Origin of the sequence: Leptospira ilyithenensis (assembly GCF_004771005.1) — a bacterium.
Lineage (GTDB): Bacteria > Spirochaetota > Leptospiria > Leptospirales > Leptospiraceae > Leptospira_A > Leptospira_A ilyithenensis.
This window is the reverse complement of sequence record NZ_RQHV01000061.1, coordinates 286,063-712,074: the sequence shown is the minus strand read 5'-3', so window position 1 is coordinate 712,074 and position 426,012 is coordinate 286,063. Positions and strand designations below refer to the sequence as shown.

At 40.5% G+C, this 426,012-nt stretch carries 391 protein-coding genes, 4 tRNA genes and 1 pseudogene (1 of these 396 only partly in view); 172 read left to right on the top strand and 224 right to left on the bottom strand.

All coding sequences use genetic code 11. From position 1 onward, the window contains the following. Positions 1-286: 286 nt before the first annotated feature. Positions 287-1,231 carry an AraC family transcriptional regulator gene (locus EHS11_RS16640; RefSeq protein ID WP_135765474.1) on the bottom strand — a complete coding sequence of 315 codons (945 nt, stop codon included), beginning with the start codon at positions 1,229-1,231 and terminating at the stop codon, positions 287-289. Between the two features lie 193 nt (positions 1,232-1,424). Between EHS11_RS16640 and EHS11_RS16635 the strand changes: the two genes are divergently transcribed. The 7 genes from EHS11_RS16635 (at position 1,425) to EHS11_RS16605 (ending at position 7,538) form a co-directional block, all read left to right on the top strand. Further along, a complete protein-coding gene (locus tag EHS11_RS16635; RefSeq protein ID WP_135765473.1) occupies positions 1,425-2,483 on the top strand; it encodes an NAD(P)-dependent alcohol dehydrogenase in 1,059 nt (352 codons plus the stop codon). Positions 2,484-2,522: 39 nt separating this feature from the next. After that, on the top strand, positions 2,523-3,512 hold the full coding sequence (locus tag EHS11_RS16630) for an aldo/keto reductase (protein WP_135765472.1): 990 nt from the start codon (positions 2,523-2,525) through the stop codon (positions 3,510-3,512). A gap of 22 nt (positions 3,513-3,534) precedes the next feature. Further along, positions 3,535-4,335, top strand: a complete 801-nt coding sequence (locus EHS11_RS16625; RefSeq protein WP_210413704.1) for an NADPH-dependent F420 reductase — start codon at positions 3,535-3,537, stop codon at positions 4,333-4,335. A 51-nt stretch (positions 4,336-4,386) separates the two neighbouring features. Continuing rightward, entirely contained in the window at positions 4,387-4,965 is a 579-nt protein-coding gene (locus EHS11_RS16620) for an NAD(P)H-binding protein (RefSeq protein WP_135765471.1), read from the top strand. 108 nt (positions 4,966-5,073) lie between these two features. Beyond that, positions 5,074-5,463 (top strand): transmembrane 220 family protein, encoded by a 390-nt coding sequence (locus EHS11_RS16615; protein WP_135765470.1) that lies wholly within the window; start codon positions 5,074-5,076, stop codon positions 5,461-5,463. A 287-nt stretch (positions 5,464-5,750) separates the two neighbouring features. Next, positions 5,751-6,581: an SDR family oxidoreductase gene (locus tag EHS11_RS16610; protein WP_135765469.1), complete on the top strand. Its 831-nt coding sequence runs from the start codon at positions 5,751-5,753 to the stop codon at positions 6,579-6,581. Positions 6,582-6,620: 39 nt separating this feature from the next. Beyond that, positions 6,621-7,538, top strand: a complete 918-nt coding sequence (locus EHS11_RS16605; RefSeq protein WP_135765468.1) for a helix-turn-helix domain-containing protein — start codon at positions 6,621-6,623, stop codon at positions 7,536-7,538. A gap of 55 nt (positions 7,539-7,593) precedes the next feature. On the opposite strand, the gene soxR is transcribed toward EHS11_RS16605, so the two are convergent. Continuing rightward, positions 7,594-8,037 (bottom strand): redox-sensitive transcriptional activator SoxR, encoded by a 444-nt coding sequence (gene soxR, locus EHS11_RS16600; protein ID WP_135765467.1) that lies wholly within the window; start codon positions 8,035-8,037, stop codon positions 7,594-7,596. A 184-nt stretch (positions 8,038-8,221) separates the two neighbouring features. Here soxR and EHS11_RS16595 point away from each other — a divergent pair, with 184 nt between their 5' ends. From EHS11_RS16595 to EHS11_RS20215, 3 genes are all read left to right on the top strand, one after another. After that, positions 8,222-8,803, top strand: a complete 582-nt coding sequence (locus tag EHS11_RS16595; protein WP_135765466.1) for an NADPH-dependent FMN reductase — start codon at positions 8,222-8,224, stop codon at positions 8,801-8,803. Between the two features lie 18 nt (positions 8,804-8,821). Then, positions 8,822-10,066, top strand: a complete 1,245-nt coding sequence (locus tag EHS11_RS16590; RefSeq protein WP_135765465.1) for an MFS transporter — start codon at positions 8,822-8,824, stop codon at positions 10,064-10,066. Positions 10,067-10,411: 345 nt separating this feature from the next. Beyond that, the gene (locus EHS11_RS20215; protein ID WP_135765464.1) at positions 10,412-10,948 is read left to right on the top strand and encodes an FG-GAP-like repeat-containing protein; all 537 of its coding nucleotides are present in this window, start codon (positions 10,412-10,414) and stop codon (positions 10,946-10,948) included. 84 nt (positions 10,949-11,032) lie between these two features. Here EHS11_RS20215 and EHS11_RS16580 read toward each other — a convergent pair whose 3' ends face one another. The 6 genes from EHS11_RS16580 to EHS11_RS16555 form a co-directional block, all read right to left on the bottom strand. After that, positions 11,033-11,521 (bottom strand): hypothetical protein, encoded by a 489-nt coding sequence (locus EHS11_RS16580; RefSeq protein WP_135765463.1) that lies wholly within the window; start codon positions 11,519-11,521, stop codon positions 11,033-11,035. A gap of 14 nt (positions 11,522-11,535) precedes the next feature. After that, positions 11,536-11,970 (bottom strand): cytochrome C, encoded by a 435-nt coding sequence (locus EHS11_RS16575; protein ID WP_135765462.1) that lies wholly within the window; start codon positions 11,968-11,970, stop codon positions 11,536-11,538. Between the two features lie 46 nt (positions 11,971-12,016). After that, positions 12,017-13,108 (bottom strand): metallophosphoesterase family protein, encoded by a 1,092-nt coding sequence (locus EHS11_RS16570; protein WP_135765461.1) that lies wholly within the window; start codon positions 13,106-13,108, stop codon positions 12,017-12,019. A 28-nt stretch (positions 13,109-13,136) separates the two neighbouring features. Further along, entirely contained in the window at positions 13,137-14,327 is a 1,191-nt protein-coding gene (locus EHS11_RS16565) for a cytochrome-c peroxidase (RefSeq protein ID WP_246047974.1), read from the bottom strand. A 486-nt stretch (positions 14,328-14,813) separates the two neighbouring features. After that, a complete protein-coding gene (locus tag EHS11_RS16560; protein ID WP_135765460.1) occupies positions 14,814-15,080 on the bottom strand; it encodes an LIC10816 family protein in 267 nt (88 codons plus the stop codon). Between the two features lie 199 nt (positions 15,081-15,279). Continuing rightward, positions 15,280-18,780: a nitrate reductase gene (locus tag EHS11_RS16555; RefSeq protein WP_135765459.1), complete on the bottom strand. Its 3,501-nt coding sequence runs from the start codon at positions 18,778-18,780 to the stop codon at positions 15,280-15,282. A gap of 422 nt (positions 18,781-19,202) precedes the next feature. Between EHS11_RS16555 and nirB the strand changes: the two are divergent. The 7 genes and pseudogenes from nirB (at position 19,203) to EHS11_RS16520 (ending at position 28,854) form a co-directional block, all read left to right on the top strand. Continuing rightward, positions 19,203-21,726, top strand: a pseudogene (gene nirB / locus EHS11_RS16550) (nitrite reductase large subunit NirB). Positions 21,727-21,735: 9 nt separating this feature from the next. After that, complete coding sequence (gene nirD / locus EHS11_RS16545; protein WP_135765458.1) at positions 21,736-22,116, top strand: nitrite reductase small subunit NirD; 381 nt, start codon at positions 21,736-21,738, stop codon at positions 22,114-22,116. A 5-nt stretch (positions 22,117-22,121) separates the two neighbouring features. After that, positions 22,122-22,913 carry a uroporphyrinogen-III C-methyltransferase gene (gene cobA / locus EHS11_RS16540; RefSeq protein ID WP_135765457.1) on the top strand — a complete coding sequence of 264 codons (792 nt, stop codon included), beginning with the start codon at positions 22,122-22,124 and terminating at the stop codon, positions 22,911-22,913. A gap of 9 nt (positions 22,914-22,922) precedes the next feature. Further along, complete coding sequence (gene moaCB / locus EHS11_RS16535; RefSeq protein WP_135765456.1) at positions 22,923-23,837, top strand: bifunctional molybdenum cofactor biosynthesis protein MoaC/MoaB; 915 nt, start codon at positions 22,923-22,925, stop codon at positions 23,835-23,837. Next, complete coding sequence (locus EHS11_RS16530; protein ID WP_135765455.1) at positions 23,834-25,027, top strand: molybdopterin molybdotransferase MoeA; 1,194 nt, start codon at positions 23,834-23,836, stop codon at positions 25,025-25,027. The genes moaCB and EHS11_RS16530 overlap by 4 nt, the downstream gene beginning before the upstream one ends. A gap of 213 nt (positions 25,028-25,240) precedes the next feature. Then, positions 25,241-26,602, top strand: coding sequence for an MFS transporter (locus tag EHS11_RS16525; RefSeq protein ID WP_210413703.1), 1,362 nt, complete (start codon positions 25,241-25,243; stop codon positions 26,600-26,602). Between the two features lie 95 nt (positions 26,603-26,697). Further along, on the top strand, positions 26,698-28,854 hold the full coding sequence (locus tag EHS11_RS16520; RefSeq protein ID WP_135765454.1) for a molybdopterin oxidoreductase family protein: 2,157 nt from the start codon (positions 26,698-26,700) through the stop codon (positions 28,852-28,854). Here the strand turns inward: EHS11_RS16520 and EHS11_RS16515 are convergent. Continuing rightward, positions 28,851-29,924: a HesA/MoeB/ThiF family protein gene (locus tag EHS11_RS16515; protein WP_135765453.1), complete on the bottom strand. Its 1,074-nt coding sequence runs from the start codon at positions 29,922-29,924 to the stop codon at positions 28,851-28,853. The two genes, EHS11_RS16520 and EHS11_RS16515, sit on opposite strands and share 4 nt — an antisense overlap. A gap of 136 nt (positions 29,925-30,060) precedes the next feature. Between EHS11_RS16515 and EHS11_RS16510 the strand changes: the two genes are divergently transcribed. Genes EHS11_RS16510 through EHS11_RS16490 form a run of 5 tightly spaced genes read left to right on the top strand, consistent with a single transcriptional unit; the run spans position 30,061 to position 32,890 of the window. Then, positions 30,061-31,002, top strand: coding sequence for a GTP 3',8-cyclase MoaA (locus EHS11_RS16510; protein WP_135765522.1), 942 nt, complete (start codon positions 30,061-30,063; stop codon positions 31,000-31,002). After that, on the top strand, positions 31,003-31,245 hold the full coding sequence (locus EHS11_RS16505) for a MoaD/ThiS family protein (protein WP_135765452.1): 243 nt from the start codon (positions 31,003-31,005) through the stop codon (positions 31,243-31,245). Position 31,246: 1 nt separating this feature from the next. Further along, entirely contained in the window at positions 31,247-31,690 is a 444-nt protein-coding gene (locus EHS11_RS16500; protein WP_135765451.1) for a molybdenum cofactor biosynthesis protein MoaE, read from the top strand. After that, positions 31,671-32,276: a molybdenum cofactor guanylyltransferase gene (gene mobA, locus EHS11_RS16495; RefSeq protein ID WP_135765450.1), complete on the top strand. Its 606-nt coding sequence runs from the start codon at positions 31,671-31,673 to the stop codon at positions 32,274-32,276. Before EHS11_RS16500 ends, mobA begins: the two co-directional genes overlap by 20 nt. A 20-nt stretch (positions 32,277-32,296) precedes the next feature. After that, positions 32,297-32,890 (top strand): HAD family hydrolase, encoded by a 594-nt coding sequence (locus EHS11_RS16490; protein WP_342775471.1) that lies wholly within the window; start codon positions 32,297-32,299, stop codon positions 32,888-32,890. Positions 32,891-32,894: 4 nt separating this feature from the next. Here the strand turns inward: EHS11_RS16490 and EHS11_RS16485 are convergent, their stop codons facing one another. Next, positions 32,895-34,364 carry a sensor histidine kinase gene (locus EHS11_RS16485; RefSeq protein WP_135765449.1) on the bottom strand — a complete coding sequence of 490 codons (1,470 nt, stop codon included), beginning with the start codon at positions 34,362-34,364 and terminating at the stop codon, positions 32,895-32,897. Between the two features lie 550 nt (positions 34,365-34,914). On the opposite strand from EHS11_RS16485, the gene EHS11_RS16480 reads away from it, so the two are divergent. From EHS11_RS16480 to EHS11_RS16470, 3 genes are all read left to right on the top strand, one after another. Then, on the top strand, positions 34,915-38,037 hold the full coding sequence (locus EHS11_RS16480) for an ATP-binding protein (protein WP_135765448.1): 3,123 nt from the start codon (positions 34,915-34,917) through the stop codon (positions 38,035-38,037). A gap of 14 nt (positions 38,038-38,051) precedes the next feature. Then, positions 38,052-38,687, top strand: a complete 636-nt coding sequence (locus tag EHS11_RS16475) for a response regulator (protein WP_135765447.1) — start codon at positions 38,052-38,054, stop codon at positions 38,685-38,687. A 143-nt stretch (positions 38,688-38,830) separates the two neighbouring features. Next, on the top strand, positions 38,831-39,862 hold the full coding sequence (locus tag EHS11_RS16470) for an MBL fold metallo-hydrolase (protein ID WP_246047973.1): 1,032 nt from the start codon (positions 38,831-38,833) through the stop codon (positions 39,860-39,862). Here EHS11_RS16470 and EHS11_RS16465 read toward each other — a convergent pair. Genes EHS11_RS16465 through EHS11_RS16455 form a run of 3 tightly spaced genes read right to left on the bottom strand, consistent with a single transcriptional unit; the run spans position 39,859 to position 42,662 of the window. Further along, on the bottom strand, positions 39,859-40,509 hold the full coding sequence (locus EHS11_RS16465) for a class II aldolase/adducin family protein (RefSeq protein WP_135765445.1): 651 nt from the start codon (positions 40,507-40,509) through the stop codon (positions 39,859-39,861). The genes EHS11_RS16470 and EHS11_RS16465 overlap by 4 nt on opposite strands. Beyond that, complete coding sequence (locus EHS11_RS16460) at positions 40,506-41,162, bottom strand: class II aldolase/adducin family protein (RefSeq protein ID WP_135765444.1); 657 nt, start codon at positions 41,160-41,162, stop codon at positions 40,506-40,508. Before EHS11_RS16460 ends, EHS11_RS16465 begins: the two co-directional genes overlap by 4 nt. Positions 41,163-41,192: 30 nt before the next feature. Further along, positions 41,193-42,662 (bottom strand): aspartate aminotransferase family protein, encoded by a 1,470-nt coding sequence (locus EHS11_RS16455; RefSeq protein WP_135765443.1) that lies wholly within the window; start codon positions 42,660-42,662, stop codon positions 41,193-41,195. 85 nt (positions 42,663-42,747) lie between these two features. Here EHS11_RS16455 and EHS11_RS16450 point away from each other — a divergent pair, with 85 nt between their 5' ends. Next, complete coding sequence (locus EHS11_RS16450; RefSeq protein ID WP_135765442.1) at positions 42,748-43,404, top strand: TetR/AcrR family transcriptional regulator; 657 nt, start codon at positions 42,748-42,750, stop codon at positions 43,402-43,404. Positions 43,405-43,993: 589 nt separating this feature from the next. Here the strand turns inward: EHS11_RS16450 and EHS11_RS16445 are convergent. Then, on the bottom strand, positions 43,994-45,436 hold the full coding sequence (locus tag EHS11_RS16445; protein ID WP_246047972.1) for an ArnT family glycosyltransferase: 1,443 nt from the start codon (positions 45,434-45,436) through the stop codon (positions 43,994-43,996). Between the two features lie 119 nt (positions 45,437-45,555). On the opposite strand from EHS11_RS16445, the gene EHS11_RS16440 reads away from it, so the two are divergent. Then, positions 45,556-46,707 carry a CehA/McbA family metallohydrolase domain-containing protein gene (locus EHS11_RS16440; protein WP_135765441.1) on the top strand — a complete coding sequence of 384 codons (1,152 nt, stop codon included), beginning with the start codon at positions 45,556-45,558 and terminating at the stop codon, positions 46,705-46,707. A 1-nt stretch (position 46,708) separates the two neighbouring features. Here the strand turns inward: EHS11_RS16440 and EHS11_RS16435 are convergent, their stop codons facing one another. The 4 genes from EHS11_RS16435 to EHS11_RS16420 form a co-directional block, all read right to left on the bottom strand. After that, complete coding sequence (locus EHS11_RS16435; RefSeq protein ID WP_135765440.1) at positions 46,709-47,836, bottom strand: LIC_12337 family protein; 1,128 nt, start codon at positions 47,834-47,836, stop codon at positions 46,709-46,711. A 4-nt stretch (positions 47,837-47,840) separates the two neighbouring features. Further along, positions 47,841-48,041 carry a hypothetical protein gene (locus EHS11_RS16430; RefSeq protein WP_135765439.1) on the bottom strand — a complete coding sequence of 67 codons (201 nt, stop codon included), beginning with the start codon at positions 48,039-48,041 and terminating at the stop codon, positions 47,841-47,843. A 171-nt stretch (positions 48,042-48,212) separates the two neighbouring features. Beyond that, positions 48,213-48,425, bottom strand: coding sequence for a DUF4384 domain-containing protein (locus EHS11_RS20490; RefSeq protein WP_425460597.1), 213 nt, complete (start codon positions 48,423-48,425; stop codon positions 48,213-48,215). Between the two features lie 128 nt (positions 48,426-48,553). Beyond that, entirely contained in the window at positions 48,554-49,264 is a 711-nt protein-coding gene (locus EHS11_RS16420; RefSeq protein ID WP_135765438.1) for a FecR family protein, read from the bottom strand. Between the two features lie 659 nt (positions 49,265-49,923). Between EHS11_RS16420 and EHS11_RS16415 the strand changes: the two genes are divergently transcribed. The 9 genes from EHS11_RS16415 to EHS11_RS16375 all read left to right on the top strand — a co-directional run bounded on the left by EHS11_RS16415 (position 49,924) and on the right by EHS11_RS16375 (position 63,139). After that, positions 49,924-51,363, top strand: coding sequence for a TolC family protein (locus EHS11_RS16415; RefSeq protein ID WP_246047971.1), 1,440 nt, complete (start codon positions 49,924-49,926; stop codon positions 51,361-51,363). After that, positions 51,364-53,115: an Ig-like domain-containing domain gene (locus tag EHS11_RS16410; RefSeq protein WP_135765436.1), complete on the top strand. Its 1,752-nt coding sequence runs from the start codon at positions 51,364-51,366 to the stop codon at positions 53,113-53,115. Between the two features lie 4 nt (positions 53,116-53,119). Then, positions 53,120-53,806 (top strand): lipoprotein, encoded by a 687-nt coding sequence (locus EHS11_RS16405; protein ID WP_135765435.1) that lies wholly within the window; start codon positions 53,120-53,122, stop codon positions 53,804-53,806. Position 53,807: 1 nt separating this feature from the next. Next, positions 53,808-54,425, top strand: a complete 618-nt coding sequence (locus EHS11_RS16400; protein WP_135765434.1) for a tetratricopeptide repeat protein — start codon at positions 53,808-53,810, stop codon at positions 54,423-54,425. Between the two features lie 3 nt (positions 54,426-54,428). Further along, a complete protein-coding gene (locus EHS11_RS16395) occupies positions 54,429-55,109 on the top strand; it encodes a hypothetical protein (protein ID WP_135765433.1) in 681 nt (226 codons plus the stop codon). Positions 55,110-55,112: 3 nt separating this feature from the next. After that, positions 55,113-56,624: an efflux RND transporter periplasmic adaptor subunit gene (locus EHS11_RS16390; protein WP_135765432.1), complete on the top strand. Its 1,512-nt coding sequence runs from the start codon at positions 55,113-55,115 to the stop codon at positions 56,622-56,624. After that, on the top strand, positions 56,621-59,707 hold the full coding sequence (locus EHS11_RS16385; protein WP_135765431.1) for an efflux RND transporter permease subunit: 3,087 nt from the start codon (positions 56,621-56,623) through the stop codon (positions 59,705-59,707). Before EHS11_RS16390 ends, EHS11_RS16385 begins: the two co-directional genes overlap by 4 nt. Further along, complete coding sequence (locus EHS11_RS16380) at positions 59,704-62,697, top strand: efflux RND transporter permease subunit (RefSeq protein WP_135765430.1); 2,994 nt, start codon at positions 59,704-59,706, stop codon at positions 62,695-62,697. Before EHS11_RS16385 ends, EHS11_RS16380 begins: the two co-directional genes overlap by 4 nt. A gap of 163 nt (positions 62,698-62,860) precedes the next feature. Further along, on the top strand, positions 62,861-63,139 hold the full coding sequence (locus tag EHS11_RS16375) for a hypothetical protein (protein ID WP_135765429.1): 279 nt from the start codon (positions 62,861-62,863) through the stop codon (positions 63,137-63,139). An 8-nt stretch (positions 63,140-63,147) separates the two neighbouring features. Here the strand turns inward: EHS11_RS16375 and EHS11_RS16370 are convergent, their stop codons facing one another. Further along, a complete protein-coding gene (locus EHS11_RS16370; protein WP_135765428.1) occupies positions 63,148-63,792 on the bottom strand; it encodes a DUF2625 family protein in 645 nt (214 codons plus the stop codon). A gap of 133 nt (positions 63,793-63,925) precedes the next feature. Further along, a complete protein-coding gene (locus tag EHS11_RS16365; RefSeq protein WP_135765427.1) occupies positions 63,926-64,570 on the bottom strand; it encodes a glycosyltransferase in 645 nt (214 codons plus the stop codon). 213 nt (positions 64,571-64,783) lie between these two features. Here EHS11_RS16365 and EHS11_RS16360 point away from each other — a divergent pair, with 213 nt between their 5' ends. After that, on the top strand, positions 64,784-66,856 hold the full coding sequence (locus EHS11_RS16360) for a methyl-accepting chemotaxis protein (RefSeq protein WP_135765426.1): 2,073 nt from the start codon (positions 64,784-64,786) through the stop codon (positions 66,854-66,856). 9 nt (positions 66,857-66,865) lie between these two features. Here EHS11_RS16360 and EHS11_RS16355 read toward each other — a convergent pair whose 3' ends face one another. Continuing rightward, a complete protein-coding gene (locus EHS11_RS16355) occupies positions 66,866-68,641 on the bottom strand; it encodes an alginate export family protein (RefSeq protein WP_135765425.1) in 1,776 nt (591 codons plus the stop codon). Between the two features lie 504 nt (positions 68,642-69,145). Then, entirely contained in the window at positions 69,146-70,369 is a 1,224-nt protein-coding gene (locus EHS11_RS16350; protein WP_135765424.1) for an MFS transporter, read from the bottom strand. Positions 70,370-70,497: 128 nt separating this feature from the next. Between EHS11_RS16350 and EHS11_RS16345 the strand changes: the two genes are divergently transcribed. Continuing rightward, the gene (locus EHS11_RS16345) at positions 70,498-72,108 is read left to right on the top strand and encodes a xylulokinase (RefSeq protein WP_135765423.1); all 1,611 of its coding nucleotides are present in this window, start codon (positions 70,498-70,500) and stop codon (positions 72,106-72,108) included. Here the strand turns inward: EHS11_RS16345 and EHS11_RS16340 are convergent. Beyond that, on the bottom strand, positions 72,088-72,624 hold the full coding sequence (locus EHS11_RS16340) for a TetR/AcrR family transcriptional regulator (RefSeq protein ID WP_135765422.1): 537 nt from the start codon (positions 72,622-72,624) through the stop codon (positions 72,088-72,090). The two genes, EHS11_RS16345 and EHS11_RS16340, sit on opposite strands and share 21 nt — an antisense overlap. 286 nt (positions 72,625-72,910) lie before the next feature. Between EHS11_RS16340 and EHS11_RS16335 the strand changes: the two genes are divergently transcribed. The 3 genes from EHS11_RS16335 to EHS11_RS16325 all read left to right on the top strand — a co-directional run bounded on the left by EHS11_RS16335 (position 72,911) and on the right by EHS11_RS16325 (position 74,418). Continuing rightward, positions 72,911-73,345 (top strand): SDR family NAD(P)-dependent oxidoreductase, encoded by a 435-nt coding sequence (locus EHS11_RS16335; protein WP_210413701.1) that lies wholly within the window; start codon positions 72,911-72,913, stop codon positions 73,343-73,345. 29 nt (positions 73,346-73,374) lie between these two features. Next, positions 73,375-74,040, top strand: coding sequence for an NAD-dependent epimerase/dehydratase family protein (locus tag EHS11_RS16330; RefSeq protein WP_135765421.1), 666 nt, complete (start codon positions 73,375-73,377; stop codon positions 74,038-74,040). Between the two features lie 150 nt (positions 74,041-74,190). After that, the gene (locus EHS11_RS16325; RefSeq protein ID WP_135765420.1) at positions 74,191-74,418 is read left to right on the top strand and encodes a hypothetical protein; all 228 of its coding nucleotides are present in this window, start codon (positions 74,191-74,193) and stop codon (positions 74,416-74,418) included. Positions 74,419-74,468: 50 nt separating this feature from the next. On the opposite strand, the gene leuD (EHS11_RS16320) is transcribed toward EHS11_RS16325, so the two are convergent. Then, the gene (gene leuD / locus EHS11_RS16320) at positions 74,469-75,089 is read right to left on the bottom strand and encodes a 3-isopropylmalate dehydratase small subunit (protein WP_135765419.1); all 621 of its coding nucleotides are present in this window, start codon (positions 75,087-75,089) and stop codon (positions 74,469-74,471) included. Next, positions 75,086-76,489: a 3-isopropylmalate dehydratase large subunit gene (gene leuC / locus EHS11_RS16315; RefSeq protein WP_135765418.1), complete on the bottom strand. Its 1,404-nt coding sequence runs from the start codon at positions 76,487-76,489 to the stop codon at positions 75,086-75,088. Before leuC (EHS11_RS16315) ends, leuD (EHS11_RS16320) begins: the two co-directional genes overlap by 4 nt. A 105-nt stretch (positions 76,490-76,594) precedes the next feature. Between leuC (EHS11_RS16315) and EHS11_RS16310 the strand changes: the two genes are divergently transcribed. Continuing rightward, positions 76,595-77,470: a LysR family transcriptional regulator gene (locus EHS11_RS16310; RefSeq protein WP_135765417.1), complete on the top strand. Its 876-nt coding sequence runs from the start codon at positions 76,595-76,597 to the stop codon at positions 77,468-77,470. 21 nt (positions 77,471-77,491) lie between these two features. Here EHS11_RS16310 and EHS11_RS16305 read toward each other — a convergent pair whose 3' ends face one another. Next, positions 77,492-77,791: a YciI family protein gene (locus EHS11_RS16305; protein ID WP_135765416.1), complete on the bottom strand. Its 300-nt coding sequence runs from the start codon at positions 77,789-77,791 to the stop codon at positions 77,492-77,494. A 114-nt stretch (positions 77,792-77,905) separates the two neighbouring features. On the opposite strand from EHS11_RS16305, the gene EHS11_RS16300 reads away from it, so the two are divergent. After that, positions 77,906-80,371: a TonB-dependent receptor family protein gene (locus EHS11_RS16300; protein WP_135765415.1), complete on the top strand. Its 2,466-nt coding sequence runs from the start codon at positions 77,906-77,908 to the stop codon at positions 80,369-80,371. On the opposite strand, the gene EHS11_RS16295 is transcribed toward EHS11_RS16300, so the two are convergent. Next, positions 80,368-81,486 carry a hypothetical protein gene (locus EHS11_RS16295; RefSeq protein ID WP_135765414.1) on the bottom strand — a complete coding sequence of 373 codons (1,119 nt, stop codon included), beginning with the start codon at positions 81,484-81,486 and terminating at the stop codon, positions 80,368-80,370. The two genes, EHS11_RS16300 and EHS11_RS16295, sit on opposite strands and share 4 nt — an antisense overlap. Further along, positions 81,483-83,129: an EAL domain-containing response regulator gene (locus tag EHS11_RS16290; protein ID WP_135765413.1), complete on the bottom strand. Its 1,647-nt coding sequence runs from the start codon at positions 83,127-83,129 to the stop codon at positions 81,483-81,485. The genes EHS11_RS16295 and EHS11_RS16290 overlap by 4 nt, the downstream gene beginning before the upstream one ends. Before the next feature lie 157 nt (positions 83,130-83,286). Here EHS11_RS16290 and EHS11_RS16285 point away from each other — a divergent pair, with 157 nt between their 5' ends. After that, positions 83,287-83,556 carry an RNA recognition motif domain-containing protein gene (locus EHS11_RS16285; protein ID WP_135765412.1) on the top strand — a complete coding sequence of 90 codons (270 nt, stop codon included), beginning with the start codon at positions 83,287-83,289 and terminating at the stop codon, positions 83,554-83,556. A gap of 43 nt (positions 83,557-83,599) precedes the next feature. After that, positions 83,600-86,206, top strand: a complete 2,607-nt coding sequence (gene pepN / locus EHS11_RS16280; RefSeq protein WP_135765411.1) for an aminopeptidase N — start codon at positions 83,600-83,602, stop codon at positions 86,204-86,206. Positions 86,207-86,224: 18 nt separating this feature from the next. On the opposite strand, the gene EHS11_RS16275 is transcribed toward pepN, so the two are convergent. From EHS11_RS16275 to EHS11_RS16265, 3 genes are read right to left on the bottom strand one after another with little or no spacing between them, the layout of a single operon-like run. Then, complete coding sequence (locus EHS11_RS16275; protein WP_135765410.1) at positions 86,225-88,099, bottom strand: AMP-dependent synthetase/ligase; 1,875 nt, start codon at positions 88,097-88,099, stop codon at positions 86,225-86,227. A 35-nt stretch (positions 88,100-88,134) separates the two neighbouring features. Then, a complete protein-coding gene (locus tag EHS11_RS16270) occupies positions 88,135-89,631 on the bottom strand; it encodes a tetratricopeptide repeat protein (RefSeq protein ID WP_135765409.1) in 1,497 nt (498 codons plus the stop codon). 6 nt (positions 89,632-89,637) lie between these two features. After that, positions 89,638-90,012: a YopX family protein gene (locus tag EHS11_RS16265; RefSeq protein ID WP_135765408.1), complete on the bottom strand. Its 375-nt coding sequence runs from the start codon at positions 90,010-90,012 to the stop codon at positions 89,638-89,640. Positions 90,013-90,107: 95 nt separating this feature from the next. Between EHS11_RS16265 and EHS11_RS16260 the strand changes: the two genes are divergently transcribed. Beyond that, positions 90,108-90,878 (top strand): ParA family protein, encoded by a 771-nt coding sequence (locus EHS11_RS16260; protein ID WP_135765407.1) that lies wholly within the window; start codon positions 90,108-90,110, stop codon positions 90,876-90,878. Positions 90,879-90,899: 21 nt separating this feature from the next. Next, a complete protein-coding gene (locus EHS11_RS16255) occupies positions 90,900-91,856 on the top strand; it encodes an alpha/beta fold hydrolase (protein WP_135765406.1) in 957 nt (318 codons plus the stop codon). Here the strand turns inward: EHS11_RS16255 and EHS11_RS16250 are convergent. Beyond that, a complete protein-coding gene (locus tag EHS11_RS16250) occupies positions 91,853-93,208 on the bottom strand; it encodes an ion transporter (RefSeq protein WP_135765405.1) in 1,356 nt (451 codons plus the stop codon). The two genes, EHS11_RS16255 and EHS11_RS16250, sit on opposite strands and share 4 nt — an antisense overlap. Before the next feature lie 91 nt (positions 93,209-93,299). On the opposite strand from EHS11_RS16250, the gene EHS11_RS16245 reads away from it, so the two are divergent. Beyond that, positions 93,300-93,617: a YbaB/EbfC family nucleoid-associated protein gene (locus EHS11_RS16245; protein ID WP_135765404.1), complete on the top strand. Its 318-nt coding sequence runs from the start codon at positions 93,300-93,302 to the stop codon at positions 93,615-93,617. Between the two features lie 96 nt (positions 93,618-93,713). On the opposite strand, the gene EHS11_RS16240 is transcribed toward EHS11_RS16245, so the two are convergent. Together EHS11_RS16240 and EHS11_RS16235 are read right to left on the bottom strand one after the other, a co-directional pair. Next, positions 93,714-94,448, bottom strand: a complete 735-nt coding sequence (locus EHS11_RS16240) for an OmpA family protein (RefSeq protein WP_135765403.1) — start codon at positions 94,446-94,448, stop codon at positions 93,714-93,716. A gap of 103 nt (positions 94,449-94,551) precedes the next feature. After that, positions 94,552-95,400, bottom strand: coding sequence for a flagellin N-terminal helical domain-containing protein (locus EHS11_RS16235; protein ID WP_135765518.1), 849 nt, complete (start codon positions 95,398-95,400; stop codon positions 94,552-94,554). Between the two features lie 230 nt (positions 95,401-95,630). On the opposite strand from EHS11_RS16235, the gene EHS11_RS16230 reads away from it, so the two are divergent. Both EHS11_RS16230 and EHS11_RS16225 read left to right on the top strand, forming a co-directional pair. Continuing rightward, positions 95,631-96,191 carry a cob(I)yrinic acid a,c-diamide adenosyltransferase gene (locus tag EHS11_RS16230; RefSeq protein WP_135765402.1) on the top strand — a complete coding sequence of 187 codons (561 nt, stop codon included), beginning with the start codon at positions 95,631-95,633 and terminating at the stop codon, positions 96,189-96,191. Continuing rightward, positions 96,167-97,471: a peptide MFS transporter gene (locus tag EHS11_RS16225; RefSeq protein WP_135765401.1), complete on the top strand. Its 1,305-nt coding sequence runs from the start codon at positions 96,167-96,169 to the stop codon at positions 97,469-97,471. The genes EHS11_RS16230 and EHS11_RS16225 overlap by 25 nt, the downstream gene beginning before the upstream one ends. A 58-nt stretch (positions 97,472-97,529) precedes the next feature. On the opposite strand, the gene ptsP is transcribed toward EHS11_RS16225, so the two are convergent. The 6 genes from ptsP to EHS11_RS16195 all read right to left on the bottom strand — a co-directional run bounded on the left by ptsP (position 97,530) and on the right by EHS11_RS16195 (position 104,269). Next, the gene (gene ptsP / locus EHS11_RS16220) at positions 97,530-99,260 is read right to left on the bottom strand and encodes a phosphoenolpyruvate--protein phosphotransferase (protein WP_135765400.1); all 1,731 of its coding nucleotides are present in this window, start codon (positions 99,258-99,260) and stop codon (positions 97,530-97,532) included. A gap of 61 nt (positions 99,261-99,321) precedes the next feature. Then, the gene (gene lpxC / locus EHS11_RS16215) at positions 99,322-100,227 is read right to left on the bottom strand and encodes a UDP-3-O-acyl-N-acetylglucosamine deacetylase (protein ID WP_135765399.1); all 906 of its coding nucleotides are present in this window, start codon (positions 100,225-100,227) and stop codon (positions 99,322-99,324) included. A gap of 251 nt (positions 100,228-100,478) precedes the next feature. Continuing rightward, the gene (mce, locus tag EHS11_RS16210; protein ID WP_135765398.1) at positions 100,479-101,252 is read right to left on the bottom strand and encodes a mammalian cell entry protein Mce; all 774 of its coding nucleotides are present in this window, start codon (positions 101,250-101,252) and stop codon (positions 100,479-100,481) included. Positions 101,253-101,286: 34 nt separating this feature from the next. Then, positions 101,287-102,075, bottom strand: a complete 789-nt coding sequence (locus EHS11_RS16205; protein ID WP_135765397.1) for an ABC transporter ATP-binding protein — start codon at positions 102,073-102,075, stop codon at positions 101,287-101,289. A gap of 8 nt (positions 102,076-102,083) precedes the next feature. Next, positions 102,084-102,860 carry an MlaE family ABC transporter permease gene (locus EHS11_RS16200; protein ID WP_135765396.1) on the bottom strand — a complete coding sequence of 259 codons (777 nt, stop codon included), beginning with the start codon at positions 102,858-102,860 and terminating at the stop codon, positions 102,084-102,086. After that, entirely contained in the window at positions 102,857-104,269 is a 1,413-nt protein-coding gene (locus EHS11_RS16195) for a hypothetical protein (protein WP_135765395.1), read from the bottom strand. Before EHS11_RS16195 ends, EHS11_RS16200 begins: the two co-directional genes overlap by 4 nt. Before the next feature lie 45 nt (positions 104,270-104,314). Here EHS11_RS16195 and EHS11_RS16190 point away from each other — a divergent pair, with 45 nt between their 5' ends. Continuing rightward, complete coding sequence (locus EHS11_RS16190) at positions 104,315-105,367, top strand: D-alanine--D-alanine ligase (RefSeq protein WP_135765394.1); 1,053 nt, start codon at positions 104,315-104,317, stop codon at positions 105,365-105,367. Here the strand turns inward: EHS11_RS16190 and EHS11_RS16185 are convergent. The 5 genes from EHS11_RS16185 to EHS11_RS16165 are packed head-to-tail and all read right to left on the bottom strand — an operon-like array spanning position 105,333 to position 109,890. Continuing rightward, a complete protein-coding gene (locus EHS11_RS16185; protein WP_135765393.1) occupies positions 105,333-106,736 on the bottom strand; it encodes a high affinity choline transporter 1 in 1,404 nt (467 codons plus the stop codon). The genes EHS11_RS16190 and EHS11_RS16185 overlap by 35 nt on opposite strands. A 6-nt stretch (positions 106,737-106,742) precedes the next feature. Next, complete coding sequence (locus tag EHS11_RS16180) at positions 106,743-107,015, bottom strand: exodeoxyribonuclease VII small subunit (RefSeq protein WP_135765392.1); 273 nt, start codon at positions 107,013-107,015, stop codon at positions 106,743-106,745. A 2-nt stretch (positions 107,016-107,017) separates the two neighbouring features. Continuing rightward, positions 107,018-108,301 carry an exodeoxyribonuclease VII large subunit gene (gene xseA / locus EHS11_RS16175; RefSeq protein WP_135765391.1) on the bottom strand — a complete coding sequence of 428 codons (1,284 nt, stop codon included), beginning with the start codon at positions 108,299-108,301 and terminating at the stop codon, positions 107,018-107,020. Further along, the gene (locus EHS11_RS16170) at positions 108,294-109,415 is read right to left on the bottom strand and encodes an AI-2E family transporter (RefSeq protein WP_135765390.1); all 1,122 of its coding nucleotides are present in this window, start codon (positions 109,413-109,415) and stop codon (positions 108,294-108,296) included. The genes xseA and EHS11_RS16170 overlap by 8 nt, the downstream gene beginning before the upstream one ends. Before the next feature lie 4 nt (positions 109,416-109,419). Then, positions 109,420-109,890, bottom strand: coding sequence for a hypothetical protein (locus tag EHS11_RS16165; protein ID WP_135765389.1), 471 nt, complete (start codon positions 109,888-109,890; stop codon positions 109,420-109,422). A 34-nt stretch (positions 109,891-109,924) separates the two neighbouring features. Between EHS11_RS16165 and EHS11_RS16160 the strand changes: the two genes are divergently transcribed. Genes EHS11_RS16160 through clpA form a run of 5 tightly spaced genes read left to right on the top strand, consistent with a single transcriptional unit; the run spans position 109,925 to position 117,559 of the window. Next, positions 109,925-110,593 (top strand): DedA family protein, encoded by a 669-nt coding sequence (locus EHS11_RS16160; RefSeq protein WP_246047964.1) that lies wholly within the window; start codon positions 109,925-109,927, stop codon positions 110,591-110,593. Between the two features lie 24 nt (positions 110,594-110,617). Continuing rightward, a complete protein-coding gene (locus EHS11_RS16155; RefSeq protein ID WP_135765388.1) occupies positions 110,618-113,767 on the top strand; it encodes a SpoIIE family protein phosphatase in 3,150 nt (1,049 codons plus the stop codon). A 15-nt stretch (positions 113,768-113,782) separates the two neighbouring features. Beyond that, positions 113,783-114,970: a GNAT family N-acetyltransferase gene (locus tag EHS11_RS16150; protein WP_135765387.1), complete on the top strand. Its 1,188-nt coding sequence runs from the start codon at positions 113,783-113,785 to the stop codon at positions 114,968-114,970. Then, on the top strand, positions 114,960-115,295 hold the full coding sequence (clpS, locus tag EHS11_RS16145; RefSeq protein ID WP_246047962.1) for an ATP-dependent Clp protease adapter ClpS: 336 nt from the start codon (positions 114,960-114,962) through the stop codon (positions 115,293-115,295). Before EHS11_RS16150 ends, clpS begins: the two co-directional genes overlap by 11 nt. After that, on the top strand, positions 115,295-117,559 hold the full coding sequence (gene clpA, locus EHS11_RS16140; protein WP_135765385.1) for an ATP-dependent Clp protease ATP-binding subunit ClpA: 2,265 nt from the start codon (positions 115,295-115,297) through the stop codon (positions 117,557-117,559). Before clpS ends, clpA begins: the two co-directional genes overlap by 1 nt. Positions 117,560-117,600: 41 nt before the next feature. On the opposite strand, the gene EHS11_RS16135 is transcribed toward clpA, so the two are convergent. Beyond that, a complete protein-coding gene (locus tag EHS11_RS16135) occupies positions 117,601-118,131 on the bottom strand; it encodes a hypothetical protein (RefSeq protein ID WP_135765384.1) in 531 nt (176 codons plus the stop codon). Between the two features lies 1 nt (position 118,132). Next, positions 118,133-118,594, bottom strand: coding sequence for a RidA family protein (locus tag EHS11_RS16130; protein ID WP_135765383.1), 462 nt, complete (start codon positions 118,592-118,594; stop codon positions 118,133-118,135). Positions 118,595-118,745: 151 nt separating this feature from the next. Here EHS11_RS16130 and EHS11_RS16125 point away from each other — a divergent pair, with 151 nt between their 5' ends. Together EHS11_RS16125 and EHS11_RS16120 are read left to right on the top strand one after the other, a co-directional pair. After that, complete coding sequence (locus EHS11_RS16125; protein WP_135765382.1) at positions 118,746-119,189, top strand: Hsp20/alpha crystallin family protein; 444 nt, start codon at positions 118,746-118,748, stop codon at positions 119,187-119,189. Positions 119,190-119,199: 10 nt separating this feature from the next. Further along, positions 119,200-119,598 carry an Hsp20/alpha crystallin family protein gene (locus tag EHS11_RS16120; protein ID WP_135765381.1) on the top strand — a complete coding sequence of 133 codons (399 nt, stop codon included), beginning with the start codon at positions 119,200-119,202 and terminating at the stop codon, positions 119,596-119,598. A gap of 68 nt (positions 119,599-119,666) precedes the next feature. Here EHS11_RS16120 and EHS11_RS16115 read toward each other — a convergent pair whose 3' ends face one another. The 8 genes from EHS11_RS16115 to EHS11_RS16080 form a co-directional block, all read right to left on the bottom strand. After that, positions 119,667-120,080, bottom strand: coding sequence for a hypothetical protein (locus tag EHS11_RS16115; RefSeq protein WP_135765380.1), 414 nt, complete (start codon positions 120,078-120,080; stop codon positions 119,667-119,669). Between the two features lie 89 nt (positions 120,081-120,169). Continuing rightward, positions 120,170-121,255 (bottom strand): histidinol-phosphate transaminase, encoded by a 1,086-nt coding sequence (gene hisC, locus EHS11_RS16110; RefSeq protein WP_135765379.1) that lies wholly within the window; start codon positions 121,253-121,255, stop codon positions 120,170-120,172. Positions 121,256-121,260: 5 nt separating this feature from the next. After that, the gene (locus EHS11_RS16105; RefSeq protein WP_135765378.1) at positions 121,261-122,763 is read right to left on the bottom strand and encodes a 2-isopropylmalate synthase; all 1,503 of its coding nucleotides are present in this window, start codon (positions 122,761-122,763) and stop codon (positions 121,261-121,263) included. Between the two features lie 18 nt (positions 122,764-122,781). Continuing rightward, positions 122,782-124,221, bottom strand: a complete 1,440-nt coding sequence (locus tag EHS11_RS16100) for a hypothetical protein (RefSeq protein ID WP_135765377.1) — start codon at positions 124,219-124,221, stop codon at positions 122,782-122,784. Between the two features lie 54 nt (positions 124,222-124,275). Next, positions 124,276-125,997 carry a methyl-accepting chemotaxis protein gene (locus tag EHS11_RS16095; RefSeq protein ID WP_135765376.1) on the bottom strand — a complete coding sequence of 574 codons (1,722 nt, stop codon included), beginning with the start codon at positions 125,995-125,997 and terminating at the stop codon, positions 124,276-124,278. 6 nt (positions 125,998-126,003) lie between these two features. Continuing rightward, on the bottom strand, positions 126,004-126,378 hold the full coding sequence (locus tag EHS11_RS16090) for a c-type cytochrome (protein WP_135765375.1): 375 nt from the start codon (positions 126,376-126,378) through the stop codon (positions 126,004-126,006). Continuing rightward, positions 126,375-126,719 (bottom strand): methylamine utilization protein, encoded by a 345-nt coding sequence (locus tag EHS11_RS16085; RefSeq protein WP_135765374.1) that lies wholly within the window; start codon positions 126,717-126,719, stop codon positions 126,375-126,377. Before EHS11_RS16085 ends, EHS11_RS16090 begins: the two co-directional genes overlap by 4 nt. 53 nt (positions 126,720-126,772) lie before the next feature. Next, a complete protein-coding gene (locus tag EHS11_RS16080; RefSeq protein WP_135765516.1) occupies positions 126,773-127,777 on the bottom strand; it encodes a cytochrome-c peroxidase in 1,005 nt (334 codons plus the stop codon). Positions 127,778-127,989: 212 nt separating this feature from the next. Here EHS11_RS16080 and EHS11_RS16075 point away from each other — a divergent pair, with 212 nt between their 5' ends. Beyond that, entirely contained in the window at positions 127,990-128,349 is a 360-nt protein-coding gene (locus EHS11_RS16075; RefSeq protein ID WP_135765373.1) for a VOC family protein, read from the top strand. Between the two features lie 19 nt (positions 128,350-128,368). On the opposite strand, the gene EHS11_RS16070 is transcribed toward EHS11_RS16075, so the two are convergent. Together EHS11_RS16070 and EHS11_RS16065 are read right to left on the bottom strand one after the other, a co-directional pair. Then, positions 128,369-129,142 carry a glycerophosphodiester phosphodiesterase gene (locus EHS11_RS16070; RefSeq protein WP_135765372.1) on the bottom strand — a complete coding sequence of 258 codons (774 nt, stop codon included), beginning with the start codon at positions 129,140-129,142 and terminating at the stop codon, positions 128,369-128,371. Between the two features lie 13 nt (positions 129,143-129,155). Then, complete coding sequence (locus tag EHS11_RS16065; RefSeq protein ID WP_135765371.1) at positions 129,156-129,866, bottom strand: queuosine precursor transporter; 711 nt, start codon at positions 129,864-129,866, stop codon at positions 129,156-129,158. Positions 129,867-130,030: 164 nt separating this feature from the next. Here EHS11_RS16065 and EHS11_RS16060 point away from each other — a divergent pair, with 164 nt between their 5' ends. Both EHS11_RS16060 and EHS11_RS16055 read left to right on the top strand, forming a co-directional pair. After that, complete coding sequence (locus EHS11_RS16060; RefSeq protein WP_135765370.1) at positions 130,031-131,620, top strand: glycosyl hydrolase family 18 protein; 1,590 nt, start codon at positions 130,031-130,033, stop codon at positions 131,618-131,620. A gap of 4 nt (positions 131,621-131,624) precedes the next feature. Then, a complete protein-coding gene (locus EHS11_RS16055) occupies positions 131,625-132,638 on the top strand; it encodes an L-threonylcarbamoyladenylate synthase (RefSeq protein WP_135765369.1) in 1,014 nt (337 codons plus the stop codon). Positions 132,639-132,641: 3 nt separating this feature from the next. Here EHS11_RS16055 and EHS11_RS16050 read toward each other — a convergent pair whose 3' ends face one another. Beyond that, positions 132,642-134,201 (bottom strand): S49 family peptidase, encoded by a 1,560-nt coding sequence (locus tag EHS11_RS16050; protein ID WP_246047958.1) that lies wholly within the window; start codon positions 134,199-134,201, stop codon positions 132,642-132,644. Between the two features lie 176 nt (positions 134,202-134,377). On the opposite strand from EHS11_RS16050, the gene uvrA reads away from it, so the two are divergent. Then, positions 134,378-137,314, top strand: a complete 2,937-nt coding sequence (uvrA, locus tag EHS11_RS16045; protein WP_135765367.1) for an excinuclease ABC subunit UvrA — start codon at positions 134,378-134,380, stop codon at positions 137,312-137,314. Beyond that, positions 137,311-138,282, top strand: a complete 972-nt coding sequence (locus tag EHS11_RS16040; protein WP_135765366.1) for an acyl-CoA/acyl-ACP dehydrogenase — start codon at positions 137,311-137,313, stop codon at positions 138,280-138,282. The genes uvrA and EHS11_RS16040 overlap by 4 nt, the downstream gene beginning before the upstream one ends. On the opposite strand, the gene EHS11_RS16035 is transcribed toward EHS11_RS16040, so the two are convergent. The 3 genes from EHS11_RS16035 to EHS11_RS16025 are packed head-to-tail and all read right to left on the bottom strand — an operon-like array spanning position 138,279 to position 140,975. Then, complete coding sequence (locus tag EHS11_RS16035) at positions 138,279-139,241, bottom strand: cation diffusion facilitator family transporter (RefSeq protein WP_135765365.1); 963 nt, start codon at positions 139,239-139,241, stop codon at positions 138,279-138,281. The two genes, EHS11_RS16040 and EHS11_RS16035, sit on opposite strands and share 4 nt — an antisense overlap. After that, positions 139,238-140,281, bottom strand: a complete 1,044-nt coding sequence (locus EHS11_RS16030) for an OmpA/MotB family protein (protein ID WP_135765364.1) — start codon at positions 140,279-140,281, stop codon at positions 139,238-139,240. Before EHS11_RS16030 ends, EHS11_RS16035 begins: the two co-directional genes overlap by 4 nt. Position 140,282: 1 nt before the next feature. Further along, the gene (locus tag EHS11_RS16025) at positions 140,283-140,975 is read right to left on the bottom strand and encodes a hypothetical protein (RefSeq protein ID WP_135765363.1); all 693 of its coding nucleotides are present in this window, start codon (positions 140,973-140,975) and stop codon (positions 140,283-140,285) included. A 62-nt stretch (positions 140,976-141,037) separates the two neighbouring features. On the opposite strand from EHS11_RS16025, the gene mgtE reads away from it, so the two are divergent. Then, positions 141,038-142,441: a magnesium transporter gene (gene mgtE, locus EHS11_RS16020; RefSeq protein WP_135765362.1), complete on the top strand. Its 1,404-nt coding sequence runs from the start codon at positions 141,038-141,040 to the stop codon at positions 142,439-142,441. A 58-nt stretch (positions 142,442-142,499) separates the two neighbouring features. Continuing rightward, entirely contained in the window at positions 142,500-143,132 is a 633-nt protein-coding gene (locus EHS11_RS16015) for an LA_2219 family laminin/E-cadherin/plasminogen-binding protein (RefSeq protein WP_135765361.1), read from the top strand. Positions 143,133-143,149: 17 nt separating this feature from the next. Here the strand turns inward: EHS11_RS16015 and EHS11_RS16010 are convergent, their stop codons facing one another. Then, positions 143,150-144,127, bottom strand: a complete 978-nt coding sequence (locus EHS11_RS16010; protein ID WP_135765360.1) for an LEA/WHy family protein — start codon at positions 144,125-144,127, stop codon at positions 143,150-143,152. A 31-nt stretch (positions 144,128-144,158) separates the two neighbouring features. Continuing rightward, a complete protein-coding gene (locus EHS11_RS16005) occupies positions 144,159-144,929 on the bottom strand; it encodes an exodeoxyribonuclease III (protein WP_135765359.1) in 771 nt (256 codons plus the stop codon). Between the two features lie 50 nt (positions 144,930-144,979). Between EHS11_RS16005 and EHS11_RS16000 the strand changes: the two genes are divergently transcribed. The 8 genes from EHS11_RS16000 to EHS11_RS15965 all read left to right on the top strand — a co-directional run bounded on the left by EHS11_RS16000 (position 144,980) and on the right by EHS11_RS15965 (position 158,395). Continuing rightward, a complete protein-coding gene (locus EHS11_RS16000) occupies positions 144,980-147,799 on the top strand; it encodes an adenylate/guanylate cyclase domain-containing protein (RefSeq protein ID WP_135765358.1) in 2,820 nt (939 codons plus the stop codon). 8 nt (positions 147,800-147,807) lie between these two features. Beyond that, complete coding sequence (locus EHS11_RS15995; RefSeq protein ID WP_135765357.1) at positions 147,808-149,931, top strand: FecR domain-containing protein; 2,124 nt, start codon at positions 147,808-147,810, stop codon at positions 149,929-149,931. Then, on the top strand, positions 149,921-151,120 hold the full coding sequence (locus tag EHS11_RS15990) for an LIC11435 family protein (RefSeq protein ID WP_135765356.1): 1,200 nt from the start codon (positions 149,921-149,923) through the stop codon (positions 151,118-151,120). Before EHS11_RS15995 ends, EHS11_RS15990 begins: the two co-directional genes overlap by 11 nt. 45 nt (positions 151,121-151,165) lie before the next feature. Further along, entirely contained in the window at positions 151,166-152,461 is a 1,296-nt protein-coding gene (hisD, locus tag EHS11_RS15985) for a histidinol dehydrogenase (protein ID WP_135765355.1), read from the top strand. Further along, positions 152,458-153,309, top strand: a complete 852-nt coding sequence (gene panC, locus EHS11_RS15980; protein ID WP_135765354.1) for a pantoate--beta-alanine ligase — start codon at positions 152,458-152,460, stop codon at positions 153,307-153,309. Before hisD ends, panC begins: the two co-directional genes overlap by 4 nt. A 36-nt stretch (positions 153,310-153,345) precedes the next feature. Beyond that, positions 153,346-156,771, top strand: a complete 3,426-nt coding sequence (gene mfd / locus EHS11_RS15975) for a transcription-repair coupling factor (RefSeq protein WP_135765515.1) — start codon at positions 153,346-153,348, stop codon at positions 156,769-156,771. Positions 156,772-156,840: 69 nt separating this feature from the next. Continuing rightward, positions 156,841-157,533: a lipoprotein LipL31 gene (locus EHS11_RS15970; protein ID WP_135765353.1), complete on the top strand. Its 693-nt coding sequence runs from the start codon at positions 156,841-156,843 to the stop codon at positions 157,531-157,533. A 1-nt stretch (position 157,534) separates the two neighbouring features. Beyond that, positions 157,535-158,395, top strand: a complete 861-nt coding sequence (locus EHS11_RS15965) for an undecaprenyl-diphosphate phosphatase (RefSeq protein ID WP_135765352.1) — start codon at positions 157,535-157,537, stop codon at positions 158,393-158,395. 18 nt (positions 158,396-158,413) lie between these two features. Here EHS11_RS15965 and EHS11_RS15960 read toward each other — a convergent pair whose 3' ends face one another. Further along, on the bottom strand, positions 158,414-160,993 hold the full coding sequence (locus EHS11_RS15960) for a SpoIIE family protein phosphatase (RefSeq protein ID WP_135765351.1): 2,580 nt from the start codon (positions 160,991-160,993) through the stop codon (positions 158,414-158,416). Between the two features lie 56 nt (positions 160,994-161,049). On the opposite strand from EHS11_RS15960, the gene EHS11_RS15955 reads away from it, so the two are divergent. From EHS11_RS15955 to EHS11_RS15945, 3 genes are read left to right on the top strand one after another with little or no spacing between them, the layout of a single operon-like run. Then, entirely contained in the window at positions 161,050-162,219 is a 1,170-nt protein-coding gene (locus EHS11_RS15955) for a class I SAM-dependent rRNA methyltransferase (RefSeq protein ID WP_135765350.1), read from the top strand. A gap of 34 nt (positions 162,220-162,253) precedes the next feature. Beyond that, on the top strand, positions 162,254-163,687 hold the full coding sequence (locus EHS11_RS15950) for an MBOAT family O-acyltransferase (protein WP_135765349.1): 1,434 nt from the start codon (positions 162,254-162,256) through the stop codon (positions 163,685-163,687). A gap of 7 nt (positions 163,688-163,694) precedes the next feature. Then, a complete protein-coding gene (locus tag EHS11_RS15945; protein ID WP_135765348.1) occupies positions 163,695-164,837 on the top strand; it encodes a DUF1574 domain-containing protein in 1,143 nt (380 codons plus the stop codon). On the opposite strand, the gene EHS11_RS15940 is transcribed toward EHS11_RS15945, so the two are convergent. Then, complete coding sequence (locus tag EHS11_RS15940; protein ID WP_135765347.1) at positions 164,830-165,438, bottom strand: DnaJ domain-containing protein; 609 nt, start codon at positions 165,436-165,438, stop codon at positions 164,830-164,832. The two genes, EHS11_RS15945 and EHS11_RS15940, sit on opposite strands and share 8 nt — an antisense overlap. A 91-nt stretch (positions 165,439-165,529) precedes the next feature. Here EHS11_RS15940 and miaB point away from each other — a divergent pair, with 91 nt between their 5' ends. From miaB to EHS11_RS15925, 3 genes are all read left to right on the top strand, one after another. Beyond that, complete coding sequence (miaB, locus tag EHS11_RS15935) at positions 165,530-166,909, top strand: tRNA (N6-isopentenyl adenosine(37)-C2)-methylthiotransferase MiaB (RefSeq protein ID WP_135765346.1); 1,380 nt, start codon at positions 165,530-165,532, stop codon at positions 166,907-166,909. Next, on the top strand, positions 166,818-168,527 hold the full coding sequence (locus EHS11_RS15930) for an LptF/LptG family permease (protein ID WP_135765345.1): 1,710 nt from the start codon (positions 166,818-166,820) through the stop codon (positions 168,525-168,527). Before miaB ends, EHS11_RS15930 begins: the two co-directional genes overlap by 92 nt. Positions 168,528-168,595: 68 nt before the next feature. Then, positions 168,596-169,429, top strand: a complete 834-nt coding sequence (locus EHS11_RS15925) for a hypothetical protein (RefSeq protein ID WP_210413709.1) — start codon at positions 168,596-168,598, stop codon at positions 169,427-169,429. On the opposite strand, the gene EHS11_RS15920 is transcribed toward EHS11_RS15925, so the two are convergent. After that, entirely contained in the window at positions 169,430-170,254 is an 825-nt protein-coding gene (locus EHS11_RS15920) for an FcpA-related putative periplasmic flagellar protein (RefSeq protein ID WP_135765343.1), read from the bottom strand. A gap of 76 nt (positions 170,255-170,330) precedes the next feature. Here EHS11_RS15920 and EHS11_RS15915 point away from each other — a divergent pair, with 76 nt between their 5' ends. Together EHS11_RS15915 and EHS11_RS15910 are read left to right on the top strand one after the other, a co-directional pair. Then, on the top strand, positions 170,331-170,765 hold the full coding sequence (locus EHS11_RS15915) for a methylglyoxal synthase (RefSeq protein ID WP_135765514.1): 435 nt from the start codon (positions 170,331-170,333) through the stop codon (positions 170,763-170,765). 67 nt (positions 170,766-170,832) lie between these two features. Next, on the top strand, positions 170,833-171,387 hold the full coding sequence (locus tag EHS11_RS15910) for a hypothetical protein (protein WP_135765342.1): 555 nt from the start codon (positions 170,833-170,835) through the stop codon (positions 171,385-171,387). On the opposite strand, the gene EHS11_RS15905 is transcribed toward EHS11_RS15910, so the two are convergent. Beyond that, on the bottom strand, positions 171,338-173,347 hold the full coding sequence (locus tag EHS11_RS15905) for a tetratricopeptide repeat protein (RefSeq protein ID WP_246047953.1): 2,010 nt from the start codon (positions 173,345-173,347) through the stop codon (positions 171,338-171,340). The genes EHS11_RS15910 and EHS11_RS15905 overlap by 50 nt on opposite strands. Further along, positions 173,337-175,370, bottom strand: coding sequence for a 6-bladed beta-propeller (locus tag EHS11_RS15900; protein WP_135765341.1), 2,034 nt, complete (start codon positions 175,368-175,370; stop codon positions 173,337-173,339). Before EHS11_RS15900 ends, EHS11_RS15905 begins: the two co-directional genes overlap by 11 nt. A gap of 136 nt (positions 175,371-175,506) precedes the next feature. Between EHS11_RS15900 and EHS11_RS15895 the strand changes: the two genes are divergently transcribed. Beyond that, positions 175,507-177,096, top strand: a complete 1,590-nt coding sequence (locus tag EHS11_RS15895) for a peptide chain release factor 3 (protein WP_135765340.1) — start codon at positions 175,507-175,509, stop codon at positions 177,094-177,096. A 198-nt stretch (positions 177,097-177,294) separates the two neighbouring features. On the opposite strand, the gene EHS11_RS20350 is transcribed toward EHS11_RS15895, so the two are convergent. Beyond that, entirely contained in the window at positions 177,295-177,426 is a 132-nt protein-coding gene (locus EHS11_RS20350) for a hypothetical protein (RefSeq protein ID WP_281282582.1), read from the bottom strand. A gap of 45 nt (positions 177,427-177,471) precedes the next feature. After that, positions 177,472-179,556 carry a heterodisulfide reductase-related iron-sulfur binding cluster gene (locus EHS11_RS15890; protein ID WP_135765339.1) on the bottom strand — a complete coding sequence of 695 codons (2,085 nt, stop codon included), beginning with the start codon at positions 179,554-179,556 and terminating at the stop codon, positions 177,472-177,474. 180 nt (positions 179,557-179,736) lie between these two features. On the opposite strand from EHS11_RS15890, the gene mqnC reads away from it, so the two are divergent. Then, positions 179,737-180,783, top strand: coding sequence for a cyclic dehypoxanthinyl futalosine synthase (gene mqnC, locus EHS11_RS15885; RefSeq protein ID WP_425460596.1), 1,047 nt, complete (start codon positions 179,737-179,739; stop codon positions 180,781-180,783). Positions 180,784-180,916: 133 nt separating this feature from the next. On the opposite strand, the gene EHS11_RS15880 is transcribed toward mqnC, so the two are convergent. Genes EHS11_RS15880 through EHS11_RS15870 form a run of 3 tightly spaced genes read right to left on the bottom strand, consistent with a single transcriptional unit; the run spans position 180,917 to position 183,701 of the window. Further along, the gene (locus EHS11_RS15880) at positions 180,917-182,128 is read right to left on the bottom strand and encodes a GGDEF domain-containing protein (protein ID WP_135765337.1); all 1,212 of its coding nucleotides are present in this window, start codon (positions 182,126-182,128) and stop codon (positions 180,917-180,919) included. Between the two features lie 60 nt (positions 182,129-182,188). Continuing rightward, positions 182,189-183,022 carry a GerMN domain-containing protein gene (locus EHS11_RS15875; RefSeq protein ID WP_246047952.1) on the bottom strand — a complete coding sequence of 278 codons (834 nt, stop codon included), beginning with the start codon at positions 183,020-183,022 and terminating at the stop codon, positions 182,189-182,191. Between the two features lie 34 nt (positions 183,023-183,056). Further along, a complete protein-coding gene (locus EHS11_RS15870) occupies positions 183,057-183,701 on the bottom strand; it encodes an HAD family hydrolase (RefSeq protein WP_135765511.1) in 645 nt (214 codons plus the stop codon). An 83-nt stretch (positions 183,702-183,784) separates the two neighbouring features. On the opposite strand from EHS11_RS15870, the gene EHS11_RS15865 reads away from it, so the two are divergent. Genes EHS11_RS15865 through EHS11_RS15855 form a run of 3 tightly spaced genes read left to right on the top strand, consistent with a single transcriptional unit; the run spans position 183,785 to position 186,669 of the window. Next, positions 183,785-185,005, top strand: coding sequence for a KamA family radical SAM protein (locus EHS11_RS15865; protein ID WP_135765336.1), 1,221 nt, complete (start codon positions 183,785-183,787; stop codon positions 185,003-185,005). Next, positions 184,983-185,975 carry a D-alanine--D-alanine ligase family protein gene (locus EHS11_RS15860; RefSeq protein ID WP_135765335.1) on the top strand — a complete coding sequence of 331 codons (993 nt, stop codon included), beginning with the start codon at positions 184,983-184,985 and terminating at the stop codon, positions 185,973-185,975. Before EHS11_RS15865 ends, EHS11_RS15860 begins: the two co-directional genes overlap by 23 nt. Further along, entirely contained in the window at positions 185,959-186,669 is a 711-nt protein-coding gene (locus tag EHS11_RS15855) for an iron-containing redox enzyme family protein (protein WP_210413699.1), read from the top strand. Before EHS11_RS15860 ends, EHS11_RS15855 begins: the two co-directional genes overlap by 17 nt. Here EHS11_RS15855 and EHS11_RS15850 read toward each other — a convergent pair. From EHS11_RS15850 to bfr, 4 genes are all read right to left on the bottom strand, one after another. Then, positions 186,653-186,994, bottom strand: a complete 342-nt coding sequence (locus EHS11_RS15850; RefSeq protein WP_135765333.1) for a DCC1-like thiol-disulfide oxidoreductase family protein — start codon at positions 186,992-186,994, stop codon at positions 186,653-186,655. The genes EHS11_RS15855 and EHS11_RS15850 overlap by 17 nt on opposite strands. Beyond that, complete coding sequence (locus tag EHS11_RS15845) at positions 186,991-188,148, bottom strand: acetylglutamate kinase (protein WP_135765332.1); 1,158 nt, start codon at positions 188,146-188,148, stop codon at positions 186,991-186,993. Before EHS11_RS15845 ends, EHS11_RS15850 begins: the two co-directional genes overlap by 4 nt. 10 nt (positions 188,149-188,158) lie before the next feature. Beyond that, entirely contained in the window at positions 188,159-189,145 is a 987-nt protein-coding gene (locus tag EHS11_RS15840) for a THUMP domain-containing class I SAM-dependent RNA methyltransferase (RefSeq protein ID WP_246047950.1), read from the bottom strand. Between the two features lie 158 nt (positions 189,146-189,303). Next, positions 189,304-189,774, bottom strand: coding sequence for a bacterioferritin (bfr, locus tag EHS11_RS15835; protein WP_135765330.1), 471 nt, complete (start codon positions 189,772-189,774; stop codon positions 189,304-189,306). A 77-nt stretch (positions 189,775-189,851) separates the two neighbouring features. On the opposite strand from bfr, the gene EHS11_RS15830 reads away from it, so the two are divergent. Genes EHS11_RS15830 through EHS11_RS15815 form a run of 4 tightly spaced genes read left to right on the top strand, consistent with a single transcriptional unit; the run spans position 189,852 to position 193,822 of the window. Beyond that, on the top strand, positions 189,852-190,955 hold the full coding sequence (locus EHS11_RS15830) for a thiolase family protein (protein ID WP_135765329.1): 1,104 nt from the start codon (positions 189,852-189,854) through the stop codon (positions 190,953-190,955). Then, positions 190,952-192,019 carry a lipopolysaccharide heptosyltransferase II gene (waaF, locus tag EHS11_RS15825; protein WP_135765328.1) on the top strand — a complete coding sequence of 356 codons (1,068 nt, stop codon included), beginning with the start codon at positions 190,952-190,954 and terminating at the stop codon, positions 192,017-192,019. The genes EHS11_RS15830 and waaF overlap by 4 nt, the downstream gene beginning before the upstream one ends. Continuing rightward, positions 192,016-193,332, top strand: coding sequence for an aminopeptidase P N-terminal domain-containing protein (locus tag EHS11_RS15820; protein WP_135765327.1), 1,317 nt, complete (start codon positions 192,016-192,018; stop codon positions 193,330-193,332). Before waaF ends, EHS11_RS15820 begins: the two co-directional genes overlap by 4 nt. A 28-nt stretch (positions 193,333-193,360) precedes the next feature. Next, on the top strand, positions 193,361-193,822 hold the full coding sequence (locus EHS11_RS15815) for a MarR family winged helix-turn-helix transcriptional regulator (protein ID WP_135765326.1): 462 nt from the start codon (positions 193,361-193,363) through the stop codon (positions 193,820-193,822). Here EHS11_RS15815 and EHS11_RS15810 read toward each other — a convergent pair whose 3' ends face one another. From EHS11_RS15810 to EHS11_RS15800, 3 genes are all read right to left on the bottom strand, one after another. After that, the gene (locus tag EHS11_RS15810) at positions 193,823-194,584 is read right to left on the bottom strand and encodes an enoyl-CoA hydratase/isomerase family protein (protein WP_135765325.1); all 762 of its coding nucleotides are present in this window, start codon (positions 194,582-194,584) and stop codon (positions 193,823-193,825) included. A gap of 165 nt (positions 194,585-194,749) precedes the next feature. After that, positions 194,750-195,931, bottom strand: a complete 1,182-nt coding sequence (locus EHS11_RS15805; protein ID WP_135765324.1) for a M20 metallopeptidase family protein — start codon at positions 195,929-195,931, stop codon at positions 194,750-194,752. Next, positions 195,931-197,502 carry a TolC family protein gene (locus tag EHS11_RS15800; RefSeq protein WP_135765510.1) on the bottom strand — a complete coding sequence of 524 codons (1,572 nt, stop codon included), beginning with the start codon at positions 197,500-197,502 and terminating at the stop codon, positions 195,931-195,933. The genes EHS11_RS15805 and EHS11_RS15800 overlap by 1 nt, the downstream gene beginning before the upstream one ends. A 249-nt stretch (positions 197,503-197,751) precedes the next feature. Between EHS11_RS15800 and EHS11_RS15795 the strand changes: the two genes are divergently transcribed. Continuing rightward, entirely contained in the window at positions 197,752-199,824 is a 2,073-nt protein-coding gene (locus EHS11_RS15795; protein WP_167884468.1) for a thioredoxin domain-containing protein, read from the top strand. On the opposite strand, the gene rsfS is transcribed toward EHS11_RS15795, so the two are convergent. The 10 genes from rsfS to rplU all read right to left on the bottom strand — a co-directional run bounded on the left by rsfS (position 199,811) and on the right by rplU (position 206,655). Continuing rightward, on the bottom strand, positions 199,811-200,176 hold the full coding sequence (gene rsfS / locus EHS11_RS15790) for a ribosome silencing factor (RefSeq protein ID WP_109019767.1): 366 nt from the start codon (positions 200,174-200,176) through the stop codon (positions 199,811-199,813). The two genes, EHS11_RS15795 and rsfS, sit on opposite strands and share 14 nt — an antisense overlap. A 1-nt stretch (position 200,177) precedes the next feature. Continuing rightward, positions 200,178-201,332, bottom strand: a complete 1,155-nt coding sequence (locus tag EHS11_RS15785; protein WP_135765322.1) for an LCP family protein — start codon at positions 201,330-201,332, stop codon at positions 200,178-200,180. Between the two features lies 1 nt (position 201,333). Beyond that, on the bottom strand, positions 201,334-201,930 hold the full coding sequence (gene yqeK, locus EHS11_RS15780) for a bis(5'-nucleosyl)-tetraphosphatase (symmetrical) YqeK (RefSeq protein ID WP_246047948.1): 597 nt from the start codon (positions 201,928-201,930) through the stop codon (positions 201,334-201,336). A 2-nt stretch (positions 201,931-201,932) separates the two neighbouring features. Beyond that, entirely contained in the window at positions 201,933-202,526 is a 594-nt protein-coding gene (locus EHS11_RS15775; protein WP_135765321.1) for a nicotinate-nicotinamide nucleotide adenylyltransferase, read from the bottom strand. Positions 202,527-202,528: 2 nt separating this feature from the next. Continuing rightward, a complete protein-coding gene (locus EHS11_RS15770) occupies positions 202,529-203,788 on the bottom strand; it encodes a glutamate-5-semialdehyde dehydrogenase (RefSeq protein WP_135765320.1) in 1,260 nt (419 codons plus the stop codon). Continuing rightward, a complete protein-coding gene (gene proB, locus EHS11_RS15765; RefSeq protein WP_135765319.1) occupies positions 203,785-204,660 on the bottom strand; it encodes a glutamate 5-kinase in 876 nt (291 codons plus the stop codon). Before proB ends, EHS11_RS15770 begins: the two co-directional genes overlap by 4 nt. Then, on the bottom strand, positions 204,650-205,669 hold the full coding sequence (gene obgE / locus EHS11_RS15760; protein ID WP_135765318.1) for a GTPase ObgE: 1,020 nt from the start codon (positions 205,667-205,669) through the stop codon (positions 204,650-204,652). The genes proB and obgE overlap by 11 nt, the downstream gene beginning before the upstream one ends. 84 nt (positions 205,670-205,753) lie before the next feature. Then, positions 205,754-206,011: a 50S ribosomal protein L27 gene (rpmA, locus tag EHS11_RS15755; protein WP_109019774.1), complete on the bottom strand. Its 258-nt coding sequence runs from the start codon at positions 206,009-206,011 to the stop codon at positions 205,754-205,756. 11 nt (positions 206,012-206,022) lie between these two features. Continuing rightward, on the bottom strand, positions 206,023-206,346 hold the full coding sequence (locus EHS11_RS15750; protein WP_135765317.1) for a ribosomal-processing cysteine protease Prp: 324 nt from the start codon (positions 206,344-206,346) through the stop codon (positions 206,023-206,025). Then, positions 206,347-206,655: a 50S ribosomal protein L21 gene (gene rplU, locus EHS11_RS15745; protein WP_135765316.1), complete on the bottom strand. Its 309-nt coding sequence runs from the start codon at positions 206,653-206,655 to the stop codon at positions 206,347-206,349. A 114-nt stretch (positions 206,656-206,769) separates the two neighbouring features. On the opposite strand from rplU, the gene typA reads away from it, so the two are divergent. Then, on the top strand, positions 206,770-208,572 hold the full coding sequence (typA, locus tag EHS11_RS15740) for a translational GTPase TypA (protein ID WP_135765315.1): 1,803 nt from the start codon (positions 206,770-206,772) through the stop codon (positions 208,570-208,572). 53 nt (positions 208,573-208,625) lie between these two features. On the opposite strand, the gene EHS11_RS15735 is transcribed toward typA, so the two are convergent. Genes EHS11_RS15735 through EHS11_RS15725 form a run of 3 tightly spaced genes read right to left on the bottom strand, consistent with a single transcriptional unit; the run spans position 208,626 to position 211,376 of the window. Further along, positions 208,626-208,988 (bottom strand): type II toxin-antitoxin system VapC family toxin, encoded by a 363-nt coding sequence (locus EHS11_RS15735; RefSeq protein WP_135765314.1) that lies wholly within the window; start codon positions 208,986-208,988, stop codon positions 208,626-208,628. After that, positions 208,985-209,206: a ribbon-helix-helix protein, CopG family gene (locus tag EHS11_RS15730; RefSeq protein WP_135765313.1), complete on the bottom strand. Its 222-nt coding sequence runs from the start codon at positions 209,204-209,206 to the stop codon at positions 208,985-208,987. Before EHS11_RS15730 ends, EHS11_RS15735 begins: the two co-directional genes overlap by 4 nt. Before the next feature lie 46 nt (positions 209,207-209,252). After that, on the bottom strand, positions 209,253-211,376 hold the full coding sequence (locus EHS11_RS15725; protein WP_135765312.1) for a 7TM diverse intracellular signaling domain-containing protein: 2,124 nt from the start codon (positions 211,374-211,376) through the stop codon (positions 209,253-209,255). 47 nt (positions 211,377-211,423) lie between these two features. On the opposite strand from EHS11_RS15725, the gene EHS11_RS15720 reads away from it, so the two are divergent. After that, complete coding sequence (locus EHS11_RS15720) at positions 211,424-211,870, top strand: SRPBCC domain-containing protein (RefSeq protein ID WP_135765311.1); 447 nt, start codon at positions 211,424-211,426, stop codon at positions 211,868-211,870. Here the strand turns inward: EHS11_RS15720 and EHS11_RS15715 are convergent, their stop codons facing one another. The 3 genes from EHS11_RS15715 to EHS11_RS15705 form a co-directional block, all read right to left on the bottom strand. Beyond that, on the bottom strand, positions 211,871-212,683 hold the full coding sequence (locus EHS11_RS15715) for an SDR family NAD(P)-dependent oxidoreductase (protein ID WP_135765310.1): 813 nt from the start codon (positions 212,681-212,683) through the stop codon (positions 211,871-211,873). 271 nt (positions 212,684-212,954) lie between these two features. Continuing rightward, on the bottom strand, positions 212,955-214,400 hold the full coding sequence (locus EHS11_RS15710) for an AsmA domain protein (protein WP_135765309.1): 1,446 nt from the start codon (positions 214,398-214,400) through the stop codon (positions 212,955-212,957). Between the two features lie 76 nt (positions 214,401-214,476). Beyond that, a complete protein-coding gene (locus EHS11_RS15705; protein ID WP_135765308.1) occupies positions 214,477-214,902 on the bottom strand; it encodes a hypothetical protein in 426 nt (141 codons plus the stop codon). Between the two features lie 53 nt (positions 214,903-214,955). Between EHS11_RS15705 and EHS11_RS15700 the strand changes: the two genes are divergently transcribed. The 4 genes from EHS11_RS15700 to EHS11_RS15685 all read left to right on the top strand — a co-directional run bounded on the left by EHS11_RS15700 (position 214,956) and on the right by EHS11_RS15685 (position 220,112). After that, a complete protein-coding gene (locus EHS11_RS15700) occupies positions 214,956-216,011 on the top strand; it encodes a hypothetical protein (protein ID WP_135765307.1) in 1,056 nt (351 codons plus the stop codon). Positions 216,012-216,168: 157 nt separating this feature from the next. Further along, positions 216,169-217,989 (top strand): SpoIIE family protein phosphatase, encoded by a 1,821-nt coding sequence (locus EHS11_RS15695; RefSeq protein ID WP_135765306.1) that lies wholly within the window; start codon positions 216,169-216,171, stop codon positions 217,987-217,989. Positions 217,990-218,004: 15 nt separating this feature from the next. Further along, positions 218,005-219,432, top strand: coding sequence for an ammonium transporter (locus EHS11_RS15690; RefSeq protein ID WP_135765305.1), 1,428 nt, complete (start codon positions 218,005-218,007; stop codon positions 219,430-219,432). A gap of 38 nt (positions 219,433-219,470) precedes the next feature. Then, positions 219,471-220,112, top strand: a complete 642-nt coding sequence (locus tag EHS11_RS15685; RefSeq protein WP_246047946.1) for an LIC11874 family lipoprotein — start codon at positions 219,471-219,473, stop codon at positions 220,110-220,112. Between the two features lies 1 nt (position 220,113). Here the strand turns inward: EHS11_RS15685 and EHS11_RS15680 are convergent, their stop codons facing one another. Further along, positions 220,114-220,863 carry a menaquinone biosynthetic enzyme MqnA/MqnD family protein gene (locus tag EHS11_RS15680; RefSeq protein WP_135765304.1) on the bottom strand — a complete coding sequence of 250 codons (750 nt, stop codon included), beginning with the start codon at positions 220,861-220,863 and terminating at the stop codon, positions 220,114-220,116. 70 nt (positions 220,864-220,933) lie between these two features. Here EHS11_RS15680 and EHS11_RS15675 point away from each other — a divergent pair, with 70 nt between their 5' ends. After that, complete coding sequence (locus tag EHS11_RS15675) at positions 220,934-221,791, top strand: CheR family methyltransferase (protein WP_135765303.1); 858 nt, start codon at positions 220,934-220,936, stop codon at positions 221,789-221,791. Here EHS11_RS15675 and EHS11_RS15670 read toward each other — a convergent pair. After that, positions 221,788-222,300, bottom strand: a complete 513-nt coding sequence (locus EHS11_RS15670; RefSeq protein ID WP_135765302.1) for an HIT family protein — start codon at positions 222,298-222,300, stop codon at positions 221,788-221,790. The genes EHS11_RS15675 and EHS11_RS15670 overlap by 4 nt on opposite strands. A gap of 73 nt (positions 222,301-222,373) precedes the next feature. Here EHS11_RS15670 and rsmH point away from each other — a divergent pair, with 73 nt between their 5' ends. The 7 genes from rsmH to EHS11_RS15635 are packed head-to-tail and all read left to right on the top strand — an operon-like array spanning position 222,374 to position 229,971. After that, complete coding sequence (gene rsmH, locus EHS11_RS15665; RefSeq protein ID WP_135765301.1) at positions 222,374-223,297, top strand: 16S rRNA (cytosine(1402)-N(4))-methyltransferase RsmH; 924 nt, start codon at positions 222,374-222,376, stop codon at positions 223,295-223,297. Next, complete coding sequence (locus tag EHS11_RS15660) at positions 223,294-223,650, top strand: hypothetical protein (protein WP_135765300.1); 357 nt, start codon at positions 223,294-223,296, stop codon at positions 223,648-223,650. The genes rsmH and EHS11_RS15660 overlap by 4 nt, the downstream gene beginning before the upstream one ends. After that, entirely contained in the window at positions 223,647-225,173 is a 1,527-nt protein-coding gene (locus tag EHS11_RS15655; protein WP_135765299.1) for a UDP-N-acetylmuramoyl-L-alanyl-D-glutamate--2,6-diaminopimelate ligase, read from the top strand. The genes EHS11_RS15660 and EHS11_RS15655 overlap by 4 nt, the downstream gene beginning before the upstream one ends. A gap of 10 nt (positions 225,174-225,183) precedes the next feature. Further along, the gene (gene mraY, locus EHS11_RS15650) at positions 225,184-226,296 is read left to right on the top strand and encodes a phospho-N-acetylmuramoyl-pentapeptide-transferase (RefSeq protein ID WP_135765298.1); all 1,113 of its coding nucleotides are present in this window, start codon (positions 225,184-225,186) and stop codon (positions 226,294-226,296) included. A gap of 4 nt (positions 226,297-226,300) precedes the next feature. Beyond that, entirely contained in the window at positions 226,301-227,443 is a 1,143-nt protein-coding gene (locus EHS11_RS15645) for an FtsW/RodA/SpoVE family cell cycle protein (RefSeq protein ID WP_135765297.1), read from the top strand. After that, on the top strand, positions 227,440-228,525 hold the full coding sequence (locus EHS11_RS15640; protein WP_135765296.1) for a UDP-N-acetylglucosamine--N-acetylmuramyl-(pentapeptide) pyrophosphoryl-undecaprenol N-acetylglucosamine transferase: 1,086 nt from the start codon (positions 227,440-227,442) through the stop codon (positions 228,523-228,525). The genes EHS11_RS15645 and EHS11_RS15640 overlap by 4 nt, the downstream gene beginning before the upstream one ends. Before the next feature lie 3 nt (positions 228,526-228,528). Next, positions 228,529-229,971 (top strand): UDP-N-acetylmuramate--L-alanine ligase, encoded by a 1,443-nt coding sequence (locus tag EHS11_RS15635; protein WP_135765295.1) that lies wholly within the window; start codon positions 228,529-228,531, stop codon positions 229,969-229,971. On the opposite strand, the gene EHS11_RS15630 is transcribed toward EHS11_RS15635, so the two are convergent. Genes EHS11_RS15630 through EHS11_RS15620 form a run of 3 tightly spaced genes read right to left on the bottom strand, consistent with a single transcriptional unit; the run spans position 229,972 to position 233,038 of the window. Continuing rightward, positions 229,972-231,087 carry an ATP-grasp domain-containing protein gene (locus EHS11_RS15630; RefSeq protein ID WP_246047944.1) on the bottom strand — a complete coding sequence of 372 codons (1,116 nt, stop codon included), beginning with the start codon at positions 231,085-231,087 and terminating at the stop codon, positions 229,972-229,974. Positions 231,088-231,111: 24 nt separating this feature from the next. Beyond that, the gene (gene purE / locus EHS11_RS15625; protein WP_167884472.1) at positions 231,112-231,603 is read right to left on the bottom strand and encodes a 5-(carboxyamino)imidazole ribonucleotide mutase; all 492 of its coding nucleotides are present in this window, start codon (positions 231,601-231,603) and stop codon (positions 231,112-231,114) included. Positions 231,604-231,649: 46 nt separating this feature from the next. After that, a complete protein-coding gene (locus tag EHS11_RS15620; protein ID WP_135765294.1) occupies positions 231,650-233,038 on the bottom strand; it encodes a UDP-N-acetylmuramoyl-tripeptide--D-alanyl-D-alanine ligase in 1,389 nt (462 codons plus the stop codon). A gap of 54 nt (positions 233,039-233,092) precedes the next feature. Between EHS11_RS15620 and EHS11_RS15615 the strand changes: the two genes are divergently transcribed. Genes EHS11_RS15615 through EHS11_RS15605 form a run of 3 tightly spaced genes read left to right on the top strand, consistent with a single transcriptional unit; the run spans position 233,093 to position 236,397 of the window. Next, a complete protein-coding gene (locus EHS11_RS15615) occupies positions 233,093-234,166 on the top strand; it encodes a Gfo/Idh/MocA family protein (RefSeq protein ID WP_135765293.1) in 1,074 nt (357 codons plus the stop codon). Further along, on the top strand, positions 234,163-235,812 hold the full coding sequence (locus tag EHS11_RS15610; RefSeq protein ID WP_135765292.1) for an ABC1 kinase family protein: 1,650 nt from the start codon (positions 234,163-234,165) through the stop codon (positions 235,810-235,812). Before EHS11_RS15615 ends, EHS11_RS15610 begins: the two co-directional genes overlap by 4 nt. A gap of 15 nt (positions 235,813-235,827) precedes the next feature. Further along, positions 235,828-236,397, top strand: coding sequence for a lipoprotein signal peptidase (locus tag EHS11_RS15605; protein ID WP_135765291.1), 570 nt, complete (start codon positions 235,828-235,830; stop codon positions 236,395-236,397). A 2-nt stretch (positions 236,398-236,399) separates the two neighbouring features. Here EHS11_RS15605 and EHS11_RS15600 read toward each other — a convergent pair whose 3' ends face one another. Both EHS11_RS15600 and EHS11_RS15595 read right to left on the bottom strand, forming a co-directional pair. Then, on the bottom strand, positions 236,400-237,107 hold the full coding sequence (locus EHS11_RS15600; protein ID WP_135765290.1) for a carbon-nitrogen hydrolase family protein: 708 nt from the start codon (positions 237,105-237,107) through the stop codon (positions 236,400-236,402). A 2-nt stretch (positions 237,108-237,109) separates the two neighbouring features. Then, complete coding sequence (locus EHS11_RS15595) at positions 237,110-239,071, bottom strand: hypothetical protein (RefSeq protein WP_425460594.1); 1,962 nt, start codon at positions 239,069-239,071, stop codon at positions 237,110-237,112. 152 nt (positions 239,072-239,223) lie between these two features. Here EHS11_RS15595 and EHS11_RS15590 point away from each other — a divergent pair, with 152 nt between their 5' ends. Genes EHS11_RS15590 through EHS11_RS15580 form a run of 3 tightly spaced genes read left to right on the top strand, consistent with a single transcriptional unit; the run spans position 239,224 to position 242,633 of the window. After that, positions 239,224-240,015 (top strand): AAA family ATPase, encoded by a 792-nt coding sequence (locus tag EHS11_RS15590; protein WP_135765288.1) that lies wholly within the window; start codon positions 239,224-239,226, stop codon positions 240,013-240,015. A gap of 3 nt (positions 240,016-240,018) precedes the next feature. Further along, a complete protein-coding gene (locus EHS11_RS15585) occupies positions 240,019-241,230 on the top strand; it encodes a VWA domain-containing protein (RefSeq protein ID WP_135765287.1) in 1,212 nt (403 codons plus the stop codon). A gap of 59 nt (positions 241,231-241,289) precedes the next feature. Continuing rightward, entirely contained in the window at positions 241,290-242,633 is a 1,344-nt protein-coding gene (locus EHS11_RS15580; protein WP_135765286.1) for a PrsW family glutamic-type intramembrane protease, read from the top strand. Here the strand turns inward: EHS11_RS15580 and EHS11_RS15575 are convergent, their stop codons facing one another. Then, positions 242,634-243,698, bottom strand: coding sequence for an LB_137 family protein (locus EHS11_RS15575; RefSeq protein ID WP_135765285.1), 1,065 nt, complete (start codon positions 243,696-243,698; stop codon positions 242,634-242,636). 65 nt (positions 243,699-243,763) lie between these two features. Between EHS11_RS15575 and EHS11_RS15570 the strand changes: the two genes are divergently transcribed. Both EHS11_RS15570 and EHS11_RS15565 read left to right on the top strand, forming a co-directional pair. Further along, entirely contained in the window at positions 243,764-245,293 is a 1,530-nt protein-coding gene (locus EHS11_RS15570; RefSeq protein WP_135765284.1) for a PP2C family protein-serine/threonine phosphatase, read from the top strand. Then, positions 245,290-246,873, top strand: coding sequence for a tetratricopeptide repeat protein (locus EHS11_RS15565; protein WP_135765283.1), 1,584 nt, complete (start codon positions 245,290-245,292; stop codon positions 246,871-246,873). The genes EHS11_RS15570 and EHS11_RS15565 overlap by 4 nt, the downstream gene beginning before the upstream one ends. A gap of 6 nt (positions 246,874-246,879) precedes the next feature. Here the strand turns inward: EHS11_RS15565 and EHS11_RS15560 are convergent, their stop codons facing one another. Further along, positions 246,880-247,203 (bottom strand): STAS domain-containing protein, encoded by a 324-nt coding sequence (locus tag EHS11_RS15560; RefSeq protein ID WP_135765282.1) that lies wholly within the window; start codon positions 247,201-247,203, stop codon positions 246,880-246,882. Between the two features lie 108 nt (positions 247,204-247,311). Then, positions 247,312-247,524, bottom strand: coding sequence for a hypothetical protein (locus tag EHS11_RS15555; RefSeq protein WP_425460593.1), 213 nt, complete (start codon positions 247,522-247,524; stop codon positions 247,312-247,314). 66 nt (positions 247,525-247,590) lie between these two features. Between EHS11_RS15555 and EHS11_RS15550 the strand changes: the two genes are divergently transcribed. Together EHS11_RS15550 and EHS11_RS15545 are read left to right on the top strand one after the other, a co-directional pair. Further along, positions 247,591-249,690 (top strand): GGDEF/EAL domain-containing response regulator, encoded by a 2,100-nt coding sequence (locus EHS11_RS15550; RefSeq protein WP_135765281.1) that lies wholly within the window; start codon positions 247,591-247,593, stop codon positions 249,688-249,690. 30 nt (positions 249,691-249,720) lie between these two features. Next, positions 249,721-250,500 (top strand): M48 family metallopeptidase, encoded by a 780-nt coding sequence (locus EHS11_RS15545; RefSeq protein ID WP_135765280.1) that lies wholly within the window; start codon positions 249,721-249,723, stop codon positions 250,498-250,500. A gap of 50 nt (positions 250,501-250,550) precedes the next feature. On the opposite strand, the gene EHS11_RS15540 is transcribed toward EHS11_RS15545, so the two are convergent. Both EHS11_RS15540 and EHS11_RS15535 read right to left on the bottom strand, forming a co-directional pair. Then, positions 250,551-251,117, bottom strand: coding sequence for an MORN repeat-containing protein (locus EHS11_RS15540; protein ID WP_135765279.1), 567 nt, complete (start codon positions 251,115-251,117; stop codon positions 250,551-250,553). A gap of 47 nt (positions 251,118-251,164) precedes the next feature. Next, positions 251,165-253,189, bottom strand: a complete 2,025-nt coding sequence (locus EHS11_RS15535) for an ATP-dependent helicase (protein WP_135765278.1) — start codon at positions 253,187-253,189, stop codon at positions 251,165-251,167. A 67-nt stretch (positions 253,190-253,256) separates the two neighbouring features. On the opposite strand from EHS11_RS15535, the gene EHS11_RS15530 reads away from it, so the two are divergent. Further along, a complete protein-coding gene (locus tag EHS11_RS15530) occupies positions 253,257-254,348 on the top strand; it encodes a response regulator (RefSeq protein ID WP_135765277.1) in 1,092 nt (363 codons plus the stop codon). Between the two features lies 1 nt (position 254,349). Here EHS11_RS15530 and EHS11_RS15525 read toward each other — a convergent pair whose 3' ends face one another. Then, a complete protein-coding gene (locus EHS11_RS15525) occupies positions 254,350-254,745 on the bottom strand; it encodes a hypothetical protein (RefSeq protein ID WP_135765276.1) in 396 nt (131 codons plus the stop codon). A gap of 226 nt (positions 254,746-254,971) precedes the next feature. Here EHS11_RS15525 and EHS11_RS15520 point away from each other — a divergent pair, with 226 nt between their 5' ends. The 6 genes from EHS11_RS15520 to EHS11_RS15495 are packed head-to-tail and all read left to right on the top strand — an operon-like array spanning position 254,972 to position 263,596. After that, positions 254,972-257,920 carry an LPS-assembly protein LptD gene (locus EHS11_RS15520; RefSeq protein WP_135765504.1) on the top strand — a complete coding sequence of 983 codons (2,949 nt, stop codon included), beginning with the start codon at positions 254,972-254,974 and terminating at the stop codon, positions 257,918-257,920. After that, the gene (locus EHS11_RS15515) at positions 257,920-259,326 is read left to right on the top strand and encodes an undecaprenyl-phosphate glucose phosphotransferase (protein WP_135765275.1); all 1,407 of its coding nucleotides are present in this window, start codon (positions 257,920-257,922) and stop codon (positions 259,324-259,326) included. Before EHS11_RS15520 ends, EHS11_RS15515 begins: the two co-directional genes overlap by 1 nt. A 14-nt stretch (positions 259,327-259,340) precedes the next feature. Next, entirely contained in the window at positions 259,341-259,625 is a 285-nt protein-coding gene (gene gatC, locus EHS11_RS15510; RefSeq protein WP_135765274.1) for an Asp-tRNA(Asn)/Glu-tRNA(Gln) amidotransferase subunit GatC, read from the top strand. Further along, positions 259,622-261,094, top strand: coding sequence for an Asp-tRNA(Asn)/Glu-tRNA(Gln) amidotransferase subunit GatA (gene gatA, locus EHS11_RS15505; protein ID WP_135765273.1), 1,473 nt, complete (start codon positions 259,622-259,624; stop codon positions 261,092-261,094). Before gatC ends, gatA begins: the two co-directional genes overlap by 4 nt. Before the next feature lies 1 nt (position 261,095). Beyond that, positions 261,096-261,863 (top strand): imidazole glycerol phosphate synthase subunit HisF, encoded by a 768-nt coding sequence (gene hisF / locus EHS11_RS15500; RefSeq protein WP_135765272.1) that lies wholly within the window; start codon positions 261,096-261,098, stop codon positions 261,861-261,863. Beyond that, positions 261,860-263,596, top strand: coding sequence for a sodium:solute symporter family protein (locus EHS11_RS15495; protein ID WP_135765271.1), 1,737 nt, complete (start codon positions 261,860-261,862; stop codon positions 263,594-263,596). The genes hisF and EHS11_RS15495 overlap by 4 nt, the downstream gene beginning before the upstream one ends. A gap of 19 nt (positions 263,597-263,615) precedes the next feature. Here EHS11_RS15495 and EHS11_RS15490 read toward each other — a convergent pair whose 3' ends face one another. The 5 genes from EHS11_RS15490 to EHS11_RS15470 are packed head-to-tail and all read right to left on the bottom strand — an operon-like array spanning position 263,616 to position 268,750. Then, entirely contained in the window at positions 263,616-264,656 is a 1,041-nt protein-coding gene (locus EHS11_RS15490) for an esterase/lipase family protein (RefSeq protein ID WP_246047939.1), read from the bottom strand. A 56-nt stretch (positions 264,657-264,712) separates the two neighbouring features. Continuing rightward, complete coding sequence (rlmB, locus tag EHS11_RS15485; protein WP_135765269.1) at positions 264,713-265,480, bottom strand: 23S rRNA (guanosine(2251)-2'-O)-methyltransferase RlmB; 768 nt, start codon at positions 265,478-265,480, stop codon at positions 264,713-264,715. Continuing rightward, positions 265,462-266,916 carry a cysteine--tRNA ligase gene (cysS, locus tag EHS11_RS15480; protein ID WP_135765268.1) on the bottom strand — a complete coding sequence of 485 codons (1,455 nt, stop codon included), beginning with the start codon at positions 266,914-266,916 and terminating at the stop codon, positions 265,462-265,464. Before cysS ends, rlmB begins: the two co-directional genes overlap by 19 nt. Positions 266,917-266,921: 5 nt before the next feature. Beyond that, positions 266,922-267,890: an acetylxylan esterase gene (locus tag EHS11_RS15475; protein ID WP_135765267.1), complete on the bottom strand. Its 969-nt coding sequence runs from the start codon at positions 267,888-267,890 to the stop codon at positions 266,922-266,924. A 2-nt stretch (positions 267,891-267,892) separates the two neighbouring features. Next, the gene (locus EHS11_RS15470) at positions 267,893-268,750 is read right to left on the bottom strand and encodes a tetrahydrofolate dehydrogenase/cyclohydrolase catalytic domain-containing protein (protein WP_135765266.1); all 858 of its coding nucleotides are present in this window, start codon (positions 268,748-268,750) and stop codon (positions 267,893-267,895) included. A gap of 55 nt (positions 268,751-268,805) precedes the next feature. Here EHS11_RS15470 and asnS point away from each other — a divergent pair, with 55 nt between their 5' ends. Beyond that, the gene (asnS, locus tag EHS11_RS15465; protein ID WP_135765265.1) at positions 268,806-270,110 is read left to right on the top strand and encodes an asparagine--tRNA ligase; all 1,305 of its coding nucleotides are present in this window, start codon (positions 268,806-268,808) and stop codon (positions 270,108-270,110) included. 58 nt (positions 270,111-270,168) lie between these two features. Next, entirely contained in the window at positions 270,169-270,972 is an 804-nt protein-coding gene (locus EHS11_RS15460) for a hypothetical protein (protein WP_135765264.1), read from the top strand. On the opposite strand, the gene EHS11_RS15455 is transcribed toward EHS11_RS15460, so the two are convergent. From EHS11_RS15455 to EHS11_RS15430, 6 genes are all read right to left on the bottom strand, one after another. Then, positions 270,935-271,807, bottom strand: a complete 873-nt coding sequence (locus EHS11_RS15455; RefSeq protein WP_135765263.1) for a hypothetical protein — start codon at positions 271,805-271,807, stop codon at positions 270,935-270,937. The genes EHS11_RS15460 and EHS11_RS15455 overlap by 38 nt on opposite strands. After that, complete coding sequence (locus EHS11_RS15450; protein ID WP_246047937.1) at positions 271,804-273,804, bottom strand: ATP-dependent DNA helicase; 2,001 nt, start codon at positions 273,802-273,804, stop codon at positions 271,804-271,806. Before EHS11_RS15450 ends, EHS11_RS15455 begins: the two co-directional genes overlap by 4 nt. 114 nt (positions 273,805-273,918) lie before the next feature. Further along, a complete protein-coding gene (locus EHS11_RS15445; protein ID WP_135765262.1) occupies positions 273,919-275,511 on the bottom strand; it encodes a sodium-dependent transporter in 1,593 nt (530 codons plus the stop codon). Between the two features lie 114 nt (positions 275,512-275,625). Then, positions 275,626-276,027 carry a helix-turn-helix domain-containing protein gene (locus tag EHS11_RS15440; RefSeq protein ID WP_109019987.1) on the bottom strand — a complete coding sequence of 134 codons (402 nt, stop codon included), beginning with the start codon at positions 276,025-276,027 and terminating at the stop codon, positions 275,626-275,628. A gap of 109 nt (positions 276,028-276,136) precedes the next feature. After that, positions 276,137-277,657, bottom strand: coding sequence for an LIC12015 family putative lipoprotein (locus tag EHS11_RS15435; protein ID WP_135765261.1), 1,521 nt, complete (start codon positions 277,655-277,657; stop codon positions 276,137-276,139). 31 nt (positions 277,658-277,688) lie between these two features. Continuing rightward, a complete protein-coding gene (locus EHS11_RS15430) occupies positions 277,689-278,003 on the bottom strand; it encodes a hypothetical protein (protein ID WP_135765260.1) in 315 nt (104 codons plus the stop codon). A gap of 76 nt (positions 278,004-278,079) precedes the next feature. Here EHS11_RS15430 and EHS11_RS15425 point away from each other — a divergent pair, with 76 nt between their 5' ends. Then, positions 278,080-278,436 carry an STAS domain-containing protein gene (locus EHS11_RS15425; protein WP_109019831.1) on the top strand — a complete coding sequence of 119 codons (357 nt, stop codon included), beginning with the start codon at positions 278,080-278,082 and terminating at the stop codon, positions 278,434-278,436. A gap of 6 nt (positions 278,437-278,442) precedes the next feature. Beyond that, complete coding sequence (locus EHS11_RS15420; RefSeq protein WP_135765259.1) at positions 278,443-279,195, top strand: diacylglycerol/polyprenol kinase family protein; 753 nt, start codon at positions 278,443-278,445, stop codon at positions 279,193-279,195. A 50-nt stretch (positions 279,196-279,245) separates the two neighbouring features. Here the strand turns inward: EHS11_RS15420 and EHS11_RS15415 are convergent, their stop codons facing one another. Genes EHS11_RS15415 through eno form a run of 8 tightly spaced genes read right to left on the bottom strand, consistent with a single transcriptional unit; the run spans position 279,246 to position 286,542 of the window. After that, positions 279,246-279,800: a hypothetical protein gene (locus EHS11_RS15415; RefSeq protein ID WP_135765258.1), complete on the bottom strand. Its 555-nt coding sequence runs from the start codon at positions 279,798-279,800 to the stop codon at positions 279,246-279,248. A gap of 24 nt (positions 279,801-279,824) precedes the next feature. Further along, positions 279,825-280,373, bottom strand: coding sequence for a DUF4416 family protein (locus EHS11_RS15410; protein ID WP_167884466.1), 549 nt, complete (start codon positions 280,371-280,373; stop codon positions 279,825-279,827). Beyond that, positions 280,373-281,746: a TldD/PmbA family protein gene (locus EHS11_RS15405; protein WP_135765257.1), complete on the bottom strand. Its 1,374-nt coding sequence runs from the start codon at positions 281,744-281,746 to the stop codon at positions 280,373-280,375. The genes EHS11_RS15410 and EHS11_RS15405 overlap by 1 nt, the downstream gene beginning before the upstream one ends. Positions 281,747-281,749: 3 nt before the next feature. Continuing rightward, the gene (locus tag EHS11_RS15400; protein ID WP_135765256.1) at positions 281,750-283,135 is read right to left on the bottom strand and encodes a TldD/PmbA family protein; all 1,386 of its coding nucleotides are present in this window, start codon (positions 283,133-283,135) and stop codon (positions 281,750-281,752) included. A 19-nt stretch (positions 283,136-283,154) separates the two neighbouring features. Next, positions 283,155-284,174, bottom strand: a complete 1,020-nt coding sequence (locus EHS11_RS15395) for a YheT family hydrolase (RefSeq protein ID WP_246047935.1) — start codon at positions 284,172-284,174, stop codon at positions 283,155-283,157. Further along, positions 284,167-284,775 carry a ClpP family protease gene (locus EHS11_RS15390; RefSeq protein WP_135765255.1) on the bottom strand — a complete coding sequence of 203 codons (609 nt, stop codon included), beginning with the start codon at positions 284,773-284,775 and terminating at the stop codon, positions 284,167-284,169. The genes EHS11_RS15395 and EHS11_RS15390 overlap by 8 nt, the downstream gene beginning before the upstream one ends. Before the next feature lies 1 nt (position 284,776). After that, positions 284,777-285,238 (bottom strand): FtsB family cell division protein, encoded by a 462-nt coding sequence (locus EHS11_RS15385; RefSeq protein ID WP_135765254.1) that lies wholly within the window; start codon positions 285,236-285,238, stop codon positions 284,777-284,779. Positions 285,239-285,240: 2 nt separating this feature from the next. Further along, on the bottom strand, positions 285,241-286,542 hold the full coding sequence (gene eno / locus EHS11_RS15380) for a phosphopyruvate hydratase (RefSeq protein WP_135765253.1): 1,302 nt from the start codon (positions 286,540-286,542) through the stop codon (positions 285,241-285,243). 124 nt (positions 286,543-286,666) lie between these two features. Here eno and lepA point away from each other — a divergent pair, with 124 nt between their 5' ends. From lepA to EHS11_RS15365, 3 genes are all read left to right on the top strand, one after another. Then, positions 286,667-288,472, top strand: coding sequence for a translation elongation factor 4 (gene lepA, locus EHS11_RS15375; RefSeq protein ID WP_135765252.1), 1,806 nt, complete (start codon positions 286,667-286,669; stop codon positions 288,470-288,472). Positions 288,473-288,536: 64 nt separating this feature from the next. Further along, positions 288,537-289,493, top strand: coding sequence for a hypothetical protein (locus tag EHS11_RS15370; RefSeq protein ID WP_135765251.1), 957 nt, complete (start codon positions 288,537-288,539; stop codon positions 289,491-289,493). A 4-nt stretch (positions 289,494-289,497) separates the two neighbouring features. Next, entirely contained in the window at positions 289,498-290,448 is a 951-nt protein-coding gene (locus EHS11_RS15365) for a glycosyltransferase family 2 protein (RefSeq protein ID WP_135765250.1), read from the top strand. Positions 290,449-290,567: 119 nt separating this feature from the next. Here the strand turns inward: EHS11_RS15365 and EHS11_RS15360 are convergent, their stop codons facing one another. Genes EHS11_RS15360 through EHS11_RS15350 form a run of 3 tightly spaced genes read right to left on the bottom strand, consistent with a single transcriptional unit; the run spans position 290,568 to position 293,946 of the window. Beyond that, a complete protein-coding gene (locus EHS11_RS15360) occupies positions 290,568-291,299 on the bottom strand; it encodes a succinate dehydrogenase/fumarate reductase iron-sulfur subunit (RefSeq protein WP_135765500.1) in 732 nt (243 codons plus the stop codon). Positions 291,300-291,312: 13 nt separating this feature from the next. Continuing rightward, on the bottom strand, positions 291,313-293,238 hold the full coding sequence (locus EHS11_RS15355) for a fumarate reductase/succinate dehydrogenase flavoprotein subunit (RefSeq protein WP_135765249.1): 1,926 nt from the start codon (positions 293,236-293,238) through the stop codon (positions 291,313-291,315). A gap of 18 nt (positions 293,239-293,256) precedes the next feature. Beyond that, positions 293,257-293,946: a succinate dehydrogenase cytochrome b subunit gene (locus EHS11_RS15350; protein WP_135765248.1), complete on the bottom strand. Its 690-nt coding sequence runs from the start codon at positions 293,944-293,946 to the stop codon at positions 293,257-293,259. A gap of 240 nt (positions 293,947-294,186) precedes the next feature. Here EHS11_RS15350 and EHS11_RS15345 point away from each other — a divergent pair, with 240 nt between their 5' ends. From EHS11_RS15345 to EHS11_RS15335, 3 genes are read left to right on the top strand one after another with little or no spacing between them, the layout of a single operon-like run. Next, positions 294,187-294,411 carry a hypothetical protein gene (locus EHS11_RS15345; RefSeq protein ID WP_135765247.1) on the top strand — a complete coding sequence of 75 codons (225 nt, stop codon included), beginning with the start codon at positions 294,187-294,189 and terminating at the stop codon, positions 294,409-294,411. Continuing rightward, on the top strand, positions 294,401-295,237 hold the full coding sequence (locus EHS11_RS15340) for an SPFH domain-containing protein (protein ID WP_135765246.1): 837 nt from the start codon (positions 294,401-294,403) through the stop codon (positions 295,235-295,237). The genes EHS11_RS15345 and EHS11_RS15340 overlap by 11 nt, the downstream gene beginning before the upstream one ends. 6 nt (positions 295,238-295,243) lie before the next feature. Continuing rightward, complete coding sequence (locus tag EHS11_RS15335; protein ID WP_135765245.1) at positions 295,244-295,711, top strand: hypothetical protein; 468 nt, start codon at positions 295,244-295,246, stop codon at positions 295,709-295,711. On the opposite strand, the gene EHS11_RS15330 is transcribed toward EHS11_RS15335, so the two are convergent. After that, the gene (locus tag EHS11_RS15330; RefSeq protein WP_135765244.1) at positions 295,686-297,227 is read right to left on the bottom strand and encodes an EAL domain-containing protein; all 1,542 of its coding nucleotides are present in this window, start codon (positions 297,225-297,227) and stop codon (positions 295,686-295,688) included. The genes EHS11_RS15335 and EHS11_RS15330 overlap by 26 nt on opposite strands. Positions 297,228-297,583: 356 nt before the next feature. Next, positions 297,584-298,591 (bottom strand): serine hydrolase domain-containing protein, encoded by a 1,008-nt coding sequence (locus EHS11_RS15325; protein ID WP_167884465.1) that lies wholly within the window; start codon positions 298,589-298,591, stop codon positions 297,584-297,586. 217 nt (positions 298,592-298,808) lie between these two features. On the opposite strand from EHS11_RS15325, the gene EHS11_RS15320 reads away from it, so the two are divergent. From EHS11_RS15320 to EHS11_RS15310, 3 genes are read left to right on the top strand one after another with little or no spacing between them, the layout of a single operon-like run. Beyond that, the gene (locus EHS11_RS15320; RefSeq protein ID WP_246047933.1) at positions 298,809-299,210 is read left to right on the top strand and encodes a DUF1272 domain-containing protein; all 402 of its coding nucleotides are present in this window, start codon (positions 298,809-298,811) and stop codon (positions 299,208-299,210) included. Continuing rightward, complete coding sequence (locus tag EHS11_RS15315) at positions 299,210-299,647, top strand: SRPBCC family protein (protein ID WP_135765242.1); 438 nt, start codon at positions 299,210-299,212, stop codon at positions 299,645-299,647. Before EHS11_RS15320 ends, EHS11_RS15315 begins: the two co-directional genes overlap by 1 nt. Further along, positions 299,644-300,030 carry a hypothetical protein gene (locus EHS11_RS15310; RefSeq protein WP_135765241.1) on the top strand — a complete coding sequence of 129 codons (387 nt, stop codon included), beginning with the start codon at positions 299,644-299,646 and terminating at the stop codon, positions 300,028-300,030. The genes EHS11_RS15315 and EHS11_RS15310 overlap by 4 nt, the downstream gene beginning before the upstream one ends. A gap of 27 nt (positions 300,031-300,057) precedes the next feature. On the opposite strand, the gene EHS11_RS15305 is transcribed toward EHS11_RS15310, so the two are convergent. The 6 genes from EHS11_RS15305 to EHS11_RS15280 form a co-directional block, all read right to left on the bottom strand. Next, positions 300,058-300,633: a DUF4256 domain-containing protein gene (locus tag EHS11_RS15305; protein WP_135765240.1), complete on the bottom strand. Its 576-nt coding sequence runs from the start codon at positions 300,631-300,633 to the stop codon at positions 300,058-300,060. A gap of 89 nt (positions 300,634-300,722) precedes the next feature. Further along, positions 300,723-301,094, bottom strand: coding sequence for a DoxX family protein (locus EHS11_RS15300; protein WP_135765239.1), 372 nt, complete (start codon positions 301,092-301,094; stop codon positions 300,723-300,725). 6 nt (positions 301,095-301,100) lie between these two features. Then, a complete protein-coding gene (locus tag EHS11_RS15295; protein ID WP_135765238.1) occupies positions 301,101-301,565 on the bottom strand; it encodes an SRPBCC family protein in 465 nt (154 codons plus the stop codon). Between the two features lie 6 nt (positions 301,566-301,571). Next, positions 301,572-301,895, bottom strand: a complete 324-nt coding sequence (locus EHS11_RS15290; protein ID WP_135765237.1) for an ArsR/SmtB family transcription factor — start codon at positions 301,893-301,895, stop codon at positions 301,572-301,574. A gap of 150 nt (positions 301,896-302,045) precedes the next feature. Next, the gene (locus EHS11_RS15285; protein WP_167884464.1) at positions 302,046-302,750 is read right to left on the bottom strand and encodes a L,D-transpeptidase family protein; all 705 of its coding nucleotides are present in this window, start codon (positions 302,748-302,750) and stop codon (positions 302,046-302,048) included. Positions 302,751-302,913: 163 nt separating this feature from the next. After that, a tRNA-Asn gene (locus EHS11_RS15280) sits at positions 302,914-302,989 on the bottom strand. Positions 302,990-303,215: 226 nt separating this feature from the next. On the opposite strand from EHS11_RS15280, the gene EHS11_RS15275 reads away from it, so the two are divergent. Beyond that, positions 303,216-306,863: a vitamin B12-dependent ribonucleotide reductase gene (locus tag EHS11_RS15275; protein WP_135765235.1), complete on the top strand. Its 3,648-nt coding sequence runs from the start codon at positions 303,216-303,218 to the stop codon at positions 306,861-306,863. 135 nt (positions 306,864-306,998) lie between these two features. Here the strand turns inward: EHS11_RS15275 and gspN are convergent, their stop codons facing one another. From gspN to EHS11_RS15205, 14 genes are all read right to left on the bottom strand, one after another. Beyond that, a complete protein-coding gene (gspN, locus tag EHS11_RS15270; RefSeq protein ID WP_135765234.1) occupies positions 306,999-307,994 on the bottom strand; it encodes a type II secretion system protein GspN in 996 nt (331 codons plus the stop codon). A 2-nt stretch (positions 307,995-307,996) separates the two neighbouring features. Then, a complete protein-coding gene (locus tag EHS11_RS15265) occupies positions 307,997-308,521 on the bottom strand; it encodes a hypothetical protein (RefSeq protein WP_135765233.1) in 525 nt (174 codons plus the stop codon). Next, complete coding sequence (locus EHS11_RS15260) at positions 308,521-310,140, bottom strand: cell division FtsA domain-containing protein (RefSeq protein ID WP_135765232.1); 1,620 nt, start codon at positions 310,138-310,140, stop codon at positions 308,521-308,523. Before EHS11_RS15260 ends, EHS11_RS15265 begins: the two co-directional genes overlap by 1 nt. A 3-nt stretch (positions 310,141-310,143) precedes the next feature. Then, positions 310,144-311,244 (bottom strand): type II secretion system minor pseudopilin, encoded by a 1,101-nt coding sequence (locus tag EHS11_RS15255; RefSeq protein ID WP_246047931.1) that lies wholly within the window; start codon positions 311,242-311,244, stop codon positions 310,144-310,146. Then, complete coding sequence (locus EHS11_RS15250; protein ID WP_135765231.1) at positions 311,207-311,839, bottom strand: type II secretion system protein GspJ; 633 nt, start codon at positions 311,837-311,839, stop codon at positions 311,207-311,209. Before EHS11_RS15250 ends, EHS11_RS15255 begins: the two co-directional genes overlap by 38 nt. Then, complete coding sequence (locus EHS11_RS15245; protein WP_135765230.1) at positions 311,839-312,381, bottom strand: type IV pilus modification PilV family protein; 543 nt, start codon at positions 312,379-312,381, stop codon at positions 311,839-311,841. The genes EHS11_RS15250 and EHS11_RS15245 overlap by 1 nt, the downstream gene beginning before the upstream one ends. Further along, positions 312,335-312,874 (bottom strand): type II secretion system protein, encoded by a 540-nt coding sequence (locus EHS11_RS15240; RefSeq protein WP_135765497.1) that lies wholly within the window; start codon positions 312,872-312,874, stop codon positions 312,335-312,337. Before EHS11_RS15240 ends, EHS11_RS15245 begins: the two co-directional genes overlap by 47 nt. 99 nt (positions 312,875-312,973) lie before the next feature. Continuing rightward, entirely contained in the window at positions 312,974-313,447 is a 474-nt protein-coding gene (locus tag EHS11_RS15235) for a type II secretion system protein GspG (RefSeq protein WP_135765229.1), read from the bottom strand. A 19-nt stretch (positions 313,448-313,466) separates the two neighbouring features. Then, complete coding sequence (locus EHS11_RS15230; protein WP_135765228.1) at positions 313,467-314,693, bottom strand: type II secretion system F family protein; 1,227 nt, start codon at positions 314,691-314,693, stop codon at positions 313,467-313,469. Between the two features lie 6 nt (positions 314,694-314,699). Then, on the bottom strand, positions 314,700-316,376 hold the full coding sequence (gene gspE / locus EHS11_RS15225) for a type II secretion system ATPase GspE (RefSeq protein ID WP_135765227.1): 1,677 nt from the start codon (positions 316,374-316,376) through the stop codon (positions 314,700-314,702). Next, entirely contained in the window at positions 316,373-318,172 is a 1,800-nt protein-coding gene (gene gspD, locus EHS11_RS15220) for a type II secretion system secretin GspD (protein WP_425460592.1), read from the bottom strand. The genes gspE and gspD overlap by 4 nt, the downstream gene beginning before the upstream one ends. Next, a complete protein-coding gene (locus tag EHS11_RS15215) occupies positions 318,150-319,064 on the bottom strand; it encodes a general secretion pathway protein GspC (RefSeq protein ID WP_135765225.1) in 915 nt (304 codons plus the stop codon). Before EHS11_RS15215 ends, gspD begins: the two co-directional genes overlap by 23 nt. 30 nt (positions 319,065-319,094) lie before the next feature. Further along, positions 319,095-319,988: a peptidoglycan DD-metalloendopeptidase family protein gene (locus EHS11_RS15210; RefSeq protein ID WP_246047929.1), complete on the bottom strand. Its 894-nt coding sequence runs from the start codon at positions 319,986-319,988 to the stop codon at positions 319,095-319,097. Positions 319,989-320,092: 104 nt separating this feature from the next. Further along, positions 320,093-320,473: a type II secretion system-associated lipoprotein gene (locus tag EHS11_RS15205; protein ID WP_135765223.1), complete on the bottom strand. Its 381-nt coding sequence runs from the start codon at positions 320,471-320,473 to the stop codon at positions 320,093-320,095. A 121-nt stretch (positions 320,474-320,594) separates the two neighbouring features. On the opposite strand from EHS11_RS15205, the gene EHS11_RS15200 reads away from it, so the two are divergent. Then, positions 320,595-322,076, top strand: a complete 1,482-nt coding sequence (locus EHS11_RS15200) for an ATP-binding protein (protein WP_135765222.1) — start codon at positions 320,595-320,597, stop codon at positions 322,074-322,076. Between the two features lies 1 nt (position 322,077). Here the strand turns inward: EHS11_RS15200 and EHS11_RS15195 are convergent, their stop codons facing one another. From EHS11_RS15195 to rfaE1, 28 genes are all read right to left on the bottom strand, one after another. Then, on the bottom strand, positions 322,078-322,278 hold the full coding sequence (locus EHS11_RS15195) for a hypothetical protein (protein WP_135765221.1): 201 nt from the start codon (positions 322,276-322,278) through the stop codon (positions 322,078-322,080). Between the two features lie 102 nt (positions 322,279-322,380). After that, complete coding sequence (locus EHS11_RS15190; protein WP_135765220.1) at positions 322,381-322,725, bottom strand: YraN family protein; 345 nt, start codon at positions 322,723-322,725, stop codon at positions 322,381-322,383. Between the two features lie 7 nt (positions 322,726-322,732). Further along, positions 322,733-323,917, bottom strand: coding sequence for a cyclic di-GMP phosphodiesterase (locus EHS11_RS15185; protein WP_135765219.1), 1,185 nt, complete (start codon positions 323,915-323,917; stop codon positions 322,733-322,735). A gap of 34 nt (positions 323,918-323,951) precedes the next feature. After that, entirely contained in the window at positions 323,952-324,212 is a 261-nt protein-coding gene (locus EHS11_RS15180; RefSeq protein ID WP_135765218.1) for an EscU/YscU/HrcU family type III secretion system export apparatus switch protein, read from the bottom strand. Next, positions 324,209-324,862, bottom strand: coding sequence for a hypothetical protein (locus EHS11_RS15175; protein ID WP_135765217.1), 654 nt, complete (start codon positions 324,860-324,862; stop codon positions 324,209-324,211). The genes EHS11_RS15180 and EHS11_RS15175 overlap by 4 nt, the downstream gene beginning before the upstream one ends. Beyond that, entirely contained in the window at positions 324,846-325,541 is a 696-nt protein-coding gene (locus tag EHS11_RS15170) for a ribonuclease HII (RefSeq protein WP_281282584.1), read from the bottom strand. The genes EHS11_RS15175 and EHS11_RS15170 overlap by 17 nt, the downstream gene beginning before the upstream one ends. Then, complete coding sequence (gene rplS, locus EHS11_RS15165; protein WP_135765215.1) at positions 325,538-325,984, bottom strand: 50S ribosomal protein L19; 447 nt, start codon at positions 325,982-325,984, stop codon at positions 325,538-325,540. The genes EHS11_RS15170 and rplS overlap by 4 nt, the downstream gene beginning before the upstream one ends. Positions 325,985-325,992: 8 nt before the next feature. Beyond that, positions 325,993-326,646, bottom strand: a complete 654-nt coding sequence (gene trmD, locus EHS11_RS15160) for a tRNA (guanosine(37)-N1)-methyltransferase TrmD (RefSeq protein WP_135765214.1) — start codon at positions 326,644-326,646, stop codon at positions 325,993-325,995. Next, entirely contained in the window at positions 326,636-327,175 is a 540-nt protein-coding gene (gene rimM, locus EHS11_RS15155) for a ribosome maturation factor RimM (protein ID WP_135765213.1), read from the bottom strand. The genes trmD and rimM overlap by 11 nt, the downstream gene beginning before the upstream one ends. Continuing rightward, entirely contained in the window at positions 327,165-327,395 is a 231-nt protein-coding gene (locus tag EHS11_RS15150) for a KH domain-containing protein (protein ID WP_109019873.1), read from the bottom strand. Before EHS11_RS15150 ends, rimM begins: the two co-directional genes overlap by 11 nt. A 15-nt stretch (positions 327,396-327,410) precedes the next feature. Further along, positions 327,411-327,668, bottom strand: coding sequence for a 30S ribosomal protein S16 (rpsP, locus tag EHS11_RS15145; protein ID WP_135765212.1), 258 nt, complete (start codon positions 327,666-327,668; stop codon positions 327,411-327,413). A 59-nt stretch (positions 327,669-327,727) separates the two neighbouring features. After that, positions 327,728-328,375: a ribulose-phosphate 3-epimerase gene (rpe, locus tag EHS11_RS15140; RefSeq protein WP_135765211.1), complete on the bottom strand. Its 648-nt coding sequence runs from the start codon at positions 328,373-328,375 to the stop codon at positions 327,728-327,730. 4 nt (positions 328,376-328,379) lie between these two features. Continuing rightward, positions 328,380-329,399 carry a PASTA domain-containing protein gene (locus EHS11_RS15135; RefSeq protein ID WP_135765210.1) on the bottom strand — a complete coding sequence of 340 codons (1,020 nt, stop codon included), beginning with the start codon at positions 329,397-329,399 and terminating at the stop codon, positions 328,380-328,382. Continuing rightward, entirely contained in the window at positions 329,396-330,349 is a 954-nt protein-coding gene (gene fmt, locus EHS11_RS15130; protein WP_135765209.1) for a methionyl-tRNA formyltransferase, read from the bottom strand. Before fmt ends, EHS11_RS15135 begins: the two co-directional genes overlap by 4 nt. A gap of 44 nt (positions 330,350-330,393) precedes the next feature. Beyond that, on the bottom strand, positions 330,394-332,352 hold the full coding sequence (priA, locus tag EHS11_RS15125) for a replication restart helicase PriA (protein WP_135765208.1): 1,959 nt from the start codon (positions 332,350-332,352) through the stop codon (positions 330,394-330,396). Between the two features lie 7 nt (positions 332,353-332,359). Next, positions 332,360-333,181 carry a hypothetical protein gene (locus EHS11_RS15120; RefSeq protein WP_135765207.1) on the bottom strand — a complete coding sequence of 274 codons (822 nt, stop codon included), beginning with the start codon at positions 333,179-333,181 and terminating at the stop codon, positions 332,360-332,362. 3 nt (positions 333,182-333,184) lie between these two features. After that, a complete protein-coding gene (locus EHS11_RS15115; RefSeq protein ID WP_135765206.1) occupies positions 333,185-334,543 on the bottom strand; it encodes a sigma-54-dependent transcriptional regulator in 1,359 nt (452 codons plus the stop codon). Between the two features lie 5 nt (positions 334,544-334,548). Next, positions 334,549-336,372, bottom strand: coding sequence for an LIC_11548 family sensor histidine kinase (locus EHS11_RS15110; protein WP_135765205.1), 1,824 nt, complete (start codon positions 336,370-336,372; stop codon positions 334,549-334,551). Further along, positions 336,359-336,637, bottom strand: a complete 279-nt coding sequence (locus tag EHS11_RS15105) for an HPr family phosphocarrier protein (RefSeq protein ID WP_109019882.1) — start codon at positions 336,635-336,637, stop codon at positions 336,359-336,361. Before EHS11_RS15105 ends, EHS11_RS15110 begins: the two co-directional genes overlap by 14 nt. After that, entirely contained in the window at positions 336,612-337,574 is a 963-nt protein-coding gene (hprK, locus tag EHS11_RS15100) for an HPr(Ser) kinase/phosphatase (protein ID WP_135765204.1), read from the bottom strand. The genes EHS11_RS15105 and hprK overlap by 26 nt, the downstream gene beginning before the upstream one ends. A 3-nt stretch (positions 337,575-337,577) precedes the next feature. Next, positions 337,578-338,999 carry an RNA polymerase factor sigma-54 gene (gene rpoN / locus EHS11_RS15095; RefSeq protein ID WP_135765203.1) on the bottom strand — a complete coding sequence of 474 codons (1,422 nt, stop codon included), beginning with the start codon at positions 338,997-338,999 and terminating at the stop codon, positions 337,578-337,580. A gap of 4 nt (positions 339,000-339,003) precedes the next feature. Next, entirely contained in the window at positions 339,004-339,711 is a 708-nt protein-coding gene (gene lptB, locus EHS11_RS15090) for an LPS export ABC transporter ATP-binding protein (protein ID WP_135765202.1), read from the bottom strand. Positions 339,712-339,757: 46 nt separating this feature from the next. Next, positions 339,758-341,146 carry an LptA/OstA family protein gene (locus EHS11_RS15085; protein WP_135765201.1) on the bottom strand — a complete coding sequence of 463 codons (1,389 nt, stop codon included), beginning with the start codon at positions 341,144-341,146 and terminating at the stop codon, positions 339,758-339,760. Next, the gene (gene lptC / locus EHS11_RS15080) at positions 341,143-341,691 is read right to left on the bottom strand and encodes an LPS export ABC transporter periplasmic protein LptC (RefSeq protein WP_281282583.1); all 549 of its coding nucleotides are present in this window, start codon (positions 341,689-341,691) and stop codon (positions 341,143-341,145) included. The genes EHS11_RS15085 and lptC overlap by 4 nt, the downstream gene beginning before the upstream one ends. 9 nt (positions 341,692-341,700) lie before the next feature. Continuing rightward, complete coding sequence (kdsA, locus tag EHS11_RS15075) at positions 341,701-342,549, bottom strand: 3-deoxy-8-phosphooctulonate synthase (protein WP_135765199.1); 849 nt, start codon at positions 342,547-342,549, stop codon at positions 341,701-341,703. A gap of 1 nt (position 342,550) precedes the next feature. Next, positions 342,551-344,173 (bottom strand): CTP synthase, encoded by a 1,623-nt coding sequence (locus tag EHS11_RS15070; protein WP_135765198.1) that lies wholly within the window; start codon positions 344,171-344,173, stop codon positions 342,551-342,553. A 65-nt stretch (positions 344,174-344,238) separates the two neighbouring features. Then, entirely contained in the window at positions 344,239-344,697 is a 459-nt protein-coding gene (gene rfaE2 / locus EHS11_RS15065) for a D-glycero-beta-D-manno-heptose 1-phosphate adenylyltransferase (RefSeq protein WP_246047985.1), read from the bottom strand. 26 nt (positions 344,698-344,723) lie between these two features. Then, positions 344,724-345,740 carry a D-glycero-beta-D-manno-heptose-7-phosphate kinase gene (rfaE1, locus tag EHS11_RS15060; RefSeq protein ID WP_281282581.1) on the bottom strand — a complete coding sequence of 339 codons (1,017 nt, stop codon included), beginning with the start codon at positions 345,738-345,740 and terminating at the stop codon, positions 344,724-344,726. 42 nt (positions 345,741-345,782) lie between these two features. Here rfaE1 and EHS11_RS15055 point away from each other — a divergent pair, with 42 nt between their 5' ends. Continuing rightward, positions 345,783-346,412, top strand: a complete 630-nt coding sequence (locus tag EHS11_RS15055) for an LON peptidase substrate-binding domain-containing protein (protein ID WP_167884463.1) — start codon at positions 345,783-345,785, stop codon at positions 346,410-346,412. Positions 346,413-346,415: 3 nt separating this feature from the next. Here the strand turns inward: EHS11_RS15055 and EHS11_RS15050 are convergent, their stop codons facing one another. From EHS11_RS15050 to EHS11_RS15040, 3 genes are all read right to left on the bottom strand, one after another. Continuing rightward, positions 346,416-347,078, bottom strand: a complete 663-nt coding sequence (locus EHS11_RS15050; RefSeq protein WP_135765196.1) for an LIC11631 family protein — start codon at positions 347,076-347,078, stop codon at positions 346,416-346,418. Positions 347,079-347,174: 96 nt separating this feature from the next. Next, positions 347,175-349,109 (bottom strand): AMP-dependent synthetase/ligase, encoded by a 1,935-nt coding sequence (locus EHS11_RS15045; RefSeq protein WP_135765195.1) that lies wholly within the window; start codon positions 349,107-349,109, stop codon positions 347,175-347,177. A 144-nt stretch (positions 349,110-349,253) separates the two neighbouring features. Beyond that, positions 349,254-349,760: a TlpA family protein disulfide reductase gene (locus EHS11_RS15040; protein ID WP_135765194.1), complete on the bottom strand. Its 507-nt coding sequence runs from the start codon at positions 349,758-349,760 to the stop codon at positions 349,254-349,256. Between the two features lie 14 nt (positions 349,761-349,774). On the opposite strand from EHS11_RS15040, the gene EHS11_RS15035 reads away from it, so the two are divergent. After that, a complete protein-coding gene (locus EHS11_RS15035) occupies positions 349,775-350,188 on the top strand; it encodes a hypothetical protein (protein WP_135765193.1) in 414 nt (137 codons plus the stop codon). Here EHS11_RS15035 and EHS11_RS15030 read toward each other — a convergent pair. The 8 genes from EHS11_RS15030 to recN all read right to left on the bottom strand — a co-directional run bounded on the left by EHS11_RS15030 (position 350,164) and on the right by recN (position 360,595). Then, positions 350,164-351,300 carry a glycosyltransferase family 4 protein gene (locus tag EHS11_RS15030; RefSeq protein WP_135765192.1) on the bottom strand — a complete coding sequence of 379 codons (1,137 nt, stop codon included), beginning with the start codon at positions 351,298-351,300 and terminating at the stop codon, positions 350,164-350,166. The genes EHS11_RS15035 and EHS11_RS15030 overlap by 25 nt on opposite strands. Beyond that, positions 351,294-352,166, bottom strand: a complete 873-nt coding sequence (locus tag EHS11_RS15025; protein WP_135765191.1) for an inositol monophosphatase family protein — start codon at positions 352,164-352,166, stop codon at positions 351,294-351,296. Before EHS11_RS15025 ends, EHS11_RS15030 begins: the two co-directional genes overlap by 7 nt. Before the next feature lie 19 nt (positions 352,167-352,185). Further along, on the bottom strand, positions 352,186-352,629 hold the full coding sequence (locus tag EHS11_RS15020) for an LIC11625 family surface-exposed protein (protein WP_135765190.1): 444 nt from the start codon (positions 352,627-352,629) through the stop codon (positions 352,186-352,188). 52 nt (positions 352,630-352,681) lie between these two features. Beyond that, complete coding sequence (locus tag EHS11_RS15015; RefSeq protein ID WP_425460591.1) at positions 352,682-354,871, bottom strand: ATP-dependent helicase; 2,190 nt, start codon at positions 354,869-354,871, stop codon at positions 352,682-352,684. Further along, a complete protein-coding gene (locus EHS11_RS15010) occupies positions 354,871-357,747 on the bottom strand; it encodes a BamA/OMP85 family outer membrane protein (RefSeq protein ID WP_135765188.1) in 2,877 nt (958 codons plus the stop codon). The genes EHS11_RS15015 and EHS11_RS15010 overlap by 1 nt, the downstream gene beginning before the upstream one ends. A 4-nt stretch (positions 357,748-357,751) precedes the next feature. Further along, positions 357,752-358,183, bottom strand: coding sequence for an ExbD/TolR family protein (locus EHS11_RS15005; protein ID WP_109019900.1), 432 nt, complete (start codon positions 358,181-358,183; stop codon positions 357,752-357,754). 6 nt (positions 358,184-358,189) lie between these two features. Continuing rightward, positions 358,190-358,810, bottom strand: coding sequence for a MotA/TolQ/ExbB proton channel family protein (locus tag EHS11_RS15000; protein WP_109019901.1), 621 nt, complete (start codon positions 358,808-358,810; stop codon positions 358,190-358,192). A 75-nt stretch (positions 358,811-358,885) separates the two neighbouring features. After that, positions 358,886-360,595: a DNA repair protein RecN gene (gene recN / locus EHS11_RS14995; RefSeq protein WP_135765187.1), complete on the bottom strand. Its 1,710-nt coding sequence runs from the start codon at positions 360,593-360,595 to the stop codon at positions 358,886-358,888. Positions 360,596-360,727: 132 nt separating this feature from the next. On the opposite strand from recN, the gene EHS11_RS14990 reads away from it, so the two are divergent. The 4 genes from EHS11_RS14990 (at position 360,728) to EHS11_RS14975 (ending at position 364,654) form a co-directional block, all read left to right on the top strand. After that, positions 360,728-362,452 (top strand): patatin-like phospholipase family protein, encoded by a 1,725-nt coding sequence (locus tag EHS11_RS14990; protein WP_135765186.1) that lies wholly within the window; start codon positions 360,728-360,730, stop codon positions 362,450-362,452. A gap of 129 nt (positions 362,453-362,581) precedes the next feature. Further along, positions 362,582-363,028 carry an LIC11213 family lipoprotein gene (locus EHS11_RS14985; RefSeq protein ID WP_135765185.1) on the top strand — a complete coding sequence of 149 codons (447 nt, stop codon included), beginning with the start codon at positions 362,582-362,584 and terminating at the stop codon, positions 363,026-363,028. Further along, positions 363,025-363,564 (top strand): YceI family protein, encoded by a 540-nt coding sequence (locus EHS11_RS14980; RefSeq protein WP_135765184.1) that lies wholly within the window; start codon positions 363,025-363,027, stop codon positions 363,562-363,564. The genes EHS11_RS14985 and EHS11_RS14980 overlap by 4 nt, the downstream gene beginning before the upstream one ends. Before the next feature lie 4 nt (positions 363,565-363,568). After that, positions 363,569-364,654 carry a DUF5777 family beta-barrel protein gene (locus tag EHS11_RS14975; RefSeq protein WP_135765183.1) on the top strand — a complete coding sequence of 362 codons (1,086 nt, stop codon included), beginning with the start codon at positions 363,569-363,571 and terminating at the stop codon, positions 364,652-364,654. 48 nt (positions 364,655-364,702) lie between these two features. On the opposite strand, the gene EHS11_RS14970 is transcribed toward EHS11_RS14975, so the two are convergent. The 10 genes from EHS11_RS14970 to EHS11_RS14925 all read right to left on the bottom strand — a co-directional run bounded on the left by EHS11_RS14970 (position 364,703) and on the right by EHS11_RS14925 (position 373,486). Then, positions 364,703-365,704, bottom strand: a complete 1,002-nt coding sequence (locus tag EHS11_RS14970) for a PLP-dependent cysteine synthase family protein (protein WP_135765182.1) — start codon at positions 365,702-365,704, stop codon at positions 364,703-364,705. A gap of 4 nt (positions 365,705-365,708) precedes the next feature. Then, a complete protein-coding gene (locus tag EHS11_RS14965; RefSeq protein WP_135765181.1) occupies positions 365,709-366,089 on the bottom strand; it encodes an FKBP-type peptidyl-prolyl cis-trans isomerase in 381 nt (126 codons plus the stop codon). 11 nt (positions 366,090-366,100) lie between these two features. Further along, a complete protein-coding gene (gene leuD / locus EHS11_RS14960; protein WP_135765180.1) occupies positions 366,101-366,727 on the bottom strand; it encodes a 3-isopropylmalate dehydratase small subunit in 627 nt (208 codons plus the stop codon). A gap of 10 nt (positions 366,728-366,737) precedes the next feature. After that, a complete protein-coding gene (leuC, locus tag EHS11_RS14955; RefSeq protein WP_135765179.1) occupies positions 366,738-368,132 on the bottom strand; it encodes a 3-isopropylmalate dehydratase large subunit in 1,395 nt (464 codons plus the stop codon). A gap of 79 nt (positions 368,133-368,211) precedes the next feature. Next, on the bottom strand, positions 368,212-369,018 hold the full coding sequence (locus EHS11_RS14950) for a hypothetical protein (protein WP_167884462.1): 807 nt from the start codon (positions 369,016-369,018) through the stop codon (positions 368,212-368,214). A 49-nt stretch (positions 369,019-369,067) separates the two neighbouring features. Further along, positions 369,068-370,609 (bottom strand): FHA domain-containing protein, encoded by a 1,542-nt coding sequence (locus tag EHS11_RS14945; protein ID WP_135765178.1) that lies wholly within the window; start codon positions 370,607-370,609, stop codon positions 369,068-369,070. Continuing rightward, positions 370,551-371,327, bottom strand: coding sequence for an ATP-binding cassette domain-containing protein (locus EHS11_RS14940; protein WP_135765177.1), 777 nt, complete (start codon positions 371,325-371,327; stop codon positions 370,551-370,553). The genes EHS11_RS14945 and EHS11_RS14940 overlap by 59 nt, the downstream gene beginning before the upstream one ends. 3 nt (positions 371,328-371,330) lie before the next feature. After that, entirely contained in the window at positions 371,331-371,918 is a 588-nt protein-coding gene (locus EHS11_RS14935) for a D-sedoheptulose 7-phosphate isomerase (RefSeq protein ID WP_135765176.1), read from the bottom strand. Continuing rightward, positions 371,908-372,669 (bottom strand): LBBP_01157 family protein, encoded by a 762-nt coding sequence (locus tag EHS11_RS14930; RefSeq protein WP_135765175.1) that lies wholly within the window; start codon positions 372,667-372,669, stop codon positions 371,908-371,910. The genes EHS11_RS14935 and EHS11_RS14930 overlap by 11 nt, the downstream gene beginning before the upstream one ends. Beyond that, the gene (locus EHS11_RS14925; RefSeq protein ID WP_135765174.1) at positions 372,653-373,486 is read right to left on the bottom strand and encodes a glycosyltransferase family 2 protein; all 834 of its coding nucleotides are present in this window, start codon (positions 373,484-373,486) and stop codon (positions 372,653-372,655) included. Before EHS11_RS14925 ends, EHS11_RS14930 begins: the two co-directional genes overlap by 17 nt. A 19-nt stretch (positions 373,487-373,505) precedes the next feature. Here EHS11_RS14925 and EHS11_RS14920 point away from each other — a divergent pair, with 19 nt between their 5' ends. After that, positions 373,506-375,416, top strand: coding sequence for an O-antigen ligase family protein (locus EHS11_RS14920; RefSeq protein ID WP_167884460.1), 1,911 nt, complete (start codon positions 373,506-373,508; stop codon positions 375,414-375,416). A 14-nt stretch (positions 375,417-375,430) separates the two neighbouring features. Here the strand turns inward: EHS11_RS14920 and EHS11_RS14915 are convergent. Together EHS11_RS14915 and EHS11_RS14910 are read right to left on the bottom strand one after the other, a co-directional pair. After that, a tRNA-Leu gene (locus EHS11_RS14915) sits at positions 375,431-375,514 on the bottom strand. Between the two features lie 60 nt (positions 375,515-375,574). Continuing rightward, a tRNA-Cys gene (locus tag EHS11_RS14910) sits at positions 375,575-375,648 on the bottom strand. Between the two features lie 141 nt (positions 375,649-375,789). Between EHS11_RS14910 and EHS11_RS14905 the strand changes: the two genes are divergently transcribed. Then, on the top strand, positions 375,790-376,200 hold the full coding sequence (locus EHS11_RS14905) for an LIMLP_04285 family protein (RefSeq protein ID WP_135765172.1): 411 nt from the start codon (positions 375,790-375,792) through the stop codon (positions 376,198-376,200). Position 376,201: 1 nt separating this feature from the next. Here the strand turns inward: EHS11_RS14905 and guaA are convergent, their stop codons facing one another. Beyond that, positions 376,202-378,013 (bottom strand): glutamine-hydrolyzing GMP synthase, encoded by a 1,812-nt coding sequence (gene guaA / locus EHS11_RS14900; protein WP_135765171.1) that lies wholly within the window; start codon positions 378,011-378,013, stop codon positions 376,202-376,204. A 42-nt stretch (positions 378,014-378,055) separates the two neighbouring features. Between guaA and queF the strand changes: the two genes are divergently transcribed. The 3 genes from queF to EHS11_RS14885 are packed head-to-tail and all read left to right on the top strand — an operon-like array spanning position 378,056 to position 378,937. After that, entirely contained in the window at positions 378,056-378,457 is a 402-nt protein-coding gene (gene queF / locus EHS11_RS14895; RefSeq protein WP_135765170.1) for a preQ(1) synthase, read from the top strand. Position 378,458: 1 nt separating this feature from the next. Beyond that, on the top strand, positions 378,459-378,716 hold the full coding sequence (locus EHS11_RS14890) for a SemiSWEET transporter (protein WP_135765169.1): 258 nt from the start codon (positions 378,459-378,461) through the stop codon (positions 378,714-378,716). Next, on the top strand, positions 378,716-378,937 hold the full coding sequence (locus EHS11_RS14885; RefSeq protein WP_210413708.1) for a ferredoxin: 222 nt from the start codon (positions 378,716-378,718) through the stop codon (positions 378,935-378,937). The genes EHS11_RS14890 and EHS11_RS14885 overlap by 1 nt, the downstream gene beginning before the upstream one ends. Before the next feature lie 4 nt (positions 378,938-378,941). On the opposite strand, the gene EHS11_RS14880 is transcribed toward EHS11_RS14885, so the two are convergent. From EHS11_RS14880 to EHS11_RS14850, 7 genes are all read right to left on the bottom strand, one after another. Next, on the bottom strand, positions 378,942-380,291 hold the full coding sequence (locus tag EHS11_RS14880) for an alkaline phosphatase family protein (protein ID WP_135765167.1): 1,350 nt from the start codon (positions 380,289-380,291) through the stop codon (positions 378,942-378,944). A gap of 17 nt (positions 380,292-380,308) precedes the next feature. Continuing rightward, positions 380,309-381,334 carry a flagellar motor switch protein FliM gene (gene fliM, locus EHS11_RS14875; RefSeq protein ID WP_109019924.1) on the bottom strand — a complete coding sequence of 342 codons (1,026 nt, stop codon included), beginning with the start codon at positions 381,332-381,334 and terminating at the stop codon, positions 380,309-380,311. Further along, the gene (locus EHS11_RS14870) at positions 381,331-382,317 is read right to left on the bottom strand and encodes a hypothetical protein (protein ID WP_135765166.1); all 987 of its coding nucleotides are present in this window, start codon (positions 382,315-382,317) and stop codon (positions 381,331-381,333) included. The genes fliM and EHS11_RS14870 overlap by 4 nt, the downstream gene beginning before the upstream one ends. 64 nt (positions 382,318-382,381) lie before the next feature. Next, entirely contained in the window at positions 382,382-382,978 is a 597-nt protein-coding gene (locus EHS11_RS14865; RefSeq protein ID WP_135765165.1) for a hypothetical protein, read from the bottom strand. After that, entirely contained in the window at positions 382,975-383,859 is an 885-nt protein-coding gene (locus EHS11_RS14860) for a peptidylprolyl isomerase (protein ID WP_135765164.1), read from the bottom strand. The genes EHS11_RS14865 and EHS11_RS14860 overlap by 4 nt, the downstream gene beginning before the upstream one ends. Next, positions 383,852-385,288, bottom strand: a complete 1,437-nt coding sequence (gene argH / locus EHS11_RS14855) for an argininosuccinate lyase (protein ID WP_135765163.1) — start codon at positions 385,286-385,288, stop codon at positions 383,852-383,854. Before argH ends, EHS11_RS14860 begins: the two co-directional genes overlap by 8 nt. Further along, complete coding sequence (locus tag EHS11_RS14850; RefSeq protein WP_135765162.1) at positions 385,285-385,725, bottom strand: heme-binding domain-containing protein; 441 nt, start codon at positions 385,723-385,725, stop codon at positions 385,285-385,287. Before EHS11_RS14850 ends, argH begins: the two co-directional genes overlap by 4 nt. A gap of 98 nt (positions 385,726-385,823) precedes the next feature. On the opposite strand from EHS11_RS14850, the gene EHS11_RS14845 reads away from it, so the two are divergent. The 3 genes from EHS11_RS14845 (at position 385,824) to EHS11_RS14835 (ending at position 388,255) form a co-directional block, all read left to right on the top strand. Continuing rightward, on the top strand, positions 385,824-386,285 hold the full coding sequence (locus tag EHS11_RS14845) for an NfeD family protein (protein ID WP_135765494.1): 462 nt from the start codon (positions 385,824-385,826) through the stop codon (positions 386,283-386,285). Between the two features lie 108 nt (positions 386,286-386,393). After that, the gene (locus tag EHS11_RS14840; protein ID WP_135765161.1) at positions 386,394-387,320 is read left to right on the top strand and encodes an SPFH domain-containing protein; all 927 of its coding nucleotides are present in this window, start codon (positions 386,394-386,396) and stop codon (positions 387,318-387,320) included. Further along, positions 387,317-388,255, top strand: a complete 939-nt coding sequence (locus EHS11_RS14835) for an SPFH domain-containing protein (RefSeq protein WP_425460595.1) — start codon at positions 387,317-387,319, stop codon at positions 388,253-388,255. The genes EHS11_RS14840 and EHS11_RS14835 overlap by 4 nt, the downstream gene beginning before the upstream one ends. A gap of 73 nt (positions 388,256-388,328) precedes the next feature. Here the strand turns inward: EHS11_RS14835 and EHS11_RS14830 are convergent, their stop codons facing one another. From EHS11_RS14830 to fliN, 4 genes are all read right to left on the bottom strand, one after another. Next, the gene (locus EHS11_RS14830; RefSeq protein ID WP_135765159.1) at positions 388,329-388,790 is read right to left on the bottom strand and encodes an RNHCP domain-containing protein; all 462 of its coding nucleotides are present in this window, start codon (positions 388,788-388,790) and stop codon (positions 388,329-388,331) included. 243 nt (positions 388,791-389,033) lie between these two features. Further along, the gene (lsa25.6, locus tag EHS11_RS14825; protein WP_135765158.1) at positions 389,034-389,717 is read right to left on the bottom strand and encodes an Lsa25.6 family adhesin; all 684 of its coding nucleotides are present in this window, start codon (positions 389,715-389,717) and stop codon (positions 389,034-389,036) included. Between the two features lie 60 nt (positions 389,718-389,777). Then, positions 389,778-390,224 carry a GNAT family N-acetyltransferase gene (locus EHS11_RS14820; RefSeq protein ID WP_135765157.1) on the bottom strand — a complete coding sequence of 149 codons (447 nt, stop codon included), beginning with the start codon at positions 390,222-390,224 and terminating at the stop codon, positions 389,778-389,780. A gap of 11 nt (positions 390,225-390,235) precedes the next feature. Then, complete coding sequence (gene fliN, locus EHS11_RS14815) at positions 390,236-390,751, bottom strand: flagellar motor switch protein FliN (protein WP_135765156.1); 516 nt, start codon at positions 390,749-390,751, stop codon at positions 390,236-390,238. 84 nt (positions 390,752-390,835) lie between these two features. On the opposite strand from fliN, the gene EHS11_RS14810 reads away from it, so the two are divergent. From EHS11_RS14810 to EHS11_RS14795, 4 genes are all read left to right on the top strand, one after another. Beyond that, on the top strand, positions 390,836-392,086 hold the full coding sequence (locus EHS11_RS14810) for an AAA family ATPase (RefSeq protein ID WP_135765155.1): 1,251 nt from the start codon (positions 390,836-390,838) through the stop codon (positions 392,084-392,086). A 120-nt stretch (positions 392,087-392,206) separates the two neighbouring features. Then, positions 392,207-393,037, top strand: a complete 831-nt coding sequence (gene fcpB, locus EHS11_RS14805; RefSeq protein ID WP_135765154.1) for a flagellar-coiling protein FcpB — start codon at positions 392,207-392,209, stop codon at positions 393,035-393,037. A gap of 88 nt (positions 393,038-393,125) precedes the next feature. Beyond that, on the top strand, positions 393,126-393,557 hold the full coding sequence (locus tag EHS11_RS14800) for a hypothetical protein (RefSeq protein ID WP_246047921.1): 432 nt from the start codon (positions 393,126-393,128) through the stop codon (positions 393,555-393,557). Continuing rightward, positions 393,558-394,319 (top strand): RsmE family RNA methyltransferase, encoded by a 762-nt coding sequence (locus tag EHS11_RS14795; protein WP_135765152.1) that lies wholly within the window; start codon positions 393,558-393,560, stop codon positions 394,317-394,319. On the opposite strand, the gene EHS11_RS14790 is transcribed toward EHS11_RS14795, so the two are convergent. Further along, a complete protein-coding gene (locus EHS11_RS14790; RefSeq protein ID WP_246047920.1) occupies positions 394,284-395,867 on the bottom strand; it encodes a hypothetical protein in 1,584 nt (527 codons plus the stop codon). The two genes, EHS11_RS14795 and EHS11_RS14790, sit on opposite strands and share 36 nt — an antisense overlap. Positions 395,868-396,034: 167 nt before the next feature. Here EHS11_RS14790 and EHS11_RS14785 point away from each other — a divergent pair, with 167 nt between their 5' ends. From EHS11_RS14785 to metW, 3 genes are read left to right on the top strand one after another with little or no spacing between them, the layout of a single operon-like run. Further along, positions 396,035-397,339, top strand: coding sequence for an O-acetylhomoserine aminocarboxypropyltransferase/cysteine synthase family protein (locus tag EHS11_RS14785; protein WP_135765151.1), 1,305 nt, complete (start codon positions 396,035-396,037; stop codon positions 397,337-397,339). A 13-nt stretch (positions 397,340-397,352) separates the two neighbouring features. Further along, positions 397,353-398,501, top strand: a complete 1,149-nt coding sequence (gene metX, locus EHS11_RS14780; protein ID WP_135765150.1) for a homoserine O-acetyltransferase MetX — start codon at positions 397,353-397,355, stop codon at positions 398,499-398,501. Further along, complete coding sequence (metW, locus tag EHS11_RS14775) at positions 398,494-399,120, top strand: methionine biosynthesis protein MetW (RefSeq protein ID WP_135765149.1); 627 nt, start codon at positions 398,494-398,496, stop codon at positions 399,118-399,120. Before metX ends, metW begins: the two co-directional genes overlap by 8 nt. 42 nt (positions 399,121-399,162) lie before the next feature. Here metW and ilvA read toward each other — a convergent pair whose 3' ends face one another. Beyond that, positions 399,163-400,410: a threonine ammonia-lyase IlvA gene (gene ilvA / locus EHS11_RS14770; protein ID WP_210413697.1), complete on the bottom strand. Its 1,248-nt coding sequence runs from the start codon at positions 400,408-400,410 to the stop codon at positions 399,163-399,165. A 289-nt stretch (positions 400,411-400,699) separates the two neighbouring features. Between ilvA and EHS11_RS14765 the strand changes: the two genes are divergently transcribed. Beyond that, a complete protein-coding gene (locus EHS11_RS14765; RefSeq protein ID WP_135765148.1) occupies positions 400,700-402,148 on the top strand; it encodes a lipid A-modifier LpxR family protein in 1,449 nt (482 codons plus the stop codon). Positions 402,149-402,210: 62 nt separating this feature from the next. On the opposite strand, the gene EHS11_RS14760 is transcribed toward EHS11_RS14765, so the two are convergent. After that, positions 402,211-403,059 (bottom strand): flagellin N-terminal helical domain-containing protein, encoded by an 849-nt coding sequence (locus EHS11_RS14760; protein ID WP_135765147.1) that lies wholly within the window; start codon positions 403,057-403,059, stop codon positions 402,211-402,213. A gap of 242 nt (positions 403,060-403,301) precedes the next feature. Here EHS11_RS14760 and ispH point away from each other — a divergent pair, with 242 nt between their 5' ends. The 10 genes from ispH (at position 403,302) to EHS11_RS14710 (ending at position 415,670) form a co-directional block, all read left to right on the top strand. Further along, positions 403,302-404,249 (top strand): 4-hydroxy-3-methylbut-2-enyl diphosphate reductase, encoded by a 948-nt coding sequence (gene ispH / locus EHS11_RS14755; RefSeq protein ID WP_135765146.1) that lies wholly within the window; start codon positions 403,302-403,304, stop codon positions 404,247-404,249. An 8-nt stretch (positions 404,250-404,257) separates the two neighbouring features. After that, entirely contained in the window at positions 404,258-406,795 is a 2,538-nt protein-coding gene (locus EHS11_RS14750; protein WP_135765145.1) for a PAS domain-containing sensor histidine kinase, read from the top strand. Between the two features lie 66 nt (positions 406,796-406,861). Then, positions 406,862-408,178 carry an ATP-binding response regulator gene (locus EHS11_RS14745; protein WP_246047918.1) on the top strand — a complete coding sequence of 439 codons (1,317 nt, stop codon included), beginning with the start codon at positions 406,862-406,864 and terminating at the stop codon, positions 408,176-408,178. Then, positions 408,175-408,540 carry a response regulator gene (locus tag EHS11_RS14740; protein WP_135765144.1) on the top strand — a complete coding sequence of 122 codons (366 nt, stop codon included), beginning with the start codon at positions 408,175-408,177 and terminating at the stop codon, positions 408,538-408,540. The genes EHS11_RS14745 and EHS11_RS14740 overlap by 4 nt, the downstream gene beginning before the upstream one ends. A gap of 8 nt (positions 408,541-408,548) precedes the next feature. Continuing rightward, positions 408,549-408,917 (top strand): STAS domain-containing protein, encoded by a 369-nt coding sequence (locus tag EHS11_RS14735; protein WP_135765143.1) that lies wholly within the window; start codon positions 408,549-408,551, stop codon positions 408,915-408,917. Between the two features lies 1 nt (position 408,918). Further along, complete coding sequence (locus tag EHS11_RS14730) at positions 408,919-411,045, top strand: chemotaxis protein CheA (protein ID WP_135765490.1); 2,127 nt, start codon at positions 408,919-408,921, stop codon at positions 411,043-411,045. A gap of 60 nt (positions 411,046-411,105) precedes the next feature. Then, positions 411,106-413,592 (top strand): methyl-accepting chemotaxis protein, encoded by a 2,487-nt coding sequence (locus EHS11_RS14725; RefSeq protein WP_135765142.1) that lies wholly within the window; start codon positions 411,106-411,108, stop codon positions 413,590-413,592. A gap of 10 nt (positions 413,593-413,602) precedes the next feature. Continuing rightward, positions 413,603-414,082: a chemotaxis protein CheW gene (locus tag EHS11_RS14720; RefSeq protein ID WP_135765141.1), complete on the top strand. Its 480-nt coding sequence runs from the start codon at positions 413,603-413,605 to the stop codon at positions 414,080-414,082. A gap of 17 nt (positions 414,083-414,099) precedes the next feature. Further along, positions 414,100-414,618 (top strand): chemotaxis protein CheD, encoded by a 519-nt coding sequence (locus EHS11_RS14715; RefSeq protein ID WP_246047917.1) that lies wholly within the window; start codon positions 414,100-414,102, stop codon positions 414,616-414,618. Next, entirely contained in the window at positions 414,615-415,670 is a 1,056-nt protein-coding gene (locus EHS11_RS14710; RefSeq protein ID WP_135765140.1) for a protein-glutamate methylesterase/protein-glutamine glutaminase, read from the top strand. Before EHS11_RS14715 ends, EHS11_RS14710 begins: the two co-directional genes overlap by 4 nt. On the opposite strand, the gene EHS11_RS14705 is transcribed toward EHS11_RS14710, so the two are convergent. The 5 genes from EHS11_RS14705 to EHS11_RS14685 are packed head-to-tail and all read right to left on the bottom strand — an operon-like array spanning position 415,671 to position 423,534. Further along, positions 415,671-418,427 (bottom strand): ATP-binding protein, encoded by a 2,757-nt coding sequence (locus tag EHS11_RS14705; protein WP_135765139.1) that lies wholly within the window; start codon positions 418,425-418,427, stop codon positions 415,671-415,673. It lies immediately after the preceding gene. Positions 418,428-418,430: 3 nt separating this feature from the next. Further along, positions 418,431-420,083 (bottom strand): acyl-CoA carboxylase subunit beta, encoded by a 1,653-nt coding sequence (locus EHS11_RS14700; protein WP_135765138.1) that lies wholly within the window; start codon positions 420,081-420,083, stop codon positions 418,431-418,433. A 48-nt stretch (positions 420,084-420,131) separates the two neighbouring features. Continuing rightward, positions 420,132-420,473, bottom strand: coding sequence for an STAS domain-containing protein (locus tag EHS11_RS14695; RefSeq protein WP_135765137.1), 342 nt, complete (start codon positions 420,471-420,473; stop codon positions 420,132-420,134). Then, on the bottom strand, positions 420,470-423,217 hold the full coding sequence (locus EHS11_RS14690) for a SpoIIE family protein phosphatase (RefSeq protein WP_135765136.1): 2,748 nt from the start codon (positions 423,215-423,217) through the stop codon (positions 420,470-420,472). Before EHS11_RS14690 ends, EHS11_RS14695 begins: the two co-directional genes overlap by 4 nt. 5 nt (positions 423,218-423,222) lie before the next feature. Continuing rightward, entirely contained in the window at positions 423,223-423,534 is a 312-nt protein-coding gene (locus EHS11_RS14685; RefSeq protein WP_135765135.1) for a hypothetical protein, read from the bottom strand. 72 nt (positions 423,535-423,606) lie between these two features. Here EHS11_RS14685 and EHS11_RS14680 point away from each other — a divergent pair. From EHS11_RS14680 to EHS11_RS14670, 3 genes are all read left to right on the top strand, one after another. After that, positions 423,607-423,682, top strand: a tRNA-Ala gene (locus EHS11_RS14680). 122 nt (positions 423,683-423,804) lie between these two features. Next, positions 423,805-424,344 carry a peptide deformylase gene (def, locus tag EHS11_RS14675; protein ID WP_135765134.1) on the top strand — a complete coding sequence of 180 codons (540 nt, stop codon included), beginning with the start codon at positions 423,805-423,807 and terminating at the stop codon, positions 424,342-424,344. A gap of 31 nt (positions 424,345-424,375) precedes the next feature. Further along, on the top strand, positions 424,376-426,012 hold the 5' portion of the coding sequence (locus EHS11_RS14670; protein ID WP_135765133.1) for an efflux RND transporter permease subunit. It continues 1,624 nt past the right edge of the window; only the first 1,637 of its 3,261 coding nucleotides appear in the window; the start codon lies at positions 424,376-424,378; its stop codon lies off the right edge, out of view.

Below are 426,012 nucleotides of genomic sequence, written 5' to 3'. Positions count from 1 at the left end.
CACTTGTTAAAAGAAGTTTTACCGCTTCCTTTTTGAAATCGGGACTATATTGTTTTCTACTTTTCATTGCAACCTTCCTTGTTCTAAAGTTGCCTATTTCGGTGTCCACTTTTTTGGGGGAAGGTCAGTTCCTCATGTTAGAAGAGAAAGGGAATTACTAAAGACGAAATGAATATCGATCCCCGCGAGAGGGCTTGGTCGCATAATGCGACCGAAGCGAACGCGGAGCCAAGAGCAGCCTGACAACGTTTAGGTGGTTCGACCAAAGAATTTTCAGACCAATATTTCAAACACTCATAATGGATGGTATTTCGGAGTTTACGTTCTTTTTAGGAATAGCTTCCTGGCTGATCGTATCTTTTCCGGGAGTGACTCCGAAAAAACGTTTATACTCCCGATTGAATTGTGAAGGGCTTTCGTAGCCTACCCGCAATGCCGCATTATAGGTATTAATTCCTTCTTGGGTCATGAGTATACGTGCCTTGTGGAGTCTTACATTCTTGATATATTGGATTGGTGATACGTTTGTTACCGACTTAAAGCTTGCATGGAATGTAGACACGCTCATTCCCGCATCCGCTGCAAGTGACTTTACATCCAGCGGATCATTGAAAGATTCATGAATCCGATTGAGTGCGCGTGAAATTTTAAAGAAACGTCTGTTACGATAGGCGAGGGCTTGGAGGGCTCTTCCCTGTTTCGTGCATAACACCCGATAGATGATCTCTCTCACAATCATAGGACCGAGGATACGTTCATCTCTGGAAGAGGAAATTGCTTCCAATAGTCGTATCGTAATATCGGTGAGCTCTTCAGTAAGAGGAGCGGAATATATACCCTTAAAAAGGGATTCTTCGTGAGAATGGGAATCATCCATCTCGAGTAGAATTTCACCCACAGAAGACGGATCAACTGAGATATACAGTCCAAGAATCGGTTCTTCAGGACTCGTTACTATCGTTTCGCATTCGATTGGCAGTGGTACGGAAAGTACAAGATAATTCAACGGATCATAGGTATAGATCTCGTCTCCTAAAAAGATTCTCTTTTTCCCTTGGGCCAGGATGAGGATGCCAGCTTCGTAAGCTTTTTGTGTTCGGGGGGATGAATGATTGATACGAAATAATTTCACTCCCTTCGATGTGAAAGGAACAATACGTTCCTCCGGGACAAGGCGCTCCAAGAGTTCCACTAGCTTCCACCTTTTCGTTTCGCTGATCATTTCTGGCATATAGTTCTCCTTTTCTCCGAAAATTCCCCTACCTGTTTGAAAGTATGCATATTTTTCTTATAAATCGTAGAAATAGGCAAGAATAAATAGAATCGGATATTGATAAACACGAATGAAGAGATTATTGTAAATACATCTGACAAGATCGGCTATGAACAATTCGGCTGCTTTTGCAGATTTGGAGAAATAAAAGATGACAATAAAAGTACTTGGTTATGCGGCAAAATCACCTACTGTGCCTTTGGCACCCTATCAATTTGATCGTCGGGCGACTCGCACGGATGATGTGGAAATCGAGATTCTTTATTGCGGGGTATGTCATTCCGATTTGCACCAAGCTCGTAATGATTGGGGTGGCAGTGTTTATCCGATGGTTCCCGGCCATGAAATCATCGGTCGCGTTTTAAGTGTCGGTTCAAAAGTAACTCGCTTCAAAGCCGGCGACCGAGTCGGTGTGGGTTGCATGGTTGATTCTTGCAGGCATTGTTCCGCGTGCAAGCGAGGACTCGAACAGTATTGCGAACAATTACCAACATACACTTATAATGCGGTGGATCGCCACGATGGTATGTCTACCCAAGGCGGTTATTCCGAGAAAATCATAGTTTCCGATGCGTTCGTTGTGAAAATTCCGGATGGTCTCGATCTGAAAGGGGCGGCCCCTTTATTATGCGCAGGTATTACCACATGGTCTCCTTTGGTCCACTGGAAAGTTCGCAAAAGTAGTAAGGTTGCTGTGATTGGTCTAGGCGGTCTGGGTCATATGGCTATCAAATTTGCCAAGGCATTGGGTGCAGATGTAACTTTGTTCACACGCACACCCGGAAAGGAAGCAGATGCTAAACGGTTGGGTGCAGATAAAATCGTTCTTTCAACTAACGCCGAACAAATGTCCGGCGTGGCAAATCAGTTTGATTTAATCATCGATACTGTCCCGAGCATTCATGATTTGAACCCGTATCTTCCGACGCTTTCTCTCGACGGAACATTGGTGTTAGTTGGTTACCTGGGAGGACTCGAGCCAGTATTGAATACTGTGCCTTTGATCTTGGCGCGTAAATCTGTAGCGGGCTCTGTCATTGGAGGAATTGCAGAAACGCAAGAGATGTTGGATTTTTGCGGCAAACACGGAATTACTTCCGATGTCGAAGTGATCCCCATTCAGAATATTAATGATGCATACGAACGAATGCTTAAAAGCGATGTAAAGTATCGTTTCGTAATCGATATCGCTTCTTTGAAGAACGGATAAATCACCACTTTGTAAAAGATAAAATATAAGGGATTTAGTATGAAAAAACGTGTTTTAGGAAAAAGCGGATTAGAAGTTTCGGCAATCGGATTCGGAGCCATGGGAATGAGTTTCGGTTATGGTCCGCCGAAAGATAAGAACGAGATGATTCCCATTCTTCGCAAAGCGGTCGAAGAAGGAGTGACATTCTTCGATACTGCGGAAGTCTATGGCCCATTCATTAATGAAGAGCTTGTAGGCGAAGCGCTTGCTCCCTTTCGTGGAAAGGTTGTGATCGCGACAAAGTTCGGCTTTAAACCGGATGTAGGCGGAAAATGGACTGAACTCGATAGTCGTCCGGAACATATCAAAGAGGTTGCAGAAGCATCATTGAAACGACTAGGTGTCGATGCAATCGATCTCTTCTATCAGCACCGTGTTGACCCACAGGTACCTATTGAAGATGTAGCCGGTGCGGTGGGGGAACTTATCCGTGAAGGTAAGGTCAAACACTTCGGTCTTTCCGAGGCTGGTGTTAAAACAATCCGTCGCGCTCATGCAGTCCAACCGGTGGCCGCCTTACAAAGCGAATACTCTCTTTGGTGGAGAGAACCCGAAGAAGAAATCATTCCTACTCTTGAGGAACTAGGAATCGGATTCGTTCCATTTAGCCCGCTCGGAAAGGGATTTCTAACAGGTAAGATCGCAACTCAAACCAAATTCGATAGCACCGACTTCCGAAGCATCGTTCCGCGCTTTCAAACGGAAAATCTTGAAGCGAATCAGGAGTTCGTCGATATCTTGGAAAAAGTAGCAAAAGAAAAAAATGCAACGTCCGGACAGATTGCACTTGCTTGGCTGCTTGCTCGGAAGCCATGGATTGTTCCCATCCCTGGTACAACAAAATTAGAGCGCATGAAAGAAAACAGTAAGGCCGCGCAAATTGTTCTGAATGAAACGGATCTTAGCGAAATCGAAACTGCTGCATCGGAGATTACTGCAAAAGGCGAACGTTACCCCGAACACTTGCAGAAAAAAATAGATCGTTGAGATGCTGATGAAAGGAGATTGTATGAATAGCTCAATGAATAATTATGAAAAAAGAAAATCCGGATCCAAGATGGACAGGCGTCGATTTTATTTTGTTTCAACATTATCTATAGTAACCTCTTTGTTGCTGATGGTATCATCACCAACAAACAATGTATCTGCGCAAACTGAAATAAAAACCACAAAACCTCTTCGCATTGGAATTATCGGTGCAGGGTGGTTGGGCGGAACTGTCGGCAGGCTTTTGGTTCAGGCAGGCCATGAGGTGATGTTTTCTTCCCGCCATCCGGAGAATCACCTTTCTATGGTGCGCGAACTAGGTGCACGCGCGTTTGCTGGTAATCCACGCCAGGCGGCGGAATTCGGAACAGTTCTTGTTTTTGCTGTACCTTATGATGCACTTCCGGAGCTAGGTAAAGCACTTAAAGACGTGTTATACGGTAAGATCGTTCTGGATGCTTGTAATCCCTCTGGCGGAAACGAAAACGCTCTGACTCGTGAGGCAAACACTAAAGGCGTTGCTCAAACTTCCGTTAAATATTTAGCAGGAACTCGCCTTGTAAGGGCGTTTAGTGCAGTTGATGCGACCGCCATTGAGGCTTCTTCCAAACGGCAAACTGCCAAACTGGGTATTCCTTTGGCAGGAAATGATACGGAAGCTGTTCGGATCGCCGCGCAATTGGTAAGAGATGTCGGAAGCGAGCCTGTAGTTGTGGGAAATTTAGAGTCTGCTACTAGTTTTCAACGAGGTGGGCCGGGTTTTCGAGCGAATACGACTGCTCCCGAGCTTCGTCGTTTGCTTGGTCTATCCGATGGAAAGTAGAAAATTTTTAAATAACAAACGTTAGACTGAATAGATTGGGAAAACCAAAACGTGAAAAAGGTAATCATTCTCGGTGCAAGTGGTAATATCGCAAAACATGTCATTGATATTCTAATTAAAAAGAATGACGTCGACTTGACCCTGTTTTTGCGTAGTGCCAAACGGTTGGCAAATAAAGATATTTCCAAGTCTCATGTCCTCGAAGGCGACGTTTTGGATTTTAAGAAACTGAAAGATGCCATATCGGGAAAGGATATTGTTTATGCGAATCTTAGCGGTGATCTCGAGGCAATGGCAAAAAACATAGTGAGAGCCATGGAAGAGACCGGAGTTAAAAAGATTATCTTTATCAGTTCGATAGGAATCTACGACCTTCCTTTAAAGCCTGTTTTAAAAACGTATAGAAAGGCTGCCGATGTGATAGAAGCGTCTAATGTTGAATATACTATTTTGAGGCCGACCTGGTTTACGAATACGGAGGAAGTCGATTTTGAAACGACTCGCAAAGGTGAACCGGAGAAGGGGTCTGTTATTTCCGTAAAAAGTCTTGCAACATTTATTTCAAAGGTTATAGAATCGCCTGAAAATTACGTTCGTGAAAATCTTGGCATAAATAAGCCGAATTCTTAAAGAAACTTACAAAATATTTAAGAATTCCAAGTCTGAGATTTTTTTCATCGCATTTATAAAAAGATTTTAAGATTGCCTTGGAATGGAAGCCAAATCAGAAATAGCATAATGAGCATTTTATATAAAATCATTAATGTTGTTTTCGCTCTTCTATTCTTTACATCGGCTGCCCTGCAATACAATGATCCTGATCCGATTCATTGGATTTTTATCTATGGGTTAGCTGCCGTGTTGTGCAGTCTTGCCGTTGCCGGCAAGTTTTTCCCGCCTCTCGTTTATATTTCATTAGGTGCCGTGCTATTGCAGCTTTTAATCCTTTCCGATGGCGCGCTCCACTGGTATCAGGAAGGAACAGAAAATATGTTGAGTACACCAATGTCTAAAGATAAACCTTATATAGAAGAGATTCGGGAGTTTTTCGGGGCATTGATCGTGCTTGGATCGGATTTGTTTTTACTTTATTATAAGAATATATGGGAGAAAAGAAAAAAATCTTAAAAGCTTTCGGCGTTTTTTATTTTAATATTTATCAATATACTCATTATCTAATATATCTTGGAAGATTACTACGGAAGTCGCCGATCTGTATGTCTTCTGATTCTTGTTTTACTTTGTAATAAAAGATTCTTCCATTTTTTAAACGCGTGATATATTTCATATAACAGAACAAAGTTTCGGGGGTTCGCCCATGTACCCGCATTTTGGCTACAATACAAACCGATTCGGCTACACTCTTTTTTTTCTAAAGATTGACTTTTGCAATCCGCTTAAAACAGAATTACAACATGAAAACAATTTTTATCACAGGCGCGTCAGCGGGTTTAGGCAAGGCCACCGCAAAATTATTTCAAAAGAATGGCTGGAGAGTCATCGCCACTATGCGTACACCTGAAAAGGAAACGGAACTTTCACAGTTGGAAAATGTTATCCTGTTGCCTCTGGATGTTACCGATTCCAAACTCATCAATGCTACTATGCGTAAGGCGACTGAGTTCGGAGAAGTCGATGTAGTATTCAATAATGCAGGATACGGATTGATAGGTGCTTTGGAATCATGCACCGACGATCAAATCAACGCGCAGATTGATACGAACCTAACGGGTGTACTAAGGGTAACCAAAGCTTTTATTCCTTATTTCAAACGGAAAGGGAACGGTTTGTTTATTACAACTACCTCCGTATGTGGTTTTTCTTCCAATCCGCTTTCGTCCGTTTATAATGCTACAAAATGGGCCTTGGAAGGATGGAGTGAAAGCATTTCATATGATTTGGCACAATTCAATATAGGCATCAAAACGGTAGCGCCGGGAGGTATTAAAAGCAATTATATGAATGTAATGCAGGTGGCGATAGACAAGGAATATGAAAGTTTGATGAATAAAATGAGCGTATTGTTTGCAGACGGAACATTAATGGAATTTACAGAAGCTGAGAAGATCGCCGAAGTCGTTTATGAAGCTGCGACGGACGGTAAAGACCAATTGCGCTATTTTGCGGGAGATGATGCTGTCCGAATCAATGAAGCCAGATTGAAAGAAGGTTCGGAAGTATACAGAAGGCGACTTGCAAAAATGTTTGCGCGGGAAGCGAAGGATCATAATAATCTTGTTAGTTGAAAATAACATTTATTTTGGATTTTTTGTAAATTAGCAGATATGAAAAAAGAAACGAATCGACCCGGCATTTTCAATTCCGTATCCGAGTTGCATGAGGCATTGGGCTTACCAAAACCGTTACACCCGATGGTAAGCTTGGTCGATTACTCTATGATAAAGACACCGTCGGAAAAGTTACCGACTTCCTTGATTCTTAATTTCTATAAAATATCCTATAAGAAAAAACTACATGGCAAAATAAAATACGGTCAAAGCTATTATGATTTTGATGAAGGAGGAATGTCTTTCGTTTCTCCCAATCAGTTGATTTCAGGCGCCGAAGAAGATAAGGATTATGCGGGTTATACGTTGCTTTTTCATCCTGATTTCATAAGAAGTCATACATTGGGAAAGAATATTAAAAACTACGGTTTTTTTTCTTACTCAGTCAATGAAGCTTTGCATCTTTCCGAAAAAGAAAAACAAACTATAGTTTCTGTTTTTGAAAATATTGGACAGGAATTAACCGCAACAATAGACGAATTCAGTCAAGATCTGATCATTTCGCATATTGAAGTACTCTTGAATTATAGTAATCGTTTTTATAAAAGACAGTTTATCACCCGGAAATCAGCAGGTAATGATTTACTGGAAAAGTTGGAAAGTCTATTAGATGATTATTTTAATGATGGAACTGCATTGGCGAAGGGCATGCCCAATGTTCGATATATCGCAAAACAACTCGATCTATCCCCAAGATATTTGAGTGATATGCTCCGTTCTTTAACAGGACAGAACGCACAACTGCACATACATAATAAAATGATTGAAAAGGCAAAAGAAATACTATCTACTGGCAATTTATCCGTAGCAAAAGTTGCTTATCAACTGGGCTTTGAACATCCGCAATCCTTCAATAAAATATTCAAACGAAAAACCAAACTGACCCCGATTGAATTCAAACAATCATTGAATTAAAAACAAACCTGACATTGTTTAATGTTGTTTATTAACAATTGTTAATAAACACACTTTATCTTTTTTTTCCCACCCAACGGGATGGACCCGGTCCCAAACGTCCCATACGGTCTCCGGGGTTTGCCAGCTTGCAATGGAATAAAGAAAGACAACCGCAACCGATGCATTGGGAAAGTCCTCGTTTTAGTCTCTCCAGCTCCGAGATTTTCTCTTCGATTCTGGCTGTCCATGTTCTGGATAATTTGGACCAGTCTTGTCCGCTCGGAGTGTGATCAATTGGTAATTTTGCGACTTCATCCGCAATTTCATCCAGAGACAAACCTACCTTTTGAGCAAATACGATAAATGCGATGCGGCGGAGTACGTGCCTTGGATAATTTCTATGACCGGAACCGGCCCGTAGGGAAGTGATGAGCCCCCTTTCTTCATAGAAGCGCAATGCTGATGAAGCCACTCCGCTTCGTTTGGAAACCTGTCCGATCGTAAGAAATTCTTCCATGTCCGAAGGGAAAAATTTTAAAAATATAATGTCAAGTTAACTTTAACTTTAACTTTTGGAAATTGTTTTAAACTACCGAAATTTTTTTGAAAATTTTTGTAAAAAAAACAAATTGAGGGCTTTACTTCAAGTGGACTTTAAGTTGTAGAATATTTGAAACAAAATATTGTTCGGGAGCGATTTGATGTTATTAAAATATGTGAATACCGACTCTCCCCTGAGGCTAGGGGTGGTTCTAGAAAAGACCGGGGGTCTCGGAGAAGCAGCTCTTCGTTGGTTCATGAGCAAAGCCGGTTCCGATCACCGTTTTAAGCTCGATCTGATCGACTTACTCGATTTTTCATTTCCTTCCGGGCAGGGGAAATCAAAATGGGAGCCGGCGCCATTGGCACAAAGGATTGCCTCTGCCGATGCGTTTGTAGTAATCACACCAGAACCTAATTATGGTTATCCGGAACTTTTAAAGCTTGCCATTGATTCCATAAAGGACGAATGGAATTCCAAACCGATGGGATTTGTTTCTTACGGCGGGAAATCAGATGATTCCAGGACGATAGAAGAGCTACGAATATTATTTTCTGAACTGAGGGTTGCTGCAATCAGGGATTCTATCAGTTTTTCTTTTTCTGATATTCAAATCCCCGATCTTGAGAAAGAAACCTATTTGGAAAATGCCGCTAAATCATTGTTAAGTGAACTGGACTGGTGGGGGAACTCTTTTCGAAACGCCCGAATGGGCATTCCCTATCCGGTTCTTAAGTATTGATATATCAAAGGAAATTACATGAATACAAAATTTACAAAATATCAAATTTTCGTGATTGCCCTCTTGGCTTTTTTGCAATTTACGATTGTTTTGGACTTTATGATCCTTTCACCTCTAGGTGTTCAGGTTCTGGAACAGCTTAAGATTTCCACTGCGCAATTCGGAATGGTAGTATCCGCTTATGCGTTCAGTGCCGGTGCAGCAGGTATTCTTGCCGCAGGATTTGCCGACCGTTTTGACAGGAAAAAGTTGCTTCTGTTCTTTTACGCCGGATTTGTCTTAGGGACAGTGTTATGCGGGATTGCACCTACTTATACAGCCTTGCTCATTGCCCGAATCATCACGGGTATTTTCGGGGGAGTCATCGCATCAATTAGTTTTGCAATCATTGCCGATCTTTTTCCTTTGGAAATGCGGGGAAGGGTGATGGGCTTTGTCATGACTGCATTTGCGGCAAGCCAGGTATTCGGACTTCCCTTGGGAGTTTACATTTCAAATATATGGGGATGGCAAGCTCCTTTTCTAATGATTGCAGGAGTGAGTGTGAGTGTTGGCCTCGTTGCATTGTATTATTTAAAGCCGATCACTTCGCATCTGGAAGGGGCGGGCGAAAAACGAGCATTAAAGCATTTGTTGAATACCGTGCGTAACCCGAGTTATCTCCCCGGATTTTTGGCTACCACCTTGCTTGCTACCGGCGGGTTTATGCTGATGCCGTTCGGTAGCGCATTCACGGTTCATAATATGGGAATTCCTTTGGAAAAACTTCCTTTGATTTATATGATCACAGGTATTACTTCCATCATCGCGGGGCCTCTGATCGGTAGATTGAGCGACACAATAGGAAAATACCCGATGTTTGTAATCGCATCCCTTGTTGCAACTTGTATCATTATCTATTACACAAGAATGGGAATCAGCCCTGTATGGTTTGTAATCATTATTAACTGCCTTTTGTTTGTGTCCATTACCGGTAGAATGATTTCTGCAAATGCATTGACTTCTGCAGTCCCTGAGATAAAGGACCGGGGTGCCTATATGGCAATCAGTTCTTCATTACAACAGTTGTCAGGTGGAGTCGCTGCTACTGCAGCCGGTTTGATTGTAATACAAACTCCCAACGGCTATCTTGAGGGTTATGAAAACTTGGGTTATGTTGTTGGTCTCGCTATCCTGATAACGGTTATCATCATGAGTCGTGTGAATCTTTTGGTGAACAAAAAGAAAGCGGCTAAATCTATGGAAGTCCAAATGGAATTTTAAAAAAGGCAACTTCTCGGTTGTTATGTTGTCATTCACCTGACACATTTTATTGCATTCGAATATCTAAAGGTTTCTTTGCTTACTATTTAAGCAAAAATCGTTTTGGCTTTTTACCGGTGGGTTCAAATCTATCGGAGAATTTCCTGTTTTTTTCGAAAGACTTCATTAAATTATTGATGAATTAGGAATCACTTATATACAAAAGTCAAAGCAGGAACCTACAGTATGTTGTTTTATTGGAAATTGCATCGTTTGTTACCAAGACTTTCCATTCTTTCCCTACTGACAGGTTTATCGTTTAATTGCTGGTGTTGTTAGTTCCATCGTAGGAGTTGACTCAGGTAGCTGGAGGTATCAGCTTCCCCGGGGAATACAGTACAAGGTTATGCTTTTGTTTATCTGACAAATCCCGAAACAGGAATTCCTTCGAGTCTACCTGATTCTATTTTAACTGACGGACTGGCAAACGGTACTTTCTTCGGAGATGGGATTGGATCCGGGGACTTCAATGGGGACGGATTTCCGGATCTGTTAGTAGGCACTACTTTGGGATCTTCCGGAAAAGGAAATGTTTATTTGTTTCCAAACCCTGGCTTGGGCGGGATTGCAAGTGCTGATTTGAGCTCCGGCGGAAGCACTGCAACCGTGTTAACTGGCGTTAGTCCATTGACGAACTTTGCACAGATGTCGGGACTTTTTGATATCAATGGTGATGGTTATTCGGATTCTCTCGTTTCCGCGCCTGTAGCAAATAAAATTTATTATTATAAAAGTACAAAAGATTCCGGTCCGGGCAACTTGGATCTGAGTTCGGGAGGAACTTCTACATCGGTTCTTACCACTTCCGTGGGTCAATCCCTTGGCAATTCCATCGCACACTGAAAATCTCCGCCGAGATACCTTATCCGGTGTCCCGGTGGTAAATATATATTAGGTAGTTAGATGCTATTTGATCTTTATTCTTCGTTATTCATCAAAAGCACCTAAAAATTTCCATTTGCCCGTCTTGTCTTTTTCATACCGCAAAACTCCTCTTAGGTTTACTGCTTCTCCTGTTTTACGATCGTACCAACGTTCGGAAGAAAGATTTGCCAGAAGGGAAAAATGAAATAGGCGGGTTGTTGTTTCCGAGGATTTGGAATTTTGAAAAACCCAACCTACATATTCCCTATGGTACCTTCCTTCCTGAGCATGGTGTACGTAATTTCTTACATCTTCCTTCAGTTTAGCTTTCGCTGAAAAAAGAATAAAAAGAAATTCGGCGGTTCCATCGAATGATTTCTGATAAGCTGTTTCCCGATTGATCACTTTAAATTCTTCCAGATTTGCAAACTGGGAAATCCCGTTTTCCAGATCTTTCCTTGCATCCTTGTCTCTGATCTCAGTTCCGCAATGAAACACCAGAATCGGTATGCACACAACCACCAGTATCTTTGAAAATGATTTGAGTTTCATAATAATCCCCGCTACTAGTGTTTCCCCGGATTCAGGGGAGAATTTCTTCTTTCGTACACAATGTACGCTTCCAAAGCGATCATCTTCGGATCGTCATATGCAAGAGGTTTGCCTTGCAGCGGATTTTGAATGCACCAATTGATCATTTCTCGTAAAGTGGATACTTTCCCTATTTGTTTTTGGAACTTAGGGTATGTTTCCGGATGAGTGTTGGTTGCATTCGGATGACACATTGCGCATTGAACCGTATTACCGCCTAGCTCCGGGCCGTGGAACAATGCTTCGCCTTTGGAAACGGTTTCCATAAAGGCAGTATTCCATTTCGCCTCGTTGGATTTGTCCCAATCATCACCAAGCAATACACAGGTGAATGCCAGCACTGTTATCAGGTTGGAAACCAACAACCATATTCTTTTTTGTTTAAAGATGAATCTCAAAAGTTCTTTCATATAAAACTCCTAATCAACTTGCATTGTTCCATATCTCTTACGGCAGTTAATAATGTGTTTGGGGAAGGATCCTGGATTCGGGTAATTGGTATTCCGAATCAATCGGATGTCCCGCCTTATCATCGTATTTCACAACACGGTCCTTGTTTTCCCAAAGTTTATAATGCATCTCTTCCCGTCCGTTTTCCATATTTACAAAAGCCCAACCGGTACCGTCTCTCTCGTGAAAAGGATCCTGCCTGTTCATAAATACAGTCATCTTCGGAATATAATTCTTATCTCTTTGGTAACTTTCAGGATAAGGCCAAGGCCATGCGGTGGACATCAATGCATAGAAACTGATATTCTTGATTTGATTGTACAACACCTGATGCACATGTCCGTGAAAAACTGTAACATTATCGAAGCGGCTGAGTTCCGATTGTACTTTTTCCGCATCATCCGTCCAAAAATTCCAAGGTTGGTAAATTTTATAAAGAGGAGAATGGGAAAGAATCACAAGAGGAGTTTTGCTGTTTATCTTTTCCAGATCTTTCTTTAACCAGGAAATCTGTTCGTCTCCCACCATAAACGGAGAGCCTTGCGGATTGTCCAATCTTGCCATTTGGTTCATTCTTTCTTCCGGTGTTTTCCATTTTTGAATCCAAGGCTCGTAAGTAAGAATGCTATTCAATACCGTGAAGTGGACACCTTTGTGATCGAAAGAATATTGTAATTTGCTGATCTTATCCTCCCAATACTTTCCCAAATCAAGATAATAATCGTGTTCTCCTATCACGAATTTGACCGGAACATTCAGTTTTGAGAGCAGTTCCATTCCATGATCCAATTCTTCTCTTTTGCCCAGTTGCGCCAAATCTCCACCGAACACAACAAAGTCCGGTCTGGGAAACAATAAATTCACCGTTTCTATTGCTTTCTTCAGACCGCTATCAAAGTTTCTCACGAACGAAGTTCCTTTAATATGCGTTAAGTGTGGATCGGAAATAAAAGCAAACGTAAAACCTTCGTTTGACGCTCCTTTTTCTCTTCCTCCTCCGCATGCAATCTCCACAAGACTGATCGGAAGTACGGACGCAGCCAGAAGTCCTCCCGCTCCGCGTAGAAAGTCGCTTCTCTTCAATTTTCCTTCTTTCATTGATTCATCTCCTTGGCGAAATTAAGATCTATTTATTGTTTGGTGACGGTAATCCAGGTAATTTCGAACTGGTCAATGTTTTGAGAAAAGCGACCAGATCGGATTTTTCTGCGGAACTGAGCCCCAGAGGCCTGATTCCACTACTTAAGAAAGGATTTTCTTCTCCTCCCTTGTCGTACAATTCGATGACTTGTTCCAAAGTGTTTAAACTTCCGTCATGCATATAAGGTGCAGTGAGAGTTATATTTCTGAGACCGGGCGTTTTGAAAGCGCCCAAGTCTTCAGTGTTTCCTGTGATTGCAAATCTGCCCAGCTCAGAACTTTCCACGTTCGTTAGAATTTCTTCATCGGTTTTTTTCGATCCCGATTTTTTTGCCTTGGCAGTTTCTTCTAAGATGATCTGCAAACGGGGTTGGATTTTTTTAAAGCCGACTCCCAGATTGTGAAATTTATCATCAACGAAAACCGCACTCGTATCACCGATTGTATGACAATCCTGGCAACGTCCTTTTCCCAGATAAACGGCAAGTCCGCGGATGGCTGCAGCGGAAATTGCATTTGCATCTTTTCCATAACGATAACGATCGAAAGGCGAATCACCGGAAATGATCGTTCTTTCGAAAGCAGCGATAGCTTTCGAAACATGATCAATCGTAATCCCGTTCGCATCGGCAGAGAAAACATTTTTGAATTTTGTCAGATATACCGAATCGGAACGAACTACTTTTAATAAATCTTCATGACTGGAAAGTCCGTGTTCTACGGGATTTAATAAAGGATCTTTGGATTGTCCTTCCAGATCAGGTCTTCTTCCGTCCCAAAATTGAGTTTTGAGATAGACCGCATTCAGGACAGTAGGCGCATTTCTTGTACCTGTTAGTTTTCGGATTCCTTTGGAGACTTTGAGTCCGTCGGTAAATGCTTTGTCCGGTTTATGACAAGTAGCGCAGGAAACTGTACCATCGGAACTAAAGCGGGTATCGTTGTACAGTTTTGCACCAAGTTCTATTTTTTCCTTTGAGGGAGGATTGTCCTTAGGGAAAGGGATGTCAGGCAGACCTAGAATTCCACTGGGAATATAAGAAAAGTCATTCTCTCCTTTCGGAGTCTCCTTGCCGGTCTTATCTTCTTTGCATCCGAAGAAAATCAGAAATATGAGGAGTAGTCCGAATGAAGTATAGACTATCATCCATCTAGAAAATTTCTTGAGTGAACTCATGGAAACCCTCTCTATACAAATCTCTTATTAAAGAGTTAGAATAAATCTAATTCTAAAATGAGTCAATACCTGAAATGGGATAGATCTGTTTTGCTTTTTTAGGAATAATTTGAAAAACGTTCGCTTTAACGGAAAAATTGGCGGTAATTTTTCGATATATTAGAAATTACTAATTAAGCTAGAGATTTGGATTGATCAAAAATTTGAAAAATACTCATTATCCTGGATTTTTTTTTCAGTAAAAAATAATTTTAATTTTTGATTTTTTTTTTCAAAAAAACCGTCTTTATGGTTTTTTTAAGTCAGGTAAGGTGTTCGCATTGGAGCTGAAAACCTAACATTGTTCTTTTATTACAAAGAATAGACCGTCAGTTTGAGGTTCTGACTCGGATTTTGCTTTTGAATTTGTTTCGTAAATGAGATCCGTACATAAAAAAAGTAGGTAGAAAGATTTCTACCTACTTCATTTTCACCTATGGAAAGGTTTTATATTTCTTTGGGGTGTTTGATATAGTGTAGTGCTAACCAAACCGTTCCAAAGACAACACCTGCATATGCCAGTATCGCTGGGAGCAGGAATGCGATTGGCGCTATTTTATCCGCCGTAATTCTAGTGGCTTCTCCCACTAGCATAAACAAACCGCCAAGTCCTATCAGATGATAGTGGACTATCGCTTCTTTCGATACTTTTGCAAATCGGGCAAAAACAGGAACCGCTAACAAAGCTAACGCAAAAATTGTTATAGCATTCATTTTTGGTCACCTCCTCTTTTGTACATTAGACGGGAGTTTTGTGTTGAAAAGTTCTCAAAAAAAGCATAAAAGTAGCAAATTTATGTCATTAGTTTGGCGGATTTTCTTAAAGCTGTTTTGACTGTCAATGCAAATCGATTACCGCACACCGATCAGCCGCAATTCTTCCTTTCCGACTGGCCCATGGGATCGGAAGAATTTAATTTAATCTTTCTTTTAGGATTTTTGAAACTTCCTGTCTGCAACTTCCACACCCGCTTCCAGCACCTGTAGCGGAAATAATTCCTTCCAGGGTGACTACTCCTTTTGTAATTTCTTCTTCTATGTTTCCTTTTCCCACGCTATTGCAAGAGCAAACTAAAGCACCTTTCGGTGGTTTTGCGTTGGTTCCTCCGGTAAGAAGTTTGTTTCTTTTTTCACCTAACTCCGTTCCGTTGGAGATGAGTGATTTGTATTCTACGAATTCCGCCTTGTCTCCGATGAGAATCGCCGCAACCAATTTGTCTCCCTTGATGATGCATTTTTTATAACGTCTTCTCTTCCTGTCTAAAAATACCACTTCTTCGTATTCATCCGTTAGATTTTCAAAAGGAATATTGGGAAGACGAAGCGATACAAGTTCAAGGCCGGGAATTTTCAATAAGTTGGAATGTAAGGAACCGGAATATGTTTTGAATTTATAACCGAAGATGTGCCATGCGGCCACTTCCGATTGTTCTTCTGCGGCAAGTACCGTTCCGTAAACTCCGCTTGTATGTTCCGCTACTTCCCCGATTGCATAGATGTCAGGATCTTTCGTTTGGAGAAATTCATTTACTTTGATTCCTTCTCCCAGATCCAATCCCAGACCGTTTGCCAAAAAGATATTGGGGCTAGTTCCCATTGCATAAACGATCCCGTCCGGGTATAATTTTTTTCCATCCTTTAGTTCTACATGAGTGACTCTTCCGAACCCGCTGACTTTTGAAATTTCCGAATTGAATAAGATTTCTATATCTCTTTTTTCAATTTCTTCCTTTAGAATATCCGCTGCGATCTTATCCAATTGTTTGGACATCAACCTGTCTGTTCTAACGAGAACTGTCACTTTCACTCCGAGTGATTTGAGTGCTGCGGCAAGTTCCAATCCGAGTAGTCCTCCTCCAACAATCAATGCATGAGAGTCAGGCACAAAAAAACCTCTAATCTTATCTGCGTCCGATTTTGCCCTTAAGCTGAATACGCCCACCATACCCGGCGCGATGTATTTCGGAATTTGAGGAGAACTTCCTGTAGCAAGTATTAGTTTATTATAAGAATGTAAAACTCCATGGGAATCTCTGACTTTTTTCGCTTCAGGCAAAATCTCCGTAACGGAAGTGGATGTGAGAAGCTCTATATTCCATGATTGTACTTCTTCCGAATTTGCACTCGACAATTCATGAAATTCTTTTTCTCCGCTGATAAAGTCGGGAAGGAGTATCCTGTTATAAAGAGGGTTTTCTTCCTTGCATATGACCGCGATGTCATCATCTGGCGCAAGTGTTTTGTAATGTTTGATAAATGCATGCGTGCTGTTTCCTCCTCCTATGATGATTATCTTTTCTTTTTCCTTTACATAGGTTTTGACTTGCACTGCGGAAATTTTAAAACCAGGCTGTTTTGAATACGGATCAAAGCTGGAACTTGTTAGGTTGTTGGCTCTGGATTCGTCGTTTTTATTTTTTTTGCCCCAATGCATCGGCAAAAAGACTGTGCCCTGTTTGATTGAATCCGTAATCTTCGCCTTTGCCCGTATCATTCCCCTTTGGTTCGAAATTTCTACTATGGAATTGTCTTCTATCGAACATAGTTTTGCATCGTTCGGATGGATTTCCAGATAAGGTTCCGATTTGTGTTCCATGAGTTTACGAACCTTGCCGGTCCTGGTCATTGTATGCCATTGGTCACGAATCCGGCCTGTGGTAAGTAGGAAGGGATAGTCTTCCGTCGGTTTTTCGGAAGTATCTTCCGGGGAAACATTGGAAATTTTGGCTCTGCCATTCGGTCTGTAAAATATATTGTCTGAAAATAATCGGGGAGTACCTCCGTGACCTTTGTAAGGGTAAGGCCATTGGACGGAGCGACTTTTTTTCAGGATCGAATAATCCAAACCGCTGATATCGATTTTGGTTCCTTTGGTGAGCCTGCAATGTTCCAGGAAAATATCCTCTTCCGTTTGGTAAGCGAAAGAGGAACCGTATCCCATTTTATCGGCAAACTTTTTAATGATCCACGTATCGGCTAACGCCTCACCGGGAGGATCAATCACTTGGGTCAGATAAGTGATCCTCCTGTCGGAGTTGGTCATGGTCCCTTGTTTTTCCGCCCAACCGGCAGCAGGCAGAACCACATCCGCATAAGGAATAGCACCTGAATTTTGGGAAATATCCTGGACCACAACGAGTTCAGCGGAACGTAAACCGAGTTCTACCGCCTTCGCATCAGGCATACTCGTTGTAGGATTTGTACAGATGATCCAAACTGCTTTCATTTTTCCGGAACGAAGATTTTCAAACATTTCTACGGCACTGAATCCCGGTTTGCTTTGCAGTTCATTCACTCCCCAGAAGTCAGCGACTTCCTGCCTGTGCGCAGGATTGTTTAAGTCTCTGTGCGCAGGAAGCAGATTGCACAAACCTCCTACCTCTCTTCCTCCCATTGCATTGGGTTGGCCTGTGAGAGAGAAGGGACCTGATCCGGGTTTGCCGATTTTTCCCGTCAGAAGCGAAAGATTGAGTAGCGCCAAATTCTTGTTAACCCCGATTACGCTCTGGTTCAAACCCATCGCCCATAGAGATAAAAATCCTTTGGACTTTCCAATGTACTCCGCAGCGAGATATATATCTTTCGTTTCGATTCCGCAAATGGCGGCCGAGGATTGCAGATCATAACTTAAAATGGAAGCTTTTAATTCTTCATAACCTTCTGTATGTAAGTCGATGAAATTCCGATCGATCCAATCATTCTCTATTAATATCTTTGCGATTGCATGAAATAAATAAATATCCGTGCCCGGATTGATCTGAAGATGCAAGTCCGCTTCTTCGCAAGAATCCGTTCTTCTGGGATCTACAACTATGATCTTTACATCAGGATTGTTTTTTTTATGAGCTTCGATCCTTCTGAATAGAATGGGGTGACACCACGCAGGATTTGCCCCTGCAATTAAAAAACAATCCGCAAGTTCTATGTCTTCGTAGGATATAGGTACACTATCTTCTCCCAGAGCCATCTTGTAACCTACAACGGCGGAACTCATGCATAGTCTTGAATTTGTATCTATATTATTGCTTCCGATAAAACCTTTGATTAATTTGTTTATAATATAATATTCTTCCGTTAAAAGTTGCCCCGATACGTAAAAACCTACGGAGTCCGGTCCGTGCGTTTGGATGATTTTTTTAAATTTGTCGGCAATCGTATCCAGCGCCCTATCCCAGCTTGTACGAGTCAGAGGAAGGTCTCTCGATTTTCTGACGGAAGGATAAAGAATCCTGTCGGTTTTATCCATCACCGTATAATGAAGGTTCATTCCTTTCGAACAGAGTAAACCTTTGTTGGCGGGGTGTTCCTTATCCCCTTCGATGGAAATTTCATTTTGGCCCGTTTTGTGTATGCTGACTCCGCAACCTACACCACAATAGGAACAAGTAGATAGATGTGTTTCTGTTGTAAGCACACATACAGCCAGCAATTATTATGCCAATTGCTGAAATATTGATAAAAATGCTTATTCCCATAGTAAAATGAAGTTAAATTGTTCCATACTATGGAAGAAAAAAGGGTCTGTTTTTTGTTTTATCAAAATCTGCTTATTAATTAAGCAAATTTATTAAAAAATGGTCCAAGTCTACTTTCAAATAGGCAATGAATTCTAAGATCGTAGCTTTTTTCAGCCCCAAAGACAGTTTAATTTTATTTATTTTTTAAGCAAATTTTCTATTTTATGGAATAATTTTGCCCATTTTGGCAATTTCATCGTTATAATCGTTTTATTTTTGAACTATCTGCCTGAGTTAGGTACACTTCGTGCATATTGTAGGAAGGATAGAAGTATAACTTCTTTCCTAGACAACTAAGGATTCTTAGTGGAGATGCAAAATGAACAAACGTAAGTTAATTGTCATTGGAAATGGTATGGTGGGACACCGTTTCTGCGAAAAATTAGTGGAATTCGGTGGAACTGATAAATTTGAAATCACAGTACTCGGTGAAGAACCCAGACGAGCTTACGATCGTGTCCACTTGTCCGAATACTTTACGGATAAATCCGCCGAAGCGCTTTATCTTTGTTCCCCTGACTGGTACCGCACCAACGGAATCAAACTTTTGTTATCTGAGCCTGCCGTATCGATCGATACGATCAAAAGAAAACTGGTTACCAATTTAGGAACCGAACTTTTATTCGATGAGTTGATTTTTGCAACAGGATCTTCTCCTTTTGTTCCTCCTCTCGAAGGATTGGATAAGGAGGGGAGTCTTCGTATATAGAACCATCGAAGATTTGGAACAAACACTGGAATACAGTAAAAAAATCAAAAAAGCAGCGGTCCTCGGCGGGGGATTATTGGGACTAGAGGCTGCAAAAGCACTTGTTGATCTGGGAAAAGATACTCATGTTGTGGAATTTGCTCCGAGACTTATGCCGAGACAATTGGATGAAGGAGGCGCTTCTATTTTAAAATCGAAAATCGAAGAGATAGGAGTCGAGATTCATTTAAATAAACAAACAGAAAAAGTGTTAGGCGATGAAAAAATAGAAGGATTCAAATTCAAAGACGGTGGTAGTCTAACATTTGATATGTTGATTGTTTCTGCGGGGATTCGTCCTCGGGATGAATTGGCAAAACAAGCAGGTATTGCCGTTGGAGAAAGAGGGGGCATTATTGTCGATGACAGTATGGGTACGAATGTCTACGGAGTGTATGCTATCGGCGAAGTGGCGCTTCATCGCAATTTTATTTACGGACTCGTTGCTCCCGGATATGAAATGGCAGATACATTGGCATTCAATCTATGCAGCCCGGGAAGCAAACCCAAAACCTATGTAGGATCCGATCTATCCACCAAATTGAAACTGATAGGAGTGGAAGTCGCATCTTTCGGAGATGCACTTGGTCAATCGGAACATATTCCGATCGTATTCAAAAATCCGAGAAGCGGTGTCTATAAAAAATTAGTCATCTCCACTGACGGTAAGTATTTGTTAGGTGGAATTCTTGTCGGAGACGCGAAAGCCTACGGCAATCTATTGTCTTTTTACTTAAACAAAATGGAGCTTCCGGAAGAACCTGAAACATTGATTGTAGGTTCCGTTTCTTCGGAAAATCTTTTCGGAGCGGATTCTCTCCCCGATGAAGCAAAAATCTGTTCCTGCAATAATGTTTCAAAAGGTGATATTCTATCCGCCATCAGAGACAAGGAATGTTACGATATCGCCAGCTTGAAAAACTGTTCCAAAGCAGGTTCCGGTTGCGGTGGTTGTTTACCGCAAGTGAATTCGATTCTTAAGACCGAACTGAAAACGCAAGGCAAAGTGGTTACGGAACATCTTTGCGAACATTTTAAATATTCCCGCAAAGAACTATTTCAAGTTGTGAAAGTGAAATCATTGAAAACATTTCCGGATGTGATTCGGGAAGTGGGACGTGGAAACGGATGTGAAGTTTGCAAACCCGCAGTGGCTTCCATGCTCGCGAGCCTCTGGAACGAACCGATTCTAAAACACAGAGAGATCCAAGACACCAATGATAAGTATCTGGCCAATATCCAAAGAGGGGGAACGTATTCCGTTATTCCTCGGATTCCCGGAGGAGAGATCACTCCGGACAAACTCATTGCCATAGGAGATGTTGCTAAAAAATACAACCTCTATTGCAAGATCACCGGAGGGCAGCGAATTGATTTGTTAGGTGCCCGAATTGATCAACTTCCTTCCATTTGGAAGGATCTGTTGGAATACGGGTTTGAAAGCGGACACGCTTACGGCAAGGCAATGCGAACTGTAAAAAGTTGTGTTGGTTCCACATGGTGTAGATTCGGAGTTCAGGACAGCACTTCGTTTGCCATCAAGTTGGAAGAAAGATACAGAGGAATCCGCGCTCCACATAAGTTGAAGTGCGGTGTGTCAGGATGTATCCGGGAATGTGCGGAAGCACGCGGAAAAGATTTCGGAATCATCGCAACGGAAAGAGGTTGGAATCTTTATATCGGCGGAAACGGTGGGGTAAATCCGAAACACGCACTCTTATTCGCGGAAGACCTGGATGAAGCGACCTGTATCAAGTATATCGACCGTTATATGATGTATTATATCAGAACTGCTGACAAATTGATGAGAACTTCCACATGGCTGGAACAGTTGGAAGGAGGAATCGATTACCTCAAAGACGTTGTGATTAACGATCGTCTGGGGATCAATTCCCAGTTGGAAGAAGAGATGAATATGCTTGTGGGTACTTATCTTTGCGAATGGAAAGACGTAGTGGAAGATCCTGAAAAACAAAAGAAATTCAAGCACTTTATAAACAGTTCCGAAACGGATTCCAATATCAAGTTCATCGAAGAAAGAGGCCAGATCCGACCTGTGGATTGGGCGGAAAAGGATTTAGTGCAAACTAAGTAGGAGATAAATATGTCATCAACCGTTAAGGAAAAATTTAAATTTTTTATAGGTCCTGTTTCTGAATTTTCAGCGGAGGGCGGAGTGTCTGCAAAAGTAGGAGATAGGCAAGTAGCGATTTTCTTTTTTGAATCCAGAAACGAATGGTATGCATGCGATAACGCATGCCCCCATACAGGCGATATGGTTTTAGCCAGAGGATTTCTGGGAGATGCAGGAGGGGAACCGAAAGTGGTTTGTCCTCTTCACAAAAGAAATTTTTCTCTTACAAGCGGAGAATGCCTCAGCGGAGAAAATTACAAAGTGGCAACCTATCCGGTGCTAGTTGAAAGCGGATCTGTTTATCTGGAATTGGATTTTCCCACTCCGAAAGATGTAGATAAAGCCGGTTAAAGATTATGATTTCCTCCAAAAATTCAAATAGAGCTGGCGCAGTGTATTTGGTCGGAGCAGGTCCGGGAGACCCGGAACTACTTACTGTCAAAGCATTGAAAATTCTGCGAAAAGCGGACATTGTGTTCTATGATGATTTGGTTTCTCCCAGGATTTTAGGTGTATGCAGAAAGAAAGCGGAACTTGTCTACGTAGGAAAAAGACTCGGGCAACATAGCTGTTTGCAGGAAGACATCAACTCCAGATTGTTTCAGGCCGCAAGCGAACACAAGATAGTTGCCCGTTTGAAGGGAGGAGATCCTTCCGTATTCGGAAGAGTGGGAGAGGAATATTCTTCCTTACTTGCAAACGGAATCCAATGTGAAATTATCGCAGGGATTACCACTGCATCGGGAGTTGCATCCTCTCTCGGTTTCCCATTGACACATAGGGATTATGCAAGGGAGATTTTGTTTCTTTCCGGTCATAAGAAGGACGGAGCGAATACGGATAGTTTTCGAAACCTAAACTGTATCGGCAAAACATTGGTAGTCTATATGGGTTTGAATTCCCTGGATACGATTGTCTCCGAACTCTTGGAATCGGGAAATTCGGAAACAACAAAGATCGCAATCATTCAAAACGCAACACTTAGCTCGGAAAGAGTTTTTATCGGCAATTTGGAAAATATCCAAACGATTGTAGAAGAAAACCAAGTGAAATCCCCGGCACTTCTTGTAGTCGGAGAGATCGTCGGATTTTATTCCGAAATGGAAAAACTGAAAAATAGCTTCTCAGAGATTCCCCAAACCCTATAAGGGATAGGGATGAATGATATCACAGGAAAAAGAAAAAGCCTTCGTTTCGCAGAAGCGGAAGGTTTTGTACATTGCAGCGCGGAAACGATCCTAAGGGTCAAGGAAAACAATCTTCCCAAAGGAGATTTGTTCGGAGTCGCAAAAGCAGCGGCACTTCTCGGTTCCAAAAAAACCTCGGAGCTCATCCCTCATTGTCATCCGGTTCCCATTGATTTTTTTTCCATAAGCTTTGAAATTTTAGAAGATAAGAATACGATCCGTATCCTTACACAAGCCAAGTCCATAGGCAAAACGGGAATTGAAATGGAAGCACTTACCGGTGTGAGTGTTGCCGCTCTTGTCATTTATGATTTGTTGAAACCGATCGATAAAAATTTGGAAATATTATCTGTTCGCCTTTTGGAAAAGAAAGGTGGCAAATCCGATTCACAGATTGCAAAATTTGCAAGTGGCTCCAAGGCAGCCATACTCGTTTGTTCTGATTCCTGTTATGCGGGAAAAAAGGAAGACGGTTCAGGAAAGGCGATTGGTGAACTACTTTTGGAGCAAGGGGTCGAAGTTTTAGAACTGAAAATCGTTCCGGATGAGCCTGACGAAATTCGCAAAACCATCTTAAGTTGGTGTGAAAAAAAAGTCGACCTCATCGTCACTACCGGAGGAACAGGGCTCGGTCCTAGAGACAATACAACGGACACGGTAAAGTCTCTATTGGATCAGGAGATTCCAGGTATTGCAGAAGTTATGCGGTCTTTCGGGCAGGATAGAACTCCTTTTGCCATGTTGTCCCGTTCCGTTGGAGGAAGAATCGGAAAGTCATTGATTGTTTCCGTTCCGGGAAGTACGAATGGAGCAAGAGAAAGTATGATTGCTATTTTGCCGGCGATATTCCATGCAAAAAAAATGATGAGGGGAGAAGGGCATTGATTTCCTATTCCGAGGGTCTCGCAAAAATACTCTCTTATGCAAAACAATTTTCTTTTGAATCCGTTCCTTTAAAACTTTCCAATAACAGAGTTTTGGCGGAAGAGGTTCGGGCGGACAGGGATTATCCGCCGTTTAACAGATCTGCTATGGACGGGTTTACCATTTCCTCTTCGGATTACTCTGAGAATAAAATCTATCATTATCGTAGGGAATTGCCCGCAGGTAGCAGTTTTCAGCTGGAAAAAGGAGAAGAGGCGATTCGGATCATGACGGGTGCGCCCGTTCCTATCGGGCTTGATGTTGTGATCAAGATAGAAGACTCTCTTCTTTCGGAAGAAGATAACAATGGCAAAAGGGTTTCCTTCTCTTTGGAGAGTGTAAGACCCTGGCAGAACATCGCTAAAAAAGGAGAAGATTTGCATGAGGGAGATACCGTATTGTTGCCCGGCCATACTCTCGGAACTTCTGAAATTTCCATGCTTGCTTCCCTTGGAAAAAGTTTTGTTTCCGTTGCGGTACTTCCTAAGGTTCAAATTATTTCTACTGGGAATGAAATACTATCGATTGATCAGACTCCTTTGGACTGGCAGATTCGGGATTCCAATTCCTATACTATTTCTTCCATTCTCTCCAAATACAAAATCATTCCCGAGTCGGTGAAAAATATTCCTGATGAAGAAACATTATTAACGGAAGCGATCGCAAAAGGACTTGAATCCGATATTTTGATTTTGTCAGGAGGAGTTTCTATGGGAAGTTTGGACTTAGTTCCCTCCATTTTGCAAAAGTTAGGTGTTGGTCTTGTTTTTCATAAGGTGCAGATCAAACCGGGCAAACCCATTTGGTTCGGAAAACGAGGGAACACGATCGTATTCGGAATGCCGGGAAATCCTTTCAGTGTTCAAACTTGCAGTCGCATTTTTTTGGAGCCTTTCCTTCGGGCCAGTATGGGGCAAAAGCAAAATCCCGTTATGCGATTGCCGATCTCGGGAACCAGAAACAAAAAAGGATCTTTTACGGAATTCTTTCCCGTTCGTTTGGATACTAAAGACAAGACTTATCTTTCCACCGTTCCCTTTAACGGAAGCGGCGATATTCGGGCAGGGCTTTTTTCCGATGGTTTGGCAGTTCATCCGAGTGATTCGGTGCAAATCCGGGAAGGAGATTGGGTAGAATTTTTGCCCTGGTAAATTGCCAATCGCTCTGTTTTAGCTCAGATTGTTTAAAATTTAAACAGTCCTTCTCCTTACTGATCAATTTGTATTGATAGCAATTCTAGTCTTATCTCTTCATACCTAGTTTTTAGGCGGAAAGATCGTTTTGAGAGCATTTTGCGCACGCAATAAATTTCCTATTTTGGTACGCTTTTTGCACAATTTATTAGCAAAAGGAGAGGTCTTCTCGTGACTATTACACCTCATTCAAAAGCTACCAAAATCGACTTATTCAGTCTCGCTACCCCGCAGATGAGAACTTTCCATCTCACATGGATTGCCTTCTTTCTCTGTTTCTTCGGCTGGTTCGGGATCGCTCCACTTATGGTGTATGTTCGGGAAGAACTATCCCTGACAAAGGCGCAAATCGGAAATATCATCATTGCTTCGGTCGCCATCACGATCTTTATGAGATTGTTTGTAGGCTGGCTTTGCGATAAAATCGGACCTCGTATCGCCTATACTTTTTTATTAACACTCGGATCCATTCCGGTGATGTCCATCGGCTTTGCAGACAGTTATCTGTCTTTCTTGCTGATCCGTCTGGCAATCGGCGCCATAGGTGCTTCCTTTGTAATCACTCAATATCATACGTCCGTTATGTTTGCACCGAACATCATCGGAACAGCAAACGCAACGACTGCCGGCTGGGGAAATCTGGGAGGTGGTGTAACTCAGATGGTAATGCCGATTTTATTCGGATTCTTCGTTGCATTCGGGTTTACGACCGGGGTTTCCTGGCGATTGGCGATGGTGGTTCCTGGAATCGCATTATTCTGTATGGGGATCATCTATTATTTCGGAACTCAGGATACACCGGGTGGAAATTTCAAAGATATCAAAGAAACATATCCTACTTTCCAAGGTGCAAAAAAAAATTCATTAAAGAATTTTCTTTTGGTTATGAAAGACGTTCGGGTATGGTTTTTGTTTCTAGCTTACGGTGCTTGTTTCGGGATAGAACTTACAATCAATAATATTGCAGCGTTGTATTATGTTGACCAGTTCAAGTTGGCACCTGCTACTGCGGGACTCATTGCCGGTCTTTTTGGACTTATGAATTTATTTGCAAGAACCTTGGGAGGCGCTTTCGGGGATCGTTTCGGAATCAAATGGGGTCTTCGCGGAAGGGTTGTTTGGTTGGCGATGGTGCTTGCGGGAGAAGGTTTATGTTTGATTTTGTTTTCTCAAATGAACACTCTGATACTTGCGATTTCTTCCATGATCATATTTAGTTTGTTTGTCCAAATGTCGGAAGGAGCAACATTTTCAGTTGTTCCTTTTATCAATAAAAAAGCGATCGGTGCTGTTTCCGGAATCGTCGGAGCAGGTGGAAATGCGGGAGCGGTTTCTGCAGGATTTTTGTTCAGAGGCGATTTGACTTACCAGAATGCTCTCTTGATCATAGGAATTACCGTGTCTGTGGCCGCGTTTTTTACCTTACTGATTCGATTCTCTCAGGAAGAAGAAAAAGAAGTAGGGGACGAATTGAATCGGATTTTGCCTTCCGGGCAAAAAGAAAAGGAGCCTTCCTTTGTGGCAGCACACTAAAACCCTTTAGTAGAAAAGAATTTGGCAAGGGGTGAATTTCCTCTTGTCATAATCCAAATTGGCTTCTAAGATATTCGTTGTCTTAGGAGAAGTTTATGGATCAAATTCATTACAGGGCTTGCACAATATGTGAAGCAATGTGCGGGTTGCAGATTGAGGTAAAAGACGGATTCATTGCCGGATTCAAAGGAGATCCGGAAGATAAGTTCAGCCGAGGACATATTTGCCCTAAGGGCCCGGAATTAAAAAGCCTCTACCAGGATCCTGATCGAATCAAATTCCCGATCAAGAGAACCGAATCAGGTTGGGAGCCCGTCTCTTGGCAAGAAGCCTTTTCCGATATCGCCACCCAAATTATAAAAATCCAAGAACAGTATGGGAACGATTCCGTGGCGGTTTATAACGGAAATCCGAACGTGCATAATTACGGATCCATGTTGTTCGGACAACGGTTTGCAAGCCGATTGAAAACAAAAAATAATTTTTCAGCCACTTCCGTCGATCAACTTCCTCATCAGCTTTTATCCTATCTTATGTTCGGACACCAGTTGCTCATCCCTATCCCTGATATAGATCATACCGACTTTTTTCTCATTCTGGGAGGGAATCCTTTTGCGTCTAATGGAAGTTTGATGAGTGTCCCGGATGTGAAAAAAAGACTGAAAGCCATTCAGGAAAGAGGTGGAAAATACATCGTTGTCGATCCTCGTAAGACGGAAACGGCATCACACGCAGATGAACATATCTTTATCCGTCCGGGAACGGATGCGTATTTTCTTTTTGCCATCGTAAATGTATTATTTGAAAGAAAAATGGTTCAAAAGAACGATTTGATTTCAGAGGCCGATCTGGATGAGATTCGAAATTGGGCAAGCGAGTATTCTCCCAAGAAAGTGGAGAAGATAACAGGCATTTCATCCGAAAACATAGAACGTATTGCCGAGGAGTTTGCAAACGCAAAGACAGCGGTTTGTTACGGAAGGGTAGGAGTTTCCACTCAGGAATTCGGTGCCATTTGTCAGTGGCTTATCAATGTGATCAATATCATTACCGGAAATTTAGACAAAAGAGGGGGAGCTATGTTCACTCTTCCTGCCGTCGATTTGGTCGGTCCCGGTTCCGCCATGCGTTCTTCTCCGGGAAGTTTTAATGCGTATCAATCCAGAGTTAGAAAACTTCCCGAATTCAGTGAAGAGCTTCCTGTTGCAGCTTTGGCGGAAGAGATACTTACCCCCGGAGAAGGAAAGATTAGAGCCTTATTCACATCGGCAGGAAATCCAGTGCTCTCCACACCTAACGGAACAAAGTTGGACCTTGCGCTTTCCGGTTTGGACTTTATGGTATGTGTTGATTTTTATCTGAACGAAACGACAAAACATGCAAATTACATTTTGCCGCCCACTTCCGCTTTGGAACACGATCATTATGATTTGATTTTCAACGTATTTGCGGTTCGAAATACAACCCGTTATTCTCAGCCTCTGTTCGATCCGGAACCGGGTATGTTGCATGATTGGGAAATATTTTCCGACCTTACCAAACGGTTGGAATTGGTACGTGCGGGCAAACCGTTACCGAAAGAAATCATCAGAACCAAACTTACTCCGGCAAGTATCATTGATCATGCTTTGAAAACAGGTCCTTACGGACCCAAGGGAAAGTTAGGTGGTGAGATGAGTTTGGATCTTTTGAAAAACAGCCCTCATGGAGTGGATCTGGGACCTTTGCAATCCTGTTTTCCGGAAAGGCTGTGTACAGAGGATCAAAAGATCCGGTTGGTCCCTTTGAAATTGAAAGAGGATTTTCCTAGACTGTCTCTTAAATTTAAAGAATGGGAATCCTTTACAGAGGGGCATTCCAATTTTTTACTGATAGGAAGAAGGCATCTTAGAAGTAATAATTCCTGGATGCACAATCTCCCAAAATTGATGACTGGCAAACCGCGCTGCACTCTGATGATTCATCCTGAAGACGCAAGTCGATTGGGAATTGCAGATGATGAAAAAGTTATCGTAGAATCTTCTGCAGGGAGTGTTTTGATTTCGGCGGAAGTTACGAAAGAGCTGATGAAAGGAGTGGTGAGCATTCCCCACGGATTCGGTCATAACCGAACGGGAACAAACCAGAAGGTTGCCACTGAGTTTTCGGGAGTCAGTATTAATGACCTAACAGATGATCAGTCGATCGATGTTTTTTCAGGAAATGCGGCATTCAGCGGAATCAAGGTTTCGATTAAAAAACAGAATCTTTAGATCGTATTTCGGTTTTGTAGAAAATTTTGTAAGGATCTTCTTCCTCCGATTAAGGAGTAGTTTTCCGTGCTTGTTTTCAAAAACCGAAGTGCTTGTTTGGAACGGACTCCTGTTTCGCAAATACAGATGATTTTTTTATAACCGGATAGTTCGGGCATTTCCTCTTTTTCCAAACGGGAGAGAGGAAATAAGATCGAACCGGGGATGGGATTTGATTCCATTTCATCCGATTCTCTCACATCCATAAGAATCGTATCTATGGACTTTGAGTTCCAATAGTCTTCCGCACTGATTTCCAAAGCCTGTTCTTTCGATTTTGAAAGATCTTTCTTCTCTCCGCAGGAAATGCAATGGGGATCGGGATTGATTTTTGACTCGAATAACAAAGGTGAATCCCATTCCAATGAATAGATCCTGTCCGTATCGGTAGTATCCGGTTTCAACAGATAACGAAGAGCAAACGATGCCTGGTAGGTTCCGGCTATTGCAGTTTGCACTCCGAGGACCCCCGCATCGGAACAACTGGGAGTATCACCTTCCTCCAGATGGGGATACAAACAACGGTAACACGGTCTTCCTTTGCCAGAGAAAACGGCAAGCTGAGCACTCGTGCGAAAGACCGAAGCGGTGACGAGCGGTTTGGATTTGTGCAAACAAAAATCACTGATCGCATATTTTGAAGAGATCGTGTCCGTACAATCCAAAATCAAATCCCAGGATTCAAATAACTTCGGGTCTGTTTGGTTAGTAATATGGGTGGAGAAAGTTTCCAGTCTGACCCAGGGATTTCTATCATTTAAAAAACGGGAAACCACATCCGTTTTCGGTTTGCCTATATCATTTTGTGTAAACGATGTTTGTCGATGCAAGTTGGAGAGTTCCACGCGATCGAAATCCACAAGGCCCAGTCTTCCCACTCCCGAGAGAGCCAGATATAGGGAAGCAGGACAACCTAGTCCTCCCAGGCCGATGATAAGAACCGAGGATTTTTTCCATTTTTCCTGACCGGCTTTTCCTATTTCAGGGACTTTGATCTGCCTTCTGAAAAAACTTTCCTCTTCAGGACTCATAAATAGAAAGGAATCCGATTGAAATTTTCAAGCAAGGAAAAATTGAAAATGATTTCAATTCGGCAACGGATTAATATTGATAGTCCGATCAATTTTTGTTTTCAGTTGGGAAAAGAGGATCAATATAGACCTTAGAGTGGAACTTGAAACAAGAAAATTCGAAGTCGTAAGAGTGAGTGTTCTTTCTCATTGCAGTTTTGCTTGCGTATATTGCGCTCCTAAAAACCGATCCTCTCTTTCCGAGGACAGGTCTCATTATCATTTTTTAAGTCCCGAATTATTGACACAAAAATTAAAATTACTTAGAACTAAAATCAATATAAAGGAAGTCCACTTAACCGGAGGGGAACCGACCCTTCACAAAGAACTCCCTGAATTGGTTGAGAGAGTCTATGATCTGGGCATTCGTGAAATCGTTGTTACATCCAACGGCTTTTTTGCCGACGGACTCATCCGAGAGATGAAGTCGAAAGGACTTACAAGGATGAATTTTTCCGTTGACTCCTTTTCTCAATCGGGTTTTGAAAAAATCAGTGATCGCAAACTTCCTTTATCCAGATTGTTATCCCGTGTGGAGGAAGCCAAAGAGATCGGTTTGGAAGTAAAGGTCAATTGCACTGTTTTGAAAGGTTATAATGAAAATGAAATCTTACCTTTGTTAGATTGGTTTGGAAAACGGGGGATCACCGTCCGGTATTTGGAATTTATGAAAATGGGGCCGTTAAAAAAGGAACATTCCGAGTTCTTTTATTCTTCCGAAGAGATTAGAAATACAATCGGCAAGGAATATGAATTCGCTCCTTACTTTACAGCTTCCGATTCAACTGCGAATTACAGCAGAACCAAGGAAGGTTATATTTTCGGAATCATTGCAAATCATTCGGAGCCGTTTTGCGAAGGTTGCAATCGGTTGCGCATGGATGCAACGGGGAAAATCTACGGATGCCTGAGTGATGAAACTTCATTCGATCTGCCGGAAGAAAGTTCGGATTTGGATCTTGTTTTGCAAGCAGCCATGCGAACCAAGAAGAAGTTTTTTACTGGATCGGAGCTTTCGATGAAATTCATTGGAGGTTAGATGAAAATTCAATTACTTTGTTTTGCGGCAATGAAGGATTTTTTCCCCGCTCACGAGGATCTGACTTTGGAAGGAGTTCATACTCTTTCGGATCTAAAGCTTTATTTGCAAAACCAAAATCCAAAGGCATCCTCGTTATTGAAAATCAGTCGATTTGCCATCAACCAAACGATCGTTAGTGAAGAAGAAAGTATCTTTGACGGTGCAGTGATCGCAGTCCTTCCTCCTTCTAGCGGCGGATAAAATGAATACGAAAACTTATCCAAACCACATCCAAAAGGAAAGCTTGGAAATTCCAAAACGGTTTCCCGATTTACCCTCCATGGGAGGTTATGTTTTTTTTGCAGGAATTGTTCGTAATATTAATGAAGGAAGACAAGTCACTCATTTGGAATACGAAGCATATCCCGAGATGGCAAACCGAATGATCGGCGATATCATAAATGATGCAAAGAAACAATGGGATCTTCAGTTTGCAGATTGCATCCATAGGCTCGGGGTTTTGCATATTGGTGAAGTTGCGGTGATCGTCACCACCGGTGCCGTCCATAGGGATGAAGCGTATCTTGCCAACCGATATATCATTGACCGTGTCAAACATGAAGTTCCCATTTGGAAGAGAGAGTATTATATAGACGGAAGTTCCGAGTGGTCCAAGGGCTGCCAAGATGAGACCCACAAACACTGATACTATCTCTGTGATTTTAGCCGGAGGATACAGTCGGCGAATGGGTAGGGACAAAGGGCTTATAGAAATCGGAGAATATTCTAATTTTCTAAAAAAGACTGTACGAAGGATCGGAATTCTTACGGAAAAAGTTTACGTATCTCTCAGAGTGGAACAAATTTCCGAATACTCGAAATACCTCCCTTCCGAATCGTTGATTGTTGATGCGGATATACCTGTGAAAGGTCCCTTAAAAGGAATATTATCTTCTTGGAAATTTTTGGAAGGGAAGGGGTTTTCCGAAAAATCAATTCTCTTTCTGCCGGTGGATATGCCGTTTGTAAGGATCAGAACCTTGAAGCGGTTGTTAGATTCTTTTCTCTTCGAAGACTCCGGCGTATTTTATCGGTCTAAGACCGGTATTGAGCCGATTTGCGGGATTTATTCTTCCCATTGTTTATCCGATTGGTTCCGAAGTTTCGAAACTGATGCAGGCGGTGAGTTTTCTTTGCAAAAGAGATTGGCGAAGATGACTCCGAAGATTTTAACTCTCCCTTCGGAAGAGGAAGTTTATTTTCGAAATATCAATACCGGATTGGATTTATAATCAATGTTATACTAAGGATTATGATGGGATTACTCGAGACAAAAAAAAACTGGATTTTCGATATGGACGGTACTCTGACTCTTGCGATGCATGATTTCGATGCAATTAAGCTTGCGCTTGGTTTGCCGATGGATTCGGATATTCTGACTTCAATCGGTCGTCTTGCCCCTGAGGAAGCGAAAACAAAACACATTCATCTCAACGAAATCGAATTAAACATCGCAAAGAAAGCGACCGCCTCGCCAGGAACTCCGAAGTTATTAAAACAAATAAAGGGTAAGTCGCATCAGTTGGGAATCCTGACCAGAAATTGTTTCGCAAATTCCATTGAAACGCTTAAGGCATCCGGCCTCGGCGAATATTTTTCATCCGAATTTATTTTGTGCAGGGAACATGCGGAACCAAAACCAAGCCCGAATGGAATTTTAAATCTATTGAACCTTTGGGATGCAAAACCTGAAGATACTCTGATGATCGGTGATTATCTTTATGATTTGGAAGCGGGAATTTCCGCAGGAGTTGAAACAGTTTACATTGATCCGAAAGGAATTTTTCCATTCAAAAATCTCGCCACTCATATGGTTCGAAGATTGGATGAGATTTTATATCTTTAGATCTTCACTGATAGGAAAGAGGAACTTCAATCAAAACGGAAATCCCGTTTGCGTTTTGAATTTCAATCACTCCTCCGATTTGTTTGATTAAAAGCTGAACTAGAGAGAGGCCGATTCCCGACTGTTCGTTCGTCTTGGGTTCGGTGAATCCGGTTCCATTGTCGATTACTTTCAAAATTAAATTTCCGGAGACTGATTTTACTGAAACGAATATTTCACCTTTTCCGTTTTCCAGGTAAGTATGTTTGATCGAATTCATTAAAAGTTCATTTAAGACTAAGCACAAAACGACTGCTAATTTCAAATCCATTTCCGCTTGGTTCAAGTCATAGCGAATTTGAATCTTATCGTCAATGTTATAAGCATTTGCGAGAGTCTTGCACAATCTCATTACATAATGGTCGAATTGAATCCGATTCAATTCACTTCCCGTATCGTTGTACAACATTTCATAGATTCCCGCCATAGCGAGAATTCTGGTTTCCGTATTTTTGAAAATATTTTTGATCTCTTTGTCTTCTATTTTAGCAGATTCAAGATGGAGTAAGCTGCTAACGACTGCTAATGTATTTTTTACGCGATGTTGCAATTCTATCATAAGAGTGTCTTTGAAAGAGAGGAGATTTGCCAGTTTCTCCTCCATTTGTTTTCTTTCGGAAACATCGTAGGTCAGGATGAATAAACCTTCCTTGATGGGCTGGATGCTGAATTCAAAATAACTTTTGCTTCCGTCCGAATGAAAGAATTCAATATCCCTGTGACAGTACTCTCTATTTTTCATACAGGAGGCAAAAATACGATAAACCTCCTGTTTTTCGATACCGGGATTGCATTCAAACATTGATTTGCCTAAAAAATCACTGATAGCTCCTCTTCCGTACTTTGCAGCACTTTCGTTGATATATAGATAAGTCCAATCATACCCGACAATCTGACAACCTTCTATCATGGAATCCAAGGTGCTTCTAAACCTATCCGCCGTATTTCTAAGTTCTATATCGGAATCAACCAATTGCCTGTTAGCTGCTTCCAGTTCTTCGGATGTAACGGCAAGTTCCGAATTTTTTTCAAGTACATGAACTCTTGCTTCATACAGACGAAACGCCATTCGTATGGAAGCGGCCAAGATATGGATTCCGGAGGATTTTAATACGTAACCGTACGATGTGATGGATTCAGTTTTTTTTACAATGTCCGGCTCCATATGGGAGGAGACAAAAATAATGGGAATGTCCCGGATTTCTAAAATCTCTTTTGCCGTTTCGGTTCCGTCCATTCCATGCCCTAGGTCAATGTCCATAAGTACGAGATCAATTTGGTCTTCGGACGATCGAATGTAGTTGATTGCTTTGGTGCCACTGGAAGCAGTAACGATATGAAACGAGTCTTCTAACTGCCTACTTGTCGCCATCGCAATAATGGCTTCATCCTCAACCAGTAAGATCTTCTTTTTTAAGAATGTAGCTGTTTCCATTATGATTCTATCATCCCGGGAAGATAAGTAGACGAGGAAAAATCTAAAAGAGAGGCTGTTTTCAAGAGGAATTAAAAATATGAGCAAATTAGATTGTTGTCAATTAAGAAAATATAATACTTGTAAGGAGCAGTTTTTCCCTTTTATGGAAAATGATTCCAAATTTCCGCAGTTTTGCCTTGAATATGGCCCATTTTAGACAAACTTTCTTTTTGTAAAATCTAGGTAGAATTACTTAAAATCTGGGTTTTCCCGAAGGGATACGAGGTGAAGAGAAAAGTCCCGCTTATCTGAACACAAACTGGTGTTATTCGTTACTATAATGTTTGTTACGATAATCGAATTCTTGAAAGAATCGGAACCAAAGCTTTTTTCATGAAAAAGATTTGTCTCGCAATTTTATCAATTTATTGCAGGATTTGGCGTTCCCCATTATCACTCGAACGAGTAGTAAAAGATTGGGTTTCATTCATGAAAAGGGAATCTACTGTCATGTTATTCCAGTAAAATAGTTTCCTGAATTGGAATCTGAATTTAAAACATACTTAAGATGTCTTCATTTCTTCAAAGAAAATGGATCTGCTTGATCGTGATTTTATTCGGCGTTCAATGCAAACAATTGTTTTTGATTGAAAAACCGCCTTTGGTGAAAGAAGGCATTCTTGACCTCAGAGAGAATTGGAACCTGGAAAAACGTTTGAGTTTGGAGGGAGAGTGGGAATTTTACTGGAATGTACTTTATTCCGAATTAACAAACAAATCCTTACCTCAGTTTGAAAATGTTCCCGATACTTGGACGGTATATAAATATAAAGAAGCAACTTATCCTAGTTTCGGTTATGCGACCTATCGCATGAATTTATATTTGAAGAAACCTATGGATAGCATGGCCGTCAAGATGCTCGAAGCTTCCACTTCTTATAATCTTTATATCAATGGAAAAAAGGTATTATCGAGCGGCATCGTCGGAAAGACAAAAGAAACAAGCATTCCATTGTATCGACCGGGAGTGAGTGCTCCGTTAACATTAAACGAATCCAATGAGATCGTCATAGAAGTATCCAATTTTTACCACTCCAAATCAGGTGTTTGGGCAAAAGTTTTTATCGGCAAACACGATGATCTCGTTTCCGTTAGGGAAAAAACAATTTGGTTGGATATATTTATCTGTGGAGGGGTATGCATTGCATTCTTTTATCATTTTAGTCTATTTGCACTGCTTCGGGGAGTATTATCCCATCTGTTTTTTTCATTTATAGGTGTCGTTGCATTCATTCGAATCGCCTTAACGGGAGAACGGTTTCTTTATTCGATTTTACCCGGATTTGATTTTAACTTAGGTTATATACTGGAACTTTTGTCCGTTTATGTAGGCGGGATGGTTCTTGCCTTATTTATAAGATCCGTATTTCCCAACGAATTTTCGAAGAAAGTTATGTACGGTTTGGTGTTCGGGTTTTTGCTCCTTTGTCTGACAGTATTGTTCACCGATTTGTATATTTATTCTCAGACTATACCGATCTTCGGTATTGTGACTTTTATCGAATGCATTTACATAGTTTTTGTTTTGATCCAAGCCATTCGGAATGATCGGGTTGGTGCGTGGATCGGGCTTGTGATTTGTATGTTACTTTTCGTATTCATCACAAACGATATACTTTATGCGAATATGGTCATCAACACGACTTACATATTGTCTTACGGAATTTCATTATTTTTTGTGGCCCAAGCATTTATCATTTCCAAACAATTTGCAAGCTCCTATCATCTCTCTCAAAAATTGAGCGAAGATTTGCAAAAGTCCAATGACCGTTTGATTTCGATTGATAAACTGAAAGATGAATTTTTGGCAAATACATCTCATGAATTAAGAACTCCCTTACAAGGGATTATCGGGATTGCCGATTCTTTAAGAAGGGGAGTTGGCGGATCTATGTCCAAGTTCGTGGAAGATCAAATGAGTATGATCGTAACAAGCGGAGAGAGGCTTTCCCGACTTGTAAACGACATACTCGATTTTTCCAAACTCAAACACAGCGATCTTAGTTTGAAAAATATTCCAGTTGATCTCTACCAAGCCGTTAATTTCACTCTTACACTCAATCAGGTAAATATTGATTTAATAAAAGTTAATATAAAGAACGGGATTCCCGAGGATTTTCCCACCTTATTCGCCGATGAGAATAGGCTTCAGCAGATTTTACAGAACCTGATTGCCAATGCGGTTAAATTTACCGAAGAAGGGTCTATCATCGTTACAGCCAAGATTCTTCCCGATCGGATGGCGGAAATCAGTGTTACGGATACCGGAATAGGAATCGATGAAAAAAATCAGGAAAGGATTTTTGATTTTTTCGAACAGGTGGAAAGCGGGGATGCGCGCAATTCCGGTGGAACGGGACTAGGACTTGCGATCAGCCGCGCTCTTGTGAACTTGCACGGCGGAGATATCGGTGTAGAGTCGGAATGGAAAAAAGGGTCCCGTTTTTATTTCACATTACCAATATTATATGATCGACTAGGGTTCGACAAAACACTCACTTCAAAAATCACTCATTACAAAAATGAAATTAAAGCAAACGAACTTATCTCTTTGCCTTCGATCGATATGCTATTTGTCGCAAAACAAACGTTCTCGTATGAAGAAGTTAAAATACTTGTTGTAGATGACGAACCGATCAATCTGCAAGTGATTCAAAACTATCTTTCGTTGCAAAAGATTCAAGCAGTGACTGTTGCAAGCGGCAAGGAAGCACTTGAATTATTGAAGCCGGGTCATTCGTTTCAAGCGGTTATATTGGATATGATGATGCCGAGACTTTCCGGTTTGGAGACAACGAAAGAAATCAGAAAGAATTATACTGCTTTGGAACTCCCTATCTTAATGCTCACCGCAAAAACGCAAGATAAGGACTTGGTTGCCGCATTGAACGCCGGCGTTAACGATTATCTGATAAAACCTTTTGATTACGAACAATTGACGCTTCGTGTAAATAATATGCTTCGGTTATTGCAAAGCCATAAGGATCATTTGGAAAGGGAATCTGATAAAAAAATTGCAGTGGGTCACGTCAGACAAAGAATCAATTTGGATCTTCATGATCATTTGGGAGCAAGGCTTACTGATTTGAAATTTTTGTCGGAAGAATTATTGAACAGAGAAGGAACGGATAGAGTTCTGTTTGAAAAAATCATAGGAAACGTAAATGCCGCCATCCAGATTTTAAGAGATCAGATGTTGAAAATAGAAGATCTGGGTCTTTTAGGTGAAAATTTCATCAAAGGAATCAATTTGGTAATGCTTCGGCGTTATTCCGACGCGGATAGGGATTTCGATTTTCAAGCGGATGAAAAATTGATTCATTTTTTTTCCTCCCAAAGAAATGAAAACAGTATGATCGAATTGTACAGCATTGTCAATGAAATCACGAGCAATGATTTAAAGTATGGAGAAGGCGTATCCAAGTGGAATTTTATATTAGAAAATAATGAAATACTTATGGATATGAAAGCCGGATCCAGATATCATTTGCAAAAGCACAAGACCGGTCGTGGGACTGAAAATCTAGTGTTCCGGATTTCGAAGCTAGGCGGTAGGATGAAGCTTAAGTTAGACGAAAATATGTATCACATGGAATTGAAATTAGATAAGGAAACATTTTCCCTTCAGTAAATGGATTAAGGTTTATGGAAACAAAAGAAGTAAAAATCGGGATTGTAGAAAATGATGAAAATTTCAGGAATCAGATCTTAACGATTCTTGAAACAACTCCGGGGGTTCTTTCCGTGTCTCATTGGGAATCGGCAGAAGCCTATTGGAAAGATGAGAACGGCAAGGAATTGGATATTCTGTTCTTGGATATAATGTTACCCGGGATGAATGGTGTTGAGCTTGCCGGAAAGATTTCGGAAAGAGATCCGAATATAAGCAAAATTATGCTGAGCAATATGAATTCGGACGAACTCATATACAGTTCCTTAAAAAACGGAGCTATCGGTTATATTTTAAAATCCGAATTGAAAGATATATCGGAAGTCATTGATACAGTGTTACAGGGAGGGGCTATCATTACCCCTACCATTGCATTCAGAGTTTTAAATCATTTTAAGGCGAAGACCAATTTAGGTTCGATCAAACTGACTGATAAGGAAAATCAGATTTTAGATCAAATGGTCAGAGGCAAAACAATCAATCGTGTGGCTGAGTTCTTAGGTGTGAGCAAGTATACAATCCAGCACCATGTAAAAAATATTTATAAAAAACTGAATGTCCATAATCGGGCGGAATTGGTTCGAAAAGCAAATGACATCGGGCTTTTGTAATAGTCTAATTTAATATGAATTTCAAATTGTTTTCTTGGTTTAAGAGCCATCGCTTTTATACTTTTGTTTTATTTTCTTTCCTCGCTTTCTGTCTGGTAGCAACGTGTGCAAGTATAGGATTCGGGGCCAAATCCGTAAGAGAGATGAAAATACAAAATTCCAAAAATTGGAAAGAAGGACAGTTTCGAAACCCACAGCCGCTTGTTAATGATTTTTTGGGAATGGTTTTCGGATCTTTCGGAGCAAGCGAAGATATTCGGCCGAAGGATTTGCTGCCTGTGGTTTATCCTGACCCAGGGCTTTTCAAAGAGGATCCAAAAACGGGCCTTAGAGTCACTTGGTTCGGGCACTCTTCCGCTTTAATCGAAATTGACGGGTATAGGATACTGACAGATCCGATTTGGTCAAATCGTACTTCACCTGTTAGTTGGGTAGGACCGGAGCGATGGTATGAACCCGCTCTTCCGATGAATGATTTGCCCGAAATTGATTTTGTACTGATCTCGCACAATCATTATGACCATCTTGATTATGAAACTACTCTTGCTCTGAACAAAAAAGGAGTAAAGTTCATTGTTCCTCTTGCGGTCGGAGAACATCTTTCTGATTGGGGGGTTCCGGAAGAAAGAATCATCGAATTGGATTGGTGGGAAAGTCATAAACTTTCCGATTTTGAAATTGTCGCCACACCAGCAAGGCATGCATCCGGTAGAAAACTAATTGATTATGACGAACATCTTTGGGCGGGTTATGCCATTCTCGGCACCAAACATAGAGTTTACTATTCAGGAGATACCGGTTTGTTCCCTGCTATGCGGAAGATCGGAGATGAATACGGGCCATTTGACTTGACCATGATAGAAGTAGGACAATATGATAAAGCATGGCCTGATTGGCATATTGGACCCGAACAAGCCGTGATCGCTCATAAAATGGTGAAAGGCAAACAGATGTTACCTGTGCACTGGGGGCTTTTTGCATTGGCATTTCACAGTTGGACCGAGCCGATAGAAAGGGCTTTGGTCAAGGCAAAAGACCTGGATGTGAAACTGCTAACTCCGAGACCCGGAGAAAGTATCGAGCCTGACTTGGGACGAACTTTTGTTCGGTGGTGGCAGGATGTTCCCTGGAAAAGAGCAGCAGAACATCCTATTATTTCTTCTCAAGTAGACTAACGGTTTTTGTCCGCTTGTTTGGAATACTTTCTTTGGTAAACAAAACGGATTGCTTCCGCCTCAAGCCAAGGAACAGGTTTTCCGCCGCCTAAGATCCTTGCTTCGATAAATGATTTGCATGCTTTTTCGAATACATGACAAACTGCGTGCAAATCATCCAAGGTTCTATGCCCGCAAATGGCGCCTTGGTCTTTGATCATCACTGCATTTCTTCTTTTGATTCCCTTTACTATTTTTTTCAATGCTTCTTCGGTTTCTCCGAATGATACCACTTTTGCGGAAGGGCCTACGATCTGGGCCATATCATCCAAATAAGGTAGGACTGTTTCTCCTGCCATCGAACAGGTAAGTATATTTTCCTGGGTGGTGTGGATGATCGTGTTGAAGTCCTTTCTTTCTTTATACAAAGTTAGGTGTATATTCGCAAATGGGGGAGAATTTTCGGGTAAGGTGGTTTGGTCCAAATAAAGTTCTACCCAATTCGGATTTTTTTTCTTGGAAAATTGGGTGAAATTTACATGATCGGGAGTGATCCAAACCCGATTTCCGATTCGAATGCTTGCCGAATTTCCCTGTTCTAAAATTCCTTCTTTTTGCAAATTGGGAATCAAATGAAGCAATTCGGACGGATGTTCCGGTGCCTTCATGCAAATTCCTTTTTTCCGAAATTTTGAAGATACCATTCTCTAACGGATTTAGTTTCGAATTTTTTTGCATGAGAGATCTTTTTGAATTCTTCCCGAATGAATGCATCAGCAGATTTTTCCAATTCCATAGAAACGGAAAAAGCATTTTCCATATCGGAGCCTATGCATAGTACTCCGTGATTTGCAAGTAAGACCGCTTTACTGCCCGATTTCGCCAAACATTCGATAGCGGAACGAATCAGCTTTTTGGATCCGGGCAAAGCATAGTCGGTGCAGAAGACCGGACCACCGATGATCTTTTTCATTTTGTCGGATAGTATGGGAATATTCTTCCTAGCAGACGCAACCACGCTCGCTTGCAATTGATGGGTGTGGATGATTGATTTCACATCGGGTCTTAGCTTGTATGTTTCTGCATGTAGGCCTTTTTCGTAGGAAGGTTTTATCCTTCCTTCGTGTTCCAAGGTGTGGAGATTTACCTTTACGATTTCATCCGGACTCAAGTCTTCATAGGTTCTGCCGGTCGGTGTGATGACAAAATGATCTTCATCGATTCTTTGGCTTATGTTTCCCCAGGTTCTGGTGATAAGTCCTGCCTTCAAAAGACGGACTCCCGTATCTCTTACGATTTTATTTGCAGTTTGAATTTCCATTGTGTCCCACCTTTCGAAAGAAATCCGTCTTTAAATCACGCCTTCGACTTTCTGAAACACCCGATCAAATCTTTTCAATGCATCGTCAATGATCGCATCCGTATCGGCCGCACTCGTATATAGTCTGCTTCCGGCAAGAGTGACTAATCCTTCCGCCATATAAGCCGCGCCCATTTCTTCCATTGCATGTTTTCTTTTATGAGCCTCTGCGATCGTTTTTTTAATAGTCCAGAATTTGCTGAAATTGACTTCAAGTAACATTGTTCCCACGGTTTCCAAGTGGCAGATCGAACCTTGGTTGAATGCTACAAAGGGTAGGTTGTATTTTTTAATCAGTTTTTGGAGTCCTATTGTTAGGCGATCTCCAGCTTTGCCAGCTTTTTCGCAGGCTTTGGTTTTTTCCATTTCACATAAGGTATAATATCCTGCGGCGGAACTAAGAGGATTTGCGGCCATAGTTCCTCCGATCAATGCTTTCTTCATTCCAGTTTGAATTCCTGCGGAAACATATTTCATATATTCTTTTTTACCACCGAGTCCGCCTGCCGAAGGATAACCTCCGGCAACTACTTTTCCGAACACTGTCAAATCCGGAGTGATACCGTAATAACCTTGCGCACCGCTAAGTCCTACTCGGAAGGCAGTCACGACTTCATCAAATATAAGTAAGGCGCCAAACCGGTTGCATAATTCCCTTACACCTGCATTGAAGTTTCTATCGAGAGGACGAGTGCCGCTTTCCGGGCCGATCGGTTCCATCAAAACGGCAGCAGTTCCGCCTCTCCATCTGTTTCTTTTTAAAACGGATTCCAATGCGTTCAAGTCGTTCGGATAAAATTCCTGAGTGTATTTGAATACGGATTTAGGAACTCCATTTGCTTCAAAATGTCTGGTTCCGGGAAGTCGTAACCCGTATGCCAATTGGTCGCTCCATCCGTGATAGGCTCCACCCATCTTCACTATGTTTTTTTTCTTGGTGGCAAGTCTTGCCACACGAATGGATGCCATACACGCCTCGGTCCCTGAACCCAGCATCCGGAACATTTCTACGGATGGAACGAGTTGAACGATCTTTTCAGCTAACTTCAGTTCGTATTCATGAAATAATCCTGTGACAGGACCTGTGGAATTTAATAGTTCGGAAACTTTTTTACGAATGCTAGGGGGGTTACTTCCTAAAACCGTAGGTCCCCCAGCTTGCAGAAAGTCGATGTATTTGTTTCCGTCCAAATCAAATAGGTGTGCTCCGGATGCTTTCGTAAAAACCAAAGGAAAAGGGTGGTTGAAAGCGAGATTGTGTTGAACCCCGCCAGGAATGTATTGGGAAGCCTCGGTGATCATTTTTTTGGAACGAGCGCATTTTTTATCGTAGTATTCCAAGAGAATTTTATCCATTTCCGCTTTACGAATGGAGCGGATCGGCTGCGAAATCAGAGATCTCAGATCTTTATAGACTTGGTCTACATCGGGGTATTGGTTGATTGCGAAGCCAGTGGACATACTTAATTCCCTTTGGATAGTTTTTAGTTGACAATGAGTGAGTAATCACTCATTGTCAAGAAGAATTTATAAAAAAGAGGGAAAGATGTCCCGGAAATACTTCAATGAAAGTTTTGATCGGATCTCGGAAGAAAAGAGAAATCGAATTCTGTCCATTGCCGTATCTGAATTTGCCAACAGGGGATTTACCAGCGCAAATACAAATACGATCGCACAAAAGGCAGGGATCAGCGTAGGTTCTTTATACAAATACTTTGAAACTAAGGAAGACTTTTTTCTAACGGCGGTTCATCATGGCGTTTCCCAGTTGGAGAAAGCATTGGAATCAGTTGTTTTGGAAAAGGTAGATTTCTTCGGTAAGATAGAAAAAATACTACGGATCATTCAAATTCATTCCAGAGAAAACCAGGATATCATCAGGCTTTATAATGAAATGACCTCAGAGAGCAATTCCGAGCTGATCAATCGACTTTCCAGTGAATTGGAATCCATTTCCGCAAAATGTTATACCCAAATTATCAATTTGGCAAAAGAAGAAGGAATCATTTCTGCCGAGTCAAACAGTCCCATCTATGCATTTTTATTGGACAATATATTTATGAGTCTTCAGTTTTCATATGCAACTGAATATTATAAAGAACGAATGAAAATATATCTTGGGGCTGATATCTTTGAAAGGGATGAAGAAGTCATTTCAGGTGTGATGCAATTTATCAGAGGTGCGTTTGGCGGTGTTGCCTAATGCAACCGCTTCCTCTTTATGCCAAAAAAGAAAAAAAGATTTTTTGGCGCCTCGCATCTTTTCTTCTTTCTTAACTTTATTTTACTACCGACCGGGCTCTTCGCTCCAATCAAACGGAAAACACTCCACGCTCTTTTTCGTGGAACCTCCTGTTCCGACGAAAAAGCTTCGGCCATCCTTGGCCTAGGCCACCGCGAGAAATGATTTCCTTGTTTAAGAGTTCAGAGATGTCTGTGATTTTCGCTTCGATCCTAGCACAGGAGATTTTGATTTTCATTTAGTAAGAATTAATCTGTTTGATCGAAATCTTACTTTAACGATCTATGCTTTCTTATAAGAGCATAGATATAGTATGTCCTGAATGTTTCAAATTTAGCACAGACCTATTTAATATTGTAGCTTTTGCAAGGCTTGGTTTTCTTCGGCAAAAAGGCGAACTTTTCCTTAGAATTTTAGGAAAAATGCAAGGAAGGGTTGCCAATTCGAATTGGATATGTTAGTTGGAACTCATTGGGTGGCGGGTGGTTCACCCCTCCCAAATCAGGGCGGGGATACCAGAATACAATCCTATAAGCAAACCGAAACCAAATTACCATATCTTATATAAAGAAAGTTTAATTGTCTTGTTTCTGTCATAGGCCCATATGGAAAATTCAGGCCCTAGACTTTCTCCCCGGATTCCTAATGTTTTTACAATGAGTAGATTGTCCGAATCGAGTAATAAAATCGTTTCCTTTTTTAAATTTTGCAACTGGGAAAGTTCGGTTTCCCGAATCGGGTGATTTGTATAAAATGCGAGACTGGGCAAAGCCAGGTTTTGAATCGTAAGAAGTTCGGTTCCTATGGGAAAATTCCGATTCCAATGGTTGGCACTTGCGATCGTGTCTCTTCTTTTGTCAGATAATAGTGGTAATATTATAAAGACGATTGCAAGACTCTGGGCGATTGCCAAAATAAGAATTGCAGCTTTCCATTTCATCTTTGACTCGGAAACGATCTTTGCCATAAGAATCGCAAGTATAGGATACACTGCCAAAGGATAAGAAGGAAGTTTACTCATCAAACATTCGTAAAATATCCATCCGAATAGAAGACCACCTAATAGTAGAATGTTGATCGACTCGGGAGGATTCGTCTTCTTTCGGAAATGATCGTATGTTTCTTTTATTCGGTTCCAAATCTCTTTCAAGGCTTTTGGCAAATAGAAGGACCAAGGAAATAAACTAATGAAAAATAATAAAAGATAGGTGCCGGGAGGCCCCGATTGCCCGAACACTGGATTTGCGGCACGCCTCAAAATATACCAATCAATCATCCATCGGATCAATTCTCCGTTTGTTTTTTGCCAAACCAGATAACCCCAATAGAACAAAGGAAGTAAAGATAGGGGAAGAAAAAACCAAGGCTTCAATAAAAAGACAATCTTTCTCGTTTCCTGAAAGAATAAAAATACAAAACAAATTCCCCCTAAAAAAATCAGAACGGGAGGTCCTTTGGTAAGAGTTCCCAGAGCGACGGAAAGCCAGAATAAAAGAATCCAAGGATAGGTTTGAATGTGCTGTTTGGGAAGAAGCCGGAACAAAGAATAAAATCCCAATGTTTCGCAAAATGTAAGTAAGCTGTCGACAAGTGCGATTTTTCCGTTCAAAGGAAAGTAAAGGGATGTGGCAAGTATGAGAAAACCGAATAGACCGGTTTTGTCGCCATAGATTCGTTTGGCGGAATCGTAAGTAAGCAGGCAAATAAGCAAAATCCATAACGATGGAAGCAAACGAAGGGAAAATTCGGAAATCCCTAAGGTTTGAAATGAAATAGCAGAAAGCCAAAAATGAAGCGGAGGTTTCCTATGCGGTTCGGAAAAAGGAAAACTTTGGGTGAGATAGTCTCCCGTTTCGAACATTGTTTTTGCGAACCCGGCATAGGCAGCTTCGTCCTGGTCATAAACGGGGGAGTCATTTCCATACAATAAAAATAAGGACAAAGTTAAGCTGAGGTAAAATACAACGGGTATTTTTTTGAATAAGAGTTTCACAGCTATACAAAGGAAAAGGGACCTGGTTCCTGGAAAGTAAAAATATCCCAAAACACTTCGTTACCGTTTTGTAACAATTCAGCAATCAAATTGGAATCTAAATCCCTTAGGATAAGATCATGCTTTTTCTTACCTTTCCTCCCATCGTTTCAGATCCGGTTCTGCCGAAGAAAAAAGTCACAAAAGGAAAGTTGATTCTCTCTGCACTATCTATTCTTTTGTTGGTAATGACAATTTACCAGATAACGGTAGTTTTGTTTTATAGAACTGCCCTTTTGGAAACGAACCGGCCGTTTTCAGGAAATGTTTGGACTAATCCCTACGAAAAAGGAGATTGGGCCGCTCATTCCGAAAAGGTTTCCCTTCATATCCATTCAAACGAAGTTTCCTATACTCCCGAACGACATACTGTAGAAGAGATAGAATCGGTTTACAACATGAACGGATTTTCTCTTATTTCTTTTTCAGATTACGATCGGATCACCAAATCGAAGTTATATTCATTTCTTCCCGGATACGAATGGGGTCAAAATATCAAAAAGAGACATGCTCTTTCCATCGGATCGGAAACACAAGTTCCTGACTATTTTCCGGTGTACGCCTCCAGGGAAAATATTGCCTGGACATTCCGACAAATGAGAGAAAGCGGTGGTTATGTGGTCATCGCTCATCCGAAATTGCACTCTTCTTTTTCAAAAGAGGATTTGGAAAAAATTCCTTTTTACCAGGCAATTGAAGTTTTAACTCCATACGGAGATGATTCCAAAATTCTGGATCATCTGTTGAGCCGGGGGAGAAATGTCCATTGTATGGCGAGCGATGATTTGCATTACTTTCCGGAAGAAACAATTCAATCTTTTTCAGAACCTTTGTGGAAGGACATTTTGCAAAAGATGATGTTCGTCAGAGGCAAAGAAGGAGAAAGCCTTCTTCGTTACGTTTCCACCGCGAACGGAAACAGAAGTCCCGATTCGGTTAAAGCGGATCTGAAAGAAGGCTCTTTTTTCTGCGTGAAAAAATTCTTCCAAGGTGCGGCGGATCCGAATCTGCCGAATATTCGTTTTTCCGGCAAAGATAAAATCTCTCTAACTTCCGGGGAACGTTATATGGAAGTTCGTTGGATCGGAAACGGAGGAACGATTAAAAAAATCGATCCGGATACGGACCGATCGGAATATGAACTTTCGCCTGAAGATACTTACATTCGTTTGGAGATCACATCCTTGACCGGAAAAATCCTTTCGAATGCAATATACCGAACGACTCGCTAATCTATTTAAAACTCAGTTTGGAAGCTTCGGTCGTGCTTAAGCTATCGATATAACTCGAAGAAGTATTGTCATGTGCTTCGCTTGTATAGCCTGTGCCTGTTCTTAAGAAAGCACTGTCCACATTCCAAGTTCCCAAATTTGGAGAAGGGTAACCGGAAGGGACCTGATTCACCGAAGTTTTGTCACTTACAAACCCGTTTTCATCAAACAATCCATAGGTGAGAGAAGATCCTGTAAGATTGCATATCGTATCGTTTCCTGCTTGGGCATTGGCGGTGATTCCCATTTTTGCAGTAGTATAAAACGGTGATGCAAAATTCTGCATATAAGCCAAGTTATAGTAAACAGCGCTGCTTCCGCACTGGGTTTTCAGAAAATTGATCGCAGTTGCATTGCTCGGATTTATAGCAAGGAGTGCGTCCAAATCCATTCGTACGACGGAGCGAAAGCACAATTGTCCGAGACTTGTAATCTCGTCCAAGGTAACACGACCGTTATCACTCGGCCAGGAATTGTTTTTCGGTCCGCCTGCCCAGGTATAGGTTTGTTTTTTGACTCCCGATTTTACAAAGGAATAGCTTTCAACCATTGCATTCGGAGCGGTACCGAATTTGACAGGGTCGATTTCGGATAATTTATAATACATCAACGCACCGTCATTTCCTTCCAATGTTTCTGCACTGTCGAAAAATAACTGTAAGCTGGGAACGGAAGATCCCGATTTGAAGATTTCGAAAGTATTGGAAAAAATTTTGGTACCAGTATAGGCCGTGGAAGTGATCGCGGCACTGTCCACTTTCAATTTCAAACGAAGTACTGCCGCGCCCATTCCGGTGACTGTGACGGCGGAAGTGAACGTTCCCGTAGTATTCAAAAGCCCTTGGTTTTTGATCCCTGCCACCACCTGGTCCAATAAATTGGAATTTCCCCGCGCCCATGTAGCAGAGCCTCGCACAAACCCCCAGGAATCGGAAGCTGCGTAAAGTGGGGTATTTCCCAATTCCATTCGTATAATATCCGTAAGGTTGACTTCTTCCCAACGGAAAGTTTGTTTGTCGGTTGCCTTGGAAAAGTCACTGATATGAAGGGAGGTCAGTAGGAAAAACAGAACGTATAGGACTTTTTTCATTTTGTTACTCCGCGATCCCTTTGGGGATACAGATTACGAAACTGGTGCTTGGATTGCATCCGTTGCTTGAAGAAGAACGAGTAAGAAAGGATAATAACAACAGATCTGTCAGGTCTTTGCCGTTATCCGACTTATCTTTCAGTTTGCATGCAAACGGGCTTGCTAAAATAAAAAGGGTTATCAATAGAATCTGTAATTTCTTCATAACAGTCTCTTTATAAAATATAATCCGCAATTTTGCAAGTTTTTGTAGAAAAAAACACAAGAATTATAAGAAATATAGGAACTGGTTTTTTACGTGAAATTTAGATCGATTCAGATTTCCGGTGCCTTTCTTTTTTTGATTTTTTGTTTCATTTTGACCGCAGAGTCGGTTTCAAAAGGGATTGCAGGAGAAACAAAAGACAATTCGGGAAAACAGATTCCATTTTATCAAACCCTTCCATTCTTCTTTTGAGGCAAATGCTCTCAGCTTGTACTTTCCGAAAGGAGGCGATGCTATAAAGAATTTTGGTTCACTCGGAATGATTATTTTTTCTCCTTTCTTTAGAAAATTATTTCCTTTGACGGGATTGGGAAATAATAAAATCGGATCGATTCGCCTGACACATATTTTGTTTTCAAAGAACGGAATTTCAAATTCTTTGCGGAATTTGATTTTGCTTAAAAAAGGACCAGGTATACGTTCTTTTGTCCAGATAAGAATAAAAATCCGGGTCAGTTTTTTCCCTTCATTTCATTCATCAAGTCTTCGTTTTTTTTGTATTGTTCTTTGATCAATTGGTAGTTTTCTTCTTTGAGTTGTTTGAACTGTTCGAAGATTTTCATTTTTTCTTTGGCATATTCGTTCAAAATCTGTTTTTTAAGAACTTGTCCGTCCAAAGTCACTTCTTCGTTTGCGCCCGTTAGGACCTCTTTGCCTTTTTTGTCCGGTACTACTGCAACGGTTCCTTCGTTTACATAGACGCCTTCTTGCAAATCCAAATCGGAATCTGTTTCCGGCCCGGGAGGTGCGGCAACTATAAATTCCGTTCCTCTTACTCCTGCTACAAGACTTGGGCTAACAATGTTTAGTTTGTTTTGGGATTTATTGTTTTTATGGGCTTTTACGAATAATTTGCCAGTATAAATTTTAACAGTGGATTGCCTGGATTTGGGATTGAGCAGATCTTCTATGGACGCCTCCGTGAATTTGGCAAGCCGAATGGTCGCTTGGGTGGCAAGTTGAAGTTCGCAAGTGCCGTCTTTGGAAGTTACCTTGTCACCTTTTCTTAGGATCTGGTTGATCTTGAGCGACTCTTCCTTTTTTTTTGCATTCCGGCCGGACCAGGTGACCTCCCCTTTGACAAAGCTCACTACCGCTACGTCTTCTGCGAACACCGGGAAAAAATAAGATAAACAGAGAAGTAGAAGGATAATCTTTTTCATAGAAACGTTTTAGCGGGCATTTTTTTTGTTACAAGCTGAAAAAAAGCGAACTTATTGCAAAAATTTTACCTTTCAGCTTTTGATTTTAAAAAAAATTCCCTTTTTTGGACTTAAGCAATTTTGAGAGTCCCAAAAAATATCTGTTAAAAATTTCGGTCCGAACCATATATTTTTTGTTTGGTGGTGCTTTCTTCGAAAGAACACAATGTAAATCAGGTAAATTGTCAACCAAACAGGAGGAGTCGGCCAAAAAAATACGATACTTCCATTTATTACGGCCTGTGAAAAAAAAATCCCGTTTAATTCGGATAAACTTCCCGCAAATTGCAAAATATTTCTTTTCTATAATTGGTGTTACATTTTCGATGACAATTAAGGCAAGGCTCAAGAGCAGTTTAGATAAATGTTTTGCGATAAATTCATCTCCAATTCGATAGATTGAGACCATGGAATATAGAATTATGTCTTTCAGGTTGAAAATAAATTACTCAATAAATTATAGACTCCTTATCTTCTTCTGTCCGCTCGTTCTTTTTACCGTTATAAATTCGGAACAAGCTTATGATCCCCTTTCCTTATCCATGGAGGAAGCGGAGGTAGTGGGTGTTACAAACAGCGTAATACTTCAAAGTTTGAAAGATAGAAGGGAGGTTTTTAAAATGATCTCCACCGAAAAATGGAGAAATTACCTGCCTCGTGTCGGAGTCAGTTACTTTGGCTTAAAAAACAATAATCTCAACCAATCGGACAGTCAGTACAATGATATTCGGGTCCAAATCAATCAACTCCTCTATGACGGAGGAGAAAACAAGTTGGAAATCGAATCTGCCAGCTTACAGGAATTGATCAATCAGGAAGATTGGAAAATCACAAAGGACAAACTCTCTCTTGAGATCAGGAAGACCTATATCAAGTCTTTGGCCAACCAGGTAAAGTTACATTTTGTCAAAAAAACCCTGGAAAGAACACTATCTCAGATCAATGACATAAAAAAAGAAAACGCTGCGGGGTTCGCAACGGAATTGCAGCGACTTGAAGTCGAATCCAAAATCAGGGAAATCGAGCTTCTTTTGCTAAAGACCGAATCAAACAGTAACCAAGCCAATATCGAATTAAGAAAAACGCTGAACCTTCCTTTGGAACTTCCTCTCCGTTTGAAAGAATCCTTGTTAAATGATTATGTTCTTCTTCCTCCCTATTTTAAGGAAGAAACTTCAAATCTTGCCGTGGCACACAAACCTGAGATCAAAAAGTCCCAAATTACAATCGAGAACTTGAAAACCAGAAAGGAAATCACCGAAAACTACTGGAAACCGAAAGTATTTTTAGGAAGCTATTACGGTCAGAATATAAACGGCCCTCTGCCTGTAAAAAACGACGTATACGGATTCAGCATTTCATTTCAAACTCAGTTGGGGAGTACTACAAACCAGTCTACTGCCAATTACGGAATGCAGACTGACGGAACCGGTATTCAAAGGATTCCCGGATTCGGTCCTCAATTTGTAGGTCGGGGGGAAAACGCATTCAATAGCAGCACCTTGAACCTGTTTGATGACCTATCATATTCCAGAAAAATCTATGAAGGAAAGATCGCTCTTTCCGATGCCGTTCGAAACAACCAGCTGATCGAAATCGCCTTAAAAGCGGAGGCATTCAAGGCACGTGAAAAGGTGAGAGAGACTTGGCAGATATTGAGACTGACAAATTCCCGTTTCTACATCACGTATGAAACCTGGAAATCAATGCAGGCGAAATCGGCAACCGGATTTTCCAAAAAGACTGAAATGTTGTCTGCAGAACTCGAATTATTGAAATCCGCCGACGACTTGACTACAGCTATCAGCAGTTATTTGGAGTCGGTTATGGATCTGTCGTTTGCTACCGGAGTCGATGTTTCCGAATGGCAATTTTACATGTATAAAAAGGGCGAGGGAAATTCCTTGTTGGCCCAATTGTATTCCGATGATTCTTTTATTTTCAACAAGCCGAAAGATTTGTTGGATAAGAATATTTTGGATGAGAATGGTTCGAAACCGGATAAGGGCGATAACAAACTACGCAAAAAATCCGAATACGATTTTTACTTGGAGGATTAGTTGAAAAAGCGATATAAGTTTTTATTAATTGTTTTCTTGTTTACCTTTGAGTTTTGCAAACATGCAAGTTCCGACGCATCGAAGATGCTTACCTTCCTTGGAAATGATTCATCACCTAAGGTAGTCTCGGCGGTGCCTTCAATGGGGGATAAGGAACTGCCTCGTACTCAAAAGATTGCCATTTTGTTCGATAAACCAATGAACATCAATTCGTGCGTTCAAAGTTTTTCCATTTCGCCTTCTACCCAAGGTTTTTATGATCTCAATGATTATAGTCTGAACTTTACTCCGAGTACTCTTTTCAGTTACGGCACTTACACATACACTCTTACAAAAAATTGCGAATCGAAAGATGGTCTTGATTTGAAGGATATTTTTACCGCCAGTTTCACAGTAGGCAATCAAACAACCGCCGGAACTTTTCCCGAAGTCCAATCGGTTACCGTAAGTGCCGGTTCTTCGGCCAGTTGTAATTCCGGTAGTCCTACTGCAGTTAATATTCTAAGTGATTCTGTTTCCAATGCTTGTATGGGCACACCTCTCAGAAATAAAATCAAAGTTTATTTTTCGCGCGCTATGGACAAAAGCGCTACGGTTTCCGCCATCACTTTTTCGCCTAACTTCAACGCGACTTATTATTGGGATTCCGATACGGAACTGTCCATTAGCCCGGACTCTCCTTTTGCCTACCAAACAAGAATCAATATGACGGTTTCGACGGTTGCACAAGACACACAAGGCATCCGCATGCAAATTCCGATTGCGGGAAGTTTTCAGGTAGGAACTCCGAATTTGGTTCCTCAATTGACATCTCTCACTCTTTCTACGGGAACCTTAGCAGACTGTTTGGCGGGGATCGGAACGCTGGGCGATCTGACTACTACGTCGATTACTACTGCATGTCTAGGGAATCCTACAAACAATCCGATCGTATTTAATTTTTCAAGACCGATGAACCAGGTCCAAACCCAATCCAATATCGGGTTTAGCCCTTCTTTTACCGGCACATTCGGTTGGTCTTCCGACAACCTAACGCTCACATATACGCCTGATGCAAAATTAAGTTATGGCATCCGTTATACGATCACTGTGGGTCAAAATGTGATCACCTCCGACAAAATTACCGTAGAAGCAGCTTCTACGTATAGTTTTGTTGCCGGAGGATCCGTTTCCTCTTCCCCGACCGTGCAGGCGGTCGGTGTCGCCTCTCAGGGTTGTGCCACAACTTTCCCCGGTACGGGAAATGCTGCGGGGGGAAACTGGAGTTTAGGGTCCTGTTATTGGGATAGCACCTTGGCTGTGTTAACTCCAAGTTCCTACACCTTTCGTGCAGGTGATACCGGTGGAGGAGCTACCTCTTCAACTGTAGATTGTACCGATGTAAATACAGACAACTTCCGATTGATTTTTACTAACTATATGGACTTGAATAGTACGGTCAACGCTGTTCGTTTGCGACGGCTTTCCCCTCCCTCTACCATTATTCAACTTTCTTCCTGGACCTGGGCGGATTGCCAGGCGGCCTTTCCTTACGGCTGCAGGGTTCTTGATTTGGTTTTCGCCGAACAGGAGTCATCCTGTAACTCAACCCTTTTCGGAAACGCAACGACCGGAGGAGATTTCAATCTGATGCGGTCGGATAATGCTCCTGCAGGTTTTCCTTATTATATGATTACGGTGGATACTTCCGCCAAAGATGTGAACAATCTGTTTTTCTCCTCCAATTTTAATTTTACCATGGAAGCTAAATAATATAATGAATCGAAGCTATAAAAAGATCGGAGCTTTCCTGTTTTTTATTTTATGTTTGTTAGTTGCTAATTGTTCTAGAAATCCGTATAATATCCGTTCTGCTATTTCTTCGCAATCATCTTCCAGGAAAATTCTGGTAGGTTATATTGAAAATAGGGATTTGAAGTCTCTCAAACAAGCTCCGAAAAATTTTAAAGATCTTTTGCAATTTGAACTTATAAAGAACGGGTTCAACCTGGTACCTTATCGGAAAAAAAATGCGCATCCGGGAAATAAAGAGAGTAGCAAAGACGCGATCGGATCACTCCCCGAATCTTTGCGAAGAATCGCCGGAGAAAACAGTTACGAAGACTATAAAGAAGAAAAACTTTTAGACAGGGAAGAAATACGATCTCTTTTTCGGGACGAAACTTTTGATATTCTCATACAGGGTTCCATATCTATTCAATCGAATGATCAGATTCTGGATCGAAAAGAATATAATTATATTTTTTTGCATATCTTTGATCATGAAGGCAATAACTTGGGGATGATCTCATCCACCTTTGACAATAAAATCCTATATGAATCCGAACTGATGAAGAAAGTTGCGGAGGGTCTTGCCTTTGAGTTGAAAAAAAATTCGGGTGAGATGATTGCATTGCAGGAAACAAAACATGCATTAAAGGTTAATTCCAAAGGTGATAACTAAAATGGCAGTCCGGAGTTTTGTTTTCCTCTGTTGTTTTTTATCTTTGAGTGTTATTTTTTCTTGCTCCGACAGTGAGACTTTGGAGAAAAATTATTTGGCAGGCAAGGACGAATATGCCAGTGGCGATTTGGATTCGGCTTTAAATTATCTTACCCAGGTTGATAAGGAAGATTCGCATTATTCGGACACCCCTCTTTATTTGGCCAAAATTGAATTTTATAAAGGAAATTTTGCTAAGGCGGAAGAACGATTGGAAGATGTTCTGGACGATCCTATTTTGGGCTTTCAAGCTAAACTCTGGAAATTGAAAGCGGGGTATGCCTCCGGAAAGGATCGCAAAACACTACTTGCTCTTGTTGATGAATTGTTGTTGGTAGACAGTTCCAATTTGGATTTACTGATTATCTCCGGCAAAATCAATGCAAAGATGGGAAAAATATCCGATGCCATCCTGTCATATGACAAAGCAATCGGTCAGGAAGATCAGATTTTGTTAGCAAAGCAGGAACTCAACTTAATATACGGAAAGGTCTATTCAAGTAGCAAAGATCGCGAAACCTCAAAACAGCCGACCATCATAATCAAGCAAAGCCCGCAAAGTAAAAATAGAAGGAAGTAAAGTATGAGTTTTTTAAAGAAAATCGTTTCCCCCGCATATCATATTCTCTATTGGAAGAATATTGTTAAAAATCCGGTCATTGAGTATGACAAAAATACAAGCCCTAAGGAAGTTTTTCATATCGGACTGAGATACTTTCTGTATTTTTCATGCGCATATATGTTTTTTTATTTTTTGGTTTTTTTGTGCGCATACCCTTATTATAGCAAATTGAATGAAGCACTTAAGATAGAGTTTGATGCCAAAGGAAATTCCGGATTAAGTTATTTGCTAAATTCTTACCCATTCAACGTAGCCTATATTTTCTCTGCTTTGGCTCTATTTATATTTTATATAACAGTGTTTAGCTACTATTTGGCTAAATTTTTGGAATCCGAAAGCCGGTCGTTTCTAGCTCATTTCGGGATTTGCCTTCATTCAACGACGGGTTTGATCACAATCTTGTTTATCGTGCTCATAGTGAACTCCGTTTTTCCTTTCAGCCCGCAGATCGGATACGTTCTATTCAGTTTGCTGATTGCTGCTTGGATGATTCTATTCGGAATCGGGATATATCTTTCCACTAGAATTTTTACGAAAGCATCTAATAAATATTTTGCCCAAAACAAAAGAAGGGCGAGTTTGACTTGGCTTGTTCCTTTGTTTCTTATTTGTTATTTTGTTTTCGGGGTCATTACAGCCTAACTAATGCTAAAGGAAAGGTTTGATTTTCTAACTAAGATTCCTTTTTTCTCCAAGATAGTTATCAGTGCACTTATATATCTTGGACTGTCGATCGGATATAGCAATCTGACTTGGGGGGATTTGAGGGCGAAAGTTCCTTTTTTTAACAGGATGTTTTATTCGCCTAAACTTTCCCTCGTCAGCTATTACGAAAAATTCAAAAAAGAGGAAAAGAAAGATTCCGAAGAAGGTTTGAGCGAAGAAGGAAGTTTGGCCGTCGAATTATTAAACATAAAAGAAGAGAGCAATACCCCCGTTCTATCCTACTCGGCACTTTTAGAACCGATTGAAAAAGTGGAGATATACTCGAAAGTAAGCGGAAGATTGGAAAAAACCTTTGTAAACGAAGGTGATTCCGTTTCGCAAGGACAGAAATTGGCAAAGCTCGATAGTTTGACTTTTGAACTCGATCTTGCCAAACAAAAAGCCGCTTTAGAATCCTCTCAGGCATTGTATCGTCTTTCCGGTGATAAACTAGCAATTGCTAAACGGAATTTGGAAATCAAACTGGGCGAAGCCGACAAAAGAATCAATCTTTATAATAAAGCAATCGCGGAACTCGAAAGGTTTCAGGAAGTGATTAAGAAAAAAGAAATCCTTTTGGAAAACAAAGTAATCACGGAAGAGGAAATGGCAAACCTTCGCCTTGAGTTGAATACCCGTGAAATTAATGTTAGTAATGCGAAACGCGATTTAGATATGGTTCTCGTAGGAATCCGGGATGAGGATATACAAGCGGAAGGATTGGCTGTTCCTGCCGACAGAAAGGAAAAAAACGAAGTATTGAAAAAAATCAATACAAAGATAGAGGCCTCTGAGCAGGAAGTGGCTTTTCGGAATCTAAAAGCGGCCGAAGTCAATTTGCAAACTACAGAGATGCTGATTAAGGAATCAATCCTTTATTCTCCGTTAAACGGTGTCGTCGCAAAAATCAACAGAACTGCGGGAGAATTGGTCAATGCGGGGAGTGGAGGAAGTCTTCCTATCTTAACCGTTATTTCGGTGAAATCCGTTTATGTTGCTTTTTCCGTAAATGAAGGAGATCTCTTCAAACTGAAAGTCGGTTTAAAAGCAGATATAAAGGCCGATGTTTCCCCTGACAAAACATACCGTGGCACGGTAAAGAGAATCAGTCCTTTTGTTGACAGTAAAACGCATACGGCGGAAGTAAAGATCCAACTTGACAATCAACATTCCCTGCTTAAGCCAGGAATGTTTGTTAGGTGTGAGGTGATTACCGGCAAGGAAGAAAAATCCATATTTGTTCCTCTGACTTCTCTCATTGCATTGAATGAGACGGACGCATTTATTTTCGTTGTTCGCAACAAGCGAGCTTATAAAAAACAGGTGAAACTAGGTGCGAAAAAAGAGGATAAAGTTGAGATTTTGGACGGGCTGGAAGAAGGCGATTCGATCGCTCTCAGTTCCATCAGTCGGTTGTTTGACGGAATACTGATCACGCCCAAACTTCAATGATTGAAGCCATTCAGAAATTTATCTTAAAAAGAAAGGTTGCCACCAGTATGGTTTACGGTGGCTTTCTTATTTTTGGGGCACTGTCCTTAAGAGACATTCCTATCGGATTACTTCCCAATATTGAATTTCCGAGACTATCGATTATAACTACCTATTCCAATGCTTCACCTGCAGAAATGGAAAATCTGATTACTAAACCTATCTCGGAAGTTGTCGGTACGATCCAAGGTGTTGTGAAGGTGGAATCGGAATCCATCGAAGGTTATTCGTTTGTTCATTTGAGTTTTAAAAACGGAACGGATATTCATTTTTCTTTGGTGGAAGTTCGTGAAAAATTGGATTTGATCCGGGACTTTTTGCCGCAAGACGCAAGCAAACCTTTGATTTCCAGATTCGACCCGAACAAATCCTCCTTTATGGAAATCGTATTTTTTTCCAACGGTTTGTCAGACGAACACAACTTACGCCAGTTTGTCGAGGAAAACCTGAAAGTATATTTGGATCGTGTGGACGGAGTTGCCGCAGTTCAGATTTCCGGGGGATACCAAAAGGAAGTATTTATAGAAATCGATCCTGAGCGAATGAATTCATTTCGGATTTCTCCGCAGGATTTGCGCTCTCTGATTTCCATTAATAATAAAAATTATCCTGCGGGTCAGTTGCCATTTGGTAAAAAGGACTTACTGGTTCGTGCCATAGGCGAATACGCTTCCACGGAGGAAGTAGGCGGTACGATTGCCTTTTTCAATGAAGGGGCGGGTCCCGTTTATATTTCGGATTTCAGTAATGTGAAAGAACGTTTTCGGGACAGAAGAGGTCTTGCCCGCTACAACGGAAAAGAATGTATTGTTGCTTATATTTATAAGGAGCCTGGCAAAAACTCGGTTCAGATCGCCGAAAATGTTTCCAACGCTCTGTCGTTTATCCAAACCCAATTTAAAAAGGAAATTTCTTTGGAAGTTGTTTATGATGAATCCGATTTTATCAAACAATCCATTAATAATCTGTTCTTAAGTTTAATCATAGGTGCCGTACTTGCTTTCCTTGCGTTACTGATCATTTTAAAAAACTTACAAAGTCCGAGCCTCTTGCTTCTTGCCATTCCCGTGACACTCTTTCCCAGCTTTCTTGTGTTTAAATTTGCAGGTATCAGTTTTAACATGATGAGCCTTGGGGGCCTCGCTTTGGGAGTGGGTATGCTCTTTGACTCTAGTAACGTAGTGCTTTCCGCAATCGAAAGAAATTTGTTATTGGGTAGCCAACTAACAAAAGCTATCTTGGATGGCGGCAAGGAAGTCTCTACTTCCATTCTATCCGCAACATTGACTACGATTATCGTATTTTTGCCAATCACTTTTCTGAAGAGCACTTTGGGAATCGTATTCTCCGAAATGGCTCTGGCAATTGTAGTCACATTATCTATGAGTCTTATCGTTTCTTTGACTTTCATTCCGCTTGCGGCTTCTTTTTTGTATAAATCGCGAAAAACATTAACTTCCAAAAAAAGCAAGTTTCAGATTTATGATGAAGAAAAACTGATCAAAGGATATCATTCCTTTCTTAAGGAAATGATTGCGACTCCTAACATTTATTTGTTGGCAATCGTTGCTTTGCTTGTCTTCAGTTTTACCTTGATTCCTTTCATTCAAAAGGAGTTTTTGCCGAAAGTTGATACAGGCGAATTTGAAATGGTAGTTTCGTTACCGCGTGGAACGGATCTTCCTGCGATGTCGGATTTTGTTTCTTATCTGGAAGGAGAACTCTTGAAAGATAAAAAAGTAGCCCGAGTCGTCACAAATATCGGCGGTGAAGAAGATGATCTGAAGATCAATCCGAATGCGATTGTCGATCCGAACAAAGCATCCCTTCGGGTTGTGCTGCAAGAAGACAAGGATATAAGAACTTCCGATTTTATAAGTGCGTTTAGAAAGAAATTGGTGATTGATCCGAGTTACGAGATCGTATTCAATACAAGGGATAATATGCTCGGTGACCTTTTGGGTCAAAAAAAAGGATTTCTTCAATTCCTTTTGATCGGAAATGATTTGGAATCCATTCAGGAGTTCGGGATAAAAGCAAAGAGCCGATTACTTTCCAAACCTAGCGTTTTGGAAGTGAAGCTAGGAATGGAGACAAAGAATACGGAATACCATTTGAAATTCAATCAGGTGAAAATGTCCAGATACGGATTGACCAATGCGGGAGTATCGACTTTCGTAAGGATTGCTTTGAAAGGTTTGACTTCTTCCTCAATGAAAATTGCTGGAATGGAAACCAACATTCGGATTGGTATGGACAAAAAATATACAAACACTCTGGAAAAACTGAGACGTTTGAAAATCCGAACACCTTCCGGAGATAATATCAGCTTGGAACAATTCGTAGAGATACAAGAGGAAAAAAATCTATCATCCATTATGCGACGTGGAAATTTCCGTATCAATCCGATTGATGTCAGTTTGGATCCGAGTTTGACAAGAGCAGAATCCGATATCAAATCCATGATTCAGAAATGGGAGCTGCCTGAAGGAGTCAAACTTCAGTTTGCCGGAGAAGAGGAAGATATAGATGCTTCTTTTAGGGAAGTGATTTTTTCCTTTCTCTTGGCACTACTTTTGATCTATATGTTGTTATCCGCTCAATTCGAGTCTTATTCTTCTTCGTTTCTTATGCTTTTTTCCGTTCCATTGATTTTTATAGGAACTTTTCCTGCCTTGATATTGGGAGGAAAGTCGCTTAATATAAGTTCGTTTATGGGATTTATCCTGCTTATGGGAGTTGTTGTGGACAATGCTTCTTTGTTTTTTGAATACTACCGTTTGTTCTTGGAGGAGAAGAATGACCGTCTGGCGGCTATTTTGGCGAGTAGCGAAGCAGTCTTCAAACCGGTGATCATGAACAATACGACTACCATTCTAGGTATGCTCCCTATTGTTTTTGAACTCGGAAAAGGTTCCGAATTCCAAGCTCCCTTGGGAGTAGTCGTTGTTAGCGGGCTTTTTACTTCTACCTTGCTTTCTCTTTTTGTAATACCTTTGTTATTTTATAAATTCAATAAAAATGTAACTTCCCATTACCGATGAAAAAATCAAAGATCATACTCTCCATAGAGGAAAGACCTATTCTATGTTTGATGTTTGCATTGGGACTTACTTTATTCGGTGTTTTGTCTTTTCAGGAAATCAAATTTTCCTTAAGCAGAAAGGAAATTTATCCCGGGATTGCCATTCGGGTGGATGCATCCGGCTTTGACGCATACCAAACGGAAGAAGTCATCACGACTCCCATTGAGAAAATCATTTCTACAGTAGGAGGAATCAAAGAAATCCGATCCATTTCCGAATCGGGCAAGTCCGTCATTCAAATCCAAATGGAAAGAAACTTGGATTTAAAAACAAAGGCTTTGGAAATCAGGGAAAAGATAGATTTGATCTCTTATCAATTTCCTAGGGAAGTTCATAAGCCCATGGTGTATCGATTTGATCCGGGCAATTCTCCCGCCATGGTAGCAACTTTTTATAATGAAGGACTAACTCAGGATGAGCTTCGTGAGTTAGTTGAAAAGACTTATAAGGCGGAATTGGAAAACATCGAAGGAGTGAGTCAGGTGATCGTAGCGGGAGGCAGAATTCGCGAAATCTTAGTTGCCTGTGATGCAAAACAACTGGAAGCTTACACTCTTAATCTAAGAGACATCGTAAACAAGATTCAAGATTGGAATGCGAACTTTTCATTGGGTAACATCCGTGTATCCAACAGAGACAGTTCCGTGTTTGCAAATAGCAAATTTTCCGATCTTTATGCGTTAAGAAATATTCCTTTGGTAGTCGATTCCTTCGGTAAAGTGGTGTTTTTGCATGACGTTGCGAAAGTATCTTTGGAACCGAGGGATGACGAAGTAGGTGCCCGTTTGAACGCAGAGGAAAGGGTATCTGTTTTTATATACAACAACCAAACAAGTGATATATTAAAGATATCCGGGCAAATCAGGTCGATATTCTCTTCTAAAATAAAGGGAAAGTTGGAAGTGATCGTGACTCAGGATGAAGCCTCTTTTTTAGTAAATACCATTCGCTCCCTAATGATTTCAGGTCTTTTTATCATTTTACTAGTCTTACTATTTTTTTATAGAAATGCGAATTTCAAAAGGTTTTTCCCTTTTTACCTGATGAGTGTTCCTACTTCCTGGTTTATTTTTTCATTGGCAGTCGGTATCGGTCGTTTTGATTTAAGTTTGGCCTTTTCCTACGGATTTATCATCGGGCAAATTTTTTGGGGTATGTTTGTTCTTCGTGTTTATCGATTTCAAAAGAAGGATATATATCATTTCGGTTATTATAAATTCAGCCTAATGCTCGTTATTATATTTGGTGTTTCCGTTGTTTTTCTGTTACTCTCTAAGGGGATCTTTATGTTTTGGTTCGAGTTTGTTTTTGCCATTTGTTTTTCCGTGATTTCAAGTTATATACTGTTTCCTGTTTTTTATATTAATTTCAAAGATACTTTTTTCTTTCGATGGATTTATAAAGAGAATCGTTACTTTATCAGGTATTATGATCTTATCTGTAATTTTTTGATTAAAAAGGGTTTGGACTGGAGAAAGAAAACGGAGGATTCTCTTTTTACCAATATTTACTTGTATCCGGTGAGTATTGTCTTTCTTATTTTGCTTGGTATTTATACTTTATTCTCTTCAAGTTTGAAATATTCCATTGATTCGGATAAAAAGGAAGTGATTGCTTTCCTTGAATTTCCGCCCGGAACTTCCTTTCAACATACAAGCCAAATCACCTTATCAGCAGAAAAGAAAATCCTTTCTGTTACGGGTGTAAAAGAAGTAATCAGCAAAATAGATCCGGCTCATTCGTTACTTTTGATTAAGTTAGACGACGGAAATTTTCCCGATAGGGACTTTCTTTCCTCTCTGAAAGCCTCGATCGGATCTACCGACGACGGATTTCTTTATTTTTCTTCCGATGAAGACTCCAAATTTTTCAAGGAAGTTGCATTTGACGTCATCGGTTATGATATCAAGGATTTGGAAAAATATGTAAGCAGGATTGCCGAGAAAGCAAAATCAATGAATGGTGTGGCTGAATCGGTTTTGCGGTTCAAACCTTCCCGCGAAGAGTTACAATTGAATTATAATCCTTATAAGTTCGAACTTTCCGATATGAAGTTTTACGAATTTGGAGATAATTTGCGTTTGGCGATACAGGGCGGAGTGGCAACGAAATATCTGGATCAGGATAGGGAAGTCGATATTAGAGTGCGTTATGCGGAAGAGTATCGCAAGTCTTCCGATCACTTGAGTGAAATTAGAATTAAAAACGGATCGGGACGATTTGTACCTATTTCGGAATTGGTTCATCCCAAAGAGGCACTTGTTCCGCAAAAGATATATCACAAAAACCGTTCCAGATCCCTTTCGTTTGCCGTAAAGATGGAAGGCAGTTCCGGATCGGAACTGGGAGGGTTGATCGATACGGTTATGGATTCGTCTCTTCCGGAAGGATATCGGGTAGAACTCAGTGATGAGGAAGATAAAGGTTTTTTCGGATCTGACTTTTTTCAGAAGGTTATTTTTTTAAACCTACTTTGGTTGAATCCTTTGATTTTCTTTGCGTTAACAGGTAATTTGAAAAAATCAAAATCATATATATGGAAAATGATCGCCCCCCTTTTCTTTAGCATATTTCTATGGAAGTTTTTCTTTTCGAGTGTCATCTACCTTCCATTTCTCATTGGTCTCGGAATAGGTCATCTTTTCGGTATTTTTTTATTGGAAAGTAAATACCACCTAACGCAGTATCCTGTTTTATATTTTGTGTCTTTGTTTATTCCTTTTATTATAATCTCCGATGCTTCTCTGATCAGCCTAGTCCATATTTTCAGCGCCATTCTGCTTTTCTGTTTCTGTCTCTTCGGCCAGGAAAGGATAACTAGGGAATGGAATCGGAAATACGAGAACCAAGATATGGTTTTACTTTTGTGGGATCTTACAAAGAAAATTTGGAAGACTCTGGAAGAGAAAGTAGCATTGATTTGGCGCAAAAGAACATTTGGTAAATAATCCGCTAAAATAATCTATTGTGCCTTCCTTAATTTTTTTCGCATAAAAAACATTGATAAAATCTTTTTCTGACTTTAATGAGATAAAGACGATTAGTTTGTAAAATCGTAGATTAACTGCGTTTATTTGTATGCTCGGATATTATTCGGATATAGTTTTGTTTTTGTTAGAACAAGGAATTGATTTTAGAGCGATAACGGATCATGCAAAAGGAAAAAATCTGCGTATAGAAGATGAATTAAGACACCAAATTTATCCTTTAGGCTCGGTACAACATATAAAAAGATGGGGATTCTCTTTTTTCTTAAGAAAAATGGATTCGATTACAGATAAAGCCCGATTCCAACGTATGCATATAATAAAGCTCAAAAATTATGATGCTTTGGAAACTGGGAAAGATTTTCTCCTGAAAGAAGGAAAAGAATGGAAAAAATCTTTCTAAGGTAAAGGTTAATCTTCTTCAATTTCTTCGTCCTCTACTGTGGTCAGTTCCCAAAGATCTCGCAAACTCACTACATTGCGTTTCAAGGAATCAATATCTTCTTCTTCCAGTTCATAAACAGGGGGGTCGAATTGAAATCCTTGATTTGCTTTTAAAACTTCACAATCTGCGGCAAAGGACTTCCAAAAATAAGGTTTATAGTAGTCTTCAATATCTCCGTAAAGACACCAATGGAAAAAATCGTTATAGTCGAGCTCAGTGCTTTCCCAAAGGAGAGTATCCGGTGCAAAATAATAAACCATACCGTCTTCGTCTTCGAAGGCGCCCGTATTTACAGCAAAAAAACCACCTAATAGATCATAGCCGACCAGAAGCGCGTCTTCGATAAAAACCTGTTCGGAATCGTTGATATCGTTCCAATCGGAGATCGAATCCGTAAATTCCGATGATTCACCGCCAAACAGACGCACCCATCCGTGATAAACTGAAATACCTGCGGTATATTTCAGAGTCATTCCTAAAATGGATTCTTCATCGATTCCCAATGCTTCTAAGATGGAATCCTCTTCTTGGCTTTTTTTAGGATGGAGTATTGCATGGTTCGTAGCATTTTTGATTTCATTCAGAAAGTCAGGATTGATCTTTTGGCCCATAGATCATTGGGAACAAACCGGATAAGTTTGGCAAGTAGTTACTAAAAAGAATCGGTTTGTTTTTGTCTTAAAAACTTTGCCTTTCTTGCACTCGGATTCGAATTTTGTCGAAAAAGTTTTATATGCTCGGATATCATTCGGAAATTTTAGGAATGGCTTTTTTTCCTTTATCAGCTAACCAAAGAAATACGAGTTTCCAGAACATATAATGATGAAAGATTGTAATTCTTAACCAGCCTCGGGATTTATATTTGCGGCTACTGGTTTGAATATATCCTCGAATTTGGTTTAACAAGATACTTTTCTCTTTTGTCTTCCAGACAAAAAAAAGGTCTTCACCGAGAGCGATATCTTCATCAAATCCTTGTAAGATTAAGAACTGATCCTTTGCAATGCAGAAACTTTGATCTCCGTATGGACAACCGAGCAAATAAGATCTTAAATTCGCACCGATGGAATTGAAACGCATCAAAATGGAATCAGGATAGAATTTAAGTTTAAAGTAATGAAGCCTTTCCGGTTTTTCGGAAATGGATTTCTCTAAAAGATGGATTGTCTCTTTGGTGATACGGCTATCTCCGTGTAAAAACCAAAGGAATTTTCCATTCGCTTTTTTCGCGCCTTCATTGAGAGCGTAGGCTCTGCTTCCTTTTTCTTTCGGAGAAGAGACAATCACTTCCCAATATTCAGGAATATGATTGTCTAAAAACCTTAAAAGTTCTTCCGCTTCGTTATCTCCCGGGAAAATAGGAATAATAATTGAAATTAATTTTTCCATGAAAGTAAAACAGATTAGAGACTATAAAATCATTTTGCAGAAGTCTTCTCTTTTCTTAGAAATAGGTGGTTTGCTTCTTTCCAAATGGAAAATTAGATTCATTCTAGTTTTGCTCCACCGGATTGATATCTGCAATTTTTTTTTTAGAATCGAAAATGCTTTAGTTATGAAATATCTTTATTAATTACTTCCGTCGGATAGATTACACTACCTATGAGCATTCGCCTTCGTATTTCCTTATACATCTCTTTCGTGCTATTTATCGGATTTTTTATTCTCACTTCCATCCAGTCCTATCAAACTTTTGTCAATCTGAAAGAAGAGGTCGAGCAAGGGGCAAATGTAACTGCAGAAAGATGGTCATTCGAAGTCATGGAACAGCTCAATACCATGATGGGTGTTACACGAGGGTTTCGTTTTCCATTGATGTTTGCATCCCCTCCCCGGGATCAAGTGATTTCCACAATGAGAGAAATCTTAAAAAGAAATTTCAATTATTTCGCCATGTGGGTTTGTTACGAACCGAATGCATACGATAAACAGGACTTTCGATTTAAAAACAAGCCGGGTCATGACTCTACTGGAAGATTTGTTCCATATTTGTACCAAACCGAAAAAGAGGGAAATATTCAAATCGAAGCACTCAAAAATTATGATAACCTGGACGGGACAGGCGATTATTATCAAATCACTAGAAAAACAGACAAAATGTCCGTAGTGGGTCCTTATGATTATAAAGTTGGTTCCAAAAATGTTCTTATGATTTCTCTTGTGACTCCTATCAGTTTGCCGGGGAAATTTTACGGGGCTGCGGGCCTTGACATTGATCTCAAAAACTTGCAGGAAAGGATCGGAGACAAAAAACCGTTTCGCGGGCAAGGGTATATTGCTCTTATTTCGCCAAATGGAATTTATGCGATGAATGGAGATGATAAGTCCCAGCTTGGGAAAAAAATTTTCGATGCCGACGAGTTGAAAGTTTACCTGGAAAACAATAAAGAAGGAAAAAGATTTACTCACGTATCCAACGGATACACCCATTATTACTTTCCATTTCATATCGGAAAAGACCCGAAATTTTGGACAATGCAGGTAAGCATACCTAACTCCCTCTATTTTAAAAGCGTCGGGAAAATCGTTTTAGAATCCAGTATCATTTCTCTTTTGATATTGATATTCGTGTTGATTGTCTTGAATTTGATTTTTCAAAGATTGGTAAGTCGCGGGTTGACAATAGCCATGCATTTTTCATCCAGGATTGCGGATGGAGATCTGACTGCTGTAAATCATTATAAAAAAACAGATGAGATCGGCCACCTTCTTCAATCCATGACCGGGATGAAGGAAAGTCTTTTTTCCATGATCAGCCAAATCAAAGTTTCTTCTGAAAAATTGGGATCCCATTCCACGGAGATGACGAGGACTTCGGAAAATTTCTCCGATATCGCCCAAACCCAAGCTTCCGCTGCGGAAGAATCTTCTGCAGCAGTGGAAGAACTCTCCGCTTCAGCCGATCATGTGGGGCGATCTATGGAAACTGCTGTTGGAAAAATGAGAGAAATCGATTTCAATGTCGTAAGGTTGAGAGAACAAATCCTAAGCATCAATCAAGAAATGCAAAGCCTTGCAAAATTGGCTACCGATTCGAAAGAACAAGCTGTGATCGGGGAAAAGGCAATGTCTTCGTCTACAGATGCCATGGAAGAGATTGGAGATAGAGCCTCCCGTATTACCGAAGTCTTGGATATCATCACTGAAATTTCAGAAAAAATAAACTTACTCGCGTTAAACGCTGCGATAGAGGCGGCAAGGGCAGGAGATGCAGGTCGTGGGTTTGCCGTTGTTGCGGAAGAGATCGGAAAACTTGCAGGGCAGACTTCTCATTCCGTGCAAGAGATCGGGGGACTAGTCGAGTCTACAAATCTTGCAGTGACAAACGGTAATGCTAAAGTGGAAGAAGCAGCAAAGGTACTCCGATCTCTCAACTTAAGCGTCAATGAGTTCGAGTCTTCTGCAAATAAAGTTTTGGTCGCAGTAAAATCGCAGGAAACAAATACGAAAGATATCGGAGAAAGTGCCACAGCACTTACTACACTCAATCTTCAAATTGAAGAGGCTGTCTTTGAACAAAAAAGAGCTACGGAAGAAATTACCAAAACCATTTTGAGTATTTCCGATGGAACCCAGGAAGTAGCAAGCGGAGCGGACAACCTTACCAATTTATCGGCCGATATGCAAAGACAAGCAGAGCATTTAAGCCGATTAATCGGTAGGTTTAAAGTCTAAGATATTTGCTTAAATGGCAAATACCGTTTGGAATGTAAAATAAGACGCATTCGGTTTGAAATCGTATCTATGCAAAGGATCTGAATTCCACATATTGTTCTTTTGATTGCGGATTGCATCTCCTCCGTAAAGTTGACTTGCTCCAAACCAGAAAGAAACATTTTCAAACGGAGTAACGATGTAGACAAAATTCAGCTCGGTTGCAATTTTTTTGCCTAATCTCGGAGCAAACTGATCGTACTGCTGTGTATTATAATAATCTTCAGTGCTGGCAAGCCCGCCCGTTTTTGCATTCCCAGTCACATAATTATTGTTATCATAATAACCGTCTTGGAGTTTTACTTTATAATACCAGTGAGGATTGAAGATAAAAGTTCCCCATTTACCTGCTTCGTATTTCAAATGAATGGAATAATCTTTTACGTTTTGCCAGAAGACCGCTCCGGAGTTTCCGTTTCCTGCGAAAGGAATACTTCCCCCTGCCATACGTCTTGTAGCAAATAACGGGTTGAATGTGGCAACCGAAGAGTCGTTTCTGTTCGGGTCTCCCGAGGCTTGGACATATTGTACGCCGATTCGGAATTCCTTAACTGGGGAGTAACCAAGTTGTACTGCAACCAAATTGGAATCGTATTTTCCATTCTGAGAAAACAAAGGTTGTGCTCCGGTAGTTTGGTTGGTTTTGAGTTTGCCGTCTTGATTCATCCAATCGGGAGCGATTCTTTGCCCGTTGTATCCTGATTGCCAAGCTGCCTCAACCATCCAATCGAATTTGACTCCATCAGGAACCGCGTTGCTTTTGGTTCGGTTGGTAAGTCTGAATCCGTAAGTATTCATCTGATCATTGCCACGATATACTTGTTCTGTGGCCCAATCCGGAGGACTTTTCACCGTAGTTCTTTTTTTGAAAAGACTAAAATCGTAAACGTCGATTCCTAACCAATCTGCGACTTTGAAATTATGATGGATACCTGCGTAATAAGCTTCTCCTGGACCACCTAACTTTGTGGAGTTGTTGGAAACAAGACCGTTTGAATTGTTTTCTGTGCTCAGAACTGATGCAAATACATCGGTAGTATGGTTTTCAATTTTTGTGGTAAGTCGGATCGCATCGAATGAATTTCCATTCAAACTATCGTTTCTCGCACCTACGATTCTTCCGTCGCCGAAATCTATAACTTGTCTGCCTGTTCTTAATCGGATTCCTTCTTTCGCTGTTTTTAAATCCAGAAAAGCTTCTCTGAAGCCTGCATAATTGTTTACAGGAATAAGCGTTTGTTTGGTGGTATCGTAAGTGGTGCCTGCATTGGAAATCACTGCATATTTTTGATCTTGGTTTCCGGCGGAGATCACTTCTCCTCCCCATAGACGAACGTCTTGGAAGGCTACTTTAAAAAGAACATTGGGAGTTAAGTCCCCGATCAGATAAAATTGAGTTTGGTTGACTACGGAGTTTCTTGTGTCGGCAGTTGTTTTGTCAAAATCAAGGTTGGTAATCGCGTCTGCTTTTGGTCTCAAACCAAAACCGACTTTGTATTTGTCTGCAAACCATAAGTCAGGATTGGATTGAATTGCTTTTCTTTGTGCAGGGGTGATTTGTAAGCTTCTTAAATACTCACCTGATAAGTTTGCCTTCAAAGGACTTTTGTATGGTTCCACAATTTCCGGCTTCGCTTGCAGTTGTTCCGTAGTTGTAGTTCCCTCCGTAGTGCTAGGTGGAGTATTTTGCGCCAGCAAACTCGCAGTAGATAAGATTAAAATGGGGATCAGTTTTTCAAATTTCATAGGATGATGGTAACCTGCCGTTCCTGGCAGATTAGGAGTTTCTCCGTGTGAGTCAACAAATTGTCTATTATTACAGATAAAATTCTGTAATAATAGATCAAATTCGTTATTTTGAACATTCTTTTATTCCAGATTAAACAAAAAACAAAGTTTTCCAGCAAATTTGCCTCACATGGTAAACGAATAGACCAAGTAATGGGACATTAATATCCAGGAAGCGAAACCTTGTATTTCGTCAAGAGTTAGAATCGTTGGGTGCCTCAATTCATTTCGCTTTCCATAGTGGCGCATGGGATTTTGATTGGAATCAGGTAAAAAGGCGAACTTTTCCAAAGAATTTTGGGAAAAATGCAAGGAAGGGTTGCCAATTCGAATTGGATATGTTAGTTGGAACTCATTGGGTGGCGGGTGGATTACCCCTCCCAAATCAGGGTGGGGATACCAAAATCCAATCCTATAAGCGCCGGACTTTTACAAGACCAACTAACTACACTGCTCCAAGACCTAATCTTTCTTAATCTCCATAAATGGAGACTCTTTCAAAAAAAATACCAGAATGAAATTTAGAACAGACAAACCCAGAAACAAATACAAAAAGGAAATCATTCCGAAGTAATTCATCCCGAGTATGAATACTATCCCCGAGATTTGCCCCACCAAAAGAAGTAACCCTTGTGAGGTGGATTCCGGCGCGGGAGAAGTGATCTCTGCACAGTATTGGAATCCGATCGGAGCACCGATTCCCAATAGAAAAAAACCTATGATCGCAGATGCAAGTAGGAGAGGTAAGAAAGAATTTGAAATCGTAAACAAGGCCAAACCGAACAAAAATCCTCCCATGGCTACGCTTAGAAATATTTTTCTTCTTTGAATCTTGTCGGAAAGAGGAGGAACAGCTACCCCGCCCAATATACCTGCAATTAGCATAATTCCTCCTACAAGACCTGATTCTTCTATGTTTAAACCTTTGACTTCTGCAATTTGATCGATGCATGTGCTGACTGCGTTGAAGACTCCTAGACCGATCAAAAACAAAAACAATATCTTTCTCATATCATTTTTCTTCCATAAAAAACGAATTCCTTCCCAAAAGGGAAGCCTGCTGTCTTCTCCGTGTGTGCTGGGTGAGGTGGGAGGTTTTTCTCTGCTGAAGATTAAAAACAGAATGGCGGAGACAAGGGAAATGACTCCGTATAACAACATCACTTCGGGGATCTTTGCACCTTTTTCTCCTCCTTCCAAAAGAAGAGGAGTCAGAATCATCACAAATATGATTCCTAAAAATTGAGCGAGTGTCCCCAATGCAACGGATGTCGCTCTTTCCTGGATGGGAAACCATAATACGCTGATTTTTGTGACTGCATTGAGTAAAAACGGTTGGGCAATCGCAAGACCTACCTGGCAGATAAGTACGATCGTATAGTCATTTGCATAAATTCCTTTGAGAATTCCAAAGACTCCCATAAGAACCGCACCAAATCCTACCCCTTTTCGAATTCCGTAGGTATCAATAACATAGGATGCAGGAATAGCAACTACCACAAACACAGCTAAAAAGACCAATGAAAGCAGGTCGATTTGGATCGGGTTTACTGAGTAGAACTCTTTTGCATCCCGGGCAATGGGGGCAAATGTCAGCCATTGCATACATATGGCAGCAGTGATCAGTATATACAAAAATAAAACCACCCAACGATAGGGATAGACTTGGATCGAATTTTGATTCATTCCATTCTCCTTGGAACAGCTTTTCCCTTTTGGAAAAAGAATTGCTTTTGTGGCAGATTTTTCAGTTTCATAGTGAGTGATCACTCACTTTTTTCCAGCAGCCGGAAATTTGAGATAAGGAAGAGCCCATGAGCCATGAAATTTATATTCTTTCCTATGACGTAGGTACCACAGGTGTCAAAACCTGCCTCTTTCTTCTGGGAGAACGTTTGGAATTGACATATGCCTCTCTTTCCGAATATCCCATCCATTTGTTGGAAAACGGAGGAGCGGAACAAGACCCGAATGACTGGTGGAATGCTTTGCAAACTACCACCCGCGAAATTTTAAAAGAAACCGGCCTTTCTCCCGAAAGCATCCAGGGGATTTCTTTTTGCTCCCAGATGCAAGGTTTGGTATTGGTAGATTCGGGTTTTAACCCTGTACGCCGGGCGATGAGTTATATGGATGCAAGGGCAACGGAGGAAATCAAAAAAGGATTGGGTCATGGTTTGAAAATTGAAGGAATCAATGCATTCAAACTTCTGTTATCTTTGTGGATCACCGGAGCCGTGGCGGGAAGCGTAAAAGATCCTATTTGGAAATACAAATGGGTGGAAAAAAACGAACCAAATCTGTTCTCAAAAGTTAGGTGGTGGTTGGACGTAAAGGAATTCCTTATCGCAAAATGTACAAACCAGGCTGTAATGACAAGAGATACTGCGTTTACTACTTTTTTATATGACTCCCGAAAAGGGAAAGGGAATTGGAGCCGTTTACTCGCCAAACTTTTTAAAATCAATCTGAAACATCTTCCCCCGATTATCAATTCTTCGGACAAAGTGGACGGTCTGACAAAGGAGGCCGCCGAATTTTTAGGACTGGAAGCAGGAACTGCCGTATTCGGAGGAGGAGGAGACGCATCTCTTATCGGTGTGGGTGCGGGGGCGGTACTTGAAGGAGACACGCATATCTACGCAGGAACTTCCGGTTGGGTATCGACTGTCACCAAACAAAGAAAAGTTGATATTGATTCTAGAATGGCTTCCATTGTAGGGGCAAGGTCCGGGTTTTATAATTATTTCGGAGAGCAGGAAACTTCCGGAAAATGTCTGCAATGGGTAAAGGACCATCTTGCATTGGATGAGATCGATTTGTATCTGGAAAAGAAAAAAATCACCGATGGTCCCGACGCCATCTATGAAAGTTTATTTGAATATATGTTTGATTCGATCAAAGATACTGAACCCGGATCGGAAGGAGTGATCTTTACTCCTTGGCTGCATGGGAACCGGTGTCCGTTTGAAGATTCGAATGCAAGAGGGATGTTTTTCAATATCAGTTTAAATACGGGGAAAAGACTTCTTATCCGTTCCGTTGTAGAAGGAATTCTATTTCATAAAAAGTGGATTTTAGAACTTTCCGAAAAGAAGGTAAATAGTTCACAGAGCATTCGTTTTGTGGGGGGAGTGGCAAGGTCTTCTTTTATTTGCCAAACACTTGCCGACATCACCGGAAGAAAAGTGGAACGGGTATTTCAGCCAGAGAATGTAGGCGCTATGGGGGCTGCTGCCCTTGTTGCCTTGGGCCTCGGAAAGATCAAAGACTTTGAAGGGTTGAAAGAAATGATTCCGGTAAAAGACGAATGGATTCCCAATCCGGATGTAAAAGATAAGTACGAAAAGAATTTCAAAGTTTTTAAAAAACTGTACAAATCGAACAGGGATAACTTTTCGGAACTAAATAAATTTACCGATTAAAACTTTCATTCTCTTTCTTAAAGTTTTTACAGTAGGTAGGTCGGCACTCATTCCATCCATTGCTAAAAAGAAAACTTCCGCAGTTTCTTTGTCTCCCAGGATGGTTTGAACCGATTTGATAATGAACCTTTCGTATTTTTCCATAACTTTCGGTGACAGTCTGGAACATGCTTCGTAATAATCGGAAGTCATCGGATGACCCGCGACTTTTGCCCAAGGTTCAATCAGTAAAATTTCTGAGATTTGAATTAGTTTTTCCTTAGGACTAAAGTTTGTTTTTAATACTTCTTCGGAAGATTCATACCTTCCTCCCAATAGATAATTAAATATTTCCGTGAACAGATCTTCTTTGTTTTTAAATTTAAGATAGAGCAAGGGGCGGGACAAGTTTGCCTTTTTAGCAATATCGTCCATAGATGTTTTGGAATAACCGAACTGCAAAAAACAATCCAAGGCCGCTTCGAGGATTTGTTTTCTGCGTAATTCCTCTTCCGAGGAATTTGCTTTCTTTACCATAGCTCATTTTGACAAAATCTTACTTTTTGTCAAATGATAAGCTGTTCTTTGAATTTGTTTTAATTATTTTGACAAATTATATAAAAAATGTAAAAATGTTATTTTTTTTGTTCCCGACTCCCGTTTTTTCTGTCAAAAGATGGAGGGATCAGGTAGGAAAAACGATGGAGAAAGTTTGGTTTATTACAGGAAGTTCCAGAGGACCTGGGCGCAGTTTGACGGAAGCGATTTATGAGAAAGCTGCGTTCCGGTTCTATTTTGCAAGTATCGTCTGTTGGAGGGAGAAATGGAGGTTTCCGCATACAATGCAGCTAAGTTCGGAGTGGAAGGTTTTAGCGAATCTCTAGCGCAAGAGGTTGCATCTTTGGGAATCAAAATTACCATTATAGAACCGGGCGGATTTGATACTGATTGGGCAGGTTATTCTATTGATTATGCGGCACCTATTTCCGATTATACGGAAACTCTGGGACTTTTAAAAGGATATCTTAAAAATAATACTCTTCCGGGAAATCCTAAAAAAGCCTCTCTTGCTATGATTCAAATTGCAGAATCGGAAAATCCTCCTTTACGATTGGTCTTGGGAAAAGACGCAGTGGAGATGATCCGAAGGAGTGAAAAAACAAAATCGGAAGAGCTGGAAAAGTGGTTGAGTTTAAGTATTTCTACGGATAAAGAAGGAACATCGACTATCTTTGATACGGATGGCCAAACTTTTTAAATGAGCACGGAGGAGATTAGGAAAAACAAATGAAACAAAAAATCAAAGTTTTGCTTACCGGGGGAACCGGAATGGTAGGAGAAGGGGTACTAAACGAATGTTTAAAAGCAGATGAGATAGAGTCTGTTTTGCTGGTAAATAGAAAACCATCTAACATAGAGCATCCGAAGGTGAAAGAGATCATTGTTCCTCAATTTTCCGATCTGGACGCCTATGCGGAAAAACTAAAAGGTTATGATGTTTGTTATTTTTGTCTAGGTGTGTCTTCTGCGGGAATGAAAGAAGAAAAATACAGAGAGCTCACTTATACTTTAACTTTGGATTTTGCAAAATTAATTTTAAAGCTGAATCCTGATTCAGAGTTTTTTTATATCTCTGGCGCGAGCACCGATTCTACGGAAAAAGGTTCTATCATGTGGGCGCGGGTAAAAGGAAAAACGGAAAATGATTTAAGAAAACTGGGTTTTGCCAAAGTTTATGCGGTTCGACCTGGGTATTTGCATCCCAGTCCCGGACTGAAAAACACGATCGTATACTATAAATACATTTCTTGGGCTTATCCGATCTTACGAAAGTTTTTTCCTAAGTCAGTATCCAGTTTGGAAGAACTGGGACGTGCTATGATTTCCGTAAGCCTCAAAGGATATGATAAAGATATCCTGGAAGTCGAAGATATCATCGAATTGGCAAAATAAGACTGTTGGTTCATAACGGATGTCAACGGAATAAATCGTTCGTGCAAATGCGGAAGATTTGGAAATTTAAAATCCGAGTCAGCGATTCAATTCGTTTTTAAATTGACTCTACCTTTTTCCGACTTAGTTTTTCTTATAGGGAGACTTATAATGAAATCCAAATGGATCTTTCTTTTACTACTTACACTTGCAATTCAATGCGCTAGTTCCAATTCCAAGGATTCTTCGGAAGGAGATGGCAAATTGGTTGATTCAATCATTCAAAAAGCGCAGTCGGAAGAAGGACAAAAAGCAATTCAAACTGCAAAAGAAAAACTACAAGACAAAGAAACTCAAGAAAAGTTGAAAGGTCTGGTTAGCAAAGACAAAAAGAAATAGAATCCGACTTGCCTGCAAACGGGACCTTTCCTTCCAAAGGCCCGTCTTTTTTAAGTGGCCAATCGGTAATAGGTATGGGAAGAGAAGTATTTTTTCTTAAAAGAATCTATTTCTTCCTTTTTTTGCAAAGTGATATCTATGTCATCCCAGCCGTTAACAATTCTTTGTTTTGCGTTTTCCGCTAGAACAAAAGAATATTCATTTTCTCCTGCATAAACTTTTCCTTCTTCCAAATCAATGGAAATTTCGACAATTTCTTGTTTGGTGGTAAACTTCGAAAGTTCCATGACCTCTTTTTCGTTCAATCGGATGAGTGCGATTCCGTTTTTCGGAGCGTTGATGGAAAAGATATCCGCAAAAGAAGTCGCAATTACCGCTTTCAATCCGAAACCTGCGATTGCCCAAGGAGCATGTTCCCGGCTTGAACCGCAGCCGAAGTTGGCCCCTGAGATCAGAATGCTCGCTTTGTCATAGGGAGTCTGGTTCAATACAAATTCCGGATTGGGAACCTTGCCTTCCTCATCCATATACCTCCAATCGAAAAATAGATGGTTTCCGAATCCTTCCTTGCCGATCAATTTCATAAATTGTTTGGGTAGTATCTGATCCGTATCGATATCATCTTTTAGAATGGATGCTGCGATTCCTTTATGTTTTTTCCAAGCTTTCATAATTCTCTCCAAGATCTTATATCAACGAATTTTCCCGATATTGCGGCACCTACCGCCATAGCAGGGCTCACTAAATGAGTACGCCCTCCTTTCCCCTGTCTTCCTTCGAAATTTCTATTGGAAGTGGAAGCACATCTTTCTCCCGGTTTCAATACATCGTCGTTCATGGCAAGGCACATGGAACAACCGGGTTCTCTCCATTCGAATCCTGCTTCTTTGAAAATCCTGTCCAAACCTTCTTTTTCAGCCTGCCGTTTCACTCTTCCTGAACCTGGAACAACTAATGCCTGTACTCTGGTGTGGACTTTTCTTCCTTTGGCGAGCCTTGAGGCAGCTCTCAAGTCTTCAATTCTGGAATTTGTACAAGATCCGATAAACACCTTATCAATTTCTATATCCTGAATCGGAATGCCTGATTTTAATCCCATATATTCCAATGCTGCTTCAGTAGAAGCCAGATCCGCAAAATTAAAGTTAGATGGATATGGCACTTTACCAGTGATGGAAACCGTTTGGGACGGTTTTGTTCCCCAAGAGACCTTCGGTTCCAACTCGGAAACATCCATTTCAATGATTTGGTCGTAAATTGCATCCGAATCCGATCGTAAAGATTTCCAAAAGCCGATCGCCTTGGCGAATTCATCTCCTTTGGGAGCAAACTCCCTGCCATAAATGTATTGGAAGGTTGTTTCATCAGGCGTCACAAGCCCGGCCCTGGCCCCGGCTTCGATGCTCATATTGCAAAGAGTCATTCTTTCCTCCATGGAAAAACAAGAGATTACATCTCCAGCATACTCCACCACATAACCTTGGCAACCGTTCGTTCCGATTTTTTCAATCAAACCCAATGCCAAATCCTTTGCAGTGATACCGGTGGGCAATTTTCCAATGAATCGAATGAGCATGGATCCGGGTTTTTTTTGCACAATCGTTTGGGTCGCAAATACATGTTCCACTTCGCTTGTTCCGATTCCGAAAGCTAACGAACCGAACGCGCCGTGAGTGGAAGTATGGGAGTCACCGCATACGATGACCTGCCCCGGTAAGGTAAATCCAAGTTCGGGCCCGATCACATGTACCACTCCCTGATCGGGATGATCCCAGCCTAAAAGTCGGAATCCGAATTCCTTTGAGTTTTGTTCCATCGTTTCCATTTGTTTTTTGGAAACAGGGCCACTTGCATTTCTGTCAGAACGGTTTTTGGTGGAAACATTATGATCGATTACGCCCAAAGTAAGTTCAGGATGAAGCAAATTTCTGCCTTTGTCACGTAAACCTTGGAAGGCCTGTGCGGAAGTAACCTCATGAACCAAATGCCTGTCCACAAATAGGATGGATTCTCCCGAAGAAAGATTTTCTGCAGTATGGTTTTCCCAAATTTTATCAAACATTGATTTCATTTTTTCACCTCTGAAAAAACTATACCTTCTTTTATTATATAATGCAAATAAATGGAATTGATATAATATATAAGTAAAATTTATATATAGCCACATAGGGGATTTATGGAATTCAGACAAGTTCGTTATTTTCTAGAGATCGTCGATCGTGGGAGTTTTCAAAGAGCTGCAGATTCATTGGGACTGACACAGCCGGCATTATCGTCTCAAATCGCACTCTTGGAAAGGGAGTTTGGAGAGAGTCTTTTGGAAAGGGGACCGAGAGTAGTCAAACTCACTTACAAAGGAGAGATTTTCAGAACCTATGCAGAGCGTATGAGAGAAGTTTGGCGGGAATGCGAAGAGGGGATGAAAAGTTTTGAAAAGGAAATCAGGGGAAATTTTTCCATCTCTGCGGGAGGGACCGTTTCCGCCTGGATTCTTCCGATGATTATCAAAAAAATCCGAAAGGATCATCCTGATCTTTCTCTTTCCGTAATGGAGGGGGATGCGGGAGAAACAAAAGAATTGATGATAGGCGGAAAAGTGGATATAGGGATTTTAACCGGCAAGACAATGGAAACCAATTTAATCAGTCATGAATTTTTATCGGATATGATTATTCCCGTTGCCGCAAAAAATCATTCTATTTTCAATAAGAAAAAAAACAGCATAGGTGATCTGAAGAAAGAATCGTTTATCGTTTTTCACCCGGCTTCTGCAGTGAGAAGGGCCGTAGAACAAACGTTAAGATCTTTGAAGTTGGATTTTAAGCCCCACATTGCTATGGAGCTTAGAAGTGTGGAGTCAGTAATCAAGTCGGTGGAAGCAGGGCTCGGGATCGGCTTTATCTCCAAGTATTCTTTGAATGAAAATTTAAAACAGATCCAAATTCCGGAATTGTTTACGGAAAGAAAATTTTATATCTGTTATCGTAAAAATCCAAGACCAAGTCTTGTTCTACTTGCAAAAGAAATTCTCAATTCTGTTTCGAATTTATAAATTTTGGAAAGTATGTATTTTTTACTTACCGTCTTTCCATGATTCGAATTCGGGCAACCATTTGACAGGAACCCATTCGATGATTTGATATTCGGCAACACCTTCGATACAAAAAGGATCGTTATCACAGAATTCCTGAATTTCTTGTCTTGTTGTCGCCCTTGTTAGCAAAACACCCCCCGAACGAGGGTTTTGTGGCCCGGTTGCCAACAATAATTTTTTAGAATAGCCTGTGGCAAGATATTCCCTATGGACTGTTACGAATTTTTCCACAGTCTCCAATGGTACTAAATAGCGCAAAAGAACTACAAATTGTTTCATAAATCTCTCTGAAATGTCAGCTTGGGAAACCTATAAGCGGATAGAAGTAAATTAGTTGTCATTTGTCTATATATATGAAACTTGGACTCAAAATCAAAATAAAAACAAGGTTTTATGAAAGTCAAAATATCTCTTTTTGCCCTGATACTTGGGCTGTTTATTGTTTTTCCTAAGGAATCTTTTTCTCAGGTTCCGGAAAATCCAGAAGGAAAATCAAACCAGGAGTCCAACGAAGCGAAAGAAAACGACAAAGTAGATCAAGAGGAAAATGCGGAAGACCCTCGGTGGAAAAAAGCTGACATTCGGGTCATTGGAGACAAAAAAGATCTGAAACGAATTCCTGGCTCGGCAACAATCATAGGAAAGAAATATCTGGATGAGACCCGACCTATGGATGGAATGGAAGTTTTAAGAAGAGTTCCGGGGGCTTCAGTCAGATACCAGGATCCGGCAGGTCTGACCATGAATCTAGGGTTTCGGGGAGTGAGCAATGAAGTCTCACGTAAGATCTTAGTATTGGAAGACGGCCTATTCACTTCATTGAACCCATATGGTGAACCTGAAATGTATTACACTCCTTCCATTGAAAGGATGGAAAGGATCGAAGTGGTAAAGGGTTCGGGTTCCATTCTTTTCGGACCTTCTACGATCGGAGGGGTTGTCAATTTTATCACTCGCAAACCTCCGAAAGATCCTACTCTTTCCGTTCAAACAATCGGAGGTGAAAACCGCTATGTTTCCAGTATGATAAATTACGGTGGAACTTTCGGAAATACCGGATTCGATATCAATGTTTTGAGAAAACAGGGAGACGGTTTCAGAAATCATCAAGGTTTTTGGGTAAATGAGGCGAATTTAAAAACCATACATCAGTTAAATGATAAGCATTCGATAACCACAAAATTGGGATTTCATCAACAGGAATCACAATCAACTTATATAGGCTTAACGACAGGAATGTTCAATCATAACCCGAAGGACAACCCTGCTGAAAATGATCTTAGAACCATTGAAAGATATTCTTTCTCACTTGGCCATGAATGGACATTGTCAGAAAAAGCAAGAGTCATCACACGGGTTTATTCCGCCTATACGCAAAGAAATTGGGCACGTCAGGAATATTCCAGAAATTCCTCGAGAACCAGTACCAAACCGAGCGATACACTGAATACTTTTGACGGTGAACCATTTAGCGGTCGTTATGGTGATACAATTTGGATGAGGGGAACAAACGCACATCGGGATAGAACTTATAAATTTGCAGGGATTGAAACCAAGCTTCAATATGAATTTGAAACTGCTTCGATCAAACATGAATTGGATACTGGTATTCGTTACCATTACGACTCGGCCAAAGTACAATTATTGACCGGACCGCGTACCTATGATGCGGCTATCTATCCCAATGGTTACGGAAATACACCGGTGATTGCGGTTGAATCCCAAACAAGTTTGGCTAAATCGGGAGATTTGAGAGACGACGAACAAAGAAATGCGAAGGCAGTTTCCCTGTATGTTCAGGATAGAATCCGACTGACTGAAAAACTTTCCGTGATACCCGGGGTTCGTTACGAATCCTTTACTCAAAGTCGCTTGATCATGAAAGGAAGGCAAAATTTCGATCAGGTGAGTTTCAATTATACCAGCGGAACCAATCCCACCGTACAAATGGACAAGGAGGGAAAATCAACTCAGCAGATTTTACTTCCCGGTTTCGGGATAACCTATGATTTGTTTTCCCATTTCACATGGTTTTCCGGGGTACATAGAGGATTTTCTCCTCCGCGGTACGAGTCTGCCATTTCTCCCACTGCACAAGACCTGACACTTAAAGCGGAAAGATCCTGGAATTATGAAACAGGAGTTAGGGGAGACGTTACCAATTACCTGAACATGCAATTGGTAGGCTACTTTTTGGATTTCCAAGATCAAATCATAAATAGTTCGGCAGCAGGCGGGAATCTGGGAGCAAGGCCCGTGAATGCAGGCAGGTCGCAACACAAAGGGATCGAGACAAATCTTACATTTGATTTTGGAAATTTCTTTCAATGGAATTTCAACCTTCCTTTCGATGTGATTTATTCTAGAAATGAAGCTAAATCCAATCAGTACACTTACAATTTGGAAGAATGGACCAAAGGAAATTCAAATCCTCTCGTGCATAAAGATACGAATGGAAATTGGCTTCCTTACGTATCCAAAGATGTAATCACTCTTGCTTTCGGAATCATTATGAAGACAGGGTTTTATATGAGAGCGGAATGGCAGTATTTTTCCAAACAATACCATGATTTGCAAAACACTAAAACCGTTTACTGGTATGATACCGCATCTTTGGACAATCAGGTAAAATCATTATTGGATTATAATGATATCAAATCGGATGCAGATGGTTTGACCGGTATGATACCTGCGTATGAACTTGTGAATGCAAGTATCGGTTATAAGAGAAATGATTGGTCTCTCTTTCTTTCCGGAAAAAATCTAATGGATCGAAAGTATATTTCCACAAGATTGCCGGAAGGAATCCAACCCGGATTATTCAGGCAGATCAATTTCGGAATCACATTCAATCTTTAGAACTCGGTTGTAAAACGTGCGGAACCGGATCCGCCTGTTCCCAGGCTCTGGGTTCTAATTCCGTAGAGAATCGCTTTTTTTACGGATTCATAATCATTGTTATCGCAAAAAAAGAAGAGTGAGATTTTCAAATGTATATGATCGCCGATGCAAACAATATCTCCGTTGTCCAGATAAATCTCTTCTATCTTTTCATAGTCCATGGAACCGGAAGGGGAAGTGATCTTACCCTTGGCGAGAATCATTTCTTTTTTTCTCATACCTTTGAAATATACGTAGGTGATTGGAATCGTTGCTAATAGAACGGTTCCTCCCAAAAATACCAACTGCCAGAAATCGGGAGGAAAACTTTCCCAATAGAACGCATTCAATTCCAATATGGAACCGAATACCAGATTCAAGACAATAAAAGATACAATGCTTGTAGTTGTACCTAGCCATTTGAAAAACGCGGGATTGTAAGTAGAAGTCAGATAATATGATCCGTCACGTTCTTCCCATACCAGACAGGATTCCTGTTTGAATTCCGGGACTGCAAACGCATCAAACTCCGGATCAGGTCTTTTATAAAAAGGAAGATCCAATTCACTGGGATCTCTACTGTTTCCTTGCTCGTTCGTGAGGGAAACTTGTAATGTCTTTGCAAATGTTTCCGCAAAATTGCGGGCCAGAATCGGATTGAGAGACTCCGCAAAAGTTATATTAGGTGCTTCGGGAGAAGTGACTGTATAAACGATAACTGTTCTTGAGCCGTTTTTTGTTTTAACAGTGTAAGTGTATCTGCTCTGTAAAAAGGATTTGATATTGGAAAAACCAATCGAATTGGTTTGTTTTTTCCCTTCCCAAAACTCAATTGTCTTCGTTGCCGGATCAATTATTGTTTTTCTAGAAGTGGAAATGAATCGGTAGATAAGCAGGAAAGGAATAATGGAAAACGCGATAAAAACGGGAAAAAAGATAAAAAGGAAAGTAGAATCGAATTCCACTTCTTCCAATGATACAAATCCGAATCCAAAGAAACTAAAAATCGTTGAAAATACGATCGCAATCAATGCGAATTTAGGAAATGTTCCGGAACCTGATCTATGATCCGGAAAATGAAGTTTTTCTTTCATAAGTTTTGAGACGGCTCCATAAATAAGTAACCTTGTGAAAATTCGATTCCCAGTGATTCGATTGTGCTTTGAATCTCCTGGGAAGACACGAATTCAGCGACAACTTTCGCACCGATTCCATGCGCTAGATCCACAATTCCTTTTACTAACAAAGCAGCTGTTTGGTTGTGGGGAAGCTCACGGATAAACTGGCCGTCAATTTTGATGTAATCCGGATCGATTTCAAGTAACCTTGATAAATTGGAATATTGAACACCAAAATCATCGATGGCAATCTGGCAACCTATGGATTTCAGTTCTCTGATCGTATTAACGCTGTTTTTGTTTTCCGAAAAACTGATATCTTCCAAAATCTCGAACGTGATCCGATTGGCAGCCATCTTATAATGAGCGAGTCTTGCTGCTACCCATTTGCTGAAACTTTTATATTCAAGCTCTGCTTCCGTCAGGTTGATCGAAAATTCGAATGTTCTGTCTTTGAAATAATTCATAGACTCGTCTATCATTTGTAAGCCTATCATACGAATCGAGCCTGTGGACTTTGCAAGGTCTAAAAATACTGCCGGCACTAGAAAACTGTTTTTGTCTCTGATCCGGGCCAAACATTCGAATTTGGTAATCGTTTTGGTTTTGTTATCCCTAATTCCTTGGAAAAAGGGGACTATATTTTTTTCGTTGATCGCTCTTGTGATCTTCTGGCTGAGTTGGAAGTTTTGCAAATGATGGTCGGTGGATAAATCCTCATTATAAGGAACAAATTCGACTGAATTGGTGGACTCCGCTTTGAACAAAGCCAGCTTTGCTTTGTAATAGGCGTCCTCTCTGCCGATTGCGGAAGAAAAATAACACTGCAAATGAAAACTCACTTCATCCAAAAGGATATCATCGGATTTGATGAGCAGTCGGAAAGCTTCTACGTTTGCGATTAGATCGGTTTCCAGGTTTTCGGAAAGAATCGCGAGCTCATCTTCGTAAAGATGATATACTTTTGCCTCATCTTTCAAATGTGTGGATAACATTCGGAGGAATTTGGATACGATTTTACGATAAATTTCAATTCCAAAGTTTTTAATGATATTGGGGTAGGAGACGATTTTGATTAGTACTATGGTCACATTTTGGAACGTTTTGTCCGGTTTTGACAAAACCCGGATTAGGCTTTCGAAATTAGGGAAACCTGTCTCAGGGTTGAAGAATAAGGATTTTTCCAATTCTTTGTTTTTTTGTTCCAAAGATTTGTCCGTGTAGAAGGAATCTATTGCCTGTTTTATGGTAAGTTCCAGGTCGTTAGCATCCCAAGGTTTTGCTAGGTATCTGTACAAACAGCCGTGATTGAGTGCATTTCCCACAGCCTGAGCAGGTGCCTGGCCCGTTAACATGATCTTTTTGGTGTTCGGGTTAGTTGATTGGAGTTCAATTAAGAATTCGTCCCCTTTTTGCCCGGGCATCACCTGATCGCATATAACGACTGGTATGTCCTCACCCGCTTCATTGATTTCTCCTATGATTTCTTTTGCAGATTCCGCACTTTCCGCTGTTTCTATCGTAAAATCATTGCCAAAGACTTTTTTAAGTTGTTCTTTTAAATTCCAGAGAATGAAGAATTCGTCGTCAATACAGATGATATATCGTTTTTCTTCCAAAGATTAAATCCTTAAACGGGCCGTGAGTAAATTACCCTGAAGCAATTTTGCAAATTGGCAAGAAATATTTAAGATTGACATTTTTAATAGATGGGATTTAGTCTATCCCGTTCCTGTCAGACCGACCTGGAGCATCTTATCGTTTATGAGGACAGGAATGAGTTCTAAGAAAATCTACGTTGGCAATATGAAGTTTTCCCTTAAGGAAGAAAATATCAGACAAATCTTCTCCGTTTATGGTGCAATCCAAGACCTAAAAATGGTGTATGATAGAGAAACGGGTAACTTTAGAGGTTTTGCATTTATTACTTACGCGAACGAGGAAGCAGCAAAGGAAGCTGTGGAACAAATGAACGGACAGGAAGTTGACGGGCGGAATTTGAAAGTCACTTTTGCTGAAGACAAAAGAAAAGAAAGACAGTTCTAAAATTCTCTTTTCTTCTTATCCCTAATTCTTTATAGAGGGAGAGATGCAATCTCCCTCTCCTTCCTCTTTTAAAGTCAATTATATCGAAGACTATTCTCCTCCGGTTTGGTTAACGCCGAAGGCCCATATTCGTTTTGATCTTGATACGGAAAATACCGTAGTTCGAACGGAATACGAAGTTTGTCTAAATTCCGACCAAGATGGCAAAAGTTTGCCTCCTTTATTCTTGAACGGGGAGGGGTTGGAGTTCCTGTCCTTACGGGTGGACGGAGCGATCTGCGATCCGGGCGCATATCAGATTACGAAAGATGGTCTAACACTTAACGATCCTCCCGGTGAGCAGTTCCAACTGGTGGTTGAGAACAAAATTTCTCCCAAAAAAAATACCGGACTGGAAGGGTTATATCAATCCAATTCCATGCTTTGCACTCAGAACGAGCCGGAGGGTTTTCGTAAGATTACATACTCAGTCGACAGACCTGATAATATGATCCGGTTTTCAGTAAGCCTTGTGGGAGACAAAGAATATTTCCCGATATTACTTTCCAATGGAAACCATATAGAAACCAAAGAAATCCCAGGGGGAAAACAGGAAGTGATTTGGGAAGATCCTTTTCCCAAACCTACTTATTTGTTTGCAGTGGTGGCAGGGGACTTGGCGGAAACGAAGAGCACCTATACGACGTTATCTGGTAAGGAAATTGTCCTAAAGATTTTTGTAGATAAGGGAAATCAGGATAAAACCGAATTTGCAATGTATTCCTTGAAAGAAGCAATGCGTTGGGACGAAGAAACCTTCGGACTGGAATACGATTTGGATCTTTATATGATCGTTGCAGTGGATGATTTCAATATGGGAGCGATGGAAAACAAAGGATTGAATCTATTCAATTCGAAACTTGTTCTTGCAGATAAAAAATCGGCAACGGATGAAACATTCGAATCTATCCTTGGTGTGGTAGCTCATGAATACTTTCATAATTATACGGGAAATAGGGTCACTCTTCGAAACTGGTTCAATCTCACTTTAAAGGAAGGTCTTACCGTTTTTCGTGACCAATGGTTTACAGAAGACAAAACCGACCCTGCGGTAAAACGGATCAAAGACGTTACTCTTCTTATGGATCATCAGTTTCCGGAAGATGCGGGACCAATGTCTCATCCGATCGTTCCCAAATCCTATGTGGAAATGAATAATTTTTACACAGTGACTGTTTATGAAAAAGGCGCCGAAGTGATTCGGATGTTGTCCGTGATTTTAGGAAGGGAAGGTTTTAAAAAAGGACTGAAAAACTATCTTGGTCGTTATGACGGTAAAGGGGTCACTTACGAAGAATTCATTCGCTCCATGGAAGAGGCAAATCAACTAGAACTTCCTATGTTTCGCAATTGGTATGATCGGAAAGGAACGCCGAATATAGAGGTTTCAGAAGATTGGGATGAAAATACGGGAACTTATTCTTTGGAATTTACGGATACTGACAAAACGGATTTTCCTCTTTTGTTTCCGATCCCGATCGCTTTATTCGATGAGGACGGATCCGTGTTAAAAGAAGAATTGTTTATCGCAAGCGGGTTCAAATCAGAAGTTAGATGGGACGGTTTTTTGCGGAAGCCGATCGCATCCGTTTTTAGGAATTTTTCCGCTCCTGTAAAGGTTAAATTCGATAGAAACAGAGAAGACATCGTTTTTCTCGCCAAACAGGAGAAAGATGGGTTTTCCAGGTTTTTTGCACTTCAGGAAGTGATCAAACAATGTTTTGAGTCAAGCCTCGAAGGAAAAGAGATAATAAAGATGCCGGAAGTTTTACAAGTCATCGAAAACACTTTATCAGACAGAAAGAACCTGGCAAAAGATTATCTCAGTTACTTATTGGGCTTTCCTTCGATCGGAAATTTAGCCGAGTCCTTGCAGGTATTCGATTATGAAATCATAGAGAAAAACAGAAATCTATGGCTAGCAACAATCGCAGACAGGTTTGTAACAAGTTTCCAGGAAATCTATGAAGAAAATAGAATCAGTCTTCCAACGCAAACCAGAACCGAAATAGGCAAAAGAAGACTGCAAAACACTTCTTTGTATTACCTGTTTCATTCTAAAAATAGCCTAAGCCGTTTGGGAGGTTTGGCCCTTCAGAAACAAAGAGATGCCAAACACATGAGTGAAGAACTTTCCATTGTACGCTTGTTAAGTGAGATGAATCATGAATTGAGATCGGAAAGTTTTGCTATGTTTTACGAAAAATGGAAATCGGAGCCTTTGGTATTGGACTATTGGTTTGCAGCACAGGTCGGATTCGGAGCGGATGCATTAGCGACCGTAAAACGGTTGAAAGATCATGAAAAATTCAATTGGTCAAATCCGAATCGTGTTCGATCTCTCATCGGATCTTTTGCCCGTAATCCTCTCTCTTTTCACAAAGCGGACGGAAGCGGATATCAGTTCTTAGGTGAGTCAATAAAAAAATTGAATTCAATCAATCCTCAGATTGCTGCAAACCTTACAAAGTTATTTCAAAATGCTTGGTTGCAGACAGGTCAAAGACCTACGATAGCGGCTGAGGTTTTGGAAGATTTGTTAAATATCCCCCATCTTTCCCGGGAAGTGACAGAGATTGTCACAACCATAAGAAAAGGATGGGGACTATAAAAAGATAGTAGGGGTCTACTAATTGTACATACTTTTGATGAGAGAGTTGTATTTATCATGAATTACATTCCTTTTCATTTTGAAAAGGTTTGTAAGTTCATCTCCCACTTCCATTGCCTTCGGTAAAAAACGGAAGTCAGTCAGTTTTTCAAAAGACTTGAAGCCGTTTTCGGATGAGATTTGTTTCTTTATAATATTTTGGTAGAAGTTACGAGCTTCTTTGTTTGCATTCAAATCTTCGCCTTCTTTGAAGTTCACTCCGGCTTCTTTTAATCTTTCCTTGTCCGGCCAAATCAGTGCTGTAAGAGATTTTTGATCCTGTCCTACAACAATTGCCTGGTTGATATGAGGATTTTCGAGAAGTAGATTTTCAATCGGTACTGGTTCCACGTTTTCCCCGCCGAGTAGAACGATCGTATCCTTGACCCTTCCTCGAACGGAAAGTGTATCATTAAAAGAGATGAAACCGAGGTCACCTGTATTCAACCATCCTTCTTTGATGGTCTTGTTTGTTGCCTCTTCGTTTTTATAATAACCTTTCATGACTTGAGGACCTTTTACGTGAATGATCCCCATTTTTCCTCTGGGAACGACTTCTCCCTGTTCGTTGAGGATCTTTACTGTGGTGCCTTCCGGCCAAAATCCTACGGAACCTTGAATCACTTTTCCTACGGAACGAACGGAGATAATGGGCGCACATTCGGTCATTCCGTAACCTTCATACACGGGAATCCCTATCACATTGAAAAACTCGTCCACATGAGAAGGAAGAGCTCCTCCCCCGGAAATCGTTCCATGAAGACTTCCGCCCAAGGCTTCTCTGATTTTTGAGAATACTACCCCGTCTAAAATTTTTGCCAAAAGGAACAAATTGACTGAATTCGTAAGTGCCACTGCGGTATTTTTCGCTCTTTCAAAAGGAGTTTCCTCCTGGATATGCAATTTGTTTCCGGAAAGATAATCCACTCCATCCTTCCAACGTTTGCAGACATCATAAGTAAAATCAAAAAGTTTCTTTCTGTTTTCGGGAGCTTTCTCTAACTTTTGTTTGATGCCAAGGTATAGGTTTTCCCAAAGTCTTGGAGCGGATGCCATAAAACTCGGTTTTATTTTAGTAAAATCATCTCTTAGGTCGCGTACATTCGTATAAGCAATGCTTGCTCCTTCGGCAATGATGGAATAGTCGATGGCTCTTTCGAAAATATGCCAAACGGGAAGGATGGATAGTGTTTTGTCTCCCCCCGTTAAACCGACCTTAAACGGAACTTTCACCACGTTATAAACCATATTCTGGTGGGTGAGCATGACTCCTTTCGGCATCCCGGTGGTTCCCGAAGTATAGATGATGGTAAATAAATCGTCCGGTTTGACTTGTTTTGCTCTCAGTTCCAGAGAAGGAAGATTGCTTCTGTAATCTTCCCCTTTTTTGATAAGATCTTCCAAACTAAAAACGTTCGGGTCTTTGGAAACAAATCCCGGTTCCAGTATGATTGTCTTTTCTACTTTTGTCTCCGGAAGAATCGCTTTTAAAGATTGGTAAAGTTTGTCATGTTCTACGAAACAGAATCGGCTTTCCGAATGTTCCAGAATGTATTGAATTTCCTGAGGAGTGGAATCGGAACCTCGGGGAACATCCACAGCACCGTTTAAAAGTACCGCCATATCTGCGATCGCCCATTCCGTACGATTGTCTGCCATAAGGCCGACCTTGTCTCCCGGTTGCAGGCCCAGCTGGAGAAGCGCAAGTCCTACGTTTTCCGCTTTTCTAAATGCATCATTGAACGTAGTTCCCTGAAAAACTTTCTGGCTGTCTTTGGCAAAAAAAATCTCTTTTGATCCGTAGTTTTTTTTGGCATAATAAAATACGTCATTCAGGGTTGTAAAATTTTTCATTTCTTAAAGAGCTCCGTTCTTCCAGAGAAGTCTTTTCATTTCTGTTCTCTATTCAAGTAATATTTTATTTTTATCTTCTGTCCCTCCGCACTCAGGAAGTATTCGGAAAATGCAGGTTCTTTTTCCGCCATGGGGATCATTTCGTGATCGAAGGAGAAACATTGTTCCAAAAATACCTTTCCTTCCGATTTCTTTTGCAATCGATAATGGCTGAGTGCCAGTTTGTAAAGGATGACTGCATAATATTCTTTTTCCGTTCCGATCTCTCTGGATTTTTTCAGATCCGAAATGGCAAAATCGTCCTTGCCGGCGGAAAGGTTACATGAGGCGCGATAATAATAAAAATAAAAACGAGCGTTGGCCGATAATCGTTTTTCACCTAATCTTTCTAAGCTGGTTAAACAGGAAAGAGGGTCTTTGTCTTGAAATTGAGAATAGGCCAAATTCAAAATCAGCTCCGGATTCTCTTCTCCTTTTTCGTGAAAATAGGTTTTTGCGGCTTCTTTATACGTTTTTTTCGCCTCTTTGAAATTGCCTGAAATATAAAGTAGGTAATATCCTTTGTAGACTAGAATTTCCAGAGAAGATTTTTCACAGACGGAGATATTTAAAAATTCATCGAGAGATCGGGCAAAAGAAGCATAATCTTTCCGAAGGTAATCGACCGAGGCTATTTCTTTCAGGAGGGAACAGGATCTGGAAGAAGGTTTTGTGAATTCTTTTTTTAATTCTTCCAAGGCTCTATTATAAAGTGCGGATGCCAAATCAAGGTTACCTGATTGTAATGCAAGTTTGGCTTCGGATTCTTCCTTTTCACCTATGCCTTCGCAGTATTTGGGTTTTCCAAAATCAAAATAACATGTTCGTTCTTTGTATCCGTTTTCATTTTCATCATATTCGATTTTACTTAAATAACATTTGTCGTAATGCCACCATTCGTCGATTCCCCCGATTCCATTTTTGTCCTTTGTTATTTCTTTGGGACAAGCTTTGGATTCGAAACGGGTGAAACTGTCTTTTTTTCCGTTCCTGGATTCGTCTTCTTCGGAAAAGAACAGGTTGCCCGTTTTATCAAAGTAATCCCATCGGAACGGTCTTAAGTTTTTTTTATCAATCTGAAAATCAATTCGAATATAAGGCTGGTCTTCAGAAAGTTTTGAAAAACAGGAAAATATGTTTTTGCCAGATAATATTTGTAATGTGATGTCTCCGTAGGCATCGTTCAAAGAGTAACGTATATCCGATCTTAATTTCGGGACTGCAAAATTTCCGTGGTATTTTTCCAAATACCTTTGGCAGAAGCTGAAAATTTCATGATTGGCGACTTCTTTGGTCAGATACTGGGGACGATCGCCTCCCAAACTTAACTCGAATCGTTTTGGTGATTTGTCACCGAGAGAATAGTATTCTTTCGCTTCTTTTACAGACACCCAGATTTCTTCCAAAGAGAGTGCGGTTAAAGAAAGAGTAGGTAATCCTAGTATGAGAAACAGAAATATGTTTCTATATTGGAAAAATAGAAACCATTTCAATGTTATTTATTTTTTATTATAAAGATCGAACAGAATCGGGTTTTCATAAGGATTTCCGATTTTGCGGATGGAGAACAACTGAAGCAGAGGAAGACTCTCATCCAGGTAGAAAGCCGCATGATTGTTGTTATAACGAATCAATCCGATTTCCTGGGTTAAATTTCCACCTTTGGCAACGGTGTGTTCAATGATATCTTCTTCATACAATTCTTTGTCGTATTTGTCCTTAAGACCTGTAAATGCATGTAAAATGTAGTTTTCTTCATTTTGCACAGGTTGGCCAAATCGGAGTAATTTACCATCTAAAGTGATTGAATAACCTTTGGAGGAAAATTCTTTGGACTGTTTGTCCCAAACTCTGAATTTGATGTCGTACGCCATATCTGATTACAAATATTTTTACACCCGAATAGAAGACCAAGGAAATTTCAAAAAATTTCTTGGTAAATCAGGAGTTCCATTTAGAATCGGTAGGTATGAAGGTGGTAACGGTATCCAATATCAAAGGGGGAAGTGCAAAATCAACGACTGCGATCCATTTGAGCGAGTCGCTTTCCCGCAGGGGAAAGACCTTAGTGATCGATATGGACATGCAAGCCGATCTGACTGATTTTTTTCTGCCGAACCTTTCTCCCGATTCCGTCGAAGATAAAAACATAATGACTCTCTTACTTGGAAAGTCTTCCATTTCGGAAGTCATTATTCCGGGTAAAGAGATCGATATCATTCCTTCCACTTTGACTCTCTCCAAGTTGGTAAGAATCGCTTCAGATTCCTTTTTTCTATCCCAACAACTGAAGAAAGCTTTGGAGTCGGTAAAATCAAAATACGAATATGTTGTGATCGATACTCCCGGTTCTGCAAAATACGAACTCACGAGTGCACTTTATGTTGCACAGTTGGTCTTGATTCCGGTAACACCTAGCAAATGGGCAATCCGGGCCGTCAATTTATTGTTAGATGAGATCTCTCAGACCGAATCTTTATTCAGTGCCAAGAAAGAGTCCGCATTTCTTCCCTGTCTTTTCGGAGCCTCCAAAAAACACAGAGATATTCTGGAAAGACTGAAAACCATAGAGGAAATTCCCACTCTCAACGAAATTCCCAAATCAGAGTCTATCAAAACCAAAACAGAAAAAAATCAGTTTTTAAAGAAAGGTTCCAATCCCTGGCATGCATTCGATATTTTAGCGGATGAAGTGATCAAACTCATTGACCCTGAAAGTATTTTTCCTTTTTCTGGTTAATCCGATCGCCGGTTTTTCTTTATGAAAAAAAACAATATTTCAGAATTCGATATTGTAGTAAACGGAGTTACGCTTCGGTTTCGAAAATACAAAGGCAAAAAAAGTTCCGATCCCATTATACTCGTTCATGGCCTTTCAGGAAATCTGCAATTTATGAATCGGATTGCAGACGTTTTGCAAGTGTTAGATTGTGATATTTACAGTTATGATCTGAGGGGAAGGGGAAGAAGCGACAAACCCCGCGGCATTTATGATGCGGAAGTTCATGCAAAAGATCTACTCGCGGCAATCAATCATTTGGGTCTCGACCGAATTCGAATTGTTGCGCATTCTTTGGGTGCCTGGGTCTCTCTTGCTTTTGCAAAATCGGCGGGGGATAGGCTTTCGAAACTGATTCTCCTGGACGGGGCGGGCATCCAACCTATTTCCAGAAAATTAAGAAATTTGAATATGGTCCGGCTTTCTCTCAGCCGAATGGGACGGTTTTTTACTTCGAAGGAAGAATACTTTAAGGAAATTGCGGATTCTCCTTTTTTAACTTCTTGGAATAAAAAAATAGAACAGATGTTTGATTATGAACTTTCGGGAAGATTTCGGGATGGAGTGGGCGGCTTGGAATGCAATATTCCTCTTTATGTGATGGAGTCGGAACTCAACTCTTTGGGAGGGAGTCTTACGAACAAAGGTTTGCTTTTGGGTTTGATTTTGCATCCTACCAGTTTTTTCTTAAAAATGAAAAGGAACAATCATCTTCCCTATGCTTCCGTTCAGTCACCCACACTAGTAGTGAGAGCCATGCGTGCGAATCTAAAATACGGAGACGAAATGTTACCAGATCCTTCGTATGCAAGAATCTTAAGAGAGATTCCCAATTCCCGCGGACTCACTTTGCATGAATACAATCATTACCAGTTTATCATCGAAGATTGTCCCGTTTTGGATCGGGAGATGATTTCCTTTTTGGGAGATTCTTATTAGCGTTTATTTTTTGCTAAAACCCTTTTTACTTTTTTGGATTTGTTTTTTTCTGAAGTTTTGATTCCTTCTTCGGGATGATGTTTCAAAATTCTATCCAGGCTTTCAAAATCCAGAATGTACAGATCACAAAATTGGATCGCCTTTGCGGAAGTTGTCCTTTCCGTTTTTTTAAATAGATCCGTTTCTCCGAAAAAACTTCCTTCATTCAATGTGGCAATGACTGTCTTTGTATTTTCCTGATAGATCTCTATTTGGCCTTTGGCAATAAAATAGATATTGTTCGGAAAATCACCTTCTCTGTAGATCCAATCTCCTTTCATAAAAAAAATGGGTTTTAATTCGATCGCCACTTCTCTTTTCAATTCTTCGCTTTTTTCTTTGAAAAACGGAACGGAATCAATCAATTTTTCATGCAGATAAAAACTTACATCCGCTTTGATTCCTATGGGCAAGTCTTCCCAAATATCATCTTCGTCTACTCCATGTTTGTTTTCCCAAAGATTGAAATAATAAGATCTGATTCTATTGGACAGATGATTGGGAAGTTTTTTGTATTTTAAAAACGAATTGACCGAATTCAATTTTTCTTGAAATGCAATTCTGGATATATCTATGGTGGATAAAATCGTTGAAATATTACCGATTACATAACCGTAGATACCAACACCTACTACCATTACTCCCATAGTATATATCGTTTGCGCATTACTTGTCGGAGTGATATCCCCGTAGCCGATCGTTGTGAGAGTGGTTACGGACCAATAGAGGGATCTGATATAACGGGTTATATTATCGCTCTTTGCTAGAAAAGCAGGATTCAATTGGATCCATCCGCAAGCCACCCAATGGGCAAATAGAGAAGTCCAGTAAATAAAAAAGGCCAGACGGAACGTAACCGGACTCATTACTTCCAAAACTTTATATTGATAATCATCCCTTCCTCCCATCGCTAACATTCTAAGAGAACGGAATAATTCGAATACCTTTACCGACCGGACAAGCCGTAATACCCGCAAACTATCTGTTAGACCAAAGTAGGAATAAAAGAACTGCCCGAAAATATCAAATGGAAAGGCGGAACAAAAATCAATGATAAACCAGGAACTTAAATACCGTTTCGCTACAAGCTTTTTGTTTGTAACCAGGGTTCTTTCTTGGAAGTATCCGGTGAAAAAATTCAATACGATATCAATTCCAAATAGAATTTGAATGATCCTTTCATACAAAGCAATTTGCCCGCCGATTTTATAATCGAATACGATCCGAAGAGGAACTTCTATGGCAAAGTAAGTTGTGGCGCAGAACGTAATTAGATCCCAAATTCTTTTCCAGGCTTTATCGGGATGGATCATGATTTAAGTATCGACTTTTCATCACTGTTTTTCAATTGCAAAGAACCTTGGGGGGCAATTTTATGAAAGGTATCGTTTTAAAGGGGTAATTATGTTCGGTGGCGGTGGCAATAAATTCGAGATGTTAAAACAGATGAAGAAGATGCGTTCTCAGGTAAAAACCATGGAGAAGGAGCTTCAAAGTTTGAACTTTGTGGGAGTTTCCAAGAACAAGCTACTTTCAGTCACACTGGATGGAAAATTCAATTTGAAAGCTGTAAACATCGAAGATGAATTGATCGAAAAAAAAGATAAAAACCTTTTGGAAAAATCTTTTCAAGAAGCATTTTCCAAAGCAATGCAAGATGCGCAAGCGGGTGCTGCAAAACAAATGCAGGCCATGGGCGGTTTTCCGGGACTCGGTCTCTAAAAAAGAATCAAAAATAAGGCAGATTTCGCATCTGATTTTTCGCTAAGTATCTGTATCTCCTAGCTCATTCGAGCTAGGAGAATCGGCCAATTAGAATTAACCTGCGGAAAGAATTTCCACTTCTACACGGCGGTTGGCACCGTCTTCCGGTTTCAAACCTGCTGCCGGTTTGGAGGATCCGAATCCTTGAACGGAACCGATTCTTTTTGATTCAATCCCCGAACCGGTGATCGCATCTTTTGCAGTTTCAGCTCTGTTTTGAGATAGTTTCAAGTTTGTATCTTCAGGACCTGTTTTGTTGGCATGACCTGCGATATTGATTTTTGTTTCAGGGTAAGCTGCAAGCGCTTCCGCTAACTTATCAAGGTTTTCCTTACCTTTGCCTTTTAGATCCGCTTTCCCGTCTTCGAAGGAAATTCCTCCGTCCATTTTAACAAGAAGTGCTTCCGTTTCTCCATCCGTACCGGCTACTTTTTCCAATTTGATTCCTTCTTTGGAAAGTTGCTCGTTCATGTTATCATACATCGTATTGAGATAAAAACCGGTTCCAAGACCGGCAAGACAGCCTGCACCAAGTCCGATAATCTTACCTTTGTTTTGCGGTTTCTTTTTTTCCAAAGTAAGTGCTTGTTTGATTTGTTTTTGGAAATTGTTTTTTGTATTTTTGCTTTCTTTTTTTCTTTGTGATTCATCATAAACAGCACCTAACGCAAGACCTACGCCACAACCTATGGAAGTGCTGAGAATAAGTCTTTTCGCATTGTCAGATAGAGAACAAGATACGGAAAAGAGTAAGGATAGCGATGCAATCGCTGCGGTAATTTGTTTCAAGGGATTCTCCTAGAGTGAGAGTGATTAAAAATAAATTCCCCCATATGTCTTTAAAAGAGCAAGAGGATTTCTGAAAGAGGGGGAAAAACTCCCCCTTCCTGGACTAGTACCTGTCCGTCAGTAGTTTCACCACTTGTTCGGGCCTTGTGTTTGCCTGAGCAAGCATGGCGACACCCGACTTGGTGAGAATTTGATTTTTGGTAAACTCCACAACTTCCAATGCCATATCGGCGTCGCGAACTTGAGACTCCGAAGAAACAATATTTACATAATTGTTTCCCAAAGACTTCAAAGTCATATCCAGACGATTATAATAAGCGCCTAGATCCGAACGCATACGGTTTACTTTGGAAATAGCATCGTCAAGCACGAGAAGTGAGTTATTCGCTTTCTCCGGTGTTGAGAGTGCTAGTTTTGTTCCACCCGTTTTTAGTTTTAGAGAAGAACTATTCATCGTATTGATGAATATCTCCACCTTTTCTCCCGCATTGGAGCCTACTTGAAGTGACATGGGAGATTTTCCCGCACGGGAAAATCTTCCGTCCAACGGGCGGATTTTATTGAACTCGGAAGTGTTTCCTATCCTTTCCACCTCTTCCACTAACTGGGATACTTCCAATTGAACTAGTTTTCTATCTTCGTTCGAATAGATCCCGTTAGATGATTGGACTGACAATTCACGAAGTCTTTGCAGAATGGAATTGACTTGTTCCAGAGAGCCTTCCGTTACTTGCAAAAAAGAAAGTCCGTCTTGGGCATTTCTTTCCGCTTGGCCGAGTCCCCTGATTTGGGTCCTGAGTCTTTCCGAAACGGCAAAACCAGGAGCATCATCGCCGGGACGATTGATTCTCATTCCGGTCGATAAACGCTCCATGGACTTGTCCATGTCTCGATTGGTATTGTGAAGCGAACGCCTTGCGACGAGCGCACTTACGTTGTGATTGATAATCATAGTCACACCCTCCTGTGTGTACATGACCCGCTTGTTTCCCTACAGGCGGAGAAAAGAAAAACCCAAGTCCGCTAGTACAAAATCTTTTCCATGAGGTTAAAGGATTTGTACTTCGATATGGGGCGAGGGTTGCCTTCCTCGTAGACCCAATGAATTTTGCCTTTCCCTTCAAATATAGCTCCCTCAATCTGTGTCTGTAAAGAAAATTTGCAAGGATAGAGATAATAATTTTGAAAATCTATACGAAAGCAGGCGATGCAGGACAGACCTATCTTGCCTCAGGTGTTCGGGTTCCCAAGACGGATGGAAGGGTGGAACTGTATGGAACTTGCGACGAATTGAATTCTTTTTTAGGGCTCGCTCTTACATACTGTAAATTAAAAGATCCTAGATTTGCAGAAGTGCTTTCGGGGATCCAGCATTTGCTATTTGAAGTAGGATCCGAGCTTGCGGGATACATTCCCAAAGGGCAAACCGAATCCATAATCAAGGAAGAAGATATCGCTTCTTTGGAAACCGAAATCGACCGACTAACAGAAAGTCTGATTCCTCTCAAAAACTTTGTTTTACCCGGTGGCACGGAACTTGCTTCTGCATTGCATATTGCCCGCACTGTTAGTCGTAGATTGGAAAGAGATGTGATCCGTTATATTGAGTCGGGGGGAAATGTTTCCCAATCCATTCGCACCTATCTCAATCGATTGTCCGATTATTTTTTCACTGCGGCACGATTTGCAAACCAGGCGGAAGGGGTTTCGGAAACTACATGGAAATCCAGAACCAAACCTTAGATAAACATCCCAAAGGTCTGCCTTCTCTTTTTCTCACGGAGATGTGGGAACGTATGAGTTATTACGGAATGCGCGCCTTACTCGTGCTTTATCTTGTCAAAGAACTTCATTTTTCAGACGAAGATGCGGGGCAAGTCTACGGGTTATACACAAGTCTAGTGTATCTAACTCCTGTTTTGGGGGGATATCTTGCAGATAAATACTTAGGTTATAAAAAAGCGATCTATATAGGATCGGTTTTGATGTTATTCGGGCATTTGAGTTTGGCTGTGCCGGATCTCAAATTTTTTTATTTGGGTCTCGGACTCATTATATTTGGAAACGGTTTTTTCAAACCGAATATGTCTACTCTTGTGGGAAAATTATACAAAGGAAAACCCAAACTACGTGACAGCGGTTACACCATTTTTTATATGGGAATCAATTTAGGAGGACTTCTGGGTCCGGTACTCTGCGGAAGTCTGGGAGAAAAAGTAGATTGGCATTACGGATTCGGAGCCGCAGGGATCGGAATGGCAATCGGGATTACGGTATTTTATTTCGGCTCCAAAAAATTGCCTGAATCCGTCTGGTTGCAGGATCCGGAACAAAAGTCTAAACCTGGTGATGCGAACCAGCTAACGAAAGCAAATGATCGGAATATGCAAAAACGAATAGGACTGATCGTAATCTTATCTTTTTTCAGTATCTTCTTTTGGATGGCATTCGAGCAAATGGGATCTTCGCTCAATTTGTTCGCAGACCGTCATACGGACCGAACCTTCTTGCGATATGAGATTCCCGCTTCTCTATTTCAATCCATCAATCCTCTTCTGATCCTGGTTCTTGGTCCGATCTTTGCCTATTTTTGGAAAAAACTTTCAGAAAAGAAAATGGATCCCGACCCTATTTTAAAATTTACATTCAGTCTGTTCTTCTTAGGACTTGGATTTTTGACAATGGTTTGGGCTTCCAAGATTGTGAGCACAGGCGTTCTTGCCGGTGTGTGGTATCTATTCGGTGCCTATTTCTGGAATACAGTGAGCGAATTGTTTTTGTCTCCTGTCGGACTTTCTTTCGTAAGTAAAACCGCACCGGTCAGGTATGTAAGTATGCTTATGGGGATTTGGTTTTTATCCAACGCTGTGGGTCATTATTTTGCAGGGTTTTTGTCCGGTTATGTGAAACAATTTGCGGAGCCTTCCCATTTTTATCTTTTTTTTGTAGTTACATCCTGGGGGGCAGGTGCGTTGTTATTCGGTCTCTGGTTTGTATTGAAAGACTGGTTGCAAGAAGATTGATTTCCCGGAGAACTGTTTTGCTTTTATAAGGAAACTTTTTTGTCATTGGTTTCGATCTTTACCCTGAAGTTTTATTGACTAGTTCTTCTATCTCCTGGTATCTTTCCTCTCCTGAAAGTTCTAATACCTGTTCTGCGAGTAATTTTGATTTCCACGTGGAAGTCTCCGCAATTTTCGCTCTTACTTTTTGCATCAATGGAACGGCACAGGATAGATCTCTAAACCCGAGTCCCATAAGAACGGCGGTAAACATCGGATCACTCGCGATCTCTCCGCAGATGGAAATGGGTTTTCGTTGGGACTTTGCCACATCAACAATGTTTTTTAAAAGAAGCAGAAACACAACATGCCATGGATTGTACAAATCGTTCACTACGTGGTTGTTTCTTTCCACTGCGAGCAGGTATTGCAAAAGATCATTGGTTCCGACACTGTAAAAATCCACATACTTTCCGATAAAAGGAAGATTCAATGCGCAGGCAGGAGTTTCCACCATGATCCCCAGAGGGATTTGTTTAGTAATATCGATTCCTTCCTCTTTCAGTTCACGAATGCATTCCTGCCAGAGCAATTTTGCTTCCAATACTTCCGTGAGAGTAGTAATCATAGGGAGCATAACATGCATGGTTCCGTATTCACTGGCACGAAGCAGTGCACGGATCTGTTCTTTGAAAAAATGAGGATGACGGAGTAGGTAACGGATTCCCCTGCTTCCCAGGAAAGGATTCGCTTCTTCATAGCCATTCTCCATTTTGTCGGCACCGATGTCCCAAACCCGGAAAGTAACAGGCCTATTGTCCATGGAAACTAATATTTGTTTGTATGCTGAAAATTGTTCCTCTTCCGTAGGTTTGTGGTCAGTATAATTGATAAATAAAATTTCAGTTCTGACAAGCCCGATCCCTGCGGCACCCTTATTGAATGCAGTCTGGACTTCTTCAGCGGAGTCAACATTGACTTTAATGGAAAAACGGATTCCATCTTTGGTTTTTAATTCCTTTTTTTCCTCTATCTGAACGGAAGCATTGAATTGACTTTGCAATCCGTGCAGTTTGATTTCGGATAAGCTGGGAAATCGATTGAGAATCCCTTTGGAAGCGTCAAGCAAAACATAATCTTCATCATCAACATGTGAGGTGATGTTTTTCAGACCTACGATCGTCGGAATCCCGAAGTTACGTGCAATGATCGCCATATGGCCCGTCTTACCGCCGTAATCTGTTGCAATTCCTTTGATCTTGCTTTTATCTATGGTAATCATCTCCGATGGAGTGATTTCTTTTGCGATGAGTATGATATGATCCGGTAGGTTCGCATTTGCATCCGGTGGTTTTTCCGCTTCCAGATTGGCGGCAAGTCTTTTGCCTATGTCCAGAATATGATCCGCTCTTTCCCTGAAAAATTCATCCGGAATGGCTTGAAATTCTTCATACAAGGAGCTAACGGCTGTTTCCAATGCAAGGTTGGCACTTTCCTTGCCTTGAGTGATCCTTTCCACCACCCGGGCGCGAAAAAGAGGGTCATTGAAAAATACCACTTGGGATTCCAGGATTTCCACCAATTCTCTTTGGCCCGGATCATGGGAATGATTATAGATAAGGGAGGTAAGTTCCGCTTCCGTTTTTTCCAAACTTTGTTTGAAAAGATCTAATTCTTGTTTTACTTCTTGGGGAGAGAGGTCGGTACGTTCCTCTTTTTTCTTGCGGGGAGGGCGCCATTTATAGACTTTTCCGTAAACTACACCGGAATAGGCGGAAATTCCTTTGAATATAACCTTTTCTTCTACCATGGTCTTGTCGCCTTGGCAGAACTATCCTCAATCAGGACTCAGTTGGAAAGAAAAAAACTAATTACTGAGCCATTTCGCTTTTGGTGAAAAGTGGAACCCGTTTGCTTTTGAAACTGGTGAGTTCGTCTCCTGTCACTTTGCTCATAATACATTTGGCAAGGGAAATGTCCAGAGCGTGGCCAGCCTTGGAAGCGATCAGATGACCATAGAAAGGTCTTCCCATTACTGCCAAATCTCCTACTAAATCCAGGATTTTGTGGCGAACACATTCATTTTCGTAACGAAGGCTTTCGTTCAAATACCCGTCGTCCGTAAGAACTACAGCATTGTCTAGGGAGCCGCCTAGAGCCAAACCACGCGCCTGGAGGGCTTCCACGTCTTTTAGGAAACCGAATGTGCGGGCAGGTAAAATGTCTTCACCAAGAATGGTTTCATCTAATTTGGTTGTGTAGGAATGGCCTCTGAGGAGGGGGTGGTTGAAGTCGATATTATAAGTTACTTTGAGTTCGTCGGAAGGAAGCATCACAAGGTATTTGTCCCCGTCTACCACCCACATAGGATGAGAAATGCGAATCGGTTCAATCGTTTCTTCCAGTTCTTTGATTCCGGAAGAGCGGATTCCTTCCCAGAAAGGAAGAGAAGATCCATCCATAATGGGAACTTCTACCGCATCAATTTCCAAAATACAATCTGTGATTCCTAAAGTATGTACTGCTGCAAGTAAGTGTTCTATGGTTTGGATCCGATTGGAACTGCCGTCCCCAATGGTAGTAGCATTGCTTGTATCTACCACATGATCAAGCGAAATGGGAATCCTAATTTTATTGATCCCTCTATAGAGAAAGAAGACAAGACCTGTGTTAGCAGGGGCTGGATGCAAGCGGAGAGTGACTGTTTTTCCGGAATGTAATCCGATCCCTTTCAGTGTAAGGGATTCTTTTATCGTTTTTCTATGGATCGTATTCATATTTTCTATTCTCTTTTCCAAAACTCTCTATCTTTTCACATACCTTAGTGCAAGCTTCGTGCCAAGGGGAGTTTATTGTCAATAATTCGAAAAAATCTTAAATTTGCCCCGAAATGGGCTACAGATGCAGTCCAGGGAAGGCAATTGGCCCTTGAAAATAGTAAAAACTTTAGGGAAATCCCTATGCTCTTTTGGAAACTGTCTCATTTTTACAACAGTGTCTCATCGGTGCAACAGACATAATCACAACGCTAAAACGCGGAAAGTGCTGATCGGATAAAGCTTGTAACAGGTGCTTGTTCCCTTGTGTCTTCCAGACCTTCCCGAATTTCTTTCAAAACTACTTGAGCATCACCGAGTGTGGTATTCACCGACTTGTGAACATCGCTTTCATTGATGAGTTTTCCCAGAGTCCCTTGGCCTTGATTGATTTTGCCTGTAATACTTGCTATATTTTGGACTGTTTTGCGGATATCCGATCTGTTTTCCGAAATGAGTTCAGACAGGGAAACGAGAGGATCTTGCGTTACTTTTCCTTGGATAGGGATGAATCTACTTCCTTTGGGTTGGACAGTGACTTGGGAATAAGTAGGTCCATCCATTTGAAACTGTTTTGTTTTGGGATCGATTTCAAATTTGGAACCAGGATCGAGAGAAACCACTCTCCCAGACAATAGACTTTCGTTTTTGATTGTAATTTGGTAGTTTTCAAAAAGCCGAACCGGGGCTTTAAGAAGCAAGATCAGCTCTACTTTTGTGCCGATCCCCACATCTCCTTCTTTCAAAAGATTTCCCTCTTCGTCGATTTGCACCAAACGGATTTTGGAAACATACCCGAAAGGAACCCCATGGATGGTTACTTTTCCACCTACTTTGATTCCTTCCGCATCGGGGAAATAAACAGAAAGCCGAAAGCCTTCTTTTTGGAAAGGGCCTCCTTCCGTAACAATTGTAAAATAACCAATCGTAACGAAAGCAAAGACAAACAAGATTCCTACAATGATACTGCGTCCAAAAGTTGACATTTTCTTTAATGATCGGCCGGAAACTGTGGATACGTCAATTTGATTTCACCGGCTTTAATTCCGAGTGATCCAGAATCATAGGGCCTTCCGTTCTTCCATTGATGAATTGTTGGATGACAGGATGGGGAGATTCCTGGATTTCTTTGGGAGTTCCGCAGTATAACACCTGACCTTCATACAAAAAACTGATCCGGTCGGCAATCCGATAAGCGGAACTCATATCATGGGTTACTACAATGCTAGTCAGTCCCAATTCCTTTTGCATTCGAATCACAAGATCATTGATTACATTGGACATGACCGGATCGAGCCCGGATGTGGGTTCGTCATACATGACTATCTCGGGCCTGGAAGTGAGTGCCCGCGCAAGACCGACTCTTTTTTTCATTCCTCCGGAAATATCACCTGGCAAAGTGTCTTTGGCGGGAACCAAATCCAACCAACGAAGTTTTTCCATCACTATATCATCCAGTTCTTTTCCTTCCGCAATTTTATGTTCCCGTAAAGGTAGGGCAACGTTCTCATACACTGTAAGCCAATTGATAAGAGCTCCCGATTGGAATAAAACCCCGAGTCTGGAACGTAAATGTTCCTTTTTTCCTGGCTCTGCGTGAGAGATGGATTCTCCGAAGATAAAACATTCTCCCTCGTCAGGATCTAAAAGCCCTGTTAGGTGTTTGAGGCTTACGGATTTTCCCGTTCCGGAAGGGCCGAGGATGACCATTGTTTCTCCCTTCTTAACTTTTATATTCATTCCGTTCAGGATTTTTCTGGATCCGAAAGTTTTGTGAACGTTCCGCATTTCTATTGCTAAAGTATCCATATCAGTTCCTATTTGTAGAAGATGGCAGTAAGTACATAACCGAAAAAGATCACCATAAGAAAGGAGGTGACTACTGCTTGCCTTGTGGTTTGACCGACTCCGATGGCACCGCCTGACGTGCGTAAACCTTGGCTGCAGGATACGGTGGAGATAATCAATCCGAATACATATCCTTTCAGTAGTCCCACATACAGGTCTTTCAGTCCGGGGATGGAAGAGATTCTGTAAAATACATCCTGAAAATAACTGACCATATCAATCCCCAATTGAAAATGACCTACAATGGCTCCACCCAAAATTCCAAGAGTGGAGGAATACACGCAAAGTATCGGAACCATAATGGAAAAACCGAAAATGCGAGGCATCACCAAATAGCGGACCGGATTTATGGACATGACTTCCAAAGCGTCTATTTCTTCCGATACTTTCATCGTTCCGATTTCCGCAGCCATTGCCGATCCGACCGAAGCGGCAAGAATTAGGGAAGTCATGAAAGGGGACATCTCCCGAGTCAAAGTGATTGTGAGAAGGAGACCAATCTGGCCTTCCGCTCCGAAGTCCCGAAGCCCGAGTCCTGTGTTCAATCCCATAATCATTCCTGTAAAAATGGAAACAATGGAAACTACAAACAAAGAACCGACGCCTGCGATAAACATCTGTTCGAGTATTTCCTTTCGTTTGAAAAAAGCCTGATGGCTCTGACCGAAAGAACGAAATAGTAGTAATACCGTAAATCCAATTGCATATAACAATGGTTGGATCTTTTTTTCAAAAAATTGCTTCATACTTCGAGCCACCATAAAAATTGGAATTTGTTTTTTTCTTCCCTGGTATCGATTCCTACAAGACCGTAAAGAAACTGATAACGGAACCCTGTTTCGTTTTTTTGAAATTCTACGAGCAGGGGGATATGGATATTCGTTTCTTTTTCGGACCAACGTTGGGAATAAAGTCTTGTTACAAGATGAAGTCTTTTTTCCCCGTTTTTGAGTTTTCTGTATTCAATCACGGAAAATATAGGTTCCCATACTTCTTCCATTACCTCAAACCGGACGGGAATGATAGAAAGAGTATTCCAAACCAGATTGCCTTCCGAATCGTTATGATAACGAACGAAGGGCCAGAATTTCCAATATGTATCTTCTCTTCCTGTGCCAACAAACTCTTGTTTGCTGTGAGAAAAGAAAGGCAATAGAAAATAGGATTTTGATTTCAAATGATTTGTGTTTTGGGAAAGGGAAATGTAAAAAGGAGTGATGAATTCGGCTTCTTTGTTTGCAAAATAGGAATAACCGTACAATGGAAAAATTACAAATTTGGTGAGATCTTTTTTTTCGGAGCTATGGTATTGAAAAAAAATAAAAAATGCTGAGTAATTGGAATGTCCCGTTTTTTTATCATATCCATAGGAAAAGAGTGAATTGAGAACCGGAAACCAGAGGAATGCCCTACTTTTCATATTTCCGTCCTTAGAATCTTTGCTCAGATAAAACGGAAAAAATAAACTATAGTTAGTTGGTTCTTTTTTGTCCAATTTTTCTTCTCCCCATTGGAAAAAAGGCCAAAGAACGGAATACCTTTTGTATTTTCCGTCATGTACTTTTCTGGAAAACAGGGGAAAGATTCTGAGTTCGCTCCTTGTTTCCGATTTTCCATACATAGTCAACGGCCATAGTACCGCCTTGGCCTCGAATGTTTTGTATTTCCATTCGGTATAAATGGGAAATAGAAAATAGTTTAACTCTTGGTATGATAGTTTGTTTCTGATTTTGCCGTAAATGGGAAATAAGCTGAAATAGTTTTCCCGGGCTGTCTCTCCCTTTCCCCACATAAATAGAGGAGTCAGAAAAAAATCGTCTTCTTCGTCGCCTTCTTCATGTTTGATTCCCGTTCCACTGAAAAAAAACAAACTGGACCAAGTATACCAATGATTTGTTTCTTCTTTGTAATAAACGGGCGAGAGATAACTTCTAAAACGGAATGCGGTCGTTTTGTCCTGAAAACTCATATAGAAGGGACGGATGGCGAATAAATCCTGGTTTGCCCTCTTTTCCCTTTCATATAAAAACCAAAATTGATGATAATCGGAAGGGATATCTTCCGTGAAACTGTTAGGTAATTTTGCCAAAAGAGGGGAAACAAAGAAAGCCAAACAAATCAGAATAAGGAATTGTTTTTTTATGGCTGATCCCACTTATTTCCTAATATATCTATTAGGAAAAAGGAATCAAGTGATTTCATGAAACGGATTAAACTGGGTTTGATTTTTGGCGGAACTTCCTCGGAACATGAGATTTCGATTCGATCTTCTTATTTTATTTTCAAAACTTTGGACAGGACCAAGTTCGAAGTTAATCCTATCTTCATAGATCAAGGTGGAGTTTGGAAAATTCCAAAAGATTTTGAAGGGTATTATCCGAACCCCGAAAATATTTCTCCTTCCGATTTCGCAGTTGGGTTTCAGGAAAAAAACGAGCTTTATGCAAATAGCGACAAACATTTGTTAAAATCAACAGGGGTTGAAGTCGTATTTATCGGATTGCACGGCGGTTCGGGAGAAGACGGACGTATCCAGGGATTTTTGGATGTTATGGGAATTCCTTACACTGGTTCGGGGGTATTGGCATCCGCTCTCGCTATGGATAAATTTCGTTCCAACCAGTTATTTGAAAAAGCAGGCATACCTGTAGCTCCTTTTTTAGAAGTTTCCAAAAAAGACATAGATGCAAAAAGATTCGTATTGCAAATGCCTATTTCTTTTCCCGTTTTCATTAAACCTACATTAGGTGGATCAAGTGTGAATGCCGGACCTGCCAAAACACCGGAAGAAGCGATTTTACTTATAGAAAAGATCTTTGTTTCGGAGGATCGTGTTTTTATCCAGGAGTTGATTACCGGAACGGAAGTTTCCATCGGCGTTCTGGAAAAAAAGGCAAATGAGGATTGGGAAAGTTTTCCTTTGGTGGCTACGGAGATTCGTCCCAAAACCGAGTTTTTCGACTTCACCGCCAAATACACGAAAGGTGCCAGTGAGGAAATCACTCCGGCGGAAATCCCGATGGAAACAATGGATAAGTTGAAATCGTATACTTTGATCTGCCACAAAACATTAGGTTGCAAGGGATATTCCAGAACCGATTTTATCATTCGAAACGGAATCCCTTATGTTTTGGAAACAAATACTCTTCCTGGAATGACGGGTACGAGTCTGATTCCGCAACAAGCGAAGGCACTTGGAATCGACATGAAAGAAGTATTTAACTGGCTTGTGGATTTGGCTCTGTCTTCTTAGGAAAGATCAACCTTCCCAGTAAAATAGCAACCAAACTAACAATGGTTCCATAGAAGTGACTGGTCATTTCATCATGGAACCATTCTAAAAGTATCCATGCGCCTAACCCTGCGAATAAGGAAAGTAGTGCCGCTTTTTGCGAAGTTGTCTTTGTAAAAAGTCCGAATATCATAGGAATAAATAATGTAACAAGCGATATACCCCCCGAATCTTCCACAAGCTCGTAGATGGACGGTTTGCCGACTGCCAGTATGAAAGAAATAACAGAAATGATGATCACAGAGATTCTGGAAAGCCATAGAATATTTTTATCATTTTTATTTTTCAAACTGTATTTTAGAATATTCTCAGATAGTATGGAAGCCGGAGCAAGTATGGCGCCTGATGCAGTGGAAAGAATCGCCGATATGAGCGCTGAAAAAAATAAAATCTGAGCGAAAGGAGAAGCGAATTTGGATACAAGCATAGGGATGAGTAATTGCGAATTTTCTCCTTCCAAATCAAATCCAGTGAGTAATCTTGCCGCTTGTAATCCTAAGAACAAAGGAATCATTGCAAAACTGAGATAGATAAAAGAAGAAAGAAAAGATGCCCAGACCGCTACCTTTTCGGATTTGGCAGACATCACCCTTTGGAAAATATCCTGCTGGGGCAAACTTCCTAATCCTACCACCATCCAGGCGGAAAAGTAGACTACCCAGGAATGGTAGTTAGGTTTTGGAAAAAAATTTAAAAATCCGTCCGGAGTTTCGTTAAGGGCTAATCGGATCGGATGGATTTGATTCATCTCATACAAAACAAAAACGAGTCCTATGATGATGGAGATGGATTGAAAAAAATCCGTCAAAGATACGGACCACATCCCACCCATATAAGTATAAAATACCACAAGAAAGGCTCCGATTGTGATTCCTAGGATCTGGGGAATCCCGAAGATCATCTGCATCATAATCCCTAGTGCCACAAATTGTGCGGCGACCCAGCCGAAATAAGAAAGAATCAAACAAATTCCACCGATGAACTCCATCGATCTTCCGTATTTTTCACGATAAAAATCGCCGAAGGTAAGTATTTGCATTCTGTAGAGATACTTTGCAAATACAAGACCCAATAAAAATAAACAGAGTGCACCGCCAAACGGATCTTGTATGACGTATAAAAAACCTCCTTTGGCAAATTCTACGGAGGAACCGAGTATGGTTTCACTTCCGAACCAGGTGGCAAAAAGTGCTGCGGTGGAGATGGGAAGGGGAAGGCTTCTACCTGCTAAAATAAAATCTTTTGCGTTTTTGACTCTTCCTCGTGCAATGAATCCGATTGCTATTGTTATTAAAAGATAACATACTATAAAGAATGCCTGCCAGTTCAAATGTTTCTAAAATAAATCGTCTTCGTTTTTGGATGTCGTATCTTCTTTTTTCTTTTTCACGGTAGTCTTTACAATTTCACCTGTTTGGCCTTTTGCCAAAAATTCGATTTTCGCCTCCGCTTCGGTGAGTCTATCGGTGCAGACTTTTTTCAAATCCATTCCCCTTTCGTAGGCTTTTATGGATTCTTCCAGAGAGAGTTGGCCTTTTTCCAATTTATCCGCAATATCCTCTAACTCGCGTAATGCGTCTTCAAATGTAATTTGTTTTTTATCGGACATATTTATTCCTTAATTTTATCAATCACTTCAATATTCAATCTGCCTTGGGAAAGAATGATCTCAAGTTTTTCCTTTGTTTGGATCTGATCTATTGATGAGATCACTTCTTTTTTATGATTTCGCAAAACGGAATATCCCCGCTTCAAAGTTCCCAAAGGAGAAAAATTTTCCACTCTGGACTGAGTCAGCTCCAACTCTTTTCTTTTTTGTTTTGTATATTGTTCCATTCTGATCTTTAAAATTTCAGTTTTGGCAAAATCTGTTTTCTTTTGCATCAGAAAATTTTTGCCAAGTAGGGACAAACGATTCATAATTTCATCCACAGCAATGGATCTGGTTTCAAGGATTACGTACGGGTTTTGAAAAAAGGTTCTGCTGCTGATTCCTATCAGTTTTTCACGCCCGATATTCGTTCTATTTTTTAATGCGAATCGCAGGCGGTCTTCCACTTCTTCCATCTTTACCAAAACTTCCGAAACATTAGGGATGGCGAGTTTTGCCGCAGCTGTAGGAGTGGGGGCACTTGCATCCGCACTGAGATCGGTAAGAACTCTGTCGATTTCGTGTCCCACAGCAGAGATAATCGGAATTTTTGAATGATAATATGCCATTACCACCTCTTCCGTGTTAAATGCCATTAGATCTTCGAAAGATCCTCCTCCCCGTCCGGCGATGATCACATCTACTTCCCATTTGGGATCGTTCAGCGCGCGGATGGCTCCGGAAATGGAGGCGGCAGCTTCGTCTCCTTGAACAAGGCAAGGGGAAACTAAAATTTGGATGGAAGGATTTAAATCCGTGGCAATTCGAATGATATCTTCAACGGCAGCTCCCTTAGGTGAGGTTACTATCCCTAAACGTTTCGGGTATTTTGGTAACGGTTTTTTACGGGTCGGGTCGAAGATTCCTTTTTCGAGAAGGGATGCTTTTAATCTTTCTATCTGTAATAGAATGTCCCCTTGACCTAGCTCTTCTATCTTTTGAACGGAAATACTATAATATCCTCCCGGTTCATAAACGGATATGGAACCGAATAAATTGACCTCCATTCCGTTTTTAAGAGGTCTTCCTTTATAGTTTTTTGCCTGAAAGGAAAAGAAGGCGCATTTGATGACACTTGCCTGATCTTTTAAGGAAAAATACATGTGCCCGGAAGAGGCAGTTTGCGAAAAATTGGAAATCTCTCCTTTCACCCAGATGTTTTTCAAGCCATCTGTATCTTGTAAGGTGGTTTTGATCAGCCGGTTGACGTCGCTGACGGAAAGAGAAGGAACTGGTTCAGGCATTCTTTGTATTTTGAAACCTTGTTTCTCTGAAGATTTTCCAAAAATCCCAGAGTATTGTAACAAGCGTTAATGCCATTGGGCCGATAATGATTCCCGCAACACCAAATTCCTGTAATCCTCCGATGAGTGATAAAAAAATCAAAAACGGATGTGTGTTCAGTCTTTTGTCGAGCATCTTCGGCTTGACCAGGTTTTCCAAAATCAGATAGGCAGTAGCACCTCCGATCATAAATAAGACTCCTGTCGTCCACTCGTTTTGTACAAGTCCCAGATAAATACCTACCGGCAGCCAAATAACCGATGTTCCGATGACCGGGATCAGTGAAAAGATAGTGGCTATGCTCGAAAGCAAAAACTTGTTCGAAACCGGGGTGAACAATAACAAAATGTAAATCAGTATTCCCTGTAACAAGGATATGAATAAATTTCCGAGCATTACGGTTCGAATGGCATCTTCAATCCTTCTTCCCAGTCTTTCTTCTATCTCCTGAGGAAAGGGAAGATGCAAAAAGATGGCATGTTCCATTCTATGTCCTTCTTTGTACAAAAAGAAAAGAAGTATAAAAGTAAAAAATGCGTTGAAGATGATGGTTCCCGGGAGTTCGATCGATCCCAATAGAAAAGAAGAGGAATTTTTCAATAGACTGTAAATGGAATCCAGGTTTAGGACATCCATATGTTGACCGACATACTCCCGATAGATATTGGGGAGTTTGATCCAGAAAAATTCATTTTCAGTAAAAAAATCTGTGAGATAGGGAGAGTTTAACAATAAAGCGACGATAGACTCTTCCGATAATTGGTTTCTAACATAACTAACAAGGTTGAGAGACTCCCGGATGATCGTGGAAAGGATCAGATAGGACGGAATGAAAACACCTGCTAACATTCCTATCACCATTACATACGGAGAAATGGAATGAAACCTGACTCCGAGTAAACTTCTCAGTCGGAGGTGAAGTTTGCGGGTTGTAAGATAAAAAAGAACGGAAAGAAATCCCGCCCAGAGATACGGTTTGAAAACGAAGAATAAAGTGAAACAAGTACCGAGAAAAATCGCACTTAAGATGGCATAGACGATGATTTCGTTTTTGTTTTCTGTCCAGTTTGCCATGATATTAATAGGAGGATTCTTTTTTAAAAAAGTACTTCACCAAACGTCTGTTTTCTTCTTCAATAATGAAAACAGATAGTGATTTTTTAATAAAACCTTCAAAAAGATAGATGGTTTTTTTGGGTTCTTCGTCTTTTTGCAAAAGTTTCCAATCTCCCAGTGCACTTCTCTTTTCTATTGTATTCTGAATTTCTTCTTTGGAAAGTTGAGTTTCCAAAATCAGATAGGATTCTCTTGCATTTGAAAATCCGGAGCGTAGTTCCACCGAATCCAAAAAATGAACGGACTCGGGCAAAAAAGATCTGGGGATCGCGGGAGGAATCCGATCCGGCAGATGCGAAACATTCACTCTTTCAAAAGAATAGGACTCTTTCGAAAAGGAAGATTGACTGCATTGAATGAGAAACAAGCTGATGATGATAAGGAAAAAGGGCATAGGGAAATCAAAATGAGAGTGAGGTTTCCGTTCCATCATTTTTTAAAATCTTCCTTGCAATTCGGGTTTCTTTGTGTTACCTCCAAGACCAGTGGAGTCTTCCTTGCATTTGCAGTCCATTTTGGAATGGGTGATGGGTCTTCCCGGTATTGCGTTGTGGGGATTTTTCGCTTTTTCCAATTTTCTGGAAAATATTTTTCCTCCCTGGCCGGGGGATAGCTTCGTTATTTTTTCCGGTTTTTTATCAGCACAAAATCCTCCTCCTTTGCCGCTTTGGGGGGTGATCACGGCAACCCTGGCGGGAAATTGGTTGGGTGCCTACGTCATGTTTCGATTCGGCGGTAGGGTTCTTCAATTCCTCAAAGAAACGGACATTAAGGTTTTGAGAAATCTCTATGAAGAGGATTCTCTTAAGAGGACATTCGGATGGTTCTCCAAAAATTCCATCGCCATCATCATTCTTTCCCGTTTTTCGGCAGGAGTCCGTTTTTTCGTCTCCATAGTGGCGGGAATCATCAAAATGAACTTTGTTCGATTCATTTTCCTATATACGATTGCGATTTTTTTATGGTGCGGGATTTTATTGGGAGGGGGTTACGAACTAGGGCAAAACTGGAACCAAATCATTGTTATATTAAATATCTATAACAAATTCATTACTGTCTTACTCGTCATGATCCTGACTGGCTTTGGAGTTTATCATTATTATCACAAAAAAAAGAACAAAGTTGACAGAGAATGAAATCATGTAAATATTTCTGTCAACATGGCAAACTGGGGACCGATTTCGTTCGATTTTTATTCTTTTGGATCACTCGTCGGAGTGATTTTCACCTTCTATAATGCCCAATTATTTCTAACCGTAAAAGAAAAGTCCCGAGCTACTTATCTCTTGGGAATGGGAACCTTATCGCTGGGTTTTTTTCACCTGGCCTACATGATTAATTTTTCCTTTCTCGGGCCGGCAGCTGCCTATATGCGCTGGCTTGTGATTCCTTCTGCCTTGATCGGAGCGGCTTATCTCGCGAGTTTCTTTTTGTCATACCCCGAAGATACTTACCCGAGATTCAGAAAATATCTCTTTATTTCCATGATGGCGGTGGTGGCGGTTTTTACAGTATCTTTCGCCTATATAAGCTTAGGTGCCGGTAGAACTTATTTTTTCTCCGGTCACTATTGGGATTTCCCTTTGGCAAAATTTTACAAACTGTATTCTCTTGCCGTGTTGGTATATTTTGCTATTTTTGCAATCGTCGGCATCGTTCAAATCATCAAGACCACAAAGGAATTGAGGTTTGTGCTTGCGATCATTCTGTTTTCATTTTTACTCATTACGATCGTTCCGGGCATCTTGAACGCTCAATCCAGAGACGGTGCGATCGAGAGAGGTTTGTTTCAGACCATTACCGACTTACTTCTGGTAGTGGGTTTGTTTATCGCAATCGTCGTTTATATCAACAATACGAAAGACAAAACGACTATACTATCCAGGATCATAGGAATTTCACTTGCCACGTTTCTTTTGGTCATTCAGTTGGTAGCTTACGTTTCCATTCAGCAAACCGAAGTTAGCTTTGATCGGATCTATTTTCAACAGGCAAGAAGTGCCGTCATAGATGAGGACAGTAGAAAAAAAGTTTCTTTCTTTTTTACATACGATTTGAATTCCAGAGAAGGCAAGTCTTTGAAAGATCCCGAAAACACTACTCTTTCCCCGAAGGAATATGTGCCTGAGTTTTGGAATTCCTGGTTGTATGAGGAAATCATTTCCATTTCCGACGGAGAGTCTTTGAGAGACCGGTTGGATCCCATTCTTGCCAAGATGCCTGCAGATAGCAAAGGTTATGTGTCCGAAATCAAGTCTGCGGTGGATACGGGAGGAGTTAACACTTCCTCGGGACTTGTTACCTATCTGAATTCGCTAAAAAGAAAGATTTTATATACCAGAAACAAATGGAAAGAAATCTCACCGAATGAAGTAAAAACCAAAGGAAAAGCCCTTTTTTCCTTACAATCCGGACCGATGAGCAGTTTTCATTCCACTGCCGTTTCGATCATCGACTCTTCTTTACCTGAAGAAACGATTTGGAATAAAGTAAATATTCTACTCTCTCCCATGACCTATACCGGAGAAAGAAACTACAGAGGAAAGATTCTCTTTGCGGAGAATGCTCCCGACTTTCATTTTTTCATCAGCTACTTTATCGTAGATAAAAAGGAAAACAAGGTGTATGAAATCGGTTTTCCCTATTTGGATTATCGGGATTTTCAACACCAATCGTCTCTCCCTTGGATGTACGGAGTGGTGGCAATTGCAGCGATTGTAATACTCGGATTCAGACTGTTCTTTTTGCGTGCATTGATCCGACCGATCGAGCAGATCATCGAAGGTTTAACGGAAGTTAATTCCGGCAACCTGGAACACAGACTTGTGATCAATGTGGAAGATGATATCGGATTTATGGCGCGTTCCTTCAATCGAATGGTGCGTTCCATCCAGGCGGCCCGTAAAAAATTGCAACAATACGCGGAACAGTTGGAATCCAAAGTTCAGGAAAGAACAAAGGAATTGGAAAACACTTTAAAAGAAGTCCAGGCTCTCAAACACCAGCAAGACGGTGATTATTTCCTAACCTCTTTGCTCCTCCAACCGTTTTCCGCCAATCATGCCGACCATGATAATGTACAAGTTGACTTTCTTTTGGAGCAAAAGAAAAAATTCACTTTCCGACAACATTCCAAAGAAATCGGAGGGGATTTGAATATTGCCAACCAGATATTTCTCAATGGCAAATCCTATACTGTTTTTTTAAACGCGGATGCTATGGGAAAATCCATGCAAGGAGCGGGCGGTGCGCTTGTACTCGGTTCCGTGTTTGAATCCATCATCACTAGAACCCAACTTTCCAATGAAGCGCGCAGAACTTATCCCGAACGTTGGATCAAAAATACATTCATCGAACTTCATAAGGTTTTTGAAGGATTTGACGGTTCCATGCTTGTTTCTCTTGTTTTGGGACTCATCGACAACGAGAGTGGTTTGCTTTATTTTATCAATGCGGAACACCCTTGGATCGTTCTCTATCGGGACGGAATTGCCAGCTTTATGGAAAACGAGCTGATGTTCCGTAAGCTGGGAACCAGCGGAGTTGCAGGTGATATTTATATCCGTACTTTTCAACTGGAACCGGGAGATGTTGTGATTGCAGGTTCCGATGGTAGGGATGATCTCTTGATTTCCCATACCGCCGAAGGGAAAAGAGTCATCAACGAAGATGAAAGACTTTTCCTGAAAGTCGTGGAACGAGGGCAAGGTGATCTGGAGAAAATCTATGACGAGTTGCAAAAAATAGGAAGTCTTACGGACGACTTATCTTTGTTACGCGTTTCCTTTGTAGAGGAAAGAGAAAAGGCAAGGATTGAAAAAGAAAAACTGAAAGAAATCCAAAGCCTGCTCGGAAAAGCGAAACAAGCTTCAGATTCGCAAGATTTGCAGGAAGCTGTTGCTTATCTGGAAGAGGCAAACTCTTTGGAAGCGAACATTCCAGAGATCAAAAAGAAATTCATTCAACTTTATCTGAAATTGAAAGATTATGGTAAGGCAAAGTCGCTTGCACGCGATTATAGCGAGCTAAAACCAATGGATACGGAAATTATGTATGTGACTGCTTTTTGTGCAAGAAAAGTGGCCGATCTGAAAACAGCGGTGGATTTTGGAGAAAGGGTTCGACTTCGCGATCCGCAACATGTAAAAAATCTGATCAACTTGGGGCAGACTTATCTGGCTGAGAAAAATTACGTCCGTGCCGAGATCATTTTGACGGCGGCAGTGGTTTTGGATCCCGAAAATCCTAGTCTAGCAAGACTTTTGGATCATATTCGTAAAAAACAAAGTAAGAATGAGCCAGTCGCGTAAGTCTAAACTTTCAGAGTGACAAAGACTTTCACCAATATCGTTTGCGAAACGAGTTTCCTTTCCTTCACAAAGGAAGAATGGAACCGTCTCGTTCCGGAAGATTCCATGTTTCAAGAATGGGAGTTTTTATCTACTCTGGAATCTTCCGGTTGCATCGGTAGATCGGGTGATTGGGACATTCGAATTCTCTCTTACCGGGAAGCAGGTGTTCTGCGAGGTGTTCTTCCTTTTTATAAAAGAAAAGATTCTTACGGAGAGTACATCTTTGATTTCCAATGGGCGGATGCATTCCATCGGGCCGGGATTCCTTATTATCCCAAATACTCTTCCGCTGTTCCATTTACACCTGTTACAGGGTCTCGGATTTTGATTTCTCCTGATATTTCAGAAGAAGGAAAAGTAACGGAGATTCAAAAATCGCTTTTGGATGCACTTGTTTCCAAAGGAGAAGAGGAATGTGTTTCCTCCGTTCATGTTTTATTTTGCAAAGAAGAAGAATTGAAGAGCGGCAAACTATCCGGTTTTGTTCCTAGAGTCACTCACCAATACCATTGGTTCAATAAAGACTTTCAGAGTTTTGAAGATTATCTTGGCACGCTTGTCAAAGACAGACGCAAAACAATCAAACAAGAACGCAAAAAAATCGCGGCACTTCCCATTCGAATTGAGACTCTAGTGGGAGATGCGATAGGGAAAGAACACGCGGATATTTTCTATTCCTTTTACCAGGACACTCATTCCCGGAAATGGGGACAAGCTTACCTTAACCACCAATTTTTCAGAACTATATTTGATGTGATGAAACATAGAATTCATTTGGTGCTTGCCAGTGATGAATCCGGAAAACCCATCGGAGGAAGTTTTAATTTTTACCGGGGTGATTATCTTTTCGGCAGATACTGGGGGGCGACTTCCCATGTTCCCAATCTGCATTTCGAATGTTGTTATTATCAGTTGATTGAATTTGCAATTCGGAATAAAATGAAACGTGTGGAAGCAGGTGCGCAAGGAGAACATAAATTTCTCAGGGGATATGAAGCGGTTCCCATGTACAGTATGCACTATATATACAATGAGTCAGGCAGACAGGCGATTTATCATTATCTGGAAAAAGAAATTCTTATGGAAGAAGCCAATATCAAAGAATACAACCATCATTCTCCCATCAAATCCTTACGAAACGGAGATGGCAATGACAATTAAAAGATCCAATCAATCACAGGACGATGTACTTTTGCAGGAAAAGCAAAAGATAAAATTAAAGAAACCGAGCCGCTATAAGGTGATTCTCATCAACGATGATTTCACTCCTCAGGAATTTGTAATATGGGTTTTGGCAAATGTTTTTCGAAAAACAATGGAAGAATCTCGTCATATCATGTGGACCGCACATACAACGGGGACTGCTGTTTGCGGGGTATATCCTTTGGATATTGCTCGTACCAAACTGGAAGAAGTACATAAATTGGCTGATGAAGCAGGACATCCATTACAATGCCAGCTTGCTAAGGAAGAAGAGGAGGGGTGATGAATCTATCTAAAGACATGGAAAATTCTCTCGAGGCCGCAAGGAAGGAAGCGGCAAAATACAATCATGAATTCATTACATTGGAACATCTTTTGTACGGACTCACCTTTAATGAAAAAGCAAAGGAAGTGCTTCTCAGCGTGGGATGTGACATTGATTTGTTACGTAAAGAACTGGAGACTTACTTTGTAGAAGACCTTGCAACCATTTCGGTTCCCTCTTTGTCGGTACAACCGCGTTATACGGTAGGAGTCCAATTCGTCATTCAGTTTGCCGCTTTTCATGTTCAAAACAACGGCAAAACCGAAGTGGATGGAAGCAATGTGCTAGTTGCACTATTCCGGGAAGAAGATTCGCAAGCTTGTTATCTTTTAGCGAAACAAAACATTTCCCGTTTGGATGTGGTTCGTTTTGTATCTCATGGAACCAAAAAAAGTAAAAATACGGAAGAAGCTTTGCCTTGGGAAGAAGAGGAAGTTTTAGCCGATGAAGAAAACAAATCCGCGCTGGACAAATTCTGCGTCAATCTTACCGAAAAAGCCAAACAGGGAAAATTGGATCCTTGCATCGGACGGGAAGAAGAAATCGACAGGACCATTCATATTCTTGCCCGCAGGCGTAAAAACAATCCGATCTTTGTAGGCGAAGCCGGTGTAGGTAAAACTTCCATCGTAGAGGGACTTGCTCAAAGAATCGTACAAAGAAAAGTGCCCGAGAGTCTTAAAAATTTTATTATCTATTCTTTGGACATGGGGCTTGTTATGGCAGGCACCAAGTTTCGGGGCGAGTTTGAGGAAAGACTCAAAAATATTTTGAATGAAGTTGTGGCAGATCCGAATAAGGTCATCTTTGTAGATGAGATCCATACCATTGTAGGAGCAGGTGCCGTATCAGGCGGGAGTTTGGACGCATCCAACCTGATGAAACCGGCGCTCGCCAACGGGGAATTGAAATGTATCGGAACTACAACCTACAAAGAATACAAATCCATATTTGAAAAAGACCATGCGCTCTCCCGCAGATTTCAAAAAATCGAAGTGGCGGAACCGAGTGTGGAAGATGCGGTTAAGATTCTCAACGGATTAAAACCGAAGTACGAAGAATTTCACGGGGTCAAATACAGCCCTAAATCCATCCAGTCAGCTGTGGAATTATCCAATCTTTATATACGAGACAGGCAATTGCCAGACAAAGCGATCGACCTTATGGATGAGGCGGGCGCCTTTGTTAAGTTACGCGACGAAAAAAGGGAAAATGCAAAACGCCAGGTCAATCTTCCAGAAATAGAAGCATTGGTTTCAAAAATTGCAAAAATCCCTCCAAAAACTGTCAAGACCGATGACAAAAAGAAACTCGAATCCTTAGCGGCTGAGATGGAGACGGTTGTTTTCGGACAAGATCATGCAATAGAACAAGTTGTAGATTCGATTCATTATTCCCGTTCCGGCCTTGCGGGAGAAGGAAGGCCGATCGGAAGCTTCCTATTTGTAGGACCAACCGGTGTGGGCAAAACGGAAGTGGCGAAAACCCTCGCAGAAAAAATGGGGGTCGCATTCCTTCGTTTTGATATGTCGGAGTATATGGAAAAACATTCTGCTTCGAGACTCATCGGTTCTCCTCCCGGTTATGTGGGATACGACCAAGGTGGTCAGCTAACAGACGCAATTGCAAAGACTCCTCATTGCGTGCTTTTGTTGGATGAAATAGAAAAAGCCCACGAAGATATTTATAATATTCTGCTTCAGGTAATGGATCATGCGACCCTTACGGACAGCACTGGCAAAAAAGCGGATTTTAGACAAGTGATTCTGATCCTTACCACAAATACCGGTGCCCGGGAAAGTTCCAAGCCTCTACTTGGATTTGAGCAGTCAAGTTATGACGATAGAAGTATGAAAGCGATTGAACAGACTTTTTCGCCCGAATTCAGAAATAGGCTAACATCTGTAATTGAATTCCATCCTTTGACCGTTCCGATCGTGGAAAGAATTGTGGATCGGATGTTCCTGGAATTGAAAGATAAAGCGAAACGAAAAAATGTAATGATCGAACTATCCGAAGAGGCCCGTACATTCCTCGCAGAAACAGGTTATAATAAGGAGATGGGGGCGAGGCCGATCCAAAGGATCATTGATGCGGAGATCGGCAAACCTCTTTCTAAGAAGATCTTATTTGCTTCCGATTCCCATGAAAAATGGAAAGTGGTGATTGTAAAAGATGCAAATGGGAAACCGAAGATTGATCTGGAAAAAGCGGAGAATTAAAAAGTAAAAACAAATGATTAAAGAATCGTTTTTACGGTTCTTTAATCATAAAGACTGTCTTCCCTTTGAAAGGTTAAAAATCCAAATAGAAAGGAAAATGCAGAGACAACGGAAAAGAGATAGAAGGTGATTTTGAAATTGACTTCTTTCTCGTTGATAAAATCAAAATAATATCTGGTTGGTTCCAAATATCCCCATATCAGTATGATTGCCAAAGTCAATTGTGTTGCAAAAAACCAAATCCTCACCCAAGAACTTTTCCAAAAACCAAGGAAGAAAAAATTAAGCAAAGAGACCAATATAAATAAAAAATTCCATTTTGGTCCTATATTTACAGTCTCGGGAGAATCAAAAAACTGAATTTCATAACTGAACCAAGGTAAGGCGCTGAAAACCAACTGCAAAAAAAGCAGAATGAAAAAGATTTGATCCAACAAAATCTTTCTCTTCCAAAACTGAAACAGGAAAAGAGATCCGGAATGCGCGATATGAATCCAACCGAGGAGTACGATTCCGATGGAATTGACGGAAAAACGTAAAAACTGGGCCAGATTTGCAAATAGAATCCGCATCTTAACCTTTTACTTCTACGGTGAGTTCAAGTTCTACGCAAGCATCCAAAGGAAGAGAAGAAACTCCGATCGCAAAACGCGCATGAGGTCCTTTTTCCTTGAAAATTTCACTGAGTAACTCGGATGCTCCGTTTGCCACCAAATGTTGTTCTGTAAAATCGGGCAAAGAGGCAACATAAACTCCCAATTTTAAAATTCTTTCCACTTGGTTCAAGGAAGGAATTTGCAGAAGCAGAGTGGAAATAGCATTTAGACATGCTATACGGGCTTGTGATTTTGCAGTTTCAATCGACACTGTTCCACCTAACTTGCCTTTGACAGTCAATACGCCCGATTCCGTAGGCAATTGGCCAGAGGTAAAAATCAGATTTCCGGTTCGAATGGAAGGGAGATAGAGCGCTACCGCTTTCGGAGGGGGAGGTAAAACGAGTCCCAAGGACTTTAAGTTGGCTTCGATATCCATCTCCTGGTAGTTTTTTGGGGTCTGGGTCCACTGGCAAAAAAAAAAAAATTGGCAGAAAAATTCAGAACGAAATTGACTTTTGGCAGACTAATGTATAGAGTGCTAATTGAATTGGCACTAAATTCAATAGAGTGCTAAAGGAGAGATTCAGATGTTTTTTCGAATTCTAGACAATCCCACCCGTTCCAACCCGTTTTGGAGAGATTTTGACAGATTGAATGAAGAGATCACCAAATCCATTTTGGACTCCCAATTTGAAAACTCACGCAGCTTTCCTCCCGTAAACGTATATACGAAGGAAGAGGAAGCTCTTGTAGCAGTTCTTGTTCCAGGGCTCACTCCTGAACAAATTGAAATCTCCGTAAAAGACAATCTTTTGACCATACAAGGCAAAAAGAAAGAAGAGGTGCTCGCAGAAGGAACAGAAGTTCTCAGACGTGAAATTTTTTCAGGAGAATTTGTGAGAACCGTTGAACTTCCTTTCCGAGTGAACCAGGAAGCGGTTTCTGCCAAATACGCAAATGGGGTTTTGAACATTCACCTTCCTCGCAGAGAAGAAGATAAACCTAAAAAGATATCCATCGTAGCCGAATAAGGAGGACCATATGACAGTTGCTATACAAGATAAACCGGAAACAAAAACCTCAGAAGTTAAAATGGAAAACAAAGAGAAGCTTCGCACTTACTCTCCTAATGTAAATGTTTTCGAGAACGCGGAGGCACTCGTATTTCATTTTGAAATGCCGGGAGTGGATGAATCCACAGTCGAGATTCTTTTAGAAAAAGACAGCTTGGTTGTGGAAGGAAAGTTCAAAGAAAATCTTTTTGAAAAGGGAAATCCGACTTACCTTGAATTCAAAGAAGGTAACTACTATCGAAAATTTACTCTTGGTAAGTTGGTCGATTCGGAAAAAACAAAAGCAAAAATCAAGAACGGATTTTTGGAGCTGACTTTACCGAAGATCGAACCCAAGAAGAAAAAAGTAGAGATAGAGCAAGGCTAAAAAAGTCATCCTTAACGATGTGTGTGTGTTTGCCCTTAAGGTGAAAACCTTAGGGGCCTTTTTTTGACTTATTGTTTTCTTGTAACTAATTTTCCCGCAATGTAGCCCATAGGAATATAAGCCCCTGCCAAATCCAAAACAGTAAACCAAATTGGAGAAGGAAGCATTAGTATATTTGCGATTCCTCCCGCGAGAAAAAGAACTCCGATACCTAATGCAAATTTAACTTTATGATTTGTGGCAATAATAGCTGCCACAAGTGCGCCTGTGAATGTCCCGAGAGCATGAGCTAAAAAAGGTAGAATGAAATGTTTCGGCTGGAATAAATGTATGGATGCTTTTAGTCCTTCCATCGTAGTAACATCAGCTCCGTCAGGCGGGGGGATGATATTGCCGCTCGTTGTGATGATTCCCATATTCACCGCACTTCCCACAATAAAACCAAGAATGACAGCCAGAATGTTTTTAATGATCGGATTCATACCTTAACTCTCCAAAATTATATTTCTGAAACAGATAATTTATGGATCTCTGCTTTTGTTCAATATTATAAATTATAAAATATCGCAAACTAGCCCAAAATCAAACTGAGTTCCGAAAGCAATCTGTCATTTTCCTCTTTTGTTCCGATGGAAATGCGAACATAGTCTTTGGGGATTCCTTTGGAAAAATAACGAACCAGTATGTTTTTTTCTTTGAGCTTGAGATAGATTCCTTCGGGAGAAATCCCTTGTTTCGGCTTGCAGAAAATAAAATTCGTAGCACTGGGAGGAATTTCAAATCCAAGGCCTGTCAATTCCTTTGTAAGTCTTGCCCTCTCTTCCAGAACTTTAGTTCTGCAGATTCCGAAGTATTCTTCATCTTCCCAGGCTGTGACTGCTATCGTTTGGTCCAAGATTCCCACATTATAGGAATCTTTCAGTTTTCGGATCAAATCTATGAGTTTCAATTCTCCTACAATAAAACCCACTCGTAAGCCGGCAAGGGAGTAGGATTTGGAAAAAGTTCTGGTAACTACCAGATTCGGATGGTTTGCAATTTCAGAGATCAGGCTCATTCCCGGTTCCGTAAAATCAATATAGGCCTCGTCGGAAAGCACGACTCCTTTGAACCCTTTGACTAGTTCCAGAAGCTTGCTTTTATCTTCCAGGATGCCAGTAGGCGCATTGGGGTGAGCAAAACAAAGCAGTTTGCCTTCTTGTCGGGAGAGGGCTTCAAAATCAAAATGAAGGTCAGGTAGTAGCGGGATCATTCTGTATTTTGCACCTAACATTACTTCTTCGGTAAGAACCGGATAAAAGGAATAAGTCGGTTCCGGTGCGACTACAGTGTCTCCGGGAGCAAGCAATGCATAAAATAAAAGTCTAAGCGCTTCGTCGGATCCGTTCGTTACTAAAATCTGGTTTGGATCCAGATTGTATTTTTTTGCGATCGCATTTTGCAACTCGCTGGAATGATAATTGGGATACTTTCGCAAGACTCCTGAAGTTATGATCTCATTCACCGCAGAGTGGATCTTAGGCGATGGGGGGTACGGATTTTCGTTTGTATTGAGTTTGATTACCTTGTCGCCGAGACCGGGTTGTTCTCCCGGTACATAAGGGTTAAAATCGATGACTTCTTTTCGGATATAGTCGGATGGATTTTTTTCTGTCATTGTTTTTAAAGTCGGTTGAGCGCATTGATATAAGCTTTTGCGCAAGCCTCGATTATATCCGTGGAATCACCTTTTCCTACCACCCGTTTGCCTTCGTATTCGATTGTAACGGAAGCTTCCGCCATTGCGTCCGTTCCTTCTGTAACGGGAGAGATCACCAAACGGGAAAGCAGCGGAAAGAGACCTGTGATTTTATCGATTGCTTTGAAGATACTGTCTACGGGACCGTCTCCTTCTGAAGTGGATTGTTTTTTTACTTTGTCCATAAGTAAGGTCAGACTGGATACCGGTGTTTTTTCGGAACCGGTTGTTTGTTCGAATGAAATCAGTTCGAACTTTTCCTCGACTCCCATTTTTCGGGTTTCCGATTGGAAAAGTGCGATGATATCTTCATCAAAGATTTCTTTCTTTTTGTCGGCAACTTCCAAAAACCTTTGGTAAGCGTTGTCCAGATCTTCCGGTTTCGGGTCGAATCCCAACCTGATGATTCTATCTTTGAATCCGGCTCTTCCCGAATGACGACCAAGCACCATCCTGTTGGATGTTAAACCAACGGATTCAGGAGTCATGATTTCATAAGTTTGTCTGTTTTTGATCACACCATCCTGGTGGATTCCCGATTCATGGGCGAATGCATTCGTTCCCACAATGGCTTTGTTAGGTTGGACGACCATTCCTGTGATGGTTTTGACCAAATAAGACGCTCTTGTGATCAGAGTTCCGTCTATCTTTGTTTCCACTCCGAATTTGTCTTTTCGGGTGCGAAGTGCCATTACTACTTCTTCCATAGCAGTATTGCCTGCTCTTTCTCCGATTCCGTTGACAGTGCATTCGATTTGTCTGCCGCCTGCCAGAACCGTTGCCAGTGAGTTTGCTACGGCGAGTCCCAAGTCGTTGTGACAATGTGCCGAGAATATGACTTTGTCAGCTCCTTTGACTTTTGTTTTCAGGAAATGGAAAAGTTCTCCGTATTCTTGCGGGGTAGTATAACCGACAGTATCCGGGATATTGATCGTAGTTGCTCCTTCTTCGATCACGGCTTCCACGAGTTCACGAAGGAATTCCCATTCGGATCTAGTTGCGTCTTCAGGGGAAAATTCCACATCTTCGACAAATCCGCGGGCTATTCTGACTGCATCTCTTGCCATCGCCAAAACTTCGCTAGGTGACTTGTCCAATTTGTGTTTCATATGGATGGGGGATGATGCGATAAACGTATGAATTCTTTTTTTTACAGCCGGCTTTAATGCGTCTCTTGCAGCTTCCAAATCGGGTTTTAGGGAACGGGCCAAAGCACAGATGATAGGTCCTTCTATTTCCCGGGCAATACGTTCTACCGCTTTGAATTGAACCGGGGAAGAGACAGGGAAACCGGCTTCGATGATATCGACTTTCATTTTTGCCAAATGTTGTGCGATTTCTACTTTTTCATCTTCGCTCATGGCGGCGCCGGGGCATTGTTCTCCGTCGCGGAGAGTGGTATCAAATATGCGAACGTAATCTTCCATCTCTTTCCAGAACAATACCTAGAAGTCCTTTGTCAAGGAGTTCGGAATCCATTCAAGATAGGGCTCCGTGATTTGTTCGGATAGGGGAAGCTGTGGGTTCCAAAAAGGATGGGGAAAGGCATTTGTGATCCAAAAATAGGGTTTTTTCTTTTGGCTGACGGGATAGGACTTGATCTTTCCTTTACTCCAGAATTGGAGAGGGTTTTGGGTTTTGTAATTTGTAAGAATCCTTTTGTTTTGCGAAACTTCTTTCAATTGTTCTACTAAAACCTTTTTTTCCTCTCTGAGAGTAAAACCGTAATTCAGTAATACCAAACAGGAAAATAAACCTAGTAAAAGAATCACCGAATCATTTATATTTTTATAATGAATCGTAAGAAAGGAATAGGCATTCCATTGTGAGAAACACGAGATTGATATAAAGCTAACTAGCGTTATGGTGAATGGTAAAAAATAACGGATCGGATAAGGATGTTCGTAAACAAATCGCGCAATGATTCCGGCAGCAAGTAAGGAGAGAATTCCTTGAAAAATCAAAAATCTCTTGTCCGATCGAAATTGTTTTTTATTTTTCCTAATAAAAAAATAAAATATAAAAATACAGAATGGTAATAGGAAAAAGATACTGGCTCTGTTAAAGAATAACTTAAAAAAATCAAAATAATAATTTCCGAACAAAAACAAAATCCTGCCAACGGACAAGTCGTCCGTTTTTCTTAGTAAAACGGAGAAAGATGACTCTATCGGAAAAAAAATTACTTGGGAAAAAAGTATCCATTCTCCGGTGCAGATCACCAAAATAAAAAACAGTAGATAATGGATTCTGGTTTCTTTTCTTTTTGTAAATAAGCTGCTGATTACGAAAGGAAGTATCGCAAATACAAGAATGAGTCGGTCGGAAGCATAGACAAAACCGAAAAAGATCCATACGAAAAGCAGCCTAATCAATATTTCTCCATTCTTAAGTAGGGACGGAGGGATATTTCCGGGAAATACTTGGAATAGAACATAAAATGAAAACATAAACCCTGTTACGTGATGTCCGTTTGCATAAATCAGTCCCAAAGGGTTTTGTTTGTTTGCATAGGCAAAGCCGACAATCACGGAAGATAAAGAAAAGAATAGAACGAAACCAAGTAGGCTTAAGATTGATTTTTTTCTTCCCATTCGTTTACGGAAAAAACCGTAAAGAATCATGAGATAAGCGGGAAATAAAAATGCTCCGTAGAGGCTAGGAATGTATTCTTTGGGAAAAAAAAGACTCAAGCAGTAAACGATCAAACCGTCAGGAAAAAAATAAGAGGAGGGAGGAAGATACCAACCCAAAGGTTTGGAACTTAGAATGTCCCGAACGAATAACGGAAGATACAGATTGTCCGCATGGTATACGTAGGAAAAGTAGAAAGACTCGCAAACCAGAAAGGAGAATATAAATCCAATGAGTAATAAAATTCCCATCTATGAGAATACTATCTATCTTCCCGTAATTTCGGAAAAGAATTAAACTTTTGCCTAATCTGTAATGAAATGTCCGGAAATGGATTTTAAACTGGCACTCATTGAGGATAATTTCTGAGCGAAAGTTCGAATGTCTTTTGCGCTATTATGAATTGTTTCCGAACCTTCCATTAGATCGCCGATGGATTTTGTAACCGAATCCAAACTGGTTTTTTGTTCATGGGATACAAGTTGTACATCCTTGGCAAATTCGGAGAGGGATTTTATGTTTTTAGTATTTTCCAAGGAATCTTTTTTCTGTTCTTCGATATCACTTTCAATCGTATGAAAACTAAGATTCAAATCCTGAAGGTTTTCGATTACAGTCCGGAAAGTGTCCCGAACTTTGATAACATTGTCTCTTCCTGAAAAAATATCCTTGTTTGTTCTTGAGATAAGCGAAGTTACTTCTTTTACGCTGCTCATTGTCTTGTCGGCAAGTTTGGATATTTCCATCGCTACTACTGCAAAACCCCTTCCCGCATCTCCAGCTCTCGCCGATTCAATGGACGCATTGAGAGAGAGGAGGTTGGTTTGGTCGGAGACGGAGGTGATGAGTTCGATTACTTCTTTAATCTTTTCCGCGCTTTTACTTACCATCTCCATCGAGTTTGTCGCATTCTGAATGTAGTCTTCGGCTTGTTTTGCTTTTTCCAAAGATGAGTTTGTTGATTGGCAAAACAGATGAACCGAGTCATAGACTTTGGAACTCAGTTTGTCCAAATTTTCCATATGCACGTTCACTTTGAAGATGTTTTCCACGATCGTTTCCACTCTGCTGCTGATATTTTCGATCGAATGAACCATGTCTGATAATCCGGTTGCCGCATGATTTAAGTTATTGGCCTGATTTGAAGCAATTTTGATAAACTCACATGATTCGGATTCGAATTCTCCCGAAATATTATTCATTGCCATGACACTTGATGACATTTCAATAATGATGTTCCGTATGTTTTTTTGCATATGCGAAATCAGATTTAAAATCTCACCTAACTCATCCCGATTTCCTTCGGGAATCCTATTGTTCAATTTACCCGAAGCAATGGAACTCGCGGAACTTAGGACGGTAAATACAGGCTCCGATATGGAATTAATGATAAATTTGGAACTGAAAAAACTGATAATGATCAAAACCAAAGAAGAAATCACCAAAGCGTAGATCACTTTCAGATTGAAGTTCACGGTCTCTGAAGTGATTTTTTCCGCCTCTTTCTTTTCTATTGAAATGAGTTCTGAGATTTGAGTTTTTAAGTCGTTTGCAATGGGAGAGATTCCACGTACAAATATGATTCTTTTTTGTTCCCTCATTTCAATATCGAACTTTAAAAATTGTTCGTTCAATTGTTTGAACTGATCAAAGGAGGAATGGAGTTTTACAAAAAGTTCCAGATTTGATTCGGACTCGTCCGCCTCTTCCAAAGTGGCAAGTCCTTGTAAAATGAGTTCAATGGATTTTTTGATTTTGGAATTTTCTTCTTCGTTCACGACGATATCATCTGTCGCTGTTAGTCGGCTTGCGCTGAGTTCAATGGATTGAATGGTTTGGGAGATATTCTCCAATTTGCTTAATTTTTGAAGTTTGTTTTCTACTATGAGCTTCAGCGCGTTTGAGGAAAGTATATTGCTCCAAACTCCCATAAATGAGCATAAAATCAATGATACGGAAAGAAATCCAAAACCTAATAAAAGTTTTGTTTTGATTTTCGTGTTGGCTAAGAAGGGGATCGCTTTCAATTGATGTTACTGTTTTTTCAAAGTATTTATATAAAGAACGAGACTTTTTAAATCCGACTGGGAAAATTCAAGCCCCCAAGGAGGCATAAACGAAGATCTTCCTACTGCTTGCCCTCCCTTCGTAATGATTTGGTATTTTTGTTCATCAGTCAACCGACTGATTTGTAAATTGGCAGGTCTTACATTTTTACCATTTGCCAATTTGCCGTTTCCCAATCCTTCCGATCCATGGCAAAGCACGCAATATTTTTCAAAGATCTCTCTTCCTTTTTTTAGCTCGGCGTCTTCCGCCAAACTGCAATTCTGTAGTATTGACGAAGCCGATAATAAAAAGAAAACAAATAAAAATCGAAATCTTTTTTCTTTTTGTGTTTCTATCATTTAACGACGATTTCCATCTTCATCTCCGGATGGATTGCACATTGAACCGTAATGATTCCGGCTTTATCGAAGATGACTTTTTTTGTTTCTCCTTTTTTATAAGAGCCTAAGTCGAAAATTTTTGCAGGAGACAGAGAATAAACATTGTGAAAAAAATCATCTTCGTTTGGGAAACTGACCGTATCTCCTACTTTAATGTCCAAGGTTTTTACACTGAAAGATTTGTTTTTTTGTGCTACTGAAAATTCATTCGCAGCATAGAGCGCTGAACATACTAAGATACCGGTGAGGACAGTGATGATTGTTTTTTTACGTATTGGATTTGTTGAGATTGATTTCATATTTTGATTCCTTTCCTTTTATCATTTTACCTTAATAAGAGCAGCCTCAGAATTCATTGGGGCAACCTAGGTACCAAAACGGTAATAGGATCGCCGGTAAGAGTTTTCATAAAGGCTACCAAATCCTTTTTTTCCTCTTCGGATAATCCAAGCGGGGAAATATTCGGGCTTAAGTTTTCCTTATTGTCTCCGCCCCGATCGTAATGTTCCACGATTTCTTCCAAATTGTTGTACATCCCATTATGCATATACGGTCCGGAAAGTGTAATATCCCGGAGCGTAGGAGTCTTAAATGCACCTTTTAATACTTTAATCGGCAGATGTTCGAATCTTCCCACATCAATCACTCCTTCTTCTTCTTTCAAACCTATATTATGAAATCCGTTATCACTGAAGTTGAACCCCTGATGACATAGTATGCATTTTGCCTTACTATTGAACAAATCAAAACCTCTTTTTGCGGAGTCACTCACTGCAGTTGCATCACCTGACCTCCATTTGTCGAAAGGAGAGTTTTTGGACACAATCGTTCTTTCAAAACTCGCAATCGCGTTTGCAATATTATCAAAAGTCAAACCTTCCTTTGGAAATGTTTTATGAAACAGATCAACATAGGCAGGAATCTTTTTCAGTTCCTGGACAAGCTCTTCGGGATTTTGATTCATTTCCCCCGGTGACTGAATCGGTCCTTTGGCTTGTTCCTCCAGAGAAGGAGCACGTCCATCCCAAAATTGCAGAGCACCGAAGCTTGCATTGATGATCGTTGGAGAGTTACGACCTAATTTCAGCATTCCATGACCAAGTCCCTTCGATAAACCATCGGACCAACCTAAGCTTGGGTTGTGGCAAGTGGCGCAACTGATCCAATTGGAGCCTGAAAGTCTCGGATCGAAGAACAACATTTTTCCTAAGGCAATCTTGTCCGGGGTGGTTGGATTTGTCGCCGGATCAACTACTTCACTCGGTGTGATCAAATTATCTTGGGTTGGCTTGAACCCTTTGCATTCAATGAGAAAGAAACTCAAAATGATAACGGATAGAAACTGAATCTTGTCAATAATTTGCACTATAACCCCCGAAAGAACCAGTCACTACTATCATATTTTTATAAGGATTCAACTAAAAAATCGGAATACCTGACAAGAATTAACAATATATTGACTAGTTACAAATATCCGACGAAAGGATTCGTATAAATTTATTGCCAGGTACCGATTTTTGTTTCATTTTCTTTTAATGAGTTTTTTAGTATGTAAGCATTAAGGTTTTTATGATTCGTTTTTATTCCGTAAATTTATTTGGAGGAGAGGACACTAGAATCGCATCTTCTTTTTACAAACGTTTGTTTGGTTGGAAGTCTGTTGTCGAATCGGAAGGGCATTCCGAATTATTCACTGGAGAAGGAATGAGGATCGTATTTTCCAGGATAAAACCGGGATGCAACGTGGACCCGGGCACGATCACTTTGGAAGTGGATGGCGATTCGGAACAATTTTTGTCCGAATTTCGGAAAGAGGAATATGAAACGGAAAAATCTACTCCCTTCAATACGGAACAACGTTATGTGGCCTATCTCGATCCGTGGGGAAACCGGATTTGGATTTACCGGAAATCAAATCCGAAAAATTGATAAATTGGAAAAAGTATTTTTAATCCTTTTTGGATTCTAAAAACAGTTTCAAAAGATCCGGGCGATCGGTTATGATCCCGGACACTCCCGCATCGATCAGACGAATCCAATCATTTTCTTCATTTACAGTATAAGGAATTACCATCAGGTTTTCGCTGTTTAGTCGATTTACCCATTCTTTGTTAACGGAGCTATGGTGAGGCAAAATCAAATCAGGTTCGGAATGGTCCCAAAGAGATTGGTCCCATTCTTTGTCCAGAAGCTGTCCCCGTAGCAAACTAGGGTCTTTTAATTTTACTTTTTCCAAAAGACGGGCATCAAACGAAGAAACAAAGATCCTGTTTCTGATATTTAGATTCCGAATCAGAGTAGTAAGCACCTCAGCTAGACGGATTCTTGCCATTTCGATCCCTTCGGATTTCACTTCAATATCAAACACAGTATCCTTCGGCATTTTTTCGATTAATTCTTGTAATGTGGGGATATGTTCTTCTGAAAACTCTTTGGAAAAAAAGGAACCCGCATCGTATTTTCGAATCTCGGATAGATTCAAATCGGAGACCTTTCCCTTTCCGTTGGTTGTGCGATCAATGGTTTCGTCATGTATGACCACGAGTTCCCCGGAACCGCATAACATAGTATCCAGCTCGAAGTATTTTGTATAAGGATAAGATCTTCCAAAGGAAACGAGTGTATTTTCAGGGAAAAGTCCTCGGGCGCCTCTGTGCCCCATATTGACGATTCCTTGGCCGAAAAGCAGGCTCAGTTCTTTTTTTCTGGGTTTGTGCTTCATTGTTTAGGACTGTTTAAGCCGGCTGGATCGTATTTTCCTTTCCGGTTTCTTCCATAGCGGCCTGTGTTAGTTCTTTTTTCAGATTTTCTCCCAGATAGCGGTCAATGTACATATGAACCAGGTAAAGAAGAGGGGTGATCAGAATGGCAACACCTAACTTATATAAAAAGTTTGTATTGGAAATGGAAACGAGTTTAGAAACTGCATGGTATTTTCCAAGAGCGATAAAGATTACCACATAAGAGTCGATTAGTTGTGATAAAATTGTGGAACCTGTTGCACGAAGCCAGATATGTTTTCCTTTGGTTTTTTTTCGTAAAAAATGAAATACCTGTATGTCAATAAATTGACCGATTAAGTAAGCCACAACCGAACCTATGATGACTAGTCCCGAATTGGCAAAGACATTATTGAATGCGGAATCACTAATGGGTGAATCAGGGTTTGCGGGGATTTGCATGTCTACAACGATCAGGACATAAGCCAAACCGATCATGATCATCCCTATGATGGTAGTTGTTCTCACTACTTTTCTTCCGAAGTATTCATTTAATAAATCGGTAATGATAAATGTAACCGGAAAAGGAATCACACCCATAGTCATAGTGAATCCGAATGCGGTAAATAATTTACTTCCTGTTAATTCCGCCATGAGGAGGAAGGTAAGGAAAAGACTTAGTAACAACACATACAGTACAACCGGTTTATTGCTTAAATAGGGCATAGATCATTTCCTGAAATTCCAGTGATAAGTAAATTTACGCTAGGAGGGGCGAACTCCTTACAAATTATGGATACAATCAACGATTGAACTACCAATCAGATTTTATACTCTACTCTTTTTTTTAAACACACGATACATTAAGTAAGAATAAATCCATGTCCGAAATGCAACCAGAACCAACGTCCGAACCAAAACGAAAATCTACCTCTTTTTCCCCGAAAGCTAAATATACATTCTTATTTGCATCTTGGGTATTTTTATCCGCATTCTCCTTTTATTTAGGAATGAACTTGATGGCAAAGGAAGGAGGGATTTCCCTTTCTTTAAAAAACCAATCTCCTTTTGGAAAGTCCGAAGAAGTCGTTCAAAACTCTGTTGAAGCCTCGGTTGAAAAAACCGAATCTTCCGAATCCGATCCTACGGAAATAAAAGAAGAAAAACCTACTTCCGTTTTAGAAGAGATTGCGAAGGAAGAGATTCCTCCTGACTTTTCCGCAGATGAAAACGTATCCTTCCGTGCTTCCGCCTGGTCGACCGACTGGAGTGCTATGCGAAAAACGGTTCATCTATATAATGAAATCCATCCTTTTATCTATACGATGCGCGGAGGGCTTTCCAATAACGGAGAATTGATTTCTTCCTGGTCGCAAACTGCTAGAAAAGAACGGGTTCTGGAACTGCGCGCACTTAACCCGAAAGTAAAAATCATTCCTACCATTTTCCGTTGGGAAAATCCGAAAGAAAAGATCCAGGAAAATATCGGAATGGGCGGGAGAACGGACATCCGTGACAAACACATTCAGGTCATTGTGAATGAAATCGTAACTTACGGTTACGACGGAATCGATATTGATTATGAAGGAATGAGTTGTGATAAAAAGGAAAAGTTTGAGGATTTTTTCGTACTGCTTGCCCGCGAAGTTCATAAAAAAGGAAAACTTCTTTCCGTTGCGGTTCACCCGAAAACTCCTTCCGACAAGAAAAAAGACCTCAATTGCCGGGGACTTTCCAAACCGATTCAATTGGATTTCCGCGAAAATTGGAGAGGACCGACTACTCATGATTATGCGTTTCTTGCCAAACATGCCGATCGAGTTAAAATCATGGCCTATGAACTTCACCCGAGAAAATACCATAACCCGGGTCCGGGACCGCAAGCTCCGAATGTCTGGTTGAAAGATATCATTACTTACGCTAAAAAAAGAGTTCCCACGTCCAAACTTTATATGGCGATTCCTACTTACGGATACGATTGGGCATTGAATTGCAAGTCTTCCGCAAAAGCGATTTATCATTCGGATGCGCAAAGAATCCGAAGCGGTGTTCACAAAAAACACCAACCGACGGATATCAATCAGATTCTAACCGCCGAAAACAAAATGGGTTCTTGGCGCAACTTATCGAAGTTTGCCGACATTCATAAAAACCGCGCCTACGAAGATCCTTCCCTTTGGTATACGAGCGGCGGGTGCGATCGTGTCGCTTTTTACATGAACAGAAAGGCCTTTGAAGAAAAGATGACTTTGCTCCGCAAATATGACTTGGGAGGATTTTCTTTCTGGCAATTGGTTACGGACAATGATCCTGAAATCAATGAATACTTGAGTTTACTCGTTCAAGGCAAACTTCCTGCCGTGGAAAAAGTATCCGACAAAGAATTGGATGATTCCTCGAAGAAAGTCGTTTCGGAAGAAAAACAAGTTAAACTAACAAAGATTAAAGAAAAAACGATTAAAAAAACAGCCGTGAATTAAATCTATGAAACCCACTGCCTTTCTTTCCGATGATCCGATTCTTTTAGGAAAAATCATCGAAAGAGGGGGAGTGGTGGTTTTCCCCACCGAAACCGTTTATGGAATCGGTGCTTCCAGCCTAAATTTTGATGCCTGCCGTCGTATCTACCAAATCAAAAACAGACCAAGCGACAATCCTCTGATTGCCCATTTTGCAAATATAGAACAGATCCGCAAATATTGCGTCGTTTCCCAAGAATCGCTTCTTCTTTTGGAAACATTTTCTCCGGGCCCTCTGACTCTTGTTTTGGAAAAGAAAAACGATTCCATCTTTCCTCCTGATCGCAAAACAATTGCTGTGCGAATTCCTTCTCATCCTGCGGCAATGAAACTGATCGAAGCTTCGGGTGTTCCTATCTCCGCACCTTCAGCGAATTTATCGGGAAAACCTTCTTTTACCCGAAAGAAGGATGTAATCGAATGTTTCCAAAATCTTGTAGATGGAATCTTACTTGCGGACGATCCGGAGATAGGAATCGAATCGACAGTGGTCGATATGACAAAATCAAATCCGATTTTACTTCGCCCCGGCAAAACTTCTGAAATCGATTTGCGAAGTATTATTCCTCATTTGGTATTGCCTTCTTTGCAAATTCCAAATGAAAACCGAAACGATTTGACGGAATTGGTTCCGGAAAGCCCAGGAATGAAATACAGGCATTATTCTCCCGAGGCAAAAGTAGTTTTGTTGGATGAGGAAGAATTTTTGAATTTGGTTTACCGAAACCAACCGGGAAACACAATTACTTTGGAATCGGTTTTTTCCCGGAAAAAAATCGGATTTATCGGATTCGGTTTTTCTCCGATTCATAAATGGGATAGAATACTTGCAACAAACGAAGATTATATGAAAGAACTCTATTCATTCTTTGTGGATGCTGATAAATTGAATTTGGATATCTGCTATTGTGAAATTCCCAAAGACGGCCCGGACAAATATGCGCTTATGAACCGTCTCGAAAAGGCGAAGAACAAATAATCTTTAACGGTTGTTCCAGTGAATCCGAACGGAAGACAAATACAGATCCCGATTCATCCATCCGTTTTCTAGAAAAGTTTCCATACCGGTCATTTCTCCGATCATTTGTTTCAGATGCAATCCTCCGAAGGAAGGAAGTTCCGATCTGAAATTGTATTCGGGAAGTTCGTAAGATACTGCAAATCTTGTTTTTGGAAACTTATCCTCGATGGATTCCAATACATCCAGAATACCACCTAACTTATCTACGATTTTGTTTTCCACGTTCGGCAGATAAACTCTTCCACCGCCGAGGGTTTTCATCTTTTCCGGCTCTATCTTTCTGCCTTCGATCACTCTTGCATAAAACTGGGATTCGATTCTTTTTATTTCTTCCTGTAGATAACGAACCGATTCTTTTCCGAGAGGAGTGTATTCGGAAAGAATCTCCCTATACGGATAAAAGCCTACGGATTCCTTTTTCACTTTGGCTCTATTGTACAATTTTTTCAAGTTGGCACGGACCATCACGGCACCGATCGAACCTGTAATGCACACTTCGGAAGCGGTGATTGATTCTGCGGCACTTGCAATATAATAACCGCCTGAAGCCGCAACATCTTTGAAGTAAGCAAATACAGGTTTTGATTCTTTCAGGTTGAGTATTTCCTGGTGGATGAGTTCGGAATGAAATGCGGAACCGCCCGGGGAACTGATTTCCAGAACAACGGAAGATACGGACTTGTCTTCCTTTAACTCACGTAAAAGGGAAATAGTGGAATAAGCGGAAATTTTTCCTATCTCTCTTTCTTTCCTGGAATAATCTCCCCCCACAATCCCTCCTTCCAAAGGTACGACTGCAATGAGTTTTGCTTTCTTAGGGAGAAGGGAAAAATTTTGCAATTTATAAAAACGATAACCTATGTTTTCATTTAATCTGCGTTCGTCGTCAGGAAGAAACTCCCGTTCGGTCAGAATGGAATCTATAAATCCGATTGATCTGAGTCCTTCCGCCGTTTGGATTGGTTTATAAAACTGCTCCTTTTTTAATTTGCCATCCAGGCTAAGGCTCGTTAGTAGAATACTTTGGAGGTTTAAAATGAGATCTTCTATGTTTTTACGGGCCTCTTTGGAAAAACCGTTTCGGGTGAATGCTTCCGCAAAGGATTTGAAAGGGCCGCTTGCGAACGCCTCCACTTCAATCCCCCAGGCTTTTAAAAAATCACCGTAAAATGCTGTTTCTGCGGAAGGCAATTGGATATGAAATTCCGAGTCTCTCCCCGCATATCTTACGGAGCAGGCGGACAAAAGGAGTAATGTCCCCAGTCCCCCTTCTTTCGTATAACCTTGGATAGAGATTCCCCCGAATTTCAAACGATTCAGCTCTTCCTTTACTTCCCAAAACTCGGAAAGACTCCAGTCCATAGGAGGAAGATAGATCTTTAGGGTTTTCAGATAAGGGACTTTGCCGAGAAAACGTAGTCCCGTTAAAAAATCCAAACGGGTGATGCTCGTTTGTTTGCCCTGAAACTTGCGGATGAAAAATGATTTGTTTGCAGTTTCGAAAAAACTGGGAAATTCCAAAGAGAGGGTCGTTTTTTTCCTTTGTAAAAAAAGGCTTAGACGTAGGTAAAAGTAGTATAAGGCTCGAATCGGGGAAAAAAGGATAAGAAAAAAATATCGCAACAATCTGGGTTTCCTCTTGGGTTCCATCTCTTAAAATTCTTTCCAGAATGAAAGAGGAAAACAATCTGTAAGATGTGGATTCTTTCATTCGTATTCGCGGCGCTCGGGAACATAATCTTAAAAACGTAAATCTGGACATTCCTCGTGACAAATTAATCGTTGTCACCGGACTTTCCGGTTCAGGTAAATCTTCATTGGCTTTTGACACCATCTACGCGGAAGGGCAAAGGCGTTATGTGGAATCTTTATCCAGTTATGCGAGGCAATTCCTCGGCCAAATGGAAAAACCGGAAGTAGATCTGATCGAGGGTCTTTCTCCGGCCATTTCCATTGAACAGAAAACAACTCATAGAAACCCCCGTTCTACAGTGGGAACTGTAACGGAAATCTATGATTATCTTCGTTTGCTTTACGCCCGCGTAGGAAAACCACATTGCCCCAAATGCGGGACTTTGATTTCTTCCCTTTCTATCGATCAAATTACGGATCGGATCAATTTGTTTCCGGAAGGAACCAAATTACAAATTTTAGCTCCTGTCATCCAAGGCAAAAAAGGGGAACACCGGGAAGTTTTGGAAAAATTCAAAAAAGAAGGATTCAATCGGGTTCGTGTGAACGGGGAAATTTATTCTTTGGAGGATGAAATTCCTTTGAAGAAAAATTTCAAAGCGGACATCGACGTAGTTGTCGACCGAATCGTGATGAAACCGGGGATCCAATCCAGGCTAACTGATTCCGTAGAGACAGCCTTACGAACATCAGATGGGATTCTCGTTATCGAAGATGGAGAAAAGGATCATTTGTATTCCCAAAAATTATCCTGTCCGAAATGTAATGACGTATCTATCCCGGAGCTCACTCCCCGTCTTTTTTCTTTCAATTCTCCTTTTGGAGCTTGCCAGGAATGCGACGGACTTGGCGCCATACTCGAGTTTGACGAACAACTTTTGGTGACGGATGAAAACGCTTCTCTTGCGGAAGGTTGTATCGAAGCTTGGGGGGGATCAAAATCCAATTCCTATTGGTATATGGCGACAGTTACTGCCATTTCTAAAAAACTGAAATTCAGTTTGAATACAGCTTGGAAAGACATTCCTAAAAAAATCAAAGACGTTATCTTTTACGGAGACGAATCCATCCAGATTGATTATGATTTTCGCGGAGCGAATTCCCATTATGAGTTTTCCAGAAATTTCGAGGGAATCATTCCCAATCTGAAAAGAAGGTATAGGGAAACAAAATCCGATTCAATGAGGCAATGGTTCGAATCCTTTATGACAAACCACGATTGCCATGTTTGTAAGGGAAAAAGACTTCGTCCGGAAGCGTTAGGTGTAAAAGTCCAAGGGATAGGAATCGACGAGTATACGAATTTTTCCATTGGGAAGGCGCTTACATTTACCAAAGAAAGCAAATGGGCCGGTGCCGACGAAATCATAAGCAAACCCATCTTGAAAGAGATATTGCAAAGGCTTAGCTTTCTTTATGATGTGGGGGTCGGGTATTTGAATTTAAGCCGCTCTGCGGGAACTCTATCCGGCGGAGAAGCGCAAAGGATCAGGCTTGCGACTCAAATCGGTTCCCGCCTAATGGGCGTTTTGTATATCTTGGACGAACCTTCCATCGGGCTTCACCAAAGAGACAATACGAAACTTGTCAATACTCTAAAGGGTCTTCGTAACCTGGGGAACACCGTCCTTGTTGTGGAACATGATAAAGAAACAATGGAAGAGGCGGATTTCATTGTGGATATGGGCCCTGGTGCCGGTGTTCACGGAGGGGAGATCGTATCTTTCGGAACTCCGGAACAGATCAAAAAAGACCCTCATTCCATGACAGGAAAGTATCTGACTGGCGAAAAGCGAATTCCCATGCCCAAGGAAAGGCGTATTGGAAACGGCAAGTTTCTAAAGATTTTGGGAGCGACGCATAACAACCTGAAGAACATAGATGTTTCGATTCCTCTGGGAACGATCACTGTCATCACGGGAGTTTCCGGTTCGGGAAAGTCCACTCTCATAAACGAGATATTGTACAAGGAGTTGGCATCTTCAATCAACGGATCCAAGCTTGTTCCGGGAAAACATAAAAAAATCCAGGGGAAAGAACATCTGGACAAGGTCATTAACATTGATCAGTCGGCAATCGGAAGGACTCCCCGTTCCAACCCGGCAACTTATACCGGTTTGTTTAATCATGTGCGGGAACTTTTCAGCGGTCTCGAAGAAGCGAAAGTTAGGGGGTATGGTCCCGGAAGATTCAGTTTCAATGTGGCGGGAGGAAGGTGTGAAAAATGCGAAGGAGACGGAATCCTAAAGATTGAGATGCATTTTTTACCGGATATCTATGTGGAATGCGAAGTATGCAAAGGCAAAAGATACAACCGAGAAACTTTGGAAGTTAAGTACAAGGGAAAAAACATCTCCGATATTCTGGATATGACTGTGGAAGAAGGAGTCGTGTTTTTCGAAAACATCCCTTCTATCAAAAGAAAACTGGAAACACTTGTGGATGTCGGTCTAGGTTATATCAAACACGGACAAGCTGCGACCACTTTCTCGGGAGGAGAAGCGCAAAGGATCAAACTCTCCACGGAACTCTCAAAACGGCCTACCGGAAAAACTTTATATATACTGGATGAACCGACCACGGGACTTCATTTTAGTGATATTGAAAAATTGCTTCAGGTATTGCAGACCCTTGTGGATAAGGGAAATTCCATGATCATCATCGAACATAACTTAGATGTGATCAAAGCGGCTGATCATCTCATTGACATAGGTCCGGAAGGAGGAGACGGAGGCGGACAGGTGATTGCGGAAGGTCGCCCGGAAGAGGTGGCGCTTGTTGGAGAATCCTTTACCGGTCAATATTTGAAAAAAGTATTGGCGGAAGAAAAGAATTTTGATAAAAAATTTCCCAAGCTGGCAGTTGCTGCATTGAAAGCGGATGTTGTTCACAGTTCCGATAAAAAAGTTGGCTCTCCTAAGAAGGTTAAGAAAAGTAAGTGAGCCTCGTTCCCGAATCCACCAAGCAAAAATTAAACGGAATGAAAGATCGGGAGATACTTCATTCTTTTTATAAAGATAGAAAAAATTTGCTCTTGGAGTCCGGAATCTATCAGGTATTGGAAAATTCCGATACTCCCGGCTTTTATTTGAAGTTTCAAAATTTTCTTCAGGAATTGGTTCTTCTGAAAGATGGAATCGATTTGGCGCTTTCCGCAATGGTAGAAATCAATGTGGCGGGAGGGGTTTTATTGCATTCCGGGACGGATAGAGGCAAAGAACTGCTCGGAAAAATCCGCTCCTCCGATTATATCGTTGCGACCGGGGTTTCAGAACCGAAGTGGGAAGGCCAATTGAAAAATTTAAAATCGGATCTTTCCGATTCTTACCATCTAACAGGAACTAAATCTTTTATCACCAACGGGGTTTCTGCCGACTGTTTATTGTGGGTGTTGCCCGAGAAAGAGAGTTTTTCTGTTTATTCCGTGGATATCACAAAACATAAGGAAACCACCCAAACCGAAGAGATCAAAACCGCATTTGCAAGTCTTGTAAATCATCTGAAAATCAGTCTGGAAAATTATCCTCTTACAAAGGAAGATTTGATCATTTCCGATTACAAATCAATCGGCCTGGAACTCCGTTTGAAAGAATTATTCGGACTGGTTTCTTTACTGCTTGGATTTGTTCTGAAAATGTTTCCGAAAGGTTTGCCTGAAACCGTTCGGTCAGAATGGAACAAGCTCCATTCTTGGAGGGATGAAAATGCAAAAGATCTTATTTTATCGAATTATTTTTCGAATCTGGAAGCGCTATTTCCTTTTCCCATTCAAACTCTACTGGAATGTCTTTCCTTACATTACGGACTAGAGACCCCCGCCGAGCTACCTACGATTCATCCCGACTTTGCTTTATTTATTTGGGAAGATTCCGTAACACGTTTTTTAGCCAAAAAAAAGAAATCCAACTAATGGTGGTGGCCGTGATGGCTATGCCCGATATGATGTTCTTTTTCCTGAACTGCGACCGAATCCAATTTTGATTTTATCTTTTCCGAAATAAGTTCCACGTGTACAAATTGTACGCCAAAATGGGATTTGGAAAGTGTGTGGGTTTGGACTGTAATGGAATCTCTGTCTGCATCTTCTTTCACGAGGAGCTGCAATTCCAAAGAGTAAATACCCGAAGTCAGTTTTCTAATCTGAACTTTTGTTACTTCTTTCACACCTTGGAATGCCAATAGATGTTCGATCAGATGTTCCTTTTCAAACTCCGAAGGCTCCGCTTCCAAAAGGATTTCAAGACTTTCCCTTACAACGGATACGGATGTTTTCAGAATAAAAACAGCAATCAAAAGACTCAAAACACTGTCGATCGCAGTATACTCTGTTAAATGGATGATGATGGCTCCGATCACGACTGCAACCGTTCCCAATAGATCGCTTAACACGTGCAAATATGCGGATTTCAGGTTCAGACTTTCTTTGCTGACTCGAAAAAGCAGTCCTGCCGAAATAAAATTGATAACCAGTCCTATGACGGAATAAAGAAGCATGGACTCCACATGTATCGGAGTCGAGTTGATGATCCTTCCGTAGCTTTCATAGAGTATGAAAACGGCAATCCCTACAAGCAGTAGTCCGTTGGCAAGTGCCGCCAATACTTCGAAACGATGGAATCCGAAAGGGAATTTTTTACTCGGTTTTTTACCCGAAATGAAAATCGCGGAAAATGAAATAACATGAGCGAATACGTCCGTTGCGATATGGCCCGCGTCCGCAAATAAGGCAAGGCTCCCGCTTTCTTTCGAGCCGAACCATTCTATAAAAAATATAGAGAGGGAGAGGAAACCGGAGATTCCTAAAAATGTAAGTAGTTTTCTTCTTTTTCTACCTTTCGAATGTGTTAATTCAAATCCTTCGCTTTTCATTCTTGTGGATTTTGGTTTCCGAGGGCTCTAGGGACAACCACAATATCCACGCGGCGATTGAGCGCTTTGTTTTCCTTTGTGGAATTGGGAACGATGGGTTGATACTCGCTAAATCCCGCTGCTGAAAAGTTTTTCGGGTTTAGATTTTTGTTGGTAAGAATCTGATCAAGAACCGCTAATGCTCGTTCCGTGGAAAGATGCCAATTGTTTCGAAACTTGGTTTTGATGGGAACATTATCCGTATGCCCTTCGATATTGATATAATTTTCAGGGTAGGAAGCCAGGATTTCCTTGATTTTGTCTATGGCGGGAAGGATGGCAGGTTTTAAATCCGCGGATCCGCTATCGAAAGAGATCTTATCATCAATATTGATTACCAATTTATTATGAAACCGTTTCAATCGGATCTGGCCGGATAGAATTTCCTTGGAAAGTTTTTCTTCCAATTCTTTTGCCTGATCCGACAAACGATCCAATTCTCTTTTTTGATTTTTAGTCAATTGTTTCAGATTGTTGATTTCGTTTTCAAGATTGCGGATTCGTTCCTTGAATTCGTCCGATTTTGATTCGTATGAATCGCGTAACGTCTGTTCCTTTTGGAGACAGGATTTTTCCTGTTCTTCCAGTTTTTTCTTAAGAGAGTCTATTTCCTTTTTGTCTTTTTCTTCTCTTCTTCTTGCATCATCGGAAATTTCTTTTTCTTTATCCGTTCCTTTTTTTTCCAAACCACGTATGCGGATATCGTAATCACGCATCTTATCTCCGTAGTCTTCTTTATCTTTGGCGCGGTTTCTTTTTTCCAGTTCCAGATCTTCCGTTAGATTTCTGAGCTTGGACTGGAGATCTTTTTTTTCTTCTTCATGCAACGCCAGGTCGTTTTCGTATTGTTGTCGCAGATCCTGTAGTTCTAATTCCAGTGCATATTTTTGTTTGTAGAGCTGGTTGTATTCGACTGGAAAATAAATCCAGTCGGCAAATAGACTTGCCGGGAGTAAGAATAAAGCCAGCAAACATTTTGTTTGAAGCGGTTTATTGTACATTTTACTTCGCATCTTCCAATGTATCTTCTATATTTACTTTAGGTAGTTTTTGAGCTTCGTTTTTAACCCTTTCCCATTCCGCGGTTTTTCTTCTGGTTTCCGCTTTTCTTTCTCCATACTGAGATTCGAAAGTTTGTTTTTTGATAAAGTCTTCGTCTTTCGGAGTCTTTCCCTGGGATTCCTGAAATTTAACCGCTATCTCTGCACGAACCAGTTCCAGTTCCGCGATTGATTCGGACAACATGGATTCTTTCATGGCAAGATATGCTGTATCTTCTTTTTCCTTTTGGATCCAAACGAGAAGTCTCGTCTCTTCTTTGGATTTTTCCAGATCGGAACTTTGAGCTTCGTCTAAATACCGTTTGGCGCTTTGGCTGTCATCTTTCAGTAATGCAAGTTTTTCTTTTTCCCTGAGTAGGGAAGAAGTTGCGGAATGTTTTGAAATTTTGGATTTGGAAATTTTAATGGACTGGGATGTGAGTTCGTTTGTCTTCTTTTGAGAAGTGACTTCGTTTTTAAGACCGACCACTTTTTGTTTTAATATTTTTGTGGCATTCTTCTGCTCTTCACTCATCACTTCTTCCCGAACCAGAGGATCCGGAACGGTCGTAAGCCTCGGTTCGAAAAGAGCGCACCTGGAAAAAACAACTAGGACAAAAATGGCCGCATAGAAAAGTCGAAAGGGGGAAGACATAAGCAAAGACTAGCTTTTAGGTGACATAATAGTCAATTGTAAAATATAGGAAAAACGGCGATATGGAAGAAGAAGCAAGAAAAGAGACCTTATTTCGAACCAAAATTGACCGTGAAGGCGAATCTTATGACGAATTTTTGGATTCCCTTCGGATGGAAATCCAAAACCAAACAAACTCCCATTTGAAAAAAATGTTGGAGGGAGCTCACCCCGCCGACATCGCCACTTTATTCAGAGAGCTTGAGACCGAAGAGTCTCTGTATCTCTTTCGCCTTCTTCCTTCCGAAGAACAATCCTATACGCTGATCAAAATGGAAGACGAAGACTTGCAGAAGTTTTTGGAAGAGCTTTCCATCGAAGAAATTTCCAGAACGATCGAGTTCAACGAAACAGACGAAACCACTTATCTTCTTTCCTACCTAACACCTGAAAAACGGGATCAGGTGTTATCCCGATTGAACAAAACGGACTCCTTTGAAATCAGATCCCAGTTGGGATTTAGGGAATCCAGTGCGGGAAGGCTTATGTCCAAGGACTTCGCTACAGCAAAGTTAGGTGATAATGTCCGAAAGGGAATCATCAATTTAAGAAAAAAAGCGAAAGAAATCGAGGATATCTATCAAATTTACATTACAGACGAAGACGGCGTACTCAAGGGATTTATTCCTCTCAAGACCTTGTTTCTCACACCGATCAATACAAAGATTGTAAAGATTACCAATTATTCCGTTTACTCTTTTCATTACGATACGGACCAGGAAGAGGTAGCCAACTCCTTTAAAAAATACGATCTTGTCAGCGCGGCAGTCGTAGATGATTTGGGCAGAATCATAGGCCGGATCACTCTGGATGATGTACTTGAGATCGTAGAGGAAGAAGCTTCCGAAGATATTTTGAGAATGGCCGGGGTTTCGGAAGACGAAAGACTCGCCACACCGATTTTACAATCCGTAAAAAGGAGAATTATTTGGCTCAATGTGAATTTGTTCACTGCATTTATTTCATCTACAGTGGTTGCATACTTTGAAGATACGATTGCAAGAATCGTAGTACTCGCAACTCTTATGCCGATTGTCGCGGGGCTCGGAGGAAATGCGGGAACTCAGTCCGTAACCGTTGTTACACGAAATATTGCGACAGGGGATTTGACATTTTCCAATTGGTGGGATGCTGTCCATAAGGAAGTCATCATCGGTTGTATCAACGGGCTAGTTTTGGGAACGATTACGGGTACTATGATTTATTTTGTGAAAGGAAATATGGTTTTGGGTTTTGTAGTAGGTTCGGCCATGCTTGTGAATATGTTGGTAGCCTCGCTTATCGGATCTTTAGTGCCCATTTTATTAAAAGCAGTAAGAATTGACCCGGCGATTGCATCCTCCATTTTTGTGACGGCTTCGACGGACGTATGCGGATTTTTCTTCTTTTTAGGGCTTGCCACACTGCTTGCCGAGTATCTTGTATGATATTCTTTTTGTAAAATTCTTGCCACTCACCCGAGGGTTGGGCAAACATTCTAAAGTAATGAATTCCCGGCTTTCGTTTTGCGTACTTCTTCTAGTTTTTTCTTTCTCACTTTTTCTTTGTAAAACTACAACTAATTCGGACAATACGAACTCACTTCCTGTGATCGTTCCGGTCGGGGATATACTTCCTTCTCCCGGCGGAGAAGGAGAGTTGATCCTCAATGAAAGAGGAGAGGAGGTTCCCAATTCAACTGCGGAACTACCTTTTTTCCAAAAAAAATCGGAAATGCCGAATGAGCTTTTCCGGGTGTATCTTGCATCCGATAGCTACCAAGTCCGCCAAATTCGATCGACTGACAAGATCCAAAGAAAACCCGATCCCGGCGGAGACGAACTTGCGAAAGAAGAGCTGAAGAAATTCGATCTGATTAGTTTTGTGGACGACGGTTACGTATCCATCGGCCTCAACACCAATACGGGAAAATTAGAAGCGATCGCATTTGACAGAAGGGTTCCCCGGATCAATGATATAGCCAAGATCATTCAAAACGATGCATCCCGTTGGAATTACGAACATCTCTCCAAAGACGGATTGCCTGCGGTTACTAAATTTTTAGTAACCTATCAAATCCGTTTGTTTGCGAGCAAGTCGAGAGATGAAATTAAACAGATGTTACAGAAAAAGAAATAGGCTATTATTTTAAAAACCTACCAGCTGAACTTTCCGTTTTTTGCATAATTGAATTTCATCGTTTCCCCAAGTCCCGGCACTTGTAGTCCCGAACCACCATTCAAGTCAAACCCGGCTGTTTTGGATTGAATGGTTTTGTAAAGTCCTGAGCTGATTGTGTTCACCGGAAATGCAGTATTTACTTTTACAATAGATTCCTTTCCGTTATTGATGATTTCTTTAGGAGTTCCTTTCAGAAATTTTTCTCCGCCCAATTTCAAATCATAATTCAAATCCTGGAAAAGTAACTCGGATGCCGCTTTGTTTTGAAAATTCAAATCAAACTCAGTGTTGAGTTTTAAATCCAGGTTGGAAAGTCCTGCGCTAGCCGCCGAACTGGCCGCTTGGGTTTTGGATTTTCCCGAAAGAAGACCGTCCAAAAAACTAATGGCCGTACTTGCCACAGTGGATGTGTTAGCTGAGGATGTGATCTCGTCTTTGGTGGGAATTAAAATTTTGAAATTTTTAATATCAACGGAAGGAAGAACGGCAGGAATCTCTCTTTGTTTTTGAAAAGGAAAGCTGATGGAATCCTGTCCTACCATAGCAAGGGAGGAAGGAAGAGGAACTTTTAAATTTCCATCAATGCCGACGGTAAGAAGCGCTTTGCCGGGAATCTTTTGATAGAGTTTTACTATGTCTTCGTATTTGATTTTGATTTCAAAAGAAAGATCTTTTGTTTTTTTCGATTCGATGGCTCCCAGGTCCGTGGAGATATGGGAAAGTTTCGTCCCTTCGATATTCAAATCCATTTCCAAAAGGGATTTGGGAAGACTGAGAGGATATGGGTTTTCCACGGAAGTCACCATATTGAGTGTAATGTCTGTTAGTGTGATTTCCTTGATATTTAAGGATTCGAAACTAAATTCGGGTTTGGGAACCTTATCTTTTAATACCCCCAGAACGGAACAATTGACTAAACTGAAGGTGAAAATACAGACAATGATTTGTTTCATGACTTCAAAACTTCCATTGAAAATCCGGTTGTCAAGTGAATTGAATTTCGAGCACTACGGGAGCGTGATCGGATACCGAAGGTTCTGTTATGATCTTTGCCGATTTGAGTTGAGACTCCAATTTCTCAGAACCCAGAAAATAATCAATCCTCCATCCCTTATTGTTTTTCCTTGCTTGGAAACGATAGGTCCACCAAGAGTAGAGATCCTTTTTGTCAGGGTGCAATTTTCTAAAACAATCGACCATTCCCATGGAAAGATAGTTGGTCATCCACTTGCGTTCTTCCGGTAAAAACCCGCTGTTCTTTTCATTTCCTTTCGGGTTGTGAATGTCGATTTCCGTATGTGCGATGTTTACATCTCCGCAGATCAGAAGAGGTTTTTTCTTTTTTAGTAAATTTTTTGTAAGCTCAACTACCCGATCTAAAAAAACATATTTGATGGCTTGTCTTTCTTCCCCACTTGTACCCGATGGAAAGTAAAGATTCCAAAAATAAAAATCAGAAAATTCCAATAATACGGATCTACCTTCGGAAAGAAAAATCCCATCACCATAGCCAATATCACTCTTTTTCGGCTCAAGCTTAGTAAAGATCGCTACACCACTATAACCGGGTTTATCAGCAACACAGCAATATGCTTTATAACCGAGCTTGGTCCAATGTTCTTTGTCTATTTCTGCAAGAGGTGCTTTTGTTTCCTGGAATGCAAAGATATCGGGTTTCTCTTTTTTAATCAAATCTACCAATCCTTTCGATGTGGCAGAACGAATTCCGTTGCAATTTAAGGTAAGAAATTTCATATAGAAATGGAATCGAAAATAATCATTAAATAGTCGATATTAAAACAGGTATGCTAGAAATTTCTCCCGATATTCCCTTCCTTGCCAACTCAGAAATACGTTTTCTGGTTTGGGACAGAGCCCCGCAAAGTTTAGAAACTTGGAACTGGGCCGACGGAACTTATCTTTTTTTTCAATCAAGAAGTTTGACTATAGGAAAGGAGTACAGGTTTGGCGGTCCTCTTTGGGGAATACCGAGTTATTGCCAATATGTTGAATATCCGTTTTATCTTTCCAGTGATCCTGAAGCTGTGAAGGATTTGAGCAATGTTTGGGCCGGAACTTTGGAAAACAAAACCATCGCGGTTTTGATATCCGCAGATGAGGAAGAGAATGCACGTCTTCAGTTTGCAAAAATTTTACTTTCTTCCAACCAAAATCTGGCTTGGGAATCCGTAGCAAAACAATTCGGACTCATTGGAGAAAACTATCTTCTGTTAGAAGAGTTTTCAAAAGATGTTAAAAAACCTTTTCCCAAAAAAAATCTCCAATCCAGAAATGCTCCTCCTATCTCAATCATTGGTTCTCCTCTTGTGAAAGAAGTAAGACCGGAACCGGAAACTTTTATTGCCAAAACAATTATACTTGAAAAGAAAAAAGAAGAGGTTCTCACTCCGGAACCGATAGCGATTTCTGTTTCCCGTTTGGAAAAAGAGTCTTTGGATGAAGTTCGTGAAGAAATGGGAATGTCTGTGCCGACTAACATTGAAGTTGTGGAAGCGAAGGAAGCGATCCTTCCTTCGGAACCTGAAACAAAACCCATTGAAATAAAAACAGAATCAAAGAACGGCACATCCGTTTTGGAAAAAAAAGAAGAGGTTGTTTCCGTTCCGACACATCAGGAAGAACCTCCTAAGTCCAAATTTTCCATCCAGGTAAAAATGATGGGAGTGATTTCCCTTCTGTTCATCTTGTCCGTATCCTCAATCATTATATTTGCATCTTTCTTTTTCAAAAGATCCACAGAGTTGTCCCTTCGGGCAAATAACTTGGAATTGGCGGAAATCGTCGGATTAAAAGTAAAAGATGACATACTCAGCGTAGTGGTAAAGGGCCGCCAAATCGCAACAACACTTACTTCGCAAGGATTACCGGAAGATCAAAGGAAGTTATTGATTCGTACATTCTTTGAAAGTGATAAAGAATTTATATATTTGGGGATTTTTGAGAAACAAGGAGATTTGCTGGTTCTTAAAAAACATGTGTTCAATGAAGAAGAATTGAAACAATCTTCTCTTACGGAAGAAGATTTCCAGAACGTAGTGCTTCGAAATAAGGATGCATTGGCGGAAGCATTCAACGGCCAACCTATCTTACTGAATTCCAGTCCGGGTTTCCAAGAACCTTCCTTTGCCATCGCAATACCTGCTTCCGAAAACGGTCAGTTGGACAATATCCTGGTGATGATAGTCAAATTGGACAAGATCATCAGTGCCTTTGAGAAGAAAGGAATTCAAACCGTTTTTATGGTAAACGGGAAAGGAATTGTGATCGCCCATCCGAAGGAAGATTTGGTGTTAGCTGCAACGGATTTGTCTTCGATGCCGATTGTCCGCACGATGCTCACGAGTGCTGCGAATAAGGCACAAAGCAGTTATATCGATCCTGAATTGAAATCCCCTTTTCTAGGTTCCTTTCAAAAGATAGGACTTGCGGACGCGGGAGTGATTACAATCGTCTCCGAAGACAAAGCTTTTGAAGACGTATATGATATCCAAAGAAAAAATCTTTATATTATGGGAATCGGTCTTTGTTCTGCGATTCTTGCCGTATTCTTTTTCTCGAAAACCATCACCAAGCCCATCTTGCTGTTGTTATCTGCTACTTTGGAAATTGCAAAAGGAAATTTTCGGGTAGGGATCAAACCGACTACCAAAGATGAGGTGGGAATGCTCACCCAATACTTTGTGGAAATGGGACACGGTCTGGAAGAAAGGGAAAAAGTAAAAAGTATCTTGGGAAGTATGATCGATCCTGTCGTGGTACAGGAAGCGATGGTGGATCTTGCTGCTTTGAAACGAGGATCGGAGGCAAACATTACAGCCTTCTTTTCCGATATCGCAGGCTTCTCTACGATTTCCGAGCAGCTGAAATCCGCAGATCTTGCAGCACTTCTCAATGAATATCTTTCTGCGATGACTTTGATACTAAAACGTCACGACGGAGTTTTGGACAAATACATCGGTGATGCCATTGTAGGAATTTTCAATGCTCCAGTCCTTGTTCCCGATCATGAATTGAAAGCGGCACGTGCCAGTGTGGAAATGATTGCTAAACTCGCTGATTTGAGGGAATATTGGACCAAAAACAATTTGTATTCAAAAGAAGCGCAAGCCATGGATTGCCGTATCGGATTGAATTCCGGTCTTGCAAAAGTGGGATTTATGGGCACGGATGCTCTTGCTTCCTATACAATGATGGGGGACACAGTCAACCTCGCAGCTCGTTTGGAAGCGGCAGGAAAGGACTATGGAGTCAATATATTGATCAGTGATTCCGTAAAACAAGCCACGGAAACGGAGATGTTCTCCCGCTATCTGGATTTGGTCCGGGTAAAAGGAAAAAACGAGCCGGTAAAAATACACGAACTCATCGGTTTTAGATCCGAGGTCAGTCAAAATATTATTGAGGCGGGAGAATTGTACGAATCCGGGTTTACAGCTTACCTAAACCAAGATTGGGACAAGGCGATTTCCTTATTTGAAAATGCTGAGAAAGCGAAAGGTAAAAAAGACAAAGCTTCTCATTTAATTATAGAAAGGTGTTTGGAATACAAACTTTCCTCTCCCGGAAAAGATTGGGATGGGGTGTTTACAAGGACCCACAAATAAGGTGACATATGCGTTTTTTCAATGATACAAAATACGTAGTCACCTTCCTGCTTTCTTTGATAGGACTGTTTTCGTTTTTATTATATAAAAATTTAACAGCACGCCCCGGCGAATCTGACAGCCCTACCATCGGTGTACTTACTTTTAAAACCAAAACAGTTCTTAGAAAATACAACGACCAAGTTGTTTGGGATAATATCGAATCCAGGTCGGAAGTAAAGAACAGAGATACGATTCGTACGGAAGGATTTTCGGATGCGATTCTTACATTGAATGACGGAACTAAAATCAATATTGCCGAAAATTCAATGATCCTTTTGGATATTTCCGACAAGAACATAAATATCAATTTTGCCTATGGTGCCTTTGATGCTGCTCGCGAAGGAGGAAGCACCGGTGAAACCAAAATGAAAATCACTTCGGGGGACAAAACCGTAGAAGTAGGTAAGGGTGATGTCAAACTGGATAAAACGAAAGACGAGTTGAATGTCAAGGTAGGACAGGGGGAAGCGAAGATCCATTCCAATGGCAAAGAAGAGACCGTTGGAAAAGATCAAATGGCGAGCGTCTCCAAAGAAGGTGTCCGGGTTTCCAAGCCTAAATTCAGTTTGGTGTCTCCTCCTGATAAGAAAAATTATTTTGTCGAATCCGGCAATGAAACCATCGGCTTTACATTTAACGGAGTGACCCAAGAGACCTTGAAAGGAACTTCTCCTGTGATCGAAGTGTCAACTTCTCATGATTTCACCAAACTTGTATTAAAAGATAAAATCAAATCCGGGTCTTATTCCAAATCTTTAGGTAACGGCTCCTATTACTGGAGAATCGCATACCTTGACCCCGAGTCAAAGACGAAACAGTTCTCCGAAACCGGGAGATTTCGGGTGTTAACCGATCCTCCTCTCAGGCTGTTTTCCCCAAGGGACGGAGAAAATTATAATTATACAAACGATCTTCCCGTTGTTAAGATTGCATGGAATCAATTGGAATTGTACAGTAGTTATACGGCACAGATCGCGGAAGATACGGGGTTTACAAAAGGATTAAAATCCAAACAAACTCAAAATCAATCCATCGCATTCGACGGTTTGGGAGACGGGGCATATTTCGCCAGGGTAATTGCAAAATCCAATATGCCCGATGTACAGGAGAAAATTTCTTCCGTAAGTAAATTCACCGTTGGCAAAAAACTCAGTCTGGAGCCTCCAGTGATACTGGAACCCGCCAAAGGAAAAGTATTTACCAAAGATCAGATTCAAAATAATATTTTCTTCACTTGGAAGGACAATAAGGATTTTCCTTCTTTCGCTTTGGAGATCAGTTCCGATTCCAATTTTTCAAAAACGATTATCAAACAAACCACTCAAAGTAATTTTTTAAAACTTGGTTCCGATCTGAGCGAAGGAAATTATTTTTGGAGAGTTCGCGGAACTCAAGGCGGAAAAGAGGATATTGTTTCCGCGATCGGTAATTTTTCCATCGTTGCAAAAGAAGATTTGAACCTGGTTTCTCCGAATAACGGTTCTGATGTGGAAGCAAACGAAAACAGCGGAACAGTACTTCGTTGGAAAAAACTTTCTGCAAAATCGGAATATGTTTTGGAAGTTTCCAAATCCTCCGATTTCAATTCAGTAATCTTAAAAGAAACAACTTCGAATCATTATCAGGAAGTAAAACTGAAAGAATTCGGGAAATACTATTGGCGTGTAACCGGAACATCCAATTCCGGAAACACTTCCAGTGATTCTTGGAATTTTTCCTTTAACACTTCTATGGAACCCCCAGTTTTGGTTACACCTACCCGGGGAGAGACAGTTGATTTGCTTTCCAGAACTAACATCGCATTTGCTTGGAAACCTACGGAAAAAGCGATCGGTTATAGAATCCGTTTGATCGATATCAGCGGCGTTCGCGAAAAACAAGTGTTTAGCGAAAGGGTGACACAACCCAAATACGGTTTCAACGATTTGCAAAAATTAAATGAAGGCAGGTTTCGCGTAGAACTTTGTTCCTTGTATGGAACAACTTCCGGCGAAAAAGAATCCGTTTATCATAGATCCGAATTCTATATATCATTGCCTGCGATGAAAGTTCCTAAAATTTTAACCCCGGGAAAAATCTATGTGGAATAGAATCCTGAACGGATTTTTTAGTTTCTGTCTGGTATTTTTTATATCAAATGTTTACGCCGAAGATCCGGTCTCGAACGATGAGCCTCCTCAATCCATATCATGGCAGGAAATCCCAGGGGCTTCGGGATATATTTTGGAAATCAAAAACTCGAACGGATATATGGTATTATCCGAAAAGACAACATCCAATTCGTATAATGTAACCAATTTGGGATCGGGAGTTTATGAACATAGGGTAGGTGTGATCAACAAACTGGGTAAAGTCGGTGCTTATTCCGAATGGGTAAAGTTGGAAGTGGTTGTTTCCAAAGTCCCTACTTTAACCAACGATAGTATTTATTCCATTTCCAAAGAAGACAAACAAAAAGTTTTTAATCTGCAAGGTACGGATTTCGTCGATCAAATGAGAGTTTACATGGTCATCGACGGAAAAAAAATCCCAGCGAAAAAAATCGAAGTGGAATCAGCAACCAGGGCGCGGGTAGTATTTGATATAGACCCTAGTATGAATACCGGTATATATGATTTGGTTTTGGAAAATCCCAGAAAGAAAGCTTTGAATGTAAAACAAAGAATTGTTTTTTCAGAAACCAAAGAAAAGGCAGAACGTTTCGCCACAAGACAGGAAAGGATCTTGAAAAAGGAAATTCCCGAAGATTATTACGAAACTCCTTACTGGTCAACTTTTTGGCGATCCTCTCTTATTCCCGGTTGGGGACAAAAATACATAGATGGCCAGAATTGGAAATTTTACGTATACCCCGTTGTTGCCATAGGAGTCGCAGGTGCTTATGCAAGTTCTTATTCCAAATTTCAATCGGCAAAGTCTTCTTATGAAAGCGCAGTACTTGTAGGAGTGTTTCTTGCCGAGGATCCGAATTCGCAAGCTTTGTGGTTACTGAATCGAAATTCCGCGCAGGCAAATTTCAACTCTGCAAAACAACAATTAACAACGATTCAAACCGGTGCGGGAGTGTTGGGATTATTTGTGCTCTATAATCTTGTGGATGCTTATTTTTCCGCGAGAAGAAACGTTGCGGGCTTGGAAACGGCTCCCGGTCTTCCTTTGGGACAGGAGACAGCAAGAGTTAACGCCAAAATGGCGGCAGACCCTTTCTCTTCTATCCAGCCTGTCTCAGGATACAATGTATCCTCTTCTTATCAGGTGGAATTCTCGCTTCGCTATTAGACAAAAAGCTTGAGATTAGAGTGTAATTCGAAATAAGGTATTCTTATGCCTGTTTCGATTGTGCAAGCGGATCTAGATCGTCCTTCCGGTTTTCAACATTTGCTGAAGAAAGCAAAAGAGGATTTAAGTTCCGCCAAAGAAAAAGTAATCCCCATCATTCAATCCGTGAAAGAGAACGGGGACAAAGCTGTTAAAGAATTTACGGAGAAGTTCGATTCCATCCGACTGGACTCCGTCGTTCTCGATCCGAGTTCGATTCAAACGAATGTTCCGAGAGACGTTCAAACCGCATTTCTTACAGCAAAAAAAAATATAGAAGAGTTCCATCGTGCACAGAAAAGGGATTCCTGGAATGTAAAAGTCGATGGAAATCTGTTAGGCGTAAAATATACTCCCATCCCGTCTCTTGCGGTTTATGCTCCGGGAGGAACTGCACTTTATCCATCGAGCGTTCTTATGGGAATTATCCCGGCAAAGATTGCAGGTGTAAAGGAGATACAATTGGTGACCCCTCCACAAAAGGGAGGACTTCCCGATATTTTGGTATGGCTTGCACAAATTTTGGAAATTGACCGCATCGTAACAGTCGGGGGAGCCCAAGGAATTGCTGCCGTTGCTTACGGTACGGAAACTATACCCAGATCGGAATTTGTAGTCGGACCCGGAAATTCCTATGTTGCCGCCGCCAAATCCTACTTAGCCGGTATTGGTCAGATCGGGATAGATAGTCCTGCGGGCCCGAGTGAGGTTTGTATCATCGCTGATGAATCCGCAAATCCGAAATGGGTAGCTTGTGATATGTTGTCTCAAGCGGAACACGGAGAGGATTCCTCTGCGGTACTGCTTACCACAAGCGCAAAATTTGCGGAGTCCGTTTCCAAAGAATTGGAAATCGCATTCGTTGAAAGACCGAAACGATTGGAGATGAAGAAAAAAGCGATTTATGAAAACTCGTGCATTTGTATTTTTCCGAGCCTTGCAGATTGCGTAACATTTTCCAACCTGCTTGCTCCGGAACATTTGGAAATACAAACCGAAGATCCTCATTCCGTATTCGGGGGAATCGAACACGCAGGCTCGGTATTCCTTGGAAATTATTCTCCTGTGGCTATGGGAGATTATATCAGCGGAACCAATCATATTCTTCCCACTGCGGGAGGAAGTAGAATTTATTCTTCATTAGGTGTGGATAGTTTTCTCAAACGTGTTACTTTTCAGGAGATTACAAAAGAATCTTTGAATAGACTTTATCCTCATGTTAAACTGATGTCCGAGCTGGAAGGTTTGGACGAAGAACATGGAACGAGTGTTAAAGTGAGATACGAGGAAGATTTGAAGTGATTGTATGTAAAACCAAAGAAGAGTTGAAGACTCGGATTTCCCTTTGGAAAAAAGAAGGCAAAACAATCGGTTTTGCACCGACTATGGGTTATTTGCATTCTGGCCATATCTCATTGATAGAACAATCGAAAGCAAAGGCTGACAAAACCATAGTCTCCCTATTTGTAAATCCGACTCAGTTCAATGATCCTGAAGATTATCTGAAATATCCTTTGGATATGGAAGGTGATTTGAAGAAATGCAAAGAGGCCGGAGTTGATTTGGTGTTTATACCGACAAAGGAAGTCGTTTATCCGGATGGAACTCCGGACTTGATTATGAAACAACCTGCGCTTCAGAAAAATCTTTGCGGTCGTACAAGACCCAATCACTTTGAAGGTGTGATGCTGGTTGTCAGCAAACTGTTTCATTTGCTAAATCCCGACTTTGCCTTTTTCGGACTGAAAGACTACCAACAATTCAGAATCATCGAAGAGATGGTTCATATACTGGATTTTCCCATCCAAGTCATAGGAGTTCCCACATTGAGGGAGAGAGATGGACTTGCCATGAGTTCCAGAAACGTCCGTTTGACGGAAAAAGAAAGGGAAAATGCTAGCCTTATTCCTAGAATGTTTACTCTTGCTGGAAAGCTTCTTGTGGGCGGAGAAAAGAATCCGAAAGTCTTTCATGAAATTTTAGCTGATTTTCTTTTGTCTTCCCCTGAGGTAAAGATAGACTATATTGAGTCGGTTGACCCGCATACCTTGCAGGAAAAATTGACATTGGACGGAGAACTTGTACTTGCGATTGCCGTCTTCTTGGGAAAAACCAGACTCATCGACAATCAGCGTTTTTCCAAAATTTGAGAGAACCACTTGAAAACCAAAGAACTTACTAAATCGATTTCTCTAGATTATAAGGAGATTTCCAAACAGTTAAAAAAATCGGAAGTGAGTTTAAGCGGCATTCCCGAATCCGCTCATTCCCTCGTAACATCCGAATTATTCAAAGAGATTTCAGCAAACGAACATTATGTTGTGATTTTGCCTACGAATCAGGAAGCGGAAGCTTTCTATCGTGAGCTTTTGAGTTTTTTACCGAATGATATTATCTATTTGTTTTCCGGTCCGGAAAACATTCCCTACGAATATACCAAATGGCAGACGGAATGGAAAAGGGATCGAATCCTTTCTATCAATCGGATTTTTTCAGATAAAAAAGCGATCTTTATCACATCAGTATCTTCCATACTCAGAAAGATTCCGCATAAGAAGAGTTTGCGGGGAAAATCGGTATTACTCCAACAAGGAAAAGATTTTGTATTGTCCAAATTGATAACGGAACTGGTTCGTTTGGGTTACCATAGGGAAGAAGTCTGCGAACAATTCGGTCATTTCAGTTTAAAGGGTGGCATTCTTGATATTTACACTCCTTATTCGAATTATCCGGTACGGATTGATTTTTTCGGAGATACTGTGGATGAAATCCGAACCTATGATCCCAATACCCAAAAATCAATTCAAAAAATTGCAGAGGTTCTCATCACTGCTGCGAATGAATCGGTTCCAAGCATGGATGAGATTCAAAAATACAAATCCATTTTGGAAGAAAAGTCGGACAAACGTCTTCCTATCGAAGAAGAAAATACAATTATAGAAGAGCACCTTCCTCTTGTTCGGCTGCATGAAGGCATTTTGCATTTATTCGATTCCAATCCTGTTTTTATTTTCCCCAAATACAAGGAATCCAAAGAGAGAGCTTTCGGGATGAAAAGGGAATACGAAACTTTATTTGAAAAAAAGAAAGATGAGTCTTTGTGTTTGGAACCGAGGGAGCTGCTTTCTTTTGACGAGGAATGGTCTTTGCTTACGAAAGACAATTATCCTTCCGTTCATTTTCATCTTTTACCTGAAAGAGAAAACAATATCCCTGTTTTTCCTTTGAGTGAATCCAGAAGTTTCAGAGGAAAGATCAGGGAAGCCAAGGATTATTTTGATGAGATTCTTGCAGGAGATGATCATGCAAAAATTTTAATTACTTCTTCCTTTGCAGCACAACTCAGTCGTTTGCAAGGTTTATTTCCTACGGACAAAATCACCACTCTCAATCCCGAATCGGATGAACCGAAGCAGATAGATCTTTTTTCTCAGAAACCGGGATTGTATCTCGCCATTTCCGATCTAAGAAAGGGCTTTTCGATTACCGACGAACATTTGTTCGTGTTCACAGACAATGATCTCTTCGGCCGCCAGTACAAAAGAAAGACCAGATATAAAAAACAAGCTTCGCAGATGATCGAATCTTTCATCGATTTGAAAGAGGGTGATTATGTAGTACATGTGAATCATGGCGTGGGTAGATTTGTAAAAATCGAACGCACCAAGGCAGATGGAAAGGAAAGGGATTTTTTAAAATTAGAATACTCGGGGCAGGATACATTATTTGTTCCTCTGGACCAGATCTCTCTCGTTCAAAAATACATAGGAGGAACCGACTCCCCGAGGCTTGATACCCTTGGCAAAAATTCCTGGAAGAAAGCGAAAGAAAGAGTACAGGAATCGGTAGACAAATTAGCGGAAGACCTGGTCTTGATGTATTCCAACCGTATGAAGTTGAACGGATTTTCTTTTCCGCCAGATACGATTTGGCAGGAAGAATTTGAAGCTGCATTCGAATTTGAGGAGACCCCGGACCAGATCTCCGCGATCGAATCAGTCAAACAGGACTTGGAATCGCAAAGACCGATGGACCGGCTAGTATGCGGGGATGTAGGCTACGGAAAAACGGAAGTGGCGATTCGGGCCGCGTTTAAAGTGATTATGGCGGGAAAACAAGTGATGTTACTCACTCCTACCACGATCCTCGCATTACAACATTTCAATACATTCAAACTAAGATACGAAAACTATCCGATCAAATTGGGGTTTATCTCCAGGTTCCGCTCCCCTTCGGAAATCAAAGAGGACTTGCGTCTGTTTGGTGAAGGTAAAATAGACATGTTGATCGGAACTCATGCAATTCTTTCTTCCAAAGTAAAGCCTAAGAATCTCGGATTACTCGTAATCGACGAAGAACAAAAGTTTGGTGTCAATCACAAGGAAGCGATTAAAAAATTCAAACAGCTTGTGGATGTTCTGACACTGACTGCAACACCGATTCCCCGTACCCTCCATATGGCACTCACAGGGATTCGGGAATTATCTATTATTTCCACTCCACCGAAAAACAGACAAAGTGTGGAAACATATGTATTGGAAGAAGATGATGTTCTGATCCAGGAAGCAATCCGCAAGGAAATGGAACGTGGTGGTCAGATTTTTTATCTCTATAACCGTGTGGAATCGATTGAAGAAGAAGCAAGTTATATACGTTCTCTGGTTCCCGAAGCCGCAGTAGGGATTTTGCATGGCCAGCTAACAGAAGATGAAATTGAAGAAACCCTGGTCGATTTCTACCAAAGAAAATATGATATTTTAGTTACAACTACAATCATCGAATCGGGCATCGATATGCCGAATGTAAATACCTTGATTGTAAAAAAGGCGGATATGTTCGGTTTGTCGCAGCTCTACCAAATTCGTGGAAGAGTGGGAAGATCCGATCGCAAAGCATATGCTTATCTGTTTTATCCTTCTAAAAAACTGATCACTGAGCTTGCTGAAAAAAGATTAAACACTATTTTCGAATACCAGGAACTCGGATCAGGATTTAAAGTTGCAATGCGCGACTTGGAGATACGGGGTGCGGGAAATTTGCTAGGAAAAGAACAATCCGGTGATATTATGGAAGTCGGATTCGACCTCTATGTAAAAATGTTGGAAGAAGCGATTTCCAGAGTCAAAGGTGAGGAGGTTCATGTAGAAGTGCGAACGGCAGTTAACCTATCAACCAATTTTTATCTTCCGGACGAATTCATTCCGGATACTAAACAAAAGATCGAATTTTACAAACGGTTTGAAGGTGCAGGCAATCTGGACGAGATTGAAGAGTTGTCTCTTGAGATGGAAGACCGTTTCGGAGAACTTCCTACTATTGCCAATACATTTGTAGAATTGGAAAAGATTCGAACTCTTTCCTCCACTCTCGGTTTTGAATCCGTTTCGGAAAAAGGTGAGGAAGTCCGATTCAAATGCGGAACTTATTTCAGAGGAAACCCGGATAAAATCATTCAGGCATTAGGAAAATTTCCAGGGCTACTCATCCACCCGCAAGAACCATCCATACTACGTTATTCGCCTAATGAAAAAGAGGATTTGAAAAAGATCAAAAAGCTATTGTCATTACTCATCTTTCTTTCTCTGGACCAACCTCCTGTAGCAAAAAAGTGATGGACAGGCGGTCTGTTTTTAGGAAATCTTTTCACAAAATATACAATAAAGTCGGTCGGATTTCCCTCCATGGCAAAAAAAATTCTAATCCTTTCTATCCTGAGCTTTTCCAGCTTTCTTTTAGTCAATTGCGGGGACACAAGCCCTGTGATCGAATCCTTAGACGGTTATAAAATCACTGTTAAAGATTTCGAAGCTGCATACGATACTGCTTTGGATTCTATCAGTAGATTGCAAAATATTGAAAAAAAGACATTACTTGAGTTTATAGAAAAAGATATTTCCGAAGTACCCGGTCAGTTCCAAGATTTGAACTACCAATTGCAAAAGAAAAACTTTTACCAAACTTACAGACAGATGATCATGACCAAACTTGTGGCGGAGAAGAAAGGTTATTTCTCACGTCCCGATGTACAAGAAGTTTTGAAACAAGTTGAAATGCAAACCATCGCACAGATGTATGTATCGGAACAAGTTGAGAAAAAAATCCAAATCTCCGACGACCAGGCAAAAGCGGAATGCGAGAGAATGCGCAATACTGACAAAAACATTGCATCTTTAACAATTGATAAATGTTTGTCTTTTGCCAAAGCTCAAATGAAACAAGTTCAGACAAGAGAACAACTTCCTTTGGTAGTCGAACGTATCAAAGAAGAAATCACTATCAAACGAAATGAAAAATTCGATTTGGATGCGTATCTTGCTCCCAAAAGAAAAGCAATTGAACCGAACTCTTCTACCGGAACAGTAGAAAAAAAGTAATCTGGACAATATTCTCAATGCCTTCCTCCGTGGTTTGATTGAAGCCGCCACGGAGTTTCTGCCGGTTTCCTCGACTGGTCATCTTTTTCTTTTCAGTCATTTTTTTCCTTTTACGGGACTAGGGGTTATCAGTGAATCTTTTGAAGATCTATTCGATATCTTCATTCAATCGGGAGCAATCCTTTCCGTATTCTTTCTTTATCATCAAAAATTGATCGCGCACTCCTTAGAATCTTTTCAATATCTGAAAGGTGACAAATCCAAAGAGTCAGGTTTTTTGTTTTACCGAAATATATTGATTGGGATTTTACCTATTCTTGTTTTCGGTTTTGTGTTGAAGTCCGGGCTGGACGAGATCAAACAAAGTCCTTATCTTCTATTGGTTTTATCTCTGACATGGTTTTTTGGCGGTTTGGTAATGATTGGTGTCGAGACTTGGAGATCCAAGCTCGACAACGGGGAAGGAGTAGTGGAAAAACAAATCGGAATGACCGACGCGGTTCTGATAGGGATTTTTCAATGTTGTGCTTTGGTTCCGGGAGTTTCCCGTTCCGCCGCGACGATCATTACTGCCAGATTTTTAGGAGTTTCTAAAAAAGATTCCGCGGAGTTTTCTTTTTTTCTCGCACTGCCTGTGTTAACGATTGCAGGTTTGTACAAACTTTATAAACACAGAGCGATTTTGAATTCGGAAACAATTGGGATTTTGCTGTTTGGAAGCATTGTCTCTTGTTTGGTTTGTATCGTGATCATTCGTTTGTTTTTGCAATTTTTACGCAAACGGAGCTTTCTTTCTTTCGGTATTTACCGTTTGATCCTCGGATTCGTTGTTTTACTTTATTTTTACAAATCCGTATCATAAAACAGTAACCGAAATATTTCAACTCTCCAGTTTATTGTACAATTCCAAATAGGTTTCATTGTCTTTATCGTTTAACATGGCTTTCTTTAAAACGGAGAGACCTCTTTTTTTGTTTCCCGACTTCCAATAAAGATTTGTTAGATGGATTGTGTTTTTGGTATTCCAAGGGTTTCTTAAAAACAATTTTTCCCCCCAATCAATCGCTAAGGTGAAATCCCCTTTTTTTCTAAAAGCAATGGAGAGTAGTAGAATCAGATCTTCTTTCTCAGGGCGGAGTGCAATCGCCTTTTCCAAATAATTTGTAGCATCCTCCCATATCTTTAGTTTATAATAAACCTGTCCTAGTAAAGAAAGTATCGATTCTTGTTCGGGGATTTCTTTGACAATGGATTCCAGTAAAATACATGCTTCTTTGATTTCTTCGGATTTTGCCTTTGTTTTTGCTTCTTCCCAAGTGGTTTGCAAATGTTCCGGGATTTCAATTTTAGGTAGATCCGGACCCAAATAAGTAACTTTAAGTAAAGTTAGATCGTCAGTAAATTCGCCGTAATCTGAAAGATCCTCCACAATCCGGTTTAAATCCGCTTTCGATTTTTCAATAGATCCGAGAATCAATGTTTCGTCTTCGTTGATGACTCGATTTTCCAAGCTGCTTGTAGGTAGAGCCAAATCATCGCGTCCGTCCGATCCGCAGATAAGAACATCTCCAGGATAAAGTTGCAGTGTTTGAATGAAAAAACTATCATCGTTTTTGGGAATTCCTAGTTTTCGAATCCACAATTCTCCTTCGATAAAAGATGCCTTTTCGTCTCTGTAAAGAATCGTCCAAGGGTGTTCTGCATTTATATAATAAAGAAATCCTGTGTTTTCTTCAATTAAACCGAGTGCAAGGGAAAGTAACATGGAGCCGTCGAAACTTTCGAATACGGTTTGAAGTTCGATAAATATCTCTTTCAACCATGTTTCAGGAGATTTTGATTGGTTGTTTGCGGTTTGAGATCTGGCAAGCACTGCGTGAAAGACCACTCCCAAAACCAGTGCACCTCCGGCTCCTTGGATCGACTTTCCCATTGCGTCCGCGTTCACAAATACCGTATAACGTCTGGAAGAAAGTTCCAAATTGGAAGAAATGCAGATATCTCCGCCTATCTCATGTTTTTTGCCCCTGAATTCGAACTTTTTCTTTTGTTTGGAATAAAACTCGGTTAGAATGTTTTGGCTCTTGTTATCATTGCGTGCCAGAGGATTGATAAGCAGGGAAGTTAAAAAATAATCTCCGTCTTGCTGGTCTTTCAGTTCGTTGACTTTTTTTAAGGTTTGATTGAGTGCATTTGTCCGTTCTTCTACTTTCCTTTCCAGGTTTTTGTTGAGATCTTCCACTTCTTCGTTTAATTTTACGAACGAGTTTGCGAGGATTGTCGCCAAACTGACGATAAATGCCAAAAAGAAATAACCTAAAATCCTTGGAAAAATAATCGTTCCTCTTGTCGAAAGAATGTCCAATACGGTAGCAAGGATAATGATAACAAGACCAGCCATGATATAGTAGGCCTTTCTGTCCTTTTCCCTTATCTTTTTGATCAAAAAATAAAAAATAATGATCACGTAAAGCAACCAAGTCGGCTGAATCACATTAGTTGTCATAAAGTTATAATATTCTATATTGGAAGTGAATAAAAAGGATACGATAAACCCGAGTTCAACAGCATCCAGAATCTTATAAAAAAGCCTGTATTCGTAATTGAATAATTTGCGGATAAAATGAAACATCAAAGGAATGAGTGTTACCAAAATGATGTATTCAACCTGTTTCATGGGAAGGAAACTGAGACCGAATTCGTATTTGATCTGATTGCGAAGTAGATTGTAAACTACGAGACCTATCGAAAACAATCCGAAGAAAAAGTTTTCCGATTCTCTTCTTCTGCGAACGAATAAAAACAGAAAGTATCCCCCGACTGTAAGATAAATCGTTAAAAATAATAATTTTGTATATTCTTCGCTATAATAGTCTTTGAAAAGTTTGTCTGCTTGTCCGATTTCCGTTCTATCCTGTTCGACTCCAACCGTATAATCAAAGTAAGGTTGGATGATCATCAGGATTGAATTTTCTTTTCCATAATTCAAAAATTTGTCAGGGATTGAATACAGTCTGATTTTGTCATAGGATTGAGGTTCTTCCGAATCCCATTTCCCGCTTCCTCCGAGAAAGTTGCCGTTTATATAAATTCTGTCCCTATCGTTGATCACACCCAACCTGACTGCGAGATTTCCCTTTACATCTTTGGGAAGACGGACCCATTTCAAGAGAGAGACTGTCTTTTTTTGATTCATTTTGGGAACATCCTTTAGAATATTTCCAGGGACTCGGACGGGTTTCCAGTCTTCCCTGTTGAAATCCGAAAAATTCAAACCTTGAATTTCCTCTTGGGAAAGAGCTCCTTCTTTGGCAAGCCACGGCGATTCCGAACCTGGCTCAGAATCTAAGCTGACAGGAGAATCAAGATTCTCAATCTGGAGGGGAATAGCAGTCTCTGCGGTAAGTTCCGCAAGAGTCAGAAGAAAGATGAATAAAAAGGAAAATAGAGAAGATTTCATTCCTAGTTTCAGTATTCATATTTTTGTAATATTTAAATGACATTTTAAAGAAATTTATGTCGATTCGACTTAAAAAAGATAAAGAAAAAGCCGCTCTCAATTTCCATCCCTGGGTATTTTCCGGGGCGATTGAATCCGTTTCCAAGGACACGAAACCCGGTCAGACTGTACGGGTGGAGTCGTTTTCCGGGAGTTTTCTCGGTTGGGGTCACTACGATCTGAAAAGCCAAATCAGGATTCGACTTTTTTCTTTTACGGAAACGTTGAGCGATGCCTCCCCAGAGTTTTGGAAAGACCGGTTCGAGATTATTTTTCGAAATAAGAAAGACCTAATTGATTCCAACAAAACAAATGCATTTCGTTTTTTAAATTCGGAAGGAGACGGATGTCCGGGTTTTATTGTAGACTGTTATGCGGCGACCGCGGTGATTTTATTCCGCACACCCGGAGCCAGACTTCATAAACAGACTTTGTTTTCTTTTCTGAAAGAAAAAGGTTTTGAAACCATTCTGGAAAAAAAGGAAAAATCTGATCATTCCGATGAGATGATTTCCGAATATTTAAAAGGAAATGCAAAGACTTCGGAATTTCTGGAAAACGGATTTAAATTTACTGCTGACTTGGAATCCGGTCAAAAGACAGGATTCTTTCTGGACCAAAAGGAAAACAGGTTTCTGTTAGGTGAATATTCAAAAGGAAAAACAGTTCTGAATACATTCGGTTACTCGGGTGCATTTAGCGTTTATGCATTATCAAATGCTGCGAGCCTCGTTCATACCCTGGATATTTCCAAATCAGCAATTGAATTGTGTGAAAAAAATCTGGCTTTGAATTTTGATTCGGAGATTTTAAAAAAACATGAGAGTATCATAGCGGATAGTTTCGAATATCTGAAGACGATGGATTCGGATTTTTATGATTTGATCATACTCGATCCTCCTGCATTCACCAAATCAGCGGCAACCGTTCCCAAAGCAACAAGGGGATACAAGGAAATCAACTTGAAAGCGATTTCCAAAATCAAAAAAGGCGGGCTTATCTTTACTTTCTCCTGCTCCCAGCATATCTCTCCCGATTTATTTCAGAAGATCGTTTTTGGTGCGGCAAAAGATGCAAAACGAAATGTAAAAGTTTTATATAAAATGACCCAAAGTCCTGATCACGGATTTTCCATCTATCATCCGGAAGGGGAATATCTGAAAGGTCTTGTGATTCAAGTTGATTAATCGGAAAAGATTTTAAAAATGGAAACAATCTAAAATGAAATTCACATCGCTCAGTTTTCTTGCCTTTTTTCTAATTGTGTATATCTTAAATTGGTCCGTAAAAGGAAGTTTCCGATTAGTATTTTTATTTTTAGTATCCATACTGTTTTATGCAGCCTGGTCTATTCCTTTCGCATTTCATTTTTTAGCATTGGTATTATTCAATCATCTATGCAACCAAAGGGTGCAGAAAGATCCGAACTCAAAATTCTTTTATCTCCTCCTATTTGTAAATTTAAGTAACCTTTTCTTCTTTAAATACTTTTACTTTTTCTGGGACAGTATTTTGTATCTTACCGGTTCCCAGTTTTTTCAACCGGAGCTCATTCGGGATTTTTTGCATAGCCAGTTCGGATTCGATTCGATCACATTGCCTTTGGCGATCAGTTTTTACAGCTTTCAGATGATTGCTTATGCTGTGGATGTGAAACGCGGTGATGCGAAAGAAAATCCTAATTTCCTACGGTTCGGATTATTTATTTTCTTTTTTCCCCAGCTAGTTGCAGGTCCCATCGTTCGGCACGGTGAATTTTTCTATCAGTTGGAAAAATGGACTGCGAACAAACACCAGCTTTTCGAAGGGGTATATCTGGTATTTCTAGGACTTCTTAAAAAAGTTGTCATCGCAGACAATCTATCTCCTATCATCGAACCAATATTTTCCAATCCGAACGGTTATGACGGATTTACAAATTGGATGGCTATGTTCGGTTATGCGGCGAGGGTATTCTGCGACTTTTCGGGATACACCGATATTGCACGTGGGCTCGGCAAGCTACTAGGAATCGATTTGCCTGAAAATTTCAAGGCGCCTTTTCTATCCGTTTCCAATCGGGAACTTTGGGCGAAATGGCATATGACTCTTTCTTCCTGGATCAAAGATTACATCTATGTACCGTTAGGTGGGTCTAGGGTTTCGGAACTCAGACAGTATTTCAATCTGCTTGTAACTTTTACTGCCGCAGGGATTTGGCACGGAGCGAACATTACCTTTTTTATGTGGGGTTTTTTGCACGGTATATCTCTCAGTATAGAAAGAAAATGGGAAACTTATCGGAAGTCCAAAGGTATCGACACCAAAAAGCCTTTGCCAACCTATAGAAAGGTATTGGGTATATTTTACGCGTTTTCATTTTTTGCCATAACAATTGCATTCTTCAACGGACCGGATATGCCTAGGTCACTGCAACTTTTGAGCAATGCTTTCTTGGGTCATTCGGGAGAAAGGATCGTCAAAACGGAATTCGTAATATATTCGTTAGTTGTTACATTTCTTTTTAACTATTTGCAAACCAAAGAAAGTTTCCCTCGTACCAATTGGTCTACGATAAAGAGTCTCGGTTTTCTCGTTGCATTCGGTTTCTTTTCTTTGGTTTTGCTCGGATATCTCGCTCCCGGAGGAACGGAATTTATTTATTTTCAATTCTGAAACATATATGAGCTGGAAAAAACAACCTTTTTTATTTTATCCTTTGTTAGTTTGTCTGATTCTCTTCGGAATCGACAAATTCTTTTTTTTTCCAGTCGTTGTGGAAAACACACATAGCTGGAAGAAGATTGAAAGAAGTTTTTACGAACTGAAAGAAGATCTTTATCAGGTTTTGTTGGAAGAAAACAAAAAGGATCCTACAAAAAAAATAGGACTGATATTTGGCAGTTCTCGTTCCGGAGAATTTGATTCGGACCAAATTAAAAAATTTGTTCCGAATACGAATAGTTTTAATTTTGCTGCGCCGCTTGGTCCTCCTTCTTTTCAATACTATTGGTTGCAGAGGATGTTGGAGGAAAAACTTCCCATTTCCTATGTAATGGTGGAGATTGATCCTATTTTGTTTACAAGGTCTTCCATCGACTATTCGTTAAATGGTTCTTATGATATGGGATTCGTAATGGAACATCTGGATTTTTACAGATCGAAATCCGCAGATCCTTGGAAGACGGATGCAGACGGTTTTTCCGTGGATGAAGTGGAAACATACTTTTTAAAGAAACTTTTCGCTCTCTATAAATATCCTCTCGATCCCTCGGCAATCAAAGCAAATAACAAGGAAATTGAAGTTGGCTTTATTCCTGTGGCTGGCCTTGGAATCACAGGCAAAGAACATAAAAGAGGCTACCTGGACAAGATCAAGTTGGCCAATAGAATTAAATTCGGAGCACTGCCAAACGAAATCAAATTTGCAAATGCGGATTTCTTTTTGGAAAAAGACGCAGAAAACATATACAATCAATATTTGAAAAACTACCAGTTGGCGTCCACTCAGATCTACTTCTTTAAAAAGATCGTTCAAATTATGGAAGGTAAAAACATTCCTATCGTGTTTTACTATCCTGTAGTAGCCGAGCCGCTTCGACGTCGGATGGAAGAATCGGGAATCTGGAAAGATTTTCATAGAGAAACATTTTCAATCATCCGGACATTGGATTCAAAACCTAACAGTCCTTATTTTATCATTGATCCGGTGAGTGATAATCGCTGGACTTGTAAGGATTTTGTGGATTCTCTCCATTTGAGCGGAGCGTGTTTTTCAAATCTTTTACCGATTCTGTTCCCTAAGGATTTGACCGGATCTAATTAAGTTTTTTTCTCAGTTCTTTTCTTTGTTTAGCTTTTGGGATCAGAAAAAAATTTCTAAAGAGTAAAAATCCGGCGGATCCTAAAACCAGAAATGCAGGTACCAGATATCTGTTGGTATTTTGATAAAATGTTTCGTAGTTTCTCGTCCATGTTTCTAAAAAAGAAAGGGATAAAGTCAGGATCGTGTACACGAATAATATTCCCAAAAGATAGAGTGTGCTCGTTTTTAACATCCAAAGAGTATCGCCCAATTCTTCTTTAAACCGACTAAATTCCGTTAGTATTTCAATATAGGTTTTCCCGTGAGTGGCCCTATAAACCGAATAGGCTTCTTCCATTTCAGGATCTTTCGTTTTTCCGTCCAAAAGCACAAAATCAAAATCCAGAGATTCATCATAATGTTTTCTATTATCGGGATTGTTTAGAACTTGAAAGGCACGAGTCAATTCTATCAGCTTTGTTTCCGCCTCAAAAGGAACTTTGGGAAGCAAAGATACCCAGAATCCCTTTAAATCCTCGTATTGAGAGATAATTTCTTCCTGTTTTGCCGTCCTAGAAACGCAAAGGGTTTCATAATATGTTTCCATTCGGACTTTCGGCATAATGATTCCAAGGAGTGATCCCCGAGATTCCTATGAGATTAGGGATGTTCTTTGCTTTACAAGACGATTTTTTGAAAAATCATAGAATTATATGAGTCTGTCCCTTCAAGAATCGGAATCTATTTCTCACCCAGTAGAATTGGGTAAGGTTTTCGTGGAAACCTACGGGTGTCAAATGAACGAATACGATTCCGGTATCGTCCGGGAGCTTTTCAAAAAAGAAAATTACGAATCCGCAACCACCATTGAAGACTCTGATATTATTTTTTTAAACACTTGTGCCGTGCGTGAAAACGCTCATGCAAAAATTTACGGCAGACTCCAGTCCCTTGGCTATTTAAAGAAAAAAAATCCGAATCTGGTGATCGGTGTTTTGGGTTGTATGGCACAAAATCTGGGAGAAGATCTGTTCCATCAGGAACTTCCTCTGGATTTGATTGTAGGTCCTGACAATTATCGCAACCTTCCCGATCTGATTAAAAAAATCCGAGGAGGGGAAAGAGATGTACAACTCACCCGTCTGTCCAAATTGGAAACTTATGATGAATTGGAACCGAAGGTAATCAACGGAATCCAAGCCTTTGTTACAATTATGCGAGGTTGCAATAATTTTTGTACCTTCTGTGTGGTTCCTTATACCCGTGGCAGAGAAAGAAGCAGAGAGCCCGTGTCCATTATCAGAGAAATCCAAGGACTGATTGACGTCGGAGTCCGACAGGTGACTCTCCTCGGACAAAATGTAAATAGTTATGCTCACGAACAATCCGATTTTGCCGTTCTGGTAGAAGAAATTTTAAAACAAACAAAAATCGAAAGACTTCGTTTTACTTCCCCTCATCCCAAAGATTTTCCAGTTCACCTAATCGATCTTATGGCGGGAGAGGAAAGATTTTCCTCTCAAATTCATATGCCTTTGCAAGCAGGTAATGATAAAGTGCTCAGGGACATGAAACGAAGTTATACTCAAAAGGAATATTTGGACGTGGTCGATATGATCCGAAAAAAAATTCCCGATGTCGGGATCACTTCGGACATTATCGTCGGATTTCCCGGTGAAACCAGAGAAGAATTCGAAGAGACGCTGAAAGTCGTGAAAGAAGTTGGATACGATATGTCCTATATGTTCAAATATTCCGAAAGGGAAGGGACGATCGCCAAGCGAAAGTTTATTGATGACGTTTCGGAAGAGGAAAAATCACAAAGACTCATAGAACTCGTGGATTTGCAAACCAAAGTATCCCACGAAAGAAATAACGCGAAAATAGGAACTACATTTGACGTACTCGTTGAAAACACCTCCAAAAAAAGCAAACTTGAGTTATGTGGCAGATCCCATTGCGGAAGGATGATCGTATTCCCTATCCCTTCGGGGGAAAGTAATGATCCCAAAGATTGGATTGGAAAAACCATTCCAGTACAAATCGAATCCGCATCCAGTGCAACCCTTCGGGGAAAGGCGGTTCGTGGATAATACGAAGAAGGTAGATCTAAGAACCGTAAGGGTTTTTTCCAAAGAGGATCTGCCCCCCGGTTTCCAAGTCCATACGGATAAAGGAGGTTTTTTTAAAAGATTTAAACCTCCTATCTTACGTATTTATATTCTAAAAGAAATTCTAAGTCCTTTTTTGGTAGCATTGTCTTTTTTTACCATGATCTATATGGCGGTTGCCATTCAAAAGATGATCGGTTTATTTGTAGGTAAGGGAATCGATTTTTTCAGGCTCTTGGATTATATGGGCTATGTTTTCGGAAATACATTGCCGATGACGATTCCGATGGCATGTCTCATGTCAGGAATTATGGCCGCAGGACGTTTGTCAGGTGATTCTGAAATTACTGCAATGCGTGCTTCCGGTGTTTCCTTTCCATTCATCTATTCAAACTTTTTGGCATTCGGCTTTGTAATGGCTTTGATTGTAGGATATCTTAATTTTTATCTTGGTCCGGAAAATACCAGAAAGATGAAAGAGTTTGATAATTGGATTACCACCTACAATCCGTTACTTGCTATTCAACCGGGTCAGTTTTCCGGAGATAAAACTCAGGATCTTTTTGCGGAAAAGGGCAGGACTCTCTATTCTGGCGGAGTGGATAACGAAGGCAACCTAAGCAAGGTTCAAATCCGGGAATGGCAGATTTCCGCTGAAGGAACAGATTATATCATGTTCAATAATCTTGCCATTCCTATGGGGGGGTCCAAAGTCACCCAAATCATCAACGCCAAAGAAGGAATGTTAGTCGAGAAAAAAAATCCGAAAGGCGAATATGAAAAGTCCATTCGTTTGAAGAAAGGTTTTGTCGTAGAATGGAATGCTGAAAACGGCGGGATCAGTATTACCAATTTTTTGAACGGAGAAATGGACTATAATGTTCCACCCAAACAAGAAACCAAAACTTTGGGGATCAATGTAAAGCCGGATACTTTCTCACTTCCTATGCTCATTCATATTCGCAATTCCATAGAAAGTGAAGGTCTGGAAAATATCCCTGGTCTTGAGATGCTAAAGGAAATGGGAATGTCCATCAAAGGTGTGGATGGGCTCCGGGGAATTGTAGAGCAACTGAAATATGAAATTATTCTGGGCCAATCGAATGGAACAATGGATCAGTCCGAACTTACACAAAAATTTTCTATTTTTTCTCAATTGACAGAACTTCTGAATGAATCTAAAAAAACACTTACTTCTTTCAATGTGGAGATTCATAAGCGGTTTGCAACCCCTCTGTCTTGTCAGATTTTTTTCTTTCTTTCCTTTCCCTTGGGGCTTGTAGTCAAAAGATCCGGAAAAGGGATGAGTTTTACGCTTGCAGTTGTATTTTTACTGATTTATTATTTGTTTTTTATATTTGGTTCGGGAATTTCTTATAAAGCAAATGTTCCCGATTGGGTTGGTCCTTGGTCTGCAAATATGGTAATTGCTGGAATTTCCGTTTATATTATGGTATCTAGAACAGATGCAAAGCTACCTGAGTCGGTCCGGGCCAAATTGGGTTTCTATTTTAAAGCGAAGGACAAATGTGGCGAGGTTTGGGACCAGACCAAAAATCGCTGGCAGGGCCTTAAAAATCGATTTAGGAAACAGGGATAAAAGGTAAAATTTTGCTGGAAAATTCCCTCCTTGGCGTGTTCAATCAATTAGAAGATCTTTTTGGAGTCATATCGTTGAAAACTTCTATTATTTGGAATCTTTCCCATACCCGTGCATTTCCTTTGGAGTTATGGAAACATCCGAAAATCAAAATCCAAGTGAATAATATTTCTCTCAGTGAAATTGGAAAAATCGAACTATCAGCTAATGATATTAATATTCTATTTTTACAAGTCAGTCTTTCCGAATGGAAAACCATTCAAACCAAAATCAAAAAAGAATTCGAATTGCATCCTTTTTTGTCTGTGATTTTGGTTCACTCGGAAGACGGAGGCGCTCAAATCCAAAAGGATTTTGATCAAAATTCCAGATTTTTGGTTTTAGAAAATCCGATTCGTACCCAAGAGTTGCGATTGATTTTGGACCGTTCCATCCAAGCCGAATTTTATAAGGCGGCAGCGTTGGAGATAGGTAACAGTTGTTTGCAGAACGTAGGCTTTTTTGAAGGAGTCTTTACACTTGCTCACAGAGAATATGAAGATTCCAAAAGAGAAAACGATGCATTGAAATCCATACTTCAATATGAAGAGCAGGTAAAAAAATCCCAAGCAGGAATCAACCTTGCTTTGGAAAAAGTAACCGATCTTAAAAACCAAGAGATGATCGAACTTCACGGTAGGGTGAAAGCAAGCGAACAGTTGGATGTATTAAGAGAAAGAGAACTCAAACAAGCGTTAGAGCTTCAAAAGGCCACAGAAGAAGTATTGAATTATTCCAGGATAGAAGAGATGAACTTGGACAAAATTTTAAAAGCGCAAGACAGACTTTTCCAATATACGGAACAGGAAATCAGGGACCTGGTAGAAGAAAACAAGGCATTGAAAGCAAAGCTTGGGATGTGATCAGATATCCCGAGCTACCTTTTCTTCGATCGCAGTAAATTCTTTGGATTCTCTCCCGTAATGTAATTCTGCAAACCGCAATAGATGTTTCTTTTTGGACTCTCTCCATTCTTCTGCAATGGAGGGGTTTTTCCCTTTGGTTGCATTTGATTCCAATTTTTCATAGGAAAGTGCTAGTAGACGATGTGGTTCCGCTTCCTTTTCATTTTTTTCAGAAAGACTGATGTATCTTTCTAAAAAATCCGCAGATTGCATATAATTTTTAAATGCATCTTGGTGTTTGATGTATTCCCTATACAGGCCTGATTTTAAATCCAAATAAGGCTCACTTGATTTTACCTTTGGGTTTTCTATCTTATCAAGATATGCCATTGCTTTGATCAACCGGAGGATTGCCTGATTGCGGGCTTCCGCTAGGATTTTTTGAAATTCTTTTTCTCTTGTTTCGTTACGTGCTTTTCTTTGCCAATCATAACGATCTTCGTAATAGATAAGGGATTTTGCTTCCTCTCTTTTTTTTGCAACCGACCTGCTTGCGATTTCAAATCCTTCGATGCCGGAAGAATACTCCTTGTTCGCTTCCTTCCACCTTCGTTGGGAAGAGGCCTCATCTACTAAATCCAGAATTTCCATTTCTTTGAACCGTTCCGGCCCTGTTCCCCAAGGAGAATCCTTATCCGGGGAAGAGGGTAGAATTTGTTCGATTTTGGAATCGGATGTATTTTTAGAGACTGAACTTTGGGAATCAGCGTTCGTTCTTCCCTGGGGAAAAATAGAAATAAGGACTAAAATTGAAAAATAGAAACGAGACAGTATTTTTTCCATAACGCTTTTTATAAACTTTCCTTGAATCTAGGAACTTGGCAAGAACTATCATATCATGACGCAAATTCAGAGAAAAATGGAGATTATGAAAAATATAGTTTTGATCGCCCATGATAATAGAAAAGAAGACTTGTTGGAATGGGTGCTTTATAATAAAGGGACTCTTGCCAAACACAGGCTATCTGCAACAGGCACAACCGGGAAGTTAGTCCACGAAAGGGCTGAGCTGCCTGTACATCGGTTTATTTCGGGCCCGCTCGGAGGAGACCAACAGATCGGGGCAAAAATTGTGGATGATGGAATCGATTTTATGGTTTTTTTCTGGGACCCTTTGACAGCACAACCGCATGACCCGGACGTAAAGGCACTTCTTCGCATTGCAGTTCTTTATAATATTCCAATGGCATGCAACCGTGCAAGTGCCGATTTTCTAATTTCTTCCCCGCTTATGGAAAAAGAGTACAATCGCCAATTGGTTGATTACGGTTCCAGGCTTACCGTTAAACATTGATTCATGTATGTGGAAAAATTTTCTAAATTTTTTATCAGAAATTAAATCCGGAGAAAATTTTTTTTCTTTGGATTCTTTCGCGCTGGAAAGACTGGCAAAAGAAATGATAAAAGACAAGTCCGTAATCGGCCTTGAGATTCGGATTGATCGGAATTCCGAAGGAAAGGGAGCTGTGTTTGTCGGTTTCAGTAAAACATTCGAGTATGAGATCGGACGGGAACGTACAAAAGTTTTGATTTCCGAAAAAGATTTGAGAGACCTTAGTACAGGATATCTGTCTTATTCTCAGGAGGAAGGTGCCTTTTTATATTATCCCGAAATTTCATTAGATTGGGAAAATACTCCGAAAGAAAACATCCAAAGGATTATATCTAACAAAAGTTTTACTTCGAAAGGAGCGGATTGGGCGGGTGAAAAAAACAGTCCGACATTTGAACCGATTCGGAAAATTTTACTTCGAGCGGAAGTGGTTTCCATTTATTCGAAAAACAATATGCTTCAAATCGAATTTATCCCATCTCACCCGACGGGATCGGAAGAAGAAGAAATTTCAGATCTGATACTTATCTATCTTACTTTTTTGTATCCTGCTCTGAACGAACCGTTGCAAAATCACCAGTAGCCAACTCCTTCTCCCAGCCTCTGTTTTTCGGTTTTATAATGCTGATATCCTGACCGAGCCCAGTAACATCACCTTCCGTAATCAAAGATCCTTTTCTTACAAACCGAACGACTGTTTTGGCGACGAGTCCGTCTCTTTTTCCCAAAGATACAAGCACTTCGTCTTTTTTGACCTTAAGAATCTTTCCTTCTATGGGGAGAGAGTTTTTTATCTTTTCCGAAATACGATTCAGGATAGTGGAAAGTCCGTCTCTTCCTTTTTGGTTTGTTTTCCAAACACCTATGTTTTTGGAAGTGGTTCTGTCATAGAGATAGATTTCCACATCAATGGAATCATTTACATATTGATAGTTTCCATGGACCACATAACGGATCTTTGCCGTATTTCTTCTGTCTTTGTCAAGGACGGTGAGTGATTCTACGGAAAAAGGAATCGTCTTGGAATAAGGGTGAAAATCCAATTCCTTCAGAGAAGTCCGAATGGTCTGAAATTCAGAGTCGGAAGGAAGACGTACATTGTATAAGTTTTGCAAATTATATCTTAAGGCTTTGGACAATAATCTTCCTGCAAAATAATGTTCGGGAAATGCCAACTTTGATTCCAAATCAAAGACGAAAACCTCGGGGCTAGCGGAAACAACCGAATTGTACACACCGCTCTGTTCGATCGTCACATAGCCTTCTTTGGATTCCAAAGATTGTTTTAGATTTGTAATTGCAAATTCGAGTTTGTTTTGCATTTTGAAGTTGGTTGGATCTTCTTCTCTTTGACGTAAAAGCAAATTGATATATTGAATGGATTCTCCGCTTTGATTGTAGGAGTCCAGTAACTCGCGCCTGATTGTGGGAGATTGAGGATTCAAATCTTTGGCGCGCAACAGATGAAATTTTGCGGATTTGAAAAATAATGAGTATTTTTCCGAGATATATCTGTCTCTTCTATAGTCACCTAATTCTCGTCTGAGTTTGGATTCTTCCTTCTCGTTTTTGATTACGTATTCTTCCGCTGCAAATCTTTCGATTTCATCCAAATCATCAATCTGTAGTGCTCTTCTATAATGAAAACTTGCGAACTTGGAACGATTCAATTCTTCGCCAAGGGTTGCTTCCAGCGCATGATAATGTTTGTTTTCGGGAAATTCACGAGCCAATTCATAGATCAGTTTGAATGCGGATTCTAAAATATTCACATCCAGATTTCCGGAAGAATAGGATTGAATCATTTTCAGTTTCACTAATAATAAGCGGGATAATTCGTGCTTTTTGTCCAGATTCAATGCATTATTGATGTTTTCTTCCACATCGGGGAGCGAGCTCAACAAATTCGGAACATGGAAATAGTTCCGATACAAACCCAATTTGGCAATCAGGTAGAATCCGTCAGGATCGCTCGGACTTTGAGAAATATAACGTTTCAGACTTTCTTCCGATTCCCTCCACTGAGAGGATCGCAGATAAAGTTCACCTAACATTTTTTCTACGTCTTGGGGATAACCTAGTTTTTCACTTAAATTCTTCAGTTTGTGAATCGCGAGTTCTTTCCTACCGATCGCATAAAGATAACGCGATTCCAAAATCCGCAAACTGGAATGGTTTGGAAATTCTTCGAGTAGAGGGTCGATCCTTTTGGGAACTTCCGAAAATTCTTCCAAATCAATATTGATTTCCGAGAGTCCGATCACTGCGGGAAAATTTTTAGGAGAACGCGATATTACTTCGCCAAATGCACGTTTGGCATCGGTAAGCGATCCTAAGGATTTGGAACATTCCGCAAATCCTATCTTTGCCTCGACGGAGTTATTGTTTTTTCTCAGGGCATTCTGAAAATGAATGATCGCTTTTCTACAATCGTTCTGGGATTGTTTTTCCTTTCCTACTTCAATTTCTTCCAATACTGTCTGCGAATGGATCGAACAGGAACAGATTAAGATAAAACATATGAAAGGGAGTTTAGTTTTCATAAGGCACGATATACCCTCCCAAATCTTTTCCCTTGACGCCTCTGTAGTCAACATCTACCACCAATTTGATATATCTCTCTATCAGTTCGGGATTGATATCAGTTTTGTAGGAAAGAATGTATCTATAGTCGAAGTAGGATCTGAAAATGGAATATAAATTTCTTTCTTCTCCTTCTCCGTCGAGCACTATAAATTTTCCGTTAGTCGGTTCTGTGATATCAATCCAGGATTTTTTAACGGAAGGTGACGAAGAGGTGGACAATACGAATATGGGAACCGAATGTGCTTTCGCATAATCTACGATTCTGGATTTGGAGTATTGTAAAAAATGACTTTCTTTGCTCTCGGATGCCACGAGAAATACCAGGATTCTAGGGCCGATATTCATTGTTAGTTGGCTTAAGGCTGAAATTGCGGATTTCCCGAAATTATAATTTTCTTCTTTTTTCGAATCTCTTATTTTTGCTAAAATTTCTTTTTGAGACTTTGTGGAAGGTATGATGAGACTTGCATCTTTACCTGCACGAAACAACGATATGTTGTCCCATTCCGTAAGTGACCGGAAAAAAGGAGTAAGGGAATCATTCAACAATCCTTCCGATCTTGCAAGGATTTCGCTATTTTCATATACAAAGGCAAGATTCATTTTTTCATTCAACTTTTCTTTCTTTGCCAAAGAGAAAAGAGGGGTCATATTATCGTTTTCATAGACTCGAAATGCAAGCCTGTCCACACCTATAATTTCTTTGCCCGCACGGTTTCTTAATCTGGTATAAATATGTACGTTGGGAAATTCGGAAGTATCAACGGATTCGATTTTTAAATCCAAGTTGGAAAGCAGATTGTTCTTCCCAGAAAAAACATCAACTCGATGTTTTCCATAATCCACCGCGTAAAAAGAACCGGTAGGATCGATATTCACCGCAAACGGACGATTCAATACCCGATAGACTCCCTTTTTGTCTCTGAATCTGGGAAGCAATTTCCATTCTCCCATTTCCAATGAATATGACCAAATGCCGGTTAGTTCATCGGTTACGTACATTTCATTTTCTAAGATCCGAATATTTCTAGGACGTTTCCATTCCTGTTTGGTAACTTTTGACAGTAAATTTCCGTCGAAGTCAAAAATCAGAACGCGAACATTATCCTTATCCACCACATAGATTTTGTCTTGGTAAACAAAAAGTCCCGCAGGATTTTTTAAGAAAGTATCATCGCTTCCGTTCCACGCGAATTCGAAAGCACCGTTCGAATTAAATTTTTGGATGCGATTGTTTCCCGAATCCGAAACATAAAAATTTCCTGAAGAGTCAAATGCGATTCCGGCAGGTCCGTGAAAACTTCCCCAGTTGCTGCCGGTACCACCGATGGTATTTAATAATTTGCCTTTTAGATTAAAAACCAAAACCTCATCTCTCGAAAAATCACATACGTATAACTTTTGTTTGTGATAGGCAAGGGAAACGGGTTTTTCCAATCTTTTGGTGATGCTTCCTTTCCAATTGGAAACAGGTTCACCGTTCGCATTGAACTGGACGATATTGGAAGTATCGAAACCGGCTATATAGAAAAATCCGTCTTCGTCAAAAGCGATGTCTACAGGATTTCGAAATCTGTTTCCCCGGAAATGATCCCCGTCCAGAGTTTTAAAAAAAATTCGTTCTAAAGAAGAACTTCCGCCAGCGATATTCAAACGAAGGGATTCGATTTTGCTTTGGAGTAGTAGGTCTGATTTTCTTTGAGTGGAAAGAATTTCCAGTTCTTCGAGAGATTGCTCCCATTCACCTAACAAAAAGTAATTGTTTGCAAGCTCCAAACGGGCCAGATGAAAATCTTTTTTAAGGGAAACTGATTTTTGAAATCTTTCTTTCGCTGCCGAATATTTTTTCAGGTTTTTATAAGTTAAACCTTTTTTGAATTCCTCTTTCGCGGCTTCTTCGCCCAATTGAAAATTAGGGAAATCAATAGATGCGATTTGGGTGGAAACGAATAGAAATAAGATAAAAATGATCCGTTTCAAATTCTAAGCTCCCCTCCCTATCTAATGGGACATAATTTGTGCGTCAATCTCTTCCTAGACCAATTTTTTCAAAACTTGCCTATATCTTGTTTATTCTCGACAGAATCGCCAATTTTCCCAGACTGGAAATGCCTTTATGTCCCCTGAATTAATCGAAAAAGAGGTAAAACGTCGCAAAACGTTTGCCATCATTGCACACCCGGATGCGGGAAAAACGACTCTAACGGAGAAGTTATTGCTCTATGGGGGAGCGATTCAACTTGCCGGTGCTGTAAAAGCGCGTAAAGAAGGCAAGGCTGCCACTTCGGATTGGATGGCAATGGAAAAAGAGAGAGGGATCTCGATCACTTCGGCCGCACTTCAATTTGAATACAACAACTCTATTTTAAATCTATTGGACACTCCCGGCCACGAGGACTTTTCCGAAGATACTTACCGAACTTTGATGGCAGCTGATACTGCCGTTATGGTCTTGGATGCGGGAAAAGGTGTAGAGCCGCAGACTGTAAAGTTATTCCGAGTTTGTAGGGAACGAGGAATTCCCATCATCACATTTATCAATAAAATGGATCGTCCCACAAAAGATCTCTATGCTCTTTTGGATGAGATCGAAAAGGTATTGGGAATCAAAGCAGTACCGGACGTCTGGCCTTTGGGAACGGGATACGATTTCAAAGGGGTCTACGACTTACGTGAAAAACAGCTTCATCTTTTTGACAGAACACCCGGCGGCAAACAGAAAGCTGCATTTCGGGTTTCAGGACCGAATGACAAAAGCCTGGACGAACAATTTGATGCGGAGATAGTTTCCGCTTTCAGAGAGCAGATTGATTTGGTGGAAAATGGAATCGGTTCCGTCGATCCGACTTCATTTTTGGTCGGAAGAGAAACTCCCGTTTACTTCGGTTCGGCGGTAAACAATTTCGGTATTGAGTTGTTTTTGAATAAATTTTTACAACTGGCACCTGCACCCGATCATATCCCTCTTAGGGACGGAAATTTACTGGATCCGGTAAGTTCCCCTTTCAGTGCGTTCGTTTTTAAAGTTCAAGCGAACATGAATAAGGCGCACAGGGATAGAATCGCTTTTTTAAGAGTTTGTTCCGGCGTCTTCGAACGTGGGTTAAACGTAAATCACAACCGCCTGGACAAACAGGTAAAGTTATCATCATCCTTTGCATTTTTCGGCCAGGACCGCAATACTGTGGATTTGGCGTATCCGGGAGATATTATCGGTCTTGTGAATCCGGGAACATTTAAAATCGGAGATATTCTATCTTCTGGTAATGCGCCTATGCTGAGACCTCTTCCCAGTTTTGCTCCCGAACTGTTTGCTACAATTTCCTGCAAAGATACATTACAACTCAAATCTTTTAAAAAAGGTTTGGATCAATTGGCTGAAGAGGGCATCTTACATCTGTTTACCTCCAGAACCATCGGTGGGGGTGTTCCAATCATCGGTGCGATGGGAAAATTACAGTTTGAAGTCTTTCAAAGAAGACTGAAAGACGAATATGCAGCTGATACCAATCTACACGTGTTGCCTTACGGAATTTCACGTTGGATTTCAGTAGCAGACCGCGCAAAGGTTCCGGGTAATGCCAGTTTGGTGGAAGATATGCATGGAAATGCAGCTTTGTTGTTTGATACTGAATGGGATATGAATTATTTTCAGAAAAACAACGAAGACATCAATTTGTTAGCAAACCCCCCTTACCAGGACTAAGGCTGTCTTTATTTCAAGGCCGATCCGGGAGATATCTCATTCGGATATGTGGCAAACCTTTGTGCAAAGGATTAGATTTTATTGATCAATTCCTTTTTCACGGTAACTAGATCGCCAGAAGAAAGTTTTACAAATACTGAAATCAATCCATCATCTCCCAATTCTTCTTTTTTTGTGTTTCTAACATCACGAAGTCCGTCAGTAAAGAGATAACATATGGGTAGTATAAGGAAGCTCCAAAACCGTAGGATAGGTGGTGGTTTGGGTGAAAATAATAGAATGAGAGAGTAGGAAATTCCTAAGGGAGGAGGTGTCTATAAGTTCTTTCATTAGAAAACCTTATATTCTCCTCCCGTAGGAGTCTAGAATCAAACCTTAATTTAGGTTTTCAGCCACCAGCTCGGCAATATCTTTCACTTTTACCGAATCGATTTTGTCTGCGTGTTTTACACCATCTGTGATCATTGTGATACAAAAAGGACAAGCCGTAGCAATTGTAGTTGCACCGGTATCCAATAACTGACCTGTTCGTTTGTTATTCACACGGTCATTATTTTGTTCTTCCATCCACATCTGAGCTCCACCGGCGCCGCAACATAGACCCTTTGTGTGGTGGTCGGAAGGTTCTTCCAGTTTTCCCCCGGAAACTTTCTTAACAACGTCTCTCGGATTTTCGTAGTTATTATTATAACGACCGATATAACAAGAGTCATGGTAAGTGTATTTTCCTTGGGAAGCATCATCTGCTACTTTAACGTCGATTTTGCCGTCTTTCGAGAGTTCGTTGATAAATTCGGAGTGGTGGACTACGTCGAAATTTCCTCCGAATTGAGGATATTCGTTTTTGATTGTATTGTAACAATGAGGACAAGCTGTTACGATTTTTTTGATTCCGTAACCGTTCATTGTGTCCACATTTTGTTGTGCCAATGTTTGGTAGAGGTATTCGTTTCCTCCGCGTCTTGCGGAATCTCCCGAACAACCTTCTTCGGTTCCTAGGATTCCGAAGTTTACATTCGCTTTTTTCATGATTTTTACAAAATCCTGGGAGATCTTTTTGTTTCTTTCATCAAAAGCTCCGGCACAACCGACCCAATAAAGTATATCAATGTTTTTGTCTTCCGCTTCTCCGAGAACTTTGACATCCAGACCTTGTGCCCAATCGGCACGAGTATGAGCACCCACACCCCATGGATTGGAGTTGTTTTCCATATTTACGAATGCACCTTGCAATTCGGCGCTCATTTTTGATTCGGCAAGAACCAAATGTCTTCTCATCTCAATGATCGCATTTACCTGGTTGTTTCCTACTGGGCAAGCTTCAACGCACGCATAACAAGTAGTACATCCCCAGATCGATTCTTCGCTTAAGCCTTCATGTGAATTGATCACTCCTGTTTCGAGCGCTGCAACAGCTTCCGCTGCTTCTTCAGGAGTTTTTCCTGCGCGAGCTTTTTCAACCTGGGGCATCTTTTCGAGTAACTGGTGTTTTAGTTCTACGATGATTGCTTTCGGGTTGAGCATTTTTCCCGTTCTGTTTGCAGGGCATTCTACCTGGCAACGTCCGCATTCGATACAAGACATACCGTCGAGTAGGTTCGGCCAAGGAAAATCTTCCACTTTGTTGGAACCCCAAACTGCATTCTCATCATCCAAATTGAGTTTGGAAAGTTGGCCTCTGGGAGTGTCAGTTGCAAAAAAATAATTGATAGGTGCAAAGATCAAATGGGCATGTTTGGATGTGGGAACGTACAACATAAAAGCGAAAACGGTAAGGATATGGCCCCACCACATAATTTGTGTTACAATGTCAGCATTGGAATTGGAAACACCGACCAGTTCCCAGACTTTTCCGAGACCGCCGTCAATAAGGCCTGCATGCGAATAATAAGTAGCGGCAACTGTTTTTGCACCATTACCAAGTAAGGTGGTAATCATCAATGTCCCGATCATACTGATTACGATCGCGGAAGCGGGAGAATGAACATCCAAACCGTGTGCTTTTCTGATCCATCTTCTCCAAGCAAAGAAACCAAGTCCCGTGAGTACTAAAATCGAAACGTAGTTCACTGTTTGTTCGTAGATATGATTTGCAGTTTCACCGAACAGAAATTTAGGGAGCGCAAATTGATACGGGTCATCCATAAGATAACCGCCAATACCTGCGATCATCTGGCTTGTGGTGTGAATGGTATAAACTAAAAACCCGTAAAAAATAAAGGCATGCATGATCCCGCGAAGAGGTTCCTTGAAGTTTTTCTTTTGGAGAACTACGTTTTCAAGGAAACTTTTGATCCGAAACGGCAGGTTTAGGTTCTTAGTAATGTCTTCGTTAAAGAAAGCAGGTCTTCCGTTGAAGATCAAACGCAGACGGTAGAGGATCGCTCGCACAAACACTACGTTTGCCACGATAAAGAAAACGGTGAAAAGAAGGTGAAAGATAATTCTTCCGATGTCCATTTATATTTTTGCCCTTGAGGTGTGTTGTATTTCCTAGGATTTTCATAGAAAAATGAATGTCCAGGAAAATTCATTTTTTGCTATGTTTAGAAAGGATGATTCGAAAGTTTTTAATATAGGTAAATTATGATCCCTTCTTCATTTTCCTTTTCTCCCGAAAACCCGAGCGACCAAGTACTGATGCGAGCCATCGAGGGCAAAAGAATCTCTCCGGAAGAGGCACTCCTTCTCTACGAGGAAGCTGATTTTCTGAAAGTACAAATGGTGGCGCGTTTCTTACGTGAAAAAGTCCGTCCTCATACCCAAGCCTCTTACACAATGTTCCGTGTGGTGAATTATACCAATTATTGCAATGTAGAATGCAATTTTTGCTCTTTTATGGACGAAATTGGAAACGGAAAAGGATACATTCTCACCTTGGACCAGATTTTAGAGAAGATGGATTATGCGGTGGAGATGGGTGCGGACCAACTGTTTCTGCAAGGCGGAGTTTTTCCTGATATTGAGTATCAATACTATTTAGATGTGATTGCTGGAGTGAAAAAAAGATTTCCCGACATGCACATACGGGCTTTTTCTCCTGTAGAAATTATCAATTTGGAAACGATCACCAAAAGACCATTGAAGGATGTACTTTTGGAACTCAAATCCATAGGTCTTGATTCCGTTCCGGGTGCGGGGGCAGAAATCCTAACAGAGCGTATGCGCCAAATCATCTCGCCTAAAAAAGCTTCCGTAGAAGAATGGGTACGTGCAATGGAGACCTGCCATGAAGTCGGTCTTCCCGGATCTGCCAACATAGTATTCGGATCGGAAGAAACCAAAGAAGAAGTGATTAGTCATTTAAAAGTAGTTCGTGATTTGCAAGATAGAACAGGTGGTTTTTTATCTTTTATCCCCTGGACATTCCAACCTCAAACGAAACGATTCAAGGTTCGTTCAGTTCCCACTCATGAATATCTGAAGGTATTGGGAATCTCCAGAATTTTCTTGGACAATATCTCTCATATCGAAACATCCGTAATGGTTTTGGGAAAAGGGGTGGGGCAGCTCGCACTTTACAGTGGAGCGGATGATATTTCTTCCGTGGTGATCGAGGAAAATGTACTTCGTTCCTTTGGGCTGAAAACGGAAAAAGAGGCTCAGAAATTTTTAAGAGAAGGCGGATTTGAACCGGTAAGAAGAGATCTATTGTACCGGGAAAGGTATGAGTTAAGTTCTTTCTAAGGGAGACAAAAAATAAGGGGAGAATCCCCCCCTCTAATCTTTACACCTTATCCGTCAAGGATTAGACTGAGAATCAGTCTCAGTTTCATTTAATGGAAATGCTTTTATTTTGTCCAATCATTTTTTAAAAAAATTACACTGGTAGAGAGTCGGAAGGGGGAAGGATCGTAATTCGATTGCGGCCTTCGTTTTTAGAGGTATAGAGTGCCGTATCGATTTTATGGTAGAGCTCATCGAAACTAGGGTCTTCCGTCGGAGAGAAGATGGTCGCGCCGATGGAGACGGTGATTTGAATTGTTTCTCCTGCCCGATTGTAAACCGGGATTCTCAAAATTTCGATCTTTTCCCGTATACTTTCTGTTAGTGTTTCCAGGCCGATCGGGTCGATGGGAGATCCCAAAATACAAAATTCATCTCCTCCTATACGGGCTGCAATGTCAGTAGAACGGACTCTGGATCTGAGAGTTTTTCCGAATGCCTGGATGGCAAGATCTCCTTGTTTGTGTCCGTATTTATCATTGATGTGCTTCAACCGGTCCAGATCCAAAATAACAAGACCGATGCAAAATCCTTCCCGTTTGGATCGTTTTTTATACAAATCGAATTGTTCCAAAAGATGACGACGGTTGAATAGATCCGTCATAGAATCAATCCTTGACAGATCATGAATCTTTTGGTTGATTCGGAGTAGTTTGCCAACAGTTACACGAAGCCTGATTTTGGATCGGTATTCCTCAAATCTCCAATAATTGATCATTAAGTTGGCGGTAAGACCGACACCTAATAAAAAAGAAACGATCAATATGTCTTGGTAAAATACAAAACGATCGAATCCCAAAATTTGAGAAAAGTTCAGATGGAGGGGAATGAAAAGACATAGAAACAGAATGGAAAGAGCGAAAATACGAATCGGTTCGATCCACAGGATGATGGCAGAACTTGCAATGACTATGGCTGACCCGAAAAGGTAATAAGAATGATTTGGTTTGTCATAAACCATCATTGGTATATAAACAAGGATGAGGGATGCGATGAAAAATCCGGTGAAGGAAAAGATATGTCTTTCAAAGAATCGAATTCTTTTTTTTGCGAGTAAGTAACAGGAAAAACAAATCAATAATGCGGAAATACGGAAGAATACGATCCAGAAGCTCGCTTCTTTTGTACGTACCAAAGAATCAACAAACAGTAGTGAGACTACTGATGTAAATGCGGAAAGTACCCCGAATATCATGACAGAAGAACGGATGTCGGAGATATTCGTAGCGATAAAGGTAGGGTGGTATGTACGTAGAAATAACCTACGGAATATAAAGATAGCTCTTCTGAAACTGTACCTACGCATTATCAGCCTAACTATCTCATCGTAGGATAGACGATTGAATCTTGCAACAATTAAGGTAGATTAGAATAAAATGATTTTTCTTGGGCTTTTCACTAAGATTTCAGGAAGTGCCATCCCATCTCCGCCAAGAGACCGGAGCCTGGTTCTTTCTATGTAAACATTAAGTCCTTTAATTCCGTAATTTCCAATCAAACTGTAGCAAATTTGATCGATTCTGTCCTTTAGGATTTCAGGACTTCCTCCCCACTCCAAATCTTTAGAAAAGGACAAATGAAGGATTCCGTTCTCTAATCGGTAGTTAGGATCAAATTTCAGCTTTTTTGGCAGGGAGTTGAGAACTCCTTTGGTTTTTTCCTCGGGACTTGGGCCTTCCAATAATTTTCTTACTAAAAAATGAATCGGGTCTCCCCCCTGGAATTCTCGGGAGACTTTCACCAACTGAGATTGGCTGTTTTTTCCCTGACCGTAGAACTTTAAAAAGTAAACGGATAAATATCCGCTTCTGTCCTGGATTTTTTTTCCTGCACCTGGAAAACTATCTTCCGGTAAAGAAATTTCTGGAATGGAAAATCCATCATCCTGGTTTTTTATTTTTTTCTTCTCTTCACCGATGAGTATCGGATCTTCCAATGCTTCTTCTTCCCAGGCAAGGTCATCTTCCCATTCGTTAGAAGTTAACGGGTCGCTCGTTCTTTGGGATTTTGCTTTTTTTTCGAATAAGGAATTCCCGTTTCCCAGGTTTCGGAAACTATCCGCGCTAAAGGATTGTTGGATTTTTGTTTGGGAAAAGCCGAGTGACTTTTCAATCAAAACCAGTACAAAAAAAAGACCGCCTATGATATAGGTGAGTGATTTCAACTTGTCCGGTGATGAACTTTGCTGCGGGATTGCCACATTATAAACTTCGGAAAACTAAGGAAACTGCCGCTTAAAAAATCTCTTTTAAAGCTTCCAGTTCTTTGAAATTCCACTCAAAATCAGGAATTTCCCCATTTGTAGCATGCCCATAGGAGCAATAACCAAATAAACATCCGTTGTTTCTCGCGGCTTCCCAATCGCTGTATCTATCCCCGATGAGTGCAATGGAATTTGACTTATACCCGTATTTTTTTATGTATTCGGAAAGAATATCTCCCTTGGTGCAAACATTCTCTTGGTTGATGGCTATGATCGGTTCGAAATAATGCAGTACGCCTGCTGTCTCCAAAACTGTCTCTACGTAACTACGTCTTCCGTTGGAGGCACATGTGATCGTGTATCCTTTTTCTTTCAGGTAACGAACCGTAGATCCAACCCCTGCGTAGAAGTCTCCCCCTCCGTTTCGAATGGAATCGCAGAGTAGTTCCAAAACCCGATCGGAAATCAATTCTCTTTCTTCCAGGGGAAGCGACGGCAATAGGTTGACAAAAATTTCTCTGACGGGTTTTCCAATCTGTAACATGATTTGGTCGTGGGTGGGTAAATTTGTGATTTTTCCCGACCTCTGGGCAAACTCTTCGATTGCCTGGACATAGGTCTTGAATATGATGGATTCAGAGGAGAAGAGGGTACCATCGACATCGAAGGCCACCATCTTAATATCTTCCGCACGATTTTCAAGCATTACCACCAAAAAAGAAATTGGCGGTGTGTTGGCAAGTAAGGAATTCAAGCACCATGCCTTCGATTTTAGAAGCCCAAACGATCGAAACCAACCGCGAGGAACTATTTTCCCAAACCAATTGGTCTGATTCCACTTCACAGCTTCAAAATCGGGTGAAAGGAGAGGATTTAGAGAAGTATTTTTTGCTGACGGATTCGGAAAAAAAGGGGATTGCAGAGACAATTCGGCTGAACGTATCCGCAACTCCCTATTATCTGAAATTATCCGATCCGTTTGATCCCAATTGCCCCATCCGGAGGATGATCGTTCCCGATTCCTCCGAATCCGTTTTATCCGTAGAAGAATCTTCCGATCCCCTCCATGAAGAGAGGCTTTCTCCTACGCGGGGACTCACTCATATGTATCCCAATCGGGTGCTTTTATTTTCCAATCATTCCTGCAGCGTTTATTGCAGACATTGTATGAGAGGCAGGAAAGTTTCCTCTCCCAAAGAAAGAATGGAAAAAGAAGATTTGGAATCCGCATTCGATTATATCCGTGCTCATTCCGAAATTGAAGATGTTGTGATCAGCGGAGGGGATCCTTTGAATCTTTCGAATGCACGAATTGATTGGATTTTAGGAGAACTTTCTTCCATCCCGCACGTAAAAATCTGCAGACTGGGAACGAGAAATCCTGTCACCCTTCCTTTTCGTATAACGCAGGAATTATGCTCTATTATAGAATCACATAACAACGACTCCCTTTCCGTATTTTGCAACACTCAGTTCAATCATCCCAAAGAATGTACTCCGGAAGCCAAAGAGGCAATCTTACGTTTGTTAAAGGCTGGAATTTCCGTTGGAAACCAATCTGTACTTTTAAAAGGGATCAATGATTCCGGCGAAATTATGCTGGAGTTACATAAAAAACTATTGGAAATGCGGGTGCGAGCTTATTATCTTTATGATCCCGAACTGATTCCCGGATCGCGGGGGTTTAGAACTCCTTTACAAAAAGGTGTGGAAATCGTATCCTATATGAGAGGAAAAATTGCGGGAATGGGAATTCCTCAATTTGTAAATGATTTGCCAGGTGGTGGAGGGAAGATCACTTTATCACCTAATTGGTATTTGGGATATTACCCTGGCACGAGACAACATGCATTTCGTTCCGCTGTGACGGGAAAAGTTCATTTTTCCTTTGAACCCTTGGAATCGGAATATGAGTCTTTTTATAATATTTTGAATGAACCGGAATGGGAGAAACTAATTGCAGACAGTAATTCTCGCTAGCGATGTATACGATTTCAAACCGACTCCGCTTACGGGAGAATGGGAATCCTTGGATTCCATTGAACTTTTGCGTAAAGAAATCATTGGGCTAGGCTACCGGTGTAATATTTTTCATTCTCAGGAAAAGATTCTCTCTTCGATTCTCGGATTCATTGGAGCAAATGAAAAAGACAAACTTATCGTTTGGAATCTGATCGAAGGATATTCTTCCAGAAACAGAGAAGGTTATATTCCGTCCATTTGCGAATATTTGGGAATTTGTCATACTGGTTCGGATTCTTATGCACAGCATATCAGCTTGGACAAACATAGAACGAAAGAGATCGTTCGCAATCTGGGAATCAAAACTCCCGAAGGCCAAATCATCCGGAAAGGGAAAGATTATCGTTTGGGTCTTAAGTTTCCTATTTTTGCAAAACCGAACGGAGAAGGATCCAGTATCGGGATTACCGAAAAAAATATCATTCGCAAACAGGAAGAATTCGATTCTTTGATTCCCGAATTATTCGAAGTTTTTGATACGATCCTTTTGGAGGAATATATAGAAGGCAATGATCTAACGGTTGCTATTTTGGGAAATGATCCTAATTATTCCGCAAGCAATGTGGCAAGACTGGATTATCCCGGCAAAGTCTATTCTTCCAAAATCAAATCAAAGGCGGATATGCCGGAAAAACTGATTTTTGATCTGGAAGAGAAAATCATACTTTCCGTTCAAAATGCATCTTTGGCATTGGCCAGGGAAATTCAAATTTCAGGATACGCGCGGGTTGATTTTATTTCAAAAGGTAGTGATGTGTATTTTTTAGAAATCAATCTCACTCCTGGTTTTTCACCAGTATATTCCAGTTTGCCCATCCTTTGGCAAAATTCCGGAAAACCTTTTCGGGAACTTGTGGAAGCTTGTTTGGAATTGGCCAAAAAAGAACATTTGGAATCCAAAAGGTTCAATTATGGAAAAGGTGAATGATTCAAGTATGAATCCTTTCGAAGAAAAATTAAAGTCAGACGTTCAAAATCATTCGGTCCTGAAAAACCCATGGCTACTCGGCCGAAAAAAAGAAATCAACTTTGAAGATCTGATCTTATGGCTTTCTCAGGAATATTTTGTGTCCATCGGATTTGTAGATTGGTTTCTTCTGGTTGCAGCAAAGACTAGAAACCAGAAGGCAAAAATCATACTTGTGGAAAACATCTGGGAAGAGTTAGGCGAAGGGATTATAGAAGACACTCATGTTTCTATTTTAGAAACATTTCTTTCCAAACTCGGATTTGATTTGGAAACCAACTCAATGCTTTCCGAAACGAAAGAATACTTGTCCGATATGTCCCTCATCATTCAGAAAGGATTCTACTACGGATTGGGGGCGCTAGGACCTGCGAACGAATATCTTTTGAAATTGGAGTATTCTCTCGTATCGGATGCGTATCAGGTTTTGAAAGAAAAGAGAAATCTGCCGGAAGGGAAATTTTTCACAGTTAACCTGGATGCTGATGAAGGTCATAGCAAAAGAATGTTTGATTTGATTGGCGAAACTGCTTTGGCTGAAAGGGAAAAGGAAGAAGTAGCAACGGGGAACTTACTTGCGTTAAATGCACGTGAAAAATTCTATATCGGTCTTGAGAGAATTTCTCCCAGTAGAAAACTCATTTCTTCGACTTAAAAAACCTAAGAAAATACATCACTGCCACACCCAAAAAAGGAACCAGAGGCAAATACAAAATAGGCGCCAGGTATTTGTATTTTGTCCAAAAGAGCATCCGTCTCACTCCAAAAAATCCGGGCAATCTGGAGTTTCCGTAAATCAATTGAACGTTCCCTTCGCATTTATCCCACGTTAGTTGGCTATGGAATTTCAATAACTCCGATTCGGAATAATCTCTGAAGGAAAGAAAATCTATTTGTTTGGTATCCGTTTTCAATTTCCAGTAATCGGCAAGTCCCGAACAAAAATCGCAATTCCCATCGTAAAAGAATTTTGCTTTCAAGTTTGTTTTCCGGGGTAAAAATCTTCAGGCTGATTTTTTAAATGAAGGATGACTTTGGGAATCAGATCGGAGTTCAGACCAAGCCAGTAATAAAACCAATTTTCATCTTTCTCCAAACCTTGTGCAATATTCATATACCATTTGTTGATATTATTGCCGGGTTTTGATCTCCAAAAGAGCGGGGTATTTTTACTGATCAGTATATCCCAGATATCACGACCTACGCCTGCGCCTCTTGCGATTCCGTTCACTGCAAATTTGGATAATAAGAATCCGAATTCCGTTTTTTCAAGCCAGGCACAACCTTGATAGGACTCTTCCAGATACAATACATCGAACTTTGATTCTAAAAAGGAAGGTTTGAGAGATTTGGAAAAAGAAGATTCGATAAGTGAAAACACTTTGTCCTTATCTATCTCCGAGACGGATTCGTATTTGCTGATCTTGTTTTTCTTTTTAACAAGTGTTCCGCTCCCTTTGACTGTAAACAACTCTCTGAGAATGGTATAAGGAGATGTCAATACCACTGAAAACTTGGGATTATCGGAATCACTAACTAGTGACTCCGCGATTGAGAGAAAAATTTTATTTTTTGTTGAATAAGTAACGTTTGTTTTGTGCTTTTCAAGCGCTTCTCCCGATTGAATGAGAGAAATCACTTTGTTTGAGTTTTCTTCCCGCAAAGGTCCTTCGGAATTGACCAAAATCACTTTGTTGGAATGCAGAACGGATTTGATTTCTTTTAAAAACCGAATGAATTCATCCGTTTCTTTATTCCAAAGTAGAACAGGAATCTTCTTTCTGGAAATGGAATCTTTCACTTCCAAGAGCAAGTTTTCCTTGGAGATGAGAGAATAAGGAAAACCGATGCCGAATTTGGAATCTTCGTTTTGAAATCCCGTTTGAGGAAAAAAAACTTTTATATAATGATAAGAGTCTTCTTCGATCACCACTACCGGGAAAAGATCCAGTTGGTGCAAAAGTTTGATATCCGAAAACAATACTCCCGAACTATCCATAATCGTCTCCGAGTCCGCAAACAGAAGTGCAAAACTTTCGGGAGAAATCGACTTGAATTCATTTAAAAATAAAATACCATCCCGAGGGTCTTGGGTGATTTCAAAAACTCGGGTTAAAATATCCTTTGAATTCATTGATTCCGCGTTATTGGATTGGACTGGACTTTCTGATTTCGTAATCGACTATTTTTGCCTTCAGATTGGCATGTTTTAACGGAAAATGGGATTTTTCTTTCATTCCGAGCTTTCCTAAAAGTGAAAATTCCCCGCATAATACTGTCAGTTTCCAACCGGGGAATTCGTTTTTAAAAACTTTTCCCATCTGAAAATACATTTCTCTTAAATTATCAATCGGTTTTCCCAATCTGTCTCCGTAAGGGGGGTTTGTAACGATATGACCTTCTTCTCCGAAAGAGTTTTTCAGTTCCAAAACATCTCCTTCTTCAAATTGGATCCAATCTTCCACCCCTGCTTCGTATGCATTTTGTTTGGCGATACGGATTGCTTCCGAGTCATGATCAAATCCGAAATAACGGAATGTCCCGGGAGGAGGGTTAACTGCTTTGGAAAATACAAAATCCGGAAAAAGTTTGCCGAATACGGAAGACTCTTCCAGAATATAACGGTTGATTTCTCCGTTTAATTTTTCCAGAAGCGCAGCTTCGATGAGAACCGTTCCCGACCCGCACATGGGATCGAGTAAAACCTTTCCCGGCTTCCAGTCCGATACGGAGAGCATTGCTTGTGCAATCGTTTCCCGAACGGGAGCGAGTCCCGCTTCGACTCTGTAACCTCTTCTGGAAAGAGATTCGCCTGTCAAAGAAAGTTCGATACTGAACTTGTCCAAAAAAGACCGCAAAGCGATTGTTATATCTGGTATTTTTTTTTCAATTCCGGGAAGGGGGATTTTTTTATCCCGTAAATAATCGAGGATGGCATCTTTGAGTCTATGAGTGGCAAATTGGGAATTGCTAAGTTTGTCTTTGGTTTGGGCATCCACCCGAAAAGAAAGATCAGGCTCGATCCATTTTTCCCAGGGTAGTTTTTTGCCTGCTATATAAAGAGCTTCGTAATCGTTTCCTTTTTCCTGAATCAGTTGTAAATTGACTCTTGATGCGAATCTGGTAGACAAAGTGAAATCTACGATATGGCCGGCTTTTCCGGAAAAGAATACACCGCCACGATTGGAGTTAATTACGGTAAGGTGGGATTTGCCGATTTCTTCTATAAGAAGCGGAGAAAGTCCTTCTCCGCAGACAGCATGGTAGACCGTTTGAGATGGTTTTATCCTTATTCTCCTAGTTTTTCAGCCAAATATTTTTCAAGACTGATATCTTTGATGATGTTCTGTTGAGTTTCGATCCAGTCAATGTGTTCTTCTTCGGAAACTAAGATTCTTTCCAATAATTCGCGTGTTCCGTTGTCTTTGCCGGCCACACAAATGTCGATCCCTCGGTTGAGTCTTTCCACTGCGTTGTATTCCAATTGAAGGTCATGCTGGAATAATTCGGGCATCGTCTTACCGACATTAATTTTCATGTACTTTTGAAGATCGGGAACTCCGTCCAAATAGAGAATCCTTTCGATAATCTCGTCTGCATGTTTCATTTCTTCGATGGACTCTTTTCTAAGATACTCTGCAAGTGTAAGATAACCCCAGTTTTTACAAAGTTTTGCGTGGATAAAGTATTGATTGATGGCTGTAAGTTCTGCGGAAAGAACTTCGGCTAAAATTTCGAGTACTTCTTTTTTACCTTTCATAACGGATACTCCATTTCTATATCTATTGGGAATGATAAAATGCTTTCACTTTATAAGCAAGCTTAAACTATATTCTTATGACTAAAGTTTTTATACACGGTCCTTCTTTAAGTCCTTTCGGAAAATTCAACGGATCTCACCTTAGTTTATCTTATCAAACGGTAAAGGATTCTGTGACTGAGTTTGGTTCTCACAAACTCGAATTCCTAATCTATGCTAGTTTCTCACCGGACCGTTATACAAAAGACTTTCATCTTCCCGCAAAACTAGTGCAGGCGCTCGGTTTAAAACACCCTTATGCGATCCGTATGGAAACCGCATCCTCTTCCGGTGCCTCCGCCTTGCAACTAGGTGTCAATCTCATTCAATCCGGCAGATACAAACATGGATTAGTGGTTGCGACTGAGATCATGTCTCAGTTAAATCGGGAAGAAAACAATTTATTGTTAGGCTCCGTTCTTTCCGATTCCCAAAGGAACCTGGGGATGTCCATGGCGCAAGGTGGTGCGATGATCACAAACCGTTATTTGGAGTTATACGGTTACAAGCAGGAGGATCTGTTTGCCATATCCAAAAAATTGCACGATAACGGACTGAAAAACCCGATCGCACAGATCAAAAAGAACCTTAGTCCCGAAGACTATGAAAAACAGCCCATGATCACGAGTCCCTTGGGGTTGTATGATATATCTCCATTGTCGGACGGATCCGCTTCGGTGATTCTTTCCGTAGACAAAAGCGGTATTTCTATCAAAGGAATGGGGCACGGCACGGCTCCCTTTCAGGCGGGAGGAGACCCTAGCTTCGACGCAAGCGTTCATGCCTTCGCCTCCGCTTACAAGGAGGCTGGGATCGGCCCGGAAGAGATTCAGATTGCGGAATTGCACGACGCATTTACTCCTTTTGAAATCATAGGTGCCGAAGATGCGGGACTTTTCGGGAGGGGAGAAGCTTTGGCGAAGGTAATCAGCAAAATTACCCATCCGGAAGGCCAACTCCCCATCAATTCTTCGGGCGGACTGAAATCGAGAGGCCATCCGGTAGGCGCATCCGGACTTGCGCAAATTGTAGAATTATGCCGATCTTTTAAACAAAGAGAAGAACTGCGATTGGGACTGGCGCACAGTATTGGTGGACTTGCTACGAACAATTTTGCTACTGTTTTAGAACACGGAAAATGACGGAAAAAATACTGATCATACAAACTGCATTTTTGGGGGATTTGATTCTATCGACCCCCCTTTTTCGCGCAGTCAAAAGAAAGTATCCCGAGTCGGAATTGCATGTGCTGGTCAACAAAGGAACAGAACAGGTATTAGATGGAAATCCCGACATAGATCGGGTCATACCCATAGATAAGAAAACAATCAAAAAAAATCCGATCGCTTTTTTCCGTTTTGCGGGGAAACTGCGACGTGAAAAATATGATCAGGTATATTCAGCGCATTTTTCATTTCGGTCCAGCTTGTTGTCTTGGTTTTCCTCCGCAAAACTCCGGGTAGGGTATTTGGAGTCAGGGTTTTCTTTTTTGCATAATAAAAAAGTCTCAAGGCCGAAACTAGGACCTCATGAAGTGGAAAAATTATTTTCCCTTTTGTATGATGATCTTTCCGAATACCCGAAAGGAAGAGAACGAAGACCTTTTTTATATCCCAAATCTTCCGATGTGGAAAGTTTTGAAGTCGCCGCTAACCGAATGAAGGTGACAAAAGGCGAGTATATCATTATTGCGCCATCCTCGCTATGGGAAACCAAACGTATGCCCGAAGAAAAATTTGCAAGTCTCATCAGCCTTATTTTGCGAAAGAGAACGGAAACTGTAATTCTAATCGGTTCCAAAGCGGATCTCCCCATAGAAGAAAGGATTTTTCAATTATTATCCATAGAACCTCTCAAGTCCTACGAAAGAGCGAGACTTATGTCTGTCGTGGGAAAAACAACTCTTTCCGAACTGGCAGTTTGGATTCAAAATGCAAACGCAATTGTTTCCAATGATTCCAGCCCCATCCATTTTGCTTCCGCCTTCAATGTTCCGACTGTGATGATCTACGGTGCAACGGTTCCTGAATTCGGCTATTCTACGTTATCCGAAAAGAATAAAATCATGGAAGTGGAAGGACTAGGTTGCAGACCATGCGGGATTCATGGAGGAAGAATTTGCCCTGAGTCCCATTTTCGTTGTATGTTGGACCAACAGCCCCAAAAACTTTTCGAATCTTTAGAGGAAATATTGAAATCATCATGAACCAGACTTTAAGAAAAAACAAAACGGATTATTCCATTCACACAAAACGTATCCGGACCGTAAAACAAAAGCTAAATGAAGGAGAAATCCTTTTTGTTTTCGGGGCCAATGATAAAATAAGAAACAGAGACGTTGAATATAAATTCCGTCAGGATTCCGATTTTTATTATCTTACTGGAATTACGGAAGCAGATTCCATTCTATTCATTACCAAAGATAGAGCGGGAATGTTCTGTCTCCCCAAAGACAAGGAAAAGGAAATTTGGACGGGGATTCGTCTGGGTAAGGAAAAAATCAAAGAACTGCTGAAACTGGATTTGGTTTTTGAGATTGGTCAGTGGGATGAAAAAAAAGCGGAACTACTTTTAGGAAACCATACCCTCTATTATTTTTTCGGATTGGATTCTGATAAGGATAGAGATCTGATTTCTGCTGCAAGGCTTGTGTCTTCAAGAGTTCGTGAAGGAAAACTGGGGCCGGAAAAAATCATTGAACCTGTATTCTTGCATGAGATGAGGTTGCAAAAATCCAAAGAAGAAATTGAAATTTTAAAACAAGCAGCAGCCATCACAAAATTCGGACATGATCGGATCATTCGTGAATCCAAACCGGGTATATATGAATACGAACTCGAAGCAATCTTGGAACATGAATACCTCAAACACGGAGCTTGGGGAGGAGGTTACGGACATATCGTAGCCACAGGCAAAAACGCATGTGTGCTTCATTATGTAAGCAACGACAGCATATTGAAAAAAGATGATTTGATCTTGGTTGACTCGGGAGCGGAATTCAATTCTTATACTGCCGATGTAACACGAGTATTCCCCGCTGGCAAAAAATTTACCGAAGCACAGAAAACCGTTTATGAGATCGTCCTTGCTTCTCAAAAAAATGCGATTCTATATTCCAAAGAAGGAACTCCTTTCAATGAAATCCATACCAAGACAGTTTACTTTCTTGCGGATTGTTTGAAGGAGATGGGTTTTCTTTCGGGTAGTATGGATTCTATCATCGAGAAGGAAACGTATAAAAAGTTTTATATGCATAGAACCGGCCATTATTTGGGAATGGACGTGCATGATGTGGGAAAATACTATGTGCAGGGAAAGGGCCGGAAACTTGTAAACGGACAGGTGATCACCGTAGAACCGGGATTATATTTTGATCCGGAGGATGTTTCCATACCTGAAGAGTTCAAAGGGATCGGAATCAGAATCGAAGACGATATTCTTGTCCATGGGAATTCTCCCGTAAATTTGACAAAAGATATTCCGAAAGAGATCGAAGAAATCGAGGCGATGAAAGTTTGATGTTTTTCCCTGACAGTGTAAATTCGTTTTGAAAAAGAATTCCAAAAATAGATTTCATGCAGTAAAATACTTAGGACGTTTGAGTGATTTTTTGACGGAAACAGTGGAAGATGAGTTAAAAAAACTGGGATTTCCTACTCTTTCCGCATCTCATTTTGAGATCATCACTTATCTGCTTCGTAAACAAACTGCATGCAATATGTCTAAAATTGCGGAAGAAATTCATAGAACCAAACCGACCGTAACTGTTCTTATAACAAAACTTGAATCTTTAAACTTAATAAAAAAAGAAATCTCTCCTTCAGACAAAAGAGAGATTATGGTAAGCCTGACCAAAGAGGGCAAGGCGTTTCACAAACCGGCAAGAGAAATCAGTATAAAAGTTTTTTCCTTGAAACTTTGGGGACTGAACCCTGAAGAATCCTCACAATTGTACAACCTATTGGAAAAAACTTACAATTATACCTGCCAAAACAAATTCAAAAACTGATCATTTGAATTGAGGTCTTCTCCCTGCGACAGCCGCTGCAATTCCTTCTATCGCATCTTCGGTAAAAAGACTTTCAAATGTTTTTTCCTTATCAAACTCCAACATTTTTTTCAAATCTCCGTTCAGATACCTAAGCGCTTGTTTGGAAGATCTGGTTGCTCCGAACGAATTTTTCGTCAATTTACGGGCAAGTTTCAAAGAGGAATCTTTAATCGAGTTCGCATCCGAATAAATTTCATCATATAATCCTAGTTCTTTGGCTTCGCTTGCTTTGTATGCATTTCCTTGTAAGATATGACTGTCGGCTTCCCTTGAACCGATAATATCTCTTAACATCATCGCAACGAAAGAGGGAACTCTGATTCCCAATTTAACTTCGGGAAGACCTATCCTTGTTCCTTCCATACCGTATCTGAAATCACTTGCCATCGCGAGCATGGCTCCGTATCCCATGGCATGTCCGCCTACCTCTGCAATGACCACACCCGGGAATGTATAAACCTGCTCCAGAATTCCGAAGAAATAATGTAAGAATAAATTTAGAAATTCTTCCGTTCTCTCTCCGCTGAGTTCCGTAAGATTCAGTCCTTGGGAAAATACTCCCGGACGCGAGCTTCTTAATATAAGTATTTTTGAAAGCTTGGATTCGGCTTTCCGGACGAGTTCACTTAGTTTTTGAAAACTTTCCAAAGTAAAACTATTGGATTCGTTTGTGTCTAGGGTGATGGTAGCGATTTCTTCTTCGATTTGTAAATGGATCATATAAATCAACCTGCAATATAGTTAGATATCTAACAAATAATATCTAGCTGGTTTTTGTAAATGAAAAATCAGACAAAATGGAAAAGATTGATTTGGTTATTTAGAGTTTGTTCAGTCGGAGAGAACAAAAAAAAAGGATTGGTTCTTGGAATAGACCAGTAAGCCTTAATTTTTTTCCAGATAGAGACGGACGACTTCTTTCATAACGGAAAGCCCGTTTGCCAGCGCATCTTCGTCAAAGTCGAAAAAAGAACTGTGATGGGAATGAACGAAACCTTTTTTTTCATTACGAGAGCCTATGAAAAAATAACACCCTGGCTTTTCCATAAGAAAGGCTGAAAAATCCTCCCCTCCCATGGTTCTGGTATTTTCTTCCGTAATGGAATCGGGACCAAGTATATTTTTTCCTGCTTCTCTGACAATATCCGCCATTATTGGGTCGTTGATGGTAGGTTTGTCAATGCGTTTGTATTCAAAATCGATTTCAGCACCGAACGACTTGGCAATTCCTCTTGTAATTTCTTCCAATCTTTTCGGAACTTTTTCATATACTTCTTTCGAGTAAGTGCGAACTGTACCACGAAGTTCTGCGGTTTCAGGAATTACATTGAATGCATTTCCTGAATGAAAGGAACCGACTGTAACAACGCAAGGTTCCAGAGGATCTATGTTTCTGGATACGATGGTTTGCAAAGCAGTAACAATATGAGATCCGACTACGATCGGATCCACTGTGTGTTGAGGTATAGCTCCGTGACCGCTTGTTCCTTTCACTACAATATGAAATTCGTCAACTGATGCCATCATCGTTCCGTTTACCACACCTAACTTACCTAAGTCGATGTGATTCCATACGTGAAGTGCAAAACAAGCATCCACTTTGTAGCGATCCAAAATACCAGACTCGATCATTTTGTCAGCACCTGAACCGCCTTCCTCTGCAGGTTGAAAACAGAGTAAAACCCTTCCTTTGGGAACAAATGATTTTAAGGATTCTTTTAGCTCGGAAGAAAGTCCCATAAGGACACTTGTGTGCCCGTCATGACCGCAAGCATGCATCTTGCCATCGATACGGCTTTTATAATCCACATGATTTTCTTCCAAAATAGGAAGAGCATCCATATCGGCCCGGACCAGGATGGTGTTTCCGGGAATTCCGGAGTCCACAAGACAAACAATACCTGTCTCCGCAATGTTTTCTTCGAAACTAAACCCCAAAGATTTCAGATGAGAAGCTACATAGTTTGCAGTTTCTCTTTCTTCATATTTGAGTTCAGGATGTGAATGAATCTTTCGTCTGTAACGAATCAATTCTTTCATCCTGGATTCGGAAACATGAGCTTTCATTATAATTTATCCGTTTCCGTCTTCGCCTTTTTTTCTACTTCCGCAAGTATTGTATAGAGATCGACTCCGTACTTTTCGAATAAGGAATTTTTTGCGAGTTCATAACGAACAAGGTTGATATTGAAATTGATGCGAGCTTGCGTCACGCCAAGTTCCGCTTGCGCAAGAGAGTCCAAAGCGTTTTTTACGTTAACAGCTGTAAATCTTCCTTGGCGGAAGCGATCCATTAGACCGTAATAAAATATTTCCGTTTCTTTTTTTGTTTTCTTCAAGTCTTCCAATAAGGCATGGCTGGAAACTACCATTTCATAACGAGTGTCTATTTCCTGAGTGATTTCCTGTTCCAGATTACTGAGTTGAATCTCGATCAGTTTTTGATTCACTTCGGCTTCATTGATACCTGCTTTTGCCGCTTTGTCCCACAAAGGGTAACTCATTTTTAACTCTGCGGAAATTTGAGGAAACCGAAGAGAAGTGATTCCGTTTTGCCTTGCGATATAAGCTTCTTGAGGGGAAATAAAATTCTGACCGATGGAACTGTAGGCGACGCTTGCTTTTAAGGATGGATGATCTTCGTCGTTTGCGTTTGCAAGTGCTAGCCTTGCCATTTCCTTTTGTCTTTGCAACATAAGATAATCGATTCTATTTTTCAAAGCATACGCTTTGTCTTTTTCACGATCGATCCCTATAGGCAAACTTTCGGAAAGATCGGTTACACCCGCAACGCTTGAGGAAGGATCTACATTTAAAATACGAACTAAATTTCTTTCCGCTTCCAAACGATCCACTTTGCTTTTTTCCAATTGGGAAGAAGCTCGCAAGTAAGCTTGGTTCCATTGGTTTACTTCGAAACCTTCCGAAAGACCTAGGGATTGTTTGCGAACGGTAAGTCTGCGAATCTCTTCCGTATTTTTTAATACTTTTTCAAAAGTGGCGATTTGAGAATCTATAATCCCGAGAGACCAGTAATCCACTAAAATCTTCACAACAAGTTGAGTGAGTATGTTGATGTAATTTTCACGAACGAGTAGGGTTTGATTTTTTAAAAGTTTTTCCTTATCTTCTTCCGTTCTGCCGAATCCGTACTTTAAAAGTTCCTGAGAAAGAGTAAAGGACACTGCACCGGTATACATCGGTTTTGTGGCAAGTGAAGAAAAAGCTGCGGTTTGAGGATTGTAAGGATTTTCAAATGCATTCGTATCAAAACGAACCGTTGAAATTTCCGTTTTGAAATAAGTTCCAGTTTTGAATTGTTTTTCAATTCCTGCAGATATCTTATCGTTTTGTCTTTGAGTTCCTAAAAATAAGTTGTTTCTATTGTCCGGGAAATATTGTTTCGCGCTCTGAATGCCCGCGAGTGCCTTCCAGGTAAAACGAGATTGGTTTTTCAGCTCCGGGGTATCCGCTTTTACAATCTCCAATTTTGCATTTTGGACGATGATGTTGTTTTCGATCACCTGTTCGATAGCCTGTGCTATCGTTAAATGAAGAACCTTTTTGTCGGGATTTATCTTTTCTTCAGGGATGTCCGTTCCGCCGACACCCCAATGGGAAGCTTGATAACGCCTCATTTGTTCTTCAAAATCATCTTCAGCCGGAAGGTTAGGTGTTAGGCCGAGGGAAACCAATAATATTAAACAGTTGGTCAACATTTTGAATGTCACGTTATTTTGCCAAAAAAGGGACTGATTTGCGTTCAATGGAATTTGTTTTTGACCCCTCTCAAGACAAGGTAGAAAAACGATCTTGCCAAGCCAAGACAATTTACCTAGACTGAAGTTCGAAACTTTCCGGAATAAATTCTGAGGAAATCTACTAACGTGCAGTCTAATTCTAATCAAAAACCAAACAAGCTCATCCACGAAAAAAGCCCTTATCTATTACAACATGCTTACAATCCGGTTCATTGGTTTCCCTGGGGAGAAGAAGCATTTGCCAAAGCCAAAAGGGAAGACAAAGTCATTTTGTTGTCTATCGGATATTCCACATGCCATTGGTGTCATGTTATGGAGAGGGAATCGTTCGAAGATGAAAATACCGCTACAATTTTAAATCAATATTTTGTTTCCATTAAATTGGACAGAGAAGAAAGACCGGATATAGACAAGATCTATATGGATGCGCTACATGCGATGGGACAACAAGGCGGTTGGCCATTGAATCTTTTCCTCACTCCTGAGAAAGAACCGATTCTAGGAGGAACTTATTTTCCACCCGAAGCCCGTTACGGAAGGAAAGGTTTCAAAGAAGTCCTTCAACTTGTGGCAAATGCTTGGCAAAATCAAAAAAGCGAATTGGAACAAGCAGCAAAGGATCTAGCGGATCATCTACGCGACTCCGAAAGAAAAAACGCAGGAGAAAGTCTACCTTCTACGGATGTATTCGAGAGAACATATCAAATGTTCTCTCGGGTTTATGACCCGATTTTTTTCGGTTTTAAAATGAACCAACAGAATAAATTTCCACCTAGCATGAGTTTATCTTACTTGATCGACTATTCTTATTTTTTTGAAAACCCTCATGCTTTGGAAATCGCCTATAATACTGCCTATGCAATGAAAAAAGGAGGGATTTATGACCAAGTGGGAGGAGGACTCTGCCGTTATGCCACGGACCATGAGTGGTTGGTACCACATTTTGAAAAAATGCTCTACGATAATTCCCTTTTTCTAACCGCTTTGGCAAAACTTTACCAAACTACACAAGATCCATTCTTTCGTTTTGCCATCCAAGATATCATAGGGTATTACAGACGAGATATGACTTTGCCGGATGGAGGAATCGCCAGTGCGGAGGACGCCGATTCGGAAGGAGAAGAGGGAAAATTTTATATTTGGTCTCTGGAAGAATTTGATGAGATAGTATCCGATCCTTGGGTCAAGGAACTTTGGAATGTTACCGAGGAAGGGAATTTTGAAGGGCATACGATTCTAAATGAGATCATTTCCGGAACAAATCCATTTCAAACGAAAATGGAAATTTCCGAATCCAAAGGGAAATCTTTGCAGGAGGCAAAAGGAAAATTATTATCCCGTAGGTCCGAAAGAATCCGACCTTTGCGAGACGATAAAATCATCACGTCCTGGAATTGTTTGTACATTCGGTCCTTGATTTTGTCTTCACAAGCCACGGGAGACAATACTTATCTCGAAGACGCAGTTCGGATCTATTCCTTTATAGATAAAAATCTTCGGGACAAGGACGGGTTTTTATACCGTAGATTCAGAGAAGGGGAAGCTCGTTTCCAAGGGAATTTGACCGACTATGCCGAATTTACCTACTCTTCATTACTTCTTTTTCAGGAAACGGCAAATATTCAATATTTCAGAAATGCAAAATCCACGCTTAAAATCATCGAAGCTTACTTTGCATCCGAGGCGGGAGTGTATTACGAATCCATTTCAACTAACACAGATTTGATTGTCAAGACGGTGGAAGGATACGACGGAGTGGAACCTTCGGGTAATTCCACGATGGCACATGTATTTTTATTATTATCAGGATTCGGAGTGGATGCGGGTTTCCATTGGGATAAGGCAAAAAACATCTTTTCCTACTTCAAAAAGGAATTATCGGAGAACTCGACGAGTTATTCCTTTATGTTGGATGCATATTTGAAATGGAGCAAGGGGCCGACCGAAGTTGCAGTCATTTATAAAAAGGAAAATGGGTCGGAAGCCGAAGAAATCAAAAAAGCTCTTTCTTCCTATTTGAACCCCAATGTGGTTTGGGTTGTTATGGAAGAGGAAGACGCAAAAAAATACGCAAATGAGATTCCTCTTTTGGAATACAGAACGGGGGGAGATTCGCACCAAGTTTATGTATGTAAAAACCTGGTTTGCGAAACACCTGTAAAAGGTTGGGAAGCTACAAAATTGCTTATAGGGAAATGACTTTGGCATCACCCCAAAGTCTTTCCAAAGAATAATAACTGCGCATTTCTTCCGTCATTATGTGAACGCAGATTTCTCCATAATCCAAAAGGACCCATCCGGTCGCATCCTTAGGAAGGTCTGTTAGGTGATTTCTTCTTTCTGCCAACTTGAGAGGTTTCATGTATTTCTCTATATCTTTTGCACAAGATCTGGCTTGCGTTTCCGTTTTGGCAGTAGCTATTACGAATATGGAAAGGTAACTATTCACATCTTGCAGATCCAGTATTTGAATTTGTTCGCATTTTTTATCACTTAAGCTTTGTTTTATTTTTTTTAAATGAGTTAAACTTTCTTCTGAAATTTTTGACATTTTATTCCTTGGTTCCCTGGAAATCTTCCCCTAAAACCACTGTAGCATCTAATCCTAAATCTTTTCTTAAGGCGTAATAAACCTTTCTGCCTTGAAATGTTTCCGAAATGGAATCCGTATAATTAGTGTTACCCGATCTGTTCAGGATCACGCTATTTTTAAAATCTTCTTCCCAGGCATTGTCCACTGTGAGAACTTTCAATCCTTTGTCGTTCAAGAGGGATTTTCCGTAACGCGCGAGTCCGTTTTTACTGGTTCCGTTCAAGACTTCGATCCTTGCTCTTTCTCCGTCGGAAAAATACATGGATTTAAGATCGGAGGAAAATTTCGCAAACGCTACTTTTACAGTATCGCTTTTCGCTTTCAACATTTCGTCTTTCTTTTTTACGCGAAGCACAGGTTCCGCAGGCAACTCGGATACTCCGTAATTCACTTTTTCTTTTTTAAAATAATCCACGAGACTTTCCCATTCTTTCAAACTCAAGTTTGTTTCTATTTTTTCGTGAATAAGGGCAATCTTCTGTTTGGTGATAATTTCTTTTTTTACATAAATTGCTTCCAGTAAAGTAAGAATGATACTTTCGTTCGTTTCCAATCTTTGGATATAGGAAAGTGCTTTTTTATCCTGTAGATGGCTGAGAACATCGAAACAATCTTCTCCGTCCAGATTGTAGATACGGTCTTTACGATTGTATTTGTCGGTAAAACGCACAGATTTGGGTTCAAAAAACAACTCCAAACCGCCAAGTAGATCCACTATATGTTTGAAATTGGATTCGGATAAAGTGATCTTGTATTGGATTGAATGATCGAATATATCTTCCAGTGCGGATTCCAAAACATCCGGAGCTTTTTTTCCTTTTTCTTCCAAAGTAGTATCGTCGTCTTCGAAAGCGGTAAGAGGATTTATAAAAAACAAAGCTGCTTTTTTCTCCGTAGGATAAAGTTCGGAGTAAAAAGAAAAAAGATATTTATCAGAATCAGAAATGATATGAACCAGAAAGTTGACTCGTTTAGCAGACGTTACTTTGCCGTCTACTGAAAAGCCGCCTTTATTTCTTAAAGTTAAAATCAATATAGCCAGTATCAGAAAACCGCCCGCGGCAATTAACAGGAAAACTGGTTTTTTTTGGGGTGTACTTGGTTCTAATTTCATTTTATTTTTTTCCAAAATTCAGGTTTGGTATCGTTTGGTTATAAGTTTCAATCGTATAGGGATGGATCGTGCTTTCCGTTTCCATTAGATTTGCGATCGTTTTACTTGCTTTCAAATAAACACCGAATTCCAGATTTTCTTCGGTTTTTTCTTTCCATTCTTTGAATCTATCTTGTTTTTCCGCATATTCGGAACCTAAAAAATCACTGGCATACAGGATTTTTTGAATGAGAGTCAGGTTCTTTCCGCCCAAAGTATGACACTGCATGGCACTGAAAACCTCTTCATCAGAAAATCCGAATTCTTTTTGAATGAAAATCGGTGCAGTGAACGCATGATAGGCCTCTTTTGGAATTTCTTTCCAATTGGGAAATCCGACGGTTTCAAATAAGGAGATATGAAAATCATACTTTTTTTGTTTGGTGATATCGTGCAAAATTCCCGCAAGATAGGCTTTTTTCGGATTTTCCAGTTTATGGATATTTGCAAGTTTTTCCGCATGATTTGCGACTCTTAAACAATGTTCCCATCTGGTTTGGGTGATTTCCTGAGGAACTTTTTTAAGAAAAAAAGGAATCCAATCTTTAATGGTTTTCATTTTTACGTTTGAAACCATCCCCGATTTTTTAAAAAATTCAATGCATCCGGATTCATCCATTTTTTCGCATATTCTAAATTTCTTTCATTTCTGATTTTAGAAGAGGAAACGTTCCAAACAGGATTTTCCAATACGATTGATTTGTTTTCAATTTCCTGATTAGGGAAACTCAAAAGATTGGGAGATTCTGTGGTTCTACGCAAAATAATATAGGAATGGATCAATTGATTTAGGTTTTCAAACTGATACCATTGCATAAGCCCGATAAGACTGTCTTCTCCTATACAAAGGAAAAAAGATTCGCTAGGATATTTATCTCTTAGTTTTAAAATAGTGTCGTAAGTATAACTGGACGATTTGTTTTTGATCTCGATGTCAAGCATTTCAACGGAATCATTCAAAAGCGGTGCAAATGTAAGTTCTGATAATTTCCATATATCATCTATATCCAAAAGTTTTTTGTCTTTGAAAGGAGAGATATGATTGGGAATGATCAGTATTTTTTTTGAATCGGGAAAACTTTGAACCAATTTTTCCACAATGGAAAAATGCCCCAAATGTGGCGGATCAAAACTTCCTCCGTATACAATTATCATTTTTATGATCGGATTTGACCGCTACCTGTAACGAACGTTGTTGTAGTTGTTAGGTGGACAAGCCCCATCGGTCCTCTCACGTGAAGTTTTCCCGTGGAAATTCCGACCTCGGCGCCTAGTCCGAATTCTCCTCCGTCGTGAAAACGAGTGGAACAATTCACAAATATAGCGGCACTATCCAGTTTGGTTTGAAATTTATGAATGGAAGTTGCCGACTCGGTCAAAATACACTCGGTATGTCCTGAAGTATGACTCCGGATAAAAGGAATTGCTTCTTCCAGGTTAGATACGGTCTTTACGCTGAGACGAAGATCCAAAAACTCCAAATCATAGTCTTCCTCTTTGACAAGTTTGCCTTTTGTAGTAAGAGGCAGTAGCCTTTCTTCTACAAGCAATTGAACATTTTTCTCTTCCAATGAGGAAAACAATTCTTTGGTGTAAGGGTAGTCTTTGTGGAGGATCAGATTTTCCAGTGCATTGCAAACTCCCGGTCTTTGGGTTTTTGAATTGATGATCACCGGAACCACGATAGCCGGATTGGCGGATGCATCCACAAAAAGATTTGTCACACCTTGATCATGTTTTACGACAGGGATTTTACTATTCCCAGAAACAAACTTAATGAGTGCTTCACCGCCTCTGGGTACGATCAGATCGATCAAATGATCTAGTTGGAAGTAGGGAATCATCGCCTCTCTTTCCGTATTTTCCACAAAACATACGCAAGACGGATCGATTTTTTCCATCTCCAACGCTTTGTGAAATAAATTGCTGAGAATCCGATTTGAGTGAAACGCTTCCGATCCGCCTCGGAGAATGCATGCATTTCCCGATTTGAATGATAAGGAAGCGATATCGATGATTACATTCGGTCTGGATTCGAATATAGTCATAACAACCCCGATTGGTACCCGTTTGGTGCTGAGTTCCAAACCGTTGGCAAGAGTCGCTCCTCTTACCACTTCACCCACCGGATCGGGAAGATTAATGATTTCTTCTACGCTTTTGTAGATATTGGAAAGTCTTTTCGCATCCAATAAAAGCCGATCCAACAAGTAATCGGAAATCCCTTTGGATTTGCCTGCATCCATATCTTTTTTGTTTTCCGAAATGATATCGGTTTCGGATTCTTTTAATATTTGAATTAGATTCTGTAATACTTTGTTTTTTTGAATTGTACTTAAGGAACGTACATTCAGACTTGCTTCTTTTGCTTTTTTTGCAATTTCCAATGCCGCATTTTCTAAAGTCTGTGAGCTCATTGCATTTCACCTTCTTCTTTGGAAATGGATAAAAACTGATCTTGAATTTCTTTTTCGTTAGGTGATCTATGCTGGAGAGCGGAATTGGCAACCAAGGTTCCGAAATTTTCATCCTGAAAAAAACGGGAAATTACGTTTTTTTCTTCTCCGTTTACGATTCCGGTATAGATTCCGTAAGGCAATAAAAGTTTTGCGGCTTTCAGTTTCGTTGCCATACCACCGGTTCCTGGTCCTGAAGGACCTTTTGCATGCGCTTCCAGAGATGGAGAGATGTCTTCTATCAGGCTTATTTTTTTTTCTTCGGCCAAAAATCCATCCACTCCCGTAAGAATCAGGAGTAGGTCGGCTCCTACGATGGAGGCAACGATGGAAGATAAAATATCATTGTCCCCGATTTTGATTTCTTCCGTGGCAATGGAATCGTTTTCATTGACGATCGGCAGTATCCCCCAGTCCAACAACTGGCGAAATGTGTTCTTAAGATTGGTTAGGTTTTTTTCTTCATGAAGGTCATGTCTTCCGAACAAAATCTGAGCAATGGAAATATTGACTCTGCTGAAAAAACTCTCATATAAATTGAGAAGTCTATTTTGGCCCATTGCAGCAAACGCTTGTTTTTCGGATAGGGTGACTGATCCGTCCACTTCTTTGTTATAAATTTTATGATAGAGCTTTTTTCCTTGTGCAATGGCGCCGGAAGATACCAGGATGACTTCTTTTCCCTGGTCTCTTAGATTACGAATGTCACCGGAAAGTCCGAATAAAAAATCGTTGATTTTAGAAGTTTCTCCGGAAACACGAGCAGACCCAATCTTGATGACGATTGTTTTCGCCTTTTTTATCCTGTCTAAATAATCCTTTCTAGTTCTCATAAATGATTTTAGTTTGCTCGGGAAAAAATACTTTATCAATCCTTTCCAAAAGATATTCCAAATTGAGTTCTTTGTCAGCAGAGATAAATAGGATTTCGCCCAAATCTTGATAAGTATCTTTGATTTCTTCCGTGAAACCAGGGTCGTCCCAAATATCCATTTTATTGATTACGATGAGAAACGGTTTTTCCAATAGAATCGGATTGTAGGTCCCGAGTTCATTGCGAAGCATTTCCAATTCGTCTACAAGATTGAGATTGCCGCCGTCGAATAAAAAGAGGATACCTTGCACTCTTTCTATATGTTTTAAAAAAGAAATTCCAAGACCTATCCCTTGGGAAGCACCTTCGATGATTCCGGGAATGTCCGCCACCGTATAACGAAACATATCGTTCGTTCTGTGAACAATACCCAAGTTAGGCGAAAGGGTAGTGAAGGCATACCCTGCAATTTTGGGATGCGCATGGGTGATTTTGGAAAGTAGGGTGGATTTGCCCGCATTGGGAAGACCTACGATCCCGATATCTGCAAGTAGTTTGAGTTGAAGTATGACTGAAAAGTCGTCACCGTCTTCGCCGGGTTGGGAAAAGCGAGGTGTTTGGTGGGTCGAAGATTTAAAGAATGTATTTCCTTTTCCCCCGCGGCCACCTTTTGCGATTTTGTAGATTTCTTCATCTTTGGTGAAATCATACATAAGTTCCATTGTGACCGCATCTAACACCTGTGTGCCGACAGGAACTTTTAGAATCAAATCTTCACCGTTCTTACCGTGCCTTTCATTTCCTGATCCGGGTTCTCCGTCCATTGCACTGTAAAGTCTGTCAGGCAGATATATTTCGAGAGTCATGATTCTGGATTCAGCTATCAAAATCACATCTCCTCCGTCTCCTCCATCCCCACCGTCAGGTCCTCCGAACTCTACAAATTTCTCTTTATGAAAATGTACAGCTCCGGGCCCGCCGTGGCCGGCTTTGATTCGAATGGGAACTTCATCTATAAAACTAGGCATTTGTTATGATTCCAAAATAAAAAAACCCGTTGGAGAATGAACTCAAACGGGTTTCGGTCTGCTCTCTGGATTCCAGAAAGCAGATTAGCTTTTCGGGTAAACAGATACTTGTTGTCTTTCTTTTGATACATGTTCAAAAGCAACAACTCCGTCAGTCAGTGCAAATAGGGTATGGTCACGACCAATCCCTACGTTTTTGCCTGGTTTGAATTCGGTTCCGCGTTGTCTTACAATGATGTTTCCGGAAGTTGCCCACTGTCCGCCATACACTTTTACGCCTAAACGCTTTGAAACCGAGTCACGACCGTTCTTTGTGGATCCCCCGCCTTTCTTTGTAGCCATTTGAATACCTCTTAATTATTTCCTATTTCTTCGATTCGTATCGCATCCGGAAAACTTACTTGCAAACTGTTCAGTCCGAACTCAATCATTCGCAAAAGTTTCTGATAACCGGGTAACTCTTGTTCCCTGACCAAAAACTTTAAGTAACCGTCTTCTTTTTTTTCAAAATCCAAAGCCTTTTGCCAACTTAAGTAAGAGTGCGCACTCTGAACTAGAGTGGAAACTCCTGCGCAAAGAAGATTTTCTCCTTTGTCTCCCCAGTCTTTGGGAGAATGCCCTTGGATCTCAAAACCTGCGATCGAACCTCCTTGGTAAAAAACCTTTGTATAAATCAATTATCCGTTGATTGAAACCACTTGGAGTTTTTGCATTTGTTGTCTGTGACCCCAAGCTCTCTTGTAGTTTTTGCGTTTTTTGTATTTAAATCCGTGGATTTTGTCCGCTTTTAAATCTTCTAAAACTTTCAATGTAACTTTTGCGCTCGAAAGGGCTGGAGAACCAATATTTACTTTGTTATTGTCAGAAAGGAGTAGAACCTTTGCATCGAAAGTATTACCTACGATACTACCTGTTTTTTCTGCTGTGAAAATTTGTTCTGGAGCTACTTTAAATTGTTTAGCTCCGAGTTCTATGATGGCAAACATATACCTTTCCTAATCTCAAACTAGTGGTTCTTACCAGGATTTACAAGTCTAGCTCCTTGTCAAATGCAAATCCACATCGACAGCAAAGAACATTCTAAATACCTGGTAAAAATAATGGAAATTCGCAACATCGCCATCATCGCTCACGTCGATCATGGAAAGACTACCCTTACCGATTGTATCTTACGCCATACGGGCGCCGTCACTGCCAAGGAAGACCGTGAACGAATCATGGACTCCAACCAATTGGAGCAAGAGAAAGGTATTACCATTCTCGCAAAGAACACATCTGTAAAGTATAAAAACACTCGTATTAATATCGTAGACACTCCGGGCCACGCGGACTTCGGAGGTGAGGTGGAAAGAGTTCTATCCATGACGGATTGTACACTTTTACTCGTCGACGCATTCGACGGACCAATGCCTCAAACCCGATTTGTATTGGGCAAGTCATTGCAACTGGGTCACAAACCGATTGTAGTTGTAAATAAAGTGGATCGAGATGGTGCTCGTCCAAGCCTTGCAGTAGACAAAGTATTTGATTTGTTCTCTGATCTAGGTGCTACCGAAGAACAATTGGATTTTCCGATTATTTACGCTTCTGCCAAACAAGGTTGGGCAGTAAACGAATTATCTGAATCTCCCGGAACTACAATTGAACCTCTTTTGGATATGGTACTTTCCCATGTTCCTCCCGTAGAAATCAACGATACCAGACCATTACAGTTCCAAGTAACTGCTTTGGACTACAATGACTATGTTGGTCGTATTGCCATTGGAAAGATGTATGCCGGCACGATTAAAAAAAGTCAGGATGTAACTCTTGCCAAGACTGGCGGAACCACCGCAAATCATAAAATTTCCAAACTTTACGGTTATGAAGGACTCACTCGTTACGAAATCGAAGAAGCAGCATCTGGAGATATCGTAGCAATTGCGGGAATCCCAGATGTATTCATCGGAGATACCGTTTGTGACTTGGGAAATCCTCTTCCTCTTCCTGCCATCCAAGTAGAAGAGCCGACAGTATCCATGTTCTTTATGGTCAACAACTCTCCGTTTGCCGGCAAAGAAGGCAAGTTCGTAACCACTAGAAATCTAAGAGAAAGATTGGATCGTGAGTTGGAAACAAACGTAGCACTTCGTTTGGAAGAAACGGAAGACAAAGATCGTTTTAAAATTTTAGGTCGCGGGGAGCTTCATCTTTCCATCCTGATTGAAACCATGAGAAGAGAAGGATACGAATTACAAGTTTCCCGTCCGGAAGTGATTTTGAAAAAAGATGAAAACGGTGAAAAAATAGAACCTTACGAAACTTTGGTGATGGACTTACCGGACCAATTCTCTGGAGCTTGTATCCAAGAGCTCAATCGCCGAAAAGGCGAGTTGCAGGGAATGGATGCTCATACTTCCGGGATCACCCGTGTGGAATATGTAATTCCCACTCGAGGACTTATCGGATTCAGGGGACATTTTATTTCAGAAACTCGTGGAGAAGGGGTAATGTCCAGTCGCTTCTTACGTTTTGATAAATACAAGGGAGAGATCCCTGGTAGAAAGAACGGAGCTTTGATTTCTATGGACTCCGGCGATGCAACAGCTTACGCTCTCTGGAAAGTACAAGAAAGAGGGGATCTGTTCATCGAGCCGCAAGTAGCAGTTTATCCGGGCATGATTCTCGGAATGAACAGCAGAGATAGCGACCTGGAAGTAAACCCTGTACGTGAGAAAAAACTTACAAACGTTCGCGCCTCGGGATCGGATGATGCCATTCGTTTAACACCTCCCAAAAAACTCACTTTGGAACAATCCATCGAATTTTTGGATGATGATGAACTTTTGGAAGTCACTCCGCAAAGCCTTCGTTTGCGTAAAAAAGTTTTAGACGAAAAGCTAAGAAAAAGATCCGGCAAATAGAATTTTTAATCCTACACACATCGATCTTAATTACGGAGCACCAAGGATTTTACTTAAATTTTATAGGGAATTATAATTCCCGGATAAGAAGAGGAAAAGTCTTTGGTGTTTCTTGTGATGAGAGTCCAGCCATTCTGTGATGCTGTGGCCCAAATAATCGAATCGGGAAGTTTCGATTTATATTTTTTTCGCAATCGAATTCCTTCCTCAGCAATTTCTTTTGTCAGTTGAATCACTTGAAAGCTGGACAAAAAACTCCGGATGATCGGCTCCTCTTCTACTTTCGCACCCGCAAGAACTTCCATCCAAGTAATGATACTGATCATTGGTTCTTCGTATTTGGAAATTTCTTCCTTAGCTTCATTGTAACCTGACAGGTAATCGATTAGTATATTTGTATCGAAGACTGCCTTCAAGAAGTCCACTCGTCTCGTATCGACCTTTCATACTGAAGGGAATCCAAATTTTGAGACTTCCAAATCCCAAAACTCGCCTCTCTCCTGATTCTGGGAAAATCCAAAAGGTAGTGGTCGATTGCTTTCCGGATCAATTCGGCCCGGGATACATTTTCTTCCTTCGAAATTTCATCCAAAATACTGATCTTTTCTTCTGGGATTTCTAAAATTGTCCTCATAGCGATATATGATAACGATATCGCATATTCAGCAAGTATTTTTCAATCATTCTGTCGGTGCAGTTGTCTCATCGGGCTGAAAAAAGGAATCTGTCTCCTTACTGATCGTAACCGGGTTTGCAACCGTATAGAGCCGTTTTAAATACAGCTGAGTGGATTTATCATTCGGATTGGCTTTAATCACTTTATCAAAGTAAGACTTGGATTCGGAAAACTGCCTGGTATGAAAGGATTTTACACCGCTTTCATAATCAGATTTAGTCCGGTTTTTCAACTCACGCTCCGGTTCTTCGTCTCCATCGAGGATTTCATAAATGGAGACTGGTTTTTGTTTTCCTTTTACTTTCACCCTATCTAAAAATCGAAAACTAAACTGGTTGTTTGTGATTTCAACAATCGCGCTCTCGCTGACGGCAATTCTTGCACCATATACTTTTGTTAGGTTTTCAATTCGGGAAGCAAGATTTACCGTATCGGAAATGACAGTACCTTCCAAACGTTCTTCCGCACCGATTGTTCCCAACATCAAAGAGCCTGCATGGATTCCGATTCCTATTTGGATCGGATCATATGTTCTTTTTGCACGAAATGCATTGTATTCTTTCAGATAAAGCTGCATTTCCACACCGGCTGCAACAGCATCCAAAACCTGTTTATCGAAAAGAGCCATGATAGCATCTCCGATGAATTTGTCTATAAACCCATTGTGCTTTTGGATGATAGGACTCATCCTTCCCAAATAGGAATTAATGAAATTGAAATTTTCTGCAGGTGACATTTTTTCAGACAAAGTAGTAAAAGAACGAATATCACTGAATAGCACAGCCATATCCTTTTGAATCTGGTCTCCCAGTCTTACATCCAGAATGGATTCTTTTCCAAGGTTTGCTAAAAAATCCCTTGGAACAAAACGTGCGTAAGACTCAGTAAGTATCTTTTGCATCTCCAAGGTTTTTGCCTGGGCCTCTTCTTTCTCTTTCTTTATGATATTGATTCTGGAGGCCAGGGCAAGCGAAAGCAAAACAACCTCCATTCCCGAACCTATGTACAAACCGTAATCTGTGAAAAAATTGGAGCCAAGTATGTTCAAAAATTTGGACACAGCAAGTAGACCGCTCAGTATAAGTGCAGAAAATGCCAAAAGATAATATCTGGCAGGTTTGTAATTTTTTATAAAACTCACAATACCTGCAAAAAAGGGTATGATCGCACTAGGAACCGTGACAATCAAAGCGATTTTGACCGTGGATTCCGGCGGTAAAAAATAAACACTAAAGAAAACCAAAATATTCAATAATACTAAAACTAGTATTATCCGATTGAGAAGAACGGAATGTTCTCTGATATTGAGAAAGGATCTTGCAAAAAGTAGCGATGAAACAAGACAGATGCCCGAGAATACTACGTAAAAATTTCTCTGCATCCAGGGAAATTCAGACCATATATATTGGAATCCGTGTCCTGTCAGAACCAATTGTATTCCCAAAAGTCCGAATATATATCCGATATAGTAAAAATAACTGATATCCCTTACTGATAGATAAATGAAGAGATTGTACAGCAACATCACGACCATTAGGCCGTAATAAAATCCCAATCCTTGTTGTACATTGGAATCGTGTAACATAAAACTAATATCATTCCAAAGAACCAAGGGAAGAATCAATCCTCCGCTCGTTCTAGTTCGAAAAAAAATAGTTTTGTCTTCTCCGGGCAATAATTCGATCAAATATATGAAATTCCGATGAATCCATTTTCTGGTGGAGAAAGGAAATTTCATTCCCGTCTTTTGGACTTCGTAGATAATTTCAAAATTCTTGCGAATCGGAAGATAGAATTCGACTTCATCTATGTTGCTATAATCTATTTCTAAGATCTGTCTTGTTTTTTCATCCGTTTCATTTTTGAAATCCATCTTCAGCCAGTAACTATAATTAGTTTGACCGAAATTGATCGTAGCGGACTCGGATTTTAAAAATGAGGTTTTCATCTCATCCGAAGATATCCGGGCAAAATCCAATTTTGATTCCGGATCTTCCAAATATTGGACATGTTTTCCTACAAAAGAACTCCCCTGCCGGTTGTTAGTTTGTATCGGTTGTGATACTAGGGTAGTAAAAAAGCTAAAGAAAATAAAAGCATTTGTGGATAGTAATTGCAACTTCTTCATGTTTTTCTTAATATTAACCTAATCCGACTTATTTTAGAGTAACCAAAGTGAAAGAGCAAGAAATAATAACTTCTATCGAAATAAACGCTCCAACGGAATTAGTATGGAATCGTTTTACTGACTTTAGGGACTTTCCTAAATGGAACCCGTTTATTAAGAAGGTTCTTGGCAAAGTCGAATTGAATCGAAAGGTTTTTGTTTTCGATTATTTTTTCAAATCCGTTTATCTTCCGACTATGGTAAGTATTTATGCGTACATTCCTTACGAAGAAATCAGTTGGAAAGGCGGCTTCCCGAAATTTATATTTTACGGAGATCATAGATTTCAATTTTCCAAGACAAGCCAAAACAAACTGACATTTACCCATAAGGCAATTCTTTCCGGATGGATGCCGAATCTATTGAAAAATTATATCCAATCCGAAATACGATCCGTACATATTGCAATGAATTCGGAACTGAAGAGAATTTCCGAATTGGAAACTCAATCATAGTCATTTAAAAATTCCTTCTTCGCTCCATTTTTTAAGATTGGAAATTCCTTTTTTCGCCATCATAGGATAAATTTTTGAAAGTAACGACGGAGAAAACAAACCGATCTTCGCCATTAACCCTTGCGAATAAGGAACGTAAATCTCGGGAGACTTGGAATCTATTGCCTTTCGGATTGCGCGGCTGACATAGGTAGGAGATATGGGCGGATTGAGATACGCCATAGGGGAGCTATTTCTTGCAGCCATATAATTTGTCATCGGTGAATCAATTGTGCCGGGAAGAACGGAAACTACTCCGATTCCATGAGATTTCAATTCCAAGCCGAGTGATAAAGAAAGGCTTCTCAGAGCAAATTTAGTCGCTGAATAAATAGAATGATTGGGTGCGGGAACCACGCCCGCCAAGGAAGAAATGATAATGATCTTTCCTTGGGATACTTTCAAAAAGGGAAAACATTCTTTCGTAAAATAAATTGTTCCGAATAAATTGACCTGGATTTGTTCTTCTATTTCTTCATAACTTGTTTCAATAAAACCTTCCGGTCGCATAACACCTGCATTGTTGATAAGGATGTCGATTTTGCCGAATTTAGCAATGACGCTCTTTATTGTTTTTTTGATTTGTTTCAGATCACGGATATCGCATGGAAAAAGACTCGCTTCTTTTATCAATTCGGGGTGGTTCTTTTTCAATGATTCCAAACTTTTTGGCAGATCGGTCAGACAAAGAAGATAACCTTCTTTCTGAAGTTCTTTCGCCGTGGTAATTCCGATCCCTCCGCCGGCGCCTGTTAGTATTACTACTTTTTTCATGCTATCTATCTCTATTTGATCCCAACCGGGAAAGTCTTTTTAAAAATCGGCAACATACATTTTCCCGATCCACCTATACCTATTTAAAATCGGATCATGTCAATCATATCCCGAACGGGCAAATATCCGGCATTAGTCGGTCGACATAATTGTGTCCGCCTGTATGTTTTTTGTGTTGGTTTTTTGACTAAACAGAGAGAAAGGATTGATAAAAAAATAGATAAGGGTTAGGGAAATCCAAACCCTTATCTATATCGTGAATTCAACTACATTAAAAACCGAATTTTTTTAAAGCGTCTCCTGCTCCCGGAACTGCTTTTAAAGCATTGCCAGCTTTTCCTTTGATCAAATCTTTAACAGCACCTCCGATGAGGCTTGATAACGATCCGATCTCGACACCTAACGTAACATTCGGGTTGCGAATGTCTCCGTAAGTTTTAAACGGGATATTGATTCGATCGTCTTTAATCACATTTCCCAAAAGTTTGTTTCTAAGTTCTTTCGGATTTCCCTGTCCTTTTGTCGCAGCAGCAATTTTTTCATCCACTCCCGCTATTGATTTTTTGGATTCATCTTCATCATACAAAACACCCATTTTCATTTCATGATTATTATTGGTGATGACTAAATACGATCCTTTGTTGATCTGCAAATCATAATTTTTAGTAGGAAAAGTAGGCTCGTCTAAAAATGTCACCTTACCGTTGCTATAAGAAACTTTGAAACTCACATCCTTTTTCAGTTCGGCTTTTTCAGTGAGTTTATCCAATTTCAAACCTGCTTGGTTGAGCAATGGCAGATTTCCTGAGATGGCATCGAATGCAGCAAATCCCGAAAGAAATGAACCGCTTTCCATGGTAACTTCGTAGTCGACCTTTGGATTCACTAGTCCCGATTTTTCAATGAAAGGAGTTACGTCTCCCTCCGTTTCCAAAATGAATTTGGCTGCTTCTTTTTTCGATCTACCTATGATCGATGCTTCCGTATCGAGGTTTACACCCACATGATTGTGTTCTTTTAAATCGCTTCCGTCAATGTCGATGTTTTTCAATTCGAAATCAAGTGATTTGAGGAGGATCACCTGTCCTGTTTTTTTCATTGTGATTTGAATGTCTCCATTCTGAACACCAACTAACCCCATTTTGATGGCAACAGGGATGTCTTTTGCGGAAAACGGTTTGGAAGGTTCTTTATCCGCTTCCGCCTTTGCTTCCGCTTCTTCTCTTTTTCGTTCCGCGATTGCTTCCGGTGTCAATGCCGGATTCGGTTCTCCATTCACTAGAGCTGGTGCTTTGAAGAGAGGTTGTAGATTGTTACTACCGTTCTCAAACATAATGATGGAAACTTTCGGTTCCTCGATCACCAGTTTTTTAAGTTCGAATTTTTTTAATAAGATTCCAAGTAAAGATAATTTGATGTCGGCTTTTTTGATGGAAATTACGGGAGAAGAGAGAGGTTTTCTTTCGGAAAGTGGTGTGCCTTTGTTCGCTACTTCGTCTCTATAGCCAAGCTGGATTCCTTCTACTTCTATACTTGAAAGTGCGCTGAAAAGATTGATATTAACCTTATCAACGTTGGCACGGACACTGATCGCCGATTCGATTTGTTTTACTAAAAATTCGTTGGTTAAAAAACTTCCCGCAAAAACAAGTGCCAATACTAAAACCACAATCAGTAAACCCAAGAGTCCACCCACTGCGTAAATTATTTTTTTCATGAAAAACTCCCTAGATAATGGTTAGAAAATCTGGAAAAGAATCTCCGAAAGAAAAAGAGTTGTAAAGTACAAAAAATTATAGAAAACGAACTGAGCTAATGATGTCAGAAAGGTTTTGAAATAAATCGTCCTCTACGGCTTCATCCGAGTTATATGTGGCAAGTAACATTCTTTTGTCATTTGCAATGAGATAAACCAGCCAAACGCGATCTTCTTTTTGAAATTCACATGCACGTATGGAAGAACCTTCATTATTTTCAAAATGGGCAACTTTGTCTTCATCATAGTCAATTTCATGAATTTTGAGATAATTGCTAAGTTCCAGACTTGAATCAAAACGATCCTGCTTCGATTCGAATGCATAAAATTGGAGGGCTCCCGATCCGTCTTCACGAAAAAAGGCAGGAATTTCTTCCACGACCATAAATTCCCAATCGGCAGGATAAAGTAGAGAATACCAACCTTGTGGAGAACGGAATTGTTTGAACATTGGCTCTGGCATCGGAAAAATAATCCCTTTTCTTTCCATGAAATAGTCGGTTTGATGACGGTAAAATGATTTTCACCGTTTCAAAAAGAATCAATTTGTTTCTTTTTTTATTTTTGATCTTATCTTGTTTTTCCCATTTTTCTTTACTCGCTCAATTTTCAGGTTATACATCCAGCGAATCTTCCGCATATAACGCCGGTTTATTTTCAGTAGGTGCGGGACTTCGCCATCAAATGTCCAATTTACATGGCAATACTTCCTTTCTAATGAATTCAAAAACAAATTCCGTAGATGCAAACATCGGGACTTCGCAAAGCAGAGGAAGCTCATCCTCTTTTCTTTTGGGCGGAGGAGGATTTTATCGTTTGGGAGAAAAATGGGGTGTAGGTGTCCGGCTCAAACCTATCTACAATCGTTTCTTTGAAGCGGACAATCGAATGGAAAACTATGCCCTCAGCGGAATCGTAAGTTACGAACTTACGGAATACATTTATTTAGGTGTGAACCTCGGGCCTAGCATGTCCAATCGTCCGGGTGGTTACAGCTCATATTCCTGGAATCTTTCCGTGAGCGCCGGACTGATACTTGGAAAATGGAATTTCGGTTTGATCGCCGAATCTCCGGGATTGTATCGTTTTGAAAATTATCTCGGCTCTGAAAAACTAAAGGAAAGATTGCCGGAAAGGATGTCCGTAGGAGCGCAATACCAAATCAATTCTGAATTTTTTCTCTACGGCGAATTGGTTCGGACTTTTTGGGAAAGAGCTATGTTCTCTCAAAACGGGATCGAAGAAAAACCTCCTTTTTTGTTAAGAGATTCCTATACGGGAAGTTTGGGGATCGGTTATCTTCCTTTTCCCAAACTCAGCCTCCTAACAGGCATTACGTCGGTTGCTTATCCTACAGAGGAAGGAGTTTTGTATAAATCTTTAGGTGCATCGATCGGAGCATCAGGAGAAATTTTACCTTCCGTACTCGGAAATGGATTCTGGGGAGGGGTGTATCTTCAACAAACGGGACTTACAGGAATGATTTCTCCCTATGCAAGAGAAACCAAGGTAGGTTTTCAATTTACACATGCTTGGGAACCGGAAATCGAGAAACAAGAAGACATAAAATAGATCACTATCTAAGCAAATTGCCCATTTTCTAAAATCAAAGAATGTTGCTTGTCAATTATTTGGGCAGTTTGTAGAAAAATATGTGAGAAATAGGCTTTTTTCAACTAGTTGCTTAGTCGGTACGATTTTTGCATCAAAGTAGATAAAGGTACCACCTATGGTTGATTTTAAAGTATCTAAACGTATGCTAGTCAACTTCCGAGGACAAAACAAGGTCGTCGGAGGTTTAACTGATAAAGATAAAATTTCCATCCTTCTCTATATCTCCAAAGAATTTGCCAACTCAGACAAAGAAGATCAACTTTTTTCCAAAGTCATTTCCATTTGTCAGGAGATTTTTGAATCAGATAATACCACACTCCGGTTATGGGATGGTGAATTTTTGGTTCCTGTTAAGTTTGTAGTCGAGACCGAACCACCCAGAAGAAACTTAAAAGCCGGTGAGGGTTATTCCGGAACGGTATTTCAATCTGGAAATTCCATTTTGGTAAACGACCTGACCCGTTCTCCCGATTTTATCGACGAGGGAGAAAAGACCCGTTCCGTAATGTGTGTTCCTATTATGCAGAAAGAAGAGTCATTGGGGTGCCTGGCTGTTGAAAGCAATCGGGAAAACTTTTATATCCAGGATGATTTGGAAATTTTAGAAGCATTAACCTCTCAACTGGCTCTTGCTCTATCGAGCGTTAGGTTGATAGAGGGGTTAGTTACCGCACGTGCCAGAGAGGCAGCCATCCTCACCCAGTTGGAATGGGACTTGAAGATGGGAAGAAATGTACAAAGTCAGATTTTACCGCAAGATTTAAGTCCTTGGAACGGCGTAGACTTTGCCACCCATTACGAACCTATGGCGGAAGTGAGCGGCGATTTGGTGGACATTGTAAGACAAGGACATTCCTTAACTGCAATGAATATCGACGTTTCCGGTCATGGAATTCCTGCCGCCCTTGTGACTATGGCAATTCACCACCAATTCAGAAGATCCGTTCTCGCAGGTCTCGGACTCACGGAAATCATGGAAGAGTTAGGTGAAAATCTCAGAGGACAATTGCCGGAATCGACTTATTTCACTGCATTTTTAGTTAGAATTTTCAGTGATTATAGTTTTGGTTATGTAAATGCCGGCCACCAAAGAATGCTGCATTACAAAGCTGCAGATGATATTTTCGAACAATACGATACAAAGGGAGTTCCTTTGGGAATTCTTCCGGTAAACAAACTTGATTATGAGGAAAAACAAGGACGTTTGGAACCCGGTGATTTTCTGCTTTTGATATCGGACGGATTCAGCGAACAAAGAAATCCCGAAAAAGAGGAAGCAGGAGTGGAACGTTTGTTGAGCTGGCTGCATGACGAACGGGAAAAACTGATCATAGAAGGAAAGGGTAAATTCGATTTAAAAACATTATCTTTGAAATTCCTAAACCGTTTCAAAGAATATCAAGGCCCGGCTCCGATCGGAGACGACCTTTCGTATTTATTTCTCCATTGTAATGATGCTCTTCCCGAGGCTTCGCATTACATTCATATGGCGAAACAGGCAAATGCAAAATTGAAATCGGAAGATGCTTACGCACTTGCCTCCAAAGCATTTTCGATAGAACCGTCTTTGAAAGAAACGCTGATGTTTTTGGGTAAAATCAATTACCGTGACGGACATTATCTGGAATCAATTCGCTATTTGGAAGAGTATTTGAAAACATCGGGGGACACAACAGCGGCTTCTCATTTTATGATGGGACGCGCCTATTACAAGGCAGGCAAAATTTCGGAAGCCAAAAGAGCTCTGAAAATGGCACTGTCTTCCGATCACTCTTTTGCAAAAGCAAGCATCTTACTTGCGCAATGTTATCTAAAAGAAAATGCGAAACCGAAAGCGATTAAAGTTTTACAACAGGGTGTGAAAAACACGCCGCAAAATACAGAGCTCAAAGCTTCTCTTGTGAAGTTAGAGGGGATTGCCCAAAAGGCCAGTTAGGTAAAAGGAATAACAATGACAAAGATAAGAATCTCAAAAACACTGATTCTTCTGTTTTTAACGATCGTGCTTGTGTCTTCCGTTTCTTCGGAAGCCGTGCCAACATCGGCAGAAGAAAAAACAACCGTGTCTACGGCCGATGAACTTGCCAGTTTGAAAGCAGGTCTTTCTACTTTAAGAGATGAAACAAACTGGTTATGGACATGTATTGCCGGTTTTTTGGTCTTCTTTATGCAAGCAGGCTTCGCTTATGTAGAGGCGGGATTCACTCGTGCAAAAAACACAGTGAACATCCTTATGAAAAACTTTTCGGATATGACTGTCGGTGCAATGGCATTTTGGCTGATTGGTTTTTCCCTTTTGTTCGGGCCTAAAATATGGGATAGTTTTGTTTTGGGAACCCCTGCTATCGCAGATAGCATGTTAAGTGCAAGCGACGGAAGTTTCGATCCTTCCAAATATACTTTTTTCGTTTTCCAGATGGCATTCGCGGCTACAGCGGCAACGATTGTATCGGGGGCACTTGCAGAAAGAACCAAATTTCCGATTTATATTATTTTCTCTTTTCTCATTACAGGTTTTATTTATCCGATTTCAGGTTCCATGATGTGGGGCGGACTTTTTGGAAATCCCGGGTTTTTAGAAACAATCAATTTTGGCGCGGAGGCAGGCAAAGAAGGAGTTAATTTCCTGGACTTTGCGGGATCCACCGTGGTTCACAGTGTGGGAGCATGGGCCGGGCTTGCAGGAGCGATCGTGCTTGGGCCGCGACTTGGAAAATACCAATCTGACGGAAGGGTATATCCGATTCTAGGGCATAACATGTCTATGGCGGCGCTCGGAGTATTTATTCTTTGGATCGGTTGGTTCGGATTTAACCCTGGTTCTACTACTTCCGTAGACGGGGGAAGTTTTGCAGCGATTGCGGTAGTGACCCATATGGCAGGATCTGCGGGGGCTTTAGGGGCAATGTTTACAACCTGGCTTATGTTTAAAAAGCCTGACATTGGTCTGACTTTGAACGGTGGACTTGCCGGACTTGTGGCAATCACCGCACCTTGCGACGGAGTTACCATCGGTAGTGCCGTGATCATCGGTGCCGTTGCGGGCATACTTGTTGTTTTTAGTGTCCTATTCTTTGACAAGATCAAAGTCGATGATCCTGTGGGCGCGGTTTCCGTTCATGGTATCTGCGGGGTTTGGGGGACTTTGTCCTGCGGACTCTTCAATCTCAATACCGGCCTATTTTACGGTGGGGGCTGGAATCAATTGATTGTTCAGGCAATCGGAGTCGGTATTGTGTTTGCCTGGGCATTTGGAACAAGTCTTCTTATCTTTCTGATTTTCAAATATACACTTGGCTTAAGGGTTTCAGAAGAGGAGGAACTCGTCGGATTGGATATTTTAGAACACGGAAACGAAGCTTACCCGGTTTCCAAATAATCCTTGACCTTGGCTTCCCGAACTGGGAAGCCATAGTTGTGGTTCGCTTCTTAATTCCTTTATTTTTACTCTCTTTATTCGGTTGTTTCGAATATGAAGAAACCATTTTATTTCGTAAATCCAGTTCCGGAACTGTGGAAATTTCTTATATCGTTCCACTGAAAAAAGAGTCGATGGACTCACTTATCAAATTTCTTCCTTCGGACAAAATGTCCATCGAAGCAAAGCTGAAATCCAAAACGAATAATAGTTTGCAGCTTAGAGATTTCACATTTCGCGAATTGGAAAAATCGGAAAATGCCGATCCTTTTTTCAAAAGAAAAGCAAAGATATCTTATAAAATCGATTTCGAAGATCCTAGTTTATTGGATGGGATTTTACTCGGAAACTTGAGTATCAAAACAAAAGGGAAGTCCTTGAATGTAAAAAGGGAATTCCCCAACCTAACAGATACGATTGTGCAGAATACTAGTGCCGGAGAAAAAAAGATCATCACGGAAACCTTACGACTGTTAAAAGAAGGAAAAATCCAATTCAGGGTTCTTTTTCCTAAAGATTCGGAATGCAGTTCGAATCGGGGTTTTGTGGGTCTTGGAAATGTTCTTTATGCATTTCCTTTGCAAGATACGATTGAAAACCAAGATGCAAAATCTTGGGATTACAAAATCCGCTTTTATTAATTTAATTCAAAATTCCTATTTTTTTACAAGTATCGATGTACAGTTGAAATCCGTCCAAATTCAACTTGTCAGGATAATAATGCAGTTCCTTCCGTAAATACCGGTCAACGATGGCAGTAGGAAGTCTTGTTTCCTTATGAATGATCTCTTCTATATGTTCCAAACCGTATTCCAAGGCGTTTGTAAAAAACGAATCCTCAATCGGATTTGACTTCGGATAAGCCCAAAACGCAAAACAAAAGTTAGTTTTCGTAATCTGGTTCCACCAGGATGCCAAATCATAGATCTGATAATCTCCGGGAGCGTTGTGCAATAAAGCGTGATCTCCGAATAACAAATGAGATCCTTTGTTTTTCTCCATAAAAAGATTGATTTCTTTGGCATCTGTCGGAATCACCTTGGGAGTAAAACCGTAAACAAGATGAAATATACATTGAAGTAGTGCAACGCTTGTGCGGGAGCCGCTGTCGGTATGGATTTCTTTCGGAGGAAGCGGTTCGTTTTTGTTTTCAAAGTACAGAATGGAACGTACAACTTCCCTGGCACAAACTCCCACGGATTTGGAATAGGAAAGATTTTGACTGTTTCTTTCGCATTCAATCGAGGAAATAAGGGCACAATCCAGCTTGCCCGCCTTCAGTTCTTCAATCAGAAAGCTAGGATTGTCGGAAACAATTTCATAATCAGGATGATTTTCAAAAAAATAAGTAAGAGGACGGGCATTTAGGTGTTTTACAATTCCGATTTTCATAGTCCATTTCTATATTAAAAAAACAGCTTGTCAGAGTAAAGAAAACCTATGACATGAATGAGAGGATACATTGGATTTTAGAGCAGTTTTAAATACAATCGGTGACCCGGAATTTGAATTCATTAAAGATTTGGTCTACAAACAAGCAGGTATATTTCTCGCCCCTCACAAAAAGATCATGGTTCAATCCAGACTGAATGCAAGGCTTCGCACTCTCAATATTGCCAGTTATGAAGATTATGTTCTAAAACTGAAAAAAGATCCCAAGTTTGCAAGTGAAGAGATGCAAGAACTCATCAATCGGATCACTACAAACAAAACCGACTTTTTCAGAGAAAACCATCATTTTGATTTTTTAAAAAATACGTATTTCCCTGAATGTGAAGAACAGTCCAAGACTCTGGGAAACAAATCTCTGCGTATTTGGTGTTCTGCCGCGTCCACCGGAGAAGAGCCGTATTCCATTGCCATTACAGTCTACGAATATTTTGCAAATAAACCCGGTTGGAATTTAAAAATTTACGCGTCCGATATTGATACCCAAGTGTTGAACACAGCCCAAGACGGATTTTACAAAGCAGATCGCCTTGAGCCTGTTAGTGAGGCAATGAAACAAAAACACTTCAATAAACATATCAAAGCCGATCAAGTTTATTACGAAGCAAAGCCTCATTTGAAAAATCTGATAGAATTCAAACAAATCAATTTATTGCATCACCCGTTTCCTTTCAAAGAAAAACTGGATTTGATATTTTGCAGAAATGTAGTGATTTATTTTGACAAACAAACTCAAAAAGTATTGTTTTCTCAATTTGAAGAATTGTTGAAACCTTTAGGATTTCTGGTACTAGGTCATTCCGAAACCATGTTCGGAATTTCCGATCGGTTTAAATTTTTAGGGCATACAGTTTATCAGAAAAAGAATTAAGCTTCCAAATCCCAAAATTTTTTCAATTCTTCGAGCATTGCGTACGGTTCGTAAATAACAACCCTCGTGTTTGCAAATACATCAAGAAACCCCGCTTCATTGGGAAATCTTGGTACAATATGCTCATGGATATGAGGAATGGAACCACCGCTGTTTTTTCCTAAATTATAACCCAGGTTAAAACCTTGAACCTTCCATTGTCTTTCCAATACTTTTAAGGTCTTTACGGTCAATCTGTGGATATCCAAAGCTTCTTCTTCCGTGAGTTCGGTATAAGAAAGAATATGTCTTTTGGGAAAAATAATGATGTGACCCGGATTGTAAGGATATAAATTAACGGAAACTACGGAAAGTTCCGTACTGGCAATGGATAGATTGGGAACGATCTCTTCTTTGTCTCTAACACCGCATAGGATACAATCAACCGCAGGTCTGTCTCCCTTTGCATATTTGAGCTTACTTACGCTAAATAAATTCTTCCTATGAGAGTGTTCCTCAAATTGCGCCATCGTTACTTTCATGATTCTTCACTCATTTATAGATTGCAAGGATTTTGAAAGTATTCGAGAAAGAAAGTCATACGTGTCTCTCTCTCCTCATATCCCTGTTCTTCCCGAAGAAGTGATCCAACTTCTCTCCCAAACCGAGTCGTCCTCTCCCAAATGGTTTTTAGATGGAACTGCAGGAGAAGGAGGGCATTCCCGATTGATTCTGGAACGATTTCCAGACTGCCATTTAATCCTGGTAGATCGGGATGCGGTGATGTTGGAAAGAGCAAAAGCAAACCTTCCCCTAGAGAGACAAGTATTTCCCTACAATCTGAACTTTTCAGACATCGATAGAGAAGTTTTGGATGCAATCGGATGCCCAGGTCTTGATGGAATACTAGTGGATTTGGGAGTGTCTTTGTTCCATTTTTTACATTCTGGCCGCGGATTTACATTCAAACAGGAAGAACCTTTGGATATGCGGCTGGAACCCAGGCTCGGTGTGAAGACGGCCGCGGACATCGTAAACACCAGCAGCGTCCTCGATTTAAAAAAAATATTCTGGGACTATGGAGAAGAAAGATGGGCGTTAAAAATAGCAAATAACATTATAGAAGTTCGCCGCAAAAAAAAATTCGAGACCAATTTGGATTTGGCGGAACTGGTAAAAGGGTCCATTCCCAGAAAGCTTTGGCCCAAAGAAGCCCACCCAGCCACAAAGGTTTTCCAGGCTCTCCGGATTGAGGTAAATGCTGAACTGGAACATGCAGAAAAAGGAATTCGTTCTTTGTCGTCTCTATTAAACCCCGGAGGAGTGATTGCATGTATTTCCTTTCATTCTCTGGAAGACAGAATTGTCAAATGGACGTTTCGGGATTTGAAAGATCAGGATGATTTTTCCATTCTGACAAAAAAACCGATTTTGCCCACGGACGAAGAAATTCGCTCCAATCGAGCTTCCAGATCCGCAAAGCTGAGAGGTTTAAAAAGAATCCTTCCGATAGAATCTATAGGATGAAATTTCATTTTCCTTTCAGTTTTCAAAAGATCAAAGGCTCGTACAAAGATTTCTTTCTTCCTTTGTATCCGATTTTGTATCTCGCTCCTTTTTATTTTTTATTCTATTTTCTGGTTTGGCAAGGGTTGGAAACAGCAAGATTGAAAAGACTCATTCATCAGAAAAATACAGAGAAAGAAGAATTGGTTCGTAAAAACGATGAGTTGAAAATCGGAATTGTCTCCTACACCTCTGCCGAAAGAATAGAAGCATTGTATCGTAAAACATATCAATATTTGCCCATTAGCCTCGGCAACCGAATCATAACGATCGAATTGCCCAGGGAACCTAACTTAAAGGATACGATTCATTGAAAATTGCAGAGATCATAAAAAGAATCCCCGAAATTAAAGTTCGAAAAGGGGACGCTTTTCTTGATATAAATTATATTTGGGCAGATACTCGCAAACTTTCACCGAATGATATTTTCGTTCTGCCGGAAGGTCAGGCGGAAAATTACCCCAAGTTTATAGAGTCTGCAAAAAATTTGGGAGTTCATTCGATTTTAGTTTCTTCTTCCCAATTGAAAATTCCCGGGATAGAAGGATTTACGAATATATTGGAAGCGGAAGGTTATGTGGGAGATGTGCATGGTAAGATCGCATCTTTACTTTCCGGAAACCCAAGTAAAAAATTAAAACTTGTAGGGATCACCGGAACCAACGGAAAAACATCTCTTACTTTTATTTTATTTCACATAGCGTCAACCCTTGGAAAAAAATGCGGTCTGATCGGAACCGTTCATATACGGATCCTGGATAAGATACTTGAGACCGGTTACACTACGCCTGATTCTTCTTCCTTAAATCTGATCTTAAAAGATATGGTAGATGCGGGAGTGGAATATGTTTTTATAGAAATGAGTTCCCATGGATTGAAATTGGGAAGAACATCCGGTCTGGAATTGCAAGGTGCTGCATTCACCAATCTCACCCAGGACCATCTTGATTTTCATTCCACAATGGAAGATTATCTGGATAGTAAGTTTAAATTATTCCAAATATTAGAATCTTCGTCCCTTACAAATAAGTTCGGAATTGTTGCCTCCGATGTTCCCGGGGGAGATCTTATGATAACAAAATTGATAGCAGCCGAGTTGAAATCTCCCATCTATCTGATGGGGAATTCAGGCGAATTCAATTATTCACATACAAAACTCTCCCTAACTGGGAGCGAGTTCCGACTTCATAGAAAGGAAAAAGACGTACCTTTTATCGAAGTTCGAAAGGTAAAAACAAACCTACTAGGAAATTTCAATATATTTAATGTTAGCCTTGCGGCATTTATCTCTTTCGAATTGGGACTTCCTTGGGAAAATATACTTCACTCAATCGAGTCCATCCCGACCGTTCCGGGCAGGTTTCAGGTCATCCCTTCGTCAGATAACAGTCGTATTGCTGTGATCGATTATGCCCATACTCCTGATGCATTGGAAAACATTCTAAAAAGCTGCAAAGAAATCCTTCCGAAACAATTGATTTGCTTATTCGGCTGTGGCGGAGACAGGGATCGGACAAAACGACCGATGATGGCCCGGATTGCGGAAGAATATTCCGATTTTGTTATACTAACATCCGATAACCCTAGAACGGAAGATCCTAAATCCATTTTAGGCGAAGTGGAATCCGGATTTTCCAGAGGATTTAGAAGGTATGAAACCGTGGTGGATCGAAGGTCCGCCATTGAACAAGGAATTTCCATGTTGGAAAAAGATGGGATCCTCGTTGTTGCCGGAAAAGGCCACGAAACCTATCAAATCATCGGAAAAACAAAAACTGACTTTAATGATTATGAAGAAGTGAAGAAAGCTTTTCAAAATTGGGAAAAGGATCGATAGGAAAGAGTATATGTTTCATTGGATTTATGAGACCTTCGGGAATGATTTGGGATTTTTAAGAATCTTTCATTATGTTACGTTACGAGCGATGATGGCTGGACTAACTGCCATGTTTATTACCTTCCTTTATGGAAAAAGGATGATCTATTTTTTGCAGTCTTTAAAATTCAAAGAATCCGTTCGAAACGACGGGCCGGAATCTCACGCTGCCAAATCGGGAACTCCCACCATGGGGGGACTCATCATGATCGTATCCTTGAGCGTATCAACTCTTCTTTGGGGGAATCTTTCCAATCTGAATATTTGGCTGCTTCTTTTTTCCGCAATCGCTTTCTGCCTGTTAGGGTTTGGTGATGACTATATGAAATCCGTAAAAAAGATCAAAGGTGGGATGAGAGCGAGAACCAAGTTTATCTTTACGGTTTTGATCGCGCTGACAGTCACATCGACTTTTTATTATTTCACAGGCAAACCGAATACTGTAGAGAGCAAGGGAATTCCTTTCGAAATCACCGATCTATTCATTCCTTTTTTAAAAGGTCCGCTCATTACTTTGGGTTTTATGGCAATTCCTTTCGGAATTATCGTGCTTATAGGAAGTTCACACGCAGTGAATCTGACGGATGGTTTGGACGGACTGGCAAGTGGAACGGTTGTTATTGCTACGGCGACTATGGCCTTACTTGCTTATGTTTCCGGAACTCCCGTTGCTGCCAATTATCTGAATGTTCCGTATCTGCCCGGAGCTCATGAATATTCTATTTTTCTCGCAGGGCTATCGGGAGCCTTACTCGGATTTTTATGGTTCAATTGCCATCCGGCACAGGTATTTATGGGAGACACAGGATCCTTGTTCTTAGGTTCCACTCTTGGCCTAACTGCTATTATGCTAAAAAAGGAAATATTACTGATTATCTTGGGAGGGATTTTTGTAGCTGAAGCACTCAGTGTAATGTTACAAGTAGGTTCATTCAAATTGAGAGGAAAACGAATTTTCAAAATGGCTCCTTTGCACCATCATTTCGAACTTTTAGGTTGGTCCGAAGAAAAAGTAGTGATTCGTTTTTGGATCGTGGGAATCATACTTGCGATTATTTCTCTTTCTACTTTAAAAATCCAGTGAACCTATGATTTCCGCTTTAAGAGAAATTTTTGTCATCGGCAAATATAAAGTAGACTTGCCTTTGCTATTTTCTCTTTTCTTTCTATTTGGATTTGGCGTTATCGTGATGTTCAGTGCCTCCGTGATCCCCGCCGAACGAGAATTTGCCGATCCAAACTACTATTTGAAAAAACAATTGGTTTGGGGAAGCATAGGAATCGTTTTATTTCTTTTATTTGCACAAATTCCGTATTCACTTCTTGTTAAATTGTCTTTTCCCTTTTGTTTACTCAGCGTAATATTACTAGTTTCAGTTTTTATCCCCGGAGTCGGGAAATCCGTTAACACGACTTATGGCAGAAGTTTCAACCGCTGGATTTTAATAGGAGGATTTCAGGTTCAACCTTCGGAGTTCAGTAAAATCAGTTTACTTCTCTTTTTATCCCTTTTTTTTCAATCATTCGACCCGAAAAAAAACCAATGGAATAGAAAGAATATCGTATCCGTTCTTACTATTCTTATCATTTTGATGTTGATTATCGCCGAACCTGCGTTTGGTACTACGGTTGAAATACTTGTAGTGATTTTTTTCTTTGTTATTATGGTAGGGTTTCCCATCAAGAAGATTTTTATCCTCGGTTTATCCATTCTTCCCCTTTTACTCGTACTTGTAACTCAGGTAGGCTATAGAAAGAAGAGGCTTGAGATTTGGCTCGATCCTTATAAATACAGATTCGATGAAGGACACCAGCTAGTGACTTCTTTTCGTGCGTTTTTTGACGGAGGCAGTTTCGGTCGTCCGATCGGTTCGGGTTATTCTCATAGATATTTGGCCTATAGTCACACTGACTTTGTGCTTGCATCTTTTGTAGAAGACTTCGGTTTTTTGGGATTTATCATTTTCTTTGCAGTGACTTTGTTTTTTCTCTATCGGATCTACCTTTTGGTTTTGAAAGTCAAAGACAAGTTAGGTTTCTTTTTAGGAACTGGAATTTTACTTCTATTGTCGATCCAGATTCTGATCAATCTTTATGTAGTTACCGGTCTTGCACCGGTGACCGGAATTTCCCTGCCATTTTTAAGCTACGGGGGATCTTCTTTGATTACGATTTTTATACTTATGGGAATCCTTGCCAATATTACCAAGAAGGAGAATTTGGCCTTATGAATGAATCAGTCATTATTGCTGCCGGCGGAACAGGTGGCCATATTTCTCCTGGAGTAGCACTGGCCGAAATTTTGGTGGAAAAAAAGGAACACTTCCATGTTTCCGATGTATATATTCATTCACTTCTCAGAAACCAGAACAACCCGGATTTGCAAAACGCTCCTTGCGAAGTTCTTTGGCATAATGTTCCTCAATTTCGAGGCTTATCCATACCTATCTATCCGATTTTATTTTTAATCCAATTTATCAAAACGATTTTAACATTCCGAAAAAGAAAGGTAACAGCGGTTATTGGGATGGGAGGATACTCCAGCTTCCCGGCTATTCTATACGCGATCCTTTTCCGTAAGAAACTATTTTTGTGCGAACAAAACTGTATTCCAGGAAAGATCACCAGGTATTTTGCAAAATACGCGGAAAAACTTGCACTTAGTTTTCCCATCAAGAATTCTTTGGCTGTCCCGGTAGAAACAAAAATCATAGGAAATCCCATTCGTAAAAAAGTAGTTCCGGAGTCCTTGAATATAAGACAAAATGAAAACCTACATGATAGTAGAAAGAATACCGTCAACGTTTTAGTGTTAGGTGGTTCACAGGGAGCACGTCAGCTCAATAACATGATTCTTAAAACCATGGAGAATTCCGAAATTTCACAAAAATTCCGATTTAGAGTTCTCACCGGAACTTCATTGTACGATGAAACGGTCAAAAAAGCAAAGGGGCCGGCGGAAATCATTTCTTATGCTAATGATATGAGACCTAACTACGAATGGGCGAATCTGGTTGTTGCCAGATCAGGGGCGGGGGTCATCGCCGAATGCCTCGTATTCGGACTTCCTATGGTATTAATTCCTTATCCTTATGCAGCGGACAACCATCAAAAGGAAAATGCCGAGTATGTTGAAAAGGAAGGTGCTGCCTACACCATTCAATCCACTTCGGAAGATCCGTCTCCGCTCGTAAAATACCTGTTAGACTGGAAATCAAATCCGGAAGAACTTAAAACAATGGGCCAGAATTCATTGCGCCTTTCAAATGTAAATGCGGCATACCAAACCGTTTCCTACTTTTTCTCTCATTAAATTATGATCATTGAAGATCTTCCCGGCAATCAAGTTCTTCTCCTGGGGATTGGGGGAAGCGGTATGTCCAGTTTGGCCCATATCTTATTGGATTTGGGTTATCAAGTATTTGGTTATGATAAAAAGGAATCGGACATTACTCTTTTTTTGAAAGAAAGAGGTGCAGAGATCCAAAAAGACATTTTAGGATTTGATCCGAACTCGATTGATTTTGTTGTTTTCAGTTCCGCGATCAATGATGAAACCAACGGAATTTTTCGAAACGTAAAGGCACTGGGAAAACCACTTTTTCATAGGTCACAAATCCTTCATAAAGTATTCGGAAGATTACAATCAATTTCCGTTGCAGGCTCCCATGGGAAAACTTCCACTACAGCTATGATTTCTCAGATTTTGGAGAAAACAGGCAAAGATCCGAGCATCATGATCGGCGGGGATACGGATCTACTTGGTAAAAAAGGTGGCAAAGCGGGGAAAGGGGAATGGGGAGTTTACGAATCAGATGAATCCGACGGAACCTTTCTCGGGCATACTGCTTCGATTCGAATTGCAACAAACGTAGACAATGACCATCTGGATTATTACGGAGATGAAAGAACGTTGCAGAACGCTTTTGTGAAATACCTTGCTCCAGGATCAAAAGGTAATGCCATTGTTCAGGCACATGACCCGGGAATTTTAAAAGTTCTGAAGTTACTTTCCAAAACGAATTCACCGGACCCGGAATTTCATCTTTGGCTTTTGGGTGACAAAGATTTGTTTCAAAATTCGGAACAAAAAGATCTATTTTCCGATTTGAAAATAACGTTAGGTGATAATGTTCGATTTATACATTATAAAATCGAAAGAGAATGTTTGTTATTTGATTATGAATCAAACCAGTATGAAGTAAAACTTCCTTTTTCGGGAACTCATTATCTTCGCAATAGTTTATGCGCTATTTTCGCAACCTTCGTGGTCGGCTTGAATTTTACAGAATCGGTAAAAATACTATCGTCCTATGTGGGTGTAAAAAGAAGACAGGAAACTCTTGGGATTAAAAATTCGATTACAGTCATGGACGATTACGGTCACCATCCGACCGAAATCAAAACCGTGATAGAATCATTGAAACAGTCTTATCGGAACAAAGGAAATTTAGTCGTTCTGTTCCAGCCGCATCGTTTTACCAGAACCGAAATTTTGCAAAAGGACCTTGCCGAAGCACTTTCCCATTCGAAAAATCTATTTTTACTACCTATCTATTCCGCAGGAGAAAAAGAAATCCCGGGCATAAGCACAGCTACCATAGCAAATCACTTAACTAATAAAAGTTATACGCTTTTGTCAGGGATGATCGACGAGGACTTGAAAGAAATAGAAATGATACTGGAACCGGGAGATTGTTTGCTTTGCATCGGAGCAGGTAACGTCCGTTTGTGGGGAGAAACTTTTTTAAAGACCTGACTAAATCGTAAAAAATAGCGGATTTACGTCCTCGAAATTTCCTGAAAAATTGATATGACCCATTTTCCTTCCCACTCTCGGATCTTCCTTCGAATATAAATGCAAATGATAACGATCGTCACTGACTAGCTCGAAACATTTTTTCAAAGATTCGCCATATTCATGACCTAGGATATTTTTCATAACCGTAGGCGCCGGATTGAATCTTGTCGGAAATTTCTGATTTGTAATCGCAAGAATATGTAATAAAAACTGCGAAAAAGATTCGGAGTCCTGACTAAAATGACCTGAGTTATGCGGACGCGGAGCAAATTCATTCAAATACAGATCGCCGTCTTTTACAAAAAATTCAACTCCTATGGTTCCGATATAAGAAAGGGAGTCGGCCAGTGTCTTAGTAATGGAGACCGCCTTTCTTTTTAAGTCCTCGGAAATTCGGGCAGGAAAAATGGAAACATCCAGAATATGATTTTTATGAATATTTTCAATCGCTCCGTAGGAAATAGATTCTCCGTTTGAAAATCTGCATAAGATTACACTGATTTCCAAATCGAACGAGATTACTTCTTCGATCAGGTATTCTTCTTTTCCAGTTGGAAAATGACTCGATTTGAATTTTGAGAATTCGGAATCATTTGTTACTTTGGCCTGGCCTTTACCATCATAGCCGAATCGTAAAGTCTTGATGATCCAAGGAAAAGGAATCGAAACGGAATCATTTGCATTATCTTTTGTTAAATGATAAAACTTCGGTGTTTTCAGACCCAAAGTCAAAAAATGAGATTTTTCCAAAAACCGGTCTTGTGCTATCTTTAAAGCGGAAGGAGGAGGATAAATACTCAGTTTGTTTTTTAAGGAATATTCTTCTAAAAAATCAAGAGTAACGCTCGGAATATTTTCAAACTCAAAACTAAGTACATTGATTCGGGATAAAAAGTCGGATAATTTATTATGATCAGAATATTCTCCCGTGATTTCCAAAGCGCCTGCTTTCTTAGAAGGAGAATTCGAATCCGGAGAATAACAGATCACATCGAAAGCAAGCAAATTGGCTTCCTGGATCATCATCTGACCCAATTGTCCCGACCCTAAAATTCCAATTTTACGTTTAGTCATTATGATCGTAAGCCTTGCGAGAAGTTAAATCAACAAATCTTTGTTATGTGAGACAGCTTCTTCTTTGTTTTTTTCCGCATACAAAGAAAGATCTTTATGTAAGCCGGGATTTGAGATGGAAAGAATCCGTATGGCGAGGAGGGCGGCATTTGCGGCTCCACTTGTTCCGATAGCAAGTGTTCCCACGGGAACACCTTTCGGCATTTGAACAATGGAAAGCAAGCTGTCCTGTCCGGAAAGTGCTTTGGATTGAACCGGAACACCTAACACGGGTAATGTAGTAAGGGAAGCGACCATACCAGGCAGATGAGCTGCGCCGCCGGCCCCTGCAATGATGATGGAATATCCGTTTTCTCTGGCATTTTTTGCAAATTCAAACATCAGTTCGGGAGAACGATGCGCCGAAACGATTTCCTTATGGTAAGGAATGGAGAACTCTTCCAAAAGTTTGCAAGATTCCTTCATAGTCTCCCAGTCGGAGTAAGAACCCATGATGACTGCAACTTTTCCCTTGATTTCCGGCATAAACTAATTCTTTCAGAGTGTCCTTAAATTCAAGCCTTTATTCTTCCCAATCGGCAACCAATGTTTCCATTTTCATGGAACGGGAACCTTTGACCAAAATCACCGTTCCCTTGGAGGCATGATCCTTAATCCATTTAACAAGTAGAATTCGACCCTCTTCTGTTTCATCAAAAGATAAATTGAATCCTATCTTTCTTGCATTTGCAATTTCTTTCGCGTCTTTTCCGTAGGTGAGTAAAATGCCTTCAGGAAAATCTTTCAAAACAACCCCGATTTTTTTATGATAGTGTTTGGAATATTTTCCCAGTTCCTTCATGGTTCCGAGTACCCAAACCAAAGGTTTCCCCGAGGCAATCTGAACACTTGCAAGGATGGAAGATTCCATAGATTCTGGATTTGCATTATAAGTGTCGTTGATGATTGTATAATGTTTCTTTTGAATGTTCATCCGTTTGTCGGGGGGATGATAGGTTTCGATCGCGTTTACCAGATGGGCTTCAGGTAGTTTTAGATATTCCCCGATCGCAAGCATTCCCCTAACATTACTTAGGAGTGCGATCCCCGGAATTTTCCAATGAACCTGGTGGCCACGGTAAGAAAGTAAAAATCCTTCCTTTGATTCCTTTAGGATTTTGAGATCCGACTTTTCCGATTGTTTCCAAAACATCAGATTCTTTTTTTTCTTTTTCAGATAAGTCTTCACTTCACTCAGATAGGCAGCATCTTCAGGCAAAAATAATATTCCCGCTTCATTCATACCTTCCGTTATATCCGCTTTTTCCAAAGCGATGTTTTCCGGTTTTTTCAAATACTCAATATGTGCCGATCCGATATTGGTAATGAGGGCTATGTTCGGATTTGCAATTCGAGATAATCTTGCTATCTCTCCCCGATGGTTCATCCCCATCTCGCAAACCACAACTTGCGTAGACTCTGTAATTCGAAATAAGGTAAAAGGAACTCCTATTTCATTATTATAATTTTTTTCAGTTACCACCAAACTCGACTTAGGTAAAAATCGGAATAAGTTTCCAACGAGCTCCTTGGTGGTGGTTTTTCCGGAGGAGCCTGTTACAGCAATGATCAAGGGGGAAAAACGATTTTTATGAAATTGGGCGAGTATACCGAGACTGGCCAGACTATCTTTGACAAGGATTGCCTTACTTTTGTCAGATTCGCTTAACTTATGTAAAATGGGGTTCCCCTTTTCACATAAAAAATAATCGGCACCGCGGGAAATCGCGTCGGGGATAAAATCATGGCCGTCCCGTTTGTCTTTTAAGGGAATAAACAGACTTCCCGGTTTGCATTCGACTGAAGAAGTGGAAATGTATTTAAAGAGAAAACCGGAATCCGGCCCAAAGGAATCCTTTTGATTTAATACCTTGAGAACGGTAAACAAAGAATATCGAAAATGAGAGATCATATTACCCTTGACCATTCTGAATAAGATAGGAAGGATTTGGAAGAAAAACTTAAGATGTCAGATCGTAAAATCAAAGTCATTCTGGTCGGTTTGGGTAGAATTGCTAGCAAATTGGAACTGGATCCGTTTCGTAAAAAACCATGTACTCACGCAGGTGTATTGTTTTCCGGATTCGGTAAAAAGAATTTTGAACTGGAACTTGCCGTCGAAACCAAAGAGGAAAGAAGAAATGACTTCAAAGACCAGTGGGGTCTATCTTCGGGATTTCCCATTTTTGAAAATCTGAACCAATCCCGAATGCAAATCGAAGAACTCACCGGTTCCCAATCCTTTTCTCATCTTGCCATCATTGCAACGCCTTCTTCCAGCCATTTCCATACAGCCAAACAGTTATTAAACTTTGGAATTAAAAACCTACTCATCGAAAAACCGGTGGCAGTTTCCAAAAAAGAAGGAGTCCTATTGCGAAACCTGATGAAAAAAAAGGGCGCACGTATCTGGATCAATCATGAAAGACGTTACCATCCTCAATACAGGTTTGTTCGGGATCTTATAGAAAAGGGAAAGTTCGGAAAAGTACAATCCGTACGGGCAAATGTTTTTACCTCCGCAAAAAATCCCGGATCGGCGTTTTCCAAATCGGGAGGAGGGCCCCTCCTTCATGACGGAACCCATGCAATGGATCTGATTCATTGGCTTTTCGGAAAACCAAATCTCAATTATGCGAAACTCGTTTTCCCCAAACTGGGAACTATTGAAGACAGAGCAACCGCTTGGTTTTCCACAAAAACAGGCATCGAAATCCTTTTAGATGTTTCCGGGGGAAGGGACTATTTCCAGTTCGAAATGGATATTCTTACAAGTTCCCATCGTTTGATTTTATCAAATGACGGATTTCAATTTTGGGAAGGGAAAACTTCCCGGCTTTATAAAGGTTTCCAAAGCCTAAGCCCGGTTCAAATTCCAAAATTTCCCGATTCTGAAAAATCAAATGCATTTTTAGGTATTTATCAGGAAATCGTAGAGGTAATCCAAGGTAAAAAAAATAGACAAGAAGGCAATATTGAGGATAATATTCACATTCTGGACAGTTTGGAATCAATATATAATTTTAGGAAATCTGAATGAATCCGGAACCCAAAGTCCGTTCTTTAAAAATTTACTCTTTCGTTTTTAAGACGATTTTTGCTTATTATCTTAGATCCAAACTTCTGAAAAAATTCATTTCGGAATCTGCCTGGGAGAAAAAGAAGAAAGTTTTTCTTTCTAAAAAAGGCAAAGAAGCAAAAGATATATTCTTCTCGTTAGGTGGAGTTTATATTAAAATCGGGCAATTTATCAGCAATTTATTTCATCTATTGCCGGAAGAATTTTTATGGGAACTCCAGGACTTGCAAGACAGAGTTCCTTCAAAACCTTTCTCTGAAATTCAAAAGAGATGGCATTCCAATTTTTCCACACCAATGCATGAGGTATTTCACAATATAGGTGTGGAAGCCCACGCAAGTGCTTCCACTGCACAAGTGCATATCGGTTATTACAAAGACAAAAAAGTAGCGATCAAAGTCCTTTATAACGGAATCGAAGAAGAAGCGAGAGCGGATTTAAAGACCATTAAAAAAATCATCTGGATCGTGGATCGGTTTTTGTTTTCCATTTCGGGGAGAGAAGTGGCAAATCAATTGGAAGAAATGATTCATAAGGAATTGGATCTGAGAAACGAGCTGCACTATTTGCAAAAAACAATCCTGGCCTTTCAAACGGAAAAGGATTTTTGTTTTCCCGAACCGGTGATTGAGTTTTGCACCAAATCGATATTAGTTACCGAATTTATTGAAGGGAAAAAAATCTACGAAGTCCCTCCTCACGAATTCGGAAACAGAAAAAATCCTTATTTGGAAAAACTCATTCGCGGCTATATGTTGATGATTTTCGACTACAGGTTTTTCCATGCGGATCCTCATCCCGGAAATCTGATCTTACTTGAAAACGGCCAATTGTGTTTTATCGACTTCGGAGCTGTCCAGGAAATCAGCGAGGACGATTCCAGAAACCTGGAAAGGCTTCTCATCAGCTCCATGCAAAAAGACTACCATACGATGGCGGAAGTACTCATCGAAATGGGAGCCGTGAGCGAAAATCTCAAGAAGGAAGAGCTTTGTAAAATTTTAAAATATTCTCTGAGCAAACTCAATCGCATTCTATCTTCTACTAAAAATTTCAGAAATATAGGCTGGGATACCTTAAAGCCTGGAGAGGATTTACGTTTTTTACGTGAAATCCAAGTTAGCTTAAAAAGACTTCTCGCCGCACTGCAGCTCCCTCCCAATTTTTTAAGCTTACACAGGGTTCTCGCTCTTCTTATGGGAAATTTTTCCTATCTGGATCCAACCAGATCATTGTTCGAATATGCGGAAAAACCTTTCCAACAAGTGGTTTTGAAGGGCAGCTCCTGGAGAAAACGTTGGAGGGAAGAGGGGGAAGAAATCGTGGCAAGTGCACTTTCCCTTCCAAAAGAATTAAATGAATTTTTTTATAAACTGAACCGTGGCGAATTTAAATTCCAATGGATCGAAGACAAGGACACCGCAGAACGCAAAATTCTTTTGCGCGAATTGCTTAGTTTTGGGGTTCTGGGGTCTTTATTTTTCTATTTCGGAATTTACTATGCAGAAAAATCCTGGAAAGAACCAAGTCTGTTATTTTATATGCTAGCAGGTCTTTCCTTTTGGTCTTTTGCGCGCTCCGCATGGACTTATCAAAATAAAAAATAGTATAAGAGTGTATCGATGCAATTTCCCGAACTTCCTAAAAAACCTTTTTTGTCGGTTTATAAACCCCAATATATTGCCTTTGTGATCTTTGGACTGATACTCGACTTGGCAAGCAAGTACATCATCATCAAAAAAATGCAAGCGTATGAAAGTATTCCCGTAATCGGAGATTTTTTCCGCCTTTCTTTGACATTTAACACTGGTTTTGTTTTCGGCCTATTTCAAAACAACGCACTTCCTTCTTTATTTGCGACCAGCTTCGCCATACTCTTTCTGATCTTTTATCGTTGGTCCAATTCCGATCTGGGAAATCCTTGGGGTTGGAATTTAGTCATGGCAGGTGCCTTCGGAAATTTAAGTGATAAGTTTTTTGTAAAAATCCCGGGCGAAGGTTTTCGTTTCGGATTTAGTCCCGAAAGGCCCGGAATTGAATTCATAGGCGTCGTTGACTTTTTAGACTTTGAATGGCCGAACTTTCTACTCTTTGAAAGATGGCCTGCATTCAATGTGGCGGATTCCTGTGTTTCGATCGGAATTGTGCTTCTTCTACTCACAATGGATTGGAAAGAAGAAGCTAAAAAATAATCTTATAAAAAGAAATTAGAAGTAATTGTGACAGAGAGAGTTTTAAAAACCTCTTTGTCTTCTTCCATTTTCCCCACTTTCCAATTTACCCCTGAAGGAGAAGCATACAGACTTCTCCCTTTTTTGTTTTCGGAAACCCCACAAACACGAATTATGTGAGTTTTTGTTTTTTTGGAAAGACTTGCAAAAAAATCCAAGTCTTCTTCGTAGGATCTTACCCCTTGTTCCGAAGAGAGATGAAAAATCACCTCGATCTTTTCTTTTTCAAAATGATCCCAAATAGACCGATTGTTAATATCTTCTCCGATTAAAATTCCAAACCGAAGACCACCCATAATGAAAATGGATTCCGTTTGGCCCGGAAACAATTCGGTTTCATCGGGAGCCAAAGTCTTTTTCTCGTAAAAATCAACTAAGACAACGGATTGAATGATGGGAGAAGCGGAAACCAATTTGTCTTCTTCATTTTTTCTGTAATGGGTTCCCCCAAGCACAACGCCCTTGAACGTTTCTGAAATCTCAAGTAAATGGTCTTGGTATTCTTTTTCATGTTTGGCGGCAGTAATCGCAGAGTCCGCTTGAAAGAAAAAAGGAAAACTCTCCGGTAAAAGTAGGAAATTGGCTCGTGCTAGAGCTATCTTTCCTATTTCGTCTTTTGTGAACCGTTTGTGAATATTCTTTTGATAGATGGAAATTTTAATCGTTGGCATTCTTAAATTGGGTTTCCTGTAGGGAAGATGTCATCTTCATCATGATCGACATGCTCCAACTCATCGAGATCTTCGTCTAAAGGATCAGAATCTTCGGAAGAGGCGGAAGGCGGCTGCGCAGGATTAGTAGTAGGCGGTGCAGCAGCGGATTCCGTTTGGCCTCCGGCAAGACTTGATTCTTCCAACCCGGGATTTTCACCTGCGTTTTCTTGTAATTCCATTCCGAAAGATTCTTTCATTTGTTCCGGAGTCAGTTCGACGAGACCGCCATATAGATCTCCAGATTCAATCCGATCAAACAGTGCTAATGCGAAGCAGTATGCTTCCATCACACATTGTTTGATCGGTTTTTTGTTCAATCGTTTGCGGGATTCCATTGCATCAAATGTGATTACGTCATTCATATTCACAACGATCTCTTTCTTTGATTTCATATCTTTGATGAGATCCAAAAGAATGTCTCTTGACCTTTGAGCGAATTCTTTGATTCCCATTCGAACGGTTCTGGACTGACCGGTTCGTTTTTGCTCAATGGTTGTCAGCTTTTTAGATGCTTCTATATAATTGGCACCGGGATTTGCTTTGTGTTTTTGGAGTTCACGGATCACATCAAGATAGATTCGGTATTGATCAGTAACGGGCCTTGTGGATTCGTAAATATCCAACATTTTCTGACGGTAATCTATTTTGACTCCGTTCAAATGGACTAATTTCAAATCTATTTTTTTGGTTGTTAATACAAAAGAATACTCATCATCAAACTCTCTAAAATAAAAATAAGAAAGTAGAACCTTATCCGAATCAGGAACAAATCCGAACTCATTCTTCGGATCAAACTTCTTACGAAGTTTGGCAATGGAATACATCTGCATAAGCCGAAGTCCGTAAGCTTCTTCTTTAGAAAGGGAAACGGGTTCTTTTTCGTCTTCCTTGGCTTTTTCCTTTTCTTCTTCCTGTTTTTTGGCTTCTTCCGCTTTCGCTTTCGGATCTACTCCACCTGGAACGTTTTCACCGGCTTTTCTTTGGCCTGGGCGATCTTCGGGAAATATTCCCAAAAGCGATTCCATATAACGGGAAACAAGCGGAATATTTTTGTTTTCCGCCCGAATCACTACCAGATATAATTTTTCAAAGAATGTATTGAATAAAATATCTATCTCTTGGGAAATTTTTCTTTTTTTGGAAGCGTATATCAATGCAGGTTTATTTTCAATTTTCTGCATTTCATCATAAGCTTGTAAGAATGATTTTTTCAATGTCTCTTGATAGGGATATAGAATGTACATCTTTTTAAAGAGATTATAAATCGGTGTTTTTACTCTTTCTATTGCAACGGGAGATTCGGGAGCGGCAAGAATCGGCTCCGTAATGTCTGTTAGCTCGGGACCATTGTATAATTTCTGGCACATGGCAATCAATTCCACAAGCAACGGGTTGATCTTGTCCAGTTTTGCGGATAATCCCGGTGATACGGAAGGGTTTCCCAAAATTTCAGTGGCACTATAGTTGCATTCGATTAATGCCTGTTTGCCTTTGGTACTGAGCTCATGCATAAAGCTTGGAATCAAATCACTGGAACCGAAAGCGGTAACCCTTCCCATCCAACACTTCAGCTTAACGGAAAATCGTGCGATGAAGCCGGAAATTTCTTTCTCGTATTCAAGTTTAGGATCTACTCCCGGTTTGTTATCGCTAACCCCCGAACCTGATTTGGAATCTCTTCCCGATCCGCCGCCACCTGACCTGGATCTGGATTTTCCTTCATCACCGGAACCACGTGAAACAGTGCTTTGGCGAACTTTCGGCTCTGGGCGATTGCGCTTGTTCTCTTCCTCTTTCGGATCAGGTTTCTCTTTTAAAACCTCACCCCCAGCGCTCACGAACTTGTTGAACATGTCCTTTCTGGCAGAGTCATCCAGGCGATTTACGCCAATTGAGCGTTTTGTATTATCGAATTCTGGCATATTTATAATTTCGAACCCTTTACTAGATTAGAGAATTCAATTTCTGGTAAAAAGCAATTTTTAATGGATAATTCCCCAAATTCTGGATAAATGGGACTGGCGGGCTCCGCAAACCCGGCCAGAAACCAATCAAAATCGACAAGGCAGAAGAAATGGCTGATTATATTCTTTCCGATGAACTCAAAGAGGCGGTTTTAGTTGCAGAAATCACACAAAGACCTCTTCTTTTAAAAGGAGAGCCGGGCACCGGAAAAACTCTTTTAGCAACCCATGTTGCCGAATCCAAAAAATTGCCTTTCTACAGATGGCATATCAAGTCCACGAGCCTTGCCAAAGAAGGACTGTATTTTTACGATGCAGTCTCCCGATTGAACGATTCCCGTTTTTCCGATGAAGATACAAAACTAAGGGTTCGGGAGGTAAAAAATTATATCCAACTGGGAGCTCTGGGAGAAGCATTTTCTTTTCCCAAAAGGTCGGTGGTATTGATAGATGAGATCGATAAAGCGGATATAGAATTTCCGAACGATCTCCTCTTGGAGCTGGACAAAATGGAATTTTTCATCCCTGAAACCAAAGAACATATCATCGCAAAAGAAAGGCCGCTTGTTATCATCACCTCCAATAATGAAAAGGAACTTCCCGACGCGTTTTTAAGAAGATGTATTTTTCATTATATAGAATTTCCGAATCGGGAAATCATGAAAGAGATAGTACATTCCCATTTTCCAAAAATTGAAACTGAGTTTTTAGAGAAAGCATTGGCGATGTTTTATTCCGTTCGCAGGATAGAGAGTTTGCGTAAAAAACCGTCTACAAGTGAATTATTGGATTGGATTCAGGTACTACTTCATTCGGGCGAAAAATTGGAATCCAATACGACTATCCCATTTGCAGGAACTTTGTTTAAGTCGGAAGACGACTATAGGGTTCATTTAAACTAAGTTATGTTTTTGAATTTCTTCTATACTTTGAGAAATGAATCAGTTGCTTGTTCCACAGGAGAGCTTCTGTCGTTTCTTACGTCTTTGCAAAAACTGACTGACCCGGCAGGATACATTTCCATGGAAACTCTTTACCGGGTAGGGCGTTTGAATTTTGCAAAAGATATAAAGTATTATGACGGTTATGATTTGGCATTTTCCAAAACTTTCGGAGGACTTTCGGAAATAAGGATTCCTTTTAGAGAATCACTTCTGGAATGGTTGGAAGAAAAAGCGGATAGAATTCTATCTTCCGAACAAAAAGACAAAGCCCCTAACATGTCCATAGAGCAGGTGTTAGAAGAATTAAAAAAAAGATTGGAAGAACAAAAAGGCCGCCATGACGGGGGAAACAAATGGTTAGGAACCTCGGGAACTTCTCCTTTCGGAAACTCAGGATTCAATCCGAACGGGCTGAGTATCGGCGGAGATATGGAAGGAAAGGGCGCCCGCACGGGAGTCAATCTTTGGACTGAAAGAAACTATCGTGCTTACAGGGAAGATGAGATCCTGGATACCCGTTCCATTCAGATTGCTTTGAAAGAAATCAGGGTATTGCAAAAGGAGGGTAGAAAAGAGATTAACATAGATAAGACGGTAAAAAGAACCTGTGAAAATGGAGGTGATATCGAGATTATCGAAGAAAGATCGAGAAAAAATGCATTGAGATTGGTTTTGATCCTCGATATAGGAGGGAGCATGACCCCTCATTCCGATAGAGTAAGTAAACTATTCAGTGCCAGTAGAAGCCTTTATCATTTCAAGGAAGTTCATAATTTTTTCTTTCATAATATCTTTCATGACCGTTTGTATGAAACACACGAGTTCGGCAAAAGCATTTCTCTCAAACATTTTGAGGAAAAATTTCGTAAAAACACAAAGCTCATTTTTGTAGGGGATGCTTATATGGCTCCTTACGAACTTATGAGCGCTCCTTATAACCCATATTCCTATCATAAAGAATCGCAAGAAGAAAAAAACAGAAAAAGGAAAAGCGGTCTCGATTCCTTGAAAGAATTGATTGATAAGTTCCCCGATTCGGTTTGGTTGAACCCTGAGCCTAAAAAATTTTGGACAGCACCAACCATTCAGGCAATTGAAGACGTCGTGACAATGTATCCTCTCACAATAGAAGGAATACGCAAATCTGTCAGAAAATTATTGGGAAAATCATAACCGGGAAAGACCCTTTCTTTCAATTTGACGATTACGAATGTCGTTAATTAAGATACGATATGGCATCATTTTTAAATTTTTCAAGTTTGATCATGTTTTTGATCAATTTTGCCACGCTCGTATTTTATTATTCTTTTTATAGGTTTCATTTTTACCGTCATTCGGAATCTTTTTTACATTATACTGCGATTGCATTTTCCATTTTCAGCGTAGGTATAGCTTTAGCATTACAAGCGCTAGTTTTGGCTGTCAATCCTTATCCGGGACATGAATTCAAAGCAATCGTGCTTTCCGGTGCAGTGGAGGAATTTTCCAAATTACTGGGGATTTATCTTTTCTTTCGTAAAAACCAGGATGAATTTACAGTGACTGACGGTATTTTTTACGGACTTGTTTTAGGAGGAGGATTCGGATTACTAGAAAACATTCTTTACTTCATCGATTCGGCGCTTTGGTCTCAAGTACTTAGATCCATTACTTCGCTCCCCATTCATATGATCAACGGAGGGCTCATAGGAGCTTTCCTTATGATTTTTTTATTTTCCAGCAACAGGATTTACCGCTTCATACGGCTTTTTATAGGAATCGGTTTTTGTATGTCAATACACGCCCTTTATAATTACTCCTTATTTACCGATTCTGGAATCACTTCGATTTTACCATTTTGCATTTTGATTCTTTTCTTTATTTTAGAAGTAACAATTGCTAAATCAAGAATTCTATTACCCGGTTCCATTCTGAAACTTATGAATATGACCGTCGAAGATTACGAAATTTTAAGCAGACACAACAGACATGAAGGCTGGATCCAGAATGTACAAAAACATATTCTTAATGAAAATATCAGCTTGTTTCAAATCCCGAACATCCGAGTCAATTTACTGACTGCATTTTTTTTGGTTCCTTCTATAGTTTCCATTTTAGTGCTGATCTACCACCCGGAGCTGATCACACGTAATTTTACCGATCTTGAAATCAAAGATTATTTCGCTTTGTTTGTGATTTATCCCGCAGTCATTGGAATCATGTTTTTTTTCGGGGGAGTATTGAATCCCTACTTTTTCAGAGATAGGATGCTTGCCGTTCCTTTGTTCGGATCAGTGGATTTAAAATCGGAAAACGATGAAGAAAACACTTCTTTGTTTTATATTTATTTGAACCAATTTTATGTCCCGGTTTCCAAAATGTATCCACCAAATACAAGAGTGCTATTCGACTTATGGGTCGGAGTTACTTGTTATAAGAACATCAAAGGAAGAATCATTTGGACCAAAGAAAACATGGAAGGGAACTGCGGTGCTATGTGTGAGCTGGATGCGATCGAATGGAAGTATTTGATCCATTGGAATCTGGTTCGTTCCCGCCAAAACTTTAAGAACCTGTTCATAAGAACAAAAAATTAATTAGAATCGGGATTCGACTTCGAGAGTATATTGGATTTGTTCTTTGGAATTCGTTCCCCCATAACTACGGTTTTGTGAAATCACACCTGCTTTCGCATCAGCCTTCAACCACACGGATCCTGTATTCCCGTCTTTGGATTCCACCTGTCCTATATAAAAATTATCAAACAAAGAATAGGCAAGTACTGCGACAAGTAAACCGCTGTACATTTGAAATCTTTGGTTATGAAAGTCATATCTGTCCGTAGAGAGGACATTACTCACCACATAAATTCGACCGTCGGAACCCGGAATAAATTCCTGGCTTCCGTTGATTGCCTGCACCGATTGGTTGTATTCATAGATCATTCCTATCACAGATAAGGCTGCCGTTCCGAAAACCAAAGTGGATTTGCCGTATTTTTTTTCCATAAAAGGTCTGTATCCCGGAATCAGCTTCACCGAATTGGCTGCTAAAAATTCTTTCAGTTTGTTTTTTTTGGGGATGGAAAAGGTTTCGAAATTCTCCAATTCAATGATCACCGTTTTTTTGTCTTTCTCGTTTGAAATCAATTCCAGGCGATTTTCTTTGAAAGACTTCAGGCTGGCAAATCCGTTGAAGCTTTTAGATTTCCAGAATCCGGATGTACCCGGTTCCAAAAACCGAATGATCTCTTTTCCCTGAATATTTTTGATATTCAATGTTTCAATCGATGGAAACGGAAAAGATTCCAATTGGAGCGGGCTTTCCTGATAAGAGAAAGAAATTTTCTCAGAATTCAATTTATGCAAGAATAAGTCGCATCTCTCCTTACCCCATGGTTTTGATTCCATACAGAAAGGAATTCCATCATAACCGATTTCAACCCCGATAACATCCTGAAGAGGGTATTTACTGACCTTGCCTTCTTCTTGCCATTCCAACTGAGTAGTAGTTACGATGAGCACACGCCCGTTTCTTACCTCGCCCGATTTCAACTTCAATTTGTCCGCAAACGAAGGCAAAACCGATAAAAGGATCAGAATAGAGAAAACAATACCCTTATTGTTTTTTCGGGAAGAATGAATGTTCGGGATGCCGGTCAAAGTTGCTTTTCTCTATTTTATGATAGATTTATCTATCTGAATTATCGACAATATCAATAGCCGCCGTGACGAAAAGTAAAATCAAAACTACGAATTCTCTCCGATTCAAAATCGGCCTGTTCTATTCACTTTTAGCCCTTCTCAATATCATTTTTTTTACAGTGATGATATTTGAAAACCAATCGGATTTACTTTTAAAAAATTTCCAATTCCAATCCGAAAACTTGGCAAATACGATACTCGCCGATTTACAGAACATTGGAATTACAGAAGAAAGAGACGAAGTATTTGAAGTTTTCCGTAAAACTTTAAAGTTATACGATATAGAAAAATTCCTGATTTTTCAACAAGACGGCAAGGTGTGGCTGCAAGAGCCTTTTACAAGCGAACCGACCGTTCAAGTCTCAGAATCCCTGCTTCGGAAATCAAAAGATGTGTCAGCGGATAAAGAAGGAAGCCTTTTCAAATCAAGATACAATTTGGATTTGAATGAAAAGGATTTCACTGTGGATTTTTTACTTCCCATCCATTCCAGAACAGGGGAAGAGATTTTTTTATTCACTCATTTCAATATTGCCTCCATCCAGGAAAGATTGAAGCAACTCTACATCCAAGTTGCCTATGCTGTGGTATGGGGTGTGGTCTTCCATTTGATCTTTGCGATCCTTGTCTATCGTGCGATTTTCAGACGGGTGGATATCCTGGATTCGGCTTCTAAAAAAATGGCGATGGGAGAATTGAAAACCAGGATCGAATGGAATTTCAAAAACGAGGACGAGCTTGATAATTTGGGTCGTTCGTTCAACGGAATGGCGGAAGAAATTGAGACCAAAGTCAATACGATTACCAAACTGAACGATGAGATCGGCCAAGAGCTCCAAATCGGAAAAGAAGTTCAAGAATTGTTTTTACCATCTAACAAAAAGTATAAGAAGTTCAAGATTGGAAAACTCTACAGACCGATGCGTGAAGTCTCCGGAGATATCTATCAATACTTTCATTTTGAAGAAGAAAAAGAAAATAGCGAATCATATTGTTTTTTTCTAGCGGACGCTTCCGGGCACGGAGTCTCGGCGGCACTTGTAACGGTCGTTATGGCAATGTCACTCCAATCCATTGTCAAGGAAAATCATTCTCCGATACATGCGATCAATAGTCTGGGCGAAGTCATTGCCAACAGATTGCAAGCCTCCTTCTTTGCAACAGGAGTCTTTGTTGTGTTTAATGAACCAGGCAAAGTGAAATTTGTAAATGCAGGTCATAACGCTCCTTTTATCATCAGGCCATCCACAAAGGAAGTCAGATACATTGACAGTTCCGGGCCTCCATTGGGGATGGGAGACGATATCCAATACTCTTTGGATGAGTTTTCGGTCGAACCGGGAGACAAAATCATACTTTATACCGACGGTGTTGTGGAAACTCCTGTCAAAGAAGGCGGACTTTTCGGTTTGGAAAGATTCGTCGAAATTGTCTTAAATCATATAGATGATTCCAATTCCGAGATTGTGGAAAAGGCGATGGAAGAACTGGAGCTGGCTCACGAAGAATACAAAGACGACGTGACTATGATTATCATTGAAGTACCGGAATGAGAAAATTTCTTTTTTTCCTGATCTTTATCCTATTATTCGGATTTTTCGGACTCGCATCACAGTCAATAGTTGGTGTAAAGCTCCAGGAACTTAGATTCGGAATTCTCAGAGACCAGTTGATGAATTACGAGTTATCTTCCCAAACCTTGCGGGAGAGACTCAAACAAATGTTCCTTTCCAAGGATGATTACCTCCAAGAGGTAAAAGTAAATATCCTCGAATCTGGGATTATGAACTCGGAAACAAAGGGTTTGGAATTGGAGATGAGCTGGAGGGACAAGTTCGGTCTTGCGGTCATCAATGCGGTTCGAGCCTTGAATTTTAAACCGTTTTTGGAATTGGAAGAACAACAAAAAACGATTATCAGATTACAATTTGCTTTTTATATGGAAAGAACCCGTAAGTTTTCCATTTCCAGTAAAAAATACGAAGAGTTGGAAGAGATTTTGGAAGGATCCGTTGCGGATGAGATGGCTTTTACCCTGCTTCATAACGGGTATTGTTTGGTGATGATGGGAGAAAGAGAAAGGGCTTATGTTAAACTAAGAAGGGCAATCGACATCTTTCCGGGAACCCATTATGCCGAAAACGCGGAACTACTCATCAGCTTTTTACAAGAAGGTGATAAGAGAAAAATGGATTTGAAAACCTCCAATAAAAAACCGGAGGAACTGGCTTATTCCCTTTTTCAAGCAGGAGATTATGAAGAGACTCTGAAAACACTAGAAACTCTACCAAAACTTACTGGTGACCAATCCTATATCAAAGCCCGTTCCATGGAAGAATTGGGCAAAACTTCCAACGCAGTGAAAGAATACATCCAACTTGTAAAACAAAAAGACAATAAGGAAGTGGCAATTCGCGCCAATAGGCGGTTACTTCTCATCGGAAATTTTTACCAGGAAAACAAGTCTCTGGTTGAATTTAGCAAGGGCGAAGCAGAAAAGTTAGGTGATGATAAAGCTGCGAAGCAAATAGAAGATGGTAAATCCTTAGTCTTAAAGCCGATTATAGTGGAAAAAATCCTCAAAGCGGAAACAGGAAAAACAGGAACGGAAGAAGCGAAGGAGCTTGCTGAAATCAAAGAAAATCTAAAAGACTCTTTGGAAGAATCCAAGGCTGAAACCAAAAAATTACTCACCGTAGTGCAAGAAGAAAATATCCCGATTCTGAAAGAAGAAATTCAGTTTGAGGAAAAAAAGGAAGATAAGTCGGCTGAGGTAGTCAAGGTTGAAAAAAGAAAAATCCCGAACATTGCCATCGTACGACCGGAAGAAAAAGGAAAACTACAAGTTCGTCTAACAGATGGTAGGGTGATTGCCTGTGACTCCCTTCACACAAACGGAAAGATCGTCAGTTTGAAATTAGGAGATTTCAGTTTGGAACTACCGATAGATTTGATCGGCTCCGTTTTGACTACCGTTCAAAAGGGAGACACTGGACTCCTTGTGGAAGAAAAGGGAGGGAAATCGACAGTATTTGACAAATTGGAAAGAAATAAAGAAGGGGAGTGGTTCAGCTCAAAGAAACTGGAGACAAAGATCCAAGACTCGGAGCTAAAAGAAGTAAAAGTAAACTAAAAAGGCTTAAGGAAGGTCGCCTTCTCCATTTAAAATAGTAAAAAACTTATCCAAACTGGATAGTTTTAAGATCACCATAACATCTTGGCTGACATTGAGTAGAAAAAAAGTTCCTTCTTCGGATTTAAGCTTTTTTTGTAGATTTGCAAGAAGGGCAATACCGGAAGAGTCTAGCAATTTGATATTCACCATATCGATGGCAACAGACTCTGCGCCATCATCTATGATTTTATGAAGCTCTTTTTTTAGCGCTGGCGCTGAATAAATATCGAGGGAACCTTCTAAAGTAACGACTGTATGACTTTTAACTTGTTTTGTTGTGAAATTCATTGAACTTCCTGCTAGCTTTATTAGTCTCGTCAACCATCCCAAATTTGTAAAGACTTTTTGTACGAAACTGTAAAGAGATATCTAACCTTTCCTAGATTAGGTATTTGACTAAGTTCTTAATTTCTTTAGAATTTCAGTGAGAGCTTGATTGTAACCATCAAACCCTCCTTTATCATAATCGTTCAAATCGTGATAATTCAAATCCCCGATTTCCTGGAGCATTCTTTTCAGCTCATTTTCCAGATGAGTTTTCCTTAGATAGGTAGAATCAAACAATTTCGGGTGCACAGTTTTATTGGGTACTAGTTTCTTAAAAATCAAATCGTTTTCCAGTAGAATTTTAATCTTAAGGTTGATTCTAATCGATAAATTTTATCTTATTAGGATATGGGAAGCCCACTCAGTCTGCTCGTTGTAGAATCAGACACTCAAGAAGTATTTCGACTGATTCGAGAGATCAAAACACACGGCTTTTCCCCTCTTTACCAGGTAGTCTCTTCTTGGAAGGATTGGGAGGAGAGGGTGGTCGAGGAAGATTGGGATGCCATTGTCTGCAGCATGGATTGGCAGGATGGAAAAACGCCTCAGGACCTATTATCCGATCTTAGAGAAAAAAAACTGGATATTCCATTCATTGTAGTTGCAAAAGAAGCTGTATTAGGTAATGCGCTTCAGGTTATGCGAGCGGGGGCTGCCGATATCATAGAATATTCCAGTTTGTTCCGACTCCCACTTGTTTTGGAAAGAGAGAGAAGGGAACTGGTTTACAGACGGGAAAAAGAAATTACTACCAATTATCTAGGCGATTCGTTACGTGAAATCCAATTCCAAAAATTTGCTTTAGACCAAGCCACGATCGTTTCGATAACAGATGCGAGCGGAATCATCACTTATGTGAATGAAAAATTTTCCATAGTATCAGGCTATCGGAAAGAGGAACTTGTAGGTCATTCTCATAGGATTCTAAAGTCCGATGAAAAAACTCTGGAAGAATGGAAAGAGATGTGGGAAGTGATCCAAAAAGGCAGGGTATGGAGAGGAGAAATCAAAAATACCAAGAAAGACGGTACCTTCTATTGGGTAGATACTACGATTGTCCCTTTCTCCGCACAGGACGGATCCATTTTTCAATACATTGCCATTCATCACGACATTACCGATCGTAAACTGGCGGAAGACCAGCTAACACATGATGCATTTTATGACAGCCTAACAGGTTTACCGAACAGGGCTCTTTTTCTCGTAAGGATCGAGCAAAAAATATCAGAATACAATTTAAGCTCAAAAGGATTTCCCATCGTTGTCTCCGTTAATATCGACAATTTCAAACGAATCAACAATTCTCTGGGAAACGGATCCGGAGATGATATCCTTCGTATCTATGCAAAAAGAATAGAATCCGTTTCCGGCAGTAACGCAACGGTCACCAGACTAGGTGCGGATACATTTGCAGTGCTTGTTGTAGACTTTTTGTCTCTGAACGAAGCAAATGATTTTGCAAATAAACTTTTGGACTACCTGAAAGAAATAATTCCTTATAACGGATATGAAATCTATCTGACAGCCTCTTCGGGGATTGCAGCATTCGGTATGGCGGGAAAAGAAGCGGAAGATATTTTAAAGAATGCTGAAATTGCAATGTTCCATTCCAAAGAAAGTAAAATCGGAACTGTTTCCATCTTTTCGCAGACCATGCAGGAAAAAATCCACTACCAGTTGGAAATACAAAACGATTTAAAGAAAGCAATCGAAAGAAATGAATTTGTAGTCTATTACCAACCGATTTATGATTTGAAAGAAAAAGAAATAGGGCACTGGGAAGCGCTGGTTCGCTGGAAACATCCCAAAAAGGGGCTGGTTCCTCCCGTTGATTTCATCCCGATGGCGGAAGATTCGGGCCTCATCGTTCCTCTCACCAAATACGTATTAGATGATTCTTGCTTGTTCGTAAACGAAGTTTCATTTGTTACCGACAAGGTTTCGGTTGCGATCAATCTTTCGGCCGAAGTTTTCCAACACCAGAATATATTTCATTGGATCGTGGATGTTCATAATAAAACAGGAATTCCTTTCAGTTCTTTGCAAGTGGAAATCACTGAAAGTCTTGCAATGAAAAATATGAATGAAACCATTCCCATACTTTCCAATTTGAGGGATTTGGGAGTAAAAATCGCTTTGGACGACTTTGGAACCGGATTTTCTTCCCTCTCCTATCTGGAAAAACTTCCTCTTTCCATAGTAAAAATGGATAAATCATTTCTGAACAATGTTGTCCCCGGGTCCAAAGAAGCTTTGCTTTTGATTTCCATCATTCATATGGCACATGATTTGGGCTTAAAGGTCATTGCGGAAGGAGTGGAGGACAAAACCCAATTTGATTTACTTGCAGATTATAAATGCGATATGATACAAGGGTATTTGATTGCAAAACCGATGGCATTGCAAGAGGCTAAAGAGTTCATGCAAAACTTCAAACCCATCAGCTGATTTTTAAAAACAAAATAAAGAAGAGAGAATATGAATTATAAGAGCTTATTTTATTCCGCTACTGTCGTTTTTGTGTTGGGCTGCCAAACCTCGCCCACTGGAAGAAAACAACTGTTACTTGTCAAAGACCCCGACATGAACACGATGGGAGTGCAAGCATTTGAAGAAATGAAAAAGAAAACTCCCATCGATACCGGCGAAGCAGTCAATCGTTATGTAAACTGCATTGTAAATGCGGAATTACAAGTTACGGAAGACGAGACTGGGGTGGAATCATGGGAAGTCGTGGTCTTTCGGGACAGTACACCGAATGCATTCGCATTGCCGGGTGGAAAAATCGGGGTGCACACAGGTATTTTACCAGTGGCAAAAACTGTAGACCAACTAGCAGCAGTTTTAGGACATGAAATCGGTCATGTGATCGCAAGACATGGCAATGAAAGAGTTTCTCAAAACCAAATTGCAGGCGGGGCACAATCTATTGTCAAGGCATTGGGTAAGGAGCAGGCTGCTGGTGTGCTTGGAGCGGGAATGCAGTATGGAGTTTTGTTGCCGTTTTCGAGAACGCATGAATCGGAAGCGGATATCGTAGGACTTGATATCATGTCGAAAGCAGGCTTTGATCCGAGGGAAAGCGTTACCTTATGGAAAAATATGAGTGCTCTCGGTGGAAGCAAAACAAATGAATTTCTTTCCACTCATCCTTCCGATGAAACCAGAATCAAACAACTGAATGAAAAAATGTCAGAATCTTTGCAGAAATACCAGATAGCAAAGTCGAACGGAAAACAACCTAATTGTAAATTGTAAATGATTCCCTTTCCCGAGCATCTTCGGGAAAGGTTCTAAGGGATCTTAGTTTATTCACAAAGAAGTTTTCTGGCTTGTATTTTGCAGTTGCGAGGTTTTCCGTCCTCGATCAGAGTTCCTGTTCCTTCCATTCCATCATTCGAAAAATCCCCGTTCAATGATTTGCCGTCTTTGAAACTATAAGTTCCTTTTCCGTTGATCCCTCCGTCCTTAAACTCTCCGATGTATTTGTCTCCATTTTTGAATTGGTATTCCCCGGGACCGGATCTTTTGTCTTCTTTGTAAATGCCTGAGAATTTTTCTCCGTCGGTATAAACAAAATTACCTTGTCCTTCTCTTTGATCATTTTTGAAAGAACCTTGGTAAATATCACCGTTCTCATAGATATATTTTCCGATTCCGTTAACGCAATCTCCCTCCACACAACCGAATTTCTTTTCATTAGAATCTTGTTTATTTGGATCTTGTACGTCTATGTTTTCAACACTTCGGCTGGATTGTTCCGTACCTTCTTTGTTTGCCTCTCCCTCTTTGGGAGTGGAAGAACAAGAAATGAAATAAAAAAAAGAACCGAAAATAAGTAGTGATAATGTCCTCTTCCAAAAGAGTGATTTCATGAAAACCTCCGAACTATCCAATATTGAACTTAAAAAAAAATAGAAAATCAATTCAAAAAGTAATTTTGAATGTCCTGAAATCTGCCTTGTTTTTGCATATTTTCGGGCTTGATTGCATCGGAAGGTTTATTATCATATTCTCTCGTTTCCACCAATTCATCCAAGTTTTCCAATTCGGATAAAAATCGTGTAACAGATTGAAATTGAATGTTTTTTTTCTCCAGCTGAAGAGGGGCAGTGAGATAAAGTTCTTCTTTGGCCCGAGTGATCCCCACATAAAACAATCTTCTTTCTTCTTCCAGATCTTCCACAGTGCGAATCCAATTCGAAGGAAGCTGTCCCTCCAAAAGATGGACAAAATATACTACTTTCCATTCTAGCCCTTTCGCAGAATGAACCGTACTAACCGTAACATATCCTTCTTCTTCCCTGTCCTTGTCAGGGGAATCTAACAAAGATTCCGTTGTCTCAAGACTAAGAAAACCCAAATAATCGGAAAGCTCGGCATATTCTTTGGTGAGCAAATTCAAGGATTCCAAATCATCCGATCTCTTTTTGGAATCGTCGTAAATCTGTTCCAAAAGAGGTAGGTAGTATTCCAAAATACTTTCCAAGGCTTTCGGCGGAGAAATCGGCCCGCCTTTGCCAATTTGAAGCAATCGATCCAATAATTTTGAAATATTTGATTTTGCTTCATTTTGAAAACCGATCCAAAAAGAATCCTCCTTCCAGAAAAGATTTTCCAATTCAAGAGAATCTTTTTGCAAAAGGTTTAAAAACAAACCCGTTTGTTTTGGTCCAACCCCGGGTTCCAGATTTAAAATGCGATTCCAGGAAAGCCAGTCTTTCGCATTGAGTAGAACTTTCAGATAGGAAATCACATCCTTGATATGGGATTGTTCCAAAAATTTCCTACCACCAAACTTACGATAGGGTATACCCTTGTGATTCAATTCCAGCTCGATCAGATTGGCATGCCATCCGGAGCGTACAAGAATGGCAATATCCTTAAAGACGATTCCGGATTCGTTTTGTTCCAGAATGTTTTCAGAAATGAAAACAGCTTCCTTTTCACCGTTGGTCAATTTCATATAGACCGGTTTTTTAGAAGGAGTCTCTTTCTTTGTGAAAAGATTTTTATCATATTTTTCAACAAACTTGGATAAGGCGGAATTTGCAAGATGTAAAATAGGAGAGGAACTTCTGTAATTTTCTTCCAAAGTTATTTTTTTAGCATTCGGAAATATTTTGGGAAAATCCAGAATATTGCGGACATTCGCCCCTCTGAATCCGTAAATACATTGGGCATCGTCTCCCACGACCATTATGTTTTCGTGGATACTCGCAAGTAAACAGGCAATATGTGCCTGGATTCTATTTGTATCCTGATATTCATCCACTAAAATATGTTTGTATACTCCGGATAAATACTTTCGAATATTCTCATTTTCTACTAATATTTGTCTTGTAAGTCCCAATAAATCGTCGAAATCCACCGATTGATTTTGTATTTTCAGGGATTCGTATTTTTCTTTGATCGTTTGAATCTCTTTGATTTGCGAAAGAAATTGGGAATAGTCTTTTGTCAGAACTTTTTCAATTGAGATTTGGTTGTTGAAGGAAGATGATAATATCTCATGAAGTGTTTCTTTTTTTGGGAAACGTTTGGTTTGTTTTTGCATCAAAACTGAATCACGGGCCATTCCTGTTAGTTGAATGGCATCTTCTTCGTCAAGAATGGAAAAATTGGGTGAATATCCGAGTATCTGAATGTATTTTCTAAGAAAAAGATGGCAAAAAGAATGAAAAGTTCCCCCCGTTACCGAGTTCATCCGGGTGTCCAGTAAAGCGGAAGCTCTTTGTAACATCTCCTTAGCTGCTCGCCTTGTGAATGTTAGCAGCAACAAGGATTTGGGGTCCTCTCCCGACTGAACTAAATGAAGAAGACGATGTACTAAAGTGTTCGTTTTACCTGTACCCGCTCCTGCAATGACTAAAACGGGAAAGCCGGTCAAAAGAGCCGCTTCTTTTTGCGCAGAATTCAATGTGGTCTCTTTTTTCACTGGTATCATGTTTTTATTTTTGATTCGATTGACAAACTAGAAAAATCAGACTTAGATAAAATGCTCCCTTAATTCTATGGTAACCGACCTCGTTTCCCAAACTTCCCCCAAGAGGGTTCTCGTTGTTGAAGACGAGCGGATCATTGCCATCAATATCTGTTCCACTCTGAAACAATTCGGTTACTCTTCCGAATACGTATCGGAAGGCCAGGCCGCCATTGACTGCGTTGACAACGAGTTATTCGATTTGGTTCTCATGGATATCATGTTAAACGGAGAAATGGACGGAATCGAAGCCGCAAAGATCATAAAAAGAAGAAAAGATCTTCCCATTATTTACCTGACCGCGTATTCTGATGATTCCACTTTGGACCGGGCCAAGTCCACGGAACCGTTCGGATATCTGATCAAACCGTTTAACAGTCGTGACTTATACATATCTGTGGAAATGGCGATTTATAAATCACGCATCCAAAAACAGTTGAAGGATTTTCAAAACAAATTATCCGAAACTCAAAAATGGGAAACAATCGGCCTTGTTGCCGCAAGTATTTCCCATGATATCAACAATCCGCTCACATCGATTTTAAACCTTGCGGAACTGATTGCAAAAGAAACCTCTAAAACCGGTCAAAAATCCATTCAGGAACATGCCAGAAAAATCAGCAGCGAGTCGGAGAGGATTGCAAAGATCATAAAAAATCTTGTCTCTTATTCGCAAACTACTTCCACTATACTTACATATTCCGATCTTTATCAAATCATGTTGGAGACCAGATCCTTTCTCCATCAGTATTTTTTAAAAGAAGGAATCCAATGTGAAATCGAATCGGAAAAACTTCCTCTTTATTTTTGCCAAAGTCAAAAAATAAAACAGGTGTTTTTGAATCTATTGCAAGATGCTCGCGGAAGAATTTTAAACAATACCGAAAGCACTGATAGAAAAATTTCTGTCCAACTCCAATGGGAAGAGACAGAGGTTGAAAAAATCATAAAAATTCAAATCATTGATAATGGAAAAATAGATCCTTCCAAACTTATACCTGACCAAAATAGTTTGGATATCACCCGCAATCTGATTGAAGAACATAAAGGAAAATTGGAAAGGAAAGAACTGGCAGACGGTGGACTTTGGATTATCAAATTTTACCTTTCGGAAAAAAACTAATTCAAATGACTTTGGATTTAATTCCTTTCCAATTTTTTTTGTCAGTCTCTTTCACATCACTTTCCGTTACATTATCTTCATAGATGGATCCCAGAAAAACCTCAATCCTTGCAGAATGAATCAACCAATGATCTTCGCAAAGCAAGCGCTCAATATTCTTTTTAAAGTCCCGAAAATAAGACTCTGTCAACTCAAGATCCCCTGAGTAATCAAACAAAATGGCTAGACAAATCCGATATAGGATTTCATTTCTAAGTCCCAGGTCGGAATCGAATCTCAAATCTTCCAATTTTAACTGGTTGTCTATGAAAATGGGCCGTTTGTTTTTTCCTTCGTGAACATAAACATGGTAATTGACCGTTCCAGGAATTCTTTCCCCTGAATATGTTTTGAGCATGAAAACTCTCCCGAAAGTCTCGGACTTTTGCATAGAAATTATGTCCGTTTTGAGCCCGGATGCAAACCCTTTTCTGGCATTTTTGTCAAATTTATCAGGATCATTTTATAGGTTTTCACTGGCAGAAAAGTTGCGGATTTGCTTTTCCCATTGATTTTTTGGCAAGAGTTGAAATCGTCGTTCTATACTTCCAAAGCATTCTTTCCTCGTGCGCCAATACCTACTTATTTTCTTTTTGATCTTGGGATTTACTTACTCACCTCAATTGCATTCGCAAGATACGGAAGGGTTAAAACTATTATTTCCTGATTTTGCCGGTCCCAAAACAAACCCCCAAGACGAAGAAAGAAAGGCAACCACTCAATCCATTCAAAGAAATTTGGTCCAGAAATCGGTTGATACAATGACGGATAGGGAAGTTGACGACACACTTCGTAATTTAGGTTTGAATCACCAAGGAACTATCTATATAAAAAGGGAACGTTTGAGGGAAGCCTTGGTTCCTCCTCTCGCGCCTGAAATCACCCAGGAAAGTATTTTAGGAGCACAGAAGAAAAAAGAATCTCCCATTCAAATCCAAAATGCTGCGGAAGGACAATTGCTCAATATCGATAAGACCCAAGGCGGGGTTCTTGTTCTACGTGGAAAAGTAAAACTCAAGATCCGGGACGGAGAATTGGAGGCGGATTCGGTATCTATCGATTCGGCCAGGCAGGAGATATATGCTGAAGGTGGAGTTGAATACCGGGACGGTCAGGCAAAAGTAAACGGAGAAAGATTTCTATACGATATCAAATTGAACCAAGGTGTCGTTTATAATTCGAAACTAAGTGTTTATCCTTCTTTTTTCATAGGGCAAAAGCTCAAACGTTTGGATGAAAAACGTTATCTTTTGGAAATGGGATACTTTACGGCTTGTAATGCGGAACTTCCTCACGAATCATTTCAGGCAAAAAAGATTATGATCCATGACGACAAATCCGTTGTGGCATATATGGTAACATATAAGGTAGGCGGAACGCCAATGTTCTTTCTTCCCTTTTTGTACAATTCGGAATCCGGGAACGGATGGATGGTGCAAATGGGTAAAAACAATACACAGGGCTGGTTTATGCAAAACAGCTACCAGTGGTCCGATCCTTATCCCAACTCCATATTCCTCGCAAACGGTTATAAGTTCCGGTTCGATCTTTATGAAAAAACGGGACAAGCCGTCAACCTGGAACTTTGGAAGGTATCACCTAACTTAAATTACAATATCAATATGGGTTATGCAAATTACAAAAAGAACGCGATTACCAGCGTATACGAAGACAGATTCAAAAACTTCGGAATTGGAAATGCCGCAGTCACAAATACTGTAGATCGGGGAGAACAATTTCCAAACCTGGGACTGCCATACAGAAATACGGGTGTTGATTATGATCCTTGGTGGAAGGGAGAGTTCAGGATCAATGCAAAATCAAATGACTTTAATAAAGATGTAACTAAAAACTTACAACTGATATATGAGAATTACAGCAATTACAGATACAATTACGAATTCGGAAACCGGTATGAACCATCCAATTCGATTCAATCTCTATTTACACAAAGAGATGTAAGGTATGGGAATATAAGAAACCTATTAAACTGGACTTTGAATTACACTGAAAACAGAGGTGACTTGAGCGTTCATATGGGCCTTAGCAGAACGATGCTCTACCAACTGCAGGCAAACAAGTATTTTGCGGCACAAGACGGTCTTCCCAGTGTTACCATTCGAAATTCAACACAAGTAGGAGCGACTCCTTATTGGAACAGTCCGATCTATTGGGACTTGACTTTTCAAACCAATATCAACCGGTTGTACGGAGCACCGACTCAGTCAAAGATTCCTTACACGAATACCACCGATATCAACGGTCAATACAAAGATTACGTTCTTAGGACTCAAACGATGGTGCTCGGGGAAACAGGATTCAGATCTCCCATCGCTCTCGGAACTTATGCGTCGTTCACTCCATCCATCTATGCGGGAGCACAAAAACAAACTGTTGAATTTCCCGGAAGCGGAACGGATTCAAACAGTCCTGACATACAAACAAACAAAGCATATGCAAATATACTAAAACAACAATCCTATCAATATGTCCGCCAGGCACACACAGCAAGAATCGGTATTCCGGAAATCTTTTTCAGCACAACATACAGAAAACTTGACGCACCAAAGGCGGAACTAAAAGATCCGGTTTTAGGAACAGTGCGCCAGCATGAAGCTGAATTTGCATTGGAAAGTTATGCGCTGAGCGACTGGGATGTATCTCTTCGAACGATCCGTGACTTGAGAAACATTTCTTCCGAATACAATCCTGGAATTTCAAACACGCAAAGATGGTATTATACCGTTATGAGAATCGGAGGATTCATCGACTTCGTTGACGGATTCAAAACAAGAAGACCTAGTTTACTGGAACGTAAGAGAAATTTCTATTCGGGAATTTTTATCAACAACGATTATGTTCATCATACTCCTCAAAATCGTCCTCTTTCTAATAACTTAACACTGTCTTATAAAATGGGCGGTTTTTCCTGGCCGATCGTACGTGCATTTCGAAGTTTGGAAGTCGGTTCTACATGGTATCATGTTTATAAAGACAATTATCTGGATAGTTACCGCTTTTTCTTTCGTACAGATACAAAAATTTCCAGATATGCTGGTATAGAGTTGGAACTTGATTCTCGTGTAACAGAGCCTTGGCGATTAACCGCACTTGCGCAAGGGCAGTTTTATGCGCTTTCCACCACGCCGGAACTTTATACATCACAAACGGGAACCAATTACGACCAAACAACGATTTGGGAAGATACCGCAGCGGGAACCGGACTACAAGGGCAGGACAAAAGGCAAAAGGCGGTTTTCAATATAAATAGATTCATGATGACCTTTAAATTGGATCTTCACAACTGGGAATATAGGCTTGGTTACAGTATGAACTTACGTGCATTGCCGGGTGGACTCAGTGGAAACAACCAATTAACATTTTACGATCAATCCGTTTATTTTTCAGTCAACCTGACAAACTTCAGTTTCGGAGAATCAGCACCGTCAACGGCTACAAGGATAAGATTGTATAGATTCAGAAAACGACCACTAGATGGTAGTACTACCGGAGTTTCCTCGGAGTCGCAATAATGCTGAAAGAAAGAAGCCAATCCTTTAAATTATTGTTTCTATTTACCGATCTGTTCATCGCAGGATTCAGTTTTGGAATTTCGTTTTTTATCCGTTATTATCTTTTGGATGATTCCGAATTCCAAAGACAGGTAATCGACGGAACGAGCTATCTGATTTTAGCGATTGTACTCGCAATTACTCAAATCATTTCGTTCTTATCTATTGACTTGTATCATCCCAGAAGAGGGCTTTCCTTTACCGACGAATTTTTCGGAATCGTTTCGGGAGTAGGGTTAAATTTAGTATTCGTATTGGCTCTATTGTTCTTTATCCGTGGAGAAAGTTTTTCGAGATTAGTTATCACCTATTTTGCGCTAGGTGCTATCATCAGTATCAGTCTTGCTCATTTGGTATTGAGAGGGATCTTACGTGTACTTAGGAAGAAAGGATATAATTTACGTTCCGTGATAGTGATCGGAACGGGGAAGTCCGCCAAGAATTTCGCCGATTCGATTCAAAAACATTCTATTTACGGATATGTAGTCAAAGGACTTTTTACCGGAAAAGTTTCTTTGAACATAGAAAAATCCGAATACCAAATCCTCGGAAATGTAAAAAAACTGGAGGACTATGTAAAATCAAATGAAGTGGATTTGATTGTTTATGCATTTTCCCATGAAGAAGGGGATTATCTGAAAGAAGTAATCGATACTTCCGATTACTACGGGATCGACTTGAAAGTAATCCCAAGTTACGAAGAAATCATCACTGCAAAAGGAAGAACGGAAATCATCGATGGGATTCCCATTATTTCAATACGAAACATACCTCTCCGACTGGGATACAATCGTGCGATCAAAAGAGGTTTTGATATCGCATTCTCTCTGTTATTTATCGTATTCTTCAGTCCTTTTTATCTGCTTATCAGTATTCTTGTAAAACTAAGCAGTCCCGGACCTGTTTTTTATAAACAAGAGCGTATCGGGTTGGACAATCGGATATTCGGAATGATGAAATTCCGTTCCATGATCGTTCAAAAAAAATCGGATTCGGATACTCTCTGGACGACTAAAGACGACCCGAGAGTTACCAGAGTCGGTGCGATTTTACGAAAACTATCGTTAGACGAAACTCCCCAATTTTTCAACGTGTTATTCGGAGATATGTCTGTCGTGGGTCCGAGACCGGAACGACCGTTTTATGTTGAAAAATTCCAAACGGAACATCATCAATATATGAGAAGACATGCGGCAAAGGCAGGAATTACAGGTTGGGCACAGGTGCAGGGTCTGCGCGGAGACACTTCCATAGAAAAACGGATTGAAGCGGATATTTATTATATAGAAAACTGGAGTTTGATATTCGATATTAAAATTATCATACTCACTCCATGGAAAGCGGTTGTTGATAGAAATGCATACTAAAAGGAAAAAGATTTATGGATGAAAAACAGTTAAGGACAATTGCGGGACTTTCAAAACTCAGTATCAATGACAATGAGATCGAAGGTATGTTAGATGACTTTTCCAGAATAGTAAAATACGTGGACGAGATAAAAAATCTGGATACATCCTCCATCGGCGACGATGAAATCTACGGTCAAACAATGCAAGTATTGAGAAAGGACATAGCGGAAAATGCTTTACGCCGCGAAGATCTGGCGAAAATCGCACCTTCGTATGAGAACGGTTATGTTGTTGTTCCGCAGGTAATCGAAACATGAAAGAATTATTCAAATTATCCTATTCAAAAATCAAAGAAGGTCTAGGAAAAGGGGATTTTTCTTCCGTCGATTTGGTAAACTCCTATTACGATCGGATTGATGAGTCGCAACCAAAAATCAAAGCATTTCTTGAAACAAATCGGGAAAAAGCAACTAACCAGGCAAAAATTAGTGATGAGAGAAGAAGATCTGGAAAAACAATTTCCGAATTCGACGGAATCCCTGTCGCAACTAAAGACAATATCTGTGTATCGGGAGAAATCACTTCCTGTTGTTCCAAAATTTTGGAAAACTTCAGATCACCTTATGATGCAACCGTAATTTCAAGATTAAAAGACAAAGGTTTCGTATTTTTACCCAGAACCAATATGGATGAATTCGCCATGGGTTCTTCTACGGAAAACAGCGCATTTCAAACTACCACCAATCCTTTCGATACCACAAGAATTCCCGGAGGATCTAGCGGCGGTTCGGCGGCAGCTGTTTCAGCGGGAATGGTTCCAATTGCATTGGGTTCGGACACAGGAGGATCAATCCGTCAACCGGCTTCCCTATGCGGAATCTGGGGATTGAAACCCACCTACGGAAGAATTTCAAGATATGGTCTGGTTGCATATGCATCAAGCTTGGACCAAATCGGTCCGTTTTCCAATGACATCCAAGGTGTTGTGGATTTGTTTTCGGTATTGAACGGAAGGGACGAAAAAGACCAAACAACCGTTACAGGGAAATCCTTTTCAAGCACAAATGTGAAACCCAAATCATGGAAAGGCGTGAAAGTCGGTGTGATGCCTACGAACAAAGCATCCGATTGGTCGCCAAGCGTTCTCAAAAAATACGAAGATATGAAAAAGAACCTGGAAAAAGAAGGGGCAATTTTAAAAGAATTGGATTTTTCCGTATTCAGCTACTCGATTCCCATTTATTATCTGATTGCAACTGCGGAATGTTCTTCCAACTTATCCAGGTTTGATGGAATCCGTTATGGACTGAGAGTGGAAGGAAGCAGCGGCAAGTTGGAAGATCTATATGTAGAATCCAGATCCAAAGGGTTCGGAGATGAAGTAAAACGAAGAATTCTGTTAGGTACATTTTCCTTGAGTTCCGGTTATTACGATGCTTATTACGGAAAAGCCCAAAAAGCAAGAGTGATGATTCGAAAACAATATGATTCTTTTTTTAAGGAAGTGGATGTAATCTTGCAGCCGACTTCCCCTACAACCGCTTTTAAAATCGGTGAAAAAACAAAAGATCCGATTCAAATGTATCTCGCCGACGTTCTTACAACGAGTGTTAACTTGGCAGGAGTTCCTGCGATCAGTTGTCCTGCAGGTATAGATGAGAACGGACTTCCCATTGGAATGCAATTGACTACGTCCCATTTTGAAGAAGAATCTCTCCTTTCCTTTGCAAGTTCCTTAGCCCAATTGCCTGATACGACAATTACTCTGCCTTCAAAAATTCAATAAGATGGACGAGCTAACCAAACGTGTAATTCCCTGTTTAGATATCAAAGCAGGGAGAGTCGTAAAAGGGGTCAATTTTGTAAACCTTGTGGATGCTGGTGATCCGGTTTCCTGCGCCATTGCTTACGAATCCAATCATGCCGACGAACTTTGTTTTTTGGATATAACAGCATCAAGCGATAAAAGGGATATTTTACTGAATCTTGTGGAAGAAGTTGCGAGTAAAATCTTCATTCCTTTTACAGTCGGTGGGGGAATACGCACGTTAGACGACGTTCGATCTGTATTGAACAAAGGTGCTGACAAAGTTTCCATCAATACAGCCGCATTCCAAAGACCTGCCTTATTAACCGAATCCAGTCAGATATACGGCTCCCAATGTATCGTATGTGCCATCGATTCAAAATACAATCAGGAAAGAAAACGTTTTGAAGTGTATCTGAACGGTGGGCGGACCGAAACAGGAAGAGATGCTTTGGAATGGGGCTTGGAAGCCGCAGAACTGGGAGCAGGTGAAATACTCTTAACATCAATGGACAAAGACGGAACCAAAGACGGATTTGATATAAGTCTACTCAAACAATTCACTTCCAACCTGAGCATTCCCGTAATCGCATCCGGTGGAGCGGGGAATCCCGAACATATGTCCGAAGCGATTCTTCGGGGAGGCGCTGATGCGGTATTAGCCGCATCTATCTTTCATTTCGGAGAGTATTCCATCAAAGAGACCAAACAAACGATGAGAGAGATGGGCATTAAAGTTCGTCTATGATCCTATTTTCTTTTTTTGACACAATTCTTTTTGTTTCTCCCTTCCTAATCATTTTAGGAATATTAGTATATTCTGCAAAACTAAGTAAGCCCAATCTGAAAAACTATTTTCAAGCTGAAGGTAAAATGTCCTGGTTTGTTGCGGGCACTGCAATGGTTGCCACGACCTTTGCCGCTGATACTCCTCTTGCAGTCACTGAAATCGTTCGTAACAACGGTATTTCGGGAAATTGGATTTGGTGGTATATGGCAATCGGTGGATTTGTTACAGTATTCTTTTTTTCCAAGTTATGGAAACGATCCGGCGCCACAACTGACCTCGAGCTGATACAAATTAGATACTCAGGCAAAGAAGCTTTGTATTTAAGAGGATTCAAATCAGTATTTATCGGGCTATTTCTGAATTTAGTGATCTTGGGCTGGGTCAACTTGGCAATGTTAAAGATACTTCAGGTTTTTTTTCCGGAGTATTCCAGCGGACTCCTACTCGCATTACTTTTGTTTATTGGAATTATTTACACTTCAATTGCTGGCCTTCGCGGAATTTCGTATATAGATGTATTTCAGTTTTTTTTAGCCTGGGGAGGGTGTTTGATTTATGCCTGGCAAGTCCTGGATCTTCCCTCTATCGGGGGTTTGTCGGGATTAAAAGACAAATTACCAACCTCTACATTCTATTTTTTTCCATCCTTTACATCAGATTCCGGTTTGCCTTTTGATCATTTTTTGATTATGCTAACCGTCCTTTGGTGGTCAAGTTGGTATCCTGGAGCAGAACCGGGAGGAGGGGGATATATTGCGCAGAGGATTTTATCCACAAGTGATGAAAAATCAGCTTTCAAAAGTTCCTTATGGTTTGTATTCGCCCATTATTTTCTAAGACCATGGCCTTGGATTTTGGTAGCGATCGCATCTCTGATTCTTTTCCCTTTTTTAAGTCCCGAAGAAAGCGGAAAAGGTTTTCTACTGATCTTAAATGAAATTTCATTCCCTGGAATGAAAGGTTTGTTATTAAGTGCGTTTCTTGCGGCCTACTTATCCACACTTGCCACCCATCTCAATTGGGGTGCTTCATATTTGGTAGTCGATCTTTGGAAACCGATTCTCCAAAAATCAAAAGATGATAGTTATTACCTAAAAGTATCTTATTTCATCCAAGTCCTGACTGGCATTTTATCTTTGTTACTTGCACTTTTCGGAATGGATACGATCAAAGGTGCCTGGGTATTTTTACTGGAAGCGTCTTCAGGAATCGGTTTTGTGCTCATAGCAAGATGGTATTATTGGAGGATCTCGGCTTTTACCGAAATTCTGGCGCTCTTTGTCTCACCTTTCTTTTATATAATTTACTCGGTTATCTTAAAAATTCCTTTTCCTTATTCCATTTTGTGCACTTCCGTTTCCAGTGTAATTGTGCTACTTGCAAGCACGAGAATACTTCCAGGAACCTCTCCAACGGTTCTATTAGAATTTTATAATAAAACAAAACCACCGATTCTATTCTGGAAAGGACTTACCAATAAACTATCAACCGAAATACAGCTGAAAGAATATCCGAATCATTTGGTTTATTCTCTTTTGGGGGTATTTTCAGGAATTTTACTGATCTTTAGCGGACTTTACAGCATTCAGTCTTTATTTTGGAACCGGGAGAATTTGGCGGCCTCTTTGATCATATTTCTATTCAGTTTGCCGCTGATGGGAATCTCCATCCGAAAAGCAATCAAAGACTAACATATACTAGCTGGCTAGATTAGGGTAAAGCTAATAGCTCGTCAACGCTCACGATGACTGCTTGGAACAAAGCCAAACTTTTCAAGTCGTCCACATCATTGGTTTGAAATGCCATCATTGAATGATCGTAACCCGTAAACTTCAACTGTTTGCGGGTTAGTCCACCCAAAATCGCACTATTTTCAGGAACAATTCCGTCATTTGCAGAAAAGCCCGGGTTCGTAGAACTTAATATCTGGCAGCCGGTTGCATAATAGAAAGCTTCATTTCCTGAGCATCCGTTTAGTACACCGTAATAAGAAATAAATCTGGAGTTATCCGTTAGGTTGGTATTGATATAATCCAAAGTATCATTTTCCGAACCGTTAATCGTTATTTGACCTGTCCCTTTGTTCGTATGACGAAGATCCTTTCCTCCCAATGTTTCGGTGAGATAAGAAACCAAATTTTTCAGTAACGGATCGTCTGAAAAATTCGGCGTAGCAAAAGGAGATCCGTACTGGGGAGAAGCCAAAGTGACCACCCCGTCGATCATCCCCGATTCATAATCGGAAGACAACATGGCACTTCTGGTAACAATCCCGCCCATAGAATGGGCGATCACTATGATTTTATCGTCCTTTTTGAATGCACTTTTCAAAACCGAAGCGAAATTCTGGCCGTTAAACAAAACACTGCTGGAAGTACGATAAGTATATAGAAACAATTCATACTTATCTTTCGCGGAACTTATATTTTCCTGATAATGAATGATCCCATTCCTAAACGTGTTTTGGATATTTTCAATTTTTTTAGAATCACCCGGAACCGGATCCGAATCTCTTTCTGCCGGATTCCATCCGTGAATGAAAATAATTTTAGGTCGTCCGTTGTTTTTTTCGGAAAAATAAGAATCTATGAATTGTTCATTTTTTAAATTTCTGGACGTAGCGGGAAGGAATTGAAAAAGTTTGTGATTCGGATTGGAGATCAATCCCAGGGCAGCTAACAAAAAGAAACGATTCGAATCTTTATCCGTTTCAAATTCCTTTTTATAAAAATCGTAGATACATTGATTCAAAAAACATAAACTAAAAAAAAGAAATATAAAACGTTTCAGATACATATGTGAAACTCTCAACCATTTACAACTCTATCTAAAGTAATACCACATGCCACCACAACATTCAAGGAAGATACCGATCCGTGAAGTCCGATTCTCGCAATATAATCGGAATTTTCCAGAAGTATCTTTTTGACACCTTCTCCTTCATTTCCCAATATAATCGCCAAATTTTCGGGCTCAGGCAACGTTTCCCAGATTTCTTCAGAACCTTCCTCGTCAGTCGCCATGATCCAATATTCATTTTTCTTTAAATACTCAAGGCTTTGAGCTAAATTAGAAACTCTGAATATATTCAAATGGTGAATGGCACCTGCGGAAGATTTTTCCACAACGGGAGTAATAGGACTTGTGTCCCGATCTGACATTAGAACGTGCTTCACTCCGAAACACTCTGCCGTTCTCAGAATATTTCCCAAGTTTCCCGGATCTTGGATCCGGTCCAAAATCAGAATCGGACCTTCTCCCGATTCTACAGCCGATTTAAACTGTTCCCAACTCTGCGACTGAAACGACTTTTGTTTGGTCCGAATGATCACGTATCCCTGGTGATTTTTATCACTGGCGATCCTATCCAATTCTCTTCCACTTACAGTCGTTATCTTTATGTTGGGGGGAACAAAAGTTTGAATCTTTCTTTTTTCTTCCAGGTTAAAGGAATCTTTGATCAAAATCTCTTTGATCGTTTTTACCCCTTTTTCAGGAACCATCTTTTCCAATGATTCGAGGAATTCATAAAAATTCCTTTTTCCAAAGAGTATGTCTACTGGACTTTTTTCCACTGAGTGATTCCTTCTTTTGTATCTAATAACTGAATTCCGCGGGAACTAAGTATATTACGAATTTCATCCGCTCTTGCAAAATTTTTATTTTTTTTCGCAAGTCCTCTTTCTTCCACGAGCCTATTGATTTCATTTTCCTCTTCCGAACTAAGTGCTTGCATTTCCTTTTCAAAACTCAACACACCCAAAAGGGAGTCCACAAATAGAAAATAATAAACCAGTTCCAAATGATCATTGCCAGTCCAAAGATTCTTATCATAGGATTGATTGATTTCTTTGATAAATTCGAACATAGAACCCAAAGACTTGGGAAGATTGAGATCATCACAAAACCCGGTTTCAAATTCATTCAATGCCTGAACGATTTTCTGATTTTCAATCTTTGTTTTTAAAGTTTGAATATTTACGGCTGCTGGCTTCTCGTAAACATAATCCAAAACTTCGAGAACTCGAAACAAAGTGGTTTGGATTCTCTCCAAAGTTTGTTTCGCTTCTTCCAGCTTTGCCAAAGAAAAATTAAGTTTGGATCTGTAATGAGAGGAGATTAACAAATAACGGATTTGTTTTTTATCGTATCCTTTTTCCAAAATATCGCGTAATGTAAAAAAATTTCCCTTACTCTTGGACATTTTTTCACCTTCGACTAATAAGTGTTCACAATGAAGCCAGGTTGTTACGAACTCTTCTTCCGGGTAAGCACCTTGCGATTGTGCATGTTCATTTTCATGATGGGGGAACAGTAAATCAATCCCGCCGGTATGAATGTCCACTCCCGATCCGTATACTTTCCGAATCATCGCGGAACATTCCAAATGCCAGCCAGGTCTGCCTTTTCCGAGATCGGTATCCCAAGATTTTTCACCGTCTGATTTTTGATTTTTCCAAAGTACGAAATCACGAACATCGTCTTTTTCATATTCGTCGGCATCGTTTCGAACACCTGATTTCATCCCGGCTACGTCGATTTTGGACAATTCACCGTATCCTTTAAACTTCTGAATGGAATAGTAAAGGCTTCCGTCTTTTTCATAAACAAGTCCATTGTTTTGTAAACGGTGAACCAAATCGACCATATCTTCAATGGATTCGGTTGCTTTCGGATAATGTTCCAATTTCTGAATATTCAAAGATTCTAAATCTTCGAAAAAAGATTTTGTCCAGGGAGCGGTGATTTCTTCTACGGAAAGTTTCTTTTCAATCGACGCATTAATGATCTTATCATCAATATCGGTTATATTCATTGATTGATCCAAAACATACCCTTCCGAAAGAAGAGCCCGCCTGAGAATGTCCACAAAAAGAAAGGATCTGATGTTTCCTAAATGTGCAAAATTATAAACGGTAGGACCGCAGGAATAGATTTTAACCCGATTCGGATCCTTGGGAAGGAACGGTTCTTTTTTCCCTGATTTGGAATTATAAAACTGAAATGACATAGATTCTAAAGCTGAAAGATTTCTTTTACAAATTCGATATTTACCAACGGCTGTTTTTCTTTTCCAGCTTCATTGCCTTCCGTAGGATAAATCTGCATTCTCTTATCACAATTCATATGATTGAATAACGCAAAAATCGCCTTAGGATGAGAAAGACTGTCTTCCATTCCACAAGTAAATAAGGCGGGTATTTTTATCTTTTTGGCAAAATAAACAGCATCGAAGTAGGCCAGTTCTTTTTTATAATCTATCTTTTTCGTTGCCCGCTTTTCCAAACTAGGAGCCATTTCCCTGACCCAAGCATTGGATTTCAAAGAAAGTTGATCTTTGTCAATATAACAAAAAGAAGGTGTTTCTAAAATCAGACCTTTGATTCTGTCGGTAAATGCAGCACCAAACACAGACAATGCGGAGCCGAGCGATTTTCCGTGAAGGATGATCTGATCTCCATCGATTCCGTCGCTCAAACGCAGGAACTCGATGGTTCGAATCACGTCCAAGTAGAGTTTTCTCATATAAAAATCTTCTTTCGAATCGAGGCCGGTTGCAAAATAATTTGGGGACCAGTTTGGCAGTTTGTTTCCTGTATTCGGATCAATCGGAGCTTGGATCATTTCTTCTCCATGCCCGCGCAATGTGATATGAAGCTGCGCCACTCCCAAATCCGAATAACCTTTCTGAATTTCTTCTTCAGGCGCGAGATAATCATGAAAAAAAACAACAACCGGCCGATCTCCTCTTTTTCTGGGGATGGCAAGTTTTCCGTGTATCGTATAGTTTCCAATTCCCTGGAAACTAACATCGTTTAGCGATTCCCAGATAAAACTACCTTTCAAAACGGTTTTATAAGTCGCTTTGATCGGAACTTTTTTTAATTCTTGGAAACCTTCCTTCCAAAAAGATTCCAAATCACTTGGAGGATCCAGTTTGGGAAAAGTTTGAAAACATTCATCGAAACTAATTGGTTGTGGCATTTTTATCCGGCTAACGGTGGTGAAAATTTTCCCTGATAGGAATATAAAGTCTGGAGCAGCAACACTGCTATCGTCATCGGCCCGACTCCGCCGGGAACCGGTGTATAATAAGAAGACTTATCCTTTGCGACTGAAATTTGAATGTCTCCCACATTGCCCACATTATAACCGGCATCAAGCAATACTGCTCCCTCTTTGATCCAATCCGCTTGGATGAATTCGGGTTTTCCCACGGCACCGACCACTATGTCCGCTTGTTTCACAAGTGCGGGAAGATCTTTTGTTTTGGAATGACAGAGTGTAACTGTTGCATCCAGATTGGTCAACATGACCGCCATCGGTTTACCAAGGATAGGTGATCGACCTACTACTACCGCGTGTTTGCCTGCAATTTCAATTCCGTATTCCTGCAAAAGCAAAATCATTCCGTAAGGAGTGCATGGAAAATAAGCGGCCTTATTCATGGAAAGTTTTCCGAATGAATTGGTAGTCACACCATCTACATCTTTTTCAGGCAAGATTGCATCAAAACAAGCCCGCTCGTCAATCCCATGGGAAACCGGGTGTTGTAAAAGGATACCGTGAACGGAAGGATCGTCATTCAATTTATTAATTTCAGCTAACAACTCTTCAGTGGTTGTCGCTTCGGGAAGGCGAACGGATTTGGAAAGAATTCCCACTGCATGGCACGCCTTTACCTTCATGCTTACATAGGTTTCGGAAGCCGGGTTGTCACCGACTAGAATGGTGGCCAGAGTCGGAGGGTTTTTACCTGGGCCTCGTTTTTTAAGTTCATTTGCGATTCCGTCTTTAATCTTTGCGGAAATCGCTTTACCGTCGAGTAGGGTGGGAGATTTCATTCAGTTAAGTTCAAAATTTCAAAGAAAATCGAACTGGCAAACAGAAAAACCATCCATGTCCCATACTTCGACAACGCTCGCAGAAAATACTCCGCCTATCTCCTCATCATTCCAAGAAGTCCTTGGCTGGGTTCACGGAATCCGAGGAAACAACCATGTGCAATTCCTTCAATTCAGAACCAATGGAAAGATCATCCAAGTTGTCATAGAAAAGGAAAAATTGGGGGAAGAAACCTTCAAATTCCTAAAAACCATCCCGCAGGAGACTTCCTTACGGATTTTAGGCTATCATTCGGAAAATCCCAAAGCTCCCGGGGGAAAGGAATTGGTGCTTGAGTCCTTTGACATCATCGGAGCCTCCGGAAACTATCCGATTACCCCCAAAGAACACGGACCGGATTTTTTGCACAACCACCGGCATCTTTGGCTCCGTTCCAAACGACAAATAGCGATCCTGAAAGTCCGATCAGAGCTTTCCTTCGCCATCCGTGAATTTTTCAGAAACGAAGAATACACTTTGATCGATACTCCGATTCTAACCGGTTCCGTAGGCGAATCAGCAGGGACCTTATTTTCCACAGAATATTTTGACTTAGGACAAGCTTATCTGGCCCAGACAGGACAACTCTATTTGGAAACCGCCGCTTTTTCCCATTCCAAAGTATACTGCTTCGGCCCTACATTCCGAGCGGAAAAAAGCAAAACCAGGAGACATCTGACCGAATTTTGGATGTTGGAAGCGGAAACCGCATTTCTGAACAACGAAGAAAATATATCCTTCCAGGATCGTTTCATCCGAACCCTTGTTGAAACTGTTGCAAAGAGATGCCTACCTGAATTGCAAATCCTAGAGAGAGATGTAGATTCCTTGTTTGCCTCCGTCCGAACTTTCTTTCCCAAAATCAACTATTCAGAAGCAATTTCCATCTTACAATCCAAAGGGGAAACTATAGAATGGGGAGAAGATATCAATGCGGAAAGAGAAGCGATTCTCACTGAACATTTCAAAAGCGCATTGTTTATTAAAAATTATCCCCGTGCCATCAAAGCTTTCTATATGAAACAAAATCCGGAAGACCTAAGAACGGTTCTTTGTGCGGATTTAATAGTACCTGATGTGGGTGAAATCATAGGCGGATCGGAAAGAGAAGAAAGTTACGATAAAATTGTAGAGCGGATCAAAGAAGAAAACCTACCGATTGAATCTTATGATTGGTATTTGGACCTTCGTAAATTCGGCTCAGTTCCCCATTCCGGCTTTGGAATGGGCCAAGAACGCATTTTAGCATGGATTTGCGGACTTCCCCATGTAAGAGAATGCATTCCTTTTCCGAGAATGATTTACAGACTACATCCTTAAAAATTTATTTCAGGGAATCGCTACAAAAAAGCCGATCATCTCCATAGCGAGGTGATCCATGGCGCAACAAGCAACACAAGTTCAAAACCTTACTATCGAGCAAGAAGCGTGGGATCTGTTCGAAGTTGGTTCCAATGAAGAAGTCCTTTATTTGGCAAAAAACAACCCTAGTAATCATTATCTACAACATCTTAGTTTCCTAGCGTTCTTTGAAGTGTCCGGGAAAAATATAAATCCCAGCCCTAAAGGAATTTCAGTTTTATCTCCAATGGTGGAGGCGCTGGTAAACTTCGGAATGGGAAAAGACAAAGAGGCAGCAAAGCAGGTTTCTCTTTATTTCAATTCGGGAAGCTCTCCTATCTGTTATGCGATTGTAAATCTGGCTCTCAAAATTTACTTCAGATCGGAAAACTTTGCGGAAGCAAAATCGATCCTAAGCGCCTACAAAAAGAAATACAACGATACAACCTTTATCAAAGAAGAAATCACAAGCACTTACCACTTACGAAAATACGAAGAAGTGATCAAATTGTTTCGTGAAAACATCAAACTTCTGAATGACTTGGAAATGCACAAGATGGTAGGGATGTCCTTGTTGTTTTTGGACCGCCATAAGGAAGCGAATGTAATCTTTGAAAACATTCCGGGAAAATTGCAACTTCCCAGTTTTGAGGAAAAAAAATCCTCTTACTCGCTTGTATTTTCCAGAATCAGCAATCTGGAAAGCCACGTTTCCGAATTAACCGCAAGAGAATTGGAAGATATGGGATTTGCTTATCTATTCCACGGAGAATACGAAAAAGCGGAGAAAACCTTTCTATCCCTTACTTCGAAACTAAAATCATCACTTTGCAACGTGTAAGATTCTTTCTTGAATCAGGGTGGCTAAGCAATTTAGCCACCTCATCACTTGGTAAAATCAAATCGGTCTGATTTTTGCCAGCCAATCCCAAAGCCAAAACGAAAAAGGGATTTTTCCCCACTCTCTTTTCCAAATAACGTTCGTTATTATCAGTTCTGTAGATTACGTAACCAGTTTCGATTGCATAGGATTCTTTTACATACACTGGTGAATAAATATCAAGGCCTCTGTCCGATTGAATCTTAGGAAACAGGGACTGACGCAAATCCAAATGTCTCGCATCGACTACAAGGCCCGAAAAAGCAACAGGAAGCACGGATTCGTTGAAAACAGGAATCTCTTCCGTTCCGTATTCCATAGGGAGATAAGCAAGTAACCCTTGTTTTGTTGCCAAATGAAGGCTGGCTTTTGATTCCAAAATATTTTTTTTAGGTTGAAAATCATAAGTTTCTTTTTCTTCACTGATAAAGGAATTGATTCGAGTTCGCACGGAAGGATTACTTCCCGAATATTCAAATAAAGTATAATCCGAATTTAAAAATAAGGACTCTATCCTTTGGCTGAGCCTCATTCTTAGTTTCTCTTTCGCTTTTTTGCGGGCAAGTAAATCCGATCTGCCTTTGTTCGTTGCAGTTCCCGGTTTTCCAAAATCGGGATCATCCTCATCAAAGACGATTTTCGGCAAAGGTTCGTTGATTTTTGCAGTGACAGTCAATTCATACCAATTGATTTCGGTTTGAAAAAAATCCCTGTCTACGGAACTTTCCGCATAACCGGAAAAGGATCCTACACATAGAATCGTAAAGATTGTCAGAACAAAACTTTTTCTATTCATACTTTCATCTTCGGTAGATTGTTGAATTTTCTTTCCAGATCCGGGAATTCCGTTACAACGGGAACACCTTTAGGAAGACTTTGGATTACATTTTTGCCATAGGATTTCGTATGTACCCTTGGATCCAAAATGCTTACCATCCCAGTATCAAAAGAAGAACGGATCAATCTTCCGAATCCTTGGCGGAGGAGTAAGCAGGTTTTAGGTACCTGCATTTCCCAAAAAGGACTTTTTCCCTCTTTTTCCATATCCTCCATTTTCGCCTGCAAAACAGGCTCTGTAGGAACCTGAAAGGGAAGCTTGGTGATGATAACATTTCTTAGTTTGTCACCTTTGATATCGATTCCTTGCCAAAAACTGGAAACTCCGAATAATACGCTTTGGCTCGTCTGCATAAATTCCCTTTTTGCCTGGATCGGTCCCAGATGGACTTGGGAAAAAAGAGGGAAATCCAGTTTGTCCACCAGATCTTCGTAAACTTCATTCAACAGTTTATTGGAAGTGAATAATACGAAAGCGTCTCCCTTCGATAAGTTGATCAGTTTTTCAACCCAAAAACTAACATCAATTTTATTTCGGCGGGGGTCCGAAACAGGATCCGCTACCTGTTTTGGAACGAATAAAACCGAATGTGTGTTATATGCAAATGGAGAAGCGAGAGTTTTCGTTTGCACATCCTTTGTTCCGATCTCTTTCAGGAAATATTGAAAATTTCCGGGAGTGGGGGACAAAGTTGCCGAAGTCATTACAACCGATTCCATATTAGGGAAAAGGGATTTGGACAAAATCTCTTCCGTATTTTTGGGTTGGGAATACAAATGATAATAACGGTCTTTTGCGGTCTGGTTCGGAGCTTCTATCCAAAATACCAAATTGGAATTCTTTTTCGTACGAAACTCTTCCACAAAAGCAGCGGCCTTTTTTGTTTGCGTGCCTACCATTTCCAAAGCCAAGGCGATTTCTTTCTCATCGTTATCATCGCTGTCTTTTTTATACTTTTCCAACATTCCCAAACAGATTTCGGAAAGATCGTACAAAGAATCTTCCAAAGCACCGTCGTCCGCTTTGATTCGGGCAGTATGTCGGAAGGAAAATTGAAAATTCATAGGAATTTCAGAAAATAGCAATCGGAAAAAATCGGAAGCGTAACTCTCCGCCTTTTGAATGGCATCTGCGACGATATCTTTCTTTTTGTCAGGAAGTTTGGAAGCAAAGCCGGTTTTCTTTTCAGGATGGTAAAGATAATGAAGTAGGTTGATCAATAGTTCATATTTCAATTCGGAACCGAATGCTTTTCCAACTGCCTCGGGAAAAGAATGCGCTTCATCGATCACCAAATGTTGGAAAGGCGGTAGAATCCGAAAATCCCCTGCCAAATGACTCGCCAGCAAATGGTGATTAATGATAAGTATATTCGCTTTTTTCCATTTTTCTTTTTCCAAAAAATAATAAGAAGAGGAAAAATTGGGACAATTTCTCGACAAACAATTCTCAGACTCCCGACCTATGGAATTCCAAAAAGATCCGGAGACAAAACCTTCATATTCGGAACGAATTCCGGTTTCCGTTGTCCTTTCCCATTTTACGAACTGATCGATTTCTTTTTCCATTTCCGGACCGAAATCTCCTCGGTCCATGATCTTGCCGTATTTTCTTTTACAAAGATAATTATTTGCTCCCAAAGCTACATGAGCGCGAACTTCCTGCCCAATTGCTTCACTCACAAGTGCTATGTCTTTTTTTAAGATCTGATCTTGTAATGATTTTGTTTCCGTGGAAATGGCAACGATACAATCATTTTCAATGGAGTAGAGTGCGGCAGGAATCAAATAGGCGAGGGATTTTCCAACTCCTGTTCCCGCCTCGACTGCCAAAGATTCCCCTTTCGACAGAGCTGACTCTACAGCCACAGCCATGGAAACTTGTTCCGGTCTCGCTTCATAATCTTTCCAGAGTTTGGGTAAGGATTTTGCAAATATATCTTGGGTATTGGACAAATTATTCCCTATTTTTAACTAAATGATAAATACAATAAATACAAATCGAACAAACAAGTACAATCGAAGTGAACATGATTAGTATACCTTGCCAAGTCATAACTACCGGTTCATTCATACAGGATTTTCCTCGCTTTTCTTAGACAGTGCGCGACTTACCGTAAAATACAGTAGTATGAAAACCGCAACCAGACCCAAGACCACATAACGCGCAATATAGGCCTTTGTTTCCGCATCGGTTACGCTTTCACCCTTGTTCGAAGCAATCTGACCCATTTTTTCCGGACTCATCTTGTCCAGATACTCGGGCAGGTTCATGTAACAAAAGGAGATAAATACAAATAACAGAAACCAAGGAGTGACGTACTTCATCAAAAACCGAATGCTTCCCGGAAAAGGTATCAGGGATCCCTGGTTGGCATCGTTTACTCCCCGATCCACTCCGATTTTAAAATAGAACACGAAAATTTGAATCGATGCGAGTATATAGATCATAATCGTTCCAATATAAAAATCAGCAATATCAAGTGCGGTGAAATCCTTGTTAAAGTAAACGATCGGCAAACAAAGGCTAAATGTAAACAAAAACAAAATGAAGGAAGATTTTCTTTTACTGAAGCCGAAACCTTCTTCTAAAAACAAAATTCCCGGCTGTAACATGGTAATGGAAGAGGTGAGTGCGGCAAGAAAAAGTACAAGATACCAAAGAGCACCGAAAAGATTCCCTCCCGGCATCATACTAAATACGGCCGGAAGTGCTATAAAACCCATTCCGAAAGTTCCGAAGGAAGTAACAGTCGCTCCCAAAAAAAGGAACGCTACAGGAATGGTAATCATACCACCAAACACTACTTCAGCGAATTCATTGAGGGATGCGGACGATAAACTGGACAACACAACATCGTCTTTCTTCTTCAAAAAACTTGAGAATACGAGTGCGATACCGAACCCGGTGGAAAGTGAAAAGAAAATCTGACCCGCTGCATTGATCCAAACCTTAGGCTCCTTTAGAGTAGACCAATCCGGATTCCACATAACGGCGAGACCGGATTCTATTCCAGGTATGGTTAATACGCGAATAAGTACGATCGTAGAACAAATTCCCATAAGTGGCATTGCGAGTTTGGCAAATGCTTCCAGTCCTTTGGAAAGTCCGCGGTACACCAAATAAAAATTAAATGCGAAACAGAGTAAAAAAAAGATAAGAATGGAACTTTCGAATGAGGCTCCATTTTCCTTAGCACCCGTTAGATTTAGGAAAAAATCGGATGATTGCGAAATGATTTCTTTTTGTTCCGCTAAATTTCCCGCAGCAGTTCTGCCCAAATCAAGCCCGCCGATTAAAAAATAATAAACGTAAGCAAGGCACCAGGATTCGATGAATACGTAATATACATAGATCATCACGGGGATCATGACCCCGATGGTTCCCGTGATCTTCAAAGAATATCCTTTCAAATATTCTTTGAAGATAAAAGGAGAACTATGCCCGTGTTTCCCCCCCATCCTTCCCATTGTCCATTCTGCCAAACAAACAGGAATGCCTAGCACAATGAAGCTGATGATATAGGGAACCATAAAGGCACCACCACCGTTTTGGACAGCTTGTCCCGGAAAACGTAGGAAATTGCCAAGACCTATGGCACCGCTAGCAACCGCGAGTATGAGCCCGATTCGGGTGGCCCATCCATCATGAGAAGAATTCATCAAGGACTATAAGAAGTGAAGGAAGGTATGTGACAAAATCTTTTTCAAAAGATTTTGGAAAAAGCAGAAGCAGGAAGGAAATTCCGACCTGCTTATATTTTTAGCTAGTTGTAACTATTTTGATGCAAGGAAAAGATCGCCCTTTTCCATCTTAAGCACTTTGGAAACCAGAGTTTTAAAATCTTCCGGCGGTTCCAAAAGCCCAAGTTCTACCTTGGAAAGAAAAGGAGTCGAAACTTTTAATTTCTTAGCAAAATCATATTGTTTGATTCCCATCTCTCTTCGGACAGCCCAAAGTTTATTCTTCAATCCATTGGCAAATTCAGGATAGATGTCTTCCACGAGATTCTCGTTAAAAAGCTTGTCCACAGATGTCTTTAGATACTTAGCACATGAGGTTTTGAATTTTTCCGTAGGCTCTTGAGCACCTGTTTCGATTTTTGATAAATAACTCGGAGAAACGCCGAGAGCGCGAGCCATATCATACTGTTTAACTCCGCGCTTTTTACGCAGCATATAAATGTGATTATTCATTTTACCCTCTAGCTTACAGACTAGGTCTAAAGTAACAAAAAACAAGAAAAAAATTTAATAAAAAATTTATTTTCCTGTTTATCATAAACTCTTATAATGTAACTTCTTTTAAGCGATCTTGGGCTACTTTTAAGTTGTAAGTAGTCTTAAGACCGGAGATTTTTTGCTCTACAAACGCGTTCCTTTGCGCCCCTTCCATCTCAGACTTGATTCTTTCCCGAACTTGTGCATAACTCTGAGTGACTCTATTCTGAGGATTTTTGGGATCTGGAGTGGAATAGGCATAAAGTTTACCAGCTTCGTAGGAATCTCGTAGCTGTTGTTCCGTCACGTTTACAGGTACAGATTTCACTTCGTCTTGGAATGCTTTCAATGCAAGTGAAACCCGCATCTTGTCCAATTGCATCTGGTAGCTCGTTTCTTTGGAAATTTTTTGAACGTCAGGGGATTCTTGTGCAATTTTTCCCTGCAATAAGGTGGATTGAAAGAGGTTTAGCATATCCCATATTTTTAATTTAGAATCTTTGTATTCTGATTTCAAAGCATTTGGGACGGATGCAAAATCATTTTCCAAATCTTTCCAAGTATAAGTGGACTTGTCCTTCTTGGTATAGAGAACCAAATCCGGTCCGTAGTTTTTTGGATCAATCCCTTCCGGGCCAAAAACAGGAGGAATCGGATTCACTTCAATTCCGCTAACTTCTTTTAAACGAGTCATTTCCTTTTGGTATAAGCCTTGTTCGAATTGTTTTAGGGTATGTTGTGCAAACTGTTGTCCCTTTTCTTCCAAATTCCCTTCAGTAAAATAGCTGATTGCGTTTTTAGTTTCTTCATCGGGAGTAATGGATGCACCATATTTGGTTGCTTCTTCTTTGAAATCTTCAAATACGGAAGTCAGATATTTTACAACTCTTTCGGGGTGGACCTTTTCTTCTCCGGTAATACGCACCAGATAAATGATTTGGTTTTCTTTTTCTTTACTGTATTTTACGAACTGTCCTTTTTTAACTTTCCTCGCTTCCGAAATAATATCTTCCAAAGGAGTGATGCTGCAATTTACACAGAAGGGTTCTAATTTTCCGCCCACAGGTTTTCGGGTTACATCAGCAGTATTTTCAGAGATCAGTTTGCCTGCTTCGGATTTGGATGCAGAGTTCAATTTAGAAAGTAGTTCGTCCGCTTTTTTCTCATTCTCGGCAGGGTTCGCACCTCGAATCAAAGTAATTTGTAAATCTACAAATTCGAGAGGTTTTGTTTTAACCGCTTCCTTTGTATATTCACGCATATAAACATTGAATTTTAAAAAATCGGCTACTAGTGCTTCTATTTTTTTTACATCGGCAGGATCTACTTTTTTGGATTGAATCCCATCTAAGAGTAGAATTTTTTCAAGAGCGATGCTTTCCAAAATCTTCAATTGGATATCGGGACTGACTGGTTGCGATTCAGCTTGTCCTCTTTTGGAAGCTTCAATCACAAAGTTCATTTCTCCGCGAGTTACGGTTCCGCCATCATACGTAGCTAGAATTTCAGAGTCACCGGAACACTGAACTAAACTTAGGGTGCTTATCCCTATCAATAGATAAGCCAAAAAATATTTTTTAAAATTCATTCGATTTCCTTTTATTTTAAATGAGAAAAGATCAATATTTGCGAACCGGTTTATCGGTTTTCTTTTTATCGGAAGAGGGGATTTCAGTTTCGGAGGAAGAGATAAAATTTTCTTTGGGGGATTTGTCCAGTTTCCCGGAAAGACTGTCAGGTATCTGGGAAATGGAAATTTTCAAAATTTCAGATTTTTGCTCTTCCAATTTTTGCATTTCTGCTTGGAATGATTCCCGTAAAATAGGGGAATACTCCCGATCTTCCGCGATGCGATCCGTGAGTTTTTTTAATTCCACACCATCACGCTCAATTTCCTCTAATTTTTTAAAGAGATGAGCTACTTTTGCCTTCAAACTTGGGTCTCCATCCAAAAGTTTTTATTTACTTGCCAGGGAGCGCAAGAATGAAAAATGAAATTGCGAAAAATTTATGAGTCTCGACGAACTAGTCGTTGCCACTGAAAAAATAGATACTGTTTACGTGACCAAATTGCAGGGCAATTTGAACAATTTTACAGCCACAAAATGCATTCAGTCCGTGACATCCTCTCTCAAACACGGTCCGGTCATCCTGGATTTGGAGGAATTGAATATGGTGACCACCCAAGGGATTCAGGCTTTCCGTACTCTCAATGAAGAGTCCTTCCTTCAAAAACACAAAATCATTCTCATCAATATCCCTGCCTCCATAAGACAGGCATTCCAAATGGCGGGGATTCGAAATCTATTTCCAATTGCAACAAACGAGGAGGGTGCTTTTAAAATGGCAACCCGAGGGTTAAGGTAGAAGAATTTGTCTGATAAAAATGGTTTTAACTTTTCTAGAAAAATTTGGCATGTATTGGGATTAATTATCCCTGTTAGTTTGTATCTGGATCTATTCCGGGATTATAACGGTTTTGTTTACGCCAGTCGTGCAGTTATAGTTACTTACTTGGGCATTTTTCTTTTCCTGCTTGTGATTTTGGAATCCATACGACTCACTTCCTCTTCTTTCGAAGCATTTTTCTTTAAACATTTCGGATTTTTAATGAAAGAGTCGGAACGCACGAGATTCAACGGAACAGTTCCTTATTTTTTCGCGAACTTCCTTGTGGTGCTTTTTTTCCCCCCGGAGATCGCAGTACTTTCCATCTTGTTTTTGGTGGTAGGAGATCCTACAGCTGCCTATGTAGGTTCGAAATATGGCAAAAACCGTTTTTATAACGGAAAATCAAGAGAAGGGATCATCGGATTTTTTGTATCCACATTTGTTGTGGGCTTAATTGTTCTGTTCCTATTTACGATCTCAAAACCGGAAAGTTTTTTAAGTCTGAAATGGGGGGAAGAAATTTCCCTATTTCCCGTTTTGATTTTGGCATTGGGAGTGCTTGCCGCTTGTCTTACCGAATTCTTTTCTTCCACAGTCGCCAAAGGACTGATAGATGACAATTTACTGATACCGATAGTAAGCTCGATCGTCATCTCCTTCTTTTCGTTTTTATTTCTAAGACACATTCCTTCGGAATTTTTCTTTTCTCCTTTTGATTTGTATCTGCAAAAATAGAAAAAAAGGTTAGAAATAAATGTTAAAGAGCGGAAAAAAAAGTAGTTAGCTTAAGGCTTCCACCTAAGATCGATTTCACGAATCAATTGCCCTTTTTTGTCTTTGGGCAATTGGTATTCGAACTCCAAAACAAGACTCAATCCTTTTTCAAGATTGACTTTCTTTTTTGCTTCGCCGGTGTGTCTTTTTTCTTCTTTGAGAAGTGCGCCTAAATAATGAAAGGAAGCGATCGTATTTTCACCCAGCTCGAAACCTTCCATCCTTTCCCTTACCCCGTTCAAACCGATATAAGCGGCGTACTCCTTTCGAATGGAGGAACTTTCTTCCGGTGTGAAATTTCTTTGGAATGTAAGTAAAAAACCGGGAGTCTCTCTTACTTTAAAATAAAGATAATTGGAAAAATCTTCCCATGACTTTTCCTCTCTTTTGGTTCCGGTGCGGGGAATCAGAACGGTTCCTATTTTTTCCTTCGGTTCAGTGCACAATACTTTGCTGTCGAAATTATCACATAACAACTGACTTGTGATCGAATTCTCCTTGGAAAGTTCGGGATTGCAGCCTGCAAAAAACGAAACTAAAAATGATAAAAATACAAACCTCTTCAAAATGAAAATTCCAACTGCATACATTTAAGACTTAAGCTTATTGTATTCATAAGATTCATGTAAGCTATTAAAAAAATAAACGGATTCCTTTGTTTTAAAAAATCCGGGAGCAGTGTCCAGGACGGAAAACTTTCCTCCCCGAAATACATAGATGATCTCTGAATACACACCTTGGAAAAGATAAACTCTGTGAAAATCATCTTTGGATTGGGAAATCACCACATTATGAGAAGTCAGATAACCCGGGATCAACCGAAGTGTAGGGTCTTTTTTGCGAAGTACCGATTGGATTTCAACACATTCTCTTTTGATCAAAACCAGTTCTTCCCGGTGGATTCTTTGTAAAAAAGAAAGTATCTTTGTACTTTTTCCTGGCATTTGAGTGAGCCGGTCAACATCATCTAACTCCCATTTAGGCATGGGGCTTGATTCGTAAACGGACTTGGAAAATTTTTTTTCGGTAATGGATTTTAATTCAAAATAAGTATCATCATTCTGGTAGGATACAATGAGAAAAAAGGAAGCACCGAGAGGGCGCTCCAGAGTTTCTGCAACGATCGGATTGATCGCCATCACGTAGCTCCGGTGATGGTAAATCCTTCCAAAAGCATATAAGGAGCCCAATAGGATTCTCCGAGCAGTTCTCCTTCTTTCGAAATGTTTACAATTTGATTGAGTGCTTCGTAGACATTTCCAACAACCTGAACTTCTTTCACGGGAGTCTTCACTCCGTTTTCCAAAAGGTAACTTCCTTTGATCACACCGGAAAAATCACCGGAAGGACCGTCGCTTGTCCCGGAAAGTCTGTTCACAAACAAAACCTTTTCCTTCATTTTAAAGAAATCGTCTTTGTTCGAATCTCCAGGTGCAATCTGAAGTTGTCTCGGGCCGCAACCGGGAAGACTTTGCGCACCGCCCGTAGCAAATCCGTTGGATGCTTTCAATCCAACTTTTTTTGCTTCATAGGTATTATAAAAATAAGTGTCGAGCACACCTTTGTTTAAGATGGATTGTTTGTGAGTAGCTTGGCCTTCTCTGTCAAAGGAAGTAGTTCCCGCATAATTGGTGATTGTCGGGTCTTCCCAAATGGAAAGTTTTGAAGAAGCAACTTGTTTTCCCAATTGACCTACCATCTTGCTTTTTCCCTTTCGAATGCTTGTTCCGTTCAAAGAACCGATAAAAGATCCTAGAAAAAAAGAATAAACTGCTTCCGGAGGCAAAAGCACATAACCTTTGAACCCTGGGATGGTTTTTGCGCCCAAACCGCCCATACATTTTTCTCCGAACTCACGGAATGCACGCTCCCATTTTTTTGCAAAATAAGTGTAATCGTTTCCACTTGCGGAATCATAATCAAAACTCCCTACATCACTTCCATCGACAGCCATTCCCATGACCGAGGCGGAAATTCCCGCACCTAGTTCGCTCGCATTCACTCCTTTGGAAGAAACGATAAGTTTAAACCCTTTGGATAAGGACATATCTCCTGAGTCCAAATTGACTTTCGGGAAAATTTCTTTTTTCCAACCTAATGTGGTCTTTGCTATTTCTACCAAATCCTCCAAACCCAATACATCCAAAGACTCATCATACTGATTTGCTCTTTTTTCCAGAGCCTGTGGATCAGGGAGCACCAAATCGGTATCAGGTGTAGTTTGGCTGCGGGCAAGATCTCTTGCTTCCTGGATGGATTCCCAAAGGCTAGGAAAATGATTTGTGGTTAAAAATCCCTGGCTTCCGTTTTCAATGACCCGGATTCCAAACATATTTTCTTCAGTTGCCGTGCAGTTGTTCAAATCGTTTTTTTCAAGGGTGACTTCTTCTGCATAACCGTAGCTGGAAAATATTTCCACCTGGGAAATTCCGTTGTCTTTTGCTTTTTTGACAAGAGACTCCAGGTGATTTTTTTGTTCTTCCAGTTTTTTTTCTATAAATGCCTTATCCATGGATCAATTACCACCTAACTGAACTTTTGTGCGAACATAAGGTCCGCCGGCGTCCACTTTTGCAGGCTGTCCTTTTCCGCAATGACCCGAACCCAAATCCCATTTGAATTCTTTGGAAACCATATCCACATTCTGCAATACGTCAAAGGCAAGGCCTGAGACTGTAGCACCTTTCAGTAGTTTCGTGATCTTGCCGTTTTCTATTTTGTATGCTTTTTGAACGGCAAACATAAATTCGCCGGTGGCATCCGCTTGTCCGTTTTTTGCCCCATCCAGGAAATAACCATTCTTGGTTCCCGCGATCATTTCTTCCAATGAAGAATTGCCAGGTAACAAATATGTATTTCTCATTCGTATGAGAGGGACATCCGAATATTCCCAAGCCCTTGCGGAACCTGTAGGTGCAACATTGAATTTGTGAGCTGTTTCTCTATTATGAAGATAGGATTTTAAAATTCCGTCCTGGATGATCATTGTCTTCTGAGGGATCACACCTTCATCATCCACAGGTATGGTTCCACCGGCACCATCTGAGTACTCGGAAACACCTGAATCGGCAAGAGATACCAGATCGGAACCGACTCTGGTTCCGATTTTTCCTTGGGCCACGGAACCCGCCAAAACAAAGTCAGCTTCTACGGTGTGACCGATCGCTTCGTGCACAAGCAAACCTACGATCGAAGGAGAAAGTATAACAGTAGCAAGTCCTCCGTCAGGAAGAGAAGAAGTTAATAAATCGATAGCAGTTTTACATGCCTCGTCGGAAATATCTTCCGGTTTTTTATCCCGAAAAAGACAATCCCATCCTCCGGTCACTCCGATGGAATGGGAACCTGATTCCAATTTTCCTTTGTCGGACGCAACCGCGTTCACCCGAAACTCAGGACGAACCATGGAAAAAAAACTATCAGCTCCGTCCGTTGTAACGATCGCTTTTTCTTCGTAGATTTCGGAATAACCGCAACCTACAGATTGTAAGCTGGCGGAAGATTTCAAAGCTTTGTTTTGAACATCCAATACCAAATTTAATTTTTCTTCCACGCTACGATTTCTGAAATCCTCAATCCCTTTCCCTATAAAATCTCCTTTGGCAAAAAGAGCAGGGGGAAGATTGGAAATTTTTTCCCCTCGGAGTGAAGAGGAAACAGTGGCAGCTTGTTTTGCGATACGAATTGCATTTTGGATGGAGGCTTTTGAAACTTCTCCCGTGGAGGCAAAACCCCAGGTTCCGTTATGAAGCACTCTGATTCCCACGCCGCTTCTTTTGCGAAGAGCAGAAGATTCTATTCTGCCTTTTTCGGCGAAGAACGAACGATTTTCCTTATGATGGTAACGAAGTTCTACTAGACCATTTTCTTCACTCAAACATTCTTTTAACAGATCTCTCATCTTGGGTCTCCTGGAACTTCTAATTTAATGATAATAACTTTCTTTGTTTGTCAAAAAAATCCATTAGGATCTTCGGAAGCCATCTTCCTTCGGGGTAGTCGGGACTAGGGTCGGAAATAAATCCCACATGACCGCCTTTTTCCGTGAGGACCGTTTCTATCTTCGGGTATAATTTCCAATTGATATCATGCCATACATGAGAAGGAACCACGGGGTCATCTTCCGCATGTACAATCAAACAAGGGATCTTAATCCCCGAAAGATAACGAATACTGGAACAGGTATGGTAGTATTCCAAAACATTCTTGTATCCGGCAAGTGGCGCAGTAAAAAAATCATCGAAGTCAAAAAAGGACTTACTTTTAAGAACTTTTTGTATGACCTGATCGGATACATTGTATATACCAGAAGCCACCTTTTCTTTCATCGTCGAGAGAAAATGATTTTTATAAAACAATCCTGCCTTCGAATCTATGAAGTCACAACTTCTTTTTAAATCCAATGGAGGAGACGTAGCTGTGAATGCCAGAGCCTTTTTCGGACGACCTTCACCGAAAAATTTAAGTGCCATATTTGCAGATAGGGAAAAGCCGCTTACAAATATATCTTTTGTAAAGGTTTTGCGGGTAAAATCCAGAACAGTTTCCAGATCATCCGACTGACCTGCATTATATGGCAAGCGGGCAAGTCCGATACCTTTTCCACAGTTCCGAAGATTGATCCGTATCACTCCGTATCCACGCAAAAGTGCTTCCCGACCGACGCTCACCATATAATGAGATTCTGAACTTCCCTCCATCCCGTGAATTAACAACAGATAGATGCCATTCCATTTTACGGAATCTTTTCTGATTTGGGAAAGAGGGGGGTTGTGTTCCACATAAAGCAAATCCCCCGAACGATCGTTTGTGGGGATAATTATGCTTTCCGAGAAAAACTCCTCCTCCAGAGAATTGTCAGGAGGAAAGAGTACATTATAAACCGTTTGGAGGTGTCTGCCTTCTAAAAATCTTCTAGGAGTAAATGAATGCTCAGCCAACGTCTATTGAATTTACAATTTTATCAACGATTCCATAGGCCACGGCTTCATCCGCATCCATATAATTATCGCGATCCGTATCGTCTACCATCTGCTCATAGGTTTTGCCGCAAGCTTCCGCCAGCATTCGGTTCAATTTTTCCTTTGTTTTCATTATATCTTTGGCATGGATCAAAAGATCCGTAGCCGGAGCTTGGAACTGTCCACCTATGGAAGGCTGATGAATCATCACTCTACCGTTCGGCCAGATATAACGATGTCCTTTTTCTCCTCCGATCAGTAGCATCGAACCCATGGATGCCGCCATACCCATACAAACCGTATAGACTGGTGAAGAAATCATCTGCATAGTGTCGTAGACTACCATTCCGGAAGTGACTACGCCGCCCGGACTATTGATATAAAAGGTAATCGGTTTGCCCGGATCCATAAGTTCCAGGTAGAGTAGTTTGTTGGTTATATCTTTAGATGTTTCATCAGTAACAGCGCCCCAGAGAAAGATTTTACGTTTCTCTAGAAATTTTTTCCCGATGTTTTTATCGCTGATGAGATCTTGAAGTGTTTCTGTAATTTCTTTTTCTGGTTTTTCTTCTTCTGGCATATTAATTCAGTCTTTTCCCTTTAGACTGGGGAGGCAAGCTTTTCAGCTTCCAGTAAACCCCCAGACATAAGAAAACACTGAAAGAAAGATAAAAAAATCTAAGTAAAAATAAAGGCGGTTCTTTCAAAGAAAGATTGGAATTGATATTTGCTAATTTTGCCGTTTTCGACACTACCTCATCTTTTGCCAGTTTGGTTTCTTCAAATTTAATTACGTGGGCATTTTCGGAAAGTAGATAGTATTTGCGTGCTTCCTTTTCCAAAGCATACGAATCATTTTGGAGGCGTTTTTCCTTTTCCTCCAAAACTTGGTTTTCGATGGCAAGCCGCTCGACTTCCTCTGCAACCTTTGTGAACTCTTTTTCCAAAGCCTTTCGTTCTGCCATTCCGGAAGAAGACAAAGTAAGACAATAAAAAACAGTGCAAAGATAACAGATGGATAAAGCGGCTTTGATTGGGGTCATATTTATCTCAGATTGTAAAAAGTTTCCTTTCCTGAAAATACTGCCGTTTTTCCCAATTCTTCTTCAATACGAAGTAGTTCGTTGTATTTGGCAATCCGATCCGTGCGGCTAAGAGAACCGGTCTTGATCTGACCTGCATTGGTTGCCACAGCGATATGAGAAATGGTAGCATCCTCAGTTTCTCCCGATCTATGCGAAATCACTGCGGAATATTGTGCCTTTTTTGCCATTTCAATAGCACTGAGAGTTTCTGTCAGAGATCCTATTTGGTTCACCTTTATCAGGATGGAGTTTCCGATTCCCTTTTGAATTCCTTTGGAAAGTTTTTCAATATTGGTTACGAACAAGTCGTCACCAACCAACTGGATTTTTTTACCCAATTTTTCAGAAAGCTTTTTCCAGCCGATCCAATCGTTTTCATCCAAACCATCTTCCATAGTAATGATCGGATACTTTGAAACTAAATTTGAGTAGTATTCAATGAGTTCTTCCGCAGTTTTTTCCGGCTTTTTCTCAGCCTTCAAAACGTATTTTTTTTTCTTCTCGTCATAGAACTCGGAGGCTGCGCAATCCAACCCGATTTTAATGTCTGTGTCAGGTTTATATCCTGCTTTTTCGATCGCTTGCAGAATCACCTCAATCGCCTCACTATTGCTAGATAGGTTGGGGGCAAATCCGCCTTCGTCACCTACGGCAGTATTCAAACCTTTGGATTTGAGAACAGACTTCAGATTGTGAAAAACTTCAGCGCCCATTCGTAAAGCTTCTTTAAAATTAGGAGCGGAAACAGGAAGGATCATAAATTCCTGGAAATCAATATTATTATCAGCGTGTGCTCCTCCGTTGATGATATTCATCATGGGAACGGGAAGTTCACGGGCAAAAGACCCTCCGATATAACGATACAATGGCAAACCTACATGATTTGCACTTGCTTTAGCAACCGCTAAAGAAACTCCCAGAATGGAATTGGCACCTAACTTTGACTTATTCGAAGTTCCGTCCAGGGCAATCATTGTCCCGTCGATTGCGATTTGGTCCAAAGCGTTCTGACCGATCAGTGCCTTTGTGATCTTGGAATTTACATTATCAACTGCTTTGGTAACACCTTTGCCCAGGTATCTTTTTTTATCACCGTCACGAAGTTCAACCGCCTCGTGTTCTCCAGTGGAAGCGCCGGAAGGAACTGCCGCCCGTCCAAAGGAACCATCTTCTAAAGTCACATCCACTTCTACTGTGGGGTTTCCTCGGGAATCCATGATTTCTCGAGCTTTGATGGAACGGATGATTGATTTTTCTGCCATATAGGTCTTCGTTTCTCCTAGGGTTTTCTATGCTTCCATGGTAGGGATTTTTAATGGTCTGACAATAAACTTTTTAGACAATCCTATCCCTTGCGGGAAAATGACTTAAAAAGAAGAGGATCACTTGAATCAACGCCAAAAATTTACCCGAAATTTTTCCATCATAGCCCACGTGGATCATGGAAAATCTACTTTGGCGGACAGGCTATTGGAAATAGGACTAGTCACAGACCAAAGAACCAAAAAAGACCAGATCTTGGATTCCATGGACATCGAAAGAGAAAGAGGAATCACGATTAAGGCAAACAACGCCTCTTTCGACTACCTGGCCAAAGACGGGAACCTTTATCATTTGAATCTCATAGATACACCAGGCCACGTGGACTTTACTTACGAGGTTTCCCGTTCTCTCGCCGCATGTGAAGGTGTGTTATTGATTGTAGACGCGAGCCAAGGCGTAGAAGCGCAAACTCTTGCTAACTTATATTTGGCGATGGAGTTAGATCTTCGCATCATCCCTGTTATCAATAAAATCGATTTACCTTCTGCAGACATAGACAAATGCAAACTCATGATTGAGGAGTCGCTCGGGCTTGACCCGGACGAAGCGATTCCTATCTCCGCCAAAACCGGTTTGAATGTAAAAGACGTATTGGAAGCCATCTGCTATCTGATTCCTGAACCGAAAGGTGATATAGACAAACCACTCAAAGCACTGATCTACGATTCCTTCTTTGATACATATATGGGTGTGGTAGCGAAATTGAGGGTTTTCGACGGGAAGCTGAAAAAAGGCGATGTGATTCATATGATGAACATAGGCCGCCAATTTCCGGTTACGGAAGTCGGAGTCAACCGCCTTACTATGGTTAGCATGGATGGCCTGCAAGCGGGTGACGTAGGTTATGTGGTGGCGGGTATGAAAAAGATGGGTGACGCAAAAACAGGTGACACTGTCACACTCGCCAACAACCAAACTGATTCCATCGTACACGGATTCAAAGACGCCAAACCGATGGTATTTGCCGGACTTTTTCCCATCAATGGCGAGGATTTTGACGCATTTGTCGATGCAATTGAAAAACTGAAATTAAACGATTCCGCGCTTACATTCGAAAGGGAAAATTCGGTAGCGCTCGGGTTCGGATTCCGGGTCGGGTATTTAGGACTCCTTCATATGGAAATCGTTCAGGAAAGATTGGAGAGAGAATTCAATCTGGATCTGATTACGACGGCTCCATCTGTAAAATTCAGAATTACAAATACGAAAGGGGAAGTGTATGAAATCGACAACCCTTCCAAATGGCCGGAAACCATTACAATCGACAAATCAGAAGAGCCTTATGTAAAAGCAACAATCATCGCTCCTGATCATTATGTGGGAAATATCATGTCGCTCGTCATTGAGAAGCGGGGTATCCATATGGATACGGTTTATCTATCCAAAGACAAAGTACAATTGACCTACGAGCTGCCCCTCGCGGAATTGATTTTCGAATTTTACGATAAATTAAAATCGCATACCAAAGGTTATGCGTCTCTCGATTACGAAGAGATAGGATATAGGGAATCCAAATTGGTAAAAATGGATATTCTTGTGAATGCGGAGCCGGTGGATGCACTTTCTTCGATTGTTCATAAATCGAAAGCGGAGGATCGCGGGCGAATCATCATCGAAAAACTGAAAGATCTGATCCCTAGACACCAATTTATGATTCCTTTGCAGGCGGCAATCGGTGCGAAAGTAGTGGCGAGAGAAAGCATCTCCGCACTTCGTAAAAACGTAACTGCAAAGTGCTACGGCGGCGATATCTCCCGAAAGAAAAAACTATTGGAAAAACAGAAAGAAGGTAAAAAAAGAATGAAGCAGATTGGATCTGTGGAAATTCCTCAAGAAGCATTCCTTTCTATTTTAAAAACCGGGGACTAGTTTTGCTTTTTAAATAAAGAAACATTTGCCTGTTTCTAAGTATGTATTCTTTAAGAAAATCTCTATGTTGGGAAAAATTCAAAACCAATACAATGGACCTGATATGGAAATTTCCCAGGTTTTACTCACTCCCACGAGAAAACTACAAATTCTAAGAGATGATAAACTCTGTTTCGGGATGGGAACTAAGATTCGTAAAGCCTTAGGGCTTTTGGATTTCCTTCGTAAAAATCAAATCGAAAAAATTCGTTTGGTAGGTTCTCTCCATAGTAACTTTCTATCAGCATATTCCTTTTTATTCTCTATCTCTGGATTTAACGTGGAAGTTTTTGCCTATCATCGTAACGCAAATCTTCGAAGTGCAAACAGTAAAATCATTCGAAACTACGCGTCCGAAATCTTTCTTTTTTCCACTAGAAAGGAATGTTTGGACTCACTCGGAAAAGATTCGGAGGAAAATGAATTTTTAGTTCCTGAATACGGATTTCACCACTCCGCCTTATTAAAATTAAATGATTTTTGGGAAATGGTAAAAAATCGAATTGCCAAGCCGACCCTATTGTTCTTAGAAATCGGCTCCGGGCTTAGTTTTATTTCTGCTGCATCCTTTTTTAAAAACACATCCGTAAAGGTAGTCGGTATTCTAATCGGGGAAAGGAAAGATCGTTTTTTAAAAAAATTACCTTTGTATCTGAAATCCATTCATCTGACAGAAACGGATTTGGGAGAATATATTCTTTTAGAACCGGAACAAAACAAAAAATTCGGAGAAGTGAACGAAGAGTTGATTCGGAAAACGAAAGAAGTATATCATATGACAGGAATTATGTTAGAACCGATTTACAGCACAAAATCCTGGAAATGTATGGAAGATTTTTCCGATCCAGGGAAAAACTTTTTTCTATCCCAAGAGGATAAGGAATCCGACTGGCTTTATTTGCACCAAGGCGGTTTATTGAATCATTTGGATCGGATCTTGGATCCGAAAGCACCAAAGCCAGCTGGAGAACATTTGGTTTAAATTCATGTCTACTCCTCTTGTCTCCATCATTCTTCCTACATTCCATCGCCCCGACACTACAAAGAAAGCTATCGAATCCGTTATTTCACAAACCTACGGGAATTGGGAACTCATTGTAGTGGATGACGGATCAAAGGATGATACCTGGCAATCTCTATTAAGTGAATACCCCGGATGGAAATCAAATCTCACTGGCTTCGGTAAAAATACAAAGTCCATTCAACTCCATCAAATCATTCATAGGGGAGTGTCCGGTGCACGCAACTTCGGAGTGGAAAGATCTTTCGGAAAATGGATTTGCTTTCTGGACTCAGACGACCTTTGGTTGCCTGAAAAAATTTCCAAACAAATCAATTATCATAAAGACCATCCTGAAATTCGGATTTCCCAAACGAATGAAACCTGGATCAAAAACGGAAACAAAGTAAAACCTTTGGGAAAACATAAAAAAAAAGAAGGGGATATCTTTCAGGAATGCCTGGAACTTTGTCTGATCACTCCTTCCAGTGTGATTCTAGGTAGGGAATTATGGGAAGAAGCCGGCGGGTTCGACGAAAGATTGCAAACTTGCGAAGATTACGATTTCTGGATTCGCATAACAGCCAAAGGCGAATGGGTCGGACTTCTGGAAGAAGAATTGATGATTCGCCACGGAGGACATTCGGATCAGTTGTCCGGCAAGTACAACGCAATGGAACGGTTTCGATTGTATTCCCAACTGAAACTTTGGAACGCAACAATACCGCCAAGCTCGGATTACACTGGCATCGATTCGCAAAAAAAGGATCTACTGAAAACAAGCACGCTCAACCGAATTCAAGTATTGGAGGCGGGAAGAAAAAAAAGAAACAAAGACATTCATTTTTTAAATTATTTTAGGGAAGATCTGGAAACAGGAAGAAAATCTCCCGAAAATTTTATGGGCATTCTTCTAAACGAATCCGATTGGAATTAGATTTTACATCTTATTTTTGCAAAAATCTGCAATCGGATGTCCCCGAGCTAAATAAAAAACCCGAAGGAAAATCCCCCGGGTTTCTAATTTTACAAAAGAAACTATGGAAAAGAAATCGCTTAACTTGCGATAAATTCTCTATTGAGTCTTGTGATAAAGTTTACCGAAATCTCTTTCGGACAAGCTGCTTCGCACTCGTATTGGTTTGTGCAATTTCCAAATCCTTCTTTGTCCATTGCTGCGACCATTTTACGAACTCTTTCTTTTTTCTCCACTTGGCCTTGGGGCAAAAGTGCCAAATGGGAAACTTTTGCGGATACGAATAACATGGCCGATGCATTCTTACAAGCAGCAACACAAGCCCCACAACCGATACAAGTCGCAGCATCCATCGAAAGGTCGGCATTCACTTTCGAAATAGGAAGTGCGTTTCCATCAGGAGCGCCACCTGTATTCACAGATACATAACCGCCTGCTTGGATGACCCGATCAAATGCGGAACGATCTACCACTAAATCTTTTACCACAGGGAAAGCTTTTGCTCTCCAAGGCTCGATATAAACGGTATCTCCGTCATTGAACTTTCTCATATGAAGCTGGCATGTCGTAGTTCCTCTTTCTGGACCGTGGGGAACACCGTTGATCACCATGGAGCACATTCCGCAAATGCCTTCGCGGCAGTCATGGTCAAAAGCAATCGGCTCATCTCCTTTGGAGATCAAACCTTCATTGACAACATCCAACATTTCCAGAAAAGACATGTGTTCGTTTACATTATCAGCTTCGTAGCTGACCATCTTTCCCTTATCATCAGCGTTTTTTTGTCTCCAAACTTTGAGGTGTAATTTCATTGTTTCGCTCATTCTATTTATAGCTCCTTACGGCAAGGTGGATGTTTTCGTATTCCAGAGGTTCTCTGTGTTCTTCAGGAGTTTTTCCGTCTCCTTTGTATTCCCAAGCGGTTACGTGACAGAACTTGTCATCATTTCTTTGCGCTTCTCCCTCTTCGGTTTGGTATTCCTCACGGAAATGGCCTCCGCAGGATTCTTCCCGCTTGAGAGCGTCCAAACACATAAGTTCGCCAAACTCCAGGAAGTCGGCAGTGCGTCCCGCTTTTTCCAATTCCTGGTTGAGCTCTCCGCCATTTCCCGCCACTTTTAAGTTTTTCCAAAACTCTTCTTTGAGTTCAGGGATCTTTTTAAGCGCTTCTTTGAGACCTGCGTCCGTTCTTGCCATACCGCATTTGTCCCAAAGTAATTTTCCAAGTTCTCTATGGAAATCGTCCGGTGTTCTTTTTCCGTTAATGGAAAGAAACTTGGAAGTCATCTCTTTTACACGAGCTTCCGCTTCTTTGAATTCGGGACGGTCTGTGGAAATATTTTGATGACCTTCTTTTGCAAAGTAATCTCCGATCGTATAAGGAATTACAAAGTATCCGTCCGCAAGTCCCTGCATAAGAGCAGAAGCACCCAATCTGTTGGCACCATGGTCGGAGAAATTTGCTTCGCCGAGTACGTGCAATCCGGGAATGTTTGACATCAGGTTGTAATCCACCCAAAGACCACCCATAGTGTAGTGGACGGCAGGGTAAATACGCATCGGAACTTTGTATGGGTTTTCTCCGGTGATTCTTTCATACATTTGGAAAAGGTTATCATAACGATCTGCTACAACCGATTCTCCCAATCTTCCTATGGAATCGGAGAAATCCAAATAAACACCGAGTCGTTTGTCTCCCACAAGCGGACCAACTCCCAAACCGTTGTCACATGCTTCTTTGGCGGAACGTGATGAAATATCGCGAGGAGCTAAATTTCCGTAGGAAGGGTATTTTCTTTCGAGATAATAATCTCTTTCGTCTTCAGGGATTTCATGAGGAGCACGAAGATCTCCTTTTTTCTTAGGAACCCAAACCCGTCCGTCGTTACGAAGTGACTCGGACATCAGTGTGAGTTTTGATTGATAATCTCCCGATTGAGGAATGCAAGTAGGGTGGATTTGCGTATAACAAGGATTTGCAAATGCAGCGCCTTTTTTAAACGCTCTGAAAGTGGAAGTTACGTTGGATCCTTTTGCGTTGGTGGAAAGATAAAATACGTTTCCGTAACCTCCCGTTGCCAAAATCACCGCATCACCCGCATGAGAAGAAATCTCACCGGTTACCAAATCACGAACGACGATTCCTTTGGCGTGACCGTCGATCAGAACTAGTTCCAACATTTCCGTTCTTGCATACATTTTGACCGCACCCTTTGCGATCTGTTTTTCAAGGGCAGAGTAGGCACCAAGTAGTAACTGCTGTCCTGTTTGACCTTTTGCATAGAAAGTACGGGATACTTGCGCACCACCGAAGGAACGGTTGGAAAGAGTTCCGCCGTATTCACGGGCGAAAGGAACACCTTGTGCAACACACTGGTCAATGATATTTGTAGAAACTTGGGCAAGACGGTAAACATTTCCTTCTCGAGCACGGAAATCTCCACCCTTCACCGTATCATAAAACAAGCGGTAAACGGAATCCCCGTCGTTCTGATAGTTTTTCGCAGCGTTGATCCCGCCTTGTGCCGCAATCGAGTGGGCGCGTCTGGGCGAATCTTGAAAACAGAAAACGGAAACATCATAACCTAACTCAGACAATGTTGCCGCAGCTGATGCTCCTGCAAGACCTGAACCTACAATGATGACCTTATACTTACGTTTGTTTGCTGGGTTTACAAGTTTGATATCTTGTTTGTGTTTGTCCCATTTTTTTTCAATCGGACCGGATGGTATTTTTGCATCTAATTTCATAACTTCTCCTCTTATCCGTTACTTCACCCATCCGAGTAGGATGGAAACTGGCATGGAACTATTTCCGATAAAAACAATGAACGCTAAACCGATGGCGGTTTTTTCAATCACCGGAAAATGTTTCGGGGCAAGGATTCCGAGAGTTTGAAACATGGAAGCCAACGCATGGGAAAAATGAAGGGAGAGAAAAACCATAAAGAAGATATAAGCAAGGGCGATCGGCAGCTGCTGAAAGCCCAAAATCACCATGGCATATACATCATGAACTACTTCTCCGTTTTTCAAAGTATACTCGAAAGTGTAATGATCCGGATTGGTTACACCGAAAGTAAAATGAAGCAAGTGATAGATAAGAAAGGTGAGAAGCAAAAGTCCGCTATAGAACATTGTGCGGGAAGCACCCGAAGCTTGAATCGTTGCTTGTTTTTTATAGGCGACAGGTCTTGCTGCGGAATTTTCTTTTTTAAGAAGTATCGCTGTTATCACATGCCCGAAAAAAGCGACAAGTAAACCGATACGTGCAACCCAAAGCAAGGGTCCAAGATCTTTTAAAAACTTTGCATACGCATTTAGTTTTTCGGGACCTTGAAAAATTTGCAAGTTTCCCAGCATATGCGCGATCACGAAACCGAACCAGATAAATCCGGTGATGGCCATAATGATCTTCTTTCCTATGGATGAACGAAAGAAGTCCAGACTCAAGGTCATAGAATTGCTCCTGAAGCGAGATTAGGTGTGGTGTGCTGTCCTAAATGATTTTGTTCTTCCTTTGGTTGTAGTAGAAGGCAATATCTCATTTGGATAAGTCCACGCTAGAACCCCGTACGGGTTTCGTAAATTCTTAAATCTATTTTGGCATGGAATCTGATTTTTCATTTGACCTTGATTCTCAAATTCCTTAGATTTTCCAAGAATTCCGGGCAAGTAGAAAGAAAAAAGAGAGTGGCAATGGATATAAAAGTTAAATTTTTCCTATTTTTTTCAGGGTTTTTATCTCTATGCTTTTATTTTTTTCTATATGCGTATCAATTGCCCGGTCTGATCTCAAGCAATGAAGATTCTAAAGTCTTGTTAGGTTTAGGTGTCCTTGTTGCATCCTGGATTCCGCCGATTGTAGGTTGGATTTCAAAGGATCATCTCAAAAAATGGATAAAGGAAACCAATGAAAAATAAAAAACTCCTAGTCTCTGTCTTTTTGCTTATTTTAGTCTCCACCTTTTTTATTACCGGTTGTGAAAAAGTACCGGCGGGTTATGTAGGTGTAAAAGTTTATTTACTCGGTTCAAGTAAAGGAGTTGATTCGGAAGAACTGGGAGTGGGTCGTTATTGGGTGGGAATCAACGAAGAACTTTATCTCTATCCTACATTTACCAAAACCTATGTGTGGACTGCGGATTATCAGGAAGATTCGGAAACAAACGAATCCATAGATATCCAAACCAAAGAAGGTTTAACAGTCAATGCCGATGTGGGAATCCAATTCCGAGTGGAACCCGAAAAAGCGAATGTTCTATTCCAAACGTACAGAAGAGGTATTGATGAAATCACCGACAGTGTTTTACGCACTGCAGTCAGGGATGTATTGAACCGGCTTGCATCCAGTATGACTTCCGATATGATTTACGGCCAGGGAAGAGTGGAGCTTATAGAAAAATCGACGGAAGCCGTAAAACAGGAGTTTGCTGCAAAAGGAATCATTGTAGAAAGACTTTATTGGATCGGGACCATGAGACTGCCCGATAAAGTAAAACAGGCACTGGATGCAAAAATAGAACAGATCCAAAAAGCGGAACAAAGGGAAAACGAACTGAGAGAAGCAGTTGCCCAAGCCAAAATCGAAAAAGCGAAAGCGGAAGGAACTGCCAATCAAATCAGGCTGGAGTCACAACAACTGACACCTCTTATGATCCAGAAAATGTGGATTGAAAAATGGGACGGAAAACTTCCTCAACAAATGTTGGGTGACAAGTCAACAATACTGGTTCCTTTCAATAAATAAAGCTTGATGAAACTTTTTGCAATCTTTCCATTATGCAGCTTGCTTTCAGCAGGCTGCATCAGTTTCAGTGAAAAAAAACATACGGCGAAGGAAAACGCAAAAATCGGAGGTCAACCGGTATTTATCGAATTCAAAAGACTTCCCGCAAAATCTCCGAAACACCTTCATTTGAGTTTAACCGTTTCCAATCTCTCACTAGGCAATATTCGTAATTTCTCTGCGTTATTATTTGCAGTGGAAAAACAAGGATTGATACTGATCCCCGAAACTTACAAAACTCCGGAATTGATTTGTAAACTGAATCGACCTTTGCGACCCGAATCCTCTAGGCAATGTTCCGAAATCATTCATCTTTTTCCGACGGAAATCGAAAAAGTGGAATTGCATTCCGTTTCTCTAAGTATCGAAGACGGAATCCGATTGTTAATCACAAAAGAAGATCTGAATTTTATTTCTTACGAAGAAAAAGAATAAAGTCCTTTTTCGGCATTGCCTTTGCAAATAACCATCCCTGCCCGTATTCTACAGAGCGATTTAACAGATAGTTGTATTGCTCCTGCGTTTCCACACCTTCAGCTACAATTATAAGATTGAGAGTCTTTGCAATATCAATGATATGTGTAATCACTCCGCTCGTAGTTGAACCCGTTTCGATCTTATCCACAAACGATTTATCGATTTTGATGACATCCAAAGGAAATCCTTGCAAGTATGACAAGCTGGAATAACCGGTTCCAAAATCATCGATCGCAACAAGATGCCCTGATTCACGAGCACGATCGACCGTTGCACGGGCGGATTCTATGTCCATAAATCCACGTTCGGTGACTTCCAGCCAAATTTGTTGTCTTTCTATTCCAGTATCTTTCATCAAAGATTCCGTAATTTCGAGGATCCTTCCCGAAGAAACATCCTTTGCACTTACATTGATTGCAATATGGATACTTCGATCCAAAACAAGCAGATCCTTCATGTCGGCAACGACCGTTTCAATCACCTGATCTGTGATCCGCATGATCAAATCGCTTTCTTCCGCAAGTGGAATGAAAAAATCAGGACGTATCATTGATCCGTCCGCCCGAATCCAACGAACCAAAGCCTCAGCACCAACACATTTACCTGTCCTGAGGTCAACGATAGGTTGGTAATGGACGATAAATTCCTTGTCTTCAATTGCAAGCGCCAACTCGCTATAAGGTGATAGTCTATGACGGGAAAACCAGACGACCAATACGACCATAAAAAGAGCCATAAAAAGGCCGAATGATAAAAGTAAAATCTGATCATGACGAAGTTTGTCGAACAATCTGCTTTCCGGCTCTATGGCAATTGCGACCAGACCGGACTTATGCACAACGGAAACCAGGCTCTCTTTATAGAAATTGTTATCCGGATGAGCCATTGCAAATTTGATCAAATCCGAATCAGGTTCGTTGATTGCACCTAACAATACACCATCTTCCGTTAGCACTGAAAGTCTGATATCAGGATCTACAATAATGTCCGCAAAACGAGTAGCTTGAATCAGTACATTATAATCATTATAATGAAGACCGATCAGACTTATATCCTCGTTCACTATCGCTCGAACATTGAGCGATACCTCGATTCCGTATGGCAGAACGAAATCAATATCCGACTTTTTAAAATTCAAATCGAGATGTCCCCAGGAAGTACATTTTAAAATACCGTTTTTGAAATAACCGATCTCTTCAATATTGCGCATAGAAAAATGTAATTTCTGCATAAATGCAATATGACTCGGAGAGCAAGGCAAGACATTAAGTTTGTCTAATGACAGCAACACGTCTATGGATTGTTGAAAAGAAATGTTAGAACGACCGATTGCCTGATGTGCAAATTGCTGCAGGCGTTTTTGTTCATGATCGACGGCAAAAACATAGGAAAGATATAATGCAATCAGAAGAGGAACAAGCGAAGCGAATAAAGCCAATAACGTTGAAGTAATAATTATTTTTTTTCGGCGCATATTTTATGATGTGAACTTACTTTAATTTGGCAAATACAAATCGCTCAAAAGTAAAAGCTGAAACGATGCTCCTGAGGCAGAAAAGATAATAATTTTGCTACTTGATCGAATTTAGATTTGCAGATAAGTAAAGCATTGAATGTCGAAAATAGTTTTTTACTATATAAATAAATCATTAATGTCACTTATATGATAGAGAGTGATCTAAAGTGTTACTTATGTGCCTTTCCATACAATCGATCCAAAATCTCATGCGACATAATATACATTATGGGAAGTTCCATATTGCTTCAAAATTAGAAATATGCTTCAAAAGTAAATCACCTATAGACGCTCGCTCTTGATACGAAAAAAAATCAATTTGCAGTCGCAATGATTTTGTCCAGTAACATTCCTATCTCTTTACCGATGCCCGCCGACCCGTATTCTCCCGCAGTTGTAACCACAACAAGATCCAAATCGGGAACAATATAAATTCGTTGCCCGCCATTTCCGAGAGCGGCTTGCCAGGAAACCCTTCGATTGGGAAGATAAGTCTCTCCAATCCACCATTGATAACCATATTTTACGGGACTTTCGTCACCGCTGAGCATTGTAATATTTGTGGAAATATGCGGTTTGAGTGAATCCATAATCCACTGATTCGGAACAATTTGTTTTTTTTCCCAAATGCCTCCATTCAACATTAGTCTTCCTAATTTTAACATATCACGCGGTCGCAAACGCAATCCACCGAAAGCAAGTGCGCGCCCATACCGATCCTTAACCCATTCATACTCGTTGATTCCTATCGGATGAAAAAGCCACTCGGCAGCCAATTCATCCAGAGACTTTTCGGTTTCTTTCGTAAGTATTTCGGCAAGAACGGAAGTTCCTCCTCCATTATAATTAAATACCTTTCCTGCAGGTTCAATGATAGGTCGTTCAAAAACAAATCTTACCAGATCTTTTTTCCAATACAACCTTGCCTCGTCATTAGTCAAAAATCCTCGCCCCCATTCTTTCCAATCCAGACCACCACTCATTGTAAGCAAATGCCGCCAAGTCACAGAACGGTGTTGAACCGATCCGAGATCGTCCAATTCGGGAAATGATGAAAGCACGCTTGCATCAATTTCAGGTATGAGCTTTTTCTCCAACGCAATTCCGAATAACAGAGATACGACGCTCTTGCTTACGGATCGGACATCATGCAAAGTTTCCTTATCGAAAGTTGATTCGCCATCGAATGGCAATCTAAAACCATATCTTATACTCAAAGGACTGTCCTTACCATTATGATAAATTTCAGCGATGAGTTTACCGTGCCTTTCGATCAAAACCGAATGTAGACGATTGTTTTTCTCGACGTATTCTCTAAGCACATTACAAAATGTCTCTGCGGAAAAGCCAGACTCATTCGTATTTGCAGGTTGCCAAAAGGAATCGGCAATTGGCGGTGAACAGGAATTCCTTCCTGGTCGAACAATAGGTTCCTGACATCCGTAATTTAAAGTAACAATAAGAAATGTGAAAAGGAAAAACAGTCTCTGTGCAAATATAAATGAGAAAATATCTTATCACCCAAAGGATCTCTTATCAATGAATATTTTTTACACTGCTATTTTGAGTAGTTTTCTCAAAATAGCAAATCCTCATTGCAAAAAAATATTCAGAAATTTAAATCTAACCATTATGTTAGAACTCAGACCCAATTGTGAAAATTGCGGTAAGTTGCTACCGCCCGAATCTTCGGAAGCGATGATCTGTTCATTCGAATGCACATTCTGCTTTCATTGTTATGAAAGTTTTTTAGAAAATGTCTGCCCCAATTGCGGCGGAGGTTTTAGCCAGAGACCGATTCGTCCCAAAAACAACTGGAAAAACAATAACAACTTATCCGAATACCCGGCAAGTACCAAAACCGTTTACAGACCATTGGATCCGGCAGAACATTCTCTATTTGCGAAAGGAATTTCAAAAATTCCAGCGAAACAAAGATAATGGACTTCTCTTTTATTGAAACAAAGATACTGATTCATGCGAAACCTTCCACAGTATGGGAAGTTTTTACAAACCCTATTCTCACAAGACAAATGGGCGGAGAATATGTTACAAACTGGAAACAAGGAAGTTCTTTCGGTTGGAAAGGATTGGATGGAAAGATGTTAACCCGCGGGAAAATTCTGGAAATCGAACCTGATAGTTATTTCAAACATTCCTTATTTGAAACAATTGCTTCCGAAGAGGGAGATTCGCCTATCATTAATTCGGTGATCACATATAGATTCGAAAAAGAAGATGAATTTACGGAATTAATCGGGCGGGAAGATTTTAAAGTTCCTATAAATCAAAAAGAGTATGAAAACATCCGATCGGGTTGGAAGCTGGCACTTGAAGCAGTGAAGGCAACTGCAGAAGCAGCAGATAGAAAAACATGAAGAATGTATCGGTATTTGTATTCGGTTTTTTCTTAGTGATTGTAATTCTATTTCAAATTGCTCTGGGACTGGGTATGCCTTGGGGAAAGTTAGCTATGGGTGGAAAATTCCCCGGCATTTTTCCTTTCAAGATGCGAATTGCCTGTATCTTTCAAATATTGATTTTAGGAATCATGGGGACCATCGTTTTTACCCGAGCAGGCATTTTGTTTCCCGATTGGTATTCTTATTCGGTAAAAATCATCTGGGTAGTAGTTGCTTTCTTTTCTATCGGAGTTGTTTTGAATTTAATTACACCAAGCGAATGGGAAAGAATCATTTGGGCGCCTGTTACCATCATACTTCTCGTGTGTTCAATCCTGGTTGCAACTTCCCAATCGTAGTAAGTAAGGAACCTCTACCGTCGACCTTCAAACCCGTAGTGAGCCGCGAAACCCCCTGGCAGCATAATAAGATTCAGCACCGTTGTGATACACGAAAACATTGCCATAGCGGTAATCGGCAAAGAGGGCCCCACCGAGTTCTCTAATAGCAGAAGGTGTTTTAATCCAGCTTGATGTTTTCGTATCGAAATTTCCAAGTTTCTGCAATTCCCGGTATTCCTCTTCCGTTAAAATTTCAATTCCCATTGTAGCAGCCAGATCGATGGCACTACTCTCCGGTTTATGTTCTTTCCTTGATTGTAGCGCTTCGCGGTCGTAACAAACACTTCTTCGGTTTTTAGGACTTTCCGTTGAACAATCATAAAAGACGTATTCGCCAGTTTCTTTATCATAACGAACAACATCCGGTTCACCGCCAGTTCTTTCCATTTCACCCAGTGACCAGAGTTTTTCAGTGTTAGCTTCCAGCTTTGTTTGTATTTTAGCCCATTCGAGACCTTTATGGCGGTTCTTATTTTTCTCAAAACGGGCTTTCAACGTTCCGAGTAATATCTCTCGTTGTTCCAATGATAATGTTTTTTTATTATTATTGTTTTTGCTCATACCTTATCTAATCCTCCAGTCCTAATCCATCGAGAATCCGATCCATCTACTTGATTGATACTCTAAGTTATGGATGATTACCATTTCACTTAAATGATTTTTCTATCCGCAGGTCTGAAATACCAGGATACCACAGTTAGGGTAAGTAATAACAAAGAGGGAAATATTTCATTCAAGGGACTATCTGATGCGAGATGTGAAAATGCCGCTCCGGACATGGCAAAGAAAAAACCTGCATAAGCCCACTCCTTTACTAAAGGAAATCTAGGAATAAGCACTGCGATAACTCCCAAAATTTTCCAAACACCCAGTATGGTTAGAAAATAGATCGGGTAACCCAAACGTATAATAAAATCAACGTCCTCTTTCACTTTTAATAACTGTACAATTCCGGTCGATAGCATTCCTAATGCAAGCCAGAGGGTAGCAATCCAATAGATAATTTTATTTTTCTTTGTCATAATGTGTTATCCTAATTTTTTTACAATGTCTTGCAATCGGTTATGTGCCATATTTATGCCTTGAGCAAAGGGAAGTAGCAGCATCTGATCCCTCTGTGCGACTGATTTAAATATCGTATGAATATTGATCTTGCTTGTGTCGTCTGTGAGCTGTTCAAATTCAAGGAATTCAAGCTGGACGCCAAAAGTGGCATTTTCCATTTCAAATGTCCGAATGATTTTCCGGTTGTGGCTAAACTCGTGGATTACCCCATTGAACCGGTATTTGTTTCCTTTAGGATCCGTTGTCTCAAATTGGTAACTGCCGTGATTCTTATTTTCAAGTTTCAGCACTTTGGTCCCCATCCATTGTTCAACGATTTCAGGCTCTACATACGCTTTAAAAAGTAATTCCAATGGCAAATCGAATTCCCTTGTAATCACTAATTCCTGTTTGCCGTCTTCGCTATTGATTTTTGTTTTTAGTTCCATACGATTCTATTTTTTGGTCTTGTACTTTTTCATTATTGTTTCTAATTTATTAAACCGATCATCCCACATTTTTCGGAATGGTTCGATAAAGTCGGCTACTTCTTTCATTTTTTTTGCATTGATGTGATAGTAAATTTCCCTGCCGTTCTGTTGTTGTTCGAGCAATTCACACTCAGTGAGTATTTGCAAATGTTTTGAAACTGTCGGTCTTGCAGTATCAAAGTTTGAAGCAATTGCACCTGCTGTCATGGTTTGTGAAGCTACCAGCAGAAGTATAGTTCTTCTTGTCGGATCTGCTATAGCTTGAAATACATCTCGTCTTAAATTCATTGTGTAGCTATTTAACTACAAATATAAATGTAGCCATTTAGCTACGCAACTATTTTTTTTGAATAAAAGCAAAATTGAAGGATGGGAGATCTAAGTCCGGTGGATAGTAAATGTTACATCAAAACAACAGAACCAAACTGTTTTTGTCGGTCAGGGGGAAATAGATTTTTCCGAGATACCTTCAGAAATAAAGATTCTGGGATTTTTTTCATACCTCAGCCAGAGAACCATTTCTTTCAATTTTTCATAAGGCATTCCGATGCAACCGAATGTCGATTTTGTTAACTCTTCCCAAGGATGAATAAAAATCATACTTCCCCTGCCCTTTTCCGGACTCGCGGTATTATGTTCTATAACTACCATAAGGCGGTAAAATCCGTCGCCCCGAAGTAAAGGATGCACCTGCTTTGTTTTCGGTTTTTTCTTTATATGTAAATTATAATATTTTGATTCAACATCATCGACCCAATAGTCGTCTTTTGTTATTCTGTGGTAGGAAAACCCGGAAATCAAATTTTCATCGTAACCGAAAACCCGCAAAACAGGATAATCTCCCGTAGGGGTTTTGCCATCCCCTTCCCGTTTGAGAGAAGAAGAAATCATTCCAGTCTGTCCGACGGATACAAGAAAAGACGAAAGGTTTTCCACCCAATCCCCGTCGGATAGTTCGTAAAAATGAATCCTCGCAGTAGTTTGATTCGGTTCCTGAATTACAAAAATCAGTTGTTTCGGATCCGAATCTGAAATTATACCCGCCTCTTGCCCCAAAAGACTTTGAGAAAATAGAAACAAATTCAATAGGGAAAGAACAAACACTGAGGAGATTTTTGAGAGGTGGATCCGGGAAAAATTCAAATCTTCTTTCCTTCTATTTGAAAAAGTTGTAAGCTGAATCTAAAATATGGGAATCGGCACTTAAAAAGAAAAGTGGATTCTCTAAGAAAAACTAAATTGTGGGGCGGAAATGGAGAAAAATGGAGCCGAAAAGGTGTGAGAAACGGGAAAAGGAAGCAAAAATTGGCTCCCCCTGCTGGGCTCGAACCAGCGACCCAATGATTAACAGTCATTTGCTCTACCGACTGAGCTAAAGGGGAATAACCAATCTCTCTGGACAGAATATTTAAGAAACCTCTCCGGTCAACTTAAAAAAAATGAGACTTAATCATTTAAAAACGAAAAAAATCGGAAAAATCAGACAAGTTTTCTATAAAAATGAATGTTTCCTAATTTGCTTCCCTTCATAGTGACATAATCCTTAGCCACTCCTGGTTGGGGTCAGAAATATATAATGAACGGTTTGTTGTTTGAGACGGGGTCAGCATGAGAATTGAGAGGCATTTTACAAAGGGAAACACTGGTCTTTACCCAAACATAGTATGGGTAAAGAAGGATTCGAAGATTACAAATCCTGATGGTTCGGCTGTATTCGAAGCCAACGATGTAGAAGTTCCGGACTTCTGGTCGCAGGTTGCCACAGACATCCTGGCGCAAAAGTATTTCCGAAGAAAGGGAGTGCCCAAATACCTCAAAAAACTCAAAGAAAACGGAATTCCCGACTGGCTCCAAAGGTCCGTTCCCGATGATGAAAAATTATCTGCCCTGAAGCCGGAAGATCGCTTCGTGGGAGAAACAGACTCCAAACAAGTATTCCACCGCCTTTCGGGATGTTGGACCTATTGGGGTTACAAATACGGTTATTTTTCCGATGAAGAAAGTGCAAAAGCTTTCTATGAAGAGACAATCTTCATGCTGGCAAGTCAAATGTCAGCACCTAACTCGCCTCAGTGGTTCAATACGGGACTCAACTGGGCGTATGGAATCGACGGAAAGTCCCAAGGTCATTATTATGTAGATCCCAAATCGGGAAAATTAGTTCGTTCCGCATCTTCCTACGAACACCCGCAACCGCACGCTTGTTTCATTCAATCAGTAGATGATGACCTGGTAAACGAAGGCGGAATTATGGATCTTTGGGTTCGGGAAGCCCGCCTATTCAAATACGGTTCGGGAACAGGAACCAACTTTTCCAACCTACGGGCCGCCAACGAATCCTTGTCAGGTGGTGGCAAAAGTTCGGGACTAATGTCCTTCTTGAAAATCGGAGACAGAGCCGCAGGAGCCATCAAGTCAGGCGGAACCACCAGACGTGCCGCAAAAATGGTATGTTTGGATATGGATCATCCGGATATCGAAGAGTTCATAGATTGGAAAGTGCAAGAAGAGAAAAAAGTAGCATCTCTTGTTACAGGTTCCATTCTCAATAACAAACTTCTCAATGAAATCATGGCTGCCTGCACCCAAGGGAAACAAACCCTCGGAGAAGAAAAAGCATACGATCCCGCCGCAAATGAGTTCTTAAAAAAAGCCATTCAGAAAGCACGTAAATCGTTTATCGCCGACAATTATATCAAACGTGTGATCGACCTTTCCAAACAAGGTTACAAAGACATTCTATTTGAAGAATTGACTACGGATTGGCAGTCGGAAGCATATAATACGGTTTCGGGTCAAAACTCAAACAACTCTGTTCGAATTACAAATGAATTTATGGAAGCTGTTGAAAAAGACCTTCCTTTCCACCTTTATAACAGAACGGAACGAGAAAAAGCTAACAGAGAAAAACGAGAAACAAAACCGTCAAAAACGGTAAGAGCTCGTGATCTTTGGGAAAAAATTTCCAACGCCGCTTGGAGTTCCGCAGATCCGGGAACACAATATCATACTACGATAAACGAATGGCACACTTGTCCGGAAGACGGAACGATCAATGCGTCCAATCCTTGTTCCGAGTATATGTTCCTGGACAACACTGCGTGTAACCTTGCTTCCGCGAACTTGGTTAAGTTTTTGAAAGAAGATGGTAGCTTCGATGTAGAAGGATACCGTTATCTTTGCAAAATCTGGACAATCATCCTGGAAATCTCGGTTCTTATGGCACAATTTCCTTCCAAGGAAATTGCTGAGCTCTCTTACAAATTCAGAACACTTGGCCTTGGTTATGCGAACCTGGGATCACTCCTTATGGTTATGGGAATTCCTTATGATTCCAAAGAAGCAATGGCTGTCACAGGTGCGATTACTTCCATCCTACATATGACTGCTTATGCTACTTCTGCGGAAATGGCAAAGGAACTCGGCCCGTTCAACGGATATGAAAAAAACAAAGAGCATATGCTCCGAGTGATTCGTAACCATAGAAGAGCTGCCTACAACGCTCCTAAAGAAGAATATGAAGGACTTACCATCACTCCGATCGGAATCAATCCTTCTTATCTGCCTACTTATCTATTGCAAGCTGCGAAAGAAGATTCCGATCGTGCCTTGGAATTGGGTAATCTTTACGGATATAGAAATGCGCAAGTAACTGTGATCGCTCCGACAGGAACCATCGGTCTTGTTATGGATTGTGATACTACAGGAATCGAACCTGACTTTGCTCTGGTGAAATACAAAAAACTGGCAGGTGGCGGATACTTTAAAATCATCAACCAGTCGGTTCCGATTGCTCTTAAAAAGCTAGGCTACAACCAAGCAGAACAGGATGCGATTGTAAACTACTGTAAAGGTCACGCTACTTTCAACGGTGCTCCCGGTTTGAATACAGCAAGACTCAAAGAGAAAGGTTTTACGGAAGAAATTCTGGAAAAACTGGAAAAACAACTTCCATTCGTTTTTGATGTTCAATTTGCATTCAACAAATACACGCTTGGCGAAAATTTCCTAAACAAAACTTTGGGAATTGATCCAAGCGTTTACAACAATCCGAACTTCAACTTACTGGAGCGAGTCGGTTTTACTGCGAATGAAATCGCACAAGCAAACGATTATGTTTGCGGAACCATGACGATTGAAAATGCTCCTTATATCAAAGAGAAAGACCTGGCGGTTTTTGATTGCGCAAACAAATGCGGTAAATATGGAAAACGTTTCCTTTCTTACCAATCCCATATCCGTATTATGGCGGCTGCGCAACCTTTTATTTCAGGAGCCATTTCTAAAACCATCAACCTTCCTGAAGAAGCGACTGTTGACGATGTAAAAGATGCATACCTAATGTCATGGAAAGTAATGATCAAGGCAAATGCACTTTACCGTGACGGATCCAAACTATCCCAACCTCTGAACTCCGTATTCCAACTCTTAAGTGCAGTGGGAGAAGAGGAAGAAGAAACAGTGCATCTTTCCGCGTCTGCTCCGAAGACGGTAACGGAAGCTGCAGAAAAACTAGTCTATAAATACATTGCAGAAAGAAGAAAACTTCCGCATCGTCGCGCAGGTTATACTCAAAAAGCAATGGTAGGCGGACATAAAGTTTATCTGCGCACGGGAGAATACGAAGATGGCCAGTTAGGCGAGATCTTTGTAGATATGCACAAAGAAGGAGCGGCTTTCCGTTCTCTTATGAATGCGTTTGCAATTGCAATCTCTCTCGGACTACAACACGGAGTTCCTTTGGAAGAATTTGTGGATGCGTTTACATTCTTCAAATTTGAACCGAACGGAATGGTTTCCGGCAACACTCATATCAAGATGTCTACTTCAGTGATCGACTATATCTTCAGAGAATTGGCGATCACTTATCTCGGTAGATACGACTTAGCTCAAGTTTCTCCTGAAGATCTAAGAACGGACGAACTGGGTAGAAAAGCCGAAACTAAAGAGCCTCCTCTAGTGGGAAAGCCTGAACGGGGCGGAAACTCCTCTACTCCGATACAAGTTTCCCCTCTATCCATGAAGTCTGTGATAGAAGAAAAACAAGAGCCTACATTGGTCGGGGCTGTTGCTGCAGGAACTGCCAGTTCACAAGGAACAGGAGCTACTGCTGCAGAAACTCTTAAGAATATTGCGGAAGCGAGGATCAAGGGTTATACGGGAGACTCCTGTACTGAATGCGGTTCCTTTCAAATGGTTCGCAATGGAGCTTGTTTGAAATGTATCTCTTGCGGATCAACGACAGGCTGCTCGTAAGCCAATAACCTCTCTGCAACTACCGATACAAGACTCGTATCTTTCCTTTAAAAAGAAGAGATACGAGTCGAACTAATTTAAATCTAAAAACAGTTTCTGAAAAGTTGAAAGAGCACCTTTTACTTAGGTGCTTTTTTATGGGTTCGTGGTAGGAGCCGGGGCGATAGGTTCGAGGGTGGGTTGTTCCGTTTGGATATTGGAGTTAGCGCCACCTAATTGATTTAAGTTGGGGATGTCCACTTTAGGCGAAGAGATCGATCCGCGAATAGGGATACAGATTTTTCCGTTTTCTTGGGGCAAAAGAGTCGCAAGACCTGCAATATCCTGTCTTTCTTGTGCAAATTTATCATTCAGACTGGCACAAGCTTTGATCTCCAATTGGGAAAGAGAAATGCTATCCGAAAGTCGAATGACACCTTGGAATTGGATCTTGGCTATACTTGAATCAATCAATCCCTTTTCAATCATCACTTTGCCGGAACGAATCTTAAATTGAAAACTTGCTTTTTTGATTTCATGTCCCTTCAAACTTCCGAGCATGGGGATTTCCATTGATTCGAAGAACTTTCCGCCGGACAATAGGATTTCGCCTTCTCCATTCCAACGAGTGACCTTGTCGTCGATAGAGGAAATTTTGATCGGAAAACTTACGGATTTTGCTTGTACCGACCACTCTCCTCCTTCGTATTTTAAAAAACCGATCTCAGCATCTCCATCCAACCGAGCGCTGATGAGTCCGAATAAAGACAAAGAAAAACTAAGCTCTTCCGCTTTTATAACACTACCGCTCGCAAACTGCGCCACAAAAGAATCAAAAGACTTTCTTCCGAAAAAAGGAAAATGAATCTCTTTTGCTTCGAGAACGATACCTGTTTCTTTGGAAGATTCGGCAAGAATAGAACGTACAATCTCATTTAAAGGAAATGTAAAAAAGAAAAAGAAAACAAAAGCGAAAACTCCAAGACCGACTAACATTAAGATTTTGGTGGAGTCCAGTTGTTTATTATCTTCTTCTCCTTCAGGAATCTCATTTGATTCTCCGTCTTCTAAAAGAGATTCCTGAAGCAATTCATCTTCAGAAAGCTCATCTTCCAATTCCGGTCCTAAATCAACGTCTTTTTCTTTAGCCACAGTTATTTTCCTTTTGTGATTCTGCTGTAAGAGGAAACTTTAAGATTCACATCGTAAATTTCTTTTTCTACAAATGGTTTTCTAAAAGTAAGATAATCCACCTTTGCCTGGACTTGTTTGTTTTTTTCTATATCATAAATAAACTTGATTACATCCTGAAGTAAAACGGATCGGAATGATACATCAATCTGGATCTTGTTATAATCCTTACGAATCACAGTCGTTGTATCCTTCATAGTCTGAACTTTATCTTTCAGGTTATATCGAACCATAATCTGATCCAGTTTGGAATACATTACACTTACATCTTCTTCGCTTCCACCGGTCTGAAGGCTTTTTAAATAATTGAATTCCCGAATCACCCGATCCAGCTGAGTCGCGTGGGAACGGGTTTCATAAATTTCTTCCGTAAGTTTGTTTCTTAAATCCACAAAAATGGAAAGAATCGTATAAATTCCGAGCGCTGCCACCAAGAACACTGACCCGATTACAAGCATCCTTTCTCTGTCATTTAATCGATCTAACATTATGGCTCATCCTTTGGAATGACAATATCCATTTTGATTTTAAAACTTACTTTATATTTGTTCACTCCGGTGATAAGTCTCTTGTTTAAAACCTGTATATTTGTAAACTTTTCCGATTTTTCAAGTGCTGCTTGAATGATACCTATTTCGCCGAATTCATTCACCCTTCCGTAAATTTGAATTTCGTTTTCATCAAAATTGAACTGGTCCAAAACAAAGGGCAACACTTCCGAAGATGGAAATTGTTCCGTAGCTTCATTCAAAAGATCTAAAATACTTTCTTGGGAGAGAAAAAGACGATAGATCTCCGTTTTTTTCTTTTCCGCCTTCAGTTTAGATGCGGCAATCATAAGAGGATCATCCTCTTCCGAAATCTCGCCGCCGATTCCAATTTTATATTTTTCGACGAGAATTTTTTTATTCGCAGCAATCTTCCGATTGTCTAAGATAATTCCTATGACAAAGACACCTAACAAAAGCAATAATGATATACTAATTAATGCTAAATGAGATTTAAAGGCGGACAAACGAAATGAATTTGTATTGATTCTTTTTGCAAATCCTGTTCCCAAAAAATCAACCTGACTGCGTGATTCATAGTGAACTCCCGTAGCGACGGCAGTCACAAGAGTCGGATCATCTATTCCTAAAAACTCATATCGACTCACTGCAATGCCGAGCCTGGATTGCATAAGCTCGGTCAAATCGACAAACAAGCTACCTCCGCCCGAGAGCAAAAGCAGTTCAGGTCTTTCATTTTCAGGCAAAGAAAAAATACTGTTTTCCATTTCATGAACAATGGATTCGAACTTGGTTTGAATGAATTTTTTTATGTTTTTATAGGAAACAGGGGAAATGGAAAACCTGGTTAAAAATTTGGATTCTGACTCTGAAACCAGGTCTGAGAACATGGAAAAATCAATGGAATGTTTGATCTCTTCGGCACGGGGAGTATCCACTTTCAATACTCGGGCGATCTCTTCCGTAATCTCTTCGCCACCCATATAGATTTGTCTGGTGTGGCGAAGTTTGCCTTCATACAAAATATTGAATATGGAATATTTTCCGCCAATGTCCAATTGAAGGATCGATTTTTCTTTAATTAGAATATTGTAATTTTTGGAGACCAGAGAAGACAAAACAAAGGAATCCAAAGACAAACAGTTTAGATGAAGATCTCCTTTGATAAATGGTTTCAATGCACGATTCAATTCGGAATGATGAACATTGAAAGAAATGACTTCCGAAGCTTCCTTTCCAATCCTCCACGTTTTACCGATGACTTCCAACTCTTCCATAGGATAAGGAACCAAGTTTTCCACTTCAAACGGCAGGACTTCTTTGATCGCTTTTTCAGTGATCAGAGGAATGCTTAAATCCCGAACAAATAAATTTTGAATTCCCAGGTTGATTAAAAAGTTCGTCTCTTCGGGAAAAAACGACTGTATAAACCGGACGATATTGTATTCGAAAGGATCACCTTCATTTTCGTTCAGTTCCACAACTGACAAGGTTTCCGTTCTTAGTATTGTGATCTTTCCAAGGACTTTTTTAAAGAGTACCCCTTTTAAGAAAGTACTTCCATAGTCAATGGCAAGGTATTGATCAAATGATAACATTTTCTAATCTTCCGTGTAGTATAACATCTGGTTGTTTGTGAGATCAAAGATTCCCGTTACTTTGCGGACAACTTTGTCTTTAATGATCCCAACCCCAGTGATTTTATATACTTCTCCCTTTGTCTTAATTCTTCCGCCTGAAACCTCAGTTCCTTCCCCTGCAAGTTCTTTGTAAAGGGTCAATTCTCCTGAGGTTTTCACTTGAAATTCGGGTTCCTTTTCCAAGTCTTTCAACTCTTTAATGTACCCTCCTTTCTGCAACTTGAGTTTCAAAATTTTCATCGCTGCCTGTTTGGTCATAAAATCGGAAAGAGACATGAGCACAAAGTAAGGAGCGGTATTGATATTGATCCGATCGTCGTAGGAATCCCCGTAAGGCAGATAGGCAGTGACATTACTGGAAAGCACATAGTCTTTATCGGATCGAAGCGCTCTTTCTTCCTCCGTTAAAAAGTCCTTGGAATTGTTTTTATCAAAATCTTTCGGTTTCAAAGATTCATAAACAATGGCACGATCAAATCCCTTTACATTCAAGAGTTCCGATAAGGAATAGAAAGGAGCATTTTTGATTTTTCTGGGAGGTTTCAATCTGGAATAATAATATTGTTCCGCACCTCCCCCCGTTTCCTGATGATTTTCATCAATCCAGTCGAGTATGGGAAAAATCATTTCCCGTTTCAGTCCGTATTGGTAAAACAACCGGGACATCATTTCGATCGACCTTTGGTTGGGTTGGTCGTCGTAGATTTTGACCAGAGAGTTGATATTGATTTTCCCGTCTTCGGGACTCATTGTATAATAAATCACTCCACCACCGAGAGGTATGGGGGGAGGATCCAAGGCAAGACCTGATTGGTAGAGAACATCTTCGGGAATTTTTTTCAATGCACCGACAGCTCCCATAAATCCAGCCTTGGCTAACATATGTGCTCGGAATCCGTCCGCTTGGGTTCGTGCAATCTGGTATTCCGTAGCAGCATCTTGAAAGAACTTTCCCGCAGTGAATAGCGAGGCCGATCCAAGTGCCATGATCAGCACAAGCACCATAAACCCACCACGTCTTCTTTTATTTGTATAATATGCCCGGATGCGCCAATGATTCATATTTTAAAAAACTATTTCCTACAAGAGATATGATTTCCACACGTACGAGTCTTGGAATTTTTTTGGTAGTTTTCGAATTCCAATCATCTACCCATTTGTCCCCTCTCTCCGAATATTTCAATTGAAAGCTTTTTACATTTTCGAGTAGAATATGTTCAATTCCACCTTGGGTTGGAGAACTGTCCACCATCTCATCTTCTCTTCGAATTAAATAATAAAGATCCGGTTGTTTCGGATTTTCCATCTTACGCAAGTAAAATGAAACCTCTCTGACCGAAGCGCTGTCCTCTTCTTCCGCATAAGGATTGGAAGTGCAAAAAGTAATCCGATCGTTTCTTTCTCCGGGAACCCCTTCCGTTTTTCCGGCAAACAAAACCCTTCTTTGATTATCAATATAATAAGTCCGGGTGATTGTGGCACGGATATTCTCCACAGCATATAAAATATCTTTTCTGTTCGCGCCTTTTTGAGAAGCACCTTTTTTTGCGATGTTATTCGAGGTATAAAACACCATAAAGATTCCTGTGAATATGCTTCCGAGCACCATAATCACGATTGAAATTTCGATGAGTGTAAATCCCCGCCTTAGCCTCATTAGTATTTCGTTGACCTGAATGTTTCTACTGTATATGTAGCATCTTTGATTCCGTCCGGGTAAGTGATGGAAACCTTCACCCGAAACACTTTCATAATACCACCTGTTTCAAAGTTTTTGGTCTGGCTTCTTTTTTTCATCAAATCGCTTAAGCCCACATCTTTGTCACCTAACATATCTTTCGGAGCTTTTTTCTTCAATGCCTCGGCATTGGGACCTGCTGCCAGTTTCAAAAGATCCATTTCTTCTTCTTTGATTTCCGTTTCAAAACGATATCCCGGAAAGCCCGGAATTTCACCTTTGGAAGTATCCGATTGCATCGTGGTCGAAGAATCAACCTGGGCCATTTTGATTTTTGCCAGGTGTACCGCATTGGAAAGTTGAACTCCCTTCTTTTGGTATTTCATTCCGTCGGCAATCATACTATAAGTATAAACCATAGCAACAGCTGCCATAGCCATACCTATGGTAACTTCAACTAAGGTAAATCCCCGTCTACTTAACTGGCGACGGAGGTTTGCCTTGTTTGCTGCCGGTTGCATTTTGTTCCATTTGCTCATCGCGTTCATCTAATCCGTAAGAAATCTTTTCCTGCTTGGAAGGTTCTTCATAAATATATTCGCCTTTGTGAACTTTGATCTTTCCTCCATAACGATACAACTGCATCGTTTTTTTGATCTCCGATTCGGAACCTATATATAAAAATACATCCGTCGTAGTACCTTGGGGTGAAAATAATATCTTCAAGACACCTTGATAAGTGACTTTACCTGACACATCTCTTGCTTTCAAAATTTTGGAATAAAAAGGAAGTTTATTTTTTTTCAATATAGGCTCTTCTTCAATTCCGCCTTCTTCCCGTTTGAGTAAAAAAAACTGATATTCTGCCGTTTCAAAATTGTATTTAAATGCAACGGATTGATTTGTGAGCTGGGCCTTTTCCGCACCGAATTTAAATGATTCTGAAAGTTTTGCGGATATGTCTTCCGTAGAAGGAACAAGCAAGTTTCGAAGGCTTCCTCCGATAAACACCATAAGGAAACCTACAATAAAGATCACTAAAACCAGCTCGACAATGGTTAACCCAGAGCGAACTGATTTCTGGCCGGCTTTTTGCCTGCCAAAAACTTTCATTTATTTTAAAGCTGTCGGATAATCTTCGGAATCCAAGATATTGAAGTCTTTGTTACGACCTTCTCCACCATCTTTTTTATCAGCTCCAAGAGTTAAAATCTGATAATTATTATTCTCATCATACTTCATTTGATAAAGAGTTCCCCAAGGATCTTTTAAAACCGATTTATCTTTGATGAGTGGCTCATAATCAGCTGCAATTTCTTCATCATCCGGACGTTCGATTAGAGCGCGTAACCCTTGTTCTTCGGTTGGGTATTTCGAAAATTTATCAAAATACTCTCTCAATTTGATTTCAAGAATACGGCTATCGTTTTGAATCTTTAGTTTAGCTTGGCTGTCATTTCCACTACCAAAGTTTTTAAAACCGGCATATAGAATTCCCATAAGCGAACCAATGATAAGGATTACCACTGTTAGTTCAATTAAGGTAAGTCCCTCTCTAGATTTGCGATTTTTTCCGATTCGTTTCATTATTCATTACCCCTAAACATTACATATTTTGAATTTCTTGAGTCAGTTTGTACATTGGCGTCATAATGGCCGCCATGATGGTGAAGATGATACCACCCATAACTAAAATCATGATCGGTTCCAAAGATTGGGTCAAAGATTTTATTGCAGTATCCACTTCGCTTTCATAAATTTCGGAAAGTTTGGTCATCATCTCGGGAACTCTGTCGGATGCCTCTCCTGCGTTCAACATACCTAGAACCATTTGAGATAAGATCTGAGATCCCTGCAAAGAATCGGAAAGTTTTCCACCTTCCTTGATTTTGATGATGGCTTGTGCAATTTCTTCCCTAAACACTGTATGGTTTACCACATCCGAGACGATCTGTAAAGAGGTAATCAAAGGAACACGGTTCATCAGAAGTATGGATAAATTCCTCGCAAAATTGGAAACCATCACTTTTTTGAGTAGAGGACCGATGACTGGGATTTTCAAAAGAATCTTGTCCCAAGACTTTCTACCATTTTCAGTACTTTTCCATTTCACGAAACTGAATCCGCTCACTACCAAACTGATAATGATGAGCCACCAGTAATTTGTTAAAAAATAGGATAACCCGATGACTATCCTTGTGATCAATGGCAAAGTAGCATTGAAGGATGCGAATAATTGTTCAATTTGAGGAATCACTACTATGAGTAAAAACACGGACACTGCCAAAGACAGAGTTCCCATAATGATGGGATAAATCATCGCTACTTGTACTTTTGATTTTAGCTCTGCCGATTTTTCTTCCAGTTCTGCCAAACGAGTAAGTGTGTCTTCATAATTTCCCGTCGATTCCCCTACGGAAATCAGAGAAGGGTACTGATCCGGAAAAACAGTAGGATGTTTTTTCATAGACTCGGAAAGGGAAAGGCCTTCCGTTATGTCCGCTCTGATTTCTATTAAAACTTTTTTTAAGTAGATGTTTTCGGTTTGATCGATGATCGACGCCAAAGATCGGTCAAGCGGAATCCCGGCACCCAAAAGAGTTCCCAGTTGTTTGGAAAAAAGCCCGACCTCTTTTCTGGGAATACGATATAAAAATTGAGAGAGAAAAGGAAACAGTTCTCTTTCTTCTTTTTCCCGGTCTTCCAAAATCGAACGGACGTAAAGTCCTTTCACCTTTAACTTGTTACGGGCCGCCTGGACATTGTTTGCGTCGACAATGCCCTTTTCCTCTTTGCCTTTCCGATTGAACGCTACATAGGTAAATAATGGCATGGGATTTTACGCTACCCGGATCACTTCGTCCGGAGTTGTAACCCCTTGAATCACTTTGATTTTTCCGTAATCTCTCAGTGTGGAAAGTCCGTTTTTTAAAGCAATTTCTTTGATTCGGTTGGAGTCGGCACCTTGTAAAACGGCCTTTTTAATATCATCGTCGATGATCATGAGCTCGTAAATCCCTGTCCTTCCTTTATAACCTGAGTTCATACAGGTTGGACACCCTTTACCCCGGTAAAGTACGCCATTTTTTAATTCTTTTCTTGAAATCCCAAGACCGGCCAAATCCTTGTCCGTTGGCTTATAAGCAACTTTGCAATCTTTGCAAATAACACGTACAAGTCGTTGTGCCATAAAACCAAGAACCGTAGAGGTAATCAAATAAGGCTCGATTCCCATATCCGCCAAACGAGTCACAGATGAAGCAGCGTCGTTCGTGTGAAGTGTGGAGAATACCAAGTGACCGGTAAGGGATGCCTGGATGGCAATCCGCGCCGTCTCTTCATCCCGGATTTCTCCCACCATCACCACGTCCGGATCTTGACGAAGGATGGAACGAAGTCCTGCCGCAAATGTAAGTCCGATTTTATCGTTCATCTGCATCTGCGAGATACCATCGATCTGATATTCCACAGGATCTTCGCAAGTGATGATATTTCTTTCTTCCGTATTGATTTCGGTAAGTGCGGAATAGAGAGTGGTTGATTTTCCGGAACCTGTAGGTCCCGTTACGAGAATGATTCCGTAAGGTTTATAAATCAGATCTTTGAATGTGTTTAGGATATTGTCTGTAAATCCCATCGTATTGATCGAATATTTCTGATCGGTTTTATTCAATAATCGCATTACGATACGTTCGCCGAACTGACAGGGAATGATGGAAACCCGCACGTCCACATCCTTTCCCGCAAGTCGAAGTTTGATCCTACCATCCTGAGGTAGTCTGTTCTCGGCAATGTTGAGATTGGACATGATTTTAATACGGGTGGAAATACCCGCCAAATATGATTTAGGTGGAGAGAGGACTTTCTGCAATACTCCGTCCACACGGTAACGAACGATCACTGTTTTTTCAAACGGCTCAATGTGAATATCCGAAGCTCTTTCCGAAACGGCTTGAGAAAGGATCACATTCACCATTTTAATGATAGGTGCTTCGTTGGAAAGATCGAGAGCATCGGTTTCAAATGCATCGGAAAGATCCCCGAAAGACCCGTCCATCTCATCCATCATCTCTTTTGCTTCGGCAGTACTCTTGTCGAATTGCGAATGTACGATTCGCATGATTTCCTGTTCAGGAGCTAAAACAAATTCAATATCATAACCTTTTAAAAAGGAACGGATATCATCCATAGGATGCAAATCGGTCGGATCACTCGTAGCCACCTTGATCTTGTTTTTTTCAACGGAAAAAGGTACGATTTTGGATCTTTGAACGAGCTTTAGGGGAATACGTGCATAAATTTCTTCGTTTTGTTGAAACTCCAATTTTTCACGGAATTCCAATCTATGTAATTTGGAAAGCGCTTTGAGAATATCTATCTCCGAAGCAAGACCTTTCTTTTGTATAATATGCGTTAGTGGAAGGTTGGTTTTTTCTTGTTGTTTGGTTAAATCGTCGAGATCCTTAACAGTAAGAATCCCGTCTTCTAAGAGGATTTGCCCTAGGCTTTTTCTCATCTCAATCTCTTATCTCTATCTTCGACCATTCTTTCTTGTTCGTTTTTCTTTTGGATGGTCATCCGATCGGATTTTTCCCTGTCTTCCAAAATGTGCGGAGTCAAAAACACCATTAGATTTGTTTTTCTAAGTTGATTTGTTGTTCTGCGGAAAAGATTTCCTATCAAAGGAATTTCACCCAAAATAGGGATTTTCTGAACCTTTTTTTGTTTGTCATTGGAAAGTAATCCCCCAATCACAATGGTTTGGATATTGTCCACTACGATCGTAGTTTTGATATCCCGTTTGTTGAAGGTAGGGTTTCCTCCCGTTGCTTCGGAAGAAATCCCCGCTACGTTCTTGATTTCCTGGTATAAATCCAAAGTGATTCGATTGTTTTTATTGATATGAGGAGTGAATTTTAACTTAATCCCTGTTGGGCGATATTCGAAGTTTGCAACCGTCACGGCGTTGTCTCCACCGGTTCCCGCATTTCTGTTTTGGGTTCTAACGGGAACATCCTGCCCGACGTTGATCTCGGCTTCCTGGTTATCCAAAGTTAGAATTTGCGGGGCAGACAATACATTGAAATTTTCATTTGTGGAATTGGCATTCAAGATACCGATGATCTGCTCCCCACCTCTTTTTAAAAACCCTAGAGAGAATCCGGACAATGTGTTCACATTCGTAGGACGCCCGTTTTTATCAATCACCCCGCCTGTTGCCGCAAGACCGGTGTTAAACTGACCATATGCCAGTTTTTGATAGCGCCAGTCGATACCGAAGTCGTTCAAATCCGTAGAAGTCAATTCTACGATCAGAACCTCAAGTAACACTTGTTTTCTGGCGGAATCCAGAATTTTAATGATTTTTTTGATTTCTTCCCACTCTTGCGGAGTCGCAGTTACAATCAAAGAGTTGGATTCTTTATGAGCGACCGCTTTGATCTTGTCCAGTTTTCCACTGGGAGGGCGGTTTTGCTGAGGAGGAGGAACTACAGGAGGAGGTTGTTTGATTTCCCCTCCTTCTGGAGGAGGACCACCGCTTGGTGGAGCAGTCGGCATATCAGGCATATCCAATTTGACCAAAATAGCAGCCAATTTTTCAGCCTCGTTGTATTCCAATGTATAAATATGAATATCTCCCGCGGAAGAAATCGCTCCGGGACCTTCAATTCTGATATCCAGATTGTCAACTAACTTCAGTAATTTGTTAATATCGGCAGTTGAGCCAGAAAAAATCAAAGTGTTTTGATTTTTGGGAATGATGATATCAGTATCAGCTGAAGTAACTCTTTTTAAAATCGGCTCCAATTCAAGAGCATTCGAAAATTCCAAAGGAACGATCTGAGTGATTGTTTTGTTCAAACCGATTTCATTTTCCGGAATCGGATCTTTTCCAATACGAACGATCTGAGATTTGGCGAGTGCATCTTTTATCTTTACAACTTTGATCAAATCGTTTTCTTCAATCAGACCGAAACCTTGAGACTCAAGTACGGATTTCATAAATCCGTATGCGTCTTCGACTTTGACTCTTTTTTGAGAGATGATAGTAACTTTTTTGCCTTTTACGGAATCATCGATCAGAATGTTTCTTTTGATGATCGCACTCATTCCCATAAGGAAATCTTTGAGTTCCGTATCTCTCCAGTCCGCAGTAAAACTGACCGGCTCTGCATTGGAATTGTTTCCCGATTTGGATTTTAATTTTACCTTCTCTTGGGAGAAGGTAGGAGTCACAATCAGATAGAAAGTAGCAAATAACAATAAAACTGCGAAATTTCGTTTCATTCTAGTTCCGTATAATAAACTCATATGTGATAATCTTGCCTTGTCTTTCCAAATCGATTGTAATTTTAGGAGCCTGCTTTACAGAACTCCAGATTTCTAACATTTTCTCAGTATCGTTCAAAGGCATTCCATTCACCCTTCTCACAATATCCCCACTTCTGGCCCCCAAGGCATAAAAAACATGGTCTTTTGCAACTTGGTAGAGTTTGTATCCCTCAATCTTTCCATCAACTAAATGAGGTCCAAAGCGGGCATTTTTATAAATGGTATTCGGATCTTTCAGTTTTCGGTTCACGTCTTCTCTGGAAAGGACTTTTTGAACCGTTTGAGTGGAGGCCAAAGGTGCTGGGGCTCCATCCTCCGCTTTAGGACGGATTCTCTCTTTGGCCTGGGCCGGAGTCTCACCAATATTCACCCTTAGACTGAGTCCTCCCTTTTTCAACACTACATAGTGTTGTTCTATGGATTGAACCTTATACCCTCCCACCATTTCCCCTACCGCATATTCTTCCGAATCATTGACTGTCTTTTCCCGAATGGTCACCCGAGCGAAAGACCAATGTCCGGAAAGTGTTCCAGTAACAATCATTTGGTCCGCATCACCGTTATCAGCTGCAATCTCCGGATCCAAGTCTTGTCCGTCGGGACCTTTGTTATTAGGTTGGTTCGGGTCGTAAACAACCCCGCGAACCAAATTTCCGGAAACCAATTCTTCATAGGTTGTAACAGCTAGTACAACTTCCTGTTTGGCAAATTTAGGTTTGGGAAGAGAGGCAAACCCAGCACCGGACTCGGTGCTAAAAATAAGCAAAAGAATCAGGCGGGAAAGATAAGCAAGTGAGAAAGAGAATAGAATAACCGCAGGTATAAGAGTAAAAAATTTATTACTTTGAATGCGTGCGAAAACAGAATTCATAAGCGATGTTCCCTTGGGAACAATTCCCTTTTAAATCCCAGCAACTTCCGATTTCGGGAGTTTGGTAACGAACTTTTCAGTGAAATTTAGTGCAGTTTCTGGGTTCATCAGTTTTCCATTGCGAAAAACCTCAAAATGAAGGTGGGCACCAGTGGCAGTCCCGGTTCTTCCTACGGCAGCGATGACTCTTCCCATTTTAACAGCTTCCCCCACCTCAACTAAAATCTGTGAGCAATGGGCGTAAACCGTTTTATATCCGTTTTTGTGTTGGATGATGACTGAGTTTCCATAACCGCCGTTTCTTCCTGTGAAAATCACTTCTCCATCGGCAGAAGCAAGAACTGCGGTTCCCACTTTTGCAGCCAAATCAAGACCAGTATGGTAAACCCGGTTGTATTTATTAAACGGATCCACTCTTCTTCCATAACGGGAAGTCACCCTGCTTTCGGGGACAGGGAGGATAAATATCTTCTTCTTAATCACTCGCGAAGAAGAAGCATTTTTAGTTTGAACAGGAATCTCTAAAATTTGTCCCAATTTTAAATTGGTGGAAGCAAGTGAATTGTGTTTTTTGATTCGGGCAACGTCCAAACCGAAAGCGCGGGAAATCTTGGAAAGATTGTCCTTTTTTTGAACTGTGTATTTTTTAATTACGATTCCTGATTCATGAACAACAGTATTGCTGATTACAGGAGAAATATTGATATATTTGGGAAGGTCGAAGGAGGCGAGTTCCTCTTCTTCCTCTTCCACAGAATTGATCCCCATGGCGAATAATTTTTGGATTTCGGCATCTTGGTTCCCGAAGAGTTTGAACATACCTGAAGATTGGGATGTAGTGAGAGATTTTTCCACTTCCTCGTTAAAACGGGCAAATGGATTGGCATGGATGCCTGCTGCCAGAAAAAGACAGGTAGATATCAAAAAAATCCTTCTCACATAAAAAATATCGGATAAGAAACTAATGAATCTTGAATTTAAGAAAAAGAAAGAAACCGCATGTAAAAATCGAAGCATCCCAAACCTAACTACTTTTTTGTTTTTTTATCTTTTGGTTCGTAAACTTGAAACTTATCCATAACCCAAGCATCAACGTCTTCGAACTCATATTTTAATTTTTTCACATTTTCATTGATTATGTAGGCAGCAAGCTTACCTACGGAGTTCTCTCTCGACTCATTCGCCGGATAGAACTTAAGCTTGAGCAGGGATGGGGTGGATTCCACATAGATTCGCACCTGAGTGCCTTTTTTCCAAATCTCTTCCGGAGAAAGACGCACATCTTCTTTGAGGAGAAAAATTTTCTCATCATAATACGCGTTAATCTCTCTTAATCTTTCTTTTTCAATCAATCTATGAGAACAGCTAAAGAAGAAGAGCAAAATGAATAATAAATGGATCCGAAACAACCAACCTACCTAAACAAACTCTTTGAAAAGAGAACAGAATTTGCTTAAAAAAGAAAGCTAATTTTTATTTTTTCGAACCAAACAAAGATAATTCCAACCTATTCCTTTTATAAAGGTATTTATGTTTCCACAATTAGCTGAAGTAACCAGTTTGCATTTAGAAAAAAGAGGAGCCTCTCCCATCCAGGTTGAAATAGGGATTAAAAAAGGACTTCCGTTGTTCCATCTTTTGGGAAATGCCTCGCTAGGTATGAAGGAATCCAGGGATCGGATCCGAATGGCGATGGAAGCAAGCGGATTTTCCTTTCCCATGGATACGATCGTTGTCAACCTCAGCCCTTCTCACCTAGCAAAGAAATGCGCATTCTTGGATCTAGCCATCGCCATAGGTATCTTAAAGGCGACAGGTCAGGCGAAATGTTCCTTTCCTGAAAATACGATCATACTAGGATCACTCAATTTGAATGGAAATGTAATTGGAGAAAAGGATCTCCTCCCCCTACTTTGGTTTCGAAACTTTTCAGAAACAGACACTGTGATTTTACCCGGATCTCTTCGCGGAGCAATCATCCCCCAGGGAAACTACATATTTTTAGAAAGCCTAAGTGATTTATCTTTTCCCTTTACCGTGGAAAAGACCGCAAAAAACAAATTCCCTGTGATTCAGGAATCGGAAGAGTCATGGTCGTCGGTATTTCTCTCCGATTCCCAATCCGTTGCCTTGCACCAGCTCTGTATTGCCGCTCTAGGGCGTCATCATACCCTTTTGATAGGAAACCCAGGGGAAGGTAAGACAATGCTCGCGAGAATGATGAGTTCCCTTTTGCCAAGCTGGACCAAAGAAGAAACCGAATCCATTTTCAAAGGAAATCTGGGATCGATTTTGCAGGGACAAGGTTTGGAAGTAGGAAAACGCCCATTTCGGTCTCCACACCATACTTGCACCGAACAATCCCTGGTAGGAGGAGGAACTCCGATCCAACCCGGAGAAATATCACTCGCTCACGGAGGGATATTGTTTTTGGACGAGCTGGGAGAATTCAAGGAAAAATCCATAGAAAGTTTAAGAGAACCTATGGAAGAAAAAAAGATCCATATAACACGCGTAAATGGAAAAGAAATACTACCTGCAGACTGTATGATTTTAGGTGCGATCAACCCCTGCCCTTGCGGAAATTACGGAGGCAAAAACTACTGCAAGTGTTCTCATTTAAGAATCAGAACTTATTTGAGAAAATTATCCGGACCTTTCTTGGATAGAATCTGTCTGGTGATTTCCTTATTTGCAAATGATGAAAAAAGAAAAGTCCAGATCAAAGAAAAGGATATGAAACGGCAACTGGAAGAGAGTTTTCAATTCCGGCAAATTAGAATGGCAAAAGCAAATACGAAAAAGGAGTCCAACTTCATAGAAGAAGATCTCCTGGAAGAATACTGCAAAAAATACAAAATAAAAAATTTCTCCTTCCGAAAAAGAAGAGATTGGATGTCTCTATCCAGAACCGTTGCGGATTGGAACCAATCGTCTGAAATAGAGGGGAAACATTTTTTAGAGGCATTTGAAATGATTTCATCAGGAAGTTGGTTACAAGAAATTTGTTAACCTACTTCGAGATAAAATGGGAGATTTCCATAGCTATTTTATTGATCGCATAATCCATATAAGCCGGATCATTCACTTTTTTCTTATAAGTAGAGCTTTTTTTCTCGATTGTGGAAGCCATACCCCTTTTACGCAAAAGAACGGGATCCGGTCCGAATTCATCGGTTTCAGCAAGATTTCCTAATATACTAAATTGTCTCATGAGTTACTTCCTTGTAACGAACATACTCTCATCCTTGAGAGCAGATCCCGCTAGGGATACTGAATCCATCGGCGGGTAAGAAAAAACCCTTGATGAAGTATTTTAGAATAGATGGGAATAAAAACTCACTTCCCTTTTTTCGTTTATATGCAACAAACAAAATGATACTGTTAGGTGAGAAAGTGCGGGATGAGACTTTGTCAGATAATAATACACCTTCCTCATTCGGTTCTTTTTTGTCTCATTAAAAACCTGAAGAGGGTGAAAATGGAGGGTTTGGTTCCAGGTTTTAACCTCGGTGCAATAAAGGACTTCCCCTGCGAAACTGATTATGTCCAATTCTCCGAACTTGTTTCTGAAATTCGTAATAAGTACGGAATGCCCCTGGGAACCGAGGTAATCCGCTCCGAAATTCTCTCCCCACTTGCCTAACTCTGTTTTTTTCACAGGTATTTTAGTAAATTTGGGAAAACGGGATGGCTTTTTGGATATAGGTATTCAAATCGATCATCAAATCGACGAATTCCAAGAGTCTCAAGCGATTGCCTTCAACATCTTTTGTTATGCGAATAACGGGTCGAAGTGGTTTGTCTTTGTTGGAATCAATTACAATTCCGGTCCGGTTATCGGATAATAAAACCCCTGACCCGATAGGAAACATTCCCAGTTTATTTAAAAACAACCTGACCATTTTCAAATCGAAACGATTCACATTCACACTGATCATCAACTTCATCGCATCATAGGGAAGAAACGCGGGTCGATAGGGCCTAGTTGCAATCATTGCGGAAAATTGATCAGCAATCATAAATACTCTTGTTAGTTCTTCCATCTCGTTGGAAGTGATCTTTTGAGGATAACCGCTACCGTCTACCGCTTCATGGTGTTGGAGAGCGACGATCGCGAGCGAGTTTTTAAGCTTCAATCTTTGAGTAAGAATTTGATAACCTGTAACGGGATGCCTCTTAATCGTCTTATGATCCAATTCAGTTAAAGCTGTTTTTTTCTCCGAAACTTCTTCCGGAACCGTTACCATTCCCATGTCTGCGAATATGGCGGCGATTGCCAAATCAATCAGTTTGGGTCTTGAAAACTCCAAATAGGTTCCGAGTAAAATGGAGAAGAAAGTCGCATAACAAATATGAGAATATAAGTAATAACCTGAATGGGAATGTGCAAATAATAAAATGGGCAACTGCGGATTTGATTTTACATGGTCGGTTATTCTTTCCGCAATATCACGAAATTCCCTGATTTCGGTGTATTTGCCTTCCGAGGCGGATCTATATGTCTTTTGAACCAATTCGAAACAGTCTTTGAATAAAGCAGTAAACTCTACTTTATTGCCATTTGCTTTGTCTAGAATGTATTTTCCCCTAGCGGAAGTTTCATCATTATGAGATAAAGGAAGATTTGTGTCCAGGTAATTGGAATTCTCGGCACCTGGTTTGGCGGATTCTCTTTCCGTAACAAGTTCCCCGTCCGTAAGAACGAAAGAGATTCCGAATTGTTTGAGCCGATCTAAATCCTGCTGAGTAATGGGCTGACCTGAACTCACAAGCACTGTGTCTTTGTCTAGGTAGACAGAACGGTTGAATTTTGTTCCTGCAGCTAAGTCCTGAATCGGTATCTTTCGCATGTTCGGCAAATTCTACTATGAAGTTGCCATAGGATCAATTGTTTTTCTCATTTTGAATGGAAAGTAGATATCGGAATATAACCGAGACGGAATCATAAAGTTCCCTGGGAATTTCGGTGCCTATCGGTAGTTTGGCAAGCGAATCCGCCAAAAGTTTGTCTTCGATCAATTCGATTTCATTTTCTTTCGCAATCTCGCAGATTTGTTCCGCCTTTCTTCCTTCTCCGGAAGCAAGTAAAAAAGGAGCCCCGTGAATCTTTGCATCAAACTGAAGTGCTACCGCTTTTTTTTTCATGCAAACATCCCTCGATCCCTACGCTTCAATTCAGCAGAATCTATGTTAGGTTCCATAAAGAAACGAATCTTTCCGATCCCTGAAAAAGCCGGCTTCAACTTGGGGATATCCTTTTTCAACCTGACTAAAGTGTGAAGTAAATTCGCTTTGATTTCCAAAATGCCTTCTTTTTTCGGGGAGCTTGGAAAATAAAATATAATCCAAATCTTTCCGGTGAATAAGGATTCGAATAAGGCGCAAAAATAAGAATCTTCACCCTCTTTCTGAAAAAAACCTTCCAAGGAACGTTTCTTTTTTTTGTCATGGAAATGGATTCTGTTTTTGGTCCATTGAATTTCCGGAAAAAGAAAATTCCAAAAAGGTTTCCATTCGATAGACTTCGGATCTGATTTTTCAGTCGCATGTTGCCATTGTTCGGTCTTGGACTCATTAAAGAAACTATCCCGAACCCTCAGAAAGGAAGCTAACTCTTGTTTATTGCTGGAGAGCGAATCCAGATTTTTGAAATTATTTTTTGAAAATTGTGAATGAATAGGTCCCAAACCGGTAACTGACGATTTGGGTTCCTTGGAATCAGTCTGCTCCTCGGTCCGCTTACCTTGGGTAGAGAGAAAGGTTTTTAGAATTAAGGAATCAAGAGAGTGGATCATCCGGAAATAGTTCTTCTTTCACTATTTCCTCTCGGAGAAATTTCAAAAAACTCAACCTATGGATTCTGGAAATTCCCAATTTTCGAATTTGATTTCGATGAAATTCAGTTCCATAACCCTTATGTCGGGCAAATCCGTATCCGGGAAATACAATTTCCATTTTCTCCATCCAATCGTCCCTATAGGTTTTGGCAAGAACCGACGCGGCGGAAATACTAGGCATAAGATCATCCCCCTTCGGCAGTGAAAAATAACCCTCTATTGGTTTTGAGATTTGAATTTTATAATTTCCATCTACGAAAAGAAACGGGTGAGGAGAAAGGTTTTTAGGGATGGAACGGTTGATTCCGTAAAAGATCGCTTGGTTGATATTATAACGATCGATAAACTTGTGAGAAACTAATACGACTCGCCAAACTTTCGCTAGTTTTTTAACTTCTTCTGCAAAGAGTTTTCTTTTCTCCAAACTCAAAAGTTTGGAATCCCGAATTCCTTTCAGAACTTCCCCGGATCGGATCTTTTCTAAAGTATCTACATCAAATGAAACCATACCGACAGCCACTGGTCCTGCCAGTGTGCCACGACCGGCCTCGTCAAGGGAGAGAATGGGAAGGTTTTTAGGAAGGGAAAGCTCCGGAAAGTAAGGTCTTTTCGGAGCTTTGTCGAAAAAAAGATTTATGCTGGTTGAAGAGGCTCGGCAGCAGCAGCTTTTGTTCCGGCTGCTTTTGTGGCAATTGCCTCATCCTGTCTTTTTTTCTCTTTGGCAACCATTGCTTGGCCACCTTTTCTTTCTTTGATTCTTCCGGACTTACCTGTTTTTTCGCGTAAGTAGAAAAGTTTAGCACGTCTTACGCTACCTTTTCGAACCAACTCTAATCTCGCAATTCTAGGGCTATGAAGAGGGAAAATTCTTTCCACTCCGATATCATAAGAAATACGTCTTACTGTAAAAGTTTTGCTTGCGCCTTTGTTTGCAATCGAGATCACGACGCCTTCATAAACCTGGATTCTTTCTTTCCCAGATTCAACAATTTTGTAATGAACTTTAATCGTATCACCGATTTCAAAATTGAGTTCGTTTTTAAACTCGCCTTCTAGCGCCTTTTCTAAGATCTGATTCATGGCTTCCTCTAAGAATGATTTCTTGTCTTGCGGTTATTTTGCCGCCACTTTCGGATTTCTTCGTGATTGCCGTTCACAAGTACGTCCGGAACAGTCCAACCCATAAATTCGTAAGGTTTGGTAAACTGCGGGTATTCCAATTCTTCTTCTTCGTTGTGAGACTCTTCTTCCAAACTGGCTTCCTTGCCTAAAAAGCCGGGAACCAAACGGGAAATACAGTCCGCAACAACCAAAGAAGCTAAATCCCCTGATGAAATTACATAGTTTCCAATGGCCACTTCCCTGTCAATTAAATGCTCCGTAACCCGATGATCTACCCCTTCATAGTAACCGGAAATAAAGGTAAAACAATCGGAACTTGCATAAAGTTCTTTTGCCAATTTTTGATCGAACAATTTGCCCGAAGGAGACATGAGAACTACCAGACCTTTTTTATCACCTAAGGACTCCAGAGCTCTGTAGACCGGACCTACCTGCAATAACATACCGGGTCCTCCTCCATAAATCGTATCATCGACTTTCTGGTGTTTGTTGCCGGCAAAGTCTCTCAAATGGATGGTATTGATATCTATAAAACCGTTGTTTTTGGCTTTCCCTGGGATTCCCGATTGGAAATAAGATTCGATCTTGTCGGGAAACAGAGTGATGAAATTAAACTGCAAACCAATCCTCCCAGGAAACCACTTCGATTTGTTTTTTTTGCAAATCCCAATCTCCGACGTACTTATTTAAAAAGGGAACTAGAACTTCCTTCGGTTCTATCTCTTCTCTCGCAACGAAACGAAGAATAGGATGGGCGGCATTGTCAATGACTTCCTTTACAAAGTAACCAAGTCCCTTTTCCCCTAACCTGTAAGTTGCTTCCAAACCGATCAAATCCAATACATAGACTTCACCTGGAGCTGGTTTGGGAAGTTCGAATTTTTTTAGAAATATGCCCGCCTGGCGAAAAATGACAACTCCTTCAGGAGTTTCGTATCCTTCCAATTTTGCCAAATAGAAACTGGAATGTTTTTTGATTTCAAGAATCTTAACTTGTTTTTTTTCTCCACCGACTAACTCTACCAAACAGATAATAGGAGTCTTGAGGGTTGCTAATGTTTCACCCTCTGTGTGGATTCGAATGAGACCTTTGATTCCGTGGGTTGCACCAAAGTCACCGACTTTGATGATACTTGGATCAGTCGACAATTTCTAAAGTGTAGTTTTTGCCTTGTTTGGTGCCGGCGGCTTGTAGAACTGTTCGCAAAGACTTTGCTATGCGACCGTTTTTTCCGATGACTTTTCCCAAGTCTTTTTGAGCCACTCGAAGCTCAATGACCGTTTCCTCTTCTCCAGGCACTTGATTTACAACTACCTGGTCGGGTTGGTCTACTAGAGAATGAACTATATAACGAACAAGTGATTCCATTTGGATACTAGAATCTTAACCTTTGTATTTGGACCAGATGCCGTTCTTTTTAAGAAGAGCAAGGACAGTATCAGTAGGTTGCGCGCCTTTACCCAACCAAGCAAGAGTTTTCTCTTCATTGAAATCGGACTGTTTTACTGCAGATGCAGTTGGGTGAAAATGGCCTACAGCCTCAATGAAACGACCGTCACGAGGAGATCTGATATCAGCCGCAACAATACGGTAGTGTGGATCTGCTTTCGTTCCAGTTCTCTGTAATCTTAACTTTACCAAGAAAGTGTACCTCTTTTGCTACAGGTTTTAAAAACTAGCCCCCCTGTCAAGAGTGAGTTTTAGCCATTTGCCAAATCCTTCAATTTTTTTCCCTGTTCGTTCGGATTTCCCGTTTTAAATAACCCGGAACCGACAACACATAGATCCACGCCAAGTTGCTTCAGTTCCCGGATATTGGACTCATTGACTCCGCCATCTACTTCCAACTCGATTCCGTAGGGAGAGGTCATCTTGCGGATTTTTTCAATCTTTTCAAAACCAGTTTTGATAAAGGATTGGCCGTAAAAACCGGGGTCAACAGTCATCAAAAGCACCAAATCAAGATAAGGCAATATAGTAGAAATGGCTTCGGGAGGAGTGGCAGGATTCAAAGAGACACCTACCTTACAGCCCGCCTTTCTGATCTCTTCCGCAAGTCGAACGGCAAAATGTGTCGTTTCAATATGGAATGTTACGCAGTAAGGTTTTAACTCCAGATATTTTTGAACATGGTCTTCCGGTTTTGCCACCATAAGATGTACATCCAAAGGAATGTCAGTGAGCTCTCCCACTTCCTTGGTGATGGCCTCTCCAAAAGAAATCTGAGGGACAAAGTTTCCGTCCATTACATCCATATGAATGTAATCAATATTTTCTTTTTTAAACCCGGGAAGAATGGTAGATAATGCAGTCATTTTTGCCGCAAGGATAGAGGCTGAAATTTTCATAGATTCAGTATTTTCCTTTGAATGTCCAAGACTTGGCTTCGCCTGTATTTTGGCCAACTAACGTCAATTTGGTTTCCTTGCCGCGATAGAAGGCCAGGTTGACCATTTGATCTTCTTCCAGGCTTTGAGCACTCATGATGTCTTTTTTGACTTCACTCCCCGATCTTTCGTCCGTATAAGTGAGAGTCGCAGTATAAATATCCGTATCATCAACTTCATAACTGACGGATTCATATACATAGTTCAGCTTTTCTTCAGCCTTTAGAAAATTCACATCCATAACCGCACCCTTTGGTGTGAGTTTGATGGAACTGATTTTTCCATTGTCATCTCTGAATTCAGGCTTTTTAAATTCTTTGATCGTATAGGGAATTTTTCTTCTTTGAAAGGAATCAACTGCAAAAGGAAGCGGAATTCCGATAAAATCGGATTCTTTCAAAATTTCCGCATTACTTTGATTAGTTTTTTCTTTGGCACTGGATTCCGTAACAAGTAAAAATATCTTTTCGCCGGAATGAGTTTCTTTGCCGGGAGCGGGAATCTGGTCGATCACAGTATCCGGCGGCTCGTCTCCCATGGAAGGAACATAGGTAATGCCTCCTATGGTCAAAGGAACATACACATCTCCTGCGAGTACCTTTTCCAAAACAGCTTTCACTCGTTTCAAATCCTGGCCTTTCAAATCAGGAACGGTAATCCGGTCAAATCCGACATTGACAGTCACATAAAGTTTTGAGCCAGCTTCCACTTCTTTTCCCGGGTCGATGGACTGGGATAAAATCACCCCGTCCGTTTTTTCGGGAATACGAAGAGTCTCAAGTCTCACTTTTAACTGCAACCGTTGTAACTCATTATGTACTTCGATATAATTTTTGCCAATGATAAGAGGCATTGTAACCTTTTGTTCGTCTTTGGTACGAACCACGACTACTAGGAATGCGCCTACAAAAAAAATCAAAAGCCCGAGGCTGATAAATAAAACATAACCACTGTAAGGTAGGATTTTAAGAAATTTCTCTTTCACGTAAATGTTTCTCCAAGGGATGCCCTTGCTCCGTTAAAAAAATCGAAACCGCTCATCGGTTTTTTCCCTTCAGGTTGAAGAGTCTCTATACCTAGCAGGTTTCCGTCTCCACAGACACAGAAAAGTCTTTTTTTCTCACCGATTAAAAAGCTTCCGGGGGGCAGATTCGTCGAGACAGGTTTTAGATCGGGAGTAAAGAAAGTACGGTTGATAATGACTCTTTTTTCGCGAAAAACCGTATAAGCCAAAGGATCAGGATAGAGAGCTCGGACTTGGTTATGGATTTCAAATGCGGAACGGGTCCAGAGTATGGATCTGTCTTCCGATCCGATTTTACGGCAATGAGTGGCGAGGGAATGGTCTTGGGGGATTTTCGGGAGTGGTTTTGATTCCAGATTTCGAATCATATCGATCAAGGGGAGAACCCCTTTAAAGGTGATGGCGTCTAACAAATCTTCGGTTGTTTCGTTCTGTCCTACTTCCCAACTTTCTTGAACCGCTATATCGCCCGAATCCACTTCCTTTGCCAAATGTTGAATTGTAAATCCGGAGACTGTTTCTCCGCTCAATAGAAAGGATTGAACCGGGGAAGCACCTCTGTATTTCGGAAGTAAACTTCCGTGCAGATTGATGCTTCCGTATTTGGGAAATTGAAATACTGCTTCGGGAATAATTGATCCGTATGCATAAACTATGTGAATGGAAGACGGATAAGAACATATTTTTTCCTTTGCGACTTCATCCAAACGAAGTCGTTCCGACTGAATGACCGGAATAGAATGTTCCGCTGCAAGTTGTTTTACCGGTGTAGGAGTGAGTTCTTTTTTTCTTCCGGCAGGCCTGTCGGGGTTGGTAACAACGAAATCAACTGTTATCCCCGCACCAAGTAACAAGCCTAATAATTTTGCAGAATGAGAGGGAGATCCGAAATAACCAATAGAGATTGACATGTTTTTCCTTTTCTATTCCAGGTTTTATAGATTCGGGAATGGAATCAAACCAAATCCACCGGGTCAAAATCGTATTCCACATAACACCGAGTATCTTGTTTCACTTGCCCTTTCAGTGTCTTCAATACTTCTCTGATTTTTTGAATGGTTTTCGATTTGATAAGTATATGATGCCTGAAATTATTATCAATTTTATAAAAAGGACAGGGAGACGGTCCTAGAATGTCGATCCCGTCGCCCTCTTCTATCAAATGAACTAAAACTTCTTTATAATGAACAGATAGTTTTGCGGAACGATCTTCCTCTTTGGATCGAAATACAAGTCTCGCAAGACGGGAAAAAGGAGGATACCGCAAGGAATGTCGGAATGCTATTTCCCATTCGTAAAATTCTTCATAATTTTGGCGAAGCGCCATTTGAATTACAGGATGAGTAGGATCCGTCGCCTGGATAAATACTTCCCCGGGAATATCTCCCCGACCCGCGCGGCCCGCAACTTGAGCCAAAAGCGAAAAGGTTCTTTCTGCGCTTCTAAAATCAGGAACACCTAATCCATGATTGGCGTTCAAAATTCCGACCAAGGTAACATTTGGAAAATCAAGTCCTTTCGCTACCATTTGCGTCCCGGTCAAAATATCCAATTCTTTGGACTCCAATCTTTCCAACACTTCTTTGACTATATCTTTGTTGCGGGTAGAATCCTGATCCAATCTCTCTACTTTCGCCTGAGGAAAAATGGAGACCAGAGTTTCTTCCAGTTTTTGAGTGCCCGCTCCTACCAGTTCGATTTCACCTTCTTCGGCCTGCAATTGTTTGAAAGAAATTTTATAACCGCAAAGATGACACATCACCAAACCTTGATTATGATAACATAAGGAAGATGTGCATTTCGGGCAGTGCAAAAATTCATTTTTAGATTTGGAATGAATCAAGGGACTGTAGCCTCTTCGATTCAAAAGAATCAATGTTTGTTCTTTTTTTTTCAATCGGTCCTGGATCCGAAATTGCAGATCACCCGAGACCAACTGATGATCATCTTTCATTTTTCCGATTTCTATTTTGGCGAGGGTGGCATTGGGATTTGCTCTTTTGGTTAATTTGTGAAACCCGATCCGTCGTTGTTTCGCCTGGAAAAATATTTCAAGACTGGGTGTGGCGCTTCCCATCACCAGTTTTCCCGAACGTTCTTTGATCCTTTGGAGAGCGACTTGCCGGGCATGGTAACGAGGGTTTGAATTTTCTTTATAAGATCCGTCGTGTTCTTCATCAATGATGATCAGATCTATGTTTTTCAGAGGTGCAAATACAGCGGATCTGGTTCCGATTACGATCCGTTTTTTACCTTCCAAAACATCCGTGTAATTTTGAAACTTTTCCGATGTGCGGAGATGAGAATGTAAAACGGCAATCTCACCGGGAAAAATCCTTTCGATTCTTTGTACAGTAGGAAATGTCAAACTGATTTCAGGAACAAGAAATAGAATGGATCCATCGGTGTTTTCCAAATAATGTTTCATCAGATGGATATATACTTCCGTTTTACCGCTTCCCGTGATTCCGAAAAGCAAATGAACCTTTTCTTCGGGACCGGAGCGGAGAATACCTTCAAAAGCTAACTTTTGTTCAATGTTCAATTGTTGCAGATTTTCATGACGAATAGCAAGATCTGACTTGGAAGTTTTTATTTTTCTTTTTCCACGAGGAAGCATTTTAAATAATGCTTCTCCTAAAGAAGATAGATAGGACTCACTCATCCAATCCCCCAATTCAATCTGCTCTTTTGTAATGACGGGAAAGGAATCTATGATCTTTATTATTTTTTTTACTTTGTAATTCGGTTCGTTGTTATGGGACTCAAGTACAATACCTTCAACCTCTTCATTTCCCACTTCAACAACAACACGAATGCCAGGATTAACACTAGTTACACCATCAGGAAGCAGATAAGTCAAAGACCGATCATTCCAACTTACATTGACAGCGACCTCTATATAACTAAGCATAGAATATTTAAGGAATGTATTTGGAAATGGATTTCAACTGATCTAAAAATTGAGTTTCCAAAGTTTGTTTTTCCTGAGCGTATTGGAACAAAACACTATCCTCTCCGGAGTTTGATTTTGATTTTTCCTCAAGAAATACGAGTGCCTCAGGAGACCTGAGAGTTAAAACCGGAATTTTTTTATCACCGAAGTCCCAATGAATGATCTTCCCCAAATGATCTTTCGCCTTATCACCAAATACAAGTCTTGCGGAAGATCCAAGAAGAACGATTCCTTGGATATCAAAGTCCGTTATATTGTCCTGGATATGAATTTTGCAAGTATCAATCCTGGTTTTCCAATCTTCTTCCTTGGAATTTGTGTTTGAAAAATTGCAGGCAGGATACTCCTGATAAAAAAATTCCTGATAGGAAAATCCGAATGCTTTTTCAATAAGTGAACTCCAGATTTTTTCAGTCAATATCTCTCTAAAAATCTGATTGGGGCTTCTTTTCACGAATGGTTTGTCTTTCGGGGAAACCGCGCCGGAGTAATGCAAAACCAAAATCGGTTTTCTACCTCTATAGAAAAAATTTCTTATCCCTGAGATTTTTCCCGAACAAAGTGTACATGGAAAATTGATTATTTCCCTATTCGTTCTTTGTTTTTCTTTTGTTTCCTTTGCCTTTTGTTCCGAACTTTTTTTTGTCAATGCCTTCCAAGTGAAATGGATATCACCGGGATCAGGTTCATCATTCAGATGAAATATAGGCAGGGATTGTTTTTTCAAAAAATATTTCGTCTCTTCGATAATATCCACAAGTTGGTTGAATAATTCCTTCTGATTCATTCTTTAGTTTTCCACCAACTGATCCACTTGTATGTTTAATGATTTCAATTTGCGATAAAGATGAGTCCGTTCGATCCCCAATGCTTTGGAAGCCCGGCTTACGTTTCCGTCGAAATTTTGAAGGGTTTTTATGATATATTGTCTTTCAAATTCATCCTTAGCATGTTTTAAATCCCCCCGTTCCGCCATCTCGTTCGCTTTTTTAAATCCGAGAAGAGAATCTTTAACATCCTTTTGGCGGATGGTATCATTAGGAACCATAATGGAAAGTCTTTCCAAAATATTTCTAAGTTCCCTTATATTTCCAGGCCAAAAATGCTGGACGAGGAGATCCAAAGCTTCACGGTCAATTGTTTTAGGTGTTAGGTCATTGTCTTTGATCGACTTTTTAAGATAATGTTCCACTAAAATAGGAATATCCTGTTTACGTTCCCTGAGAGGAGGAAGTTCGATAGGAATTACATTCAATCTGTAATACAAATCCTCTCTGAATTTGCCTTCTTTGATAGCGTCTTCGACATTGATATTGGTCGCGGCAATCACCCGAACATCCACTTGAATGGTTTCATTTCCGCCGATCCGCTCAAACCTTTGCTCTTGCAATACCCTGAGCACTTTTGCCTGGGTGGCGAGGGACATATCGCAAATCTCGTCGAGAAACAAAGTCCCGTTATGTGCTTGTTCGAATTTGCCGATTTTGCGGTCTGCAGCTCCTGTAAACGCGCCCTTCTCGTATCCGAAAAGTTCTGATTCGATCAAATCCTCTGGGATGGCCGCGCAATTGATTTCGATATAAGGAAAGTCCCTTCTTTTTGAATTTTGAAAGATAGCCCGCGCGACCAGCTCTTTGCCGGTTCCGTTATCTCCAAAGATAAAAACACGGGCATTTGTCTGTGCCGCCTGGTAAATTGCGAATTTTACCTTTCGAATCCCCGGAGAGACTCCCAGTATTTCATCATATTCTAATTTGATATTAGGAGTCTCCGATTCGGTATCTGTTGATTTTTGAAGTGCAGTCTCTATGGTTTGAATCACCTTTTCAATCGACAAAGGTTTTTCCAAAAAATCATTCGCCCCTTTTTTGGTGGCGCTTACTGCAAGTTCGATGGTTCCATGACCGGATATCATCACTATAGGAATGGTAGGATAGATTTTTTTACATTCGTCCAGTATGGTAAGTCCATCTTCTTTCCCCACCCAAACATCCAAAAGAATCAGAGAAGGTCTGTCCTTTGTAAGCGCTTTGATTAAGGTTTTTCCATTGCTGAAGTCTTCGACCAGATAACTTTCATCTTCCAGAATGGCTCTGAGAGATTTGCGAATTTCTTTTTCGTCGTCCAGAATATAAATTAACTTCTGCATGTTACTTAACCTAATGGAAGTTCGATCTTAAACTTACATCCACCCAATTTCGAATCTTCCACCGAAATATGGCCATGATGATCTATAATTGTTTTTTGGACTACTGCAAGACCGATCCCTGAACCATGATTTTCCTTTGTAGAAAAGTATGGTTCAAATATTTTTTCACTCAAATCGGACGCAAGACCGGGCCCAGAATCCTCAATTTCAATGATGACTGATTTTCTTAATGCTTTCTTTTGGAGCCTTGCCGTAAGTCTGATCTTTTTTGCTTTGGTAGTCGTCAAAAGATCCACATCTTCGTTGGAACTGCTTTCGGACTGAATTGCTTCCACTGCATTCTTTAGAAGATTGTTGATCACTCCCAGAAAAAGGCGTTTGTCGATAAACAACTCAGGTAAAGTTTCACTCAATTTCAGTTCGAATTCTATATCCGTAGATTCCTGGAAGAGTCTCACAGCTTCCAACAAAATCGGATTTAAATTCTGATTGATTAGAACCGGCACAGGCATGCGGGCAAATTCGGTAAATTCCTTAACCAAATGTTCGAGAACCCTCACCTGACCGATGATGGTTTCCGTCGCATCATTGACGACAGATGTGAGATTTTCCGTGTTTTGGTTTTGGAATTTTCTTTGGATTCTTTCCGCAGAAAGCTGGATGGGTGTAAGAGGGTTTTTGATTTCATGCGCCATTCTTTGCGCAACTTCTTTCCAAGCTGCAATTCTCTGAGTATGCATCAATTCTTCCGATTTTGATTTTAAATCCGCCACCATTTGGTTGAACGAGTCTATAAGAATTCCCATCTCTCCATCCTCGGACATTTCAATCTTTACATCCGATTCACCGAGGGATACTTTTTTAGTCGCATTTGCCAGGTTAATGATAGGTCTTGAAATTTTACGGGCAAAAACAAATGAAAACAAAATAGCGACAAAAAACATGGAAAAAGAAAAAATACCGATCGTCAAACGAATACTATGCGGAATCTTTTCCTTCCAAATCCGAACTGTATTGTAAGTTGAGGTTGCGTTTATTATATTCAAAACTTCCATTTCCGAGCCTTTATGGATTCTCTGCCCTAGGATCAAATTCACCTCTTCCGCCAGAGGGTATAACAAAAAATAATAAGCAAGATCCTCTCTATAAAGTCTTGCATCCAATACATTCTGGTTTTCTTTTAATTGCGTGAATTCGAGTTCGTTTATGTATTTATAAAACCCTTTCGATTCGAACTTAACAATATTTCCTTCCGTATAACAAAGGTAATAGTCTTCTTTATCAAAGAACCCTAGTTCGACTGCCTTTCGAAAGATCAGATAACTGTCTTTAGGAGTGTTTCTGATTTGATTGAATAAATGATTGCCCTTATATAGTAGATTTGTCTCCGCAGGTCTTTCTTCCAATGAAATCAATACCACCGCAGATTTCAAAGCATTGGAAATATCAACACGATAAAATCCCTCAATCAACCTTCCGGTCAAATTGGAAGAAAGAATAAAGATAGGTAAAGAAGGAAGAAGCGCCACAAAAAGAAAAGCCAATGTAAGTCTGTAACGGATCGAACTTCGGATTTTGCCTGTTTCCAGATTTCTTTTGTTACGGTAGACATAGGAAATAATCAATGCTAAGATAAAAAACGGAATCAGAAGCAATAGATAAGTATCTATCTTTCCGGTAAAAGGAACTTCATCGTCGCTTCGAAATATGAAAATCTCGGAAAGAGTGACTGCAACGCTTATGGTTAAAAGAAAAACAAATGCATCTCTTAGGTAATAACGGTTTTCTTCTGAAATCCGAAATCTGGATTGTAATCTATTTAGGAACATCTAGTTCGAAATTATTTTTGACAAGCTTTTCGATGGCCGATAAGGCTTCGTCTTCCCGATTCCCATCCGCTTTCACGGAAAATTCAACACCCGCACCCAAAGCCAACATCATAAGTCCCATAATTGATTTTCCATTGACTTCTATATCATCCTTAATGACAAAAATTTCACATGGAAATGATGCGGCTACTTTTACGAATAAAGAGGCAGGTCTTGCATGCAAGCCCATTGACTCTTCGTTAATCTTTAACTGGATTTGTTTCAATTTTGCTCTGTTGGATGTATGTATTTAGTTTGGTGGAAAATTCTTTTGCGCTGTTCTTTCCCATTTTACGGAGACGTTGATTCATAGCTGCCGTTTCCACGATGATAGGAATATTTCTACCAGGCTTTACAGGAATCTCTATGTAAGGAATGGAAACACCGAGTATATCCTCCGTGCTTAGTTCGATGCCCGTTCTTTCATACTCGGCATGTTCTTCCCATTCTTTTAAATTGATGATGAGTTCGATCAGTTTATGGTCACGAACGGAACCAACACCAAACAAGTCTTTGATGTTTAGAATTCCAAGTCCCCTGATTTCCATATGATGGCGGAGTAAATCCGAACAAGATCCTATCAAATAACTCTCACTCAGTCTTCTTATTTCCACCATATCGTCCGCAACCAGGCGATGCCCTCTTTCAATCAGTTCGAGAGCAGTCTCACTTTTCCCCACTCCGGACTTTCCTGTCAGTAAGGTTCCTATACCGAATACTTCAATCAAAACTCCATGCCGCATCGTGCGGGGAGCCAAAGCTCTGTCCAAAATCTGTGAAATCAAAGTGATGAATCTATGAGTAGAGACGGGAGTCAGAAACAAAGGTATACCTTTTTGTTTTGCCATTTCAACAAAAGGGGTCTGAGGCTCATTTCCGTGAGTATATATAATACAGTTTAGGTGGAATTGAAAAAACTTTTCAGTGATATCATTCAAATGTTCCGGAGTGAGTGAATTCAAATATGCCCACTCACCTTTGCCGAAAATCTGAATCCGGTCATTGGCAAAAAAATCAAAAAAGCCTGTGAGCGAAAGCCCCGGGCGATTGATTTCTGCATTATTAATGCGGTTGGTTAATCCTTCTTCGCCTGTTATCAATGCAAGCTTAAGATCCTCATGTTCTCGGAGTATCGTTTCCACTGTAATTCCCGGTACGGGCATGGTTTAACCTTTTAACGAACTAATTCGTTTGCGTTGGTTTGAAGGTAAAATTTTCAAAACCTTCCTGTATTTTGCAACTGTCCTTCTGGCAATTTCAATCCCTTTTTTCTCCATAATATCAACGATATCCTGGTCGGAGAGAGGGTTTGTATCATCTTCCGCTTTCACCAAATTGCGGATGATTTCATGAATTTTTTTGGAACTTTCCTTTCCACCTTCCATCGACTTTACTCCGGAAGAGAAAAACCATTTCAATTCGAAAATTCCCCAAGTAGTTTGAATGTATTTATTCGTTGTTATACGGGAGATGGTGGATTCGTGCAAACTTAGTTTTTCTGCAATTTCTTTCAAAGTAAGTGGTTTGATATGCGTGATACCGCCGCGGAAAAAATCAACTTGAAAGTCGATAATGGAACTTACCACTCTTTGTAAAGTCTGACGTCTTTGTTGTATGGAACGAATGAGCCATTGCGCAGAACTGAATTTTGTTTGGAAATATTCCTTGTCTGTTGCCGGAAGTTTTGTATTTAACAATTCTTTGTATTCGTCCTGGATGGCAAGTTTGGGAAGCCATTCATCATTGATAAATATATTGAACTCGCCTCCGATTTCTTTTACAACAACATCGGGAACAACATAGTCTGTTTTTTTGCCTTGGTAAAGTGTGGCAGGATAAGGCTCCAGTTTTTTAATAAAACGGGCAAGCTGGGAAACTTCGTCTTCCGTAATTCTGAGATTTTTGGCGATTTTTTTATAATCTATCTTTTCCAAATCGTTTAAAAATTCATCGATCAATTTATGTAAAAGTATATTTTCAGGAAAAAGAATCCTCGCTTGGATGAGTAAAGTTTCTTGGATGTCTTTTGCACCGATTCCGATTGGATCCAATTCATTGATAAGCCGGAGCACCTTACGCAGTCTAACTTCGCTATAACCCATTTCTTTTGCGATTTCACTCAAGTCATGGTTTAGGAATCCCTTCTCATCGATCATGGAAATCAAAACTTCTCCCATTTCAAACTCAGAGCCAGTCAATCGTATCAATCTAAGTTGACCTAACAGATGCTCCTCCAATGATTCAGTTTTGGTGGTAGATTCGATGTATTTTTGATTTCTATCGCTTGCTTCCTGGTTATAAGTTCTCGGTCCCTCTATCGAATAAGTTTCCTGCCAATTGACATCCGTACTTTTTTCATGATTGAGTTTTTCGATTCTTTTGACTTCTTCATAAGAAAAAAGTTCGGGCATCTTCGGCTTTTCATCCAGACCGATTTCATCCAACATCGGATTTTCCATCAGCTCGTTTTGGATCTTATCGGATAATTCCAGCGTAGACAGAGACAATAGCTCGATCGACTGACGCAGGTCATGCGTCATAACCAATCTTTGAGTTTGCCTTTGTGATAAACTGTTTCCGAGTTTCATGGATTTAAAGAGTAAAATCTTCTCCCAAATATATACGACGGGTTTCCGGATCGCTTACCAAATCATTTGCAGTTCCGGAAATTAAAATCCTACCGCTGTACATGATATAAGCCCTGTCCGTAATTTTCAATGTTTCCCTTACGTTATGATCTGTAATCAAGATTCCCAGTCCTCTTTTCTTTAAGGACTGTATCACATTCTGAATGTCCTTCACTGCAATCGGGTCAACCCCGGCAAACGGTTCATCCAAGAGTATAAAATCGGGATTCGTCACAAGTGCTCGCGCAATTTCACATCTGCGTCTTTCCCCGCCGGAAAGGGTAAATCCTTTTTGATTGGCAACTCTCATGATCTGCAATTCCATCAGAAGAGAGTCCCTTCTTTTGACGATTTCATCTCCGGGAAGATTCATAGTTTCAAGAATCGCTTCCAGATTTTCCGCCACTGTAAGTTTTCTAAAAATAGATGCTTCCTGTGCTAAATAACCGACCCCCATACGTGCGCGGATATGCATCGGTGATTTTGTCAAATCTTCCTCGTCAATAAAAACGGTACCGGAATCGGGAGTAACAAAACCTACACTCATATAGAAAGAAGTTGTTTTACCCGCACCATTAGGACCGAGTAATCCTACAATCTCTCCTTTACGGATAAAAAAACTGACTCCGTCAACCACCTTTCTCTTGTTATAGATTTTAACAAGGTTTTCCATTCGGAAAGTTTTTATCGGAGTTTCTGGCTTTGGTGGAAGAATTTGTTTAGTTTTTTTTGTCATCGTTTAATACTTTCAAACCGTCCGTTAATACCGCTTTATCTTCAGACGGAAATAAAATAATCCTTCCGGCAGAAACCTTTGTTCCGTCTCTTACAAGAGTCGGATTTCCTTCTAAAACCAATTTGTCTTCTTCTTCAAAATAAGTCGCAAATTCACCCGTTGCTTTCGCCGTTTGAGTTTCAATATTTACATTTCCACGGGCTACTGCTTCTTTCTTTTCATCAAATCTTTCGATGAAAACGCTTGCAAGGTTGCCTTTCTCTTCCAATGTTTTTTTATCTAAAAAGAAAATCCGGGGACTTTCCGACAAAAAGGAATAACCTTTTTCCTTATCATACTCAAGATATCCACCTTGCATCCGATAGGCGTTCTTTTTGTCCAGATAGGTGACATTTTTCCTTGCTTGGATCAGTTTATTATTACGTGTGCTTTCGATTTCTTCCGCCTTGAATTCGGAATCTTCCCTATGCAAAAATGCATTTCCTTTCATGGATGTAAATGATTCGGAAGCTTTATTTTTATGAACAAGCCTATCGCCGCTGAATGTGGATAGAATTCTGATTTTTTCTTTTTCAACGGACTCTTTGTTTTTATCTTCGTGCGAGTTTTTGCGGGATTCTTCTAAATTTTCATTCCCTTTTTCATAACTGACTTGATAGATTGCGGCATCACCCTCCAGGGTAATGCTTCCTTCTTTTACATAATAGGACAGTATTTTGCCTTGTAAAAACCGATTCTCCGAAAATAGAAAAGGTTCGTTTTCCAAATCAATTCTATCTTCTTTTTCAAAGTAGACAGCATCTTCTCCGAACACTTGGAAATCAAGAGAAGTAACAACTACCTTTCCCGATAGAACTGTTCTTGCTTCTTCCAAATAACGTACGATGGAATGACAGGAAATCCGAACGGTCTTTCCGTCTTTTTTATGAATGAGAACAGGATGGTTTTCCAAAGTCACTGTCCCGAGCAATTTATCGTAAACACCTTTAGAAGCGACAAGAGTGGCTCCGTTTTCCTTGTCTTCCACTACAACCTGTCCTTTCAGGTTTCCGATAAGAGCGTCTTCTCCGATCACTTCAATTTCACGCGCATTCAGTTTTACATTTTTATGAGTGATGTAAGCCCCTCCACCCAAAATAAAAACCTTCATCTGAAATCCATTGATCAGTCTTTCTTCCTGAGTCAGAGTATTTCCTCCCCACATAACAGGGATTTTTTCTTTCTTTTTATCATTGGTTTTGGAGATATTCGGTTCAGCAGGACTTGCACGAAATATATCTTCGCTTCCGATCAATATGGGAATATCTATGTTGTTTGCATATACCAAGGACACCAAGGACAAAAAAATAAATGCGAATTCGATTTGTTTCATTTGTCTTTCAAGGGATTGCTTCCGCCTACAGTGATTGCAGTGGGACGCAAAACGGTATATTTGTTCAAACCACGGTCGGCTCTAAGTCCTTTCCCGCGAATGGTAGTTCCTTCAGAATAAATGACCACATTGTCATCAGTTGATAATGTTTTATCCTCCAAATTGTATTTGAGAGACTCCGAGTGCAATTGGCGACCTTCTTCGGTTTTCAATCTTACATTTCCGTTCAAAACCACTGATTTTTCAGTATGATTGATTTCTCCCCGTTCCCCGGTTAAAAAAGATTTGTATTTGCCGCCGTCATATTGGTAAAACTGGAACCCGTAAACAACCGTCCGATTTTCTTTCGGAAAAATATAAGATTCCTTTCCTAAAAGTTTCCATTCCAAATCACCGGCTTTAGTATAGGAAATACGTGAAAAATCCCGAAGGGAAATCATTGATCCCGATTCTTTTTCTTCTTCAATGCGAAGATATTTTTTGTCCTTACAACTAACAAAAATTAGACATAAAATCAAAAAAACTCGCATGGCTGAAACCGGAATCAAAAGGAATTAATCTAATCCCAAAACTTTTGTTTTTACAAAACGATCTATTTCCAAAAGATTTTTCAAAAGGAATTTTGCTTTATGAAGAGGAAACTGAGTTGTTGCATCCGAAAGCGCTTTTTCGGGATCGGGATGAACTTCCATAAACAATCCTTCCACTCCTACGGAAACAGCGCCTCTCATCATATGAGGTATAAATTCGCGTAAGCCTCCGGTGATGTTTCCCGCTCCTCCTGGCAATTGGGCGGAATGAGTTCCGTCAAATACAAGAGGAATTCCGTGTTTATGGATCATAGGAATCCCTCGGATATCGAAAACCAAATTTCCATAACCGAAACTGGCCCCCCTTTCCGTTACCATATATTTTTCAGAGCCTGATTCCTGTATCTTTGTCTTTATATGACGGGTGTCATCCGGTGCCATAAACTGGCCCTTTTTCACATTCACCCATTTTCCGGTTTCAGCAGCCTTTGCAATCAAGTCCGTCTGTCTGCATAAGAAAGCGGGAATTTGATAGATATCTACGGTATCTTTCAGAGTATCCACCTGATTGGTTTCATGTACATCAGTTAACACAGGTACGTTGTATTTGTTTTTGATAAAGTCGAGTAGTCTTCTTCCTTCCTCTATTCCGGGACCACGGTAAGAATTGATGGAAGAGCGATTTGCTTTATCAAAAGAAGATTTGAAGATATAAACAATTCCGAGTTCATCACAAATGTCTTTCATCTCTCCGCAAACCCGATCCAATAGATCCTGGTTTTCCATAACGCAAGGGCCGGAGATTAGAAAAAAAGGATTTCTTCCTCCGATCTTTTTACCGAAAAATTCTCTTTCTTCAATTAAATCGCTCATATCAACCTTCCGTCTTTTTCGTCAACTTAGCAGCGGCTTTGATAAAACCTGCAAATAGCGGGTGCGGGTCCGTAGGTTTCGATTGAAATTCAGGATGAAACTGGACTCCTACAAACCAAGGATGATTTGGGACTTCCACGATTTCCACCAAACTTTCATCAGGTGAGAACCCGGTTAAACTCATTCCTTTTTTCTCATACTCCTCCCTGAATCGGAGAGTAAACTCAAATCTATGTCTATGCCGTTCCGAAATTCTTTCGGTTTTGTATTCTTGAAATGCAAGAGATCCTTTTTTAACCACACAAGGATAAGCACCCAAACGCATTGTGCCTCCCATTCTTTCAATTTCCATTTGTTCTTCAATCATGGAAATCACCGGATGAGCTGAGTGAGGTTGGAACTCGGTGGAATTGGCATCCTTGTATCCGAGTACATTACGTCCGAATTCGATAACAGCACATTGCATTCCCAAACAAATTCCGAAAAAAGGAATCCCTTTGGTTCTTGCATATTGAATGGAAGCAATCTTGCCTTCGATCCCGCGTTCCCCGAATCCTCCGGGAACCAGTATTCCGCTCACACCTTTCAGGAGATCCTTTACATTCTTGGAATCAATGTCTTCTGGATTGAGTTTGAGAACTTCCACTTCCACTTCGTTTGCAATTCCGCCGTGAGCCAAAGATTCGTAAACGGATCGGTAAGCGTCCTGTAACGATATGTATTTTCCGATTAACGCGACTTTTACGGTCTTTTTCGCGTTGCGGATTTTTTTGACCATATTTTCCCAATGGGAAAAATTCAATTTTCGAAGATCCATCCCCAATACATTCAGTACGACTTCATCCAATTTTTCTTCCCGATACATAAAAGGAATTTCATAGATGGAAGTGGTAATATCTACTGCGGAGATGACGTTCTGATCCTGGACGTTGCAAAAAAGAGAGATTTTACTCTTCATCTCTTTCGTCATCGGTTTGTTGATTCGGCAAACAAGAATATCAGGCTGGATTCCCAGTGCTAAAAGTTCTTTTACGGAATGTTGGGTCGGTTTTGTTTTTGCTTCACCTGCAACTGTAATCGTAGGAACAAGAGTCAGGTGCATAAATAACACTTGTTTTGGGCCATGTTCGTAACGCATTTGTCGGATAGCTTCGAGAAAAGGAACTGATTCGATGTCCCCTACAGTTCCTCCGATTTCAACGATAACGAAATCTGTTTCATTATCACGGGCCAAGGTATAAATACGATTTCGGATTTCATTTGTAATGTGGGGTACAACTTGTACGGTACGCCCGAGATAGTCCCCTTTTCTCTCTCTCTCGATAACAGCGTGATAAATCTGTCCTGTAGAGACTGAATTTTTGCGGGAAAATTTTGACTTGGTAAAACGTTCGTAATATCCCAGATCCAAATCGGTTTCCGCACCGTCTTCGGTAACGTAAACTTCTCCGTGTTGATAAGGACTCATGGTTCCCGGATCTATATTGATATAAGGATCCATTTTTTGTAAGGATACGGAATAACCTCTCGCCTCCAAGAGACAACCCAGGGCGGCAACAGTGACTCCCTTTCCTAGAGAGGAAGAAACCCCACCGGTGATAAAAATATATTTGGTCTTGGACAAATCTTACTCCAGGCAAAATGACGTTTTTTACAAATTGGAGGAGATAACCGCAAAATCAATACCGTTTAAAGATGGGTCTTCGCTTTTTCCAAAATGGATGTAGTCGATTTCCCCGGTAAAAAAGGCAGAATGACCACTTCTCCGCCAAGGGATTTTACTAAACCGTATTCAGGTAACTTTTCTGCCAGATAATCCCCTCCTTTTGTATGAATGCTCGGTCGGATTTTTTGGATTAGATTCAAAGGAGTTTCTTCTTCAAAAGAGGAAATAAAATCAATGCAGGCAAGTCCCGAAAGAACCTTTGCTCGATCTTCCAAAGAATTGATCGGTCTAGTCGGTCCCTTTAGTCTCTGAACCGAAAGATCGGAATTCAATCCGAGCCATAACAAATCGCCCAGGTCTCTCGCTCGGGACAAATACTCTACATGACCTGGGTGTAATATATCAAAACAGCCGTTAGTAAATACTATTTTTTTACCTTCCAGAGAATTCCGTTTCCCTACAATCCGATCCTCTGAAATGATCTTTCCCGCAAGGGATGTAAAATAACTCAAAGCTCTTTCTCCAAAAGCCCTAGCTGAAACAAACTTTCTTCGATTTCGTTTGTATCCAGAGTAGCAGCTCCCAATTTTCCCACAACCACACCGGCGCTTGCATTTGCAATCAGACTTGATTCATAAATGGACATTCCTGCCGCAAGAAACGCAGTATAGGCGGAAATCACAGTGTCACCAGCACCGGTTACATCAAACACCTCTTTGGCGACCGTAGGTATATGATAGAATTGTTTCGATTTTGTTTCGTAAACAGTCATTCCTTTGTCTCCGCGGGTGATCATCACTGCTTTTGGATTTGTTTTTTCTGCAATTTCAAGACATGCGTCTTCTATTTCTTTTTCAGAAGAAAGTTTACGACCCAGTGCTTTTCCTGCTTCATGATGATTGGGGGTCATGATATCAATTTCTTTATACTGGAAAAAATGACTCACTTGAGGATCGACAGTTACGATTACATTGTTTTGAACTGCCAGTTTTATGATTTCTGAGATCAAACGAAGGGTCAAATAACCCTTGTCATAGTCGGATAGAATGATTGCTTTCGATTCTCCGATTTTTTGTTTTACCTGGGAGATTACTTGGTCTTCTTCTTCTTTGGTAAGCGGAATGATTTCTTCCCGATCGACTCTACAGACTTGCTGTTGAGAAGCGATGATTCTTGTTTTTAGGATCGTAGGAATTCCTTTTGATTCCAATAATTGAATGTCTTCTTGGGAAACATTTTCGGTAAGAAGTAAGGATTTTAATGTTTCCCCCGCTTTGTCCGCACCACAACGTCCCAAAACAATGGAAGGGTTGGAAAATGCGGAAAGATTTTTAACTACGTTTCCGGAACCGCCTAAAGTTTGTTCTTCCTTTCTCACCCAGACTACCGGAACCGGTGCTTCCGGTGAAATTCTGTCTACGGATCCGAAAAGATACTCATCCAGGATCAAATCTCCTACCACCATTATCTTTTGTTCTCCTAGCCTGGAGAAAGCTTTCTTTAACTTCAATGAATTGATTTTCAATTTGTTCTCTATTCTTTTTAGATTTACAGCTTATCAGAAAATATGCAACCTTTCTACGTGTCAACCTTCACGTTGCCTATATTTCCTCTACCAGAAGTATTCTTATTTCCTGGTACTTTTTTACCCTTACATATTTTCGAACCAAGGTATAGGCTGATGCTGGATTTTTGTCTTGAAAATGGAAACGAAATGGCAATCGCTCCCTACAAAAAGGATTGGAATTATTTGGAATCGAGCTCTCCTCCGATTGAGTCGGTTTTCGGATGGGGTCACGTGATCCAAAAAGAAGGCCTTCCCGACGGAAGATCCAATATCATTTTGGAAGGAATGGGAACGGCAAAATTAGTCAGCTACGAATCCACAGAACCGTTTCGGATCGCACAAGTAGAAAAAATCCAACAGGAATTGAACAGAAAGGATGATCCGGATTTCCAAAATCTTGTAGAAGAACTCTTGGTTTTGACAAAAAGAATATTACTTTCGGAAGGAGCCGAAGAAAACCTGATCATGAAAATGAATCATATCACCAAACATCCGTTCCCGATTGATTTTATCGCTTCCTTATTAAATTACGAATTTTCTGCCAAACAGGATATTCTTGCCACAGCCAACATTATTGAAAAAGCAAATAAACTCATACAAATCGTTCGTTCTCTCAATATGAGAGAATAAAAATCAAACAGGAGTCAGTTCTGCGATAAAGAGTAAAAATGGTGAATGTATGTTTGGTGTTTCCCGAAAAAAAACTCTGGGGTGAATCTGCTCCGCAGATTGCAAATAAAGATAGGAAGAAGTTTCTTTCCTTATATAAGCACGCATCAACCTGTCCGTTTTTTGAGAATCAATCAGGAACTGAGAAAGTAACTCGGACAAGCTGGTCGATTCGTCTTTGTCCTTTCCGCTTGCACAAAAAAATACTACCTTCTTCCCTGCATTGGAATACTCCCATCGTAACGAATGTTTCCAAGGATTTCCAAAAGATAAATCTCTCTTCTTGGTTTCTTCTTCTCTTTCTCCGATCAAACTCGGAACAAAATCATCAGTAATCAGAAAAGAATTAATTTGCAAATAATTTGTTTTGGAAAGGTAGGATTTCCAAATGCGAGGGAGTCCGGTTAGGGTAAGTGGAATCCCATTTTCCTCAAAGGAAAGAAAAGATCGAAGAGTCAGAAATGCCAAAAAAGAAGTATGAATCTGAGTTACACTTGTAAAGTCCCAAATTTCTTTTTTTTGCAAAGGGGATAAAAATAAAGAATCCATCCCGTAAAAATCCTGATGGATGTATGGATAGAAAACGGAAGGTTCTAAGGATGAAATTTTGCCATCTGAGGAGCTCACTTTGAATCTATCGGCAGAAGATAAAAAAAGAGACAAGCAAAAAAAACCGCCCTTTCAGGCGGTTTTGATTGAGGTAGTTGAAATGTTAAAAACCAATCACTCGGAAGCGTAAAGTGCAGTGATTTTATTTTTGTATTTTTCAGCGATCAAATGACGTTTCATTTTATGAAGATTCGTCATCTCATCCCCGACTTCAAATTGTTTTGTGATAAGAAAGAAGGGGGTCACTTGTTCGAAAGACTTGAATCCTGTTTTTACGTTATTCAGGGCTTTGATTTCTTTTTTATAAAAATCAACTATCTTGGGATTTTCAATAAGCTTTTGTTTATCGGTTTCACCTATCCCATTTTCCTTCGCCCATTCTCCTAATTTCTCGAAATCAGGAATCACGATAGCACCTAGATTTTTTTGATCTTGGCCGATCACCATAACTTGGAAGATATAAGGAGACTCGGTGAGTTTGTTTTCGATAGGAACCGGCTCTACGTTTTCTCCACCCAAAAGAACGACAGTATCTTTCGCACGACCAGTGATGGTTAGTGTCTTTTTGAAATTGAACATCCCTATATCACCGGTGTCCATCCAATCGTCTTTGATCACTTTCGCAGTGGTTTCGGGATTTTTATAATAGCCCTTCATCACTTGAGGTCCGCGCAAATGAATCACACCGCGTAGTCCGAATTTTCCAGCAACCAAGTTTTGATTGGCATCCATATGAGCCAGAACTTTTCCGGAATCATCACGCAATTGAACTTCGGAACCTGGAGTAATTACTCCCACGGAACCTTGTACCAAATGTTTAAAAGTTCTTACGGAAATCACCGGAGAAGTTTCTGTCATCCCGTATCCTTCCAATACGTTGATTCCGATATCATTAAAGAATGCATCCACGTGTTTTTGCAAGGCGCCACCACCGGATACGGAAGCTTTTAACTCCCCACCGGTTGCCTCTCTGATCTTAGAAAGAACGATCAGATCCAAAAGGAAATACAAAGGGGTCGTTAAAATAGCGACTATCAAGTGATAGATGCCCAAAAAAAGCGACGCGATCGGGTTTCTTCCGGTATAATCCACTTGATTTCCTTTGAGGAAACGCATGGAAGCATTGAAATGTTTTGAAAAGAAATAAGCTAACTTGAACAAACCTCTTCGAATAGCGGGTGTTTGTTTGGGATCACTGATGCGCGTATAGATACCGTTATAGATACTTTCCCAAAGACGAGGTGCTGAAGCCATAAACGTAGGTTTGGCTTTTTTCATATCGTCTCTCAGGTCGCGAACATTCGTATAATAAGTTCCACATCCGGCTGCAATCGCCAAATATTCAAATACTCTTTCAAACACGTGCCAAACAGGAAGAATGGATAACATTCTTTCTTCCGAGCGAATTAAGATCATGTTCGAGAGAATAGAACTTGTTTGATGAAGCATATTGGAATGCATTAGCATTACACCTTTAGGCATTCCTGTAGTTCCTGAAGTATAGATGATTGTGAAAAGGTCGTCAGGTTTGATTCCCTTCATGCGTTCTTCGGCTTTTTTAGAACCCTTGGCTCTCAGATCCTTTCCTTTGGAAAGAAGATCTTCCAGCTTGATAACACCGGTAGCAGTGGACTTTTTGTCCATAATCACGATGGTTTTTGCAAATTCGAATTGAGAGCGGTTTTTTTGAAATTTTTCTAAAACTTTATCATTTTCCAGAAATACGACTTTCGCTTCACAGTGATTTAGAATATAAACGATTTCTGAATCAGTAACATCCGTTCCTCGAGGCACGTCGGCCGCGCCGGCAATAAGAATGCCATAATCACTTACAATCCATTCCAAACGATTGTCAGCAATCAAAGCGATATTTTCGCGAGCTTGGACTCCAAGATCAATCAAAGCTTCCGCTAGATTCAATCCTAAATCGTAGACTTCTTTAAAAGTCGTTGGCTTATAATTTTTAGTTTCGTCTTTGCTAAAAAACGCTGGGCGATTCCCAAATTTTTCAGCACTCTGCTGGAAGAGTTCGGGCAAATTGGCTGGCATTATTGACTCCTTTCTGGATCACAAATGTAAAAAAGGTAACTCAAGAGGACTAATTTTGACACACCCAGTCAAGTCCTTTTCATCTTTAACAATGAATTAGTTTTTTAATTCATTGTATTTTTCTTATTGTGCACTACGCAAAGGTCAGTTTCCATCTTTCCAAAGGCGGGATCGAATGAGTAATCCGGAAAGGTCTTCCGCTTGTAATCCATACTGTCTATATACAAGAGATCCGTCTTTTCCGAAGACAAGCAAACAGGGCATCCCTTCTACTTTATAATTTTCTACCAACTTCCAACCCCCATCCAAAACGGTTGGGTATTCCATTTTCCATTCTTTTCTATGTTTTTCTATGACATCTTTGGAAAGATCCGAGTCAGTGTTCACTCCGTAAAAAACAAAATCATTTCCTTCTTTCGATTTTTTCCAGGCATTCACAACGGGAACCGCTTTGGTGCAAGGTTCGCACCAAGTTGCCCAAAAATCCAAGACAACTACCTTGCCTTTGAAGTTTTGAAAATTTACCGTTTCTTCCGTCGTAGCGGATAACTCCAAATCCATTAAGCTTTTTGTCGGATCTTGTGCATTTTTGCAAAAAGTGAGAGAGCTAAAAACTATCGGAAATAATATGGGAATTGAGAAATATCTCATAGGATCAGCTTTTTTTGAATTTTCGACCTTACAACTATTTCTCGTCCCTTCCCGAGTGGAAAAACTATAACAAAGGAAACTGGCAGGGAAAAGGAATTTCCATGGTTCTCCAAAATAAAGAACCGTATGAAAAAAATATCCAAACACTCGTTATTTGGAAAGAAAAAAAGAATAAATATTCCGTTTCTTTCTACCGTGAACAAATAAAAACAAAAGCGGATTGGACGGAAGAAGACATTATTGAAATTTTTGCGGACAAGATTCGGATCTCGGATCATTCCAAAGAGTGGTCCTTTCAGATTCAGGCGATGACGGAAGACAAATTCCATCTGCATGTTGAATCATTGATTCAAAAAAATCTGATTTTATATTCAGGGATCGTAGAACGAAAAAAGAGTCTGTTTCAGCGAGCGCTAAGCGTTTTTTGAAACGCCTTTTCGGTGATACTTGCCGCATTTTCCCAAGTAAAAGAAGAAATATCGGAAGTAGGCAAAATAGGATTTTTATAAAATTTTAAAATCTCATTTGCCCATTCCTTTGCATCGGCATCGGTCCTGTAAGGTAAATAGGTAACTCCCGTTCCGCCAATCTCTCTAAAGGTCGGGATATCTGAAACCATACAGTATTTTTTCTGATAGATCGCTTCCAACATGGGAATCCCAAAACCTTCGTAATGCGAAGCAAAAACAAACAACCCGGCATTTTTATAAATATGTTGCAAGTCAATGTCAGCAATGGAATCCAAAATATGCAAATCACCAAATAACGACTGTTCCTGCCTCAACTCTTCTATAAATTCCTGACTTTCCCAACCGATCTTACCGACAATTACCCAATTCTGATGTTCTTTCGGATTCAGCCTTCTGTATTCCCTGAATACTTTCAATAAGAAGGGGTAGTTCTTTCTGGGTTCGATTGTGGATACGGAAAGTATGTAATTTTCTCCCAAATCGGTAATTCTTCTGGATGGAGTGTCGAGAAGCGCCTCGTCTATTTCCTTCTGATTCACCCCGGGATACGAAACTCCTGTTTTTTCGGGATCATATCCGAAGAAAGAACACATATCTTCACTGGTTTGTTTGGAGATAGAGAGAATATGAGATGCTCTCTTTACAGAGTATCTTTGAAACATCCTTTGTTGGATTCGGGCCAAAGGCCTCATCGTTTTCGGATAAAGATAAAGAACGAGGTCACAATAAGTCAGAACTGCTTTCAACTTACGCGGTAAAAAAGGAGGTAGAATTTGTTGAGAACCCCAAAACAAATCCAATTTGAAAAATCTAAAAAGAATAGGAAGGAATAGATTGTAATAAATTCCCCCCTTCCATTTAAAGGCTCCCCCCCGTGAAACAAAAGTTATGTTGGATAGAGATAAAATGCCGTTATGGTCTTTATGAATCGGCAGATGTGAAAATAGGTAAAAATGATATTTTTCAGGATTAGGAAATGCTTTGATCGTTTCCGCAATAAGCCTCCCTACTCCCGAAATCCGGGTAGAGAGAGGTCTTGCATCCATTCCTATCCGGATTACTTCTACCATTTATCCCTTACTTTCAAAGTCAGAGATTCAACGGGAATTTTATCCAAAAGATAATCAACGGCATTTTTAGTGCCTGCTACCAATCCGTAAGACCGAGTGTCTTTATTATTAAATGTATAGGATTCTTCATTTTTTAAGGGAAAAAATCGAAATGCACGGGAAGACAAGAGGGAGATGCCTCCGCAAATATCCCATTCGTTTTTTGGTTTTAAAGAAACGATCAAGTCACCTGCTCCCGCAGATAACAAACCCAATTTGTAAGCGATACTTCCCAAAGGGATCACTTCAAAATTTTCTTTCCATGTATCTTCTGAAAAAAGTCCTTCTTTCATTTCGGAAAGAGATACGAATAACTTCGGTTTGGTAGTCGATGTTTTAAAATCCTTTTCTTCACTGTCAGTCTTGGATAATTCGGATTCAATCAATTGAATGTTCTTGGAAGATAGAAAAGGTGCAGAGAGTTTTACAAAAAAGCTGGATTCATTTTTGGAAAAAAACTCACCTGTAGCGGGGTTAAAAATGACTCCCCAATACGGCTCTCCGTTTTTCGCCAAACCCAAGCTCAACGCAAATTGATCGTTCTTTTTTACGAATTCGCGAGTCCCGTCAATCGGATCCAAAATCCAAACCCATTCTTTATCCAACCTTTCCGAATCATCTTTTCTTTCTTCAGACAAAAATCCGTGGCTTGGAAAGTTTTTGGAAATCTGTTCGTAAAGTATATCATTCGCAAGCAAATCAGCTTCGGTGACCGGATCGTTTCCCCCTTTGTCTTTTACAAGAAAATCGGTTTGATAAATCGAGAGAATTTTGTCCCCCGCATACAACACCCATTTCCAAACTTCTCCGAATTCTTTTCTGTCCATCAATAGATTCAAATCTCCTTTATTTCGGCGGAGTAACTGCTTTTTCTTCCGAATGAGCCGCGTTCAAATCTGCACCATTCGGTTTTTCCAGAATCTTTTCCTCATAGGGGGAAACATAATAAGATTCGGGATCGGCGCTATAGGAATAGGAAATAACAAAGTTTTTGTATTTCACATAAAGGTTGTTAGTTCCTTCTGGTCTTTCCGTTTGCACATCCTTGAATTTCAAATCTTTTAATTCCTTTTTAGGCTCTCTTACTTTGCGGGAAAGAGTCACCTTTAATGAATTGATCACATTGGTTTCAAAAATCTTTTTTTTCTCTTCCGGGGTAAGTTTTTGATTGCGAAGATAATCTTCAAGTTTGGTAAATTCTTCCGCAAGCCCGCCGCCTGTCCCAGTTGATTGGGCAGAAAGAATCTGGCCGAAAAAAAGAGTGAAAATAAGTAAAAGAACAAATTTCATACAACAACCTCCAAAAAAATGACAACCGAATCAGAGATCCGAAGGATCTTTGTTATAATATAATCTCCAAGGGAGTGTATGCCAATAAGAATTTTTTCTCAACATGGCTTCCGAACACTACTTCCACTTTTTGATTGTCCCCCGAACCGGAGACCGATTTAATTTTTCCCTCTCCGTACACTTTGTGACGAACCTTCATTCCCACCTTGTATGTGCCTGTATTTTTTTGGGAATGGATAGATTCGTTTTTTTCCTCTTTGCTGCTGATTCGGGAAGCCTCGGGCGAATGACTCGGTTTTCTGACACCGTAACTGGATTCGAACCAGTCCCCGCTCAAATGTTCCTTGGGAATCTCCTCCAGAAACCGGGAAGGAATTCTAGCTTCGACCTCTCCGAATTTGCGGGTATAACGGGAAAGACTGATTTCCAAATGTTCACGTGCTCTCGTGATCGCCACATAACAAAGTCTTCTTTCTTCCTCCACACCTTCTTTCGTATCACTCGCTAAAAAATGTGGAAATGTTCCTTCCTCCATCCCTGCAAGATAAACATGTTTGAATTCCAAACCCTTAGCGTTATGTACTGTCATAAGAATTACATAGTCGGCAAGATCCTTTGTATTATCTTCACTTGTGATAAGAGAAATATTTCCAAGATATTCTTCCAGGCTAGGATTTTCCGAGTTCTCCTCGTATTCCTTGAGTGCATTTACAAATTCGTTTAAGTTTTCCAATCGGGAAAAAGCTTCTTCCGTATCTTCATTTTCCAGATACTCTCTATACCCCGACCGTTCAATCAATTCATAAGCGATGTCTGACGCAGGTTCTTGTTTTTCATGATCACTCATCAAATCTTCAAACAATGTGGATAGATCTTTTAATTTTTGCGCAGTTCCTTTTTTGATCTCGGGAATTTTCTTCGATAAACACTCATAAAGCGAAATTCCTTCCTGGACGGAGTAAGAAATCAATCGTTCCACAGTAGTCTCACCGATCCCTCGGGGAGGCGAATTGATAATTCTAAGAAGCGATGTTGAATCCAAAGGGTTTATAATAATGGATAAATATGCGATTAGGTCTTTTACTTCTTTTCTGTCGAAAAACCGGAATCCTCCGAATATTTTATAAGGAATCGCATTTTTTCTGAAAGTTTCCTCAAAATAGCGGGACTGACTGTTGGTTCTATAGAAGATCGCATGTTCCGAATAACGGGTAGTAGGTTTTTTATACCTTTTTATTTTTTGTAAAATTCCGTTGGATTCTTCAGTTTCATTCTGATACAAAGTAACTTTGATTTTTTCACCAGCAGGGTTATTTGTTCTCAAAGTTTTTTTCGTTCTGACTGTGTTATTGGCGATGACACTTGCTGCTGCATTGATGATCGTTTTTGTGGATCTGTAATTTTCTTCCAATTTAACGATAAGCGCTTCCGGATAATCCTTACTGAAGTTCAGAATGTTCGTAATATCCGCACCACGCCAGGAATAAATGGATTGATCATCATCGCCTACCACGCATAAGTTTTTTGTCTTGGAGGCAAGCAGCTGAACCAGATGGTATTGGATCTTGTTAGTATCCTGGTATTCGTCCACCATGATGTACTGCCAGTAGGTCTGATATCTTTCCAAAACCATCGGATAGTCACGAAATAAAATGACAGTGAGTAGAATCAAATCTCCGAAATCGGCCGCATTTCGTTTTAGTTTTTCTCTTTCATATTCCAAAAAAACATCCGAAATGGTTCGCGTATAACCGTCATCCTGGTTCTTTCTGGAATACTCTTCCGCAGTAAGAAACGCATCCTTTGCATGCGAGAAAGCATTGCTTAGATGGGAAGGTTTGAACTCTTTAATATCCAAATCTTTTTTCTTTAGAATTTCTTTGATCAGAGACTCTTGCATATCGCTATCGTATACGGTAAAATTGGATCCAAGCCCGACAGACTTTCCTTCTCTTCTCAGGATATAAAGACATAACGAGTGAAAGGTTCGGATAAACGGTTCTGAGTCTCCTTTTTTAATTTCCAAAAGAGATTGGCAACGTTCTCTCATCTCTTGCGCTGCTTTATTTGTAAATGTAACCGCCAATATACGGTTTGGAAAGACGGAATGTTCTTTAACTAATTTGGCAATCCGATAGGTAATGACTCTGGTTTTTCCTGAGCCAGCTCCTGCCAAAATCAAAACAGGACCTTCTACCGTCTGAACCGCTAATGTTTGTTCTTCGTTTAGGTCGGCATTCACTAAAAACGCAAATCTCCAATTCCGAATACAAATTGAAACGTATTAGAGTCAGGATAAGTGGAAAAAGGATGTTCTCCCGAACCGGTATAACGGATTTTTTGAGCGAAATACAAACGCAGCGGCAATACCGGGATTTGAATCCTTAACCCGAATCCCCAGGAGTATTTGAAATTTTGCAAGGACATGTTTTTGCTGGAGAGAACCAGTCTGCCCGGATCATTGAGATCTAACGGGGATTCGGCGAGCGGCTGACCGTATTGATTGAAATGTTCGTAAAAATAAGTTTCGTAAGGTTTAGTATAACGTTGGTTTAAAACGGTTTGGTCATATGCTTGAAAATAATCTTTTCTTTCGCCTACCGCTTTATTGACCTCTTCATACATAGCACCGGCATCCCAGAAAACCACGAACCATAATAAGGACGGCTCGATCGGAAAGCGTAATTCTGATGTAAATAATACCCTGCTCGCCGCACCGTTTTTCCATTCGTCGGGATAGTATTTATCATCAAAAAACCATCCTCTTAAGGATTCATAACCACCTAAATAAAGGCGATCCTGGACTTGAATATAAGGAACTTTTTCTTTGTCCTGGCTTTTACGAAAAGGCGCTCTTTCGTATGTAAAAACGGAAGAAGTTCTAAATTGCTGGACCACTCTCCAACGTCTGAGAGCATTTTTTCTGATAAGTCCGAAGAAAGTATAATCAAACCAAGTTTGGTAATATTCCATAATAGGACTGTACTGGTCAAAATGACTTTCCCCACCCAAAACCTGACCAACGTTATCCAATGAAAAAACCAAGTTAAACCCTTGAGTCGCATTGAAAACATTATCCCGGCTATCGTAAGCAATTCCGTTTGTAAGTTGGGAACGAAATTGCCAACCTCGGTCCACCTCCGCCAATACCTGATCCGACACGAGAGATGTAGGTCTTGTAGACGCAAAAAAGGAAGGAGAGTAACGGTGAAAATGTGTCCAGTTGATTAAAAAGCGATGACCAATCCCCGCACTTACCCCGACCCCCGCTCTTTCATAAGAAGCAGTTTCCTTGATTCCCTGGTTGTTGTTTTCAGTGATGGAAGTCGCACCCACGTAAAGGGTTCTTGCTGAATAAAAAGCAGAAAGAGTCAACGACCAAGGTTTATCGTATAACCAAGGTTCCGTCCAAGACAATTGAAAATACCTTCTTATCGGTCCGAATTCGATCCTTCCTTGGATCTGTTGCCCTGTTCCGTTTAAATTGTTCTCTCCCAACTGTGTAAAAATGGAAAATCCGGTGATGGTTCCGTAACCACCGCCCATGGAAACAGTCCCTGTAGGTTGTTCCACAAGTTCGATGATCAAATTCATTTTGGTTTCATCGGAACCGGGGCGCATGTTAAAGTTTACTTCTTTAAAATAACCCAGGTTGAAGATCCTTTCCCGGGAGCGGTTCACGAGCATGGAATTGAAAAGGTCTCCCGGCTTGAAAAGAAGTTCTCTTCGAATCACCCGGTCTAATGTCTTTTTATTTCCTTTGATAATGATATTTTCAACGAATGCCAAATTGTTTTCACGAATCGTAAAATCAACATGAATGAATTTTTTACCCCGAAGGCCTTTGTTTGCATCATAGAGAGATCTTAATTTTGTGATGTTTAATCGGGAATATTCTTCTTCGCATTCCTTTATGGCATCCGGGTTCGTTCTCTTCGAACAATTTTCATACCTGCTGAGTGAATCTTCCGACAATTCTACTATACGTCGTCTGGGAATGACTTGGGCAAAAAGATAACCCTTTTGCGAATAATTCTCGTTAATCGTCCCTCTGTCTTTTTGAAATTTGGATTCGTCAAAAACCTCGCCGATATCGTTATCTCCGAATTCATAAAGACCTTTCAAATGTTTGATTTCGTAAACAGGTTTCCATTCTTCCTGAGGAGTACCCGGAGGGTTGTTTTCCTTGTTGAGATACAAAGGCATTCCGCTAGGAGCGAGTGTCATATCATGCGCGGTTGAATATCCGTTGAAAAAATACTGATCCCCTTCGGTCAATTTGAAGTTTACAATCACAACGCGCTTGTCTTTCTTTTTGGGATTTTCCCATTTGATTTCCCAGTTGGTCCCGTCGTTACTCAGTTCCGCATCCACATAACCTTTAGATTTTAGAAAACCGATGATCTTTTGTTTGTCGGACTCAAAGGCGGATTCTTTAAATACTCCGGATTCGATGATTCCGGATTCCTTTAAATCTAGGATTCCTTGCAATTCATAAGTATCAACTTCCGAATTTCCGAATATATTGATTTTGGAAACAGGGATTTCTTCCCCTTCATCAATAATGAATTTTGCCCGGACAGTATTTGTTTCTTCGTCGATCGGATCTGTTTCAAATCGAACGTAAGCAAGAAAAAAACCTTCATCACGGTATTTCTTGAGAATTACTTCTTTGGATAAGGCTACTTTTTTCGGAGTGATTACTTCGTTTTCCTTAAGAGGGATTTTTTCCCTTAAATCGGAAGGAAAAACCTCATCCGCACCAATGAAATCAATGTCTTTGACCCTTGGTCTCTCCTGGACTACGACTAAAATTTTAACTCCGTCGGTTCCGTCCAACTCTCCCTGGATATCGATTTGGAAAAAGTATCCTGATTGAAATAAAGCACGAATATCCGCATTGATCATTTCCGTAGTGAGCAGAATATCAACCCGCATCTCCATCATCTCCGAGATGTCATTTGAAGATGTGTTTCTATTTCCCTGAAATTCTATCTTTGTGATTTTTTTATTAACAAAAGAAGTTTTATTGGAGTAGAGGGCATGCCACTGCACCGAAAATATAAGTCCGATGCTAAATATGACTGCAGAAAAGGAATATAATTTCTTTGATTTCAAAAATCTATTTTGAAGTACCTTTTACCATTGCTAAGTTAAATCGGCTAACACCCGCTGCATTTACAGCATCTATTACTTTTACAACAATTTGGTAAGAAGCACCGCCATCTCCGCGGATAATTACTTTATTCTTTTTTGGGTCTCTTTCTTTTTCAGGCCCTAAAAACCCGTTGATCTTCTCTGTCAAAGAATCCAATGCAACTGCTTCCGTATTCTGATCTAAAAACACTTTGCCTTGTTTATCAACAGTGATGATCAATTCATCTTTTACTTTTTCCTTGGCTACACTGGAGGATCTGGGAAGTTCCACTTTCAAAGCGGTATTCTTTTCCAGGGTAGCATTCATAAGAAAATAGATAACAATAAAAGAAATAACGTCAATGAGTGGCGCGAGTTCGATATTGCTGAATGATTGTTGCTTCTTGCGAAACTTCATAATAACTTATTTTTGCTTGGTTACGTAGGGAAGCACAAGATCCGTTGCATTTTCCAATTCGATAATTCGCTCTTCTTTTGAACGAGAGAAATAATTGTAAAATACATACGCTGGAATGGCAACTCCGAGCCCCATAGCAGTTGTTACTAAAGCCTCCGAGATTCCTACTTCCGCTCCCTTGGTTCCGGCACCTTCTGCAAATGACCGGACGATTCCAATCACGGTTCCAAGAACCCCCAGAAGAGGTGCAATGGTAGCGATGGTTCCGAGACTGGTGAGGTATTTTTCCATAAGACTGATTTGGCGAAAACCTTCCTGTCTTACATCATCCTCCAGATACTCTACGTTTCTGCGCTTCAGGTCGAAGGCTAACTGTAATACTACGGAAGCAGGAGCAATCGTCTTTTGTGAAAGAAGATCTTTTGCCTCATCCCATTTTTTTTCCCTAACAAGTTCTCTGATTTTTTTCAAATCATCCTGAGGGATGGGTTTCAACTTCCAGAAAAAAACAAGTCGTTCAATGATAATGGTAAAACCAACAATAGATACGAAGATAATTACAATCGGTATCGTTTCAGGTGGAACGGAAGAAATAATTGAATCTGATTTAGCGAAAGGAAAGAACATTAAATGACCCCAATTCAGGATTACAGAATAAGGATTTCTTTCTTCCCTTTTTCGCCAAATACTATTTTAATCCAATTAAACTGCCTTCTTCTGTAATAAATCTGTTGCAGCCTTGAGAACACCTTGGGTGACTTGTTTCCCTCCGATCATCCGGGCTAGCTCCAATTTGCGTTCCCCAAAATTTAAAATTTTTGCCTGACTGAAAGTGCGTCCATTTTCAGCATATTTCGCAAGCAGGAAGTGAGAATCCGCAGACGCAGCGATCTGTTGTGTGTGCGTGATAAGCAAAATCTGTGAATTGCGTGACAATCTCTTCAGTTTTGTGGCCAAAGCATTCGCAGCCTCTCCTCCGAGGCCGGTATCCACCTCATCCAAGATCAAAATCGGAGGAGATGGGCAAAATTTCCCAAGCACACTCCTGAGTCCAAGCATCACTCTGGACAATTCCCCACCGGACACCACTTTGCGGAGAGGCCTTGGTTTTTCACCCAAATTGGCACTAAAATAGAATTCCACTTGGTCGAGTCCCGATTCTGACAGGAAATAAGACTTGGCACCGTCTTCCACCTCTCCGTTCGGATTTTCCTCCCATCGCAAAACAACTTGCAGACGGGCTCCCTCCATTCCCAGATCCTGCAATTCTTTCTGCACTTCTTCTTCGAAAGAATTCAAAATATTGCGTCTGGATCTGGACAATTGAAATACAAGTTCTTTCAATTCGGCAAGGGATTGGTCGTGTTTTTGAACTAAAAAATCACGATCGTCTTCTTCCAAAGACCATTTTTCCAATTCTGCCTTTTTCTCTTGCAGTTGGAGTAGAATATCCGCGACAGAAGAGGAGTACTTTTTTTTGAGCTTGGTCAATTCCTGCAATCTTGTCTGAACCATATCCAAACGATCCGGGCTGAAAAATAATTCTTCTTCGTCCTCTCTGAGTGTGGATTTAAGCGCTTTCAAGCGATCATATACATCTTCCCATTCTTCCCGGATGGGCATTTTTTCAGGAACAAGCTGAGTGATCTTTTCAATAGAATGCAAAAGAGAGGGAAAGACTTTGAGAATCGAGTTTTCCTTATCGGACAACTCTTCCAGGATATAACGGTAGTTTTCCGATAATTTCTCTCCGTTGGCGAGAAATCGTTCTTCTTGGGCGAGAGACTCGTCCTCACCCTCTTTGGGGGAAATGGATTCGATCTCTCCGATTTCGTAATTAAGTATTTCCCTTCTTTTTTTGGAATGTAATACAGATTCTTCGAAACTGACCAATTTTTCCTTCCAATGCCTGAAGTTTTGCAAGGAAAGTTTCACTTTTGCCTTTAAAGATTCCAAACGACCGAAACGATCCAAAAACTCCAACTGATGGGATTTTTCCAAAAGGAAAAGTTGTTCGTTCTGACTGTGAATTTCTGCAATCGTCTTTCCCAGCTCCCGCAAGTGAGTCGTCGAAGCAAGAGAGTCTCCGATTTTGACCCTCGCTTTTCCATCTTTTAACAGCTCTTTGGTGAGAATGATCTCCTCGCCCTCCCATTGGAATCCTTGTTCCGTGAGATAGGTCTTTGCCTCGGGATGATCCTTTAAAGAAACAATCGCTTGGAGGGAGTATTTCTCTTTTCCGGTTCGGATATTGGAAGTGGAACACCTCCCCCCGAGGAGTGATGTTACCGCATCAAAAACGAGAGACTTGCCTGAACCTGACTCTCCTGTAAAAATAGAAAGCCCTGTCTGAAAGTCCAAATCCAGGGATTCAATCAAGGCGAAGTCGCGAATTTTTAAATGTGTAATCATACCAAACTCCTATTTGCTATACACATGATAACTACTTAACGGATAACTAGTCAACAAAAAACTTTGAAACTGGTGAAAAACAAAATTTCTTTTCGCAAAGATCCTGGAATCTGGCAGAAGAGTTGGCTTAAAATGAAAGATATCGAAGGCAAAATCCACTTGGTTTCCGGGCTTCCCCTGTTTCGAAGTTTGCAAAAAAAAGAACTTCAATTGGTGGCGGAAAGTGTGCAGATTGTAGAATCCAAAAGAGAGGAATTACTCTATAAAAAAGGGGAAAACAACCAAAGTCTTTATCTGATTCTTTCAGGATCCGTTCGGATTTATATCCCGGCGAAGGGAGAAATCAAAGAAGAAGAATTACAGGTTCTTAAAAAAGGAGAATATTTTGGAATCCACTCTCTTTTGACAGGAGAAGATCATTCCCATCATGCCAAAACACTTTCCGAATCAAGATTTCTCGTACTATCCCAAAACAATTTCCAGGAACTGATCCGCAAAATCCCTTTTCTTTCCACGACATTTTCCAAAATGCTAACAAAGACTTTGCGAAACGAACTTTTGGGCAGCAAAGAATACTTTCGCAACTCGGTAGTTTGTTTTATCCATTCATCCCCTTTTGCCATGGATTTTTATTCTACCAGATTGGCGGAAGCAATAGAAGAAGAATCGGGGAAAAAGACAGTCATACTTCGTTTCAACCAGCAAACGGTCAGCGATATTATAAAATCGGACGCACTGAAACAATATAGATTCAAAAGCCCCGATAAAATCAAAGAAACATTGGGGAGGCATTACCCAACGCATTCATTTATATTTTTGGAAATCTTTCCGGAAGACCCGCCCGAACTCATACGAACACTTTTGGAAGAATCGGATAACATAGTCAACCTGGTGGGGAAAAACAAACCTACGGAAGAAAATCCTTTCGATCCTTTGAAAGAATGTATTTCCGAAGAATCCAAATCCAACGAAGTTCTTTATCACGAAACCCCCATCGAATCCATCATTGATGATGGAAAATTGGAAATTCATATCCGTAGAAAGGCGCGTGAATTTTCAGGAGTCCAAGTGGGGATTGCACTCGGAGGAGGAGCCGCTTTAGGACTCGCCCAAGTGGGAATTATGAAAGTCTTTGAAGAAGAAGGACTTGCCTTGGATATCATTTCCGGAACCAGTATAGGTTCCGTGATAGGAGCTTTCTGGGCGAGCGGCCTCGGCTACAAAGGGATCTTACCTTTGTTAAACGAAATTGATTCCATATTCAAAATGTTGAAATTGGTTGATTTCTCTTTTCCGGGACAAGGACTTCTCCACGGAAAGAATGTAAGAAGTTTATTGGAAAAATATCTGGGGGATTTGTATTTTGAGGACCTTCCGATCAAACTCAGACTTGTTTCCTGCGATATCACGAACAGAAAGGAAATCGTCCTTTCCGAAGGAAGAGTGCTCGATGCGGTAATGGCAAGTATTTCCATTCCGGGAGTGTTTGTTCCCCAGCCCCAGGAAAACGGAAAAATCTATGTAGACGGAGGGATTGTAAACCCACTTCCCGTTTCTCCTCTGAAACTGGAAGGAGTGGAAAAAATCATCGCAGTGAATTCCATGCCTTCGTCCCGGGATACGATGAAAACAAACAAATTATTGAATTTGAATGTGCTTGATATCATTGTAAATAGTCTCTATTCCCTCCAATACAGAATCGGGAAATACTCGGCACAGGATGCGGATGTTTACCTCAATCCGATTCTTGAAAATTCGAATTGGTTTGAATTTTGGAGAAACAAGGAATTCATTCAGTTGGGGGAACAAGTGGCCCGGGACTCTCTTTCTGACATCAAAAAGCTATACCAGAAGTAAATATAAGATTTTTGTTGAATTCTTTATACGGGAAAAAGATTTCCTTTTCAATCCGGTAAATAAATTATTATACAGAAAGTCCAGGATACTGGAAAGATTCAGAAATACAAAAAACGTCCGAGGATTCTTATGTCAAAATTTTCCAATTCAGTTTTTAGTTCCCTGGTTTTAGTGATGAGTTTCACCGCTTGCGTAGATGAAAAAGCCAGCGAAAAAGACCAAGATGCTGCCATCGGTGCGGCTTTGCTTTCCCAATTGTCCAGATCTGGATCTTTATCCGGCACAAGCTCAACAACAGGAAAGTTTCCCATCCCGACCTGTGAAGTAGCCGCTCCCGCATTCTCATCTTTGGCGACGGCAGGTTTTAATTCCACTTGCGGTTCTTCCGGCTGTCATGACGGAACTACCAGATACAATGCGACTAACTACAACCAGGTAAAAGGTTATACAGTTGCCGGGTCACCTACTACCTCCTCACTTTACACTGCCCAATCCACAGGTTCCATGGCTGTGAACACAAATCAATCCGTAGACAAAGCCATCTACTGCTGGATATTAGGCGGTTCCAACCCTTGAAATACTTTGCACTGCTTTTCCTCATATCCGGAATTACATTTACAAGTGCAATCCGGTCGGAATCCAAACGTTGGACTGTAAATTCCGGCAAAGTTTATTTCAAATCGGAATCGAGCCTGGAAACAATCACCGGAGAAGGAATGACCGTTTCCGGTTGGGTGGACGGCAAGTCGAAACAGATTTATATAGAAGTCAATTTGAAGGACCTAAAAACTCCGAACCGACTACAGACATCCCATCTACATGACAATTATCTGGAAACAGGACTTTACCCCCTCGCCATATTTTCAGGATCCGTTTCTGAAATCAAAGAACAAGGGGAAGTGAAAGCTACAGGCAGTCTCGAACTTCACGGCAAGAAAAAGGAAAATGTTTCTCTCACGGGAAATCTAAAGAAAGATAGCGGCTCCCTCGAGCTACTGTCCTATTTTACAATTAAATTAGAAGATTATAATATTCAAGTCCCGCAATTATTAATCATGAAAATCAATCCGGAAATCCAAGTCAAAGTCAAACTAAGTTTAATTTCAGAGTAATCAAATGATCCATTCCAAAACTTTCAAATTCAAATACCTATCGGTAATAGTATCCTCTTTCTTTCTAGTATTCTCATCGCCGCGCCATGCAGACCCGGTGCCCCAAACTCATTTTATGGGAACAAGTCTGCTTTATATGCCAAGCACGGAAGACATCGGGGCGAAAAATTTAGTTTTTCGGTTCAATCATAGATTCGGAAGCGCAAAGCCCGGATCCGATAATTTTTTAGGGCTGGATGAAGGCGCCAATACGCAACTTTCCCTGGACTACGGAATTACTGACAGATGGAGTGTTGGAATCGCAAGAACTTCGCAGTTCAAAACCTATGAAGCAAGAACTAAGTTCCGTTTGGTGTCACAGGACTGGTTCCCCTTTACTGTAAGTCTATTCGGAGTGGCAGGCCAGGAAACTTCCGACCAATCCCTTATATTTTCGTATTACACCCGTTCCTGGACGGGAAATTCCACCTTGGACAACAGAATCAACGGTGGTCTTAATACTTATGAACTAACAGACCAGGACAAAAGATCCTATATGGGGTCCCTACTTATCTCTAGAAAATTTACAGATAGAATTTCGATCCAAGCATCCCCCATGTACACCCATCGGAACTTCGCTCCCTATAATATTTCCAATGCAAGAACCGGTCTTTCCATCGGAGGTAGATTCAAGATCACAAGCCGCATCGATATCAGCTTTGAATCCATTCTCACACCCAAAAGGGATTATTTCGGAGACAATTATTCGGTTGAGTCGCAAAAAACAACAATCGACGGGATCACCCAACTCACGGGAGACCAAATTAACAGAGGTTTAATGGCTGGCTCCGTTTCGATGAACGAAATCATCTTGAAAAACCTGATCTTGGACAAATCCGTTGAACATAGATTCGTTCCTATGGGGATGGGAGTGGATATTGAAACCGGCGGGCATGTATTTCAATTCTTTGTTTCCAATACGAGAGCGCTTGCCCATACACAGCTTCTCAGAGGAGCAGACTATGATTATAGCAAAAAGGAATTCTCGCTCGGATTTAATATTCTAAGACAGTTTTCTTTCGGAGAAGAGAAAGAAAAAGAAAATTGGTGATAAGGAAATCTTTCGGAAAATATGAGAGTAACCGAACCGGTTCAGATTTTAATCTCTATCGGGAGATAGGATCACTATATTGAAAGGTTCCCGTTCATTATTTACGGACTCTCTGATTTTTTCGGACAACCGCAAAGCTCCTACAATCACAGTCCCTGTAGTGAGTCCGGCAAAGATACCTTCTTTTTCATAAAGATCCGCTTGGAGATGAAGTGCCTCTTCAGACGAAACGTTAAAATACTCATCAATGAGTTTGGGATCGTAAACCGCAGGAAGGGAAATCGCTTCCTGTTCCATTTTGTCTTTGGCTCTACCATAACGCAGAAAGGTAGAATTTTGTTTTCCGGCAATCACTACCTTCAAACGGGAGTTTTGCGATTTCAAATACCTTCCGATTCCAGTGATGGCTCCGCCTGTTCCTGGTGCGGAAACGATCGCCCCTACTTTTCCCTGCAAGTCTCTCCAGATCTCAGGTCCCGTCGTCTTAAAATGAAAATTGGGGTTTGCAGGATTTGCGGATTCATCAGGAATCCAACCGTTGACTTTTTGGGCTTTGGAAGCGGCAAGCTCCGCAAGTCTGGTCTGATCAGATTCATTGGTAACGGACACTTCCGCACCGTAACTTCTTAAAATCTGAATCCTTTCCTGTGAGGTATGAAGAGGCACCAAACAATATACAGGGTACTCTCTGAATTTTCCAATCCAGGTAAAACTGATGGAGGAAGAGCCAGCCCCGTACAAAACCACTGACATACCTTTTTTTAGTTTTCCGCGTCTTTCCGCGTCAATGAACATGGCAAGCGCAGTCCTGTCTTTGGCGGAACCTGTAGGATTTAGAAATTCCGCCTTTAAGTAAAAATGAATACCTATATATTCGGAACCAATCCGATTCAAACGAATGAGAGGAGTGTTGCCAACCAATTGCAAGATGCTGTCTTTGATCGGATTGGCAACGGACAATTCCTTTCCAAAGATACCTTGGACACTATTCAGTGCCTGCAAGAGGCTGTTTCCTAGGTCATCGATACCTTTTGTAATTGGTTCTAACATGGGATTATTTTACTCGGATTAACTCTACGTCAAAAATCAATGTGGAATTTGCAGGGATCGGTCCAACTGCTCTCGCACCGTAACCGAATTTAGGCGGGATGGTTAATTTTCGTTTTCCGCCTTCTTTCATACCCGCGATTCCCTTTTCCCAACCTTGGATCACTTGTCCGGAGCCCAGGTCGAAAGAAAAAGGTTCACCCCGTTCTACGGAAGAATCAAATACCTTTCCATTGGTCAATTTCCCCGTGTAATGAACGGTAACTGTTGTTCCGCGAAGTGCTTCTTTTCCAAGACCGAGTTTCGTATCTTGGATGAGTAGGTCGTCTGCAGCAAAAAGCGAAGTAATCGATGCTAAGGCTAAAAAAGGAATGAATCGTTTTATCATAATGGAATATATTATACTACGTTTCTATACAGCCAGGGAACATCTTTTTGATTCGATTCTTCAAATTTTTGAATTTTATCCGCTTTTTGAAGAGTGAGTCCGATATCATCCAGACCATTGAGTAAACAATGTTTACGGAAAGAATCAACCTCAAAAGAATAAGATTTCCCCTCTTCGGTGAATACCAATTGTTTTTCCAAATCGACAGTGAGCTTTGCCCCTTCCTTTTTAAAAACACTTTGAAATATTTCTTCTACTTTGGATTCATCCAAAACGATCGGTAACATTCCGTTTTTAAAACAATTGCTAAAGAAAATATCAGCAAATGAAGGAGCAATGATGGAACGAAACCCGTAATCTTCCAAAGCCCAAGGAGCATGTTCTCTCGAAGAACCGCATCCGAAATTGTCACGGGTGACAAGAATGGTAGCACCTCGGTAACGGGGTAAATTCAAAACAAATTCGGGATTTGGTTTTTCGCCCGCATCATCCAAAAATCTCCAGTCATGAAACAAATGTTTACCGAATCCGGAACGTTCGATTTTTCTTAAAAATTGTTTCGGGATGATCTGATCCGTATCTATGTTTGCTTTGTCTAATAATCCTGCGATTCCATTTAAAACGGTAAATGCTTTCATAAATTTTTCCTTATTTCCACTCTCTGATATCTACGAAGTGACCTTCGATCGCGGTGGCAGCTGCCATGGCCGGCCCTACCAAATGGGTGCGTCCGCCCTTTCCTTGTCTTCCCTCGAAGTTACGATTGGAAGTGGAGGCACATCTGTCCCCTGGGGAAAGTACATCGTCATTCATGGCAAGACACATGGAACATCCCGGATTTCTCCATTGAAAGCCTGCCTCAAGAAAAATCCGATCCAAACCTTCCTTTTCCGCCTGGCGTTTCACTCTACCGGAACCGGGCACAATGATCGCTTCTACTGCGCTGCTCACTTTTTTGCCTTTTACCGTATTTGCTACCACTCGTAAATCTTCAATCCGGGAATTGGTACAAGATCCGATGAATACTTTATTTACCTTAATGTCAGAAATCCTTTGACCTGCATTTAACCCCATATAGGCGAGGGCAGATTCCGCCGATTTTTTCTGAATCGGATCGGTAAAATCATTCGGACCGGGAACTTGCGCAGTCACGGGAACTACTTGTCCGGGGGAAGTTCCCCAAGATACCATCGGCGCGATTTCATTTGCATTCAAAACAACAGTCTTATCGAATTTGGCGCCTGGATCGGTAGCGTATGACTTCCATTTGGCGACTGCTTTGGTCCATTCTTCTCCTTTGGGAGAATAGTCTCTTCCTTCCAGATAAGCTACGGTAGTATCATCGGGAGAAATAAGTCCTGCACGGGCCCCCGCTTCAATCGCCATATTGCAGATTGTCATACGACCTTCCATGGAAAGAGTCCGGATGGCTTCTCCCGTAAATTCGATTACGTAGCCTGTGGCACCGTCGGTACCGATTTTTCCTATGATTGCAAGAACGATGTCTTTTGCAGAAACTAGCGGCGAAAGTTTGCCATCCACCCGAATCTCCAAAGTTTTAGGTTTTTTCTGAACCAGGGTTTGAGTTGCGAGAACATGTTCCACTTCGGATGTTCCGATTCCGAAAGCAAGGGCTCCGAAAGCTCCGTGAGTGGCCGTGTGGGAATCCCCACAAACGATTGTTAATCCCGGATGAGTGATCCCTAGTTCGGGAGCAACTACGTGAACAATTCCATTGTCCGGGTGGTTTGTATCAAAAAGAGTGATTCCGTTTTCATTGCAATTGTTCATCAGAGTTTGCATTTGAAGAACGGACACAGGATCGGCGGTTTTCCAATCCTTGGATCTTGTGGAAACATTATGATCCATAGTAGCAAAAGTCGCATCAGGACGACGCACTTTTCTTTTGGTTAATTTTAAATTTTCAAAGGCCTGCGGGCTTGTGACTTCATGGACGAGGTGACGATCTATATAAATAATGCAAGTTCCATTCTCCTCATCGACAAGATGGTCGTTCCAAATTTTCTCAAACATCGTTTTCATTCGATAGATCCCCTACCATAGTCATACCTTAGACTAGGGGTAATGCGTCCAGAGAATTTGAAAACAGGGCCGAGTCAAACTAAGGAGTTTGGACGGAAGTGCCTGCTTGGAAGGTCGCGGGAGAGGAGCAAGCCGAAGTTGCAGTCGCAAGAACCATAGGAGGTCTGTAGACTGAAATGATAGCTCCTATCCCTGATTGTTTCAACATGCAAGAGCCTACCACAGTCGCATCTTCCGTACATTTTCCCGTTTGTTTGGTTCCTCCTGACAAACAATCCGTGAAAGACCCATAGTAGTTTTGGCAGATTCCTGTACTAGCATTATCACAAGCGAATTTAAAAGTAGTCGAAGAGTTTCCATTCAAAATATCCGTAAGACTTCCTCCGGAAATGGATTGAACAGGAGTGCCCGTTGTGATTACAGTGAGAGGTGCACTGTCAGGATTTTGTTTTTGGTAGAGATAAAATAAATAACTGCCTGCCTTGAGAAAGGCAAACGTAGTTGCACCGCTACTTACCGTTCTGGTGTATTCGGTTCCGTCCTTTGTGAGAGGGTCAGTGTCCAATTTGAGAGGGCAAGTGGAAGAAGAATAAACGGACATATTTATATCCTGATTGAACACTACATTCGTAGCGATCTGAGCTCCGGTGATCTGCATAACTGCGTAATAGGTATCACCTACCATTTTGAATTGAACCTTTCCTGACGTGGTGGTAATTCCGGTATACCCTGCTTTGATTTGGTTGCCGATGCCTGCAATCGTACATCCGTCCGTTCCCGATTCATTGGAAAGAAGCAATGCAGTCGCCGAACTATTATTTGTTGTCTTGCCGGAACAAACAACGGAAAAAACAGAAATGAATAGAAGTAACGAAACGATTCTCATATCTTTTTCCCTTTATAAAATAACATTTTCCTGAAGAATTCCAATCCAATTATCTACCCCGGAAGGAAATTAAAGTCCGACCGATTTTGATCTCATCCAAATCAAAAAGTGCTTTGGGGCGTAATAATTTTTTGCCGTTCAAACTAACGCCTGACTCGGAAGCGCAATCGAACAAAAGGTAACGCCCTCTTACTTTCTTTACTTTTGCGTGAATCGGTTCTATATGGGAATCCTGCAAAACGATTTCGCAGGATTCTCCCGATCCGATTAAAACCTCATCCGATCGAATCGAGAACTGCGTTCCTGCAAAAACACCTTCTTTTAAAATAAGAACCGCAGTGGAATAGGATTCTCCGCTGACCTCTTCTCGTTCGATCATTTGGGAAATAATTTCGTTTTCGCGCGCACGTTCCAAAGAATCACCGTACACCCGTTCGTAAACTTCCAGTTCGTTTTTATTTCTCTCGTTTTCAAAATCTTTCACAGCGGGAGTATTTTTTCTATTCGGTGGGGAATGAGTATTTTTCTCCTCCGGTTTGGTAGAAGTTTTTTTTTCTTGAAGGATAGGAACGGAATAACCTCTTAAAAAATATAGAACGGAAAGGCAAAGTATAATGGAAAAAAGCAAGAAAGGATAAAACACAAGAGGGTCTTTTGCCTTTCTGTAAAAACTATGCAAAAAGGAAATTTCATACTTAAAGCTCAAACGATCCCCTTCTCCAATAATAATATCCGTTAGTATTTCATTGTTTTTCCAAAGGGAAAGATTCCAGGGAGAAAGATACACGAGCCTTACCTTCGGTAAAATCAAATGATTCAATTCCTGATAAAGTTCAATATAGGATTCCTGTCTGCCGATAGGATAAAACTTTCCTTTCACATAACTTGCAAGTTTTGTTGTTTCGATCGTAGTAGGTGCAATGATAATAAAATCCAAGTTTTCTGAATTTACTTTTCTAGCAAATTCGGCAATTCTGAATTTATCCATCCAGTCCGTCTCAAAGCTAACGACGATCATCACTCTGTAAACGTTCGAATCGGATTGGATTCTACCGATTACTTTTTCCCAAGATCTGAGAGGGTATTTTGGTTCCTTTTCTTTCGGAAGGGAAAAGGAAGGAGATAGTTTGGAAGCGGGAATTCCTTCATAAAACAAAAACTGATCATCGGATTGCACATTGAGAAAAAACTTTCCTCCGGATTTTTCTGCAATGGTGGCAATATTTGCGGCAAAATGTACAAGCCAGGTTTTTTCTTCCCAGTTCGCATAACTAGGGATAGATAAATAAAAATGGACGGGTGTAGGCTCGGAGTCGGTCGTTAGTTTATAACTGGTGCTTACTTTTTTTGCGCCCGAAATATCTTCTAATATCTGAATCTCCGAATCAGATGCGGAAAAAGGTATTCTGGTTTTTAAATCCACCTGGATTTCAGGATATCCCGAGACGTCCCAATCCATGATCTGAAATCTTTTTTCCGCAAAGATCTCTCTTCCGAAACAGAGAGATAGAAAAATAAGAACGAACTTAAATTTATAAAAAGAACCGTCTTGCCTTTTCCAATTCTTTACCATATTCTGTAGTCGGTTCAATTTTTCTATCCTTGACAGGGAAGCTTTCGATTGCACTTCCTTCTTTCATTATCGTAATCCGGGAGGCCATACTTTCGACGATCCTCAGGTCATGGGAAATAAAAATGACCCCCAATTTGCCTTCCTCCGACTTCTTTCGGATCGCTCGGAGCACCCATTTTTCGGTATTCGCATCAAGTCCAGTCGTGGGTTCATCTAAGACCAAAATACGGTAGTCCCCCAGAAGTGCCAAAGACAAACAAATTCTTTGTTTTTCTCCTCCGGAAAGTCCATTTGCATAGGAGTTCCATTTTTCTTCGGGACGAGTGATCCCCATTTCTTTCCAAAGTTCCAAAATTTCTTTCGGATCTTCCGAACTCCTGAGTCCCAATCGGAAAAAGTCGATCACCTGGTCTTTTATCTTTCGATAGGGATGGAATGCGAGATTCGGATTTTGAGGGACTAAAAAAATAGATCTTCCTCTCAGCTCTTCTCCGAAAGGACCGGACCAGTAGGAAAGATCGTACCCCAAAACGTCCCAATGCAAAAAATCGTACTTCCAACTTTCACCGAGCAAACCAAACAAAGAATAGGCGAGCGTTGTCTTACCGGAACCGGATTCTCCGATCAATGCATGGATTTCGGACGGAAAAAGATCCCAGTTTAAATCTTTCCAAATCCTCGTTCCATTCGGAGTGAATAGATTGGCGGACCGGATGGAGACAAGAGGTTCCGACACTTTTTAGTCCAATCCGAATAGTTCCTTTTCAATGATACTGCAGAGTATATGGCCGATTAAAATATGAGATTCCTGGACCCTTGCAGTTACATTCGACGGAACTATAATTTCCTGAGTTGCGAGGCCTTTTGCCTTTCCACCGTCACCACCCAAAAAAAGCAAAGACTTCATTCCTATTTTTTTTGCTTCTTCCAAAGCAAGTAATATGTTTTTTGAATTTCCCGAAGTGGTAAGACCTACGAACAAATCGTTCGGTTTGCCAAATGCTTCCAGTTGCCTTTTGAAAATATGTTCGTATCCGTAATCGTTGGAACATGCTGTCAATACCGCCTGATCCGCATTGAGTGCAATAGCAGGGATCGCCTTTCTTTCGTTACCCGACTTATAACGAATCACTAGCTCAGCTGCAATATGGGAAGCATCGCAACTGGAACCACCGTTTCCGCAAAAATACAACATTCCCCCCGCATTCAGACTTTCCACTGCCAACATGCTTGCGGCTTCGATGGAAGGAATCAACGATTCCAATACCTTTTGTTTTGTCCGAATGGAATCTTCTATATGTGAGGAAATTAAAGTATTATGATTCATTTTCTTTTTCCATTTTGTTTTGTATTAATGTTATCTTGTTCGAAAATTCACGCATGGCAGCACCGAATCCGAATAGGTTTTTATTTTTTCCATGAGGATTGTCGGTGGAAGATATTTTACCCTGGTTCAGAAAAAAGAACTCGTCTCTTACCAGTTTTTTCTGTCGGTCCGTGGCAACTGTCTCGAAAAACTGGCGTCCTTCTTCCCCTAATGCCAATAAAATGAGTGCCATATTATTCGGAGAAATCTGCAATAATAATTGTTCTTTCCAAAACCTATCCCAAGCGAGAACCATCTTCCAGTCCTTTGGTTTTGAGGAATCGGAAAGAACTCCAGTATCGGTTTTGGGAATGCTCACCCGATCGAGAAAACCTTCCAATTGGGAAAAATCAGCTTGAATGGCCTGGTTCAATTCCCCTTCGTCTACAAAAAGAATTCCGGTAGTCTTTCCTTCTTTATTGGGATAAAGGGAATTTCCCGTAACAATTACGATCGAAAAACTTTCCCCTTCCAAACGGAATAGTTTATCATTTGTTTTGTGCAGCTTATAACCTTTTCTTTCCACAACCAATCCCGTTTCTATCTGTTTGGTGAGAAGAAGGTCCTTGTATTTATCCCGGGCGATTTTCCATTCCAAATTGAAATGTTGCGGTTCTTTTTTTCTGGTTTTTACAATCTCCGATTCCGAACCGGAACCAAATAGGAAAGAAAGAATCCGATTCCATAGAGAAGGTTTATTTTTTTTCGCCATAATCCTTTCTCATATTAGACGGTTTTTCGATGAACTTCTTTTCCAACTCATATACTTTTGCATATTTAAGAAATGTGGAAAAGGAAGATGCCAAAGCGATATAAAATCCCGGAATCCCGTCCAAGTAACCTCGTTTCATAATATAAATTTCGATGAATTTTCCGATCGGCTTTAAAATGGATTTAAAGAGAGAGAACGAATGCCCTTTCGCATAACGGGTATAAGAAACAATAGAAGAGAACTGGTTGATCGTTGTGATCTGATGGGAAAAATCGAGAAAACTGTAGTGAAGTATATCTCCTTTTAAAACTCCGCCCTTTGTCGGATCTTTCAATTCGATAAAATCATGAGGGTTTTCTCCCACCCATACTGCTTTGTCTTTTCGGAACAACCGGTAACGCCTCTGAGGATACCAACCGCTGTGATAAATCCAACGACCCATATGATGTGTTAATCTTGCGATTTGAAACCCATCTTCGGCAACATCTTCCTTTTCTAAAAAAGAGAGGATTGATTTTTGCAATTCTTCACTCGCTCTTTCATCGGCATCCAAAGATAAGACCCATTCGTGTCTGCAATAGGAGATCGCCAGATTTTTTTGTTCCACATGCCCTTGAAATGAATTTTCAAAAAAACGGACTTTCTGGTTTTTTTTGGCGATGGATTTTGTTTTATCTGTACTCAAAGAATCCAAGATCACAATTTCGTCTGCGATTGATTTTACGGAATCAATGCAAGCTTGGATGTTTTTCTCTTCGTTAAAAGTGATGATCGCAAGGGAAAGTTTTCTTTTTGGTTTGCCAAACACAGCCACCATCCTAAGTTCCCAACCAAGCATGTCTAGGAAAGAAACATTTCAGAAACTCACTGTAGTTTTTCTCTCTTTGTTTTGGGTTACAGTTCCTTTTTCCGTATCAGTATCTCAAATCTCCGCCATAATTTCCATGTTCTGCTTCGTATTGGTTTTTCGATTCCCAAAGCCCGGAAGCATACCTATTTTTTGGATCGGGATTGCATTCTATTTTTGGATCTTCGGAATTCGTTTTTTATCAGGTATCGAAGGTTTGCCAGAATGGAAAAAGATTCTCATCCATTCAGAATTCAGTGATTTTTGGATGTTTTTGCTCCTACCCGTTTTGCAAAGCCAGTCCCGAAAAGACAAAACAAAAATTAGGCGGTTTGTTCAAATAGGAGCTTGTTTCTTAATTCTATCCGGACTAGTCTCAGTTGTTTTTCCTTATCGATTGGCGGGTTTCGTAATGGACGGATTTCAATATCTGGAAGGAAAAAGACTGCCTCATCTGATCGGACACCTCCCCGGTTTAGGCATTCCTCTCTATCTGCCGATCGGCTTCCAGAACACCCACCTAACATATGGAGGGTTGTTGTCCTTATTTCTGTCGTTTTTAATCTTAAAAACCTTTCGACTTTTTAAACTTAAAAAACTGCAAAGGGGAAAGTTTTCCGGGAAAATTCTTTTCCTTTTGTTCCTTTCCTTTTCGGGAGTTCTGTTATTATTTTTAAATCAAAGTCGTTCCATCTGGATCGGTTTGTCCGTTTCTCTGATCTTTTATCTTTCCATCAAAAGAAAAACCCATTGGGAACCAGTCTACGAAGTTCTTAAAAAATCCTACATTCGCATTATTGTTGCTAGTTTTATTTTTCTTTTTGTTTTTTTTGCCTTATACAGATCAAATTGGCTTTTTCAAAGATCCATCGACCAATTATTTACAAAACAAACGTTGGAAAACCAAAGGGTTTGGATTCACAAAGGAACTAGAAATATAATCGAAGCTCATCCCTATTTTGGCGTTGGTTCCGGAAATTATAAAAAGAAATTCGAGTTCTCTTATCTGCCTTTGATTGAGAAAAAACCATATTTGTATTATGAAATCTCCATTACGCCCAAATCGCACGCGCATCATGATTTTTTACATTTTGTAAGTCTGGGGGGTTTCGTTGCTGGAACATTGTTTCTTTTTTTATGGGTACAAATTCTAATTTCGTTCTTACGAAATCCCAAACATTCCGGGCAATATCTTGGAATTTACTCCGTTTTCATTGCAGGCTTTTTCCAGTGTTATCTGTTAGATGATGAAGTGGTTCTTCCATTCTTAGGAATACTATCCTTACTTCCCGGGAGCAACCGGGAGATTACTTTTCGAACAAAACTAAAACAATCCGTTCTATTTCTCCTGTTTCCCCTTTTCATCTCGTTAAGTTTGATCTATCTGGGTACAAAAGCGAAGGAAGACGAGTTGTTTTTTCATAGAACTCGTGATATCCATAACTTCCTTTCACCTATCGCACAAAAGACGATAAATGGAGCGGCTCAAACGATTCCCGATTCGGAGGTATTTTACTTCAAATTGGAAGGTTGCCTAAGTCATTTTGCCAATTTGAACGGGAAAAAAAGAAAAAGAGAAAAACCCTATTCCTTTCGGATAGATCTTCCCCAAAGCAAAGAAGGGACTTTTCCCGAAGCTGTAAAAATAGAATTGAGAGAAAGGGAAAGTTTTGACCAAGACCAAAAGTTCAAAGCACATAAGGAAAGAATTCTTTCGGAAAACAAATTCCAATTGCAAAAAGGAGAAAACAAATTCGATTTTTCTAATATTCCATTTTCGAATTCGGAAGAGATTTACTTTTTAGATTTTGGGATTGAGTATGTTTGGAAAAAAGAGAAAGGAAAACTTTCGGAAAAATCAATTCCGGTTTTGAAAATCGAAGAAAATTGCGGGGAATAAAGAAGGAAACATCTTACCTGGAGCGGGAATCGAACCCGCACGGGATTACTCCCACAGGATTTTAAGTCCTGTGTGTCTACCAGTTCCACCATCCAGGCAGTTTTGCCTAAAGTTATGATTTTTTCTGATGTCCCAAAGTCAAGGGAAAAGAAATCATATGGAGGCGTCGGCCGGATTCGAACCGGCGGTCAAGCTTTTGCAGAGCCATGCCTTACCACTTGGCCACGACGCCCTTTTTCATAGGGACTTTGGATAGGCTAAAATTTCGAAGCCCCCTGTCAAATGCAATTAACTTCCACATTTTAACCTGAATGTAATAATTCGGAAAGAAATCCATTTGCGAGAGTAAACAAGTTCCATCTTTGTAGATGGTATGAATCGAAATTTACTTTATACTTTGCTTTTCTCCGTTTTGGTTTCTTCGCTTTATGCTGATTCGGTTACAGTCAAGGCTTCGAAACAATTGATTGAAAATGTAAAGACATCCAGCCCTAGCCCTTCGGAAATCCTAGTGGAATCAAAGGATGGAACCAAACAAACGTTTAAAAAGAACCAAATCACAGTTGTTACATCTCCCGTAGTTTGGGAAGATGCAAAACCTGCGGAAAAGCCAGGTTTCTTTTCCAGGATGTTCGGTTCAGGAAAAAAAGAAGAAACGAAAGAGGCGGAAGTAACCGGCGCTGCCACCGAAGAGAAAAAGGAAGAGCCCAAATCCTTCTTTGATCGCCGTTTTCCTGAAATTGCCATGGGTACAATGGCGATCCTTTGGATACTGCTTCCTTAAATTACTCCCACTCGATCGTGCCCGGTGGTTTGTGAGTTAGATCGTAGAGCACAAGTGAAATACCCGGTATTTTCAGTATTTCGCTTGTTATGCGACTGAGGATTTCACGATTCATCTGATAAAAATTGGCAGTCATCGCTTCCTGGGATTCTACGGGACGTAGAACAATTCCGAAACTATCCGACCGCAGTCCTACGGGGACAAGCACCACAGGCATCTGCCATATCTCTGTGTGGATTTTTTCTTTATAGAGATGTTCGGTTACAATCGAATCTGCATCTCGCAGCAAATCGGAGTGAAATTTGTCCATTCTGATTTGGTTGTAAAAAAATCTCTCGGGAAGCACCGGTAAATCGGGAGCAAAAACAACTCTATTGATTGCTTTGATTCCGTTTGTAATTTGAATGGAGAGCTCTTCCAATTGTTTCCAGTCTTTGGTGAAATCATTCAATACGGCGCAATGAGCATAACTTCTTTGGTCTCCTTGTACTCCCACGGATTGGATGGGCAAAACTCCTACATTTGCCTTAGGATCGAAACCCTTCGCCAATGACAATGCCTCTGCTTCTCCGTTTTTATCTTTGGTTTCCTGAGATGCAATCATCCTTACCACAAGCCCAGGTCCCGGAAAAGGATGTCTTTCAATCCAAAGATCCGGTAATCCCAAAAGTTTTCCAAGCAACCGAACTTCGTCTTTGTACAGTTCGGCGATCGGCTCTATGATTTTTCCCGATTCGATCAGCTTTTGAATGGCGGGAACCCGATTGTGATGGGTCTTGATTTTATGGGAATGTTTGGTTCCACCGGATTCGATCGTATCCGGATAAATCGTTCCTTGTCCCAAAATCCAATTTTCGGAATCCAGACCGAGAGACTTGACTGCCTTGGATTGAGCTTCCAAAAACTGATCTCCCACGATCTTTCTTTTCTCCTCAGGTTCCGACTTGTCGGCAAGCAATCTGTAAAATTCGGAACTCTCATCCCAGATGGTCAGATCAAATCCCAGCTTGTCCAAATTTTCCTTTAAGTCGCTGACCTCGTTCTTTCTCATAAAACCGGTGTCTACCAGCAAACCCTTAACTCTGTCTTTACCTAAAGCCTTTGCTAACAATAAATAGGCGACAGATGAATCAACTCCACCGGAAACAAGTAAAAATACATTTTTGTCAGAAGGAACCTTCTTCTTAAGGAGATCTATTTCCCTTTCGAGAAAGGAAGTCAAACTCCATGAATTTGCAAGCCCGCAGATTCGGATGAAATTTTCAAGTATGGTTTCTCCTTCTTCGGAATGAGTCACTTCGGGGTGGAATTGGATTCCAAAATAATTTTTAGATTCGTCTGAAACAAAAGCATAACGGCAATTATCCGAATCTCCCATGATTTCAAAACCATCGGGGAGTTTTGTAACTTCATCTCCATGGCTCATCCAAACTTTAGAATGAACCGAAACTCTATCCGTAAGTTTGGATTTTTTGCCGGAAATTAAATTGAGAGTTGCAGGACCGTATTCTTTACTTGAAGAAGTAACTACCTCTCCTCCCAATGTTTTCATCAAAAGTTGATGACCATAACAAATTCCAAGGATGGGAACGGCGAGTTGGAAAAACTCTTTTGGCAGCAAAGGGGCACCTTCTTCATAAACGCTGGAAGGACCTCCCGACAAGACAATGCCTGCATAAGAGGAATAAACCGAAAGCGGCTCTTCATTGCTTAGGATTTCCGTATAAGCTCCTAGTCTGCGAATTCTTGAAGCAAGTAAATGTGTGTATTGGCTGCCGAAATCAATAACCGCGATTTTTTTATCACTTTTCATGGGATGGTTCCAAAATAATTTTGCAAATGCCAGGGTAAACAAATGTCGGAAAAAAAATCCGTCTCTCTCTACGAGGACAAACAAGACCACATCCCCGCCTGGAAGACCCCGGAAATCGAATGGTTTGCCAATGTCTACTCAGGTAGGGAATATAAAATCGAATTCACCATCCCCGAATTCACGGCAGTATGCCCCAAAACAGGTCTGCCTGATTTTGGAACCATTTTCATAGAGTATTCCCCCAAGGAAAAGTGCATTGAACTGAAATCTCTCAAAGAATACGTTCTGGCATTTCGAAATGTGGGGATTTTTCATGAAAATGTAGTCAATAAAATTCTGGAAGATCTGATCCAAGCAGTTGATCCAAATTACCTAAAAGTAATTGGAGACTACAATATCCGCGGAGGAGTCAAAACTATCGTGAGCAGGGAATACAAAAAATAATATGGAAGTGATCCTCGGATACATAGCAGCCATATGCACTACTTTGTCTTTTTTACCACAGGTGCTTCGGGTCATACTTACCAAACAAACCAGAGATATTTCCAGAAATATGTACATCTTTCTTAGTATGGGAATTTCGCTTTGGCTCGTCTACGGAATCCTGATTTCGAATATGCCGATCATACTCGCCAACAGTTTTACGTTGGTATTTGTTAGCACGATACTCATTTATAAACTTAAGTCGGAGGATCCGAATTGATTGATATGAAAAAAGCCTATGTGGATAAAGACAATTGCACTTCCTGCAACCAATGTGCTGATAATTTTCCCAAATACTTTATGATGGATGAAGACGACCTCTCCCAAACTCATATTGAAGGAGAGTCCATCAATGATGCAATCATTCCTGAAGACGAGATAAAAAAAGTACAAAAGGAAATGGACGAATGTCCCGGTGAATGCATTCACTGGAAAAGATAAGCTGTTATTTTTTACAGTCCAGATCCAAATATCTGCAAACATTGACAAAAACATCTTTTACGGAACTCATCTTCCAATCTTCTTTATTCTTCATCTTTTTAAAATAAAATCCGCCTATGGTTTTCATTTCGGGATTTTGATTGTCATAACCATGTCCGTAGATCGGTTGTTTTACGATCTGAAAAACTGAACCTTTTCTGGAACCGGAAATATAGATTTTTTCCTTTGTGGTAAGCAGGCCCAGTGCATCAGGGTGTTGGGATTTTCTTAAGTCCGAAATATCTTCCGAATTGTCCCTCCATTTGGTTCCGGGACAATTCATCTCCAAATCATTCTTCAAAGAAATTCTTTCCTCTTCCGTCAATGTATTTCGATTTCCGGGAAGTAAAATGGCAGATCCGCCGGAACTTTTAAAAATAAAATCATATGTTTGCAAATCGGGAAGGATCCAACCTTTGTTCAACAAATATACATTAGGTTGGCAAAGGCTTTCTCCGTAGGAAAAACCATGGTCGGAAATAAGAAGTAAAGCGAGATCGTTACGATTGTACAGATTCAATGCTTTTACGAATTCTCCAAATTCGGAATCGATTTGTTTTAATTTTTCTTTTGCTTCCGTCGAGCCAGGCCCGTAAGCATGGTGAGTGCTATCCAAATCGGTGGTGTATAAAAAGAGCAAATCCGGTTGAAAAGTTTCAAATAACCAGAAACCAGTCCTGAATTTGACCAAATCCTTAGTGACGTCATTTAACGGCTCTCCTACGGCAAGCTCTGCACGTTTGTGAAGTCCTCCCGTGGATAAGGCCCGCAAAAGTTTATCATCCTCGGGAATTCTCTTTCGCCAAATCTGTGGTAAGTTGTAATCGATAGCAGCTCCGACTGTGACCGGCCAAAATACATTTCCCGTTTTTTTGGATTTTAATTTTGCATAGTCCCAAAGGGTTCCTGTTTTGATATCTTCCGCATACCAAGTCCAACCTCCATCGTTTTTTTCAAACGGATCAACGAGAGTGTTGTTTAAAATTCCATGCGTACTCGGATCGACTCCAGTCACCATGGAAGTATGCGCCGGATAAGTAACGCTGGGATTTACGGTTTGAATCTCCCGGGAGAAGGAAGATTTTTCAGAAAACTCTTTCAAGTTAGGCAAAAGGCTCAGAATTTCCGGAGAATCAAAATAATACCCTGGGAATCCGTCGATGGAAAGAACGATTAACTTTTGTTTTACGATTTCTTTTTTCTTTTTAGATTTTGCGCTAATATTTTGAGAAGAAAATGAAATCAATACAAAGATCAATCCGATGATAGCCAAAAATCCTGATAAATAAACCTGTTTTACAAATATACGAATCATCCAAGAAAAAGATAGGATTAGTATTCTTGTTCGGAACGGGTAGATCCGAGCAGCTCATCCGGGATGTCTTCAATAGAATCTCCGATTTGAATCGCCAAACGATTTCCCACTCTGCCGGGTGTTGCTTTGAATTTACTACGATCCCCTACTTTTACGGTGAGGTCGGTTTTGATCGGAGTGTTTTCCAATTTGATCACATCTCCGGTATGCAAATTCATAAGATCGTTTAACGAAATATCTACGCTTCCGACTTCAGAGATCAAAGGGATTTTGACTTGGTCCAGTCGTTCCTGAATGACAGCTCTATTTTCGTCCACTTCCCCCTTACGAATCGAGGAATACCAGTATTGTGCGGAAAGTTTGTTGATGATCGGCTCGATCGTAATATAGGGAATACAAAGGTTGGTCATCCCTTCCACTTCCCCTACTTTTGTTTCGAGTGTGATAAGTACCACCATGTCATTGGGAGGCACAACTTGGGCGAACTGAGGGTTTGTTTCGATGTTTCCGAGACGTGGACGAAGGTCGATTACAGTAGACCAGGATTCTCTCAGGTTTCCCAAAATCCTTACAATGATACCTTCCATTACGGAAAGCTCGATATCGGAAAGTTCGCGGTTTACCTTGGAAGATTCTCCCTTTCCACCAAACAAACGATCGATGATTGTGAAGGAAATGGAAGGGTCGATTTCAAGGATCGCAGATCCCCGAAGAGGGTCCATATTGATAACGGCAAGTGTGGTCGGATTCGGAATGGAACGGATGAATTCTTCATAGGTCAACTGATCTACCGAAGCCACGTGAACCACAACCAAGGCTCGGAGCTGCGCCGAAAGACCCGTTGTAGCAAGACGCGCAAACGTCTCGTGCATCATCTGCAAAGTACGAATCTGGTCTTTTGAAAACTTATCCGGTCTTTTGAAATCGTAGATCTTTACCTTTTTCTGTTCACCTACGGATGAATATTCATCTTCTGACACCTCTCCTGAAGAGATGGCGTTTAACAGTGCATCAATTTCGTCCTGTGAGAGAATTTCGGTCATTTTTTTACCTTAACCAGTAGATTCTTAATTTGCCAATACCCAACTCGATTTCCTTCGTCTTTTTTCAGGGAATAACCGTATTCATATCTTGTTTTAAAACGCCCGATCATTCTTTCCACATAAACTTGGACTCTTGCATCGTTTTTAGAAGGATAATCCACGGAAAGAACTTTGAAATATTTCAATTTGCCGGAAGGCGATTCAGTAAGATACCTTTTGAACTCTTCTACAATCGCATCTCTGTCACTTGCATGACTTTCAGCATAAACGGTACTAAACCTGTCATAATTCAGAATGTATTCCGAAAAATCGATCCATTTGAAATGGGATTCCCAATTCTTTTTCATTTCCGAACCGAGAAATAAAAAGATGGTTTCCTCGGGAGTGACGAATCCAGTTTCTCCTAAGTTCTGTGCCAAAGGAGTAAAGTTTCTTTCTATATTTGATTTTTCCAAAAGAAAGGAAGAAGTATTTTCAGATCTTAGAAAAGAATCTTTGTCTTCAGTATAATTGGGATAAAAATAACCTGTGATAAAGTACTTTTTACCAGGCAAGAAGGAATAATATTCATCCAAATAAATGATCTTGGAAAAAGATTCATTTCGGTGAAGTATGATTTCTTTGTTCTCATCGCCTACAAGGTTTACGACAGTAGTTCTTCTTTTTAAAATGGGATCGTGAAATTCCGGATCTTCCTGAGGTGCCACCAAACGGTCGTCTTCGTCTTTGATGATGATTTGAAAGGAATAACGAAAATCCCCCGCAGGAAAAATGCGAACTACTTCTTTTCCCGTATTCTGAATCGAATACTGCAAGGGAATTCTTTCCCCTTCGGTAAAATTTCTTTTGGTCAAACTAACTTTGATTTTAGATTGGAGGGCGACAAAATTTTCCACCCTTTCCCCGCGTGCATCCCTGTCGGGAATGGCGAAAAGAGAGCCAGTTAAAGACAAAATAAGGAATCCTACCAAAGATACTCGCATACAGTAACAATTTCGGCAGAAACCGGAAATCTTTAGGAGATTTTTTAAGACATAAATGGGCGAATCAGACCATTCTTTTGGCTTCTGCAATGATATAATCCGCAATTCGGATCAGGCGGATCATAATCGCTTTAAACTTTTTATACTGATAGTAGTTTTCGCGATGTTTGTCCAAATGAGCCTCTACAAGTGCCACCGTTTTTGAAGAAATCTTCATGGTTTTGATTTCATTTTCAGTGATTCCGTAAAGATTTGCCTCGGAGACAAACCGGTTCAATTCTTTGACCAAACTTTCATCTGTTAGGTCTTGGATCTCGAATACCTTTTCTATTTTTAAAATAAAATCCGTCAAAGTTCGTTTGATCTTCGCCTCTTCATCATTCGGCTTTCTTTTTGTAGTCATCTGACTCAATACCTCGTAACGGTCCAAGGCATTTTCATACAAGTCGTTGACTTTTGCTTTATGAGCCAAAATAAAACTAATAAAGGACAAAAGACCGACTAAGGTATCAGGGTATTTATTGGTAGAGCCGATTTCATCCAATGCATTGGCAAAACCTTCCTCATCATGCGGGACGAGTTGAATAAAGTCCAACACCGGTTCCACAGAGGAGCCGGCAGTGTATTTTCGAATGATTTCAACTCCGTCTAGGTAATTCATTGTCTTTTATCTACCACTGATACTTTTCTAATCGTAGTTTGTAAATTTCCTTTTTCTATGATTCGATCCAAAACTTCCGTTCCTGAAACCAAATGACCGAAAACCGTGTGAATTCCATCCAGATGAGGGGTATCCACTTGATTGATAAAAAATTGAGATCCGTTTGTATTTGGACCTGCATTCGCCATAGCTAAAGAATGTCTCACAGCTTTTTTACTTGGAACAACTTCATTGAAACGGTATCCGATTCTATATAGAATTTCCATAACTGGAAGCTCCAAAGCATCCGTATAAGCGGCTTCCACTTCGACACGTTTTTCGTCTAACTGTTGTCTGTTTTGAATATTGAACTCGGAAAGTACGACTCTTTGCAATTGTGCCTGGAATTGAGGAGCGTCTTTCACTTTTAATTTATCGAGTCCGATCGCTTTCGCATTGATCTCATCTTCAAATTTATAGCCAGGGCCTCCTCCTCCGTCTCCTCTAGGACATCCGCCTTGTGCCATAAAATCAGGAATCACTCTATGGAATTTAAGTCCGTCGTAAAAGGGACGTCTTTCTTTTACCCCTTTTTCATTGGTGAAGTCTTTTTCCCCTTGGGCAAGGTCGATGAAGTTTTGGACGGTTTTGGGAGCTGCGTCCGCAAATAATTCCAAGACCAGATCCCCTGTCGTTGTTTGAATAACCGCATAGACCGCAGGTTTTTCCGGAAGTTTTACATTTACGGTATCCGCACGTTTTACTATGACTTTCGTGCTGGAATAGGAGATAGGTTCGTATGTCATTTTTTTAAATCTTTTTTCACCACATTGGATGGTAAAAAAACAGAATCCGAATAATGCGAGTAATAGGATAAGTTTCGTTTGGAAAATCTTAAACATTCTTTTTGCCTTTGGAAGATTGAATTTGAAATCGTTTTTCTAGTTCTTTTAGTTTTCGCTTAGCATTCTTTAGTTGTTCTTTCTGCATTGGTTTGGAAGTTCCCCCGGGAACATTCTTTTTATCGCAAGAAGTCTCGAGTACAATTGCATCCTCATAACCCGGATCGGCGAGGACTGCATGGATCTTTCCTCTTTCCCCTTGTGGAATGGTAAATAAATCCCAACCCCTGGAGGAACAATGTTTCACAAGCTCCCCAACAATTTCATGTGAGGTTCGGAAAGGAATCTTTTTTTGAAAAACGAGCCAGTCTGCGAGATCCGTAGCAGTGGAAAAACCGGAACGTAGACTTCTCACCGCATTTGCCGGAAAAATCTCAAGGCCGGAAACCATCTCCCGAATCCCTTCTATGGCAAGTTTTACCTGTTTTACCGTGTCAAACAAAGGGATTTTGTCTTCTTGAAAATCCCGATTGTACGCAGAAGGTGTTCCCTTCATCATCATCAGAACATGGTTGAGTCCTCCAACAACTCTTCCCGTTTTTCCCCGAATCAATTCGGCAACATCAGGATTTTTTTTCTGAGGCATGATCGACGAACCGGTGGTAAGCGAATCGGGAAGTTTGAAATAAGAAAATTCCTGAGAAGAAAACAAAATGATCTCTTCGCAAAATCGGGAAGCATGTATATAAAACTGGGAAGATACGAATAAAAATTTCAGGATATGATCTCTTTGCGAAACAGCATCCATTGAATTTTCGGAGATTCTCCCCAGATTCAAATCCTTTTGTAAAAAATTTCTATCCGTCGCATAATTCACACCGGCCAGGGCACCGGAACCTAATACCAGTTCGTCTGCCCTTTCCCTTGCCGATAAAAAATCTTCAAAGTCACGTAAGTTCGCCCAAAAATGGGATAAAAAATAATGAGAGGCCCGGATTGGCTGTGCAATCTGCAAATGAGTGTATCCCGGAATGACGATGTCGACCGATTTTTCCGCCTTCTCCAGCCAACTTTCCAAAAGGGAAAACAAAAGACTTAGGATATTTGTAATTTCTTCTTTCAGGTAGAGACGTACGTCTTGCGAGACCTGATCGTTTCTGGAACGTGCCGTATGTAATTTTTTCCCCAAGTCTCCGAGAATATCAGTTAGGCGGGACTCAATGGACATATGAATGTCTTCGTTTTCTATTTTGAATTCGAATTTACCCGATTCTATTTCCTTTCCGATGAGTTTTAAAGTATCTTCAATTTTTTTCTGTTCTTCTCCGGTAAGAATCCCTATCTTTCTCAGCATTCTGGAATGGGAAATAGATCCGGTAATGTCCTGTTTGTACAATTCCTTATCAAAACTAATCGACTCACCGATTCGAACCATAAGTGAGGAAGGAGCTTCTGAAAATCGTCCTCCCCAAAGTTTTTTTTCTTTCATAACGATTCCTTTTCGCTCTCCTCTTCCAGTGCGGAAATCCAGTCTTTCAGTATTTTTATATCTTCTTCGCCAATGACCGCATCTCTATGAATCCAAGTGTAGGATTTCAGAGGCATCTCTTCCTCTTCGACCGCTTCCAAAATCGAATCCGCTTTTTTGATTTTTTTATCAATGGAAAGTTTTTCCCATTCGGAGAAATTGAGTTCTTCCCTTCCTTCCTTTACATGATTGGAAACAAAATAGGATACGGGAAATACATAAGAATAGATCGGCCATTTTGTTTTATGGGAATGACAATCGTAACAGCTTCTTTCCAAGATGGAATTCAATTTGGAATCCGCGCGAATCGGTGCGGACTCTTCCGGATTATCTCTTTCTACAGGAATGAATTGGACAAGTACCGAGAGAATCAAAAATAGATAAGTTACCCTTTTCATATCTCATGACAGGGTTTAGGAAAGAGGATGAATTCAAAGTATATTTTTATCTTGCTAATGGGCCGGAGACCGGTCTTGATTCCATACAGGAGCAAATATTGGAGATTTTATTCGAACAATCCCCTTACCTTTGGATCATAGGCGGAATTCTATTTTTAGCTTTGGAATTTGTTTTTCCGGGTACATTTATTATGTTCTTAGGAATCGGCGGAATCATCACAGGGATTGCCGCGCGACTGATACCGATGAGTTTTACCGCCCAAGTGGTAGTCTGGATGATTTCCACACTTGCCTCGCTGATTTTAGGCGGCTCTGCCGTTAAGAAATTATTCAAATCGGAATCGACTGTTGATCCTTTTATCAAAGACGATTATTTGCAACAGATCGTCCCTGTGGAAACGGATGTTTTGGTAGGACAGCTGGGAGGCAAAGTGCTATTCCAAGGAACTGTCTGGGATGCCATCAGCCAAAAGGAAAAAATTCCCAAAGGTTCCCAAGTAAGAATTTTATCTCGTGACAATCTTACATTCACAGTGGAAAAAATTTCACTTGGAGATTAATTCTTTTTCGATTTAAAAAAAAACGATTCCAATAAAAAATCCCTTTTCTCTTTCCCTGCCTTAGTCTATCATAACGTCCTAGTCAGAATAAGGAGAAAAGAAAGATACATGGGCTCTGTATTCATCATTATCTTTGTTTTGCTGATTTATATCATCAGTAAAACAATCATCATCGTTCCGGAACAAAGCGAACACATCAAAGAAAGGTTAGGCGTATTTCAAGGTGTTCTCAAACCAGGATTTTATTTTATGATCCCTTTCGTCGATCAAATCCGTTACAGACAAAATCTAAAAGAACAGACGATTGATATCGATCCGCAAGTGTGCATTACCAAAGACAACGTCTCCGTAGAAGTGGACGGGGTTTTGTATATGAAGGTAATCGACAGCGAAAAAGCATCTTACGGAATCGACAATTTCATGTTGGCGACTTCGCAACTTGCACAAACGACCTTGCGTTCGGAAATCGGCAAACTAGTGTTAGACAATCTGTTATCGGAAAGAGAAGAAATCAATGCAAATGTGGTTTCCAACATCGATCGCGCGACCGACCCTTGGGGAATCAAAGTGACCCGTTATGAAATCAGAAACATAACTCCTCCCAAACAAATCCTTTTGGAAATGGAAAACCAGATGAAGGCGGAAAGAGAAAGAAGAGCGGAGATTACCATTTCTCAAGGTGAGAAAGAATCCCTTGTAAACAAATCCGTAGGTGAAAGACAAGAATCAATCAATATCTCCGAAGGAGAAAAAATCCGACTGGTCAATGAAGCGGAAGGTAGAGCCAAAGAAATCGAAGTCATCGCAACGGCAACAGCGCGCGGACTAAAATTGGTTTCCGAAGCCATTAACAAAAAAGGTGGAAAAGAAGCAGTGAGCTTGCAGATCACCCAAGAGTATCTGGACGCATTGGGAACGATCCTGAAAACATCGAAAACAACAGTCGTTCCGGAAAACCTGGCCAATATAGGAGGAGTCTTCGAAGGACTTTCCCGAATCACTACAAAATTGCCAAACAGTAACCAAGGAGAATAAAAATGAGTGAAAATTATATAATCGTTGGTTTTTGGACAATCGTTACCATCTATCTTGCCTATAAGATCTTTCGTTGCATCAGAATCATCCCCGCACAAGACGTGTTAATCGTAGAAAGATTGGGAAAATACAATCGGACTCTCCGCGCAGGCTTTCATCTTTTGGTTCCCTTTGTTGATCGGGACGCTTATTATCTGTCTTTAAAAGAACAGGCCATCGACGTACAACCTCAAATCTGTATTACACATGACAACGTACAGGTGAAAGTAGATGGAGTACTTTATATCAAAGTAATCGATCCTGTTCGTGCGGCTTATGGAATTCAGGATTACAAATTTGCTTCCATTCAATTGGCACAAACCACAATGCGTTCCATCATCGGAACCATGGAATTGGACAAAACCATCGGTGGAGAAAAGGATATGATCAATTCGACGATCGTCGCCGCAGTGGACCAAGCCTCCGGTCCTTGGGGAATCAAAGTAAACCGTTATGAGATTTTAAATATCGTTCCCCCAAAATCAGTGTTAGATGCGATGGAAAAAGAGAAGAAAGCTCAAATTTCGAAACGTTCGCAGATTTTACTTTCGGAAGGAGAAAGAGACTCAAGAATCAATCGTTCCCTCGGTCTCAAAGAAGAAGCGATCAACAAATCGGAAGGGGAAAAACAAAGAAGGATCAACTCGGCAGAAGGTAAGGCTTCGGAAATCGAATCAATTGCACAAGCGAGTGCAAAAGGTATCGAATCAGTTGCAAGTTCCATTGCCGAACAGGAAGGAGGATCCGCAGTCAAATTGCAGATTACCAGGGCATTCATCCAAAATTTTCTCAATCTTGCCAAAGAAAATACGGAGATACTCATCCCCGCTGATGTAATGAATCTGCCGAACCTGATTGCCAACCTAACAGGAACAAGGTCAAAAACGAAAGAATAACTTGATTTGATTTTGTAAAATTCCCCGGCCGGAATGGATTTAAGGAAAACCGGGGAATTTTATTTATTTCAAACTACTCCCAACTTTCTTCTTCCTTATACAAAGGGACACAGGGCTTTGCCAGTGCTTTTGCCGCAAGGGAAAGAAGTAAAATTTCATTATCATCCGGCCCGATACGATTGGCGTGGATGACTCCGCAACCTTTGCATCTGTGAAGCAAGACCCATTCTTCTTTGCGGACCCAAATGGAAATCGGCTCCATAATACTTCCGCAATCGGAAGCCCTATCTCCCGGACTTTTATCCACATGAAGGCTATGCAAACAGTTGGGACAATGGTTTCTTTGGCTGGTTCCAAAACCAATCTGGCCGATCATCGCCTTACAGTGTTTACATCGAAATTCATCCTGGCAGGAATTGTTTCTATAAGTAATCTGTTTGTTTCGTTCTTTTGATTCTTCTTCCGAATCAAAATCATCGAATTTTTTCTTTTTGGTAATTTTTACGAAATGGGTTTCATGAAAGTCTTTAGTCATTTCCGTTTCGCGGCAAGCGAAGCTCTCTTAAAGAGAAAAGGATGTATATCCTTTGGAATCTGCCAATGGAGAAAACTGAAATCTAGAATGTATCCTTTGAAGCTGTGCCGCAACAAACCGCTATAAATTAAAGGAAACTACTCTGGAAGAGTTGTCTCAATCGGCTTGTTAGGCAATGACCTGGTAGTGTAACATAGTTCCTCTCCAAACTGAAAGGAACTATGTTTGGCTGCAAGAAAAAAATCAGAGAAGACCGCTTCCGATAATGGCTCTTTGCTCCATAGGAAGAAATTTCTGATTGAATAGGTAAGATTCGTCTTTTTTCAAAGGTTTCGTATCCCTTCGGTTAGTTGCCTTTTCTTCCAATTCCAAATCGGACTTTCCGGTAACATACAAATCCGGGATACGATCCCCGTCCGAATCAATCTCAGCTCTATCAAAGAAGATAAAAATATCGGCAAAACCGTTTTTGTCAGTATCCACTTCTTTGCGAACGGATCTGTTATTAAAATTATAATATTGAGTGGTTTCGAAAAATCCGTCTTTATCCGCGTCTTTTTGAACCATTACTATCTTTTCATTGGGCAGCATCCAACGTAAGAGATCGATTTTTCCATCATAATTTTCATCTACTTCTTCGTGAACCTTTACCATCTTTTTTAAAGGAGTGTTCGGATCTTGGACGGTGCTATGCCCTTGCCAGACGAATTCGTCGGAAGAACCATCCGTATTTTTATCAATTTCCAAGTAGACAACTCTGTAATTATCCTTTTCGGGAAGATAATAACCATTTGTATCGATTTTACCCGTACCTGCGGTATCGACAGGCATAATACGCATTTCAGTACCGAAAGGAAGGGGTAAAGTAGTTCCCTTGCATTGAAATAGGAAAAGAAAAACTGTAGTGAGTAAACAAATACGAATCATGACTGAAGTTATCGAAAACCCAATTCATATAGGCAAGTGTTTTTAAAAAATAAAAAAGATCTACCCGGAAGCGGATAATTTCTTAGATAGAAAAAAACAATTATGGCCTGGAGGAAAATCGGAAATATGACCTACTTGTTCGTATCCTTCCTGGAGATAGAATTTGGGTGCTTGGAATCCGAAAGAATAACCGAAAATCAGAGAACAATTCAATTGAACCGCTTCCACCTCCACTCTTTGCAGCATCTCTTTGCCTAGATTCTTTCCCCTCTCCTCCGAATCCACCCAAAGCAACTGAAGATTCAAACCCCGGAAGTACATATAACCAAGCGCTGCCGCAATGATCTTGTCTTCTCTTTTGGCCAACAAACAAAAGAACTGAGTTTCTTCCATATGAGGATCATTCAATTTGGAAAGACTGTAGGAATGCAATTGGGACCATAGAAATTCCTGAGTAGACGCATCAGGGTTTACAATTTTTTCAAAATGAATCTCCGGATCGGTCATCGGTTATTTATTTATATAAAGGCAGGCGCTCCGCCGAGTCTTTCCATAGGATCGACGATCTGAGTGATTTGAATTCCGTAATAATCATCGAGCACAATAAGCTTACCCCTTCCTACTAACTTGCCATTTGCGAGAATGTCCAGTTCTTCACCGATGTTTTTATCCAATTCCACAACGGTGCCTTCGGCCAACTGCAGCACGTCTTTGATAAACATTGTGGTTCTTCCCAGTTCAATCGTCAGCTGTAGGGTGACATCCAGGAGTAAGTTGAGGTTTGCAGTATTGCTTCCTCCGAGGGAAGACTGGGATTTTGCGGAAGATTTGGAAGGGGTTGGTGTGGAACTGGGGCCAAGTGCCGCAGCAATATCTGCAAAAGAAGGGCCGTCGTCACCGCCGCCTCCGGCACCGCCGACAAGTGCATCCAGGTCATCAAGACCACCACCACCACCTGCCGGTGTAGAGCTTCCACCACCAAATCCACCCAATAATGCATCTATATCCTCTTGGGATAATGAACCCTCGCCCATACGGAAACCTCTTCTTTCTTACACTGTCGGTGAAATAAAAATTCCTTCCTTGAAAAAAATTAAATCTTCCTGTTTTTCGTTCTTATGTCCAGTCCTTCTCCTCAATTAGACTTTTTTAAAGCGAAAGATTTGTTTTTCACGGAATTGGGAGGAAATGGCTACCAATTCCTCTCGGAAAAGGAAGAAATCATTTTCAAATTTTCTTCTCCTCATCCAGGAAAAGAAAAACTTTTCGAATCTCTGGGAATCATTCGAAATTACATCGAAAACTTCAGGATTTATAATTTCGAGGAAGGTTATTTCAGCATTCAGGCATTGAATGAAAATCTTTTCGAACCGGAAAAGAATATTTCAAATCGGATTCGATTTCGATTTATGTACCAGACCAATCTGTTAAAAGTCGAGATTTCAAAAAGAGGAGATTATTCTTTCAAAGAAATTCAAACCTGTTTGGAGCTATTTCGTTTTTTCAGCGGTACCGAAGGTGCAAAGCCGAACCCAAAAGAAGTTTTACGAAAATTAGGTGCGGAAGTCTTTGATCCTGCAGAAGAAAATCTGAAAGAAAATGCGCTGAGTTTCGACCATGTATTCGGTTATGAAAATGTAAAAAAACAAGTAATGGAAAGTTTGGTGATGCCCCTGCTTCGCCCGGAACCGTTTTTGGAGATTACCAAATTCACACGCAAATTTCCCACCACAATTCTACCTAGGGCGGTTCTCTTTGAAGGAGACCCGGGTGTGGGGAAAACTACGATGGCAAAAGTAGCCGCTAACCTTTGCAATGTGCCAATGATCTATGTTCCCATCGAATCCATATTAAGCAAATATTACGGAGAATCTTCTCAAAATCTGGCCATGGTTTTCGATGCGGCATCTCTCTTCGATCGTTCCATGCTGTTTTTAGATGAAATAGATTCTCTTGCCACGTCCAGGGAGGACGGTTTGTTTGAGGCGACCAGAAACTTACTCAGTGTTCTACTTCGTAAATTGGACGGATTCGCCAAACAGACAAACATCATCACAATCGGCGCCACCAATAGAAAAAAAGATTTGGATTCGGCACTTCTCTCCCGGTTCGACAGAAAGATATTTTTTCCTCTCCCCAATAAGGAAGAAAGGGCACAAATTCTGGAAGGTTACGCGAGACAGCTTTCCTGGGAAGACCGCTTAAGCCTTTCTGAAAAATTGGAAGGAACCTCGGGAAGAAACCTGAAGGATTTTTGCGATTACGTGGAAAGACGCTGGGTGACGGAGACTTTTGGGGAAAATCGGGGGATCGAGGCTCCAAAATCCCTATTTTACCAAGATTCTCTCCCTGATTTTCACTGGAAGTGACAAAATTAGATTTCGGGGTCAATCCTTGGCTAAGATTTTCCGATAATTTAGTAGGATATTTCTTTACGGTATGTGGCCGTATCCAGTTATCCTCAATATAACCGTTTTAGGGACTCGGACATGAAAATAATAAAATTTCTACCTATTTTACTTCTTAGTTTAGGGCTTTCCGCACAAGGCAGCCCGGAATCCGGAACTGGCTCAGCTGGGATCGACACCACTCAAGATGGTAAATCTATTTCAGAAACTGAAAAAGAATTAGATAATAATATCTTTGAAGTAAATAAAAAGCTCACCCGCCATACTGTACTTTTTAAAATGAAGGTGAAAACACTTCCTCACCGCACGATTCTTTTCAAAGGAAAACCGAGCCAAGATGGAGAAAGATGTGAGGCTGCGCAAAAACAAGAAGCTGCTGACAACACATGCGTTCATTTGGAAGTTTTTGATTTTCAAGGTGCTGAAGATGGAAAGTCTGAATACAATTTAGGTGCTAAATTCAAAACCATCGAATTGTTTTTCGAAGGCAATAACAACGCAGATCCGGATCCAAGAAAAGAACAACCTCGTAACCTCGCAAAGATTCGGACTTATGTTTACCAAAACAATTTTGTAATGGAAGACAAAGTGATTTCCATGATCATAGATAACGCAGCAAATTCGCAACCGGCGCATAACGAAAAGTTAGAATTGTTCTATCAACATGACGGAGATCCGAACTGGGGAACTCCGGAGACTCCTTCTCAAAAAGGTGTTGGAAAATACATTCTTTCCAATGTTGAGAATACAAAAACAAACCCGATTAGAAATCATTTCAAAAAGCAGTTCTATTTCAAAAACTTAGATTATTTTGATAAACTTTTCACAAAGCTTTTTGATTATAATGACAGAGACTCTAACAAACATTACAAAAAGAATGTTGAGACTCTGAAAAGTTCTTTGAAATACTAAGAACACAAGGGTTCATTCCCTGAACTTTTTAAAAAACTGTCCGAATTGTTCTACCACATTGAGGTTCCCTGCCAGTCAGGGAACTATCTTGGTTCGTTGTCCTGTCTGCTCTCATAGATTTCAATTCAATCCGAATGATGAGAAGGAAATACCGGGAAGTTTCGAAGAAGAAACAATCCCTTCTTTCCAATTCCAACCAAGCAACGGAGAATACATGCATCTCATCAAAGATTTGTTATATGCGCCGATTGATTTTTTAAAATCGAAATTCGGAAGAAAAACATATCAGGAAGAGAATGTCTTTTGGAAAAATCCTAAGTTTTGGATCCCTATCTTACTTTTCGGAATTCTAGGCTTATACCTGGTTCGTAATTTATCCTGGAAGGACTCACAACCGCTTTCCAATCCACACCGAGGGCTACAGGAAGAAGAAACAGATCCGAACACTAACCCAATGGGAGAAGATCCTCCTCGTCCACCACAGGAAGAAGAAATAAAACCTCCTAGTTTCGAGATCTAATTGAACTGGATTGTTCTCTCGGAAGAGGATGAACTCAGTTCCTCCCGTTATCGTATCTCGGGGGAAAAAAACACTCACCTATCGGAAATATTAAAAAAAGGTTCCAAAGATCAAATTCGGGTAATCCTTCCAGACAAAAAAAAAGGAACGCTGATTTTAGAATCTACTGGCAAAGAAGAATCCATCGGATACTTTTTACAGGAAGAGAAAGAAGAAAACCCGCCTTTATTTTCCAATATAGAAACGATTTTGGCACTTCCTAGACCGCAGACAGGAAAAAAAATACTCCACCTAGCGGGAGTGTATGGAGTCCCAAAATTGGTATTTACCAATCCATATGCAAAAAACAAGGAATTTTGGACTTCTCCCGTTTATAACGGAGGGGAAAGAAAAGAATTGGAATCCGGGATGTCCCAGTCAGGTAATATTTACTTTCCTAAATTAGAATACAATAAAAACCCAAACTGGTTTAAAGATAGGGTTTCCAATCCCGATCGGATTTACATTTTTGATAAGACGGGAATTTCTTACGAAAGTTTCAGGGAGACGATTCCAAACCGGTTGCATCAGGAAAAACTTTCTTTTTGTTTCGGGCCTGAGTCTGGTTGGAGTGAATCGGATTTGGAAATCTTCAAAAAACTATCTTTTTCCATCGTATCACTCGGTTCGGTGATTCTTCGTACGGAGTTCGCTTTTCACGCATTTCTTCACCAAACGAATACTTGGTTAGAAACTGATTCCGCCCGAAACCAAAAACCTTAATTCATCCGTAGATTGGAATGTTTTTTCGGGAGAATTTAAAAAATACCTTCTGTAGTTTTGTATCCTAAGAACAATCGGACCGAAAGATTTTGAAATTTCCGCGGCACCTTGTGCATTTTCATCGATTTGAAACGCCTGTCCCCCGCTCTCATAACCTTTTTTAGTATAATAAAAGGATAATAAAAAAGAGGAACCAAGAGGAATGTAAGATGCAGCAAAAATTCTTTTATTATTTTTTCCACCGTAGTCTTCCATAGCAAACTCGAATCCTAAATGAAAAAAATTAATATAAACGGTATGGTAGTATCCTTTTATATTTCCTTCCGGTTGTGTCTTTAAAGTATCAAACTTTGTACGCATCGGCGCACCCACAGGGAAAGATTGAAATCTTTCGATCTCATAAAAACTATCAAAATACATAGGAGCATAATTTGCAGTCATATGCCTGATTTCCGGTTTAATAATGATATTTAAGTCTTTTGTCCCCAAACGAAGCGCAGCTCCGTAATGAGTTCCCTGTGAATTGGAAAGACCTTTGATTTTGTTTACATCCATATACGGTGTAAATTCCAAAAAAGGTAGATTTAACAACCGATATTCGAGATCAAAACCTTCAATACTAACCTTCGATGTCTCCGAGGTTTTGGGATTGTCCAGATTTTTTTCCGTAACGGGAGATCCGTTCGAGTTATAGGAAATCTGCACGGGAGCGGAACGATCCCATGCATTTGTAAAACCAAGAGTCATACGATTGTACCAAGGATCGTTTTCGGCAATCTCCATTCTGGAATCCTTGTTAATCGGTCTGATTTCTTTTTTCTTCGGGCCTGATTTTGTTTTATCAAGACCGGCTTCCTCTTCCACACTCAATCGCCCGGAATCATCCAATACATTTCCTCGAATGTTCATGAGATAAGTGATGCCTTCACTCGAACTGCTGAATAAAGATCTGACTTTATTATAGATAGCAAGCGGTTTGATATAAACCCTCGCGGCATTCACATCGAATGTGGCGACCGAATTGGAAAAATACTGAACTCCGCCGTAATCAGTGTTAAGGTCCGCCATAACTCCGGGGTTATAGGAATCAAACCGGGAAGAAGATTGGTATTTGTTTACGATCGTTCCGTGTCCGATATAACCGTCGATCATCTTACCTGTGTAAAATGAATAAGTGACTTTGCCCGGAACCTGCCCGTTGTAGGTTCCGTAGGAAACATAATTCAATACGCGCGCATAATCGTTTCTACTGTTATAATCAATGTCTCTGATCTTTCCGGTCTTTGCTCCTTCTGCCAAAGGGTCGCGATCTACCAGTAAGGAGTTGACCGGCAAAGAAAACGAATAACCGAAATTGTTCCCGTGGTTGTATGTAAAGTTGGGAGAAATGTAACCGTAATAATCTCCACGGTAAGAGTTCACACCGGCATCAAACTGTAAGGCGGAAGGTCTTCTGGTTTCAGTTCCGGTAGGAACCCAAACCTGTGCGAAAAGCGGCATATAGCCAAAAATGGCGAGTGAGATGGCAAAATACCGGATCGCTTTCATAAATTACTTAATTAGTATCGAATCGAATCCATTTGAAAATAAGAAATTTCCCCACAAATTGCCCTATTCAATAATACGGAATAATTATCCAACTTATTGGATAATTTCTTGACTTTACTACATAGTCGATTCAAATGGGCCTAATTCGTCCTAAGGAGAAACTATCTATGCCACGTAATTTCAAAGCGGAAACAGTTGCACTGCACGGCGGTCAAGTACCTGATCCTACAACTACTTCAAGAGCTGTCCCTATCTACCAAACTACATCCTATGTATTCAACGACACGGATCATGCTGCACGTCTTTTCGGTCTCCAGGAATTTGGAAATATCTATACTAGACTCATGAACCCTACTACGGACGTTTTGGAAAAACGGGTGGCCGCTTTGGAAGGTGGGGTTGCAGCACTTGCAACTGCTTCCGGTCAGTCGGCAGAAACTCTCGCACTTCTGAATATCGTGGAAGCAGGCCAGGAGATCGTAGCTTCTTCCTCATTGTATGGAGGAACTTATAACTTGCTTCATTATACTTTCCCCAAACTGGGAATCAAAGTTCATTTTGTAGACCAGTCCAATCCTGAAAATTTTAGGAAAGCTGCGAATGATAAAACCCGTGCTTTCTATGCGGAGACTTTGGGAAATCCGAAACTGGATACTTTGGATATAGAAGCTGTGGCAAAGATTGCACATGAACTGGGAGTTCCTTTGGTGATTGACAACACATTACCATCGCCCTATCTGGTAAACCCTTTGAAACACGGAGCGGACATCGTAGTTCATTCCCTCACTAAATTTTTAGGAGGCCACGGAACTTCCATCGGAGGGATCATCGTAGACGGTGGGTCTTTCAACTGGGGCAATGGAAAATTCAAAAATTTCACTGAGCCGGATCCTTCTTATCACGGCTTAAAATTTTGGGATGTGTTTGGTAAATTCGAACCTTTCGGAGGAGTGAACATTGCCTTCATTCTGAAAGCTCGTGTGCAAGGACTAAGAGATCTGGGACCTGCCATCTCTCCTTTCAATGCTTGGCAAATCATTCAAGGTGTGGAAACAGTAGCGCTTCGTTTGGAAAGACATTCTACAAACGCTCTGAAAGTTGCCGAGTTCTTAAGTAAACACCCGAAAGTGGAATGGGTCAATTACCCCGGACTGCCGTCTGATAAAAATCATGCTATTGCTAAAAAATACCATCATCGAGGTCTTTACGGCGCCATCATCGGTTTTGAAATCGGAGGTGGAATAGAGAAGGCTAAAAAATTCATAGATAGTTTGGAACTCTTTAGTCTGCTTGCTAACGTCGGTGATGCGAAATCACTCGCGATCCATCCGGCTTCAACGACTCACCAGCAGTTGACTTCGGAAGAACAAATTTCCGCAGGAGTCACTCCCGGGTTTGTTCGGTTGTCCGTAGGACTCGAACATATCGACGACATTCTGGTAGACTTAGAAGAGGCTTTCAAAAATATCTGATTAAGAGATAAAAATGTCTACCACTGCGAGCTCAGAACATAAAGATCCTCAGTCTGTAGGCATTGTTGAAACCAAAATCGCCCGGTTTGATTCTCTTACTTTGGACAACGGAGAAATCATTTCTCCTTTGGAAATTGCTTACGAAACTTACGGAACCCTCTCTGAGAAAAAAGACAATGCCATTCTGGTTTGCCACGCACTTTCCGGAGATGCCCATGCGGCCGGCTTCCACGAAGGTGACAAACGTCCCGGTTGGTGGGACTTTTATATCGGACCGGACAAAGCATTCGATACCGACAAATATTTTATCATATCTTCCAATGTGATCGGGGGATGCAAAGGGTCGAGCGGACCACTTACCATTTCCAACGCGACGAACAAAGCTTATCGTTCCAGTTTTCCTTTTGTTTCCATAGCAGACATGGTGCGTGCACAAGAAATACTTGTTTCTTCTTTCGGAATAGAAACCTTATTCGCAGTAGCAGGCGGTTCAATGGGAGGAATGCAAGCCTTACAGTGGTCAGTTGCCTACCCGGAGAAGATGAAAAATTGTATAGTGATGGCATCGACCGCCGAACACTCTGCCCAACAAATTGCATTCAACGAAGTGGGAAGACAAGCCATACTTGCGGATCCCAATTGGAATAACGGAATGTATGAAGACGACACCAAACCTGCAAAAGGTTTGGCGCTCGCCCGAATGATGGGTCACATCACTTATCTTTCCGATGAGATGATGCGGGACAAATTCGGTCGTAAACCTCCCAAAGGAAATATCCAAACCACCGATTTTGCAGTGGGTAGTTATTTGATCTACCAAGGGGAATCTTTTGTAGACCGTTTCGATGCAAATTCCTATATCTATGTTACGAAAGCATTGGATCATTACAGTTTGGGAACGGGAAAAGAACTTACAAAAGCACTATCAGGTGTTAAATGCAGGTTTCTGGTAGTGGCTTATACTTCCGATTGGCTTTATCCGCCTTATCAATCCGAAGAGATTGTAAAATCATTGGAAGTGAATGCAATCCCCGTTATATTCGTAGAGTTGAACAACCCGGCAGGACATGATTCCTTTCTTTTACAAAGCGAAGAGCAGGACTCAATCATTAAAGACTTTTTGGAATTCACCGATGATCCGGACGGAGTCATTTATGGCTGAAGGCAAAAACGGAAATCACATCGACATTGATGTCTCGGAACGTCCGGACATACTCTACATCGAAAAGATGATTCAATCCGGCGAACGCGTGCTCGACTTGGGATGTGGAAACGGAGAACTTATGTATCTCCTCAAAAAGAAAGGCGTGCGCGTTCAGGGAATCGAAAAAGACGACGAATGTATCATCCGTTGCGTGAAAAAAGGACTGTATGTCCATCATGGAGACATTGATGACGGACTTGCCCATCATCTGGACCAGAGTTTTGATTATATAATACTGAACCAAACCATCCAACAGACGTTAAATCCGGGAGACATCATCAGAGAGTGCCTCAGGATCGGCAAACAGGTGATTGTTGTATTTCCCAATTTTTCCCATTGGCAGATCAGACTTTCCGTTCTCTTCAGCGGAAGAACTCCCGTAACAAAACTGATGCCTTTCCATTGGTATGATACACCTAACCTGCATTTTCTATCTTCTCAGGATTTCGAAAACTTTTTAGAAAAAGACAAAATCAAAGTGATTCAGCGCAGTTTTTTTAATGAAAAGAGGGAAATCAGAGTTCTTCCCAACGTATTTGCCACCTTAGCTTTGTTTGTAATCCAAGCGGGTAGTTGAATAACGACCACTTCCGCAGAAAGATACATTTACCACCAAACTTTAAACCAAGTATTCGAACAGATTTTCATTCTGATTTACAAGAGTGTAATTGAGATTGTATTCATCCATTCTCTGGATCAATAGTTTAAAATCTTCATTCGACTTCACCTCGATTCCTATGAGTGCAGGCCCCGATTCCTTATTGTGTTTTTGAATGAATTCAAAACGAACGATATCGTCAGTAGGGCCTAGAATATGATTTACAAATTCCTTCAAAGCGCCCGGGCGCTGTGCAAAACGAACGATAAAATAATGCTTCAATCCTTCAAAAAGAAGTGAACGTTCTTTGATTTCCTGCATCCGATCAATGTCGTTATTGCCGCCGCTCAGGACGCAAACTACTTTTTTACCTTTGATCCTGTCTGCATATTGATCCAGTGCGGCGATACTCAAAGCACCCGCAGGCTCGGCAACGATTGCATCTTCATTATAAAGTTGCAATATCGTCGAACTTACCTTACCCTCGGGAACAAGTAGCATATCCGACAGTATTTCCTTGCAGATAGGAAAGGTAAGATCACCGACTTTTTTTACGGAAGCACCGTCTACAAAACGCTGAATGGATGCCAGTGCGACCGGTTTTCCCGCCTTCAGAGCTTCCGTCATGGATGGAGCACCTAACGGCTCTACTCCGATTATTTTCGTCTTTGGAGAATATTCTTTAAAATAACTTCCTAATCCGGCGCACAAACCGCCGCCGCCTACAGGTACAAAAACAAAATGAATTTCAGTCTGATCTTCCAGAATTTCCTTACCGACAGTACCTTGACCTTCCATGACTTTTGTGTGATCAAAAGGCGGAATAAAGATTTTTTTATGAGCTTCGGAATATTCCAAAGCAAATGTTTGGCATTCGTCGAAAGTATCTCCGACTAACACGATTTCAATGTTTGTGCCTCCGAACATTTTTACCTGATTGATTTTTTGTTTAGGGGTGATCGCAGGCATATAAATCACGCACTTGATATTCAACAATTTACAAGAGAATGCCACACCTTGCGCGTGATTGCCGGCACTCGCGCACACAATCCCGCGAACTCTCTCTTCTTCGCTCAAACTTTGAATCAAATGATAAGCGCCTCGGATTTTATAAGAGCGCACGACTTGTAGGTCTTCCCGTTTTATATAGACTTCACAGTCGAATTTTTCAGAGGATTTGCGATGGTATTGAAGAGGTGTTTTGAGCACAATCGGCTTCAACACTTCATAAGCTCTGTCTATGTCCAAAGGGATTGGTTTTGCGGTCATTGGTATCTTCTATTTTCTAGAAAACAAAAAGCACCGAAAACAATCCAGGAGAATCCAAATCCGGAACCAAATACAACGACCCGCGAAACATTACAAAAAAGCCCGAAGAGTCTGGCTTCGGGCTTTTTAGCTGTACGGCGATATTTACTATCTAAATAATACATCGCCATTTTTGCTTTTTTCTTAAGCTACATTCATACTGTTTCCTAATTTATTTTTTGAAATGAAGCGGAAAAAGACTTGGCCTATGTTATATACAAAACAGATTTTAAGTGCCTGATCCTTTTTAATGAATCTTTACCATCTGAAATTTTTTTTTCTATTATCTTCGATTTGCTTTTTTTATTTTCCATCTCTTTCAGCTGAAGATATTTCAAAAACAAAACAAACTAATATACAGATTCTGAAATTCAGCTGGGAGAATGACGTGTTTCTTTTTTCAGACAGAGAATATACAAACGGCATCCGCTTGGAATACGGGCTTTATGGAAAAACATATTTTCCCGCAAACTTAGTTCTCCAAGGTTTGGAAAAAATCATTCCCAAGTTCGAAAAAAAAACAGCGGAATATTCCGGATTATCTTTGACACACTCTCTTTATACTCCCTCGAATTTATATTCTTCCGATGCACCTTACGGAGAACGGCCTTATTCTGCAAATGCGATGGTTTCCTCGATTGCAGGTTATTTTTGGGATCGGAGTGCATTTTCCATCGAAATGGCAATCGGTTCCATGGGTCCGAATGTACGGGGAAAATCTGCACAAGCAGGTATCCACCGCCTAACAAATTCTCCACTACCTCAAGGATGGGACCGCCAATTACTAAATAGAAATTTATTTCAGGTAAATCTGGATTATAAATATTTTTGGAATCCTTATCTGGGAATCCAAACAACAATCAAACTGGGAAATCCGGATACTTCGGTATCCCTAGGTCCTGTTTTTCGTTTCGGTCATGTCCGCTCTCCCGTAGCACAAGGGATGAATATTTACGATCCGACTCCTTCTTATCCGGTGGAAGAAACGGAATATTATTTTTATCTAAAACCAGCGGTAAAAAGCCAATTCGTCAACTCTACATTAGGTGGAAGTGGAAACAATAATTTTTCGGCAACAATCGAAGAAGACGGCAGCACATCCGTCTATCTTACCGGAGGCAGAACCATTTTTATAGGAGATCCGCTATATAATTCGATCGGAGACGAAAGAGCTTACAATACGCTGACCAGATTCGGGGCTTATCAAACTCTCGTTCCATCCGATGCGCCTCTGGCATTGAACTTTCTAATCTTCAATTCCATCTTCAACGGAGCTCCTGTTCCCAATGAAGGATTAAAATTGCTTCTCTTGCAAAACTTAAACGAGCCGAATTCCAATCTTTCCAACTACTCCGGCGTAGAATACTTCGTATACGATACCCTCTATCGGAATCCAACCAAAGGAGTTTCGCCCTATTCGAAAATTTTAGCCTATAGGTATCTGAATTCGAACGAGGCCTCGGGAAATGATAGTATGCTTATTACCGCCTTATTGTTGTACAATGAAACAAATGCCAGTAAGACTTACAGTGTTCCCTTGAGAAGGGTCCAAGGAAAGTTTTCTACGGGATTCGTTTATCAGACACCGGATTGGTTTTTTCAAGTAGGATTGGAAGTTTCGTCTTTGGAGTATATTGCAGGGAGCGGGCTATCGCCGTATCACCGATATATGGGCATTCAGTTGGGTACTAAGTTCTAGAAAATCGAGAAACAGTCGAAAGGCCCCAACCACCTGCCCTTCGACTAGCTTCTCTTATCCTATTACTGGAGCAATCTCATCACGGACTGAGACTTCATGTTTGCTTGCGCGAGCATTGAAGTTGCAGCCTGAGTCAAGATTTGGTATCTCGTGAAGCTGGTCATTTGTTCAGCCATGTCAGTGTCACGGATACGGGACTCAGAAGCTTGTGTATTTTCATAAGCATTCATAAGACCTTTTGCAGCATGCTCCATTCGGTTGTAATAAGCACCAAGGTCAGCTCTTTGTTTAGAGATAACTCTTAACGCATCATCACATAGCCCGATCACAGAGTTTGCCTTACCTGCAGTCGAAAGAGAAACGAAAGTAAGAACCGTAGGGTTTCTTAATCCCAAAGCCGCAGTGTTCATTGTTTCGATGTACACTCGCTCTCTTTGATGCATGTTCGCTCCAATATGGAACCACATACTTGCAGTTGGGTTGAGTCGTGCAAACGCCCCAGTAAGGAGTTTCATTTTGTTGAACTCCGCTTGGGAAGCAATACGATCAATCTCATCTACAAGTTGCGATACTTCAACTTGGATCTGTTGTCTATCTTCTTCCGTGTAGATACCGTTGGCTGCTTGTACAGCTAACACACGAACGCGTTGAACGATTTCATGTGTTTCTTGGAGATATCCTTCAGCCGTTTGGATGAGGGACATACCATCTTCAGTATTTTGCTCCGCACGGCGAAGACCGGAAATCTGAGTTCTCATCTTCTCAGATACCGCTAGCCCAGAAGCATCGTCTCCGGCTTTGTTAATACGCATACCAGAAGACAACTTCTCGATATCTTTACTTAGATTTGCGTCGTTAGACTTCAAAGTTCTATGTGCAAAGATAGCACTAATATTGTGGTTGATAATCATCCGGGTTCCTCCTTGAATCCGTTATCTTTCCCTCTCGGGAAAAACGTTGATGAATTTTCGAAGATGCCATCCTTGGCCTCTTCATAATGAAGGTCGGTAAATTCGATAGCTTAGATAATAGATAAATTCCGGTTTTTTGCGAATAATACCCGAACTTCCCCTTTCCAAAATATGTCGCGGAAAATTTATCTTTTCAGAAGTTCCGTATTTGCGATAAAGACGGTAGGGAAAGGTTTTAAATTTTGTTAGAAACGATCTATTTGGCAAACCCACGCGGATTCTGTGCCGGCGTAAAATATGCAATTTCCTTCGTAGAAACTGTTTACGCGGAAAATCCCGAGGCCCCTCTTTATGTAAGAAAGGAAATCGTCCACAACCAAAGAGTGGTGGAAGACATGAAAAAAAGGGGAATTCAATTCATAGATGAACTTTCCGAGGCCCCGAACGGTGCGACTGTCATTTTTTCCGCTCATGGAGTTTCTCCCGAGGTAGTGAATGAAGCACAAAGCCGTAAAATGCGAATCGGGGATGCCACCTGCCCTTTGGTCACCCGCGTCCATAGAAAGGCGCGCAATATCAAAGACAGCCACCATATCATCTATATCGGGCACAAAGGTCACGACGAGGCCATAGGAACTATGGGTGAAGCGAATATGTTTCTCGTAGAAACGGAAGAAGACGTAGAATCTTTGAAAGATCGGATCAAAGAGGACAAACCACTCACTTATTTGATGCAAACCACCCTTTCCGTAAAAGATACGAAAAGTATAATCAAAAAAATCGAAGAAGTTTTTCCATTTGTGGAACATCCGCAGAAAGATGATATTTGTTATGCTACTACGGAAAGACAGGAAGCGGTATCAAGCATGATCGAGTCTGTCGACGCCATGCTTGTGATAGGTTCCGCAAATTCTTCAAATTCCGTTCGTTTGCTACAATTGGCTCAAAAAACAAAACCGGCTTCTTACAGAATCACAGACAAACAAGATGTAAATCCGGAACATATAAAAACAAACGGAATCAAAATTTTGGGAATCACTGCCGGTGCGTCCAGCCCTCAGATTTTAGTGGATGAGATCGTTCAGGAATTATTAGTTCATTTTCCGGAAGCGAAGGTCTCCCTTTACCCGGACAGTCGGGAAGACACGATGAATTTCAAACTCCCAAAAGAAAAATTAACACAGTATTAGGTAAAATTGTGTCTTCTTCTTCGTTAGATCCATTTTCTTCGGAGAAAACAGACAAAATCGACAAACTATTACTCGCATACGAAACTCTTGAGAACATAGGACAAGGAGTCGTCATCGGGAGATTTTCGTCGAACGACAATTCCCATAAGATTCTTTTTCAAAACGAACAAGCGGATCATTTTTTAAATACGGATCTTCTTCCCAATATCATCAGGCCTACTCTAAGAATAAACCGAAAAGAATCTGGTGTATTTGCAATACAAAGATCAGGCAAAGCAATATCATTAGAATATGCTCTATTTCTAATTCCTCCCCTTTCGGATGATACTTCATTTGTTTTTTCCTGTATCCTGACTGATAGAACAAATGAAGAGGAAGAAAAACGAAAAAAAGAACGTAAACTTAAATTTCAATCCACTCTCAATAATATAAACGCGAGCATTTCCGATCTTCGCAACGGTCCCGCAATTTTAAGAAGAATACTTCTTATGCTTTGGAAGACAATGGAAGCGGAAAACGTCGTTTATATGGGAAAAAAGGGAATTATTTTTCCCGACGAATTCGGAGAGGGAGAACAAATTGAGAAAGATTGGGTTCAATTTTTTAAAATCGGAAATCCTTATATAAAAGAACAAATTCCTTTTTCCAAAATTCAAAGTCTGTTTGAAGAAAAGAATCCTCATATTCTGCATTGGGAAAAACAAGATGATCAGGCGGATCTTTATTTTCCCATCTATTTCGGCAATTTGTGGAGCGGTTATGTTTTTTTCTCTAATATCAAATCCTACTGGGAAGAAGAGAATGATGATTTGTATAAGCTTAAATTTTTATTAGAATCCTACATTGACAGATATCAAACCCAAAAACAATTACTGATATTCGAATCCATCTATTACCAGACTTCGGAAGCGGTTTTAATATCCACATATTCGAAAGAAACGATCGATATTAAAATCGTATTTGCAAATCCGAGTTTTATCAAACTAACAGGTTATTCATTAACGGAACTATTGGGTCAAAAGGTAACCTTGCTCGTTGGAAAGTGCGATCTGGTAATCATAGAAGAGTTCAAAGAAATCATCCAAAGAGGAGAAAGCGTGGGGAAAGAAATCATAGGCTATACAAAGTCCGGCAAGCCGTTTGATTGTCTGATCAATATCTCAGTAATTCGGGATCCTAGCGGAAACATAACCCATACCTTAACTATACTTCGTGATATCACGGAAAAGAAGAAACAAGATACGGAAATGGCGAGAAGACTTCGTTTTGAAATCGGAGTAGCAGCTGCTTCCCAAATCCTAAATCAACCTAACACTGATTATGAAACCCTATCTCAAGCATTGAATCAGCTCTTGATTTTTACGGAAATGGAATCCGTTTTTCTATTAAAACACGAATGGAATGATAAAAATGAAAATCTATTCGTTCAAATGCTGGAAGAAAATAAATCCCATACCTATCTCGGTTACAGAAGTCTCTTCATTGAAGAAAGTTGGGAAAACCATAATTTGGAACGTTGGGTCAAACTTTTGTTTGATGGAAAGATCGTTTCGGGAAAAATGGAAAGTTTTTCAGAAAAGGAACAATGGTATTTTGAAAGAGGAGTCAGTTTTTTATTGTTATTCCCCATAGTGATCAAAGGGGAGTTCTTCGGGGTTTTAGGTTGGGAAAAATCCAACACTCAATTCGACTTTGACGAAGAAGACATTCTGCTTTATCGAACTGTAACAACTTGGATCGGCCATTATTTGGAAAGAAAGATCAATGCGGAAGAGTTGAACAAATACCAATCCCATTTGGAAGATCTGGTAAAAGAAAGAACCAGTGATTTGATGCGAGCGAAGGATTTAGCAGAGTCGGCGAATAAGTTGAAATCGGATTTTTTAGCTCGCATGAGTCATGAGCTCCGAACTCCGCTAAATTCCATTATAGGTTTCACCCAATTGATTCAAATTCCTGAATCGGATTCTTTGGGGAAAAAGTATTTGGATTATATTCACGGTTCGGGCAATGGCCTACTTAAAATCATCAATGGAATTTTGGATCTTTCCAAAATCGAAGCAGGCAAAATGCCAATCCAGATAGCACAGGTTAATTTACAAGAAACAGTCAAATCCGTTATAGGAATGATGATTCCCCTAGCCAACGAGAACAACATCCAAATCAGAATCTCAGAAGGAGACATAGACATTCAAAAAATAAGAACAGATTCCCAAAAACTCACTCAAATCCTAGTAAACATACTTTCCAATGCGGTAAAATACTCTCCTTCCGATTCCATCGTGACCGTATCGTATAAGACTTCTGAAAATCATTTTGAAGTGACTGTAACGGACCAAGGCAATGGTATTTCCAAAAATCAGCAAGAGATGTTATTCGAGAGTTTTACAAGACTCCCAAACGTTGATAAATCAGAAATTCAAGGAACCGGACTTGGACTTACCATTACAAAAAAGTTCGTGGAACTACTAGGCGGACAAATCGAAGTGCAAAGTGAACTGGGAAAGGGTTCCAGTTTTAAGGTGATTTTACCAAACACCAAATAATATCACAAAGAATCGGGAAAGGAATTGATTCATCATCTGCTGTCGAATAGTATATCCGATATTCAAATGATGACTTCAGAAAATCATGATATATTCTTCTCTCCTACAAAAGGAAAAAAGATAACCTCGTTAAGAAGGCGACCGAATCTTCCTATATTGATAGTTGAAGATTTGGAAGAAAACCAAATGCTTCTTGCGGGTATCTGCGACCAAATGCAAGTAGCCTATAAAATTGCAAATAACGGTCAAGAGGCATTGGATCTCTGCGCGAAAGAGGCATTCAGTGTTTTTTTAGTGGATCTTATGATGCCTGTTATGGATGGAAAAACATTCATCAAAATCATAAAAGAAAAAATCCCTGACTCGGTCATTTTAGTACAAACCGCACTGGACGGTTCCGAACAGATTATAGAGATTATGCGGATGGGAGTTTATGATTATATTATAAAGCCACTCAATATGGAATTGTTCAGGCAAACTCTGGAACAATCGCTGGAATACAGATATTTGCGAAATATTGAAAAAAGATTGTTATTGGATGAAAGCAAAGAGCTCAGAGATCAATTGGAATGGCTCAATTACAAAGAGACTTCCAGAAAAACTTCCAATAATTCCATTGAGATGAATTCCATCTTCAATTTGAAAACAACTTTATCCCAAGGTTCCGGTTTCGGATCCATGACAACTATCATCGACTCCATAAAGTCCATGCTGACTCCTTCGGAAAACGGTTACTATAAGATAGACAAGGAACTTTTCGACCTACTCTTGGAAAACAATCATCATACAAAATCCATGATACGGGGTTTGGAACATGCTGTTTTACAATTGGATAAAAAATTTCATTTATTGCCGATCCGATCGTCAGAGATAATCCAAGAGATTCCGAACATCACCTCCCAACTGGAAACTCATATACACAACAAGGGCTTAAAAATGAATATGCCTATTTTTAAAGGAAATATGACTTTATCCGCCGATATTTCCTCATTAAAAATCGTATTAAAGGAACTATTGTTAAATGCGATCAAATATTCACCACCTAACTCAAATATAGACGTATTTGTCACTCTGGCGGAAGGTTATTTTTGTTTATCCATAAAAAACAAAATCATTGATGACAGCTATGGAAATATCCCGACCGATATTCAAAAAAATCTGATTTTACCTTTCTTTAGAGTCCATCCTCCCGTAGAAGAAGTCCACGAAGACGAACCTTTCAGTTTGGGGTTGGGCCTAACCATCGTTGATTATATCGCAAATAAACATCATGGAATGTTTTTCATAAGAAATGCAACTGACCATACTTCGGAAGAAACCTGCCTATGCGTTATTGCCGAATTATTTTTACCAATCCAAAGTAGTATTAAGGGAAAACCATGAGCAAAAAAATTCTAATTATAGATGATTCTGCGGTGTTCAGAAAGATTATTTCAGTGCATTTGAAAAATGCCAATTTCGAATTGATCGAAGCAAGCGACGGAATAGAAGCATTGAAACAACTTTCGGCAGGTGCTGTTGATCTGATCGTTTCAGATGTAAATATGCCGAATATGGACGGGATCTCTTTTATCAAAAAAGTAAAAGAAGATCAAAAACATAAATTCACTCCCATCATAATGCTTACAACGGAGTCCCAACCGGAAAAAAAGCAACAAGGAATCGATGCAGGCGCTAAGGCATGGCTTACAAAACCGTTTTCTCCCGAAGAGTTGTTAGATACCATCTCCAAACTAGTTATATAAGATAGAATATGGACCCAGTCTTAAAATTCAGAGAAGTAGAATCCGGAATCGAATCTGCCTGGGAAGGTTATCTTACAATTCATTATGTTTCCCAATGGAAGGAGAAACTGAAGCAGATCAAAACAAAACATGGATCATTCTGGAATGTAGACCTTTCTGGTATTCAAAGAATCGATACTGCGGGTATTCAATTTTTATTGTTTCTGAAAAAATACTCTTCCGATAAAAATTTCCAATTAAAGCTTCAGAATCATTCACTTCCCGTTCTGAAGGTTATCGACTTACTCGGATTAGTAAATCACTTTGGAGACAAAGTCAAAATCAAAAAAGAATACGCAGACGAACTAGTATTTGCGTATGGGACAAAAAAAGGTTAATATGGATTTGTCCGAAGTAATTGATGTATATTTTAACGAATCTAACGAACTTCTAAGGGACATGGAGTCCATACTGCTTCGGATGGAAAAGGAAACGCCTGATCCCGACTCTCTCAATGCTCTTTTTCGTGCAGTTCATACAATCAAAGGGAATTCGGGAATGTTCGGCTTTGAGGAGACTGTCAAATTCACTCATATCATAGAAAACCTGCTGGATGACTTGAGAGAATTTAAAATTCCATTTCAAAAACAACTAACGGAGATTTTATTAAGTGCAAAGGATCATTTGGAATATCTGATTCATGCGGAGCCGAAATCGGAAATTACAAAAGAACGGTTGGAATCGGGAAAAACCATTTTAAATTCGATTTACCCCTATCTGAAAAAGAGAACTTCTTCAGAGAAACATATCTCGGAAGAAAAACCGGAAACGGACAAACCGGAACAACCTGCTCCCGGCAATGATACGATCCCCTATTTCCTAATCTCCTTTCGTCCGAATAAGAATGTTTTCGGGCACGGCCTTGATCCGATTTCCTTTTTGGCTTATTTAAAAAAGTTAGGTGAAATCAAATTTATCAAGACAATCACATCTGAACTTCCTACGATAGAAAACTACAATCCCGAGGATTCCTTTCTTGGATTTGAGATTTCCTTTCAGTCAGATTCTTCTTTGGAAAAAATCCAAAAAGTATTCGAATTCATAGAATCGGACAGTTTTTTACACATCTTACCTCCCGGTGCAACGGTTGAAGATCTTTCTTATCTGGCAGGCCAACTTCCGGAAGAAGAAATTTTTCTCGGCAATGTATGGAAAGAGATGGGGATTTTAAACAATAAAACCTTAGTGAGTTACCTTAATCGTTTAATACCGCCATCAAATAACGAGAGTCAGCCGAAAATGGAATTGGAAACTCTTATCAGTCAAAAGAAAATCCAAACCCAAGGAACCGTTTTAAAAGTTGATTCCCAAAGAGTGGATTTGCTTATCAATAGAGTCGGCGAATTGGTGGTATCGGCGGCCAATTTAAACCAACTGGTTTCCAACACTGACGATTCCAATCTGCAAGAATCGTCATTTCTTGTTAGTCGGCTATTGAATGAAGTAAGAGAAATCTCTCTAAAACTTCGAATGATCCAAATAGGAGATATTTTTCAAAAATACCAACGAAACGTAAGAGATTTGGGAAGAGAGCTGAAAAAAGAAATCAATTTGCACATCATTGGCAAGGAAACGGAACTGGACCGGAACATCGTCGATAAATTAGGCGATCCTCTTGTGCATATCATCAGAAATGCCTGCGATCACGGGTTGGAAACACCCGAAGAAAGAATAGGACAGGGAAAACCGATAGCGGGTAATATCTGGCTCAACGCATACCATGACACCGGATCCGTAGTAATCGAAATCAAAGACGACGGTAAAGGAATTCAATCCGACATCGTATGGAAAAAAGCTCTCGAAAAAAAATTAGTATCAGGAAACAAACCTGAGAACAACGAAGAAATTTATAAATTGTTATTCCTTCCGGGTTTTTCCACAGCCTCATCAATTACCAACGTATCGGGTAGAGGTGTGGGTTTGGATGTAGTCCAAAAGGGAATCGAAGCTTTAAGAGGAACGATCCATGTCCAATCCTCACCAAACAAAGGAAGCGTTTTTACGATTCGGCTTCCGCTCACTCTTGCCATCATCGAAGGATTTTTAGTCAGTGTAGGGACTTCTTTGTACATCATTCCTATGGAGATGGTGTTGGAATGTTTGGATTTCACCGAAGAAAATCCGGATACAAAGAACAATTATTTTCCGTTGCGAGGGACTTTGATTCCTTATATTAAAATGAGAGATATATTTTCGCAGAACACGGATTATGAGAAAAAAAAGGAAAATATTGTCATAGTAAGAATGGGCGAGAACAAAGCCGGCCTTGTAGTAGAACAACTTTACGGAGAGTTTCAAACAGTGATTAAACCAATGGGAAGCGTTTTTCATAGCGTAAAAGGAGTGAGCGGATCTTCTATTCTGGCTGACGGAAAAGTAGCCTTGATTTTGGATCTTCCATCGCTTTTCGAGCGAACAATTCACTTGGAAAAAATAAAAACATTAAATGAAACGAGGATGTTATGAAAAACCCATCTATAGAAACTGATTGCGTTACTCGAAATATTTTTTTAGGAGATCATATTTATGTTTAAGAACATTACGATAAAGGTAAAACTTTTACTTATTCTTTTAATCATTACGTCCGGATTTGCTTTAATAACGATTTTTAGCACAGGCAGGCTTATCAATTCCGCAGAGTCCTTGAGAGCGCTGGGGAACGAAGAAAAACCGGATTCAGACCACCTAATAGATCTTAAACGTCTGACGAATGATCTGGTATTTGCGAGTTCCGAACTTTCCATTACGAAGAATCCAAATCTGATCTCTTCGGTAAATTCGAGAATTGAGACAGATCACTCCGATATCATCCGACTCTTGAACAAGATTGAAAAGATACAGGCCGACTCTGAAAGTAAAACAAAATTTAAAAAGTTCCGCGATGAAATCACCGCTTTTCATGACGAGTTTTTGTTACTCAAAAATGAATTCTTGAAAAGCAGAACAGACGAAACTTCAGGAAGCTTTACTGATGAAGGGATAAATATATACTTAAATAAAATCTTACCGAAATTGAAAACTTCTTTGGAAGCAATCGAAGATCTCAATATTGCATCAACTCCCCCGGTAGACGGATTGATAAAGAATATAGAGACTGATTTAACCGACTCTAAAACTTCAATCCTCATTTTAAATTTACTCGTAGGGCTAATCATCATCGGCTTTACGATTTATGCGATATTCGGATTACTGACAACGATCAGAGATGCCTTAGCTAAGGCCAATAAGATTAACGATGGTGAATTATCAATTCGTTTTGACGATTCCAAAAAGGACGAATTTGGGAGTTTATTTTCCTTCTTTAATAATCTACTTGCCAATCTAAATGCGGTTAATAAGTCACAGGCGACCATTGAATTTAACATGGATGGAACCATTATTACCGCAAACCATAATTTCCTGGAAGTAATGGGATATACACTGTATGAAATCAAGGGTCAACACCATAGAATGTTTGCAGAAGTAAAATTGGCAGGCAGTGAAGAATACAGACAATTTTGGGCTACATTGAATAGCGGTGAATTCCAAACGGCGGAATACAAACGAATCGGAAAAGGTGGTCGCGAAGTATGGCTTCAAGCCACTTACAATCCTATTTTGAATTCCAATGGAAAACCTTATAAAGTGATCAAATTTGCAACCGATATCACCGAACAAAAATTAAAGAATATCGATTATGAAGGACAGATTGCAGCAATCGGAAAATCGCAAGCTACCATTGAGTTCAATATGGATGGAAGCATTATTGTTGCAAATGACTTATTCTTAAATGCAATGGGTTACGTTTTGAGTGAGATCCAGGGTCAACACCATCGAATGTTCGCCGAGACCCAACTGGTAGGCAGTGAAGAATACAGACAATTTTGGGCTACATTGAACAGAGGTGAATTCCAAACGGCGGAATACAAACGAATCGGAAAAGGTGGTCGCGAAGTATGGCTTCAAGCCACTTACAATCCTATTTTGGATTCCAATGGAAAGCCTTATAAAGTGATCAAATTTGCAACCGATATCACTGAACAAAAAAAGTTAGCGATTGAGACAACCAGAATCGTAGAAGATCTAGTAGTCGGACTTGCAGCTATGGAAAACGGCGATCTTACGCAACAGATTGTAAATAACTACGAAGGCGGATTTGCCAAACTCAAGGATTCATTTAACAATACTGCCCAAACACTAATAAAAATTATCGATGAAGTAAGGACGAATACGGATGCTTTGGTCGGTGCTGCGGAAGAAGTATCCTCTACCGCAGGAACACTTTCGCAAGGAGCAACAGAACAGGCGGCATCCGTAGAAGAAACTTCCGCTTCCCTTGAAGAGATGGGAACATCGATTGATCAAAACGCGAAAAATGCAAAACAAACGGATGCCATTGCAACCAAATCTGCAAAAGATGCGAAACAAGGCGGCGAAGCTGTAAAAAATACCGTATTGGCAATGAAACAAATTGCGGAAAAAATTTCAATCATAGAGGACATCGCCTACCAAACCAACTTACTCGCATTAAACGCTGCAATTGAAGCGGCTCGTGCAGGCGAACATGGAAAAGGATTTGCAGTAGTTGCATCCGAAGTACGAAAACTCGCGGAAAGGAGCCAAAAATCCGCCAATGAAATCGGTTCTCTTGCGGGAGGATCAGTTCAAATTGCGGAAACTGCAGGAAAACTGATTGAAGAAATAGTTCCTGCAATCAATAAAACAGCTGATCTGGTCCAGGAAATAGCTGCCGCGAGTCAGGAACAATCCTCGGGAGTCAACGAAGTAAATAAAGCAATGGGACAACTTGACCAGGTTTCTCAACAAAGTGCATCCGCCTCGGAAGAGCTTGCAGCGATCGCTGAGCAGTTGCAAACACAGGCAAACCTATTATTGAATTCCATCAGCTTCTTCCAATTAAACAAAATAACAACTGATAGCCGAGATCAAAAAAAGTCGAAACCGCGACCTAATTTCGTATCGGCGAAAAAAGCGGATAACGCTGATAACCACAATCGATTTCAAAAATACTAGGGGCGTTATCATGCAAGATATACAGTATTTGACATTTCGCCTCGGTGAAGAACTTTTTGGGTTAGGAATACTTTACATCAAAGAGATCATAGAGTTCGAACCAGTTACAAATGTTCCTATGATGCCCGACTACATCCCGGGGGTCATCAATTTGCGAGGAAATGTAGTACCTGTCCTCGATTTGAACATACGCTTTTACAAAAGAAAGACCGAGATTGGAAAAAGAACATGTATCGTCATTACGGAAGTATCATTTGGTCCGGAAAGTTTAGATATAGGTCTGTTAGTAGATTCAGTGGAAGAAGTATTGGATATTCAAAGCACTTCCATAGAAAATGCGCCTAGCTTTGGTTCTAAGATCAGATTGGATTTTGTGCAAGGGCTTGGTAAAATAGAAAGCGGATTTGTGGTATTACTTAAAATCGATCAGGTTTTAAACCTGGAAGAATTGAATCAATTGCAGGAAAAATCCAATCTTCTTACAAATTGAGAATGTAGTCATTTGATATGATGGATCCTCCCAACGAAGTTCGAGATATATTCTTAAGTCCGGGCGACTTCCACTTCGGAGGACCCAACCTGAGACTTAGGACGATACTCGGCTCTTGTGTTTCCATCATACTTTGGCATCCGGTAAAATTGCTCGGAGGCATGAGCCATTACCTGCTCCCCGGTAGAAACAATCCCAATAACGCTCAGAATTTGGAAGGGAAGTACGGAGAAGAAGCTTTTTATCTCTTTTTAGAAAAGATCAAACTTACACAACTCCCTATTTCCGAATTTAAAGCCAAAATATTCGGAGGTTCGGATATGTTTTCCAGAGAAGAGGAAAATTTGACACTAGTATCAAATTTCCTTAATGCAAAACTGGTTGGACAAAAAAATATAAATTTCGCAAAACAAATATTATCCGACAATTCCATTCCGATTATTTCCGAAAATACGGGCGGCTCTAAAGCAAGAAAAATATTTTTTACAGTTTGGGACGGTGAAGTCTGGCTGGAAATGCAAGAGTCTTCCAAATGAAAAAAATTAAAGTATTTGTAATAGATGATTCGGCCGTAGTTCGCCAGGTATTGGGCGATTTATTTAACAAACATTCCGATTTTGAATTTTTAGGCGCTGCAGTGGACCCGATATTTGCTCTGGATAAAATGACATCGAACTGGCCGGATGTGATCATTCTTGATATCGAGATGCCTAGAATGGACGGGATTAGTTTTTTAAAAAAGCTAATGAAAGAACACCCTACTCCTGTTGTCATTTGTTCGACTTTGACGGAAAAAGACTCCGATATAGCAATGACTGCACTTAGTTTGGGAGCAGCCGAGATTATCACCAAACCAAAATTTGGTTTAAAGGATTTTTTAAACGAATCTTCGATACTCTTGACAGATTCCGTTATCGCAGCATCACATATCAACTTGAATACGATGGTCCAATACGGATCAAAGAAACAAGAAATCACCAAACAAAAATTAATCACTGACATTTCGCAATTAAAAACTACAGAAAAAATTGTCGCAATAGGAACTTCTACGGGAGGAACCATCGCTTTGGAAAAAATCCTAGTCAAACTAACAAAGGATAAATGCCCAGGAATCGTAATTGTGCAGCATATGCCCGAAAAGTTTACCGAAGTTTTTGCCAAAAGACTTGATTCCGTTTGTGAAATAGAAGTTAGAGAAGGCAAAGACGGAGATATGGTTCTGCCCGGCCTTGCTTTGATTGCTCCCGGAAACAAACATATGCAGGTTAAACGATCGGGAGCGCAGTATCATATAGAAGTAAGCGACGGTCCACTAGTCAACAGACACAAGCCGTCTGTGGACGTATTATTTCGGTCCGTAGCGAAACATGCCGGTAAAAATGCCAAAGGTATCATCATGACCGGAATGGGCGACGACGGAGCGCAAGGACTGCTGGAGATGAAACAGGCAGGAGCCGTTACAGTCGCTCAAAATGAAGAAAGTTGTGTTGTGTTTGGAATGCCTAAAGAAGCGATACGTCTCGGAGCAGCAGATAAAATCCTACCACTCAGAGACATTCATCATTCTATCATTGAATTTTACAACTAACTAGCTTGCAGCCAGTTCCGTTGTAACCTTAACTCTTCTTGATCGGATTTCTTCCGGAGATTCTTCTTTTAAAACTTCATCCGGTTTGATTTTGAAAATAGGTTGTGCCTTACTTACAATCTTACCGTCAGAATCTACCATTAGATTTTTAACCATAGTTCCGCTCACAGGTGCCAGGATCTTATTGAACATCTTCATGACTTCAATGATAAACAGAGGTTGGCCTGCTTGGAAATGGTCTCCCTCCGCGATCAGAGTCGGTAAATTTGGCGCCTCTTTGGAATAGAACATTCCTCCCATCGGAGCAACAATTTCATCTCCGCTCATCTTCGGCGGAGGATTTAAGATTTTAATCAAAGGATCTCTGGTTTCCGCTGCTTTGAATTCCTTAGGAACGATCGCTTCCAAAGAATCATCCATATCCAGCCCGAAGAAATTTGCTTTTTTACCTATATTCACAAGCAAAGCAAGTATCTCAAAACCTGCCTGGAATCCAGCATGAGCTGCCTTCGATCCGGCCCATTCCGTATCAGTGATACGATCAGGTTTCGGGTTTTTCCCTGATTCAAGCAAGGAAGACAATTCTTTCCAGGACACTATCGCTGTACGTGTCCTGATTTCCGCGTAAAACTCTTTTGCTTCGTTTAACAACGATTCATCATGATCCCAGATTTTCTCCGACGGAGGTTTGGAATCGGTATTTTCCAAGTTGAGGTAGTAATATAATTTTTCCAGTATCAAAACCGGATTTTCCAAAAATACTACCTTGGCTCCGCTACGATCCCATAACTTTCCGTCATAATGCCCGATAAATCCGCCTAACAAATGCGGATTTGAAAATATTTTTTCCAAAGGTCGCAAAATAAGTGTCATCTTTTTAGATAATACCTTTTTCAGTTCGGCATCTGCTTTTTTTAGTTTTTCAGTCCATAGATATTCCAAATCAAAATCATTCAGAACGGATTGCAAAGAACCGATGCCCGCCAAATAGGCGATCATAAAGGCAGTGGAAGGTTTGAACATCGCGTCTTTTCCCAAAATCCATTCCGTAAGTCCGTAATGAACCAACAGGTTTGTTTCCAAGTTTTGACCGCGAAGTTCCGTTTTTCTGAGAATATTGCTTAATACTTCCAGGTTTTTTTTACGAGTCTCACCGTATGATACAAGTAATGCTACGTTGGAATCGTAAGCGCCGGCAAGATTATAATGTACGAAGGAACCTGTATCCGGGTTACGCAGACAAATTCCCTGATCATCCCGAATTTCACCTTCCAAAGGAGGAGACCAGCTTTGGATGATACCGCCCGCATGGGGCTGCAAACTTCTGTTAGTTGCATTGATGCGGACTTCAGCACCGGAAACATTGCGAAGGATTCTTTCCGGTTTAGGAACTCGAATTCCATGCACGGATAAAACCGCCATTGCTTCCACAAGAGAGTCGATAAAGAAATATTCGTTCGGGTTTTGGGGATTTACAAATTTCAATTTGTAAACCATTTCGGTCACCCTGTGTTCCACTTGGATACGGGTATTCACTTCCATAAAGAAGAAGTTATTTCCCTCTACGATACATTCGAAAGTGGAAACACTGTTGAGCCGAATCGCCTTACCGAAAACTTCGGCTTGGTTTTCCATGTCACGAAGGGTAAGTAGATCTTTCTCCAAGATCCCTGCTTTTTTAGGATTGCTTCCTTTGCATTCTTCCACTTCCTTTTGAAGAAGCTCCTGAGTTAAGGAAATTTCCAAAAGTTTTTGTTCATGCATTTGCAAAGAACAATCACGACCACCTAAGGACAAAGACCATTCTCCGTTTCCGATCAGTTGAATCTCATTATGTCTTGTGTTTTCAATGTTTAATTCGATTAGGAAGTTACGATTGGAACCGACTGCGGTCACTTTGGATTCTGCAAGGATTTCCATAACGGCAGAATCAATTTGTGATTTTTCCTGAATGACCCTTTGGCCTTTTCCACCACCACCACCGATGTATTTGAACCGAACCCGTTTGCCAGGAAATTTTTTCCAAATTTCTTCCAACTGAATTTCCGATTCTTTTTGCAGATCGGCAATGGTCGTAATATCGATTGTTTTTTCATAAGAAAGTTGAAGCAGTAATTCCGCGTTGTCTTCCAAAGAAAGTTTATCGTTATATTCAAAGTTAAGACTGTTTTCTTTTGCTACCTTAAGTAACCCGTCTTTGGAATTTCCCGTTTTACGGACCAAAGCAAGTGCAGTGATATTGTCCACACCGGGAGTAACGGACACTTTCAAAGAACGAGCGAGTTTTTTCGCCTCATCCTTAGCACCTGCCCCCCTTGCCACATGAGAGCTCGGTCCCATAAATGTAAGACCCGCATCTTCAATCGCTTCGATGAACTCGGCATCTTCCGCCATAAATCCGTAACCTGCAAAAAGGTGAGTATAACCGTTCGTTTTCGCTATCTCAATGATTTGTTTGATACGAGCTTCTTTTTCTTCCTTGCCGGCTCCCATATAATCGGGGACTCTATGAACGTTCTCCTGGAAACGGAAGTTTCGGAGTTCGGGTGCGAGCGCCTTCGGATAAACGATGGAATCTTTTTCAGAAAGTAAGATACCATACTCTCTGATTCCGATCGCATCAAATACATCCATGGTTTCTTTACGAACAGGACCGCGACATACAATCAGGCATTTGATGGATTCAACGGAGAAAGAACGAATCCAGGAAGAGTCGGATTCCTGGAACTTAATTCGATTTAAATTTTTATCGAGCATGGATTATTCAAACTCCCTTTGAGGACCGCTGAGAGGTGCGGCAGTGTATTTAGACATCAAGTAATTTAAGTTAGTTCCCAGAACCTTTCTTGTAAAACCAGGAAGAATGATGGAAGACACGGATCCGAGAGACAAAGCTTCTTTCGGATTCATTAATTCCTTTTCATACCTTTGGCCTACTTCAAAAAGTTTTGCATCTCTCACGCTTGCAGCTTCTTTATCGCTCATGCCTTTTTTAAGATTTGCCTGGAACTCTTTTTGAATGGTAGTTATTTCATCTTTGTAAACGTATTCTTTACCAGCAGGACCCATAACTGCAATTCTAGCGGTAGGAAGTGCGAATACAAGGGAAGCCCCCGTATAATAGGAGTTAAAAGTTGCATAAGCACCACCGAATGCGTTTCTAATGATAAGAGTCAAACGGGGGGTGCGAAGGTCGATGATGGAATCCAGTAACTTTCGTCCTTCCAAAACGATTCCGTTTTGCTCCTGATCCTTTCCAGGTAAAAATCCGGTTGTATCTTCCACAAACACCATCGGGATGTTGTAAAGATTGCAGAACCTTACGAACCTTGTTCCTTTTCGGGAGGCTCCGATATCGATTTGTCCCGAAGATACGGCTGAATTGTTGGCAAGGAATCCCACCACATTTCCACCGATTCTACCGAATGCAGTGACTATGTTTCTCGCTCTTTGCGGTTGAACTTCAAAAAACTCGCCATGATCGCAGATTTGTTGCAAGTACAGAGTAATATCAAAAGGAGTATTCATCCCGGTAGGGCTATTGAAAGTTTTACGGAATAAAATGTCTTCTTCGTAAATGAATCTGTCCATCGGATCGGAGGTAGGATAAAAAGGTGCATTAGAACGATTGTTATCCGGTAAATAGGAAAGAAGTCGAATTGCAGTGCGAAGAGAACCAAGCTCATCTCCCGTAACAAGATCAACTACCCCGGACTGTCCGTGAACCTTAGGTCCGCCCAAATCATCCGCGGAAACATCTTCACCTAGTACGGATTTAACGACTCCTGGCCCGGTCAAACCGAAAAAAGTATTATCACATTGGATCATAAACGATCCCTGACGGGGGAGATAAGCACCTCCACCTGCATTGAATCCGAACATCAGCATAATCGAAGGAACAACCCCGCTGATTTTACGAAGTGCGGTAAAAGCTTCCGAATATCCGTCAAGACCGCCCACTCCCGCAGGAACAAATGCACCGGCAGAATCGTTCATACCGATCACCGGAATCCCATGTTCACCCGCCATATGGATGAGTCTAGCCAGCTTACTTCCGTTAGTTGCATCCATGGAGCCTGCACGAAGTGTAAAGTCATGTCCGTAAACCGCAACATCTCTACCGCGTATTTTTAAAATTCCGGTAATGATGGAAGCGCCATCCAAATTCGGTCCCCAGTTTTGGTAGATGATATTCGGTTCCGAATCGGTGAGAACTTTGATCCTCTCCCAAACAGTCATCCTGTTCTTGGAATGTTGGACACGGATCCTATCTTCTCCACCACCTTCGAATGGTTTGGCGATCAGTTCTTTGCCTAATTTCAAGGCATCGTCATAAATACCTCCCTTGGCTTCGGCCGGGGAGTTTTGTTTATTTTTGAATGGGTTGTCTAGGGAATACTGCTTGGTTTCCATACGGGTTTTTTCCAATCTTTTGAATTATTTTGCTTAGAAAAGAGATTTTTATGCGAGAGCGGAATTGATATCAGGATAGATAGTAAAAAGTTGCTGCATCCCGACCACATCGAATACCTTTTCCACTGCAGGACGAAGTCCGCAGATGGAAATGGAGATTTTACGGTCTTGGCTGGTTCGTAAGGTAGTCACAAGAAGGCGTAGGCCGGCTGAAGAGATAAAATTGACATCGCTGAGATTGTAAATAATGGCATGGGTAGCAGTTCCGACGGTTGCTATTAAGTCTTTTTCAATGGTATGAGTGTTATGCACATCCAGATTGCCCAAGAGACGGATTACCAATGTTTCTCCCACTCTCTCCGAATGAAGGATGATCTTTGCATCGCTCATGATATTTTTTTCTCCATGTAGGTATAATTTTTGGATTCTTTAAATTCGTAACTGACTTTATCCATTAGTTTTTCCATAAGAAACACACCGAAACCACCCTTTCTTTCGCCTTTTAAATTGGCATCGATGGAAGGGGACGGAACATTATCCCTCCTAAAAGGTTTACCTTCGTCAACCAGGGTAATCACGATTCGATCACCTAACATTTCTATCATACAATCAAAATATGGGTTGGGAATATTCGTGTTCTTATAACCGTGCATCACTATATTCGTAGCTGCTTCATCCACAGAGACCAAAATATCATCAAATGCAAAAGGTAAAGAAATTTTGTCCTGTAAAAGTTCGGACAAGTATTCGCGCATCTTTGGAATTTCAGAGGAAACTGCATTGAATCTTTTCACGAATGACTCCGGCTTTTGTTCTGGAAACTTTAGGATCATCACTGTAAAATCATCATACTGCTCGGAGTTTCCGGAAAATTGGCGTATGATTTGGTAGATCTCTTCTATTATAACCTGGGAAGGTTTGTCTTTACGAGCAATAATCTCCCGGATCAATTGGTCCAAGCCAAATTCTTCTTCGAATTGATTCTTTTCTTCAATCGCTCCATCCGTATAAAGAACGAGCATGTCTCCGGGCAAAATATCAATCTCCCCGCCGATATAATGACCGGCAGGCATCACACCCAGAGGAGCACCTTTACCTTTTAACAATTCATAACTATGATCTTTTCTGATCCAAATTTGGTCATTGTGTCCGGCAGAAGCAAACCGAATCTTATGTGTGGAAGAATCGAAACTGACAAAAAACAGAGTCACAAACATCCCTGATTGCGAATCTTCGTAGATCAGCTTGTTCGCTTCCGTAAGAAGCCCGGAAGGAGAGAGGGAAGAAGTACGGGAAAGTGTGCGGATGATGGAAGACGACATAGCCATGAAAATGGCGGCAGGAAGGCTTTTCCCGGAAACATCCGCAACTAAAAATGAAAACTGCTCGTGACCGTAGGGATGAAAATCGAAAAAGTCACCTGACACTTCTTTAGCGGCAACCGATTTTACTCCCAAATCAAAATTTACGGACTGCAGGATAAAGTTGGGAAGAATGTTATTTTGGATTTTTCTTGTAATCTCAATTTCTTTTTCGATGGATTTTTTGGTTATGATTTCCTGGTTTAACCGAAGATTTTCATAGGCTTTTGCCAAAGGAGAAGAGATGGTTTTTAAAATACGTACGTCCGCTTCTCCGAAGAGTTCCTTTTTCTTTCTGCCGCAGATATAGAGAGCCGCCTTCAAAGAACTACCGCTAGGTGAAACAGGCAAAACTACGAAATTGTCTTTTAAAACAAAGGATTCCAATCCGTTGAAACTTTCCGCAAGTTCACGGGTAACGGTGCCTGTAAAAAATTCCCTATTGAGAATTGAATTTATGATTTGAGTGCTTTCGGATAAATCGTAGAAAGATTCGAATACCATTCCGTTCTGTCTGGCATAAACCTGGATGAGGTTTTGTTTTCCTTCATGCAGTATGACCATTCCCGCATCATCCGCATTCAGCTCTTCGGTCAGAATCGCAAGTGATCTGGACATAAGCCCCAGTTCATCGTGGGATTCAAGTACCGCCTGACCCAATTCAAAAATAGATTCCAAAGTACTTAGCTTTTGTTTAAGTTCTATGTTTGCAGTATTCAGGTTTTCGAGGAGGCTTGTTTTTTGAATCGCGACCGCGCAAGCAGAAGAAAAAGACAAAAAGAAATCTATATCGTTTTGACTGAAATTATTTCTATCGATCGTATTGATCGCTTCGATCACACCGATCACTTCGTCACCGGCAATCAATGGAGCAGCCAAAATATTTCTGGTGATGAAATTGGACGCTTTGTCCACATCCCGAAACACTCGTGGGTCATTTTGAGCGTCATTGATGATCATCGGTTGTTTGGTAATGGCAACTGTTCCTGCAATCCCTTGCCCAACAGGAACTTTCAGTTTGGAAATCTCTTCTTTCTTTTCTCCGGTAACGGTATTGAATAATAAAAATTCCTTTTTCTCGTCCAGGAGAAGTAGAGAACTCGCTTCCGTTCTGAATACGGATTTTGCGGACTCCATCACCATCTCAAGGACCTTCTTTAGATCCAAAGAAGAGTTGATCAAAACGGAAACCCGAATGATCTCTTCCAAAAAATACTCCAAACGGTTGTTATTATTATGAATATTCGAATTGTCTAATAGAAGAAGTATTGCGGTATTTAAAGTACTGAAGAAACGGTTTTCACCTTCCGAATAAACCGTGTCTTTGAATAATGCAGTAAGGTTGGAAGAAAAATAATTGATAAGGTCGAGATCTTGTTCCGAAAAATGATCAAAATGCCTGATACCTTCCAGCACAAGCACACCCAAAGAAAGATCACCGATCTCATCTCCCAGATAACAGGCGAGATACGATTCCGCAAGAGGAGGAGAATCCTTTGTGATATGGGATCCTTTTTTCAGGAGGAGACTTTTTTTGGATAAAAAAACATGTTTTGCAATTTTACCTGCGGCTTGCGTGTCTTTTACGAGACCTACTCTGGATAAATTGCCTCTTTCGTTTTTAAGATAGAATGATCCGTGTTTTGCGGACACAAGCCTTTTGGCTTGGCTCAAAATAAAATGGTATAAATCCGTAAGCTCGTGAGAGGAAGAAACGAAAAAACCTCCCTCTTTTGATCTTTGGACAACAGGAGGTAAAGAACTGGAAACCAATTTGATTAGTCTTTGCCGAAGTTAAGAGATTCTTCCCGCAGTTTTTTGTTAGCGTCTTCCAGAGATTTAATTCGATCAAAAGCATGCAAGAGTTCATCTCTACTTAAATTGGAAACCATACTGCTTGCCTGAACCGTTTCTTTCGCTTCACGAAGTTCTCCGCGTGAGTATTCGCTGATCTGCTCGTACATCCGAATGATTTCATCCGCATTCGCTAACTCTTGTTCATTGAGGCGGAGAACTTTCTCATAGCCTTTGATGATATCAGACTGGATCTTCAGTTTTTTGTTAAGTTCGTCTATGATTTCTTGAGACATGGACTAATGGTTCCTTCTTCCTCTGATTCTAAGATTGACAAGCACGGAGACGCCCTCAAGTCTGGACTGATCGGGGACGTAGCTCAGTTGGGAGAGCGTTTGAATGGCATTCAAAAGGTCGGGGGTTCGATTCCCCTCGTCTCCACCACGCTTCCCATTTTTTCCTTAAAAAGTTTCAGTTTTTCTTATGTTGTCAAATTCTTTTTCCGGTTCCCACTCACAGATCACTTGATCTCCTGGAGAGCTGTTGAAATCTCATCATTATTAGGTATGGCAGTTAGAAAAATTTTACGCATAGGCAACCCCCTACTTCGGAAATTAGCTGAAGATGTTCTGGAATCCGAAGTGCAGACAAAGGATTTCAAAAAGCTGATCCGAGATATGTTCGAGACAATGCGCTTTGCAGAAGGAGTGGGACTTGCAGCTCCGCAAATAGGAGTTCTAAAAAAAATCGTAGTCGTAGGCCAAGAAGATGATAACGAGCGCTACAAAGGAACTCCAGAAGTTCCAAGCCAAGTCATTATCAATCCTGAGATCATTCCTCTCGCTCCCGCTGGCGAAGGTTTCTGGGAAGGATGCCTTTCCGTTCCAGGAATGAGAGGGTATGTCGAAAGACCAGGCAAAATCAATTTAAAATGGCGGGATGAAAATTTCGATCCGCACGAAGAAACGATTGAAGGTTACAGAGCGATCGTTATGCAACATGAAATAGACCATCTATTCGGGGTTTTATACGTGGATCGGCTCAAAAGTACCAAACTGTTCGGTTATAATGAAGACATTGATACCGAAGGGAAAATTCTTGATTAATATTTAAAAATCTAATATACTGGGGCCTAACATGGGTTCTTCGTTTGTTCAATATTTTCTTTCCAAAAGTTTATTCGTAAACTTACTAACTGCGCTCATCCTTCTTGTCGGCGGTTTCACTGCGGCAACGATGAACAGGGAAGCGTTTCCCAATATCAACTTCGATATAGTAAGCGTTTACACAATCTATCTGGGAGCCTCTCCCTCAGATGTAGAAAAATTAGTTACAAAACCCATTGAAGACGCTTTGAAAGAAGTGGACGGGATCAAAGAATATAGATCCAGTTCTTTGGAAAATCGTTCCGGTATAGTCATTACCATTGATCCGAACGTGAAGGATACCAAGAAGGTAGTGGATGATATCAAATCCGCCGTGGATCGGGTTCAGGATCTTCCCGTAGATGCGGAAGATCCTGTAGTGACTGAAATCACAACGGCAAGACAACCGGTCATAGAAGTTCACCTAGCATCCGCAGTAGTAAACGGGAAGCCGGTTCTTTCTCCCAAACAACTGAGAGACCAGGCAAAGATTCTGGAAGATAAATTGAAAAACATTCCGGCAGTGGCCCGTATTACCAAACGAGGCTGGAGAGAAAGAGAAATGAAGGTGGATCTGATGCCGGATCGACTTACCGCATTGTCTATTTCCTCAACCCAAGTGGTGAATGCTCTCCGACTTAGAAATATCAATTTTCCCGGTGGAAATATTTCGGAGCGTTCCAAAGAAATCATAGTTCGAACCGTTGGAGAATTCGATACTGCGGATCAAATTGAAGACGTATTTGTCAGATCCAATGACGCGGGTAGATCCGTAAGAATCAAAGATATAGCGCGTGTTACGGAAGGATTCGAAGATTCGGATTACCTGGACAAATCGAACGGCGAAGTCGCTATTGCACTTACCATCATCAAAAGAGAAAAAGCGGATGCAATCAACGTAGTTGATGAATCGAAAAAAATAGTTAAAGAGTTTATCAAAGAAACGAACGGAGCTGTAAGTTACGCATTTGTGAACGACCTTTCTAAATACATCCGTCGCCGTTTGGGAGTTTTGACTTCCAACGCTTTGGGCGGACTTGTTCTCGTAACTGCCTCTCTATTTGTTTTCTTAGGTTGGAGAATGGCATTGATGACTGCTCTGGGAATTCCCATCTCGGTCGCTATGACATTCATTGTGATGAATTATATGGGTGTTACTCTGAATTTGATCTCCATGATGGGACTTATCATAGTTGTGGGAATTTTAGTGGATGATGCGATCATAATTTGTGAAAACGTATACCGCCATCTGGAGTTGGGAGAAGAGCCTTTCGAAGCCGCCTTACGGGGAACAAGCGAGGTGATAGCACCGGTTACAGCAACAGTAACAACGACCATTGCCGCTTTCGGTCCGATGTTATTTATGACGGGGATCTTCGGAAAGTTCATCAATTCGATTCCCTTAGTTGTCATTATCTCCCTTAGCTCATCTATCTTCGAAGCATTCTTTATGCTTCCTTCCCATCTTTATGACATCAGCAAATCCTCCAGTCTCAAAGGAGAGGTGAAAGAAGAATCCGATTGGTTTCAAAGATTCAAAAAAAACAAATACCTACCCTTTCTCGGTTTTGCACTTCGTCACAAACTGATGATGACCTCCTTGCTCTTTGCCGTATTTTTCTTTTCTAT

Coding starts and splice junctions, on each gene's coding strand:
- EHS11_RS16580 (WP_135765463.1), bottom strand. CDS start 11,521: ATGAAACTCAAATCATTTTCAAAGATACTGGTGGTTGTGTGCATACCG.
- EHS11_RS15970 (WP_135765353.1), top strand. CDS start 156,841: ATGGCAAAAAAAATTCTAATCCTTTCTATCCTGAGCTTTTCCAGCTTT.
- EHS11_RS16395 (WP_135765433.1), top strand. CDS start 54,429: ATGAGTTTTTTAAAGAAAATCGTTTCCCCCGCATATCATATTCTCTAT.
- EHS11_RS16120 (WP_135765381.1), top strand. CDS start 119,200: ATGACAGTTGCTATACAAGATAAACCGGAAACAAAAACCTCAGAAGTT.
- rpoN (WP_135765203.1), bottom strand. CDS start 338,999: ATGAAACTCGGAAACAGTTTATCACAAAGGCAAACTCAAAGATTGGTT.
- gspE (WP_135765227.1), bottom strand. CDS start 316,376: ATGAGAAAAAGCCTAGGGCAAATCCTCTTAGAAGACGGGATTCTTACT.
- EHS11_RS16500 (WP_135765451.1), top strand. CDS start 31,247: ATGAATACGAAAACTTATCCAAACCACATCCAAAAGGAAAGCTTGGAA.
- EHS11_RS15915 (WP_135765514.1), top strand. CDS start 170,331: ATGGAGATTATGAAAAATATAGTTTTGATCGCCCATGATAATAGAAAA.
- EHS11_RS15690 (WP_135765305.1), top strand. CDS start 218,005: ATGACAAAGATAAGAATCTCAAAAACACTGATTCTTCTGTTTTTAACG.
- kdsA (WP_135765199.1), bottom strand. CDS start 342,549: ATGAGCGATTTAATTGAAGAAAGAGAATTTTTCGGTAAAAAGATCGGA.
- EHS11_RS14840 (WP_135765161.1), top strand. CDS start 386,394: ATGGGCTCTGTATTCATCATTATCTTTGTTTTGCTGATTTATATCATC.
- hisF (WP_135765272.1), top strand. CDS start 261,096: ATGGACGAGCTAACCAAACGTGTAATTCCCTGTTTAGATATCAAAGCA.
- clpS (WP_246047962.1), top strand. CDS start 114,960: ATGACAATTAAAAGATCCAATCAATCACAGGACGATGTACTTTTGCAG.
- guaA (WP_135765171.1), bottom strand. CDS start 378,013: ATGAAAAGTGATAAAAAAATCGCGGTTATTGATTTCGGCAGCCAATAC.
- EHS11_RS15605 (WP_135765291.1), top strand. CDS start 235,828: ATGCAATTTCCCGAACTTCCTAAAAAACCTTTTTTGTCGGTTTATAAA.
- EHS11_RS15930 (WP_135765345.1), top strand. CDS start 166,818: ATGATCCCAAAGATTGGATTGGAAAAACCATTCCAGTACAAATCGAAT.
- EHS11_RS16400 (WP_135765434.1), top strand. CDS start 53,808: ATGGCAGTCCGGAGTTTTGTTTTCCTCTGTTGTTTTTTATCTTTGAGT.
- EHS11_RS15260 (WP_135765232.1), bottom strand. CDS start 310,140: ATGTTATCATTTGATCAATACCTTGCCATTGACTATGGAAGTACTTTC.
- EHS11_RS16435 (WP_135765440.1), bottom strand. CDS start 47,836: ATGAAAAAAGTCCTATACGTTCTGTTTTTCCTACTGACCTCCCTTCAT.
- EHS11_RS15705 (WP_135765308.1), bottom strand. CDS start 214,902: ATGCCAGAGCCAATGTTCAAACAATTCCGTTCTCCACAAGGTTGGTAT.
- EHS11_RS15370 (WP_135765251.1), top strand. CDS start 288,537: ATGTTGGGAAAAATTCAAAACCAATACAATGGACCTGATATGGAAATT.
- EHS11_RS15620 (WP_135765294.1), bottom strand. CDS start 233,038: ATGATCTCTCATTTTCGATATTCTTTGTTTACCGTTCTCAAGGTATTA.
- EHS11_RS14935 (WP_135765176.1), bottom strand. CDS start 371,918: ATGAATCATAATACTTTAATTTCCTCACATATAGAAGATTCCATTCGG.
- EHS11_RS15295 (WP_135765238.1), bottom strand. CDS start 301,565: ATGGAACTAAAAACAAAAATCAATAGCGAAGACGGCAAACAGGAATTA.
- EHS11_RS16285 (WP_135765412.1), top strand. CDS start 83,287: ATGAGTTCTAAGAAAATCTACGTTGGCAATATGAAGTTTTCCCTTAAG.
- rsfS (WP_109019767.1), bottom strand. CDS start 200,176: ATGTCAAAAATTTCAGAAGAAAGTTTAACTCATTTAAAAAAAATAAAA.
- EHS11_RS16025 (WP_135765363.1), bottom strand. CDS start 140,975: ATGTCTTCCCCCTTTCGACTTTTCTATGCGGCCATTTTTGTCCTAGTT.
- EHS11_RS14725 (WP_135765142.1), top strand. CDS start 411,106: ATGTTTAAGAACATTACGATAAAGGTAAAACTTTTACTTATTCTTTTA.
- cobA (WP_135765457.1), top strand. CDS start 22,122: ATGATTTCCTCCAAAAATTCAAATAGAGCTGGCGCAGTGTATTTGGTC.
- ptsP (WP_135765400.1), bottom strand. CDS start 99,260: ATGGTAGAAGAAAAGGTTATATTCAAAGGAATTTCCGCCTATTCCGGT.
- bfr (WP_135765330.1), bottom strand. CDS start 189,774: ATGAAAGGTAAAAAAGAAGTACTCGAAATTTTAGCCGAAGTTCTTTCC.
- EHS11_RS15185 (WP_135765219.1), bottom strand. CDS start 323,917: ATGCGAAAGATACCGATTCAGGACTTAGCTGCAGGAACAAAATTCAAC.
- EHS11_RS16565 (WP_246047974.1), bottom strand. CDS start 14,327: ATGAGTTCACTCAAGAAATTTTCTAGATGGATGATAGTCTATACTTCA.
- EHS11_RS15115 (WP_135765206.1), bottom strand. CDS start 334,543: ATGCAGAAGTTAATTTATATTCTGGACGACGAAAAAGAAATTCGCAAA.
- EHS11_RS14685 (WP_135765135.1), bottom strand. CDS start 423,534: ATGTCTCAAGAAATCATAGACGAACTTAACAAAAAACTGAAGATCCAG.
- hisD (WP_135765355.1), top strand. CDS start 151,166: ATGCCTGTTTCGATTGTGCAAGCGGATCTAGATCGTCCTTCCGGTTTT.
- EHS11_RS16575 (WP_135765462.1), bottom strand. CDS start 11,970: ATGAAAGAACTTTTGAGATTCATCTTTAAACAAAAAAGAATATGGTTG.
- EHS11_RS16070 (WP_135765372.1), bottom strand. CDS start 129,142: ATGAAGCACAAACCCAGAAAAAAAGAACTGAGCCTGCTTTTCGGCCAA.
- EHS11_RS16405 (WP_135765435.1), top strand. CDS start 53,120: ATGAATCGAAGCTATAAAAAGATCGGAGCTTTCCTGTTTTTTATTTTA.
- EHS11_RS15255 (WP_246047931.1), bottom strand. CDS start 311,244: ATGAATCATTGGCGCATCCGGGCATATTATACAAATAAAAGAAGACGT.
- EHS11_RS14985 (WP_135765185.1), top strand. CDS start 362,582: ATGTCAAAATTTTCCAATTCAGTTTTTAGTTCCCTGGTTTTAGTGATG.
- EHS11_RS16460 (WP_135765444.1), bottom strand. CDS start 41,162: ATGGAAATTCAAACTGCAAATAAAATCGTAAGAGATACGGGAGTCCGT.
- EHS11_RS16165 (WP_135765389.1), bottom strand. CDS start 109,890: ATGATGGAACGGAAACCTCACTCTCATTTTGATTTCCCTATGCCCTTT.
- EHS11_RS16035 (WP_135765365.1), bottom strand. CDS start 139,241: ATGAAAAGCGAAGGATTTGAATTAACACATTCGAAAGGTAGAAAAAGA.
- EHS11_RS16355 (WP_135765425.1), bottom strand. CDS start 68,641: ATGAAATTTGAAAAACTGATCCCCATTTTAATCTTATCTACTGCGAGT.
- EHS11_RS14920 (WP_167884460.1), top strand. CDS start 373,506: ATGTCTAGGAAAGAAACATTTCAGAAACTCACTGTAGTTTTTCTCTCT.
- EHS11_RS16000 (WP_135765358.1), top strand. CDS start 144,980: ATGCTAGAAATTTCTCCCGATATTCCCTTCCTTGCCAACTCAGAAATA.
- metX (WP_135765150.1), top strand. CDS start 397,353: ATGTCTACCACTGCGAGCTCAGAACATAAAGATCCTCAGTCTGTAGGC.
- soxR (WP_135765467.1), bottom strand. CDS start 8,037: ATGGAAGAATTTCTTACGATCGGACAGGTTTCCAAACGAAGCGGAGTG.
- EHS11_RS15025 (WP_135765191.1), bottom strand. CDS start 352,166: ATGGACAGAAAAGAATTCGGAGAAGTTTGGAAATGGGTGTTGTATGCG.
- EHS11_RS16265 (WP_135765408.1), bottom strand. CDS start 90,012: ATGGCGTACGACATCAAATTCAGAGTTTGGGACAAACAGTCCAAAGAA.
- EHS11_RS15645 (WP_135765297.1), top strand. CDS start 226,301: ATGATTTCCGCTTTAAGAGAAATTTTTGTCATCGGCAAATATAAAGTA.
- EHS11_RS16340 (WP_135765422.1), bottom strand. CDS start 72,624: ATGGTAAAGAAAGCAAATTCCTCGGAAGAGGAATTACGCAGAAAACAA.
- EHS11_RS15960 (WP_135765351.1), bottom strand. CDS start 160,993: ATGAAATCTTCTCTATTTTCCTTTTTATTCATCTTTCTTCTGACTCTT.
- hprK (WP_135765204.1), bottom strand. CDS start 337,574: ATGCCCGTACCGGGAATTACAGTGGAAACGATACTCCGAGAACATGAG.
- EHS11_RS16415 (WP_246047971.1), top strand. CDS start 49,924: ATGATCTCCACCGAAAAATGGAGAAATTACCTGCCTCGTGTCGGAGTC.
- EHS11_RS16605 (WP_135765468.1), top strand. CDS start 6,621: ATGAAAAAAGAAACGAATCGACCCGGCATTTTCAATTCCGTATCCGAG.
- EHS11_RS15940 (WP_135765347.1), bottom strand. CDS start 165,438: ATGCCGAAAGTCCGAATGGAAACATATTATGAAACCCTTTGCGTTTCT.
- EHS11_RS15700 (WP_135765307.1), top strand. CDS start 214,956: ATGATTTTCACCGTTTCAAAAAGAATCAATTTGTTTCTTTTTTTATTT.
- EHS11_RS16440 (WP_135765441.1), top strand. CDS start 45,556: ATGCTTTTTCTTACCTTTCCTCCCATCGTTTCAGATCCGGTTCTGCCG.
- EHS11_RS15215 (WP_135765225.1), bottom strand. CDS start 319,064: ATGAATTCTGTTTTCGCACGCATTCAAAGTAATAAATTTTTTACTCTT.
- EHS11_RS14695 (WP_135765137.1), bottom strand. CDS start 420,473: ATGAGCGATGCAAAGATCATCCTTCATTCGGAGAGAGTGGGAGAAACA.
- fcpB (WP_135765154.1), top strand. CDS start 392,207: ATGAAAATAATAAAATTTCTACCTATTTTACTTCTTAGTTTAGGGCTT.
- EHS11_RS14890 (WP_135765169.1), top strand. CDS start 378,459: ATGGAAGTGATCCTCGGATACATAGCAGCCATATGCACTACTTTGTCT.
- gatC (WP_135765274.1), top strand. CDS start 259,341: ATGGATGAAAAACAGTTAAGGACAATTGCGGGACTTTCAAAACTCAGT.
- EHS11_RS16155 (WP_135765388.1), top strand. CDS start 110,618: ATGGCAAACTGGGGACCGATTTCGTTCGATTTTTATTCTTTTGGATCA.
- EHS11_RS15305 (WP_135765240.1), bottom strand. CDS start 300,633: ATGAGCAAAAACAATAATAATAAAAAAACATTATCATTGGAACAACGA.
- EHS11_RS15545 (WP_135765280.1), top strand. CDS start 249,721: ATGAATTATAAGAGCTTATTTTATTCCGCTACTGTCGTTTTTGTGTTG.
- EHS11_RS16455 (WP_135765443.1), bottom strand. CDS start 42,662: ATGTCCACTGGCTTCGCAATCAACCAATACCCCGATGTAGACCAAGTC.
- EHS11_RS15315 (WP_135765242.1), top strand. CDS start 299,210: ATGGACTTCTCTTTTATTGAAACAAAGATACTGATTCATGCGAAACCT.
- lpxC (WP_135765399.1), bottom strand. CDS start 100,227: ATGAATACGATCCATAGAAAAACGATAAAAGAATCCCTTACACTGAAA.
- EHS11_RS15660 (WP_135765300.1), top strand. CDS start 223,294: ATGAAATTTCATTTTCCTTTCAGTTTTCAAAAGATCAAAGGCTCGTAC.
- EHS11_RS15945 (WP_135765348.1), top strand. CDS start 163,695: ATGAGCTGGAAAAAACAACCTTTTTTATTTTATCCTTTGTTAGTTTGT.
- EHS11_RS15770 (WP_135765320.1), bottom strand. CDS start 203,788: ATGAGCTCACAGACTTTAGAAAATGCGGCATTGGAAATTGCAAAAAAA.
- EHS11_RS16515 (WP_135765453.1), bottom strand. CDS start 29,924: ATGAGTCCTGAAGAGGAAAGTTTTTTCAGAAGGCAGATCAAAGTCCCT.
- EHS11_RS15640 (WP_135765296.1), top strand. CDS start 227,440: ATGAATGAATCAGTCATTATTGCTGCCGGCGGAACAGGTGGCCATATT.
- EHS11_RS15710 (WP_135765309.1), bottom strand. CDS start 214,400: ATGAAAAAAATAATTTACGCAGTGGGTGGACTCTTGGGTTTACTGATT.
- EHS11_RS15020 (WP_135765190.1), bottom strand. CDS start 352,629: ATGAAATTTGTTCTTTTACTTATTTTCACTCTTTTTTTCGGCCAGATT.
- EHS11_RS16255 (WP_135765406.1), top strand. CDS start 90,900: ATGAAAAAAAACAATATTTCAGAATTCGATATTGTAGTAAACGGAGTT.
- EHS11_RS14850 (WP_135765162.1), bottom strand. CDS start 385,725: ATGAAAAGGGTAACTTATCTATTTTTGATTCTCTCGGTACTTGTCCAA.
- EHS11_RS15855 (WP_210413699.1), top strand. CDS start 185,959: ATGGAAAAGGTGAATGATTCAAGTATGAATCCTTTCGAAGAAAAATTA.
- EHS11_RS15425 (WP_109019831.1), top strand. CDS start 278,080: ATGAGTCTCGACGAACTAGTCGTTGCCACTGAAAAAATAGATACTGTT.
- EHS11_RS15600 (WP_135765290.1), bottom strand. CDS start 237,107: ATGCCAACGATTAAAATTTCCATCTATCAAAAGAATATTCACAAACGG.
- EHS11_RS16065 (WP_135765371.1), bottom strand. CDS start 129,866: ATGCCCTATTTAAGCAATAAACCGGTTGTACTGTATGTGTTGTTACTA.
- EHS11_RS15350 (WP_135765248.1), bottom strand. CDS start 293,946: ATGACCTTGAGTCTGGACTTCTTTCGTTCATCCATAGGAAAGAAGATC.
- EHS11_RS16300 (WP_135765415.1), top strand. CDS start 77,906: ATGAAAGTCAAAATATCTCTTTTTGCCCTGATACTTGGGCTGTTTATT.
- EHS11_RS15250 (WP_135765231.1), bottom strand. CDS start 311,839: ATGAGGCTAAGGCGGGGATTTACACTCATCGAAATTTCAATCGTGATT.
- EHS11_RS15530 (WP_135765277.1), top strand. CDS start 253,257: ATGGTAACCGACCTCGTTTCCCAAACTTCCCCCAAGAGGGTTCTCGTT.
- EHS11_RS15195 (WP_135765221.1), bottom strand. CDS start 322,278: ATGAGACAATTTAGTATATTAGGAAATCTTGCTGAAACCGATGAATTC.
- EHS11_RS15525 (WP_135765276.1), bottom strand. CDS start 254,745: ATGCTCAAAACATATTCAGGGGAAAGAATTCCTGGAACGGTCAATTAC.
- EHS11_RS16595 (WP_135765466.1), top strand. CDS start 8,222: ATGTTATTAAAATATGTGAATACCGACTCTCCCCTGAGGCTAGGGGTG.
- EHS11_RS16560 (WP_135765460.1), bottom strand. CDS start 15,080: ATGAATGCTATAACAATTTTTGCGTTAGCTTTGTTAGCGGTTCCTGTT.
- EHS11_RS15275 (WP_135765235.1), top strand. CDS start 303,216: ATGAGAATTGAGAGGCATTTTACAAAGGGAAACACTGGTCTTTACCCA.
- EHS11_RS15585 (WP_135765287.1), top strand. CDS start 240,019: ATGTTTTTGAATTTCTTCTATACTTTGAGAAATGAATCAGTTGCTTGT.
- EHS11_RS15810 (WP_135765325.1), bottom strand. CDS start 194,584: ATGATCCATTTACAAATCGAAGAAGAAATCGCTACCATCACCCTAGAC.
- EHS11_RS15730 (WP_135765313.1), bottom strand. CDS start 209,206: ATGAGGACAATTTTAGAAATCCCAGAAGAAAAGATCAGTATTTTGGAT.
- EHS11_RS14860 (WP_135765164.1), bottom strand. CDS start 383,859: ATGTTTAAGATTTTCCAAACGAAACTTATCCTATTACTCGCATTATTC.
- mgtE (WP_135765362.1), top strand. CDS start 141,038: ATGGAAGAAGAAGCAAGAAAAGAGACCTTATTTCGAACCAAAATTGAC.
- EHS11_RS15845 (WP_135765332.1), bottom strand. CDS start 188,148: ATGAATTCAAAGGATATTTTAACCCGAGTTTTTGAAATCACCCAAGAC.
- EHS11_RS15335 (WP_135765245.1), top strand. CDS start 295,244: ATGAAACTTTTTGCAATCTTTCCATTATGCAGCTTGCTTTCAGCAGGC.
- EHS11_RS16125 (WP_135765382.1), top strand. CDS start 118,746: ATGTTTTTTCGAATTCTAGACAATCCCACCCGTTCCAACCCGTTTTGG.
- EHS11_RS15120 (WP_135765207.1), bottom strand. CDS start 333,181: ATGAATCAGAAGGAATTATTCAACCAACTTGTGGATATTATCGAAGAG.
- EHS11_RS15595 (WP_425460594.1), bottom strand. CDS start 239,071: ATGCCAGAATTCGATAATACAAAACGCTCAATTGGCGTAAATCGCCTG.
- EHS11_RS15150 (WP_109019873.1), bottom strand. CDS start 327,395: ATGGAATCACTTGTTCGTTATATAGTTCATTCTCTAGTAGACCAACCC.
- EHS11_RS16005 (WP_135765359.1), bottom strand. CDS start 144,929: ATGAAATTTCTTACCTTAAATTGCAACGGAATTCGTTCTGCCACATCG.
- EHS11_RS16295 (WP_135765414.1), bottom strand. CDS start 81,486: ATGAAAGAAAAACTTCATTTTCCGGATCATAGATCAGGTTCCGGAACA.
- rpe (WP_135765211.1), bottom strand. CDS start 328,375: ATGAAAATTTCAGCCTCTATCCTTGCGGCAAAAATGACTGCATTATCT.
- EHS11_RS15670 (WP_135765302.1), bottom strand. CDS start 222,300: ATGGCGCAATTTGAGGAACACTCTCATAGGAAGAATTTATTTAGCGTA.
- ilvA (WP_210413697.1), bottom strand. CDS start 400,410: ATGACCGCAAAACCAATCCCTTTGGACATAGACAGAGCTTATGAAGTG.
- fmt (WP_135765209.1), bottom strand. CDS start 330,349: ATGTCAATCTCTATTGGTTATTTCGGATCTCCCTCTCATTCTGCAAAA.
- EHS11_RS14990 (WP_135765186.1), top strand. CDS start 360,728: ATGAAAGATATCGAAGGCAAAATCCACTTGGTTTCCGGGCTTCCCCTG.
- EHS11_RS14785 (WP_135765151.1), top strand. CDS start 396,035: ATGCCACGTAATTTCAAAGCGGAAACAGTTGCACTGCACGGCGGTCAA.
- EHS11_RS14830 (WP_135765159.1), bottom strand. CDS start 388,790: ATGACTAAAGACTTTCATGAAACCCATTTCGTAAAAATTACCAAAAAG.
- EHS11_RS15515 (WP_135765275.1), top strand. CDS start 257,920: ATGCTGAAAGAAAGAAGCCAATCCTTTAAATTATTGTTTCTATTTACC.
- EHS11_RS15455 (WP_135765263.1), bottom strand. CDS start 271,807: ATGAATAGAAAAAGTTTTGTTCTGACAATCTTTACGATTCTATGTGTA.
- EHS11_RS16060 (WP_135765370.1), top strand. CDS start 130,031: ATGCAACCAGAACCAACGTCCGAACCAAAACGAAAATCTACCTCTTTT.
- EHS11_RS16475 (WP_135765447.1), top strand. CDS start 38,052: ATGGAAACAAAAGAAGTAAAAATCGGGATTGTAGAAAATGATGAAAAT.
- EHS11_RS15470 (WP_135765266.1), bottom strand. CDS start 268,750: ATGAAATCTCCCACCCTACTCGACGGTAAAGCGATTTCCGCAAAGATT.
- def (WP_135765134.1), top strand. CDS start 423,805: ATGGCAGTTAGAAAAATTTTACGCATAGGCAACCCCCTACTTCGGAAA.
- EHS11_RS15550 (WP_135765281.1), top strand. CDS start 247,591: ATGGGAAGCCCACTCAGTCTGCTCGTTGTAGAATCAGACACTCAAGAA.
- recN (WP_135765187.1), bottom strand. CDS start 360,595: ATGATTACACATTTAAAAATTCGCGACTTCGCCTTGATTGAATCCCTG.
- EHS11_RS16100 (WP_135765377.1), bottom strand. CDS start 124,221: ATGGGAATTTTATTACTCATTGGATTTATATTCTCCTTTCTGGTTTGC.
- EHS11_RS16590 (WP_135765465.1), top strand. CDS start 8,822: ATGAATACAAAATTTACAAAATATCAAATTTTCGTGATTGCCCTCTTG.
- EHS11_RS14735 (WP_135765143.1), top strand. CDS start 408,549: ATGGACCCAGTCTTAAAATTCAGAGAAGTAGAATCCGGAATCGAATCT.
- EHS11_RS16385 (WP_135765431.1), top strand. CDS start 56,621: ATGATTGAAGCCATTCAGAAATTTATCTTAAAAAGAAAGGTTGCCACC.
- EHS11_RS14760 (WP_135765147.1), bottom strand. CDS start 403,059: ATGATTATCAACCACAATATTAGTGCTATCTTTGCACATAGAACTTTG.
- EHS11_RS14765 (WP_135765148.1), top strand. CDS start 400,700: ATGAATCTTTACCATCTGAAATTTTTTTTTCTATTATCTTCGATTTGC.
- EHS11_RS16250 (WP_135765405.1), bottom strand. CDS start 93,208: ATGATCCATCCCGATAAAGCCTGGAAAAGAATTTGGGATCTAATTACG.
- moaCB (WP_135765456.1), top strand. CDS start 22,923: ATGAATGATATCACAGGAAAAAGAAAAAGCCTTCGTTTCGCAGAAGCG.
- EHS11_RS15680 (WP_135765304.1), bottom strand. CDS start 220,863: ATGAAAATCGGAATTGTAAAACACCTAAATGCCCGTCCTCTTACTTAT.
- EHS11_RS15865 (WP_135765336.1), top strand. CDS start 183,785: ATGCCTTCGATTTTAGAAGCCCAAACGATCGAAACCAACCGCGAGGAA.
- obgE (WP_135765318.1), bottom strand. CDS start 205,669: ATGCCTAGTTTTATAGATGAAGTTCCCATTCGAATCAAAGCCGGCCAC.
- EHS11_RS15180 (WP_135765218.1), bottom strand. CDS start 324,212: ATGAAAAAAAAAGCGGTAGCACTTCAGTTTGATGCAAAGATTCACGGG.
- EHS11_RS16635 (WP_135765473.1), top strand. CDS start 1,425: ATGACAATAAAAGTACTTGGTTATGCGGCAAAATCACCTACTGTGCCT.
- EHS11_RS16450 (WP_135765442.1), top strand. CDS start 42,748: ATGTCCCGGAAATACTTCAATGAAAGTTTTGATCGGATCTCGGAAGAA.
- EHS11_RS15540 (WP_135765279.1), bottom strand. CDS start 251,117: ATGAAATCACTCTTTTGGAAGAGGACATTATCACTACTTATTTTCGGT.
- EHS11_RS15085 (WP_135765201.1), bottom strand. CDS start 341,146: ATGAAACAAATCGAATTCGCATTTATTTTTTTGTCCTTGGTGTCCTTG.
- waaF (WP_135765328.1), top strand. CDS start 190,952: ATGACGGAAAAAATACTGATCATACAAACTGCATTTTTGGGGGATTTG.
- EHS11_RS16640 (WP_135765474.1), bottom strand. CDS start 1,231: ATGCCAGAAATGATCAGCGAAACGAAAAGGTGGAAGCTAGTGGAACTC.
- EHS11_RS15950 (WP_135765349.1), top strand. CDS start 162,254: ATGAAATTCACATCGCTCAGTTTTCTTGCCTTTTTTCTAATTGTGTAT.
- miaB (WP_135765346.1), top strand. CDS start 165,530: ATGAGTCTGTCCCTTCAAGAATCGGAATCTATTTCTCACCCAGTAGAA.
- gatA (WP_135765273.1), top strand. CDS start 259,622: ATGAAAGAATTATTCAAATTATCCTATTCAAAAATCAAAGAAGGTCTA.
- EHS11_RS14905 (WP_135765172.1), top strand. CDS start 375,790: ATGAATCGAAATTTACTTTATACTTTGCTTTTCTCCGTTTTGGTTTCT.
- EHS11_RS14970 (WP_135765182.1), bottom strand. CDS start 365,704: ATGTTAGAACCAATTACAAAAGGTATCGATGACCTAGGAAACAGCCTC.
- EHS11_RS20350 (WP_281282582.1), bottom strand. CDS start 177,426: ATGAAAGAACTTATAGACACCTCCTCCCTTAGGAATTTCCTACTCTCT.
- EHS11_RS15055 (WP_167884463.1), top strand. CDS start 345,783: ATGCAACCTTTCTACGTGTCAACCTTCACGTTGCCTATATTTCCTCTA.
- EHS11_RS15635 (WP_135765295.1), top strand. CDS start 228,529: ATGATCATTGAAGATCTTCCCGGCAATCAAGTTCTTCTCCTGGGGATT.
- EHS11_RS15245 (WP_135765230.1), bottom strand. CDS start 312,381: ATGCAACCGGCAGCAAACAAGGCAAACCTCCGTCGCCAGTTAAGTAGA.
- EHS11_RS14710 (WP_135765140.1), top strand. CDS start 414,615: ATGAAAAAAATTAAAGTATTTGTAATAGATGATTCGGCCGTAGTTCGC.
- EHS11_RS14965 (WP_135765181.1), bottom strand. CDS start 366,089: ATGATAAAACGATTCATTCCTTTTTTAGCCTTAGCATCGATTACTTCG.
- queF (WP_135765170.1), top strand. CDS start 378,056: ATGTCGGAAAAAAAATCCGTCTCTCTCTACGAGGACAAACAAGACCAC.
- EHS11_RS16490 (WP_342775471.1), top strand. CDS start 32,297: ATGATGGGATTACTCGAGACAAAAAAAAACTGGATTTTCGATATGGAC.
- EHS11_RS16365 (WP_135765427.1), bottom strand. CDS start 64,570: ATGGAAAAATTAATTTCAATTATTATTCCTATTTTCCCGGGAGATAAC.
- fliN (WP_135765156.1), bottom strand. CDS start 390,751: ATGGGCGAGGGTTCATTATCCCAAGAGGATATAGATGCATTATTGGGT.
- asnS (WP_135765265.1), top strand. CDS start 268,806: ATGTCCCATACTTCGACAACGCTCGCAGAAAATACTCCGCCTATCTCC.
- EHS11_RS15300 (WP_135765239.1), bottom strand. CDS start 301,094: ATGACAAAGAAAAATAAAATTATCTATTGGATTGCTACCCTCTGGCTT.
- EHS11_RS15410 (WP_167884466.1), bottom strand. CDS start 280,373: ATGGCGATCAATCCGATCGTTGCAGAAACTCTGGAGCGCCCTCTCGGT.
- mqnC (WP_425460596.1), top strand. CDS start 179,737: ATGCGAGCCATCGAGGGCAAAAGAATCTCTCCGGAAGAGGCACTCCTT.
- EHS11_RS14925 (WP_135765174.1), bottom strand. CDS start 373,486: ATGGTGGCTGTGTTTGGCAAACCAAAAAGAAAACTTTCCCTTGCGATC.
- EHS11_RS16130 (WP_135765383.1), bottom strand. CDS start 118,594: ATGGATATCGAAGCCAACTTAAAGTCCTTGGGACTCGTTTTACCTCCC.
- EHS11_RS15040 (WP_135765194.1), bottom strand. CDS start 349,760: ATGAGATATTTCTCAATTCCCATATTATTTCCGATAGTTTTTAGCTCT.
- xseA (WP_135765391.1), bottom strand. CDS start 108,301: ATGCCTGAACCAGTTCCTTCTCTTTCCGTCAGCGACGTCAACCGGCTG.
- EHS11_RS16505 (WP_135765452.1), top strand. CDS start 31,003: ATGAAAATTCAATTACTTTGTTTTGCGGCAATGAAGGATTTTTTCCCC.
- EHS11_RS15775 (WP_135765321.1), bottom strand. CDS start 202,526: ATGATAATTGTATACGGAGGAAGTTTTGATCCGCCACATTTGGGGCAT.
- EHS11_RS16350 (WP_135765424.1), bottom strand. CDS start 70,369: ATGAATCAAAATTCGATCCAAGTCTATCCCTATCGTTGGGTGGTTTTA.
- EHS11_RS15890 (WP_135765339.1), bottom strand. CDS start 179,556: ATGGACATCGGAAGAATTATCTTTCACCTTCTTTTCACCGTTTTCTTT.
- EHS11_RS15365 (WP_135765250.1), top strand. CDS start 289,498: ATGTCTACTCCTCTTGTCTCCATCATTCTTCCTACATTCCATCGCCCC.
- EHS11_RS15590 (WP_135765288.1), top strand. CDS start 239,224: ATGGCTGATTATATTCTTTCCGATGAACTCAAAGAGGCGGTTTTAGTT.
- EHS11_RS16170 (WP_135765390.1), bottom strand. CDS start 109,415: ATGGCAAACTGGACAGAAAACAAAAACGAAATCATCGTCTATGCCATC.
- EHS11_RS15715 (WP_135765310.1), bottom strand. CDS start 212,683: ATGAAAAAAGTAGTAATACTAACAGGCGCCGGCGGAGGGATCGGAATT.
- EHS11_RS16190 (WP_135765394.1), top strand. CDS start 104,315: ATGAAACGGATTAAACTGGGTTTGATTTTTGGCGGAACTTCCTCGGAA.
- lsa25.6 (WP_135765158.1), bottom strand. CDS start 389,717: ATGATTCGTATTTGTTTACTCACTACAGTTTTTCTTTTCCTATTTCAA.
- EHS11_RS14740 (WP_135765144.1), top strand. CDS start 408,175: ATGAGCAAAAAAATTCTAATTATAGATGATTCTGCGGTGTTCAGAAAG.
- EHS11_RS16055 (WP_135765369.1), top strand. CDS start 131,625: ATGAAACCCACTGCCTTTCTTTCCGATGATCCGATTCTTTTAGGAAAA.
- nirD (WP_135765458.1), top strand. CDS start 21,736: ATGTCATCAACCGTTAAGGAAAAATTTAAATTTTTTATAGGTCCTGTT.
- EHS11_RS16235 (WP_135765518.1), bottom strand. CDS start 95,400: ATGATTATCAATCACAACGTAAGTGCGCTCGTCGCAAGGCGTTCGCTT.
- EHS11_RS15990 (WP_135765356.1), top strand. CDS start 149,921: ATGTGGAATAGAATCCTGAACGGATTTTTTAGTTTCTGTCTGGTATTT.
- EHS11_RS16105 (WP_135765378.1), bottom strand. CDS start 122,763: ATGGAAGATTACGTTCGCATATTTGATACCACTCTCCGCGACGGAGAA.
- EHS11_RS14705 (WP_135765139.1), bottom strand. CDS start 418,427: ATGCTCGATAAAAATTTAAATCGAATTAAGTTCCAGGAATCCGACTCT.
- argH (WP_135765163.1), bottom strand. CDS start 385,288: ATGAAAGAAAAAAAACTTTGGGGAGGACGATTTTCAGAAGCTCCTTCC.
- EHS11_RS15830 (WP_135765329.1), top strand. CDS start 189,852: ATGACTAAAGTTTTTATACACGGTCCTTCTTTAAGTCCTTTCGGAAAA.
- EHS11_RS16570 (WP_135765461.1), bottom strand. CDS start 13,108: ATGAAAGAAGGAAAATTGAAGAGAAGCGACTTTCTACGCGGAGCGGGA.
- EHS11_RS15265 (WP_135765233.1), bottom strand. CDS start 308,521: ATGTTAGATCGATTAAATGACAGAGAAAGGATGCTTGTAATCGGGTCA.
- EHS11_RS15230 (WP_135765228.1), bottom strand. CDS start 314,693: ATGCCATTATTTACCTATGTAGCGTTCAATCGGAAAGGCAAAGAGGAA.
- yqeK (WP_246047948.1), bottom strand. CDS start 201,930: ATGAAAACCATTAAAGATTGGATTCCTTTTTTTCTTAAAAAAGTTCCT.
- EHS11_RS15340 (WP_135765246.1), top strand. CDS start 294,401: ATGAAAAATAAAAAACTCCTAGTCTCTGTCTTTTTGCTTATTTTAGTC.
- EHS11_RS16330 (WP_135765421.1), top strand. CDS start 73,375: ATGAAACAAAAAATCAAAGTTTTGCTTACCGGGGGAACCGGAATGGTA.
- EHS11_RS15235 (WP_135765229.1), bottom strand. CDS start 313,447: ATGAAACGAATCGGAAAAAATCGCAAATCTAGAGAGGGACTTACCTTA.
- EHS11_RS15695 (WP_135765306.1), top strand. CDS start 216,169: ATGGTTGATTTTAAAGTATCTAAACGTATGCTAGTCAACTTCCGAGGA.
- EHS11_RS16205 (WP_135765397.1), bottom strand. CDS start 102,075: ATGGATACTTTAGCAATAGAAATGCGGAACGTTCACAAAACTTTCGGA.
- EHS11_RS15440 (WP_109019987.1), bottom strand. CDS start 276,027: ATGCTGCGTAAAAAGCGCGGAGTTAAACAGTATGATATGGCTCGCGCT.
- metW (WP_135765149.1), top strand. CDS start 398,494: ATGGCTGAAGGCAAAAACGGAAATCACATCGACATTGATGTCTCGGAA.
- EHS11_RS14820 (WP_135765157.1), bottom strand. CDS start 390,224: ATGACCGATCCGGAGATTCATTTTGAAAAAATTGTAAACCCTGATGCG.
- EHS11_RS15920 (WP_135765343.1), bottom strand. CDS start 170,254: ATGGAAAAAATACTGTCTCGTTTCTATTTTTCAATTTTAGTCCTTATT.
- rplS (WP_135765215.1), bottom strand. CDS start 325,984: ATGAATCAGATCTTAGAAAAGGCGCTAGAAGGCGAGTTTAAAAACGAA.
- EHS11_RS14720 (WP_135765141.1), top strand. CDS start 413,603: ATGCAAGATATACAGTATTTGACATTTCGCCTCGGTGAAGAACTTTTT.
- EHS11_RS15320 (WP_246047933.1), top strand. CDS start 298,809: ATGAATATTTTTTACACTGCTATTTTGAGTAGTTTTCTCAAAATAGCA.
- EHS11_RS16485 (WP_135765449.1), bottom strand. CDS start 34,364: ATGGAAACAGCTACATTCTTAAAAAAGAAGATCTTACTGGTTGAGGAT.
- EHS11_RS15240 (WP_135765497.1), bottom strand. CDS start 312,874: ATGGTGTTTATCGGAGGAAGCCTTCGAAACTTGCTTGTTCCTTCTACG.
- EHS11_RS16370 (WP_135765428.1), bottom strand. CDS start 63,792: ATGGGCCAAAAGATCAATCCTGACTTTCTGAATGAAATCAAAAATGCT.
- EHS11_RS16015 (WP_135765361.1), top strand. CDS start 142,500: ATGAATTCCCGGCTTTCGTTTTGCGTACTTCTTCTAGTTTTTTCTTTC.
- EHS11_RS15820 (WP_135765327.1), top strand. CDS start 192,016: ATGAACCAGACTTTAAGAAAAAACAAAACGGATTATTCCATTCACACA.
- EHS11_RS15565 (WP_135765283.1), top strand. CDS start 245,290: ATGAGAAAATTTCTTTTTTTCCTGATCTTTATCCTATTATTCGGATTT.
- EHS11_RS14950 (WP_167884462.1), bottom strand. CDS start 369,018: ATGAGAATCGTTTCGTTACTTCTATTCATTTCTGTTTTTTCCGTTGTT.
- clpA (WP_135765385.1), top strand. CDS start 115,295: ATGAATCTATCTAAAGACATGGAAAATTCTCTCGAGGCCGCAAGGAAG.
- EHS11_RS15005 (WP_109019900.1), bottom strand. CDS start 358,183: ATGAAGTTTCGCAAGAAGCAACAATCATTCAGCAATATCGAACTCGCG.
- EHS11_RS16260 (WP_135765407.1), top strand. CDS start 90,108: ATGAAGGTGGTAACGGTATCCAATATCAAAGGGGGAAGTGCAAAATCA.
- EHS11_RS16010 (WP_135765360.1), bottom strand. CDS start 144,127: ATGAAACAAATCATTGTCTGTATTTTCACCTTCAGTTTAGTCAATTGT.
- EHS11_RS16345 (WP_135765423.1), top strand. CDS start 70,498: ATGAGCCATGAAATTTATATTCTTTCCTATGACGTAGGTACCACAGGT.
- EHS11_RS16360 (WP_135765426.1), top strand. CDS start 64,784: ATGAGCATTCGCCTTCGTATTTCCTTATACATCTCTTTCGTGCTATTT.
- EHS11_RS15495 (WP_135765271.1), top strand. CDS start 261,860: ATGATCCTATTTTCTTTTTTTGACACAATTCTTTTTGTTTCTCCCTTC.
- lptB (WP_135765202.1), bottom strand. CDS start 339,711: ATGGAAAACCTTGTTAAAATCTATAACAAGAGAAAGGTGGTTGACGGA.
- EHS11_RS16615 (WP_135765470.1), top strand. CDS start 5,074: ATGAGCATTTTATATAAAATCATTAATGTTGTTTTCGCTCTTCTATTC.
- EHS11_RS15110 (WP_135765205.1), bottom strand. CDS start 336,372: ATGTTCCTAAATAGATTACAATCCAGATTTCGGATTTCAGAAGAAAAC.
- EHS11_RS16380 (WP_135765430.1), top strand. CDS start 59,704: ATGAAAAAATCAAAGATCATACTCTCCATAGAGGAAAGACCTATTCTA.
- EHS11_RS16390 (WP_135765432.1), top strand. CDS start 55,113: ATGCTAAAGGAAAGGTTTGATTTTCTAACTAAGATTCCTTTTTTCTCC.
- EHS11_RS15535 (WP_135765278.1), bottom strand. CDS start 253,189: ATGATACCAGTGAAAAAAGAGACCACATTGAATTCTGCGCAAAAAGAA.
- rplU (WP_135765316.1), bottom strand. CDS start 206,655: ATGTTTGCCATCATAGAACTCGGAGCTAAACAATTTAAAGTAGCTCCA.
- EHS11_RS14865 (WP_135765165.1), bottom strand. CDS start 382,978: ATGAATTACCTAGACGGAGTTGAAATCATTCGAAAATACACTGCCGGC.
- EHS11_RS15330 (WP_135765244.1), bottom strand. CDS start 297,227: ATGCGCCGAAAAAAAATAATTATTACTTCAACGTTATTGGCTTTATTC.
- EHS11_RS15435 (WP_135765261.1), bottom strand. CDS start 277,657: ATGAATTTTAAAAAATATTTTTTGGCTTATCTATTGATAGGGATAAGC.
- EHS11_RS16115 (WP_135765380.1), bottom strand. CDS start 120,080: ATGAATCCGATCATTAAAAACATTCTGGCTGTCATTCTTGGTTTTATT.
- EHS11_RS16610 (WP_135765469.1), top strand. CDS start 5,751: ATGAAAACAATTTTTATCACAGGCGCGTCAGCGGGTTTAGGCAAGGCC.
- EHS11_RS16225 (WP_135765401.1), top strand. CDS start 96,167: ATGGAAATCCAGAACCAAACCTTAGATAAACATCCCAAAGGTCTGCCT.
- mraY (WP_135765298.1), top strand. CDS start 225,184: ATGTTTCATTGGATTTATGAGACCTTCGGGAATGATTTGGGATTTTTA.
- EHS11_RS16275 (WP_135765410.1), bottom strand. CDS start 88,099: ATGAAAAATTTTACAACCCTGAATGACGTATTTTATTATGCCAAAAAA.
- mobA (WP_135765450.1), top strand. CDS start 31,671: ATGAGACCCACAAACACTGATACTATCTCTGTGATTTTAGCCGGAGGA.
- EHS11_RS16335 (WP_210413701.1), top strand. CDS start 72,911: ATGGAGGTTTCCGCATACAATGCAGCTAAGTTCGGAGTGGAAGGTTTT.
- typA (WP_135765315.1), top strand. CDS start 206,770: ATGGAAATTCGCAACATCGCCATCATCGCTCACGTCGATCATGGAAAG.
- leuC (WP_135765179.1), bottom strand. CDS start 368,132: ATGAAAACGATGTTTGAGAAAATTTGGAACGACCATCTTGTCGATGAG.
- EHS11_RS14975 (WP_135765183.1), top strand. CDS start 363,569: ATGATCCATTCCAAAACTTTCAAATTCAAATACCTATCGGTAATAGTA.
- EHS11_RS16470 (WP_246047973.1), top strand. CDS start 38,831: ATGAAAATACAAAATTCCAAAAATTGGAAAGAAGGACAGTTTCGAAAC.
- eno (WP_135765253.1), bottom strand. CDS start 286,542: ATGGCAGAAAAATCAATCATCCGTTCCATCAAAGCTCGAGAAATCATG.
- EHS11_RS16180 (WP_135765392.1), bottom strand. CDS start 107,015: ATGTCCGATAAAAAACAAATTACATTTGAAGACGCATTACGCGAGTTA.
- EHS11_RS16325 (WP_135765420.1), top strand. CDS start 74,191: ATGAAATCCAAATGGATCTTTCTTTTACTACTTACACTTGCAATTCAA.
- EHS11_RS15955 (WP_135765350.1), top strand. CDS start 161,050: ATGTCGATTCGACTTAAAAAAGATAAAGAAAAAGCCGCTCTCAATTTC.
- EHS11_RS15880 (WP_135765337.1), bottom strand. CDS start 182,128: ATGCGTAGGTACAGTTTCAGAAGAGCTATCTTTATATTCCGTAGGTTA.
- EHS11_RS16030 (WP_135765364.1), bottom strand. CDS start 140,281: ATGTACAATAAACCGCTTCAAACAAAATGTTTGCTGGCTTTATTCTTA.
- EHS11_RS15200 (WP_135765222.1), top strand. CDS start 320,595: ATGTTTCCACAATTAGCTGAAGTAACCAGTTTGCATTTAGAAAAAAGA.
- leuD (WP_135765419.1), bottom strand. CDS start 75,089: ATGAAAGCTTGGAAAAAACATAAAGGAATCGCAGCATCCATTCTAAAA.
- EHS11_RS15345 (WP_135765247.1), top strand. CDS start 294,187: ATGGATATAAAAGTTAAATTTTTCCTATTTTTTTCAGGGTTTTTATCT.
- EHS11_RS14715 (WP_246047917.1), top strand. CDS start 414,100: ATGATGGATCCTCCCAACGAAGTTCGAGATATATTCTTAAGTCCGGGC.
- EHS11_RS15785 (WP_135765322.1), bottom strand. CDS start 201,332: ATGAAATTAGAACCAAGTACACCCCAAAAAAAACCAGTTTTCCTGTTA.
- EHS11_RS15045 (WP_135765195.1), bottom strand. CDS start 349,109: ATGCCAGCCAATTTGCCCGAACTCTTCCAGCAGAGTGCTGAAAAATTT.
- EHS11_RS14930 (WP_135765175.1), bottom strand. CDS start 372,669: ATGGCGAAAAAAAATAAACCTTCTCTATGGAATCGGATTCTTTCTTTC.
- EHS11_RS15475 (WP_135765267.1), bottom strand. CDS start 267,890: ATGCCACAACCAATTAGTTTCGATGAATGTTTTCAAACTTTTCCCAAA.
- mce (WP_135765398.1), bottom strand. CDS start 101,252: ATGTCAACTTTTGGACGCAGTATCATTGTAGGAATCTTGTTTGTCTTT.
- EHS11_RS15385 (WP_135765254.1), bottom strand. CDS start 285,238: ATGACCCCAATCAAAGCCGCTTTATCCATCTGTTATCTTTGCACTGTT.
- EHS11_RS15995 (WP_135765357.1), top strand. CDS start 147,808: ATGCGTTTTTTCAATGATACAAAATACGTAGTCACCTTCCTGCTTTCT.
- EHS11_RS14745 (WP_246047918.1), top strand. CDS start 406,862: ATGATGACTTCAGAAAATCATGATATATTCTTCTCTCCTACAAAAGGA.
- EHS11_RS16310 (WP_135765417.1), top strand. CDS start 76,595: ATGGAATTCAGACAAGTTCGTTATTTTCTAGAGATCGTCGATCGTGGG.
- EHS11_RS16245 (WP_135765404.1), top strand. CDS start 93,300: ATGTTCGGTGGCGGTGGCAATAAATTCGAGATGTTAAAACAGATGAAG.
- EHS11_RS14790 (WP_246047920.1), bottom strand. CDS start 395,867: ATGAAAGCGATCCGGTATTTTGCCATCTCACTCGCCATTTTTGGCTAT.
- EHS11_RS15030 (WP_135765192.1), bottom strand. CDS start 351,300: ATGGTAGAAGTAATCCGGATAGGAATGGATGCAAGACCTCTCTCTACC.
- EHS11_RS16520 (WP_135765454.1), top strand. CDS start 26,698: ATGGATCAAATTCATTACAGGGCTTGCACAATATGTGAAGCAATGTGC.
- EHS11_RS16085 (WP_135765374.1), bottom strand. CDS start 126,719: ATGAAATCAATCTCAACAAATCCAATACGTAAAAAAACAATCATCACT.
- EHS11_RS15355 (WP_135765249.1), bottom strand. CDS start 293,238: ATGAAATTAGATGCAAAAATACCATCCGGTCCGATTGAAAAAAAATGG.
- gspD (WP_425460592.1), bottom strand. CDS start 318,172: ATGAGTTTATTATACGGAACTAGAATGAAACGAAATTTCGCAGTTTTA.
- hisC (WP_135765379.1), bottom strand. CDS start 121,255: ATGACAGAAAAAAATCCATCCGACTATATCCGAAAAGAAGTCATCGAT.
- leuC (WP_135765418.1), bottom strand. CDS start 76,489: ATGAAATCAATGTTTGATAAAATTTGGGAAAACCATACTGCAGAAAAT.
- EHS11_RS16465 (WP_135765445.1), bottom strand. CDS start 40,509: ATGAAGGCACCGGAACATCCGTCCGAATTGCTTCATTTGATTCCCAAT.
- EHS11_RS15400 (WP_135765256.1), bottom strand. CDS start 283,135: ATGAGAGATCTGTTAAAAGAATGTTTGAGTGAAGAAAATGGTCTAGTA.
- EHS11_RS14700 (WP_135765138.1), bottom strand. CDS start 420,083: ATGGAAACCAAGCAGTATTCCCTAGACAACCCATTCAAAAATAAACAA.
- rpmA (WP_109019774.1), bottom strand. CDS start 206,011: ATGGCTACAAAGAAAGGCGGGGGATCCACAAAGAACGGTCGTGACTCG.
- EHS11_RS15615 (WP_135765293.1), top strand. CDS start 233,093: ATGTCAGATCGTAAAATCAAAGTCATTCTGGTCGGTTTGGGTAGAATT.
- EHS11_RS15175 (WP_135765217.1), bottom strand. CDS start 324,862: ATGATCCACTCTCTTGATTCCTTAATTCTAAAAACCTTTCTCTCTACC.
- EHS11_RS16420 (WP_135765438.1), bottom strand. CDS start 49,264: ATGAAAAAGATTATCCTTCTACTTCTCTGTTTATCTTATTTTTTCCCG.
- EHS11_RS15895 (WP_135765340.1), top strand. CDS start 175,507: ATGTCCCCTGAATTAATCGAAAAAGAGGTAAAACGTCGCAAAACGTTT.
- leuD (WP_135765180.1), bottom strand. CDS start 366,727: ATGAAAGCATTTACCGTTTTAAATGGAATCGCAGGATTATTAGACAAA.
- priA (WP_135765208.1), bottom strand. CDS start 332,352: ATGCTTAGTTATATAGAGGTCGCTGTCAATGTAAGTTGGAATGATCGG.
- EHS11_RS16430 (WP_135765439.1), bottom strand. CDS start 48,041: ATGAAGAAATTACAGATTCTATTGATAACCCTTTTTATTTTAGCAAGC.
- EHS11_RS16625 (WP_210413704.1), top strand. CDS start 3,535: ATGAATAGCTCAATGAATAATTATGAAAAAAGAAAATCCGGATCCAAG.
- EHS11_RS16305 (WP_135765416.1), bottom strand. CDS start 77,791: ATGAAACAATTTGTAGTTCTTTTGCGCTATTTAGTACCATTGGAGACT.
- EHS11_RS15390 (WP_135765255.1), bottom strand. CDS start 284,775: ATGCCAGAAGAAGAAAAACCAGAAAAAGAAATTACAGAAACACTTCAA.
- EHS11_RS15630 (WP_246047944.1), bottom strand. CDS start 231,087: ATGACTAAACGTAAAATTGGAATTTTAGGGTCGGGACAATTGGGTCAG.
- EHS11_RS14880 (WP_135765167.1), bottom strand. CDS start 380,291: ATGATTCGTATATTTGTAAAACAGGTTTATTTATCAGGATTTTTGGCT.
- EHS11_RS15580 (WP_135765286.1), top strand. CDS start 241,290: ATGGCATCATTTTTAAATTTTTCAAGTTTGATCATGTTTTTGATCAAT.
- EHS11_RS16630 (WP_135765472.1), top strand. CDS start 2,523: ATGAAAAAACGTGTTTTAGGAAAAAGCGGATTAGAAGTTTCGGCAATC.
- EHS11_RS15460 (WP_135765264.1), top strand. CDS start 270,169: ATGGCGCAACAAGCAACACAAGTTCAAAACCTTACTATCGAGCAAGAA.
- EHS11_RS15610 (WP_135765292.1), top strand. CDS start 234,163: ATGAATCCGGAACCCAAAGTCCGTTCTTTAAAAATTTACTCTTTCGTT.
- EHS11_RS15870 (WP_135765511.1), bottom strand. CDS start 183,701: ATGGTGGCCTTCGATGTCGATGGTACCCTCTTCTCCTCTGAATCCATC.
- EHS11_RS15405 (WP_135765257.1), bottom strand. CDS start 281,746: ATGGATAAGGCATTTATAGAAAAAAAACTGGAAGAACAAAAAAATCAC.
- EHS11_RS15905 (WP_246047953.1), bottom strand. CDS start 173,347: ATGAAAACTAAACTCCCTTTCATATGTTTTATCTTAATCTGTTCCTGT.
- EHS11_RS14870 (WP_135765166.1), bottom strand. CDS start 382,317: ATGCGAGTATCTTTGGTAGGATTCCTTATTTTGTCTTTAACTGGCTCT.
- EHS11_RS15000 (WP_109019901.1), bottom strand. CDS start 358,810: ATGTTCTTTCCTTTCGCTAAATCAGATTCAATTATTTCTTCCGTTCCA.
- EHS11_RS16075 (WP_135765373.1), top strand. CDS start 127,990: ATGATTCGTTTTTATTCCGTAAATTTATTTGGAGGAGAGGACACTAGA.
- EHS11_RS15310 (WP_135765241.1), top strand. CDS start 299,644: ATGAAGAATGTATCGGTATTTGTATTCGGTTTTTTCTTAGTGATTGTA.
- EHS11_RS16090 (WP_135765375.1), bottom strand. CDS start 126,378: ATGATAGAAACACAAAAAGAAAAAAGATTTCGATTTTTATTTGTTTTC.
- pepN (WP_135765411.1), top strand. CDS start 83,600: ATGCAATCTCCCTCTCCTTCCTCTTTTAAAGTCAATTATATCGAAGAC.
- EHS11_RS14730 (WP_135765490.1), top strand. CDS start 408,919: ATGGATTTGTCCGAAGTAATTGATGTATATTTTAACGAATCTAACGAA.
- EHS11_RS15800 (WP_135765510.1), bottom strand. CDS start 197,502: ATGAGGCGTTATCAAGCTTCCCATTGGGGTGTCGGCGGAACGGACATC.
- proB (WP_135765319.1), bottom strand. CDS start 204,660: ATGAGAACTAGAAAGGATTATTTAGACAGGATAAAAAAGGCGAAAACA.
- EHS11_RS15290 (WP_135765237.1), bottom strand. CDS start 301,895: ATGAATTTAAGACGAGATGTATTTCAAGCTATAGCAGATCCGACAAGA.
- EHS11_RS16480 (WP_135765448.1), top strand. CDS start 34,915: ATGTCTTCATTTCTTCAAAGAAAATGGATCTGCTTGATCGTGATTTTA.
- cysS (WP_135765268.1), bottom strand. CDS start 266,916: ATGTCATTTCAGTTTTATAATTCCAAATCAGGGAAAAAAGAACCGTTC.
- EHS11_RS14810 (WP_135765155.1), top strand. CDS start 390,836: ATGTCCAGTCCTTCTCCTCAATTAGACTTTTTTAAAGCGAAAGATTTG.
- EHS11_RS15805 (WP_135765324.1), bottom strand. CDS start 195,931: ATGAAAGCTCATGTTTCCGAATCCAGGATGAAAGAATTGATTCGTTAC.
- EHS11_RS16135 (WP_135765384.1), bottom strand. CDS start 118,131: ATGCGGATTCTATTTGCAAATCTGGCCCAGTTTTTACGTTTTTCCGTC.
- EHS11_RS16200 (WP_135765396.1), bottom strand. CDS start 102,860: ATGAAGCAATTTTTTGAAAAAAAGATCCAACCATTGTTATATGCAATT.
- fliM (WP_109019924.1), bottom strand. CDS start 381,334: ATGACCGAAATTCTCTCACAGGACGAAATTGATGCACTGTTAAACGCC.
- EHS11_RS15560 (WP_135765282.1), bottom strand. CDS start 247,203: ATGAATTTCACAACAAAACAAGTTAAAAGTCATACAGTCGTTACTTTA.
- EHS11_RS15725 (WP_135765312.1), bottom strand. CDS start 211,376: ATGAAGAAGTTGCAATTACTATCCACAAATGCTTTTATTTTCTTTAGC.
- EHS11_RS15360 (WP_135765500.1), bottom strand. CDS start 291,299: ATGAAATTACACCTCAAAGTTTGGAGACAAAAAAACGCTGATGATAAG.
- EHS11_RS15445 (WP_135765262.1), bottom strand. CDS start 275,511: ATGAATTCTTCTCATGATGGATGGGCCACCCGAATCGGGCTCATACTC.